The organism is Bartonella doshiae NCTC 12862 = ATCC 700133, from assembly GCF_000278155.1.
In the GTDB taxonomy this organism is placed as follows: Bacteria; Pseudomonadota; Alphaproteobacteria; order Rhizobiales; family Rhizobiaceae; genus Bartonella; species Bartonella doshiae.
Genome location: NZ_JH725094.1, coordinates 189,765 through 604,883 on the forward strand (window position 1 = coordinate 189,765; position 415,119 = coordinate 604,883).

The following is a 415,119-nucleotide window of genomic DNA, read 5'->3' on the forward strand; positions in this document are numbered from 1 at the left end:
ACCCCCGTTGGTGCTTGCATTTCGACTGTTTGATAATTGGAGGAAACATAAGCCCCTTTAGCCCATAGCCCTGCCTCTGCGACACGCCGGTGTACGAGACCTTGCAAACGTTTTCCACTCGCCTTAGTCCATTTCTGCAATTCGGTTGGTACAGCTTCATAATCCCCCCGATTAAGCCTTTTAAGCAATGTAGAGTTTTGGAAAGCTGCAATACCTACATTATAACAAAAGGAAACAAGAGCGCCGAACTGCTCGTCGCTTAAATTCACACAAACTGCTTTTTCTACCCCAACTGTTCACCATACATAGTGCGTTTTTAAAAGCTCCCCTTTCAATCCCACCAATATGAGGTTCGTAATGGAAAAGCCTATTGCTATCCAGCACAATACAATCAAACACGAAACCGTTCAAACGGTCAACGCTCGTGAATTGCATGCATTTTTGGAAGTTAATTCCAATTTTAGAGATTGGATTAAAAATCGTATTAAAGAATATAATTTCCAAGAAAATCAAGATTTTATAATTTTCGCTAAAATTTTAGCGAAATCCTTAAGAGGGCGTCCAAGCATGGAATACCACCTTACCTTAGACATGGCAAAAGAACTTTCCATGTTAGAGCGTAATGAAAAAAGTAAAGAAGCCCGTCAATATTTCATTGAATGCGAGCGGCATGTAAAACAAGTTGTTACACCACAAATCGATTACTCAAGTTCACAAGCGATGATTGGCTTTTTGAATTACCTACAAGGACAAATAAATCAAAAAGATACTATCATTGAAGATTTAAAACCAAAGGCAATGGCACTTGAAAGCTTACAGCGTCATAATGGACTCTTCGGTCTTACAGAAGCCGCTAAAATACTCGAGATGCAACCAAAGCAATTCATTCTCTTCTTACAGCAAAAAGGTTGGGTGTATCGACGCACTTTCGGGGCATTGAACATGAGGATGATGCCTTGAAAGAATATGCCTTCATTTATGACACAGAGGTCACAAGGTGCGGATTTATCCAACATCCCACAATGGAAATGGCTGGTGCAAGCCCTGATGGGTTCGTTGGTGAAGACGGTTTAGTTGAAATCAAATGCCCACAATCAGCCAACCATTTACGATTTTTTATGGATGGCAATATCAAGCCTGAATATATTGCGCAGATACAATTCCAAATGGCGTGCACTGGACGTAAATGGTGTCATTTCGTAAGTTATAATCCACAATTTGTAGGGAGATCTACTCGTTTGAGAATGAAAATCAAACGCATACTCCGTGATAAGAAACACATTGAAGAGATCAATAAAGCTGTCGAAACCTTCTTAGCGGAAATAGATCAAGACATGAAGCAGATCTTGGCAAGAGCTGCTTAACTCTATGGGGGTGCTTGTGTTAACGCATACCTCCTAGCACCCCCGCCCTTTTACATAAGGAAACTAAACGTGTGTAACATCAAACATATTATCATACAGCCTGCTAAAGATGAGGAATTTTGTTTTTTTACCATTGGCTATGAACGGAAGTCCCTTGAGAATTATCTTAATTGTCTCATAGAAAATAAGATCAAAACTTTATGTGATGTTCGTAAAAATCCAATAAGTAGAAAACACGGATTTTCGAAAAGACAATTAGAGAAAGCTGTAAGCAACATAGATATTGAATATATGCATATGCCTGAACTTGGAATTGCTTCTGAAAAACGAAGAAATTTGAAAACACAAAAGGATTATGACCGCCTTTTTGAAGATTATCAAAATACAACTCTCAAGAATAATTCTTGTGCAATAAACAAATTATATCAAATGTTTTTAAACAAAAAGCGCGTTGCAATCACCTGTTTTGAAGCCAATGTATGCATGTGTCATAGAGGACAACTCGCATTAGCTCTCACTCAATTTCCTGATTGGAAATATGAAATTAAGCACATCTAAAAAATAAACTTGCAAACTTTTTAAATATGGGGGTGCTTTTCCCCTAGCACCCCCGCCCTTTCCTAACACTTTCAAGTAATGCGTGATTCACGCCACACGTGAATTGCATCTAAATGTAAGGAGAAAAAACATGGCGCCACGCCCTGCTACCATAACCCAACCAGCTATTGCTCGTGCTTTAAGAGAAGCTAAAAAACAAGGATGCGAACTCATAGAAATCAAACCTACAGGGGAATTATTAATTCATATCAATAAAACCACAGCATCAACAACAAGTAATGTTTATAGCATCAACGATTTTCCACCGCTTGAAAACGAGCAAGAAGAATACAGCACCAATAAATCTTGCCCTTCTGTCGATGATATAAAGTTTTAGCCATGCCAAAGCGTCGTCCACCACATCTTGTTCGTGAACGTACACGCCATGGTAAAGTTATATGGTATGTACGTATTGGTCATGGATCACGGTTTCGGATTGAAGGAACCTATGGAACGCAAGAGTTCGTCGATAATTATACGCTTGCCATTAAACAAGCACAAAATGGCATCTCCAAGAAAATAAGACACACCAGACTTACAGAAGGGTCTTTCGATTGGTTATTGCATCAGTATTTACAAAGCATGCAATGGCATAATCAATCAGAATCCACTAAAAAAGTTAAATATCGAATTCTGAATAATATTTCTAAACATATTGGTGATCGTGCATATAAAAGCATAGAAAGACACCATATCCTTGACGCCGTAGACAGAAGGCGGGATACCCCCGCAGCAGCAAAACATTTTTTGACCTCTTTAAACGGTCTCTTTAATTGGGCGGTTGATAATGCCCTTTTAAATAGAAATCCTGCCTTTAATATAAAAGCACCAAAATCTTTGAACAGTGAGGGATTACTGCCATGGCTAGAAGAGGACATAGATAAATATTATCACCGTTGGTCACATGGTACACATGAACGCGTATGGATTGATGTTCTTCTTTATACAGGCTTGCGCCGTGGTGATGCCGTTCGTATCGGCTGGAAAGACGTCAAAGATAATATCATTCATCTCAAAACAGAAAAGAGCCAATTTAAAACAGATGTTTTTCTTCCTATTTTACCAGAACTAGAGGAAACCCTTAAAATTGGTCCCATAGGTAATGAAACATTCATTTGTGGTAAAGGTGGAAATAAGCTTGTCAAAGAAAGCTTTGGCAACCTCTTTCGTGAAGCATGTAATACGGCGGGTATAAAAAAATCAGCACACGGATTGCGAAAATTAGCAGCAACACGTGCGGCCAATGCTGGTGCTACGGTTTCACAAATGAAAGCGCTTTTTGGCTGGACAGAAGATAAAATGGCATCCCTTTATACCAAAACAGCTGATAGAAAACGACTTGCAATAGAAGCAATCAAAAAGCTACAAAAAAGTTAGGGTAATGGGCAGCGGCTAAAAACAAACCAAAGTATAATCAAAGCGATGTTTGAGATGAATCAGAAACAAGAGGAGAAATAGGTGGTTGTACCTGTTGCATTGTTTGCCATAAATTATAGTTTGTTTGCATATCCAACCAAAATTTTGCTTTACTAAAACCAGCTAATTCTAATTTAACTGCAAGCTCGGTACTCATAGAAGCATGCCCGTTAATCACTCTTGATAGAGAAGCTCTTGTCATATGGAGATGGTCGGCTAATTTTTGTATTGTTAGTCCCATTTCTTCTAAGAAAGCTACTTTTAGAACTTCGCCCGGATGTGCAGGATTATGCATCATTTTTTTCGTTCCTTTCATCAATGGTAATCTTGATAATCAACAAGCTCAACATCTGTTCCTATAAAGCGAAAAGTAACACGCCAATTTCCATTCACCCATATAGAATAGTATCCTGTAAGTTCACCTTTAAGAGGATGCATTTTAAAGGCAGGTGCTTTTAACATTTCAGGCGTAGTAGCACTTGTTAAAGCCGTTAAGATAACGCGTAACTTTTTCACGTGATCTGATCGAATAGCTTTTGTAGAACCTGTTGTATAAAATAATTTCAAGCCTTTATGTTTGAAACTCACAATTGCCATTAGCGCCCCTTATCGTATACTATAACTATACGGTTAATGACAATAAGAGTCAAGCATCATACTGGAAAATCTGGTTTCATATTTTGATAAAATATCTCAGAATAAGCTACAAAAAAGTTAGGGATAAACATAAAAATAAGTTAAAAGAATCAATGGAATCAAAATTCCCGAACTTTCATATAACACATTGATTCTACTAAAATATGGTGATCCCGACAGGATTCGAACCTGTGACCCACGGCTTAGAAGGCCGTTGCTCTATCCAGCTGAGCTACGGGACCAATTGATCGATTTTCTCATTCAAGGCGATACCCATTAACTCAATGTGTCCAAGGTTGCGGCCTATCGCTGCGAAAATTATCAGAATAAGAAACAACACGCCGAATCGACTTATATGCTTTTTCTACACGATAAGGGATAGCATTCTTGTGCGCAAAAGCAATCGCCTCTTCCTTCATATTAAATTGAATTCTTATCTGACCATTCACATCAGATGTAGCTGTATATCCCATAAGAGGCTCAAGCATCTTTTTCTGTGACGGCTCATACTGTAAAATCCAAAAATTAGTATTTCCCTTACCTGACTGCATAGCTGTTTTTGCAGGACGATAAATACGTGCAATCATAGCTCTTATCCTTTAGACTACACAACGTTTAAATGATAATATCTCCACAACACAACCCAATTGGGGCATTTTTTACATTCAATTAAATATAGCATAAATATGGTCGGAGCGATAGGATTCGAACCTACGACCCCCTGATCCCAAATCAGGTGCGCTACCAGACTGCGCTACGCTCCGCCATTTACATTTATTCGATGCACATTCCCTAAAATTTTCACAACAGAAGTGCAAGAGCAAAAATACATTTTTTTTAATTTTGTTGTATTTCTTTACAAATAATAACTGTTTTAAAATTTTTATGCTAAATGATATACTAATTGGCATATGTAAATGATGTTAAAAAAACAAAGAATCTGCTCTACATAGACAAAATTTAACCTTTACGCACAAATCTGCAATTATTCAAATTATTTTGAGAGAACTTTAATTTAAAAAGCACCACCGCACTTAAGAACAGCACTCCATTGCATTATAATTTATAGGCCTACTCTAAAGAAATATCTCATTTTCTTCTTACCAAAATTTTCCGATTCCTTCATAAAAAATATAATCGAAATCCATAAGGCAGAACCATCTTTACGCTTGAAAATAACAAGTATTTTTGAATAATTTAAGCTATACCGTAAAGCAGTTTTTACTGGACTTGCATGTTGAGAACTTCAGCAATGACCGCACGTGTTATTTTTCTTTTCCTTTGTAATGCCAAACGATCAACAGAATCAATAACGCGCTTCAGCGAAAATAAAGAACGTTCACAACGGCTTACAAGATAATGAACAGTATCTGGATGCACGATAATTTGTTTATCAGAAAAAAATTTAAAAGCGACAGCCATCAACAATGCATCATCAGGCTGATTAATCGCAACTAACATGACTGAATTAAGACGACTCTTTAAATCATTTAATTTTAAATTCCACATAGAAGGTACTGTACGTGCGGTGATCAACAAAGTAGCCTGACGCACATCAAGATTCGCTTGTTTAACACTATTAATCAAATGAAAAAGCCCTGTTTCACTAATTGTTCCCGCATCAATATCTTCAATTAAAAATGACCGCCCTGAAGAAGCAATAGCAACAGCTTGATCAATTTCATCACGATGAACACATAAAGCACCAGCTTTCTGCGCCCATACGCTAGAAAAATGCGTTTTTCCAGATCCTTCTTTTCCAATCAAAATTGCAATCGGTAAGATCCAATCTGGCCAACAATCAATAAGCTGAAAAGCCATAAGATTACTCTCTGTTACAACCAAATCATCAAACTGGAAAGCCGGATTATAAGAAAAATTCAAGGGCAATTGCGTTTCGCGCTTGTTCATTCTTGCTACTCCGAACTTCCATTACACGAATACATCTGGGAATTAAGATAAGTATGGAGAGCAAAACGAACTAAAACACCAACAGCGGCCGCCGCAGGAACAGCAACAAGCATACCAGTGAAACCAAAAAGTGAAGAAAATGCAAAAAGTGCAAACATCAACCACACTGGATGCAGTCCTACTGACGAACCTACAAGTTTGGGTTGTAGAATATAACCTTCAATAAATTGACCAATAAAAAAGAGTGTTATAACAACAACAATCCATCCCCAGTTATCCGGATAGAACTGGACCCACGCAACACCAACAGATAGCACAAAACCGCTCATTGTACCAATATAAGGAACAAAGCTAATAAGGCCAATAAACATACCAATCAAAAGACCAAAATTAAGTCCCGTTATAGTTAAACCAATACCATAATACGCTCCCAATATTAGACAAACTGTTCCTTGCCCACGAACAAATCCAGCGATAGCCCTATCCATTTCATGAAAAATACTACGAACAGTTTCAAGATGATCCCGTGGAATCAGTGCATCAATTGCAGCAACCATACGAGGCCAATCTAATAACATGTAAAATGCAACTACAGGCGCAACAACGAAGAGGCTGACGATATTAACAATAGATTTCCCTGACTTCAAAAGTGAATTTAAGAGAGACGTAATGAAATCAGAGCTTTGTCCCAAAAGTCCTTTAATGTTACTCTGTAATTCATTTGGATCGCTTCCAAAATAGCGTCTTACCCAACCAAAATCATGCTCAACCAAAAAAGTCTGAATACGGTTAATATAAATAGGTAAACCATTGCTCGTAAACTGCTGTATTTGCCAGCTGATAATAGGAATTAGAATAATTAAAGCAGCAACAAAAATAATAACAATAAACAAGGTAATCAGAATAGTGCCAAAAACACGACTAATACCATATTTTTCAAGCAATTGAACAATGGGATTAAGAAAATAGGCAAGCACAATTCCTGCTACAAAAGGAAGCAAAATAGACCCAAAAACCAACATAAAAAGAATGAAAAAAATTAGCGTACCAAGCCAGAAAAAAATTTGCTTTTTCATATTGTTTGGTAATGGAACTTGCGTATAAGCTGGCACATAAGCCTGATAATTCTTATGAGATCTATTCTCACAAACTTTTTTTTTCATAAGCTGCACAGCAGATTGATCATGACTATCTGATATTTTATTCATAAAATACCTTAAAAAAAAATTCTTTACAAATCCTAAAAAAATTCTTTACAAAAACTTATAAACTTCTTCTACCTTGGTCAAATAAAGCCGTTTATTTTTTAAACACAACATTAATATCTCTTGCAGAGATAACCCGATCATGGCATTGCATAACATTAATAGCTGGTTTTCCATAAAGAAAGACTCCGATGAGCAATCAAGATTTCATAAATGATAAATCAAGTGGTCTTACCTACGCAAAAGCGGGTGTAAACATCGATATGGGTAATGCCATGGTAAAAAAAATTAAACCCTTCATACGCTCAACAAAACGAGCTGGTGCAAATGCAGAAATTGGAGGATTTGGTGGTCTTTTTGACTTAAAAGCAGCAGGATACACAGATCCTGTTCTTGTAGCAGCCAATGATGGAGTAGGAACAAAATTAAAAATTGCCATTGAAACAAATATTCATAACACTGTCGGGATTGATCTTGTAGCTATGTGTGTTAATGATTTACTCGTGCAAGGCGCTGAACCATTGTTTTTCCTTGATTATTTTGCAACCGCAAAACTTGATCCTGTTCAAGGTGCTACGATCGTTTCTGGTATTGCAGAAGGATGTAAGCAAGCAGGTGCTGCTCTTATTGGTGGAGAAACAGCAGAAATGCCTGATATGTATGCGGAAGGAGATTATGACTTAGCAGGCTTTGCTGTAGGAGCTACCGAACGTGGCGCATTACTCCCTTCAAAAGACATTACAGAAGGTGATATTATTTTAGGATTAAATGCATCTGGAATTCATTCTAATGGCTTTTCTTTAGTCAGACGAATTGTTGAACAGAGTAATCTAAAATGGGAAGATCCCGCTCCTTTTGATCCTCAAACCACCCTTGGTACAGCCCTTCTTACGCCGACACGCATCTATGTAAAATCACTCTTACCCATCATGCGAAATTATAACGGCATCAAAGCACTTGCTCACATCACTGGAGGAGGTTTTCCTGAAAATATTCCCCGTGTACTTCCATCTTCTCTTTGCGCTGAAATAAATCTTTCTGCCATTCACACTCCATCAGTCTTTTCATGGATTGCCAAACAAGGTAATATAGAGCAATCAGAAATGCTGCGAACATTCAATTGCGGTATTGGTATGATTATTATTGTAGCACAAAAAGCCGTTGAAACAATTACACAAGCACTTGAAATGCAAGGAGAAACTGTTACTTCCCTCGGAGTCTTAACAAAACACCAAGATAAAGGAATACTCTATAAAGGTGCACTTCATTTATGAAAAAAAAAGTTGTTGTTTTCATCTCTGGTAATGGATCCAATATGGTTGCTCTTGCTCAAGCAAGCAAACAAAAAGAATATCCTGCGGAAATCGTTGCCGTTATTTGTGATAAATCTCATGCTAGCGGTATTGAAAAAGCACGTATCAATAACTTACCTCTTCATGTTGTAGAGCGCAAAAATTATCCATCTAAAGAAGCACATGAAGAATCTATTCTGACAGTCTTAGCCCAATATCAACCAGATTTTATCTGCTTTGCTGGTTATATGCGTCTGGTCTCACCACATTTTATAAGACTTTATAAAGAGCGAATTTTAAACATTCATCCTTCTCTTTTACCTTCATTTAAAGGTTTGAACACACATGAAAGAGTTTTACAGGCAGGTGTTAAAATCACTGGTTGTACAGTTCATCTTGTAACAGAAGAAATGGATGCTGGAAAAATTCTCGCCCAAGCAGCTGTTCCAGTATATCCAAATGATACCGCTAATAGTTTGGCCCAAAGAGTTCTTAAAGCTGAACACAAGCTCTATCCAAAAGCCTTAAAAATCTTCATTGAAGGAAATCATAAAATAATAGATGAACAACAGCAGCTTTTCTCATTTTAAAATGAGAAATCTACAGTGTTATCAAAAAGTTATATGTAATATAATACTTTCCCTAACATTCTAAACGTGTGTATCCGAACAAGTCCATCTTATTTTACTGAGGATTACATAATTATCTATAACTCTCTTTTTAAAAGACTCTGAATTTCCGTTTTAAGAATCTAAAAAACATATAACTTCGCTCTTTTATTGTGTAAGCATTTCTTTAACTGACAGAGCTAACTGTTTGAGTGAAAATGGTTTAGATAGAAAACCAAAAATAGCATCTTGCGGGAGATTTTTAGCAAAAGCATCTTTTGCATATCCAGAAACAAAAATAAATTTTATATCAGGATAGCTTTTACGCACTTCTTTTAATAAAGTTGGCCCATCCATTTCTGGCATCACCACATCGGAAACAATAATATCAACAGCTCCCTTATGTTCCTTAAGAACAGTGAGTGCCTCCACCCCACTTGCAGCTTCTAAAACGGTATAACCTCTCATTTGCAGAGCTCTTACCCCACCCATTCTGACAGCATCTTCATCTTCCACCAATAAAACAGTTGCAAATCCTGTTAAATCTGTATTCTTTTCTTGTTCTTCTCCTTTTATAATCTGCTGAGAAATTTCATTACCAATCTCAGAAACATAACGAGGAAGGAAAATATGAAATGTAGCTCCTTCTCCTTCTCGGCTATCACAGTAAATATAGCCACCTGTTTGTTTTATAATTCCATAAACCATTGATAAACCAAGACCTGTTCCTTTTCCAACTTCTTTTGTTGTAAAGAATGGTTCAAACATTTTTTCTTGTACAGCAGCTGATATACCAGTTCCTGTATCTGAAATAGTTAATTGTACGTACTCACCAATCGCAAAACCAACATTATCAAATTCAGCACTCTGTTGTTTTGTAATATTGTTTGTTGCAATCGTAACAATACCTCCATTTGGCATAGCATCACGCGCATTAATAACTAAATTCATAATAACACGCTGAAAAGAGGCTTGATCAACTTCAACGCTCCACAAATCTCTACCATGAATAATTTTCAACTGAATATTATTGCCTAAAAGAGGTAAAATCAGATTACGAATATCTGATAAAAATTCTGTAAAATCAACTTTTTCAGGACGAAGTGTTTGTTTTCTAGAAAAAGCTAATAATTGTTGCACAAGTGCAGCAGCACGATTAGCATTATTTTTAATATTAATAAGATCAGCATACGCGGGATCAGAACTACGATGCGTATTTAAAAGAAGATCACATGACATCAAAATTGCCGTTAAAACATTATTAAAATCATGAGCAATACCACCGGCTAATTGCCCAACAGCTTGCATTTTCTGACTTTGCATCATTTTATCTTCAAGCGTTTTTTGTTCTGTTATTTCTACGACAGAGATAATGAACAAATCATGTAATGCATCACCATGATATGGTGGTACAGGCATAATATGAAGACGCAAATGACGTTCTTCATTATTTTCTAAAACTGTTTCTATCAAAACTGGATTATTTTTATTTGTTATAGTTTTCTGTAAAGTACGCTCCAGATGCGCGCAATCACGATGAGATATAACATCATAAAGATAAGATGTTTTTCCCATAGATCCCGTTAATGAGGAAAAGGCATGATTCATGTGAAGCAATTGTCCTTTTTGATTTATTACTGCTATTGCGAAAGGACTCTCATTAAAATACTCTGTAAATACACTTGATAATTTTGTGTGATCACTGCCTTCTTCTTTTTGTATCTGCCGTGGAATTATTACAAGACGATAAATGGCTTCATCCTCTAAAAGAGAAGAAGCACACATAAAACAATTCAATATTTTCTTAACACCGGTTTCTGAATTTAAACAAAACGAAAAAGTATAAGGTAAAGAATAGCCTGAACTTTGATATTTTTTGCTTTGCAAACAAATATCATTCCATGTACCATTTACTTCAATGCTATCAAATAATTGATCAAAATTATATTGACCAACAGTAAAATTTGCTAAGTCAATTGAAAACCATTCTGCAAAAACTGCATTTGCATAAAGAACTGTCCCTTGTGAATTAACAGATAAAAAACCTACAGGAGCTTGATCTAAATGATTGATAGCCTCTTGAAGATTTGAAAAAAAGACTTCACGATGTGCTTGCAAATGGGAAATATCAACAATACGCCAAAATAAAAGCTTTTTTCCCCGCTTTGTGATTGGCTGAACAGAAATATTGTACCAAATAGATTTTTTTTGTGTTGAATGACTAAAAAGTGGCTGCTCTACCCTTAGTTCTTCTTGAGCAGCAAGATGACGAGAGGCAGCAACCTTTAAGCGATAGGAAAGCGCACCAGCTCCAGGAAGATTAGCAATCACGACATAACAAGAAGCCCCAGACTCATAGGTAAGAATGTTTCGATAATTTTGATTAGCATAATAAACAAAACCTGAAAGATCAGAAACAATAACTGCATCATCAATATTGTTAAATATGCTAAAATCAAACTCTTCGTGCAAAAACGCTGCATTATATCTTAAAATTCCTATTCCACTCAGAACGAGTGCAGTAACACCCATAACTGCTAAAGCAAAAAAAGATATAAATACAGCGTTTTGAAAATAGCTTTGAGGATAAAATAAACTTAAAATACCCATTATAAAGAGAAAAGCTATTATAAAAATAATACCCCAAACCACTGCTCTGCGATACACAGAAGGAGGCAATGATCTTTCAATATTCTCAAAACCTTTATCCATATCTTTATTTGCCTTGATTATGGCTGCTTCTTATGCCAAAAATTGCCATTATAATCGTTGTTATGAAGTATACACTATGATAATATCTGTCTAATAAAAACTACTCAATGTTAAAAAGATTTTATTTTTACATTATGAGTGAATCTTTTAAGGGTATATTTACAAACTTGTCTAAATAAAAATAATATTTCCATGATGAAATGGGAGAAGTTCTATGCATATCTGGTTATCAAGCCAAATAGGTACATACGCGGCAAATGTAATCATGATCCTTGTGTTTTTTATAATAACAATTGCGATTATTGGTACAATTTTCTTATTTTTACGCCGTTTAAATACAAGGGGGTTCATTGGAAAAAGAAAAAAGCATCAATTGCGATTAAAGCTATGCGATGCAATTGATATTGATCGCACGCGTCGCCTCATTTTAGTACGTTGTGATGAAAGAGAGCATTTAATTCTTATTGGTGGGACAAAAGATATCGTTGTAGAATCTAATATTACCAGCATGCCTATTGTACAAAAGAGTATTCAGAAACAAAAGAGAGGAATGCAACTAACATCAACAATAACAGAAGCCGACTCAAATCCTAAACTTGAAGAAAATATACTTCTTTCTACAAATGAAAAAAAGCACATGCAGGAAGATATCTCTACCTCTTTTATGAATCAACATTTGGAAGATTCCGCAATCACCGCTGAAATTGAAGGACGGCAAGAGCCCTCTTTATTTATCCCTGCCCAAAGAAAGTGAAATACTAAATTCTAATACTGTGTGTTTTAGTTATTTACATTTTAATCATCACGATAGACTTTTTCTCGTCGCTCATGACGTTCCTGTGCTTCCAACGACAAAACTGCAATTGGTCGAGCTTCAAGACGTTTTATACTAATAGGTTCACCAGTTTCCTCACAAAAACCATAAGTCCCATTATCAATGCGCTCCAAAGCTGCATCTATTTTTGAAATGAGTTTTCTCTGTCGATCACGAGCACGTAATTCGATTGTACGGTCAGTTTCACAAGATGCTCTGTCAGTTAAATCGGGTTGACCAACATTATCTTCCTGCAAATTTTCCAGAGTCTCACGCGCTTCTTTTAATATATCATTCTTCCATGAAACTAATTTAGCACGGAAATATGCCTTTTGCCGTTCATTCATAAACGGCTCATCTTCACTAGGACGATATTGAACATCAATCTCTTCGCTCATGCCATAAAAACCTCCATATATGGTATGTGCGGTCTATATATTGTGCAACACCAATCAACACAAGTGTAAAATGCTCTTTTATAACAACATACAAACGTATTTAAAATAATTTTTGAGAACTTCAGCCACTTTACCATAGCAGCATGTACTCCTCTTAATAATAACTCTGATCAGAGTACTTCCATATCTCCATCTTCTCATTATGCCTTACAAACTTATAAAAAAGGAAAACACAAACTTTCGAAATCATACAGCATAATTTTCCTTTTCATTAAGCAAAAACGCAAACCTATTAATAAAAATCATCTCCACAACAACAAATTGTCCTAGTGTGGGAAAAACTTATAAAGGCAGGGTGCGGTAACTACGATTCAAATATATCAAAGCGTCTTTTTCTTGATTACGATTAATTGCAACAACTTCACCAATCAAAACGTAATGTGTTGCATGTTCATGCCAACAAATCAAACGACAGTCAAAGGATGCTAAAGCATCTGAAAGACTAGGTGCTCCAGTTTGTAACGTACTCCATCGAACTATATCAAAACATTCCATCTGCGTGTAATTGCAACGCCGAGAAAAAATATCTGCTAATGAGCGGTGTTTTCCTGCCAAACTGTTAATACAAAAATTCCCATTTTCCATAAATAACTGATTCTTCGGATTATGACGCATGAGGCAAACAAGAACAGTTGGAGGATCATCGGACAAAGAACAACAAGCTGAAACAGTTACCCCGCGCTTTCCCTTAATGCCATTTGTTGTTACAATATGTACAGCTCCTGCAAAATAACTCATAGTGTCTCGATATTCCTGCGGAGAAACGGTAACAATATGTTGAAGTTCAGGCGCTAAATGTGTTGTATGATTTGACATATTTTTCATTTATATAGTTTTACAATTTCAAGAAATATTTTTCATAAAAAAATTTATTACATATATTCTTTTTCTATTACATCATAATACAAATGATGTTTCAACATATGGAACTACATGCTAAACAAGGCCAACCAAGGAGAACTTAATGCCTCGTTCCCATCTCATTTCACCTTCACTCTTGGCTTCTGATTTTTCTAAACTTGGCCAAGAAGTATTGGATGTCGTTGATGCCGGTGCGGACTGGCTCCATCTTGATATTATGGATGGCCATTTTGTGCCTAATATCACCTTTGGCCCCGATGTCGTCAAGGCGCTCCGCCCATTAACCAAAGCAATATTTGACGTTCATTTGATGATCGCACCAGCAGATCCTTATCTTGAAGCATTCGCAAAAGCTGGTTCAGATATTATAACTATTCATGCTGAAGCAAATCCTCATCTGCATCGTTCGCTACAAACAATCAGAACAATGGGCAAAAAAGCGGGAATTTCAATCAATCCAAGCACACCAGAATATGTACTTGATTATCTCCTTGATCAATTAGATCTTATCCTGATCATGACAGTCAATCCTGGTTTTGGTGGACAGAGTTTTATTCCAGAAATGGAAAATAAAATTAAACGAGTGAAAAGCATGATCGCTAACCGGCCGATTGATCTTGAAGTTGATGGTGGTATCACGATTGATACAATTGGAATAGCTGCAAAAGCGGGAGCCAATGTATTTGTTGCAGGCTCTGCAATTTATAAAAATGGAAGCAAAGAGCTTTACAAAACACGTATTAATGCTTTGCGCCAAGCTGCAATCCTCTCACAATAAGGAAAAAATTATGATAGTACGTTATTCCCGCTCTGAAATGGTGAAAATTTGGTCCCCTGAAACAAAATATCGTATTTGGTTTGAAATAGAAGCGCATGCTTGCGATGCACTCGCACAATTGGGGATCATTCCTAAAGAAGCAGCAAAGATCATTTGGGAAAAAGGTAAAGTAGCAAAATTTAATGTCAATCGCATTAATGAAATTGAGGCAATTACCAAGCATGATGTTATAGCATTTCTAACGCACCTGGCTGAATTTATCGGACCAGAAGCGCGTTTTATCCACCAAGGCATGACATCATCAGATGTTCTAGACACGACACTCAATATTCAGTTAATGCGTGCTAGTGATATTTTATTAAAAGATATAGATCAACTTCTTGAAGCATTAAAAAAGCGTGCTTTTGAACATAAAGAGACAATCACAATTGGGCGGAGTCATGGCATTCATGCTGAACCGACAACATTTGGCGTTAAATTTGCTCTTGCATATGCTGAATTTTTCCGTTGTCGCAAACGCCTTCTTGCTGCACGTGAAGAAATTTCCACTTGTGCTATTTCAGGAGCTGTTGGAACTTTTGCAAATATTGATCCACGCGTCGAAGAACATGTAGCAAAAGCACTAAACATGCGTGCTGAACCTGTTTCCACCCAAGTTATACCACGAGATCGTCATGCTATGTTTTTTGCAACGCTTGGTGTTATTGCCTCATCCATTGAAAGGCTTGCCACAGAAATTCGCCATTTACAACGGACAGAAGTCCTTGAAGCAGAAGAGCATTTCTCACCTGGGCAAAAAGGCTCATCCGCAATGCCTCATAAACGGAATCCAGTTTTAACAGAAAATTTAACGGGGCTAGCACGTATGATACGTGCATTTACAATCCCTGCCATGGAAAATGTAGCACTCTGGCATGAACGTGATATCTCTCATTCATCTGTCGAGCGTTATATTGGCCCTGATGCTACCATTACTCTGGATTTCGCTCTTGCCAGACTGACATCTGTTATTGAAAATTTAATTGTCTATCCAGAAAATATGCAAAAAAATCTTAATAAATTCCGAGGACTTGTTCATTCACAACGGGTGCTTTTAGCGCTTACACAAGCTGGTATAAGCCGTGAAGATTCTTATCGGATTGTACAACGAAATGCAATGAAAGTTTGGGAACAAGGAAAAGATTTTTTAGAAGAATTACTCAACGACAAAGATGTGACAAAAGTTTTAAATGAAGCGGAACTTCGTGAAAAATTTGACCTTTCTTACCATACAAAACACATCAACACGATTTTTAAACGTGTCTTTGGAAAGTAACAAAAATTACATGCAAAAAGAGCTATTTTATCTTCTACCTATGATCTAAAGTTTGTCATAATGAAGGAAACAATTCATGAAAGTAAATCAACTCGATATTCTTATTGTTCCCGGCTATAAAGGATCTGATCCTAACCATTGGCAAACACGATGGGAACGAAAATTACCTACTGCCCGCCGCGTCCAGCAAAACCATTGGTCAAAACCCATTTGTGGAGAATGGGTTAATGGCGTTAAAAACGCCATAGCACAAGCCGAAAAACCTGTTGTTATTATTGCGCATTCATTAGGAGTTCCAACTGCTATTCATGCAACTATACAGCATGCAGAAAAAGTTTGTGGTGCTTTTTTTGTTGCTCCTCCAAATGTAGAAGATAAAAAAATATGTCCACAACATTTCCAAACATTTGGTCCATACTACCGAGGGAAATTGCCTTTCTCTTCAGTCGTCATTGCCAGCCGCAATGATGAATTTTGTCAATTTTCAGTGGCAGAAAATCTTGCCAATGACTGGGGAGCACTCCTTGTTGATGCTGGGCAATCTGGCCAAATTAATGTAGAATCTGGACATGGTCCTTGGCCTGAAGGGCTTATGGTCTTATCCCATTTTCTTGCAAAAATTTGACCAAAAAAACAGTCATTTTTATGTTGTCTATGAGATTTAATGTCTTTATTTATACAATCTAGATAATAAAAATTGTATGAATATTGTAGCAATCATTGAGAATTTCTATCAATTAGGATAGTATCATATTTCAATGCTATTAAAACCCCTAAATTGATAGAGAATCGCTATGAATCGTCGCCACCGTATTTATGAAGGCAAGGCCAAAATTCTATATGAAGGACCTGAACCGGGAACCTATATTCAGTTTTTTAAAGATGATGCAACTGCTTTCAATGCAAAAAAGCATGAAGTCATCGATGGAAAAGGGGTTTTAAATAATCGTATTTCAGAGCATATTTTTAGTCATCTTGGTCGTTTGGGCATCCCGACACATTTCATCAAGCGCATAAATATGCGTGAACAACTCATCAAAGCTGTTGAAATTATTCCATTGGAAGTTGTCGTTCGTAATGTTGCTGCTGGCTCTCTTTCTAAACGTTTAGGACTGAAAGAAGGAACTGCTCTTTCGCAATCAATTGTTGAATTTTACTATAAAAACGATTCTCTTGATGATCCAATAGTAACTGAAGAACATATCACTGCTTTTGGATGGGCTGTTCCTCAAGAAATAGAAGACATTATGCAACTCGCAATTCGTATTAATGATTTTCTTTCTGGACTTTTCGCCGGTGTTAATATTCAGTTAATTGATTTTAAAATGGAGTTTGGTCGCTTATGGGAAGATGAAACGATGCGCATCGTTCTTGCTGATGAAATTTCTCCTGATTCTGCTCGTTTATGGGATATGCAAACTCAAGAAAAAATGGATAAAGATCGTTTTCGCCATGATATGGGTGGTCTTATTAATGCCTATCAAGAGGTAGCAAAGCGTCTTGGTATCATAAATGAAAACGAACCTCCGCGACCAAGTGGTCCAGTTTTAGTAAAATGAAAAAACAAGGGGGTACACTACTACCTTCCTTTATATTATAAGTGCTTCTCTTTAAGGAGGAACTTCTAACAACAGGAAATAAGAAATGAAAGCACGTGTTACAGTTACTCTAAAGAGCAGTATTCTTGATCCACAAGGTGAAGCCATTGTTAGTGCTTTAAAAGGTTTGGCTTTTAAAGGTATCCATTCTATCCGCCAAGGAAAAATTTTTGACATTGTACTTGATGATCAACCTACTGAGACTGCAAAACAAGAACTTGAGAAAATGTGTGAAGAGTTACTCGCAAATACTGTTATTGAAAATTATACAATAGAACTTTTTTAAGTGGAATGCTCCATGAAAACTGCTATCATTCAATTACCTGGATTAAATCGCGATCGGGATATGATTGCAGCATTACGCCATATAACAGGTGTTGAACCACTTACAATTTGGCAAACAGAATCAACAATTCCAGATGTAGATATCATTGTTATTCCTGGTGGTTTTTCTTATGGAGACTACTTAAGATGTGGTGCCATTGGCGCACGAACACCAGTTTTGCAAGCTGTTCGTGAGAAGGCGCAAAAAGGTGTTATGGTAATGGGCATATGTAACGGATTTCAAATTTTGTTGGAAGCTGGATTGTTGCCTGGAACTTTAATGCGGAATGCTTCATTAAAATTTGTTTGTCGTGAAATAAAACTTGAAGTCGTAAATGCTAATACAAAGTTTTCTCGATACTATTCCAAAGGACAAATCATTCGTTGTCCTGTTGCCCATCATGACGGAAATTATTTTGTTAACGATGACACATTGAAAAAAATGGAAGACAATGAGCAAATCGTTTTTCGCTATGCAGAAAATACAAATCCGAATGGTTCAACAAAAGATATTGCTGGTATTATCAATAAAAAGGGTAATATCCTTGGTATGATGCCCCATCCTGAAAATCTTATTGAACATGCACATGGTGGTACGGATGGTCTTTTACTTTTCCAAAGTGCTTTAGAATTGGCAAAAGGATGATGACAAAAAGGGGATAATTTACCTGCTACTTTAAAATCAAAAATCTGTATCATCTCCTACACAATAAATTTGCAAACTAGCTATTTTACGAACATAAATGGATATCAATTGCTTTAAATTCATAAAAATTTATTCCAAAACTGCTTCTTGTTTTTAAAACTTTAAACTAAAACTAGAAAAGCTTATAGATTATGAACAGTTGTATTATCGAACAACGCAATCTTTTATAATTTAAGCTGCTAGATTAAAAAATAAAAATGCTCACTCTTCGACTAACTTGACGGATAAAATACTCATGAATCCCTGCAATAACATCGCCATTACACCAGAATTAATTGCACAACACGGACTAAAAGATGATGAATATCAGCATATCCTCACGTTAATCGGTAGAGAACCAACATTTACTGAACTGGGTGTTTTTTCAGCAATGTGGAACGAACACTGTTCCTATAAATCATCTAAAAAATGGCTTAAAACTCTCCCAACAAAAGGTAAATGTGTCATTCAAGGTCCTGGTGAAAATGCCGGTGTCGTTGATATTGGTGAAGGACAATGCGTTGTTTTCAAAATGGAAAGTCATAACCATCCTTCTTACATTGAGCCATATCAAGGCGCAGCAACAGGTGTTGGTGGTATTTTACGTGATGTCTTTACAATGGGTGCCCGCCCTGTCGCAGCTATGAATGCATTGCGATTTGGAGCTCCTGATCATCCTCTCACGCGCCATCTTGTCTCTGGTGTCGTTTCTGGAATTGGTGGATACAGCAATTCTTTTGGCGTTCCAACTGTTGGGGGGGAAATAAATTTTGATGCGCGTTACAATGGCAATATTCTTGTTAACGCTTTTGTTGCTGGTATTGCAAAAACAGATTCTCTTTTTTATTCTAAAGCCCAAGGAATAGGACTTCCTGTTGTTTATCTCGGTGCAAAAACAGGACGTGATGGTGTTGGTGGAGCAACAATGGCTTCTGCCGAATTTGATGATTCAATTGGTGAAAAACGCCCAACTGTTCAAGTAGGAGATCCTTTTACTGAAAAATGTCTTCTCGAAGCATGTTTAGAGCTTATGAAATTAGGAGCTGTTATTGCTATTCAAGACATGGGTGCAGCAGGATTAACATCTTCTGCAGTTGAAATGGGAGCAAAAGGAAATCTTGGAATAAAGCTTAATCTTGATAAAGTTCCTGTTCGTGAAGAAAATATGACAGCCTATGAAATGATGCTTTCTGAAAGCCAAGAACGTATGCTCATGGTCCTTAAACCAGAACGAGAAAAAGAAGCAGCTGCAATTTTTCATAAGTGGGGTCTTCATTTTTCCATTATTGGGGAAACAACAGATGATTTGCGCTTTCGTGTATGGCATCAAGGAGAAGAAGTCGTCAACCTCCCCATCAAAGAACTTGGTGATGAAGCTCCAGTTTATGATCGCCCTTGGATAGAACCTGTAAAAAAAACAACTCTTAAAGTAGAAGAAATCGAAAAAGTTGAAAATCTTGGTGATGTACTCCTTACCTTATTGAATTCTGCTGATCAAAGTTCAAAACGATGGGTTTATGAACAATATGATACAATTATACAAGGAAATACCCTTGTTCGTCCAGGAGGTGATGCAGGAGTCATCCGTGTTGGTAACAACGACAAAAGAGCTCTAGCCTTCTCTTCTGATGTGACACCTCGCTATTGTGAAGCAGATCCTTATGAAGGAGGGAAACAAGCCGTTGCAGAATGTTGGCGCAACATTAGCACTACAGGCGCAACACCATTAGCAGCAACAGATAATCTTAATTTTGGTAACCCTGAAAAACCTGAAATTATGGGACAATTTGTTTTTGCTATTAAAGGTATAGGAGAAGCTTGTAGAATCTTGGATTTTCCAATAGTTTCAGGCAATGTCTCTCTTTATAATGAAACCAATGGAGAAGCAATTCTTCCCACGCCTACAATAGCTGGTGTAGGCCTTATTGATGATTGGTCTAAAATAGTAACAATCAGTGGTATGCAAAATAAAGATCATATTGTTTTAGTGGGGAACTGTGGTTCACATTTAGGGCAATCAATCTATGCACGTAACATTTTGAATATTTATACAGGAGCACCACCTCATGTAGATTTACAGCTTGAAAAAAAACATGGAAAATTTGTGAGAAATGTCATTCATAGTGATTTTGTTCATGCGGCTCATGATATTTCTGATGGTGGATTAGCTATTGCACTCGCAGAAATGGTAATTAAATCAGGAAAAGGAATAAAAGCAAAATTAAGCAAAAAATTGCCATATCATGCAGAACTTTTTGGAGAAGACCAAGGGCGTTATTTGTTAGCAATTAAGCCGCATATGCTCAATGATCTTAAAGAACTCGCACAAGTCAGCGGAGTTTCATTAACAGAACTTGGTATTGTTGAAGGTGATTCTCTCGATATAGATGGAATACTAACACTGTCGATAGAGAAACTCACTCAAGCCTATGAAAACTGGTTTCCACAATTTATGGGTGAAGAATAAAAATTATTAAATTTTCTTAACTGTATGCTACTCTTATAAGAATAAAAAAACTAAGGAGAATAATAATGGCAATGAGTGCCCATGAAATTGAAACACTTATTTGCGAAAGCATCCCCAATACAACAGTCATTATTCGGGATCTTGCTGGAGACGGTGAACATTACGCGGCAGAAGTTATTTCAGAAAGTTTTCGTGGAAAAAGCCGTATTCAGCAACATAAAATGGTCTATGACGCTCTTAAAGGTAATATGGGAAACGTGCTTCATGCTCTAGCATTGCAAACGAGTATTCCCAAATAATCCAAAAAAATTCTTCTTGCATTCATTTACTTAATACGTTTAGAAGTAAATATAAGCATAAATATAAGCTTCCGAAAATCTGCGATATCAAGGTATAGAGATGACTACTGTTCATGAATTTATTGACAATGAAATTAAAACAAATGATATCATTTTATTCATGAAAGGAACGCCTGATGCTCCGCAATGTGGATTTTCAGGACAAGTTGTTCAGATTCTTGATTATTTAGGCATAAATTATAAAGGGATTAATATCTTAACTTCTCACGAGTTGCGCCAAGGAATTAAGGACTACTCAAATTGGCCAACAATTCCACAACTCTATATCAAAGGTGAGTTTGTTGGTGGCTGTGATATTGTTAAAGAAATGTTTCAGAGTAATGAATTGCAAGAATTGTTAAAGGAAAAGAATATTTCCTGCAATAAATTATAGCCATCAATCCATAAATAGCTCTTATTGTATTCAACCTATTATAGGGCCTGTGTTCAGTCGAAATTTTTATCTCAAGGATGTATATGTCATATTCAGTCGACGAACAAAAACATCGTGATGCCATTAGAAAAAAAATTGGCTATAAAGAATTCGTTATTCTTATTGGCGCGCTTATGGCTGTTAATTCTATCGCTATTGATATTATATTACCGGCTATGCCCAATATTTTGAGTGATTTAAATGTTATCAATGAAAATGATCAACATTATATTATTTCTGGTTATCTTATCAGCTATGGCATCACACAAATCTTTTTTGGTCCAATAAGCGATCGTTACGGAAGACGTAAGCTTATTCTTCTTGGCCTTGCTTTTTATTCATTTGCTGCAATTAGCTGCGCATTCGTATCAAATTTCTCTCTGTTGCTTCTTTTACGTATTTTGCAAGGTATTGGAGGCGCTGCTATGCGCGTTCTTACAGTTTCCGTTGTGCGTGATCTCTACAGCGGTCGAAAAATGGCAGAAGTCATGTCCATTGTCATGATGGTTTTTCTTATTGCACCAATGATTGGACCAGCAGCAGGACAAATGATTTTGCTATTTGGATACTGGCAACTCATTTTTGTATTCATGGCCCTTATTGGTTTTGGACTGATGATTTGGATTCAATTACGTTTGCCTGAAACGCTTCATGCACAACGCTCCCTTTCCTTTTCTTCGATCAAGCATAACTTATGGCTTGTCACAACCAACCGTACAACACTTTGCTATACACTGGCAACTTCGATTATTTTGGGTTGTATATTTACTGCCGTTAATACATCACAACAAATCTATGAAGGAATTTATAACTTAGGCTTCTGGTTTCCAATTGCATTCGCAATTGGTGCTGCATTTCAAGCAATGTCATCATTCTTTAACTCTCAACTGGTCGGACGCCTTGGTATGCGGCGCATCGCACACAGTATGCTTTTATTATTTTCTATCACTTCAGGCATCTGGTTTGTTAGTTCCATCTTAGCAGATGGTGTTATTCCTTTTCCTTTTTTCATGCTACTGTTCTGTATATTAATGTTTGCTTGCGGTGGTATTATGGCCAATTTCAATACACTCGCTCTCGAATCTGTAGGCGAAATTGCTGGAACAGCATCTTCTGTATCTGGTTTCCTTCAAACATCTATCGGAACAGGACTTAGCTTTTTTATCGCACAACAATTTAATGAAACAACAATTCCAAATTCAGCAGGTTTTTTCTTCATGAGCCTTATCGCTATACTTCTCGTTTTATGGGCTGAACACGGGCGTCTTTTTAAGCAATATAATAATCATTCTGAATAAATTACCGCTATAAAATTAAAAATATCCTAGAATTGCTATAACAAAACCGAACCGTGTAGCATATTCTTTCCTACAAATTTATAATCTAAGAATAAAATGTGCCACACAGTTTAGTTAGTAAATTTTCCTGATTTTGGAAAACCTTTTGGAACAAAACGCCCACTTCCAGCACGCGTTCCCATCCACTCAATAAGATCATCAGCTTGACGATTAAAACAACGTTCTGCAGAGTCTTGCCAACTTAAACCTTCTGATAAATTAAAGGTTTTAACATCAACAATTCCTCCCTCTTTGTAACGTTGTAAACGAACACCCTTACCGCGATTCATTTCTGGTATTTGTTCGATAGCAAAAATAAGCATTTTGCGGTTTTCACCAACCACTGCAACATAATCACCTTGTACTGGAACACAAAGCCTCACTTTATCAGGAGACTTCACATTCATAATTTGCTTTCCTTTTCGTGTATTAGCAATTACTTCAGTTGCAGGAACAATAAAACCATTTCCATAAAATGAAACTAAAAGAAGTTTTTCCTGTGCATTATAAACAAAAGCTGTAAGGATATCGTGCTCATCATCCATGTCAACCAAAAGACGAATTGGTTCACCATGTCCCCGTCCTCCAGGTAAGCTATTTGCCCCAATAGCAAAAAATTTCCCACCTGTACTCATCACCACGATCTTATCTGTAGTGAATGCTGGAAATGCTAATTTCAAACAATCCCCTTCTTTGAATGAAAGTGCTTTGTAGTCACTCAAATGTCCTTTTAAAGCGCGCATCCATCCCTTTTCAGAAATTACAATAGTGACTGGCTCTTTTTCAATCATTGCTTGATGAATATCATCGATATCATGCCTTGGAGCTTCTTCAAATGTTGTACGTCTTTTTCCTAAGAGGGTTTCTGGACCAAAAATTTTTCGAACTTTTTTGATTTCCTCTGAAATTACTTTCCACTGCTTTGTACTGGAAGCTAACAAATTCTGTAGTTTTTCTTTTTCAACTTTTAAAGTTTCAAATTCTTTCCGAATTTCAAATTCTTCAAGCTTACGTAAAGAACGCAACCGCATATTAAGAATAGCTTCAGCTTGATTTTCTGTTAATTCAAAACGGTCAATCAGTTCTTTTTTTGGTTCATCCTCTTCACGAATAACTTGGATAACCTCATCAAGATTCAAATACGCAATAAGATAGCCATGAAGAATTTCTAACCGGCAATCAATCTGATCAAGCCGATAAGTTGAGCGACGAATAAGTACTTCTTGACGATGCTTAAGCCATTGTTGCAAACTGTCACGCAAAGAAAGAACATTTGGTATTCTTCCAAAAGATAAGACATTGAGATTAAGAGGAAATCTTACCTCGAAATCAGTCAATTTAAAAAGAGATTCCATAAGTAGTTCAGGATCAACTGTACGATTTTTGGGAATAAGTACAATGCGGATATCTTCTGCTGACTCATCACGAATGTCTTCAAGCATTGGTAAACGCCGTGCAAGTAAGAGTTCTGCCGTTTTCTCAATAAGGCGTGATTTTTGAACTTGATAGGGAATTTCAGTAATAATAATTACATAAGAACCGCGGCTACCAGCCTCTCGGTGCCAACGCGAACGTAATCGAAAAAATCCACGCCCTGTCCGATAAGATTCCTCAATACTCTTTTTAGGCTCAACTAAAATGCCACCTGTTGGGAAATCAGGACCAAGCACAAATTGATTTAATTCCTCATCATGTGCATCGGGATGTACAATTAAATGGAGTGCTGCATCACAAAGCTCAACGACATTATGAGGGGGAATAGATGTCGCCATACCAACAGCGATACCTGATGAACCATTTGCTAAAAGATTAGGAAAAGCTCCCGGCAAAACAACAGGCTCTTCATCTTCCTCATTATAGGTTAAACGAAAATCAATGGCGTTTTCATTAATGCCCTCAAGCAGCAACGCGGCCACTTCAGTCATACGTGCTTCCGTATAACGCATCGCAGCAGCATTATCACCATCAATATTACCAAAATTGCCTTGTCCATCAACCAATGGATAACGCACCGCAAAACTCTGTGCCAAACGCACCAAGGCATCATAAATAGATGCATCACCATGAGGATGAAACTTTCCCATGACATCGCCAACAATCCGCGCACACTTAGCATAAGACTGTTCAGGATTAAGTTTGAGCAAACGCATCGCATGAACAATACGCCGATGCACGGGTTTTAATCCATCACGCACATCAGGTAAGGCACGATGAGTAATGGTAGAAAGTGCATAAGCTAAATAACGCTCCTGTAAAGCAGAACGCAATTCTATTGATTCAATATGTTCTTTATCAAAAGGTAAATTCATTTTATCAGACATATTATGAGGATAACAATTCCAAAAATAATGAGCAATTATTCTATAAAAATTCTCATATACAAATTTTTATGAATCCCCTATCTTTATTAAATAAATATATACAATTGAATCATTATGATTCATAACATGAATAAGCAGTAACATAAATTCTAAAAGCTTCTGCATGATTTTTATTTATCATTTCAGAAAAATAAAGAAATACAACTTCCTAATATAAAAAATATTTTATATATATTAAAAAATAACTATCTTTTATAAAATACTACTTCATTTCTATAATAAAATTCATAATATTATAGATAGATAATGAGAAATATTTTTAAATAATTCAAAATTTTTTATTTTAAAACATTACCCCTAAAAGCTTTATCGTTCTCCCCTATTTTAATTACTCGTAGTAAAGCAAGCAAAATTGGCTAACATTATAGACCAAAGACAAAAACATACTAATATAACTTGCCTTCAAAATTGCTAGGCAAAAAATAAGAGACAAACTTTATTTAGATCACTTAAATACGCCCATATTAAAGGCAATTTTTTCAACTATTTTTAAAGGGAGGAGCAATCCGGATTCCTAAATCACGTAATTGGATAGTAGAAACATCAGATGGAGCGCTCATCAAAAGATCAAGTGCTTGCTGATTCATAGGAAATAAAGCAACCTCACGTAAATTTTTGACACCTTGTAAAAGCATAATAATACGGTCAATACCAGCAGCCATACCACCATGTGGTGGAGCTCCATAATGAAATGCACGATAAAGACCTCCAAAACGATCTTCTACCACTTCTTTAGAAAGACCAGCAAGATCAAAAACCTTAAGCATCATTTCTGGGGAGTGATTACGGATTCCTCCTGAAGCAATTTCATAACCATTACAAACAAGATCGTATTGAAAAGCTTTAATCGTAAGAGGATCCTGACAATCAAGAGCATCCTTTCCTCCTTGGGGCATAGAAAAGGGATTATGTGCAAAATCAACCTTTTTTTCGTCTTCATTCCATTCAAAAAATGGAAAATCAACAATCCATGCTAAAGAGAAACACTCCCGATCCACAAGATTTAATTCTTCCCCTATCCGTATGCGCGCTGCTCCTGCAAAAGATGAAAAATTCTTTGGATCTCCTGCAACGAAAAAACAGGCGTCACCACTTTCAAGACAAAGCTGTTTACGGAGTGCTTCAGTCCTCTGCTCACCAATATTTTTGGCGATAGGCCCCGCGCCTTCGAATTTTCCCTCTTCTTCACGCCAGAAAATATAACCAAGTCCCGGCTGCTTCTCACTTTGCGCCCATACATTCATACGATCACAAAAAGCGCGACTTCCGCCCGTTTTAGCCGGAATAGCCCATACTTGTGCGTTCTCATCATTCGCTAAAATTTGAGCAAAAACTTTGAAACCAGAATTATAAAAATGCTGAGAAACATCTTCCATAATGATAGGATTACGTAAATCAGGTTTATCAGAACCATATTTCCGCATTGCTTCATCATAAGGAATCCGAGGAAAACTCTGAGTTACAGATTTTCCATTAGAAAACTCTTCAAAAATAGAACGTATAATAGGTTCCATTGTTACAAGAATATCTTCTTGCTCAACAAAACTCATTTCAACATCTAATTGATAAAACTCACCCGGAAGCCGGTCTGCTCGTGGATCTTCATCTCTAAAGCATGGAGCAATTTGAAAATAACGATCAAAACCTGACATCATCAACAACTGCTTATATTGTTGAGGAGCTTGCGGCAATGCGTAAAACTTTCCTTGATGAATACGACTTGGAACCAAAAAATCTCGTGCTCCCTCCGGTGATGAGGCCGTCAAAAGTGGTGTTGTAAATTCTGTAAAACCATTGTTATACATAGACTGTCTGATAGCAGCAATAATTTCTGTGCGACGCATAATATTTTTGTGCATAGTTTCTCGACGCAAATCAAGGAAACGATACTTCAATCGAATATCTTCTGGATAATCAGGTTCACCAAAAACAGGTAAAGGCAGCTCATCAGACTTTGAAAGAATTTCTACCTCTTTCACAAAAATTTCAATCTCACCTGTTGGAAGAGTTGTATTAATAACATCATCAGAACGTGCACAAACTTCCCCATCAACACGAATGACCCATTCAGAACGCACCTTTTCGATAATTGTAAAAGCTGGAGAAGCAGGATCAGCAACAATTTGTGTGATTCCAAAATGATCACGTAAATCTATAAAAAGAATTCCGCCATGATCGCGAACACGGTGAACCCATCCTGAAAGACGAACTTGTGTTCCTACATCAGATTTACGAAGAGCCGCGCAATTATGACTGCGATAACGGTGCATAGTTTCTACCTTTTAATTATTATAAATTTCACATGCGTTACAAACGCTTTTTGGTAACCATTTGTCAAGATATGAGGATAAAGACTCAAAAAAAAATACAATAAAAGACAAATTTAATTTATCTGGCTATAATGAAAGAATGAAACTTATTACAAAAACAACAGATCTTGAAATTGCACTTGCTACTTTACGTACTTCTGATTTTGTAACGGTAGACACCGAATTTATCCGTGAGACAACTTTTTGGCCTCAATTGTGTTTAATCCAGATTGCATCACCAGATATTACAATGCTCATTGACCCAATGGCATCAGATATTGATCTAAAACCATTTTTTGATCTTATGATCGATAAAAGAATTGTTAAAGTCTTTCATGCAGCGCGCCAAGATATCGAAATAATTTATCATCTTGGTGGCATCATTCCTTATCCTCTCTTTGATACACAAATAGCAGGATCCATCTGTGGCTTTGGTGATTCTATTTCTTATGAGCAGATTGTACAACGTTGCACAGGGCATCATCTTGATAAATCATCGCGTTTTACAGACTGGAGCTGCCGACCTCTTTCCGAAAAACAACTGCTCTATGCACTTGCCGATGTAACTTATCTAAGAGATGTTTATCTCTTATTGAAGCAAAAATTAGAAAAAAATAAACGTACACACTGGATGGATGATGAAATAGCAATCCTGTTAACACCTGGAACTTACGATATAGCAGAAGATGACGCATGGAAAAAAGTGAAAGGAAAAGTCAAAAAGAAACGTGAGCTTGCCGTATTACAAAAAATAGCAGCTTGGCGTGAACGCGAAGCAAAAAAAAATAATGTTCCACGTCGCCATATTATGAAAGATGAATGCCTTATCGAAATTGCGATCCAACAACCAAAAGATGAGTTTGCATTGAAACGTTTGCGCAACCTTAACAAAAATTTGAATAAACCATCAATTGTGCAAACATTAATAAAAACTGTTCATGAAGGTTTAGAAGTTGATATTGCTAGTTTACCCAATCTCCCTAAGAACAATCCACTTAATGATGCAACCACTGCAGTTATTGATCTTCTCAGAATATTATTAAAACTGGTTGCAAATGAAAATGGCATTGCACCTAAAATTATTGCGACATCCAATGATTTAGAAAAAATTGCAAATGGATGTGTAAAGAAAAATATTCCCGCGATGAATGGTTGGCGCTATGAAATATTTGGTCAAAAAGCTGAGAAAGTTCTAAAAGGACAGATAGGATTTTACTTCAGCGATGGAAAAATAAACACCAAACAACTCTAATATCTAAAAAATATTAACCATATGCATTCTGAAATTTCTACAATGAAAATTTGTAAACAATAATGTCCTTTCTAAATTGATGTAAAATCAAATTAAAAATAACAGTAAGATGGACGTTGGTTTTTACCTTTACGCCTTCATATTCTCCAAAAATTAGGTTGTTTAACCGTTTTAAAGATTACCTAAACGATAATACGCAATACTCTTTCTCCCATCTGACATACAAAAGCTGCGACAGTAGAGAAAGCAGTAAATCGCCTCAATATTTGTCTTAAATATGTTGCTGTGTTGGGATTGAATGTTGATTTACGGGAACAGAAAAAGCACGCGCTTTCTTAGGTAAACAACATCATAAAGTTAAAAACATGCCAGCAATGGATTGGAAAGATGTGCCTGCTTTTTATAAAACACTTAGCAAAGCATCAACCCTAACACAACTGGCTTTGCGTTTACTTATTCTTACAGGCGTTCGCACACGTCCTTTGCGTCATATCCATAAAGATCAAATTGATGGTGATATCTGGATTATCCTTGCTGAAAATAATGAAAGGAAAGCGTGATGCTACAACAGAATTTCGCGTCCCCTTATCATCAGAAGCATTAAAAACTCTGAAACAAGCACACCTTCTGTCTCGCAATGATTTCTTTTTCTGCAATCAATTGCGGATCCCTTAATGTGAATTGCCTGTTACAATATATGGAAGAAACTGGATTTAAAGCATGCCCGCATAGGGCTCTATCTAGTCTACATGAATTAGCTCGCTGAAACAACAGAATAGCTCCCCTCTCATGAGGTAGCAGAAACTATTCCATGTCATGTAGTGGGAGGAACATGGGCTTCTTATATCACTGGGCAAAGGTTGAGATATTATAAGTGTATAATCCCATTATTCGTGGATAACTTTCTCTCTCTTTATCTCTCATAAATTTTCTATAAAACTCATAAAAAATCACATGAGAAAATATGGTTAATACATGGTTATTATTTGTTTATAATTTTTACCGTTGAAAAGATTAATTATGACAGAAAATTATGCCCTTTTTACAGATCGTGAGAGTGCAAAACTGCTTCATATGCGTATTTCAGCATCTGACGTCATATCACCAATGGATCTTTACTAAAATCCTTAAAATTCGGCTTTTTGTCCCATTTGTTGCAATAGGATCTCATCAGTATGATATAAAAAGCAAAAAAGATGGAAATCAGAAAAAAACATGTTGCAATTTGGAAAACCCACCACTTTGGTAAAAACTACCTCTGTGTTTTATAACAAGAAAGAAAACAGATTTCACAATTAACAAATTATACAACCTATATTGCCATTAAATCTTCTTTAGCCCCTTTCTCACAACATTTCAAAACATGTATTTATATCAAATGATTACATACAATGCGTCTTTTCTGTTTTTCCTACTTAACAGAAATAACTTACAAAAAGGATTGAATAAACTGTATCCATGACTTGCATTTCCAACAGTGTATCTCCCTCTTTGCCAACTTTAGGTATTTCAAAAACTTTAATCACTGCCTCTTTTAAAATGGACTTCATTCATTTGACTAAAAATTCTTTTTATATGTCATCTTCTGACTCTTAGGGAAGCTACTTTTTGTTATTTGAGAACCCTATTCTGTATTTTTCATCTTCAAAAAATACTCCCTCAAGATAATAAAAAGTTATAAATGTGTGGGGAAAAAAGCGCACAACAGTACCTTTAAATACAATATGAATAACAAAAAAACAACACATGTTGATACATTTGATGTGAATCAGTTAGACAGCATTCAGAGGTAATTAAGAGGTTACAACAATGAAATCATTATTCGTAGTGCATATCATAAAGTTTGTAGCTTTTCTTTTTATATCAATGTTTTTTGGCTGTACTAAAGTGGATAATATAAAACAATATAATGACCTTTATGAAAAATATGTAAGTGAAAAATATGTAGAATTTGAACATTTTGAAAAGCAAAAAAAAGCAAAAAAATATATATATAATCATAATTATCAGAGTATATTCCCTAAATTTGATATTATAACGCATCGACATATACTTATTGTTCTCTGTGGGCGCTTTGTAAATTTATTGCGCGGTAATTATAATGAAGAGATGCCATGGGCAAAGTTGCCATACACAATAAATAGTCTACATTATAAGCATAATTGGAAATCAACAGATTTTATTTGGGCACACAGTATGTCTATGAACTCTAGAGACCCAATGATTAATTACGCAAAAAAATTTCTTAATTCCTCAAGCGGAGAGGGCATAAGTCCAAAAGCTCAAATTATTAATCTAACAACAATCGTAGATATCGGTTATGATGAAAATATTAAACAAATAGCGCGGCTTTGCAAAGGTTTAGAAATTATATATAATATAATGGAGCCTTATCCAAATTTAAAATCTCATTAAGCTATAACATTAGCTATCATTTAAGTAGTTTAGTCAAAAATATATTTATTCAAGCATAAAGTATTTTTTTAATATTATTATCTAAATATCAGATAACACATTTAAATTCATTCTGATTAAGGTAATACTTAATAGAGTAATTTCATTTTAAGGTTATTAAATAACTAATACAATATATTTTAAAAATATGCATTGAAATAATAAAGTTACTGGAAAATAGAATAAAACTAGAATCTCTCATTCCTCCTTCTGGAGCCATCTTCTTAAAATGAAGAGCAATATATTTTTAATAAGGGTGGAGAATATATTTTCTTTCTTACACTACCTTTATCTCAGATCAACGTTTGATCCTACTCTCTTACCACTAGTATTAGCGATTATAATTATGATATTTTCCTATCTATTCTATGCTCGTTATGACTTTATATGCTCCAATTTGTATGATCAACGACAACGCAGAAATCACTCCTAATAAGAGTAGTATGTTCCAAATTACGAGAAAATTATTATAGAATGTCTTCTGCGATAAAAAGTCTTTTGTTCTTAACATAATCCCTATTTAAGTACATCTCGCTTTTTCTTTAAATTGCAAAATTTAAGCGCATAATAGCAAATAGTAAGCCCAAAAATCCAAATAACACCTGTAATCAACACGGGCCGTGTATTATCAAAAAACCACAACAAAACAAAAATAAAAACCATAAAGACAACAGAAAGAATTGATCCTATTGGCCAAAATGGAATTGGAAATTTTAAATCACGCTGCGCATCTTTAGGCATCTTAAGCCGCATAAAAATTTGCGAAAGAAGAATTATAATCCAAACAAAAACTGTCGCAAATGTTGCCATTGCTGCAATAAGAAAAAAAAGTTTATCGTGATAAAAATAATTAAGAACAACGCCAAGAAGAAAGATAGCAAAGATCAATAAAATAACAAAAACTGGTATACCGTTCTTTGATAAATATTGAAATTTTTTGAATGCATAACCTTCCTGCGATAACCCATATATCATACGACAAGCACCATACATCCCACTATTCATTGCCGAAATAGCAGCTGTCACAACAACAATATTCAAAATATTCGCTGCTGATGAAATCCCAAGATTTTCAAAAATTGAAACAAAAGGACTATCCATAAGACCAATTTTATTCCAAGGATAAAGTGACATTAAAACAGCTAAGGTCATGACATAAAATAGTAAAACCCGAATCAGAGTAGAATTAATTGCTTTTGAAATCGTTTGATGAGGATCTTGTATTTCCATTACTGCCATCCCGATAATTTCTATGCCACCAAACGCAAAGACAACAACACTAAAACAAGCTAAAAAACCAAACCAACCATTGGGAAAGATGCCGTCATTTTCCCACAAATTATGAATACCAACAGTAGAAGGACCTATACTTGTGACACAACTATATAAAATTGTTGCTATCCCTAAAATAATAATAGCAACGATAGCAATAACTTTGATGGAAGACAACCAAAACTCTAATTCGCCATAGACTTCTACTGCTGCCAAATTAATCCCAGTAATGATAAGTGTAATACTGAGTGCCCATATCCAAGGAGCAACATCAGGATACCAAAACCCCATATAAGTTGCAAAAGCTGTGATATCAGCGAGACAAACAAGAACCATTTCAAAAACATATGTCCACCCAGTTAAAAAACCAACCAATGGCGATATGTAATTTGCGGCATAACGCGCAAAAGAACCAGATAGCGGATTATGGATAATCATTTCACCAAGAGCCCGCATAACCATAAAAACAGCTAAACCAGCAACACAATAAGCAATTAGAACACTTGGACCAGCAAGCTTAATAGCTTGTGCAGCCCCATAAAAAAGACCTGTTCCAATAGCAGAGCCAAGAGCTAAAAAAATAACCTGCCTCTTATTCATCCCTCGCTTTAGTTCATTTGTGCCCATTGAATTCCTTCTTCACTAAAACATTAACCCAGATCCGTATCACAACACCAGCTTTATGATAAATAAAGCATCATGTTTCTCCAATAAATATATTAAAAAAAACATCGAACAATGAGCAAATCAGATACTCTGATCCTAGGCAACCCAAAAATACTTTTTGCAAATTATTTTATTTAAATTAAATGATAATGAATTTTTTTATAATTCCTATTTGATTTATTTTCGTATTCTCTATTTTTGTTTTGCAGAAAAAATGCTGAATTTGATGAGACTATTAATTGCAACCCTCTCTTTTCACTTCACAGAAATAGAAGCCTAAAATTCGTAAAGCTACATTTTGGGCAAGTCAATAAATTTTCTATCGGTACCTTAAGAAAATTTTCTGTTACTTTTCTAGTTTACAACAAACACAAATTGTGTACAACATCCCATAAGACAACTTTTAACACCAACTGAATGGATTCAAATCAGTAATAAAGTGCACCTCAATCCACTCCTTAGGAAATCTAATTACTTTAAAACACGCGTTTTCCCTAAAAGAGCTGTTTGCTTCATGATGATCTGATTTATCAGTATAAACTTATAAAAGCCAATATTAAACATATTGCTTTTGGGAGTGTTTAATCTTTCATTTTTTTCTTATCTTCTATAACATAATTAAAGTATAGATTTTGACATTATAAATATTTTATTGTAATTTACCATTCATAAAGAATAGATTATATGTATTGTATCCAGTAAAATTAATAATTTTATCATGCATTTCTCTTTTTTAAGATATTTTATGATTTTTTAGAATTATTTAAATAACAAAAGGGAGAAAAATGTTTAAAAGCAATATATTATGTATTTTTATAACAGTTATTTTTTGTTTTTTGCAAATTGTGGAAGTTAATGCAAATCTTTGGAGAAGCAGATCTCAAAAAAGTCTTTTCATTGCCACAACGTCACATGAAAAAGATATCCTTGTTGAGACAAAAAATATGGTTATCATTCGCATTTCAGATCAAAACACCATAGAAAAAAGTGGATCTACAATCGGAGAAAAAGTTAAAAAGGGAGTTATGATCGCTACCATAACTTTTTTTCTTGTAAAACTTGCACTTAAGGGGGCGATTTTGTTTAAAACATGGGCCGTAGAGACACTTTCCAAAGCCTTTAATGATTGGCGAGATTCACTATATCGCTGATTTTAAGCCATTTCTGTTGATATTAAAAGCTAGCTCATACGCTGTTATGCATACTTAAAGAGCTAATTGGATACAAATACCCCAATTATACTGGCTGATACATTAGTACATATTCATTTATTACTCAAATATATCACTTCACCCAATTTTTATATAAGAAAATTCACAAATTAAGTGTCTCTCCTCCCTACTTGATATCAAAATAAATATTATTTGGATTCTAGCGATGGAAAAATTGTTTTTGGTAAAATGGACAATAAGTGCCCTTCACTTACAAGTATGTGCCCCTTATGAAGATCTGGAGCCATATAACGATCTCCCTTAAGAGTATCAATATTTTTGCGTAGATGCTCCATAACAGATTGTAGAAAGGAGCTTGTTTTTAAAGGAGTACGATATTCAATTCCTTGTGCTGCAATAAGCGTTTCAATGCCAATAATAGTAAAAAGATTTTCACTCATCGTCAGTAACCGACGCGCACCATGGCAAGCCATGGAAACATGATCCTCCTGATTTGCCGAAGTTGGTGTCGAATCAACTGAAGCAGGATGTGCCATTTGTTTATTTTCAGACATTAAAGCAGCTGCTGTTACTTCAGCAATCATAAAACCTGAATTAAGGCCCGCATTTTGCACTAAAAAAGCTGGAAGACCATGAGAAATTGTTGGATCAACCATAAGGGCAATACGCCTTTGTGCAATTGATCCTATCTCACATAAAGCAAGAGCAATTTGATCAGCAGCAAATGCTACAGGCTCAGCATGAAAATTTCCACCTGATACTACTTCACCGTTATTTAAAATCAATGGATTATCTGTAACTGCATTTGCTTCAATAATCAGTGTTTTTGCTGCTGCGATAAGAAGATCAAAACATGCCCCCATAACCTGCGGTTGGCAACGTATACAATAAGGATCCTGGACACGATGATCACCACATAAATGCGCAGCCCGAATTTCTGAATCCTCTAAAAGTTTTTCTAATGTTTGCGATACGACAATTTGCCCATAATGTCCCCGTAAAATATGGATATCAGGATGAAATGGCGCTGTTGATCCCATAACAGCGTCTGTTGTCAAAGCTCCTGCAAGCAGCCCTCCACACAATGCTCTATAACCACGAAAAAGGCCTGCAAGAGCAAGTGCTGTCGATGTTTGGGTACCATTGATAAGAGCTAGACCTTCTTTTGCTTCTAAAACAACAGGTGACAATCCTGCTTTTTCTAAAGCAGCGGCCCCACTCATGCGAATATTTTGAAAGAACGCTTCTCCCTCTCCCATCATAACAGCGGCCATGTGAGCAAGAGGCGCAAGATCACCTGATGCACCAACTGACCCCTTTTCGGGGATAACAGGAATAACTCCATTCGTAAGCATGTTTTCTAACAAATGCACCAATTCTAGACGAACACCAGAAGCTCCTCGCCCGAGCGAAATAAGTTTTAAGGTCATCATCAGACGTACAACATTTTCAGGTAAAGGTTCCCCCACACCACAACAATGTGACAAAATAAGATTTCTTTGTAAAACCGTCACATCATTTACATCAATTTTAATCGACGCTAATTTTCCAAAACCAGTATTGATGCCGTAAACTGGCTCACTTCCCGCAGCAATTTCAGCAATGCGATCTGCTCCCTTTTTGATAGCTAGATGCGTATCATTATGAAGTTTGCTTACTTTACCATTCCAGTAAATAGCTTCAAGTTCGCTAAGCGTTACTTTACTAGGATTTAGTACAATAGTCATAATCTTCTCTCTCGCTCATTTATAGCTTATATTCATACTGCTCATTTTTTATGAAACAGAAAAAGCACTTTTGCTCTCTAACGCTTATGTGGGATTAAAATTGTTAGGATAAAAAAGTTATGCTCTTAAATAACGAAACAAAAATATCGAAAACAAAATTTCTCAATTCCAATTGACTGAATAAAATAATGGAAAAAATAGCTTCACTTCATAAATTAAAAAGCATTTTCTGCTTTGTGTACAGAGTGTAATACCGTTGGCAAAATAACAGCAATTTCCTCTATTAGTCCCCCCCACTTTCTTAATTTCAATATTCCAAATAATAAACCAGAATGGCTCCATAAAAAGCAACAAGCTTGCTCATTTTAAAATTACTTTCACCATTTAGTGTATAACTTAATAATGCACTTTAATAAAATTTCCTTTTTAAAATAAGAATACTTTATTTTCAAAAAAATCAATACTGTTACAAAAATGATCCAAAATAGTACTGAAAAGTTTGGTGCACCCGACAGAATTCGAATCTGTGACCTCTGCCTTCGGAGGGCAGCGCTCTATCCAGCTGAGCTACGGGTGCTTAAAACTGATTATTAAAATCATCTGCTGTCTTTTAACTGATCATACTCTCAGCTTCAATAATGAATTGTCATTCTGAAAAAATACTTGTTTATAGTATTGCGTAATCTTTTCGTCCTTTTTCCTATATGATACTCGTCTTTAAATAACGCACGTATTGTACAATTTTTTTTGCAAAAACAGCTTTTATTACAACTTCAAAACTTTCCAAAAGTAAGTTACAAAATAAATTGTAAATATCAGGATAATTCTTAATGACTACATTACCAAGCCGATTTCATTTTATTTCTGCTGAAACTCAAGAAGCCATTAACGCTACTAACAAATTGATTTCCATTTATGGTCATTCTTCTCTTGAGGAAACTGATGTTATTGTTGCAATCGGCGGTGATGGAACAATGTTACAGACAGTGCGAGACGTTATGAATACCGGAAAACCAATTTATGGCATGAATCAAGGTTCTGTAGGATTTCTTATGAATGAATTTCATGAAAAAAAATTGCCAAAACGCATTTCTGTTGCACATAAAAAGGAAATCCATCCCTTACGTATGATTGCAAAATCTGAATGTCAAGGATATATAGAAGCACTTGCTATCAATGAAGTCTCTCTTTTTCGTCAATCCTATCAAGCTGCTAAAATTCGCATCATCATCGATGACAAAATTCGTATGGAACAATTAAGTTGCGATGGCATTCTCGTCGCAACACCAGCAGGCTCAACTGCTTATAATTTATCAGCACAAGGGCCTATTTTACCCCTCATGGCTCCTCTTATGGCACTCACCCCTGTTAGTCCTTTTCGCCCTCGTCGCTGGCATGGAGCATTGCTTCCCAATACAGCAACAGTACATTTTGATATGCTCGAATCTGACAAACGCCCCGTAAATGCCGCAGCCGATAATGTTGAAGTTAAATCTGTACATTCTGTTACTATTTCAACAGCAACAGAAGTAACAGCCTCAATCCTTTTTGACTCTAATCACTCATGGGATGAGCGTATTTTATCAGAACAGTTTCGCTATTAATTATTGTATTATGCTTTCTTTATGTATATGGCTGTTATAGTTGACTTTTTTATGAAGGCATCTTAACCCTCTTACAGAGTGTAAAATATTAATCTCGCTAACAATTTTGATAGCGAGGTTAGGATTGTAGAGCAATTGATGAAAGAAATGATATCACCTTTAAAAAATTTCGATGATTTAGGTCTTTCTGCAAAGGTTATTAAAGCCGTAGAATCAGCGGGATACACAGCTCCAACGCCTATTCAAAGTGAAACAATTCCCCACATACTTCAAAGAAAAGATGTTCTAGGAATAGCTCAAACAGGAACGGGAAAAACAGCCTCTTTCGTTTTGCCTATGCTCACACTTCTTGAAAAAGGACGTGCAAAAGCGCGCATGCCTCGAACTCTTATATTAGAACCAACACGAGAACTTGCAGCTCAAGTTGAAGAAAATTTTGATAAGTACGGAATAAATCATCGTTTAAATGTTGCTCTTTTGATTGGTGGCGTTTCTTTCGAACAACAAGACCGTAAACTTGAACGAGGTGCTGATGTTCTTATCGCTACACCAGGACGTCTTCTTGACCATTTTGAACGCGGAAAATTACTTCTGATGGGAGTAGAGATTCTTGTGATTGACGAAGCTGATCGTATGCTGGATATGGGCTTTATCCCTGATATCGAACGTATCTGTAAACTGACCCCATTTACGCGTCAAACTTTGTTCTTTTCAGCAACAATGGCGCCAGAAATTACAAAATTAACAAAGCAATTTTTGCATTCTCCTGTCTCTATTGAAGTTACAAAAGCTTCCTCAACAGCCACTACAATCACACAACGGCTTGTTAAATCGGGAAGTAAATCATGGGATAAGAGAGCTGTTTTGAGAAAACTTATCCATAATGAAGGTGACGAACTTAAAAATGCTATTATCTTCTGCAACCGTAAGAGAGATATCTCTGAGCTTTTTAGATCACTCATCAGACATAATTTCAGTGTAGGTGCCCTTCATGGGGATATGGACCAATATGCGCGTATGAGCACCTTGGCTGATTTTAAAGACAATAAACTCACACTCCTCGTCGCTTCTGATGTTGCAGCCCGTGGACTCGATATCCCAGCAGTGAGTCATGTCTTCAACTATGATGTTCCAACACATGCTGAAGATTATATTCATCGAATTGGTCGTACAGGACGCGCAAATCGCAGTGGAAAAGCGTTTACGATCGTTACCAAAAACGACCAAAAATACATTAACGCCATTGAAGAAATGAGCAGCGAAAAAATTGAATGGCTCAATGGAGATCTGTCTACTTTGCCAAACAATGGTCAAGAAAACGAAACTGAAACTATTTTAAAGAAAAAATCTCCAAAATCGTCAAAAAAAGAAACCCAAAAAGAGTGCACTATTCCAATCAAAAAATCCTTAAAGGGTAAAAAAACTGATTCCATTGAAACTATGGATGATAAACAAAATTTATCTGAACGACAGCATCTTAAAAAAAATAAAAATTATACTCCTCAAGGATTTGGTGATGATATTCCGGCATTCATGCTCATAAAAATCCGCAATTAAGCTGGAAATTTGCTTCTTTAACAAGGCAAAACGAATAAATACTTTCTCGAGATGCACTTTTACTCTCCTTGTTAAATAGTTAGTCTCTTTATAACCTTTTCACGTCCTAAGAGCTGCAAAAGTTTCCCCATTTCAGGTCCATGATCAATGCCTGTAAGTGCCTGACGTAATGGCATAAATAAAGCTTTTCCTTTTCGACCTGTTTTTTCTTTTAATGCTGTTGTCCAAATTTTCCAACTTTCCTCATTCAAAGCACCTTCAGGTAAGAAATCGAGTGACTGCTGCACAAAAGCACGATCCTCTAGTACCACTGTATCAAAATTCTGTTCATCATGAATGATTTTCCACCACAAAACAGCATCATTGACTTTATTAATATTGCTTCTTATCGCGTTCCAGAAATATTCCGCCTTATCTCCTTCAATAGAAAGTTTTTTAAGGCGCATTTTTACTTCTTCATAGGTTAGTTCATGAACAAGATGACTATTCAAAGCAAGAAGATCAGCAATATCAAATTTTGCAACGGATCTTGACGTATCTTGGAGATTAAAATGCTCTAAAAGCGCTGCTTGATTAGGATAGGGATGCACATTTTGCGATGTCCCAATCAAAACGGCAAGACATTGAACAGCTATAGATTCAAATCCTTCTTCCCGTAGAGAACGAATAGAAAGATCATTATTACGTTTTGAAAATCCTTTTCCTAAAACTGTCGCCAATAAATTGGTATGACCAAAAACCGGTAATTCTGCATTAAGAGCTTTAAAAAGAGCAATTTGAGCGCCTGTATTTGTAATATGATCATCCCCACGAATAATATGCGTAATAGCCATATCTACATCATCAACAACAGACGGCAATGTATAAAGATAGCTTCCATCTTCACGAATAAGAACAGGATCTGAAAGAGAAGCCAAATCAATCGTCTGCTTTCCCTTTATTGCATCATTCCAGCAAACTTCTGTTCGCTTTATTTGCAAAGGATCATTTTCAAAATTAGGAAGAAGAAAACGCCAATGGGGTTTACGACCTTGTGATTCAAAGTTTTTTTTCTCTTCTGCTGTCAATTTTAATGCTGCACGGTTATAAATAGGAGGCAATTTGCGCGAAAGTTGGATTTTACGACGCAGCTCTAATTCTTCTGCAGTCTCATAACAGGGATAAAGAAGCCCGCGTTGTTTGAGAATTTCCGCAACTTCATCATATCGATTAAATCGCTTAGATTGGTAACAAATTGAATCTGGTTGAATACCAAGCCATTCAAGGTCAACAGCAATAACATCGATATATTCTTGTTTAGAACGTTCAATATCTGTATCATCATAGCGCAAAATAAATTCTCCCTTATACGCTTGCGCATAAAGCCAGTTGAAGAGGGCAATACGGATATTACCAATATGAATATAACCTGTTGGAGAGGGAGCAAAACGAACTTTAACCATAAAATACTCAATTTTTATCGCGAAAATGATTGACTATGGGATAGCGACGATCGCGTCCGAAATTCTTGTGACTGATTTTTACACCGGGTGCAGATTGTCGTCTTTTATATTCGGCACCATAAAGAAGCTGTTCAACTTTCTCAACAGTTTCCCGTGAATACCCACGTTTAATAATATCACAAATACTCATGTCATTTTCTACAAGAGATTGCAAGATATCATCTAGAATAGGATAAGGAGGAAGAGAATCTTCATCTTTTTGATTTTCTCGCAGCTCTGCAGAAGGCGCTTTTTCTATAATATTGGATGGAATGACAATTCCTTCCGGTCCTCTCAAATTGTGCAAATGATTTTTATTGCGCCACTCAGCTAATGCATAGACCTGCATTTTATAAATATCTTTAAGAGGATTAAAGCCGCCATTCATATCACCATACAGTGTCGCATATCCCACAGCCATTTCTGACTTATTGCCTGTCGTTATCACCATTGAACCGGATTTATTTGAAAGAGCCATTAAAAGTGTACCGCGTATACGACTTTGAAGATTTTCTTCTGTTATATCAGAGGGTAACCCTAAAAAAATAGGTGCCATTGTCTTTAAAAAAACTTTAACAGCTTGCTCAATCGGTATGATTTCATAACGACATCCTAAAAGGTGCGCACATTCTTTAGCATCTTTTAATGATTCTTGCGAAGTATAATGATAGGGCATCATAATGGTGCGAACTTTGTCAGCACCAAGAGCATCCACCGCTATTGCCGTACACAGAGCTGAATCAATTCCTCCTGAAAGACCAAGAATAACATCCTTAAAGCGATTTTTATTGACATAATCTCTCAAACCTAAAACACAAGCTTGATAATCGGCCGCTAATCCATTGAGAAGACTTTCATTAGGACCTGAAATACAGTGCCATCCCGTCGTTGTTTTTTGCCAATGGCTTAAAGCAATATGGCTATCAAAGTGTTTCATTTGAAATATCTTTTTTCCTTCTCCATTCAAGGCAAAAGACCCGCCATCAAAAACGAGTTCATCTTGACCACCAACTTGATTAGCATAAATAATTGGTACCCCAGATCGTAGAGCTTGCGTATGAACAACATCCATACGTTTTAAAGTTTTATTGCGATAGTAGGGAGATCCGTTAAGGACAAGAATAATTTCCGCTCCTTTATCTTTAAGCTCTGTACTAAGAGAGAAATCATTCCAAAGATCCTCACAAATGACTATTCCTAATTTGATTCCATGATAAACAATAGGCTCAGGACGTGGACCTGAAGAAAATAAACGCTTTTCATCAAATTCAGCATAATTAGGTAAATCAAACTTCAAACTTTCGGCAATGACTCGCCCTTCATCAAGAAGCATAACACCGTTGTAAATATTGCCATTGCGTCTTAATGGAAGACCAATGACAATTCCTGGTCCGTCTACGGTTATCTTTGCTAATTTATCAACAGTCTCTTCACATGTTTTTGTAAAAGCAGGTTTTAGAACAAGATCTTCCGGCGGATAAGCGCTTATAAAAAGTTCCGTGAATAAAACAAGATCAGCCCCCTCTTCTTTGGCCTTTTGATGTGCCATGACAGCTAAAGAAAAATTCCCCTCAATATCACCGACAATAGGATTTAATTGGGCAATTGCAATACGAAAATCATCTTTCACAGGTCTTTTTATCATCTTATCAGTTTAGCCAATCATAATCCTGCTAACCATTTGCAGCAACAGAAAATGAAGCAGAAACACGGTTTTTTTTAAGAAGCTCAGCAACAAGAAAAGCTAATTCCAATGCCTGATCTGCATTCAATCGCGGATCACAATGCGTATGATAACGATCAGACAAATCTTCTACAGAAATAGCGTGGGCTCCACCCATACATTCAGTTACATTACGACCAGTCATTTCAACATGAATACCACCAGGATAGGTTCCTTCATCACGATGTACTGAAAAAAACTTTTCTACTTCCTTTAAAACAGAATCAAAAGGGCGGGTTTTATAACCATTTACAGTAACGGTGTTGCCATGCATCGGATCACATGACCATATCACCTTACGTTTCTCACGTTCCACTGCACGGATTAATTTAGGAAGATAATTCTCAATTTTGTCATGACCAAAACGTGCAATCAGCGTCAACCGACCAGATTGATTTTCAGGATTCAGAATATCAAGCAATCTCAGCAATTCATCAGCCTCAAGAGATGGACCACACTTTAAGCCAATGGGATTCTTAATACCGCGACAATATTCAACATGTGCATGATCAATTTGACGCGTACGATCGCCAATCCACACCATATGACCAGATGTTGCATACCAATCTCCAGAAGTTGAATCAATCCGCGTCAAAGCCTCTTCATAGCCAAGCAAAAGCGCTTCGTGACTGGTATAAAAAGATGTTTCACGTAATGAAGAATTTGTTTTGGACGTAATTCCTATGGAACGCATGAAGTCAATTGCTTCAGAAATACGCTCTGCTAACAACTCATAACGCTCTCCTTGGGGACTGTTAGCAATAAAACCCAACATCCATGCATGAACATTTTCTAAATCAGCATATCCACCTTGTGAAAAAGCACGCAACAAATTGAGTGTTGCCGCCGATTGGCGATATGCCATAGACATCCGTTGTGGATCAGGAATACGAGAATCTGCACTAAATTCGATACCATTAATAATATCTCCCCGATAAGCAGGAAGCTCTACTCCTCCTTTGCTTTCCATATCAGAGGAACGCGGTTTTGCAAATTGACCAGCAATACGACCAATTTTGACAACTGGTTTAGAACTACCAAAAGTTAAAACAATCGCCATTTGCAAAAAAACACGAAAAAAATCACGTATATTATCTGCTTCATGTTCTGCAAAGCTTTCTGCACAATCTCCACCTTGCAACAAAAAAGCCTGCCCTTCCGCAACAGCCGCTAACTCATTCCTTAAATCACGCGCTTCACCCGCAAAAACCAATGGAGGATACCTACACAGTTTTTTTTCAATTTCTGCCAATGCAGTTTTATCTGGATAAGTTGGAACCTGTTTAATTGGTTTTGCCCTCCAAGAATCAGGTGACCATTCTTTTATCATTACACTCCCTCCAGAGTTTAAATTCCAGCTTGTAGTATCCAAATCTCTGTCACTTACCGTAATACACGCTGTTTAAGTTTCTATTTTTTTTCCATTTTCATATATGTAACTTGGTTTATACATCGTTACCAGTTCTTCTGCCATCGTTGGATGTACAGCCATAGTTTCATCAAATATATCCTTTGTCAGCTTGCCTTTGAGAGATATTCCAACAAGCTGTGCCATTTCACCAGCATTTTCCCCTAAGATATGCGCCCCCACAATAACACGACTCTCACCATCCACAATGAGTTTCATAAATATTTTCTCCAAACTCCCAGAAAGAACATTGCGCATAGGACGAAAGATTGTACGATAAATCTCAAGTCGCTTATAACGGCGTACCGCATCTTCTTCTGAAAGCCCCACCGTTCCAATCTCTGGTTGAGAAAATACAGCCGTTGTAATGAGATCGTAATCAGGTGTAGTGGGAATGTTCTTAAATGCCGTCTGAACAAAACACATTGCATCATGGATTGCAACAGGTGTTAATTGAATATGACCTGTTACATCACCTACAGCCCAAATATGTGGTACATTTGTAGTCATCCTTTCATCAACAACAACTGCACCAAATTCATTCACTTTCACCCCTGCACGCTCGAGTCCTAAACCCGCTGTATTGGGTATACGCCCTGTAGCCAACATCACCTGATCAGCATGAATCGTTTGTCCATTGGATAGAACAACATGGTAACAGCTTCCTTGCGCTTGAACTTGGGAAACTGTAGCTCCATAAAGAATAGAAATTCCTTTTTCAATCATTGCATCGCTAAGCAACTGTCGCAAATCATAATCAAAGTTACGAAGAATTAAATCAGAACGATGGAGAAGAGTTGTCTTCACCCCTAATTCATGAAAAATGTTAGCAAATTCAACGCCAATATACCCTCCCCCAACAATGACTATAGACTTTGGAAGTTTTTCAAGGTCAAAAATCTCATTGGAAGTAAGACATAAATTGCTGCCCATAATTCCCGTATCAGGTACGGTTTTTGCTCCCGTTGCGATCAAAATCTTTTCCGCAGTTATTCGCTCACCTGTCGTGGAAAGCTCTAAAGTGTGATCATCCACAAAAACAGCACGATTTTCATAAATATGAACATTATTATTTTGCAATCCCTTACGATAAAGCCCTTCTAATCTAGTTATCTCTTTATTTTTAGCCTCAACCAATTTCTCCCAACTAAAAACTGGTTTCATATATTCCCATCCAAAACCAACGCTTTTTCTGAACTCTCGTGCATATTGTGACGCATAAACATAGAGTTTTTTAGGGACGCATCCGCGAATAACACAAGTTCCCCCTACACGATATTCTTCTGCTACGGCAACACGCTTACCAAGCTCCCCCGCAAGACGCGCAGCACGCACTCCCCCAGAACCACTTCCAATAACAAATAAATCAAAGTCAAAAGATCCCACAAACTATTCCTTTTTATGAATCTATTAATAATCACAAGCTCTTGTTATTCATTATAAAATGAAAGCCCTTATTCATCTTCACAACATAGTTTTTTTCATAAACATGATATCCTCAAAGCCCCCCTTCTTTTTAAAAACGCAAAAAATACCACTTTTATAAAGTAAAAAGGAATTTGATTACGGCAACGATCGTAATAAAGCTACTTCGAATTTGCTGAAGAACTAGATGCAGTAGGAATCATAGACTTGTTAGAATTCAGGACTTCAGACATCTCCTTTTTCACATTTTTTACAAGATCTTGCATTATAGTAGAACGCCATATTTCAAATGTAGAATAGGCATCACGTGCAATACTCGGAACTCCTGTCAAAAACTTTTTACCAGTATCAGAGCTATAAAATGCCGTGATTGCATCAAGTTCTGCTTGAGTAAAATATTTTGCATACACATGAGCAATTTCTTTTTCTAAATCAGAACGTCGTTTAATCAAAGCAAATGCTTGTTTATCAACAATATCAGAAATAACATTTGCTAAATTTGGATCGTCGCCTATTAATTCATTTTTGAGATCACGTGCCGCATTTGGTAAAAAACCATCAAATTGATCAGTTGCACGAATAGCATTGATAGCCCTTCTAGCTGAATCTAAATGCTTATCACTTACACCTTGTGCGTATACCATCACAATATTCATAACCAAAACGGCAAAAACACCAAAATATACTACAAAACGCTGAAAAGAATATATTGTTTTCATTTAACAATTACCCCGATGACTAATTATAATTTAAACTTGTTATTCCATTTACAAGCTTAAATGCTCCTTTTTATTGTGCTCATTTATTGTGCTCACATACAGATATGTAAACTATTTTCTCTTTAAAAATTAAAAAGTTCTAAAATTTTTATTTGACCATCCTCCATTGCTACAATTGCAGACGAAGCCAATCCCAAAAAAAGACCATGTTCAACAACACCAGGAATTGCAAGGAGCGCATCTGACAAGAGCTTTGGCTCCAAAATGCTTCCCCAAGATGCATCAAAAATGAAGTGACCGCCATCTGTCTCAAATGGATTTTCTCCCTTCATTCGTAATGTAATTTCCCCTGAAAATCCTAAATCATCAGCAACTTTTTCAATGGCTTTTTGTGTCGCATACATACCAAATGGATTGACTTCTATTGGCAGTGGAAAAGCACCAAGCCTTTTTACAACCTTTGTTTCATCAGCGATGACAAGCATTGCACGAGATGCAGCCGCTACAATTTTTTCATGCAACAGGGCCCCACCTCCTCCTTTAATGAGAGCCATTTCTGGACCGATTTCATCCGCCCCATCAATATCAAGATCAAGTTCAGGTATTTGCTCTAAAGTAGCAACAGGCACTCCAAATTTATGACAGAGTTGCTCAGAATATCGTGAGGTCGTAACACCAGTCACACGTAGACCACTCGCAACACGCTCACCAAGAAGCCGTATAAACTCATTGACTGTAGAACCCGTCCCAATCCCAAGCCGCATATCATCTTGAACAAATTCAAGCGCTTTAGCTGCCGCCATTTTTTTTAACTGCTGAACATCCATGAATTGCTTTACCTTGTACCAATCAGTGATTTTTATGATAAATTAACAACAAAAATGATTTAATTACCTCAATCTGCTATCAATTTATCCGTCACATTTTGGCTTAAGAAGTATGAATTGTTTTTAAAACGTGCGATAATAATACAGAATAATTAATAATTTTAGCTCTTTGTAAAATTTATTTACAAATGGCGATAATAATCAGAAGATACGTTGATCATTTATTTTCCTGTTAAAGCTCACACGCTATGAAGCATGTGATACGTTGTGCAGTTTTTGTGAATATTGTCTGTGCATATTCCACGGTCTATAAAATCCCACCAAAGACCAAATAATATTTCCACTTTTTGTCACTATAACACTGCCTCGTGATAATAATTGTTGAGAAGTAAATACTATTTTCGCCTTCTTGTCGCATATTTGATTACTCATTACAAATCTTTTAATTACAATGTCTGCCTCTACACATTGGTCTTTTTCATCATGTACGACAATCACTTTTAATCCATTTTCTAATAAAGATCCACACATATGATTATCACAAATGAACTGTTCATTCAATGAAGGACCATATTTTGTTGGTTTCATTATCTTATTCACACGAAATAATCTCTTCCATATAGATGTTGTGAAATTGGAAGTATTGTAGCGGTCAATATATAATTTCTTCTCATTAATGATCCCAATGAGACTCATATTATCAGCTATAATTAGCTGTACGGGAGAATGTAGTAAGCAGACACAAATACCAGCCAAAATAAAGAAACTAAAAAAGAATCTGATAGATGTTTTGCAAAAAGTCAGTCCCACCAAACCTATACTCAATAATACCAATGCCGATAATGGCATAAATCCAGGATTTAGAGCAGGAGAAATATCCTTTATAAGGTGAGCAATTTTTATAACAAAATCAACACCAAATCCCATAATTTGAAGAGGTAACCATTCAAGACTCAAAAGCATTGCGAGAACTGCTATTAATCCAAATGGTATAATAATGAGTGATATAATAGGTAAAGCTAAAGCATTGCTAAGAACGCTAAGAAATGCGAAATTGGAAAAATGATACGCAGCATAAATTCCACTAGCAGCTCCTGCTATAAGAGAAGATACGCATGTTGAAATAAGCGATAAAAAAGCAAAATGAAGAACTTTACCTCCAACGTAAGATGGTGTTGTTTTTCTTGTATGGGAAGATACCTTACCACTCCACCAATCAAAAAACGCAATCAAAGCTGCTGTTGCAGAAAAAGACATTTGAAAACTTGGACCTAATATTTCATGTGGGGTAAAAATGAGCGTTATCAAACCTGCTATCGCAAAATTGCGCATTGTTACAGCAGAACGATCACATAATACAGCAACCAACATAACAGCAATCATCACAAAACTTCTTTGCGCTGATACAGCAGCTCCAGACAGAACCAAGTAAAAAGCTGTCATCATTAACGCCACGATGGCTGCAAACTTTTTAGCGGAATAATAGGATGAGAAGACTGGAAAAAATGCTAAAAAACTACGGATACAGATAAGAATTATACCACTCAACAACGCCATATGCAAACCTGATATTGATAAAATATGTGCTAATCCAGCCGTACGCAATGCTTCATTTGTATCACTTGAAATACTTCCCCTCTGTCCCGTTATAAGAGCAACAGCAACATTGCTCTTTTCTCCACTCATTGCTTTCTTGATTCTTTGAGTCATATTCGTCCGTAAATTTTCAATTTTCTGCAAGACTCTATGCAATATTGTATCAGGCTGCGGAACGAATATCTTCTTTGGTTTTCCTAGATAAATTCCCTGAGCACCAATTCCTTTAAAATAATTATGGAAACTAAAATCATAGCCTCCTGGATACACCGGTCCAGATAATGCACGCATTTTAACCTTTCCGTATAAACCATCACCAACTGCCACCCCATAAGGCAAATGCCTTACCGACAAACGAACACGATAAGGGCTATGGCGTAATATTGGTTTTTCCGTACTCAAAACATCTAAAACTAAACGAAATCCCCCTCTTTGCATGAAATCAATAGAAATAATTCTTCCTGTTAATGTCGTGACAATGTCGCTGCTTAACATTGGTGTAGAGAGACGCCACGTTTCTATTTTTGCAGCAAAAGCACCTAGAACAATACAAAATAGAAAGCCTGCAACAATCCATATTCCTTGAGAAAGACGTAAAATATATAATATTCCAAGGAATAAATTGATCGTCACACCAAATTGCCACCAACTTGGTTCATGTTCTAAATGGAAATAAAAGATGATACCCGTGGAAAAAAATACTAAAACTAATAAAAAAAGAAATCCAAAAGAAATTTCTTTATTGATACAATCTAACAACCATTTCCAACAAGAAATGCCGACTTCTTGCAGAGGTGTAAAGAAAAAAATCTTTTGCGCGCTACATTTGAGGCTCTTAGCACAATGAAGAGTAGAGAAGGCATCTTGCCACATCAATCGCAATTTTTTTCTTTCTGGAAAACCTCCTCTTGACAAATTATCTTTAACTTTATTTTTATTAAACATCCATTCCCCCACTTTAAACTTACAATACGGCTATTGCACACCCCATGACCTATGCTAACATAACCTTTCCATAAAGTTCCATAAGCAACACCTTCATTTAAAGGAAAATATCCGTGTCTGTTATTACTCGTTTCGCTCCCTCACCCACAGGATTCCTTCATATTGGGGGGGTTCGTACTGCCCTCTTTAATTGGCTTTATGCAAAACATACCGGTGGAAAAATGCTGCTACGGATTGAAGATACAGATCGAGAACGCTCAACAGAAGCAGCTGTAAAAGCCATTATAGATGGCTTACACTGGATGGGGATTAGCTATGACGGAGATCCTGTTTCACAATTCGAACGAGCAAAACGTCATCGTCAAATTGCCGAACAATTGGTAAAGGACGGCAAAGCTTATTATTGTTATGCATCACCTGAAGAATTAGCTGAAATGCGGGAAAATGCGCGTGCAGAAGGCCGTCCACCCCGTTATGATGGACGTTGGCGCGACTGTGATATTTCTGAAACTCCTAAAGGTATCAAGCCTGTTATTCGTATCAAAACACCACAAGATGGAGAAACAATTGTACATGATCGTGTTCAAGGTGATATTTGTTTTCCGAATAAAGACCTTGATGATTTTATTATTTTGCGTTCCGATGGCTCGCCCACCTACATGCATGCCGTTGTCGTTGATGATCATGATATGGGCGTTACACATATCATTCGTGGTGATGATCATCTTACAAATGCAGCCCGACAAACAATCATCTTTAATGCCATGGGATGGGATATTCCTGTTATGGCACATATTCCACTTATCCATGGTGAAAATGGTGCAAAATTATCAAAGCGGCATGGTGCACTAGGTGTCGATACTTATCGAACAATGGGATACCTCCCTACTGCGTTGCGCAATTACCTCGTCCGTCTAGGTTGGAGTCATGGTAATGATGAACTCATGTCAATCGAAGATATGATTTCTTGGTTTGATATTGATGATATTAATAAAGGTGCAGCGCGATTTGATCTCAAAAAACTAGATGCCATCAACGGGCACTACATCCGCAACAGTAACAATCAAGATCTTTTTGATGCCGCTCTTAACATTTTACCAGATATTAAAGGTGGTACAGAAATAATTGAAAGACTGGATGAACAACGTCGTGCTCAATTTTTAGCCGCTATGCCAAATTTGAAAGAACGTTCAAAAACGCTATGTGAGCTCATTGATAATGCTTCTTTCCTTTTTGCACAACGACCGTTGCTCCTTAACGAAGAGGCACAAAAACTCTTAGATAAAAATGCTCTGTCTATGTTAAACGATATTTATTCTGCCCTAAAAGCATGCTCCAATTGGGATACAAAAAGGCTGGATGAAGCACTTCAATCTTTTGCAAAAACACAGGACCTCAAATTTGGAGCTGTTGCCCAACCACTTCGTGCAGCTCTCACAGGACGTACAACATCGCTGGGAGTTTTTGATGTTTTGATTTTATTGGGACGAGATGAAACACTCAATCGCATTAATGACCAACTTGTCAAAACCACAGGCTTATGATGTATTTATAGGTACATTGAACTGAAGATCAAATGCGAATCCCAACGCAGAAACTTCAACACAGGCTAAAATCTCTCTTTTTTCTCTTAAGTCAACGAGACATACATATTTGCTAAAATTGCAAATAAAAATATTTTTAGATTGCATGCACCAACTTTTAGGGTAAATCTACCTTTTCAACATAGCTAAGAAAATTTTCAATGTATCATACCTCATCTGATGATAGCTGCATCTTAATTTATGAGCGAAGGATCTGAAAGGAATATCTAATGTTTGAGAACAAAGCACATATTACTGTTAATAATAAAAAAATAGAACTACCTGTACGTAAAGGAGTGCTTGGTCCTAGTGTCATTGAAATTGCTTCTCTCTACAAAGAGACTAACAGCTTTACTTATGATCCTGGTTTTACCTCAACCGCTTCCTGTGAATCAAAAATCACTTATATTGATGGCGATAAAGGAATATTGCTTTATCGCGGTTATCCTATCGAACAACTAGCTGAAAAAGGGGATTTTTTAGAAAGCTGCTATCTTTTACTGTACGGAGAACTTCCAACACAACAAGAAAAAAACGATTTTGACCGCCGTATTATGCAACACACGATGGTACACGAACAATTTTCACGGTTTTTCCAAGGCTTTCGCCGTGACTCTCATCCTATGGCCGTTATGGTTGCGTGTCTTGGGGCTATGTCCGCATTCTATCACGATTCTATTGATATTACAGATCCTCAACAGAGAATGATTGCTTCTATTCGCCTCATTTCAAAGGTTCCAACTCTTGCCGCTATGGCTTACAAATATAGCATTGGACAAGCATTTGTGTATCCCCATAATAGTCTTAGCTATGCCGCAAATTTCCTTCGTATGTGCTTTGCTGTCCCTTGTGAAGAATACCAAGTTAATCCAGTGCTCACTCGAGCTATGGATAGAATTTTTATCCTTCATGCCGATCATGAACAAAATGCTTCTACCTCCACTGTACGCCTTGCAGGATCATCAGGGGCTAATCCATTTGCATGTATCGCAGCAGGTGTTGCATGTCTTTGGGGACCAGCGCATGGCGGGGCCAATGAAGCATGTTTGAAAATGCTCAAAGAAATAGGTTCTGTGAAAAAAATTCCTGAATTTATTGCTCGTGCAAAAGATAAAAATGATCCCTTCCGCCTTATGGGATTTGGTCATAGAGTCTATAAAAATTATGATCCACGTGCAAAAATTATGCAAAAAACTTGCCATGAAGTTTTAAAAGAATTGAACCGCCAAGATGATCCACTTCTTGATATCGCTATAGAACTTGAACACATTGCTTTAAACGATGAATACTTCATTGAGAAAAAACTTTATCCAAATGTTGATTTTTATTCTGGCATTACATTAAAAGCTCTAGGCTTCCCAACAGAAATGTTTACGGTTCTTTTTGCATTAGCACGTAGTGTTGGCTGGGTTGCACAGTGGAAAGAAATGATTGAAGATCCCGCACAAAAAATTGGTAGACCGCGTCAACTCTATACAGGCTATGCTATGCGTGAATATGTTCCTATGGATAAACGTGTAAGATAAAAAATAAATAATCCATTCCCTGAAGCTTCACATCTACTGGAGCTTTAGGAGAAATGGTTAAATGCCCAGTAAAATATTGTTACAAACTTTAATTTCAAAACTCTTCTACGGGCATAACTCTACCATAACCAGCACGAAAAAAGTTTTCTGATAGGTGCTGCTCAACGTAAACATAAAATCAAAAATATTCTTTTGATTTTAACTTTCATCGTAATAATAGCAAAATAAATAGAAATAATTTTTGCATTGCCCCAGAAGAGCTTACAGATTATAAAAACATATGGTGGTCTAATATTTTCCCGCTTATCCAATAGGAGAACATAATGAAATTATTAGCTGTAGCTCTCATAACAAGTGCAACACTATTCATCCAATCAACTCATGCTCAAACGCTAAAAATTGCAAGTGATGCTTCCTATCCCCCTTTTAGTTACATCGATTCAAATAATGAACTCCAAGGGTTTGATATCGATATATCTTATGCACTCTGTAAAAAAATGAATGTCGAGTGTACTATTGTCACTCAAGCCTTCGAAGGAATGATACCTGGTCTTCTTGCTAAAAAATATGATGCTGTTGTCTCATCCCTCGCTCCTACACAAGAACGCTTACAGAAAATTGACTTCACAGATCCTTATTATAATACAGCACTTGCTGTACTTGTAACCAAAGATTCAGAAATTAAAGAAATCTCAGCACAAGCCTTTAAGGATAAAAATCTAGGGGTACAATCTAATACCACACAAGCAGCATATGCAGAAGATCATTATGCCCCCGAAGGGGTAAATATTAAGCTCTATCCTACAGCAATAGAAGTTAATCGCGATCTTTTAAGTCACAGGCTTGATCTCATGATCAGTGATAAAATACAAGCATTAAACTGGCTCGAAAGTGAAGGAAAAGATTGCTGCAAACTCCTTGGAACTCTGGAGGAAATGAATTTTCCTATCGCAATTGCACTACGTAAAAATAACAATGATCTTAAAAATAAGCTGAATGCAGCGATAAAAGAAATCCGTCTGGATGGAACTTACGATAAAATAATGAAGAAATATTTCACATTCAATATTTATTAAACATCAATATGAAACTAAAATTGAAAAAATTATTTGTTTCTAAAAAACTTCTATTTAACTCTTTGTGAGGAGAGCACAAGAGTAATTGATTTTGTATATTCTTTGATATTGAGTATTTTACAAGAGTTATGATGACAATAATGTTTTATCTCACCAAAATCTAGACTTCTTTTATAGCTAAACTGGAGCATCTTTTTTCAAGGAAAAACTCTCCGTTTTTGTGAATAGAATGATAAAGACGAATATCACATGAAAAGTAATTTATAATATAATCAATAGGATATTTATTTTTTCTCTATGTTTATCATGGACGAATCATAAAATAATAAACAATTCTTTTAATAATGATCTCTATCATCATGATAATAATATGAACACCAATAAATTTTTGCATTGCTCCCAGAAAAGCCTACAGGTTATAAAAACATATGATGATCTCATATTTTCCCGCTTATGCAACAGGAGAACATAATGAAATTATTAGCAGTATCTCTCATAACAAGCATAACACTATTTGCCCAATTGGCCGATGCGAAAACGCTGAGAATTGCAAGCGAAGGCTCCTACCCTCCATTTAGTTACATTAATTCAAATAACAAACTCCAAGGGTTTGATATTGATATATCTTATGCACTTTGTAAAAAAATAAATGTTGAGTGTAGTATTACCACTCAAGACTTCGAAGGAATGATTCCTGGTCTTCTTGCTAAAAAATATGACGTTATCATTGCTTCCCTCGCTCTTACAGAAGAACGCTTAAAGAAAATAGACTTCACAGATGCCTACTATAATACAGCACTCGCAATCATCATTGCCAAAGATTCAGAAATTAAAGAAATCTCAGCTCAAGCCTTTAAGGGTAAAAATCTGGGTGTGCAATCCAATACTACGCAAGCTGCATACGCAGAAGATCATTATGCTTCTGAAGGGGTAAATATTAAGCTCTATCCTACAGCAATAGAAGTCAGTCGCGACCTTTTAAGCCACAGGCTTGACTTAATTATTTTTGACAAACTACAAGCACTAAATTGGCTCGAAAATGAAGGAAGAGATTGCTGCAAACTCTTAGGAACTTTGGAAGGAACGGAGTTTCCTATCGCAATTGCACTACGTAAAAATAACAGTGATCTTAAAAATAAGCTGAATGCAGCGATAAAAGAAATCCGTCTGGATGGAACATATGATAAAATAATGAAAAAATATTTCACATTCGATATTTATTAAATATCAATATGAAACTAAAGTTGAATAAATTATTTATTTCTAAAAAACTTCTATTGAACTCTTTGTGAGGAGAGCACAAAAATGATTGAAAATTTAGCATTGCTATCGTTTAGCAATGGTGGATGGGGTATGGTTATACTTTCTAGTGCAGGAATGACACTATCATTAGCTTTGTGTTGCGGTCTCTTAGGACTTCCTCTAGGGCTTCTGGGTGCGATAATGATTCGATCCAATATTAAAACAGCTAAAATTATAGCTCTCCTCTTTTCATCAGTGTTCCGTGGGCTTCCAGAACTTTTAACCTTGTTCTTAGTTTACTATGGCTTACAAAATATTATGCAAATTGTTCTTGATTATCTTAATCTTGAAATAACATTCAGTATCAACGCTTTTGTCGCTGGTGTTCTTGCGCTTAGTATGGTTCTTGCTGCCTTTTCTTGTGAAGTTTGGCTTGGAGCATTCAATATTTTTGAGAAAGGACAATATGAAGCAGCTAAAACTTTAGGACTTTCACGCTTAACTACATTTTTTCGGATTGTCTTTCCTCAACTCATTCGAAATGCTTTACCAGGACTTTCTAATAATTGGCTCACTGTGCTTAAAGACACCTCTCTTGTTTCAACTATTTCACTTGTTGATCTTATGCGCCAAACGAATTTAGCAGTTGCAGCGACAGACAAACCTATGTTGTTTTATCTTGTGGCATGTTTACTCTATTTATTATTTTCAGCGTTTTTTTCCACAATCCTACGTTATCTAGAAACATATACCCAAGCAGGATATAGAAAGGTGTTAGACTCATGATTCTAGAATGGCTCTATTTCCTTTTTAATCCAGTGCTTTTGGAACGTTATGGACTAAAATTTATTGATGGCTTTATTGTTACTGTTGAGCTTGTTTTTATTGCGTGCTCTATTGGTTTTTTTCTTGGTATGCTCGTTACGTTTGCGTGTTTATCGGATAATAAAATTTTGCAATATTGCGCACGTGCTTATGTTTATTTCTTTCGTGGATCTCCTCTGTTAGCCCAACTCTTCCTTTTTTATTATGGCCTTGGTTCAATGAATAATTTTTGGCAACAAATTGGTTTATGGTGGTTTTTTCAAAATGCATGGTACTGTTGTATTTTTATTTTTTCTCTCAACTCCGCAGCCTATCAATCTGAAATCTTTAAAGGAAGTTTTCTCTCTGTAAAAACTGGCCAGCGTGAAGCATCAAAAGCTTTGGGTCTGAGCAGACCGGTGACATTTTTTAGAATTATCCTTCCACAAGCAATGGTCATCGCATTACGTCCCTTAGGTAATGAGTTTATTCTAATGATCAAGTCCAGTGCCGTTGCTTCACTCGTCACTGTTTATGATTTAATGGGCGTTGCCAAACTCACGTATTCACGTACATTTGATTTCCAAGTTTACGTTTGGGCTGCCCTTATTTACCTTCTTATCGTTATGTTTATTCAACGTTTTATTGTTCTTATTGAACGTCGCCTCACCCGATATTTACAGTAAATAAAAATGATTACAAAGCCTTTACCAAATCAAAATATTCAATTAATCAATTTATTCATCAATGAGAGAATATAAAAAGATGAATTTGGAAAATAATACGCTTGTTCATACCGTTGAAACCCCCGTAATTTCTATTCAAAATTTAAATAAATGGTATGGAGATTTTCAAGTCCTCTATGATATTAATTTAAATGTTAAAACTGGTGAGCGCATCGTTATCTGTGGGCCTTCTGGATCAGGAAAATCAACTTTGATCCGCTGTATCAATCAATTAGAGAAAGCACAAAAAGGCTCAATCTGTATCCATAATGTCGACATTCATGCTGCGCCTATATATCAGCAAAAAAATGTTCTCCGTAAAATAGGAATGGTTTTTCAAAACTTTAATTTATTTCCTCATATGACTGTTATGCAAAATTGTATTTTAGCGCCTATGACAGTACAAGGGCTTTCTAAACAACAAGCAAAAGAACGCGCAATACGTTATCTTACAGACGTTGGAATTGAAAAACACTGTGAAAAATATCCTTTACAACTCTCTGGTGGACAACAACAACGTGTAGCTATTGCGCGCGCACTTTGTATGGAACCTGAAGTAATGCTTTTTGATGAACCAACATCAGCTCTTGATCCAGAAAGTGTCGGAGAAGTTTTGGAGGTAATGGTTCAGCTGGCAAATACAGGCATAACAATGCTCTGCGTTACCCATGAAATGGGTTTTGCACGCGAAGTTTCAAAAAGAATACTCTTTCTAGAAAACGGAAAAATCATTGAAGATACAGAATCTAAGAATTTTTTTACCAATCCAAAAAGCCAACGCGCTCGTGATTTTCTTGCGAGAATTAAGCATTAGTCAAAAACGTTACTTTATTTGAGCAATCTATATTTTGATTTTTCTTTAAGAAGATTAATAATTGTTTGAGCTGCAACAACCCCAGATGGTATTTTCGTCTTCATTTTCTGTTCCATCATTTCAAAAGCATTATATTGTGCTTGTCGCAATAGGGGATTATGCAAAAGTTGCTCTATTTGCCTCGCCAACATACCAGGACGTAGGAATTCATTAAAATATTCTGGTACAACAGGCTTATCAGAAATAATATTTGGAAGAGCAGCACTCCATAACTTTATTTTTGGAAGAAAAAAAAATTTAGAAAACCAATCAAGTTTATAGCAAAGGACCATGGGAATTTTTGCCAATGCCAACTCAAGTGAAACTGTTCCAAGTGCTGCAAGAGCAATGTCTGCAACCGCAAAGGCATGCCATTTTGCATCTTCACCAACAACAATCTCTACATTGCTTTTCCAATCCCGTAAAAAACAACGAACCTCATCTACCAAATATGGCAATGTTGGTAAAATAATACGTAAATTAGGAATACGGCGTACAAGAATTTCTACAGCTTCTCCCAAAACAGGCATTAAATTGCGAATTTCTAGAGTACGTGAACCTGGCAAAACAACCAGTGTAGGTGATGATAATTGTTGACCATATAAGCACTTTTTTTCCGATTGAACAGCTAAAAGTGAGGGATGTGTCAGAAGACGATGTCCAACATAAGTCGTTGGGGGACCTTCCAAATCCCTCATAATCTTTTCTTCAAAAGGGAAAACCGCTAAAACATGGTCAACAAATTCGCGCATAGCTCTAGCGCGTTCCGGTCTCCATGCCCAAACAGTTGGTGCAATATATTTAATAATGGGAATGGAAGGCGCCAAAATACGCACCTTTTTTGCAACACGATGGGTAAAATCAGGGCTATCAATAATAATTAAGCAATCAGGTTGTTCCCGTGCAATAAATTTCGACAAATTATGAATGTGCCTCAACAATAATGGCAGTCTTTTTAATACTGCACCCAAACCTATTAATGCAATATCATGAGAATCAAAAAAACTTTTCAAACCTAATGTCTGTAAATGTCTTCCACCAACACCAATCAAATGAATATTGCATCCTGTTTGTTGCGATAAACAAGAAATTAAATCTGCTCCAAGAAAATCACCAGATTCCTCACCTGCAACAACAGCAATTTTAAAAAAACAATCACTCATGATCAAACTTTTCAAATGTTTCTATAAACAATGAATGTTTATTTGCTTTTTCTATTGTTGCTTTTGCTGATAATATTAAACTTCTATTTGCTTCCACAGCAACACCAGATAACCCACTCTTTGCAATATTCATGATTGTTACGGGTCCAATTGAAGGCAAATCAACACGGTGATCTTGTTGTGGTTTCGCACATTTAACAAGAACGCCACCGCTAGGTTGAATTTGCCCTCTTTCTCGCATTTCACAAACCCGCCACAGCATGTTATCCGTTCCCTCTGCACCCTCCACCGCAACCACTCTTCCATCGACAGCTACAACGGCTTGACCAATATCTAACTGACCTAAAAGTTTTGCTGCTTCAACCGCATGCAAAATATCTTTTTTCTCTTTTCGCGTTGCACGCCGCAATGTTAAATCAAATTTTATTGGAGCTAAAAGTTCTGGTACAATTTCATGGACACCAATAACACGAAAACCATGCGCTTCAATAATTCCTATAAAAGCTTTCAATAGTGCATCATCGCCTTCCGTCAAAGCTCTAATTATTTTAGGTAAGGCTAAAAAAGTCGTCCAATCGGGTCGTAATTGCGTAAGCAGTGGACGCTTTTTCACACCACCTGCCAAAACGATGTTGCTAATTTTAGCTGCTTTTAAAGTTTTAACGAGTTGTGCTAACTCTACAATTGATAGTTCACAATGCTCGTAGCGATAAAGCGCAGTATCTGCTTCATCACGCAAAAGTACAAGAAAAGGACTTTGTCCATGCCTTTCCAATTCTTGAGCAACAGTGATAGGTAAAACACCATTTCCTGCTATGACAGCAGTACGGCCGGAAAGAAAATTTCTGGCACCAAGGACAGACATTTCTAATCCTCATTTTCTTTCATTCTTTTGTCCTCAAATTTTGGTGTACAATAAAAACGCTTTCCTTCTTGCTTAATAAAATTCACCACATCAACAACAGACTGAGAAGTGGAATAAAAAGCAGAAATATCATCTACACGCTCTTTAAATGGTTTGCTGCGATCAAAAAGCATAGCAACCGAATGACGTAGTGCATGAATATCTTTACGTTTAAGACCTGCACGTTTCATACCAATAATATTTAATCCAGCAAGTTTTGCTTGCACACCAACTGCTGTTCCATAGGGTATCAGATCTCCAACCAACGCAGACACACCACCAACGAATGCATGATGCCCAATGCGAACAAATTGATGAACAGCAGCACCTCCACCAATAATAACATAATCACCAACAGTAACATGTCCTGCAATCATTGCATTATTCGCGAATGTTACATGATTTCCTACATGGCAATCGTGGGCAACATGTGCATAACAGAAAAATTGGCAATTACTTCCAACAATTGTCATTCCTTCACTTGAATCAGAGCCTCGATGCATCGTAACACCTTCACGAATTATACATTTTTCACCAATAGAGAGTGTTGTACGACCATCCTTATGTTTATTATTTTGTGGATCTGCACCTAAAACTGCATGCGAAAATACTTTACTATCAGCTCCTAATGTTGTTTTTCCCATGATCACAACATGACTTATCAAACTACATGCATCACCAATAATAGCCTCTGGACCAATATGACAAAACGGCCCAACGAGTACGTTTTCACCAAGCTGCGCCCCTCTCTCTACAAAAGCAGTTGGATGGATTTTCGTACCAGACATTCTTAAATTCCTATTATATCATTACTCTGCTTCAACAATCATAGCGGCAATTTCTGCTTCAGCGACGCGGATATTTTCTACTTCTGCAACACACAAAAAACGCCTCATCCCAGATCTCTTTTTTAAAAGCTGAACACGAATCCTCAGCTGATCACCAGGCATAACAGGTTTACGAAATTTTGCATTATCAACAGTCATAAGATAAACTAAATTTGTTTGCTTATCTCCTAAATTTAAAAGCGCAATTGCTCCTGCTGTCTGTGCCATAGCCTCCAAAATTAAAACCCCAGGCATAACTGGCTTTGCAGGAAAATGTCCGGTAAAATGTGGCTCATTAATTGTTACATTTTTAATACCAACAGCTTCTTGCTCACCGTCAATCCCAACTATACGATCAATTAATAAAAATGGATACCTATGCGGTAATATTGACAGTAACTTTTCAATATCTATAGCTTCCAAGCTTTTCGTTTCTTCAGTGCTGATCATATTAGCCTCTTTCCTTTTTGACCTTGCCAATATTACGCAACGCCGCTACTTCACGAAACCACTGTTTAAATGGTTGGGCTGGAACTCCCCCCCATTTTTCACCATCCGGTATATCATTCATAACACCACTACCAGCAGCAATCTGAACACATTTTCCTATTATAATATGATCAGCAACCCCAACACTTCCGCCAAGCTGAGACATATCACCTATAATCGTGCTACCAGCAATTCCACACTGAGCAGCAATGAGGCAACAACGACCAATTTTAACATTGTGAGCAATCTGAACTAAATTATCAATTTTGCTTCCTTCGCCAATAATGGTATCTTCAAATGTTCCTCGATCAATTGTTGTATTCGCACCAATTTCCACACCATCCTCGATAATAACACGACCAAGCTGTGGAATTTTTTCAATTCCAGAAACACTACCAACATAACCAAAACCATCTTGCCCAATACAAGCACCAGGATACAGCTGAACCCTATTACCTATTAAAGAATACTGGACCGTGACCTTGGGTGCAATATAGCATTCATGCCCAATACGACAATTTTCACCAATAACAGCAGTGGATGAAATAAGAGTTCCAGAACCAATCTCAACATTTCTACCAATAACAGCCCCCGCTTCAATACATACATCAGATGCAAACTTAGCACTTGGATGAATATGTGCATGTGGCGAAATCTCCCTCTTTCCAAGCCACGGTATTGGCTTGACAGAATCAGGAAATAAGATACGAGCAATCTGAGCAAAATCACGCTGGGGTGTGGAAGTTACCAAAATAGCCATTGATTGAGGAACTTTAAAAACAATTTCATTCGTACAAAAAACGGCAACTGCAGAACTTTCTAATAAAGCATCAGAAAACTTTCGATGTTCCACAAAAACAAGAGCCCCCTCCCCAGCGCTCTCAAGTGAAGAGAGAGTATTTATAACTGTGTTAGAAAACTCTGGATTAAGAAGTTTCGCACCTGTTAACTCTGCAACATTTGCAACTGTCAACCGCCGAGACGGCGTAAAGAAAAACGTATCCGCCATTAAAATACTTTCTCTCAGCCCAACCTATTCTCTTCAAAGTTTTTCATTAAAAAATCTAAATCAGAACTTCGTAGAAATACCAAAATTAAATTGCTGCAGACGATCGCCTTCTTGCTTTGTTATCGGCCAAGCATAATCAAAACGTAGCGGACCAAAAGGCGAATCCCACATCAAACTAACACCTGCAGACGATCGCCATGCACTTTTAATATTTGTAACCGGTGTTTCTCCTTGAAATACAGGTTTATAATTATTACCAAAAAGCGTTGCAGCATCAGCAAATAAAGCACCGCGAAATCCGAATCCTTCAGGAACAATAGGTATAGGAAACTGTACTTCAGCAGTTGCATTTATATACGTCGTTCCCCCTAAGAAATAAACTTCACCCTTATTAGAAATCTGACGTGGACCTATACCATTGTACTTGAAACCACGAATCATATCAGTATTGACTTTAAACATATCGAAGATACGAATACCCTCTTCGCCCATTTCGTGGATATAACCACCACCAACAGAAAACAAACCAACAATATCCATACGATCAGAAAGCGTCTTGTACATCATCGCCTTACCAGTCGTCTTCAAAAATTTTGCATTACCCCCAAGTCCAGCATACTCCTGAAGAACACGCGCATATAATCCATCATGTGGATTTTTCATATCATCAATAGTATTATAGGTTAGACCATAACTAATTGATGAACGCTTCCAAGGGCTATGGATCGCAGCTTGAACGATCGCACCTGAATATTTCTCATAGAGTTCTTTTATGTCATTCTCTTTGGTTAAGTCATAATCTCCGCCAAAATCATATTCTTCTTGTACATAAGAATAAGCTAAATTAGCAGACAATTGATCATTGATCGGCACCCCAAACCGAAGTGAGCCGCCCGTCTGTCGTACATCATATGCTTTATCAGCACGGTATGTATTACGGAAAAGATCAATACCAGCAGATAAATGATAACCCAAGAAATAAGGATCAACAAACGACAAGTTGTAATTACGGGATTTTTCTTGCCCTGCTCCTAACCCCAGACGAACATACTGTCCACGCCCTCCTAGATTGCGCTCAGTAACAGAAACCTCAAGAGACATACCAGGGCTCGTACCACCAGTTGTATATCCTCCAGAAAAAGAAAGATCTCCTGTTGGAGCCTCCACAACATCTATCACTAAGATAATTTGGTCAGACTGATCCGTCGGAACCATTGAAATATTAACGGCTTTGAAAAAACCTAAACCTTCTAAACGACGTCTCGCCCGTTGCACTAAGGTCTGATTATAAGCATCGCCTTCATTTAATTCAAGCTCACGGCGAATGATGTAATCACGTGTCTTTTCATTGCCACGAATATCAATGCGCTTAACATAAGCACGCGGACCTTGTTCAATGTTATACAGTATCGAAATTGTATGATTTGCCAAATTACGATTTCCACGTGGCTCAATTTTAGCAAAAGCATATCCCGAATCAGCAGCCTTATTATTAAGCATAGCAACAGATTGCTCAATATTTTGTGCATTATAAACGTCACCTGCCCGTGTTTTAAGTATTCCCTTCATAGATTGAACATCAACACCATCGATATCGCTTTCAATCTGAACATCACTAATTTTATAACGCACACCTTCATCAAGAAGGAAATCAATTGTATATGAATTGTTCGCTGCATCAAAAGTTGCTTTAGAAGAAATTACACGAAAATCCGCATAACCGTGATTATAGTAAAAACGACGGAGCGCTTCTTCATCAGCAGCCAAACGTTCTTCACTGTAAACATCACCGCTCATTAATAAGGAGAATACCCCTGAAGGTTTTGTTGAAATCACATCACGCAGACGACGGCTACCAAAAGCACTATTCCCCTTAAAGGTAATACCACTAATCTTTAGCTTCCGGCCTTCAACGATATTAAATACCACATTAACACGCCCTTTACCCAGATTAATGGTTTGTACTGTCACAGTGACATTATTACGACCAACGGTTTTATAAGCCTCACGAATCACTTTAATGTCATCTGAGAGCTTAGCAGAATTGAAAGGCTCATTCGGTTTTAAAGAAATAAACCTTTTAAGATCAGGATCTTTAAGAGATTTATTCCCTTGAAACAATATCTGATTCACTACTTCATATTCTTTAACAAAAACAACCAATTTATCGCCTACTTGATTTATTTTAACATCATAAAATAAACCTAACCCGAAAAGACGCTTCACTGCTGCATCGACATCACTACTAAAAAAATTCTTTCCAACTTTAATGTCTATATTGTCACGAATGGCTTGAGCTCCTACAAATTTATTCCCGTGAACTTCAATAGAGCGGACTACAGATGCCTGCACTTCTTCAACCATCGCAATGGACATAAAGGCCGTTACTGGAATAACCATCCCCATACCTAATGCCAATATAGATACTGCACTTAAAAACTTTGAACTCGTAGTCATTGGATCTTTACCTTAATATTATTATTTGGATACGATGCCTCAAAAAGCTAATTGTCATAACAACTCTTTTGTTCTCAACGAGACCTTCCACCTCTTAATTACTAATTATAGCGTACCATGCCACAATATTTTGTGTACATGGTAAACAGCTTTTAACCCAATATTTCCCCACTATTACCTAATTTGTAAAATGTTTTCTATAATTTAATTAGCTAAACCAACAAAAATAATCATTTAAAAAAACAAAAGCCATAAATAACAAAACAATAAAAAAACCGAAACGAAAAATAATTTCCTGAATTTTAACTGGAACTGGTCGCCCAGTAAAAGCTTCAATGACATGCAAAAGTAAATGCCCACCATCAAGCGGCGGAATTGGGAAAAGATTAATAAGCCCAATACCAATGGAAAGAAAAGCTGCAAAATTCAACAAAGAAAGAAAACCTGTTTCACTAATTTGCCAAGCAATTTTAACAGTTTTAGAAGGTCCACTTAAGTGATTCATAAAAAAAACTGTTTGAATAACAATAAACGTTGCACGCTCTGACGCTTCTCTTATAGCTCCCCAAAAACCATAGCGAATATGTTTGATATAAGCTGGATCCAAACGTGCAGGATTGTTGGGATCAACAGGAACACCTACACCTATCATTGTGCTCCGAACCAGATTGCCAAAACCATCATCCCGCTCGCTCACTGTTGGTGTAATTACTATCGTAAAGACTTTTCCCATGCGCTCTATTTTAAACTCTATAGGCTCTCCACCATGAAAAGACACATAATTTTTTAGATCTTCAAAGCTTTCAACTCTTCGACCATTCATTTCAATAAAACGGTCACCGCGTATTAAACCAGAGTGAATAGCAGGAGAATCCTCTTCCAAAGAACCAACAACAGGTTCAATTACAAAACGACCATAAATAAAGAAAAAAAAGGTAAAAATAATAACGGTAAAAAAGATATTGAATAAAGGACCTGCAAAAACAGTTGCTGCTTTTTTCCATGCATGAGCACTGGCAAATGATCCGTCAATAATGGAAGGTGATGGCGATGATGGCACTCCCGTTCTTTCTTCCTCCCCAATAAATTTTACATATCCTCCCAAAGGAATAAGCGCTAAACGCCAATGTGTACCATGCTTATCTATATAGCCCATTATTTGTGGTCCGAATCCAAGCGAAAAAACAGATGCCTTAATACCACACCATCGTCCAATGAGATAATGACCAGCTTCATGCACAAAAATGATAATCATAACAACGAAAAAAATACTCAAACCTCTTAAAAGCAAATCGCCTACAGCAATGATATGATTTAAAAGTTCCAAGATATCTTCTCCTCATTAAGCCATACCAAAAAGATTAAAAGGTGTATTCATATCAGATATACACGAACCAATTAAATAAAGAAGAAAAGCCGCCCCTATTAGCCCATCCATACGATCCATAAATCCACCATGTCCAGGCAATAAAGAGCTAGAATCCTTAACAGAAAACTGCCTTTTTAACCATGACTGCCCCAAATCACTTATTTGTGAAACAATTGATAAAACCAGAGCAAGTAATGGCACAAAAAATTCTGCTAAACTTATGTCAAACGAATAAAAAGAAATCAATATGCCGCCAGAAACCCCAACAAATGTACCACCAATCGCTCCTGCCCATGTTTTATTAGGAGAAAATTTTGGTGCTAATTTAGGGCCACCAAATGTACGCCCACTAAAATATCCGGCAATATCTGTGCCCCACACTATCGTAAATAAAAAAACAACAACCCAGAAGCCTAGCCTCTCATCTCCCCGTAAAAAGCATAAAGCTACAACCGGAAAAGATGCATATAAAAAACCAAAAAAAACCCAAAAACTTTTCCTTATAGGTCCAATAGCCAACAGTGCCGCTAAAGTTGTCAAAACACAAAAAATCAATGAAGAAGATACATTTAATATCAACAAGGAACCAAAAAACAAATAAAATATAGCCGCTAATATTTTTTGAGAAATACACCACTTCTCCTTGGTGATACTTATCCACTCATAAAGAATAAAACCACCAATAACCCATACAAACACAAAAAATAAAACTCCCCCAAGCCATGTTAAAAGCAAAGTGATAATGCCAAAAATTAAAGCAGTCAGAATACGAGAAACAAGATTAGACAAAATAACATCCAAACAATAAAAATAGAAAATACAAACTCAAAAACTGATACAAGTAAAAAACCTATCATCCATCATTTCTACATTTGTACCTTCGGAAATTTTTTCTACAAATTAACATAAACGATTCAGTATACAATATGACACATACAAAACCAAAAACCAGTGACAACAGCTTTACAAAAGCTTGCTCATCAAAATTTATTCCCCCCAAATGCATCTTCCAATATTATAATGATTGTAAAAATGAGAAAAATGTTATTCACTTTTTAGGTGAATCATGAAACTTAAATACGATATCCTCTTTTTATAAAATCGTTTTTCTACTAAACAATTCCGCACCTGCCAAAAAAGCTAAAAGCTGTAAAACACACATTGTATAAAACTATAATGATTTTATCTCTTCCGCTGCACCCTCATAATGAGAAAAAATAGAAAGATTAATGCTTCACCCTTTGCATCACTTCTCCCCTCCCTAAATTTCCCTTAGAACATTGAAACAGATTATCATAATGATAAAAAAATTCTTAGCACACAGCGCAATAAGATTACATTGAACAAAAACCTTCTTTATCACTTCATCCAATAAACTACCTAAAAAGATAACCTTATAATGTGCAAACAAAATTCAAAAATCCCCTAACACTTTCAATCAATCCCGCCATATTATGCAATATGGCAACTATCGACCCCATTGCTGCACACCCTACATGAAGAGCACGCACTCTCTCCTTCTGAACCATAATAATAGAACTCTCTCCACAATACGCATATACTTTGCTTTTTTAACAATGAAAGCGTCTTAAACGTGCATAATTTCAGATTCTTTTACAGCTAAAATCTTATCAATGTCCACAATAGTCTCATCTGTGAGTTTTTGAACTTTTTCAGATAAGCCATGCGCCTCATCTTGACTAATTTCACCTTCTTTTTCTAATTTCTTCAAATTATCCATACCATCTCGGCGAACATGGCGGGCCGCAACTCGTGCCTGTTCTGCATATTGATGCGCAATTTTAACAAGTTCTTTACGACGCTCTTCATTCAATTCCGGTAAAGGTATACGTAAATTCATACCATCCGTGATAGGATTTAAACCAAGACCAGAATCGCGAATAGCACGCTCTACAGCTCCTACCATTGTTTTATCCCAGACAGACACCGAAAGCATACGCGGTTCTGGAACAGAAATATTTGCAACTTGATTTATATGTACAACAGAACCATAAGCTTCAACTGTTAATGGCTCTAATAAGCTGGAAGATGCTCGCCCAGTTCGCAAACCACCTAATTCATGCTTAAAAGCCAAAATAGCACCATCCATACGACGTTTCAGATCATCCATAATCGATGTAACACTCATATTTCTGTCTCCTTTAATTACGCCTTAAAGATTATCTTTATTTTGATACAATTGTAAACCGTCCTGTCCCATTCAATACTTTGGCTAAACCACCTTTCTCATGAATAGAGTACACAATGATAGGTACATTATTTTCGCGCGCTAAAGTGACTGCTGTTGTGTCCATAATAGATAACCCCCGCTGTAAAATCTCGGCATGCGTTAATTGATCAAAACGCTGAGCCGTAGGATCTATCTTTGGATCTGCAGAATAAATACCATCTACTTGGGTTCCTTTCAGAAGAACATCTGCACCAATTTCTGCTGCACGTAAAGTAGCAGCAGAATCCGTAGTAAAAAATGGATTACCTGTACCACCTGCAAAAATAACGACTTTTCCTTGATTCATATAACCTATTGCTTTACGCTGTGAAAAACTCTCACAAATTTGTGGCATAGAAATCGCAGACAATACAACTGTTTCAACTCCTAATTTAGTCAATGATGTTCGCAATGCTAAAGAATTAATAGCAGTAGCAAGCATTCCCATATGATCACCCGTTACACGATCCCCACCTCGTGAAGCAACAGCAACTCCACGAAAAATATTACCTCCACCTATAACAATAGCAATTTCTATCCCCATCGTTCGCACTTCAGCAATATCAGCCGCAATACGATCTGCAACGGAAACATCGATTCCAAAGCTCTGCCCTCCCATCAGGGACTCACCAGAAACTTTTAAAAGAATACGCTTGTACTGAAGTGCTGATGTCATTGATAATCTCCCCAAAAGCACATTTACTTTCGCTTTCGATACCACTAAGGGCACCACTTTATACGTGACGCCCTCTCAATAATTACAAGTTTTTTCCTCATTAGATTTCATAATCAATGAGAAATTTTAAATTTCTGATCAATAGTTTTAATAACTACCCCTTTGCAGCAGCCGCAACTTCTGCTGCAAAATCAGATTCTTCCTTTTCCACACCCTCACCCAATGTAAAACGAACAAAACCGGTGATCTTTGCTGGTGCACCAATCGATTTTTCTGCATCCTTTAAAGCTGCTTCAACAGTAATATCAGGATTCATAACAAAAGCCTGAGATAACAAAACAACTTCTTCATAAAATTTACGCATACGTCCTTCTACCATTTTCTCAATGATATTTTCAGGCTTTCCAGACTGACGTGCTTGATCAGAAAAAATTGCTCTCTCACGCTCAACCACACTGGCCTCAACATCTTCTGCCGTTAGTGCCAATGGATTGGTTGCTGCAACATGCATTGCAACCTGCCGACCAAAAGCAACAGCAGCCTCTTTATTTCCGACCGTTTCAATAGCAACCAAAACACCAAGTTTTCCAAGCCCCTCAGAAACAGCATTGTGTATATAAGTAGCAACAATACCATCCTCAACAGAGAGCTTAACAGAACGACGAAATGTCATATTTTCGCCAATTGTAGCAATCGCATCTTTGATTGTTTCCTCTACAGTCTTTTCCGAATTAGGATAATAAGATGCTGAAACAGATTCAACATCTCCTTGTGTCCCTAAAGCAGCTTTCGCCACATTACGTACAATATCTTGGAATGCGTCATTGCGGGCAACAAAATCTGTTTCAGAGTTAATCTCAACTAAAACTGCGCTTAAATCTTTTGATCCAACACCAATTAATCCTTCAGCTGCTATGCGACCAGCCTTTTTATCTGCCTTGGCTATTCCCTTTTTACGAAGCCAATCAATTGCAGCTTTCATATCACCATTGGTTTCAGACAAAGCAGCCTTGCAGTCCATCATACCAGCGCCTGATAATTCTCGAAGTTCTTTTACTTGTGCAGCAGTGATGCTCATATTTGCCTCTTTGTTTCATAACGGTGAAAGCGTGCAAAAAACACGCACGCCCATAACTTCTTCTTTAAAAAACAAATGCCCTAACAAGGCACTTTAAAATTATTATTCAGAAGCTGGAACTGCATTTTCTAAAACAAGCTCCACAGGAGCATCAGCTTGTGCTCCTAAATCAATACCCATTGCACCCTGCTGACGAGCAATACCATCAAGAGCTGCACGGGCAACAAGATCACAATAAAGAGAAATTGCACGCGAAGCATCATCATTACCTGGTATAGGATGATCGATGTTATCAGGATCACAATTGGTATCAATAACAGCAATAACCGGAATACCTAAACGCTTCGCTTCTTGGATTGCAATATTTTCTTTATTTGTATCGATAATAAATATAAGATCTGGAACAGATCCCATATCTTTAATACCACCAAGCGCACGATTGAGTTTTTCGCGATCACGCTCGAGGTTTAAACGTTCTTTTTTAGTAAAGCCCTGAGCTTCAGCTGCAAGAATTTTATCAAGCTTACGCAAACGGTGTATTGAATGGGAAATCGTTTTCCAGTTCGTCAGCATACCTCCGAGCCAACGCGCATTGACATAATATTGTGCTGAACGATTCGCAGCATCAGCAATAATATCAGATGCCTGCCGTTTAGTACCCACAAAGAGAATACGACCACCACGTGCAACCGTATCTGAAACAAGCTTAAGTGCCTGATGCAAAAGTGGAACAGTCTGCGCAAGATCAATAATATGAATATTATTACGCTGGCCATAAATATAAGGAGTCATCTTTGGATTCCAGCGATGAGTCTGGTGACCAAAATGCACACCTGCTTCTAAAAGCTGGTGCATAGTGAAATCTGGTAGTGCCATAGTCTATTATCCTTTCCGGTTCAACCTCCGCGGAAAAAGTAGAAAAACCTACTACCGGCGGACGTCTGCTAAGGTTTTCTTGCAAACACCCAAACTCCGCGTGTGGAATAATACAAACATACTAATATTTGATTCATTTTCAAGTTATTTTATACAATCATTTAATGTTTACATTGATCATGATGCTTTTCAAGCTCAAAGAGGTCAAGACTCTTTAGTTTTGCTCGCAATGAAAAATTTCCATAATCCACATGGAGGTTACGCATAACACCATTTTCATGTAAGAGAAAGTTTGTACGATAAATAGGCAAACCATCTTTCTTCTCTATATCATCAAAATAAGAAATTGTAATAGGCCAATATTCATCTTCACCCAATTTTCCCATTATTTTCGTTTCATCATCAGATATTTTTGTTTTTTTCTCTCCAATGACAATACTTTCTTTTGTAACTCTGTCTGCTTTACCTGTTCCATCAAATACAGTCATGTAGTAAAAATGATGCCCTGTTTTTGCATGCCGGATAATATTCTTCAGTTGCATAACTGGAAAATCAGCCATTGTAAGCTTATATTTTCTCTCCTTTGGCTTTTTCAGTTTTACTATAATCCCATCTTGAGTACGTTCCGCCATCCCTTCAGAACTACGTGCAACTTCTTGCCCAACCTGATCCGTAACACTAAAATGAAATGTACGACTATCGCCTGTTTCATAACTTGTCGTCTGTTGATCCGTTAAGCGCTCCGGCATATCTTCAAAATGAGCACGAGTGATAAAACGGAAACGTGTAGTATAACCCCGACATACTGAACCACTAAGCTCATAAACCATTCGCCCAGTCATTCCTAAAATTGCCATTTCATTAGAAGAACTATCAAGCTGAAAATCATAAACTGCTCGATGAGGCGCAAGAAAAATAGATTCCTCAGCTTTTGCATTCCATAAAGAAAAAACATATAAAACTATGACAAATAACGATCTCAACATTCTCAACTTCCAACTCTATTCCAACTGCATATCATCATATAACAAAGTAAAAAAGGCGAGCCTCTCAATTAACCACACATTTCCTTAAATAGAAAAATAGTTTATGCAAGATGTATGTATTATGGAACAGCTAAGGAATTAAATTATGACCAATTCAATTGAAAACAACCTAAAAAATCTCGGAATTACTCTTCCTGAAGCAACCCAGCCCATCGCTAATTACGTAACAGCTTCACAAAGTGGAAACCAACTTTTTATTTCTGGACAGCTCCCTCTTTACGATGGAAAACCAATAGCAACGGGTAAAGTTGGTGCAACAGTTAGCGCTGAAGAAGCAAAAAAAGCAGCTGAAGTCTGTGCTCTCAATATCCTTGCACAAATCAAAGCATTTCTCGGTGATTTAAAGGACATAAAACGTGTGGTAAAAATGACTGTCTTTGTCGCTGTAGATCCTCATTTTACCGATATCCCTCTTGTCGCCAATGGAGCATCTGATCTACTTACCCATATCCTTGGAGACGCTGGAAAACACGCCCGTTCTGCTGTTGGAGTCACTTCTCTTCCTATGAATGTTCCAGTAGAAATTGAAGCCATCATAGAAATTTAAATCCTTCAGAAAAAACAGCAAAAAGCAAAATGCATGAAAGGAAATATCTGTATGAAACCAACTTATGACACCAACAATATTTTTGCTCAATTGATTCGTAATGAAATTCCTTCTGTTCGTGTCTACGAAGACAATGATGTCATTGCATTTATGGATATTATGCCCCAAGCACTAGGACATACATTGGTTATTCCTCGAAAAGGTTCCCGAAACCTCCTCGACGCTGATACTGAAACATTGTTTCCACTTATTAAAGCCGTCCAAAAAATTGCTAATGCAGTCAAAAAAGCCTTTCAGGCAGATGGTGTAACAATCATGCAGTTTAATGAAGCTGCAAGTCAGCAAAGCGTTTACCATCTCCATTTTCACGTAATACCACGTATGGAAGGTGTAGAGCTTTCTCCTCATAATAACACTATAACACCTCCAGAAATACTGGAAGAGCATGCAAAAAAAATCCGAGCAGCTCTTTAAAACATCCTTAAGTAGCTGAGCTTTTTTTCCTTACACGCCTTTTTGCAAAAGGTGTTGTTGTGTTACCCTTGGAATAAGCAGAAACATCAGAAGATGAAAATTTTAACTGCAAACCCTCTTTTCCCTCGTGGGGTTTGTATGTCAAGACCCGAACAATACCACCTCTACGCAACTTTCCGAATAAAATTTCATCAGCTAATGGCTTCTTAATATGCTCTTGTATAACACGACTCAATGGGCGGGCACCCATTTGAGCGTCGTATCCTTTTCTGGAAAGCCAGACCATAGCAGAAGGACTTAATTCAAAACAAATTCCCCGATCTGCCAATTGTGCTTCAAGCTGAAAAATAAACTTTTGTACAATTTGACTGATGATTAACTGAGATAAAGGAGCAAATGGAATAATTGCATCTAACCGATTACGAAATTCCGGCGTAAAAAGCCGATTAATCGCCTCTATGTCATCGCCATCACGACGTACTTTACCAAACCCGATAGCTGACTTCGCCATATCTGAAGCACCAGCATTGGTTGTCATAATTAAAATGATATTGCGGAAATCAATTTTTTTGCCATTATGGTCTGTGAGCTTACCATAATCCATCACCTGCAATAAAATATTAAACAACTCTGGATGTGCCTTCTCGATCTCATCCAGCAATAAAACTGCATGAGGCTTCTGATCCACAGCATCCGTAAGGAGACCACCTTGATCAAACCCTACATAACCCGGAGGAGCCCCTATTAAGCGTGCTACTGTATGCCGCTCCATATATTCTGACATATCAAAACGTAATAGCTCAACACCTAAAAAAGAAGCCAATTGTTTTACAACTTCCGTTTTTCCTACACCTGTCGGCCCTGAAAATAAATAACTTCCTATTGGTTTATCTGATTCGCGAAGCCCTGCGCGCGCTAATTTAATGGATGAAACTAACGCTGAAATTGCTTGATCTTGCCCGTAAATAACACGTTTGAGCTCTTTTTCAAGATTATTCAAAACTTTTTGATCATCTACAGAAACTGTCTTTTGTGGAATCCTTGCCATAGTAGCAATAGTTGCCTCAATTTCTTTGATACCTATACTCTTTTTTCGCTGTTTTTTTGGCAAAATTTTCTGCGCCGCACCACTTTCATCAACAACATCAATTGCTTTATCAGGTAATCGACGATCAACCATATACCGTGAAGATAATTCTACAGATGCCATCATCGCCTCATCAGTATATTTAATCTGATGAAAATCTTCAAAATAAGGCTTCAGCCCCTGTAAAATCTTAATCGTATCATCAATAGAAGGCTCATTCACATCAACCTTCTGGAAGCGGCGCTCCAAAGCACGATCTTGTTCAAAAATTTTGCGATATTCTCTGTAAGTAGTCGATCCAATGCATCGAATAATTCTAGAAGATAATGCAGGTTTTAAAAGATTTGCCGCATCCATATTTCCACCCAACGTAGCCCCTGCTCCAATCAAAGTATGAATTTCATCAATAAATAAAATAGCACTTGGATACTGCTCAAATTCTTTAATAATTTGCTTTAACCGTTCTTCAAAATCACCGCGATAGCGTGTACCAGCAACAAGCCCTCCCATATCAAGGGACAATATCGTTGCATTTGACAACACTTCAGGCACCTGCCCATCCACAATACGTTTTGCCAACCCTTCAACAATCGCTGTCTTCCCAACTCCAGGATCACCAATCAAAAGCGGATTGTTTTTTGATCTTCTACATAAAATCTGAATCATACGTGAAATTTCCATTTCACGACCAATTAATAAATCAATTTTTCCATTGCGTGCTTTGCAATTAAGATCAACACAATAAGCAGTCAGTGCACTCGTTACTTTTTCACCATTATCTGAAATCTGCTGATCCAGTTGCTCTTCAAGATCCTCAAGTAACATGGATAATCCATCATCACATGTAATACCATGTGAAATAAAACGCACAGCATCATAGCGTGTCATTCCCATCTCTTGGAGAAAATATGCCGCATGACTTTCTCGTTCAGAAAAAATTGCAATGAGAACATTTGCTCCTGACACTTCGTTTTTCCCAGCTGATTGTGCATGAATGACTGCACGCTGAATAACACGTTGGAAAAAAGCTGTCGGTTTTGTATCTTCATCAACTCTAAGCTGTGTATCCAATTCCGATTGGATATAGTTGGTTAAGCGTTCTCGTAATTTTTCTACATCCACCTGACAAGCCTGAATGACTGAATTTGCATCAATATCATCTAACAAAGCAAGAAGAAGATGCTCTAATGTTGCATATTCATTCCGTGCTTGAGTAGCAATTGTCAATGCGCGATGCAAAACTTCTTCAAGACTAGGTGTAAAAGACGGCATAATCCCTCACTTCCATTCCATGACACATTGTAATGGATGTTCATTTTTACGTGCACATTTTCTAACTTCTATAACTTTCATTTCAGCAATTTCATAATTGTAAACTCCACATTCACCTACCCCATTGTGATGAACATTTAACATGATATGTGTTGCTTCTTCGAAACTTTTTTTGAAAATTTTTTTCAAAACAAAAACAACAAAATCCATAGGTGTATAATCATCATTCAGTAAAAATACCCGATATAGCCTAGGTTTTTTCAGTTTTGATCTTACCTTGGGCATTATAATGGCATCATACTGATTATTGTCCCAATTCTTGCCTTTTTTATCATGCAGAGTATAGAATGTAGAGTTTTTTAGGAGCTTTTGTACCATTTTTATTTCCTATGCAGTCCATTTTTCATTAATCTTAAGTTTTTCCATAACTATTGCAATGCATGTTTGTGTAAAAAAGAAAACTCTTTCTTAAGATGAAATCAAATATGGCAATGCACAAAATAATTTCTGTAAACAAATTGGTAATATCATTTGTCTAAACTGTATCAACAAGCTGCGAAAAAAAGACCTTTACAAAAAGTTTTTTCAGGTAAATTAAATGGAGAAATAGGATACCACAAGTGTATATTAACTGCCAAAAAATTGTATGTTGCTACAAAAAATTAGCAATAGCTCTTGTTATTTTTGCTCTTTCTTACTCTTGGGCATTAGCTACTCCTCAAGGGGCCTATCCTGATAAGTACGCAGCTATCGTTATAGATGCTAATACAGGAAAGACCTTATTTCAAGCCAACGCAACTCTAAAACGTTACCCTGCTTCTTTGACGAAAATGATGACGTTGTACATACTTTTTGACGCTATGCATATGCGTCGTGTAACACCAAACACGCCGATCCCTATCTCAAATTATGCCGCATCACGCCCACCAACAAAAATCGGGCTTAAGGCAGGACAAACAATTTCTGCAGAGGCAGCAGCTAAAGCACTTATTACAAAATCAGCAAATGATGTTGCTACTGCTATTGCTGAGTATCTTGGAGGTAATGAAAAAAAATTCGCTCAAATGATGACAGCAAAAGCTCGAAAGCTTGGCATGAGAAATACACATTTTGCAAATGCTTCAGGTCTACCAGATGTACGCAATTATTCCACAGCACAAGATATGGCAACTTTATCATTGGCCCTACGTAAACATTTCCCACAACAATATAAGCTATTCAAAACAACAAGTTTTACTTTTCGTGGACAAATAATCAATAGCCATAATAAATTAGTTAAAACTATGAAGGGTGTTGATGGAATTAAAACGGGTTACACACAAATGTCAGGTTCTAATTTAGCAACTTCGATGCGTGTTGAAGGCCGTTCTATTGTTGCTGTTGTTATGGGGGGAAAATCACCTACTGCACGCGATGAACATATGGCCAGCTTATTAAACCAATATTTACCAAAAGCAAGCCATATGAAAAGTGGTGAACGTCTCATAGCTGCTGCACACTACAACTTACCTACAGGCGCCAATACTCCTATACCGATCGTTAAAGCTAATACAACCAACTCAGATGACGAAGTTTCCGCTATATTGACGGCATTTGCAGAACAACCTAAAAATTCTAATATAGCAATAGCTGCTGTCAACCAAGCGATTATACCAATCCCTAATCCTCAGAAAGCTATACCCGTTAAAATTGATAAAATCATTTCAGCATCTTTGTCCACAAATGCGGGATGGGCTATTCAAATTGGTTCTCTTCCTGATAAAGAAAAAGCAAAAACTCTGCTTTTAAAAGCAAAAAATTCTGCCTATTCAGCTTTGAAACAAGCATCTTCACGTATGCAACTTTTTGAAAAAAATGGACGTCACTACTATCGTGCGCGATTTATAGGTTTTCAATCAAAAAAAGCTGCATTCAATGCTTGTTCAACGTTAAAGAAAGCAAATTTTAACTGCTATACTGTAGCCTATTAGAAGTTTTTGAATTCTGCGTTAAGGATAGTATCATGTTACATAATGTTCTTGCTTCATCTCCTGAAAAAGAAAAACTCTTGAAGCAATCATCTCTTCTTTCATTGCGTTCTCTTCACAATGCTGTAACAAAACTCTCTGGCTTAAAACATACACCTGTTACACTAGACACACAGTCTCTCGTTAATCTTCTTATTTGCCAAACAATTCGCAATCGTCGTTTAGCAACACCTCCTGTACGCATTCACTTACGCGTTGCAAGCCAAACGGGTAATGTACCTATTAAAATCCGTCTTGGTGCAACAAATGTTTAATTTTATAAGGCATCTTTGCAAGAATTGTTTTCTTTACAAAAGCATTTACACTTTGCTACAATCTTAAAAAAATAAACATCCCAACTGAACACAAATCTTCTACATTAGATATTATCGTGAATATTTTTATGAAGAAAATCCTGTTTCCCTATACCTAATCCTCTTGGGGAACTTACGCATTGTATAAAATTGCTAGTGTGTTGTTTTCTAAATTTGTGTTTTTGCAAAATATAAAGCAATTTTAAAATACAATTGTCTAGAGATTGCTTTAAAGGCTTTTAAAAATCATAAATCTGAACCAAAGAGTGATGATAAAATAATATCTATTTTACCTTAACAAGATATCGCATTGACCGCGAGCCCAGCTTTACTTGTTTCTTTATAGCGATCACTCATATCATGACCAGTCTGGCGCATTGTTTCTATACAAGCATCAAGAGAAACAAAATGATCACCATTTCCATGCAAGGCAAGAGAAGAAGCTGTTACTGCTTTAACAGCTCCCATTGCATTGCGCTCAATACAAGGAACCTGCACGAGACCAGCAACTGGATCACACGTCATTCCTAAATGATGCTCAAGCGCAATCTCTGCTGCATTTTCAATCTGACTTGGCGTACCACCCAATGCTGCTGTTAACCCTGCAGCTGCCATCGAAGATGCTGTTCCAACTTCTCCCTGACAACCAACTTCTGCACCAGAGATCGAAGCATTGTATTTTATGACACCACCAATAGCTGCCGCTGTCAATAAAAAATTATGTATTCCCTCTCGATCCGAAGAATCATTAAACTGAAGATAATAACGCAAAACCGCAGGAACAACACCAGCAGCACCATTCGTTGGCGCTGTAACAACACGGCCACCAGCAGCATTTTCCTCATTCACCGCTATGGCATACACAGAAAGCCAATCATTTGCTAAGAGTGGGTAATTATGATTTTTCTTTCGATTTTCTAAAAGCTTTTCGTGCAACTTTTTAGCACGCCTTGGAATACGCAATCCACCTGGTAATTCACCTTCTTGTGAAAGTCCTCTATCAATACAATTTGTCATAGCAGCAAAAATTTCATCAAGCCCCCTATTAAGAGAAGAACGCTCCATCTTTGTTTCTTCATTTATACGCTTCATTTCAGCAATTGAAAGCCCTGATTTTTCCGCCATTGATAACATTTTATGTGCAGAATCAAAGGGGTACGGCACATCATATGTTTCTGATTGTATATCATTACTCATACAATTTAATTCATCCTCAGTCACAACAAAACCACCACCGATAGAATAATAAATCCGTCGCAAAAGAACATTGCCACTCGCATCAAGTCCTTCAAATGCAAGCCCATTTGCATGTCCAGGCAGGATTGTATTTCGTTCAAAAATAAGGTCACTTTGCCAATCAAAATGATAAGCTGGATGACCTTCTGGCTGCACTTTTTTTTCACGTGCAACCTTTTCTAATAAAATGCCCATGCAATCAGGATTAATAGTAGAGGCTTTTTCTCCCAAAAGCCCTAAGACAACAGCTCTATCTGTAGCATGACCAATACCTGTAAAAGCTAAAGAACCATGAAGATAAACACGTATATGAGAAATTTCAGTATGAAACGACAGAGAAAATTTGTGTGCAATAATCTCTTGTAAAAACATATTCGCAGCCGTCATCGGGCCCATAGTGTGTGAGCTAGAAGGGCCAATACCAATTTTAAAAAGTTCAAAAACAGATAAAAACACACATCACCTCAAAACTAAAATAGTTTGAGTATACGTCTTTTTACTGCTCTTGTCTCATTTAAAATCAAATTGCAAGATAAGCTAAAAAAATGATAGCAATAAAAACGAACGTTGCTCGCCGTGCCACCACCCAGCACTTTCTTTCTATAGCGCTTTCCATAGACAACCTTTGAAAAATTGATAGTGACCCACAAATAATCACTCTACTTAATGTCCCAAACGTAGTAAAATAAGTGTTAATATGCAATATAAAAATATCATAAGAATAAGAAGATCCCACCGAAATATTTTTCATACTTATACAAAACGTACAAAATTTTCTATTGGTTCGCGCTCTGTTTCAAAATTGTTTTCTGGAGCATTCACATCACGATAACCAAGCGCCATACCACAAATAATGCACCTATCAGAAGGCACTGATAAAAGTGTACGAATTTGTTTATGATAATCAGCAAAAGCTGCTTGAGGACAGGTATCTAATCCAAATCCGCGCGCTGCCAACATAATGGTCTGCATAAACATGCCTAAATCAAGCCAGCTCCCTATTTCCATGTCATGATCCATTGTGAATAAAAGTCCTACAGGTGCCCCAAAAAATAAAAAATTCCGTGCCTTTTGGTAAAGTATTTTTTCCTGTTCACCTTTTTGAATTCCAAGACTCTTATAAAGATCTAAACCAACTTTTCGACGCCTTGAAAGATAAGGCTCACGCCACTGACGTGGATAATAATGATATTCACGCTCTCCTTTTACACCTGAAAGAGCAAGTTGTGAGAGCTCTTCTCCTATTTGCTGCAATATTTTTCCTGTGAGAACAATCACTTGCCACGGCTGAAGATTTGTTCCTGATGGTGCGCGCGCTGCAAACTTTAAAATTTCCTTGATTGTTTCCTGTGGAACAGGCTGATCAGAAAAAGCACGAACTGATTTTCGTGATAGAATAGATTGGAAGATATCAAGAGAAGAATTCGTCATTATTTTTACTTTCTCTTTATAGAAAAATGGATTTTATCACCGTTTTTTGCGCATTCAAAGCCAGTCTATTGTTACAAAAGCCACCATCCTTTTTTTATTGACTCTTCCTCTGCTGAAACGTTTCCACATTCTATTGCCTTTCAATAATTGTTCATTAAAAACTAACATAATCTCCTCTGTTAAGAGAAAGACCATTATCAACAATGATTAAATGAAATAAACTGTAGAATTAACGATTAACGCCTAATTCAGCTAAACTTTCAAAAAAATTCTCCTCAATACATTCTAAATCATGCAAAAGATCATCAATATCGCGCTGCATTTGTTTTAAATCAGCACGCTTTTTATTAATACCTGCAATTAATTCTTTAAGTTTTTTTTCATCATCAGGTGGATTTCTAGCCATAGTCAACATATCAGATATTTCAGATAAGGAGAATTTGACTCTTTTGGCACGTAGTATTTGTTTTAATTTATGACGATCCATTTGCGTATAAAGTCGTACGCCCCCACGTCGGATAGGTACAAGAAGTCCCTCTTCTTCATAATATCGCAGAGTCCGAGAAGTTATTGAAAATTCCCGTGTTAATTCGCCAATTGAATAATATCCGTACATTCTATCATTCTGTTTTCATTAATCAGCACATTATCAGAAATATATCTATCTTTTTAAAATTTTAGTTAGTATTTTACCTTATGCCTCTCTATATTTTTTATTATAGAGCAAGATAAATTTTTTAGTCATACAAACACTGCAAAATAAAAAATCTATAATGGCTTATTATGATGAATGCTCGAGGATTTATAGAAGATATCAATAAACATAAAAAACACAAATTTTTCCAAAAACATCATAACCATCTCTTTTGCAGACAATTTCTACCTTATTACATATCAGCAAAGCACACTTTTCTCATGCATCTTTCTATTTAAATGCACATTTTCTTCTCTGTACAGGTAAAAAACTTTATAATAATTTAATAAGAAAGGTTTGCGGCATAATAGCACAAAACGTAAATACAATGAACTACCACCGATACCCACATAATAATAGCTTTATAATTCTCATAGCTATATTTTTCAAAAAATATACTATTTCTGAATACTAAAATAAAAAACGCCCAGACTTCTTTCAGTTAGGCGTTTTTATATCATTGTCGACACGTATGTAAATTATTCAATAGTTGCGCTAACTGCCATATTTGTCAACATAGCTTTAGCCATCTCATTATCGCTAGATTTGCGCCGCTCATCCACAATCAAATCATCTCGCACTGTAGCAATACGCCGGATTTGAGCAATTGTACCACCTGTACCTGCAGGAATAAGACGACCAACAATAACATTCTCCTTAAGACCTTGCAAAGTATCAATTTTTCCAGAAACTGCTGCCTCAGTAAGCACCCGAGTTGTTTCCTGAAATGATGCTGCAGAAATAAAGGAAGGTGTCTGAAGAGATGCTTTTGTAATTCCAAGAAGGATAGGATTACCAGATGCTGGTCTCTTTCCTTCTGCAATCAAATTATCATTGATTTCATCCAATTCAATACGGTCAACATTATCACCTGGAATATAACCAGAATCACCAGATTCTGTAATTTCAACTTTTTGCAACATCTGACGAACAATCACTTCAATGTGCTTGTCATTAATCACAACACCTTGCAAACGATAAACTTCTTGAATTTCATTAACAAGATAAGATGCCAAAGCCTCAACACCCTTAATTGCCAAGATATCATGAGGTGCTGGATTACCATCAAGGATATAATCCCCTTTTTCAATCTGATCGCCTTCCTGAAAGTGAAATAACTTACCCTTTGGAATCAAATATTCTACTGGCTCCAGCGCTTCATCATTGGGTTCAATGACAATACGACGTTTATTCTTATAACCACGACCAAACCGAATTGTACCACTAACTTCAGCGATGATAGCATGATCCTTTGGACGCCGCGCCTCAAAAAGTTCAGCAACACGTGGCAAACCACCCGTAATATCTTTTGTCTTAGCACTTTCCATTGGCAAACGAGCGATAACATCACCCGCTTTTACATGAGAACCAGGCTCAACAGAAAGAATAGTTTCCACAGACATCATATAACGGGCTTCACCCCCCTTATACAATTTTGCAATGGTTTCACCTTTTTTATCTGTATGAATAATAATAGCCGGTTTTAACTCAGCACCACGTGGATTAGCACGCCAATCAATCACCAAACGTTTCGTAATTCCTGTAGATTCATCAGCTGTTTCAGTTACTGATAAACCATCCACCATATCTTCAAAGCCTACATAACCATCAACTTCAGTTATAATCGGACGTGTATAAGGATCCCATTCCGCTATACGCTGGCCACATTTAACAACATCACCATCATCAACAAAAATATGCGCACCATAACTAATGCGATGCACGACACGCTCTTTCCCAGACTCATCTTTGATAATAATAGCCATATTGCGTCCCATAACCACTAAATGGCCTTCAGAATTGCGAACCACATTGCGATTACGAATCTCTACTGTGCCCTCATATGATGCTTCTAAATGGGATGAATCAACAACCTGCGCTGTTCCTCCTAAATGGAAGGTCCGCATAGTAAGCTGTGTTCCTGGTTCGCCAATCGATTGCGCAGCAATAACACCAACTGCCTCACCCTGATTAACCGGTGTACCACGCGCCAAATCACGACCATAGCATTTAGCGCAAACACCAAGACGCGTTTCACATGTCAAAGCAGAGCGAATTTGAACAGACTGAATTCCAGCCTCTTCAACTTTCGCAACATCTGCCTCCTCAATCATCGCACCACCTTCAAGAATCACTTCACCAGAGATGGGATGCAGAATATCAACAAGCGCTGTACGACCAAGAATTCTTTGCCCAAGAGAAGCAACTATTTGCCCCGCATCAACTATCGGCTGCATAGTGAGACCCTTTGTAGTCCCACAATCAACTGCTGAAATAATAGCATCCTGTGCAACATCAACAAGACGTCGCGTAAGATAACCAGAGTTAGCAGTTTTTAACGCAGTATCAGCAAGCCCTTTCCGCGCACCGTGTGTTGAGTTGAAGTACTCGTTAACGGTGAGACCTTCCTTAAAGTTTGAAATAATCGGTGTCTCAATAATTTCACCAGATGGCTTTGCCATTAACCCACGCATACCAGCCAACTGCTTCATCTGATTAGCTGAACCACGCGCACCAGAATGTGACATCATATAGATCGAATTCATTTGCCGTTGGCGACCTGTCTTAGGATCAAATTCAACAGCCTGAATACGTTTCATCATTTCATCTGCAACACGGTCTGTGCATTTACCCCAAGCATCTACAACCTTATTATACTTTTCACCTTGCGTAATTAGACCATCATTATATTGCTGTTCATATTCTTTAGCCAAAGCTTCTGTTTCTGCAACCAAACGGGATTTGCTATCGGGGATAACCATATCGTCCTTACCGAATGAAATTCCCGCTCTACAAGCATGAGAAAATCCAAGTTGCATAATACGGTCACAGAAAATAACTGTCTCTTTTTGTCCACAATGCCGATAAACTTGATCAATCATTTTAGAAATGTTCTTCTTTGTCATTTCCTGATTAACAATATCAAATGAGATATTTGGATTTTTAGGTAATAGCTCCCCAATGATCAAACGACCAGGCGTTGTATCATAAAGTTTAGCAACTTTTTTCCCATCCTTATCCGTATTGTAAAAACGACCTTTAATCTTTGTATGAAGAGTTATCACCTTATTTTCCAAGGCGTGATGCAACTCACCTATATCAGCAAAAGCCATACCTTCTCCTGGTTCTTTTTCAGAAACAATTGAAAGATAGTAAAGACCAAGAACCATATCCTGTGACGGAACAATAATCGGTGTACCATTGGCCGGATGAAGAATATTATTGGTCGACATCATCAAAACACGGGCTTCAAGCTGTGCCTCAAGAGAAAGCGGAACGTGAACAGCCATCTGATCACCATCAAAATCTGCATTAAAAGCAGTACATACCAATGGATGAAGCTGTATAGCTTTCCCTTCAATCAAAACAGGCTCAAAAGCCTGAATCCCCAAACGGTGTAATGTCGGTGCACGATTCAATAAAACAGGATGTTCACGAATAACTTCATCCAAGATATCCCAAACCTCTGGATGCTCTTTTTCAACAAGCTTCTTTGCCTGCTTTACAGTTGATGAATACCCCTTCGCATCAAGTCGAGCATAAATAAATGGCTTAAATAATTCGAGAGCCATTTTTTTAGGAAGACCACATTGATGCAATTTTAATTCAGGACCTGTCACAATAACAGAACGGCCTGAGTAATCAACACGTTTCCCAAGTAAGTTTTGACGAAAACGCCCCTGCTTTCCCTTCAGCATATCTGACAGAGATTTTAATGGACGCTTATTCGCTCCAGTAATCACACGCCCACGGCGCCCATTGTCAAATAATGCATCAACAGCTTCTTGTACCATACGCTTTTCATTGCGTACAATAATTCCAGGAGCACGTAACTCAATCAGTCTCTTCAAGCGGTTATTACGGTTTATAACACGCCGATAAAGATCATTGAGATCCGACGTCGCAAAACGCCCTCCATCAAGTGGAACCAATGGACGTAAATCCGGTGGAATAACCGGAATCGTCTTCATAATCATCCATTCTGGTTTGTTGCCAGATTCAAGAAAATTTTCAACAATCTTAAGACGCTTAATCAGCTTTTTCTGTTTTAACTCAGAAGTTGTTTCAGATAATTCAAGACGCAAATCATTTGCGATTTTTTCTAACTCTAAACCAGCAAGAAGCTCGTATATAGCCTCTGCTCCAATCATGGCTGTAAAATGATCTTCTCCAAACTCATCAATAGCAAGCATATATTCTTCTTCAGAAAGAAGCTGATGGAGCTTAAGAGATGTTAATCCTGGTTCTGTAACAATATAATTCTCAAAATAGAGAACTCGCTCAATATCCTTTAAAGTCAAATCTAAAAGTGTAGAAATCCGACCTGGCAATGACTTCAGAAACCAAATATGTGCAACAGGTGCCGCAAGCTCAATATGCCCCATACGCTCACGACGTACGCGCGAAAGAGTAACTTCTACACCACATTTTTCACAAATAATTCCCTTATATTTCATACGCTTATATTTGCCGCAAAGACATTCATAGTCTTTAATGGGACCAAATATACGTGCGCAAAAAAGACCATCACGCTCTGGCTTAAAAGTCCTGTAATTAATAGTCTCAGGCTTCTTGATCTCACCATACGACCAAGACAAAATCTTCTCAGGACTCGCAATTGAAATACGAATAGAGTCAAATGTTTGTGCTGGCGCCTGAGGATTGAAAAGATTCATGACCTCGTGGTTCATGCCGTTCTCCTTCAAAGATTCTTAGAACCTGTTACAATAGCTCTTTAATTTTATCACAGATCTTATTTAAAATCAGTTTCCATTTTTTAAACTGTCTGTGCTACCCTAATAGAAATTTCTTTATTTCGTCTCTTGGAACAACCAGAGCGCACGAGAAGAAGTGCGCTCCTTAAAATATTATTGCTCTGCTGTATCAGATAACGCGCGTTGTGCAATAAGTTCACGTGCATCATCAAGCTCTACATTAAGAGCAAGCGAACGCATTTCTTTTACTAACACGTTAAAGCTTTCGGGTATACCCGCTTCAAATGTATCATCACCACGCACAATCGCTTCATAAACTTTTGTTCGTCCAGCCACATCATCTGATTTCACTGTCAACATTTCCTGCAAAGTATACGCAGCACCGTAAGCTTCAAGTGCCCAAACCTCCATTTCACCAAAGCGCTGACCACCAAATTGTGCCTTACCTCCTAATGGCTGCTGCGTAACAAGCGAATATGGACCAATCGAACGTGCATGAATTTTATCATCAACAAGGTGATGCAATTTCAACATATAAATATAGCCCACTGTCACCGGACGATCAAAAGGCTCTCCAGTACGACCATCATAAAGCGTAACCTGACCTGAACTATCCAAACCTGCATCCTCTAACATCATGTTAATATCAGCTTCATGTGCCCCATCAAAAACAGGCGTTGCAATCGAAACACCTTTTTTCATCTGCAGCGCTAATTTATAAAGACTTTCATTATCATATTGACGCACTTTCTCATTACGATCATTATCAGGCATGAGATTTTCAATACGCTGACGTAAAGGGAGTATATCTCCCGTCTCTTGGTATAACTCTATCAAATCGCCAATCTTTTTACCCATCCCTGCACATGCCCAACCAAGATGTGTTTCAAGAATCTGACCAACATTCATACGACTAGGTACACCAAGTGGATTCAATACGATATCAGCATGGGTTCCATCTTCAAGAAATGGCATATCTTCTACTGGAAGAATACGTGATACAACACCCTTATTACCATGACGCCCAGCCATTTTATCACCTGGTTGGATTTTGCGCTTCACAGCCACAAAAACCTTTACCATTTTCATAACACCAGGAGGCATTTCATCGCCTCTTTGGACCTTTTCAACCTTATCCATAAAGCGACGTTGTAATGCTTCTTTTGACTCATCATACTGTTTTCGCAAAGCCTCGATTTCATTTTGAAGTTTTTCATCTTCAACAACAAATTGCCACCACTGTGACCGTGGATAGTGCTCCATTACTGCACTATCAAGCTTCTTGCTTTTTGAAAAGCCTTTTGGCCCCTCCACAGCAACTTTACCTGTCAACATATCGATAAGACGCGCATAAACATTGCGATCAAGAATTGACTGTTCATCATCACGATCTTTCGCTAAACGCTCAATTTCCTCACGTTCAATTGCCATTGCACGTTCATCTTTTTCCACACCATGGCGGTTAAAAACACGAACTTCAACAACAGTTCCAAAAGTCCCTGGAGGCATCCGCATGGAAGTATCACGAACATCCGAAGCTTTTTCCCCAAAAATTGCACGCAAAAGTTTTTCTTCCGGTGTCATCGGGCTTTCACCCTTTGGTGTAATCTTGCCAACCAAAATATCACCAGGCTGAACTTCAGCACCAATATAGATAATACCAGCCTCGTCGAGATTCCTTAACGCCTCTTCCGCAACATTAGGAATATCACGTGTAATTTCTTCAGGACCAAGCTTTGTATCACGTGCTGCAACTTCAAATTCTTCAATATGAATTGAAGTAAAAACATCATCAGCAACAATCCGCTCGGAAAGCAAAATGGAATCCTCATAATTGTATCCATTCCAAGGCATAAATGCTACAAGAACATTCCGACCAAGAGCCAAATCACCAAGATCTGTAGACGGACCATCCGCAATAATATCTCCCTTTTCAATCCGATCCCCAACATGCACAAGAGGACGCTGATTAATACAGGTAGACTGATTGGAACGCTGGAACTTCTGCAAACGATAAATATCAACACCAGATTTTGATGGATCTAGATCTTCCGTCGCACGAATAACAATACGCGTTGCATCAACCTGATCAACAATACCACCACGTTTTGCACCAATAGCAGCTCCTGAATCGCGTGCAACTATTGCCTCCATTCCAGTACCAACAAACGGTGCCTCAGCACGTACAAGTGGAACCGCCTGACGTTGCATATTTGATCCCATCAATGCACGATTTGCATCATCATTTTCCAAAAATGGAATAAGCGCAGCAGCTACTGAAACGAGCTGTTTTGGCGAAACATCCATCAAATCAACATGATCCCGTGGTGCCATCAAAACTTCACCAGCATGACGGCAAACAACAAATTCTTCTGTAAAACGCCCTTCAGAATCTAATGAAGAATTAGCTTGAGCCACATAGTGCTTTGATTCTTCCATAGCAGAAAGATAAATGACTTCTGTTGTAACTTTTCCATCAATAATTTTGCGGTATGGACTTTCAATAAAGCCATACTTATTAACTCGCGCAAATGTCGCCAACGAGTTAATAAGACCAATATTAGGACCTTCAGGCGTTTCAATTGGACAAATACGACCATAATGCGTGGGATGCACATCACGTACCTCAAAACCTGCACGTTCACGGGTCAAACCACCTGGACCAAGAGCAGAAAGACGACGTTTATGGGTAATTTCCGATAAAGGATTAGTTTGATCCATAAACTGCGATAATTGTGAAGATCCAAAAAACTCTCGAACCGCAGCTGCTGCTGGTTTCGCATTGATCAAGTCTTGAGGCATAACTGTATCAATTTCAACCGATGACATACGTTCTTTTATCGCACGCTCCATACGGAGTAACCCAATACGATATTGATTTTCCATCAACTCCCCAACAGAACGAACACGACGATTACCAAGATTATCAATATCATCAATCTCGCCACGACCATCGCGCAACTCAACCAACATCTTTACAACACCAAGAATATCTTCTTGACGCAAAATACGAACCGTATCTGGACAATCAAAATCCATGCGTAAATTCATCTTAACACGCCCAACAGCCGAAAGATCATAACGCTCTGGATCAAAAAATAACGAATGGAACATCGCTTCTGCTGTATCCATTGTTGGTGGCTCACCTGGACGCATTACGCGATAAATATCAAACAATGCATCCTGCCGACTTTCATTTTTATCCACTTTTAAAGTATTGCGGATATAAGCTCCAACATTCATGTGATCGATATCAAGAATATCGATCTGATCTGCATTAACATCAAACAAAATTTTTAATGTTTTTTCGTCAATCTCATCACCGGCTTCAAGATAAATCTCCCCTGTTTGATAATTGACTATATCTTCCGCTAGATAGCACCCTAATAAATCATCCTCACTGACTTTAACCGCCTTTAAACCTTTTTCTGCCAAAGATTTGGCAATGCGAACTGTGAGCTTTTTCCCAGCTTCAGCAAGAATTTCACCACTATCCGCATCAACAAGATCAGAAATGAGCTTTATTCCTTTAAAACGATCAACAGAATAAGGAATACGCCATCCATCCCCATCTCGCTCATAGGTAACCTTATTATAAAACGTTGACAAAATATCTGATGCATCCATACCTAACGCCATCAGAAGACTTGTAACTGGAATCTTACGCCGCCGATCAATACGGGCATAGATGATATCCTTTGCATCAAATTCAATATCAAGCCAAGAGCCACGATATGGAATAATACGAGCAGCAAAGAGAAGTTTTCCTGATGAATGCGATTTACCTTTATCGTGATCAAAAAAGACACCTGGAGAACGATGCATCTGCGAAACGATAACACGCTCAGTACCATTAATGATAAAGGTACCATTTGTTGTCATCAAAGGCATATCGCCCATATAAACACCCTGCTCTTTAATATCCTTGATATCCTTCGAGCCTGTATCCTCATCACTATCAAAGACGATTAAACGCAATATCACCTTTAATGGTGCCGCATAAGTTAAATCACGCTGACGACATTCTTCAACATCAAATTTTGGTAAATCAAATTCATAACCAACAAATTCGAGCATGGCTGTACCGGAAAAATCGGAAATAGGAAATACCGATTTAAAAACAGCCTGCAAGCCTTCATCGGGACGCCCACCTTTCGGTTCCTCTATCATGAGAAACTGATCGTATGACGCTTTTTGAACCTCAATAAGATTCGGCATCTCTGCTACTTCAGGAATCTTACCAAAAAACTTGCGTACGCGCTTACGACCATTGAATTGAGACATCATCGCTTGGGTCTGAGCCATCGTCGCTCCTCGATCTTTACTCTTCAAGGTAGACTAAACCTTGAAAGCTTTACGTCATTAACCTGCACATGCAGATCAGTTCATTTAATACTCAATAACGAGTATCCTCAACATATCCTTCTCATACAAACCGTTCACTTACTTGGCTCTCCAATGAGGAGGACTGAGAGTAAAACCCCATACCCGTTACAGCTTGTAAACTGTTGAGAAAAAGGTTTCACCAATCACCTTCCCTTTTTTCAAAAGAAAGGAAATCGGCGAACATAAACGCTCGCCGATAAAACTTACTTTATTTAAGTTCAACTTTAGCACCAGCAGCTTCAAACTGAGCTTTAATTTTTTCTGCTTCATCTTTAGAAATACCCTCTTTAACTGGTTTAGGTGCTCCCTCAACCAGATCTTTGGCTTCTTTAAGACCAAGCCCTGTAAGAGCACGAACTTCCTTGATGACATTGATTTTTTGTGCACCGCATTCAACAAGAATAACATCAAATTCTGTTTTTTCTTCAACAGCTGGAGCAGCAGCTCCAGCAACAGCAGCAACAGCTACAGGAGCAGCAGCTGAAACTCCCCATTTTTCTTCAAGCAACTTGGAAAGCTCAGCAGCTTCCAAAAGAGTTAGATTAGAAAGGTCTTCTACGATCTTCGCTAGATCAGCCATTTTAAAATTCCTTCAATTAAAAGATTTAAACCATTATTTAGACTTATCCAAAAAAATAGAAAAGCATTAAAGCCCTTCCATCAATGTGAATACAAAACAGCCTTAAGCTGCTTCACCCTCTCGAGCATATGCACCAATGACACGAGCAACCTGACCAGCAGGCGCATTAACAACCTGTGCGATACGAGTTGCAGGAGTAGAAATTATACCTACAAGCCTTGCTCGCAACTCATTCAATGAAGGCAATGAAGCCAAAGACTTCACAGCATCTACACTCAAATTCGTTGCACCCATTGAACCGCCGAGGATAACAAATCGGTCATTGGTTTTCGCAAAATCCACAGCAACTTTCGGTGCTGTAATTGGATCATCTGAATAAGCAATAAGTGTCTGTCCAGTAAACAAATCCACCATCGCTTCAGATTCCGTGCCCTGAAGAGCGATTTTAGCAAGACGGTTTTTTGCGACTTTAACGGCTCCGCCAGCTTCACCCATTTTCGAACGAAGATCGTTCATTTGTGCAACTGTCAAACCGGAATAATGTGCGACAACAACAGAACCAGACTTTTTAAAAGCCCCATTAAGCCATGTAACAAATTCGCGTTTTTCCGCTCTATTCACTGTCTCTCTCCATTTAACAAATTTGTTTAAACAAATCTGTTGGTTACCTTTGATAGCACAAATTTCTTTATGCTACCGATGAGGATCCTGTCCCCTTTTTTTCACGTACAGCGATCAAAGGCAACCCTGGTTCAAACCCTTTAAGTCTTTTAACTCTACAGTTCTTACCCCAGTCTCATGTAGGCTTTCTTTGATTAAGATACCCAAAGAGTATCACCCACAATCTCGGACAGGATATTCCGGAATTGCTTCCGGCATAACCCAAGCTTATAAAGCTCAGATAGCTTAATGCCGATAAAAATCGACACTTTAAAACAGAATCTTGATATTCACATATCCCAAAATAAAACTATAAATTTATTCACATCTACTCTGAACGAACGGTCGAAGGATCAACTTTAATTCCAACTCCCATTGTCGAAGAAACTGCAACACGCTTAATATATTCACCTTTTGCACCTTGAGGCTTAGCTTTCATAACCGCATTTGCAAAAGCCTTAATATTTTCCACAATCTTCTCGACCCCAAAAGAAGCCTTACCAATACCTGCATGTACAATACCAGCCTTTTCAACACGGAACTCAACGGCACCACCTTTAGAAGCTTTAACAGCACCAGTAACATCAAGTGTCACAGTTCCAACTTTTGGATTTGGCATCAAACTCCGCGGACCAAGAACCTTACCAAGACGACCAACAAGAGGCATCATATCTGGCGTTGCAATACAGCGATCAAAATCTATTGTTCCACCATTAATGCGCTCAAACAAATCTTCAGCTCCCACAACATCTGCACCAGCAACTTTCGCTTCCTCAGCTTTGTCTCCACGTGCAAAAACGGCAACACGAATATTTCGTCCAGTTCCATTAGGTAAATGAGCAACACCTCGCACCATTTGATCAGCGTGACGAGGATCTACACCCAAATTCATTGAAATTTCAATTGTTTCATCAAATTTAGCAACCGCACGCTCTTTAACCATAGAAACAGCATCTTTCAAGGTGTAAAGTCCATTAAAATCAATATCTTTGCGAATGTTTTTTATTCTTTTTGCTACTTTTCCCATAATATTAGCCTACCACTTCCAAGCCCATAGAGCGTGCGGAACCTTCAACCATACGCATCGCTGCTTCAATATCATTTGCATTAAGATCTTTCATTTTTGCCTCTGCAATTGAACGAATCTTATCACGAGAAATACTTCCTGCGAACACCTTACCAGGCTCTTTTGAGCCAGATTTTAAATTTGCTTCCTTTTTCAAGAAAAAGGATACAGGAGGCGTCTTTAGAGAAAATGTAAAAGACTTATCTTGATAATAAGTAATAACCACTGGAATTGGCGCACCCTTTTCCATTTCCTGTGTAGCTGCATTAAACGCCTTACAGAATTCCATAATATTAATACCACGCTGACCCAGAGCGGGACCAATCGGTGGAGATGGAGTGGCCGATCCTGCAGGAACCTGCAATTTTAGCTGACCTATACTTTTTTTTGCCATATTAATCTGCCTTCAATTTAACTGGTAAGCTGACAGCTTTTCTTGTCTGCTACCCGCCGCAGTTTGGTGGTTTGGGTCATCAAGCCGACAAAAGCCATAAATCACCTCCCACCGGTTATTTAAAGTGATAAAAAACCACACTTAAGCTCAATCAAAGCTTCTCAACCTGATCAAACTCCAAATCAACAGGCGTAGGACGCCCAAAAATCAACACCTCAACCTTAAGACGAGAACGCTCTTCTTCAACCTCTTGAACAATACCATTAAACGAAACAAAAGGACCATCAGCAACGCGAACTTGCTCACCAACCTCAAACAATACTGAAGATTTTGGTGCCTCAACCCCTTCTTGAACTTGTTTAAGAATTTGCTCAGCCTCTCGATCAGAAATGGGAACCGGACGCGAATCAGAGCCTAAAAAGCCTGTTACTTTAGGTGTATTTTTAATGAGATGATAAACCTCATCTGTCAAATCAGCACAAACAAGAACATACCCTGGAAAAAATTTGCGCTCAGCATCAACTTTACGCCCACGACGAATTTCAACAATACGTTCCGTCGGAACAAAAATCTTTTCAAACAGATGATCAAGCCCTTTTTGCTTCGCCTCTTTGTCAATAGCTTCCGCCACCTTCTTTTCAAAATTCGAATATGCTTGAACAATATACCAACGAGCAGCCACAGTCACACTTCCTTACACTATCAACCAAAAAGATATTTCAAAAAGCCAATACCCTGCCACACACTAAAATGCATAACCTGATCCACAATAAAAAAGAAAACTGAAGCCAATGCTGTCACGAATAATACCATACAGGTAGAGATCACTGTCTCACGACGTGTAGGCCACTTCACTTTAACTGTCTCTGCATAAACCTGTTTCAAAAAAGTAATTGGATTGGTTTTAGATGCCATCAGCCACACATACTCTTTCTAAATATTATTACGATTTATACAACAAAATAAACATGACAAAAAATGCGAAAAGACAACCTTCAGCCTTATGCAGCTTCCTCACTTTCTATTCAATACCGATTCACGCACAAAAAAACAAGCCCCATACAAAAAAAAGCAATGAAGGCAGTTAATCTGCCTCCCTACTCTTTAAAATTCTTTTTACATCTGGCAGGGGCAGCAGGATTTGAACCCGCGACCTACGGTTTTGGAGACCGCCGCTCTACCAACTGAGCTATACCCCTAACTCTTAAGAGTAAAATATCTTAAAATACACTTTCAACAATTACTCTGGCTACTCAATAATCTTAGAAACGATACCTGCCCCAACAGTACGACCACCTTCACGAATAGCAAAACGAAGTTTTTCTTCCATTGCAATTGGAACAATCAAAGAAACATCCATAGCAACATTGTCACCTGGCATAACCATCTCTGTTCCTTCAGGAAGAGTAACAATCCCTGTCACATCTGTCGTACGGAAATAAAATTGAGGTCGATAATTCGTAAAAAATGGAGTATGGCGACCTCCTTCATCTTTCGTGAGTATGTAAGCCTCTGCTCTAAATTTTGTATGAGGTGTAACAGAACCAGGCTTTGCCAAAACTTGACCACGCTCAATCCCTTCTCTATCAACTCCACGAAGCAGTGCTCCAATATTATCCCCAGCCTGACCTTGATCTAAAAGCTTACGGAACATTTCAACGCCTGTAACTGTTGTCTTAGAAGTAGGACGAATACCTATAATCTCTATTTCTTCACCAACTTTAATCACACCACGCTCAACACGACCGGTAACAACTGTACCACGACCCGAAATCGAAAAAACATCTTCTATCGGCATCAAAAAAGGTTGATCAATTGGACGATCAGGAGTTGGTATATAATTATCAACTTCACTCATTAAAAGACGAACAGCATCTTCACCAATACTTTTATCTTTATCTTCAAGCGCAGCTAACGCTGAACCCTTAACAATCGGAATTTCAGAACCTGGGAAATCATATTGCAACAAAAGATCACGAACCTCTTCTTCAACAAGTTCCAAAATGTCAGAATCATCAACCTGATCAACTTTATTAAGAAAAACAACTATCGCCGGAACACCAACTTGGCGCGCAAGGAGAATATGCTCACGCGTCTGAGGCATTGGACCGTCAGCCGCGGAAACTACCAAAATCGCACCATCCATCTGCGCTGCCCCTGTGATCATGTTCTTAACATAATCTGCGTGACCAGGACAATCAACATGCGCATAGTGACGCTTCTCTGTCTCATACTCAACATGCGCTGTAGAAATAGTAATTCCGCGTGCACGCTCCTCTGGGGCTGCATCAATTTGGTCATACGCTTTAAATTCACCAAAATATTTCGTAATAGCTGCCGTCAATGAGGTCTTCCCATGGTCAACGTGACCAATCGTACCGATATTAACATGCGGCTTCGTACGTTCAAATTTGCTCTTTGCCATCGCTGTCAATCTCTTATTTTGTTAGCACCTGGAAAACAGGCCTGCAGAATTGAATTAAATCGGCCTGACACATCAGCCCGAACCATCACAAATTTTAGACGGGAAAACCGCCTCATTTATGATGGAAGTATTCTCCCACCATAACCACTTGCCTAATCATCAACAACTCTTTGGCATCAACAACTGTCTGGAGCGGGTAGCGGGAATCGAACCCGCATATTCAGCTTGGAAGGCTGCTGCTCTACCATTGAGCTATACCCGCATACCACGTATCAACTCTCTTCCGATGAATGGTGGAGGGGGTTGGATTCGAACCAACGTAGCATACGCAACGGATTTACAGTCCGCCCCCTTTAACCACTCGGGCACCCCTCCATTCTATCGGCAAAGCTGCGCGATGAGGCATCACGACAACCACCTGATCACCTATTCAATTCAGAATGGCTGCGGGGCGGTTATGACGATTACTAACGTATCTGTCAACAGAATAAATACAATTCTATACAAATTTTATGATAATATCTGATAATAATTGTAAGCTATTAGCTTTTTTTTATCTATTTATGTCATGAATACGCTATAAAGAAACCATGAAAGAGAAAACATTTAAAAATTTTCACCATCCCCGTCTACATCGCCGATCTCACAACACAAAAAGCTTTCTTTCTTCATCTGTAATCCGCTTGAAACAGAAAGCCGCCCCCCTGAAGCAAGGAGTAATTCGTCTGTATGGTATACATTCAGTTTATGCCGCTTTAAAAAATCCAAAAAGAGTTTTTGGATGTCTCTATGTCACACAGAATGCCTTAAAAAGATTAAATATACCCGAATCAGATTTACCCTGTCCTGTCACATTATGCTCACCCAAACAACTTGATGCACTCGTTGGAAGTGATGCAGTACATCAAGGGGCTGTTGTGGAAACGGAACCTCTCAAGTCATGCGAATTATCTGAATTAACAAATACTGATCTTGTCATTGTCATGGACCAAATTACCGATCCACATAATGTCGGGGCTATTATGCGTTCTGCCGTTGCCTTTAAAGCTGGTGCGCTTATCACCACCTATCGCCATTCCCCCCAAGAAAGCGGCGTTCTGGCTAAAGCTGCATCTGGAGCTTTGGAAATGATTCATTATATCACTGTACGAAATCTTGCCGAAGCACTTCAAGAACTTCATCAAGCAGGTTTTATCAGTTTTGGACTGGACTCAGAAGGCGATCACCCTCTAGAGACAGTATTAACAGGGAAGAAAATCGCTCTTACTTTAGGAGCAGAAGGTAAAGGTTTACGCAAAAAAACACGTGAAACAGTTTGCGCATTAACACGTCTTGATATGCCTGGAAACATTAAATCACTTAATGTTTCAAACGCAGCAACGATAGCGCTCTACGCGGCTCATAAATATCTTAGGCTATAGTTTTTTATTTCGCACGTAAAATATCAAAAAAACCAACAAACAAAAATCCCGAAACAAAACCACTAATATGTGCTTCCCATGCTATTGCAATACTATCCCCTTCAAACAAAAAAGAGGAAACACCTATAATAAAATCAACAATCAGCCATATGCTTATATAAATAATTACAATTTTTGAGCTTAGAGCTTGTTTGACAGATAATAAAGGACCAAAAAACCTTCCATTTTGCATATTTTCATCAAAATGCCTCGGGGAAAAACTGTAGCGTACAATAGCACCCATCATTCCAGAAATTGCACCAGAGGCACCAACAAGCGGTACCATACTCTCTTGATGAAAGACAAAATAAATCAATACAGAAATAGCCGCCATTAGCATCCAAAAAACTAAAAAACGTAAACTGCCCAAATGTCTCACCAAAGGAGATCCAAAAACCAAAAGCCAAGCCATGTTAATAGCAACATGTTGAAAGCTTCCATGCATCAATGAATAACTAAAAATGGTATGACAAAAGGCTAAAGGATCAGCCTTGAATAACACTGGTATAAATGAAAAAAGTTCTAAACTTTCCATATAAAGCTGATCAGAAAAAAAATACTGAGGAATGAAATAAATACAAAAACAAAGTGTTATCAAAAAAACTATAATAAATGGGACATTCAATAACGGCCCTTTAGGCTGTTTTGGTAACAACCTCACATTGTTATATTTGTGATCAGCATCTGTCATTGTATAAAATCTCATATTCTTCGTGAAATAGATCATTCTTTATATAGAACAGATATATCAGTTTTATTAATGAAGAATATTTAAACTTAATGTTCCTTCGAATCCAACTCTTAAACTTTAAATATTTTTTCGCAAAACATATTTATTTTAATAAATTGAAAATTGTCATCAATCCATTTATATTCTCTCAAATAGTGAGGTATAGCCTAACATCCCTCTGACAAAATTAATGCAACATCTTATCTAATCATCGAGCAATAAGACTTTGAGAGTCTTATCTGCAGTCTTTTAACCACACATCATAAATAGGGTGTTCTACAGCATTCAAACCAGGACTATCTGCAAACATCCATCCTGTAAAAATACGCCGTACCTTTTTATCTAATGTGACTTCATTAACTTCAATAAAACCAGTGGTACGCGTTGGCTCATCCTTAGAATTCGTATAACATGCGCGCGGCGTCACCTGTAAAACACCGTATTGATAAACCTCACCAAGAGAAACTTCAAAACGCGTAGTACGTCCTGTAATTTTGTCAAGACCTGCAAAAATGGCAATTCCATTGCTTATACGTTTTGCGTGCAATCCATCAACTAAGGACAAGATTACGGCAATTCCCATAAAACAAGCACAACAAAAATGCTTTAACCTTAACAGTAAAAAAGCTCTCATTTAACGTCAACCAATTCACATCTAAAAAACAATTTTAGCTCTTAAATAGAGCACAATAAGGAAAAATATACGCACTCATCAAAATATTTCATTATTTAGGAGACCATGCATCATAATCTTCAACCACATAGGAACGCTCTCCATTGTAAGTTATAGCTCCCTTTGCTCGATAAGCTTCGCTTGTCCCTGTCATATTTGCAACATGAGGTTTTTCCCATTCATATGGCTGATAATTCTCCTGCGTTGGCGGACTATCACAGCGATGATGAATCCACCCATGCCAACCTGGTGGAATAGTAGAAGCTTCAGAATAATCTTTATAAATCACCCAACGACGCGGATAACCATCTTTATGAGTGCCTCCCTCATAATAAATATTCCCAAACTGATCTTCGCCTATACGCTTACCTTTGCGCCAAGTAAAAAAACGTGTATTGATGGTATTACCACTCCACCACGTGAAGACTTGCTTTAAAAATCCAACCATCTTCTCTTCCACTCCTTTAGCATAGCTACAAAATCAATTGTTGGAATAAATTTATACGATGCTTGAAATTACAAAAAAATCTACCTGTAAATTCAACCGTGTTCTTATTAAGCGCACCCGTATTTCTCAATTATAAAAGAATAGCATCTTTATGGATTTTCCTCTACCCCATAAATCTTAATCTAAGTCAAGCTTCATTTTAACCAATTCATTAACAGTTTGAGGATTTGCTTTCCCACTCATTACTTTCATAACCTGTCCAACAAACCAACCCACCAAAGCAGGTTTTTGTTTTGCTTGAGCAACTTTATCAGCATTATTGGCAACAATCTCATCAACAGCCATCTCAATAGCCTTTGTATCTGTTACCTGTTTCATATTGCGCTTTTCGACAATTTGACGCGGATCCCCTCCTTCATTCCAAATAATCTCAAACAAATCTTTGGCAATTTTCCCAGAAATAGTGCCCTCTTTGATAAGATCAATAATGTTTCCCAATTGATCCGGTGTCACTGGTGTCTCTTCAATTACACGATGATCTTTATTTAAAGCGCCTAAAAGATCATTAATTACCCAATTGGCAACTATTTTACCATCGCGCCCACGTGCAACTTCTTCAAAATAATCAGCAATAGCCTTTTCTGTCACTAAAATGGAAGCATCATATGCTGTCAATCCCATTTCCTTAATAAAACGCGCTTTTATATCATCAGGTAATTCCGGTAATTCTGCTGCCAAAGAATCCACAAATGCCTGATCAAACTCCAACGGCAAAAGATCGGGATCAGGAAAATAACGGTAGTCATGTGCTTCTTCCTTTGAACGCATAGACCGTGTCTCTCCTTTGATAGCGTCAAAAAGCCGAGTTTCTTGATCTATGACACCACCATCTTCTAAAATTGCAATCTGACGACGCGCTTCATACTCAATCGCTTGACCAATGAAACGAATAGAATTAACATTTTTTATCTCACAGCGGGTCCCAAAACCTTGACCAGGACGACGAACAGATACATTAACATCCGCACGCATGGAGCCTTCATCCATATTACCATCACAGGTACCTAAATAACGAACAATCATACGTAGCTTCGTCATATAAGCTTTAGCTTCATCCGATGAGCGCATATCCGGTTTGGAAACAATTTCCATGAGAGCTACACCAGAACGGTTAAGATCTACAAAAGACATTGTAGGATGCTGATCATGCATCGATTTTCCAGCATCTTGTTCAAGATGCAATCTCTCAATTCCAATCTCAATATCTTCAAATTGACCATTGGAATCCGGACCAACAGATATGATAACTTTTCCTTCACCTACAATTGGATATCGAAATTGAGAAATTTGATACCCCTGCGGTAAATCTGGATAAAAATAATTCTTACGATCAAAAATGGATTTCAGATTAATGCTAGCTTTTAATCCCAAACCGGTCCGAACCGCTTGACGAATACATTCCCGATTAATAACAGGCAACATACCAGGCATAGCTGCATCAATAAGCGAGACATTATTGTTTGGCTCAGCACCAAATTTCGTTGAAGCACCCGAAAAAAGTTTCGAATTCGATATGATCTGTGCATGGACCTCCATGCCAATAATGACTTCCCAATCACCTGTAGCTCCAGAAATAAAACGCTTAGGATCAGGAGCACGCGTATCAATGATTCCCATTGCCAATCCACTATCAATATAAAAAAATATGTCTGATGGCTAATCTAAAACCATTGTAAATACAAGCCTAGAATATCAATCAAGAAAAAAAATCGATTCCATCGACATATTCTGTCAGTGCAAATACTACCCTTTTTTAGGCGCTTTCTTTTTAGCTGAAACCTTCTCTGCACTTTTAGCGTTTACTGTAGTTTTTGTCTTTGCTGGGTTTTTCTCGGTTAAATCTATTTCGTCATATTCCTTCATCAATTCTTCAACTGTTACTTCTTTATCGGTGACCTTTATCCGTGCCAACAAATGATCAATGACTTTTTCTTCAAAAATTGGAGCACGGAGATTTGCAACAGCTTCCGGTGTATTACGGAAAAAATCCATAATCTGTTTCTCTTGTCCAGGATACTGGCGAACTTGGTCAAAAACAGCTGCCTTTAACTCATCTTCGCTTACTTTTATACCAACTTTCATCCCAATTTCAGAAAGCACCAAACCAAGACGAACACGACGCCGTGCAAGCACACGATATTCTTCCCGTGCCTGTTCCTCTGTAACCCCCTCATCTTCAAAAGTTTTTCCGGCTTTTTTCAAATCGTCATTAACTTGCGCCCATATGTTATTAAATTCAATTTCTAAAAGTCCTTCAGGAATCTCAAAACTATAATCAGCATCTAAAGCATCAAGAATTTGGCGTTTAATTTTTTGGCGTGTCATTGAACCATATTGGCTTTCAATCTGACCACGAACAACCTCACGCAAGCGTTCCAGAGACTCTAAACCAAGCTTCTTCGCTGCTTCATCATCAATTTTCAATGAATCTGGTTTAGAAATAGCCTTAATAGTGATATCGAATTCTGCATCCTTACCAGCCAAGTGTGCTGCACTATAATCTTCAGGGAATTTAACAGAAATTGTTTTCTTATCACCCGCCTTTACACCAACTAACTGCTCCTCAAAACCAGGAATAAATTGCTTTGATCCAAGAATCAGTTGCGCATCATTATCTGTTCCACCCTCAAATGGAACTCCCTCAAGCTTACCTAGATAATCTATTGTAACACGATCACCCGATTCAGAAGGACCATCTTTCAATGTATAACTCCGTGTAGAAGAAAGAAGTCGCTCTACTTGCTGATCAATTTCTGGATCCGGAACAGATGCAATTTCACGAACAATTTCAATATGTTCAAAATCTTTAATTTCAAACTTTGGTAAAATCTCATATTTTAAACTGAAAACAAAATCAGTTTTACCATCCAGAATTTTTTCATCTTCATCTATATCAATTTGTGGCTGCATTGCCGAACGCTCATTACGTTCAGCTAAAATAGAATGAGGAGCATCACTGATAATCTCATTGAGAATTTCAGCCATAAAAGATTTTCCGTACATTTTTCGTAGGTATCCAGCAGGTACCTTTCCAGGACGGAAACCATTCAGTTTGATTTTACCCTTGGTATCATCCAACCGTTCATTCAATTTTTCTTCTAAATCTTTCGCCGGAACCACGATCTTAATTTCGCGCTTCAGTCCTTCATTAAGCGTCTCGGTAACCTGCATCAAATAACCTTCATTCTTCTAAGGAGAGGGATAAACCCACTCTGATAATCATTACATTCTAACACTTGAGTGTTAAATCACGATGAAGCGAATTCTAAACACACAGAAACCCATAGTGTCCATAAAATTCTTTTGGTGCGGATGGAGGGACTCGAACCCCCACGGTCTCCCGCCAGAACCTAAATCTGGTGCGTCTACCAATTTCGCCACATCCGCTTCACTTATAAGTCAATAACCTTATATAAGCGGCGTTTCTATACCATTAATTAAAGAAAAAAAGCAAACAAATATATTAAAAAATCCAAATACACATCTTTCTTACAAATTACAGAAATAAAATCTATACTTTTCAAAAAGCAACACTTCCGCTAAAAATAAATTATGTTCAATAAATTTACTCCTCCAGTTCATATCATAGGCGGCGGTCTTGCAGGCAGTGAAGCAAGCTGGCAAATCGCTCAATCCGGAATTCCTGTTGTTTTGCATGAAATGCGGCCTCAAAAAAAATCTGACGCCCATAAAACAGATCTGTTTGCAGAACTGGTCTGTTCAAATTCTTTTCGTTCTGATGATTCATCAACAAATGCCGTGGGACTTTTACATACTGAAATGCGATTAGCAAAATCCTTAATCATGAAGGCTGCAGATACTAATAAAGTCCCAGCTGGAAGTGCTCTTGCTGTTGATAGGCAGGGATTTTCTCAAACTGTTACGACAGCACTCAAAAATCATCCTCTCATCACCATAGAACGTGGCGAGATTCGCGCACTCCCTGAGAAGTGGCATCACATTATTATTGCAACTGGCCCCCTTACCTCGCCAGCCCTCGCTCAAATAATACAGGCAACAACCGGAATAAAAGCTCTTTCTTTTTTTGATGCTATTGCACCTATTATCTATACCGATAGTATTAATATGAACATTTGTTGGCATCAATCCCGCTATGACAAAATCGGCCCAGAGGGAACAGGAAAGGATTACCTTAATTGTCCTCTTGACAAAGAACAATACGAAGCATTCGTACAAGCCCTAAAAAGTGGAGAAAAAATAGAATTCCGCGACTTTGAAAAAAATTCTTATTTTGATGGATGCTTACCAATTGAAATTATGGCTGAACGCGGACTTGAAACTCTTAGACACGGTCCTATGAAACCTATGGGATTGACCAATGCCCATAATCCCAAAGTTAAAGCTTACGCTGTTGTTCAACTCCGCCAAGACAACAAGCTTGGGACTCTTTACAATATGGTTGGTTTTCAAACAAAACTAAAATATGGCGAACAAGTTCGCATTTTTAGAATGATCCCCGGTCTTGAAAAAGCAGAATTCGCACGTCTCGGGGGTCTTCACCGCAATACTTATCTCAACTCACCTGTCATTCTTGATAAAACCCTTCGTTTGAAAAAAAGACCTCAACTGCGTTTTGCTGGACAAATTACCGGATGTGAAGGTTATGTAGAATCATCAGCAATAGGGCTTCTTGCTGGCCGTTTTGCTGCTGCTGAGTACAATTATCAATGTCCTTCTTTACCACCGCCAACCACGGCATTGGGGGCACTGTTAAATCATATTACTGGTGGTCACATTGTCGATGAAAAAACTGAAAGACAATCTTTCCAGCCAATGAATATCAATTTTGGACTTTTCCCACCTCTTGACTCTGTTCATCATTCCCGAAAATGCTTTTCAAGCAAAGAAAAAAAGTTTGCAAAAAAACAAGCTATAACCGCCAGAGCACTGGATCATTGTATGCAGTGGTTAAACGATGGAGAAAAAAACACGCCTTAAACCAATTATTGTCTTTCATTCTATGAAAAATCTGTTACAAGGCTCTACCTTATTAGACAAATCTCAATGTTCGACCTGCAGAAAAAGATCACAAATTTTCTTATAACATGAACTGCCAAGATTTATGATGCCAAGTCTATTATAAATGGTATGAGAATGTAAAAAACTTTCCCATTAAAAGAGCTTTTACTCTCACAAAAAAGAATCTTCAGCGCATTTTCAATGATCAAAAGATCTCATTACCAGAAGATGGATAATTGGTATAAAATTAATAAGAATTACCAAACATACATGCGATATCCATACAATGCCAACATTCCAATCATTGTACTCACACCGTTCGACCAAACGCAGCATAACTCAGCAGCTAAACACAAGAACAAACCATTGAGCCTTATCATTTTTCTCTGTTGGTTTCATTTAAATGCTGTTAAAAGCACACGCTGCGCATTAAGCACCCTCTGTAAAACCTAAAAGCATTTTCAATAGGATAACACTTAAAGCACACACATAACACAAAAATTTATCTGAAAGCATACGCGAAAAAACTTAAAAAAAACCCGCTTATAAGTAAACCGGGTTTTTTTTAATGCAGATCAACTATTTTTTATTAACAGCTTCTTTAAGGCTTTTGCCTGCGGAAAATTTAGGTACAGAACGCGCTGGAATATTGATTTCAGCACCAGTTGAGGGATTACGTCCCTTTGTCGCTGCACGGTGAGACACTTCAAAAGAACCAAAACCTGGAAGACGAACATCTCCGCCTGAAGCTAGGGCTTCTGTTACAGAAGCGATAAAAGCATCTACAACAGAACCAGCTTGCGCTTTCGAAACACCTGCCTTTTCAGCAATGGAGCTAACCAATTCACTTTTATTCATTGACATTTCCTTTCCCTATATTACCGGATAACACAACTTAACGTGTTATGATCAGTTTATTGAAAAGTACAGCAAACAGAAGTCTTATTTTTATTCAAAACATTGTTTTTTAGCAATAATCACAGTTATTCACGGAATTTTTTACTTTTTCTCAAAATAAACAGAACAAAATTCATAAAAATAGTCTCTGCTGCTTCTAAAAATGCCGTTATAAATGTGATTATGAATCAGTGTGCAATTATCCCTTCACCATCACTTTCTGCTCTGATAGAAACAGGAACCGTAGAAGGTTCTGCCCACTCAATAGGATCAGGGAAACGAACCAAAGCATGATTTAAAACTTCACTCACATGATTTACTGGAATAATTTCCATATTATTTTTGACGTCGTCAGGAATATCAATCAAATCTTTTGCATTTTCTTCAGGAATAAGAACTTTCTTTATACCTCCTCGAAGAGCCGCAAGGAGCTTTTCTTTCAATCCACCAATTGGTAAAACACGCCCACGTAACGTGATTTCACCAGTCATAGCAATGTCTTTATGTACAGCTATCCCTGTTAATACAGAAACAATTGCGGTGACCATGGCAATTCCTGCTGATGGACCATCTTTTGGCGTAGCACCCTCTGGAACATGAACATGGATATCGCGCTTATCAAAAAGCGGAGGCTCTATGCCAAAATCAACAGCACGAAAACGCACATAAGACGCTGCCGCTGAAATTGATTCCTTCATAATATCCCGCAGATTCCCAGTTACAGTCATCTTGCCTTTACCGGACATCATAACACCTTCAATGGTTAATAACTCTCCACCAACCTCAGTCCATGCCAGCCCAGTAACAACACCAATTTGATTTTCCCCTTCAATCTGACCATAGCGGTAACGCTTCACACCTAAAAAATCACTCATATTATCTTCTGTAATTTTTACAGATTTTTGCTGTGTTTTCAGAATCTTTGTAACCGATTTACGCGCTATCTTCATTAATTCACGCTCAAGACCACGAACACCTGCTTCACGTGTATAAAATTGAATAATCGATCTTATAACACCATCAGAAATGTTGAATTCTTTTTTAGATAAACAGTGGTCTTTTAATGCTTTTGGTAAAAGATGCTGCTTAACAATCTCCATTTTCTCACATTCAGTATAGCCAGCAATACGAATAATTTCCATCCGATCCATTAACGGTCCTGGAATATTAAGAGTATTAGCAGTTGTAATAAACATGACATCGGAAAGGTCATATTCAACCTCCAAATAGTGATCAATAAATGTACCGTTTTGTTCAGGATCAAGTACTTCTAATAAAGCTGACGAAGGATCTCCGCGGAAATCCTGTCCCATTTTGTCAATTTCATCAAGCAAAAAAAGCGGATTAGACTTTTTAGCCTTTTTCATAGACTGAATAATTTTTCCGGGCATAGAACCAATATATGTCCTGCGATGTCCACGAATCTCTGCCTCATCCCGCACTCCTCCTAAGGAAATACGAACATATTCACGCCCTGTTGCTTTTGCAATCGAACGCGCAAGTGAGGTTTTTCCAACCCCAGGAGGACCAAGCAGACAAATAATCGGACCTTTTATTTTTGATGCTCTACTTTGTACGGCTAAATATTCAATAATTCGCTCTTTGACTTTTTCAAGCCCAAAATGCTCATTATTCATCACCTTTTCAGCAAAGTCTAAATTGTTTTTAATCTTCGACTTTTTTCCCCAAGGCATCGCTAATAACCAATCAAGATAGTTACGTACAACCGTCGCCTCCGCAGACATTGGAGACATACTCCGTAGTTTCCTGAATTCTGCCTCAGCTTTTTCGCGTGCCTCTTTTGAAAACTTGGTCTTTGTAATGCGTTCTTCTAACTCAGAAAGCTCATCACGACTATCATCACCGGCTCCCAACTCTTTCTGAATGGCTTTCATCTGCTCATTCAGATAATATTCTCGTTGGTTTTTTTCCATTTGCCGTTTAACGTGCGAACGAATACGTTTCTCAACCTGCAAGACAGAAATTTCTCCTTCCATGAAAGAAAGGACTCGTTCAAGACGATCACGTACAGGCAATAACGCTAATATTTCTTGCTTTTCTGCAAGCTTAATCATCAAATGAGAAGCAATAGTATCAGCAAGCTTAGAAGGGTTATCAATCTGACTAATCGCATTAACAACTTCAGGTGAAATTTTTTTATTCAGTTTTACATAATTTTCAAAATAAGCTATTACCGATCGAGAAAGAGCTTCAATCTCAACATCATTTTCTCTAAACTCTTCCGTAATAATTGCACAAGCTTGGTGATAATCTTCACTTGTAATAAATTCACTAATCCTCGCACGTGCAATCCCCTCAACCAAAACCTTCACAGTCCCATCGGGAAGCTTTAAAAGTTGAAGAATATTAGCGAATGTACCAATATCATAAATGTCTTCCACTTTCGGATCATCATCAGAGGCGTTTTTTTGCGTCACCAATAATATCTGTTTATCAACTGCCATTGTCTCTTCGAGAGCGCGAATCGATTTCTCTCGACCCACAAAAAGTGGAACAATCATATGTGGGAAGACAACGATATCACGAAGAGGTAAAACAGCGTAAAATTCCCCCTTTATTCCATTTGTCTTTTCATCAATATATTGCATAATTCTCCTTTCTGGAGCCTATGATCTATCCGCCACCAAGCTTACCCTTAAAAAAGCTCCAGCTCTCCACAATGCATGAAGTGGTAACTGCAAACATATAAATCAAGCATTATGTCGATAATATTCAGAAAGATCTACCTTCAAATGGTGTCTATTGTTACTTTTTACATTATATTTTTCTTTTAATGTCATGCTGATACATTTTCTTTATCTTCTGCACGTTCTGAGTAAATATAAAGAGGACGTGATTTTCCATCAACCACATCGCTCGAAATTACAACTTTCTGAACGCCTTCAAGAGCTGGTAGCTCAAACATAGTCTCAAGAAGTATTTTCTCCATAATAGAGCGTAGACCACGTGCACCGGTTTTACGCTCAATCGCTTTCTTAGCAATAACCCGTAAAGCGTCTTCATGAAACGCTAATTCAACATTTTCCATCTCAAAAAGACGCTGATATTGCTTGACTAATGCATTTTTCGGTTGCGATAAAATTTGAACAAGCGCATTCACATCCAAATCTTCTAAAGTTGCTACAATAGGAAGACGACCAATAAATTCTGGTATTAAACCAAATTTTATAAGATCTTCAGGCTCTAAATCTCGGAAAATCTCACCCACACAACGCTCATCAGGCGCTTTAACGGTAGCAGAGAAACCTATAGAAGTTTTTTCACCACGCCCTGAAATAATCCGCTCCAAACCAGCAAAAGCGCCTCCACAAATAAATAAAATATTCGTTGTATCAACCTGAAGAAACTCTTGCTGCGGATGCTTACGCCCACCTTGAGGGGGAACAGAAGCAATTGTTCCTTCCATAATTTTTAATAACGCTTGCTGAACACCTTCTCCCGAAACATCTCTCGTAATAGAAGGATTATCAGCTTTACGAGAAATCTTATCGACCTCATCAATGTAAACAATGCCACGCTGCGCACGCTCAACATTATAATCAGCAGCTTGAAGAAGCTTTAGAATAATATTTTCAACATCCTCCCCGACATATCCTGCCTCTGTCAAAGTAGTCGCATCAGCCATCGTAAAAGGTACATCAATAATACGCGCCAATGTTTGTGCGAGATAAGTTTTACCGCACCCTGTTGGACCAACAAGAAGAATATTCGATTTTGCTAACTCAATATCATTGCTTTTAGATTGATGCGCAAGCCGTTTATAATGGTTATGGACAGCAACAGAAAGAACCCGCTTTGCATGCTGTTGACCAATAACATAATCATCAAGAACTGTTATGATTTGCTGTGGAGTAGGAACACCATCACGCGCCTTAATACCAGAAGATTTATTTTCTTCACGAATAATGTCCATGCACAACTCTACGCATTCATCGCAAATGAATACAGTAGGCCCTGCGATGAGCTTACGAACCTCATGCTGACTTTTGCCGCAGAAGGAGCAATAGAGAGTATTTTTTGATTCGCTCCCGCTATTGCCAATTTTGCTCATTTTATTTCCCTTTCACCATGTTCTATGAATAGCTTACCTTTCAAAGGAAGTTTTTCACAACGACAACTACAAAAACATACCTGTCACAATATCTTTAGGTGCTTCATCTATTATTTCGCGATACTTTTACAAAACTCTCTTTTTAAAGTAGTTCTTTTTTCTATAAAAACTCTTAATCTTTTTCTTCTTTTTCAATTTCAGCGCGATATTGTATAACATCATCAACTAAACCAAACTGTTTCGCTTCTTCTGCTGTCATAAAGTGATCACGATCGAGAGTTTTCTCAATAATATCATAATCCTGTCCTGTATGTTGAACATAAATTTCATTTAAACGCCGTTTCATTTTTATAATATCTTGTGCATGCCGTTCAATATCTGAAGCCTGGCCTTGAAACCCCCCAGATGGCTGATGGACCATAATCCGTGCATTTGGTAATGTAAAACGGTGACCTTTCGCACCAGCCGTTAAAAGTAATGATCCCATAGAAGCTGCTTGCCCCATGCAAAGTGTAGAAACAGGAGAGCGAATAAACTGCATAGTATCATAAATTGCCATACCAGATGTTACTACACCACCTGGCGAATTAATATAAAGGCTAATTTCTTTCTTAGGATTTTCCGCTTCTAAAAAGAGTAATTGCGCACAAACAAGCATTGCCATACCATCTTCAACAGGACCATTAATAAAAATGATCCGCTCTTTTAAAAGACGAGAAAAAATATCATAGGCTCGCTCGCCACGATTAGTCTGTTCAATCACCATAGGAACAAGACTTAATGCTGTTTTCGTTAAATTACTCATGTTTTTATTTCCGTTCATATACTAAGAATCGTTCTTCACATATTTAATGCTTTTGTCCATAAAATAGCATTACCCTCTTCCACAAGCTACAATTAACGATTCTTCGAATAGGATTAAAATCCCAATGGTTAAAATAGCAATAACGCTCATTGAACAAATTATAGACATCAAAAATGCAAAAAACTGCCCAATGGTAAAAGCGTCCTTCCTAATTTTTTGAGTGATCCTTGCCTTTTTGTAAACATGCAATCCTATGAAAAATAGTTCTGTAATTAGCTCAAGGCCAAAATATAAGAAAAATGTCTCCAGTTTTTTTCAGTCCCATCATAAGAAACTCTCTTGCTTTGCTTCATGTAAAAAAACATACGGTGTAGTCAATCGTGAAATATTATCATTCATCGGTAAATACCTTAATTTCAAAATTTCCCGATAAAGCCAGTATTCTTTCCCTTTAATCAAAACAAGGCCTAAATGTGACACTTAAACCTAAGCCAATTAAGGACACTCTCTGGATTTCTCCAATAACCCTAAAACGCTTTTATAATAGGATTATTGAGCGGAAAATGAAGTGCAAAATTTTCTGTTTCTACATCATTTTTTCTTGCACATCAAACTTTATTTGTATCTTGATGAAACTCTTTGTGAAAAAATCTGCATTCAAGCAAATACTGCTCTACTGATACTTCATCCCCACAACAAAAAAATCCGAAGATGAAACCACTGTACAACGTTATCTGCCATCAGAAAACTTAAATCAAAGCATAAATTGCTAAATGTCGTAGAATTAATTCGCCCTTGTACAATTCAAAAACAACAGATATTTTTTACTTTTGCCCTAATTGTAAAATTCAATGTACCACTCAATTTCCATCATCGAGAACAATGATCACTTAAGTTATCTTCTTTGTCCACTATATAAAAGCATAAATATTTTACAAACACCGAATTAAAAATATTCCAAACTTACGCGAAATAATTGCTCCACATCACGAACACTTTCAGCAAGAGCAAAAATAACTATCCTATCACCTGATAAAATGCGTGTATCTGCCGAAAGCTGTATTATTGTCTTATTGCGATAAATCGCTCCAATTCTCAAACCATCTGATAAATTGAGCTCCGACAATGGCTTCCCCACTAAGGAAGATGTTTGCATTACTTCAGCCTCAATAATTTCTGCCTTGCCATTAAAAACCGAATGAACAGCACGAATACGTCCACGCCGCATTTGTTGCAAGATTTTTGATATTGTAACACCATGAGGATTAAGATAAGCATCCACACCAACTGCGCGACTAAAATCCTGGTAAGCAACATTATTGATCAATACCATATTGGCTTTACATCCCAGTCTTTTAGCAATAATAGCACTTAAGAGATTAACCTGATCCTGATTGGTCAATGTAATCATTAAATCAGCCTGATCAATTCCAGCATCCTGAAGAATCACTGGATCTAGCACGTTACCATATAAAACGGTTGTTTTTTCAAGTTGATCAGCAATTGCTAAAGCTCTTTCTCTCTGTGATTCTATAATTTTCAGTCTTAATTTATGGAAACGTTGTTCAATAGCCTGTGCAACATAAAGACCAATGTGGCCACCTCCTGCAATAATCATGCGATGAGCATCCTGTTCTTTATGACCGAAAAGTCCAACTGCACGACGCATCTGATCACGAGCGGCAACAAGATAAGTCACATCACCAACGCGTAATTGTGTCTCTGAGTGCGCTACAAATACTTCTGAACCGCGTTTAATAGCAGTAACCGTCGTACGAAGATCTGGAAAAAGCTCTGTCAACTGACGCAAAGGTGTATTAATAATTGGACAATCTTCCATACATTCCAAAGCCAATGCAACGATATCATCATCACAAAAATAAAGTACATCTATTGCGCCAGGCAAAGCAATCCGACGCAAAACCATTTCTCCAACTTCAACTTCCGGAGAAATAACAACATCAATGGGAATATTCTCTCTAGCAAAAAGTGTTTTGTAACGCGGTTCCAAATAGGATTGTGAACGAATGCGAGCGATTTTTGTTGGAACATTGAACAGTGAGTGTGCGACTTGGCAAGCTACCATATTGACTTCATCAAATAAAGTCACAGCAATCAACATATCAGCCTTGTCTGCACCTGCAGCCAAGAGTACCTCAGGCTGCGAACCATGACCAACAAAACCTCTTACATCCAGCGTATCACGAATCTTTGCAATTAATATCTCTTCAATATCAATAACGGTAACATCATGATTTTCGGCAGCAAGACGCTCTGCTATCCCATAACCAACTTGTCCTGCTCCGCAAATAATAACTCGCATAATTTTACGAAACTCCAAGCGCCTTAAGCTTACGATGCAAAGCTGAACGCTCCATACCTATAAATTCAGCTGTACGTGATATATTTCCACCCAAACGCCCAATCTGCGCCTCTAAATACCTCTTTTCAAACAATTCCCGTGCTTCACGCAACGGTAATTCCATTATACTTTCATCCGAATCCATTTGGAATCCTGGTAAAGAATCACTCACTTCAGTCGGGAGAAACTCCGTTGTTATTGGATCATCGCCATCCCGCACAAGAATGAGAAGACGCTCAATATTGTTCCGTAACTGCCGTACATTGCCCGGCCAAGCATGCGCTTTTAAAATAGCAATAACATCATCACTAATTTCACGTGGCTTAATACCAACTTGTTGCGATATTGTTTTTACAAAATGGCGTACAAGTTCTGGAATATCTTCACGACGCTCTGAAAGTGGTGGAACAGCAATAGGAACAACCGAAAGTCGATGAAAAAGATCTTCTCTAAAACGCCCATCAGAAATGAGGCTTTCCAAATTTTGTGCTGTTGAGGAAATAATACGAACATCTACCTTGACACGTTTTGTACCACCAACTCTCTCAAATGTCTGCCCCGTCAACACCCGAAGAATCTTACCTTGAGTCTCGCGTGGCATATCAGCAATTTCATCAAGATATAATATCCCCCCGTGTGCTTCCTCTAAAGCGCCAATCTTGCGCTCTCCCCCCTCCATTTCATTGCCAAATAATTCTATTTCCATTCTTTCCGGCGTGATCGTTGCTGCATTTATTGTAACAAATGGTCCATGCGAACGCGTTGAAAGCGCATGAATCGCACGAGCCACCATCTCTTTTCCCGCACCCGAAGGACCTGTAATCATGATGCGGCTATTAGTCGGTGCTACTTTTTCGATAATTTGACGTAAATGTTTCATAGCAGTTGATGTTCCGAGCAATTCTGATGTCTCGCTCGAACGTTTTCGCAATTCTAAAAGCTCGCGTTTTAAATTTGAATTTTCAAGAGTCCGTTCTGCTACTAAAACAAGCCGATCAGCCTTAAAAGGCTTTTCAATAAAATCGTACGCACCTCGTTTTATAGCAGAAACAGCCGTTTCAATATTACCATGACCAGAGATCATAACTACAGGAAGAGTAGGATATCGTGTTTTAATTTCATCAAGCAACGCTAAACCGTCAAGACGACTTCCTTGTAACCAAATATCCAAAAAAATAAGCTTTGGAATACGTTCACTAATTTGTGCTAATGCTTCATCAGAATTGCACGCAACACGCGTTTCATAGCCTTCATCATCCAAAATACCAGCAACAAGCTCGCGAATATCCGCCTCATCATCAACAATTAAGATATCTGATACCATTCTATTCCCCTATCTTATGATTTATGATTCGCGGCTTGCACAATACTATCCTGCTTAATCCCATCCGCAGGAAATATCAAACGGATCATCGCGCCACGACCTTCATAAAAAACCTTCGGTGCGTCATGCAATTCCATATAACCACCATGATCTTCAATAACTTTTCGTACAATGGCCAATCCAAGCCCTGTCCCTTTTTCTCGTGTTGTTATGTAAGGCTCTAATAATTTGTGCCTTTGTTCTTTAGGAAGCCCTTTACCGTTATCAATAACATCCACAACCACATACCCTTCTTGACGATAAGAACGAACAAGAATATGGCCGTGAATACCTTCCTCTCGTACAACTGAATCAATAGACTCACTCGCATTTTTTATGACATTACACAAAGCCTGTACAATGAGACGATTATCAAATGCACCCATAAGTGGTACATTCCCTAAATCTTGCTCAAAATGAATATCATGTCGTGTAACTTCTATCAAGAAACATGCTTCTCGTAGCAATCCGCGTATATCTAAAATATCCATTTGCGGTTTAGGCATACGCGCAAAAGAAGAAAACTCATCAACCATACGCCCAATATCCCCAACTTGGCGAATAATCGTATCAATACACCGCTCAAAAACTTCCCTATCCTGTGTAATCACTTTGTTGTAACGTTTACGAATACGTTCAGCTGATAACTGAATAGGTGTAAGTGGATTTTTAATTTCGTGTGCTATACGACGTGCAATATCGGCCCATGCCGATGAACGTTGTGCTTCAACAAGATCTGTAATATCGTCAATGGTTAAGACCCAAGATTGTCCCTGCCCATCATCCTCCTCCATCGTAATCTGCACATTACAAACACGTTCTTGTCCTGCAACCCTTAGGGTTACCTGCTCACGATGATTTTTGCGACCTGAGGAACATGCGAGCTGAAAAACCTGTCCAATTTCAGTACTCAACGATAAGAGACTCTGCCCAATAACTTCTTCAGAACGAATATCAAACATCGTCTCAATAGACCGATTGATAATTGTAATCTCGCCATTATCATTAATTCCAGCCACACCTGCTGTTACACCAGACAAAACGGCTTCAGAAAAACGCCGCCTCTCATCAATTTGATCACGAACCGCAATTAATTCATTACGTCGACTTTTTAATTCACTCACCATATAATTAAAAGTTTTTGATAATTGCCCAATATCTCCGTCCCTCGCGCGTACAGGTACAAAAACTTCCATATTTCCAGAAGCAACATTATCAGCTGCACCAATAAGAAGACGAATAGGACGCACCAACCGATCAGCAACAGCAATACCAGCCCAAATGGCTGATAAGAATAAACTAAAAAAAAGGCATAGATAAAGCATACCAAATGCGATTTGCGTCAACAGACGATTTTCATTTAAATCACGATAACGGTCTGTATTGACTTCTGTCAAACGCAAAGCAGATAAAACATCTTTATCAACATCACGCACTAAATATAAAAATGTGTTGGGAATATTGGTAAATTTTAAAATAATACCAAAATAATCGTGAACTCCTGGTTGAAAAGAAAATGGTCTTGCACTGGTTGCACGCTCGATAAGATTGGATGGGGGGATAGGCAATGTCTCTTCATCACCAAAATCACTCGAGATAAAAACAGTTCCACTCGAACCTAACAAAAATGCACCACGCAGATTCCGTCCTACAGCGTGACGCGTCAACTGCATACGATATTCAGCTGGATTACGCTCTAAAAGCTTTTTGTTATCGAGTGCAAATGCCATAGCATAGGATAAATTCTTCATGTTTTGAAGCATTTCATCTGCATAGGCATTGGCTAAATCAATAGAAGAACCTACAATTTGCCGTGTTGTCGTATCAAACCATCTATCAAGACCCAAATTAAGCGCAGGACCTGATACAAGAGCAACAGCAACAGCTGGCACTGTTGCAACAAGTGCAAAGAGCGAAATAAGACGCACATGAAGACGGGAACCAGCACGCCTTGATCGCCATGCATGAATGATGGGGATCATCTCATAAAAAACAATGATTACAAGACCTAATACCCAAACACTATTAATTCCTATAAGAATAAGAGTGACAGTTCTATTAGGAACAACAGGGGTTAACCCAATAAGAACAATAAATGAGACAGACGCTGTGAGTAGAGCCAATACAATGATTGTGATACCTAAAAAGATATACACCTTACTTAAGCGATACAAATCATCATTATAAGTATCTTGATCACTGTCTTGGTGGTTTATCACAGATGTTGTATTCATGATTAACTTACATTACCTTATTCCGTTATCTCCATATAACCTCTTGTGACAAAAATTGACAATACCAATACCACGTTTAAAATGTAGCCAATCTAACAAAACATGAAGAAAGAACTTCTATATCTTTCAGAATACCTTTAACATTAAAGTACGTTCAGTAATACTTTTACAGAGGAGGAGAGATGCGATTAACCAAACAAACAAATTATGCCCTCCGGATGCTCATGTACTGTGCAGAAAATCAAGGATCTCTTAGTCGTATTCCAGAAATTGCCAAAGCATATGCCGTTTCCGAGTTTTTTTTATTTAAAATCCTTCAGCCGCTGGTTGAAGCAGGTTTTATACAAACAGTACGAGGACGCAATGGAGGAGTTAAATTAGCTAAACCCGCAGCAGAAATTTCAGTAGCTGACGTTGTGAAAGTAACGGAAGATAACTTTTCCATCGCAGAATGTTTTGATACGACAGAATCTAACTGCCCATTGGTTGGTTTTTGTAGCTTGAATATTACATTAAAAAAAGCATTAAATGCTTTTTTTGATGTTTTATCCATGACATCTCTTGCTGATTTGCAGCAATCATCCTTTCAAAATCAATCAAAGATTGATAGCGATGAAATAATTAAGACAATCAATTAAAATGAAAGGAAATGAAACATTTCTATTGCAGCAATAATATTAGCCGCTGGACGTGGTAAAAGAGCAAAATCTCCACAAAAAACTCCAAAACAATACCGACTTTTAGGACAAGAGCCGGTCATTTGCCATACTGTGCGTTGTTTTTTGCAACATCCAGACATTACAAGAATCATCTTAGTTATTCATCCAGATGACGATCAAATCTGTCAACAAGCCATTGCCGACTTTAAAAAACATCTTATCATTGTTGAAGGAGGCAACACACGTCAAATTTCCACCTTACATGGACTTCGTGCTTTGGAAAAATATAAACCAAAATATGTACATATCCATGATGGTGCACGCCCTTTTATCAAAAACGAACTCCTTGAACAAATCCATACCACTGTCAACCATCAAGAAGGAGTTCTCCCCGTTCTCGCCATCTCTGATACCCTCAAACGTGTAAATGATACTCATCATGTTTTAGAAACAATTCCACGCACACATCTTTATAGTGCACAAACTCCACAATGTTTTCCCTTTGAATCCATCCTCAAAGCTCATGAAAAAGCAAAGCAAGCTTGCAAACAAGAATTTACCGACGATTCAGCAATTGCCGAATGGTTTGGGCTTCCTATGCGGACCATCCCTGGAGATCCTAACAATATAAAAATTACATGGCATGAAGATTTTTACACAGCACATCTCTATCTCCAGAAAAAAATGCAAATGTTCCCTGATATTCGTACCGGCAATGGTTATGATGTTCATTCTTTCGAAGAAGGAACTTCTCTTACATTATGTGGAATAAAAATTCCTTTTCATAAAAAATTAAACGGACACTCCGATGCTGATGTTGCTCTTCATGCACTCACAGATGCCCTTCTTGCTACGCGAGGTGCAGGAGATATTGGTACACATTTTCCTCCCTCTGATCCTAAATGGAAAAATATATCATCAGAAATTTTTCTCCGTCACGCCATTGATATTATTAAACAAGCAAATGGACGTATTGCCAATGTTGATATTACACTAATCGCTGAAAACCCTAAAATCAGCCCCTACCGTCATATAATGACAGAAAATCTTATGAAGATACTCACAATTTCATCAGATCGTATCTCACTTAAAGCGACAACAAATGAAAAACTTGGATTTATTGGTCGTGAAGAAGGTATTGCAGCTCTTGCAACTGCTACAGTTCTTTATCCAGGAGAAATTCCCAAATGATATATTCTTGTGAAGAAAAAGCATATGCAGTTCTTAACGCTTGCCGCCAAAAAGGTGTCCTCTTAACAACTGTCGAATCTTGTACAGGGGGCCTTATTGCTGCAAATCTCACAAATATTGCAGGCTCGTCAGATGTGCTCGATTGTGGATTCATTGTTTATTCAAACGAATCTAAAACACGTCTTGTTGGCGTATGCGCTGAACTTATAAAATCGTATGGTGCTGTTTCAAAAGAAGTTGCCCTTGCCATGGCTGAGGGTGGTTTAAAACACTCACGTGCTGACATTGCAGTGTCTGTAACAGGAATTGCAGGACCAGGAGGTGCGTGTCCTCATAAGCCTGTGGGACTTGTACATTTCGTAATTGCTTACAAAAACCATCAACCCCTCCATACAGAAATGCATTTCGGGAATATTGATCGAAATGCTATTCGCTATGCAACCGTCGAAAATGCTTTGCAAATGATTTTGAATTCTCTCAAGTAACATTTTCCACATATAATTGATCAAACACAGTCCAAAATACACAAAACTACTTATGTAAAAAACAATAGAAAGAATTATGCTACTGGGAAACCATAAACTTGATGGGCACGCATCTCAAAAGCATTGGTAAACTTATGAAAAGCAACATCAAACATTGAACCCATCACTAGCCCAAGCATTTTACTTTTAAATTCATAATCAATAAAAAACTCTATGTTACATTTATTTGTATTTTCAATGTGACTAAATTTCCAGCGATTTTCAAGATATTTAAATGGACCATCAATATATGTAACCTCTATAAGGTTTTCCTTCGGATGAAGAAATACTTGAGTTGTAAAAGTTTCCCGGATCACTTTATAACCAACGGTCATGTCAGCGAGAAGCAATGTCTTTGCCTCATACTCCTTCCGAGAACGCACAATTAAAGCTTCACACATTGGTAAAAATTCGGGATAGCGTTCAATATCCGCGACAAGATCAAACATCTCACGAACACTATGAGAAATCTGCCGCTGTGTTGTAAAAGTTGGCATAGCTATCTCTGTAAAGCAAATTTTTCATCACGTGCCTTTTGCAAAATTGCAAAATCATCCCCTGCATGATGAGAAGAACGAGTCAGAGGATTGGAAGCCATATGCAAAAAACCCTTCACTTTACCAATTTTAGCAAAAGACTCAAATTCCTCAGGGGAAACAAAACGAATAACCGGATGATGCTTTCGTGTAGGCTGTAAATATTGCCCAATTGTCATAAAATCAACATCAGCAGAGCGTAAATCATCCATCAATTGAAGAATTTCATTTCGCTCCTCCCCAAACCCAACCATAATACCTGATTTTGTAAAGATTGTTGGGTCAAGTTCTTTAACGCGTTGTAACAACCGAACTGAATGAAAATAGCGGGCTCCTGGACGAACCTTTAAATATTTAGAGGGAACTGTTTCCAAATTATGGTTAAAAACATCAGGCTTAGCAGCGACAACGATTTCTAACGCGCCATCCTTATGACGAAAATCAGGTGTAAGAACTTCAATTGTCGTTTTAGGCGCTTTTCGACGAATAGCATAAATAACCTTTGCAAAATGCTGTGCGCCACCATCTGCAAGATCATCGCGATCAACAGATGTAATCACAACATGTTTTAATTCCATCTGTGCAACAGCATCTGCTACACGTTCTGGCTCATTCTCATCAACTGCAAGCGGAATACCTGTTGCCACGTTGCAAAAAGCACAAGCCCGTGTACATATCTCACCTAAAATCATGAAACTAGCATGCTTCTGGCTCCAACATTCACCAACATTTGGGCACCCAGCTTCTTCACAAACAGTTACCAATTTATTGGCACGCACAATTCCATGCGTTTCTTTATATATTTGTGATGTTGGCGCTTTTACACGAATCCAATCCGGTTTTTTCTGAATGCTTGTATCTGGACGATGCGCCTTCTCAGGATGACGCAGACGTCTGTTCGTAACTTTATCAACAACCGTAACCATTTAAGCCTCTGCCTTTTTAATAATGGAACGCCGATGAAAAATCACAAAATACAAGATTTTTCATACAATCCAGCTATCAAGCATTTAGAACTTGACCATAAGCATCCAATACACTTTCTTTCATCATTTCCGACAATGTTGGATGTGGAAAGACGGTATGCATCAATTCTTCCTCAGTTGTTTCAAGATTCATAGCAATAACAAAACCTTGAATCAGTTCTGTTACTTCTACTCCTACCATATGTGCACCAAGAAGCTGTCCTGTTTTTTTATCAAAAATCGTTTTCACTAATCCTTGATCTTCCCCTAAAGCAATTGCTTTACCATTAGCGGAAAAGGAATAACGACCAATACGTATATCATAGCCAGCTTCTTTCGCTGCTGCTTCTGAAAGTCCTACAGAGGCAACCTGTGGTGTACAATATATACACCCTGGAATTTTTCTTTTATCAAGCGGATGGGCACTCTTTAAACCTGCAAGATGCTCAATACATATCACACCTTCTTCTTCTGCTTTATGTGCTAACATAGGAGGACCTGCTACATCACCAATAGCATAAATGCCTTCCACCCCCGTACAACTCCATTCATCAGTTACAATACACCCGCGATCGGTTTTTATACCTAATGCTTCCAATCCAAGATTTTCAATATTACCCTGAACCCCAACGGCTGAAATAAGCCTATTAGCTGTGATTGTTTCTGTCTTACCATTCACATCAATATGCGCGGTGAGAGAATCAGAAGCTTTTTCAACCTTTGTTACTTTTGCTTGCGTGAGAATTCGTATACCTCTTTTCTCTAACTGCTTACGAGCAAATGTTGAAATTTCAACATCTTCAGCTGGCATAATATGAGGCATCATTTCAACAACAGTTACCGTCGCCCCCATATCATGATAAAAAGAGGCAAATTCAATACCAATTGCCCCTGATCCTATTACCAAAAGCGATTTCGGTATTGTGTGAGGAATCATCGCTTCAAAATAAGTCCAAATAAGCTCTCCATCTGGCTCAATACCAGAAAGAGCACGAGGACGTGCACCCGTTGCAATAATGACATGCTTTGCTTGATAGCTCCCCTCTCCTAATGTTCCTTTGGGGACTGGATTTTGTGGTTGCATAATTGGTTTAGATGATGCAGAAACCATAATTTCTGCAAGCAGATCTCCCTTCGCTTGCTTAGTGAGTTTTGCTTCGCCCCAAATTATATCAATCTTGTTTTTTTTCATCAAAAAACCAACACCAGCATTTAAACGTGCTGAAACTCCACGCGAACGTGCCACAACATCTTTGATATTTGCTTCAATTGAACCGTTAAGCTTTAGACCATAATCTTTCGCATGTTCAGCAAAATGCTTCATTTCTGCTGAACGTAAAAGTGCCTTTGTGGGGATGCAACCCCAATTTAAGCAAATTCCACCTAAATGCTCACGTTCAACAATCGCAGTCTTGAAACCGCACTGCGCCGCCCGAATCGCAGTTACATATCCGCCAGGACCAGAGCCAATTACAATTACATCATAACGATTTGCCACACTCATTCCTCCATGGATACATACAAAACAAATATACACTTTTTAAACTAAAAATTAAAAACCAACACGATAGAATTTTCTTGCGTTTTTCATTCCAAATTCTCTCTATAGCTTGGATCAAACTAGGAAAAACGGCAAAACCACCATTTAAACTTTCCTAATCTGTTTTTATCCTTTAACATACCACATTCGCACATAATTTATGTGAAGCACATTTAAACAACTCAAATGAGCATTGCCAGTGGATTTTCAATCATCTTTTTAAAGGTTCGCGCAAGCTCTGCTGCTAACGCACCATCAACAGCACGGTGATCAGCAGAAAGTGTGACCGACATCACTGTCGCAATCCCTAATGCACCATTTTTAACAACTGCACGCTGTTCACCTGCACCAATCGCAAAAATCGTCGCATGCGGTGGATTAAGAATAGCAGAAAAACTTTTCACACCATACATTCCCATATTTGATACAGCTGTTGTCCCCCCCTGATATTCTTCCATTTTTAATTTGCGTTCACGTGCACGCTTTGCAAAATCTTTCATTTCATTGGAGATCATTGACAAAGATTTTTCCTCCGCATGGCGAATAATTGGTGTAATTAATCCATTCGCAACAGAGACAGCAACACCAACATCACAGTGTTTGTGACGGAGTATTCCACCTTTAAGCCAAGATACATTGGCATCGGGAACAGCCTTTAAGGAAAGTGCTACAGCTTTAATAACCATATCATTAACGGAAATCTTATAAGTAGGCTTCGATCCTTCTTGCATCTTAACCATTGGAGCAGCAGCATTCAATTGTGTACGCAGCTCTAATAACGCGTCGAGTTCACACTCCACTGTCACATAGAAATGTGGTACTGTTTGCTTTGATTCTACCAAACGTTTGGCAATTGTTTTACGCATATTATCATGGGGTGCAAATGTGTATTCATCCTCTTTGAAGAGTTTTAGTATCTGTTCGTCAGAAATACCTAAGGCTACCGGCTGTATATTTTGTGATGAATATGAATCCTCAAAAACACCGCCACTCATGACTTTTTCTACATCACGCTTGATAATACGCCCCTGTGGACCACTGCCCGAAACAAGTGATAAATCGATCCCCGCCTGAGCTGCTAACCGCCGCGCCAAAGGAGAAGCAAAAAGACGTATATTCTTTTTATCTTGCTGTATTGATTGCTGAACTGGCGATAAATGAGATATTTGCATCATTTTTGTGTCTGTCTGTTTGACACTCTGTAATTCTTTTTCTTTGATTGCAAAAGAGGAAGAACCTTCTTCTGCAACCTTTGCAGCTTCAGCTAAATCTTCACCTTCTTCTGCTAAAACAACGATTAAAGAATTCACTTTAACACCCTGCGTTCCAGCAGGAATAACAATTTTAGCGACTGTTCCTTCATCAACAGCCTCGACTTCCATTGTTGCCTTATCCGTCTCAATTTCAGCAATAATATCACCAGAGGAAACCTTATCCCCTTCCTTGATATTCCATTTGGATAAATTTCCTTCTTCCATTGTAGGAGAAAGCGCAGGCATTGTAATCTTAATAGGCATAGTGATTCCTCCGTTATGCTCTGTAAGTCACAGCCTTAACAGCTTCGACAATTTCAGCAATGTTGGGCAAAGCCAACTTTTCAAGATTGGCAGCATAAGGCATCGGAACGTCTTTACCAGAAATCGTGGCAACTGGAGCATCAAGATAGTCAAAAGCCTGCTGCATAACACGTGTTGCTATTTCAGTTCCCACTGACGACTGAGGATATCCCTCTTCAATTGTTACCAAACGACCTGTTTTTTTAACTGAAGAAACAATTGTTGGAAGATCCATCGGACGAATAGTCCGCAAATCAATCAACTCAACATCAATACCAAATTTTTCAATTTCTGGCAGCGCTTGAACCGCATAATGCATCCCAATGCCACACGCAACAATTGTAACGTCTTGCCCAGATTTATGAATCCGTGCTTTCCCAATAGGTAAAACAAAATCATCTATTTGAGGAACATCAAATTGATGGCCATACAAAATCTCGTTTTCAAGAAAAATAACAGGATTATCATCACGAATAGCAGCTTTTAGCAAACCTTTTGCATCTGCAGCACTATACGGCATAACAACTTTAAGCCCTGGCACATGACCATACCAAGCAGCATAACACTGAGAGTGCTGAGCACCAACACGCGCAGCCGCACCATTGGGACCACGAAAAACCATAGGAGCAGTCATTTGTCCACCAGACATATAACGCGTTTTCGCTGCAGAGTTGATAATCTGATCAATTGCCTGCATAGCAAAATTAAATGTCATAAACTCGACAATAGGACGTAACCCTCCAAAAGCAGCACCAACAGCTAATCCTGCAAAACCATGTTCTGTAATTGGTGTATCAATAACTCGGCGTGCACCAAATTCTTCCAATAAACCTTGGCTAATCTTATAAGCCCCTTGATATTGCGCAACTTCTTCCCCCAATAAAAATACCATTTCATCACGCCGCATCTCTTCAGCCATTGCCTGATTAAGTGCTTCACGTACCGTTATCGTAACCATTTGAGCCCCCGCTGGAATATCGAAATCAGGAGCACTATCAAAAAGAGGAGATGCTGGCACTGAAGGAGAAAAAGAAGAAGATCCGCTTCCAGTTTTTTGATGTACATTCAAAGAATCGACAGTCTGTGAAATATCCTCAACAGTTTCACCTTCTTCCAATAACACCCCAATCACAGTGTTAACCTTCACTCCTTCAGAACCTTCAGACACATAAATTTTACCAAGAGTACCTTCATCGACAGCCTCTACTTCCATCATTGCTTTATCAGTTTCAATCTCAGCAATTACATCACCAGAGCTAACTTTATCGCCTTCTTTCTTGAGCCATTTAGACAATTTGCCTTCTTCCATCGTTGGTGAAAGCGCCGGCATCAAAATATCAATAGACATACTTGCTCCCTTCGCATCAAACTAAAACATCAGTATAGAGCTCAGAAGCATCTGGCTCTTGATCACTTTGCGCAAAGTCTGCCGCATCTGCGACAATCGCACGCACTTCTTTATCAATAGACTTTAAATCATCTTCGCTCGCAAAGCCTTGCTTAAGAAGCCGGTCTTTTACTTGATCAATAGGATCATGCTCTTCTTTTATCTTCTGGACCTCTTCCTTTGAGCGATACTTTGCTGGATCAGACATAGAGTGACCACGATAGCGATAAGTCTGCATATCAAGAATGATAGGACCTTTGCCCGAACGCGCCCAAGAAATTGCTTCATCAGCAGCTCCTTTTACTTCTCGAACATCCATGCCATTAACAATTATACCTGGAATTTCAAAAGAAAGGCCACGACGAGAAAAATCTGTCTCTGCTGATGCACGTACAACTGAGGTTCCCATAGCATATTGATTATTTTCAATAATATAAACAACAGGTAGCTTCCAAAGTGAAGCCATATTAAAACTTTCGTAAACCTGCCCCTGATTTGCAGCACCATCACCAAAATAAACCAACGTCACATTATCTTTACCAAGATACTGATTCGAAAATGCCAAGCCTGAACCAATCGGAACTTGAGCACCAACAATACCATGTCCCCCATAAAAATTTTTTTCTTTAGAAAACATGTGCATCGATCCACCCTTCCCCTTAGAAAAGCCACCTCGACGCCCTGTTAATTCTGCCATAACACCACGTGGACTCATTCCAACCGCCAACATATGGCCATGATCACGATAAGACGTGATAACTTGATCCCCTTCTTTTGATGCCTTCAGCGTTCCAATAACAACAGCTTCTTGACCAATATAAAGATGGCAAAAACCACCAATAAGCCCCATCCCATAAAGCTGACCTGCTTTTTCTTCAAAACGACGAATTAAAAGCATCTCGCGATAAACACCAATCTCTTCTTCTTTCGTGAAACTAGCTCTTTGTGCTCTCTTTGTGGTATTTGATAATGCTGTATGCACTACCGACGCAGAATTTTTTTTAGACCGTTCTGCCATAATAAACTCCCTGTTATGATTATTTAGAAATAACCTTTACGAACAAAAGTTACAAGCATTATCAATCAGCGCAAATAATATCATAGGCAATTGTTTTAAAATATTTTTTTTAATTACGTGACTTATAATTAATTTTTAATATCGCTGAAAGGAGTTAAAATTGTCAATTCATTTGGCTTGGAAACGTTTAAATTTTTCCGAGCATATTCATCCAACATATCCTTTTCAATATGCCCATTACGTAAAAGAGAAATACGTTTTTCAATAGATATCCGCTCAGCTTCTACGTTATGAAGTTCCTCTTCTAATTCTATAATATGTTGATTAACTTCACTGCGTGAATACAACCCATATGAACCATGATAAATATGATAACTGAAATAGCTTAGAACTCCCACAGTCATAAGTGGGAGTACAAAACGTATTTTAATTGATCTGCGTTTCTGTTTTGTCCACATAAAATCGCACAGTTTTCATAGCATATTTTTTTTAATGTCTGCCCCAACTATGCATAATTTTTATTAATACCTTATTACTAAATCCATATACACAAAAAATTTGTTGTTACACGCTGGATACTCCTGCCACAACAAAGACATGCGACATTGCCTATTTATATCACAATATTTAGTATTTCCTAATTTGTAACTTTATGCCCATCTTTGTCAGTAAAATTCCCTGTTAAAATGAGTATAAAATCAATAATGGACCAAATCCCTGTAATAAATAATCCAAATAATGATATAGATAAAATAAGCATTAAAGCACCAGTCCAAACTTTACCAACCATAAAGCGATGAACTCCAAATATACCAGCAAACCAACAAATGAATGCAATCATTACTTTTTTGTGCCCTGAATCCTGTTTTAACAGCGGAAAAACCGAATTTATAACACCATCTTCACACACAAAATCAACATGATCACCCACTTTTGGTGGTTTTTTTCCTAACCAGTCCCAAGTCGCAAATTGGTAACGCTTACAATCATCACCTGAAACAAGATAAGTCCCTTGATCCTGACTAATAATCACACCTCTCATCTTTACCACCTATAAAACTGCTGCTTACATGCCATTGATAAAACAGTTGAATCTAACAATCACATTCAAATGGCACCAGAATCTTAAAGAAAAACTGATATCCTATGCCTATAAAAATCAACAATGGAAATTACCAGCATAACATGCCTGTGTTCCTAGTATTTCTTCAATACGAATAAGTTGATTATATTTTGCTAATCTATCCGAACGTGCAAGAGAACCTGTCTTGATTTGCCCACTATTCGTTGCAACAGCAAGATCTGCAATAAACGTGTCCTCCGTTTCACCTGAACGGTGAGATATAACAGTACGATAACCTGCTTTATGGGCTATTTCTACGGCATCAAGTGTTTCACTCAGCGTGCCAATCTGATTTACTTTAATAAGAATTGAATTTGCAGCGCCCCTTTTGATACCATCGCGTAAACGTGCAGAATTTGTTACAAATAAATCATCACCAACGAGTTGACACTTTGCTCCTATCGAATCAGTAAGCAACTTCCATCCTTCCCAATCATCCTCAGCCATCCCATCTTCAATTGTAATAATAGGATAATTTTCAACAAGTCGCTCCAAATAATCTACCTGTTCTTGAGCATCACGACATTTACCCTCTCCTTTATAAAAATATGAACCATTTTTATAAAATTCTGTTGATGCACAATCTAAACCAATAGCAATTTGCTTGCCTGGCTTATACTCACATGCTATTATGGATTCCATAATGAAATCAATTGCTTGCTCTGCACTCTTAAATTGAGGAGCAAAACCACCTTCATCACCAACATTGGTATTATATCCCGCGTCTTTTAAGCGTTTTTTCAATGTGTGAAAAATTTCAGCACCATAGCGAATGGCCTCTTTCACTGTAGATGCTCCTATAGGAATAATCATAAACTCTTGAAAATCAATTGGATTATCAGCATGTACGCCACCATTAATAATATTCATCATGGGGACTGGCAAAATATGTGCTTGTGTACCACCAATATAACGATACAGAGGCAAATTCAATGAGTTCGCTGCCGCTTTTGCAACAGCTAATGAAACACCAAGAATTGCATTGGCGCCAAGACGCGCTTTATTTGGCGTCCCATCCAAAGCGATCATTGCTTGATCAATAGCAATTTGATCTCTTGCATCTCGTCCACCAAGTTCTTCAAAAATTTCACCATTTACTGCAGCAACCGCTTTTTCAACACCTTTACCTTGATAGCGTAGTCCACCATCACGAAGCTCGATAGCTTCATGTGCACCTGTCGATGCTCCTGAAGGAACAATCGCACGGCCAAAGGCTCCATCTTCCAAATGAACATCAACTTCTACTGTTGGATTACCTCGGCTATCAATTACTTCACGCCCAATGATATCGATAATTGCAGTCATATGAGTTTCCTTATCCAACAGAAGTTCTGATTTAATCTAAATTTAAACATAACACTCTCTATATCATGTATTCACTCATTTTTTGACAGATAATAAAATTCTATTAAAGTCTCAAGTAATCTTTGTAAGTTATTAACTTTAATCGTATTAATCCTGTTAAAAGATGTATGATCTAAACTTTTATGCATTATTGGGAGATATTCAGACTTCCCCAAGGAATGTACGATCATCGAAAATAACAAAAGCTCAAATGGACATAGAATAACTCATGAACGCATATCAAAAATATTTTGCTTAGATGTTTTATTTCTCAAAAAGTAAATTACAAAATCTATGAACTAAACCAATCTACTCTGTTCTACAGTAGCTTCAATGAAAGAAGAAAAAAGTGGATGCGGATCAAATGGACGCGATTTCAGTTCTGGGTGATATTGAACACCAATGAACCAGGGATGATCTATATATTCTATTGCTTCTGGCAAAATACCATCTGGAGACATCCCAGAAAAAATCAATCCACACTTCTCTAGCTTATCTTTATAGTCAATATTCACTTCATAACGATGACGATGCCGCTCACAAATCCTAGTCATCCCATAAATTTTGGCAATATGGCTGCCTTCCTTTAGTTCCGCAGTAAAAGCACCAAGACGCATCGTGCCACCAAGATTCTCACATTTTGTGCGTTTCTCAAGAACATCTCCTTTAAGCCATTCTGTCATTAAACCTACAATTGGATTCTTTGTTTCGCAAAATTCACTCGATGAAGCATTTTCAATATGCGCAATATTACGTGCAACCTCTATACATGCTAATTGCATACCAAAACAAATTCCTAAAAATGGAATTCTACGCTCCCGTGCAAATTGAATTGCTCGAATTTTACCTTCTGCACCACGTGCCCCAAAAGCACCAGGAACCAAAATACCGTGAACTTTTTGTAAATAAGATGCTGGATCTTCTCTTTCAAAAAGCTCCGCTTCAATCCACTCAATATTCACCTTCACTTTATTAGCCAACCCACCATGTGCAATCGCCTCGATAAGAGATTTATAAGCATCTTTCAAGCCGGTATACTTTCCAACGACTGCAATCACAACCTCCCCTTCAGGATGATGAATTCGATGCGTAATATCCTCCCAACGATCCATTTTTGGCTTAGGTTCCGGATCAATTCCAAAAGCAGAAAGAACTTCCGAGTCCAAACCCTCTTTATGATATGCCATGGGAACATCATAAATTGTTGGCATATCTAATGCTTGGATCACAGCACTTGGACGAACATTACAAAAAAGGGATAATTTGCTTCGTTCTGTTTCTGGAATAGGGCGATCTGCACGTACCAAAAGAATATCAGGCGCAATGCCAATCGATTGCAACTCTTTAACGGAATGTTGTGTTGGTTTCGTTTTTAATTCACCTGCAGAAGGAATATAAGGCATCAATGTAAGATGCACATAAATAACAGTTTTTCTTGGCAATTCATTATGAATCTGACGAATCGCTTCAAGAAAAGGCATGGCCTCAATATCCCCAACCGTTCCTCCTATTTCACACAAAACAAAGTCAAATTCCTCGTTCCCAGTAGTAATGAATTTTTTAATTTCATCCGTAACATGAGGAATAACCTGAACAGTCGCTCCCAAATAATCACCGCGTCGTTCTCGCTCAATAATATTACGATAAATACGCCCTGTTGTAATATTGTCTTGGCTATTTGCAAAACGCCCAGTAAAACGCTCATAATGGCCAAGATCAAGATCTGTTTCAGCCCCATCATCGGTTACAAAAACCTCACCATGTTGATAAGGAGACATCGTACCTGGATCAACATTTAAATATGGATCAAGCTTGCGAAGCCGCACACTATACCCACGAGCCTGCAATAAAGCAGCTAACGCTGCCGCAGCGATACCTTTCCCAAGAGAAGAAACCACACCACCAGTAATAAAAACATAACGAGCCATGGGCTTATGGTGATAAGCATTTTATCACAACTTTTCCAGCAAAAAATACAAAAAAAAACAATTTTTCTTCTAAAAAATAAAGAAAGGTAAAAAATCACCTTTTTAAAAATCTAATATCTTTTGAAAAAACTATTTTGCTCCATGATCAGGAAGCGCATTTTCAATGGGTTGTGGAACTGGATTTTCAACAGAAGGCACTGTAGGTTTGTTTTGTTCCTGAGATGGAACTGAAACACCACCTAATTGCTCAATAATAGAAGGCTGAGTCTCACTATTCAATGAAGGTGCTGCTTCCGAGGCCTCTTTCTTCAAAGAATTTTGTTCTGAATTAACCGGTATACGCTTAAGAATATCAGAACTGGTGTTTGATATATTTCCAACAATGATAAGTCCAATGGATAGCGCAAAGAAACAACATGCAAGTATAGCTGTCAAACGCGTTAATGCGTTTTTAGTACCGCGTGTTCTCATCAGCCCTGAACCACTACTCACACCAAGTCCACCGCCTTCTGAAGGTTGAATCAATACAACACAAACTAAAGCGATAACAACCAAAAAATGAATAACAATAAGTACTGTTTGCATAAATTTTGCTCTTTAAATAACTCTTTATGGCTATTTACACATAAATTGCACACAATCCAAGGGGAAACAAAGCTTCCTCTATTATAATTTGCGATAAACATCACAAATAGTTAAAAAATCTGTCGCCTTTAAGCTTGCTCCACCTATCAGTGCTCCATTTACATGCGCAGTCCCCAAAAGCTCAAATGCATTGGATGGCTTTACTGATCCACCATAAAGCAATCGCATCTTATCTCCTTTATCACCAAAACGAGAGCGCATTTTATCACGAATAAAACTATGTACTTTTGCAACATCTTCTGAAGTCGCCGTATTACCTGTACCTATAGCCCACACAGGTTCATAAGCGATAATCACATTTCCTGCAGTTGCACCATCCGGCAAAGACTCCTCAAGCTGTCGTGCAAGCACATCCAGTACTTTATTACTTTTGTGCTCTTCCAATGTTTCACCAACACAAACAAGGGCAACAAGACCTGCTCGCCACGCCGCTTGCACTTTAGCGCGAACAATTGAATCATTTTCCTGATAAACTGAACGACGTTCTGAATGCCCAATAATGACATATTTTGCCCCTGCTTCTTTCAACATAAAAGCAGAAATATCTCCCGTATAAGGACCACTATCATCAAAATGACAATTTTGTCCCCCTAAAAGAAGATTCTCACCACTTAATGTATCGGAAGCACGTGACAAAAGCGTTGCAGGAACACAGATAAGCGCCTCAAATAAACGTCCTAGATCAGAACTAACGCCAGCAGCGATAGCACGGAGTTCCCCAAGCGATTCACTAGTTCCATTCATTTTCCAATTTCCAGCAATCAAAGGCCGAATATTTGGAGCCATGTTTTCACCTCAAAAGCTATCACAAAACATTTTCTTTATTCTTAGGTATCAAATTATAAAACGAAAGCAAGTCTTTAAGCTTGCATCTTACGTATCTTTATTGCAAATTCTACCACTGCTTTGATGATAACTTATGCTAATAAATGGAATTAAACGATGCTTGACATCATACGAAATGCTACAAACTCTTGGATTTCTAGGTCTTTTCTTGCTATTTTACTCTTATGCTTCATTCTTTTATGGGGCATACCCCAGTTACATACAAAGGGTGAAAGAGATCTTATCACTTCTGGAGAATCAATAATAACTGTTGATGGTTATCGTCTCGCACTTGCTGATCAAAGCATAAATTTAGCGCTCGCTTCGAATCTTGGACGAATGTTTACACCCCATGAAATACAGCAATATAGAATTCCTGCTTTTGTTTTCAGTCAATTACAGCAGGATGTGTTATTTGATGAGCAGGCGCGTAAAATGAAAATTAATCTTTCAAAAGATGCAATAGCCCATATCATTGGTGCTGATAACATATTTCAAGCGAATGGCGTCTTTAATCAAAATCTTTTTCGTAACTATCTTCAACAATTACATGTCAACGAAAGTAACTTCCTTGATTATTATACTAAAAAGAAAAAGCGTAATCAGATCATTTCAGCTTCATTGTCTGGGATGAAAGCACCCGATCTCTTTTATAAAGCATTAGCTCTCTATCAAGGAGAAACGCGTACTGCTGATTATCTTATTATTAATCCAAATGAAAAGAAAACAATCGCGGACCCCAGTCACGAAACATTACAAAAATGGTTTGAAACTCATAAAAGTGAATTTCGTACTCCAGAATATCGCACCATCTCTTTATTATCTATGAAACCAGATGACTTTGTGAAACCAAAAGACATCTCCATAGAAGAAGCTAAAGCCTATTATACCCAAAATGCTTCACATTTTATAACACCTGAGAAACGAACAATTGAAGAATTACGATTCCCTACACGCGAAGCAGCTGATAATGCAGCAAAAAAAATAGCCGATGGACTAAGTTTTGAAGACTTAGTTAAAGCTGAAAAAAAGTCTCTCAAAGATATAACAAAAGGTCCCTTAGCAGAAAATGAATTTCCTAATCATTTGGCCTTGGAAGTTTTTGAGCTCAAACAAGGACAAGTCAGTGCTGTAATCAATGATTTAAAAGGCCCTGTTATCATTCGCGTGACACATATTGCACCTTCAGGTTCTATCCCCTTTGAAAATGTAGAGGAAAACATTCGCAAGACGCTTGCCAAAAATCGTGCTGCAGAGAACATGCGTAGCAATTATACAGCAATTGAAAATGCACGTTTTGAAGGTGCTTCTTTCAATGAGCTTGCTGACCAATATAAATTGTCTTTACGTACAATGACCCTTGATAAAACAGGAAAAACAATTGAAGGTGTAATGCTCACGGATTTGCCTCACAAAGACACGTTATTAAACTCTATCTATCAATCAAACGAAGGAGCTGATCTTGATCCGCTCTCTCTTCAAGATGGTGGATATCTTTGGTATAAAATAGATGCAATCATACCTGCCCGTGATAAAACACTTGAAGAAGCTAAGAAAGACGCACTTTCCCAATGGAAAAATGAAGAAATCCAACGCCTTCTTGATGAAAAAGCCGCAGATGCTCTCAAACAACTCACTGAAGGAAAAAGCCTTATTTCTCTTGCTCATACTCTTGGCGTTACAATAAACACAACAAAAGCCCTACGGCGCCAAGACTCATCTGAAATCCTTGGATCTGAAGGTATGAGAGCATTATTTTCTGGCGCAAAAGGCCATTACGGTGTAGTAAAAGGTTCGGATGCAAAAAACCGTATCGTTTATCAAATAAAGTCTATAACTATGCCTAAAGACACCACTGCTCACACCCTGTCTCCCGATATTCGTACCAATATAGATATGATGATAAGAGAAGACTTAAAGCTAGAAATGCTACAAGTTGCTAATAAGGAAAACCCTTTGGAAATTAATAATAATAATTATAATAAAATTTTTAATGCTCCCCAATAAAAATGCTGCAAATAGTTTTTAATATTTACTTGTTCAAGCCTAAAAGTTCACCAATAGTTAAAAAGTGAGAGAGTTTTTTTCTTTTTTCACTTTTTCTGTAAAAAAATCTATATAAATTATTAAGTTCTTTTGCAAATTTTCAATTTTTTTGGAAAATCACACGTAAATTTGAAAGATCGCTTATGATACTAAAATAAAAGATGCTACCCATCTGAATTATCCTTTAAATTTTTTTATAAAAGTTGGTAATTCAATTATGATGTTCCATAGTTTATTCGTAATATCTATTCATAGTCGCAAACTTTGCTATAGCCTGTAAAGGTAAAGTTTCTCATAAAAAAAGGCTACGTTTCATCAGATATTATAACATCTGCTCTCTTTTTCAAATCACTGAATATGAAATTCAAAATGTCATAAATCAGATAGATTTTATTTTATCTTATCTACGCACCGTCAGATACGACGCACTGCATAAAATGTACAAGCTAGCCAATGAATATGTATAACTTCCAATATGATAAGTAAAATTCTCTGTTTTAAGATCATCGCAACCAACCCATCAGCTTATTTAAAAATAGAAAAAAACGAATTAGAATCACAATATTACTTTTATCTTCAATAAAAAAATCCATTCCCATTTTTGCTGTTTCTTTAATTTCCTTTCATTTTTTATAGTTTTGTTCTATAATGGTTTCGGGAGGTTACTGCTCATTGCTGCTTTTGTTATCAACCAATAGCGATGAAGCAAAGGTAAAGTTGTATTTTCTTGAAAAACTTCTGCTCCCATCTGTAACGATTTTTGAAGGGACGCTGGTATAATTGCCAGTGGAAGGAATGCTGGTTTAAGTGTTCTAGGCAAAGTACCAAAGTGCTTATAAAACTTGGTATAATGATCTTGCGATAAAGCGACTATAGCTTCAATTATATGGCGTTTTTGTACATCACTAACATGGTTAGCCTCTAACTCATCCCTCTCCACCGCAACAGCTTTGAGTACATCAGCAGGTAAATAATAGTGATATCGTGATCGCATAAATGACAAAAGACGCAATACACCGCTTAATCCCTGAGCAACTCCTCCATGTTTATAAGCATCTGTAAAATTTTGTGCAGCCTCAAAATCCAATATCTGACAAGAAAGCTGCAAAATTATACTTGCGGTTTCAGCACAATAAGATTCGAGATCGCAAAGAGTTGCTATTGGGTTGTGATAGAGATCCAAAATTTGAGCATCACAATAACGTAAAAAATCTGTCTTAGATAAGTTAAAGAGAGTCATCGCTGCAACTAAATCACTTAAAATTGGATTATTTTCGCTTTTTTGTATTTCACCATCAGCGATAGAATCATACCACCAGCGTAACCTTATTTCACCAATAAGCGGATCATGCACACTTTCGCGAATACGGGAAACCTCTGCATTAAAAGCATAAAGTGCAGCCAGTGCTCTGCGCTTTTTTTTAGGTGCAAATAAAACCGATATATAACGATCGCGATCTGTAGCACGTAAAATATCAAAACAGTAAGGAAGAAAATTTATCATTCTACCGTAACAGTAACCTACTTTTTTAAAAAAATTAATAATTTGTTTTGATTTATATTTTCAAACACAGGAGATATATAAATAAAAGTAAAAGAAGAGGATTTTTTAGCTATACCAGATATCCTAAAGTATCTCGACTTCTAACTTTCTGCTGTCTCAGTAAATCCATACTAGACTTCTCCTACATCCCTAAGATGATATGGAAGATGTGCCTATATGTCTAACCGTGCTTAAGAAAGCTATTCCACTCAAATATTTTAAGATTTTTTCATTTTCCACCTCCTTCAATGGGGTTGTTTACAATAAGAAGGCTCGTAAGCCTGTTGATATTTGTGTCTCCACTTCCCAAGACAATTCAGGACTGAATGAGAGAGTGGATTGAGAAAACAATCCCGCACAGGCAAGCGAAGGCAAGGATGGCGCATTTTTGATCATCACAAACAACAAAACTTAAGGCTGGCATTCAGGTTTATTTTTGTATGTTTGACAATAAACACTATTTAGACGCTTCTTTACACTGCGCTGAGGGATGACAGCACCTGGCACACAAATCGGAAGATCTTCGGCATTATAATTTCTACACCGACTTCTCCACTCCCATCCTAGTTTACTATGAAAACCTGCTTGGGTTAAGCATGCATAAATAGATGTATTCGCATTTATGCTTAACTCTCTATAATCCATCATATAATCATCATGAGGGTTCAGCATTCCACACTCTAATAGTGCTTTTTTAATCTCAATCTTATCTTCTCCTAGCTTCTCTAATACGTCCACAGCCTGGTGAGGACCTGGAAAACATCCAGCTATAATAAACAAAGCCAATCCACCCAATAACTTTAAAGTTGTTTTCATTTTTCCTCTCCTTCAATGATTTTTTACAATAAGATTGCTTATAAGCTTGTTGATGTTTTATATTCCTCTGTCCATACCAATTTGAAACATGTTGAGTGTAGATACAATCGGCCCACACACTTATGCAAAAGATAAGGAGAACTAAGGATTACTCTTAATCATATCAACATCAAAAAACTACGGTAGACATTCAGGCTTGTTTCTATTTCTTTTACAATGGGGACTGTTCAAACGTTTCTTAACACTTCTTTGAGGAATGAGAGCACCTGAATGACAAATCGGAAAACGAGCATCAAAAAACTCACACGAACTCAAATATCCGGACTTATATCTAAAACCTGCTTGAACCATGCAAGCTTCAATTAATGCGTTCGCATTTCCGTCTAACTTTCTGTTGTATTCATCACGATTATAAGGTGTTGGCATGCCACATTCTAACAGCGCTTTCCCTATATCAATTGTATTTGCACCAGGCTTATCCCATAATTCCCAAGCTGATAAGGGAACCTCAGCTTTATACTCACATCCAGCTATACTTAACAGAGCTATGCAACTCAACAGTTTTAAGATTTTCTTCATTTCCCCCTCCTTCAATGGGTTTGTTTACGATGAGAAAGCTCATAAGTTTGTTGATATTTATGCCTCCACTTCCAAAACAGTTCAGGACTGAATGAGAAAGTGGATTGAGGAAACAACCCCGCCATTCTAAGAGAATGGTAAGGATGGGGGATTGTTGATCATCACAAGCAAGACTTAAGGCTGACATTCATCTTCTTTAGGATTCTTTTTACAAAACGGGCTGTTTAAGCGCTTCTTGACACTGCGCTGTGGTATGACAGCACCTGGACGACATATGGGCAAGTTTTCGGCTTTGTAATTCTCACACCAAGTTCCCCCCCATTTATCTTTATCACGGAAGCCAGCTTGGAGCATGCAAGCTTCAATGGTTGCATTCTCATTAAAACTGAGCTTTTTATTTTCTGGAAAAACATTATAAGGTGTTGGCATGCCACATTCTAATAAGGCTTTTGCTACCTCGGTAAAATCTGCGCCAGCCTTCTCCCACATATATATCTCTCCTGCAGGAGGTTTGTCTATATTTTCAATACCACATCCAGCTATACTTAGCAGAATTAACCCACTTAATAATTTAAAAAATATATTCATTTTTTCCCCCCTGATTTACCTGATTTAATTGAATCAATTTGGTCATGATGCTTATAAGAAGCCCCATAAGCTTTCTGACATCTTTGATCCGCATGGCCATAACAAGCATGAACATTAGGATAACTTGTTAGAATTTTCCACGCTTCGTTCCATCTGTTACTGCCTGTAGGAACTTGGTATAAAGTCGCAGGATTGCCTCCAATCACACCACCAACAAAGTCATATTGATGATTTTCCAAACCAACACTCGTTTGTTTGTTATCACTCACATAAGTTAACAGACCGGATGCAGTCAAAGCATTAAAGGCTGGTCCATAGAAATTGATATTCGTATTGTCAGCTATCCCGTGCACACCTTCTTGTTTGAAAGAATTCAGCATATTCCCCAATGTCATCGTCCCGCGGCTATGGCCATAAAGTTCTAACCCTGTAATACCATGGCTATACATCAGATCTTTTGCTTCTTGTGTGGAATTGGTCAAACCCCAAAAGTCATTTTCCAGAAACTTCTGATAGCCCGCGACCAAAAGTTCTGAGATAGCAGAATCCGCTTCGGGGAACACAACAAAATAGAGCGGAGCATTCTTATCCTTCGCATGTTGCTCTGCATAAACAGCGGCTTCCTCTGGTGGAGTAAAAATGCCATTAAAGGAGACATGCACCTTGCCATCAGTACCTTCTTGCAAATGCTGCTTTTCCTCAGCCGTTAAATAATGTGATTGAGGTATTGGTCGTCCCTGCTTATCTCTTTTATACTTCCCATTTTCATCTTTTGCATAGATCACATTGCCCTTTTCATCACGGTCGACCACAGCTAGGGGATGCTCTTTGATAAACATGGTTTTATAGGATTCATCGCTCACTTTAAACCCTTCTTCTAAAAGTTGGGTTGCCATTTCACGGTTTTCATGGACGATGTGTTCCAGCTTGGTGACGTCTAGCTGTTGGACACCCTGATGGGCTGCAACAGTGTTGTGGTTCAGGGAGGCTACGGCTTGTTCTGCATCTTGCCCTGTCAATGCCTTCTGCCCAGCTTCATCAGTCAAGACGATGGTGCCATCGTTAATGGCGGATTTGGTATATCCTTCCTCTGAATCTTTAGCTTTCGCATGATCTAAGACATTTTTGGCAATGTTCTTCCCGACACCATATTTGCCCTGATACATCGGACCACCCACAGCAATACTGAAACCTTGGCTGTTCGCTTGCGCATACGCACTGTTGGTGATGTCACTTGTGCTCATGCTTCCTGTGGTCAGGCTGTTTTGTTCTGCCGGCGCGGTGCTGGAAATAAGCCCACCTGTCAGCTTTGTTTTATCTTGAACGTTGATATCAAAGCCGCCATCACCAGCTTTGATGCCTGATTGCTCCACAACACTATGATAATCGCTAGAGGATTTATCCTTGTTCAAGGAAACAGTGCTTAAGGCGGCATCATCCTTTTCCCCGCCATTATAACCAAAAGAAACCGATTGCTGCTTGCTGGAACTTTCTCCCGTATCACTGCGGCTGGTAATGGTCAAATCACCCCATACTTCCATTTCTACACGCTCTCCAGAAGCCACAGCGCCTGCCAATGTGGTGTTTCCCCTACTGTTGGTGTAAAGAGTGCCCGTACCAATGATATGGCTGTTCTTCTGGTGAACCGCCTCACCGGAACCCTTCCCTTTACCAAAAGAAGCATTACCCAGCAACCCTGCGCCACCAGTACCATAACTATATCCAATATTCATTGAAGCACTTTGCATGTTGTTTTGTGTGCTTTGCTTGTTTTGTGCACTTTCAAAGGTGATATCTTGCCCTGCTTCCAAGGTGATATTCCCACTCTGTGCATCATTATCCTGCGAATAAGCAGAATTTGTACCAGCAAAAATATCCGCTCCAAAACCATGGAGGCTGCCTTTATGGGCATGCATGGTGAGTGCTCGCCCCCCTTCTATTTTATCGGTTACCGCAGACAATGCATGAGACGATGCCTCTGCCTTCTCTGTCTTAAAGCCCCCTGTAATGCTGCTGGAAATATCAACGATATTGAGAAGACCTTCTTTTGTTGATCCACCACCCTTGATCCCATCATAAAAACCTTTGCCTTTGTCATAGAGATCTTTCCCTTTTAAACCAGCAATGACACCACTGCCTATCTTGTAGATCCCATCCCCATAAACAAAACCTTTTGTCCCTTCCCTGATATCCTGGAGCTTGCCAACAAGCCCAACATTGACAGAACCTGTAAAACCAGCAAAGGACTTTTCATGCGTTTCTTGTGCGTTAGAGGTATCATAGCTTTCTGATAGGGTGATATTATTGCCCGCATCAATGTTGACATCACGATTTGCCGAAACATTTGTCGCTTGTAAATTCACATCATGATCGGCATTAAACTGCACATCTTTGCCCGCCTTGAAATGAGATAGCGTATTGGTATTTTCCAATTGATCCACCGTATCTTTAGCGCTTGCAATTCCAACACCCACGGAAGCACCGCTAGGGTTCTTTTCAAACTGAAACCCAAAACCTTCCCGCTCTTCTACAGAGTTTGACTTATGGCTATTGTGACCAGGTGAAACATTCACATCATGGACTGCCGAAACATGAATATTTTCTTGCGCAGTAAAATCAGAGCCCACAACGTTCACATCTTTTCTGGTGGCAGTGATGGTGATATTTTTCCCATTGAGAGAAGAGCCCGCATGTTCAAAACTCTCTTCATTTCGCACTTTCCTATCACTTCCGTATACCGATAAAAAGCCCTTGCTTGATCCCACACCAAAACCTGTTTCATGCTCCTGTGAATGGCTGCTATGGTGATCTGTCATGCCATCAAGCGTCACATCTGCACCTGTCACATTGATGTCTTGATCTGAAACAAGATGAGAAGCTGAAACCTTGACTTCTTTGTGCGCCTCTATGTCAATCTTGCCACTCGCTCCCAAAACAGTGGAAACCGTTGTGCTATGCGATTGAGAGCTATCAGAAGATTTCTCGTGTAAAAAACTCCTTGAAGACGATTGCTGTTGTTGATCAAACTGTTCTTGAGCGCCTTTGATAGTAATCTTGCCACCAGAGTGAATAGAAATATCTGCTTTTGTCTGCTTTTCCGTTTTCTCTTCTTTGCCAGAAAGCAGTATAGAGCCAATGATTGTTGTGTCTTTTCCAGATTCAACAGCAACACCTTCTCCCCCTGTTATGCTTGAACCCAAAACTTGCGTAGCATCAGAAGTTTCATGATAGGATGAGCTTCCTCCTAAAAATCTGCCATCTTCTGTGTGGCTCGATATCTCAGTATGTAAGCTATCCTCTGCATTGGTGATAAGGACATCGTTGCTGGCTTTCAGCCCTACCTTGCCATCAGCCGTAACAGAACTGCCCGTGATGCTAAGGTCATGCGCCTTTCCATCCTGCCCTGCAATGACAGTGGTATCACCCCCTGATTTTATCGAAGAGCCCAGAGAAATAGACTCTTGCCTGTCAATACTAAAGTCGCTTTTCTGAAAATGATAATCTCTTTCATCGTTTCTCACCCCTACCGTTATCTCCCCTTGGGCACCAAGAGCAACATTGCCCTTCGTATCTATATCGGAAGCAGCAATATGCATATCACCACCGGAGATGACAGTGGTATCTTTTCCAGAACTTAAATGAGAGCCATTGTGTAAGGCGACATGGGAAGTTTGCCCATCCTGCGTATGATTGTCCATGCTGCTGCGCGTGGCATCAATCGAAACATTGCCCTCAGCTTTTAAGAAAAGATTATCCTTTGTTTGAACATCAGAGCCTAGAACATTGAGATCTTTTCCAGAGCTAAGTGTCGTTGCCCCCCCAGAATTGACTTCTGATTTATGATGCATGGTGGCATCACCCTGTTCATCATGGTAATGCGTTTGTGCTGAACCTATTGTTAAATTGCCCTGCTCTGTAGCCATGGCAAGATCACCCTTCGTGGTGATCCTCACCCCTGAAGCTGTGAGATCTTGTTTGGCAATCACGCGCGCATTACCACCAACAGAAAGCGCATCGGTATTTAAAACAGTCTCCACACCCTCAACACTTGTGCGCCCTGCGTCAAAGCGGATATTCTTCTCCGCAAGGATAACAGCATCCCCACCAGCCGCAAAATGCCCTCCTTGAGCGAGAATATCACCACCATGCACAGACAAATTATGGGTAGCACTTATCCGCCCTGAATTGCTTATCGTGGAATTGCTGGTATTTTGGCTGGTGATATTGACATCATCCCCCATGATCAAAGCACCAGCAGAGACAAGGGAGGATCTGTCTTTTTCGGGGATGTAAAGCACCGGTGCGTAAACATCCATGCCCTTTACGCTTTGACGCACATAAATCACCATCGGGGCTTCTAGAGAGGCCAACTGTTCTTCACTTAAAGGCTCACCAAAGGGGAGATTGTGTGCTTTTGCATATTCCGCCCCTCTATCCAGCAAAGTTTTGACTTGTTCAATGGCATCACTTCCAGGAATAAAAGAGCCTTTTCCTAAACCTTGACCAACAAGATCACGCATTTGCTTTTCAATCAGCTGCTTTTCAAAATACGCATCCCCTAAGAAAAAAATCTCCCGATCAGGATTGTAGCCAATTCTGTTCAAATAATAAGCTGAGCCATAAAACTTGCCAACATCGAGGAATTCTGCCCGCGTTTCATAAAGAAAATTTTGTTTCGGCAGCGTGCCACCAACCCCACCCGATTGGGGTTTTGGTAAAGGCAACGAACTCCCATCCGAAACACCAGCTGTACCAGCTATAGAGATGTTTGGTGTAAATAAAGCACCAGCACCGGTTAAACCGCTTAATGCCTCCAGTGGATTACCTCCAGCCGCTTTGGCTTCAAAATGCGCATCCCCCGTAATCGAGCCTTCCGCTGCCGTGTTGTCGAGTTGATCAACCACCAAATTCAATGTGCCCGCCGCTTGGACAAGACCAGAAACGCTCTCCAAAGCTTCTGAGCGGATATGACGATCCTTGCCATTGGCTATGTCTAAAGAAACATCGCGGCTTCCATCAGCTTTATAGCCATAACAACTGTCTGTGTTTGCATGACAAACCATATAGGTGTTTTTATAAGCCGTTGCTCCTAAATTGGTTAGCACGCCGGCATGGATATCAGCGTTTCCTTCCGCTCTCATAATGCTATAGTTATTCTCAATGGTATCAGCGTTAATGATGAGATTGCCGTGAGATTGTATCATTCCCTGAACAGACGGTTTATGCGAAAACCCTTGCGTAATAGTTTGTTCGGTCATGTGTGACCAGTTTTTCTCTGGGGATAAAAACCCCCAGTTATCACCATTCCATTTATATGTTTGCATATGATCTCTAGCATGCGCCCGTCCTTTTACCCAAGTAAAAGCCTTGTAAGCTGTTCCATCTTTCAAAGTTAGCTTACCGTATGATCCTTCCTTATTACCAAAAAGTACTTCGTCCAAACTAAATAATGTATGCTCGATGTTAATACCGAGAATTGTGTTTGGCTCTTCAATGTGCCCTTTTCCCCAAAGATCGCGCCTTGTATCGTGATATAACAACCCATCTCTGCTATCATGAAAATCATCTGGCTTTTCAAATGAAATGGTCGCATATTCCGTTTTTTCTGTGATGACAGGCGTGCTATCGGCTTCGTTTTTCAGGGTGTTGGTTTGAATATTTAAGCTTCCACCAGCTTGAATCAAGCCTGCTTTATTAACAAGAGAAAAGCTTTTCCCGGTACCTTCTGCATTGGTAAAAGATAAATCACCCTCTGCTACAATGGCACCAAAATCATTGAGCAAAGCCCCATCGACTTTGAAGGCTCCACTCCCCCCAGCATAGATTAAACCCGTTTTGCTGTTCCTTGCATCACCCCTCACGCTAAAGGCTAAATTCTGTCCCGATGCCAATTGACCACTATTTTCAAGCTCCCCTGTTTTGATGGTAAAATCTCTGGCTGCTAAAACAGATGTAGCCTCATCCACCATAACGCCTGGAGCAACAAAAAGAATATCTCCAGTCCCCCCCTGATCTGTCACGGCTTGTAGCCTTGCATGGACAATCTCAAGAGCTTTGGTACTGTTAAAATCTAAACCGCCATAAGTCAGCGTGCTCCCCGAAACATCAATATGATCCCCCTTTAAATACAGCGTTTGCGGTGTGTAAATATGAGAACGATTATTGCTTAAATCGAGAGCGTTTGCCGTTAACCTCACATCCCCCTTAGCAGACAGCTCATTCTCAACACTGATCCCTCCTGATACCGATGTCAATGTTGCTGTGCCAGAGCCGATAACCTGACCATAATAAATGTCTTGGCCAGCAGAAAGTTCAATATTTTCACTACTAACAATCTGCCCAACCTTTACACCCCTTTGTGCCGTGAGAGAAAGGGAACCTTTGTCATGCAAAGAAAGAGCGCCTGTAGCTCTTGCACTCGATTGAGCAAAATCAACACCCGTAATAAGTGTTCCTGCATCCAGATTCTCAACCTTTAAAACAGTATCACCACCCGTCATCAGTGAAGCAAAATCGACTACCCCTCCATCAATCACTGCTTTGCCATAGGCTACAAGTTGATCAAAATGAACCGCAGCATTTGTTTCTGGTTGTGCATGAATGGCAACATTTTGATGCGACAGAATTGTTTGAGAAACTGAAAGCCCGTTATGAGAAACCAGGGTGATATCTCCTGCTCCATAAACACTTTCAGCGAAAATCGCACCTTGACTGCTCTGGAGAGCAACATCCCCTTGGGAGCCAAGAACAACAACACCAGCAGTACCCGTTGCCGCCATATCAACCCCACCAGCTAAAAGCTGCGCCTGGATATCACCTCCGGCATGTGCCTTGAGGTTCCTTTGCGCTAAAACAATCCCCTCAAGCCTCAAGTCTCCGCCCGCTTCAAGAGCCATATCAGCACCTGACCCTAGCCCTGAAACTTGGAGAAAATGGCGCGAAGATAGCTCCATATTGCCCCCCGATGTTGCTTTTCCTGCAATCAATAAAAGCCCATCCTGCGCATCTACGCTCAAATGACCATCCGCACCAACCGTCTCTAACGTGACATCCTTTTTTGCTGCAATCTCAATATGCTTTTTCGACGTAATGTGCTTTGCTAATACGCTCTGGCTTTTCGATTTGAGGACAACACCATCATGACCAAAGACATCCTTCAACGAGAGTTTCCCATCCGCAGAAAGATGTAACTGCCCCGCATTGGCCGCCATATCATGACGCATGCGAACCCCAACACCTTTTTCTGTCGCCACAAGTTTTATTCTGTCCGCCTGTAGAGCCCCTAACGCAGAACCATCTATCGCATATTCCGGTTTGCCGGTAATATCGGTCAGTTCCTTCATCTGCCGAGATGCGTAATCAAAGTGACCCGTGCCTGCTGTCACTCCAATCTCCCTCCCCGCAACAGCTCCTTCAAAATGCACTGTGCGTGAGACAATATCGACAATATCAACAGCACCTTGACCAGAGAAAAAATTCGCTCCCTTTGCTCCAAAGGTGATATCCCCACCTCGCACCTCAAAGCCTTTCAGAAAACCGCTCCCATCAATTTCTGGTACACCTGTGGTTAAGGTCGCATGGGGCGTATTGATAAAACCACAACCATCACAACTTATCCCATTGGGATTGGCTATAATCACATCTGCTTGATGCCCAAAAACCTCCGCTGGACCTTTCAACGCACTGCGCTTGCCACTGGTTACTTCATTTAAAATCACTTTTGCTGAACCCGTAACACGCAAATGCGGATTGCCCGGCATAATGCCACCCAACTGCGATTGTCCCACTTCTTGCGCATGATTGTTTAAAATGACACCTGGATTTCCAATATTGAAATCGTAATATTTATTGTGTGATAAGCCTTTGCCATTGGGTGTAACAATATCAATCGAGGAAACCCCATTGGGTGCTGCCACAATATCAGGACGATGAGCGGCACCTGCGTTAGGATCAACAACAATTTGCGCCTGTAACATTGCTGGCTGTAAAAGAAAAGGGAAACCAATCCCACCTACCAAAACCTTTTTAAGCATAGTACTCGATACTAAAACTTCAAACAAAATTGCCATTTTCGCTTTCATATCATATGACACTTCTTCCCCTCCTATCTATGCTTAAAGACTCATTGTTAATGTCATAAAAAATGTTCCTGGCTTCTTGTGCTTAAATGTGCTCCAAAAAATACTGGAGTAACTTGCATCAAGAGATACGATGCCCCCTGCAAGCTTTACACCTGCTGTCCAACCCGCAAGCCGCTCACGCCTAAAACCATACAAAGGTTGCGAAAACACACGACCATAATCCAAACCAATAAAGGGACGAAGTTCACCAAAAACCTTTTTGAGAATAGTGTTGTTGCTCCACGGAAGAGTTCGTAGCAACAAATCATTACGGATGAAAAAACCATTATTGCCAAAAAGCAAGCTCTCACGCGTGCCACGCACATTGGAAGCGCCACCCAACGACATCTGTTCCGCTCCTAATAAATTATGCGGTGAATATTGCCCTACCAAAAGATTGCTAAGAATAAAGTTTAAGCCTCCCTCCTGAAAGGGAGTCATTACACTGATCGTAGCCGTAAATTTAGAAAATTGAAGCTCAGCATCCCCCGCCCCTCCTCGATCCGTTTTTTTGACAGAATGAAACCAATCAAGCCCTTGCAAATAACCTACATCAAACGTCCATGTTCCACCAAACATTTGGCGAGAATGAGATAGACCCAAATTTGCAACGCTATATTGGCGACTACCAACCTCGATTTTATTACCAAGAAGATAATTGTTAGTGCTCTTATAAGAAAAACCTAAAGTGAGTGTGGTGAGTGAAATACTATCGCGGTTAACAACTGTGCTTGTGCTGACGTGTAATTCACTGGAAGTGCCCGTCGTTTCAATATCTGTAAAATTGCCTTTGATAATGCTCTGATAATTATAGGCATAGCCATTTAAAGCAAAGGTCCAATAACCGTACGGAATACTCATACTCGCTGAAATATTATTGCTATGCCCCTCTTGTTTGCTCTCACCCCAATAATCGGGTTCACTGCGTTGATAGCTAAAATCCCATAAATCATTAATTCTTAAAATATTCTCCAGTTTTAAGCTTGCACTATAACGCGCATAACCCGTAGAGGCTTGTCCCAAATTATCATGGGAAACGCTAACCCTCAAAGTTTGATCAGGATGATTGTTAATATTAAGAATAGTGCTGCCCTCTTCTCTTCCTGGAAGAAGCTCACTTTGAGCATGGGCTGACTGAAGCCTGTTGATCTGATCAAGCCCTTGTTCAACATCACGCATATTGAGTATGTGCCCTTTAAGTCCAGGAAAAGCACTCCACACAATCTCATTATAGGGAGAAGCCAGAGAGCCGTTATAGTAAATATCTGAAAGCTTGCCCTCAACAACAATAAACTTCAGCTCTTTACTGCTTTTGATATCTTGATCGGGAATATAAAAACGCGCCGTCACATAGCCTTTATCCAAATAAACCTTGGTTAACTGTTTGACCAATGTCTGGATATCAGAAAGACCAATACATCTCCCAACATAAGGCTCCGTTATGGCTGAAAGAGCGTGCTTTTTGACGTAATGCGCTCCCTCAACAACAATATGATGAATAGCAAAGCAATTTCCACCACTAAAAATTGCTTTATGATTGCTTTTAGAAGGCGTCTTAGTTTCTTTAGGCGTTAAAGCACGTAAATGCTCAATTCTCTCTAACCTTTGCTTCTCAGACCGTTGGCGAGAAAAATCATCCGTTGGCAATTGTGGATGTAAAACAGCCAAAGATTGTGCATAAACACTTACACCATTTAAAAAACCAAATAAAACAAAAATAGCTCGAAAAAGCCTTAAAAAGCTTTCCTGGCGTAAAAAGATAAATAACAATACAGATTTGCCCCCCACTTTTGTCATTCTGTAAGCATTGCTCTAAAAGCAACTAAAAAACTTGATTAGAACTGAATGCTTATTAAAGATGAAAATGACCTACTCTCATGTAAGTTTTGTTAACAAGAGTGTGTATTTTATATCCAAATACAGTTGTAAATATTATTCCACTTTCTTTCATTTGCAATCCAACTTGCTCGCTACATTTACATTATCAATATTGTATATGAAACAGTCAAATAGAGAGATATTCAACGAAATAAAAAAATAAACTTTTTACAAAGATAACTTTGCTCATAACGCTCTCGAGAGTAATAATACAGCAACACGATGAAAACCATAGAAAAATATCATACGTCCATCGTTCTATTGAATTCACTATCTCTGAATAATTTTACATGATTATATTATCTTGCCGCTCTATCAAATCAAAACTTTGACGAACATAATAATAACACCATTCCAATTTGTATTATTATCCCCCCTGTTCTCCATCAAAATTAACCTGCTCCATTGAGCAAAAAACTAAAACTACAAGGACCTTAAAACTCCCTTCACCTGCACAAAGAATAGCCATCTTTATAAGATGCTCCCTGTAAAGAAGAAGAAAGTATTGTTTTTCCTTTAAAGTGCAATGTACGAAGTACTTTATTCTCTAATGTTAAAATTATCAATAAAAATTTTACTTGTTTTGTTGCTACTCCTGCCTTACGTTGTTTCGCTATTGTTATCATTAATGGGGATTGCAGAGTTCCAAAATAGTGAGATAATTGGAAAATTGTACTTGATCTCTAGGGTACTATTATTAGAAGCCATTAGAGACTATTCTCATGCTAAAATTTATGACCTTTCTGAACTTTATTGAAAAAGCCCCCTTACATGAGAAAACTTATGTTTTTGAAATTACCTACATTTATGTAAATGCCAAAGTCTATGATAAAGCTATCACCATAGATGATACTCTTTACGGAAATACCAGAGTTTTTAGCAAGACAGGTATTTATGCTTACATAAATACTTATGAAATATTCATTTGTAGTAAAAATGAAAAAACTCACCAGAGCAAGTCTTGATATCATATTTTATCATACGTATACTCAAGAAGATATAAAAATCAGTACACGGATTAAGCAAATTAGCAGCTACCTGTACTATAAATTTAAGTGCACTATTATCATAATTAGACGTATTTTTGGGCTGAACAAAAGATAATATAGAATCTCTTTTAAAAAGAGTGCTAATCATAAAAATCACTTTTAAAGCTAAAAAAGAGTAGTAGGAACAAAAAACTAAATACAATCAATACCTATACAATTTTCTATATTTAACTGGCTAATTGATTTATTAAAAATATTTTTTATTCTACCGCAAACAGTAACGCAGCGACAGCACGATCTTCCGCTAGCAAAACATTAAATGTACGCACCGCTGCCCCCGTACTCATTGTATCCAATGAAATATGCTTTTCCCATAAAAGCATTCGTAACTCTTCAGGAAGACGCAATAATTCAACCCCAGTACCGACTAATAAAATCTCAATTTTATCTGCCTCTTCCAAAACACGCGCTATATCTTCTCGAGTGGGAATTGGCCCAATCATATTAATACCGTAAATACCTGATGGAACACAAATAATAGAACCTCTATGAGATATATCAGCGAAACGAAAACCTCCATTTCCATAAGCATCAATGGGTGCACGCCCTGGAAAATGTGCCTCACGTATTTGAATTGCTTGAAACATCAGTACGTGTCCTTTATTTTTTTAATAACCTAATTATTTTATCCTCTATCTTCAAAGTCTAGCAAAAAACCAATAACAAATATTGTTATAGTAAGAATAACCCATATAGCAATATTGATGTAAAATCTTTCACATGAAAACCATCTTAGATGGTGTGAAAAGAATTTATAATAAGCTATAATCAGAGATTTCATCCATTATTTTAAAGTATTCATTTTAAAAAGAAAAACTCATCTCAAATTATTTGCTCGAAAAATGCACTACCCACTTCCTATACAAATAATGCCATTATTCAAAGGATAATGAAAACTGCTGCAACATGCAAAACACAAAATAAACCTTTATTAAAAAGGCTACTCTGAAAAAACAAAGAAAATGTACATTCATTTATTAACTATAATAACTGCGCATAAAATGGATGGCTTTCAATATAAGAGCCATCCATTTTTATAAAAACTCGCTTTTAAAAAGACATTATATACACAATTATACTCTAAAATTTTTCTTCCTCTGATTCAGATTGTTTCTTTTTAGAAGAGCCTGTATTTTCCTTTGTTACGACTTTAGTTTTAGACTTTTGTGGTACTTTTATTTTAGTATTGAGTTTTGATTTTTTTTCCGAAATTGGTTCACCTTTTACGCGAACATCTGACAATGTTGAACGGATCACGCGAATACGTACACCATCACAAATCTCAACCTCTAATTCATCATTCTCATCATGAACTTTCGTAATCTTGCCAATGATGCCACCACCCGTTATAATTGTATCACCACGACGTACAGCATTCAGCATTTCTTGTCGTTTTTTTATTTGTGCACGCTGCGGACGAATGAGAAAAAAATACATAATTCCAAAAATTAGAATGAACGGGACGAAAGTAACAAATGAGGTCCCGTTGGAAACATCGCCTGCGACTTGAGCATAAGCGTTAGTAATCAACATTTTTATCTCCTATAGATTAAACTTCAGGTATGTCCCACTCTAATAAAATAAGATTTCCTAGAGTATATTATACAGAGCGATAACTACATAACGTAGTCGCAGCCTTATTAAAAAGGAAATAAATCTTTAAGAGACAGAAAGCAACGGGCAAAAGCTTTTCAAAAACAGATTTATTTTTCTTTTTATATACCGTGAATAAAATATTCTCCCTAATACGAAAAGTAAATCATGCAAAATATTTCTTATCCATTCCAATGAAACATAATTAATCACTCTCTTTAAGCATAATAAGTTTCATTTCTTAAATATTATCAAGTATATTGATTGTGTTACTAAAAATTCACATAAGCTATGAATTTTTAAAATTAAAATAAAGTCATCATGAGTTAATTTTCTAAATATTTGATAGGATCAACAGGTTCAGAATTCTTACGTACCTCAAAATAAACACGCGGAGTTTTCACATTTCCTGAAACACCAGACTTAGCAATTTCATCACCACGACGTACCCTTTGTCCCTTGTTAACAATAAGCTCACTATTATATCCATAAATAGTAATAATATTGTTTTCATGTCGAATCATTACAACATTGCCGAGCTCTTTCAATCCATCACTTGCATAGATAACGATACCATTTTCTGCTGCTTTTACAGATGAACCTTCAGGAACAGCAATGTCTATTCCTCGATTAGTTGCCGTTCCTTTCCTTTGACCAAACTGACTTAATAAACGCCCTCGTACTGGCCAGCGCATCTTAGAAATCCCTGTGGCTTGCGGTGCCACATCATTATTTTCGTTCATAGCTGAATCTAAATTGCCTATTTCATGACTCAATGAAGATATCTGTCTAGAAGAACGTTGCTCAACATTTTTCCTGTTCACCTTTGCAGAAGGCACAACTGTTACAAGAGATTTATAGAGAGGTGAAGACTCCTTATGTTTCACAGAAGATGTGACTTGAGACTGAAGTGAAGATTCTATTTTTGATGTACCCTTCTTATCACCATTATGAGCATTTGAAGTTACTCCCGTGCTCCTAGTTGGAATCATGAGCAACTGACCGATATAAATAGAATTATTGCTTATACCATTTGCTAATTTTAATTCATCAACACTAACTCCTATTTGCCGCGCAATACTTAACAGTGTATCACCACTTTGTACAATGTAAGAGTTTCTTTGAAAAAGAGAAGTGCTATTCACTTGTGAACGGGAAAGCATTCCAAGATTACGTGGGGGCATTCCCATCATTCGACTATCAGAAAAAAATTCTCCACCCCGTTGTTGAAAATTATCTGGAGCACTACTGTTATAGATCTCTTGGCCTCCACTCGATTCCATAGGGGGAAGCTCAGCGCTCTGTATTATGCCACTATTCGATAATACTTGCGAATCGGTGGGCATCGTTGAAAACATGTTTGACTCCATAGAAGTGTCATGATGAGAAAAACGTTGTGTACCAGAACTGCATCCTGCAAGAACCGTAATTATTGTCAAAAGGGCTATTCCCTGGAAATTACACCGAAAAATATTACCCAAAACTTCTAAACACATAGTTTTGCTCACTAACCATACCCAACTGACTCTATTAAAGCTTTTTAGTATTACTTAAGAGTTAAAATAAGGCATTTTATTTATAAATATCCTAACAATAAAACCAAAATGAATTTATCATTAAGTAAAAGTAACATATTTTGGGAGTGTCTTGCTTTAAAAATCAAAGCACTTCCGCAATACCGTCGATAAAGGGTTGATAGCGCACTTGAAACATATCTAAGCGCTCACATCGACTACCAATTTTTGTATAACGCGTCACCATTTGCACTCCTTCATCTGGTCCTATAGCTTGAATAAGAATCCCATTTTCAGCTAAAAGTTCTAAAAATTCTTTTGGTTCATCAGAGCGTGATGGCCAAATAAGAATGCGATCAAATGACCCCAAATCCGCAACTGTATGACTTCCATCAATCTGCTGTATAACGATATTTTCAATTCCTAAAGTTTGAAACTTTTGTCGCGCCAAATCAACAAGCGTTTTATAGCGATCAATTGTTATCACACGGTCACTAAGGCAAGCCATAAGAGCAGTACAAAAACCAGAGCCTGTACCTATTTCTAGGACACGATGTTTTTTTTTCAACGATAAAGCAGAAAGAATTAAAAGCTGTTCTTCCAAACGCTCAATATATTCACCACATTCAATTGGAATAACTTTATTATCATAAGCGCTGTTGAGCCAAGGAGCTGCCATAAACTGTTGTCGCGGAATTTTCTCAAGTGCCGCAAAAAAACGAACATCATCAATTCCTTTGCTGCGCATTTTCAGCACAAGACTTGCTAACTCTTCACGAAATCGTAAAATATCCTTTTGCCCCATAGTATCATTCGTTCCCCAATGGAGAATTTATCTCATCCTCATCATACACACACGTTATTTCCTTTAAAATGGCAAAAATCTGCGTTTGCGCGTTCTTATCATCTGTTAGCAATAAACGCATATTAGTTCTCCTTTGGTAAAACTAAGCAGTAATACAACGCAAGCCCCCCATATAAGGTTGTAAAACATTTGGTATAATAATTGATCCATCAACTTGCTGGTAATTTTCAAGAATGGCAATCAGACAACGACCAACAGCTGTACCAGAACCATTAAGACTATGGATAAAATAGAGTGCTTTATCGCCTTCTTTACGATACCGCGCATTCATGCGTCGCGCTTGAAAATCTCCACAAACTGAACAACTGGAAATTTCACGATAACATCCCTGACCAGGAAGCCAAACCTCAATATCATAAGTCTTACGTGCCGCAAATCCCATATCACCAGTAGACAAAATGACTGTACGAAAAGGCAAACCAAGCCGTTTCAATATATCTTCAGCACATTCTGTCATACGTTCTAGTTCAATTAAAGACTGTTCCTCAGTCGTAATTGATACCATTTCTACTTTCCAAAATTGATGTTGACGCAACATACCACGTGTATCACGCCCCGCAGAACCTGCCTCTGAACGAAAACAAGGAGTCAAAGAAGAAAATCGTAATGGCAACTCTGCTATCTCAAGAACTTCATTGCTAACCAAATTGGTTAATGGTACTTCAGCTGTAGAAATAAGCCAACGGTCATCTGTCGTGCGAAAAAGATCATCAGCAAACTTCGGTAATTGGGCTGCACCATAAACAATTTCATCACGAACAAGAAAAGGAACTGAAACCTCTGTATAACCATGCTCCTCAACATGCACATCAAGCATAAATTGGCCCAATGCACGTTCAAGCCGTGCCAATGCACCTGACAATACTGTGAAGCGTGTCCCCGACAAACGACTTGCTCGTTCAAAATCCATCTGCTTAAGATTTTGGCCAAGATCAAAATGTTCCTTTGGTGTAAAGTCAAACACCGGCGGTGTCCCATAATGACGAATAACAACATTATCACTTTCATCTTTACCTTCTGGAACATCATCCAGTGGGATGTTTGGAAGTTCTGAAAGAGCTTTTTCAAAATTCTCCGTCAAGCGTTTTTCTTCCACTGTAGCAGAAGAAAGGAAGAGTTTAGTCTCTTCAACCTCATCTATCATACGTTCTGCTCTTTCTCGATCACCCACAGCAAAAGCTTGCCCTATTTCCTTTGAAATAACATTACGGCGCTCTTGCGCAGATTGCACCTTAGCCACATGCGTCCGACGTGCAAGATCAAGTTTTATTAATCTTTCAGCTTGCGGCTCAAGCCCTCTTTTTGCCAAAGCTTCATCTAATTTCTCAGGGTGTTCACGAATCCACTTAATATCAAGCATCAGAATTCCTCATTTTTATCGTTTTGCCTTATTTCTTATCACAAAAAAACAGACTTCTCTTAAGAGTTTTTTCTTCTCTTTTCCATGTAGTAAGCAATTAAAATTGAGATCTCATAGAGAGCTATCGTCGGTAAAGCTACTGCAAACATAGTAAAAAAATCTGATGGAGTTACTATTGCCGCAACTATAAAAGAAATAAGAATAGCCCATTTTCGTTTGGAGACCAGAACGTAAGATGTCAAAAGGCCAACTTTCGTTAATAAACTTGTAACAAGAGGTAATTGGAAAATCAAACCAAAAATCAGGATAAATGATGTTAGAAAATTCAAATAATCGGAGATACGGACTATAAACTCTATTCTTAAATGGGTATTAGGAAGAAATTGTTGGGTAAGGCTAAACCATAACATCATCGGTGCCAACAGAGCATAAACAAATGCTCCTCCAATAAAAAATAAAATTGGTCCACCAATGAGAAACGGCAAAAAAGCCATACGCTCATTTTTATAAAGCCCTGGTGCTATAAAGCTATAAAACTGAAAAGCCGTATAAGGAAATGACAAAAGAGCTCCACCAAAAGCAGCAAGTTTCATCTTTGTTAAAAAAGTTTCCCACACTTGCGTCGATTGCAGACGAATAGCTTCAGGATCTCCCCCTGATATCTTCATTGCCCACTGATAAGGCCATATCAAAAAATTCAAGATATAATCTTTGACAAAAAAACACAGCATAAAAGCTATAAAAAATGCAATCAAAGCAGAAATAATTCGCTGACGGAGTTCAATCAAATGCTCTAAAAGCGGAGCCATACTGGCATCAACTTCATTTTTATCAAAACTCATAAAGCACTGTCCCTCTCTTTCGATGTTACAGAAATACTTCTAGAACTATCAAGATCAGCAGCTGTTGTTGAATTTTCATTGGTTGCTTTCTTCTGATCACACTCCAAAATTCCTTTTTCTTTTTCTGATTTATGGCGTAGTGTATTTCCTTCAAAACCATCACGCATACCCTCTCGTGCACTGTGAGTTGGATTAACAGTCTCTGTAGACTCTTCACGTGAATTAAGATCGCTGATGCTGGATAACGTCTTTTGCATATCATCGCACTCAACTTGTCTCATTGCATCATCAAACTGGTAACGAAATTCATGCATTATTGAACGCACATAGGCTATCGTCTTTGCCATAGCCCTTAGCATTTTAGGTAAATCTTTGGGTCCAACGACAACAATGAGAACAAGTAAGATCACGAAAAGCTCTGGCGCATCAATCCCAAACATGGCTTATACTCGATTTCCTCATAAAAAATAATGTATAACGATCTTGGCGCTTTGTTTACTTTACATGCTGTTTTTTGGTAACAGACGTCTTACTTCTTTTAGTAGAAGAAGGAACTTTTCTGTCAGCAGCCGCATACTTTGTCGATTGTGGATAAGATTGTTTAGATTCTACATTAATTGCTTTGGAAGTATGAGACATTTCAAATTTATCCTCAGCACTTTCCTCTTCTTCTTTTATATTCTTTTTGAAAGCTTTAATACCTTTAGCAATATCACCCATTAATTCAGAAACTTTACCACGTCCAAAAAGCACGAGGATAACCAGTAAAATTATAATTAAATGCGTTGGTGAAAAAATATTACCCATTACTCTCTCTCGCTTCTTTTAAATTTGTTTTCATTGAAACATACTCATTCTGTAAAGAATCTTCCAAATATAACTTTGTCTTACATGTATCTTTTTTCACCAAATTAAAGAAAAGTACATATTTCTGACTGCAAACTCACCCTTTAACGTAACTTCATTTCTCAGCGTATCATAACAAATACAGAGCACGCTTTTTTCAAACAAAAGACAAAAGATCTGAAAACTCTTCTCTTAACACAAGCTCATCGGAATGATCGGATTGCAAAACGCGCTTACAAGCATCATGTGTACGTTTCAATGCTTTGCCTTTTAAAAATAACGTCGCATGTGCAATTGCATACATCTCTTCTAGATTACCGTTACAATGAAGAATAATATCACAACCTGCTGCAAAAATTTTACGCGCTAAATCTGAAAAATTTTTCGAAAACATACTTCCAGAAAGAGCTTTCATTGACACATCATCTGACATTAAAAGTCCATCAAAACCAATCTTCCTACGAATAACATTCTCGATAACTTTTTTAGACAATGTTGCAGGAAATTGATCATCAATTGCCTCATAGACAATATGCGCAGTCATCGCAGCTGGCAAATTTGCTAAATTTTTAAAAGGCATAAAATCATATGCTTCTAAGATATTAAGGGATGCATCGACACGTGCCAATTCGAAATGTGTATCGGAAAGTGATCGTCCATGTCCAGGAATATGTTTCATAACTGGTAAAACACCTCCGTCTAAAAGTCCTTGAGCAGCAGCAGACCCTAAAGCCGTAACAGCTTGTACTTCTGAAGCATAGGCACGTGTTCCAATAACATCATGCGCCCCACCAACAAAAATATCTAAAATAGGCAGACAATTAGCATTTATGCCAAACTTCATCAAATCAAATGCATGAAGTCGTGACATAATCCATGCTGCACGAACTCCCTTATCCTGATCTTTTTTATAAAGTTTTCCCAAAACTGCAGCTGCTGGATAATGAGGAACTAGAGGTGGAAGCAAACGTTGTACCCTTCCACCTTCCTGATCAATAAAAATAAAAAGATCATCACGTCCACTTACTTCACGTAAAGATTCAGTAAGTGCCTTGACATCATCGGCTGTACCAATATTGCGTGCAAATAAAATAAAAGCCCAAGGCTTATGTTCAACGATAAAGGCTTTTTCTTTATCTTTTAAAAAAAAATCAGAAATACCAGTAATCATTGCTTTTGTTTCTGACATGATCACAAACCCTTGATCCTTATTTGATCAATAATCCCTCATGCGATTGAGACAGTTCGTCCATCTTATGTCAATTTTTAACAGCACTCTTTTAATACCATACACAACAACTTTATCACTTCCCATATGAAATAAAATTTTCGCCCTGCCCAATTTAAATTATCACTTAAAACGCAAATGTGCTCTTTAAAAATCTGTATGTATATTAGTTTGCGTTTTATTGCACTTGCATAAGTTTCAGATCTACCGGCTTAAAGTAAAGAGCGGCTTAACTGTATTTATCAGACATAACAAACAAACCTCTCTTCAAATCAGTGGCTAACTGATTGATAATGACAAATGAAACTTAAATTTTTTACCTTCTTTCCTGCTGATATAATTAAATTCAGTTTCCTCTTGAAATAGTAATAATAGAGATTTTTCTACATTATGCTATATACTACAATTGAAGTGATCACGTTTCTGTTTAAAGATTGAAAATCTTATCAACTCATTACCAGCGCAAATATAATATATCACTCTAAAAAGAGCATAGCGGAAAATTTTATATCTATAACATTGATACTCTTCTAAAACCGTATACTTTTTGAATACAAATATTTTTTATCTAGAAAAGAGCTTTTGTTGATATAAAAACTATTGTTTTATATTAGGAAAGACATTCGATGAACAGTCACAGATATGGTAGAGTTTATTCATGAATTATCGGCATATTTATCATGCTGGCAACTTTGCTGATGTTTTCAAACACATTATTGTCACCCGCATTGTAGAGTATCTCAAACGCAAAGAAAAAGCCTTTCGCGTGATAGATACGCATGCCGGAATCGGCATTTATAATCTCTCTTCCTTGGAAGCACATAAAACAGGAGAGTGGCGTGAAGGCATCCAGCGGTTTTTATCCGCTCCTATCCCAGAAGACTTAAAAACACTCCTTGATCCATGGTGCAATATTATTGATGCACTTAATGAAGGAGAAAAAGAAATTGTATTCTATCCTGGATCTCCTGTTCTTATTCGCCAATTATTGCGAAAACAAGATCGGTTAACCGCAATTGAATTACACTCTGAAGATTACCACGTTTTAGCAAAAAAATTTTCCGGAGATTATCAAACAAAAGTTCTGCATTTAGATGGTTGGCTTGCCTTAAATTCTCATCTTCCACCAAAAGAAAAGCGTGGTTTCATTCTCGTTGATCCACCCTTTGAAAAACCCAGTGAATTTTCTCGTCTTATTGAAGGATTATCAAAAGCACATCGCCGTTTCCCTGGAGGAACTTATGCTTTATGGTACCCTGTTAAATATGAAAAAGAAGTTGAAAATTTTCTTCATGCGCTTCATCAAACGGGAATTCCCAAAATTCTACAGCTTGAAATGCGTATCCGTAAAAGCACAATACCACCCAAAATGAACGGAAGTGGAATGATTCTTATCAATCCCCCCTATCTTTTAGAAGAAGAAATGAAAAAACTCAGCCCCTTTCTTATTTCTCGTCTTGGACAGGATAAAAATGCACACATAACTCATAGATGGCTCCAGAAAGAACATGTATCATGTTAAAGTTTCCTAGTTTACCTTATTTTATTCATAATATTCTTTATAACTATCAAAGGATTAAACATTTTTCAGAAGAAGTACGATATCATAAAGAGCTTTTTAGTCTTTTTGCGTCCCACAAAATATTATAATAATGAATTGTATAGATTTGAATCTTTCTTAACAAAGCTTATTTCAAATAACTTATCATCATGATAAACTTGCTTATCCCTCTCATCCATAGAGGAAATAGCAGAAAATAAATATTAGCGAACTCGTTGAACAGCTCTCTGAAGTTCCCTTCATAATTTGTTATGAAAAATAAAACCACAAAAATTGCGCGTTCTCATACCATAATGGACTATTTATAGGAAATAACTATAAATACATAAAAATGGTAATACTTGATGGAAAAAATTTCATAGGAAAATACAAAATATTTCTGGATGCACCGAATGATCTTGAAAAACAACATAAATTGTCCTCCAAATGAACAAGAAAAACTTCCTTTTTTTTCTAATATTATATGGGACAATGCTAATCAAGAAAAGGATAAAAACCAATATAAAGGTGTCAAACTCATACAAGAGTTTGTTAAACATCTTCCGCATAGGCCGGGAGTCTATCGAATGTTTGATGAAAATGGTAATGCTCTTTACGTAGGAAAAGCACGTAATCTCAAAAAACGCGTTTCAAATTATACCCATGAACAAGGACACAATAATCGTATTACCCGTATGATTCGTGCAACATATTATATGGAATTTGTCGTCACGCATACAGAAACAGAAGCACTCCTCTTAGAAGCAAATCTCATTAAAAGATTGCATCCGCGTTTTAACGTGTTATTGCGAGATGATAAAAGCTTTCCTTATATCATCATTACTGATGATCATCGAGCACCTGCAATTTATAAACACCGTGGTTCCCGAACACGAAAAGCTCATTATTTTGGTCCTTTCGCATCTTCAGGTGCAGTTACACAAACAATTAACGTTTTACAACGCGCTTTTTTATTACGTACTTGTACCGATTCAGTTTTCGAAAATCGTACACGTCCTTGTTTGCTTTACCAAATAAAGCGATGTTCTGCACCCTGTACACATGAAATCAATGACAATAATTATAGAGAACTAGTAAAAGAAGCTAAAGCCTTCCTGTCAGGAAAAAGCCAAGTAGTAAAAAATGATATGATTCAGGCAATGCATAAAGCCGCAGAAAATCTTGATTTTGAACAAGCAGCAACTTACCGTGATCGCTTATCGGCTCTCTCTCAGATACAAAGCCATCAAGGGATTAATCCTCAAACAATCAAAGAAGCGGATGTCTTTGCAATTGCACAAAAAAGTGGAATAACTTGCATTCAGGTATTTTTTTTTCGCATGGGACAAAATTGGGGAAACCGCGCCTATTTTCCCAAAGCAGACCCTTCTTTTTCTAGCACTGAAATTTTAGCAAGTTTTCTCACCCAATTCTATGATGATAAGCCACTTCCAAAACTCATCCTTATATCTGAACAAATCGAAGAAAAAACACTCCTTACAGAGGCATTCAGTCTTAAAGCAAATCGCAAAATATTTCTTTCTTTACCCAAAAAAGGTGAACGTAAAACCCTTGTAAATCACGCTTATATCAATGCTCATGAAGCACTCGGATATAAGCTCTCTGAAACAAACACACAAAAAAAACTGCTTAAGGAACTTGCCGAAACATTCCAGTTGCCACACCCTCCATGTCGTATAGAAGTCTACGATAATTCCCATATTATGGGAACAAATGCAGTAGGTGCTATGATTGTCGCAGGCCAAACGGGATTTATTAAAAATCAATACCGTAAATTCAACATTCGCTCAAGTGAAATCACACCTGGCGATGATTTTGGAATGATGAAAGAAGTCATGAAACGAAGATTTTCACGCCTTATCAAAGAATATGGCTTCCCTCACGAAAACGATGATATAAAAGGGCAAGACGATGAACTTTTTCCCTCTTGGCCTGATCTTATATTAATCGATGGTGGTAGAGGACAAATAAATAGCGTGCATACAATATTATCTGAATTAAAATTAGATACTCTTATTACAGTTGTGGGAATAGCTAAAGGTATTGACCGTAACGCAGGACGTGAACAGTTTTTTATAAAAGGCAAAACACCCTTTACACTTTCTCCACATGATCCTATCCTGTATTTTTTGCAACGTTTACGTGATGAAGCACACCGTTTTGCAATTGGAAGTCATAAAGCTAAACGGAAAAAAGAAACATTCAAAAATCCGCTTGATGAAATTGAGAATATTGGTCCAACAAGAAAGCGCGCATTGCTTCATCATTTTGGAAGTGCTAAAGCTGTTGCTGGTGCTTCACACGAAGATTTAATAAAAGTCATAGGCATTTCTGCCAAAATTGCACAAAAAATTTACAATCATTTTAATAAAAAATAAGGCTTGTTTCATAATCTGTGCCTTGTTACCTTTATAAAAATATATTATTTCCCTATAAATAATTGAAAATAGTTCTATGAAAAATCATACTTTTTCTTTTCCAAATATTTTGACTTATGCACGCATTATTGCAGTGCCAATGGTTGTTTCATGCTTTTTTTTAGAAGGACGTCTACAATCAAACGATATTACCCGCTGGATTGCAGTTTCGATTTTTGTGATTGCATCCATTACTGACTTTTTTGACGGCTATCTCGCCCGTATTTGGGAACAAACTTCCAATATTGGCCGTATGTTAGATCCAATTGCAGATAAACTTCTCGTGTCCGCCTGTCTGTTATTACTTGCTGCAGATAGTACTATCGCTGGATGGACTCTATGGGCTGCCATCATCATTCTTTGCCGAGAAATTCTGGTATCAGGATTACGTGAATATTTAGCTGAATTAAAAGTTAGTGTCCCTGTTTCTCGCCTTGCAAAATGGAAAACTTTTGTACAAATGATCGCGATTGTCTTCCTCTTAGCAGGACCAGCTGGCAATAAAATTATCCCTTATGCAACGGAATTTGGCATCATTATGCTGTGGATTGCTGCTCTCCTCACACTGTGGACAGGATGGGATTATTTTCGTGCAGGCTTAAAACACGTTATTATATAAAAATGATGTGCTTTATAAAACTCTATTTATGACTTCATAAAAAATCCTGAAACAATGTGTTTCAGGATTCCCTACCGTTCATAAATGATTTTATTAACCAACAATTTCTATTTCAGAAAACCAAAAAGCGATTTCTGATTTCGCAGTTTCAGCACTATCTGAACCATGAATAGAGTTTTCACCAATTGATAAAGCATGTGCTTTACGAATTGTTCCTTCCTGTGCATCCGCAGGATTCGTAGCACCCATCACTTCACGGTTCCTCACTATTGCATCTTCGCCTTCTAAAACCTGAACGACAGTTGGACCAGAAGACATAAATTCAACTAACTCACTGAAAAAAGGACGTTCTCTATGAACAGCATAAAATCTTTCAGCTTCACGTTGACTCATCCATACACGCTTAGAGGCGATAACACGTAGCCCCGCATCTTCAAGCATTTCTGTAATCTTTCCTGTCAAATTACGACGTGTTGCATCCGGTTTAATCATCGAAAAAGTACGCTCTACAGCCATTTAACCACCTTTATTTTACTTATTCACCTGCCCGTTCTATAGCGAGCAATAAGCCTCTTGCCAAGTGCCTATGAAAAAATCCATACCAATTTTTCAATATGCAATTAATCATAAAGAAACCTTCAACATAAAAACAAAAATAACTGTGGTACCTGATTTTCTCATCACCGTACTCTAAGTACTTTTGCAATAGAAAAAAGTACAACAAAATATAATATGCACCCAGCTATACAGCCTTTATGAAAAACATATGCTTAGAAACTATAGCGGAAACCGACAATACCTTGAAGAGATTGCTTGGTCTTGCGCCCTTGAAGATAATGCGCTTGGGCATAAAACTTTAATTTGTCACTTACAAAACTGCTCAAACCAATCCCAAGTTTTCCAACATTTCCTGAAAGGTCAGTGGTAAATTTATGTTGCTCATTAATCGTTACATGATTGCCCTTTCTATTCTCACGCACCCATGCCGCTGTAATGTAAGCCATTGATGAAACATCCATACCAAATCCTAATTCATACCCTAACGATACTCCAACCTCACTGCGTAATGAAGTAGATCGATCTATATCACCTATCATTCCATTGGAAAGCGCTATCTTTTTACCTTCAACTTGCAACCACGTTAACTGCCCATAAGGCTGCATCCAACCGTTTTGCCACGTCTTAAACCGATAACCAGCTTCAAATGATGTACCCACAACCCACTGATGATAATTACCTTCTATATCTAAGCCATTCGTTGAAACAGCCTTCAGACTATTTTGATAACGATTGTATTTCAAAATACTGTCTAGATACCATCCATTGTAATCAAAATACGTAGCATAAGCACCAATGCCATGAATATTTATGCTGCTGGTACCGCCTCGCGCATGTGCAACACGTGCTTGATCATAGCTTCCAAAACCACCAATATATAAATCTCCCCCTGTAAACTCTGTTAAACCACTTATACCAAATACTACACCCGTCTGCTCAAGCTTAAAATCTATATGATCTGTTGTAATACTCTCTTTGCTCTTGATCGCATAGCTCCATAGAGCAGAACTTTTTTTATTTCTGTCTAAAATTTTCCTTCCAACACGCGCAGTTTGTAGCTCATTGTGAAAAATAAGCCCAGGTGTTACACTTATAGACAATATCGCATCCGTTGAGGGAGTGGTTAAAAAATCGGAAACTGAAATTTCATGACTCGATTGTGAAGCAACTCGAAGCTGACGAACCGGATGTACGCTTATCTCATCTTTCAAAGATTGAGTACCTGTCGATAAATCAATCCGCCCATGCTCATCAGAACGCGTATATCTACCAGTTCGGCCTGATAAACTCATAATCTGATTTTCTGATGATGAAGATGCTGAAAGGGCAGAAACAGGTACTTCTCTCAAATGGCGTGGAAGCCGTTTCTTAGGATCCTGCTGATTTTTCCCAGCACTACTACTCCTTTGACGACTGGAAGCTTGCTTCTGAGAAGAAGAGGATTCTCGTTGTGACTGTAAATTCCAATTATTAGATGAAAAAGATGCCAAAGTAGAAACCTTAGGTTTTTTACTACTACGCTGAGAGGGAGTAGCCGAACACCCTGTTTTTTCACTCATACCTAAATACCATACTGTGTAACCACCACTGGAATCGGCATGTCTATCTCTATAACACAAACGATATATGTAGGTCCCACCATCAAAAGTTTCAATTGACTTACCGGATTTGTTTGCCAAAGTAAAATTAGCTCCTCCATTTGAACTTCTATCGGTAACTAGATTAATTTCTGTTGCTAAACCATTTTTTTGTGAAATAGGACTTGTTAATTCAATGCCAGAATCATCAACACTTACTGTGTGATTACCTGAGCCATCATCTATCAATAAGTAATCACTATTATAATCACCCATAGTATTAATATTAAAATGAAAATGTAAACTTCCTGTAAGCCTTTCGATACTGAGTGAAATATGGCGTGGATCATATGGAATAGAAGTAAAAAAAACATTTCCCCCTTCACCACCTAAGCCTTCAATTTTTATCTGAGGTTTATGCTTGGTATCACGCTCACCAACAAAAAATAATACTTCATCACTCCTTCCCTCCACAGAAAATTTTTCTTTTGTAATATGATCCGTAACATCACCAGCAAATAAATAAAGGCTTCCATTACCATTGACCCTTACTTCTCCAACAACCTCCTCTACACCAACATGTAAAAATGATTTAGCCACATCCTGAATCGTCAAACCATCTACAAACCCTCTAGGATATACAACCTGGATAGCATTATCCTTCAAGGTAGTAGCATATGCCCCCCCTCCCGCTAAAACGTGCTGCCTACCATCCCCAGAAACCACGGTCTCCATTGCCGAACCACCTTTTTGTTTGTTTACCGCATAAAGATTTTGCTCCCCTCCACTCCCAACTTTTGTATTCCAAACCCATACCCCATTATAAACATTCTGCTGTCCTATAATGCCATTACTACCAGATACTGTAGCGTCATAAGCACTGCTTAGCTTCCGCATACTTTGAGAATCTATTTGAAGATCTAAAATACTACTCTCTTCATGAACAAACTGTTTTCCACCGCTGATTTTAGTATTCATCGCAATTCCCCCGCGCGTAATTATTTGCATTGCGCCTTTCTGAACAGTCGCTCCTACTGAACTCTTACCATTTTCGACGATCTCTACACCTCCATCCTCAATCGTAATATTACTGCTCAAAAGAGTAGTAATCAGTGCTGTGCCTTTTAATACATTCTTTTTATTATCTGGCTGTTCTAATCTTATTAGCGCTTCATTTCTTTTTTCAACCGCACTTGCAACCTGTATGAAACAATTACCGATCATCAATACTGAAAAACTAAACTTGCATTTATGCCGCATAATCTAAACTCCACTATTAATCGTTAGAAAAATATCCCGCGACTACATAGGTAGTTTGTTTTAGTTTATATCATAATGTGTTTTATTTATGTCGCAATACATTTGTTTTACGATATAAAAATTCTCATAAGAAATACTAATATACTGAATAAAAATCTTATTTTAGTTTAAAGCAGAAAATTATAAAAAAACAAAACGTGTCTTTATTATTAAGACACGTTTTGTAAAATTTATAAAATAGAAACAGAAATAATGTAGTTTTTAAACAAGATATAAAATTATCCTCAATATTTTCATATCTTCAAAATATATCTTAAACATTAAGTCCTTAATACATAAAAACGCTTATATTTTTCAATTTTATCATCGCATAAGAATGCATATTTAGAAACTATAGCGAAACCCCAAAACCCCCCGGACCGATTCCTTAATTCTATGCCCTGTCAAATAATTTGCTTCCGCATAAAATGTTAGTTTATTATTGACAAAACTGTTCAAACCAATTCCCAATTTACCCATATTTCCAGACAAGTCTGTGATAAATTTATGCTTGTTATTAATCATCGTGTAATTATTATCAACATTCTCATGCAACCAAGCAGCCGTAATGTAAGCTGTTAAAGAAGCTTCTGCTCCAACAATAAATTCATGTCCTGTCGTTAATCCAACTTCAGTAGGCAATGAAATAGATGAATTTATATCAGCTATCATTCCATTAGAAAGTTTGATTTTTTTATCTGCAACCCGTACTCCTGTCACTTTAACATAAGGCTGCATCCAAGTATTTTGCGCAGGCTCGAAACGACAGCCAAGCTCAAATGATCCACCTATCGCCCACTGATTATAATCACCTTGAATGTTCAAACCATTTGTTGAAATAGCTTTCAAATTATCCCAGAAATAATTATATTTTAAAATACCATCTAAGTACCATCTGCGATTATCAAAATATGTTGCATAAGCTCCAACACTATAAGAGTTCAGATCACTGTCTCCACCTCGTGCATGAACAATACGTGCTTGATCATAACTGCCAAATCCACCAACATATAACTCTCCATGGGGTAACTCATTCAACTGATCAACACCAAATACTATGCCTGTCTGCTCAAGTTTAAAATTTGTATGGCCCGTAGCAATGCGTTCTCCACTCTTAATCGCATAACCCCATAAATTTGTATTTTTTCTATTCTTGTCCAAAATTCCTCTACCAGCACGCACACTCTGCAACTCATTGTTAAAAATGAGCCCAGAAGTTACCCCCATAGACAATATAGCATCCGTTGAAGGAGTAGTTGATGGTTCACCAGGTACAAATGGATTTATTGGATCAGGAGGAGAAGGATCTGGTCCACCAGTACGGTCCGCGGATAAAAACCAAACTTTTCCATTTTCATCCTTCCTTTGTTTCAAACCATACATATAAGTTCCACCATCAACAGCATTAATTTTCTCATTAAAAAGATCTGTCAAAGTAAAATCTGCTCCACCGCTTCGATCCGTAATTAAATCACGTTTTTGTGAAAGAGGATGCGTAATTTCAACTCCAGAATCCGCAACACTTATTGTGTGATTTCCTTTACCATTCTCAACAAAGAGATAATCACCACGATTATGTGCAATAGCGGTATTGAACTTAAAATGTAAACTTCCTGAAAGATTATTAACATGTAACTGAGAGTAATATGGGTCAGAGCCTGTAAATGCAAAAAGAACACTCCCTTCACCACTTAATTTCTCAATCAGAGAACTTTTCCCATCACCCCCTGTAGCAATAGAATACAATTTCGTATCTTTTCCATTTAAAAGAATATCTTCTACAGTTGTACGATGCTGATCGTTTCCAGCATAAAGATTAATCTTTCCAGAATGGCCTACAAGCGTCTTACCTGCCAACGTTGCTCCAGCACGCACCCACGATTCTGCTTTATCATTAATTGTTAAATTTTTGACAAATCCATCCGTATGTATTTCCTGAGTAGCGGTCTCATTTAAAATGACTCCAATAGCCTTACCTCCTTCTAAGATACGCTGTTTACCACCACCAAAAACTTCTGTATCAAATGCAGAACCACCATTTTTCGCATCGTAATCTTCTTTGAAAATCTCTTGTACCCCTCCACGCATAACTTTTATATTCGAAGTTATGCCTCCATCATATACTTTTTGTTTTCCCAGTGTTTCATTTTGACCATAAATTATAATATTAGAAGCACTACTTTTTTCAACCTGTCCAGCAACTTCACCCTCTCCGAATACAAGCTGCTTACCACCATAAATTTTCGTTCCTTCTACTTTTCCTCCATTCCCAACATGTTGCTGTCCACCTTCCTTAACTATAGCATTTCTTGAAAAACCTTGTTTTCCTTTTAAAGCCTCAACAATTTCAGTTCCACCTTGTTCAATTTTGCTGTTCTCACTGATCCCCCCCGCATACACATGAATCTCTCCACCATCCCTTACTGTGTTATTAATGGATAACCCTGGCTTATCTTTCTCTCCATCATTTGAAAAGTAAGCTTTAGCACCATCATAGAGTATATAATCTCTTAGACTTGCTCCATCTTTAACAAAGATGAGTTCAGGATCTTTACGAGTTGTAATATTTTTTTCTTGTACATTTTGTTTAATATTGCCACTACTAAACTTTGCAAAGAAACCTGCTTCACTACGGACCCCTATAATATTTCGCGATGTTCCAAGGATACATTTTCCTATTTTTACATCATTGTATTGATTGTGAGAGGTTTTTTCATTCGTTCCATATGAAGACTGGCAAAAAAAACCCACCGCACTCTCATCAGCAACTGCTGACTGCACAAAACAGCTGCTCGCTAAGAGCGCCAAATAGCTCAATTTCCACTTATATTGTATAGCCATGTCCCCCCCTTTATGTATAATCAAACTGGAAGAGTAGTTAGCTCTACAAAATTCATTTTCAACCTATTATTGTAATAATTCTTCAAAATACCTTATTGATTTCGCAAAAAGATCCTCTGCATGCTTCTAGATTTTTTTATTTTATAAGAAAATACAAAGCTATGTTTAAAAATATTTCTTGGGAAATAGAAAAAGTAAAATACAAGTATAAAGTGTAGGAATCACAAAATATACGGCTTGTCGTGAAAATATATCAATATTTCCTAAAAAATTATTTTCTAAGCATTTATGAATGCTTCATCTTAACAACAGTAACACATTTAAGAATGATCAGAAAACAAAACATATGCTTAGAAACTATAGCGGAAACCGATAATACCTTGAAGAGATTGCTTGGTCTTGCGCCCTTGAAGATAATGCGCTTGGGCATAAAACTTTAATTTGTCACTTACAAAACTGCTCAAACCAATCCCAAGTTTTCCAACATTTCCTGAAAGGTCAGTGGTAAATTTATGTTGCTCATTAATCGTTACATGATTGCCCTTTCTATTCTCACGCACCCATGCCGCTGTAATGTAAGCCATTGATGAAACATCCATACCAAATCCTAATTCATACCCTAACGATACTCCAACCTCACTGCGTAATGAAGTAGATCGATCTATATCACCTATCATTCCATTGGAAAGCGCTATCTTTTTACCTTCAACTTGCAACCACGTTAACTGCCCATAAGGCTGCATCCAACCGTTTTGCCACGTCTTAAACCGATAACCAGCTTCAAATGATGTACCCACAACCCACTGATGATAATTACCTTCTATATCTAAGCCATTCGTTGAAACAGCCTTCAGACTATTTTGATAACGATTGTATTTCAAAATACTGTCTAGATACCATCCATTGTAATCAAAATACGTAGCATAAGCACCAATGCCATGAATATTTATGCTGCTGGTACCGCCTCGCGCATGTGCAACACGTGCTTGATCATAGCTTCCAAAACCACCAATATATAAATCTCCCCCTGTAAACTCTGTTAAACCACTTATACCAAATACTACACCCGTCTGCTCAAGCTTAAAATCTATATGATCTGTTGTAATACTCTCTTTGCTCTTGATCGCATAGCTCCATAGAGCAGAACTTTTTTTATTTCTGTCTAAAATTTTCCTTCCAACACGCGCAGTTTGTAGCTCATTGTGAAAAATAAGCCCAGGTGTTACACTTATAGACAATATCGCATCCGTTGAGGGAGTGGTTAAAAAATCGGAAACTGAAATTTCATGACTCGATTGTGAAGCAACTCGAAGCTGACGAACCGGATGTACGCTTATCTCATCTTTCAAAGATTGAGTACCTGTCGATAAATCAATCCGCCCATGCTCATCAGAATATGGATGGAGAACAACTGAAGATGACAATTTAATAGCTTGTGCTTTTGGAAACGAAACAGTGGAAAGAATAGAAGCAGAAGATTGTGGTTTCAAATTTCTGCGGCTCTCTCTTAAATGTAGCAGTTCAACAACACGTTCTTCTGAAACTAGAGGGGATGAAAAAACAGAAACAGGTCGATTTTGACTTAAATGTTGCGGAGATTTACTCCTACTCTGTGGCAAACTCTTCATAAATGGCAAATCATCAACAAACACTGCAGATAAATACCAAATTTTTTCACTTTCTTCTTCACCCTCTTTCTGTTTTAAACCATACATATAAGTTCCACCATCAACAGTACCGATCTCTTCACCAGAAAAATCTATCAGAGTAAAATGAGCCTCTCCACTTTGATCATGAATCAAATCAAGCTCAAGAACTAAATGCTGTTTTTGTAGAGGAAAATTGATAACTTCAACACCAGAATCAATAACGCTTATTTTGTGATGACCTGCACCTTTTTTTATAAGAAGATAATCACCACGTTGCTCTGCAAAATTAATATTAAACCTAAAATGTAAATTACCAGAAAGATCGTTGATCTGTAGTTTAGAGTAATGCGGATTAAACACGGTAGAAGTAAAAATAACACTGCCATTACCGCTTAAATTCTCAACCAAAGAGCTGTCGCCATCTACATTAGAAGCAATAGAATACAATTTGGCATTTGGTCCATTTAAAACAATTTTTTCTACTTCTGTACGAGATTGCTCAGCACCAGCATAAAGATAAATCCGTCCATAATCATTAACCGTTGTGCTTCCTTCTAATGTGGCACCATGATGTAACCATGATTTTGCTTGATCATGAATTATTAAATTTTTTACATATCCACCCAAATCTATTGTCTGAAGTGCATTCCCCCATAAAATGACATCAATAGCCTCACCTCCCGCTAAAACGTTTTGCTCTCCACCAGAAAAAACTTCTGTATTAAATGCAAAGCTGCCATAACTTTCCTCACTAAGATCCTCTTCTAAATAAAGATTTTGTACTCCTCCTTCCTTGATCTTTGTATTAAAAACCGCCCCCCCATCATACACGTTCTGGTATCCTGGCACTTCATTTTGGCCGAAAATTACAGTGTCATAGGCACTGCTCATCACCGTCTCGCCTTTAACAACAAAAACTTTTCCGGAAACAAACTGCTCACCACCATAAATTTTAGTGCCTTCGGCTTTTCCACCATTTTCAATCTTCTGTTTCCCGCCTTTATAAACAGTACTATCTTGCGAAAGACCATGTGTCTTAATAATCTCAATACCGCCACTTTTAATTGTAGTATATAAATTAAAACCGTTACTATAAACGTAGAGCTTTCCACCATCCTGAACCGTATTACTAATTGAAGATTCTGCAGTGCTATTACCAATGATATTGGCTTCCTCACTACAACTGCTCAAGGTAGAATCAACAATAGAAACAACCATCCCTTTGCCAATTGTTGTCTCTGTAAGAACATCCAAGAATGGAGCAGCAGATGGCTTAAAACTAAAATCTGAAAATAAAGGATTATTTCTATTATCACGTGTATAGTTCGCATCTAAATACCAAATTTTACCGGCATTTCTATTTTTTCTGTTTTTCAAACTGTACATGTAAGTTCCAGCATCGACCGTACTAATTTTTTCTCCAAAACTGTTTGTCAGAGTAAAATGAGCATTTCCACTGCGATCAGAAATTAATTTGAGCTTTTTGTGAGAAGAATTTGTAATTTCAAGACCAGAATCGATAACACTTATCGTGTGATAACCTGAACCACTTTTTTTAATAAGAAGGTAATCACCAAGGTGCTCGGCAAAATTAACATTGAAATAGAAATGTAATTGACCTGAAAGATGATTAATATTAAGTTGAGAGTAAGATTTATCAGAACCAGTAGATGTAAAAATAACTCTACCATTTCCGCTTAAATTCTGAATATGAATCCGTGATCTCTCACTGCTATTCTCAATAGCAATAGAGTGCAACTTAGTATCTTCCCCATTTAAAATAAGATTTTCTACTTCCGTAGTAGCTTCATCATTGCCAGCATAAAGATAAAGACTGCCAAAATCATTAACAATTGTATCCTTATCTAATATTGCACCAGCATATACCCATGATTGTGCTTGATGATTAATTGTAAGAGTGTCCACATATCCAGTATCATATATTTTCTGAGTAGAAACATCATATAAAATAACTTCGCTGGCATTTCCTCTTGCTAAAATATTTTGCATGCCATTCTTAAAAAGCTCGGTATTAAGTGCAAAAGCGCCTTCATTTAATGTAAAATCTTCATCTTCTGAGGACCCATTATTAAAGTTTTGTCCACCATCAATGTTCTGTATGCCTCCTTTCATAATCTTTGTGTCAAAAGCCATCCCACCACTATACACATTCTGTAGTCCTAGCATTCCACCTTCAGCATAAATCTCAGTGTTATAAGCGCTACTTCCCTTAAAATCATTTCCAAGTAACCTCTTTCCAAAAACAATCTGCTCACCACCATAGATTTTAGCCCCCTCTGCATTTGCACCACTCTCAACAATTTGTTTTCCACCTTTTTTAACAATAGCATATTCTGAATTACTCAGATTTCTGACAAACTCAATACTACCACTTTCTATCATTGTATCCCGACTAACACTCGCTTCATCAATATAGAGCTTCCCACCATCTCGAACTATATTATTGATGGAATACCCTGCATTCTGATAGTTGAAGCTCGTTACTTTTTTACCAGAGCTCTCAGAATCATGGTCAGTAATATAGATAATAGTCTCACCACTGATTGTTGAATTTGTCAGCAGCTTAAAGAAAAGGCTCTCTTCTTCCTCTTTTTTTGTTCTCTTTTCATTGTGTATGCTTTTTGAACTCTCTCCTCTTCCTTTTAATCCTCCTACTTTTGAGAATGACTTGCCTGTTTCTTCTAGATGTTTCCTTATGTCTACCGGGGTTAATGAACTTTCTTTGAAGACCGATATTCCCTCTGCAATTGCGATCTTTACAAAAAAACTACTGGTCATTAAAGTCCAAAAACTCAGCCCCAATTTGTGTTGCATCCTCCAAACTCCATGATTTTAAATAAAAATTCCGTATTCTTAGAAATAAAATGCATAGACGAAAACATCACAACGAAACTGCTCAATCTCGTTTTTCAAGACAACAGAACATTCTACACAAAAACATTCAAAGCACTAAAATCTAATTAATTGAATATAACATTATGTGTTTTAAACTTATGCACAATTTTAAATTGAACAATTTAATTATTACAGCTAAAAGTGTCACAAATGCATCCACAAGAGATTTTTTGCAATTTTGAAATGCCAAATACTGATTCTAGGAAACGAAGAGTGATTTCTAAACAGATAAAAATACTACCGTATTTTAAAGAAACGGTAGTACTCAATTATAAACATTGCTCCGTTTATAGAAACACGTTTCGTCTTCTATAGCATTTAAAATAGTGCCCTTATTTCGTACAATTTAAAGGCGTTTGCCATGTAATTTTCTATACTTGTCACACTCTATTCTTTGTGCTTATGCACTGGAATCATCATAATATCGACTCGACACTGATCTGAAATTTATATAGTTATAAGAATTTAATTTCATAATTTGATTTGTTATACACTAAAAAGGACATTTTATTCATGTATACAAACTCAAAAATACAAGATATAAGCAAAAGAAATTCTCCTCGGCGAATTTTGCTTGCAAGCCTTATCGGACCAACAATTGAATTTTTTGATTTTTATGTTTTTGCTACTGCTGCCGCCCTTATATTTCCTCATTTATTCTTTCCAACGCAAAATGACCAACTTGCCATTTTACAATCTTTCCTGATCTTCGGAGCAGCCTTTTTTGCACGGCCCTTCGGATCCATTGTTTTTGGACATTTTGGAGATAAAATTGGACGGAAAGTAACACTTATAGCCTCTCTTCTCACAATGGGTATGTCAACCGTTATCATTGGATTCCTTCCCACCTATGAAACAGCGGGATGGTGGGCGCCCTTTTTCTTAACTCTATGCCGTATTGGACAAGGAATGGGATTAGGTGGCGAATGGGGAGGAGCTGTTTTACTCGCAACAGAAAATGCTCCCCCTGAAAAACGTGGCTGGTATGCGATGTTTCCTCAATTGGGCGTTCCAATTGGTTTGTTTTTATCTATTGCAGTTTATTTAGGTCTATTGCACTTCCTCGATTATAGTGAACTTTTAGCATGGGGATGGCGGATTCCTTTCATTGCTTCAGTTATTTTCATGATTATCGGATTATGGATTCGTCTTTCAATCAATGAAACAATTGAATTCAAAAAAACTCTTGAAAATAAAGAACGTGTCAAAGTTCCTATAATAGACGTTTTTTTTAAATGTCCACGAATCCTATTTCTTGGAATATTTGCTGGTATGGCAACATTTGTTTTATTTTATTTGGTTACGGCATATTTATTAAGCTATTCAACAAACCATCTGAAATTGCCATTTCACCAGGCTCTACAAGTAGAAGTAATTGGTGCTATTTTCTGTGGAATTTTTACCGTCATAACCGGAAAACTTTCTGATCGTATTAAGCGTAGAACTTTGATGATTTGGATAACAATAATTACTGGTATCTATTCTTTTGCAATTCCTTATTTTCTAAATTCTGGAGTTATAGGAGTTCTCGCAATGTCTATCATTGGTTTATCGATCATGGGAATGATCTATAGTCCTCTTGGTGCTGTTTTGGCTTCACCATATCCAACAGAAATTCGATATACTGGCGCTTCTATAACTTTCAACTTGTCTGGTATCGTAGGAGCATCTCTTGCGCCCTATATTGCAGAATATTTGGTACAACACTTTAATACTTCTTATATAGGTTATTATTTGCTTCTTTCTTCGTTTATTTCACTAATTTGCTTCGTTGGATTTACCGAAGATGAAATATCCAACTAAAACACAATAAAAAAAAATAAAACAAGTGCTGGTGGCAAAAATGCCACCAGTTTCATTTTTAAAGATATTGGTTGAGGTACTCTCAACCACAATATTGTTGCGAAAAAGGCACTTAAAACAAAAAACAAAATATCTGCAATATTAACAATAGAAGTAGCAGAAAACATTCGTGATAGAATATGTGTTGTACCTAACCACGAAACGCAAAAAAAAGCTAACATTACAGCCCATAAAACAAGCAAAATGCGATCAATAATCATCATCATTCCGTTTAAATGCTTTGATTGTAGGCCACATTTTTATTACTCCTAAAAGAAAAATAACAACAAAAACCCAACGACCTCCTCCAGATCCTTCCGCAATAAAGAGTTCTGGATTCAGTATTCCTATCAGCCCTATAAAAATCAAAATAAAAGATGTTACACGCATCAAACTTGTTTTTTCCAACTGCGATCTTCAGCTTGCTGCCAATAAGTTAAATTATGATTGCTCATTTTGTATTGTTTCCATTGTGCACGAACAAAGTTTAATTGCGCATCACTTTGCCCATCAAATATAACAACAAGCCTTTGATAACTATCAATATCCTGACAAATAGCGCCCTCTATGAGAAAACGTATTTTTGAATTATTGGGATTTTCTTGCCTTGTCGTAAGAAATACAGGCTGATAATTTGGGTACCGATCATTCTCTGTACCATGCCCAATGAACGCTTCCTCAGCATACACCCATAAACGCATATCTATAGCATCGCGTCGTTCTTCACTCATGCATTGTATCGTTACCTTATCAAAACGAGCTAATGCACGCTCCACAAGTATTGGCAAAATATCTTCCAACGTTGATTGCGTCAAATGATAAAAAAGAATATCCACCTTTTTAACCTTCATCCTTTTTATAAATAACATATTTGGGGAGCAATTTCTCTATCCTCAGTATAAAAATGGATTGAGATATTACGATTCCTCTTTTACAATTGTATGTGTCATCTTTTATGTTTATGTGTATTAAAGATAAAAAAGGCAAATTGCCATTTTTCAGTTGATAAAAAGGTTTATTTTCGTTCCTTTTCTAACTTCTCTATCTACTGCACTTGAAAATGAACTGCTATGTATGACAAAATAGGTTGAAATTATCCCGTCACCTTCTCCTGTTCATTGTGAAAAATGAGCAATATATAGGGTAATTTTAAAATTTCGATGATATTTCTTAACCTACGATAATGTAGAGTATCTGCTCTCTCATTAAAGACTGAGAATGTTACCCAATCTATGCGTATTATTGAACTATACATCCTAAAGCGTATTTTCATCCTATTCAGTGCTACAATGCTTGCGGTAGTCAGTATGAGTTGGATAGTGCAAATCCTAGCACGAATTAACTTTTTAACAACAAGTGAACAAACATTTCTTACAATCTTGCAGTTTTCGCTCTCATTAATTCCTTCTATCATTTTTCTTGTCATGCCATTTGCATTAGTAATTGCAATTACAATCACCCTTTCAGCAATGAATCAAGATGCAGAAATTATTACCATAAGCGCTGTTGGTTTTCCAAAAAATACTGTTTGGAGACCAATTCTTCTTCTCGCTATTCTTGCATCATGTGTATCTATTTTGATAGCCAATTTTGTCGTTCCTCAAACACGTTTTCATATGCAACAACTGCTAGCAAATGCACATTTTAATCCTATTGATCTTTTCATACGTGAAGGTGGCTTTCAAAAACTTACAGACAACTTTTATATAGAAATTGGTGAACAAAAACCAAATGGAACCCTTGGGAGTCTTTTCATTGTTGACCAACGTGATCCCAAAATTGGCCTTTCTTATTATGCAACAGAAGCATCCATTATTAAAAATAAAGATGGCAAATTTTTATTAATTCTCAACAATGGTGAAATAGAAAGAAAAAATCATCAAAATGACAATGTTTCAATTGTTCAATTTAGCTCATATACCTTTAGTTTAGACGAATTTATCTCCAATGAGAAAACGCCCATTTTTTATCCCAAAGATAGACCTCTTTCTTATTTATTAAATCCTGACCCACAAGATCCATACTATCAACACAAACCACTCCACTATAGAGTTGAACTTCACTGCAGGCTGACAGAATGGCTCTATCCTATTGTTTTTTCATTAATTGCAATAGCGGCAGCAGGAAATGCACGCTCATATCGACAAGCACGTAAATCTACCAACTTTTCTGCAATTGCTTTTTCTTTTCTGATCTATTGGATAGCGCATTTTTTCACTGAAAAAGCAAAAAATGATCTTGCATATGTTCCTCTCCTTTATATCACACCGATAGGAATAAGTATATTCATATGCTTTATGCTCTTGGCAAACTGTAAACTCTCTATCCCCGCAAAACTTGATAACGTTATTCGAAGAATTTTTCAAAAAGTAAGAGATAAATTTAAACATAAAAAATCTCAATATCCATCGGGTGAAAAATCATGATTGGCTGGACACTTGGACGCTATTTTTTTATACGTTATCTTAAAACAACTTGTTATTTTTTTGGGGGTATTCTTGTTCTTGCTCTTTTAATCGACTTTACAGAAAACATTGGTCGATTAGCCAACATTTCTCATTATTCGGCAAAAGATGCATTTCTTATTTCTGTTTTTCGCATCCCTTTTATTATGCAACAACTTATCCCCTTTATTGCTCTTTTTTCTGCAATGACAGTGCTTATTTCGTTGAATAAAAAATTTGAGCTCGTTGTAACACGTTCAAGCGGCATTTCTGCATGGCAATTTCTTATGCCCGCTTGTTTAGGAGCTTTTCTCTTTGGCTTATTTGCACTTTTTCTTATTAACCCACTTGCAGCATGGGGATTTTCCAAAGTAGAAAAAATGATGACAGAATGGCGCAGTCATAATGCACTCACATCTCCTAAAAACCCGCCTGTCCTATGGTTAACACAGCACATACATTCAGAGAGAACAACTATTGGAGCTCAATCCATCACTGATCACGGTCGCTCTCTCATCGAAGCGACCTTTGTACAATATAACGATAATGCAACAATTAAAAATTGGATTCACAGCAAAAAAGCAACCTTAACAAACGGTACTTGGCTCTTAACAAACGGAACAATCTATAAAATAGGACATCCTCCTGAAAAGTTTGCTGAGCTTCAGATAAAAACCAATCTAAAGCCTGAGTTTTTAACTGAACGTCTAGTGAATCCCATAACTATCCCCTTTTACCAATTGCCTACAAAAATTATGGTTGCGCGCTCATTTGGCTATTCTACCAATAATTTTGATATGTATTTACAATCTCTCATTGCATTACCAGCATTGCTCGTGGCAATGACACTTATTGCAGCAACTGTATCTTTAAATTTTACACGCTTTGGACAATCTAAAATCTTAATTCTTGGTGGTATAATCGCTGGCTTCATGCTTTATGTTATTTCTGCACTCGTTCAATCTTTTGGTAAAGCTGGGTATATTCCACCAGTTATTGCAGCTTGGACACCTGTTGTTATTGCATTATTTTTAGGAATCTCTTTTCTACTTCATAAAGAGGACGGCTAAGTGGAATCATTAACACGTAAGAGGATAATTATACAAAAACTAAATGCTTTTTCTTTAAAGAGTGTTATGGGCTTTATCTTAGGTATACCTTTACCCTGTTATGTGCTTGCACAACCTTCTACTCCCTCCCTTATTCAAAATTATATTCCAAACTCGGAAGGTTTTCTCTCACTCTCTGCGAATGAGCTCATCTACAATCGTGATACAAATACTGTCTCTGCACAAGGTAATGTTCAAATTGAATATGATAATAATAAAGTCCTTGCCCAAAAAATCACTTACAACCACAAAACAGGACGGATCACAGCACAAGAAAACGTCGTGATTATTCAAAAAGATGGAAATAAAATTTATTCCAATCAAATTGATATAACTAAAGATTTTGGCGAAGGATTCGTCAATGCCTTACGCATCGACACAGCCAATAATATTCATTTTGTAGCAGACAATGCTACACGTCGCAATCGCCAAATGACAATTTTCAATAATGCTACCTATACAGCATGTGAACCTTGCTCTTATATACAAGATCAAAAAGTCTTATGGAAAATTAGAGCAAGGAAGATCATATGGAATCATACCATCAAAAAAATTCGATTTGAAAATAGCCGTTTTGAAATTTTTGGTGTACCGATTGTGCAATTTCCAACTTTTGAGCTCTATGATCCAACTGTAAAGCGTGCTAGCGGTCTCATTACCCCTCATTTTTTTTATGCTGATTATCTCGGTATGGGCATAAAAAATTCTTACTTCTGGAATCTTGCTCCCCATTATGATTTTACACTTTCTTCTACCATCTATACCCAACAAGGATTTTTAACGGAAGGAGAATGGCGTCAACGTTTTAAAACTGGCAATTATAATATTCGCTTTGCTCATATATACCAAATGCAACCACATAACTTTGATAGTGATACAATTGATGCACAGAACACAAACCGTTATATGTTAGCAACAAAAGGCAATTTTCATCTTAATTCACGCTGGACTTATGGATGGGATATTTTTGCACAGTCCGATAAACATTTCAGTCGCACCTATAAAATTGAAAACTATAATAATCCTACACAACTTTCTCAGCTTTATTTGAGTGGTCTTACAGGTAAAAATCATTTTGATATGCGCTTTTATCATTTCACGGTTCAAGATTTTATTTTGAGTGATCCCTCTCATGAACACCTCTCTCAACAAGCATGGATTCTCCCCCGCATTGATTATTCTTTTACACCAGATCAATCCATTTATACTGGAGAACTCACCTTTCATAGTAATGTGCAATCAATTTATCGTCGTCATACTGACTTCAGTTCTACTGACTGGAACGGTCATCCACTTAACACTACAAGGATTTCTGGTATTGCTGGAAATAGCTTTCGTTTAACAAACGAATTAAAATGGAAAAAGCGCCTCATCACATACAATGGCCTCATATTAACTCCTATCCTTACTTTACGTGCTGATATCATCACAACAAATACGCATGAAGACCATGTTGTTCCTATCAAAAATGATTCCTTATCAACACTTCGTGACTCCACAATCCGTAGTATGGCAACCGCTGGTTTGGAAGTACGCTATCCTTTCCTTATTGCATTTGGAAAATCTACACATATTATAGAACCAACCGCACAAATTTTCATACGCAATAATGAACAATATATTGGACAAATCCCCAATGAAGATGCGCAAAGCTTTGTGTTCGATGCAACCACACTCTTTCAACGTGATAAATTCTCTGGTTATGACCGTATAGAAGGTGGAACAAGAGCCAATGTAGGCTTTAGATATTTCGGAAATTTTAACAATGACTGGTCTCTGTATGCCCTTGTTGGACAATCTTTTCATCTAGCAGGGAAAAATTCTTTTGCAGAAAAAGATTTTGTTCACGTAGGCGATCATTCTAGCCTAGAAGAAACACGTTCTGATTATGTTGCAATGTTTAGCGCAAATCACACAAGTGGTCTTTCCTTAGAAATGCGTGGACGTTTTGATAAAAAAACAGGGGAAATTCGCCGAAGTGAAGTTGAAGCAGTGCAAAAATGGCAAAATTTTTGGGCAGCTGTACAATACACCTATATCGCAGGACAACCAGATTATGAATATACACAAGATCGCAAAGAAATTTCTTTTCAAACTGGCATTAAATTAGCTCACTTTTGGTCTCTTAACAGCTACGCCGGTTATGATTTAGTATCCAGCTCCTTCGTAAAACGGGGTATCAGTTTGCATTACACAGATGAATGTTTCGGACTTACATTTGGTTATCAACAGGTAATTAATCCAGGAAAAGAAAAACCTTTGCATAATTTTAACTTCTCTCTTTCATTACATACAATTTCAGATATCAGAAAAAAGATAAAATCAGATTGGTAAAGAGAACGTATAAAGAGTTCAACTTATCATTGTTTTTATAAAAAAAAACGTATATTTTAAGCAGGTGATGGAAATTAATAAAAAATGCAAAGGCTTACTTATATGAATAAATTTAAAAAGCGTGCTCTTGCTTTATTTTGTATTTCTACTTTAAGCATAAACAACCCACTGATCAGTGAATTATTAATTCCACCAGCCTTCGCGCAAACCGTTATTGTTGCCACAGTTAATGGCACCCCTATCACAAATTACGATATTCAAAGACGCATTGCTTTTCTTCGATTACAAAAAAAACAAGGAGATCTCCCTGCGCAAGCTAAAAGCGAGCTAATTGATGAAGTCCTTAAGAATACAGAAGTAAAACGCCGTAATATCGAGGTGAGTGATAATGAAGTTGAAAGTGCTTTTGAAAATTTTGCGGCACAAAATAATATGTCCATTGATCAACTCAATCAGATTTTGATTCAAAGTGATATTACAGTACAACACTTTAAAGATTACATTCGTGGACAAATCGGCTGGGGACGTCTTGTTAATGCGCGCTATCAATCTGAAACTGGTATGATTACCGAACAGGAAGCTGTGCGCAGAATATTAAAAAATGGTGGTGTCAAACCTTCAACCAATGAATATACACTTCAGAGAATTATTTTTGTCATTCCTTCGCATCGTCGTTCAGAAATCCTTAAACGTCGCCAAAAGGAAGCTAACAATTTCCGTGCACATTTCCAAGGATGTGCAAATACCCAAGAACAAGCAAAAGGTATTATAGACGTTACTGTTCGTAATATAGGAAAATTCCTAGAACCACAGCTTCCTAGAGAATGGGAACAAGCTATCCGTGCAACACCTGTTGGAAAAATGACTCAGTTTCAAGAAACATCGCATGGAATCGAAGCACTTGCTGTCTGCAAAATAAGAAGAGTGTCTGATGATCATGTCGCTCAACTCATATTTTCCATTCAAGACAATCAACAAAAAGGCCCAAAAGAACTTGAAAAATTAAGCGAAAAATATTTGGGAGAATTACGGCAAATGGCGCGTATTGAATAATTCATAATGGTTGCGCTTGTTGTTAGCAGTGGTGATCCTGCTGGAATTGGTCCCGAAATAGCTTTAAAAGCGTGGAGTTTACGTATTACACGCCAAATTCCACCATTTGCTCTTCTTGCTGATCCTGAGGTTATTCGTTCACGTGCTCATTTTTTACAGATCAATGTTGAAATAGAAACTGTTTTTACAAATGATCTTGTGAAAAACTTCCAAGCTGCTCTTCCTGTAATACCTTTAAGAAACCGGCAAAGCGATCGATTGGGAGTACCTTCATGCAACAATGTTGCTGGAATAATAGAAGCGATCAAACGTGGGGTTCAATTGGTTCAAAGTAACCATGCGTGTGCACTTGTTACTTGCCCTATTGCAAAAAAAAGTCTTTATGATGCGGGTTTTAGATTTCCTGGACATACGGAGTTTTTAGCCGATTTAGCACATAAAACTTCTAATAAACATTATCATCCGGTTATGATGTTGTCTGGTCCTCGATTGAAAACAGTACCAATTACTCTGCATATTCCATTCAATGAAGTTTCCTCACGCCTCAACCAACATTTAATCATTCAAACGGTATTAATTACTGAAAGCGACTTAAGAACACGATTTAAAATAACTTCTCCTCGTCTCGCTATTGCTGGCCTTAATCCTCATGCTGGAGAAGAAGGTGCAATGGGTAAAGAAGATATTGAAATTATCATTCCTGCTGTTGAATACCTTAAAAATAAAGGACTCAATATTGTAGGCCCACTGCCTGCCGATACAATGTTCCATGAAAGAGCAAGACAAACATATGATGTTGCCCTTTGCATGTATCACGACCAAGCCCTTATTCCCGTTAAGACATTGGACTTTGACACCACTGTCAATATCACTTTAGGACTCCCCTTTATTCGTACTTCTCCAGACCATGGAACGGCTTTTGATATTGCAAATAAAGGAATAGCCTCTCCTGAAAGCTTTATTGCTGCTCTTAAAGTTGCAAGTCAACTTGCGGAAAATAGTTTGATACCATGCCAATAGATAATCTTCCTCCTCTGCGTGAGGTAATTGATATATATGGATTGCAAGCACATAAATCCTTGGGCCAAAATTTTCTTTTTGATCTTAACTTGACATCTAAGATTGCTCATCAAGCAGGAAATATAGAAGGAAAACCTGTTATTGAAGTTGGTCCTGGTCCTGGAGGACTTACACGCGCCTTGCTTGCAAAAGGTGCTATTGTAACAGCAATAGAGCGTGATGAACGCTGTATACCAGCTCTCTTAGAGATAGAAAAACACTACCCAAAAAGATTAAAGCTTATCTGTAACGACGCACTGAAACAAGACTTTTCAAGACTTTTTGAAAAATCCCCTGAAAAACCACGTATCATTGCAAATCTTCCCTATAACATTGGAACACAACTCTTATTAAATTGGTTGTTGGTTGAACCATGGCCTCCTTTTTATGAATCAATGACACTGATGTTTCAACGTGAAGTTGCCAAACGTATTACCGCTATGCCTCAATCTTCTCACTATGGGCGTCTTAGTGTTTTAACTGGGTGGCGTACCACTGCAAAAATTGCTTTTGATGTACCTCCTCAAGCCTTTATACCAGCACCTAAAGTAAATTCTTCCGTTGTTCATATCGTTCCGCGCACACAACCTCTTACCTGTTCTGCACAAAAATTAAGCCTTGTTACAAAAACCGCTTTTGGACAAAGGCGAAAAATGTTGCGTCAAAATCTCAAAACTCTTGGAGGTGAAGTACTTTTAGAAAAAGCTGGAATTGATGGAACACGCCGTGCTGAAACACTCTCAATTTGTGAATTTGTGAATTTAGCTAATTTAGTGATCTAAAAACGCACCTTTTACTTATTGTTCATTTTTAAAATAATAAGACTATTAATCAATTTTTTCAGCAATAAGTCCATCAATAAAAGATTCAAGAAAAGAATAGCGCTCGCGCTTTACTGTCTCTGCTAAATAAATCGATTTAATAAGCGAAATAGATTGATCTAAATCTTCATTAATAACAACATAATCATAAGAACGCCAATGCAACATTTCCGTTCGTGCATTCTTCAATCTTAAATTGATGATATTCTGATTATCTTCTGCTCGACGGTGTAAACGTGCAAAAAGCTCTTCCATTGATGGTGGAAGAATGAAAACAGATACAGTATCCCCTGGCATCTTTTGTTGAAGCTGCTCAGTACCTTGGTAATCAATATCAAATAACATATCTCGACCAGCACTCAACGCACTTTCAACAGTTTCACGTAAAGTTCCGTAATAATTTCCATGAACCTCCGCCCATTCAATAAATTCATCTCTATTACGTTTACGTTCAAACTCTTCCTTTGAAATAAAATGATAATGAAGACCATCCACCTCACTAGAACGTTTTTGACGTGTCGTCATACTTACAGAAAGCTCTAATTGTCCATCTTTTAAAAGTAATCGAGAAAGAGTTGATTTACCAGCCCCTGAAGGTGAAGAGAGAATAAATAAAAAACCGCGACGTCGCTCTATTTTCTCTTTGCTAAATTCATTCTCAAAAAATGTCATCATACCACTTTGCTTTTTCCTAAACTATTGCATCAAAACTTTACTAATACATTTCCATATTTTACAAAAATTAATGCGTAGCCTTTAATGCACGCCACTTGCGGACATTTATATTATGCTCGTCCAAAGTTCTCGAAAAAACATGCCCTCCTGAACCATCAGCAACAAAATAAAGTACATCACTTTTTGGTGAATGTGCCACCGCTTTCAAAGAATCTCGCCCTGGATTAGCAATAGCTGTTGGAGGTAGACCATCAATTTTATAAGTATTATATGGCGTTACCTTCTCAAGATCTGAACGGTAAATTGCACGACCAGCAGGTTTTCCTTTTCCACCAAAGAGACCATAAATCACCGTCGGATCAGATTGAAGACGCATGCGTTTTGCAAGACGGTTATAAAACACCGCAGCAACTTGATATTTCTCATCTGCAATCCCTGTCTCTTTCTCAACAATCGATGCCAATATCACAAATTCTTCAATGGACTTGATCGGTAAATCAGGCGAACGTGTGGCCCATATTTCATTAATTAATTTTGTCTGCCCCTCACGCAACCTCTTTATAATTTCTTTACGTGTGGTCCCTCGAATAAAATGAACCGTATCTGTCATCAAACTTCCCTCTGGAGGCAAAACTTCCGGAAGATTTCCAATCAAAATTTCATTAGCAGCTAACCGATCAAAAACTTGTTGAACTGTCAAACCTTCTGGCACTGTAAATGCGTGTTCAATAGATTTACCTTTTACGAGAATATCCATAATATCCTGCATCGATGCATATGCTGGAATTAAATATTCACCAGCTTTAAGACGTGTTGTTTTTTGATGATAACCAACCCCATAAACAAAAATATCCGATGATCGAACAAGACCGCGTTTTTCGAGTAATGAAGCAATTTCGCGAATCCCTGTTCCGGGGGAAATAAGAACAATCTGTTCTTCTTCAGCTGTTCCTTTGCCTTCAAAAATAGTCTTTCCAATATAAAGAGGAATACTTATTGCCAAAATAACGACCACAATCAGCATCAACAAAAAATGACCGAAAATGACTAGCGGATTACGTACAATATACGAATTCTTTTGTTTCTGATGTGCAAATATGCCCTTACCGTCTGTTAAATGATTCGAAGAGGAATCATTTATGTCCTTTATCGGCCTTTCATCTTTTACATTGGACATAACTCTCTCTCAGCCTCAACAACTTTTAAGTACTATAACTACAATCTCTCACTTAAATTCCATAATAAATAAAAAAGAAGAAAACCTGAGGTCAGAAAAAATAAGTAAAAACGTTTACTACTTTCCAACAAAGCGTCGAATAACTAAAGATGCATTTGTTCCCCCAAATCCAAAAGAATTAGAAAGAACCGTATTAATTGTTCGTTCGCGCGGTTTATGTGGAACAAGATCAATTTTCGTTTCAATTGATGGATTGTCAAGATTGAGTGTTGCTGGAGCAATATTATCTCGTATAGCTAAAATACAAAAAATAGCCTCCGCTGCACCAGCTGCACCAAGTAAATGTCCAATAGATGACTTTGTTGATGACATTGATACTTGTGGTGCATAATACCCTAAAACACGCTCAACAGCTGACAACTCTATAACATCAGCCATCGTTGATGTTCCGTGGGCGTTAATGTAATCAAGTTCACTTACATCCACTTGTGCACGCTCGAGAGCAGCCTTCATACTGCGCTGCGCACCTTCACCACTCTCTGAAGGTGCTGTAATGTGATAAGCATCGCCGGATAAACCATAACCAATAATCTCAGCATAAATATGAGCACCCCGTTTTTTTGCGTGTTCAAGCTCTTCTAAAACGACAATCGCAGCTCCCTCTCCCATAACAAAACCATCACGATCAGCATCATAAGGACGTGATGCCCGTTCAGGATCATCGTTACGGCCAGTAGAAAGAGCTCTACAAGCAGAAAAGCCAGCAAGAGATATCCTATTTATCGGGGATTCAGTTCCCCCCGCCGCTATTACATCTGCATCACCGAACGCAATCAAACGCGCCGCATCACCAATTGCATGCGCCCCTGTCGAACAAGCCGTTACAACCGAATGATTAGGACCACGTAAGCCATATTTGATAGATACATAGCCAGAAGCAAGATTAATCAAACGTCCTGGAATAAAAAAAGGAGAAACGCGCCGTGGACCTTTATCGCGAAGCGTATAACCGGCCTCAACAATGCCTTCAATACCCCCAATACCTGAACCAATTAATACACCTGTACGAATCTGATCTTCATCATTCTTAGGAAACCACTCAGCATCAGCAAATGCTTGATCAGCAGCAGCGATTGCATAAACAATAAACCCATCAACCTTACGCTGCTCTTTGGGTTCCATATGTAAATCAGCATTATAGGTACCATCTGTCCCATCTCCCAAAGGAATACGCGCAGCAATCTGACACGGCAAATCAGACACATCAAATTCAGTAATACGCCGAACACCACTTTTCCCAGCAAGAAGTCGCTTCCAACTATTTTCGACATCACCCGCTAATGGAGATACCAATCCTAAACCAGTAACAACAACACGTCTCATACTTCCAACCCTGAATCGAGAATTCACCTCTTAAAGATTCATTCCCGAAATAATCCCCAAAGAATACAGGCAAAAGCATCTTATGCTTTTGCCTTTTAGTAATTAGTAATCACGCAGAAGCTTTATTGATAAACTTTACTGCATCATCAACTGTAAAAATTGTTTCAGCAGCCTCATCTGGGATTTCTACACCAAACTCTTCTTCAAAAGCCATAACGAGCTCAACCGTATCAAGGCTATCTGCTCCTAGATCGTCGATAAAGCTTGCATTTGCTACTACTTTATCTGCATCAACTCCAAGATGCTCCACGATAATTTTCTTAACACGCTCTTCTGTATCACTCATGTTGAAATCCTCGAATTTATATTATTTTCTCACAATTTGGTTAGCTACATCAGACTATCTAATCAAGCAATAGATGCATTATTCTAAAGATTTTAGCGACAATTTAAAATATCCTGTGGATATCCCTTATAAAATGAACCACTCTAACATTCCGATATAACATAAACTGATTAACTACCATGTTAAAGAACCGGATATATTTTTCCGTTTCATTTTTTACTATCTAAAATAATACGGCTTATAAATCAACGTGGAATAAAGCAAATACTCATATCATTGCCATCCCACCATTGATATGAAGTGTTTGACCCGTCACATATGCTGCTTCATCGCTCGCTAAATAAGCAGCAGCAAAAGCTATTTCTTTCCCCATTCCCATACGCCTCATTGGAATCGCCGCCATAATGATTTCTTTTTGCTTTTCATTCAGCTTATCCGTCATCGCAGACTTGATGAATCCTGGAGCAATACAATTAACCGTGATGTTTCGTGAGGCAATTTCTTGTGCTAATGATTTAGAAAAACCTATTAAACCAGCTTTTGCAGCACAATAATTGGTTTGCCCAGGATTTCCAACCACACCAACAATAGATGTTATGTTAATAATCCGTCCATAACGACGCCGCATCATAAAATGTATCAATTCACGTGTCAAAGTAAAAGCAGCCGTTAGGTTGACCGCTAAGACATCATCCCAATCTTGATCCTGCATACGCACAAAAAGGCCATCTCGCGTGATGCCCGCATTGTTCACTAAAATATCGACACCATCCATCTCTTTTTCCGCTGTTTCAGCTAATTGCTTAACGGATTTACGCTCAGAAAGATTCGCGGGGAATATAAAAATATTTTGTCCTAAATCGGCAGCAATTTCTTTAAGCCTGTCCTCACGCGTTCCATGGAGCCCAACAATTGCTCCTTGCGTATGGAAGCAACGCGCAATTTCCTCACCAATTCCTCCCGATGCTCCCGTTACAAGAACTTTACGACCTGTTAATTTAAACATTTTCCAGACTCCTTAAAGATTAAACGCCAAGTGTCCATAGCGCTGTTTCTATTTCCTCAGCTGTACCAATTGTTAATCCCCTTATATCTTTATTAATACGGCGCGCTAAACCTGTTAATATCTTTCCAGAACCAATTTCAAAAAGTGTATCAACCCCATTGGCACCGATCCACTCTATCGTTTCACGCCATCGCACTCTCTCCGTCACTTGATGAACAAGAAGCGCAATAATACGCTCTGGATCACTCTCTGGTGCAACAGAAACGTTTGCTATGAGAGGAACAACAGGAGTCGTCTTGTTAACAGTTGAAAGCGCTTTCTTCATAGTATCAGCCGCAGGCTGCATCAAACTCGAATGGAAAGGCGCAGAAACTGGAAGAAGAAGAGCACGTTTAGCACCTGTCTTTGATGCGATCTCTACCGCTGTCTCAACAGCCTTTGCTTTGCCTGAAATAACAATTTGCCCACCACCATTATCATTAGCAATCTGACATAACCCTTCCCCAGAAACAACCTGACAAATCTCTTCCACATTTTGCTCATCTAAACCAATAATTGCTGCCATAGATCCTTCACCGACAGCAACAGCAGCTTGCATAGCATTTCCACGAATCCGCAAAAGCCTTGCCGTGTCAGTAAGATTAAATGTACCAGCAGCACAAAGAGCTGAATATTCCCCTAAAGAATGACCTGCAACAAATTTTACTTTTGATGCCATATGAAACCCCAATTGTTCCATTACACGAATAACAGCCATGGATACAGCCATCAATGCAGGTTGCGCATTTGCTGTTAATGTCAAAACATCCACTGGCCCTTCAAAAATAATTTCTGATAATTTCTCACCTAAAGCATCATCCACTTCCTCAAAAACCATCCGCGCTGCAACAAATTGCTCTGCAAGCACTTTGCCCATACCAACAAGCTGACTTCCTTGTCCTGGAAAAGTAAAAGCTGCTACCATCTATCGACTCCTCAATTGTGCAATTCAATTCTTTGCTTTTGATCTCATTCATAAGAATAAATCAAGATTTCATAAGCACAAATCAAGATAAAGTAATTTATTTAGAATGGATATCTCTCTTAAAGTTATACCTTATAGGTGGAATTTGATATAAAAACTTGGGGAAATACGGCGCTATAAACTGAATCACACCCCAACTTATAAAACTGCCTAAAATTGTACCAGCTAAAATATCGAAAGGATAATGTACACCAACAAAAATACGTCCCCAACAGATCAAACATAAAAATACCATTGCAAACTTAGATGCAACTTTATATTGGTAAAAATAAAGGCATGCTGTATACGATGCAATCGTTAAAGCATGATTACTAGGAAAAGAAGCTGTTGCCCGATGCTTAATCAGTGGTGTCGTCAAACCCATAACAAATGGTCGTGGATGAAAGTAAACGAGAGAAATAAGATAGCCTGTAAAAAGAGCTATACAAATGCTCGTACAAATGCTTAGTACGACACGTCGTTCCATATTTCTACCACAAAACCATAGTATACTAAGATGTATGGGAATAATGTAAATCAAAAATTTGGCACAAAAAATACTAAACAAAACTAAAATCGAACATGATTGATGATTCCCTGAAAATATTCCAAAAAGTGCTACATCAATCTGATTAAAAAAATCCATTTGTTTCTCCTTTACCCTTCTTAACAGCTTTATAATCTTGCTTCTGTGTAAAAGCATGAAACGTATAAAAATATATCAAAATTCAATACATCATATTTTTTATGCACATGAGCTTGCTATTTTTAAAGATAAGCTGTAAATGTCAAACATTCGTTGCCGGCACTTTAGCTGGAGGTTGAACGGAGGACTGAAAATGATCAGTAGGAAATGCAATATTTCCGACCTCCCGTGTCTCCGCTCTCGGATGTCTCGAATTGTTAAATGCGTCCTTTCTTCTTTGGATCTCCGAAAAAGACAAGTCGCAGAGGCTTTGCGCTGAAACCGGTAAATTTTAATTGGAGAAAGGCAAAACAATGGCTCTTTATGAACATGTGTTTCTTGCCCGGCAGGATATTGCACCACAGCAAATTGATGAACTTTTGAGTGTCTACAAAGGTGTCATTGAAGCACATGGTGGAAAAGTTGGGCGTGTAGAAAATTGGGGACTGCGTCCTCTTGCTTATCGTATTCGCAAAAACCGTAAGGCTTATTATGTCTTAGTCAATATTGATGCATCAGCTGCAGCAATTGCTGAAGTTGAACGTCAAATGCGCATTAATGAAGATGTTTTGCGTTACATGACTATTCGCGTAGAGACACACGAAAAAGAAAAATCTGCTATGCTTTCACGCCTCGACCGTAATAGTCATATGGGACAAGATGACGAGCGCCTTCGCTCACCACGTCGCCAACGTGAAGATATTATAGAAAAGGAGTAGAATGATGACCGATATGAATCAAGCTGCAACGCGTCGTCCTTTTCATCGTCGTCGTAAAACATGTCCATTCTCAGGTGCTAATGCTCCGAAAATTGATTACAAAGATATTAAGCTGTTACAGCGTTATATTTCAGAACGTGGTAAGATCGTTCCTTCACGGATTACAGCTGTCAGCCAGAAAAAGCAGCGTGAATTGGCTAACGCCATCAAACGTGCCCGTTTTCTCGGTTTACTTCCATATGTTATAAAATAATATCAAATGATACTATACTTCTGGAAAATCTCCTCAGAAGTTTTTCTTATATAGCACAGAGATACGTCTGATTGTATAATGTGCAGGGATTAGTAAAATACCTAAAAGTTGGAGCATTACAATGCCCCTAACTGCGAAAGGCAGGACAGCGATAAATGAAAAACTTTCGTACTTACGAAATAATGACCGGTATTTTAGCGGGGCTTTTTGTTGTCGTCATAGGAATGGCAATTATTAGCGTTGCAAATATTGCACCCTACCTTTCTCTGCTTCTGGGTTGCTTTCTTTCACTTCCTATCTTCATTGTTGCATTTGGGCGTGGAACATTAGCAAGCCTTGTTGCCTTAATAAGTGCTACTGTTGTCCTTTTTATGGTTGCTAATGTATACATTAGTCTTGGATTTATGTTATTATTTTTTCTTCCTGCTGTTTATGCTTCTTGGCTTCTTGGGCTTGCACGGCCAGCACAAAAAGAAAATTCATTGATATGGTATCCGTTATCATCTGTTATTTTTCACTTAACAAACTTTATAGCTCTCCTTTCAACCTTTATTGGACTTTATGTCCAAACACGCCCATCTACACCTATTATAGCAAAAAAAATCACTGAAAATATAGCACAAACTATGCAACAGTCACAATCGATAAAGGAAGTAGATTTACTCGCTTTTAAAGAACTTTTGATGACAAATGCAGCAACTTTAACAGCTATTTCTTTAACTATTTATAGTTTAATCTTTCTCATTGGTAATCTTTATTTTTCTATGATCATAGCACAATATATGAAGTGGTCAAAAAGACCCCGTGAGGATTGGAGCAAAACTCTTCGTATTCCGATTGCTGGAATTGTGATTTTTATCGCTGTTTGCATAACATCAATGATTGAATTGGGTTTTACTCTTAACTTGAGTATGCGTGTCTTTACCTCCGCCTATACTGCTGTCATATCAATCAGTGGTCTAGCATATCTCCATAATATTACAAAAGGGATAAGCGGTCGGGTTATTATACTCTCTCTTGTTTATCTTGCTATTTTAACTGTCGTTTTTGCTCCACCTATTTCTTTCATGATGCTTCTCATGGGGATTTGGGCTGCTATTCAATACAATTTTCAATCATGCAATAAGCCTTAATAATTTATTTGTTCGAAAGGAAAAATTATGGATATTATTCTACTTGAGCGCATTCCCCGTCTTGGCCAGATGGGTGATATTGTCTCGGTTAAAGACGGTTATGCCCGCAACTTTCTTTTGCCTCAAGGCAAAGCTTTACGCGCTAATGAATCTAACAAAAAACACTTTGAAATACAGCGCGCGCAGCTTGAAGCTCGTAATCTTGAACGTAAAAGCGAAGCACAAAAAATTGCAGAACAACTCAATGGTAAATCATTCATTGCCGTTCGTTCAGCTGGTGAAACAGGGCAGCTTTATGGATCTGTATCAACACGTGATATTTCTGAAATTATAACAGATGAAGGCTTTTCTATTGGGCGTAATCAGATTGAACTAAATCACCCAATAAAAACTATCGGCCTCCATACTATCACTCTTAGCCTACACCCTGAAGTTCAAATTTCTGTGATCATTAATGTTGCACGTTCAGCCAGTGAAGCGCAACGCCAAGCAGAAGGTGAAACTCTAACCTCTGCTGAAGCAATATATGATATTCAAGAAGAGTCATTAGAAGCAATTCAGGAAGAACCATTGGCAGAAGAAACGAACGATAACAATGCAAACAGCATTAATAAAGAAGCTTGATTGCTATTTTTATTACCTGTTTTTTATTTTTATTTTTCTATTACTTAACACACTAACACTATATAAAATACTTATCCTAAAAGGCTAAGTATTTTATTGTTATTATCATAAATAACTGCGATCTTATGGAAAAAATTATTAAGTAAAAACACTTTTTACAGTGTTTACTAAACTAGAAACAAAAAAATCTTAAGTACCTACTCTTTAAAAGAGTATGATTTACATAAAGTGATAAATTTATTACATTCTCATATCTCGTTTGTAATAATTCTAAACATAAAGCAAAGTAATTTTAACTATACCTATATTAAAGATCTATCATCACATAACTTCAAAATACTCAAGACATAGCATTGTACTTTTTTAGAATACCAAAAGTGCAATTTGGAAAATTTACAGCTTCTCTAAAAATTTTATATTATAAAAAAATGTAAAGGAATATGTTGTATAGCTGTATATAAGTAATACACAGATGATGAATCAAAAATTGAAGAGGACCTAAAAGTTTGAAAGTATGCTTTTAACTTAATTTAACTTAAAATGAAGATTTTGTCCCCTATCCTTTTGATACACAGTGTGTAATTGATGGGCTAAAGTAGCCAAACGCGAAATTTAGTGGAAAAAAACTGTTATGGAAGAAACCAGCACCGTTAATTTCAGCTCTACATCAAAAGAAGAGTCCCCTTCTTTTCCACAGCTTCCGCATAATATTGAAGCTGAACAGGCATTGCTTGGAGCTCTTCTCATTAATAATGATGCACTTGATCGTGTTTCAGATTTTCTAAAACCAGAACATTTTTTTGAGCCCTTGCATCAAAAAATCTATGATATTTTGTCTCAGCTCATCAAAAGTGGAAAACTTGCAAATCCTGTTACTATCAAGCACTTTATTCCAGCTGAAGAAACGGTTGGAGAAATCACCGTATACAATTACGTTGTTCGTTTAGCCAAAGAAGCAGTAACAATCATTAATGCTGAAGATTATGGAAGAGTCATCTATGACCTTTTTATTCGACGATCTTTGATTAATCTTGGTAATCAAATTGTTAATACAGCTTTTGATGCTCCCATAGATATTACACCATCACAACAAATTGAAACAGTTGAACATCAACTATTTCAATTAGCAGAAAAAGGAAAATACGGGGGTGGATTTGAAAATTTCGATGAAGCCATCAAAAAAGCTATTGATATGGCGAGTGCTGCAAAAAAGCGCTCTTCACACTTATCAGGAATAGCTACCCATATTAAAACACTTGATGAAAAAATGGGCGGATTACAAAAATCTGACTTAATTATTCTCGCTGGACGCCCTGGTATGGGAAAAACCGCGCTTGCTACCAATATTGCCTTTAATATTGCTAACGCTTGCAATCGTGACGGAAAAACACAAGAAAATGAGGGAGGCATTGTTGGATTTTTCTCACTGGAAATGTCATCAGAACAACTTGCAACCCGTATTATCTCTGAACAAACAGAGGTCTCTTCTTCTGATATTCGTCGTGGCAATATTTCAGAAGAGCAATTTTCAAAAATAATCCGTGCAATGAATCGTCTACAAAAAGCGCCACTTTATATCGACCAAACTGGTGGTATATCAATCACCCAATTAGCAGCACGCGCTCGGCGTCTAAAACGACAGCATGGTTTAGATGTCTTGATTATTGACTACATCCAGTTAATGACCAGCAATTCAAGGCGTTCATCTGAAAACCGTGTTCAAGAAATTACAGAAATTACCACAGGGTTAAAAGCATTAGCTAAAGAACTGAATATTCCTATTATTGCACTTTCACAGCTTTCACGCCAAGTCGAAAATCGAACAGACAAACGACCACAACTTTCAGATTTACGAGAATCTGGTTCAATTGAGCAAGACGCCGACATCGTTCTTTTTGTATACCGTGAAGAATATTACCTTAAAAATGAACAACCAAAGGAAGGGAGTCCTGAACATGTGAAATGGCAAGACGCAATGGACGAAGTTACAGGAAAAGCTGACGTTATTGTCGCAAAACAACGCCACGGACCAACAGGAACCATTCATCTCGCCTTTCAGTCTGATTTCACACGCTTCAGTGATCTGGCAGACAGTAACTATCTTCCAGAACAAATTGGTTAAATCATCATGGCACGCAACCGTATACAATTTATCTGCCAAAATTGCGGAACTGTCTATACGCGTTGGGCTGGAAAATGTAGCTCGTGTGGGGAATGGAATTCTCTTGTTGAAGAAAATATGAACAATGGTATTGGTAGTGGTCCTACACAAAGTGCTCGTAAAGGGCGTATTGTTGCACTGACATCTCTTTCTGGAGATCTTAAAGATGCTCCCCGTATCCACTCTGGTATTGCTGAACTTGATCGTGTCACCGGTGGAGGATTTGTACGTGGATCAGCATTACTTGTCGGTGGTGATCCAGGTATTGGAAAATCAACATTGCTGACACAAACAGCAGCCGCCTTATCGCGAAAAGGACATCATGTCATCTATGTTTCAGGTGAAGAGGCTATTGCACAAATCTGCCTTCGTGCACAAAGGCTCGATGCAGCCAATACAGAAGTTAGACTCGCTGCCGAAACTAATGTTGAAGATATTCTTGCAACTTTAAGCGAACATAAAAATCTTGATATGGTTATTATTGATTCCATTCAGACTCTATGGTCAGATACTGCTGATTCAGCACCTGGAACCGTCACTCAAGTGCGCATCGGCGCTCAAGCAATGATCCGCTTTGCTAAAAAAACAGGAGCAGCTGTTGTTCTTGTAGGTCATGTTACAAAAGATGGACAGATTGCTGGCCCTCGTGTTGTAGAACATATGGTTGACGGTGTTCTCTATTTTGAGGGTGAAGGTGGGCATCATTATCGAATCCTGAGAACTGTAAAAAATCGCTTCGGTCCAACGAATGAAATTGGTGTTTTTGAAATGTCTGATAAGGGATTACGGGAAGTGATCAATCCATCAGAACTTTTTTTGGGTGAACGAAATGAAAAAGCACCAGGTGCTGCTGTTTTTGCAGGAATGGAAGGAACGCGCCCAATATTGGTAGAAATTCAAGCACTTGTTGCGCCCTCTTCACTTGGAACACCACGGCGTGCTGTTGTTGGATGGGATGGAAATCGTCTTTCAATGATTCTTGCCGTTTTAGAAGCCCATTGCGGTATTCGTTTCGGACAACATGATGTCTACCTTAACGTTGCTGGTGGATATCGCATATCAGAACCAGCTGCTGATTTAGCTGTTGCGGCAGCTTTAGTATCTTCTCTCACAAACATTCCTCTCCCAACAGATTATGTTTATTTTGGTGAAATTAGTCTGTCAGGAGCTATTCGCACTGTTTCACATTCTGGACAGCGCATCAATGAGGCCAAAAAACTTGGTTTTCAAGGAGCTGTTCAACCCGCAACAACAGCTGAAACGATGAAGTCATCAACTTTTCAACAGAAAACATTCTCTGACCTTCCTGAATTAGTTGCTGCTCTTACTGCAAGTAAAAAACGGTCTATACAACATACCTGATAGTACAGAAAAAACTCTATAAAATACAAAAGATCCTTGCTATAATAATAAAAAATGGCATATCCAGAAACTCCTTTGTATATTAATTTAAAAGAATACAAATTTATTATGTATAAGGAACAAACAAATGATCATAACAGTCCTTGATGGAATTGTCGTAGCAATCATCCTGTTTTCCGCTTTTCTCGCTATGCTTCGAGGATTTTCACGCGAAATTCTCTCGTTGATTTCTTGGGCAATCGCAGCTGTTGCTACACTGTTTTTGTTCAAACCTGTATTGCCTTTCTTTGAGCAATATCTTTCTAATAAAATGATTGCGTTAATTACAACATTAGTAACAATTTTTATTGTTATCTTGATTATTACTTCAATCATTACAATGAAAATTTCTGATTTTATTATTGACAGTCGCATTGGCATCATTGACCGCACTATAGGATTTATTTTTGGAGCACTGCGTGGTTTATTTATTACGGTCATTGGTATATTGCTTCTTAATGCCCTTATTAAACCTGAACTGCAAACTGACTGGTTAAAAAATGCAAGAACAAAGCCTATCTTAGATTCACTTGGCCAAAAAATTTGGGAGATCCTACCTAAAGATCTCAACGCTATTCTTGAAAAAACAGAAAAACTCCTTAAAAGAGATGATGAAAATACACTTCAAGGTGATACAAACAAAAATGACCCGCATTCTCATATAAATGCAATCGAACAAGAAAAAGAACAGTTTGTCATTGAAAGAAAATCTCAATAATATAGAGCATGTGATATTAACCACTTCTCACATCATGACCGAAAGAATATAATGATAAAAAGTACCATTCCCTTTCAGGAGTTTTCATTAAATGACGATACCCTTCACGAAGAATGCGGAGTTTTTGGTATTCTTGGGCATGAAGATGCAGCAACATTAACAGCTCTTGGACTTCATGCTCTTCAACATCGTGGACAAGAAGCAGCTGGAATTGTATCCTACCATAATAAAATGTTTCATCAGGAAAAGCATCTTGGTCTTGTAGGAGATCATTATACAAATCCTGTAACACTTGCTCGTTTACCGGGAGACCGTGCTATTGGGCATACCCGTTATTCCACAACTGGAGAAGTGGCATTACGTAATGTACAGCCGCTTTTTGCTGAACTAAAAGCTGGTGGTATTGCTATTGCCCATAATGGCAATCTCACCAATGGTCTTACATTACGCCGTGAACTTATTGCCTCCGGTGCTATCTGCCAATCAACTTCAGATTCAGAGGTTTTTCTCCATCTTATTGCTCGTTCACGTTACGAATCATCGTCTGATCGCTTTGTTGATGCTATTCGACAAGTAGAAGGTGGATACGCTATGTTAGCACTTACACGTACTAAGCTCATTGCTGCACGCGATCCAACAGGTATTAGACCTCTTGTAATGGGTGAACTTGACGGTAAACCAATCTTTTGTTCCGAAACTTGTGCTCTTGATATCATTGGAGCAAAATATGTCCGTGATGTCAAAAATGGAGAAATTATCATATGTGAAATACAAAAAAATGGAGAAATCACTAAAAAAATTATAAAATCAGAAAATACAAAACCGGAAAAACTTTGCCTTTTTGAATATGTCTATTTTGCACGTCCTGATTCAATTGTTGGGGGACGGAGTATTTATATGGCACGTAAAAATATGGGTATTCGTTTGGCGCAAGAAGCACCCTGTGAAGGAGATGTAGTCGTTCCCGTTCCTGATGGTGGCACACCTGCTGCAATTGGCTACGCGCAAGAAATTGGAATTCCTTTTGAACTTGGTATTATCCGTAATCATTATGTTGGACGTACTTTTATTGAACCAACACAACAAATTCGTGCTTTTGGAGTTAAATTAAAGCATTCTGCAAATCGTCCTATCATCAAAGGAAAACGTGTTATCCTGATCGATGACTCTATTGTACGTGGAACAACATCTGTTAAAATTGTACGAATGCTCCGTGACGCAGGAGCAAAGGAAGTTCATATGCGTATTTCTAGCCCTATGATTTTCTATCCTGATTTCTATGGTATTGATACCCCTAAGATTGAAAGTCTTTTGGCTAACAAGTTCCCAGACTTAAAATCCATGTGCAATTTTATTGGTGCTGATTCATTAGAATTTCTTTCAACGGATGGCCTATATCTTGCTGTCGCAGGAGAAAAACGAAATAACGCTGATCCACAATTCACTGATCATTACTTTACCGGACATTATCCTACGCATCTGATTGATCAAGAAAGCATTCCCAAAATTCATCAATCATCTGTTCTTAAAACAAGAGATTAGTCATGATAAAATCGGATTTTAATCTCTTTGGTCGTATCGCGCTCGTTACCGGTGCTTCAAGAGGTATCGGCTATCATTTAGCCTTAGAGCTTGCAACGCGCGGCGCTCACATTATCGCTCTTGCACGAACAATGTATGGACTCACTGAACTTGATAAACAAATCCAAGCCAAAGGTGGTTCTGCAACACTTGTCCCACTTGATTTGCACCATATGGAAAATATTGATGTTCTTGCTGTTTCTATTGCTCAGCGCTGGGAAAAACTTGACATTATGGTTGCAAATGCAGGAATTCTTGGAACTCTCTCACCAATAGCGCATATAGAAAATACAGTATTTGAAGATGTATTTCAAATCAATCTTTTCAGCCAATGGCGCTTAATGAAAGCTGTTGAACCCTTATTGCGTAAATCTGATTCTGGACGAGCTATCCTATTATCCTCAAGCGTTGCTCATGTTGCACGTGCGTTTTGGGGACCTTATGCAGCTTCTAAAGCTGCTTTAGAAATGATTGCTCGCTGTTGGGCAGAAGAACTCAAACAAACTCCTATAAAAATTAATTGTGTTAACCCTGGTGCAACACGCACTGCCATGCGCGCACAAGCTATGCCAGGGGAAGATCCACAGACACTCCCTTCTCCGCAAGAAATTGCAGCAAAGATAGTGCATTTATTATCACCTAGCTTAAAAGAAACAGGAAAACTCTTTCATGTTCATGAAAATAGGTTTGTTGATTATCATATACCCAATTGATTATCTATAATTGATCTAAATTGACACTTTTTTTCTTCTCCTCTGCCATTTAAAAAGCAGAATGTAAACTTATCTTTCTTGGATCGTTTTAACACTGATCTTTTTTTCTTCCACAGCAGCCCGTTTATTATAAGCAACAAAACTACAGGGGAGAAAAACCATATAAGCAATAGCTGTAATCAGCAAAGTATACCATGTGTAAGTTGCAAGAAAACCTACATAAATAACAATTCCCAACATAAAGGGAACAACGATATCACGTCTCAAATTTTGATCAATTGTTTTTCCATTCCATACGGGTAAAAGGCTCACCAAAAGAAAAGCAATAACCACAGTATAAAGACTAAAAAATAATGCCCAGCTCCAACTTGGTATCAAACCAAGAGCTCCTAAATATACAGGCAATAAGAGTAATAATGCTCCCGCTGGTGCAGGAACACCAACAAAATAATTTTTTTGCCATTTTGGAATATCGGCATTATCTAACATCACATTAAAACGCGCTAACCGCAAACAACAAGCAACACAATAAACAAGTGCAGCAACCCAACCTACTTGGTAAGCTTGAGACAAAATAAAGGAATACACAATTAGAGCAGGAGCAACACCAAAATTAACAACATCAGCAAGAGAATCCATCTGTGCCCCAAAAGATGAACTCCCATCCATCAAACGAGCAATGCGACCATCAGCACCATCTAGGATTGCTGCCAAAAGCACCATTAAAATAGCAGCCTCATAGCGATGCTCAAAAGCCAAACGAATACTGCTCATCCCTGCACAAATCGCCAAAACAGTGATAATATTAGGAATGACATATCGCATGGGTGTAGGTGAACGCCATCGATTTGCAGCATCATCGTGTTGCCCCTCAGGATTAAATGAAGAGAATAGTGAAAAATTTTTCATCGTTCACCCTAATCAAATCTAAAATCCGTTATAGCGCTCTGATCATCAAAAGAACCTAAAATCGTTTCCCCGGCAATTGCCGTTTGACCAATTGCTACACGCAATTTTACTTCAGTCGGTATATAAATATCAAGGCGAGAACCAAAACGGATCAAACCAAAGCGCTGCCCAGTAACAACGGCATCATTTTCTTTTGACCAACACACAATTCGGCGTGCTAACATTCCTGCTATCTGTACCATACCGATTTTCCCATGTTTGCTATCAATTACCACACCATTCCGCTCATTAAATTGGCTGGCCTTATCAAACTCCGCATTAGAAAATCGACCTGGACGATATACAATAGACTCTATTGTACCACTTATAGGAATACGATTGATATGGCATGAAAAAACATTCATAAATATGGAAATACGGACCATTTCTTCGTTACCCAATCCCAACTCTTCAGGAGGAACACATGGCTCAACGAATGAGATATATCCATCAGCAGGAGATGTAACTAAATTTGAATCTAAAGGGATTACACGCTGTGGATCACGGAAAAAATAGATACACCATACCGTAAGAACAAGCCCACACCAGAACAATGGACTCCATATCCAACCAAGAATAAGCGAAATAACAAAAAATGCAACAATAAAAGGATAACCTTCTTTATGGATTGGTGCAAAACTATTATGGATAGATTGTAGAATACTCATATAATTTCCTATTCATAGATATGATTTAAACAAGTCATAAACTTTTTTGTTCCTCCTTATTCCTTCATATACTTAATCAATCGCTCCATATAAAGCTAAAGGTCATTTACGCAGTTTATTTTTTACGATTAACAATGCCCAATTCATCTTCTTCACACATTTTACGTAATTTTTCTTCAGCTTGCGATGCTTCAAGCTGCTTATTCCACATTGAAGCATATAAACCTTTTTTATACAAAAGTTCGGCATGCGTCCCATTTTCAATAATGCGACCATTTTTGAGAACCAAAATTTCATCTGCATTGATAACTGTGGAAAGACGATGTGCAATAATCAATGTTGTGCGTCCACGGCTTACAACATCTAATGCTTGCTGAATTTCTTGTTCTGTTGCCGTATCAAGTGCTGCTGTTGCTTCATCTAGAATAAGAAGGGGCGGCGCCTTTAGCAGTGTCCGCGCAATAGCCACACGCTGTTTTTCACCACCTGATAATTTGAGACCGCGCTCCCCTACCATAGATTGAAAGCCTTCCGGAAGCACTTCAATAAATTTTGATATCTGCGCCATTTCTGCTGCTTTACGCATCTCCTCATCTGTCGCACTTGGACGCCCGTAACAAATGTTATACGCAATCGTATCATTAAATAATACTGTATCCTGCGGCACCATACCGATAGCTTCTCGCAAACTTTTTTGTGTTACATCACGAATATCCTGTCCGTCAATTGTAATTGAACCCGCATCAACATCATAAAATCGAAAAAGTAATCGAGAAATGGTTGATTTACCAGCACCAGATGGACCTACAATTGCAACGGTTTTACCTCCAGGAACTTCAAAATCAATATCTTTCAGAATCTGACGATTTGAATCATAAGAAAATTTTACTTGGTGAAACCGAATAGTACCACCTTCCACTATCAATGGCTTAGCATCTGATTTATCAACGATTTCCTGCTGAACATCTAAAAGATCAAACATAGCTTCAATATCTGTTAAACCTTGTCGAACGTCACGATAAATTGAACCAATAAAATTTAATGGAAAAGAAAGCTGTATCAAAAGCGCATTAATGAAAACGAAATCTCCTAAAGTTTGCGTCTTATGAAAGACTTCATAAGCCGACATCATCATTAGAATTGTCATTCCAATACCAAAAATAAGAGCCTGACCAAAATTAAGCCAGCTTAACGATGTCCAAATTTTCGTTGCAGCTTTCTCATAACCCGCCATAGAAGAATCAAATCGACGTGCTTCCAGAGTTTCATTGCAAAAATATTTAACCGTTTCAAAATTCAAAAGCGAATCAACAGCACGCGTATTGGCTTCAGTATCCGCCGTATTCATTTCTTGCCGAATACGAATACGCCAATCACTCGCTTTAATTGTAAACCAAATATATAAAACAACCATAATTACAACTATGAGCAAATAACGCAGCCCATAACTTATGAAAAAAACAAATGCTGTTAAAATAAATTCTAAAACCGTTGGTATTGTGTTGAGAATTGAAAATCTAACAATAGCTTCAATTCCCTTCGTACCACGCTCAATTACACGGGAAAGTCCACCGGTGCGTCTTTCTAAATGAAAGCGCAAAGACAATCCATGAATATGTACAAAAGTCTTATAAGCTAATTGACGAATAGCATGTTGACCAACGGTTGCAAAAAGAGAGTCACGCAACTGGTTTAATCCAGCTTGAACAATACGTGCAATATTATATGCTAAAATAAGCATAATAGGCACAATCCAACTGGATGGAAACCATACAGGCAGATTAAATCTCACATCAAGCGCATCTGTAGCATATTTAAAAAAATAGGGTACAGATATGAGAAAGAGCTTTGCCAAAACAAGATAAAATAACGCCCATACAACACGCATTTTGAGATCATGTCGGTCTACCGGCCACATATAAGGCCATAAATTATAAAGCGTGCGTAGAGTTTGGCCTGTATCTGAAGACACAGTTTTTGCCATTTCATTCTGTTTCATAAAGCCCTTACTTTTCGATCATTCATTCAACAGGCATTACAAGGCTTTTCCCCATTGCCGTTTGGTTAATTATTTTTTATATTCTTCCAGTTAACGTACATATTATTATTTGAGGTTAGACTTTTTTTGAAAAAGGAACAAGAAATAATCCACTATAAGATTTATTATTTTGGTCTGTACGCTCATACCATTCTACTGCAAATAAATCCTCAACCCTTACACGCTTTTTTTTCAATTCTGCTTGGAGCCATGTTTTCGATTTGCCAATTTCTTCAAGACCATTATTAACGATTTCACCATTTTGTACTAAAATGACAGATCTCTTCCCTTCTTCTTTTTTAATAACAGAACAATCACCATTAGTTTCTAAATGAACAAAGGCAGCTTCATATAAGCTACAGCCTTTAATACGCAACATCGTGATCAAATCATTCACGCTGATCCCTAAATTCTTAATCTTATCTATTTGAAACACACCATCTAAAACCAACCCAATATTTTTTCCTGTAATGAGATGACGAAAAAAAATTGAATAGCGTGCCAAAAAATTAAGAGATGCAATGAGAGTTTGCCAAATGAATAACACAAGCAATAATTGAATAATGCCGACATTCGAACTATAAATAACACCTCCAATAATACTCCCCATCACAAAATTACTCACTAAATCAACCGGTGTCATTTGACTAAGGCTACCACGCCCTGTCGTTCTCAAAATCAAAAGGAAGGCGATAAGACCTACAGCCAATTTAAGGGCGATGTACCCGTAATAACATAAAAATTCTATCAAACTTTCTCCTCCTTCTATAATGAAAGCTGCGGAAATACGAAAATTAGAGCTATTTTATTTCCCACACGGTTATACGTTCACCTGTTTGCGGATCTTTACTATCTTTTAGAGAGACCCCACTAGCTGAAAGCTCATCGCGAATTGTATCTGCAGCTACCCACTCTTTATTATGGATAAGTCGTAGTCTTTCGGCAATGCGCTGATCAATAAATTTTGCATCAAGGGTTGCTTTTTTCATAAATAAGGGACATTTTACTTCTTTAACCCATTCTTGCCGTAGAAACCCCAATAAATCCATTCCATTTGCAAGAGCAACAGCATTTCCTGCTTTATAAAACTTTCGCAAAAGAGTCAGTGCTTTGGGAGTATTAAGATCATCGCTAAGTGCGTTTATCAGAGAGTCATCAACAACTTCATTTTTCCCTAACTCTACTCTTTTGCAACGAAGTAACTCGTACCAGCGATATAATTCATTACTAGATTGCGTTAAACGTTGAGCTGTCCAATTTAACGGTTCGCGATAATGCGTTTGTAACATAGAAAAGCGTGCTGATAAGCCAGCCCAACTCTGTTTCATTTCCTCTGATAAAGTTAAAACATCATTAGAAACAAAAAAATTACTCTCTAAAACAGAACGAATAGTGATGAAATTGCCGAGGCTTTTAGACATCTTTTTACCTTCAACCTGTAAAAAACCATTATGCATCCAAAAATTAGCCATTCGCTCAGTCCCAAAAGCTGAACAACTTTGCGCAATCTCATTTTCATGGTGAGGAAAAATCAAATCAATACCACCACCATGAATATCAAAAATATTCTCTGTTGGATCGTTACAGGATACACCACCACCATAAGGAGTTAACAGCTTTGCCATTGACATTGCGGAACACTCAATATGCCACCCCGGACGACCTAAAACAGGAATTCCCGCCGGAGATTCCCAACCTGGTTCCCCTTCCACAGAAGGCTTCCATAAAACAAAATCCATCTCCTCCCTTTTATAAGCAGCGACATCAACACGCGCACCCGCTCTCATTTCATCTAAGGAGCGTTTTGCAAATGCACCATAATGAGGATGTTTTTTTACGCTGCTCACAGAAAATAATATATGATTTTCCGCTTTATAAGCGTGCCCCTTTTCAAGCAATCTTTCAATCAAAGAGCGCATTTCCTTTAAATGATCAGTTGCACGTGGTTGACTGGTAGGCAATAAACAACCAAGTGCTAGTGTATCTTGTTGAAATTGAGAATATGTACGCTCCGTCAATCGGCGAATAGCTTTATTAAGTGTTAGTTCTGGATATTCGCAAGCTGCTCGTACATTAATTTTATCATCCACATCTGTAATATTACGCGCATATATAACATGATCATTGCCATAAACATGACGCAATAAACGAAATAAAATATCAAAAACAATCACAGGACGTGCATTTCCTATGTGCGCATCATCATAAACCGTTGGACCACAAACATAAAGCCGTACCTTAGTCGCATCTATTGGTGTAAAATTTTCTTTTTTACGTGTAAGCGTATTATAAAATCGCAACTCTCTCATAAATTATACTCCGTTGGCGATATTACTCACCGTTCTTCACGATGAATCTTACCCAAAATGCATTATGTGGTTAGATTAAAACTTTCACATTTCATATAAAATTCTCTTATATAAAATTTTCATAGCTTCCTCACTTCTTCATCTAAGCTGTATCCATAACCTGTCACAAAAACAATCCATTATATTTGATTGAACAAAGGCATTCTATTGGTAAAGACTGTTCTTCTTTCCTGATAAGAAGCTGTCACAAGAAGGAATTTATAATGCGGAATACAAATACAGATTTACGCAAAAAACAAATTGCATACAGTAAAAGTCTAACAATTTTAACCACTAAAAACTTTGTCAGAATGTTTAATAACGCCATGATAGTTTCCTTACGGTCTTTCATGCCCTACATTTCCTATCATTATCTGCTTTTGGTAACAATGTACAAACACCTTTCATGCATATTTTTCAATATATGCATAACGATAAAACCATTTTATTTGTATTTGTTATCATACAGATAATTTATTTAAAAAGGAGAAATAAATAATGCGTAATATATTGATAAACATCACTGTTTTAACATTTTTTTTTGCTTCAAAATCGACCTTTGCGCAATATTCTCCACCTTATGAGACAAAATTGCTTCGACTTGCAGAAATTTTGGGATCACTGCATTATCTACAAAATCTCTGCAAAGCACCAACAAAGCAATGGTATGACTACATGGTTGCATTGATTGAGGCAGAACAACCAATGCCACAAAGACGCGCTTATTTTTATGAAGCATTTAATGAAGCGTATCGTTCTTTTTCAGAAAATTACCATCATTGCACACAATCTGCAATTGAAGCAACACAAAGATACATTATAGAGGGCAAAACTTTATCCGAAAGCCTTCTCATACCTTTTAATAATTAACATGTACTAAAATAACTACATCGTTCATTGAAGCTATAATAACTCTCTAAAAAATAAAGAGACCCGTAAATCAGCTCTGCTGTCAATATAGCACTTTCAGGATAAGAAGTCTTTTCTATGCTTTTACTGATGTACAACAAAAAACATCATAAAAGCTTTTTGCGCACACAAAATTATTTCTCGTAAGTACCATTTTGTTACAGATGCACTTAATCTGATTAATCCAAAGTTTCTATAAATTTAACAGGCTCCCCCTGTGAAGGAGTAACAATTTCTCCTTCCCACATAACCCGCATACCGCGGATAACGGTTCCAACTGGCCAACCTTTGACCTTTTTACCGTCATAAGGCGTCCATCCTGCACGTGAACCAATTAACGCATTTGTAATCACCTCTTCTCGTTTAAGATCAATGATAGTCAAATCCGCATCATACCCAACAGCAAGGCGCCCTTTACAGCTAATGCCAAAAATACGACTGGGGCCATGCGAAGTGAGATCAACAAAACGTTCAAGAGATATCTTTCCTGCATTGACATGCGTTAACATAATTGCTGCTGTTGTCTGCACACCTGTCATCCCTGAAGGTGAAAAAGGATAAGGTTTACGCTTTTCTTCAAGCGTATGAGGAGCATGATCAGAGCCTAAAACATCAACAATACCCTGCTGAACACCGTACCAAAGGGATTCACGATGACGACTTTCACGGATAGGGGGATTCATTTGAATTAATGTACCAAACTGTTGATAAGCATCCGCAGTCAAAGTCAAATGATGCTGTGTAACTTCAATAGTTGCTATGTCTTTGTGTTTTCTTAGAAATTCAATTTCTTCCGCTGTCGAAAGGTGCAATACATGAATGCGTGCTTTCGTTTCATGCGCAATTTTTATCAAACGCTGCGTACATTTTAACGCTGCAACCTCATCACGCCAAACTGGGTGCGACGATACATCCCCTTCAATACGTAACATTTTACGTTCATTGAGCCTTGCCTCATCTTCAGAATGAAAAGCTGCTCGACGTCGTGTGTTTTGTAAAATAAGACGCACACTTTCATCATCGTCTACCAGAAGATCACCTGTAGAAGATCCCATGAAAACTTTAACTCCAGCAGCTCCAGGCAATCTTTCTAATTCCAACAATTCATGTGCATTTTCACGCGTTCCTCCAACCCAAAATGCAAAATCACAATGCATTCGGTGAAATCCCCGTTTAACCTTATCAGCCAATGCTTCTTCCGATGTAGTCAATGGATTGGTGTTAGGCATTTCAAACACCGCTGTAACGCCCCCTAACACAGCAGAATAGGAACCACTTTCCAAATCCTCCTTATGTTCATGACCAGGCTCGCGAAAATGAACTTGACTGTCAATGATCCCAGGCAAAATGTGAAGCCCTGTACAATCAATCACCTCATCAGCAGATACACATGCGAGATCGCCAATCTCAGCAATACGGCCATTTGTTATACCAACATCACGTTTGCTAGTTCCATCATGATTTACAACTGTTGCGCCTTTAAAAATTGTATCAAATGTTTTACACATAGCCGTACTCCTTACGTATTCTTCCTTTATCGATTATGTAACTTTGGGCAGAAAGGCAAGAACCATGATTGAAAAACAAAATGCCATTCGCTTAAAAAATCGTAGCGTTCTTAAAATTATGGGTGAAGAATCTACACATTTTTTACAATCTCTTATTACCACAAATGTACAACAAATCCCCCCACAAGAAATGTTTCCTGGAGCACTCTTATCGCCACAAGGGAAAGTTATTGCGGATTTTCTTATCGGAAAAATAGAGGGCGGCTATTTGATCGATATTGTTGTCTCTTTAGCTGATATCCTTCAAAAGCGTCTTCTCCTCTACAAGTTGCGTACAAAAGTGGAAATTACACAACCATTACAAGAAGTTGTAACAGTTTTTTTGAACAATGAACGAGATACTTCAGATTATGATTCAAGTTTTATTGATAAACGCTTTCCAAAAAAAGAAAAAATAATGCGAATATATGGAAAAACATCTTTTACGGCCTCAGAATGTGATAATCATTGGAACAACTTACGTATCCGTTATGCAATTGCGGAAAGTGGTGTAGACTACGAAATAGGGAAAGTCTTTCCCCATGATATTAATTACGATCAAATCAATGGACTCGTATTTAATAAAGGTTGCTATATTGGACAAGAGGTTGTTTCACGAATGCATCACAGGCATGCGGCACGTCGCCGTATTTTACTTGTAAAAAGCCAGAATGAATTAACACAAGGTTCCAACGTTGTAGCAGGAAATAAAATACTAGGTCACTTAGGAACATGTGCTGGAAAAGAAGCCTTAGCTTTAATGCGTATTGACCATGTTAAAGATGCGATGGATAATAATATCCCATTTACAGTAAAAGATGTTCCCGTCACCATAAGCATTGCTGAAAATATGAATTTCACCTTTCCTGAAAACACCGTGGAAACTCACTGATGGCTAAAGCTGAATTATCACAAAATGGAGAAGCACGCGCTTGGCAAAGAATGCTTTCTGGTAGGCGTCTTGATTTACTTAATCCTTCTCCTTTTGATATCGAAATTGAAGATATTGCCCATGGACTCGCTCGTGTTGCACGTTGGAACGGTCAAACACAAGGAAAACATGCCTATTCTGTTGCACAGCATTCACTTTTGGTTGAACAAATATTTCAAAAACTTTTTCCGCAATCACATAGCAATGAATATCTCTATGCTCTTCTTCATGATGCCGCAGAATACGTAATCGGTGATATGATTTCACCTTTTAAGGCTGTCATAGGAAAACAATATGAACTCATCGAAAAACGCATACAAGATGCTATACACATGCGTTTTTCTCTTCCCGTTAATCTTTCTCAAAAGCTCTTAAAAAAAATCAAACAGGCTGATCGCATTGCTGCATTCCACGAAGCAATCACTCTTGCCGGATTCAATACAGAAGAGGCCTTCCGCTATTTTGGCTCTCCAAATAATATTTTATCCGATGATCTCAATTTACAACCATACTCCACACAACAAATTGAAAAAACCTTTTTAATTCGTTTTAATGAGCTCGATTCTCAGAAATCATAATAATATTCTCCTCGTTATTTATGATTTGTTATTATCATCGAAAAATTACAGATATATTGCATTGAATTATCCCTTTACTCATTCATTTCCTTGGAAAAAACCATAAAAAGATAAAAAATTATCCTTCTTGATTATTATCCTGCGGATACTCCACACTCTACACACAGCTTGTTTTCATGTGTTCTTTCAAAATAAAAAGCAAATGTTATTGCCCCTTCGTTTTGCTATCATTTAATCTTACGAAGACTTTAAAACTCATATGCTCTTTAGAAAAAAGAATATATGAGTACAAAAAGCCACGACGCGCATTAAACACGAATAATACAGCGAAAATGAATAGAGATGATTATCAAATCTCTATAGCTAATGCACTGTTGCAAAACTGTTGCATAAAACTAAACTCTATTTAAGTTTATAAACTTCTACTTCTGATGGAAAAGCACGTGATTTGACATCCTCTGCATAATTCTTGATCGCAGTCTCTACAGCGTGTTCAAGATCACCATAACGACGCACAAATTTAGGAACAAATGCACCATAGCCTAACATATCTTCCATAACCAATACCTGCCCATCACACTGATTAGAAGCTCCAATACCAATGGTCGGGATAGAAAGCGTTTCTGTAAGTTTTACCGCTAAGGGTTCTACAACCCCTTCCACAACAACAGCAAAAGCACCAGCTTCTTCAATCGCTGCTCCATCAGCTTCAATCTTTTGCCAATCACTCTCTTTACGCCCTTGTGTTTTGAAACCACCAAAACGATTCACTGCCTGCGGAGTAAGACCAATATGCGCCAAAACTGGAATACCACGTTGACACAAAAAATTAATTGTTTCTGCCATATAAACGCCACCTTCAAGCTTAACTGCACCACATCCTGTTTCTGCAAGAATACGCGATGCACTCAAAAAAGCTTGTTCTTTACTCTCCTCATAAGAACCAAAAGGCATATCAACAACCACAAGAGCCTTCTGCGATCCTCGCATCACTGCCTGCCCATGCAAAATCATCATATCTAAATTAACAGGAAGCGTTGTCTCAAACCCATACACAACCATACCAAGACTATCGCCAACCAAAAGGATATCACAATATGGATCAGCAATCCGCGCAGTATAAGCCTGATATGCTGTTAGAGAAACTATCGGTTCTTGCCCTTTTTTTGATCGTATTTCAGAAGCAGTTACACGCTTTATAGTTTTATGCACACTCATTTTCAGCCTTCTCTTGTAATATGTATTGATCAATAAGCCTAACTTCACCAAAACGAACAGTGAGGAGTAAAACAGCAGGTTTTTTCAGTTTTCCTCTCACTATGCATAAAGTCTCCATATCTCGGAGATCTACTGCTTCAATAATCGCGCGCGGTTCCTGTTGTAAAACATTGTGAACAATTTTGCATAACTTATCAACGGATCGTTCACCTTGGCTATAAAGCTTCGCAGCAGCTTTACCACTTTCAGGAATAATTTTCGCTGCTTTACGATCTTCTAATGTTAAAAACCGATTACGTGAAGAACTGGCTATACCATCTGCTTCCCGTAAAATAGGGACTCCAACAATTTCGATAGGAAAAGCTAAATCCTCAACCATACGCCGGATAATTACAAGCTGTTGAAAATCCTTTTCCCCAAAAAAAGCCTTATCTGGTTGGACAATGTTAAAAAGCTTAGCAACAACGCTTGTCACACCACAAAAATGCCCTGGACGTAACCTCCCCATTAAAATATGTGATAATGTTTCCACCTTTACAATTGTTTTATTTCCTAGTGGCCACATCTCATCTATAGAAGGTGCAAAAACATATTCAACACCCGCCTTTTTCAACAAAGTACAATCATCCACTAAATCTCTTGGATATTTATCAAAGTCCTCATTGGGACCAAATTGTTTCGGATTGACAAAAATAGAAACCAATATTCGATCACATATTGCCTTTGCTCTCTCTACTAACGCGAGATGACCATTATGTAGTGCTCCCATGGTTGGAACAAAACCAATTGAAAATCCTAAACGCCGTTCTTCGGAAATGCACTGACGCACTTCGGCAATTGTTTTTAAGACTCGCATCTTCACTTTCTATGTATCGTTTTAAATTGACAAATCCATACCTGCATACAAACATGTATACTCCATCTTATTTACTTCCAATCAATAGACTAACGCCTGTATACGAAAGCGTCGTTCAAATAATTGAATCAGATTCATACGCACTGAGGGCTGTTTTATCCCCCGCGGATCCAAAACGTGGCGCATTAAAAAAAAACCTGTTAGAGTAAACCCATTTATTATATCATTGAAATCAACAGGACGATCCGTCCTTTTTACAAGAAACTGTGGTAAAATGAAAAGCTTTTCTTTCCAAGGGTGACCCGCTTCTTCACATACGGCGCGCCCCGATTTTGGTGACACGTAACGAAGATTTTCCCGAGAACCTGTCGCAGCACAACACGATAAATCGAGACCAAAACCTAATTCTTCAAGAAGCCGCATTTCAAAACGTACAAGTAATTCGGCATTTACAAACGGCTCATAAAAATTCTGCATAAAAAGATGAAAAATATCATATAAAATAGGATGTGGATCACGTTCTGGAAGAAGACGTAAATGAAAAGTGATTAATTGCAATGTATAAAGAGCTTCTGGAAAAAGAATTAATCGCGCAGCATGTAAATCAAGTGCCTCAAGCCGAAAAAGTCCCAAATGTTCATCTAAACGTGCCCACCATTCAGCCTCTATAAAATTTCCAGGCTGCAAAAGAGCTGCCATACGACGAGAGCGTCCCCCTTTGACAACACCCATATAACGACCATGCTGACGCGTCATAATTTCAAGAATAACGCTTGTTTCACCATATCGACGCGTACCAAGAATAATGGCTTGTTCTTTCCATTTCATTTTACTTTAAAAAATCTAACCCCATTTCACAATAACGTTCCGGATCCATATCCCAATTATCACGTACTTTTACAAAGAGAAAAAGATGAACTTTTTGCTCCATAATTTTCATGAGCTCCTTACGCGCTGCCTGACCGATTGCTTTAATTGTTTCACCTTTTGCGCCTAAAATAATTTTTTTCTGACTCTCACGCTCAACATAAATAAGCTGATTAATTTTAACTGAACCATCTGGGCGTTCTTCCCAATTTTCTGTTTCAACTGTTGAAGAATAAGGAAGTTCATCGTGGAGACGAAGAAACAGTTTTTCACGCGTAATTTCAGCAGCAAGTTGACGCATCGGCATATCCGATATTTGATCTTCTGGATAATACCATGGCCCCCTTTGCATCATTGCACTCAAAGCGTGAAGCAAATCTTTGCAACCAGAACCATTGAGAGCTGAAATCATAAATGTCTGCACAAACTTCACACGCTCATTAATTTTAGCAGTTAATGTTAAAAGAGAAGACTTCGCAACTGCATCAATCTTATTAAGAACAAGAATTTTATCCTGTTTCATATTTCCTACAATATCTAACATCGTACAAACTTCATCTGAAAATCCACTTTGTGCATCAATCAAAACTAACAGGACATCAGCACCCTTAGCACCGCCCCAAGCAGCAGATACCATCGCACGCTCTAACCGTTTATGGGGACGAAAAACACCTGGTGTGTCAATCAACACAATTTGCGCATCATCATGTATAACAATACCACGGATCAAAGTCCGTGTCGTTTGTACCTTATGAGTTACAATTGATACCTTCGTTCCTACTAACTGATTAACCAACGTCGATTTACCAGCATTAGGTATCCCAATGAGCACAACAAAACCAGAACGCGTTTTGGGAATGTCATCCATGATCATTTTTTTCCATTGTTTTCCATATTCCCTCTCGTCGTAAAATTTTTTCAGCCGCCATTCTTTCAGCACAACGTTTAGAACTTCCTTGTCCAATTTCTGGCGCAAAACCAGAGACGCTTACTTCTACTATAAAAATAGGATCATGATCCGGGCCAGAACGCTTAACAACCCGATAATCTGGTTGTAAGCCACCTTGTATATGCGCCCATTCTTGCAATTCTGTCTTGGCATCACGCCGACCTGCATCCATCTGTTGTGCACGACTTTGCCAATATCTCTGAATAAAAGGACGAACGCTTTGTAAACCTCCATCAAGATACATTACTGCAATCAAAGCTTCAATCACATCAGCATACATATTCGTAAGCCGTCGTCCCTTTAAACTTCTCATCTCAAAACCAACATGGATCATATCAGACAACCCTAACTCTAGTGCAATATCAGCACATGTCTGCGCATTCACCAAACCATTTAAACGTACAGATAATTCACCTTCACTTGCCTGCGGAAAAAACTGATACAGCATTTCTGCAATCAAAAGCCCTAAAACCCGATCACCTAGAAATTCTAGCCGTTCATAATTTCCCCACTCCGAATCTTGCACACTCGAATGCGTTAACGCTCTTTTTAATTTCTCTTCATCTTTAAAACGATGTCCTGTCAGTTTTTCAAGATGATCAACCATTGAACGCTTCATCTTTGATCCCCTGCTTATTAAGCGGTAAATCATGCACAGTATTAATCACAGAAAACAAACGCTTCCAACGTACATCAAATGGCCAACGCCAAATCTGCCAAGCACTCGAACCATTACTGATAGAGAAAAAAATCACACTTGCTCGACCAACAAGATTTTCCTCTGGAACATATCCTACATCCAAACGACTATCGTCTGAATTATCGCGGTTATCACCCATCATAAAATAATGCCCTGGAGGAACTTCAAAAACTTTTGTATCATCAACTTGTGGAATAAAACCTAAATCAAGTGTATTGTAGCTAACTCCATTAAGCATTGTCTCGCGATAAACATCAACAGGATAATTGACTTCTGTTATATCAGAATTATCAACCTTTCCTATAAAACGACGTGAAACAGCCTTATCATTAATATAAAGGACACTTTGGCGAACTTGTATCCGATCCCCCGGTAATCCCACAACACGTTTTATATAATCAATATCTGGATTACTCGGTAAACGAAAGACTACAACATCTCCACGCTTAGGCTGAGATGACCAAATACGTCCTGAAAAAATAGAAGGAGAAAATGGAATAGAAAAACGAGAATACCCATAAGCATATTTAGAAACAAACAGATAATCCCCTACAAGCAGAGTAGGACGCATTGAACCAGAAGGGATACTGAAAGGCTGAAAAAAAAGTGTACGAATAATCGCTGCCAAAAACAGAGCCTGTATTAAAACTAAAATAAATTCAAGAATTCCGCCTTTTTCTTCTTTTTTACGCATTTTTTCTTTCTGGATCATCACAGACTACCTTCTTGCCATAGATATAACTTTTTTTATCATAATGCTCAAACAATGAAAGCACAATCTTCTATAGCATCTATCCACGTGGAAGTGCTTCAATGATGATAAACGCCTGTGCCCAAGGAAAATCATCCGTTATGCTGAGATGAATGACAGCATTATGATTAGGAGGTAATAATTTTTGAAGTTGGATATGTGCATAATTTATTAATTTCATAATTGGTTTTCCGGATGGTAAATTAACCACTCCCATATCTTTCCAATGCACTCCATAAGCAATTCCTGTACCTAAAGCTTTAGCACATGCCTCTTTGGCAGCAAATCTTTTGGCATAAAAAGAAGACTTTTGTTTGAGATTCTCAGAATCGTTCTGTTCACTATCCGTAAAAACGCGCTGCACAAAACGATCACCATAACGAACCAATATTCTCTCAATACGTCTTATATCAACTAGGTCATTTCCAAGACCAACGATCATAAAATACCACCCAAATTTTCCTACTACAAACGCTTTTTTTTCATAATCTTTTTATATCTCTTTTGTTGAAAACGCGCTATTGCTCTGTAAACACCTATATAAGATAAACTCCCCAAAATAAAACCTAAAAGAGCTCCCCCTAAAAGCATCGGCCTCATGATTGAATTCCACGCACTCTTAAAAAGCAGAGGAACATTCGATAGCGTTATACCATCAAACAGAGTGCGAATTTGAGAAAGAGAAATCTCATTCACATCACTAAAAAGCGATAAACATAGATAGCCTATCTTATAATCAGCCATAACAATCAATAAAAATGTAAATGGATTAGAAAAAATAGTTCCAATAATCGCTGCTGCAAAATTTCCACGCAAGATCCAAGAAAAAAGTACTGCCAAAACAATATGCATCCCAAAGAGAGGCGAGCAAGCTAAGAAAATGCCAATAGCAAACCCTAATGCCACTTTATGTGGTGTCGCTGATATACGTAAAATACGTTTACGTATGTAACTCAATGAGCGAGAAAACGAACGACGTGGCCATAACCAAAGTCGAATACGCTTTACAAAATCCACTGATTCTCGTTGACGAAAAAGCATATGACTCTCAATATATACATTATGAAAATAATCCAGACAGTTACAATTAACTGTACAAAAACTCTTTGCATAAAAGTAATAAAATATAAAAACAATTAAATATTGCGACTCCCTGGTTTAATTGCTGGAAGAGCAGCAAGTTCCGCAGGAAGTGCATCACTAGCATAAGATGCTATCTCGTATTCAGCAAGTGCAATCAATGGAACACCAACATCAACATGTCCGCCAGAACGATCAAGAATACACGCACTTGCTAGCACATTTGCCCCTACTGCCTCCAGAGCATTAACAGTCTCACGAATAGAAAGACCTGTTGTCACAATATCTTCAACAATTATAACCCGTGCGCCCTTTTGGATTTCAAAACGACGCAACTGAAATACGCCATTAACACGCTCTACCCAAAGGGAAGGAACACCAAGATGCCGTGAAGTTTCGTATGAAGGAATAAGCCCCCCAATCGCAGGACCAACCACATAATCAATTTGTTCCTTAACAGATTTTTTAATTTTTTCAGCTAACTTAGAACATAACTTTTCCGTCAAATCAGCATGCATAAATACTTTTGCCTTTTGCATATAAGTTGCACTATGGCGACCTGATGTTAAAATAAAATGCCCTTCCAAAATAGCATCTGCTTTCTTAAAAATATCTATTACATCTTGTGTATTCATCGCAAAATCTCTCATTTTTCATCCATGAACTCGACGTACTGCACTCACTGAACCGGCTTCTTTTAACTGAGAAAAAATACGATTCAAATGTTTTAAATCCCAAACTTCCAAATCAATTGTAATTTCTGTGAAATCTGGTGCCGTACGAATAAAAGATAAATTTTGTATATTGGCATCGTTGGCTGAAATAATCTGCGTAATTTCAGCCAAAGAGCCTGGACTGTTAACAAGTAAAATATTAATTCGCGCTGGAAAACGCTCATTCATTTGAGAATCAATATCCCAACGAACATCAATCCACCGTTCTGGCTGATCATCATATGCCATCAGAGCTGAAGATTGAATCGGATAAATAACAATTCCAGCGCCTGGTTGCATAATGCCAACAATCCGATCTCCTGGCACCGCCCCTTCAGGAGAAAATCGTACAGGAATATCTCCATGGGTTCCTCGAATAGGTAATGCTTTGGATTGCCGCTTTTTCTCTGAAGTTGCATCCTTTTCATTTTCTGGAACTTTAAAAATCATCCCTTGGGCGTTTTCAATGTTGAACCACCCTTCTTCCTCAGGCTTAAAAGATGGCTTTTGGACTACACGGTGATCTTGATAGTCAGGATAAACTGCTTTTATTACATCAGCAGAAGGCAATTCACCACGCCCAACAGCGGCCAATACATCTTCCACATCTTTACGTGCTAAACGCGATAAGACTTGTTTCAAAATATCTTTTGAAAATTGTTTCCCCATATATTCAAACGAACGCTCTAATATACGATATCCTAAACCAGAATATTGTTTTCGTACCGCTGCGCGAGTTGCTCGACGAATGGCTGAACGCGCTTTCCCTGTTACAACAAGAAACTCCCACGCAGCTGGTGGAACTTGAGCTTGTGAACGTATAATATCAACTTCATCACCATTTTTTAATTTAGTCATCAAAGGCATAATACGTCCATTAATTTTTACACCTACACAAGAATCACCAATGTCAGTATGAACTGCATAAGCAAAATCAATAGGTGTTGCACCTTTTGGAAAGGCAATCAATCGACCTTTTGGAGTAAAACAGAAAACTTGATCTTGAAAAAGCTCAAGCTTTGTGTGTTCTAAAAACTCTTCCGGATTATCTCCATCTGACAAAGACTGTATCGTCTGACGTAACCATGCATACGCATTGTTTTCGTTTGATAATTTAGAAGTCGAATAGTTGGAACCATGCTCTTTATAAATAGAATGTGCTGCAACACCATATTCAGCAATTTCATCCATAGCAGCAGTTCTAATCTGTAGTTCAACACGTTGTCTTGAGGGCCCCACAATTGTCGTATGGATAGAACGATAATCATTCTGCTTTGGTATGGAAATATAATCTTTAAAACGACCCGGGACCATTGGCCACGTAGTATGGATAACTCCAAGAGCACGATAACAATCATTGACCGTTTCAACAATCACGCGAAAACCAAAAATATCAGATAATTGTTCAAAAGATAATGCCTTACTTTCCATTTTGCGAAAAACTGAATAGGATTTTTTCTGACGACTTTTAACATCGGCTTTAATGCCATGCTCGAAGAAAAGTTTTGTCAACTCGTTTTCAATTGTGGAAAGCAAATCACGATTGCGTTTTGATAACTCAGAAAGCCGATTGGTAATCGTACGATAACCTTCTGGATTTAAATAAAAGAAAGAGAGATCTTCTAATTCTTCACGCATATCTTGCATACCCATACGACCAGCAAGCGGTGCATAAATATCCATTGTCTCTTCAGCAATTCGCCGACGCTTATCATCACGCATCACACTAAGAGTGCGCATGTTATGAAGACGATCAGCAAGTTTAACTAAAAGAACACGGACGTCATCAGAAATAGCAATAAGAAGCTTACGAAGATTCTCTGCTTGTACTGCTTTCTTTGACACAAGATCAAGTTTATTAAGCTTTGTAAGACCTTCAACCAATTTACCAATTTCAGATCCAAAAAGCTGATCAATTTCTGCCCGTGTAGCACTTGTATCTTCAATTGTATCATGTAAAAGAGCAACAGCAATTGTTGCTTCATCTAATCGCATATCTGTTAAAATAATAGCAACTTCTAAAGGATGAGAAAAATATAAATCACCCGAAGCACGCTTTTGGCAACCATGCTTTCGCATTGCATAATCGTAAGCTTTATTTAACAAAGCCTCATCCACGTCAGACTTGTAACGTTGAACACGCCCAACAAGCTCACACTGACGCATCATACGAGCATATCCTTTATATTTTTATAACCTAACCCTTATAAACATGCATACTACATCATCAATAAAAGACAAGAAAAAAGATCACCACCACAGAGCAGCGTATATCTATTCCCAAGGACAATTAATAATCGTCGTTCTTTTCCGGTACAACCAAACCTTCTATACCTGCTAAAAGATCTTCTTCCGACATATAATCAAACGAACCAACCTCTTCTTCTGATGAGGTACCTAAAATACCTTCAGATTCACTCGAATGAGAAATAAATTCACTTGCCACTTCTGGCTCATCCACTTCCACATGCTTTTGCAACGAATGGATAAGATCTTCTTTTAAATCAGCAGGCGATAACGTTTCTTCTGCGATTTCACGCAAAGCAACAACCGGATTTTTATCATTATCACGATCAACCGTAATCTGCGCGCCCTGTGAAATTTGACGCGCCCGATGCCCCGCTAAAAGCACCAACTCAAAGCGATTATCGACTTTATCAACACAATCTTCTACCGTTACGCGGGCCATTCACGCCTCTTTCTTAAAGGTTCAAAAACTTCATAATATGTGGAGAGTGTATACAATAATCAAAACAAAACACAAGAAAAACAACACAAAAATTCATATTTTTTTGCTAAAAATGCTCCTTTGAAAGTTTGTTTTTTCTATCAACCATATAAATTTATCAATTTTTCGAAAAAAAACAGCTTAATGTAGATTCATTCAATAACAAAAAATCAACCTCTTGAATGCCCTATTCAAAAAATGAATTTCTTTTAAAATTGTTCGTTTTTGCAGAAATAAAGTGATTTATATTTATCTATAGATTGTTTACAAAAACATAATCCGTTGTATACCCTATAAATCACTCAAAAAGATTTAGGATTAAAAAAATAATTGAAATCTGCCGCCATGAATAGCCAATTAACATCCCTTTGCCCTGAACCTCCGCAAAATTGTAATTTATGCCCTCGCTTACATAAATTCATTTCCGACTGGCGTATAAAAGAACCAAGCTGGTATAATGCACCAGTTCGCCCATTCTTTCCCTATAAAGGCGCAGCAACAACACGCCTTCTCATTGTCGGGCTTGCTCCTGGGTTACGTGGAGCAAACAGAACAGGGCGCCCATTTACTGGTGATTATGCTGGACACTTACTTTATTCCACTTTAAAAGAATTTGGCTTTGCCCAAGGTACCTTTGAAGAAAGAATAGACGATAGTCTTGAGCTGATTGATGCAGCAATTGTCAACTCAGTTCGCTGTGTGCCACCGGAAAATAAACCAACTGGTACCGAAATCAACACTTGCAGACATTTCTTTTCACCTCTTTTAACAAATCTTCCCAAACTAAAAGCCGTTATCACGCTTGGTACTATTGCACACTATTCAACGATACGCGCTCTTAATGCAAAAATTTTAGCCCATCCCTTTGTTCATGGGAAAATAAGTAACATCGGGCGGTTGCGCATTTTCTCGAGCTATCACTGTTCACGCTATAATACAAATACTGGTCGCTTAACGGACGTTATGTTCCATCAGATATTTCAAGCAGCAAAAACATATCTCGATCAATGTTGAAACCCTCTAATACTAAAATCCCCTATTGATACCCTAAAGAGGAATATAAACCAATCCTTATTATCCATATTTTTTTAACAGTCTTGATTTTTCACGACCCCAATCACGTTTTTTTTCCGTCTCGCGCTTATCATAAAGTTTTTTTCCACGTGCTAAAGCAATTTCCAATTTAGCACGCCCTTTTTCATTAAAATAAAGCTTGAGTGGAACAAGCGTCATTCCTTCACGAGAAGTTGCATTAAAAAAACGTGCCATTTCACGTTTTGAAATTAATAATTTACGCAAACGGCGCGGTTCATGGTTAAAACGATTCGCCTGTGTATATTCAGGAATATAACTATTCACTAACCATAACTCCCCATTTTCAAAGCTAGCATAACTTTCAGCAATATTCGCATGATTGGAACGCAAAGATTTTACTTCTGCTCCCTGAAGAACAAGACCAGCTTCAAGATTATCGAGAATTTCAAAATTAAAACGAGCTTTACGATTGTCAGCAACTATTTTTCGTACTGGCGCGTTCTTTTTTTTGTTCATGGCGATACAATATCACTTTATTCTTTAAGAAGACCAGCATGGTGCAGAGCTGCATCAATTATCTTCTTTGTAGTATCCGACAATGGAACAATCGGTGAACGAACTGTATCACCACAAATTCCTAATTTTGCAGCAGCATATTTAATACCTGCAGGGCTTGGTTCAATAAATACTGCGCGATTAAGTGGCATCAAACGATCATTTAATTCCCGTGCTGTTTTATAATCACCACGGGAACAAGCAGCATGAAGCTCTGCACAAAATTTTGGAGCAACATTGGAAGAAACTGAAATACATCCCATACCTCCATGTGCATTAAAACCTAATGCTGTACAATCATCACCAGAAAGCTGTATAAAGTCCTTTCCACATTTCTCACGTTGTTCACTAACACGCTCAATTTTACCTGTTGCATCCTTGACACCAATGATATTTTTAAAATCCCTATAGAGATCTCTCATAGTTTCCACAGTCATGTCGATCACAGAGCGACCAGGAATATTATAAATTATAATCGGGATAGAAATGGCTTTCGCAATAGATGAAAAATGCGTATATAAACCACACTGGTTAGGTCTATTATAATAGGGAGTGACAACCAAGACCGCATCTGCGCCCGCCTTTTGTGCATGTTGCGCAAGCTCTACAGCTTCACTTGTGCTATTTGATCCTGCTCCAGCAACAACAGGAACACGCTTAGCAACCTGCTCAACACATAATTCTATGACCCTCTTATGCTCTTCATGACTTAAAGTTGGTGATTCACCCGTTGTCCCAACAGGGCTTACACCGTTAATACCTTGTGCAATTTGCCACTCAATCAAATTGCAAAATGCTTTCTCATCAATAGCGCCCTCATTATCAAATGGTGTGATAAGCGCAGTCACAGCTCCCTTGAGCATAATAAACTCCCTATAATGTTCTCTTTATTTTTTTAGCGTCTTTATAAATTATCAATAACAGAGCATAATCTTGCTCTATTATCGAAGCAAGATGAATTTCACAAAAGTCTTCACAAGATCAGCATATCTCTCCTTTGATCCGAATATTCTCTTAAAGACCAGCCGTACATTAACCCGTTTTTCATGCTTCTATTCTAAAAATTACGGGGTATTTTCAAAAAGTAAGGTCTTTTTCTATGCGTGTATTTTCCGACTCTCTTTTTGTATCAGCCTTTACTGTATTTATACTGGCAACAACAATTTTATTTTCAAGTGCATTGGCACAAACACACCATATATATAGAAAAATACCAATCCCTTTGATTCGCCCATCAAACTTTGTCATGAAGAAGGATACTTTAAAACCGCTTAAACAAATTCATACAACAACCAGCAATATTTCTACAATCAATAACGCTTCTACGCTCCATCAGCTTAAATCAGGCCTCAACGCACTTTTTAATAACAATATTTCAAAAACAATAACTCTTCGTAATTTAATGGAAAAAAATAGCCTTGATCGCCATATTTTGACATGGGCGATTGCTATATCAAACCAAAACGATATTCCAAGCTTTGAAATATCTAATGCAATAAATGAACTAAAAGAATGGCCAGGCATAGCAACTATGCAACGCAATGCTGAACGTGCTTTTCTCAATGAGACAAACTCCACACACTTGATCATCCAAAGATTTTCTCATCATTTACCTCTTACTGCACAGGGAATGGCTCTCTTCACGAAAGCGCTTGTCACAACTGGACAAATCGTTCGTGCTCGACAAATCATAGCACCGTGGTGGTATAAAACGAAGCTCAATGCAAAAGAAGAAGAACTTATTCTTAAAAATGCAAGTGCTGCGTTGAAGCCTATTGATCACCTGAAACGCATGAAGTTTATGCTTTATGCACAACAATTTGACTCAGCTGAACGCATAGCAAAATTAGCACATGCACAATCCCTTTTTAACGCTTTTATTGCCGTTGAAAAAAACGATTCTAAAGCCATGCAAAAACTACAAGCTGTAGAACAATCATGGAAAAAAGATCCTCTCTTACAATTTATTCAAATTCGTTACCTTCGAAGAACTGGACAGTATAATGCAGCTGCAGCACTCATGATAAAAACACCAAGAGACGCATTAAGTCTTATTAACCCTGATACATGGTGGATAGAACGACGTACTCTTTCTCGTGAAATGCTTGATTTAAATAAACCTAAAATTGCTTATCAACTTGCTGAAATGCACATTGGCTCGACATCTTCTTTAGCAGTCGATGCTGAATTTCACGCAGGATGGTATGCACTACGTTTTCTTCACGATCCTAAATTGGCAATGCGGCATTTTTCGCGTATTCCTCAATTATCTTCTGCTCCTCTTTCAGCATCCCGTGGATACTATTGGATGGGACGAGCAGCAGAAGTTCTCGGAGAACATAAAAATGCCCAAAATTATTTTCATCGCGCTGCCCATTTTAGCGCAACCTACTATGGCCAATTAGCAGCTTCACAGATTAACCAAAAAAAGCTTGAAGTCTCCTTTCCTAAACCCACTATTGCCGAACGACAACGTTTTAACGCACGGAAAGCTATTCAAGCAATTCAACGCCTTGAATCAGCCGGCTATGACAATCTTGCTAAAATTTTTTACAAAGAACTCGGAAAAAAAATAGAAAGTCCTGGCGAATTAGCCCTCTTGGCTGTCATGGCAGAAAAAAATGGTGATTATTATACCAGCCTTAAGATTGGAAAAACTGCTATATCTCAAGGTAAAAATGTTGGTGCACTTTCTCACCCTCTCGGCGCTATTCCAGCATCTGCCAATATTTCTGTGGCAAAAAAAGCACTTATCTATGCTATTGCACGCCAAGAAAGCGAATTTAATCCAACAGCCATATCAAAAGCGGGGGCACAAGGTATACTTCAATTGCTTCCTACGACAGCAAAAGCACTTGCAAAAAAACATGCGATCGCATGGTCAGCAAAAAAATTCAGTAATGACGTCAATTATAATGCTACATTAGGCGCTCATTTTCTAAGTGAACAATTAGACCGTTTTAACGGATCTTACATCTTGTCTCTCATTGGTTATAACGCAGGCTCCAGTCGTGCCGATGAATGGATAAAACGCTATGGTGATCCTCGAGGGCAATCTCTTTATAAAGTGATAGACTGGATTGAACGTATTCCCTATACAGAAACACGCAATTATGTAATGCGTGTCATGGAAAATTATGAAGTTTACAAAACAAGACTCACTGGGAAAGCAGACATTAAAACCGATCTTGTTTCCGGCCGATGAAGGTAATATGTCCTTGACCTACTAAAGCTCGTCGCTTATCCTTCATAGCAGAAGGGAATGGCTATAATCATAGGAATTAACTGCATCTCTCCATTCATACACAACAGTACCTCTAAATACTTATTAAATATAAGCAATGTAAAACATCATCCGAATGGTATAAACTCAACCAGGAAAATCGCAAAATCAGCTAAATATCAAAGATACTCTGATAATTTTGTTTGCTTTTGATGGCGGCGGCGGCGGAAAAGAACCAACACGTTGAAGTGCCACCAACGCTAACCGATTAAGTTCTGGATCACCAGCAAAAATGACAACACGACTGGAAAAAATACTCCCCTGCTCGTTCACTCTAAATTCTAACTTCACCGTTCCATTTGCACGACTGGTACGCTGTCCAACAACATATTTTTTTTGCTTTTCTAACTGCGCCTGTACCTTTGTCAACCATTCCAAAAATAACGCCTCCTCATACATTGCTGCATTACCGACCTGCTTAGTGGTAGACGAACGTGCTTCCTTGGCTTTGTACTGCTTTACAATAGCCTTTGATATCGGTTTTTTGACAGAAATTTTATGCTCAATTTTGTGAGGAACCGGTTCTTCTACAGACTTGAGAATCGTAAAATCATCCTTTTCGTAAGGATGTTGTGGTTCTTCTGGTTGAACTTCATTTACCGCTTCTAATATCTCTAAATCTTGCTCTAAAGGAACAGGCTGCAATAACTCTGGCTCTGTGTCAATATCCAATGAATCTGTATCGGTATCTGATAAATCTGAACTACCATCAAAAGTTATAAACTCTTGCGCAAAAGTTAGTGTAACTATCGGAGAAGCTATACCATTCTTAACACCAGTACTCCGAAAATAAAATTGTGCTCCTAATGCTACATGCAAAGAGAGGGCGCCAAAAAACGCTCCAATCCACAGAATTGGAAACCACCTCGTATTTGCAAAATTCATTGTTTCTTCCATCACTATTCTAATCTAAGCTTATTGCTATATAGGTTTATTAAAACAAGCTGTTTTTAAATTGCAACTTTTTTCTTGACTGATTTTATCATGTTTAATATGGTTTTCTAGTGGTGTTGTGTCTTGTGCTAACATTAAACCATTCTTACTTGGCTGGCTAAATTATGATTATGATCGTCAGTTAGGTGTTTTTGTATGGAAATTCACGTCAGAGAGGGGATTTTTGAGAAAAGGTTATGTTGTATTATGCCAATAAGACGAAAAAGTATCTATAAAAATTGCTTAATTTTAAGTGTGCTATCGGTCTGTATACCTTCATTTGTTTTTGCACAAAACAACGACAAGGAGGCTGTAACTGAACTTAGATCAATACTTATTAAAGGAAAAAAAGTGGAAGATATTTCAAGTTCAGTGAATATTTTGACGGATCGAAAAACTGCTGAGAATATTGATGAAAAACAAATTAGTGATGTCCATGAAATTAGTCGTCTTGATCCATCCCTAGCCTATAATTCGAAAAAAAACAGTTTTGCAATTCGTGGTTTAGATGCAAACCGTGTTCTTATAACAATGGATGGTATTGTTCTTCCATGGCTTAATGATATATTGCGTGGAGATGGTGGAAATACAACGTTTGATCTTAATACTCTTTCCACATTTGATATTATTCAAGGGTCGGATTCTAGTCTTTATGGATCTGGTGCGCTAGGAGGAGTTATCGCTTTGCGCACCATTAATCCTGAAGACCTTATCACCGAAGGAAAAAATTGGGGTAGCCTTATAAAAGGTGGTTATCATTCTGTGAATAATAGTTGGCGCATAGATCAAACTTTTGCTATGCGTGCTCAGCAAACGTTTTTGCTCTTTCAAGGATCCCGCACGGAAGGTAATGAACGTAAAAATATGGGAACCATAGAGGGATATCATGAGGAACGCACACGTAAAAATCCCGCTGATTTTGACCAAAATAATTTGCTTCTTAAAGTTCATCAATATTTCAATGACACCCACCGATTTGGTTTTACCGCGGAACGCTTTGATTATAGCGAGAATACGCATTTATTAAATATGGATAACAGATACTCTCCAGGTTCCATTTATGATCAGGAAAATAAACGCCGTGAACGTCTTTCTCTTTCTTACGACTATAACGGCAACGGAGATGCACTTTTTGATGCATTTCGTGGGCAGCTTTATTGGCTAAAGCAATCAAATAATGATATTACGACTGGATTTCGCGTTAGAGCTCCAAAAGGAGATTATTTGAGAGATAATCTTTTACGTGATACTAATTATGGTTTAAATGCTTACGCTCTTAAAAAAGTGAATATTGGCACTGTAAGTCATACGTTAAAGTTTGCTACTAATGTTTTGTCATCTCAATTTCATCATTATTTGCTGGGTAAAGATAATTGCCATTTGAAAGAAAATGCAGATGGATGCCTCTTTGTGCCTGCTAATCGATCAGATTCACCGGATACAGATAGTTACAATTTTGGTTTGGTTTTTGAAAATGAGATTGGCTTTGCTCATAATCGTTACCGTATAACACCTGGAATTCGTTACGATTGGTATAAACATATCCCTCAAAAAACTTCTTCTTATGAGAAAGCATTGATTTCTGACAAATTTCCCCCAGAAAGAAATGGCTCACGTTTATCTCCTAAATTACGTATGGAGTGGGATATTCGTAATCAAATGACGTTTTATGCTCAATGGGCGCAAGCTTTTCGTGCACCAAGTGTTTCAGAACTTTACGTATCTTATATTAAACCCTCTGCTTATTATGTGAAAGGGAACTCTGATCTTAAAGCAGAAACAAGCAATGGGTATGATATTGGCATAAGATATGGAGATAAAAGCTTCGGTGGTTCACTCAGTGCATTTGTCAATCGATATAAGAACTTCATAGATACCATAAAGAAAGGAGCATCGGACGAATTCCCGCTTGGACGTCGGCAATACATGAATCGTTCGAATGTGCATATTTCTGGCGTAGAAGCAAGAGTATATTTGGCTTTTAATAGTGGATTGCGTAGTAATTTTGCACTTGTCTATTCGCAAGGAAAAGATCTTGATAAAAATGAATATCTCGACTCAATTTCACCTTTAAAAACGGTTATTGGGTTAGGCTATGCAAAAGAATTCTGGGGAGCAGATTTTGTACTTACTTCATCTGCAAAACGTGATAGAGTTGTGAGTGAATCTGACGTCCAAAAAGTTCCTGGATATAACATTATTGATATCTTAGGATGGTGCAAACCACTTGGTGAAAAAGGGCCTATTGTAAGAGCTGGTGTTTATAATCTGTTCAATACAAAGTATTGGAATGTATCTGGCCTTCCTTCAGGAAACGGTGCAATGCCAAATGATTATTATAGCCAACCTGGTCGTAACTTTAAGGTATCGTTCGTGCAAAAATTTTAGTCACTTCTGTTAATTATGGATATCAACGGAGAATTATATCAATAAAAGGGTAAATTATTGTGTTTTTATTTTCATGTCTTTTAAAATGACAGAGACTTAAAGTAGAGTTTTAATTTTTTTGTTAATTGATTTTGATTCTTTCGTTGATAATGGAAATTCATTTTGAGATGTGCTGAACCATTCCTTGGAAATGGTTCAGTTTCTCATCTTAAATGTAAAACTTATAAACGTTAACTAACATTAACTTTTGATCAATAACATAAGGTAAAATCCATGTCGTATACAGCTGAGATGATTATTCATTTGCGTGAAGAAAAAAAAGATATGCGTAACCGTGATTTTGCAGTTTCTATTGGTATATCCGAAGCAGAGCTTATTGCAGCTTATTGCACGATTGGAAAAGCCAAAAGGCTGCACGCTGATATTACGACTCTCTTAGATAATTCTCCTAAACTTGGCACTGTTATGGCATTGACACGTAATGAATATGCTGTTCACGAAATAACAGGATGTTTTGAAAAAATTGTTCAACACCAACATGTTCCTCTCACCCTTGGTGAAATTGACTTACGTATTTTTGCAAAACAATGGAAATTTGCTTTTGAGTATGACGTAATTATTCTTGGAAAGCCTATGAAAAGTCTGCAATTCTTTGATCAACACGGTATTGCTATTTTCAAAGTCTATTCTAAAGACACAACAAATATGGAAGAATGGAGTAAACTTGTTGAAAAATTACGACATGAAGACCAATCATCTGTTCTTGATATTCTTCCTACTCCTACTCCAATTCAAACGGATACATCTGATCTAGATATTGAAAAATTTCGGGATCGTTGGCGACAAATGACAGATGTGCATCAGCTTCACGGAATTCTTACTGAACTCAAAATAAATCGGCATGATGCTGTAAGATATGCTGGGAATGAGTTTGCTGAGGAATTAAAGATAGAATCTGTTGAAATGATGCTTAACCAAGTTGCGCAGCAAAAAATACCTATTATGTGCTTTGTTGGCAACAAAGGGTGTATCCAAATTTTCAGTGGGCAAATAAAAAACATTAAACAAATGGGACCATGGCTTAATGTTCTCGATCAGAAGTTTGACTTGCATTTACTTGTTTCGGGTATTGATAGTGTATGGTATGTTCGCAAACCTACTCGTGATGGTTATGTTAGCTCACTTGAAATTTTTGATAAAAATGGCGAAATGATTACTCAATTCTTTGGTATGCGAAAAGAAGGTCAAGAAGAACGTGAGGATTGGCGGTCTTTATTGAAGAGTTTACCTTCATGTCAAGAAACAGTAGTTGCTTAGAAAGGTAATATTGAGTATGTTTACATTTTTCCCAAGTAGACTATCAAGCCTTATTTTTATTTTTGTATCGCTTTCTCTTTCCTTTTTTTCCCAACATGTAACTGCTGAGCCTACAACGCGTTTTCCTGAAAACGCACGAATTGTTTCTATTGGTGGATCTCTTACAGAAATTGTCTATGCATTGGGAGCTCAAGATCAGCTTGTCGGCCGTGATAGTACAAGCGTTTATCCCAAAGAAGCTCTCAAGCTTCCTGTTCTCGGGTATATGCGTGCTCTTTCGCCTGAAGGTGTTTTATCACTTGCCCCAAATGGTATATTACTGATTGAAGGAAGTGGTCCTCCTTCAACTATTGATATTCTAAAAAAAACATCGGTCCCTATTGTAATCATACCAGAAAACTACACCCGTGAAAGTGTGATAGAAAAAATTCGCCTGGTTGGCAAAGCACTTCATAGAGAAGAGCAAGCAGCAGCATTGATTGAAAAAGTAAGCCGTAATTTTGTGAACAATGATGCACTTTTAGCAAAAGTAACAAAACCAAAGCGCGTTCTTTTTATTTTTTCCGTACAAAATGGACGCGTTATGGCATCTGGAACAGATACAGCTGCTGATAGTATGATAAAGCTTTCAGGTGGTATCAATGCTATCACCGATTTCAAAGGATATAAACTACTGAATGGCGAAGCATTATTAAAATCAAACCCTGATGTTATTTTGATTGTAAAACATAATAGCAGATCCACTAATCTTGAAAAGATTTTAGCTATACCAGCAGTTCAAGCAACAAATGCAGCAAAAAATCATGCCATTAAACAGATGGATATCATGTATCTTTTAGGATTTGGTCCACGCACTGCAGATGCATCGAAAGAACTGATTAATATACTTTATGGTGCAAATCAAAATGGTAAGAGCTGATAAAAATGGTAGATAGTACATCCTAATGCATGCATCTGAAAAAAAAGAGAGTAAAAAAATAGACCGTGCAAATTTGAGAAAGATTGTATTATTAGGTCTCACCATATTCCTCGCCTTCAGTATTTTTGCTGGGATTTTGAATGGTGCTTCAAACGTTTCTTTCTTTGATTTTCTTCATGTAACGCTTACACAAGACTTTTCAGTAAGTAGTAAAACGCTTGGTTATCTCGTGTTTATCGACATTAGGCTTCCCCGCGTTATCTTAGGGTTATTAATTGGATCAGCTTTAGCTGTCTCTGGTGTTCTCATGCAAGGACTTTTCCGTAATCCTCTTGCAGATCCTGGAATTGTAGGCGTATCAGCAGGCGCAGGCCTTGGCGCTGTTTTAGCAATTGTCATTGGTATTGCCTTTCCTGCTTCATTGGCACCTTTCCTAGAACCTTACAACGTTATTATAGGCGCCTTTTTGGGTGGACTTCTCTCAACAATTGTTCTTTATGTAATAGCAACACGTCATAATTTTACCTCTATTGCAACAATGCTTCTTGCAGGTATTGCTCTTGGTGCTTTAAGCAGTGCTGTTGTGGGAACGCTCATTTTTATCGCAAATGACCAACAACTCCGTGATATTACTTTTTGGAGTCTTGGCTCTCTTGCAGGTGCCACATGGTTGAAAGTTTGGCTTATTTTTCCTTTTATCTGTGTTGGCCTTCTTTTTTCGCCCCTTTTATCACGAGCACTTAACGCTCTTGCACTTGGAGAAGCCGTTGCTGGCCATATTGGTTTCCATATTCAGCATATTAAAAATATTGCTATTCTTCTTGTTGCACTTATGTGTGGTAGTGCTGTTGCTGTCAGTGGTGGTATTGGTTTCATCGGTATTGTTGTTCCGCATATTTTACGTCAGCTGATTGGTCCCGATCACCGTTATCTTATTCCCTTTTCTGCTCTTTTGGGAGCGGCATTACTTATTTTTGCTGACACCTTTGCACGCTTAATTGTTGCCCCCGCAGAATTACCAATTGGAATCGTCACAGCACTTTTTGGTGCACCTTTTTTCCTGTGGATCCTTATCTACAAACGAGGAACAAATTTTTCATGATTAAGGCGACTAATATTTGCATTCAACGCGGAAAAAAACAGATTCTCAGCCGTGTCAATCTTCAAGCAAAAAGTGGTGATCTTACCATCATTATCGGTCCCAATGGATCTGGAAAAAGTACTTTTGTCAAAGCACTGAGTGGTGAAATTCCCTATAGTGGAGAAATAACTCTGAATGGTCGCGATGTCTGCCAAACAAAAACTTGTGAAATGGCAATGATGCGCGCCGTGCTACCACAATCAACAACATTGGTTTTTCCATTTTTAGTTAATGAAGTAGTGAGGCTTGGTCTTTCTGCAAACAAACTTATTACCACTAAAACAAAACTAGAAAATCTTTCGCAAAAAGCTCTAGAGCGTGTTGGTTTGGCTGATTATGGTAATAGATATTATCACCAATTGTCAGGTGGAGAGCAAGCAAGAGTACAGTTAGCCCGTGTACTTTGCCAAATATGGGAGCCTGTTTATAATGGAGTTTCTCGTTGGATGATATTAGATGAACCTATTGCAAGCCTCGATATACAACATCAGCTTGTTGTTATGAATATTGCAAAAGATTTTGCCCGTTGTGGTGGAGGCGTCCTTGCTGTTTTGCATGATCTTAATCTTGCCGCACATTATGCTGATAAAATGATATTGCTAAAGCAAGGAGAGATTTATTGCGAAGGAAGTGCTTCCGTTGTTTTGACAACACAGAACCTGCGTGACGTTTATCATTGTTCCTTAAATGTTTCTGAATTACCTAAAACAGATATTCCTTTTATATTGCCACAAACGGCATCTCCCTTATAAATAATCTATTTTCTAGAAGTTTATTTAAATCAAATGATTAAAGTATACAGAAAAAAATAGCAATATGTTCAAAAGTCGTTTTATGACTCTTTCTAAAGCTAGGTGGATTATTATTTTTTAAATATAACTCATCCCTCTATTAAATAAATTTGTTGTGTTCTGTTATTTTAAACACTCTATATTATCAATAAAAAATCAATAACAGACCAATAAAGGTATCTGTGTACATTTCGAAAATGAACTTCAGAATCGACTAAATATACGTCAATGCACTATCTTCACGTAAAAACATGACGCAACATTAGAAGAAAATAAATATATGGTACTAATTTTTGATTTCATAAACGTAAAGATTGTGAACTCAGTAGATCTTAACTTATCGGATTCATTCCCTGCTCAAAAATGAGATTGAGATATAGAATGCCTTTGAGGGAAAAAGCAATAAAAATAAGATAGGAAAAAACTTCTTACTTAAGCATTCGCACAATCTCAAATAATACAAAGCTTTCAGCAACTTGTTGTAGTACTAGACCTTTCTTTTAAACTTTCATAGAAATTTTATCTCTATATTCTCATCATTTTTGTTCTCATGGTAGCTGTTTTCATTTCTAAAAAACAGCAAAATCGTTAAAAATACATCTTTGCGATTGACAAGAGAAATATTTAAGCCAACCATGTTGGTTCTAACAAAAATGCTTTAAGTGGGGGTATCATGCAAATATTATTCAAAATATTGCATCGTTTTTTCAAAATAGAATTTCTTAAGCTTCATCGAAGGATTTTACAATAAAAGACATATTGTATGCCCCCTTTCATTTAAAAGTCATTGTAATAGCTCATTTGGATACATCCCCGTTAACATTGTAACTTGTTTTTAAACTCTTGTGTTTATAAGGAAAAAGTTTGTGCAGAAAAATACTCTATCAATCAATTGTAACCCCTTTCCCGCTTCACGCAAAATTTATCAACAAAGCCTTCTCTTTCCTGATGTCCGCGTACCATTCCGTGAAATTTCATTAACAGATAACAGTGGTGAAAAATCTTTAAATATCTATGATACTTCTGGTCCCTATACTGATCAAACCACAATTATTGATCTTAAAAAAGGCTTACCCGCAATTGGTTCACCTTGGCTCTCGAAGCGAGCCGATACTGAATCTTATCCTGCGCGATCGATCAAACCTGAAGATAACGGTTTTGCCTATGATCAAACCTCTATATCAACCTTTGAACAAAAGCGTCCTATTTTGCGCGCAAAAAATGGCAAAGCAATTACACAAATAGCTTATGCACGTGCAGGTATTATTACTGCTGAAATGGAATATGTTGCTATCAGAGAAAATGAAGGATTAACAATAAAGGACCAACAAAACGCACAATCAGATGGCACATCTGACGGATCAATACCAGAAATATATACTGCAGAATTTGTTCGCAATGAAATTGCTTGCGGACGGGCCATTATCCCCCAAAACATCAACCATCCAGAATGCGAGCCAATGATTATTGGACGTAATTTTCGTGTTAAAATTAATGCTAATATTGGTAATTCTGCAGTTACTTCATCTATGGCAGAAGAAGTTGATAAAATGGTTTGGGCCATTCGTTGGGGAGCAGACACTGTTATGGACCTCTCAACAGGACGAAATATTCATAATATTCGTGAGTGGATTATCCGAAATTCTCCAGTTCCTATTGGGACTGTTCCAATTTATCAAGCACTCGAAAAAGTACAAGGTATTGCTGAAAATTTAACATGGGATATTTTTCGTGATACTCTTATAGAACAAGCAGAACAAGGAGTTGACTATTTTACTATTCATGCAGGACTAAGGTTACCATTTATTCCTCTTACTGTTGATCGTGTAACAGGTATCGTTTCAAGGGGTGGTTCAATTATGGCAAAGTGGTGTTTGCATCATCACAAAGAAAGTTTTCTCTATGAACATTTTGATGAAATTTGTGACATTGCACGCATGTATGATATCTCCCTTTCATTAGGAGATGGGCTGCGCCCAGGCTCTCTTGCTGATGCCAATGATGAAGCACAATTTGCCGAACTTAAGACTTTGGGGGAACTTACAAAAATTGCTTGGGAAAAAGATGTACAAGTGATGATTGAAGGACCTGGTCATGTCCCAATGCATAAAATTAAAGAAAATATGGAAAAACAATTAGATCTCTGTCATGAGGCACCTTTTTATACTTTGGGTCCTTTAACAACTGACATTGCTCCTGGATATGACCATATTACATCTGCAATCGGAGCTGCTATGATTGGATGGTTTGGAACAGCCATGTTGTGTTATGTCACACCTAAAGAACACCTAGGACTCCCCGATAAAAATGATGTAAAAACTGGAGTAATCACTTATAAAATTGCTGCCCATGCTGCTGATCTTGCCAAAGGTTTGCCACGGGCACATCTGCGTGATAATGCCCTCTCACGAGCTCGATTTGACTTTAGATGGCATGACCAATTCAACCTTTCTCTTGATCCAGAAACAGCTTGTGCTTTTCATGATGAAACAATGCCTAAAGAAGCGCATAAATTAGTGCATTTTTGTTCTATGTGTGGACCAAAATTCTGTTCCATGCGTATTTCCCATGATATCCGTGAAGCAGCAGCAATAAACAAAACAAAAAATGAAGGTATGATTGCTATGGCCGAGAAATATCAAAAAAATGGTGACCTTTATGTAGATGTTACTCCTTATCAACAAAAGAAAGTAAACAGTTGAAAAATATTCTTATTAAAGGTGCTGGTGTTGGTGGTTTAACAGTTGCCTATATGTTACAACAAAAAGGCGCTTCTGTTACTGTATCTGCGCCTGTATACTCCCCCGTAGGAACAGCCAGTTGGTACGCAGGAGGAATGCTCGCACCTTACTGTGAAAGGGAAAGTGCTGAACAAATTGTTGAAGAACTTGGTGTGCAAGCAATACAGTGGTGGCGTGAAACTCTTCCAAATCTTGTCATAGAAAAAGGTACTTTAGTTGTTGCACCTACACGGGATATCGTAGAGCTTGAACAATTTTCAGTCCGTACACATCATCATAGAACTATAAATAGTACAGAAATCGCACATCTTGAACCTGATCTTGCAGAACGTTTTAACCATGCACTTTTTTATGAAAATGAAGCACATATTGATCCTCGCATAGCACTTCTCACGTTAAAAGAAAATCTGATAAAAAAGGGAGCTGATTTTGTTGATGTAAAAGCATCTGAAAAAAAATTTGATGTTATTATTGATGCAACAGGAATAGCACGTTTGGGAAAAGATAAAAATATACGAGGTGTACGCGGCGAAATGCTTCTTATACGTAGCACAGATATTAAATTTTCGCGCCCTATTCGTCTCCTTCATCCGCGCATTCCACTTTATGTTGTTCCTCGACAAAACAACATTTTTATGATTGGAGCAACAATGATTGAAAGTGATTCTGATGGAGCAATCTCGGTAAGATCAATGATGGAATTACTCAATGCGGCTTATACATTGCATCCTGCTTTTGCCGAAGCAGAGATTATTGAATCCGGCGTTGGTATTCGTCCATGTTATCCTGATAACTTCCCTTCTGTGTACAAACATGGTAACCATATTTCTATTAATGGATTTTATCGACATGGTTTCCTTTTATCTCCAGAAATGGCAAAACGGGCAATGGAAATGGCATTGGAGTAAAGCATGCAAATATTTGTTAATGGTGAAATAATTCAAACAGAAGTCCTCACCCTCAACCTCTTGCTTGAAGAATTGGGGTATGAGGGAAATTGGTTGGCAACTGCTGTTAATGCTGAAGTTATTCCCGTAGATGCACGAAGCCAATGTGTCTTACATGAAGGAGATGAAATTGAAATTTTAAGCCCAATGCAAGGAGGATAAAACAATGCTTGAGCTTTATGGACGTCAATTTTCTTCGCGTCTTATGCTAGGTACAGCCCAATATCCTTCACCGGCAATCCTTCGTGATGCTATTCACAAATCCAATACAGAAATTGTAACCGTTTCATTGCGCAGAGAAACCGCAAATGGAAAACAAGGTGGACAATTTTGGCAATTTCTTAAAGAACTTGATATAACATTACTTCCCAACACTGCTGGTTGTTACACTATTAAAGAAGCTATCACCACAGCTCAATTAGCACGAGATCTCTTTAAAACGTCTTGGATTAAACTTGAAATTATTGGTAATCCAGACACACTACAGCCAAATATTTTTTCCTTAATAGAAGCAGCGCAAATTTTAAATAGTGAGGGGTTCAAAATTTTTGCTTATACAACAGATGACCTCATTGTTGCTGAAAAACTCTTAGATGTTGGCTGTCGTGTCATTATGCCTTGGTGTGCCCCTATTGGATCTGCTAAAGGACCTCATAATATTGATGGGTTGCGTTCTATACGCGCTTACCTTCCTGATGTTACTCTTGTTATTGATGCTGGTATTGGGCGTCCATCACATGCCGCCATTGCTATGGAACTTGGTTATGATGCGGTCCTTCTTAACACCGCAGTTGCTAAAGCCAGTGATCCTGTTTTAATGGCTGAGGCTTTTTCTAAAGCTGTTCAAGCTGGACGTATGGGATATAAGGCAGGAATTCTCGAAGCCCGTAATGTAGCAGTTCCTTCAACACCAGTCATTGGAAAAGCAGTATTTTCATGAAACTGGATCCCTTTTACCTCATCGTTGATAGTGCTGATTGGATTGAACGTTTGATTCCTCTTGGAGTTAAACTCGTTCAATTGCGTATGAAAAATGAAAAACACCAAATAATCCGCGATCATATCAAGCGCGCAAAAAATATATGCGATAAATTGGAAACACAATTAATTATCAATGATCACTGGACATTAGCAATTGATGAAAAATGCAATTTTATTCATCTTGGACAAGAAGATTTGAGCAATGCTGATCTCCCTGCTATTCGTAAAAGTGGTATAAAATTTGGTATCAGCACACATAACGAACATGAATTAGATATCGCGTTATCTGTTAATCCTGACTATATCGCACTTGGGCCTATTTATCCAACAATCTTAAAAAAAATGAAATGGATGCCGCAAGGACTAGAAAAAATTAAACAATGGAGAAAACACATTGATGCTTTACCTTTAGTTGGTATTGGTGGTTTAACACCGGAACGTGCAATAGATGTTTTGAAAACAGGAGCAAATAGTGCTGCTGTTGTGACAGATATTATCCTCAATAAAAAACCTGAGGAGCGTGTGCAACAATGGATAAAAATGACAAAAGCATGGCGTTAATGTCTTCTATTCTTATTGTTGCAGGTACGGATCCAACAGGTGGTGCCGGTATTGTTCGTGATATAGAAACAGCTACCTATTTTCAAATAAAAACAAATTTAGCAATCACCTGCGTTAACGCACAAGATGATAACCATGTTGCTGAAATTGTTCCAATGCGTAAAAAACTCATCACCGCACAAATGCGTATAGCCCTAGAAGCCAACCAAATACGCGCAATAAAAATCGGTATGACAGGAACCAGAGCCATTATAACTGCAATATGTGATGTATTAAAAGATTATCCTCATATTCCAGTTATTCTTGACCCTGTACTTGTTGCCTCATCAGGGGGAAAACTGACAACGGAAACAATCATAGATATTATGGTCAATAAACTTCTTCCTTACGTTGATCTTTTAACACCTAATAGACAAGAACTCGCTCTTCTTAGCCAAAGTCCATTAGCATCTCATCATGAAGAGGCCATACAACAAGCAAGAAAACTTTTGTCATTTGGAACACGCTCTATATTGATAAAAGGTGGACATGCAAATGGTCCTCTTGCAACTGATATCTTTATTGACAAAAGGAAAATCATAAATATTCCTGCTCCACGTTTAAGAGGAACAATGCGAGGGACAGGTTGTATCTTATCAAGCGCCATTGCAGCACATTTGGCATTAAATGAATCAATGATTCATGCCATAAAAAATGCAAAAGCATATACCCATGCTTTACTTTTAAACCACAATCAGAAAAAGCATTAAAAATTATCATTATATTATGCTGCTATAAAATTTGCTGTATTTTAAATTCGTATATAATGCTTGGTTAGGAATGAATCTGTAGATATAAACAGCGCTTATTTTATTTAGCTTTTAGAAAATCAAACCCGATAAAGCCTCTATTAAGCAGAACAGGCCACCACTATTAAAACAACTTTTAACACTTACACCTTGCTATAATATCATTCTTTAAATATCATAATGGAGAAACAGCATATAAAAATCTGCATACAATCGCAGAGTTTTTTCAACTTTCTCTGTCAAGAAACTCTTTTGTCATTCTCACTCGTAAATTAATAACGAAAATATTATAAAGCTTGAAGAATAATTTTATCTGGTTTATTCGTTAAGAAGTAGATCATTAGAAAAAATAGAATGTTAAACCAGACACCGTGCTCAATCTCATATGAAGAACTCTTAAGCTTTTATAAAGAAAGTGGTGTAGATGCTGTACTCACAGATTTGCCTGTTGACCGCTTTAATCAAGCTGCACTCTCAGAGAAAAAATCAACCCAATCTGTTAACATTTCTTGCAATCAGCAGATATCACAAACTATAAAATTACATGTTCATCCATTGCATACCCCTGATACCAAGCAATATGGATCTTCCGCTCAAGAAATAGCAAAAAATGCAAATACGCTTGATGAATTAAAATCTGCTCTTCTTTCATTTAATGGCTGTTCATTAAAATTGACAGCTAAAAATACCTGTTTTTCAGATGGAACAGCTGGAAGCCCGCTCATGCTTATAGGAGAAGCTCCTGGACGAGAAGAAGATATACAAGGCATTCCATTCGTAGGAAAAGCTGGAATGCTGCTTAACAAAATACTCGCATCGATTGGTTTAACAAGAACCAATGTTTACATAGCCAACACTATCCCTTGGCGTCCGCCAGGAAACCGCACACCAACGCAAAGAGAAGTTGCATTATGCCGCCCTTTCATTGAAAGACAAATTTATTTAGCTAATCCTCGTATTCTTATAGCCCTCGGAGGCGTTGCTATGCAATTTCTTACGGGATCTCAAAATGGAATTATTCGGACACGAGGAAAATGGTTTACTTATGAAAGAGAAGATAAAATACAAATACCTGTTATGCCAACTTTTCATCCCGCTTATCTTCTCCGCACTCCTAGCCAAAAAAAGCTCACTTGGATAGACTTTTTAGAAGTTAAAAATCGCCTAGATAGTCTTGTGTAACTCCTTTATCCTGCTTTTTTAAAAGCACTTCCTCAATTCCTTGCTCTCTTTAATACTCATAGGAAAAAATTATGCAACACTCAGAAATGCCAATTTATCGTCTAGAAGACTATCAACCAACTCCCTATACGATCCCCAGAACACAACTTTACTTCCGTTTAGAACCCACAAAAACCTATGTTACAGCAACATTGTCAATCGAACCTCGTCACAATACAAACGAACTCATACCTCTTGTGCTCTCAGGTGATGAACTTACATTAATTTCTGTTGCTATCAATGGTACAACGTTACCTGAAAATGCTTATCAATATTCTCCTTCACAGATAAAAATTAAGACTCCACCCACAGTTCCTTTTACATTGCAACTGATAACAGAACTCAATCCTGAAAGTAACCGCCAGCTTATGGGACTTTATCTTTCAAATGGTGTTTTTTGCACACAATGCGAAGCAGAAGGCTTTCGTCGTATTACTTATTTTTACGATCGTCCTGATGTTCTTTCTACCTATACAGTAAAAATTGAAGCAGACTCTCAAACAATCCCTATCTTGCTTTCTAATGGAAATCTCGTAGAAACAGGGATTTTAGAAAATAATCGGCACTTTGCTGTTTGGGAAGATCCTTATCCTAAACCATCTTATCTCTTTGCTTTAGTTGGTGGTGATCTTGATAAGTTAGAAGACAATTTTACAACTGTATCTGGACGACGTATCGAACTTGCTATCTATGTGGAAAAAGGAAAAACCAAACGCGCAACCTATGCAATGGATGCCCTTAAACGTTCCATGCGTTGGGATGAACAATTTTTCGGGCGTGAATATGATCTTGATGTTTTCAATATTGTTGCTGTATCCGACTTTAACATGGGAGCAATGGAAAACAAAGGCCTTAACGTTTTTAATGATAAATATGTTCTTGTTGATCCTGAAACAGCAACCGATCAGGATTATAGAAATGTTGAACGTGTGATTGCACATGAATATTTCCATAATTGGAGCGGTAATCGTATTACCTGTCGCGATTGGTTTCAACTCTGTTTAAAAGAAGGATTCACTGTTTATCGTGATCAGGAATTTTCATCAGATCAAAATGTACGCAGCCTACAGCGAATTGAAAATGTAAAAACATTAAAAGCTACTCAATTTGCCGAAGACGCTGGTCCCCTCGCTCATCCTGTACGTCCTCGTCAATATAGCCAAATTAACAATTTTTACACCACAACTGTTTATGAAAAAGGTGCTGAAGTTGTTCGCATGATACGGACTATTTTAGGTCCCTCTCTGTTTCGTAAAGGCACTGATCTCTATTTTCAACGTCATGATGGACAAGCTTGTACAATTGAAGATTTTATCGCCTGTTTTGCTGAAGTGTCTGATCAAGACTTCTCCCAATTCATGCTGTGGTATGAACAAGCTGGAACACCCAATGTAGAAATTGATCATCATTATAGCGATGGCGTTTTAACAATTCATGCAAAGCAATACATTCCTGCAACCCCACAACAAAATACAAAAAAGCCCATGCTTATCCCTATCGCATTTGGGCTTTTAGGACAAAATGGAGAAGCCCTTACTTACGAAACTGATGCAGATATCCAATCAGACATTATGCTTCTCTCCAAGGAAAACCAAACCTTTACATTAAGAGGGATCAGAGAAAAACCTGTATTATCCCTGCTTAGAGACTTCTCTGCTCCTATCAATCTACAAACTTCATTCAATGAAAATGAACTAATTTTTCTCGCCCAAAATGATAGCAATCAAATCAATCGTTGGCAGTCACTTAACCAGTTAATAACGCAGGCTTTGATTCAAGCTATTCAGGATAAAACACAACAACAAGTAGACATGCCTTCTCCTTTACTGAAATTAACTGAGACTATTCTTAAAGATGACAGTCTTGAACCAGAATTTCGCGCATTTTGTTTCAGCTTACCTAGTGAGATTGAGCTTGCCCATATAATTGGTGAAAATATTGATCCAGAACGTATCCACTCTATACGCAATCAATTTTTATCTTCACTCGCACATACGCATCAAGAAATCTTTACAAAAATTTATGCGCAAATGGAAATTAATGAGCCCTATTCACCAAGCGCTGCACAAGCCGGAAAACGCGCATTACGGAATATTACGCTAGACTATCTTTCCATCGCCGAAGCCCGACCAAACCGTGCCGCCACACAATATGCGACAGCCGATAATATGACCGACCGCTTGGCCAGTATAACCATTTTGGTGCGACGCTTTAACGAAAGTGAACAGGCGCAAAATGCCTTAAATGATTTTGAAAACCGCTATCAACATGATCCTTTGGTTATGGATAAATGGTTCTCTATTCAAGCAATGGTTGCGGGAGCATCAACACTTGAACATATTCAAAAACTCATGAAACATCCGCTTTTTTCACAGGATAATCCCAATCGTGTACGTGCTTTAATTGGTGTTTTTTCCTCTAATAACCTAACGGGTTTTAATAGAATTGATGGTGCATCCTATTATTTCCTTTGCCAAATCATTTTGGAAATTGACAAAAAAAATCCACAACTTGCATCACGGTTATTAACAATGATGCGCTCTTGGCAACAGTTAGAACCTATTCGGAGACAAAAATTCGAAAGTGCATTAAAAACAATTGCAGAAGCTCCCCAATTGTCAAGCGATGTAGCGGATATTATTAATCGTCTCCTCGCTTAAAAGAAAAAATATTTTAAAATCAATTTGTTATAATATTTCTTATGCAATAACATAAACACTCTTGTCAATAAACACCAAATCTATAATAAACAGGCTATTTAAGCCTGTTTATAGGTCATATTAATAAGGTTCCTTTTCCCTTCCATATTCCACTTTTATAAAAGTAAAATAACTTTTTCTAAAAAAAGACTGGACAGAAGACTCCTGTTTTGATTCATTGTACTTATGGAGTTACTATGAATATCAAAGCAATTTTAAAATCACATTATTCCATAATTAAAGGAACTAGAAATGGCTAAATTGGACGCATACGATGCGCCAACGGAGGTATATGCTGATTCAAAATCAAGCGCTCAAACTCAAAAGGCGCAGACAGAGTGTACTCATCTGTTTTCTGGTTTCACCTACAAAAAGGTTCTCTTTATTGAGCCTTGGTTGCGACGTTCACTTCCATTAATAATTATGCTGTTTCTTGTTGTATTGGCAACAATTCGCTTTGTGTCAATCTACGATTGGCGTAAAACTCTTGAGAAAAATACGCGTTCTACCATCACTCTCTTAGCTTCTTATATTACCAATACAATTGATCGTGACTCACTTTCCATCACTCAGGAAGGAAAAGTCACCACTCTTTCTTATAATCATTTGCAAAATATTCTTACTAATTTTCGCAATCAAGGTCTTATCAAGACCAGCACTCTTATTGCCATAGTCGATCAAAAAGGCAATGTGCTTGCTTCATCCAGTTCAGAGATATCTTTAGGAAAACCCTTACAAAATTTCACCTCTGAAATCATTGCTTTACAAGCTCTCGGACAACATGCTGGAGTTATGCACATTAAAATAGGTAAAGATACACCTGCTCTCGCTTTATTTCACAAAACAGAAAATGGACAATATGGTGTATTTGTCAGTGAAAAAACACAACAAATGTTTATGGAATGGCGAAAATTTTTCTCGTTAAATATGACCCTTCTCATAGGGACGACTGGCGTTATCCTCGTCCTTCTCTATGCTTATTATAATCAGGTTATACGAGCACGTAAGACAGATCTTATTTCAGAAAAAATTCAAAACCGCATTGACATGGCAATGATGCGTGGACGCTGCGGACTATGGGATTGGAATATGGCAAGCGGACGTGTCTATTGGTCACGTGCAATGTATGAAATGCTTGGCTATGTGCCTCAAGATGCACTGCTATCAATTTCCCAAATCAGCGCCATTATCAACCCAAATGATGCTAATTTTTTTGACATTGCTCAAGAATTAATGAGCGGTAAAAAAAAGCATATCGATATTACTGTTCCCATGCGCCACGCCGATGGTCATTATGTATGGATGCGCATTCGTGCTGAAATCACCGATGAAGAAGAACCCCATTTGGTTGGTATTTCCTTCGATATTAGTGAACAACGTCAATTTGCTGAACAAACAGCGCAAGCCGACCTTCGTATCCGTGATGCGATTGAAAATATTTCAGAATCTTTTGTATTGTGGGACTCAGAAGGACGTTTAGTCATGTCCAATAGCAAATTTTGTGAATATGCTGCTATCCCTAAACAAATTCTACAATCAGGAATTCAACGTGCAACTGTCGAAGCCATGGCTCGTCCTGCAATCAGTGAATATCCCCTCAAAGATGATGGTAGTGGTAACTTCACCAGTATTCGCAAAACTGCTGATGGTTCTTGGCTCAAAATTAATGAACGGCGTACCCAAGATGGAGGACTTGTTTGCATTGGTACGGACATTTCCGAGCTTAAACAACAACAAGAAAAATTTGAAGACAGTGAACGGCGCCTCTTTTCCTTTATTCAAGAGCTTAAACGTGCGCGAGGAAATGCTCAACAACGTGCAACAGAAGTTGAAAAACTCAATAAAAGTCTCAAAGCAGAAAAAGAACGCGCCGAAAGTGCTAATAAAGCTAAATCAGAATTTTTAGCCAATATGTCTCATGAATTGCGCACTCCATTAAATGCTATTCTTGGCTTTTCAGACATCATGTTACAATCCACTTTTGGTCCTCTTGGATCACAACGCTATAAGGAATATATGCATGATATTTACAATTCAGGAACTCACTTGCTAACTCTTATCAATGATATTCTTGATATGTCCAAAATCGAAGCTGGAAGATTTACCATTGATTGCAAGGATATCGATCTTGAACCCATTATCAGTGAAACAGTGCGAACACTTACACCACAAGCTCAAGAAAAAAATATTTCCGTTACAACGAATATTGCTCCAGAACTTCATGCCGAAGTTGATGGCCGTGCTATAAAACAAATTTTCCTTAATATTATCTCTAATGCTGTTAAATTTACACCTTCTGGTGGAAGTATTGATATCTGCACTTTCAAGAAAAAAAATAATCTTATTTTTAAAATTAAAGATACAGGAGTCGGTATTCCTCAATCAGCAATTAAAAAACTTGGGCAACCTTTTGAACAAGTAGAAAATCAATTTACAAAGACTCATACTGGTTCAGGTCTTGGATTAGCAATTTCGCGTTCTTTGGTAGAACTTCACAAAGGAAAACTTGAAATTACCTCTAAAGAATTGAGAGGAACAACTGTGACCATTACAATGCCAATCAAACAAAGTTAAATCCGTTTAAGTACCCTCCATTTGTTCCCGTTGAAGCAAAATCTGTTTCCGTTTTATCCCCCAACGATAACCAGAGATAAAACCATTCTTACACACCACACGATGGCAAGGAATAACTAACGCCAATTCGTTGCATGCGCATGCACGGGCAACTGCACGAAAAGCATTTGGCATACCAATACGCTGTGCTAACTCCTTATAAGAAATGGTTTCTCCACATACTACATGAAATAATTCTGCCCATACTTTCTTCTGGAAAGCTGTGCCATTTATATCTAAAGAAAAATCCTGTTTTCTTACCAACTTAGGAGTTTCTATCATGGTGACAATATGGGCAACTTCTCTCTTAAATGTGTTGTCATAAACTACTTGTTGTCCATCACCAAAGCGTAGCATAAATTCCTGTAATAATTGTTCCGTCGTATCTCCTAAGGCTATACTACAAATCCCTTTGTAGGATTTTGCCACAAAAAGCATTCCTATCGAAGTATCTTTCAAGAAGCATATTCTCTTTTGAGCAATGTTCAGCATGATAACTCTTCTGATATTGTAAAAGATTTCAGAATCAATGGATGCACAAATACTCTTTTTTATATTACTTAATTGATTTTGCATATATTTTTGCAAAACATGCAAACAGAAACTTAGGAATAGACTTTAAAAGTATCTTTACAGTATAGAACTAAGCAAAAATTCCTCTCAAGGAGCTTATTTAGCTGCACTAAACGTCAGAATATTTCAACATTTAAAAATGTTCTTTTTTTATCACATTACAATTGCTAAGATTCAAAAGAAACTTGTCTTTTATGTTCAAGAAGATTTTTGCCATCCAATAAATTCTCTTCTTATAAAATGGAATAAAAGACCCCAGAAAAGATATTTTAAATAAGTCTACACCACTCTTAACAGAGAACAATTTACAGTATATAATTAAAAAAACAAAGCCCCATTCGAAAATGGGGCTTTTTAACAATTGAATCCTGCAATAAACTAAAATTTGTATGCTACACCAACACGAAAATCATTGGTTTTGTAACCAATTTCAATTCTTTCATTTGCAAATTTCTTTTTACCAAAATCTGAGTAACGATATTCTGCACGCAAAATAACATTATCAGTCATGGAAAAATCAATACCACCACCAAGAGTAAAACCAATCATCATTTTCTCTTCATCATGTAATAAATCAGAAATATTCATTTCTCTGCTTGTTGCACCTTCTGCATCTACAAAGGCATTTTTAACCTGTGTATAAGCAACTCCTCCTGCAATATAGGGCAACAGACGCTCAATCGAAAAACCAACTCGTACCCGTGTGGCACCAGCCCATTTTTGCTCTAAAGTATGCTGCATAGCTTTAACACTAGAATATAATGCTCTATTATTTTCCATATTCCTTAGTATGGGTATGTCTTCTTCATCCTCTAATGACCTGCTCACATTTTGTTTCAGCCAATCAATATCTTTTGTATCTTTTTTATTCGACAAAACCACATCTGTATCAGCCCCTATAACAAAGCCACTGTCTATATCAAAATTAAAACCTGCATAAATACCACCTACAAAACCAGAAAGTTTAGGTAAATGCTCTTTATCCACCGGCTCCCATGTTCCCCCGTTCTTATCTTCTGAATAGCTTAAGGCAACCTCACTTAAAAAACCACCAACTTGGCCTCCAAGATAAAACCCTGACCAAGAAAATGGAGAAACTACAACAACAGGCGCCGGTGTCGCTGGAATTATAATATCCGCTGCCCGTGCCGCAGAAACTGAAATTAAAGCAAAAATAGATGTTGTGATTAAATACTTTTTAGTCATAATTGCTCCCCTAAAAGCTAATGTGACACTTAATATTCGGATCGTTTCACATTTTTTTTAAAAAATCTGTAGCAAAAATGTTACAGTTATAAAAAAAATAACATCTTTATTGTAAAATTCAAGAAAACTTTAATAAATAATATTGTTATAATTGTTTAATTTTTTATCTTAAACTATATTTTTTTATTATATTTTAAGATAAAAATACAAAATAAAATTAAAAAGTATACTTTTTAATTTTATGACTACAATATATCATAAATAAATATTTCTTATTTTTCCTCATGCTTTGCGTTTTTCCAATTCTCTGTTAAGGATATTCAAATATCTAAAGGCAATTAAAATAGTTAATTATTAAAAATATCATAGGACTTTATTAAAGTTTTTCTATAATAGAATTTGCTTATCTGATCAAAAAGTAAAGCTTAGTACACTATAAGCTCAAATATATTTGAACTAAAATTTGACTATATTATTTCAATAATAGATTCTTTTAAATTTTTATATAAAACTAAAATTTAGAAATTTACCTAATTTCTCTATCCTGTCTCAAAGAGGTTCTAGGTAATCAATGTAAAGTATGCGTAATAAATTTACCAAATGATATAAGCAGCAAAATAGAATACCTCTTATCAACTTGCATTTATTTTTTTAAGTAACCATATGCAATAACCTTGCAAAATGCTCATAACACCCATTCACTGTTTCAAGATCTTCATAAAAATTGTACGTACCAATTGCCCGGTTTCCTCGATTAATTTTTCAATATGAAACAAATCTGGCTCCCCAACACTGTTTAATAAAAGATCGCTTAATCCAGACGGCATATCATGAGGATTTAGAGATTCATTTAAACAAAGTCGTATCATTTGACTTAAATTTGTATATAAATCATAGGCATGATGAAGATCAGAAATAAATGACTTATTAAGAAAACTGCTTGGCAAGCGCGCTAAAATATCTGCTGTAGTTGCGCCAATTTCAAACGTAATCACATGCGTAATAAGCGCAAATTGGGCAATAAATTCTAAATCCATAATGCCACCAGACATTGTTTTCAAATCCCATCTATTTTCTGGTGGTTTTTCTTTTTCAATCAAATGACGCATTTCACATACTGCTTTTGCTACATGCTTCTTGTTACGAGGAAATGCAATAATTGCACATACTTCATCTTCTAACTTTTGTAAAAAATCAGGATCTCCCGCAATACCCCGCGCCCGAGTTAAAGCAAGATATTCCCATATCCACGCTTCCTTGCGATAATATTTTTTGAAAAATTGAAAAGAAACAGCGACAGGCCCCTTATTGCCTAATGGCCGTAATCTTAAATCAACCGTATAAAGAACGCCTTGACTTGTAAGAGTAGATAAAGCCTTAACCAAGTGCTGTGTCAAACGAGTATAATATTGAGAGATATAGAGAGGTTTTTCTCCATCAGAAACTTCTGCATCTTCATCATGTTCATAAAGTAAAATAAGATCCACATCAGAACCAGCTGTTAATTCGCGGCTTCCAAGCTTACCCATCCCCAGTATACCAACATGCCCTCCTTTAATCTTGCCATGAAGACGAGAAAATTCTTCTTGAACCGCAACAAATGTTTTTGCGATCATAAGATCAGCAAGTGCTGTGAGTGCAAAACCCGCTCTCTTTCCAGTAATGGCGCCATTCAAAACCCGAATCCCAATTAAAAAACGTTGTTCATCAGCAAAAATCCTTAAATGATCGAGAAGATCTTCATAAGAAAGCCCCTCCTCGAGGAAATATCCAAGGCGTTTTTCTAAATAAGCCTTTGTTGGTAATTCTGAAAAAATGGCTGGATCTAACATCCCATCAAAAACATGCGGTTTACGCGTAATAATTTCTGCAAGACGCGGAGCAGCCCCCATAATAAGTACTAACATATCTAATAAAGAGGGATTAGATTGCAATAAACTAAAAAGCTGAATCCCCGAAGGCAACCCCTGTAAAAAACTATCAAAACGCAACATCGCTTCATCGGCCCGTTTTGTTGCACCAAAAGCTTTTAAAAGTGCTGGAGTCAATTCCGTTAGTCTTTCACGTGCTTCAGCAGACTGTGTCGCCTTATAACGCCCACAATGAAGTGTCCGCATAATACGACAGATATCGCTCGCTCTTTCAAAACCTAAACGGCTTAATGTTATTAAGGTTTCTGGATCATCTTCTTCACCTGTAAAAACTAAATTGCCAATTTCTAAACCAAGCTCCTGCTCGTTCTCAAATAATGCCGCATAATGTTTTTCCACAACCTGAAGCGTTTTTAATAAATCGCGGATAAAACTGCTATTCTCTTGGTAGCCCATTAAATATGCGACACTTGTGAACTGAGAAACATCATCTGGAAGAAGATGTGTTTGTTCATCTGCAAGCATCTGAATACGGTGTTCAACATTTCGTAAAAAAGCATAACTTTTTACAAGACTCTTTCTCGTTTTCTCACTAATCCACCCAAGCATGTGAAGCTCTGCCAACATTGCAACAGTTTGACGTCCACGTAATTGAGGAAAGCGTCCACCAGCAATTAATTGTTGCGTTTGTACAAAAAATTCAATCTCACGAATACCACCGCGTCCTAATTTTATGTTATGACCATAAGCAGCAATTTGACCATAATTTTTATACGCATGGATTTGACGTTTGATAGAATGGATATCAGCAATCGCAGCATAATCTAAATATTTCCGCCACACATAAGGAGAAAGTTCTTTGAGAAAATTGAATCCTGCTTTTTTATCACCGGCAACTGGACGCGCTTTAATCATCGCTGCTCGTTCCCAATTTTGCCCACGCCCCTCGTAATAACGCAACGCTGTCCTTACCGGTAAGGCCAAAGGAGTTGAACCTGGATCTGGTCGAAGCCTAAAATCAAGACGAAAAACATATCCCTCCGCAGTTCGTTCTTGAATAATACGGATCAATCGACGTACCATTTTAGAAAATACATCAACGCTCTCAGAAAGATTCCCAATATGAGGTGACATTTCATCTATGAAAACGATAAGATCAATATCAGAGGAATAATTAAGTTCTCCCGCTCCTAATTTTCCCATCCCTAAAATGATTAAGCCACAGTTCTTCTCTGGATCATCAAGACTTGATAAACTTATTTTGCCATCAGCATGTGCCTCTCTTAAAAGAAAACGCAAAGCTACACTCAATGCTACTTCGCCTAAGCGTGTTAACCACATACATGAAACTTCATAAGTAAAAACACCACTCAAATCAGCTAAAGCAATAAGAACATGTGCTTCGCGTTTTTTGCGTCTTAAAGACGCCATCAATAAAGTTTCATGAACTGCTTTATTTTTATCAATACGCGCAATATCCTCTATAATTTCGCTTAACCTTGTTTCTATATCAACATCCAATAAGGGATTAAGATACGATGGATTAGCAATCAAAACCTCACGTAAAAAAGGTGATAAGGTCATAACTGTGCTTATAAAATCAATTTGCTTTCCTTTGTTTGAAATAAAGGAAACCAGCAATTCTAAATTTTCTTCCCTCGCGCATTCTTCAAGGTCTTTCAGCCATTGAGAACCACTCTCATCAAGGGGGCATAAAGGGAGAAGCTGTGTTTTTAAAAAAGCATCTTTCATCTATACTCCCTTGAAGAAACATTTATTTTCGATTCCATTGCATCTCACCCAGAAAAGAGATCACTGCCTGTAACGAGAGAAAGTGAAGCAAAAATACTTTTAAGGAAATAATAAAACAGCGCGAAGCCCTGGATTTGCATCTTCAAGTAAGAGTTCACCCCCATGAAGTTTCATAACAGCTTTTGCTATACTTAAACCAATACCAAAACCAGGCTGTGTGCGACTTTCTTCAAGGCGAACAAATCGTTCTGTTACTTTTTCACGCTTATCCGCAGCAATCCCTACACCATTATCACTAACAACAACCAACAAATGTTTACCGCGATATTCCATTGATAAACAAACTTGTACCTTTTTTTCATTTTTAGACGCATATTTAATTGCATTATCAATAAGATTAAAAATTGATTGTGCAACAAGTTCACGATTTAACTTAATCTCTTTATCAAATGTCTCTCCTAACTGCAGCAAAACACCTGATTCTTCAGCAAAAGGTTCATAAAGTTCAACGGCATCTTCAAGAATCAGCTTCATATTCATAGTCTCAAGATGTTCAATTGCGCAACTAGCCTCAATACGCGAAATCATTAAAATAGCATTAAAGGTGCGAATAAGTTGATCCGATTCCGCAATAACCCCATCAAGTGCCTGACGATATTCAAGCTTTGTCTTTTGCCCCAAAAGTGCTTCTTCTGCACGATTTCTAAGGCGCGTCAGTGGTGTCTTAAGATCATGAGCAATATTATCTGATACTTGACGCAAACCGATATTTAATTCTTCAATACGGTCTAACATAACATTAAGATTAGCTGATAATCGATCAAACTCATCTCCTACCCCAGAAACAGGTAAACGTTCGCTGAAATTACCATCCATTAAACGCTGTGATGCAGCCGTTACATGATCAATTCTCTGCAATGCTCGTCTCCCAACAAAAAACCATATGAGTAAAGCCCCCACCACCATCGCAGTAAGAGCAATCATAACCGCTTTACGAATGACTGCTGCAAAACGTTCTGGCTCATCCAAATCCCGTCCGATAAGAATCTTCATGGCATTAGGTAAATCAACAACAACTGCTAAAGCACGATGTTGACTTGTTTTTCCATGCTCTCCAAAACGTGAATACAAAAAAGAATTCGGAATAAAGCCATTATGATTCAAAAGTCCTAACTCAATACGCGCTACATTCCCCGCTAAAATGCGCCCCATAGAGTCAGTAACAAGATAAAGAAAAGCTCCTGGTTGCCGTGAACGGGAATCAATAGTGCGTATTAATAAAGGAAGCCCGCCATAGTTATAAGCATTTTCAATATATCTTAGTTCCTCATGCAAGGCCTGTTCAGTTTGCTCCGTTAATAATGAAGCAGAAAATACTGTCATGTAAACAGAAAGCCCGATTGCAACTAATCCAAACAATAAAATATAAAGAGCTGAAAGCCTTAGCGCAGTTGTGCGCATCACATTGATTAAACGATTCATCTTTTGTTATCTGGTGCTTTCATCATATATCCAGCCCCACGCACAGTATGAAGAATTGGGACATCAAAATCTTTCTCAATTTTTGCTCTCAAACGCGATATATGGACATCAATAACATTTGTTTGTGGATCAAAATGATAATCCCAAACATTTTCTAAAAGCATAGTACGTGTAACAACTTGACCAGAATAGCGCATCAAATATTCAAGTAAACGAAACTCTCTTGGTTGCAATATGATATTTCTCTCACCCCGCCTCACTGTATGTGTTAGTCTGTCCAACTCAAGATTGCCTACACAATAAAGGGTTTCTGCTTCCTTAGGACTTTTTCGCCGTTGCAATACCTCAACACGCGCAAGAAGTTCAGAAAAAGCGTAAGGTTTGGTCAAATAATCATCACCTCCTGCACGTAACCCCGTCACACGATCATTAACCTGCCCTAAAGCCGAAAGAATGAGAGCTGGTGTTTCATTTCCTTTCGCACGCAATTCAGAAATAATAGAAAGACCATCACGATGCAAAAGCATTCGATCAACAACCATAACGTCATAATTTTCCGTACTAGCTAAGGCATATCCAGTATCCCCATCATATGCAACATCAACCGAATGTCCTGCCTCCAAAAAAGCTTTTTCAAGATAACGTCCTGTTTCACGATCATCTTCGATAACGAGTATCTTCATAAAACGCATCTCCGTTATTTTATCAAATCGCGTTGTAGGACAGAAGTCTCTAAAACTTCTGTCCTCTCATGACTTAAATACTACTTTTTTAAAATGGGAAGAGCAACAAAACGATTTTGATCATTTGTGCGCAGTTGTAGGAGTATGGCATTCCGTCCCAACTTTTGTGCTTCCTTAATTATATCTGTAATATCAGACACTTTTTTAACAGACTTATTATTCACCGTCACAATGACATCACCAGGTATTATCCCTTTATCTGCTGCATCTGAATCTGGATCAACATTAGTTACGACCACCCCTACACCATCGTCAGCAAGAGCGACAATCAAACCATAATCTTCCAATGTTTCATCTGCTTCATGACGCCCATTTGAAGATTGTGAACTATCTTTCTTACCTTTATTTTCAGGCATTGAATCAAGTTTAACCTTAATATTGCTTTCCTTACCAGCTCTCCAAATACCTATGTTCACTGTTTCTCCCGGCCTAATATTTCCAATACGTCTTGCCAAATCACGAACATCATTAACCTTTTCATTATTCACTGAAAGAATTATATCTCCTGCTTTAATACCAGCCTTTTCTGCTGGTCCCTTTAACGGATCAGTAACCAAAGCGCCTTTGGCTTCTTTTAAACCCATTGATTCAGAAATTTCCTTTGTTACAGATTGAATCTGAACTCCAAGCCAACCACGCTGAACTGAACCCTTTTCAATAAGCTGTTGCACAACCTGTTTTGCAGTAGCTGCTGGAATAGCAAAAGCAATCCCAACATTTCCTCCAGAAGGAGAAAAAATCGCTGTATTAACCCCAACAACTTTTCCATTAAGATCAAAAGTTGGACCACCAGAATTTCCTCTATTAACCGCGGCATCAATCTGAATAAAATCATCATAAACACCAGTGCCAATATCACGTCCACGAGCCGAAACAATACCTGCTGTTACAGTTCCGCCAAGACCAAAGGGATTACCGATAGCAACAACCCAATCGCCTACACGAAGTGCTGAATCATCACCAAAATCAACATATGAAAATTTTCTTTTGTCATTTACTTTCAATACGGCAAGATCTGTTCTCTGATCTATTCCAATGAGCTTTGCATCCAATTCTGTACCATCATCAAGAACAACAGAATAACTTGTACCATCAGAAATCACATGATTATTGGTCACAATATAACCATCAGACGAAATAAAAAAGCCCGATCCAAAAGCTATCGGACGGATTCTATGAGAACGCGTTGAAGGTTTATTATTAGGCTTACCCCGTTCATAAAAATCTTTAAAGAACCTTTTCAAAGGATGTTGATCTGGTAATTGATCAAGTCCTGGGACATTAAAAAAATCACTCGTGAACCACTCTTCTCTTTTCTTTTTATTACTCTTTACCTGCACTGAAACAACCGCAGGTTTTACTTTAGCAACAATATCTGCAAATCCCTGCTGTTGCATTCCGGAAGTAAATACAGAATTTGCATAGGCCGATGTCGTCCACAAGCTTGCTGCACATTCATTACAAAATAGAGTTCCGCTCAACGTTGCAGAAAAACTTAATGCAACTAATGTTTTAAAGAATTTTTTTTTTACCATTTAGTACATGCTCCTATTCAGTCATATTTCGATCATCATCGATGATCAGTAATAAAACGATAAACCTTACCATTTTCTGTCTAAATTGTTAAAGTTTTGTAAGATTAGATAAATAGCGATACATATTTATCAATAAAGTTGAACGATAAATTGAAATGCTGCATTTTATAAAAGATCCCTCTTAATGCAACAGCCCTTAAATCATACTGTGCTTGTAGCATCTTATTCGGAAAAATATGATACTTGCACCAATGGCGATAATAATAAAAGGTGACAACCATAAAAACCATGTTGTTTTATTAAATGGTGGTTTCAATAAGATAAATCCACCATATCGCTCAACAAGAAAATCAATAATCTGCTCATTGCTATACCCCATTTTTAATCGCTCACGAATCAAAAGCCGTAAATCACGTGCCAAGGAAGCATCTGAATCATCAATTGACTGATTTTGACAAACGGGACAACGTAAATATGCTGAAATATCTCGCGCACGTTTTTCAAGAACGGTGTCCTGTAAAATCTCATCTGGCTCTACAGCCATCCCTAACCGCAAAGGAAAAATAACAATTAAAAAAAGCAAAGTCCAAAAAAATACTTTTTTCATCTCAATAACTTTCCAATAGATTTAATCAAGATGATCTCCGTTTATGCCTCCCTGCACGGAACCAATATCCTAAAAGAGAAAGACACCCTCCTATGGACATCATGAAAGCACCTAACCAAACACATATTATATAAGGTTTCCACCATATGTGCACAACTAATCCTTTATCATCTATACGTCCTGGCGCAATATATAATTGAGATAAGCCATGATTTTGTATACCAACTTCTGTTGTTGCGGTATTTGAGCTTGAATAAAATCGCCTTGATGCCATTACAGGGCGTGGTGCATTTTTGTTTTCATATATATTAAAATGAAACTCCATAGCAGAATAATTTGAACCGACGTTATCACGCACTTCATAAAAATGCAGTGTTTTACCTGCTATTGTAATCATATCCCCTATATGCATAGTTAAAATACGCTCTTGCCCAAAAGTTGCAACATAAACAATCCCGAATAAGGTAACACCTAATCCCATATGTGCTATTGCAGCACCCAAAATAGACCAGGGCAATCCAACAAATCTCTTAACTCGCAGCACCAAAGCTGTTTTGCGGTATCCAGTTTTTATCCAAAGATCCGCTAAACTTCCTAAGAAAACAAATGCTGAAAGTCCAATGCCTAAAGCCGCAAAAATATTCTGAAAAGATGTTGCATAAAATGTGATAAAACAGACTACACAAACCGCTGCGAAAACAAACCATAACCGCTCAAAAACCGCGAAAAAATCACCACGTTTCCATGAAATCATCGACCCAAATGGAACAAACAACAATAAGAATATCATTAAGGACCCACATGTCAGGTTAAAAAAGGCAGCACCGACAGAAATTTTTTGCCCCGTTAATGCCTCAAAAAAATAAGGATAAAGTGTTCCAATCAACACTGTTACTGTTATTGTAATAAGCAGAAAATTATTTAAAACGATAAAAGCTTCACGAGAAATTGGCTGAAATAATCTACCTACTGTCAAAGTAGGGGCGCGCAAAGCAAAGAGAAGAAAAGCTCCTCCCGTAAAGAAAAAGAAAAGAGCAAGAATTGCCCGCCCACGCGCTGGATCAACAGCAAAACTATGAACAGATATTAGAAGACCTGAGCGAACAAGAAAAGCTCCTAACAAAGCAAGAGAAAAAGTAAGAAGAGCTAAAAATAAAGTCCAACTTTTTAATGTCTCTCGCTTTTCAAGAACAAGAGCAGAATGCATAAGAGCCGTTCCTGAAAGCCAAGGCATAAATGAAACATTCTCAACCGGATCCCAAAACCAATAACCACCCCATCCTAGCTCATAATAGGCCCAATAAGACCCAACCATAATACCTAATGTCAAAAAACACCAAGAAAGAAGAAGCCAAGGACGAATCCAACGAGCCCAAACCCTATCAACATCTCCCATAATCAATGCTGCTATTGAAAAAGAAAAACAAAGAGAAAAACCCACATATCCTAAGTAAAGAAGGGGAGGATGAATTGCTAAAGCAATATCCTGTAAAAGAGGATTGAGATCATCTCCCTGTAATGCTGGTGGATTAACACGTAAAAACGGGTTGGAGAGAAAAAGAATAAATAAAAGAAAAGCACTTGTAATCCAACTTTGGCAAATTAAAACAAGTGTTTTAAACTGTTCTGGTAAATGTCCGCTAAACAACGCCATCAATGTACTAAAAAAAGCAAGACTTAAAACCCATAATAACATGGATCCTTCGTGGTTTCCCCAAACTCCAGTGATTTTATACAACATCGGTTTTTCCGAATGAGAATTTTCCACAACATTCAAAACAGAAAAATCCGATACCATATAGGCGTATACAATGACTAAAAATGATAAAAACAATAATATAAAAATGATATATGTAAGGGGAACAACCGTTTGCATCAGTGAACGCTCCCTCAACAAAATACCTAACGCAGGTAAAAATGCCGCCAATAAACTTACTGCAAACGCCGCAGCTAAAAAAATATGGCCAAGTTCAATGAACACGATTGAACTCTTTCTCCAAACGGTAATGTTTATTCAAGCGATCCGCTGTTTCCTTAGACATGTAAATCTCATCATGTTTTGCCAAAATACGCGTACCTATAAAAAAACCCTGTTTATCAAAATATCCCTCTACGATAACCCCCTGCCCTTCACGAAAAAGATCCGGTAGGATACCATTGAAAATAACTTTTTCATGTTTTGCATTATCTGTTACGAAAAAAATAACTCCCATCTCTCCAACATATTCAACAGTCCCCTTTTGGACAAAACCACCTAAACGCAAAGAGCGTCCTGTTAGAATATCTTCTCTCGTAATTTCAGAGGGCATTCTGAAAAAACTTACCGTATTGCGCATTGCATATATGAGAAGGCTTATCGCAATTACTACAACAAAAAGGCATAATAAAATCATAAGCAATCGCTTTTTTTTTCGCTGCTTTAAAATGGTTTTTAATAAAAGAGAATTCTTTAAATATTGCTTGTGCATAGATACTCTGCAAAAATTATTTTTTAATACATTATTTTTTAAGATGCTTCGCATATCTTGCATATGCGTGCAGCTTCTTCTCTAATATCTCTCTCTTTCTCATAATCTCTTCTGATTTAATAATTTTAAACGCGTCCTCATCTTCATCACTTTCTAAAAATTTTTATCGGACAAACCGCGTAATTGAATGATCATGGCCTTCACACGTGACTGCCCTACAAAATCTTTAGGCATTGTATCAAGAAAACTTTGTAAAAATTGCACTGCCTGCGCAGGCTTGCCTGCTTGACGAAGCGCATCCGCTAGCAATAAGCGAGGATAAAAATCATTTGGAACTAAATCCGCAGCCTTTTGAAAAGCTTTTTGTGCTTCTTGCGTAATCACTCCCCCCTCATAACCAACCAATGCCAATCCATACCCTACAAGTCTTGGAGCTGTTTCTCCATTCAAACGAAGCGCATCTAAATAAATGTTTACAGCCTCCTGAAAATAACCCTCTTCGAGATACTCTACTGCTAATGCATCCGCTAAAGTGCCATCATGAGGTGAGCGAAAAAAAAGTACCTGTAGACGAACAAGCCGTTCATGCTTATTGAGCATCTTTGGATCCTTTTCCATTAATTCGCTAAAAAAATAACTTTTAACTTCTGGATTTCCTGTCAAACCGTAAATGCTCCACGTCACAAGAAGAACAAACAAAACACTAAGCGCTTTAAAAGTGCGGATGTTCTTATAATGCGTGCGAAACTTATCAGAATCAACCACATACATATGGTTCCCATCACTCTCAAGAGCTGAAGTTCCCCTTTCTTTCTTTGGAACATAATTAAAACGTAACGAAAGAAAAAGAATACTCGCTAAAAAAATAAGAAAAATTCCTGCTAAAATTAATAAAAGCATATCATTTTTGTACCAATACGAAAATCAAAAACCTCACCAACTTCCCTTCCTCTACGTATGAATACATGGAATATAAAACCACAGAATCCTATTTTTTTCAGGCACAGTATCTCTGACAGCGTAAAGTTTATTACCAATTTTCTCATATATACAAGATCTAAAAATAAAACTTTCTTTTGATGACAAATAAATACATCTTATATCATGAAATGATTTCCTGCTCTATGCACGGGATGCACAAGAATTGCTTTATGCTTATAATTTTAATCTACATATACTCTGAGTAGAAAAATTACCATTTTGGTAACAGCACTTTTGCAGATAACCCGCCTAAGGAAGACCGCGATAAAAAAAGACTTCCGCCATATTCATTAACCATATCTGAAACAATTGCTAACCCTAAACCTGTCCCTGGCTTACTTTCATCAAATCTCCGTCCTCTTTTTAAAGATTCATCAATTTTGTCTTCTGTTAAACCAGAACCATCATCCTCTATAAGAATACTGAAAAATTTTGCTCTCTCAACATGTTGTTCTAAATAACAGGAAATCCGAACTTTTATGCGCGACCATTGTGCTGCATTTTCAATTAAGTTACCTATAATTTCCTCTAAATCTTCTCTTTCACCAGAAAAAACAATGTCACCATCCTCCATAATAAATTGAAATTGTTTTTCAGGATTTAGCTTTTCCATAACCCGCACCAGACGATCAATTACACTGCGCACGGGTGTGTGATAAACAATACTGTCGCATTGTGCTGCAATCCGCGCACGCTTTAGATAATGATTAATTTGGCCTTGCATCATTTCAGTTTGTTCTCTCAATAAAATGGCTTGTTCTCCACACATTTTATCAATCTCATTTATAATAACTGATAATGGCGTCTTCAGTGAATGTGCAAGATTACCAACCTGTGTTCGAAACCGTTCAATAATACGCTGATTATTACTAATGAGAGCATTCATTTCTTGTGCCAACGGCGTGACTTCGCTTAATAAATCTGTATTCACATAATGCACCCTGCCCTCACGAATATCATTCAATGCACGTCGAATATGCTTTAAAGGTTGAACACTAAAGAAAATAATAGCAATGTTTATGAGAACACTGCCTATACCAAAACTCCAAAGAAAAATTTTTAAAGTCCGCTTAAATTCTTCCACTTGTGCATGTGCTTCATCAACATTCCCAACCAAACGAAAACGCGCAACATGATTCTGATTATCAAGAACAACATCACTTTCAATGACTTGTAATGTCTGGCTATTATTCCCCTTTATCCGATAAGAGCGAAAAAATTTGTTATTAAAAGGTACATCAGTATTGCTCGGTGAAAACAGTTTCCCTGTTCCCAACGAGGGAGATGTCAACCTTCCTTGTAGATTATCAGACAGAGCTACAACTTCCCAATACCATCCTGATGTTGAATCTGAATAACGAATATCATCAATCCCAACACTTCCTCTCAAATTGCCTTCCTGTGATACAGTTACTGTTGCAATAAGGCTGTAAAGATGAGCAACAAGAATACGCTCTAGGTTTTGTTCACTGGAACGCCGATAAAATAAAATACTGACAGCAGAAATTGATGAAAGCGAAATCACAACCCATAATGTTGATAAAATCATAACCCGTAAACTAAGAGAGCGACTAACAGAAAAAAACAGCTTCTTAAGCCAGCTCTTATTCTTTAGCATATTCATTAATAACCTGGCATTCTTACACGATAACCCATTCCTCGAATGGTCTCAATTATATCCACCCCAAGCTTTTTACGTAACCGGCCTACAAAAACTTCAACCGTATTCGAGTCCTTGTCAAAATCTTGGTCATAAATATGTTCAATAAGCTCTGTCCTTGAAACCACCCTATCACAATGATGCATGAGATACGAAAGAAGTCTAAATTCATAAGATGTTAGTTTAACTAACTGACCATCAACAAAAACACGAGAAGTCTTGGTATCCAACAAAACTCCACCACAGCACAACGCACTAGTTGCATGCCCTGTAGCTCGACGAATTAACGCTCGCAACCGCGCCATCACTTCTTCCAGATTGAATGGCTTAACAACATAATCATCAGCACCTGCATCAATACCAAGCACCTTATCAGACCAGCTATCTCGCGCTGTAAGCATCAAAACAGGCATGACATACCCCTCTTGACGCCATTTCTCAATAACACGGATTCCATCTATACGCGGTAAACCAATATCGAGTATCACAGCATCATAAGACTCTGTACTCCCTAAAAAATAAGCATCTTCACCATCAAAAGCGCTATCTGAAACATATCCCGCATTTTTTACAGCTTCTGCTAATTGATGATTGAGATTACGATCATCTTCGACAATTAAAATACGCATTACAGCATCTGCTAAATATCAATCGGCGGGAACAAAAACCTCAACACGGCGCAACTTTTCACCATCATGGGCTGGCACAACAACAACAACAACACACAGATCCTTTCCATCCTTAACAACTGATTTTGAGCGCACTAACACTCCTCTCTCTTGAGCAGCAACTTTCTTACCTACTTCCATACACTCAGCTGCCAAAACAGAATCAGCCCCCAGAAAAATTATTATCATCAAAAAAAAGAAAATCTTCTCCATCATAAATACTTCATAATCTATTCTTTATGAATATAAAATGAATAATGTTTTTTTGTGTATCCAAAAACCACGTATAGAGAATAATATCCCTTTTTTCATGAAACAACAATTTTATGCTATCCTTAAAATTGAGTAATCTTAAAACACTTTTTTGATAAAATATGCTAAGATAATTGAAAGAGAGCTGTTTTCAATAAGACATACAGATGAACACTCTTTCTGTAAAATGAAAGCGCCGTAATTCTTAACTAAACGCTTTCTCTGTACACTATAGCAAAAAATTACTTCTACTCCATATAAGTATTATAACTTTGTCTGGTTGTATTACTTTGTCATAGGCTCTCTTTAATGTTTAACTTTTCTAAAAAAAAGAAAATACACCAAAATAAGCCCTTCCAGAGTCCTGCACTCATTGAACTTGATGCATGGTTAGACACAACACTTTATCGCATATGCTCTGCGAAAAGTTACTTTTGGAATAAGACAAAAATTGCTTCACAATATTTTTATATCCGAGGATGGAAACGCTTTATCGTTGAAATTCTCGATGAAACACTAACTTTAGGAATGATCGGTTTTACTCTTTTCACTATCGTTGGTATTTCTGTTTTTGAACTTACAAAACAAGATTGGTATTTTCCTAAGAATTTTTCCATCCTTTTTCTAGACCGCTATGGAAATCCTATTGGTCATCGTGGTGCATTCCCAGCTGTATCTGTCCCTGTCGAAGAAATGCCCGATTATGTTATTAAAGCGGTCCTTGCAACAGAAGACCGTCGTTTTTTTAACCACTGGGGAATTGATTTTCAGGGGATCACGCGTGCAATTTCACAAAATATGCAGGCAAAAAGTGTCGTTCAAGGAGGCTCAACCCTTACACAACAACTGGCTAAGAATTTATTCTTAACAAATGAAAGAACCATAACACGCAAGATCAAAGAAGCCTATCTTGCCCTTTGGCTGGAAGCAAACTTCAGCAAAAGACAAATTTTACAACTTTATCTTGAACGTGCATACATGGGAGGAAATAATTTTGGCATAGCAGCAGCTGCAAAATTTTATTTTGGTAAAGACATACGCGATGTATCCCTTAATGAATCCGCTATGTTAGCAGGCCTTTTCAAAGCCCCAACCAAATATGCTCCTCATAGTCACCTTTTTGCCGCTCAAACACGTGCCAATGTGGTACTTTCTAACCTTGTTAATAGTGGCTTCATGACTGAAAGCCAAATTATAAAAGCCCATCGCCATCCCGCCAAAGCAATCACAAAAATAAACGATAGCCAACCTGACTATTTTCTTGATTGGGCATTTGACGAAATCAAAAAAATGAGTGACCAACTTCCAAGCCATACTTTAATTGTTCAAACTACTCTTGATCCCGACATTCAAAAAGCTACAGAGGAATCAATTGCCTATCATTTACACCAATATGGTCAACAATATCGTGCAACACAAGCTGCTGCTGTCATACTCGACAACAATGGAGCTGTATCTGCAATTGTAGGAGGACTGGATTATAACAAAAGCCAATTTAACAGAGCAACACAAGGCGGACGGCAACCTGGTTCTTCATTCAAACCCTATGTTTATGCAACGGCAATGGAACGTGGACTTTCTCCTTCTACAATAGTCCTAGATGCTCCCATCAATTGGGGAGGCTGGTCACCTAAAAATAATTCTGGTCGCTATCTCGGTAAAATCGATTTAGCAACTGCTTTAGCCTTTTCGATTAATACTGTACCTGTCTATCTTACCTATCAATATCTTAACCGGGATACCCAACCTATCATAAATCTGATTAAAAATATGGGCATTCATGCGCATATCTTATCACATAAAACTATGATTTTGGGAACATCCAATATGACACCCATGGACCAAGCAATCGGTTTCAATGTCTTCGCGAATGGGGGCATGGCTGGAAATTGTCATGGTTTTATAAAAATAAAAACAACAGATGGGCATGTGGTGTGGGACTATGAGCATGACGGTAATAAGCTCCATCGCGTACTCAGTGGGCAATCAGCAGCCTATATGAACCAAATGATGGTTGGTGTCACAACACGAGGATCAGGTAAACGTGCCGCACTGCCGATGACTCTTGTTGCTGGTAAAACTGGAACATCACAATCCTATCGTGATGCGTGGTTTGTTGGATTTACAGGTAATTATACTGGAGCTGTATGGATGGGAAATGATAATTTTTCACCAATGAATCGCGCTTTTGGTGGTGGTGTTCCTGCCATGATATGGCATAGCATTATGCTCTCTGCACACCAAAATATCATGCTCAAACAGCTTTATGGTGTCAAAAACTCTCTCCTCCCCTATCAACCACCAACGCGTTCTTCTAATAATGATTTTGAGCTTACCCCTCATATACCTTCTACACTCTCTCCTGAAACATTGAATATTGTGCGATTAATTAACAACGATATGAAAAAATCGTCCACACTCTCTTTGAAGACAAAAACCATTGGAGCATCAACATTTTAAATTAGAGATATTCTACAATGTTTCCTCAGATTACTTTTTTCCTTTTCATATTTATTTTTTCCATTTTAGGTGGAGTATTAAGTGTTGATTATATGCTTAATTCCTCCAACCATTTTGGAAAATTTACAATTGGAGGATGGACTGCTTACCCACAAGTAGGAACCAGCCAAACAGATCCCTATACTCGCGCACGTACTGCCAAACGAGGTGATATCTCACTCGGAATTACAGAGGGTTTGGTTTTTCAAACTTGGAAAGATAATCATGGACGACCACTACGTCCCTATTGCCATTATTTTCTTAAAGGACACATCCCTGAAGCGCGGCTCTTTACCCTCTATACAGTAGACAGGTCTCTCAAACCATACACCTCCTCCAAAGAAATACCTTTTGAACTCTATACTAACAATATTATCTATGAGCGTGATGGTTCTTTCCACATCAATATCTCATCAACACCGCAAACTGGAAATTGGCTTACAACGATGAGTAAAAAAGAATTTGGACTTATCCTTACTTTATACGATACCTCAATCATTTCAGAAACAGCATTACAAAAACTCACACTACCATTTGTAGAACAAATTCCATCAGGACAAAAAAACTGTGACTAAATTCATTTACGCCGGACTTCTTGCATGCATTGGTGCTATCATTATCCATATTTGTGTTCTCTTTCTCACTCCCTATTATGCAAAAAATACTTTATGGACACGGCTTAAAAAATCTGGAGAATCTTATCAATTTTCTGATTTAGATCCTAATAATCCTCTTCAACAATCTGCTGATCCGCTCTTTCTTCTTAAAGTCTGCAGATTTAATCTCGAAAACGGTCCTGTTCATTTAAAATCATCAAACACAACACAATTCTGGTCACTAGCAGCTTATACACATGACGGGATTATTTTCTACAGCCTTAATGACCGAACAGCCCCTAATGCTACTCTCGATCTTATCATTGGAAAACCAATACAAATCATAGAACTTAAACAATCAAAGACTAAACGTAATAACAATGCGATTTTAGTTGCTAAAAATCTAAATGAAGGTTTCGCTATTTTACGCATCTTTGCCCCTTCTTCACTAGCCAAAAAAGAAGGTGAAGTTTTCCTGTCATCTGCGACTTGTCATATATTTAATGAATAAAAATTCATACAGCTTCCCAGCTGGATAACTATTTTCATTCTGTAAAAATGAACGAAAGTACAAATAGTATTTTCAAATCTCAATCAAGAAAATATTCAAATGAAAAAACAACCTCCATTTCAAAATTTTTAAACAGCTAAACATTTTATTGTGGTAAAAAAGCATTAAAAATAATCCACATAATACCCTTCCCTTAAAACATAAATTTATTTCCTAGATCTGTAGAAGAAAATCAATATATTAGCGATAAATAATATGTAATATAGGAGCTTCATTCTCCCCTAAAGAATATTATTATAGGATAACCTGCCTTTACCCAAAGCATTGACGAAAATAAAGAGCGCAAAGCTTTGGATAAATATACTTATACCAACCGTAAAACATATCATCTGAAATTATTTTAACGTGGAATAACAATTGCACCTCTATAAAGTGGCTAAAATAACTATCGTAAGTTGATCTGACATAAGACAGCCTTGAACTCAAGAATAAGTGCTTTACTTTTGTCATATGATAAGAAAATTATCTGTAAGATATACAATCTGAAAAGAATCTTGCTTCTGATCTGTTGTTGAAGAAAAGAGAACTTCATGAAAAAGCAATATATTAGGTTAACTTCAAGAGCAGCAGTATGGTCCCCTCGTTTTGGTATATTAGCGTTTTTTATTTTGTTATTTTCAATAATTTTGCAACGTTTTTCTGTGATTTATATAGTGGATTTTATGATTTTGATGATAATCTCTGCTTGCTGTGTTGTTATTTCTCTTTTTCTTGCTGTAAAAGCACTTTACGATTTATGGATGTGTGGTGCTCTGGGAGGAATGAAAGCCTTAAAAGGTATCATTTATTCTTTAATAACGTCTGTACCATTGATATTATTGGGGGGACTTTGGTTTGCCTATCCACCTCTTCATGACGTTTCTACTGATACAGAAAAACCACCAGCTTTTTTTCGTACAATACGTCCTAAAAATTCTTTACCACTGAAGAGTACTTTAACTGAACAAGCGGCATTACAAATGTCGAAATGGCCAGAAATGTCGGGACGTCGTTATGATGGCTCACCTGATCGTATTCGCGAATCCGTTCTCAATGTTTTAGAAGCTTATGGTTGGCCTGTTGTTGTTCAACGAGAATTTAAAGGGGAAGAAAATGCGTTTTATATTGAAACGATAGCAAAAACTTTTTATCTCGGTTTTGTATCAGACATTGTAATACGTTTAACCGATGAAGGTAATACGACTTTTGTTGATATGCGTTCTGCTTCACGTTATTTGCCAAGAGATTTTGGGTCCAATGCTACTTTTATTATCGATTTTATGAACGCCCTTGATACAGAAATAGCTTCACTCCCTCTTTCTCAAGATGATGTGTAGCATTTAGATGTATAATAGAATATAAAAAAAATATATACATGAAATCTGTTTTAATTAATATTTGTATATAGAATTTTATATGTTTATTAAAATATTTCTACAATACCAGCATGGCTTCAGAGATATATTTCTAAATATTTTATGAATTATTACCAGCACGCATAGGCCTTATATACAAAACCCTACAATAACCTCTGTTCCATAGCCCAATCTAGTGCCAACTGTTCCACCTATTGAAACACCTTGCAACTTTACTGTGATCGGTAATGCTATAACGAAAACAGAAAGTGTCGCACAGAAGCAAAGAACGATTATCCCCATCGCCAGTGTTCATTTCCTTCAAGAGAAAATACAGATTTCATTGAGAAAATTTTTCTAAAAGAAAGACAGTTTTTCATCAAAGCACTCTTCTTATTCAACTGGACCGCGGTGAAGCATTAAATAAGCGCACATATGTTCAGACTAATATTGCGCTGCAAACTCTTCAAGCACAAATCGTAGTGGCTATTTTAACAATGCTGAATGTAAGCATTAATCCAACATAAACCAAACACAACAAAATCGCTTCATCCCTAATTTATCAAAAACACTCAGAAAAGAATAATCAAAGCGTTATTAAATAATAAGTATAAAACCCGTTTTAGATCTAAAGCGAGATAACTTTTTCACTATCTTTCCTTATTTTTTCTAACTAACGTCCCATCACCCTTTCTTCTCATTTGGTAAGAAATTGTACAAAGATGCACTTACTTCCAACAGTAAGCTCCCCATCAGCCCATCATTTGCTTCCACTATTGTTTCTAAACAGAGTTTCACGCTTTTAAGACAAAGCCTTTAAAATAAAAGATTAAAAATATAAATTATTTTAGAGTAATAACACCATTTTATATCATTAAATGTTTTATTTTTTAAATATTTTTTATTATTTAATATAAATACATTATGTATTAATACTGAAAAAATTTATTTATTATAAAGTAAATAGTTTATATTTGACATATAACAATAAGTTAGCTACAAAACTACAATATAAATTTTCATTAAATTATTTATTATGTTTATCCTTCTTGTTAAGTGGGGAAAAAACATTTGGGGCTTATAAGTTAGGAAAACAGCAATGTCTAAAAAATCTCTTTTATCCTGCACAGCTGCTGCAACAATCATATTGTTGGGCGCACACTTTAACGCGCAGGCTGAAATCCTTAAAGATCAAGAAGGAAAAACAATTACAGAGTCTAAAAAAAGTTACGAGAGTATTTCTGCAACAAACGGTGGAACAATCTATGGTATTGATTTAACTCTCGTAGGTCCTAGTAACCCAGACGGTGCTGGTGTTGTAAGCGCTTACTATAATAGTCACAACGATAACGCACCTAGAAGCACGATTGAGTTATATGGAAATACAACTGTTAAGAGCACTGACAACGGTCTTGTTGCATACGGTAATGGTACGATAAAAATGACCGGCGGTACTATCGATTCAAAATCATCGATGGCAGCGAATGCCCAAGGTAAAAGTGCCTTTATCCAGTTAGATAATGTAACCATTAATGCAGGATACATAGGCCTCGCTATAAACGACAATGGCATGGGGTATATGACAGGAGGATCCATTACTTCTGAAGATGATGGTGTTGATCTCTTTATTAACGGATCTCGTGATCCTGAACTAGAAAGTGTTAAGTTGGAAAATGTGAACATTAATGCTGGCGCACACGGAATAAGTAACAATAATTATAATGTTACTTTAAAAAACGTAACTATTACGAGCAAAATTTCAGCTATATATTCATCTTCCGTTGAAAACTCGCTAATAACGGTATCTGGTGGATCCCTGCAAGGAGATATAAACGGAGTCGAGGCTTCATACAGATCTACAATCATTCTAAATGATCATGTTAATGTTACATCTAATGGTTCTGCACTCTATGCAGAAGACTATAATGGAAAGATCATGATGACCGGGGGAAGCGTAGAGGGAAAAACAGCTGCATTTGCCGTAAAAGATGGCGGGAGGATTGATGTCACAGATGTTTTTTCTGCGAAAGCAGAAAAGAGTGGTATAAGATTTGAAGCACAAGAAGGTATTAGAAATCAATACTCATCATCAGAGATTAATTTGACCAATACAAAGCTTTTTGTTGAAAATGGTACCGGCATTTTTACAAATTCACAAATGGACACAGTCAACCTCAAAAATTCGATGATTTATGCTGATATTTTATTACTAGGCCAGATTACAGAGTATAAACCACCTGAAAGTGGAACAAAACCGCCTAGAGGTATTTTCACCCTGAACGCTGATTCCTCTATTTTAGAAGGTGGAGCAAAAATTATAGATGACCCCACAATGCTTTTAAATTTGAATAACGGTACAAAATGGCTTTTAAAAATCAGTACAAAAGAAAAAGATAAAGATGGCAATCTGGCTAACATTGATCAAAGATCACGCTCTGATGTTTCTATACTTAATCTTAATAATAGTACAATTGCTTTTGATGAGCCAGCAAGAAACTACTATCAAACACTGCATGTAGGATCTGGAAAACTCGATACCACAGCAGTCTATAATGCAACCGGTAATGCAAAGATTGGCTTCAACATAGCATGGAGTGATGGAGCAACACAAATCGCTCAAAAAACTGATCGGGTTATTATTCATGGCGATGTAACAGGCACAACGACAGTCTATTTCACAGGCCAATTAGGAGATGAAAGTGTAGAAGAAGACACTTCTCTTCTTGTGAATACACGCGGCGTTTCGCTTATTCAAGTTTCTGGAAATGCCAAAGAAGACTCTTTTAAATTAATAAATAACTATACCACCATGAAAGGTTTGCCTTATAAATATACGCTAACTGCTTATGGACCAACATCAAGCCATGGGAAAGCCAATATTGAGCAAAGCCTCTTTGAGGAAAAGAATGAAGACTTCTGGGATTTTCGCTTACAAAATGCATTTCTTGACTCTGTCTCACAGGTGAAAGCTCCTGTAGCACAAACAGCAAGCTATATCGTAATGCCCAATGCTCTTTTCACTGCTGGTTTCACTGATATGCTGAAGCAAAGTGCATTGTTAGCTGATACACACACAGCACAGAATTATTCTTTCTTCTTGTCTCCTTATGGCAACACTGCAACCTTAACTTCTGAGCGTGGTGCCCTTAAATATGGCTATAACGCTGATATTTTCTATGCTGCAGCACAAGCAGGTGTTACATCAGCCGCAATAGAAAATAAAGATTTCACCATACATCTTGGGGCTTTAGGAACCTATGGGCAACTCTCCTTCACACCTCAGAATATAGAGGATGCAGATAAGAGCACGCTTAACAAATGGGCCGCTACAGCTTATGGCAGCATACACCATACCAATGGCTTATATGTCGATATCTTGGCTTCCTATGGCATAATCGATGGAAATATCACGACAGCTGTTTTCAAGAATGCAGCAAAATTAAACAACACAACAACATTCAGTGCTTCTGCTACTGTTGGAAAAGAATTTGCTACTGACGCGGAAGGGGTAAAGTTTGAACCACAGGCACAGCTGATTTATCAACAATTGTCATTTGACACCATTAAAGATGCTGATAACCTAAAGATTGATATGAAAAATCCTTCCCAGTGGTTGGCCCGCATTGGTGGACGTTTGAGCAAAACTGTTTCTACTGAAAACAACAATGTCTTTTCCTTCTATGGCAAAGTGAACTTTCTTAAAACTTTTGGAGATGATGGGAAAATCCAGATTGGAGATATCTTTGATCTTGATCCTATGGGAGCCTCACTTGAAGGCGGGGTTGGTATCAATGCAAAATTGTCTCAGAACTTCTCCATCCATGGTGATGTCAGTTATCAGCAAAAACTGCAAAAAACCGGTATTACTGGAGCAAGTTTTTCTGGGGGCATACGCTATCAGTTTTAATCACAAGGATGTTCTTCTTTAAGCAAAACAGCGTGTCACGATATAGTGATAACGCAAGCATATAAGATTATAAATGCGTGTGAAAGCGAACGGTGTTTTCTCATGTGTTTACATAAAAAGGCAGCACACTGTGCTGCTTTTTTTAATCTATGTAAATATTATTCTTCTCCTCTGACCCTTTATCATTGTCTGACAATCGTGTTTCTTAAGAATTAATTATACTTCAATAAAAATATGAATAGAGTTAAATATAAATACTTAAATGTATTTAATATAATTATTGTGTTTTAAGTATTAATTTTTCTTTAAATTTGACATATAACAAAGAATACAATAGAACTATTAAAATATTTATTTAAGAATTATCCATTGTTTATTCTTCTTAGTTTCTTATCAGCGGGGGAAAGGCATTTGGGGCTTGTAAGCTAAGGAAACATCAATGTTTAAAAAATCTCTCTTATCCTGCACAGCAATTGCAGCAATTGCACTGTTTGGTACGCATTCCAACGCACAGGATAAAAATTTTGTTGCGGAAGGGGAAGTTAGAAACCCTCCAAAAGGCGCAACCTATGAAACTCTTGAAGCATTAAAGGGTGGCAAAATTTCTGGTACAGATTTAACGCTGGTTAATGATAAGTTAGACAAAGCTGTAGTATATGCCAAAGATTCTGGCAGTGTAATTGAACTGTATGGAAATACAACCATTCAGCAACAGAAGAGTCCTGCTCCTAATGTTGGTTGTAGGACTCCAGCAGAGAATGACACTTCTTGTTCTGCAGTTCTTTTAGAAAATGGAGCACATTTCAAGATGATCGGGGGGAGCATTACATCTCAAGAGGTGGGTATCACTCTTTTAGGCTCTTCCGATATTACAACAGCCGAGCTTAAAAATGTGGACATAACCACGGATGCTACTGGAATACAATTCTACAATCCCAAGAGTGAATTAACTCTAGAAAATGTGAGGATTAAGAGCAGTGGGGTGGGGAGGATACATGCATGAATACAATAGAATTATTAGAATATTTATTTGAAAATCATCCATTGTTTATTCTTCTTAGTTTCTTATAAGCGGGGAAAAACAGTTGGGGCTTATAAGCTAGGAAAACTTTATGTTTAAAAAATCTCTCTTATCCTGCACAGCAATTGCAGCAATTGCATTGTTTGGTACACATTTCAACGCACAGGCTGAAAGTCTTGTCGCGAAAGGGGAAGTTGCAACCCCTCCAAAAGGCGCAACCTATGAAACTCTTGAAGCATCAGAGGGTGGCAAAATTTATGGTACAGATTTAACGCTGGTTAATGATAAATTAGACAAAGCTGTCGTATATATCGACGGTCGTGGCAGTGTAATTGAACTGTATGGAACAACCATTCAGCAACAGAAGAGTCCTGCTCCTAATGTTGGTTGTAGTGATCCAGCAGAGAATGACACTTCTTGTTCTGCCGTTTTTTTAAAAGATGGAGCACATTTCAAGATGATCGGGGGAAGCATTACATCTAACCAGCAAACAAAGTGGGGTATCTATTTTGGTAATGGAACAGAAACTACAGCCGAGCTTAAAAATGTGGACATAACCACAGAAGGTCATGGAATAGACCTCAACGGCACCAAGAGTGAATTAACTTTAGAAAATGTAAGGATTAACGGCAGTGGGATGGGGATATATGCATCGGGGGTTGAAGATCAAATCACAATGTCTGGAGGCTTTATTCACTCAGGTGGAGGGGTGTGGGTTGATTCAGGCAGTACTGCTTTTCTAAATGATGTTGAAATTATTGCAGAAAATACGGACTTGAATGCACTTTTTGCTATGAATCGTTCAGGTGACAAACCTTCCAAAATCGTGATGACGGGAGGATCCATTAAGACAGAAAACACTGCTTTTTATTTGTTCAACGGTGCACAAATTGACGCTACAGATGTTATTGCAACGACGAAAAAAATTGGCATACATATTGGAAGTAGTCAAGTCAATTTAACCAATACTAAGCTGTCTGTTGAAAATGGTATAGGAATTGAAACCAATGGGTATGGTTCCAATACAGTAAATCTCAAAAATACAGAAATCCACGCTGATGTTTTATTAAGGAACAACGGCGTTTCTACACTCTTAACTGTAGATCACTCTTCTATAGAAGGGAGAGTAGAAACTACAGATGAGGACAAAATAGTCTTTGATTTGAAGAATGGCGCAAAATGGATCATAAAAAACAGTGCATACGAAAAAGACAAAGATGGTCATCTGGTTCATATCACGCAAAGATCACGTTCTGATGTTTCTGTGCTGAATCTTAACAACAGCACTATTGCTTTTGAAAACCCAACAGAAGAGCATTATCATACATTGCACATAGGTACTGGAAAAGCTGGGACAGAAGCAGTCTACAATGCCTCTGGGGATGCAAGGATTGGCTTCAACATAGCATGGGGTGATGAAACGGAAATAATAGATGGTCAGAAATCTGATCGGCTTCTTATCCATGGGGATGTGGCGGGCACTACAACAGTTTATATACAAAGCGATTTGGGGGAGAGAGACAGTGTCGTAAATGCTGGATCCCCCTCGAATGCAGGTGGACTTTCCCTGATCCAAGTCTCTGGAAATGCCAAAGAAGACTCTTTCAAATTAGATAAGGGCTATACCACATTAGGGAGAAAGCCTTATAAATACACGCTAACGGCCTATGGACCAACATCAAGCCATGGGAAAGCCAATAGCGAAAAGAACCTTTTTGGTGAAAAGAATGAAAACTTCTGGGATTTCCGCTTACACAAAGCATTTCTTGACTCAGGCCCTGGTCTCATACCCGTTCCTGTAGCACAAACAGCAAGCTATATCGTAATGCCCAGTGCTCTTTTCACTGCTGGTTTCACTGATATGCTGAAGCAGAGTGCATTGTTAGCTGATACACACACAGCACAGAATTATTCTTTCTTCTTGTCTCCTTATGGCAACACTGCAACCTTAACCTCTGAGCGCGGTGCCCTTAAATATGGCTATAACGCTGATATTTTCTACGCTGCAACACAAGCAGGTGTTACATCAGCCGCAATAGAAAATAAAGATTTCACCATACATCTTGGGGCTTTAGGAACCTATGGGCAACTCTCCTTCACACCTCAGAATATAGAGGATGCAGATAAGAGCACGCTTAACAAATGGGCCGCTACAGCTTATGGCAGCATACACCATACCAATGGCTTATATGTCGATATCTTGGCTTCCTATGGCATAATCGATGGAAATATCACGACAGCTGTTTTCAAGAATGCAGCAAAATTAAACAACACGACAACATTGAGTGCTTCTGCTACTGTTGGAAAAGAATTTGCTACTGACGCGGAAGGGGTAACGTTTGAACCACAGGTACAGCTGATTTATCAACAATTGTTGTTTGATACCATTGAAGATGCTGATAACCTGAAGATTGATATGAGAAATCCTTCCCAGTGGTTGGCCCGCATTGGTGGACGTTTGAGCAAAACTGTTTCTACTGAAAACAACAATGTCTTTTCCTTCTATGGCAAAGTGAACTTTCTTAAAACTTTTGGAGATGATGGGAAAATCCAGATTGGAGATATCTTTGATCTTGATCCTATGGGAGCCTCACTTGAAGGCGGGGTTGGTATCAATGCGCACTTGTCTCAGAACTTCTCCATCCATGGTGATGTCAGTTATCAGCAAAAGCTGCAAGAAACCGGTATTACTGGAGCAAGTTTTTCTGGGGGCATACGCTATCAGTTTTAATCACAAGGATGTTCTTCTTTAAGCAGAGCAGCGTGTCACGATACAATGATAACGCAAGCAATAAGATTATAAATTGCGTGTGAAAGCGAGCGTATTTTCCCCTTCACTTTCAAAAAAAGCTGCACAGCATTGTGCAGCTTTTTTTATTCTGTCAAGGAAATACTAGTCGAATGACTGTTCTCTCTTCACATCTTTCCTACACCATCTAAAATAATTTGTTGATTTACACTTACACCTATTGTTCCTTTAGAGAGGAACAATTTTAAAAGAATTCATCTCACTCAAACCAAATGCAATAAAGTACATCATTTCCAATGTATGCAAAACTCTCAGGAAAAAAGACAGCATACTGTATTGCCTTTTTAAGTCTATCAAACCCGTTTTTCTAAAGTTTTCTCTTTTTCCTTCATAGAAACCCTCCTCTTTAAATCAATCCATTGATTTATAAAAATAATTCATTGTTTTGCATATTGAATGAGAGCTTCGAATATCCTAAGATTCTTTCATTTCAAATCTGTTTATGTTGAATTAACCAAAACCATTTGCTTACACGTTACAGGCAGGATTAGCGTGCGGATAAAAACTGTACGAGAAAGAACTAAAAATACCTCTTATGAATCGCCTTAATGGAAGGACTGTAGCAACATTGGGAGCTGGAAAATAATATGGTGCCGTCTTGCTTTTTCATAAGCATAAAGATGGTGTTGCTTAATGGATTTACTGTTATACCATTCACGAACGCCGTCGTGAATGGGTTTGGGTGTCTTAAGAGATGTCTCTTTAAGGCATGTTCTATAAAAAATAGCTAAGAGAAAATACTTAGCAATAGAAGCAATTAAAAAGCTACAAAAAAGTTCGGAATAGATAAGAAAATACGTTAAAAGAATCAATGGAATCAAAATTCCCGAACTTTTATATAACCTATTAATTTAACTAAATATTGGCTGGGGTACCTGGATTCGAACCAGGGAATGCCGGTACCAAAAACCGGTGCCTTACCGCTTGGCTATACCCCAAAAAAAGAATATGCTGCACAACTGCACCAGCATCTTATAGCGATTCCCAAGATGGTGCGCAATATATGAAAATCAAAGCTCTTACTTTTTTATAATAAAATCTTGTAGCCTTGCCTATATCATTTCTAACAAATTTTGTAGAAATGGACATTTATTAACACATAAACAAATCATACTGTGAAAGAAGTGCCTATTATCTAATCGTTTTTTGTCTTTTTTGTTGCATTCAAATCTACGATATTCAAATGAAATAAAAATAAATGAACTTCGTGTATTGATAGTGCTTCATTTTTTTAAATTGAATTCTTTATTTTCTGTGATTCAATAGTTAGAATTGTATTCGTTATGCCTAAAAACTGGAACAATAACACATGATAAACATAATCGGATAATTACAATAAATTCTATTTTTAACACATTGTCTGATATATGTAGGCTAATATGCGCAAACTATCAATCATCACTCGGCTTATTCTCTTGTTGCAATTCGTGCAAAAAACAATGTACTCTGCAAAAATAGTAATGAACAATCTAATGCACATGCTATTATAAACAGTAGCAATCATTAAATAATAAAGTAACTAAAAAGCATTTACCCAAATAAGTGAAGATATTTTTATGTGATATTTTAGACAGAAACTGACAGTTATTTGAATATATTTTCCATTCTTTAAAAGAAAAGAAAGGCTTGTGTTTCTTGTTCCGTAATAGGTCTAGGAATTTTTAGAAGAAAAATGATATAAGTAACTGATATTTTGTTAATTCAGTACAAATATTCCCTCAAAGTCCTGCTATAAATAAATGATCATTAAAATTAAATTGCTGCAAAAAGTATTCAACATTTGCTTTTAAATGTTGTAAATGGCAAATTAGTTCTATGGAATGAGCTTAACAATCAAAATCGAGGAGATTTTAAATGGCTTTTGAATTAGCTGAGTTGCCTTATGATTATGACGCCCTTTCGCCCTATATGTCACGCGAAACGCTGGAATATCACCATGATAAGCATCATTTCGCTTATCTTACCAATACTAATAATTTTGTAAAAGAATTAGGCTTAGAAAATGAAAGCCTTGAAAATATTGTTAAACAAAGCTTTGGACAGAATGTCGCTTTGTTTAACAATGCAGCTCAATACTATAATCATAACCATTTTTGGCTTTGGATGAAAAAAGATGGAGGCGGCCAAAAACTTCCTGGAAAATTAGCAAAGGCTATTGAAACTGATCTGGGTGGTTATGATAAGTTCCGCACTGATTTTATAACTGCTGCCGGAGCTCAATTTGGCTCTGGATGGGCATGGGTTGCTGTTAAAAATGGTAAACTCGAAATTATGAAAACACCAAACGGTGAAAATCCTCTGATCCATGATGCCCAACCTATTTTAGGTGTTGATGTATGGGAACATTCTTATTACATTGACTATCGCAATGCACGCCCAAAATATCTCGAAGCTTTCGTAGATCGGTTAATTAATTGGGATTATGTTTTGCAACTTTATGAAGATTGTGGATTTTAGCTGTCTACAAAGTTGTTATGCTGTAAAAAGGCTCCGTAATTCATAGCGCTATGGAGCCTTTCAAAAAGACAGATTTTCAAATTAATAAAAGCTTTTTTCTGTTATTTTTAAGATATATGCATAAATATATGCAATCTCTTCCAACCTTGAAAAACGTCCAGCCGCACCTGCATGACCTGAATCCATATTAATGCGTAATAAGATCGCATTATCATCTGTTTTTAAATCGCGTAATTTTGCTACCCATTTTGCAGGTTCCCAATAAGTTACACGAGGATCAGTTAATCCTGCAATCACAAGTATAGGGGGATATTTTTGCGCTTTAACGTTATCATAAGGTGAATAAGAAGCAATAAGATTATAATCTTCTTGTGATTCGAGAGGATTTCCCCATTCTGGCCATTCTGGAGGCGTTAGTGGCAATGAAGCATCTAACATGGTTGTTAAAACATCAACAAAGGGTACATTTGCTACGATCCCAGCAAAATCTTGTGGAGCTATATTGGCGATAACACCCATTAACATGCCCCCTGCTGAACCACCGTAAGCAATAAGACGATCATGAGCAGTGAATTTATTGTTTACGAGATAGCGTCCACAAGCAATAAAATCTGTAAATGTGTTGTATTTAAAGAGATGTTTGCCTTTTTCATACCATTCAACTCCCTTTTCTTTTCCTCCACGAATATGAGCAATAGCATAAATAAAACCTCTGTTAACCAAAGAAAGTACATTACTATTAAAACTGGCTGGAATGGAGATTCCATAGGCACCATAACCGTAGAGTAAACAGGGTGCACTCCCATCAAGAGTGGTATTTTTATGATAAAAAAGGGAGATGGGAATTTTTTCACCATCGTCTGCAGTTACCATAACACGCCGTGTTACATACGCATCTTTATCATGCCCAGAAGGAATTATTTGCGTTTTTAGAAGCGTCCTTTCGCGACTTTTCATTTCATAGTCAAAAACTTGTTCAGGTGTTGTCATAGACGAATAGGAAAAACGAACAGTTTGGCTGTCATATTCTGCAGCACCTTGTAAACCCAAAGAATAAGCTTCTTCTGTAAAAGTAATGGAATGAACTTGTTTGGTAGCACGCTCCATTACTTTTATACGGGGAAGCCCCTCAAAGCGTTCAATCCAAATAAGAAAATCTTGATAAGCATCATGAGATATGATCAAGCATCCAAGCTGATGCGGCACAAAATCTGTCCAATTTTCTGATTGTGGCGTTGCATATGGCGCTACCATAATTTTGAAATCTTTTGCATTATCAAGGTTAGTAAGAATATAAAAAACATCACCACCTTCTGTAAGTGAATATTCAACGCCTTTTTGCCGCTTCCGTACACATTGAGGAACAGTGAGAGGTGCTTCAGCAGGGATAAGCCAAATTTCGGATGTTTCATGATCATGGATATGAATATAAATCACATCATTAAGCTTAGAACTACTTACATTTAGAAAAAATCCTGGATTATCTTCACGAAAAATAAGTATATCTTGTGATTGATCAGTATTCAACTTATGATAATAAAGCTCTGAAGGCCGATGGTTTTCATCCATCTTCATATAGAAGAAGCCTTCCGATTTTGCATCCCACACTATCTGTCCAGATGTATCCATAATTATATCCATACAATCAGACAAAGTTTCCAAATTACGAATTTTTGCCCTATAAAATTCTGATCCTTTATCATCATAGGTCCATACAACATGTGTATGATCCGGCGATACTTGAACTGATCCAAAATTAAAATATTCTTTACCTTTGGCCAAAGCATCACCATTAAGGTAAATATTTTTTTCTCCTCCATTTCTTGGAGTACGAAAATAATGGGGATGTTGACCTCCAGTAATGTAAGAAAATCCATAAGCAAAAGGGCCATGTTTTATAGGAACAGAACTGTCATTCTCTTTAATGCGACTTTTCATTTCTGCAAAAAGCTCATCCTGTAATAATTTTGTATCAGCCATTTGTGCAGATTGATAAGCATTTTCCTTTTCAAGATGATGTCGAATATTTTTATCAAGACAGCTAGGATCCTTAAAAACATCTTGCCAATTAGAAGCACGCAGCCAATAATAGGGATCATCGCGACAAATTCCGTGATACGTTTCTTTATGAATGATTTTTGACGCTTTAGGTGGTTGGATAAATGAATGGGTCATACACAGTCCTATAGTAAAAGATGTCGATGGTTTGGTTATGTTAGAATCACACTTTTTGTACAAGTGCGTAAATCTATCAATTCTACTCAACTGCAAACAGAGAGAGCTGCGTTATTTTCTACAATTATTTTATAAATTCTGTTTTCACAAATTACAGATATTGCTTTTTATGATTATAAAAACGTTTCAATAATTCAATAAAGGAAACTAAACTTCTTTTTTAAACAGTAGAAATAGTTGTTTTAATATAAATAGTTAAATTTTATTTTAGTGGAAACGTATATTTAAAAAATAATAATATTATGCACTTAAAGATAAAAAATTCAGTACTATACTAAAATATAATTATAATTATTTTACTATTCATTATTTTATGATACTATGTATTTATTATATTTATTTTTTTCATTGTGTTTTTTATAATTTTTATGTAAAAAATTTAAGATATATTTTATGTCACAAAAAGCTAGAGTTATTATAAATTAAATATGCATTTAGAAAAATAAACAATAATTTATATAGTTAATTAAAAATATTTAACTTATATATTACATTTTTAAATTTAATATTTTGATTTATAATTTTGATACAAAATAAATAATTTTATGCTATATCATTTTTATATTTAATATATATTTTATATTTTTGCATGATATTTCATAGAACAAAACTATATTACAAAAGGGAAGAAGGTGGTTCTTCTTGTTATATATTATGACAAAAAAAAGGCATTTATTTGATTTTTTTATGTTTTGGCAATTTTATAGAATAATTGAATTGACAAAAAAGATTTTTGTACAATATGAAACCTACGTGCATGGGATCTCTGTATCATGAGTGTGAATGCAATTGATATCTCAATATTAAATTAAAGGAAACAAGAATGGAACATCGTCCAGTCTTAGAGACTGAAAGCAATTTAGTTATTACATTGGTTGCTGATATCGTTGCTGCTTATGTGAGTAATAATTCAATCCGACCGACTGAAGTGCCAAGTTTGATTGCTGATGTTCATGCTGCTTTTGTTAAAGCAGGAAATATGGAATTAGCAGAAGCTGCGGTAGAAAAGCAAAGGCCTGCGGTTAACCCTAAACGCTCAATCTTTCCAGATTATCTTATTTGCCTCGAAGATGGTAAAAAATTTAAATCTTTGAAGCGTCATCTTATGACTCATTATGGAATGTTACCTGAAGAATATCGTGAAAAATGGCAGCTGGACAGTTCTTATCCTATGGTTGCGCCTAATTACGCAAAAGCACGATCAGCTTTAGCCAAGGAGATGGGGCTTGGACGTAAAAGCCAACGAAGAAAGGCAAAATAATCGTGTTTTTTTAGGAATTCGCTTTCTTCTCGTTTGTCTATGATTTTGGGAAAGGGTTGTTTATTGAGAGCTTTGCGTCTTAGTTATTACGATAGTTTGTTTTTTTATAAATAACTCTCGTTGCGGATTCGTTCAATCATCGATTTAAGGCCATTTGATCTCTGTGGTGTGAGATTTTCATTTAAACCTAGTGTTTTGAAAAGTTCTTCAGCATCAGCATCGCGGATTTCAGAAGCTTTTTTACCTGAATAGAAGGCAAGAAGAATGTAAATGAGTCCACGTACAATATGGGCATCAGAATCACCTTGAAATGTTATGGTTGGATTTTCTGCATTATCACGTGAAGATAAAAGCCATACTTGGCTAACACAACCAGGCACTTTGTGAACATCGTTGCGAGCGTTTTCTGGAAAAGGTGGTAATTCATAGCCAAGTTCAATCACATAACGATAACGGTCCTCCCAATTATCCAAAAGAGAAAAGTTTTCTATAATATTATCGATTGTTTCTGCCATACTTATAGTCCTGTCTTATTGTGATAACCATGTTAATGCATTTGGTTGACAGATCAGTCTCTTATTTCTTAGCATAAAGCTAGCACCGAACATTAAATTCCTATATTAGGGTAATGTCGTAGAGCCGTGTTTTTGTGTAGGCTCTTTTACACCCAAATTGGGAGCAGAGCTTTGAGAAGCTTTCATATTTTTGTCATCCAAGATATGTCCAAGATATTCATAAGCTGCTGTAGCACCATAATATGCGCGTTCACCAAGTGAATGTAAAAAGGATTTACCAACTTTACAAGCTTGTATGTTACGATCACAAAATGTTCCTAAATCATTTAAAGCTTCCTTAAAGGCAATAATTACATTGCTAGTCGTTGTATGCTCCTCTCTTGTTGAAGGAAAATAATTGTTACTTGGCTTTGCTACAAAAAATGAAATAACAACAAAAACAAAAAACAAAAACAATGACAATTTGATTAAAAAACGTATCATGGGCGATCGATATACCGCAGTTACAAATATAAAATATATACTCTTCTTCTTTATAAGAAATTTATAAAATCAGTATTTCATAAAATTTCGTATTCGATTTATAAAATTTGTATCATAAACTCTGTTATAATAAAATATTATACAGCGGTATACAAATATGGTCCATTCTTCTTTTCATAAGCCACTTAACATTAATATTTACACAATAAAACAGTAAATAAAAACGTTGGAGATATATAAGTGCATATGCATATTATAATCATGTGTATAAATACACCGCGATATAAAAAACAAAAAGAATCTTATAGTAGTGAATGAGATTTAGGTCACTGTATGATATATCATCACAATCTCCGCTTTATAAGAAAGTAAAGAGATAAAATTATGAGGGTTCAGTAGAAAAGACTATTATCTTGCAGATATGCAATCACTTCCGTTGAAATTTATTGGATATGTGTGAAAATGATTCATATCAGAATATACATAGCATAATAGATAATCACATTGACCGCATCATTGCTCAAAGATGTAAATGCATACACAATATAAGATATTTGAAAGGAGAGAGAGCAATGACGCAAATGAATTACTTCCGCTAGAAGCAAAAATCACTTATATTCGTTCTTGTATATAAAAAAATTGCAATTGGAAATAAAAATAAGAATAATGGTAAAAAAACGAAAGCCACATAGAGCAAAATCTGTAAAACAGCGTAAATATTACAGCAGTATTGTTGTCACGATTTTTCTTGTCAGTAGCCGTCTACTTTTTTGGATAGCAAGACGTCTTTATTTCTCTACACGCAAAAATTTTTTATTTTTCATTGGTTCCTTTCTTTTCGCTCTCAGTTTTGTATTTGTTTCATTTAATGCTTTATTTTCTCAAATGAAATTTATACCCGCTTTAAATATAGAAAAAAATTCCACTTTGTCAGAAAAAGAAGCAAACCTTCAAACAATTTCTCGCATTGTTTCTGTATCTCCTTTGAAACATTCACGACAAAATTTGCCATCTCTGTCAGAAAACACACTGCAAATGCAAAAAAAACTGGCAAAACTGGGACTTTATGATGGTCCTTTAGATGGAGTAGAAGGACCCAAAACACGTCGTGCCATAGCATTATGGAAACAACAATCTGCCCACAAAATGCAAAATAGTGCTGTAACTGAACCCATAACAGATGAAATTGCGGTATTAATTGAACGTAACGAAATAGAAATGGCAAATGAAACAACAAAAGCTAAAAATTTGCCTCGTTCAAAAGAAACTTTTCTAGATCCTTCTGTTACAGATATTACAAAAGTGCAAAAAGCTTTACGTATGTTTGGCAATCAAGAAATTACTGTCTCAGGTGTAGAAGATCAAAAAACCGTAGAAGCTTTAAAACAATTTCAAAAAATGTTTGAGCTTCCTATAACAGGTAAAGTCGATCACGCAGTTTTGATGAAAATGCGTGAAGTTGGCTTGCTTAATTGAATGCAAGCACTTATCTTATAAAGTTGGTATTAAAAGCATGCAAATCAGGTATCTTTTTTCTTATGCTTCTCTCATAGGCGTGCTCAAAATACATCTTCCTCTCTCCAAATCATATGAATTACAGTATATTCTAGAGACTTTCTTTTGTAAGGGAAGTGGAGAAATGTAATTTTTTTGAGTATAGCACCGCAACCCCACTTTTTAACAAAGCCTATGCCTTTTTTGCAATTGCTGACTGTGCTGCTGCTAAGCGTGCAATTGGTACTCGGAAAGGAGAACATGAAACATAATCTAAATCATTTTCTTCACATAAAGCAATAGAAGCAGGATCACCTCCATGTTCACCACAAATTCCCAATTTGATTTTTGCACGCTGTGAACGTCCACGCTTCGCAGCAAGAGCAATAAGCTCCCCTACTCCATCACGATCAATTGATACAAAAGGATCTTGTTCCAAAAGCCCTTTTTGAAAATAGGTTGCTAAAAAGGGCGCGGCATCATCACGTGAAATACCAAAAGTCGTTTGTGTCAGATCGTTTGTCCCAAATGAAAAAAACTCCGCAGTTTCTGCAATTTTATCTGCCTGAAGTGCTGCTCTTGGAAGCTCAATCATCGTTCCAACCATATATTGAATATTGATTCCCTTTTCCTTCATTACTTCACCTGCAACTTGATCAATACAAGCTTTTACAAAATTAAGTTCAGATTTCAGTGCAACAAGCGGTACCATAATTTCAAGTAAAACAGGCGAATCAGATTTTTGAGCAGCTTCCGCTGCTGCTTCAAAAATTGCTCGCGCTTGCATTTCCGCAATTTCTGGATAAGTAATAGCCAAACGGCATCCTCGTAATCCAAGCATAGGGTTAAATTCATGTAGCTGCTGCGCGCGTTCTGCAAGCACCTCAGCAGAAATCCCCATAACCGCTGCAACATCAAAAATTTCTGCATCCGTTTTTGGCAAAAATTCATGTAATGGGGGATCCAATAAGCGGATAGTAACAGGCAAACCACACATAATTTCAAACAGTTCAGTAAAGTCTGAACGCTGCATTGGCAAAAGCTTGTCCAGTGCCTTACGACGGCCATTTTCATCATTACTTAAAATCATTTCACGCATGGCAATAATACGTTCACCAGAAAAAAACATATGCTCCGTACGACAAAGACCAATACCTTCAGCACCAAAAGAACGTCCCATACGTGCATCAGCTGGTGTTTCCGCATTAGCGCGAACTCTTATACGCCGCATCCCATCAGCCCACTCCATCAATTTTGCAAAATCTCCACAAAGCTCTGGTTGCAACATAGCAACTTTCCCTTTGAAAATCTCCCCACTTCCACCATCAATGGTAATGACATCACCTCTTTTAAAGCTTTGTCCTGAAGCAAACATTGTATGCGTATTATAATCAATCCGAACACTTCCAGCACCAGAAATGCACGGCTTTCCCATACCACGTGCAACAACAGCAGCATGACTTGTCATACCACCGCGTGTCGTTAAAATCCCTTCTGCAGCGTGCATACCATGAATATCTTCTGGGCTCGTCTCTACACGTACCAAAATAACTTTACGGCCTTCTGCCGATGCAGCCTCAGCCTCTTCTGAGGTAAAAACAATTTCACCCGTTGCTGCCCCAGGAGAAGCAGGCAAACCACGCGCAACAACAAAACGCGCCGCTTTGGGATCTAATGTTGGATGTAAAAGCTGATCAAGGGATTTTGCATCAATACGCATCACTGCTTCTTCACGGCTTATCAATCCCTCCTCAACCATTTCTATCGCCATCTTTAAAGCCGCACGTGCCGTTCTCTTGCCCGAACGTGTCTGCAACATCCACAATTTACCTTTTTCAATCGTAAATTCGAGATCTTGCATATCTCGATAATGTTGCTCAAGCTTCTGTGCAATCTGGTACAACCTCAAAAAAGCTTCTGGCATAACTTGTTCTAAGGATGGCTTATTTGAACCTGCGATAATACGCGCATTTTCTGTGATATTCTGAGGAGTGCGAATCCCTGCCACAACATCTTCACCTTGTGCATTCACTAAAAACTCACCATAAAGCTCTTTTACCCCTGTCGACGGATTGCGCGTAAAAGCAACACCTGTCGCTGAATCCTCACCCATATTGCCAAATACCATCGCCTGGACATTCACTGCCGTTCCCCAACTTTCAGGAATATTATGTAAACGACGATAAGTGACCGCGCGCGCTGTCATCCAACTTGAAAAAACAGCTCCAATCGCACCCCATAACTGTTGTTCAGGATCTTGCGGAAAAGGTGCTCCTAACTTATCTTCAACATATGCTTTATAAGAAATAATAACATCTTTCCAATCATCCGCGGTCATTTCTGTATCAATATCATAACCATTGCGCGCTTTTACTTCATCAAGAATCTCTTCAAAATTTGAATGATCCAATCCCAAGACAACGTTAGAATACATTTGGATAAAACGGCGATAACTATCATAAGCAAAGCGTTCATTATTGGCTTGTAAAGCAATTGCTTTCACGGTTTCATCATTCATACCAAGATTAAGCACTGTATCCATCATTCCTGGCATAGAAGCCCGAGCTCCTGAACGAACGGAAAGCAAAAGGGGTCTTTTTTCGTTACCGAATTGGCGTCCTGTTTGTTCACCAATATGTTGAAGTGCTTGCCTAACAACTTCCTGTAATTCCTTTGGATATGACTTATTATGTGCATAATAAAAATTACAAACTTCTGTCGTAAGAGTAAATCCAGGAGGCACAGGTAGACCAAGATTACTCATTTCTGCCAAATTAGCCCCTTTCCCGCCAAGAAGATTGCGCTCTTTTGCGCTTCCTTCTGCACTACCATCACCAAAACTATAAACCCACTTCGTCATGGTAAAAATCCTCCCATATCAGCATAAAAAAATCACTTTAATTAACCGAGCTCATTATGAAAACAATGCCTCGATTTAAAATTGGCTAAACAAAAACATTGCTTTCACAAATGTACAAAATCAATTCTTCCAAAAGGGAAATAGCTACAAATATCAACACACATTTTCTAGAAGGAAAATTATTTTTTAAGAAAACTATCAATCACAGAAAAAAAAGATTCTACTGACATTACACCTTCGTGCATCTTACCATTGATAAAAAAGGTAGGTGTTCCTGTAACGCCAAGCTCTCTTCCGCGTTCAAAAGATGCATTCACTTCCTCTAAAATAGACTGATTTTTCAGACAGGCTTTAAAACTTTCATCCGTAAACCCCGCCATTAAGCTGATTTTCTTCAACGGTGTCACAGCGTCTTTCACAAAAACCCACTCGTTCTGTTTTTGAAACAATATTTCTATTAAAGGAAAATAGCGATCTTCTGGTGCGCACCGCGCCAACATAAAACCTGCCGTTGCTCGCGCATCAAAAGCATACTCCCGAAAAATAAACCTTACTTTTCCTGTTTTGATATATTTTTTACGTATTTGCGGAAGTACATCATTATAAAAGTTTGCACAATGCGTACACGTTAATGAAGCATATTCAACAATCGTTACTGGTGCATTTTCCTCTCCCTCAACTCTATCTTTAACCTTACCTGCCTTAAGGACTTCATCCATATCAACAGTCATATCAATAGTTGAAATGGGTTTAGCACCCCCCGCTAAAACATTAGATATACTAATTGATACAATTGTCATTAAAAGAAAAATTATAGCGAAAGGTAAAAAAGAACGGTGATTTATCATAAACAATACTTTTCTGTTGTTATTAAATGAACAAGAATCCAAATTTATTCATATCGGAAAGATACACGCAAAATATCTTGCTTTATTTATTATTTTTTTCTGCAAAAATGCAACAGCCAAGTTCATACAGTGATTGACGCAAACTGTCATTTTCAATTCCTTTAAGCATTTTTTCTACATATTTTTTATTTTTTTCATTTGAAGCTTGCTTTATCGACAGGCGATCTGTGAAAAATGATATGCGCTTTTGCTCAATCTTGATACGATCAATAGCAATATAACCAAAAAAACTATTAATTCTATGAAGCAACTTATCTGTTTCATGCATCAATTTTAATGCAGCAAATCCTTCACATGCCACTACAAGTGTTGCTGGTTTAAAAACTTCCTCTTGATTTGCGCGACGTTTCCAAATAATTTTTAATGGCATAGTATGTTCACTGATATCATAACCAGCAATTTGTGGCCAATGTTCTATAAGTGCCATATTGAGTCCTGTCCGTTTGCGTAAAACCGGATCAAGCATTTTGGATACCGTCTCAGAAATAGAATAAAAATGGCGTTTTCGAAATTGTTTGCTCATTTTCTAGATCATCATTAAATCATTTGCCGAAATATAATAATTTTTCTTTTCTCCGAGAAATATTACCCAAAAAAATGCATAAAACACCAATAAAATTCGATCTCTACCTCAGCAAAAATCCTATAACAAAGAAATAAAGTAAACCATGAATTATAAAATAAATACTTTTTTCTTTTGCTTTTTTTTGCACCCTATGCTTGAAAATAATCATGCATGAAATTTCTTCGCGCCTCCTTTCTTGGTACGATCAGAAGCACAGGTATTTACCATGGCGCATCACCCCTAAAGAACAATCACAAGGCATTCGCCCTGATCCCTACCACGTTTGGCTTTCTGAAATCATGCTTCAACAAACAACTGTCGAAGCCGTTAAACCTTATTTCCAAAAATTTCTAAAGCTTTGGCCTGATCTCCCTTCTTTAGCAAGAGCCTCACAAGAGGATGTTATGAAAGCGTGGGCTGGCCTTGGCTATTATTCACGCGCACGCAATCTTAAACATTGTGCCCAGCAGTTAATTGAAAACCACAAAGGACAGTTTCCACAGTCCGTAAAAACATTGCGTACTTTAGCAGGTATCGGAGATTATACCGCTGCCGCAATTGCTGCAATTGCCTTTAATCAACCTGTAGCCGTTGTTGACAGCAATGTTGAACGCGTTATAACGCGCTTATTTGCTATTGCCTTAATATTGCCCAAAGCAAAAGCAGAAATTAAAGAAAAAACACAAAAAATTACTGCATTTAACCGCCCTGGTGACTTTGCTCAAGCCATGATGGATTTGGGCGCAACAATTTGTACACCGCGGAAACCATCTTGTTTACTCTGCCCTCTTCAAAGTTTATGTGAAGCAGCCAAAATGCAAAAAACAGAGTTTTTTCCAGTCAAAGCCCCGAAAAAAGAGCGCCCTTTAAAAACTGCTACTGCTTTTGTCATACTTAATGAAAATAGACAAATTTATTTAGAAAAACGGCAAGGTAAAAAATTACTCGGAGGAATGACGCAAATTCCAAATGATATAGAAATTAATCATAAAAGCGGGCTTCAAAATGCACCTTTTATTGCCAATTGGCAATTCAAAGGACAAATCACACATCTTTTTACCCATTTTTCTCTGAAACTTGATGTTTATTCTGTTATTGATATGCGTGAAATGAATCGTGAAAATGGCTGGTGGTGCAATATCAATCATCTTTCTAAAGAAGCACTCCCTACCGTTATGAAAAAAGCCATTTCTATAGCAATTCCTAATTCTTTTGGATAGAATAACTCTTCTCACAAAAAAATTACATATTCAATTGATCGGAAATGATATCATTTCTTATAGAATACCAGTTTTTAACATCTGTGAACGTATTATCATCCTTAAATTATCTATGGACTTTAACCGTCCGTTTTCCTCATAATACCAAAAGGTCCAACCGTTACAGCTTTGCGAATCTTGCGCCTTTCGTCCCATTGCATGTATAGAACCAGCTTCACCACCATGCATAATCGTACCATCGGCTCTTACGATAGCAGATACTTGTTTTTTCCGATCATAAAGAACTTCGCCAGGATAGAGCAAACCTGCTTCAAGCAAACTGTTAAATGCTACACGCGGTTCTGCTTTTTTTCTATCCAAAATCGCCAATTCTGGTCTGTCTAAAGGTTTTACAGCCGCAATTCTCTCACATGCCGCATCTATATAGTCTTGCTCACGTTCAATACCTACGAAATCACGCCCTAGAAGTTTAGCGACAGCACCTGTCGTTCCTGAACCAAAAAACGGATCAAGAATGACATCACCAGGCTTACTAGAAGCCATAATAATACGTGCTAATAACGCTTGTGGTTTTTGTGTTGGATGTAACTTATGCCCTGCCTCATTTTTTAAACGTTCAGCACCAGTACAGAGAGGAAAAAGCCAATCTGAACGCATTTGTAAATCTTCATTTGCAGCTTTTAAGGCGTCATAATTGAACGTGTACTTTTTATCCTTTTGATCTCGAACAGCCCAAATAAGTGTCTCATGAGCATTTTGAAAGCGACGTCCTCGAAAATTAGGCATGGGATTATTTTTGCGCCAAATGATATCATTAAGCATCCAGAAACCCAAATCTTGTAATGCGGTACCAACCCGAAAAATATTATGGTAAGATCCAATAACCCAAAGCGTCCCATTGGGTTTCAATACACGACGACAAGCGAGCAACCACGCGCGCGTAAAAGCATCGTAAGCAGCAAAACTCTCAAACTGATCCCACGCATTATCAACCGCATCAACAAGCGAATGATCTGGACGATATAAAGCACCCTCTAATTGTAAATTATAAGGTGGATCAGCAAAAATCATATCAACAGAATGTTTGGGCAGTTTTTCCAATACTGCAACACAATCTCCCTTGAAAATTTTATTACGCCACGACGTCTGTAAAGAAGTACGAACGAAACCTTTTTTAAGCTGAATAACTGACATGCAATATCCAAAAAATGAACTAAAATTATCCCATAATCAGAATGATTTATAGGCTCGCGTTATTGGATTATTTTGACAAAATATAGTAAATGTATTGTTAAACTCGTTCAAAAATTATATGTGCTCATACGAAATTGAAATTTATTTTGCTCTTTCAGAAAAAATAAGAAATTTTCACACTGGCAAACTCTTATTTTTCTTTCTTTAAATGTTTTGATCACATATCTTTATATTTCATAAAACGAATCAGAGTTATTTTAAAGCATATTTTTATGAAATAAAGTTATTCTCAATAACATTTTCACACGTGTTTTAAACTACAAATCGGTAAAGGAATAGCTTATGCCTCAGATAGATCTCATTATTTTTGATTGCGATGGAGTTCTTGTAGACTCTGAATATCTCGCAGCAAAAATCGGATCTCAATTACTTAAAAAAGCGGGATATGAAATATCTCCTGAAGAGCTGAGTGAGCGTTATGCGGGACTTATTTTTCGCGACATTCTTAAACATGTTGAACAAGAAATAGAAAAACCAATTTCTGCTCATCTCATAGATCAAATGACAAACCTTTTTCGAACACAAATAAAAACTGAATTACGTGCTATTAATGGTATAAAGGAAGCCGTAGAAAACGTTAAATCTCTTTATCCTTATTGTATCTGCTCTAATGCAAAGAGTGTAGATATAAAAGAAATGCTTACTCACGTTGGCCTTTATAACCTTTTTGAAAATAAAATATTTTCTGCACCTGAGGTTGGAACAAAAAAAACGAAACCTGCTCCTGATATTTTTCTTTTTGCTGCACAACAATTACACGCAGCACCACAAAATACTATTGTTATTGAAGATTCTGTTCATGGTGTACATGCTGCAACAGCAGCAGGCATGCGCGTTGTTGGTTTTACTGGAGGATCACACAGTTATCTTAGTCATTCTAATGCGCTTGTAGATGCTGGTGCTGAAACAGCTATCGCCAAACATGCCCATTTAGCGGAAGTGTTAGAAGCAATGTCCATATGGCAAGATCTGTCATAAAAAGAACTTTGAAATATACATAAGCCATATAACCTTTAAATAACAGTTTTACTAAAAGATTTTGTTTATCCTTATTTAAATGTATTTATAATGCGCTATACATCATAAACAGCTCGTATGTATTGTTATCCTATTACCGCCTCCTAATTTCCACTCAATCTAAGCGTTCTTTGTTATAAATAAAGAACTCTAGCTTCATTTCTATAACACAGCATAAAAATAAAAAATTGAAAATGAAACGTTTTTCTCCTTTTGATAACAAAATACAATTAAACGCAATAATCGAATAACGCCTTAATATAAGCTTTTCCTTAATGCAATATCTCTTATAAACAAACACTCTAATCAATAAATCTCATATTTCATTTTTTAAGAACTTATATAATTCGTGAATTTTTCAGACTTTTATCCTCTTTTCTTACTACATATTGAAAACAAAATTGCGCTTTTATCACTTAATCCTATCAAATTTTTAAACACGACTTGTAATATATTTTTGTATAATTGAATTTATTATAAAAGAAATTATAGCCATAAATAATCTATCTACTGCTTTTTATATTAATCTCTCTAAATATTCACAAAATAGATAAATAAAATGTTTTGTTCCTTCTCTCTTCCGTAATTAAGATTTCTTTCTCATCCATACCAATAATTCTTTAACTTAAAACTATCAGCGTATAACCAATCATGTATGTTTCTATATCATACATAAAATATTCAAAATGTATTTTAAAAATTAATACATAAGCTATTTATTATAGATTAGAATATATTATTTTTATAAAGTTACTTAATCAATCTTTTTAAAACTAATTTTTTGTAATTTTTTTATAGTTTCAATCATATTAAATCAAACAAAAATAAGCACAAAACCATTATGTGTTTTTACTATTGCATAAAAATACATAATGGTGTAGATTACGTAGACGGCGAGATTCAATTTGTTCAATTTGTTTATTAAATAAACTAATAATTTTTATTTACTCTCGCTACAACTATAAAGTATTTGAGGTAATAACTATGTTAAAAAATTTTAAAAAATATGTATTAAGTATTTTTACATTTACTTTTTTTCTTTCACAAATTGTAAATGTTAACGCAAACTATTTAAGAAATATTTCTCAGCAAGAGAATTCTACTATTTCTGTAATAGAAAAGGAAAACAATAAAGCAATCAATATGGCTACTCTTTACGCTTCAGATTTCATTTATGGAGTAGGAAATGAAACTACTTCTGAAGGAAAAATTGAAAAAGTAGTCGATGCTCTTACAATAGGAACAGGAATAATGTTTGCTGGATATGCAATAAACCTCATAGGGATGATAATAGGATGGATAAAAGACATAGTGTTAATGTTTAAATAAGCACTTAATATAAAATCACAATATCCACCATTATGGATTTTAACATCTGTTTATTAAAATCCATAATAAATCATTTAAGTACCTGCAAGTGCACAACACAAGCACCATACTCCAGAATCTACACAGCATCCATGAGAATGCTATTAGAGATTAGGAAGTAATTGAGGTGAGATTATGACAAAAGCATTTAAAAATCACGTATTAAGTATTTTTACATTTACTTTTTTTCTTTCACAAATTGTAAATGTTAACGCAAACTATTTAAGAAATATTTCTCAGCAAGAGAATTCTACTATTTCTGTAATAGAAAAGGAAAACAATAAAGCAATCAATATGGCTACTCTTTACGCTTCAGATTTCATTTATGGAGTAGGAAATGAAACTACTTCTGAAGGAAAAATTGAAAAAGTAGTTGAACCCGTTAGAATAGGAAATTTTGGCTTTGGGATGGCAATAGGATACGGAACACAAGTGTTGGGTATGCTATTAGGATGGATAATAGCTAAAATAGCAATACTCATCAAATCTTCTATTTAAAATTGAAGTTTCATAACCATAAGATCTTTTAGTATAAAATGTAAACAATAAAATATGAGAGGTAAAATTATGGTCAAACCATTTAAAAGTCATATATTAAATATTTTTATAATGACTGCTTTTTTTCTTTCACAAGTTATAAATGTTAATGCAAATCATTTAAAAAATGATCCTCAGAGAGAAAATATTTCTGTTTTTGTAGTGGAGCAAGAAAAGAAGAAAGCTGTTAATATGACTGCTTTCTATACTTCAGATTTTATTTATGGAGTAGGAAATGAAGCTACCGATAAAGGAAAAATTGAAAAGGTATTTGAACCTATTACATTAGGAGTTTTCACTGAAATAGGAGCTCTAAGTTTTGGATTCTTAACCGGATCTGTTATGGCTATATTTAGTGCAATAATCGGATGGGTAATAGGTAAAACTAAAGCTGCAAAACCCAACGCTACATGATAATTTAATTATGCTTAGAAATATGCTATAAATTAACATCTAAACTGCAGCCTGCCTTAAATAATAGGCAGGTTGTTTTTGTGCTCTCTTCTGTCTATGACCTTACTTACTAAATAACACTGTGTAACACAAATAATACATGGAAAATGATAATTTAGACTGAATAAAGTTTACTCCAAATGCATAAAATTCTATGAAATTACCTCTTAAAATTCTCTAACATAAATTACAATGTGCCATTTTGGAGAAATTAATTATAAGATGCTTTTTGCATTATACAAAGTAAGAGCAAAAAATAGAAGCAATCAATTTTTCAAGAAAAGTCTTTGATAAATACCGTTCTATATACTATCAATATTCAGGCAACTGTATAAACTCATACAAATTATAAAATAAGCGATTGAATACTAGAAAAAAAATCAGCTATAATAAATTATTTAATAAATATCAATGACTTACATATAAACAACTAAAAGAAATTATGCTAATGCTTTTTATCATTTATATGCATAAATACATAAAGATTCATTCATTTAACAATTTCAATATTGTTAAAAACATGCAATATACAATTTCATTCGTTCACCAAAAAATAAATGAAAGAAAAGATTCATGAAATATATCAGCACGAGAGGTGAGGCTCCTGCTTTAAACTTTACCGAAACTATCATGACTGGGTTGGCTTGTGATGGCGGTCTTTATCTTCCAGAAAAATTTCCTCAATTATCACCCAATGCATTACGAGCGCTCCGTGGGCAATCCTATACAACAATTGCTAAAACTATTCTTTGGCCCTTTGTGAATAATGAGATTGAATATACAACTTTTGAAAATATCATTGCTAATTCTTATGCCACCTTCCGTCATCCAGCAACCTGTCCATTGCTGCAAACAGACACTGATGAATTTATTCTTGAACTTTTTCATGGCCCTACTTTGGCTTTTAAAGATGTTGCAATGCAATTTCTTGCGCGATTGATGGATTATGTACTCACTAAAAAAAACAAACGCGCAACAATTATCGCCGCGACATCAGGTGATACAGGTGGTGCTGCAATACAAGCTTTTGCAGGAAAAGAAAATTCAGACATTTTTATTTTGTTTCCTAAAGGGCGCGTATCACCTATTCAACAGCGACAAATGACCACCGATCACAGCCCAAATGTTCATGCTATAGCCATTGAAGGAAATTTTGATGATTGCCAAGCTCTTGTCAAAGCACTGTTTAATGACCATGATTTTCGTCAAAAAGTAGCGCTCTCAGGAGTTAATTCGATAAATTGGGCGCGTATTATGGCGCAAATCGTTTATTATTTTTCATCTGCTCTTTCCTTAGGAGCTCCTGATAGAGCTGTATCATTTACTGTCCCTACTGGGAATTTTGGTGATATTTTTGCAGGCTATGTCGCAACCCGTATGGGACTTCCTATCGCGCAACTGGTTATTGCAACAAACGATAATGACATTCTTACACGCACATTAATCAGCGGAACTTACGAAATACAACCAATAATCCATACAATATCACCCTCTATGGATATTCAAGTCTCTTCCAATTTTGAACGCCTACTGTTTGAAAGTGGCGATCGTGATCCAGTGTGGATTCGTAATGCAATGGAAAATTTGAAAAAAACAGGACGTTTTAATCTTGATGAAAAACAGCTCAAAAACATTCGTTCCTTGTTTTCCGCTGGAAAAAGTAATGTAGCTGAAACAACACAAATAATTGATAATGTTTATAAGGAAAGCGGATATTTTGTTGATCCTCATACAGCTGTAGCGCTTAAAATAGCACGTGAAAACAAGCAACCGCATATTCCAATGATCGTTCTTGCCACCGCTCATCCTGCTAAATTTCCTGATGCGATTAAAAATGCCTGTGGTATTCATGCTCCATATCCCTCTTGCCTAAATAATTTAATGGAACATGAAGAACATTTTATAAGTCTTGCTAATGATGAAAAAATAGTAAAAAATTACATTTCTTTAAAATCGCATGCATCTTATTGAAGTTAGCAGCATTGTTTCAAATCAGGAATATTCTAATGCCCTTACAATAAAAATATAGGGCTTGTTTAATGGAGTCGTAAATACATGCGTGTAGATATTAGCCGCCTTAGCAATGGCTTGACTATCGCTACATATAGAATGCAACAAATTGATAGTGTTGCTCTGGGAATATGGGTTAAAGTTGGCTCACGCAATGAGACATTCACACAACATGGCATAGCGCATCTTCTTGAACATATGGCTTTTAAAGGAACAGAAAACCGTACAGCCTTTCAGATTGCATCCAATATTGAAGATGTTGGCGGTGAAATAAATGCCACTACCAGTACAGAAACAACTGCTTATTTTGCGCGTGTACTTAAAAATGATATCCCCCTTGCTATTGATATCCTTGCTGATATCTTGATGTATTCAAAATTTGATGAAGAGGAATTAGAACGAGAAAAACAGGTAATTTTTCAGGAGATTGGTGCCGCGCGTGATGTACCTGATGATGTTGTTTTTGATCACTTTACTGAAACAGCCTTCCGTCACCAGTCTCTTGGTCGTTCTATTTTAGGTACACCGAAAACAATTCAATCATTTACATCTGCTGACCTCCATAATTTTATGAATAAACAATACAGCGCAGACCGTATGATCATCGTTGCGGCAGGAGCTGTAGAACATGAAAATTTCCTGCAAGAAGTCGAAAGCCGTCTTAAAACTTTTCGTTCCCATTCAACAGCCCCCCTTACCAACCTTGCAAATTATGTTGGTGGCGACTTTCGTGAATATCGCGATTTAATGGATACACAGGTTGTCCTTGGTTTTGAAGGACGTGCCTATCATGCACGTGACTTTTATGCAGCACAAATTCTTTCAATTATTCTTGGGGGGGGGATGTCATCACGCCTCTTCCAAGAAATAAGAGAGAAACGCGGATTATGCTACTCCATTTATGCTTTTCATTGGGGCTTTTCAGATACTGGACTCTTTGGTATTCATGCTGCCACGGATCAAGAAGGGCTAAAAAAACTTCTCCCAGTTATTCTTGATAAACTCTCTAAAACAAGCAAAAATATCCATGCGAATGAACTTCAACGTGCACGTGCACAATATCGTGCTAGCCTTACAATGTCACAAGAAAATCCAGCCAGCCAAGCAAACCTTATTGCCCGCCAAATACTTCTTTATGGTCGACCAATTCCCATATCTGAAACGATTGAACGCTTAGAACTCATTACTCCTGCAAGGTTAACTGATTTAGCTAACCGTCTTTTTATCAATTCAACTCCAACATTAGCCGCTGTTGGACCCGTTGGTTCTCTGATGAATTTCGATGACTTAACATCAACTCTTTCATCCAATATGAAGTAAACTTAAATAAAGTTTTTTTAACATTTCAGTGCATTCCAATGGGAAAATGCTTTTAAAAGAAGCTCTGAATAATATGCACATGTTTTACAATAAAATTTACAACAAAAATTATTTCTCCTGAATAAGTTTGGGAAATATTGATCAAAGAGCTGTACAAAACTACCAAATTCACGCTTCATGTGATAAGGAGTCCTATGAGCAAAGGTATATCAATGAAATCTAAAAACATATGGTTTAATTTTCCTCCTCTAAGAATGAAATTCCATCAGTTTCAAGCACCATTAAGTTAAATAGATATCCGATTTCTCTTTGTGCAAAATCGTATAACTTAAAAAAGGAACGGTCGCTGATGTTCTGTAAAATAAATGGGAAAAGGTGAATGTGTGTTCTTGAAAAGCTAATTAAAATTAAACATCCTAAAATACTGAGAGTGAAACATTGTGAAGAGTTTGCGTAAAATTATTGACATTATTTTTATTGTAGTAGTCAGCTCTTTCTTCTACTTTACACCTGCACAGGCAGTTGAGCCCGTTAAAATTTCTTCTCAAGATGCCGCTCTTGACCTCTCAAAAGCAATCGAAATTCACCATACGAAAAACTCTATCTTTCAAACAAGTACAGCACCAGGACCAGATGGTATTGTGTGGCGCATTGAAGTACAGGCGAAAAGTGAAAACTTTTCTGGAAACTGGGCTGTATTTTCTCTTGCAAATCCCACGGACGAACAAATAGATCGTCTCATTGTTGCACCCCATTATCGCATGGCACATTCAGGTTTTCTTTGGCCGGACCTTGGATCAGCGCGAATCCAATCCATAACTCCAAGCGAAGGTTTTTCACTTGATCGTCAATCTAGTGCAAACTCAGATATCTTTCGTATTACACTTAACCCCGGTGCGGTTGTCACATTTGTTGCAGAACTTAACTCTGAAAATTTACCGCAAATTTATTTATGGCAACCTGAAGCTTATAAAGATGCAATCAACTCTTATACGCTTTATCATGGCATTCTTCTTGGTATATCTGGCCTTTTAGCGCTCCTCTTAACTGTTCTTTTTGTCGTCCGTGGAACAGGCCTCTTTCCTGCAACAGCAGCTGTCGCTTGGGCGGTTCTTTTTTATATCGGAATCGACTTCAATTTTCTAAATAAATTCTTTTCAGTCACATTAACAACACAACCAATTTGGCGCGCTGGTACAGAAGTAGCGCTTGCCGCTACACTCTTCATTTTTCTCTTTACTTATCTCTGTCTGAATCGCTGGCACTATCATTTTAGTTATGGTGCAATTGTATGGACCATTGCACTATGTGGTCTGGGGGCATTTGCAATTTATGATCCTACCAGAGCAGCTGGAATCGCTCGTCTATCATTTGGCCTCACTACTGTACTCGGTATATTCTTAATCAGCTACTTTTCGATCCGAAATTATGACCGTGCCATCATGCTTATCCCGATATGGTTGCTCATTAGTTTCTGGACTTTTGGAGCTTATACCTGCATAGTAGGATATTTAAACAATGATATTATCCAACCAGCTTTATCTGGAGGATTAGTCCTCATTGTTCTTCTTATCAGCTTCACTGTCATGCAACAAACTTTTTCCAATGATGCTTTCCACGAAGGTATCTTTTCCGACCTGGAACAACAAGTGCTTGCAGCAAAGGGAGCTGGAAATATTATTTGGGACTGGAATGTCGAACGAGACCGCATTGTTGTTCATCCAGATATGAGAACTCTTTTGGGGACTGAAACTCACAAACTCAATGGGTCTATGCGCAATTGGATTTCAGCTTTACACTACGATGACCGTGAGCGCTTTCAAGCCATATTGGATATCATTCTTAAAAATAAAAAGGGACGTATTGATCAAATTTTTCGACTTTCCTCCGGCGGGGGCTATTATCATTGGTTTTCTCTTCGTGCACGCCCAGCAATGCAAAAAGATGGAAAAATTACGCGTGTTATTGGAACTATTGTCAATATCACTAACCACAAAAAATCTGAAGAACGCTTATTACATGATGCGATTCACGACAGCTTAACAGGCCTCCCAAATCAGCAAATTTTCTTCGACAGATTACAAAATTATACCTCTTTGGCTAAAGCAAATATTAAAATTCGGCCTACTGTTTTTATGATTGATTTTGATAATTTTCGTCAAATTAATAGCAAATTAGGTATCGCGGTTGGTGATACTGTATTGCTCATCATAGCACGCCGTTTAAGTCGTCTTATTAATTTTCAAGATACTTTGTCACGTCTTTCCGCAGATCGTTTTGCAATCATTTTGCTTAGTGAAACTGAACCACTGAAAATTGCAGCATTTGCAGAGCATCTGCACAAAACAATCTCAGCACCTATTTCACTTTCAGAAAAGAAAATAACGCTTTCAACATCAATTGGACTGGTTACATGGAGTGAAACGAGATCAACTGCCAAAGACATTTTAAATGATAGTGAATTAGCAATGATTCGTGCAAAACAAATGGGTGGAAACCATATTGAACCCTTTCGCCCAAATTTTCGCACCTTGGGTCTAGAACAAAATACTCTAGGACAAGATGTTCATTTTGCCATAAAACGTAATGAAATAAAAATCCTCTACCATCCTATTCTTAATTTGTCAGATGGGCATATTATTGGTTTTGAAACAATTGTAGAATGGCATCATCCAAATTATGGAAATTTAAATGTCTCTGATTTTATCAAAATCGTAGAAAATGAACAAATTGTTATGGATTTGGCACAATTCATCATCGAAAATGCCCTAACTGATCTTATAAATGTACAAGAAAAATTCTCCCAACAAACTTTCTTTATTTCAATCAATTTACCAAGCGCAGAGATGGTTCATCCTCGCTTCATAAATCAATTACGTTCCACACTTCTTCGCCACCCACTTGATAAAGGACGTTTGATGATAGAAATATCTGAGTTTGTCCTTAGAAAAAATCCTGAACACTCAGCGCATTTTCTTGAACAAATTAAAGTACTTGGAATAAATCTTGCACTGGATAATTTCGGAACAGGTTATTCGTCACTTGCCTATCTCGTTCGTTATCCATTTGACATGGTAAAATTAGATCGTTCGCTTATCTCTATCGATTCACCTAAGAAAAAAATTGTCCTCAAATCTATTATTAATATGGCTACCGATCTTAATTTGCAAATTATCGCAGAAGGTGTTGAAAATGAAAAAGAGGCAATCTTCCTACGCCAAGAAGGTTGTAAATATGTTCAAAGTACACTCGTTACCAAACCAATTGCCGTAGAAGAATTAATCACTCTTGTTCAAAATCACTTCCCTTATACAATTAAAACCTAAGTTCTGTGCCCTCATCTAAGATAGATGAGTAATTTAAGCTTAATCTAGAAACTTCATAAAAGAAAAAGCTTTTCTTAAATCACCAAAGGATATATTCGAAATTTTTTATTTCATTGAATGAATCGACTAAATGGGCTTTTTTATTAAGAAATTTGATAATTGTGCGTTGTTTTTGTTTAAGCAAGAAAATGAAGAGGTTATCACTCTCTACTTTTAATCTCAAATCTTCCTTAGAGGCATAAAATCTTTAAAAAGCACTTAGAAAAGAGAAAACCTTCTACGCATGCCCCATTTCAGAAATGAGATAAGTTGGATCAATCCCCATGCGAATTAAGCTTTCATCATACTTACGGCTTAAATCGCTTTCAAAAAGAACACTGGATGATGCAGAGCTTATCAGCCAGCCATTTGTAGAAATTTCTGCTTCGAGCTGTCCTGCTTTCCATCCAGCATAGCCTAATGCTATAAGAGCACGTTGTGGACCTTGTTCGCAACTAATTGCCTTTAATATATCAATCGTTGCGGTAAAACAAATCTTGTCTGCAATAAAAACGGTTTCTTCACAAGCATAATCATCTGAATGGAGCACAAAACCACGTGAAGGATCAACAGGACCACCGTAACGTACTGGAAACTTTTTTATGGGTTCGGAAAGATCTTTTTTTTGAGAACTGTCTATGATTCCAAGATGAAGCAAGAGCTCTGGGAAATTAATATGGTGCAATTGATTGAGAATAATTCCCATAGCACCAGCATCAGAATGCGCACATACATATATAACAGAACGAATAAAGCGTTTGTCATTCATCCCAGGCATTGCTATAAGTAACTGTCCACTCAAAAAGCCATCACACTGCTTCATCAATCTGTTACTCTCCATAATTCACATATTTAAATTTGGTTCAGTTAGTATAAAAAATAAAACTCTCATGAGAAAAATTCAAATATTTATAAATTTATACAATATCGCAATTTTCTTTCATAAAAAATTCTTAGTTACTTTAAGCTTAACATGCATATTTTTAGGATTCATTAACTGCTTCGTTAGTGCGCAAACAAAACAAAAACAATATCTCTTTGCAACAAATTGGTATGAATCAGATGGTGCTCGTATTAGATTGGCCATCACAGAACCATCTCTTTCTGGAAGAAGAAAAGGCATCATCGAAATTATTCTGAAGCCAGGATGGAAAACCTACTGGCGAAATCCAGGCAGTTCAGGCATGTCCCCCTTTTTTAATTTCAACCAACAAGCCTCTTATGAAATTTTTTATCCCACACCACAGCTTTATGAAACAGAAAATGACTGGTCATTAGGCTATAAAGATGATGTGATGTTGCCCTTTAGTATTTCCGGTTTAAGTAAAAGTCTAAGTGGTACTTTAACTCTCGGATTATGTAATGAAATCTGCCTTCCATTTACTGTTAACTTTGATTTTTCGCCATCAGCTCTCCAAAACAAACGTCTTCCTATTTCTCTTTTAGAAAATGCTCAAGCTGCTCTTCCTGACACAATGCATCATAAATTTAAAATAAGCGCTGAAGCTGAAAAAGACACGAATACCCTTCTCATAAAAATACAAAGTAACAAAAATAACAGACCTTCTTCTCTCTTTTTAGACGGAGGAGAAATGCAAATTGGACGAGCAAAAAAAATAATTCATGATACAGAATATACGCTCTTTAGAGCTCCTATCCATTTCATGCCAAATAAACCAAAGCAAATTATCTTTTATACTATTTCTTTTAAAGATCGTCCCTTCAGTGGAACATTCATACTCCATACACCATTAAACTCTCTTTCTACTCCGCAATAAAAAGAAAAAAACTTCCAATCAATGACCTATGCTAGAATATATCCATTTTCGCGATATTCAGTAATCGCTTTCCGCGCCAGTGTATCTGCGCGCTCATTGTCTGGATGGCCCGCATGTCCCTTAATCCAATGCCATCTAATAGTATGGCGAGAACAGGCATCTTCGAGATCTTGCCATAATTCCCTATTTTTAACAGGCTTTTTTGATGCAGTCCTCCAATTATTTTTCTTCCAACTTTCAAGCCATAAAGATATACCGTTACGAACGTAAACAGAATCGGTATAGAGATCAACCGAACATGGTTCTTTTAGTGCATTCAATGCACAAATAGCGGCCATCAATTCCATTTGATTATTGGTTGTATGCATGTCTCCACCATGAAGCTCACGTTCATGACCATTCCAACGCAGAATTGCTCCCCATCCTCCAATTCCAGGATTTCCCGAACAAGCACCATCTGTATAAATCTCAACGATTTTTTGTTGATTTAACATAGAATTCAAAAACCTAATTCATTTAACGAATCTATATTACTGAAAAAACAAAGCTTGTGCCAATATTCCCAAGGATCTTTCTTCGTTACAAAACTATCTGATGGCGTATTAAACCAATCATATAAGCGTGTAAGTAAAAAACGCAAAGCTGCCCCCCGAGCCAATAGAATAATCGCATTTAATTCTAAAGGAATTAACGGCTTTATTCTTTGATAATTTTCCAATAGCTTTCGTGCTTTGATAAGATTATAAGAATGGTCATTTTCAAAACACCAAGCATTTAAGCAGATAGCTAAATCGTAAGCGAAAAAATCATTGCAAGCAAAATAGAAATCTATAATACCAGAAAGATGATGATTTAAAAAAAACACATTATCATTAAATAAATCAGCATGAATAATACCTGTTGGCAAATTCGATGGCCAATTTTCTTCTAAAAAAGCCAATTCTATCTCAATTTTTTGTCCAAATTTTTCTAACAGAGCATCTTCCTTTACTTGACAACTTTTCCATAAAGGCCTCCAATCCACGAAAGACATAGTATTCTGACGGCTCAATGAAAAATCCTCTCCCGCTAAGTGGAGTTGTGCTAAACTTTTCCCTACCTCACAACAATGATATAAACTGGGTTGGCGGACCCAGGCACCTTCCAAAAAAGTAATAATAGCAGCAGGGCGCCCTGACAATTCACCGATCATGGTTCCATCATTTTGAATCACCGGTTGAGGACAAGGAATCCCACGCTGCCCCAAATGTTGCATAAGACTACAAAAAAAAGGCAAATCATCTTTTGAAATACGTTTTTCATAAAGCGTTAGAATAAACTGTCCCTTTGTTGTGTATAGCATAAAATTAGAATTTTCGATGCCTTCCTCTATACCCTGATAGGAGAGAAGCGTCCCTATTGCATAACGTGTTAAAAAAGCTTTTAAATCATTTGGATAAATATCTGTATAAACTGCCATTATTCTACTTTCTTTGTAAGCACACATTTTTCCTTATTGTCATGTTTAAGCATTTTAGCTTGACCATTAACAAAAGCCACATCTTGAGGTGTTAAGGAAATGTCGCGTAATTCACGATTGACCAAAAATTTCTCTGTTTCTACCACCGTTTCAGCCAATTCTATTGTAACGTCATAACGTTCACGAAAAGCCGCAATAATTTCATCAACAATAATCTCAGGAGCAGAAGCCCCAGCTGAAATGCTTACAACAGAAAGATCTCTTAAACGATCGAAATCAATCTCATCTGCACGTTGAACAAGAACAGGTTGGCGTGCTCCGAATTTTTCTGCAACCTCTACCAAACGCCGCGAATTAGAGGAATTTGGTGCACCAACAATTAAGAATAAATCACTCCCCAATGCCGCTGCTTTAACAGCATTTTGGCGATTTGTCGTAGCATAACAAATTGACTCTGCAGCTGGTGCTTCTAAAGTAGGAAAACGTCTCTGTAAGACATAAAGAATCTTTGCAGTATCTTCAACAGAAAGCGTAGTTTGCGTCACAAATCCCAAGTTATCTGGATCATCCGGCTGATAATGCAAAGCGTCTTCTACCGTTTCTATCAAGGTAACAGCTCCTTCTTCAAGCTGTCCCATTGTGCCTATAACCTCAGGATGACCAGAATGACCAATCAATATAACATGACGGCCATGACGTTGATGCCGTATCGCTTGTTTATGAACTTTAGAAACTAACGGACATGTCGCATCGAGATAAAATAGGTTATAGCGACGTGCTTCTTCTGATACAGATTTTGGCACACCATGAGCAGAAAATATTACAGGTTGTCTGCGATGTTCTTCTGGAATTTCATCAAGTTCTTCAACAAAAACAGCACCTCGTTGCTGCAATCCCTCAACGACATAGCGGTTGTGCACAATTTCATGACGAACATACACTGGAGCTCCATACTTTTTTAATGCAAGAAGAACAATCTGAATAGCACGATCAACCCCAGCACAAAATCCACGTGGCCCGCAAAGACGTATTGTTAAAGGAGGAAGTACAGACATAAATCATCCTGAATATTTATTTACCATATTTAGACAAAGCATCGTTATACATTCGCGAAGCAGTGTAAAGAGAAAAACGAGAAATATTGCCCTCCTGCAATATAAGCAGGCTCCCCCATCATAGCTATATGGTATTCTTGGGAAAAGTTGTTTTACATTTGCTCTTTCATCGCATTGTTTACTAAAGGATGCAAAAATCCTAAACAAGAGCTTCAATCAAAAGCGTTCCGAATATAGCAGCCAAATAAAACAACGAAAAGAAAAACGTCTTTTTTGCCATTAAAATAGTTGCATCATACGTATCAGATTTCCATAAACGGTAGGAAAAATAAATAAAAACAATACTGAAAACTGTTGATGAAATACCATATAAAATTCCTGCAAGACCTGTTATGCAAGGACCAGCGACACTAGCGACCATGAGAAAAGTATAAAACAAAATCTGCTCTTTTGTTGAGCGTTCACCTCGTACATTAGGCATCATAGGAATACCTGCAGCCTCATAATCAAGAGATGAAAACAAAGAAAGAGACCAAAAATGCGGTGGAGTCCACATAAAAATAATTAAAAATAATAGAAAGCTATCAATACTTACCGTTCCTGTCGCAGCAGCCCATCCAATCATTGGTGGAAACGCTCCAGCTGCCCCACCAATAACAATATTTTGTGGTGTAATACGCTTTAGCCAAATTGTATAGATAACGACATAAAAGAAAATTGTGAAGGCAAGAAAAGCAGCCGTGAACCAATTGATGAAAATCCCCATAATTAAAACAGAAAATAAAGCAAGAACCAAACCAAAAACAAGAGCTCTTTTACTGCTGATTTTACCACTAGGAATAGGGCGATTCTTGGTGCGTTCCATGATTGCATCAATATCGGCATCATACCACATATTAAGTGCCCCCGCACTACCACCACCTACAGCAATACAAAATATTGCTAAAAAACCATAGAATGGATTCATCGAAACAGGTGATACAACCAATCCGACCAAAGCTGTAAAGACAACAAGTGACATAACCCGCGGCTTCAATAACGCGACATAATCACCAATACCAGATTTTGGAAGAACTGATTTACCACTTGTAACCGATAACTTTTCCGAGACAGACATTCCGCTCAATGACCTTTTCCATCTTCGTCATCCACAAGAAAATACTGTTTGGTATATAGGAATGACCAGTTAATATCATAGTGCTTTCACAAACATTTGGCACACTTCTTTCTATATTCATCCATTACAAAGAGAGGAATGTTTCAAAAAAAATGCACTTTTTTAATACACCTATTTAAAAATGTATCATAGAAATAAAATACGTACTACCATACGTTATCAAGCAGTGCTAAAAGCTTTTTTCCTATAAAGCACTGCCTTTTACTTTTGCTTTTCTTTCATCCATATGGATCAATATAGTTGGGTAGATGTAAGTTTTGTGTTAAATTAAGTTTAAAAATGTACTTATCGTACTTATACAAATCTATGCACAATGCATGTGATAGTGATTCGGGTAGGACTTCTGTGATCTTTTATAATTTACTAAAAAGAACTTTCTTTGTTTATGCTATAATTTTTGTACTGTATCATGCCTCTATAAACCATGCACTTGCACAGACATCTAACATCCAAAATATTCCCGCTCCCCAAACCTATGGAGCATGGACAAGAGTTTGTTCTTTGCCACCAGGTACACCCAATCTGCAATGTGAAATTGTGCAAAATGTACAAACACAAAATCGCCATGATATTACCTTTCGTGTTACATTTTATAAACTCCCTAAGAATCAAGGTGCTTTAATGCGTGTTTTTGTTCCGATTCGTGTTGAATTGCGCCTTGGCGTTGGACTTAAAATCGATGATAAGAATATGGGAAAAATGGAATATCGCCGTTGTCTTGGTGACAATTGCGTTGCTGAAGCTTTCCTTAAAGAAGATATACTAAAGCTCTTTTTAAAAGGTAAAACAGCGACTTATTTCATCTTCACAACGCCTGAGCAAGGTGTAGGAGGACTTATTGATCTCCAAGGACTGAGCGATGCCTATGCAACCTTACCAACATAAAAACTCATGCATATATAGTGAAGCCATTTTATTCTTATAACGTGCTTTAACAGAAAAATAGAAATCTTCTAGGTTCCATAAAAATAGGATAACCATTATGAAATCACTGATTGATCATTTTGATATTGCTTCGTCTAAAGTGCAGTCACTGGTACAAGATACACTTCATCATGCTGATGATGGAGAACTTTACCTTGAATATACAGAAAGCGAAACGCTTTTATTTGATAATGGACAACTTAAAAACGGTTCATTTAACCAAGATATGGGATTTGGCCTACGCGCTGTCGCCGGAGACGCTACTGGATATGCACACTCTAATGAATTATCCGCCGCTGCACTTAAACGTGCCAGTGAAGTGGCTAAAGCTATTACTTATAACAATCATGCGGGATCTTATAGTATAGCCCCTCAAAAAACCAACAAGAAACTTTATCCACCACATAATCCTCTTGATGCTCCATCATTTGAGGAAAAAAGTATACTTTTGCAAAAAATTGATGCCTATTTACGGGAAAAAAATGATAAATTGCATCAGGTTACTGTTTCTCTTTCCGGTTCGTTACAGCATGTTGAAATTTTACGTGCTGATGGGCATCTCATTCGTGATATTCGTCCTCTTGTACGACTTTCCATATCTGTTGTTGCTTCTAACGGTAATCAGCGAGAAAATGGCTTTTATGGATGTGGTGGACGACAAACATTTCACCAATTCATTAACGAAGAAAATTGGAAAAAAGCTGCTGATGAAGCTTTACGTATGGCTCTAACAAACCTAGAAGCAGAAGCAGCACCTGCAGGGACATTTGATATTGTCTTAGCCAATGGATGGCCAGGTGTTATGCTTCATGAAGCCGTAGGACATGGTTTGGAAGGTGACTTTAATCGCAAAAAAACATCTGCTTTTTCTGGACTTTTGGGAAAACAAGTTGCTGCAAAAGGTGTTACCGTTGTTGATGATGGTACAATCCCCCAATGTCGTGGTTCACTCACCGTTGATGATGAAGGCACCCCTTCAGGATATAATGTTCTTATTGAAGATGGAAAACTTGTTGGTTATATGCAAGATAGGCTCAATGCTCGACTTATGGGGGTTAATCCAACAGGAAATGGACGGCGTGAATCCTACGCACACACGCCAATGCCGCGAATGACAAATACGATTATGCTAGGAGGAGACAAAACACCTGAAGAAATACTTTCCTCACTCAAAAATGGTATCTACGCTGTTTCTTTTGGTGGTGGACAAGTTGATATTACTTCTGGAAAATTCGTCTTTGAATGTATGGAAGCTTACCGAGTAAAAAATGGCAAAATTGTAACGCCAATAAAAGGGGCAACTCTTATCGGAAACGGGCCAGATGCTATGAAACGTATTACAATGATTGGAAATGATAGTAAACTTGATAATGGTATAGGGATGTGCGGAAAAGCTGGTCAAAACGTTCCCGTCGGTGTTGGACAGCCCCACCTACGAATCAATGATATGACAATCGGTGGAACAGCTCTTTTATAAATTACACAAAATGAATTTGGTTAAAAAAATTTCAGCACATCGAAAAAGCTTTTTCCTTGAAGCTAAAGTTTCCAACTTGTCTTTGCTTTGCGCTTGCTCAAAACAGCAACAATTTCAACATGTGGTGACCATAAAAATTGATCAATTGGTGTGATTTGTTCTACTGCATAACCACCTGCAACAAGAAGAGATAAATCACGAGCAAATGTAATAGGATTGCATGAAATAGCTATCACACATGGAATTTTTGCCTTAGCCAGTTCATGTACCTGCTCTTCCGCACCAGCACGTGGAGGATCAAAAATAACACATTCAAAACGCTCAAGTTCCTTCACAGAAAGTGGACGGCGAAAAAGATCACGTTTCTCACAGGTTACTTTTTTTAAACCCGTTGCAAAACGTGCCGCTGAATCTAAATTTGCTAACGCTACTTCATTATTCTCAACCGCATGAACATTCACCTTTTTAGCCATCCGCAAAGTAAAGGTTCCAAGTCCTGAAAATAAATCAGCAGCATTCTTTACTTTTTTTAAATGGGCCAAAATAATATCGCTTATGATATTCTCTGCTTCATAGGTTGCTTGAAGAAAACCACCTGAAGGTAATTCAACAAGCACATCTCCAAAGGAAACCAATGGCTTTTCTTGTTCAATCAAGATTTCGCCTTCAACAGACAAACGCGTAATCCCACATGAAAGAGCTGCATGCACCATTTTTTGACGAATAAATTCATTACGTACAACACAACCGTTTAAAGCAACATCAAAACCATTTTCAACGTGTGTTATTGTGATGTGAAATCGTTTAGCATGATTGCTTAGAAAAGCGCAAAGCATCCTGATATCATTAAGCTTAGATATAAGCTCTGGACGACTCACTGGACATTCTTCAAGTGCTATAACATCATGAGAAATATGACGATTAAAACCAACTCTATAACCTTTCCGTGTAATGGATGCTGTTAAAGTTATTCGACGTCGACTATAAGGTTTACACTCGACTAAAGGTGACACAACAATATCAAGCCCATACTCTTTCAGTATATCAACAACCCGTTGTCGTTTCCACATGCTATAAGCATCAGGATGCCAGTGCTGAAGTGTACACCCACCACATTCTCCAAAATGCTTGCAAAGAGAATTAATGCGCTCCGGTGATTTTTCCTTCAATGCTATGAGCGTACCATATTTTCCATGAACAGAAATTTCCGCAGACTCTCCTGGTAGAGTAAAAGGAACATAAACCAAGCCATACAAAGTTTTGATGACACCATAACCATTTGCTCCAATATGGTCGATTATAACGCTATCACTCACTCTTGTTTTTCTCCGCGAATAATAAATATTCCAGATTACCATGACTGCCCATAATAGGTGAAGGAAGCAAACCTTTTGCACTCCATCCCGTTTGTGTATTTAGCCAGACAAAGAGTGCTTCAGCAGTCTTTTTAGCCATTGATGGATCTTTCAATATTCCCCCCTTACCAAGCTGCTTACGGCCAACTTCAAATTGAGGTTTTACCAATAAAACGGCTTGCGCTCCCTTTTTCGCCAAAGATAAAGCAGGTGGTAAAGCGAGCTTGAGAGAAATAAAACTAACATCTGATACAATAAGATCAATCTCACGATGCCCAAAATGTTTTGGTTTCAAATCTCTCACATTCATACCTTCTAATAAGGTTATAGCACTGTTACCGGATAAACGCGCATCAAATTGATTATGGCCAACATCAATAGCAATCACATGAGAAACCCCACGCTCTAAAAGAACTTGTGTAAATCCCCCTGTTGATGCCCCAATATCAAGAGCAATTCTTTCAGTTGTTATGACCGGAAACGCTTCGAGCGCAGCAATTAATTTCAATGCTGCACGTGAAACGTAATTTTGCGCAGGATCACAAACTATAATTTCTGCATCATCAGAAATCATTTGCCCAGCTTTTAAAATTGTTTTTCCATCAACTTTAACTGTTTGTCGCATCACTGCATCACGTGCCCGTGAGCGAGTCGTAAAAAAGTTTTTGTCAACTAAAAGAATATCGAGCCTTTTTTTTACGGCCATATATCATACTCGAATTTTTTGCACTGTCCGAATATCACGACCCAAAGCAGTCAAAACCGTATTAACAATACCAACCGCATCAAGTCCAACACGCGCAAGAACTTTCTCTGGTGAACCATGATTCAAATATTCATCCGGAAGTTTTAATGTGCGAACTTTTAAGCCACGTTCTAAAAGCCCTTCTTGTACAAAGAACTGTAGTAAATGCGCTCCAAACCCACCTATTGCACCTTCTTCAATCGTCACCAATACTTCATGTTCACGTGCTAAACGACGCATCAAATCCTTATCCAAAGGCTTTGCAAACCGTGCATCCGCAACCGTTGTAGATAACCCCTCCACAACCAATGCATCAGCAGCTGATAACACTTCTGACATTCGCGTTCCAAAACAGATTAAAGCTATCCTATTTCCCTCACGCAGCACACGGCCTTTACCAATCTCGAGCAATTCACCACGCTGTGGTAAATCCAACCCAATACCTTCACCACGCGGATACCGAAAAGAAATTGGCCCCTGATCATACGCTGCAGCAGTACGCACCATATGCATAAGTTCAACTTCATCAGAAGGCGCCATAACAACAAATTCAGGGAGTGTGGTTAAAAAAACAATATCAAAACTGCCAGCATGTGTTGCTCCATCAGCACCCACAAAACCTGCCCGATCAATTGCAAAACGCACCGGTAATTTTTGAATTGATACATCGTGAATAATCTGATCATATGCACGCTGTAAAAAAGTGGAATAGATCGCAACAAAAGGTTTATAGCCTTCACAAGCAATTCCAGCAGCAAAAGTCACTGCATGTTGTTCAGCAATACCAACATCAAACATTCTTTCAGGAAATTTTTCTGCAAAAGAATCAAGACCCGTGCCTGTAGGCATTGCTGCCGTTATACCTACAATCTTATCATCATGACTGGCTTCCTCTATTAGAGCCTTAGAAAACACCTTTGTGTAAGAAAGAGCATTGCTTTGTATCTTAATTTGTTTCCCTGTCACAATATCAAAGCTATTAACACCATGATATTTATCAGATGATGCTTCCGCAGGTGCATACCCCTTCCCTTTATGCGTTACGATATGTACCAGAACAGGACCATTGGGATATTCACGAACATTTTTGAGAACAGGTAATAGATGATTTAAATTATGACCATCTATGGGGCCAACATAATAAAAGCCAAGTTCATCAAATAGAGTTCCTCCAACAAAAAAACTACGCGCAAATTCTTCTGAACGACGCGCTTTATCCAAAAAGAACTTTGGCAACTTTTCGCTGAACATCTTCACTCTTTCACGTAAATTACGGTAAGAGGGACGAGAAACCAACCGTGCAAGATGAGCACTCATAGCACCAGTAGGAGGTGCAATAGACATATCATTATCATTAAGAATAACAATCAAACGTGCATCCAAAGCACCTGCATTATTCATCGCCTCATACGCCATACCAGCAGACATGGCACCATCACCAATTACAGCAATGACATTTCGTCTCATCTCTGCTTTCAAAGCACTCGCCACCGCCATGCCAAGACCTGCTGAAATAGAAGTGGAAGAATGACCAGCACCAAACGGATCATATACACTTTCGGAACGTTTCGTAAAACCTGACAATCCGTCTTCTTGACGCAGTGTGCGAATTCTATCTCTACGCCCCGTCAAAATTTTATGGGGATAGGCTTGATGACCAACATCCCAAATAATCCTATCCTCAGGCGTATTAAAAACATAATGCAATGCGATAGTGAGCTCAACGACACCAAGCCCCGCACCAAGATGGCCACCCGTTACAGAAACCGCATCAATTGTTTCGACCCGCAATTCATCAGCTAATTGTACTAAATCAGACTCCGGCAATGCCCGCAAATCTTGTGGAAAACAAATACAGTCAAGTAATGGTGTCAACGTTCGAGACAAATAAAGCTCCTTAATATTACCTTATCAAGAGAATAAAAGAAGAAAATTATGTCTTCTATACCCCTTTGTTTATAGTTTCGCACATTTTCTACTGGAAAAACATTCTCTATTTAAAATGATTTATAGATTCTCATCTTTCAATTATTTCACAAAAAATAAACTGCTAAAGTTTTTTCCATATAAATGAGGTTTCTTCGCCCTCTCCCTACATTGCAATGTATCCTCCAAAATCACTGAATATTATTCAGAATCAAGAGGCTCTACACCTTCTGGACAACCTTTATCTGAAAGCTGAATTTTCTCAACTTTAGCTTCGGCCACTTTTAAAAGATTCTCGCAATGTTTTTTAAGAGATTCACCACGCTCATAAATATCAATTGATTGTTCTAAAGGAACATTCCCACGTTCTAAATTTTCAACAATAACCTCAAGCTGCTTCAGCGCTTCCTCAAAACTTAATGTAGTGATATCTCCCTTTTGTATCTCTTTTTCCATATCATCCTCACAAAATATCCGTTCTCGATATACGAATTCCAAACCCTTCTAAACCAACATAATAACGTTCTTTAGAAGCATAAACGATAACAGAACTAATCCCTAAATGTTTTAGAATTTGCGCTCCTAAACCAATTTGACGCCATTCTTCTTCACGTTCAAGCGCCTGTACATGATTTTCTAAACCTTTCATTACCCTTTCTTGACTGCCAATGGCTTGTTGTGCACCAACACCAACAGATCCTTCGCGTAAGTAAACAAAGACACCACGTTTTTCTTTTTCCACCATACGCCGCATAATCGCTACAACTTCTGAAGATTGACCAAAAACATCATTCATAATATTTTCACGATGTAACCGTACAGGAATATCTTCACCGTCACGAATATCGCCAAAAACAATTGCAACATGTTGGACTGATTCCCAAGGAAGTTGATAACTTTGAACAACAGCTGGACCCGCTAAAGTTTCAATATGCATTTCTCCAACATGCCTGATCAACATTTCCTTACGTTGGCGATACGCAATCAGATCTGCAACTGTTATTATGTGCAATTGATTATCTTGTGCAAACTTTGTAACTTCATACCCATGTTTAACACTGCCATCATCATTGACTAACTCACCAATAACACCAACAGGCGGTAAACCGGCCAATTTACATAAATCAACAGCTGCCTCTGTGTGACCTGAGCGCATAAGAACCCCTCCCTCATGCGCAATTAAAGGAAAAATATGTCCTGGACGAACAAAATCACTTGCACCAGCATTTGAATTCGCAAGATTACGAACTGCTAATGTGCGATCGTACGCTGAAATACCTGTTGTTATCCCGTGTTTAAAATCAACAGTCACAGTAAATTGCGTTCTGTGTGTTGAATTATTATCCGAGACCATAGGTGTAAGATTAAACCGTTGTGCTTCTTCCTTTGGCATAGGTGCACAAACAATTCCCGTTGTATGGCGAATAATAAATGCCATCTTTTCTTCTGTACAATGAACAGCAGCAACAGTTAAATCACCCTCGTTCTCACGGTCATCATCATCCGTAACTACAACAATTTCACCACGTTCAAAAGCACGAAGTGCAGAAACAATTTTTTTTTGATCATACGTCATTGATTTACCTTTCGAAGCAACCAACCTGGCCACGATGCCTAAGATAATGGTCAGCAATAGCACAAGCAACCATCGCTTCACCGACAGGAACAGCACGAATCCCAACACACGGATCATGACGCCCCTTTGTTACAACGTTGACTTCATTACCATCAACATCAATAGAACGACGTGGAATCAAAATGGATGAAGTAGGTTTAACAGAAAAACGTGCAACTATTGGCTGTCCACTCGATATTCCGCCTAAAATGCCACCAGCGTGATTAGATAAAAAAATCGGTTTTCCATCACTTCCCATACGCATTTCATCTGCATTTTCTTCTCCCGTCAGATGGGCCGCTGCAAAACCATCACCGATTTCAACCCCCTTAACAGCATTAATCGACATTAAAAAAGATGCAATATCTTGATCAAGTTTTGCATAAATAGGCGCTCCTAAACCTGCAGGAACATTTTCTGCAATAACCTCAATAAGGGCACCAACAGATGATCCCTTTCTACGCAATGTATTAATATAATCACTAAAAACCTGCACCATCTCTGCATCAGGTGTAAAAAAAGGATTGTTATCAACTTCCAACCAATTCCAACGATCACGATTAATATTATGAGGACCAATCGCTATAACAGCACCCCGTACAACCAAACCAGGAACAATTTTACGTGCAAGAGCACCTGCCGCAACACGTGCTGCTGTCTCACGTGCTGAAGAACGTCCGCCACCTCGAAAATCACGAATGCCATATTTAACCTCATAAGTATAGTCTGCATGGCCCGGACGATACTGATGAACAATCGAACTATAATCTTTAGAACGCTGATCCATATTTCGAATCAAGAGGGAAATTGGCGTACCTGTTGTCACCAATGTTGCCCCATCATCTTGAGCTACAACCCCTGAAAGTACCTCTACTTGGTCCAGTTCTCGGCGCTGCGTTGTATATTGGGATTGCCCTGGCCTACGTTTATCAAGATAGGCTTGAATTTCTGAAAGAGTAAAAGCAATGCCCGGAGGGCAACCATCGATAACGCAACCAAGAGCAGCACCATGGCTTTCACCCCATGTTGTTACACGAAACAAATGACCAAATGTATTATGCGACATGTAAAATGACCCGTTTCTTCGTCAAATATACGTAACCATAACGCCTGTCGAGATGTGCAAAAAACTTCCCATCTCCAAATACCATTGGCCATTTCAAGCTCGATTCAATTTCCGTTGCTCAAGAAAATCTCATAAACTAAGATTTATTCTTTAACGACGGAAATATCCGGTGCATCAACAGCTTTCATACCTATGATGTTATAACCTGAATCCACATGATGCACTTCACCTGTAACAGAACGAGATAAATCTGAAAGAAAATAAAGAGCGGAATCCCCAACCTCTTCAATTGTTACCGTACGACGTAAGGGAGCATTATACTCGTTCCATTTTAAAATATAACGGAAATCACCAATACCAGAAGCAGCTAACGTTTTGATTGGCCCAGCAGATAAAGCATTCACACGAATATGCTTAGGCCCTAAATCTACTGCTAAATATTTCACGCTTGCTTCAAGTGCTGCTTTAGCAACTCCCATCACATTATAATTAGGAACAACCTTTTCTGCGCCATAATAGCTCAATGTTAAAATTGAACCTCCCTCCGACATCAATTTCTCTACACGCTTTGTTAAAGCCGTTAAGGAATAAACGGAAATATTCATGGTCATCATAAAATTTGATTCGCTAATATCAACATAACGACCGCTTAATTCATCTTTATCCGAAAAACCAATAGCATGAACTAAAAAATCGAGCTTGCCCCATTTTTGCTCTATAGTTTGAAAAACTGCATCAATAGACGCACTATCAGAAACATCGCAATGACCGCAAACAAACCCATTCACTTCCTCAGCCAAAGGTTCAACACGTTTTTTCATCGCCTCCCCCTGATAGGTAAAAGCAAGCTCTGCCCCTGCTGCATTCGCCGCTTTAGCTATTCCCCAAGCGATAGAGCGATTATTAGCCAACCCTAAAATTAGACCACGCTTTCCGCACAATAAACCATTACTCTTCGCCATCAGCACTGTCCCATTGCTACTCGAAATTAATATTATCCGTCTGCCTATGACATAGGTCAACTTTTTCTTCAAGTCATTGGTTTAAAATCCAATAAAAACTATGCTTTTATATCATATAAATATTAACTTTTTTGCATTTGTAAAAATTGTTCTAATGCTGCATCTCCACCTTCCGGCAACATAATACGAATATGCACATAAAGATCATCTCTTTTACCATTTTTTAGACGTAGCCCTTTCTCTTTCAACCGTAGAACACGATCAGAACTCGACCAAGCAGGAATAGTTAAGACAACACGTCCCTCCAAAGTTTCAACTTCTTCTTTTGCTCCCAAAACAGCATGTTTAAGAGGTACTGGTAAATCAAGATGAAGCGCCCTTCCTTCAAGTCGAAAACGAGGATGTTTTTGAATGTGAATGGTCACTAACGCATCTCCTGCTTGCCCATAGCTCACCTCTTCTCCCTGACCTTTTAAGCGAATAACTTGCCCATCTTCAACATAATCTGGAAGCTTAATTTTTAATTTTTTTCCATTGGGAAAAACAGCTTCTACCTTTTCTGCACCAACCATCTGCTCCAATGTTATTGTAAGAGCAGCTCGAACATTTGCACCTTGTTGAGGCTTATTATATTGTGCAGATTTTGAAAAGCTCCCTCCTCCCCCAAACAAATCACGGAAAATATCGCTTGCATCAAAACCTGCTCCACCTGAAGAACCAAAATCAAATCCTTTCGTTCCTCCTGAAAAAGGATTATGTCTATTTTTAAAACCTTCACCAGTGCCATAGGCTTGATAAAGTGGTTTGCCTTCCATATCAATTTCACCACGGTCAAATTGGGCTTTTTTGTCTTTATCACCTATAATTTCATAAGCTTGATTAATTTCAGAAAACTTTTCTTTAGCCTTTGCATCATCCGTATTGTGATCTGGATGATATTTCTTTGCTAACTTTCTAAATGCCGATTTAATCTCTTGTGGTTTTGCGGTACGTGCCACACCCAAAATTGTGTAGGGATCACGCATATTGACCTCTTTTCATTTTCAAAATATCAACTGACACGTTGTTCAACATCCCTTACAGCTTCTCATCAATCATTTTATAAAATGATTTTCCTTTCTTTATATGTCTATAAAAGAACGAAAATACCAGATAAAATAGGTATTTTATTTTATATTGTTCATTATATCCTATGCGAAAAGAAAAAATGAGCACTTTCTTGATAACAAAATAAATCAACAGAAAACAAAAGATAATTCCTGCAAGCTTGCTGATACTCGGAGATACTATGAACAACAAAATACAAACAAATAGTGATTTGATGCAAACGCAAAAACCTTTTGCACTCTTCGCAAAATGGCTTAAAGAAGCAACAAAAAGCGAGATAAACGATCCGAACGCTATGGCGTTAGCAACGGTCGATGAAACAGGCTTCCCCAATGTACGTATAGTTCTTCTTAAAGACTTTAGTCCCCAAGGTTTTGTCTTCTATACCAACTATGAAAGTTGCAAAGGACACGAAATTTTAAAATCAATGAAAGCATCCTTATGTTTTCATTGGAAATCTCTACGTCGTCAGGTCAGAATTAGAGGAATTGTTGAAAAAGTCAGTCCTCAAGAAGCAGATGCGTATTTCCAATCACGACCACGCGGCAGTCGCATTGGTGCATGGGCCTCCAAACAATCTCAACCATTAGAAAACCGTTTTATTCTCGAAAAAGCAATAGCTCACTATACGATACGTTATGCAATAGGCAATATCCCTCGTCCACCTTACTGGTCTGGTTTCCGTGTTAAGCCACTTTCTATCGAATTCTGGAATGACCGCCCATTTCGTTTACATGATCGTCTCCTCTTTACGCGCGATTCTCCTGAACATCTTGAGTGGAAAAGCCAAAAACTTTATCCTTAATTCACCCTAAACTTAAAAATAGGTAACCTTTTTTCTATAAGGCTAGAGTGAAAATTAAGATTAAATCATTGATTTCAATTTCAATAGAAAAAAACATCTTCTGTACGAAATGTGATTAACAGCAATCTTTTTCGTATTATATCGTTCAAATAAAAAGGATTGTGATGTCCTTATAAGAGCAAAACGTTGTCTTAACAGAAACTCAAGAAATAATGACGCTCAAATCAAAGTAAAGAAGCAGAATATTCTCCACATTTTAACCCTAATGAAATCTAGAAAAATGAGAAATTTGGATTAAAACTAAAGGAGACGTTTCAAACATCTCAACGTTCTGCTTTTCATCCATTTCCAGAAATTGGAAAATGCAACGAAAAACCTGTTTTGTATGGAAAGGTATCTAAAATTGACACAACAAAATTAAAAAATTAATGCAGGCATTTTAAATTTTTATTCCTTTTTGTTTCAGCATTCCATACCCCACGATTCTGACTTCTCGATGACGGTTTTTAAATCATAGGGTAAAATACTTTCCATATACCGCCACACACTAAACCAACAAAAATCAAAAAACCAACAAATGAATTCGATTTGAACAACTTGAGGCATTGTGCACTGTCATCTATATTGATGATTTTAATTTGCATAAACACGTGAATACTTGCAACAAAAAGACCTAAAAAGCTGAGAAGAGGGACTTGTGCTAAATAAAATGCTAAACTGACAAATACTATAAAACCGCTATATAAAAATACCAGCGCGCGCTTTGTGCCTTTACCAAAAAGAAGTGCCGTAGAAAGTACTCCTACAGTAACATCATCTTCCTTATCTTGATGTGCGTAAATTGTATCATAGCCCATGGTCCATAAAATTGACCCTATATAAATAAAAACTGGTGCCCAACCCAAACTTCCATATACTACTGCCCATCCCATCAATGCTCCCCAATTAAACGCAATTCCTAAAAAAAATTGTGGCCAATATGTCACGCGCTTCATAAAAGGATAAATTGCAACTGCCACCAATGATGAAATGCCCAGAAAGAAACTAAACCTATTAAATTGCGATAAAACACCTAAACCAACCAAACATTGCACGAATAAAAAAACTTTTGCCTGAAAGCGACTGACATGACCTGTTGGTAAAGGACGAGACCGTGTTCTTTCTACCTGAGAATCAATTTTATGATCTATAAGATCGTTCCAAGTACAACCTGCCCCCCGCATGGCTATGGAACCAATAAAAAAAAGGGTAAGGTACCATAACCAATTTATTAACATTGATAAAAGAGATAATTGAAACATTTCACAAGAAAGAAACGCCATGGTCGTCGACCAAAAACAAGGCCACATCAACAATTTCCATCCGATAGGCCGATCCCAACGTGCTAATTGGGCATAAAACCACAAAGAGCTTGGAAGAAAATTATAAACCCATTGTTTAGAAGACGCGTCCATAACGCGACCCTGATTTTCACAGGATTGAATATGTGCAATATTTTTACTTTTTTTCATTAAATGATTTCACCTTTAGTCTTGCGATAGAAGCATTTCATTCTTATGACAAGAGAACTAGATTAATCATTTTCTGTAGTAGGAACAAACATGAATATTCTTCTTATCGGTTCAGGTGGACGGGAACATGCTTTAGCATGGAAAATAGCAGCATCACCACTGCTAACAAAATTATATTGCGCTCCTGGAAATCCTGCAACAATGGAATTGGGTGAAAACATCGATTTAAACATTGATGACCATCTTCTCGTTATTGAATTTTGTAAAATACATTTTATTGACCTCGTGATTGTTGGACCAGAAGCACCATTAATTGCAGGTATAACAGATTCCTTGAATCGCGCTCATATCCCTGTCTTTGGCCCTACTCAAAAAGCTGCTCAGCTAGAAGGCTCAAAAGCCTTTACAAAGGAATTATGCCATAAGAATAACATTCCTACAGCAACCTACCAATGCTTTAATGATGCTGCAAAAGCCAAAGCCTATATTCAACAACAAGGTGTCCCCATCGTCATAAAAGCTGATGGCTTAGCTGCTGGTAAAGGCGTTGTTGTTGCCACAACAATGGAAGAAGCATTAAATGCTGTTGATACCTGTCTCAAATGTACAGTAAACAATATAGGAGAAAAAATTGTTGTAGAATCCTTTCTTGAAGGTGAGGAGGCAAGTTTTTTCTGTCTTTGTGACGGTAAAAACGCACTTCCTTTCGGATCTGCTCAAGATCATAAACGTATTGGTGATGGTGATACTGGAGCAAATACCGGTGGTATGGGAGCTTATTCACCAGCTCCCATTATGACCCAAGAAATGGTTGATCGTACTCTCAAAGAAATTGTTAACCCTACTCTACAAAGTATGGATAAAATGGGAATCCCCTTTAAAGGAATCCTCTTCGTCGGATTGATGATAACACAAAAAGGACCCCAATTAATTGAATTTAATGTACGATTCGGTGATCCAGAATGTCAAGTTTTAATGATGCGTCTACAAGATGATATTCTTCCAATTCTTCTTGCCGCGGCCCAAGGAAAACTTGAAAAGAAATCCATTCAATGGTCTGAAAAAACTGCCTTGACTGTTGTTATGGCTGCTAATGGATACCCAGATTCTCCTCAAAAAGGTACTATTATCCGCAATATTGATAAAGTAAATGCTCTCCCGGACGTGAAAGTTTTTCAAGCTGGAACAGCTTTACACAATGGAGAAATCATTGCTAATGGCGGACGCGTTTTAAATATAACCGCAACAGGAGAAACCGTTACACAAGCGCAAAAACGCGCCTATGAAGCTGTTGATTGTATTGATTGGCCAGAAGGCTTTGTCCGCCGCGATATTGGATGGCGCGCCATTGCACGAGAAAGTTAAATCCTTTGAATATTCTTTTTCATGTTTGGATACTTGCACAAAACATAATGTACAATTCTGCTAACCATTCTATATCACTCATGTGGAAAAGACTCTTAAATTTTCCTTTGAAACATAAAACATGGCAATAAGATATTCACGCTCATTACAAAATAAAAAAAGACGCGATCTCTACACATAAAATTGCAATCATATTAACTATCTTATTGCTGTATTTATTGAAATAACCATTCTCTTAATGCATATCCCATCATTAATGCATATCCCATCATTACCTATACAAGGTATTGATTTATATAGATAATTTATCGTTATTCATATTGAATAAGAGACCCGAATATCCTGAGATTCTCTCATTTCAAATCTGCTTATCTTGGATCAATCAAAATCACTTGCTTGCACGTCACTGGCGTGTGGGTAAAAACACTAGAAGAAAGGAGTAAAAATGCCTCTTATGAATCGTCTTAATGCAAAGGCTGTCGCAACATTGGGAGCTAGCAAATATAATGATGGTGCCAGCTTGCTTCTTCACAAGCGTAAAGATGGTGGTGCTCAATGGCTTTATCGTTATACTATTCATGGTCGGCGCCGTGAAATGGGCTTATGTGCCTTAAGAAATGCTTCTTTAAAAAAGCACGTGCTTAGGTAAACAGCGTCATAAAGTTAAAAACATGCCGGCAATAGATTGGAGAGATATACCGGCTTTTTATAAAATACTTTGCGAAGCATCAAGCCTAACACAACTGGCTTTGCGCCTACTTATTCTTACAGGTATTCGTACGCGTCCTTTGCGTCATATCCATAAAGATCAGGTTGAGGGTGATATATGGACAATTCCTGCTGAGAATATGAAGGGAAAACGTGATGCTACAATAGAATTTTGTGTGCCCTTATCAACAGAGACATTAGAAATAATATTCTTTTATCGAATAATCTTATAGTAGAAGATAGCCACTCTTGACAACTTACGAAACTAGACTGGTATTGGTATACTAATATTCTGTTTTGGCTGATGCCAGAAGAAGATCAACGTATTTTTAAAGGCATTTATTGCAAAAAACTGGAAAAACAGGTAGATTTATAGCTAAAAAAGAGCTTATGTATGTATGATAATAGTCTGTTTATTGATATATTTGTCATTCTAAAGGATAAATATTTCTACTGCAATTAAAATCTGGCTTATTTTAAAATTTCCCGCTTTAGCAAGAAATTGAAAGCATATCTTCTTATAAATAATGAGTACGTACGCATTGCTGTCTTCAGGCTAAAATAATACAATCAATATTTACTTAAAAAGCATCTTCTACCCGTTGTCAAGAATAGCAAAATTTACAGCATTTTTGACAAAAATAGGCACGGTTCCCTATTTACTCGTGTTGGCTTTATCCATTCTTATCAAAAAATAATTATACAAAGAATAAATCTAATATTGCATTATGTAATATGTGAAGAACACTATCGCACTAGTGTGAAAAAAGTGAGCTATTTATTGTATTAATATGGCAGATTTTGAGATAATAATTTTTACATTCCTTCTTTTTTAAAAAGAAACTAAGAAAGAAAAATTATTATATTTCTTGATACTGGTCTAAATGTTTGTATCATCATGAATATTTATTTAAGTTTTCTATTAACTTATTAAGAGATTTATTAGAATATACGATTCCTTTAAAGTTCATATCACAAATTTTATTAAATGTAGTGTAACTTTAAACGTAAAAAATTTTAATATCGGATGGTTGATATGAACTCATTTTTCAAAAAGAGTCCATTATCTCTTTTTCTCTCTCTATTTATTTCTAAAGTTGGTGATTCTGCTTATGAAGTTATTTTTATTTTACTTGTCTTAGAATTAACAGATAACTACTTTTTTACAGGTCTTGTGTATTTTTTTCGATTTATCCCTTTTCTCTTTTTTGGCCCTATAGGAGGTTGGTTAGCTGATAATTTTTCTTTGAAGAAAAATATGATCTTAAGTGAATTTGTTAGATTATTAGCCTCATTATTCGTTTTTATAACATATATAACAGGTACTGCACATATTATTGTTCTTATTTTTGCAGCAATATGTACAACGATAGGAAGAAGTATTTTTCAACCAAGTTTTCAAGCCGCTATTCCGAGAATGTTTTCAATAAATGAGCTTACAAAGGCAAATAGCATTGCACAAATTATAGAGGAAACTGCATCCGTCATTGGCCCTTTAGTTTGTTCGGTACTGCTTTTTTTAGCAAATAAATCAGCAGTCCTCATTTTTGATTTTTTTACCTATTTCATATCTATTATATTGTTATTTAATCTCATGAATTTAAATTCAAGTAAGAATAAACCATTCAATTTTATAAAAATTTATCGAGAAACAGCTTCCTATCTTAAATATATTTCTACAGAAAATAATAATTTATTTATTACGCTCGTTGGCTCATCGTTTGCTATTCTCTTTACTGGTGCAATTTTAAGATTTTTAATTCCAGCTTTTGTGCTCTCTGTGGGTGGAGAGGAAAGCTTTGTTAGTTATATTTTTTCTCTCATTGCTGTTGGAACTATTGTAGGTGGTTTGTTATATAGTAAAATTATATTAAATGTTACATCATTAAAGCTCATGGTATTTTGGCTCCTTTATGGGGTTATTCTGTTTGTTATGCCCTTAATAGCAGGACTTTATTTAAAACTCCTTCTCGTGTTAGCATTTGTTTTAGGATTTATTGGTGCATTTGTGGATATTAGTTTAGTCTCAGCTATTCAATTATATTCTCGTCATGAAGATTTTGGTAATAGTTTTGGAACTTTTTCAACTTTAGCGAACTCTGCAGAAGCAGTGTCTGGCTTTATTGCTGGACTCTTTGCACTCGTGGGATTAGTGAGCTCTTTTTTAGCTATGTCTGCATTAATTATTTCAACTGGAATGATTGGAGTTATAAAAATTAAGAAAAATAAAGATATAACACCCCTTAACACTACAGTCGATGACGATCATTGATATATTTGATATTCTACATGCCGTTTTTTAAGATGGTTAGTTAATTATATTTGAAAAAAAATTTATATTCCTAACTGCTTTTTGATGATTTTACGTAGAGTGGTATTAATTTGCCAGATTTGACGACAGTTGCTTTATCTCCAAAAGTAACGAAGTAATGGGAACTTTTGTCTATCCTGTGCATGGGGAAAAAATATAAAATTCCTCTATGTTCTTCCATTCTCCAAATTCTCGAGGATGTTGCGAATCAACGCCTCTATTTAGATCAAAAGTCAAAATAAGCTTAAAGCCCGCAAAAAACGTCATTGTACAGTGACATACTCTAAAAATTGATACGTACTTTCAATGCTCCGCTTGTCAAAAATAAACGCATCAATTTGAATAATAATAAAGCCAATGCATATCAATACTACTGTAACGCAACCTGATTCGCGATCACCAAACGCAATCCTAACGAATTACCATAACGGAGGACAAAGCGCTTTCGTTTAACAGGCAAAGTTGTATAAAAAAATCGACGTAAATCAGAACGATCTTTAACAACTATAACACCATTATCTTCAGTGATCATAAGCATAGGAAGCGCATAAGTATCTGCCCATAAACGCCAATCTAGAAGAACATTATTTAAATCTCTCGAAACTAAAAGTGGAATACAAACTTCTTCATCAGCATGAAACAGCTCTAATGCAACGGCTTTTTCCCCTGAACGCATTTTCACAGTACGTGCTGCAATTCCTTTAAAATGATAAGGTGGTACTAAACGCGACAAACTTGAAAGAGTATCCATTTTAAAAAAAACACCGCGCTCACTTAATGAACAAATCATTCTATTGCCCGTTTTTGATGAAAAATATGTCGTTGTTTGTGGCAAATGGCACGGATCTAACCGAAATTCAAGCCCCGCTTTTGCCTGATTAAAGCATTGATTAGCCATATATAGTTGTCCCAATTTATCTTAATAACATATACCCTCTAACAGCTTTTTCCCACTGGATTATTAAAAGATTCAATAAAAAACAATAGGTTTCTTTTTTGGTTACTAAAATCTAAACAAAAACACTTCCTAAACTTTATTATTCTTGACTTATAGAATTTTTCCAGGATTCATAATCCCTAAAGGGTCGAGTTTTTGCTTAATCCCTTGCATAATGTCCAACGCAACAGGTGATTTGAATGTGCGAAGCTCTTCACGCTTAAGCTGACCAATTCCATGTTCTGCAGAAAATGCACCTTGATAATACATTACTAAATTATGAATACAGCGATTCATGCGTGACCATAACTGCAAAAATTTGACAGAGTCAGCACTAATAGGTTGTGTAACATTATAATGCAGATTTCCATCACCCATATGGCCAAAACAAACAACGCGTGCACCAGGAGCAATATCTTCAACAATAAGAGCAGCCTCAGCTATAAACTCTGGAATAGAAGTAACAGGCAATGCAATATCGTGCTTAATGGAGCCTCCTGCTAACTTCTGTGCAGGCGATATACTTTCACGCAATTGCCAAAAAAAATTTTGCTGTTTTAACGATTGTGCAATAACCGCATCTTCTATCACAGCACCATTTAAAGCCTCTTCCAAAATAATATTTAACACAGATAATGCCTCATTATTACCCCGCAATGACGAAATATTAATCAATACATACCATTCATGCTCTTGCTCAAAAGGAGATTTCTCACATTTCTTATAATCTAAAGCCATTTGCAAACTAAGTTTTCCCATAAGCTCAAAACCAGTCAACATTCCCCCTCCATGACATTGAGCGAGTGATAAAAACTCTAAAGCTTTAGCTGGACTACATAAGCCTACAAAAGCAACTGCTGTTCCTTTAGTCTTTGGAAAAATCTTCAAAACTGCCGCTGTTATAACACCTAAAGTGCCTTCCGCCCCAATAAACAGATTTTTCAAATCATAACCGCTATTATCTTTCTTTACAAAACGCAAATCATCTAAAATACGACCGTCTGGCAAAACAACTTCCAAACCAAGACAAAGATCACGCATATTGCCGTAGGCTAAAACAGCCGTTCCTCCAGCGTTAGATGAAAGATTTCCTCCTATCTGACAGGAGCCTTCTGAAGCCAAAGAAAGGGGGAAAAAACGATCCAATTCATCTACTTTTCTCTGAAAATCCTGTAAAATAACACCAGCCTCCACCACAGCAAAATTACCTTCAAGATTTATACATCTCATCTTGTTTAAGCGTTCCATTGATAAAAGAACACTGTTCCCATTCGCATCTGGCTGTTGACCGCCCACGAGACCTGTATTTCCCCCTTGAGGTACAATCGGTGTACATGTTTGACTAGCCAATTGCATGATTAATGAAACTTCTGCAGTAGAAGATGGTCGTAAAAGCAATGGTGTTTTTCCATGAAAAAGCCCTCGCTCTTCAAGTAAATACGGTGCAATCAATGCCTGATCTGTTATAGCATGCGCTGAACCAACAATTTTTCTAAAGCTTTCAATTAAAATTTGCTCCATCTTCATTTTTCCTTTGGAGCCGCGGCACGTATTAAACGATCATTCATAGCCTCACCCAATCCATAAGACGGAATAGGTTCTACTGCAATACATTTCACTTTGAGTGAATCCAATTGCTTCATGTACTGAAATAAATGGGATGCTGCCTCTTCCAAATGTCCACTCTCACTAAGATTTAAAACAGAAACAGCATTGTTAACACCTGCTATACGCTTAGGACCAAAAGCTAAAAGCGCTTCTCCACTTTCTACTTTTTGTACATTCAAACGAACTGCAGCATTGGGGGCATAATGTGATTTTAACATACCTGGCGCTTCAATTGCTGCTCGTTGATCCAGCCTCTGCAATGATTTTCCCGTGATTTTCTCAATTTCTTCAGCAGAAATTCCCCCCGGACGTAAAAGGTAAATATTTTTATCACAAACCTTAATAATCGTTGATTCAAGCCCTATTCTAGAAGAACCTCCATCAAGTATTAAAGGTACAGAATCCCCCAAAGATGCAAAAACAGCTTGTGCTGAAGTTGGACTAAGACGTCCTGAGTGATTTGCACTAGGAGCAGCTAAAGGCCGACCAAAATATTCTACAACCTCCGCAAAACCACCCTCAGGAAAACGAATAGCCAATGTATCTAAACCAGAAGTGGTTAGAGGATGAATATCATGATGTGCCTTCAAAGGTAAGACAAATGTTAAAGGCCCTGGCCAAAAAACTTCCATTAATCGACGTGTAAGACTATCAATTTCTACGTAACGCTCCGCCATGTCAACACCGCTTACATGCACAATAAGCGGATTAAACTGCGGTCGCTTCTTTGTATAAAAAATAGAAGCGACAGCCTTCCCATTGGTTGCATCACCCGCTAATCCATAGACGGTTTCTGTTGGTAAAGCCACTAACCTCCCCTGTTCAAGAAGTTTAATTGCCTCTTTTATCGAAGCACTATTAAGAGGCAAAATCGTCACGGTGTATCATCCTTGTAATGTTCTTTAAGTGGTGAAAAACTATAACGATGTAATCTCGCAACCGGACCATATTTATTAAGAGCTGCACGATGAACTTGCGTTGCATAACCTACATGCTTCTCTAAACCATAAGCTTTATAAACTTGCCCCGCACATTCCATCATCCGATCACGCGTTACTTTGGCAATAATGGATGCTGCCGCAATTGAAACAGAACGCTGATCACCTTTAATCAAAGCAGTTGCTGGACATGGCAACTTAGAGGGAATATCACGTCCATCAAAGAGTACATAATCCGCTGGTACTGCTAATCCTATAATACAACGACGCATTGCTTCTAAGGTTGCTTTTCTAATATTTGACTGATCAATTGTACGAGCGCAAAGACTGGCAATTGAAATTGCTAATGCACTTTGTAAAATTTCATTATAAAGCCTTTTACGTTGTATGATAGAAAGTCTTTTTGAATCATTCAATCCATCCGGAATATGGTGCTTATTAAAAATAACTGCCGCTGTTACCACAGGTCCAGCAAGAGGACCACGTCCCACTTCATCAACACCTGCTATATGAAAAAAACCTTGTTTCTGCAAATCCAATTCACATGAAAAATCTGGTTGAAAAGGCAAATGAATCATCTTTGGTAAATCACAAATATAATCAAACACACAACAATTTTACAGACGTTCTATTTTCTGAAACTCCTGTAGCAAGCTAAAGCACTTTGGTAAACTCTTGCAACAAATACAGTAATAACAAAATACAACTATAAAATATCCTATACTGTTATTTTATTCCTCTTCTCAAGATTATTCTATTATGTCTCGATTTTATCTGAAAAATAAAACCAAGCATTCTCTTCATGGCACCTAACAAAAATGTTCCAAAACAAAATCTTTATCTTATCTATCAAATATTTCCTAAGGTCATGATAGATTTTACAAACCATTTTGGATACATCGATTTAATAAAAAGAGCTGCTTGCTGTGCTTCTTGCCGGTCTTTAAAAATACCGAAACAAGTCGCCCCTGTCCCTGACATACGGGAAAAAAGAGCTCCACACGCATCTAATGTAGATAATACTTCTGCTAATTGAGGTGCAATTTTTAATGCAGGAGTAAAAAGATCATTACGCGTTTCTTGTAAAACTTCAACCAATGAATCGACTGTTTTTAAAGCCATTGGATCAATTTTCAAAGGAGGGTTATTGCGTTTTTCCAAAGTTTTAAAAATAGCTTGTGTTGCAATTTGCTGACCATGATTAACTAACACCATGGCAACAGAACAAGCCTCTTTTAATCGCATGACGTTCTCACCAATTCCTTTAACAAAAAGAGGCTGCTGATATTCCAACCCCAAAAGACACATAGGAACATCAGCACCAAGAACTAAACTCATTGCTGCTAACTTCTCACAAGAACAATCAAGATTCCATTGTTGACGCAATATGCTCATAACGCTGGCAGCATCACCAGAACCACCACCAATCCCTGAAGCAACAGGTAATGTTTTAACAAGTTGAAAAAAAGCAGGTTTAGCACTTTCAGGAAATGTTTTGCGCATAAAATCACGTGCGCGAATAACCAAATTATCTGAATCAGAAATAAGCCCTCCCGCAAAGGGACCTGCTAAAACAAAATGATCATTTTCACACGGTGCATAACCCAAATAATCTCCGCTAAGACTAAAATAGACCAAACTTTCTATAAGATGATAACCATCAGTGCGCTCCCCCACAACATGCAAAGCTAAATTCAACTTAATGGGTGTAGATATATAAAAATGCCCTGTGAATGAAGCTTGTACATCTGATATCATCTGACGTAATATTCACCTGTATAAGGATCTTTGACTACTGTGCCTCTTTTCGCCATATGGGGTTTTGCTTCTGTACAATAAACATTGCACAAGGCTTTCTGTAATCGCTTCCTAAATAAAAAATAAGCATGACAAGTCATCATACAAAACAAACTGAATGTAATCACTTGTATCATTACAAGTCTTTTTCCTTCTCATACCTCTCTTTAGGCAAAATTTTCAACGAAACTGCACATCGACCAAATCTCTTTTTCTCTCACAAACCATACCGTTGCCAAAGCGCCCGCTCCTGAGCAACCATAACTGCGCTATCAACCGCTGTATAAACCGCATCAGCAGTAATACCTGAAGGCGTTTTGGGTCCTAAAAAACTTTTTGGAGGAGAAATTAATCGCAGTTTTGTATCATGACCAAACCGCTCCTTAATAACAGAGCGCACATCATTCAACCCATCTATCAAACCAAGTTCAACACCTTTCTTTCCGCTCCAAAACATTCCTGTAAAAATATCTGGATCATTTGATAATTTTGTTGCACGACGCTCCTTAACCAAATCGATAAAAGTTTTATGAACTTCAAGTTGCAAAGATTTCAAATGTTCAACATCCGCCTTCTTTTCAGGTTGAAATGGATCTAATGTAACCTTGTTTTTCCCTGCTGTATAAACACGCCGCTCAACACCAATTTTCTTTAGAAGCTCAGGAAAACCAAAAGACGCTGATATAACCCCTATAGAACCAACAATCGAAGAAGGATCAGCAAAAATTTCATCTCCAGCACAAGCAATCATGTAACCACCAGATGCTGCAACATCCTCAATAAAGACAAGAACTTGTTTATTTTTTTCCTCTGCCAAATCACGAATACGCTTAAAAATAAAACGTGATTGCACCGGCGAACCACCAGGAGAATTAACTATAATTGCGACAGCCGGTGCTTTTTTGTATGCAAAAGCCTTATCTAAAAGATTCGCACAACGGCTTAATGAAAGCGTACGTGCTATTGATGACGTTGAATCTATAATTGCCCCATGAAGGCGTATCACAGGAATCTCAAGTTTACCGGAACAAAAACGACATGGAACAAAATTTTTGATAATGTTCATCAAAATAAAATCTCCTTAAATAAATTAAGATCAATCAAACAAAAAAGGGCAACAAAAAGGCAGGACGCGATAACATCCAAAAGCGCCAATAAAAATCCACATTGCAACTAGAAATAAAATCTCGCACAAAATTTAAAGTCTCCCTTTAAAATTAAAGATTCAGTTTCAAATTAAGCAATAAACTGGAAAACACAAGATATCATTTAAAAAGTTCCCACAAGCTTATACACCCATTATTGATCGCATCAATGTGCGGTGAAAAAGCATGACTATCACCTTCATGCATCACCAACGCTGGCAATATCGATAAAGCCGCTCTGCTTCCCCGTTTTGCATAAAATAAAATACGAATTGCTGCCATTGCAGCACGCGCATGTATAGGGATTATACAGATATTACCAAACCGCCCTTCCAAAGCATGCAAAATATCAGTTAGCGATTGTGGACGCGCAATTAACCCTAAATATCCGCCTGGTTTAATAATTGCGGCAGCACTTCGCAACCAATTATCAAACATCGATTCAGACATAACATGCGCTTCGCTCTTTTGTTCATCAGGTGTTTTGCGATCAGCGGGATTATTAAAAGGGGGATTCATAATCGCAAAATCAAAACTATTATCTAGCAAACCAGCTTTTACGCGTGACTTTCCTTTGAAAGTAATATCTGCTTCTAGTAAACAAATTCGGTCAACAAATTTCTCATTTTGTTTTAGCATAAGCGTTTTTTGAGCATAGGATACCATAAAAGCTGACCGTTCAACTAATGTAACATGAACCTCTAAGCAACGCGAAGCAACTGCCAATCCCGCAGCACCAGCACCAGCTCCTAAGTCAACAACTTTTCCCTTAAAATTATTGGGAACTAAACCAGCTAATAACATAGCATCCATGCCAGACCGATGTCCCCGTTTACGCGGTTGAACCAAATAAAACTTCCCGCGATGAAAACTATCAATTGTTTCATCACTATGATTCGTTGTTTTAACCATTTGAACGACTCATTTTTCTTTATAAGCTGCTGTTTCCACAAAGCTGTTTCAAATTTCCCCACATATTTTTATAACATCAACTTCCCCCACAAAACACTCCTTGCAAATATCCATTCAAGACTTTCACTTTAAAGCAGTATCAAAGCTTGAGTCAAAACAAATCCCCCTTTATGCTACAAACAAAATAGAATGCATATATACCCATTGCAATACTCTAGGAGAAAACATATTGCGTGCTGCTACAAAATTAAATCAAATAACAAATCATCAAAACTCTCTACAATCCCTGATCAATCTTACCAAAAATGATATGGAGCGCGTAAATCAATTCATCCTTTCTATGGCAAAATCAGAAGTTGAAATGATTCCTGAAATTTCCAACCACCTGATTTCATCAGGTGGAAAGCGGCTGCGCCCAATGATTACATTAGCTTCCGCTCATATGTTCGGTTATCAAAGTGATGGGCATATTAAACTCGCAACAGCTGTTGAATTTATGCATACGGCAACTTTGTTACACGATGATGTGATCGATGAAAGTAATTTACGACGTGGAAAATCTACTGCACGAATGATTTGGGGAAATCAAGCTAGCGTACTTGTTGGTGATTTTCTATTGGGACAAGCTTTTAAAATGATGGTTGACGTTGGTTCCATAGAAGCACTCTCCGTTCTAGCAAATGCTGCTGCAATTATTGCTGAAGGAGAAGTGATGCAACTTTCTGCCGCAAAAAATCTAAATACCAGCACTTCAGATTATCTCAAGATCATTAATGCAAAAACAGCAGCACTTTTTTCAGCTGCCGCTGAAGTTGGTCCAATTATTGCCGGTTATGGAGATAAAGAGCGTTCTGCATTACGCGAATATGGAACATTATTAGGATTTGCTTTTCAATTGATTGACGATGCTCTTGACTATGGAGGTTCTGCGCACAATCTAGGAAAAAATATAGGAGATGATTTCCGAGAAGGTAAAATCACAATGCCTGTTATACTTGCATATATACGTGGGAATGCCACGGAAAAAGTATTTTGGAAACAAGCTCTTGAAAACAACAATAATAATGATGAAGCTTTTGAGCATGCGCAACACTTAATAGAAAAATACAATTGTCTCACAGAGACAATAGAACAAGCACGTATCTATGGAAAGCGTGCAACCGATGCTCTTTCTTCAATAAAAAAAGGACCTGCTCACAATGCTCTGATAAAAACTGTTGATTTTTGTATTGCGCGCGTAAACTAATTCTTTGCAAAAAGTATAATATTTCTCACAAAAATTATTGGATATGATTTATAAACTGTACAATCAATTGATTATCTTAAAAAGGATTAGCTCTATGCGCAGCGCAACAGTATCCCGCTTTTTTACTCTCTTTATTGCGGGTATCATGCTAATGCCATCACTAAGCTATAGCAAAATTAATACAGCTATCAATACAAGCTCATTTACAGGCGCTTATTTGGCTGGAAGAATTGCAAATTACGAAAACAAGATAGATCTTGCCATCGATTATTTTCAACAGGCACTTGCTTATCAACCTGATAACATTGAAACACAAAAGGAACTCCTCGAGGTTATGCTCTCCGCGGGTTCTTTCAAAGAAGCTGTAAAACAAGCAAAAAAACTAAAAGAGCAAGATGTTATAACACCTTTTGTTTCCTTGACATTGTCGATAGAAAATCTCATTAGGAAAGATTATAAAAATGCCAGCCTTCTTTTGCAATTAAAAGCACCTCGCATACCCAATAATCCCGTACCTGAATTAATCGGTGCTTGGGCCACATTTGGGTCTGGACAAAAATCGCAAGCAATTGCTGACCTTGAAAAAATCAAAGGACCTGCTTGGTATAATCTTTTTATAAGCTATCATCTTGCGCTCATGAACGATCTAGCTGAAAATACACAGGATGCAAAAAAGTATTTTATTCAAGCGCTCAATAATCGACAAGGCACACTTATAGCTCCAAATACCTATGAACGCATTATCATAGCCTATGCCTCATTCCAGTTGCGTCACAAAATGCGTAATCAGGCTATTCAAACAATTAAGCACGGTGAACAAATGTTGTCAGGACGTGAAGCACTGAAAAATATTCGAGAAAAAATCGAAAAAAGTGCTTCCCTCGAAATGTTGGTTAAAACACCTCAACAAGGAGCAGGTGAAGTATTGTATAATTTTGGGACAGCTCTTAGCCATAAAGATTCAGGGCGAATTGCACGTATTTTCCAACAGTTATCTTTCACCTTATATCCTCAAAATGACGCAACACTATTCCAATTGGCAAACATTTCTGCTAGATTAGGCGATCCTCGTAAAGCTATTAAACTTTACCGTGCTTTACCACCACAATCCCCCTATTATAAAGATGGACAGTTACAGCTTGCATTCCTTCTTGCAGATATTAATCACAATGAAGCTATCAAATTGCTGACATTCTTAAGGAAAAAATTCCCTCATGATCGCCACATTTTGATAACGTTAGCAGCTATTTATATGCAAAATAATAAATTTTCTGAAGCTGCTAAAGTTTTAGATCGTACTATTGTGCAGATACAAAATTTTCAACGAGATGATTGGAAACTCTTTTATCAACGTGGTATTGCTTTTGAACGTTTACAGAAATGGTCACAAGCCGAAATTGATTTACGAAAAGCACTTGAATTTTATCCTGATCAACCACAAATCCTTAATTATCTAGGATATTCGCTTGTTGAGCGTGATCAGAAACTTGAGGAATCATTGCGTATGCTACAAAAAGCCTCGGCATTGCAATCACAAAATAGTTACATTCTAGATTCTCTAGGTTGGGCCTATTATAAGCTTAAACAGTATGACCAAGCTGTTAAGATATTAGAAGAGGCTGTCAAATTACAACCCGAAGATCCAACATTGAATGATCATTTAGGTGATGCTTACTGGCAAGTCGGGCGAAAACGTGAAGCTGTATTTCAATGGAATCATGCAATCGATGGAGAAGCAAAAAATTCCAAAAACATTCAAAAAAAACTGAAATTTGGCTTGTAATAAACAACGGTGCTTGACCATAATCCTATGAAACAATAGACAGGTATAAGACTAATTTTCTGGTTGCTATCTGTTAGTTGATATTAAAGAGTATAAAGCGTGGAATTACCTGAATATCTTAATCCTACACGTTCTTTTCAAGGGCTTATCCTAACTTTACAAAACTATTGGGCCCACTATGGATGTGCAATTCTACAACCTTACGATATGGAAGTCGGTGCTGGAACTTTTCATCCAGCAACAACTTTACGTGCATTGGGACCACGCCCTTGGAAAGTTGCTTACGTCCAACCCTCTCGTCGTCCAGCAGATGGCCGATATGGTAAAAATCCGAATCGTTTACAGCACTATTATCAATTCCAAGTGCTTCTCAAACCTTCTCCACCAAATTTACAAGAGCTTTATATTAAATCGTTACAAGCCATTGGTCTTGATACAAAACTGCACGATATTCGCTTTGTTGAAGATGATTGGGAAAGCCCAACTCTCGGGGCTTGGGGACTTGGATGGGAATGCTGGTGCGATGGAATGGAAGTCTCTCAATTCACTTACTTTCAACAAGTTTGCGGCATTGAATGCGCCCCAGTTTCAGGAGAACTTACTTACGGACTTGAGCGTTTAGCAATGTATATCCAAGGTGTTGATAACGTCTATGATCTCAATTTTAATGGTTTGGATGGAGAAAATCGTATAAGTTACAGAGATATTTTTCTGCAAGCAGAACAGGAATACTCATACTATAATTTCGAATTTGCTAACACCAAAATGCTTTATCAGCATTTTATCGATGCAGAATGTGAATGTATTGCACTGCTTGAAGCTGGAAAACCAAATAAAGAACATGACTTGCATCTGTGTGTTTTTCCCGCTTATGACCAATGTATTAAAGCCAGCCATATCTTTAATCTTTTACAAGCTCGCGGTGTTATTTCTGTCACAGAACGACAAAGTTATATTCTTCGCGTTCGTGATCTCGCACGCCGCTGTGGAGAAGCTTTCTTGCTCACGGAAGCTGGTCAAATACATACAAAAGGAGAAGCCTAATGTCTGATCTTCTTTTGGAACTTTTTAGCGAAGAAATTCCTGCTCGCATGCAGCGAAAAGCAGCAGCAGACCTCAAAAAATCTGTTACAGATCAACTTGTGAAGGCAGGATTAACCTATAAAGCTGCCCGTGAATATTGGACACCCCGTCGACTAACATTAGATGTACGAGGTCTTTCTACACGCTCAAAAGATATCCAAGAAGAACGAAAAGGACCAAATATACAATCACCACAACATGTAATCGACGGCTTTCTACGTACGACAGGACTAAGCGATATTTCTGAAGCAAATATTGCACATGATAATAAAAAAGGTGATTTTTATGTCGCTAAAATCATTAAAAAAGGCCGGAGTGCAGAAGAAATTATTGCTGATATCTTACCTAATATCATACGCAACTTTCCATGGCCAAGGTCTATGCGTTGGGGTGAAGATTCAGCAAAAAATGGAGCATTGAAATGGATTCGCTCACTACAAAACATTCTCTGTATCTTCGGACCAGAAATTGGTGAAACACATGTTATTCCATTTACAATTGGTTCTCTCCAAAGCAATAATGTAACCTACGGTCATCGCTTTTTAAGTAATGGAAAACCACTTCAAATCCGCCGCTTTGATGACTATGTCACTCAACTTGAATCCCATAAAGTCATTCTAGATGCGGAAAGACGAAAAAATATTATTTTGGCTGATGCACAAAATCTTTGTTTTGCAAATGGTTTAGAATTAGTCCAAGATAGCACCCTCTTAGAAGAAATTGCAGGACTCGTTGAATGGCCTGTTGTGCTTATGGGTAATTTTGATAAATCTTTCTTAGATATTCCTCCAGAAATTATTCGCTTAACTATTCGTGCTAACCAAAAATGTTTTGTAACCCGCAAACAAGGCGAAACAATTGAACTTTCCCATTACTTTATTCTTGTTTCTAATATTCTTGCAAATGATGAAGGAAAAGAAATCTCTAAGGGAAATAGTAAAGTTGTCTGTGCTCGCCTTTCTGATGCGTTCTATTTTTGGCAAACAGACCAACATAATTTGCCTGATATTAAACAGTTCGAATCTTCCGCTAAAAAATTTGCTCTTGATTTGAATAAACCTCTTGATCAGAGAATAGCACGTCTCGATCATTTGAATGTAACTTTCCATGCAAAATTAGGAACGCAAGGCGAAAGAGTAGAGCGGATAGCCACCCTTGCGCAGGAAATTGCTCCTTTAGTGCAAGCAGATCCCTTCTTAGCTAAGCGTGCAGCAATTTTGGCAAAAGCTGACTTACAAACAGAAGTTGTCGGAGAATTCCCTGAACTACAAGGACTGATGGGACGAAAATATGCACTTCTTCAAGGAGAAGATCCTCGCGTAGCTGAAGCAATCGAAGACCATTATAAACCTCAAGGACCAACAGATTATATTCCGCAAGAGCCTCTTGCTATAGCAGTTGCTCTAGCCGATAAAATTGACATGCTCGTTGGTTTTTGGCTCATTAATGAAAAACCAACAGGCTCAAAAGATCCTTATGCATTAAGACGAGCTGCTTTGGGAATTATTAGGCTTGTGCTTTTGCGTGACTGGAAAATCAATCTCATGCCACTATTTCATGTAGCAAAAAATCTTTTTTTGCAGCAAAAAAACAAATATGAAACGTTTCAAATAGAAAATACACAATCGCAGAATCAACTTCTCAAAAACACAGAACATATTTTATTAGATCTGTTGTACTTTTTTCATGAACGTTTGAAAATCTATCTTAAAGAGAAAGGCGTACGCTATGACGCTATTGAAGCAGTTTTAAATAAAGATGCAGATGATTTTTTGTTGGTTGCGCGTCATGTCGAAGCACTTATCGGCTTTATCAATACAAATAAAGGCGATAGCTTTTTAGCCGCAGTAAAACGTACTGTAAACATCCTTGAGAATGAACTCCCTAAAAACTCAACAATAGCGGATGATATCAACCCAGAGCTCCTTATTGAAACAGAAGAAAAACAACTTTATCAAGAAATTATAGAAGTTGAAAAAAAGGTCTGTTGTCATATTCACACAGCAAATTTATCACTTGCACTTGATATTTTAGTGCCATTAGGAAAATTTATCGACACATTTTTCGAAAAAGTATTGGTGAACGATAAAAACCCTAATGTTCGCGCCAATCGTCTTGCTCTTCTCAAACGCATTCGCACCATTACGCAAATGTTCGTAGACTTCTCAAAACTTGCAGTCTAAAATCTCAAATTATCACTAACTACAGAAGCAATGAAAATGAAACCCTGCTATTGTTTAACGCTTTTATCATTAAACAAAAAAATAATATGCAAAAATTTTACCTAAAAGCTTCAGGAAATTTCAAAAAATTTGAGAACTAAGCGTAAATAAAACTCGATAATATCAAATAATAAATAATCACTCTTAATTCTGAAAGAAGAGGACTCTTCCTGAAAAGCGATCTTTGTAAACTTATCAAACAGCTACTAATTAAAATATGTTTTCATTTTTGCAAGAGATTCTTTAGAAAGAGATTCCTTCATAAATTTATGTGCTTTATCAGAAGCTACTTCCTTTGCGATAAGCACGCGCGCAGCAGAAATCGCTAAATCAATAGCAGATGAAGAAACCATTCGTATCGCATCGGCCTCTGCTTGAGCAATTTTTTGCTCTGCTAATTTATTGCGATTCTTGACATACTCTTCTGCTTTTGTACGTGCTTCAGCAATAACAGACTCAACTTCACGTTTAGCTGCTGCAATAATCTCCTGCGCATCCTTTTCTGCTTCGGCATGTTTGCGCTGATATTCCGCTAACACTTCCTGTGCTTCTTCACGCAAACGAAGAGCTTCATCAAGCTCATCCTTGATACGCTGTGCACGCGCATCAAGATGTTGTATAGCCATCTTTGGAACTTTGAAATAAACCAAAAGAGCTAGAAAAAGAACTAATCCAACAAAAGCCCAAAAAGTATCTGTCATCCTTGTAATCCTCAGTAATCTGCAGCTTTCACTGCTGAACGAACAGACTCCTTACTGAGATCAACGTCAATCAATTTTTTTACAATCTCAAGAGCTATTTCTTCAGCAATTAAACCAACATTTTGCATAGCCTTATCACGAATTTTTACTATCTTTTCTTCAGCATCTGCTAGCTTTCTTTCTAAACTTTCTTCAATTTCTTTACGTTCAAGTTCAGCTTTTTGTTTTATTTCCTCGCCAGCAGCTCGCGCTATAACATGCGCCTGTGAATGTGCCTCTGATAATTTTCGTTCATAAATTTTGACTACAGCATCTGCTTCCTGTTTCATACGCATTGCCTGATCCAAATCGGATGCAATACGATCTCGACGTGTTTCAATAACACCACCAATACGCGGTACAATCACACGAGAAATGAAGAGATAGAAAAGACCGAAAGAAAGAGCTAACCAAAAAAGATGTGAACCAAAATGCACAAAATCAAAAGGCGGAAACACACGATCTACATGCTCCGATGCATTCCTGATATGTCCTACCGACGTTCCAGAGGTCTGTGCATAAGCGCTGGAAATAAATATCATATCTTACCCTTCAAACAAGTTAGTTACAGCTCCCAATTTAGTTACGGCCCTTTATTTAAAACCAATAATAACTAATTCATGTTTCTTCTTTTAGAAATTAAAAGGGCATACCCGTCTCTCTTAATAAAAAAACAGACATACCCTTTTAAAAATGATTAAACCGCAAAAAGAAGCAACAAAGCAACGAGCAATGAAAAGATTCCCAAAGCCTCCGTCACAGCAAAACCAAAGACTAAACGACCAAACTGACTATCTGCTGCTGATGGATTGCGTAATGCACCAGAAAGATAGCTACCAAAAATATTTCCAAGGCCCAAAGCTGTTCCAGCCATACCAAAACACGCAAGACCAGCACCAATATATTTTGCTGCAAGCACTAATTCCATATCATTCTCCTTTGAAGCGAAATTGCATTAGTTTGACGGAAAACCGCCAGTTTTATTAATGTCCCGGATGAACGGCATCATTAAGGTACATACAAGTTAAAACCGTAAAGACGTATGCTTGAAGAAATGCAACCAAAAATTCAAGAGCAGTAATCGCTACGGTCATGATAAGCGGTAAAATTGAACCACCAACGCCCATGATCCCCACCCCAATCATTGAGACAATAAAACCAGAAAATACTTTGAGAGTAATATGACCAGCAAGCATATTAGCAAAAAGACGAAGTGAAAGGCTGATAGGACGAGAGAAGAAAGAAATAACCTCAATCATCGTAACCAAAGGCAGAATTACAACAGGCACACCACTAGGAACAAATAATTTCAAAAATCCAACCCCATGCTTGTAAAAACCATAACCAATCACAGTCAATATCACCAACATCGCCAATGAAAACGTGATCATAATTTGAGAAGTAATTGTATAAAAATAAGGGAAAAGACCAATAAAATTTGCAACCAAAACAAAAGTAAACAGGGAAAAAACTAAGGGAAAGAACTGCATTCCCTGTACACCTGCCGATTCTCGCAAAGTTGATGCTACAAATTCATATGCCATTTCCGAAATAGACTGCATTCGTGTTGGAACTAATCCACGACTTGATGATGAAATAAAGAGAAAAACTGAAGTTACAACAACAGTAGCCACTATAAACAATGATACATTTGTAAACGACAAATCCATATTTCCTATAGAAATATTAATCAACCGTGAAATCTCAAACTGATGAATAGGATCTGGAGCGTGCGATGTCACTTCAACCTCATTTATCGGACCTTTTATTGGTCCCTTTATCTTTATCATGATCTTGGCGCAATACGCCACCTTGCCCAATTTGACTGTAGGCAACATATCCCACAGACCGAAGAATACTCAATACACCAGCAGCAAATCCAAGAAAAAGAAAGAACACCATTCCCCATGGCGATGAACCTGCTAACTTGTCAAATCCCAACCCCAACATAACACCAACAATAATACTCGCCAAAAATTCACTGGAAAGCTTAATCGCACGTGCCATCCTCCCTTGTGACTCTTCCTCTTTATTCCGGTACTGCCGCTTCTTTAATGCTTTCTTACGCATTAAAGCTAAACCTAAACCTCGTCTACGACATTCTAAATCCTCTGAATGAAGACAATCTCTTCGCTTTTCTCCCTCAGCTCCCTTTCGCGGCACAACGGGTTCGTCGCCCTTTGCCATAATTGGCTCCTTAGTTAAAAAGCAAAGTAAAAATGCATCTCATAAAATCGTGCATAGCATATTGTTCCTGAGTTTATTCGTCAAGACGCTAAAAGAAATCTATCACAATTTATCGCATAAAAACGCTTCTTTCACTCTTAATAACTCTAACCACTCATGCACCTAAAAAAACCATAACATCTTGTGAGATAGCATATTGCTACTTTATTCTCATATCACGACCATAATAATACTATAGAAAACACAACTACTGAAGAAAATTTCATTGTTGCGCATTGTATTCATCACGCATATATAAAAAATTGGTATTCCTAAATCCCACATGCATTTTTAAGATAAAAATAGGACACAAAATAGATATAAACGGAACTTTAAATACGATTACAAACCGCTTATAACAGTCATAAACTTTCTGAACATCTGGACTTTAAGCTTCAAAATTGATGCCTACGAAAATATTTCTTATTTCATACGATAAAATAATCAAACATTCCTTATTGTGAATAAAGAAACCGTTTCTTTTTCTTTTAAAACTTCCTATTAAATGCAAATATAATTCCTTAAAAAAATAAGAAAGTTCATCCTTTTTTGGAACGTTTTGCAAAAGGATTATCCGATGAGTGTAATGATATACGAATTGGTATCCCTAGCATATCAAACGTATCTCGCAGTCCATTAGAAAGGTAACGCAAATACGACTGAGGCATTACTTGTGGTCGTGAACAAGAAATCACAAATCCAGGAGGACGTGTCTTCACCTGTGTGACATATTTAACCTTAAGTCGACGCCCAGAAATAGCAGGCGGAGGGTGGCGCGCAACAATCATTTCAAGCCATCGATTCAATTTACCCGTGGAAATACGACGATTCCACACACGATGCATCATCAAGATATTGTCCATTAATTTATCAATACCTTTACCATATTGTCCAGACAAAGGAACAGCTCTTAAACCACGAACTTGAGGAAGAAGGCGCGCGCATTTTTCATGTAAATCAACCAACGTTGTCTGACTATTTTCAATAAGATCCCACTTATTAAAAGCAATAATGGGAACACGCCCTTCACGAATCACCAGATCAGCAATTTGCAAATCCTGCTTTTCAAAAGGCGCAGTAGCGTCAAAAACAATCACCACAATTTCTGCAAAACGAATTGCACGCAAAGTGTCTGCAACAGAAAGTTTTTCTAATCTTTCTTGAATTTTCGATTTTCTACGTAAACCTGCAGTATCAAAAAGTTTAATATGACGACCGTTCCATTTCCAATCCACAGAAATAGAATCACGGGTAAGCCCAGCTTCGGGCCCTGTCAATAAACGATCTTGCCCCAACATCCTATTGATGAGAGTTGATTTTCCTGTGTTGGGACGACCAGCAACAGCAATCCGAATGGGTTTACTTTCATCATAAATAGGCTCTTTTTCCTCCCAATCACTCACTTCATCACCAACAGATGCAGGTAGAACAACAACATGTTTTTCTTCGCTTTTGCTTTCAAAAGCTTTTTCTTCACCAATAGCAGCAACAATTGCATCACGAAGATCTGAAAGACCCAAACCATGTTCAGCAGATATAGGACAGGGTTCTCCCAAACCTAATGACCAGGCCTCATACTCCGCTCCTGCTGCCGCTTTTGACTCAGATTTATTGGCAACAAGTACTATCGGTTTTCCCGATTTGCGAACCAATGACGCAAAGTTTAAATCACTCTGCGTTATTCCACTCTTCGCATCAAACATGAATAAAATGAGATCTGCTTCATCGATAGCAGCTTTTGTTTGAGAGCGCATACGACCTTCAAGTGTATGATGATCACCCGCTTCTTCTAATCCAGCTGTATCAATTACATCAAAATGCAGATCTTGAAGTGTACCAGCATGCACACGTCGATCACGCGTCACACCTGGCTTATCATCAACCAAAGCTAATTTCAGCCCAACCAAACGATTAAAAAGCGTTGACTTCCCAACATTGGGTCGACCAACTATTGCAATGGTAAGGCTCATCAATTTATCCTTTATTTGCCTTGCCCTCAGCTTGAATAAGTTCAAGCATTATTTGTGCTCGATCAGTTACTCTTGACCCTAGAGCACCTTCTTCAGAAATCTTTTTAAAATAATCAACCGCCTCATCCATTTTATCAGCTTTATAAGCAGCAAAGCCTAGAGCCTCCCTTGCTGACATACGCATAGGATCAATATCATTTGCCATGTCTTTGACACGCTTTTTAACATCATCCAAGGTCCCTGTATCAACAAGAATATAAGCCGCCCGAATTTTTGCAACTTTCTGCAAAATTTGCGGAGCTTTGCTATCAGCTGCAACAGAATCAAAAATCTCTATCGATTTAACAGCATTGCCTTGTTCCATGAATAAAGAAGCCTCACGCAAACGCGCAAGAAAAGGATATCCTCCAAAGTTAGAGGTTTTAACCTCTTCCAATTGCTTCATTGCCTCATCAAAATGACGTGCATCTGCAAGATCAAGACTTTTTACAAAAGCATCTCCAATATGACCGGCTTTTTTCATTTGTTCATGGTGATAAACTTGATAAATAACGATCATCAGCACAAAAATAATGGCTGCAATAACAATCGAAAAACCATAACGTTTCCAAAAAGCAAGTGCCTTTTCTTGACGAAACTCTGCATTAACTTCAGCAATAAAACTATCATACGACATATATTACACCCTAGAAAAATAACTTTCTGTGCTTTTACGCATAAATGAACAAAGATTGTAGCCCTCATTAACTAAAAATTTTAAAATTGCTACCCTTTCAGTTTAAAATCGATATGTATCCGCATCAAAAGTACTTTTGCAACTGCATCACTCAAAAACGATGTTCCTGCCTTTTAGTTCATATGACAACTTTTATCTTTCTTGCTTTTTTATACGTGTAAAAGCTATCATGGACTTCATGTCCAATAGACATACTTGCCTACATATATGCTTTCTATAGCATTCTTCACAGCCTCCGCCCCCTATTTATCCTTAATTATATACACCAACATAACCTTTAACAGATTATAACCTAATTTTTATCTTTTAAAACATCTGTAATCAGCAAAATTAACAAACATGCTCTCACCCAACGTAAAAATAAGATAACTCCACATGAAAGCTTAATAAAACCCCAAATTTAAACAAAACCCGTTATACAAAATGCATTAACTTGTCTTCCCCAATGAACAACTTTTTATGATTAATATTTGTAATTTTGAAACTACTCTCATTGTAATGGCCAAATCCACATAAGCATTGGAACCGCAACAATAACTATTAATATTGCCAATGGAGCACCAAAACGTGGGTAATCACTAAAACGATATCCTCCCGGAGCCATCACAAGCATATTACTTTGATGGCCAATAGGTGTCAAAAATTCACACCCCGCTCCAATCGCAACAGCCATCAAAAAAGCTTCAGGCTTATAATGAAGGGAATGCGCAAAACTTGATGCAATTGGTGCTACCATCATTACTGTCGCCGCATTATTAAAAAATGGCGTTACCAACATTGCCGTCACCAACATAAGAGCCAGTGCACCAGATGGAGGAAAAAAAACTGCTAATTGGCTAAGCCAATGCCCTATAAGATCCGTGCATCCCGTCTTCTCTAGTGCTTCGCTCACAGGAATAAGAGCTGCTAATAACACTAATATTTGCCCATCTAATGCTTGATATAGATCACGTGCTGGCAAAACTCGGAAAATAACCATAGCAACCGCTGCAGAAAAAAAAGAAAATGCAACAGGAACGATTTGAAAAGCCGTAAAAATAATCGCTATTAATAAAATAGCTAACGATATAACACCGTGTCGCAAATTACCAAACATAATATTGCGTTTTGCTAAGGGAAAACATTTCAATTCCCGTAACAAATTTGAAATAACCAGATCCTGTCCTTGCAAAACAATCACATCTCCAAGATGGAAAACAATATCACCAAGCCTCCCCCGTACCCTTTCATGCTGACGACTTAACGCAAGCAAATTCACATCATAGCGATCAAAAAGTGAAAACCTTTTTGCACTAATACCAATGAGAGGTGAATTATGTGTGATGACTGCTTCAATAATATCAATATCACTGTCTTTATCGCCCGCAGCAATAGTTCTTCCCATAGAAAATTCTAGGCGAGCAGAATTAATCACACTATCTAATCCTGTATGTGAGCCTTCTAACAAAACAATATCATTTTCAGAAAAAATAAAATCTGGCAATGGCGAAATAGAGGTTTTATTTCTTATAATTTGTATCACCATGACCTCACCACCCGATGGTTTTACGAGATCAACAATGGTTTTTCCCACAATCGGCGAATGTAGTGGAATACGCACTTCCGAAACATAATTACGAATATCAATAGCGTCATCAAACGATACGCCTGAGCGTGTACGTATAGGTAAACGCCAAGAAAAAAAGACCAAATATAATACACCAGTAAGAGCGACAACTGCTCCAACCGGTGTAAAATCAAACATGGTAAAAGGAGTCCCCACTAAACGTTCTTGCATAGCTGAAATAACAACATTGGGAGAAGTACCTATCTGTGTCATAAGGCCACCCAACAAAGAACCAAATGCCATTGGCATCAAAAAAATAGAGGGTGAAACCTGAGAACGACGTGCAAATTGAAAAGCAATCGGAAGCATGATAGCCAAAGCACCAATGTTTTTAACAAACATTGATAAAACCACCACAGAAATTACCAAAACAGCTAATTGAAGACGTACTGATTGCACATCTGGCCAAATGCGTTGGATCATAAATTCCATTATACCAGAACGCGATACAGCCGTACTGACAACAAACACACTCCCCACAATAATAACAATATCATTACTAAAACCGCTAAATGCCTCCTTCGGGCTGACAAGGCCAACGATGCAAGCAACCAATAACGTACAAACAGCGACAAGATCATAACGGAACCTATCCCAAATAAAAACGACCATCATGACACCAATAATAGAAAAAGCCATGATTTGATTTTCTGTCATGATACCTATCTCTTTGCGTTAGATCACAATAAACAATAACATATCTTTTTAACTGTTCCTATAAATAGCAGCAAGATAAAAGCAGACATAGAAATACTGGGGAATATTTTAGTGATAAACATAATCAGGATCAGCATAGATTTCTCTCTGTTACGAGAGTTTGTTTATAAAATATTGAAATTAAAGAAATTTGGTGACAATTTATAAAAGCGTATTGCCACAAAGATGAGAATGATTCTACATGTATAAACAGGATAGATAATGTTGCCGTACATGCCATACCTGAACATTTGTCATTTCTTAAAGAAATTTGTTTATATCCTCATATAAAAAGCGAAAGAAGAAAAAATGGCCAATTGTAATAATGAACATCAAGGGAAACTAAAATATTGGCTAACCTGTATTATTGGTCTTTTTTCTACTTTGGCAATCATCTTTGTCAGTGGTTTTTATATAGCAAAACCCTATCTTAATAGTTTTGCGAAACGAGAAATAGCACGCCGATCTATAAAAGCAGAAACATTTGATGTTAGTATCCTGGGCAAAGTTAATCTGAAAAATGTTACGCTGCCCGTTCCTTCTGGTGTATTACTTAAAATTGGAGCCATTTCAGCACGTCCTCCTATTTCTTTTATTCCTGGCACTTTTACATTTTATAATGTAGATTTAAAGCATAATGATATTCATATAAAAATTCCCAAGATTTCTATTAATAACGTATTTTTAAAGGAAAAAGATAGCACAATCGCATCGCGCATTTTGCAATCAATTATGCGCGTTGAACTCGCCTCAATTGTTGCTCCAAATATACAACTTTCTGTAGAAAATGGAAATAACCGTATTGAAAAACTTGAGATAAAGGAATTTCAGCTTTCTGGTTTTAGAAGTGGTCGTATTCGTTCTGTTGGCTTTAAAAATATAGACCTTGCAACAAGAGCTGCAAATGGTACCAAACAGATGTATTTGACTGCGAAGAGCAACGCATTTAAAATACATGATATTGATATCAACTACGCTTATTCTCTTATTTTAGGGAAAAACTATCCTACACATCAAGTGAAAACTGTTACTGGTCCTCTTTCTCTGGAAAATGTAACAGTCAATATTTTTGAAGAAGGAGACAAAGAGCAAAATACCTCTTTCTCTTTTAACAAATTTAAAACATCTGGTCTCAAAATAAAACCGTTTGAACACCCCCCTAGGAAACTGATTACAGCTTATCTTAACGCAAAAAAAGAAAATAATCAGGATGCTGAAAAAGCAATACGCAATGGTATTCTTATGAATATCCTGCTCACTATAGCCTCAGCTGATTCTCAAATGAACAATCTTTCCATTGATACGCCGCTGTTTCAAGCAACACTCAAATCATTTCAATTCAAACCAAACCTATGGAAAAGACCTATACCAAAAGGACTTTCTCTCTCTCTGGATAGCTTATCTATTTTACATAAAAAAATAGACTTTGAGCGCCTTAATCTTTCAGGAAAGATAGATATTTCTTATGATGATGAAAAGCGCTTCCTATCTCTTAATGCCCTGTCTTTCAACATAAAAGATATGGGATCTGGAAAAATATCGTCTAAGGTTATTAATGTAGATGAAAAACTTTTCTCTGCTCAAAAAGACTTAATGATTGCTGCCTCTCAAGACATTGGTATCACTGAAATTGACGCCATCTATACGGATTCTGGTTTTATTGATAAGCTTTTTTCTTATCTTACACGAAATTTTAATGACAGCAAACATGATCTCAAACAGGAACTTTATAACGATTTCTATCTGATAATAACGCAGAGCCCCAAAATACTGCTAAAAAATCACGATGAAGCAGAAAAAATTTCAAAGTCATTAGGTGAGTTTGCTAAAAATCCAAAAACATTGGTTATTAAAATAACAGCGAAAGATAACGAAGTTCTTACCTTAGATGATCTCGGAACCGCCTTACAAAAAGATTTTTATACTACTTTGAACAAAATAAATCTTACTGTTAAAAATGAAGCATCACCCTAGAAGGTATATTCTCTTTTAAAAATGATGATCTTATCCACACATCAAGAGCTTTATTCCTATCTCTTCTTTTGTGTGTTAAAATAAGACGTTATAGGTTACAATTTACATAAAAATATTATGAGCAGAATTGTTGATACTTGGAGTTGTTCATGTCTAGCATATCCTCAAATCGCTTGCCAAATCGGGCCTCTCTTGTTACGGATCGGGCGCTCTCTGCCCTTGAGCGTTTTCTTCATATAGAAGCTCTTAGTGGTATTGTGCTTTTATTAGCTGCTGCTGCCGCACTCATTTTTGCCAATTCTAAATATGCTTCTCTCTATGAATCCTTTTGGCATACACCTCTTGGCTTTAACTTTGGCCATTTTACCCTTTCATGGGATCTCCATTTCTGGGTTAATGATGCTCTCATGACTGTTTTTTTTCTTGTAGCAGGAATGGAAATTAGACGTGAAATTTACGAAGGTGCTCTCGCCGATTTCAAACAAGCAACTTTGCCAATCATTGCAGCAATAGGTGGAGTTTGTCTCCCTGCAATTATTTATCTCAGCTTTAACTTAAATAGTGGGCATACACATGGTTGGGCTGTACCAACAGCAACAGATATTGCCTTTGCTCTAGGTATTCTTGCTCTTCTTGGAAAAAAAATTCCTTCTAACCTACACATCATCCTCTTATCCTTAGCAATTATTGATGATATTATTGCTGTTCTCATTATTGCTTTCTTCTACTCAACAAACATTGATCCTAGTGGTTTAACCATTGCAGCAGCAGGCATTGCTTTGGTATTCTTTTTTCAATGGATTGGAATTGCATCCGCATGGCTTTATATTTTGCCTGGTGCCATTATCTGGTGGGGTTTAATGATGACAGGCGTTCATCCATCACTTGCTGGTGTAATTTTAGGTATGATGACTCCAGTTTTACCTACCCGCACTCTTGTTGCTCCACTCACAATGCTCAGTAATGCAATGCAAATTCTTCAAGAAAAAAATCCCAAAACAGACTTGCCTCATATCTCTACCGCATTGAAAAAAATACGTAAAGGGCAACGTGATATTATAGCACCAGTAACGCGTGTTCAAAAAACATTACATCCATGGGTTGCTTATGGTATTATGCCAATCTTTGCCTTTGCAAATGCTGGTGTGAGTTTTGCAAACTTTGATCTAGCTTCAAACAATTCATTCTTAGTTGTTCTCGGTGTTGTCGTCGGTCTATTTATCGGAAAACCTTTTGGTATTATTATCGCAAGCTATCTAGCAGTGAAATTAGGGTTATGCCGCTTACCTCCCCATATGACATGGGCCGGTTTACTATTGATCGGATTTTTGGCGGGAATTGGCTTTACAATGTCTATCTTTGTTTCAATGCTCGCTTTTAAAGATATCGTCTTGCTGGATTCTGCAAAAATTGGTGTTCTTTGTGGATCTGGTTTATCTGCTCTTGCCGGGCTTGGTTATGGGGTCATATATATAAAATATATGAAACGCAATAAAAAAGCAGTTTTATAACTTACAATGAATTAAATACCTATGCGTTTTATTATGCCAACCTTTTTAAAAGCTTGGGTTTATTTTCTGTATATAATAATTTATATCTTATTACAGAAGAAAATAAAAAGCAGCATTTAGCGCATTTTTACTCCTTCATAAATGATGAGTAGTCTTTTTACAAAAGTAGTTTTCCTCTTTCTATACTCATTTTCTCTCATAAAAAATGAAACCCATGAGGAGACTAAAATACAAATATGCATTAGGAATGCGTATTTATTCATGGAATCAGCTTATCAACTCTATTTTGTGCAATTTGCATACGATAATTTTTATAAAGTTAAATTTTGCAGTTTTATAGCCTAAATTGTATACTTACAAACTCAACGGACGCATAACGCACCCCCTTTGCCATAAGATGCTTATTTGGATGGCGTTCTTATTTCCCCGCACATGTAAATACTTTTTTATGTTACTTGAAAACTCTTTCGCGCTAAAAAAACATTACTCCTTATCAAGTCCATAAACAGCATGTAATGTTCTGACAGCAAGTTCAGTGTACGCACTATCAATCAAAATAGAAATCTTAATTTCTGAAGTTGTGATTGCTTGAATATTAATGCCTTTTTCGGCTAAAGCCTTAAATGCTGTAGCCGCAACACCTGCGTGGCTACGCATTCCAATACCAATAACAGATACCTTAGCAAGATCGCTTTCAAATTGGATAACATCAAAACCTATATCTTTACGATTTTTCTCAAGAAGCGCAACGGCTTTATCTACATCTGCCGATGGTACAGTAAACGTCATGTCAGTTTTCGAACCATCTTCAGAAATATTTTGCACAATCATATCAACATTAATCCGCTCTTCCGCCAGGGGTCCAAAAATTGCTGCGGAAATCCCTGGACGATCGGCAAGCCGACGGAGCGAAATTTGCGCCTCATCCTTAGCGAAAGCAATACCAGTAACATTTTGTTGTTCCACAATCTCATCCTCATCGCAAATAAGTGTTCCAGAAGAATTCATTGGATCTCCCATGCCTAAAGCATCGGGATCTTCAAAACTTGAGCGCACGAAGGTACGAACTTTATGAACCATCGCCAATTCAACAGAACGAACCTGTAAAACTTTCGCCCCAAGTGAAGCCATTTCCAGCATTTCTTCAAAAGCGACTTTTGGTAAACGGCGTGCCTTAGGCTCTATACGAGGATCGGTTGTATAAACGCCGTCAACATCGGTATAAATATCACAACGATCAGCCTTTATAGCTGCTGCTACAGCAACAGCACTTGTATCAGATCCACCGCGTCCTAAAGTAGAAATTCGGTTATCCGGAGATACTCCTTGAAAACCAGCAAGAACCGCTACCTGACTTTCCTGAAAACACTGTATTAAAAAAGAACCATCAATATCTATAATACGTGCACAACTATGTGCATTATCCGTACGAATAGGAACTTGCCAACCAAGCCATGAACGCGCGTTCATCCCCATTGCTTGAAGTGTAAGAGCCAACAAACCTGCCGTTACCTGTTCACCAGAAGACACAACCACATCATATTCGTAAGCATCTTTATGCATTGCTGAAGCGTCACGCGTCCACTGAACAAGCTCATTGGTCTTACCAGCCATCGCAGATACCACAACTGCAACTTCATGCCCTGCATCTACCTCTCTTTTGACATGCCGTGCAACATTGTGAATACGTTCAATGTTTGCCACAGATGTTCCACCAAATTTCATGACAATACGCGCCATTAATAATACTCTTACCTTTACGTTTCTTATCTCAAATGATATATAAGAATTAAGATTTTACCAACTGTATCAAAAAATTATTTTTTGACATACCGAATATCTTTCATTTACGCAAGTCCAGTATGATTATGTTAATTTTCCTTGGCTTTGATAAAATTCACCTGACTTAATCATGATTATGAAAAAAACAAAGGACAGCCTCGTGATAAATAAAACGCGTACTACAATTGATCAGAGTGAAATTGATCACTTTTCACGTATCGCTGCAGAATGGTGGAATCCACAAGGAAAATTTCGACCTCTTCATCAATTTAATCCAACACGTCTTGCTTATATTAAAGAAAAAATTTGTTTAGCATTTGATCGTGATCCTGTTTCGCTTTTGCCCTTCGAAAATTTGAAAATCCTTGATATTGGCTGTGGAGGTGGTTTGTTATGCGAACCAATGGCACGTCTTGGTGCTACAGTTGTTGGAGCCGATGCCGCACAAACAAATATTGAAGTCGCAAAAATCCATGCGATTCAAAGTGGCGTTTCTATTGATTATCGTAACACTACTGCGGAAGCACTTGCCGATGAAGGAGAGCAATTTGATATCATTCTCAATATGGAAGTTGTTGAACATGTTGCAGATGTCCGTCTCCTCATAGCAGCCACAGCAAAAATGCTTAAACCCCAAGGGTTGATGTTTGTTTCAACACTCAACCGCACATGGAAAGCTTGGGGATTAGCAATTATAGGCGCTGAATACATTTTACATTGGCTTCCTAAAGGAACCCATAACTATAAAAAGTTCCTAAAACCTCATGAACTTAAAAGCTTTTTGTCACAAAATGCTTTGACTGTTATTGATGAGATAGGCATTATTTACAATCCACTAAAAAATAGCTGGAATCGCTCAAAAGATATGGATGTTAACTATCTGCTTCTCGCAAAACGATCTGAGTAGAAGATATTCTAGAATTATTGTTCGCCTTGCAATAAAGAATCAAGCTTTCCCTCACCATCTAAAGCGTAAAGATCGTCACAACCGCCAACATGATAATTACCTATAAAAATTTGCGGAAATGTATTACGACCATTTGCTCGCTGTACCATTTCTTGGCGAAGAGAAGTTGATGCATCAATATCTGTATATTTTACACCTTTTTTATTAAGCAAATCACGCGCTTTCGCACAATAAGGACAGTTGGGACGTGTATAAAGTACTACTTCTTTCATAATCTTATTTTCTCATATTTTTTAATATAATCAGTTTTAAGTTCCTTTTAAGAATCAGGAAAAATAGAGGCTTCTTTTAATACACGAGAAAATGTTAGAACATCAACTCGCTGTGCGCCTGCATATTTTAATGCTGTAGCAGCAGCTGTAACAGTTGCTCCTGTTGTAAAAACATCATCAATCAGCAAAACAGAGCAACCCTTTAGATAGTTCTTAACTTTATGAGAAACTTTAAAGGCATTCTGTACATTAAGCTTTCGTTCCTTTGAAGATAAACTAACTTGCGGACGTGTATGTTTACAACGTGTAAGCCAGCTAGGTTTTAAAAGTTTTTTTTGCGAAGCAGCAATATAACGAGCAAGCTCAGCAGATTGGTTATAACGCCTCTCACAAAAACGACGAAAATGCAATGGGATAGGAATAATAACATCACAATCATCAATAATCTCGCGCCCAGCATAAATCATCCAATTAGCCATAAAAGATGCCAATTCTATACGATCACCATATTTCAGCCGCGTTACTAAAGTTCTCGCAAGCCCCTTATGAACAATAGCAGAGCGAACGCGTGAAAAAGGAGGAGGATTTTGGAGAGCTTCCCCACTTAAAAAACCATCTCCCATATCACAAACAAAAGGAGTTCCCATAACAGGACAATAAGGTTTTGTAATAAATTGAAGATCCTTCCAGCACTCAGGACAAATTGTACCATAATCAGAAACTCTTTGCTTACATCCTGGACAAATCGGCGGATATAGAATTATTAGTAAGCGCTCAATGAACTTACGAAATATATCCCCGCCATTTAAAGCCATTTCTTGAAAGCATAACATCATCTGTTTGAGCTTTTATAGCTTCCCTGCACAAAAAAATTTCTTTCGTAATTTCTAAATTTAATTCCTTTAAAAACTCTTACTTTTTATAAATTTACTTTTTTACATCATAAACTTGACATAGCTTACACAACATGCCTCCTATCCAACGACACCGTATTACAGATTGAAAGCACACAAAGACATGTCGCATCCTTTAATTTTTGATCATGATCTTATTGAACAATTCCGCAAACGTGCTTTTCAAAAAGCAAAAATGGGACATGACTTTTTATTGTCCCATATGGCCGAAGATCTCTATAAACGTCTCAGTACTGTTGATCGTTTCTTTACGTTAGCTCTCGATCTACACAGCCATACGGATCTTGCAGCAAAAGCTTTAATGAAATCTGGAAAAGTGCGTTCCGTAGAACGCGTTGAAACTGATATACTTTATCAAAGTCATGACAAAAAATTTCACTTACGTCATCGAGAATTGCTTAATTTTCCTCAACATTATTGTGATCTTATCGTTTCGCTTCTCTCATTACAGTTGACCAATGATACCCCAGGAGTTCTCAGCCAGATAAAAAACATTCTTAAACCAGACGGCTTATTTCTTGCCGTTATGACCGGAGCTGGTACGCTCGTAGAATTACGTGAATGCCTCCTACAAGCTGAAATTGAAATCTATGGAGGTGCAAGCCCTAGAATTTATCCCTTTGCCGATATTCGTGATGCAGGAGCTCTTTTACAGCGGACCGGCTTTGCTCTCCCTGTAGCAGACATTGAAAATATCACGATACGCTATAATACAATGTTTGACCTTATCCATGACCTTAAAGCTATGGGAATGCAAAATGCACTCATCAACCGTTCACGACGCCCTGTATCCAAACGCTTTTTCCTCCGCGCAGCTGAAATCTATGCACAACGATTTAGTGATCCTGATGGCCGCATTCGCGCAAATTTCTCTTTCATCTGGCTCTCTGGTTGGGCTCCTCATAAAAATCAACAAAAACCTATACGACCAGGGTCTGCGCAAATTTCTCTTACTGAAGTTTTCCAACCCAAAAAACCATAATCTCACCATAACATCATTTTTCAAAAATACTTTTATCCGTTGCACGAAGTATTTGACTCGTTACAGTTCCAGCCAACATTGAATCACTTACATTTAGAGCTGTACGCCCCATATCAATGAGAGGTTCAATAGAAATAAGTACAGCAACCAAAGAAACGGGAAGCCCCATAGTTGGCAACACAATTAATGCAGCAAAAATAGCACCACCACCAACACCAGCAACACCAATAGAACTCAATGTTACAACACCAACAAGCGTAGCAATCCAAGTAGGATCAAAAGGATTAATACCAACAGTTGGTGCTATCATAGTCGCAAGCATCGCCGGATAAAGACCTGCACAACCATTTTGTCCAATCGTTGCTCCAAAAGAAGCTGCAAAACTCGCAATTGAGTGTGGTACACCAATCCATTGTGTTTGTGCTTCAATATTCAGAGGAATACTTGCTGCACTTGAGCGACTACTAAAAGCAAATGTCAAAACAGGCAAAACCTTTTTGAAAAAACGAAATGGATTAAGCCCTGATAAGCCAAGCAACACACCATGAACCCCAAACATAAGGATAATACCAACATAGGAAGCAATGATAAATATCAGTAAATTCAGAATATTTGCAACATTTGAAGTCGCTCCTACTGTAGTCATAAGCGCAAAAACACCATAAGGAGTCAAGGAAATCACAATACGAACTAACCGCATAACCCAAGATTGTGCAACTTGAACAAACAAAAGCGCTTTTTCTCCCTTCTCTGAATCATCTTTCTTTAAAAGAGTGACCGCAGCCCCTGAAAACGCTGCAAAAATAACAACACCTATGATTGATGTACGCTTGGCTCCACTTAACTCAGCAAATGGGTTTTTGGGAATAAAGGATAAAATCATCTTTGGAATATTCATATCTCCAAGTTGAGAAACATGGGATCCAAGAATACCAGAAACATCTTCCCCTCCATGTACCAAACCATTCGCTGTTAACCCAAAAAAATTGACAACTAAAACTCCAATCAATGCTGCAATAGCAGTTGTAAAAAGCAACATTGAAATTGTAATTACACTCATTTTTCCAACAGCATAAACAGAATGTAAATGTGCTACTGCTGAAAGAATAGAGATAAAAACTAATGGCATAACAATCATTTGCAATAATGCGATATAGCCCTTTCCAACAATGTTAAACCATTCAACCGATTTCAACAGAGTAGGCTCACCCTCCCCATAAATAAACTGCAAAACACTTCCAAAAATCAAACCCGAAATAAGACCCAACATAACACGTAGTGAAATGCTCCATTTCATTTTCTTACTTTGAGTAAGCCATAATAAAAAAATAACAAATAGAAATAAATTTATAAAAAAATTAAATGTCATCGCTTATGCCCACTATCGTTGTGCTTGAGATCAAAAAATAATATGTTGCTTAGAATTAACGTGTAATATCTAAAAATGAAATATAAAGATCGCGATACTTTTATAAAATCATTATTTTTCAATTTAGAAGCTAGAAGAGAATTTTTTGTCTATTAATAGCTCTTTAAAGAAGATAAAAAATCAAATGAGCATATTTCCCTATTATATAATATTTTCAGTCTATGCTAAAGTAAAATATTTCTAATAAGAAATAAAATACAAACAACTTTCATTACATTTCAATCTTAAAAGAAAAATTACACCTTATCACTTGATATGATGCCATCATCTCCTTTACTATTCAAGATAAAAACTTTACCAAACTGCACTAAATAAATAGTCAAGAATTCTATGGCTTTTTTCTTTTGCTATATTAACTCTCATATTGATTCGTGTCGGATATTTTCAGTAGTTTTAATCACTGCTTCTTTTTAAAAACAACCTATTTTACGAAAGATACCCTTACCTTTTATACGTCTTTTTCTAACTTTCAGAGAAAACCTCTTTCCTTCTATTTGAGATAGTTTATTCCGTATCTTCCGTGCCAGAAAAATTCGTTCTGTATACTCAAAAACCGCAAATTTTGAAAAAAAGAAAAAACAAAAAACCTTATATATAGTCCCCAAATTTGATGTTATAAGGCATCGCCACATACTCATTATTTTCTGTGAACACTTTTTAAATTTGTTGCGTAGTGATTATAATGAAAAGGTTTCATGGACAATGTTATCCAATGTAATAGATAACTTACGCTATACATAATTGGATTGAAGAAAATTTCATTTTGGCATACAATACATCAAAGAAGAATGTTTTTTAATATCTTAACCAATGGCTTATCAGCATCAGGCATAGGATATTTATCAAGATCGCCAACAAAAACCCATTTTAAATTTTGTCCCTCTCGTCCTTGTGCAACACCCTTATAATGGGAACAAAGATATAATGGCATTAAAAGATGAAATGTCTCATAGCCATGACTCGCAAATGTTAAAGGTAATAAATCATTTTGCTGAACAAAAATACCGAGCTCTTCCTCTAATTCGCGAACCAACGATGCTTCTGGAGTCTCTCCTTGCTCAACCTTTCCTCCAGGAAACTCCCATAAACCAGCCAATGATTTTCCTTGGGGACGCTCTGTGAGCAAAACATGATTATCTTGATCTACCAATACACACGCAACAACAAGAAGAAGTGAACTTTTTATATTCATACGGCCCTCCAACAGGGATAATAAAAATGATCATTTCTTTTCTCATATCCCCTTGCTCAAAGACGAAAGAGCTAAATACCTCGTCCTCCTTCACAAGGATATACAGAGGTATCCAATGTCAAATTTATTGTGTATCTGTTAACTTCTATAATCACCGTTGATCATAACGTACTCTTTCGTCAAATCACAAGACCAAACTGTCGCCTTACCACTACCTAAACCTATATCAACGCGAATTGTAATATGTTTGCCTTGCATATACGTACCTATAACCTCTTCTCTATACTCAGGATCACGTTCACCATTCTTCGCCAAACGATACTTACCAAACCAAATAGTCAATAAATCACGATCTACTTCAACTCCTGCCTTACCAACCGCCATAACCACCCGTCCCCAGTTTGCATCTTCACCAGCAATGGCCGTTTTTACAAGTGGTGAATTGGCAATCGATAGAGCTATAATCTTAGCAGCTTTGTCAGTTGCAGCACCAATCACATTAACCTCAATTAAATGACGTGCACCCTCACCATCACACACAACTTGTAATGCAAGTTCAAGCAAAAGTGCACTCAATTGTTCTACAAACACCCTGTAACGCGGATCTAATTTACTCGTAAGGCGGGGAAAATTTCCTTCTGCTTTTCCTGTCGCAAACATCATGAGTGTATCTGATGTTGAAGTATCACTATCAACAGTAATTGAATTGAAAGAACCCTGAACTGCCTCTAACAACATGGACTGCAGTATATCCGAAGAAATTGCTGCATCGCTCACCACAAAAGAAAGCATTGTTGCCATATCTGGTGCAATCATACCAGCACCTTTTGCTATCCCGTTAATGGTAACAATTTCTCCTCCATAATTGAATCTACGTGTAGCAAGTTTTGGAAATGTATCAGTGGTCATAATGGCTTTTGCAGCCTCCAACCAGTTCCCTTCTTTTGCTGTTTTTGCCATATCTGGTAGAAGACTTACGATACCTGCAGCCTCCATTGGTTCACCAATAACACCCGTAGAAGCTATAAAAATTTCATTTTCTTTAGCCCCCAAAGCGCTTGCTGCTGCACATATGATTTCATTCGTTGTATGCTTTCCTTTGCGCCCCGTAAAAGCATTTGCATTCCCAGAATTTACAACAACACCCCTTGCAACCCCATGAGGAAGCGACGCACGACAATGTTCAACAGGTGCCGAAGGACATTTTGAACGTGTAAAAACACCTGCTACACTTGCTGGATCATCAAAAATAACAAAAAGAAGATCTGTACGATCTTTATATTTAATTCCAGCTTCGGCTGTTTCTATCCGCACACCAGGTAATGGCGGAAGCTCCTGTATTTTTTGGGGAGACAAAGGTGATATTTTAAAAGTCACAAAATAGTTTCCATAAAAATAGATGAAATCTCATTGCAACAAAATGACTGCAGACAAAATCTCTAACAAACAACTGCTGGGCTCTTTGAACAAAAGAGCCCTATCAAATCGCCCAGCTTCAAAATACTATTATTCGGCTTCTTCTTCATTGGATGTTTCATCCGGAAGCTGCATACCATTTTGGTTAAGCGACTGCATCAGTTTCGTAACATGAGGATCAGGATATTTTACATCTATATTACCGCGCAAATCAGAAATCAGCATTTGGTAACGTTCTTTTATAAGCTGTGTACGCAACATCTCTTTAACATCATCAAATGTAGGAGGTTGTTTCAAACGACGATCTTCTAGCTTAATAACATGCCAACCAAAAGGACTTTCAACAGGCTTTTTAGTAAATTCACCAACTTTTAGACCAAACGCGGCATCTTCAAAAGATTTAACCATTTGTCCATGGCTAAAATAACCAAGATCACCTCCAACAGCAGCTGAACCATCTGTCGAAGTCTTTTTTGCAATCTCTTCAAAGTTTTCTCCTTTAGTTAAGCGCTTAATGATAGCTTCCGCTTCTTTTTTCGTTTTAACCAAAATATGACGTGCTTTAATTTCATCCTCTTTGGGCAAAGCAGCAACTTCCTTATTATAAAGGCTTTCTAAATCGCTATCCAAAATCTTGTCAACAATCATCTGTTTAAAATAAAGCTGCTGCAGAACATTATCACGCATAACTGCCATACGCTTATCATAAGCTTCAGTCTTATCAAGACCTTGCTTTATTGCCGCTTTAGCAAGTACTTGCATATCCAAATAAGCTTTTAAGACTGTTATACGACGTTGTTCATCAGGAACATGTACCAAATTAGGATTTATTTCGAGCGCTAACTCATCCAATTGTCCTGCTGTAATATTCTTCCCATCAATAACTGCCATCACATGAGAGGGAGAAACTGTTTTTTCAGAAGCTTTCTCCAAAGTCTTTAAATCATTCGATGGTGAATTCAAACTTTCTTGGGCAATGACCTCCCAACTTGTGCTTGCCAATAAAGTTGATGCCAAAAACAGCGTAATAAAGTTGAATTTCATAATATACTCCTTAAAAATGAAGGCATGCCCAGGATCATAATTCTTTCTACCATAGCATGTTAATCTCTAAACGTGGACAAATAAATTGGTAATTTTGTTTTAAAAAGCATACACTTTTTTTTATTTTTATCCCTCCTACCCCATCTTATGATACGAAAAAATACGATAATAGAGAAAAATGACATATTACACATTAAATTACTCTGTATTGTGGTAGTTAAATAGCATTACTAAAGTTGACACGATGCGCTTGGACCCTTATCTCTATTTCATAATTGAAGTAGAAGATTTGCGCACCAACCAGTAAGTATAATAATACCATCTGTTGCCAGTTATATTAAATACTTTTTGAGGTGCTGAGTGTGGGGATGATATATGAAATCCCCAACAGTAGTGATAACAAATAAAAGAAAGGGCCAGAAATGGTCAGTTTAGGTGTCTTTACGCGTAAATTTTTTGGTTCCGCTCATGAGCGTCGTCTCAAGCCTCTTCGCCAAAAAGTCATGCAAATTAATGCCTTGGAAGAAAAATTCCTGAAATTAAGTGATGCGCAACTTTGCCAAAAAACTGAAGAGTTTCGTAAACGTCTCACTGAAGGCGAGACCATTGATTTGCTTCTACCAGAAGCTTTTGCTACTGTCCGTGAAGCAGCAAAACGTATTTATGATATGCGTCCCTTTGATGTACAACTCATTGGTGGAATGGTGCTTCACGAATGTGGCATTGCTGAAATGCGTACCGGTGAAGGTAAAACATTAATGGCAACTTTGCCAATTTATCTCAATGCATTAGAAGGAAAAGGCGTTCATGTCGTGACAGTAAACGATTATCTTGCTAGTCGTGATGCTGAGACAATGGGAAAGATCTTCGGCTTTCTAGGGCTAACAACGGGTGTCATTCTTCATGATCTTGATAATGATGCCCGCCGAGCAGCCTATGCATGTGATATTACTTATGCAACAAATAATGAATTGGGTTTTGATTATCTGCGCGATAATATGGCTTTTGATCGCAGTCAAATGGTCCAGCGTGGTCATCATTACGCAATTGTTGATGAAGTTGATTCAATCCTTATTGATGAAGCACGGACCCCTCTTATTATTTCTGGTCCTCTAGAAGATCGTACCGACTTCTATAACCTTATTGATACATTTATTCCAGCCTTAACGGCAGAAGACTATGAAATAGACGAAAAACAAAAAACAACAGTCTTTACCGAAATTGGTACTGAAAAAATTGAGAAAATGCTCGAACAAGCTGGGCATCTAAAAGGAGAAAGTCTTTACGATATAGAAAATGTTGCTATTGTTCATCATATTAATAATGCCCTAAAAGCCCATAAGTTATTTGTCCGTGACAAGGACTACATTGTTCGCAATGGTGAAATTGTTATCATTGATGAATTTACAGGACGTATGATGCCAGGACGGCGTTATTCTGAAGGGCTTCATCAAGCACTAGAAGCCAAAGAGCATGTTGCTATTCAGCCAGAAAATCAGACACTCGCTTCTATCACTTTCCAAAATTATTTCCGTATGTATAGAAAATTGTCTGGTATGACAGGAACCGCTACAACAGAAGCCGAAGAATTCGGTAATATTTATGGCCTTGATGTTGTTGAAATCCCCACAAATTTACCAGTACAGCGTCTTGATGAAGACGATGAAATCTATCGAACAGCAGAAGAAAAATATCATGCTATTGTGCATGATATCCGCCAAGCGCACGAAAAAGGGCAACCCATTCTTGTTGGAACAACTTCTATTGAGAAGTCAGAACAATTAGCAGAACGTTTGCGAAAAGAGGGTATTACTGATTTTAGAGTCTTGAATGCTCGCTATCACGAACAAGAAGCATACATTATTGCACAAGCCGGTGTCCCTGGAGCATTAACCATCGCAACAAACATGGCTGGTCGGGGAACTGATATACAACTTGGTGGGAATGTCGAAATGCGCATCCGGCAAGAATTACAAGATATTCCCGAAGGTCCAGAGCGAACTGCTAAAATTGAAGCAATTAAAAAAAATGTTCAGAAACTCAAGGAAAAAGCATTAGCAGTTGGTGGTCTTTACGTCATTGCAACTGAACGCCATGAAAGTCGTCGTATTGATAATCAACTTCGTGGACGTTCTGGTCGTCAGGGTGATCCTGGACGTTCAAAATTCTTTCTCTCTCTCCAAGATGATCTCATGCGAATCTTTGGCTCTGAGCGTATGGATAGTATGCTACAAAAACTTGGACTGAAAGAAGGTGAAGCCATTATTCATCCATGGATTAATAAAGCCATCGAAAAAGCGCAAAAAAAAGTCGAAGCGCGAAACTTTGAAATTCGTAAAAATTTATTAAAATATGACGATGTCATGAATGATCAGCGCAAAGTCATTTTTGAACAGCGTATGGAAATCATGAACGCAGATGATTTAACTGACATGATTCTTGAAATGCGCAATGAAGTGATTGAAGATCTCGTAGAAACCCATGTCCCACCTGGAACATATTCTGAAAAGTGGGATATAAAAGCCCTACAAGAAGAACTTCATCAGCTCTTTAATCTTGAGATTCCAGTAGAAGAATGGGCAAAAGAAGATGGAATCGCTGAAGAACAAATCTTAGAGCGTGTATCTAAGGCTATTGCCAAACTTGATAACGAGCGTACTGAACGCTTTTCTTCAGAAGTTATGGCTTATTTTCACAAAGCTATATTACTTGAAACCATTGACGCTTTATGGCGTGAACATCTAGTCAATTTAGACCATTTACGTTCTGTAGTTGGTTTTCGTGGTTATGCACAACGAGATCCGCTCAACGAGTATAAAACAGAATCATTTGAACTCTTTCAGACTATGCTCAGAAATTTGCGTAGAATCGTTACTTCTAAACTCATGCGGTTCGAGATCATTCAACAACCAACAGAATCACTCATGCCTATAAAAACAGATGCTAATGCCTCCTCCATTCATGATCAAAACAAAGAGAACTCACCAAGCCTTTGGGCACGAACGCAAGAAAATAAATTTGTTAACCCAAAAGACCGTAATCCCAATGATGTAGCCACATGGGGAAAAGTGGGACGTAATGAGCGTTGTCCTTGTGGTTCAGAAAAAAAATACAAACACTGTCATGGTGCATTCATTTAAAAAGCAAACGATTGAAATGGGTAAAAAGCGAAATTTTGAAAAAGAATTACGCACTGCAGGTTTAAGAATAACGCGTCAACGACGTGTTATTCTTGATATCTTGTCCGACACAAACGACCATCCGAATGCATTTGAAATTTTTCAACGTGCAAACAAAATTGATTCTAGTATTTCACTTTCAACTGTTTATCGAACCATGAAAACATTAGAAGAAAATGGAACAATACACCGTCATACCTTTAGTGGTGGACCTTCTCGTTTTGAGCAAGCAGATAGGCAACACCATGATCATCTCATTGATGTAGAAACAGGACAAGTTATTGAATTTCATTCTGATATCATTGAAAAACTACAAGAGGAAATTGCTAAATCTCTTGGCTATGACATTATTCACCACCGTCTTGAGCTTTACGGAAAAAAACGCAGCCTTTAAAGTAATGCTTTCCTGCGTATAATTAATAAACACCTTATGCCAATAGAATTTTGCATAAGTTTTCCTTAAAAACCTATAGTTTTCATTGGCAAAAGAGTCTTTCTGCTTTATTACCCCTTTTTATATGATGTTATAAAACATCAATTGCCAATATTATCACAAATTAGGCCTATATTATTATGGTTTCTTTGCCACAAGATCGTATGCGACAACTTGAAAAGCGTTTTGAAATAATTGAAAGCCAAATGGCTAAAAATCCCAATGCTGAAACTTATGTAAAGTTAGCTTCTGAATATGCGGAATTACAGCCAATCATCACTTCCATACGAACATTAAATGCTCTTTCCATAGAAATAACAGAGCTAGAAACGATCATTCGTGACAAGTTAACAGATGTAGAGATGCGTATCCTTGCCCAAGAAGAACTCCCACTATTATATCAAAAGGTAGAACAACTTGAAAAAGAGCTCCAAATTCTTTTGTTACCCAAAGATATTGCGGATGAAAAAAATGCTATTATTGAAATTCGGGCAGGAACAGGAGGATCAGAAGCAGCACTATTTGCCGGTGATCTTTTCCGCATGTACGAACGTTATGCCTGTACGCATCACTGGAAAGTTGAAGTTGTTTCTCTTAATGAAGGTGAAGTTGGTGGATATAAAGAAATTATTGCTACCGTTTCAGGCAAGGGAGTCTTTTCTAAACTAAAATTTGAATCAGGCGTTCATCGTGTACAACGCATCCCTGAAACAGAAACAAGTGGACGCATCCATACGTCTGCTGCTACCGTAGCAGTGCTTCCAGAAGCTGAAGAAATTGACATTGAAATTCGTCCAGAAGATATTCGCATTGATACAATGCGTGCTTCTGGAGCAGGAGGACAGCATGTCAATACAACCGATTCAGCTGTTCGTATCACACATATTCCAACAGGAATTATGGTTGTACAAGCAGAAAAATCACAACATCAAAATCGAGCACGAGCACTCCAAATTTTACGTGCGCGCTTATTTGATATCGAACGGCAAAAAATAGAAAGTGAACGTTCAGTATCCCGTAAAAATCAAGTTGGCTCTGGTGATAGATCTGAACGTATTCGTACTTATAATTTTCCACAAGGGCGTGTCACAGACCACCGTATTAATCTCACGCTGTATAAGCTTGATCGCATCCTGGAAGGAGACCTTGATACGCTTATTGATGCTCTCATATCTGATCATCAAACAGCACTTCTTACGGAAATGGATAAGAATGAATGAGTGCTCATACTCTCAATGATACTCTTTTGAAAACACAAAAAAAGCTGCTATATCATGGGATTTTGGAAGCTAATTTGGATGCAAAAATACTTCTTGAATGGGTAACAAAAACAACAGCATCTGATAGAGTTCTAAAACCCAATATGATCCTATCTTCTGAACAAATTATACAATTAGAACACGCTGTACAACGACGGATTGCTGGTGAACCAGTTTACCGTATTATAGGAGCACGAGAATTTTATGGAATATCCTTCGCATTATCTCAAGACACATTAGAACCACGCCCTGATACAGAAACACTAGTGGATCTTGTTTTACCACTTCTCAAAAAACAAGGAGAAAACTTAGGAAAAATAACAATGCTTGATATGGGAACAGGTAGTGGTGCCATTGCCATTGCACTTCTTAAGCAAATTTCTCAATTGTCTGCAGTAGCAGTTGATATCTCTGAAGATGCTCTCAAAACAGCGACAAAAAATGCAAAAAATGTAAAAGTTATTCAACGCTTTACACCTCTTCTTAGTGATTGGTTTGAATCCGTTACAGGTCAATTTGATCTCATTATTTCCAATCCACCCTATATTCCAGAAACAGATATCAAAAATCTTACCAAAGAAGTGCGCTTGTATGACCCATTGCGCGCTCTGATTGGTGGAAAAGATGGCCTTGATTTTTATCGAAAGCTCGCTTATGAAGCTGCAAACTATTTAAAAGAAAAAGGCTATATCGCTGTCGAAATCGGCTACTCTCAAGAAAGAGAAGTTTGTAACTTATTTGAAAAAAATGGCTTTCTGTGTTTAGAAATGCGCGAAGATCTGAATGGTATACCCCGCGCTCTTCTCTTTGCAATCTAGGATTAAAATTCCCAATCGTCATCGGTAGTAGCAACTGCCTTACCAATCACATAAGAAGAACCAGCTCCCGAAAAGAAATCATGATTTTCATCAGAACTTGGAGACAAAGACGCTAAAATAGCTGGATTAACACGACAAACCTCAGGTGGGAAAAGAGCTTCGAAACCCAAATTCATTAAGGCTTTATTCGCATTATAATGAAGAAAAATTTTAACATCTTCCGTTAATCCAATCGTATCATAAAGATCTTCAGTATATTTACATTCAATATTGTAAAGATCAAAAAGCAAATTAAAAGCAAAGTCTTTCATTTCCTGCTTTTTAGCTTCATCAAGTTTTGCAAAACCCAACTGGAACTTATAACCAATGTAATAACCGTGGACAGCTTCATCACGGATAATAAGCCGAATGAGATCAGCTGTATTGGTTAACTTAGCGCGGCTGGCCCAATACATGGGTAAATAAAAACCAGAATAAAATAAAAAGCTTTCTAGTAAAGTTGAAGCAACTTTTTTCTTTAGCGGATCATTTGCTTCATAACGCTCAAGAACTAATCTAGCCTTTTTCTGCAAATGAATATTTTCTTCTGACCATCTAAAAGCTTCATCGACTTCTACTGTTGAACACAAAGTTGAAAAAATAGAGGAATAAGAACGCGCATGTACTGCTTCCATGAACGCAATATTCGTCAACACTGCCTCTTCATGCTCTGTTATGGCATCAGCCAGAAGCGAAATAGCTCCTACGGTGTTCTGAATCGTATCCAAGAGAGTCAGTCCTGTAAAAACACGAATTGTTAGTTTGCGTTCTTCCTCCGTTAGACTTGCCCATGAAGGAATATCATTAGAAAGAGGAACCTTTTCAGGTAACCAAAAATTTCCAGTTAAACGGTTCCAAACTTCAAGGTCTTTTTCATCATGCAATCTATTCCAATTGACAGCAGAAACTACAGGATTTTTGGTTGTAATCTTTGTCATATGATTATCTCCTATAAACTGCACGAAACACAGCCATCCACTTCTGTTCCACTTAATGCCATTTGCCGTAACCGCACATAATAAATACTCTTTATACCTTTTTTCCAAGCATAAATTTGCGCGCGATTAATATCACGTGTAGTGGCTGTATCAGGAAAAAATAACGTTAACGAAAGACCCTGATCAACATGCTGTGTAGCAGCAGCATAGGTATCAATAATTTTTTCAGGACCAATTTCATAAGCATCCTGATAAAAATCCAAATTCGTATTATCCATGTAAGGAGCAGGGTAATAAACGCGTCCAATTTTTCCTTCTTTGCGAATCTCAATCTTTGAAGCAATTGGATGAATAGAAGATGTTGCATAATTAATATAGGAAATAGACCCTGTAGGAGGAACAGCCTGAAGATTACGGTTATAAAGCCCATACTCAACAACAAGATTTTTGAGCTCTTGCCAATCCCTTTGGTCCGGAATCATGATATTATTCCGTGCAAAAAGCTCTTGTACAAGCGCAAACTGAGGCTTCCATTCCTTTTCAATATATTTTGCAAAAAAACGACCGTCTGCGTAAGCTGAATTTTCAAATCCTGCAAACACCTCTTGACGTTCGCGTGCAATCAAATTGGAAGCACGTATTGCATGATACGTTACAGTGTAAAAATAAATATTAGTAAAATCAATCGCTTCTGGAGAACCATAATAAATTTTCTCACGTGCTAAGAACCCATGCAAATTCATTTGCCCTAAACCAATTGCATGACTTTCGGCATTACCTTTCGCAATGGAAGGTACACAAGCAATATCGCTCATATCAGAAACTGCCGTAAGAGCACGAACTGCAGCTTCCACCGTCTGTCCAAAATCATTGCCTTCCATTGCTTTTGCAATATTCATAGAACCAAGATTACAAGATATATCACTACCAACAGTACGATACGTTAAATCCGTTTCCAGCTCACTTGCCTCATTCACCTGTAAAATTTCTGAACATAAATTACTCATATTGATACGTCCAGCTATTGGATTGGCTCGATTGGCAGTATCTTCAAACAAAATATAGGGATAACCGGATTCAAATTGGAGTTCTGCTAGTGTCTGAAAAAAAACACGTGCGCTGATTTTCTTTTTACGAATTTTTGCATTATCAACAAAAGATCGATAGTGCTCTGTCAAAGAAATATCGCTAAAAGGTTTTCCGGTAACACGCTCGATATCATAAGATGAGAAGAGATACATATCCTCATTATTGCGTGCCAGCTCAAAAGTAATATCAGGAATAACTACACCAAGCGAAAGCGTTTTAATTCTCACTTTTTCATCAGCATTTTCACGCTTTGTATCCAAAAATTTCATAATATCTAAATGATGCGCATGTAAATAAACAGCGCCAGCTCCCTGCCGGGCCCCAAGCTGATTGGCATAAGAAAAAGAATCTTCCAAAAGCTTCATCACAGGTAAAACACCTGAAGATTGATTTTCTATTTGCTTTATTGGTGCCCCTGCTTCCCGTAAATTCGTTAAACAAAGCGCTACTCCTCCACCACGTTTAGAAAGTTGTAATGCTGAATTAACCGAACGGCCTATCGATTCCATATTGTCTTCAATACGCAAAAGAAAACATGATACCAATTCACCGCGTTGCTTTTTTCCTGCATTCAAAAACGTTGGTGTTGCTGGTTGAAATCGTCCTGTAATAATTTCATCCACCAAACTCTCAGCAAGAGCCTTATCCCCTTGTGCTAAATATAAAGCTACAAGACAAACACGGTCTTCGTAACGCTCAAGATAGCGTTTTCCATCAAAAGTCTTCAGCGTATAGCTGGTATAATACTTAAATGCACCCAAAAAAGTAGGAAAACGGAACTTAAATTCGTAAGCACGTTTAAAAAGCTTTTTAATGAAAGAAAAATCATACAGTTCAAACAAAGCTTTCTCATAATATCCTTCTTCTATCAAGTAATCTATTTTTTCTTTCAGATTATGAAAAAAAACCGTGTTTTGATTAACATGCTGAAGAAAATACTGCCGAGCAGCAAGCCTATCCATATCAAATTGGATATGTCCATTTTCATCGTAAAGATTAAGCATTGCATTCAATGCATGATAATCTGTAATCTGATGATCTGTTTTCTGTGACTGTTCTATATCGATTGTTTCCAAAATCTTTCCAATCCCTTCTTTACGCAAATAACATCTTCATCAGTGCCACGCAGCTCAAAACGATAAAGGCAAGGTACAAAACACTTTTCAGCAATAATTTTGCTGGCCAAATTATAATAGCGACCGAAATTACGATTTCCACCTCCAATGACACCACGAATTAATTCGCGATTCTCTACTTCATTGAGAAAATGAATAACTGCTTTCGGCACAGCCATTCTCCCTTCACCATCTGCATAAGTAGGAACAACTAATACATAAGGCTCAGCAGCTAACAAAGACGGCTTTTTTTTATCAATTTTTAAAAGTCGCTGACCAAGCTGTGAGACAAAATACTCTGTATTACCCGTTGCACTCGAATAATAAACAACAAGCCCCATTAAACACAAAGACCACTAATCATATCCGGTCTAAAACCAGACCAATGGTTTTCACCACAAACAACTACAGGAACCTGACGATATCCTAGAGATTGCACAAAACTGTATGCTTGTTCATCACGGGAAATATCAACGACACAATAATCAATGCCTTTAGCATCAAAAGCACGACGTGTAGCATCACATTGGACGCAAAATGGCTTACTATAAATAGTGACCGGCATTTTCTTCAACTTTCATAATTCCAAAAGAATCAACTCCAAAAGAGTAGATTTTGACAATCTTATAGATATTCAACAATAATAAAAAAACAGAAATTGTAAGCAAACATGTGCAGCTATACACCTATTCAAAAACACATAGCTCTCTGATGACAGAAATCCCCATCAAATTATTAAAAATTATGATGAGAATAGATAATTATCCTAGAACTTAAATGGCAAATTCGCTCAATTATAAAATAGTCTTTTGTTTGCACTACAATTCCCTCCTGCTATTAAAAAACTAATGATCTTTTGACCTTTAAAACGCATCGAGCAAGCCGTTCTATAAATCTTAGCTTTGCTCTTCATAACAAAAATAAACTTACAAAAACGAAAGGAAATTCCCCCTACAGAGATATTCCTACAGAAATACCGCTTTACTTTTGGTAATATTATCACATTATGGAAATAACTTAGACGCCAAACCAAACACGCTGTACCCTCACTTGTGCTTATTTAGAATCACCAATCATTTTGATACTATATATAGTATACACACTCTCTCTTTCGTCAAGGAAAATTCAATCATTATTTTGAATTTTCCACGATCTTCCCGCTATAATATTCAGCGCAAAAAACATATGTAATAATATAACGATTATTGACAAACGTTATATTATTACATATGTTTTTTTAGCAACATAATCAAAAATGGTATATAGTATGGGTCTTCATTTCGACAATGCAACATTAGGCTATGTCAATAGAGTAACAATAAAGAATTTCTCAGTAAAACTAGAAACGGGCTCGTTGATCGCGATAACAGGAGATAATGGTTCTGGAAAATCTACATTACTTAAAACTGTTGCCGGATTAGTTAGACCTATCAGAGGTAAAATTACAAAACCAAAGAAAAGTCGAATTGCTTATCTTGCCCAACGATGTGAAATCGATAGAACATTCCCAATTGATGTTGAAACGCTCATAAAAACAGGGCTATGGGCTTTTTGTGGATTATGGAAAAATCAACGCCCTTATTATTCTAAAATCCAGTCTGCTCTTGAAATAGTTGGACTCTCAACACTCGCCACGCGATCACTTGATACACTCTCAAGTGGACAATTACAACGAGCCCTTTTTGCACGTATCATCGTACAAGATGCCGATATTATTTTACTTGATGAACCTTTCAATGGTGTGGATCATAATACCCAAAAAGATCTTCTTGCTTTGATCACACATTGGCAACAACAAGGGAGAACAATTCTTACAGCACTTCATGATCCCCTCATTGTACAAGAGCATTTTCCCCAAATGATTCACATTCATCAACAAAAAGCCTTTTATGGAAAAACAATGCTGTTTAATAACAATGTCGACCACAGTATGCTATCTCCCACATCCAACTTTCTCCGTATTAATAGACAAAAGTACTGTCTGCCCCTTAATGATTCTCACTCTATAGGATCATAATACGTGTATACATTTTTCCTTGCACCCTTCGTTGATTTTCATTTCATGCAAAATGCTCTCATTGGTTCGATTCTTCTGTCCATCAGTGCTTGTCCTATTGGAGTATTTTTGATGCTACGCGGAATGAGTCTCACAGGAGATGCTATATCCCACGCTATCCTTCCTGGTGTAGCAACTGCTTTCCTTTTTTGTGGTTTCTCCCTCATATCTATGACACTTGGCGGAATCGTAGCTGGTATCATTGTCACTTTAGCAACTGCCCTTACTTCACGAAACAGCTTCCAAAAAGAAGACGCATCAATGACTGTCTTTTATCTTATTGCACTCGCAACAGGCGTCATTATTATTTCACTTAAAAATGCAACAATTGATCTACTCCATCTCCTATTTGGATCAGTGCTTGCACTTGATACACAGGCTCTTTGGCTAATCGCCACAATAATGCTAATTACCATGTGCAGTCTCTGTATTTTATGGCGTGCACTCGTAGTAGAAAGCTTTGATCCCCTCTTTTTTAAATCACTCTCTCCATTGAGTAAATATGTTCATATATCATTGCTTGGACTCGTTGTGCTGAATCTGGTTGGTGGTTTCCAATCACTAGGGACATTGCTTTCTGTTGGCATTATGATGATTCCGGCTATTTCAGCTCGTTTTTGGCTTTCGCGTCTTGGTCCGATCTGTGTGCTCTCTACTTTTTTTGGAATCACTGCTAGCATCTGTGGTCTTCTACTTTCTTTTCATCTCTCACTTCCCTCTGGACCTGCTATCATCATTGCCGCAGGATTCATTTATTTTCTTTCTTGCTTCATCAGTCCACGGGGACTTCTCGTAACATGGTTTCCCCGTCTCTTTCATAAACCCTGCTCACCCTAAGGAAATAATATGCCTAAACTTGTTCAACAATTTATTCTACTTGGAACTTTGCTGTTGCTTCTCCTTTCTTCATTTTCTGCATCTGCACATAATAAAATCAGAGTTGTCGCAAGTTTTTCCATTCTTGCAGATTTAGTAAAAAACGTAGGAGGCGATTCCATTTCTATATCCACTTTTGTTGGTCCCAATGCTAGTATTCATATTTATGAACCAACCCCTCGTGACGTTCAAGCTCTTAAAAACGCTCATATTATTTTCATCAATGGACTTCATTTAGAAGGTTTCATTGACCGCCTTATCACAGCAAGCGGAACAAAAGCACTTCTTGTCGAAGTGAGTGCCAATATCCCTCCACTTAACATCCAACACCAAAAACATGGTGCACAGGAACATAACCATTACAGTGATATTGATCCACATGCTTGGCAAACTATTCCTAATGTTGAAATTTATGTCAAAAATATTGCTACAGCTTTTTGTAAAATTGACCAACAGTCTTGTGTAAAATACAATAGAAACTCCAGCGCCTATATCCAAAAACTTAAAATAGCACAAGAAACACTTAAAACAAAAATTGCCACCATCCCAAAAGATAAACGTGTTATTATCACATCTCATGATGCCTTTAGTTATTTTGCTAAAGAATATGGTTTTACTATGCTTGCTCCCCAAAGTGCTTCAACAGAAACTGAAGCAACTGCAGCCGATGTAGCGAAGCTTATCAAACAAATTAAAACCAATAAAGCAGCTGCGTTGTTCGTTGAAAATATCTCTAATCCCCGTCTCATAAAACAGATTTCCAGAGAAACAGGTCTAAAAATCGGTGGAACACTGTATTCTGACGCATTATCGAACGAAAATGGTCCTGCTGCAACTTATCTCGATATGATGGAACATAATATTAAAACCATCATTGACGCGATAACGAAACATTAAAACACTTTACAGATTCATAACGCTTCATAATCAATAGGCTTTTCTCCCAACAAGAGCATATTCAAATACTGTACGTTTTTAAAGACAAGGATATTTACTGTTTATCTCCTTGTCTCTTTTTCGTATTTGAATTCTTTCTATTTTTCACTCCACTGTTTACAATTTTCCCATAAGATACGATAGCTTCTACAAAGGAAAAACGGATAAGTCTAAACGAATTCGTTTGACCTTTTCATGGTTCCTGTTTAAATGGGCCAATATATATTTCTGAAATTAAATCATCATGGCATGTTCATGTGTAATACTATAATTTTAAGGGGAACTTTGTATTCCATAACTTCAGAAAGGGAGAACCATGGATCGTTTTTATCTTTCCATAGTAGCATTTACAGTTGCAATCAGTATAGCAACAACGAGTTTTGCACAGACAACAATTAGCTTTTGGCATTCTATGAGTGGCGAGCTAGGAAAACAAACCGAAAGTCTTATTAATGACTTTAATGCAAGCCAATCTAAATATAAAGTTGTCCCTTCATTTCGTGGTGAATATGAAGAAGGTATGATTTCACTTATTTCGGCATTTCGCGGGAAACAACAACCGGTCCTCGCCCAAATCTATGAAGTTGGTACTGGAACCATGATGGCCGCAAAAGCTGCCATTTATCCAATTTATCAACTTATGGCTGACACAAAAGAAGAGTTTGATCCTGCAAGCTATTTGTCTGCTATTAGTGGCTATTATTCTGATGTTCAGGGACGAATGCTATCGATGCCATTTAATGCCTCAACACCAATCCTTTATTATAATAAAGATATCTTTAAAAAAGCAGGTCTTGATCCAGAACAACCACCTAAAACATGGCAAGATGTTGAAGATTTCTCTAAAAAAATTCTTGAAAGTAAAGCAGCAAGTTGTGGTTTTACAATGGCTTATGCTGCACAGTGGATTGGCATAGAAAATTTTTCAGCATTACACAATCTTCCTTTCGGAACAAAAGAAAACGGTTTTGGTGGACTTGATTCAGAGCTTACAATGAATGGACCTTTACAAGTGCGTATGTGGACCGATCTTAAAAAATGGTCTGATCAAGGTATTTTTCGCTATGGAGGTCCTTCTGGATCATTAGATGCAACACCTATGTTTATGACACAGAATTGCGCAATTTTCATGCAATCCTCAGGGTCGCGTGCGGGAATTGTTTCTGAAGCTCAATTTAATGTGGGATTTGGTATGTTACCCTATTATAATGATGTAAAAGGTGCACCTCAAAATTCAGTTATTGGAGGAGCTTCTATTTGGGTTTTAAAAGGGCATTCGCCTGAAGAATATGCAGGTGCAGCAGCTTTTCTTAAATTTCTCTCCAGAGCAGATAACCAAGCCAAATGGCATCAAGTAACAGGATATCTTCCAACCACAAAAGCTGCTTACGAACTGAGTAAAGAACAACATTATTACGATAAAAACGTTGGGGCAGATATTGCCATTAAACAAATCAATCTCAATCCACCAACTGTCAACTCAAAGGGTATAAGATTTGGTAATTTACCGCAAATTCGTTCCATTCTTGATCAAGAACTGGAAGCTGTTCTTAGTGGCTCAAAAACACCGAAAGATGCATTAGATGAAACTGTTAAGCGTGGCAATAAACTCTTACGTGAATTTGAAAAAACCAACCATTAAGGTTTTGTGATTATCGTTAAAGATAAAAAACTCAACCAAATAGTTGAGTTTTTTAGTTCTGCTTTGTTCTCTAAAGCCTCTCTCTAAAAGAGCCCTACGAATGCAAGAAAAACACGTATATTTTAAAAATAGCCTGCTCTCTTATTGGTTAATTTTTCCTCAACTTATTATAACCTTTTTGTTTTTCCTTTGGCCTACTGCCCAAGCAATAAAATCATCTTTTGAACGTGAAGATCCTTTTGGCTTTACCACAACCTTTGTTGGTTTTGAAAATTATGTGACTATTCTTTCTGATGCTGATTATTTAAAATCACTTCTTACAACCGCAATTTTTTCCATTTCCGTTACTATCACTTCAATGGCAATATCGCTTCTTTTGGCTGTTTGCGTTGACCGTGTTATCCGCGCCAAAAAGACCTATACAATGCTCTTGCTCTGGCCTTATGCTGTTGCTCCAGTATTAGCGGGTGTATTATGGTTATTTATCTTTCATCCAAGCATTGGAGTTTTCCCTTTTCTTCTTGAAAAAATAGGTATTGTATGGAATTATCGCATTAACGGTACTCAAGCGATGATCCTTATTGTTATCGCTGCCAGCTGGAAACAAATTTCCTATAATTTTCTTTTTTTTCTTGCTGGGATTCAATCTATTCCACGCTCTCAAATAGAAGCTGCTGCAATTGATGGCGCTGGTCCTTTTAAACGCTTTTGGACTGTCGTCTTTCCGCAAATTTCACCGACAACATTTTTTCTTCTTATCGTTAACATTCATTATGTTATGTTTGATACATTTGGGATTATTGATAGTACAACTTCTGGAGGGCCTGCGCGCGCAACGAGTACTCTCGTCTACAAAGTATATGATGATGGTTTTAGAAATCAAATAATCGGCGCCTCAGCAGCACAATCAACAATATTAATGTTGATGGTTATTATCCTAACGTTTATTCAGTTTCGCTGGATTGAGCGCCGCGTACAATATTAGATTGGGAAATACTATGGTTGAAAATCGTCCTATTTTGAAATTTCTAACCCATTTCACTATTATTGCTGGTATTGTCGTTATTTGCTTTCCAGTTTATGTTGCTCTCATTGCGTCAACCCATAATTCAAGCGCTTTTAGCTCAGGAATGCTACCTCTTTTACCAGGAAATTACACCCTGGAAAATTATAAAACAATCTTTGGTGGTGGCCTTGTAAAACTTGGCTTACCTAATCTCTGGCCGCTTTTAATAAACTCGCTTATTATGGCGCTTGGTATTAGTGTTGGAAAAATTATTATTTCACTTTTCTCTGCTTACGCGATTGTCTATATGCGCTTCCCTTTCCGTAAAACCGCTTTTGCCCTTATCTTTGTCACACTGATGTTGCCTGTTGAAGTTCGTATCATCCCAACATACGCAGTCGTTGCGCATTTAGGCATGATAAACACCTATGGTGGAATGATTATTCCTCTCATTGCCTCTGCAACTGCTACATTTTTATTTCGCCAGTTTTTTCTGACTGTTCCTGACGAACTCTTAGAAGCCGCTCGTGTTGATGGTGCGGGACCATTTAAATTTTTTAAAGATATTCTTCTCCCTCTCAGCAAAAGCAATATTGCCGCTTTATTCATCATTATGTTCATTTATGGGTGGATACAATATCTCTGGCCTCTTATCGTTACTACTGATCAAAAGCATCAAACCATTCTTATTATTCTAAAACAGCTTATTGTCGAATCTCTTCAACATGATCCGCAATGGAATATACTCATGGCAGTATCGGTCGTTGCCATGGTGCCGCCTGTCCTTGTTGTTATCTTCATGCAGCGGCTTTTTGTAAAAGGCCTTATTGAAACGGAGAAATAACGGTGGCCATAATCCAGTTATCAAATATAAAAAAACAATATGACAACGGTATTCTAGTCATTGATGATTTGAACTTAACTGTTGCTGATAGTGAACTTCTTGTCCTTGTTGGTCCTTCAGGATGTGGTAAATCAACCTTATTACGTATTATTGCAGGGCTTGAGCAAGTTACTTCTGGTGAACTCTTCATTGATAATGAGCGTATCAATGATCGTGAACCAGCCGACCGCGACATTGCTATGGTTTTTCAAAATTATGCTCTTTATCCTCATATGACTGTTCGTGGAAATTTAGAATATGGTCTCAAAAACCGTAAAACACCTAAAGACGAAATAAATAGACGCATTGCACATGCTGCAAAACTTTTAGAGATAGAGTCATTTCTTGACCGTAAACCACGACAATTATCAGGAGGACAACGTCAACGTGTTGCAATGGGACGAGTCATTGTACGTCAACCACGTGTTTTTCTTTTTGATGAGCCCCTCTCAAATCTTGATGCAAAATTGCGGGCACAAATGTGTATTGAAATCAAAACACTTCAGCGTTCATTGGGAACAACAAGCCTCTATGTTACCCATGACCAACTAGAGGCAATGACTCTCGCCGATAGAATAGTTGTCATGAACAAAGGAGCTATTGAACAAATTGGAACACCAATGGAAATTTATGACTACCCAGCAACAACATTTGTTGCTGATTTTATTGGCTCTCCTCCTATGAATTTTCTTGATCGCCAAATTTTGGAACAACATTTAGGCCATTCCCTTTCTTGTAATGAAGAGACTGATCTTTTGGCATTTAGACCAGAAACAATTTTGTTAGGAGAATATCCAGATAAAGGACCTGTCTTTCGCACACATATTGATCTTATCAAGCCTGTCGGATCGGGATGCCATGTCTTAACACGTTGGAATGGTGCTATTTTTACTGTTGAAATAAAAGAGCGCCTTACAAACGATTATGGTAAAGAACTAAACTTTACTGTCGCTCATGAGAATTTTCATACTTTTAATAAAACTAATGGGAAACGTACAAATAACAAATAAATAAAGTGAAAATTTTAAGCTTAATAAGAAAAGATAAGAAAATACTTCTTATCTTTTCTTATTAAGCTTAGTTTTGTTAAGAAATATCGTCGCTTTTATACAATAGATATATAATTTCTATTTCTGTGCACGTAATTGTAAAGCAAGATCTGGTTGATCCGTAGTGATATAATGCACTGGCATATCAAGCCAATGCGATAACCGAGCTCTCCCGTTAATTGTCCATACCCCTACAGTAAATCCTGCTTCACGCGCAGCTTCAATAAAATTCTGTGAAGCTATAGAACCGTTTAAACTCAGATCAGAATATCCCAATTGTTTCCATTGAGAAAAAAAACGGCACATATCATCTCCAAAGCTATCAATACACGGACCAGATGATATTCCCGCCTCAATAAAAGGACAAAGACTCGTAGGATCAAAACTGATTGCAGAAACCCGTTCTTCTAAATTTCTATTCTTAATCAATCCAAGTGCTTTTTGCGATAAAATCGTTTCACGCTCAGTATTCCCACATGTTTTAATTTCAAGATGAAGAGAAACATTAGTTGGCACCAAAAGATCAAGAAGCTCTTCTAATAGAGGGGGTGATTCAGTACTTCCTTTCACACGAAGCCTTTTGCGTGTTTCATTATCAATATCATGAATATATCCTTTTTTTCCAACCAATTGTTCCAAATGAAAATCGTGAAATACAACCACTTCACCACTTTTCAGGAGATGAACATCACATTCAATTTCATCAACGCCTAATGCAATTGCATGACGAAATGCTGAAAGTGTATTTTCGGGATAAAGATTCGCACCGCCTCGATGCGCAACAATTGTTTTCTCAGTCATACTAAACTTCATACTTCTCAATTTTAAACAATATTTAGCCAATATAGAATGCAATTATGATTTTGAAAATAAAGTCTAGACTTACAACAATTTTAGGAAATCAGTTATTTGCTTTTCCAAACTTCAAATTCTTAACAGCACTTTTTTCTTAAAATATTTTTATTTTTCTTTAATCATTCCCACTCAATAGTGCCAGGAGGCTTTGACGTTACATCATAAACAACACGATTAATCCCTCTCACTTCGTTAATAATACGTGCTGCAGCCCTGCTTAAAAATTCCATATTATACGGATAAAAATCAGCAGTCATTCCGTCTACAGATGTTACCGCACGAAGAGCACAAACAAATTCATATGTGCGTCCATCCCCCATAACCCCAACCGTCTGAACAGGAAGAAGAACAGCAAAAGCCTGCCAAATTTCATCATAAAGACCAGCTTTACGAATTTCATCAAGATAAATGGCATCCGCTTCACGTAAAATTTCTAATTTTTCACGTGTAACAGCACCTGGACACCGAATTGCAAGGCCGGGACCCGGAAAAGGATGACGGTCAATAAATTGCTCTGGCAATCCTAACTCTCTCCCTAAGGAACGAACCTCATCCTTAAATAATTCACGCAACGGCTCTACAAGTTTCATCTTCATATGTTCCGGCAATCCACCTACATTATGATGGCTCTTAATTGTTACTGATTCACCAATAGCTGAAACACTCTCAATGACATCTGGATACAGCGTACCCTGCGCTAAAAATTCTGCCCCCCCGATTTTTTTAGTTTCTTCTTCAAAAACTTCAATAAAAAGACGTCCTATCGTTTTGCGCTTTTTTTCTGGATCTGTCTCACCCTCAAGAGCATTAAGAAACATATTGGCAGCATTAACGTGAATAAGCTCTATATTATAATGATTTCGGAATAATGTAAGAACTTCTTCAGCCTCATTCTTGCGCAGCAATCCATGGTCGACAAAAATACATGTTAATTGATCTCCTATTGCTTCATGGAGAAGTACAGCTACAACCGATGAATCCACACCACCTGATAGACCACAAATAACACGACTTTTTCCAACTTTTTTCTGTATCGCAGCAATTGCCTTCTCCCTATAAGAAGCCATTGTCCAATTGCCTTTAAGACCAGATATTTCATAAATAAAATTTTGCAAAAGTTTTGTACCATCCGGTGTATGAACAACTTCAGGATGAAATTGTACTGCATAAAAATGCCTTTTTTCATCAGCAATCGCAGCGTAAGGAGCACCTTTTGATGTTCCTATAACATGAAAACCTTCTGGTAAAGCCGTTACACGATCACCGTGACTCATCCATACTTGATAAAAAGATCCTTTTTTCCACACACCATCAAAAAGTGCACTCTCTTCTTGTACCTCTAAAAAAGCACGACCAAATTCACGCTCATGTCCAGCTTCAACCCTTCCACCAAGCTGAGCGCACATAACTTGTTCACCATAACAAATACCAAGAATTGGAATACCTAATTCAAAAATTTCCATTGGAATACGCGGTGAATCACTATCAATAACTGAATGCGGACTACCTGATAAAATAACAGCCTTAGGTCTTATTCGCTTGATCCCCTCTAAAACAAATTGAAAAGGGATGACTTCGGAATAGGCCCCCATTGCTCGCACCCGCCGTGCGATAAGTTGTGTAACTTGCGAACCAAAATCAATTATAAGAACAGTGTCTGTATGCGATGTGCTCATAGAAAACCAATCAATCATTGTAAAAGAGAACTAATGCATTTATGATTTAATCTTTCACTTTTCTCAAGCCTATCAGATTGAAAAAAGGTTATTTTTGTAAAATTTAAGATAAAAAATGCAAAAATCTGTATCAATATTTTTTTTGCAACACAGAGAAAAAGAAACCATCTGTTTTCGTTGTTGCTGGAGATAAAATAAGACCATAATTTGAAAAAACTGGTTGCACTTGCGAAAGATGAAAATGTTTCTGCCAAAGTGTACGTATATTTATTGGATAAAAATTGGAATGCTGTTGAAGAAAATTGGAAATTTGCTCTTCATTCTCGTCGAAAAAAAGAGAACATGTAATATAAACTAAACGTCCATTTGGCTTAAGATATTTTACCGCCTTATGCAAAATCGCTTTCTGTTCTACTTGGCGCTGTCTTACCTGCTCTAGCGTCAAACGCCATTTCGTATCTGGATGCCGCCGCCATGTTCCTGTACCACTACATGGTGCATCTAGCAAAACGATATCCATCTGACCTACTAACGGCTTTAATTCTTCTTTATGCTCTCGTAGCTGTACATTATAAACACCAGCACGCCGGAGACGATCAAAAATAGGAGCCAAACGAACTTTATCTGAATCATAAGCATAAATTTGTCCTTGATTTTGCATACTAGCAGCTAAGGCTAATGTTTTTCCACCAGCTCCGGCACAATAATCCAATACCTGCATACTGGCTTTTGCTTCTACAAGGTCAGCAACAATTTGAGATCCCAAATCTTGTATTTCAAAATGCCCCTTTTGAAAAGCTGGTTCAACTTGAACATTGGGATGACGGTCAAACTTTTCAATCGGTGCAATCCTTAAAGCTTGCGGAAACCACGATAAAGACTGAGCCCCAGTTTTTGCTAATTCTTTAAGCACCTCTTCTGGTATTGCTTTCAAGCTATTCACGCGTAAATCCAAAGAAGGGCGTGTTGCTAACGCAGCTGCTTCAACGACCCAATTATGGGCAAACAAAGAACGTAAATGCGCTTGACACCATTGAGGAACATCACCACGAATATAGTCTGGTGCATCAACCAATTTTCGTTTTTGCCATGATTGACGTTGCCGCGCCCTTAATAACTGCGGAGCAAACCGATCTCCTTCTAACGCCTCATCAACTTGTTCAATCTTCATGTTTCCAGTATCTAATAAAGCACCGAAAACGATATCTCTTATATCATCACTCTCCATACGCCATTGTAAAGAATAACGCCGTCTCAAGACATCATAAACGATTGTAGCAATTGCTGCGCGATCCCCTGCTCCAGCAAAGCGATGAGAAATCCCCCAAGCTTTTAAAGCTTCACCAGCTGGACGATGCCGGATTTCTATCTCATTTAGAATTTCAATTGCTGCCTGCAAACGCCCACCTAAGCGCATTCATTTCTCCCATTGCATTTTTATATAAAATTCTCAACAACCGAAACAAAGAACAAAATGTCCCACCTCACCTCCAATAAAACTTTCTTAAGAATATCCAAAATTTATTTTGAAAGCCAAATGATCCTGATAACAGTTTTATAATATTGAAAACTCTTCATCTCTTATACTCTTTATTTGCATTCCTATCATTCAATACATATGCTCTTCCTCAATACTGCAAAATCAATAGCTATTCCTAAAGCCCTTCTTTTAATTATGTATATATATAAATCGTCCTTCCTTATGACCTCATAACAATCAATCTTCGTAACTCGATATAAACAGTATGCAAAATAAAACTTTTGACATCTTAGCAATGCTTTCTCTTTGAAAAAGTGGATAATAATTTTTTTAAAACCATGAAAATGTTTCTTCTTCCTAGAAAAATATACAGTCACTTTTTAAAAAATGCTTGGAACCACTATTTAGCATACCCGTTTTTACTGTACTGGCCTTAAGCCAGATAATTTAAAAGGAGAAAATAATGAACACTTATAATAATGGGAAAACAACTTCATCTAAAAGCCGCCATAATACAATGCCCTCAAACAATGGAAAGAAATCCGTCCAAAGTGATCAGGCTAACACTCGCCAACGCGCGTCAAAGACAGAGCGGAAAACTACAAAGAGTTAATTTCTTTAATTTTATATAAGCTTGGAAAGAATTGGAACGTTAGCCTCCAATTCTTTCCTTTTATACTCTAAAATTATTGGGCAACAAATCACAAAGAGAAAATAGTAGCTTCCCTATCATTTTCAAAAAGCTCATCTGTCCATATAATATGGCTCTAAGCACTTATGCATCGAGTTCTATGCTTTTAGATATCAAATAGGACCTCGGTAATTTGGACTCTCCCGTGTAATGGCAACATCATGAGTATGGCTTTCATGGAGCCCAGCATTTGTAATACGAACAAACGTTGCTTTTTCACGAAACTCTGCAAGATCCTTTGCTCCTACATACCCCATCGAAGCACGCAATCCACCAGCAAGCTGGTGTAGAACCGATGCTATAGGACCCTTATAAGCAACTTGACCTTCCACCCCTTCAGGAACTAACTTAAGTTCATCACGAACTTCATCTTGAAAATAACGATCCGCCGATCCCCTTGCCATAGCACCAACTGATCCCATACCGCGATAAGCTTTAAAAGACCGCCCTTGATAAAGATAGACTTCTCCAGGACTTTCTTCTGTACCTGCTAAAAGAGAACCTATCATAGCAGCACAAGCACCACCTGCTAATGCTTTAGCAAAATCACCCGAAGCTTTGATTCCACCATCAGCAATTATAGGAATCCCTGCTTTTTCAGCAACTTCTGCAGCACTCATAATAGCTGCAAGTTGTGGAACACCCACACCTGCAACAATTCGTGTAGTACAAATAGAACCAGGACCAATACCAACTTTTATCGCATCTGCACCACTATCAATCAACGCTTGCGTTGCTTGAGAGGTTGCTACATTACCAGCAATAACAGCTGCAGAAAATGGCATTTTTTTAATCCGCTCAACCGTTTCTAACACACGCTGAGAATGTCCATGTGCCGTATCAATCACCAACACATCAACACCAGCATCAATTAATCGTTCAGCCCGCTCAATCCCATCTTTACCAACACTACTGGCAGCTGCTACACGCAAACGTCCTTGAGAATCTTTAGCAGCATTTGGATTCAATTGTGCTTTTTCAATATCTTTGACCGTCACCAAACCAACACAGCGATTTTGCTCATCCACAACCAATAATTTTTCAATACGGTGATGATGTAAAAGATACTTCGCTTCATCCAGTTGAACGTTTTCACGCACTGTGATCAAATTTTCATGTGTCATTAATTCATAGATTTTTTGTTTTGGATCTGATGCAAAACGTACATCTCTATTCGTCAAAATACCAACAAGTCGCCCAGAAGCCTCGCCTTTAGAGCTACTTTCAACAACAGGAATACCGGAAATACTGTAAGAGCGCATCAAAGTTTTCGCTTCTTCAAGTGTTGCATCCGGACCAATTGTCACTGGATTAACAACCATACCAGACTCAAATTTCTTCACCTGTCGAACTTCTTCAGCCTGTTCCGCAGGAGACATATTACGATGAATCACACCAAGACCACCAGCTTGAGCCATAGCAATTGCCAAACGCGATTCTGTCACAGTATCCATTGCAGCAGAAAGCAGTGGCAAATTGAGATTAATATCGGCTGCAATACGCGTTCTAAGATCTACTTGGCTAGGCATCACAAGAGAATGACCAGGTTGTAAAAGCACATCATCAAAAGTTAGTGCCAATGCGCCTGTTCCCGTTTCAACAATCTTTGCCATAGCCAAATTCCTTTTATAATAAAAAAACACCGCAAGTAACTCTAAATTATAGACTGCGGTTCTCATACATCGCGGATTGGCAACGAATTATGCCATGCTACAAACAAAATGAAAAGAAAAATAAATAATTTCTTGATATCTAGTTTCCCAGATCTATACAAAACCTACAATTGTGACTCAATAGGCAACCAACTAACTATTTTTGTAAATGCGCGGCGCCAAAAACTGCTTTCTGGCTCATAATCTATACTATACTGTTTTTCGTTTTCTATAAAATCCCAATAAATTCGATCATTTTCACCAAGACGGAGATGATAACTCATTTCACCCGTTGTTTCTTCAGAAAAAAGCAAATCTAATCTTGCTGTAATTGGTGCACATTCAAAAAGAATGCCCATTTCCGTATTCAATGCAGCTGACCGAGGATCAAAATTTAAAGATCCAATAAAAGCCGTTTTACGATCAACTAAAAAAGCTTTAGCATGTAAACTTGCCTTACTTGACCGAAACAGTCGCAACCCATGCGCATTGCTATCCGGTTTTAACTCATACAGCTTAACACCACTTTTTAATAAAGCTTTACGATACGGTACATAACCACCATGCACAAGAGCTACATCGGTGGCTGCTAAAGAATTTGTAAGAATTTTGACATCAACACCTTTTGAAACCAAGTTGCTAAAATTTTGCGTCCCTGCCCTACCAGGGACAAAATATGGCGATGTAATCTGCAGAGTTTTTTGGGCATCTCCAATAACTTGTGAAAGCGCCTTCATAAGCCAATTGCCGGCTTTTTTGCGTAATACTTTTTCTGGAGGATCAGAAAGAACAACAACTTTATCTGCTAAAAATAAGCGCTTTCCTGTCTGAATAAAACATTCAAGACTAACATGCTCCTTAATATAATCAAGGTAGACTTTTGCAGCCTTTGAATCACGAAATTTTCGTAATTTTTCTTTCCAATAGCTAAGATCGCTCACTCTTTTAGAAACAACCAAAGTATGAATAGGTAAAACAACAGAACTATTCCAAAAGTCATCAAAGATAATTTCCACCTTTTTAACCGATGGACCAATTAACATCAGATCTAAATCTCGGAAATGCGATTCTTCATCAGCATCAAAATAAGAATCTGCAAGATTCCGCCCCCCTACAAAAGCTATTCGACCATCCACAATAAAAGCTTTATTATGCATTCTGCGTGTTACAGTAATTGCCCGTAATATAATTTCTAAACCACGACGCAAACCGCCTTTCCGTGATCGCCCTGGATTAAACATTCTCACCTCAATATGAGGATGTCTATCCAACGCAATATAAGCTGGATCACGTGACTGAGCGTTAATATCATCTAAAAGAAGCCGTACCCGAACGCCACGATCCGCTGCTTCCACTATTTCACTTAATAATAAGCGCCCCGTTAAATCATCGTCCCAAATATAATACATAAGGTCAAGACTACGTCCAGCCTCTGCTGCTCCTATCGCACGAACACAAAATGCATCTAAATTACTTATGATAAGTGAAAGGCCGTCTTTATCAACTCCTAATCCATCTGTTTCTTCTGCTAATTTACTAACTATGCGATCGAGTTTGGTTTCATCTCTTTTAACATTCAAAGCATAAGAATGCTCCCCTTGAGCATTTTTAACAAAACGACCGTAGGTATAGATCGCCAATGTAGACGCAATAAAAAAAAATATAATAAGAGCAGTAACAATCTCTAACAGTGTCAAAGAGGATCAACTTTCCGTTTTTAAACCAACACACCACCACAGATACGAATCATAATATTAAAATAATGATCATATCTTAAATTACGCAATAAACAGAATGCCATTCCTCGCTTAAGAGAATATAAACACCACATAAATGATTGCAAAAATTTAGTTTAAAAGCTGAAAATGATTTTTGCAAAGAATTTTATATATATTGAATTTACAAAATCAACTGCGCTACTTAAACTTTTGTAATGATAATATTCTAAAAATCGGATTCCTTTTCTTCCTTTTTCAAAGACAACTTCACTTTTCTAAAAATCATGCTTCTCTTCATAGAAATTCAATGTAGATTTTACTTCCGTTCTTGATTGTTTACCATCTTCAATTCATCTATTTTACGATATAGTGTAGAGCGTCCTATACGAAGACGGCGTGCAATCTCACTCATATGCCCTTTATAATGTTTAACGGCTTTCTCGAGAATATCACGTTCCATCTCAGCAAAAGTGCGTACATGTCCATCAGTATTCAAAAATTGTATTGATTCTTGTTCATATTCTTCTTGTACATCACTCTCAATGATATTAGGAGCACTCATCAATGAATTGCCCATTAATTGTGGAAAATCTCGAACCGTTAATAATGGCCCCTCGCTAAGCAACACTGCACGAAAGAGAAATCTCTCAAGTTCTCCTCGGTTCCCAGGCCAATCATACTGCATAAGCAATGAAAGAGCTGACCCTGCCAAGCCATGCACATGCGATCGCCCTGTTTCAGCAACAATGCGATCAATCAAATGCTGTGTAAGCTCTGGAAAATCATCTCTCAATTCTCGCAAAGCAGGAACACTAATAGATAATTGAGAAAACTGTTCAAACAAACTACGTAAAAAACAATCTTCTTTCACTAAAGCTGCTAATCGCGACGTTGAAATAGCAATGATTCTAAAAGAGGGGAGTTTATCTTTTGTCGTATTTTCTCTTTCTTTAAGGTAATGGGCAAAACGCTTTTGCTGTATGGGCTCGAGTCTATCAACATCACAAAGACACAGTGTCCCCTTTTCAAGAGAAGAAACTAATGGCATAAACTCCTCAAACCACTGGCGATTTTCTTCTTCTGGATCAGCAATGGCTGAACATTGAAAGCGAACAAATTCTCCCTTTGATGCTAACCCCTCGTAGTGAATAATGCGAGCTAATGTTTCACGATTAGTCCCAACCTCACCTTCTATTAAAAGATTCTGGAAAGAAGCCGCGGCTCTCTTCGATTGTTCTAGAACCACCTGCATTGCCTTGCTTTTTATGAAAAGATCAGAAAATTGCAAACGATTCTCATTTTTACGCTGAATATAATGAACCTCTCGTTCCAATGCAGAAATGAGCGCGAGAATATCTAAAGTAGCTCTCAACCGCAATGGTGTAACCGGATGAAGCCAATAATCAATAGCTCCAGCCGCTAAAGCTTTCTGGAGTAATTCCTGATTCTCTTGTTGTGCTATCACAACAAGAGGAATAGAAACACCCGCAACTCTAATCATTTTAATTAAATCACTCACACTCAAATCACTCATGACGATATCAAGAAGTGCGAGCACAATATTTCTACGTCTATGTAATAGATCAATTGTACGAAGGCTACTTTCTGCTTCAATGACACGGTAACCAAGCACTCGTAGCATAGCAGAAATCTCTATACGCCTCGCATAATCTTCACTCGCAACAAGAATGGGACCGACCATAGTTTTAATAATCTCCTTTGAGACTACTGAAGGGCTTAATGTAAAAGTTATTGTAAATCATAAGGAATATTTCACCTCTTGTGCTTCACCAACTGTCAATTAAATACAACATTAAGGCATTTTTTTCTATTTTTTTGCTTTTTCATTGATTTTCATCAAATTTTTCCTATTGACTCACGAAATAATTTAACAATGTTATAGGAGCTGAAGAGGAAAATAACAAAAAGAGTAAAATAAATGAAGCAAATCTGCCGTATTTTATGTCTTACAATCACCACTTTGGTATTAAGTGCTTGTGGTTCTTTGCAACATTATGGACAAGATATACCGGCTGGAATTGATGGTAAATGGGTTGATGAGAATGGTATTATTTCTTCTTTTTATAATGGCACTTTTGAAACGCATGCAGCAGATACAGAAGAAAAATTATCAGAAGGCACATACAATTATGTCACTGCTCAGCAGATAGAAATTGAAATACGTTCTATTCTTCGTGGAACAATATATCGCGTCAATTGCTCAATGTCGCATAATACAATGCAACTTTTCTGTACATCACGTACTGGATCCCAATTTGTTCTTCAAAGAAAATTTAATTAAAAATGCAACTAAACTGTTTTTTATTAAAACATTCATCACTGCAATCATAGTTATATTTTGCATAATTAAGGAATGCTATCAGCTCTTGCGCATAACACTATGCATGTATTTAAAGACTTACACCAGAAGAACCATAAAATACTAACTCTTGAAATTTGTTCGATAAAAATAAGCATCTCTCAATAGCAACAGCTCACACATATTCCAGCGAAAATTACATAACATTTCAAGTTGGTGAAGCAAGCCTTTTTGGTCTTTAGAAAAATAATACCAAATTATCATCCTAGGAAAAAAGTACTTATCTAATCTAATATCATTGTAATAAGTAAAATGCGAAAACATGCAGCATAGCGTATCATAGTATTTCATTAATAGGTTTCATATTAACCATGACAAAACAAAAATTAACCATCATCAAACCCAACGATATCAAAATCTCCACATTTGGTTTTACAATATGTAAAAAACAAATATCATCATAGAAACTAAAGGTCGCAGTAATTTTTGTACCACTATGATCACTCTTCGCAAAAGCAATCGTCACCACATGATCTCTAATATTTTTTATGGTTTAGACTATAATCTCAAAAGAGGAAGAAAAGCTTCAAAACTGCTTTAAAATACTTAATCCCCTTTTTTCTACGTACAATAGCTTTAAACGCCGACGCAGCCATTCCTTTCCAACCCAGCATTAGAAAATATTATATATCTATTATAACCAAGTTGGATAAATAAAATTAAGCCAAAGGACTATACCATTACTCTATTTTAATAGTTTCTAGTAGATTTTTCAATGAAGCAGAAACTTGGCTATGCATATCAGCACGTGCTAAAGAAAATACAACATTGGCTTCAATAAAACCAACTTTAGAACCACAATCAAAAGTAAGTCCTTCTAACTGAAAACCAAAAAAGTCCTGCTCATTTGAAAAACGCATCATTGCATCTGTTAACTGTATTTCATCTCCTGCTCCTCGTTCTTGATTAGAGAGAATATTAAAAATTTCTGGTTGCAAAATATAACGCCCATTTATGTATAGATTCGACGGAGCTGTTCCTTTTGTTGGTTTTTCGACCATTTTTGTGATTTCAAAACCACTTGCAATTTGTTTGCCTTTTCCAACAATACCATATTCATGTGCTTCGCTAGGATCGCATTCCTGCACCGCAAATAATATTACCCCCACCAGTTTTTTCATAAAGACTGATCATCTCAGAAAGACACCCCTTTTTAGCCTGAATCAGCATATCCGGTAATAACAAAGCAAAAGGTTCATCACCAACTAATTCACGCGCACACCAAAGTGCATGCCCTAGCCCTAAAGGTTGCTGTTGCCGAGTAAAAGAAGTTGTACCTGGGAAAGGTTGTAAACTGTGTAAATGCTCAAGCTCTTTTTTTGCCACGCTCGGCAAGAGTTGTATACAACCTTGCGCATCAAAATAATCTTCAATGACTGCTTTATTGCGACCTGTAACAAAAATAAAATGTTCAATACCAGCTTCACGTGCCTCATCCACAACATATTGAATAACAGGCTTATCAACAACAGTCAGCATTTCTTTAGGAACTGTTTTTGTTGCAGGAAGAAAACGCGTACCAAGACCTGCTACGGGAAATACCGCTTTCCGGATTTTACGCACTCTCACCCTCTCAATCCATCATATAGCTTTCTGGCTTATTTATCATATGTCTTTATTAAATAATGAAAAATATATCCTCATTGCTTTAATTGGCATTATAATGGACAGACACAAGATGCAAGAGTATAATGATTTATTGAAAAAATACTTTCAAAATACACAATCTGTTTTAGTTATTCTCATTTACTTGATAACATCATCAATGAGAACCAAATATAAAGGTGAAATCATTGTGTATCAAAATACTAAGCCTTAACGGGAATCTCAAAATGCAAAAAACAGCAACTAAGATTTTTTCTTCTTCAGAAAAATCAATAAATCAGAAAGCTTTTATCATTGCCTTTATCACTCTTCTTTCTGCAATTTTTATGTTTTTTGCATCTTCCTATGCTGAAAATGGTTTTAAAAATTGGGTTAAAGAGTTTAAAAAAACAGCTCTCGCCAACAACATCTCATCCTCTACATTTGACATGGCTTTTAAAAACATCAATGCAATTGATCCAGAAGTTTTAAAAAAAGCCGCATACCAACCGGAATTTGTCGACCCTTCATGGAATTATTTCGACAACCGTGTCCATGAGCTTGCAATTATAGAAGGACAACACCAAGCCCAAAAATGGAAAAAATGGCTTGTTCAAATTGAAAAACGTTTTGGAGTTGATTACAATATCCTCCTCGCTATTTGGTCAATAGAAAGCAATTATGGGAAAGTTTTAGCAAACAAAGCTGTAATGCGTGATACCATTCGCTCACTTGCAACACTAGCCTATGCTGATCCAAAACGCGCAAAATATGCACACACACAGCTAATTGCTGTCATGAAAATTCTTCAAAATGGTGAAATTAAGCGCTCTCAACTTACCGGATCTTGGGCCGGTGCATTGGGACATACACAATTTATTCCAAGCAGTTATCTCACCTATGCCATTGATATGGACGGGGATGGACGACGTGATATATGGACCTCTATTCCAGATGCCCTCGCTACTGCTGCTAATCTTCTCCATATGAATGGTTGGCAGTCTAACCTTCCTTGGGGAATAGAAGTCAAATTGCCGCAGAACAAGAATCTTTCTGAAGATTGGCATACCTTTGAAGAATGGGAAAAATTTGGTGTAAAATATGTAAATGGATATCCTTTTCCCCCATCCTCTGAGCAAGCAATTTTGAAATATCCAGATGGACCTGAAGGACCTATATTCTTAGTAACAAAAAACTTCTTTGTTCTTAAACGTTATAATAACGCAGATCGTTATGCTCTCGCTGTTGCCCTTCTAGCTAACCGTATTGCTGGATATCCTGGATTGGTTCAAGATTGGAAACGCCCGTTTCAACCTCTTACTTTCAGAGAGTGTCAGGAATTGCAATCTCGCTTAGCTAGGCTTGGCTATTACAAAGGAAAAATTGATGGAAAAATCGGAACAGCTTCTCGAAAAGCAATTAAAAATTTTCAACTCCACCATGACTTAGAGCCAAATGGCTACCCAACCCCTGCAGTACTTTTTCTACTACGAAAACAATAACATGGAGTAAATGCTTGTCCCATTTTCGCCCGATATACTTGGTTCTTCTGCTTTTCTCTATCTTTGCTATGGGTGCCATACAACCATCCCCGAGTAAAGCAACAAACTTCTTCAAATGGTTGGCGCAACGTAATAAACAACAAGAGCAACAACCATCGCAAATGATAGAACAAAAAATATACAAATTGCCCCGTAAAACTATTGTACAAAAATCTGTACCAAAACAAAAAGAAGAAAATGTAAAACGCGTTCTTGTTTTAGGGGATTTTATGGCTTCTTCTACAGCCGATGCTCTTAAAAAACTATTTACGCATAAGTATAATATCATCATCATAAATAATACAGTGCCAGATTCTGGTTTAGTTCGAACTGATCATTACTCTTGGAAAAACAATATTTCTAAACTTATCGATATAAATAAACCCGATGCTATTGTCATGATGATAGGTGCAAATGATAATCAACCAATTATAGACACTCATAGCACATTTAACACAGAGCAACCAGAATGGCTAAACATCTACAAGCAAAGAATTATCGAAATTGTTGAAAGCCTTCATACTTCGGGAAAACGATGGATATGGATAGGGCAACCTGCTTTTGGAAATGAAAATTTGACACAAAAAATGAGAATTTTTAATGCGCTCTATAAGCAAGAAGTAGAAGAGGGAGGAGGATATTTTATCGATATTTGGAACAGTTTCATTGATGAACAAGGTCAGTTTTCTTTTTCGGGTTATGACATAAATGGAAATGTCGTTAGACTACGCACTAATGACGGTATCAACTGGACCTCTGAAGGAAAAGAAAAACTTGCCTCTTATTTAGAAAAAAAATTAGAAATCCTTCTCAATGCTCACATTCCATCTTATGAAGACTCATCCTTTATAACTTCTAACACTCCAACACTTAAACGAAAATCACAAAATATTGAGCGCCAATCGCCAATAAGCCTCAATGATATGGCACAACAAAATACCCATTTATTAGATAAAATGGATCAAATCTTCATAAAAAAATCATGGTTCCCCTCAAATGGCCATCAGAAAAACCGAGCTGATAATTTTTCTCTCTTGTAATGTTTTTGAATATTACAATCTGATTTTCGCTATAAACTAAAAGCAAATACAATAAAAATTCCCTATTTATATGTCCATGATAAGGTGAGAACTCACATAAATCTTAACCACAAAAATATAACGGTATGGCCTACACCATACCGTTATCATTATATTTTACAATCCACGTTTTTGAATCATAGCTTCTGGTGAAGGCAAACGTCCCCGAAAAGCTTTATAAAGTTCCTCTGGATCACAACTCCCTCCAGCAGAGTAAATAAAACGTTTCAACCTATCAGCAAGCTCTGAATTAAAAACGTCACCCGTTTCTTCAAAAGCCTGAAAAGCATCAGCATCAAGCACTTCTGACCACATATAAGAATAATAACCAGCGGCATAACCATCACCTGAAAACACATGCGTAAAATGTGGAGGACGATGACGCATAATAATTGTATCAGGCATTTGCAGCTTTTCCAATTCTTTATGCTCAAATATTGTTGCATCAGTTACCATTTCTCCTTGATGAAAAGCCATATCTATTAGGGCTGATGAGATAAATTCAACCGCAGAAAAACCAGCATTAAATTTATGTGCTGATAAAACCTTATTCATCAATTCTTGCGGCATAGGAAGCCCTGTTTTTGTATGCGTAGCATAAGACGTTAATACCTCTGGTACAGTTAACCAATGCTCATAAAGTTGAGAAGGAAGCTCAACAAAATCACGTGAAACTGATGTTCCCGCTACAGAAGGCCATATTACATCAGACAGCAAACCATGCAATGCATGCCCAAATTCATGGAAAAGTGTACGTGCATCATCAAGTGATAAAAGAGCAACTTCTCCTTTAGGTGGTTTAGCAAAATTACAAACATTATAGATAATAGGCTTTTGCCCCCCCTCCAATTTATGCTGCGATTGTAGTTTGCTCATCCATGCGCCAGATCGTTTTGAAGAACGCGCAAAATAATCACCAATAAAATGTCCAAGCAGACTTCCATCAGATTTTTTTACTTCCCACAAACGTGCATCAGGATGCCAAAGTGCAACAGTGTTTTTTTCTTCAAACAAAATCCCAAAAAGTTTTTCTGCGACTCCAAAAGCTGCCTCAATAATGCGGTCAAGTTGAAAATAATATTTAACTTCAGCTGCATCGAAACTAAATTTCTCAGCACGAAGTTTTTCACTATAATAACGCCAATCCCAAGCTGTTAAAGTTTCATTGCTTCCATGATTATTTGCAAAGTTTTGCAATTCAATCTGCTCGCTAACAGCCTTAGCTCTTGCCCGTTCCCATACAGGCATAAGCAAATCCATAACAACATCGACACTCTTTGCCATAGTGTTATCAAGCTTCAAATCTGCAAAAGATTTATACCCCAATAATTTAGCTTTCTCATCCCGAAGTGCAACAATCTCTACAATAATTGCTCGGTTATCATTATTGTCGTTATTTTCACCACGTTTAGACCAAGCTTGAAATGCTCTCTCACGCAAATCACGACGATGAGAGAATTTCAAAAAAGGTTCAACAACTGAGCGTGCCAACGTTAATGCGTAAGCACCTTCATTGCCCCTTTCACGTGCAATTTCCTTCATTGAAGCAACAAGATCATCGGGTAAACCAGACAAATCTGTTTGTTCTAAAAATAAAATCCACTCAGCTTCATCTTTTAAAACATTCTGACCAAACGTAGCGCTTAAAAAAGCAAGATTTTCATTAATTTTAATAAGTCGCTCTTTACCTTTTTCATCAAGTTTTGCACCATTACAAACAAACTTTTTCCACCATAATTCAAGCACGTGTGTTGTTTCACTCTCAAACATGCCCTGCTGTGACTGTTTATAAAGCGCATCTATTTTCGCGAATATTCGTGCATCCATCATAATTTTTGAAGAATACCGAGAAAGTCTTACAACAAATTCTTGTTCTAACTGCTGAATTAATGCATTACTATGCGCACCAGAGCACAAGAAAAATATGGAACATACACGCTCAAGTGCTTTTCCAGAAAGCTCAAAAGGCTGCAAAAAATTTTCAAGCGTTGGTGATTCTTGCCTTGTTGCAATCGTTTCTATTTCTTCTTCCGCTTCTTTAAGCGCCTGTTCAAAAGCGGGTTTAAAATCGTCATCATTTATTGAAGAAAAATCAGGAAGTCCTGAAAATCCCTTCCAGTCCAGCACTGCTGTTTTTGTCATAATATCTCCATTATAAATTTAAAGTGAAACAATTACCTTTACGACACAAATTGATAATACTGTAAAATTATTGTGTGCGCTTCAAATAGCCTTTCAAACCTTTATTGTGTATCAGAAACAAAAAATAGCTTTATTATAGGAGATAAGTAAAAATAAAAATCCCACTGTGTCATATTCATGAAATTGTTTATAGCTTGCGATATATCCTTGACTTTATTTAAAATATTAACAATTGAAAATATAACCGGGAGGGATTTTTTAAATCTTCCATAACTTTTTATCTGTCTTATCCATATATCTGGATTAATCATATTCTCCAACCCTTCGGAAGGTACTTTATCATGACTGAAATCAAAACGACCTTCGACTTCAAAAACTCTTCTCCCGAAACTCTTGCCGAAGAATTAAAAAATCATCATTTTGCTGACTCAATTGATATTATCAATGATCTCGATATCATGGAACGCGTAGCTATTCTTAGTCTTTTACCTCTTGATTACGTTGTTGAACTCTTTGACAAACCAGAACTTGAACAACCAGCAGCTATTCTTGAACTCCTCCCTGTTAATCGTTCTGTCGAAATTCTTGATGGTATGTCCGCTGACGCCGCTGCCGATGTTTTTCAGGAAATGGATAAAGAAACCCGCAAGAAGCTTTATGCATTGCTCAAACCCTTAACGCGTGCTGAATTAAAAAAACTTACAAGTTACCCTGATCATACAGCAGGTGCACTGATGACAACAGAGTTTATAGCTGTTCCCGCAAACTGGAGCGTAAAAAAAACTCTTGAACATATTCGTGACGTTGAACGTACACGTGAAACAGTTTACACAAGCTATGTCATTGATCCTAAAACGGGAATTCTTCTCAAGGCTGTTTCACTGCGTAACCTTATCCTTGCTTCACCTGATGATCAAATTCTAAATGTCTCTACACATGACACCCCCATTACAATATCCCCCTTCACACATCATGAAGACATTGCTCGCCTTTTTCAGCGCCATGATCTTCTCTCTGTACCGGTTATTGATGAAAGTAATCATGTTATTGGTATTGTAACAGTCGACGACGTACTTGATACAATGGTTGAGGAAATGAATGAAGATGCATATAAGTTTGGTGGTATGGAAGCTCTTGATAAGCCCTATATGCAAATCAACTTTCTAGGAATGATGAAAAAACGTGGTGGTTGGCTTGCATTACTTTTTCTTGGTGAAATGTTGACAGCAAGTGCTATGCAATATTTCGAAACAGAGCTTGAAAAAGCCATTACCTTGACACTGTTCATTCCCCTTATAATGAGTTCGGGAGGAAACTCTGGTTCTCAAGCAACATCACTTATTATTCGTGCTTTAGCTTTACGTGAACTCACACTTAAAGACTGGTGGAAGATTATACTCCGTGAAATTCCAGCAGGAATATCCCTTGGCCTTTTACTCGGAATTATTGGAATGATGCGTATTGCTCTTTGGCAAGAACTCGGTATTTATAACTATGGTGAACATTGGATTTTTATTGCCATCACTGTGGGCGCAGCTTTAGTTGGAATTGTCACCTTTGGTTCTTTATCCGGCTCCATGCTTCCTTTTATCCTTAAACGTTTTGGATTTGATCCAGCAAGTGCTTCGGCTCCTCTTGTAGCAACTTTAGTGGATGTTATGGGAATCGTGATCTATTTTTCTGTTGCCTCACTTATTTTGTCTGGAACTTTACTCTAACATGGAAAGCAAAAATATTACACCCTTAAATTAGATCCCTTGATACCGTTCTTATTTTATGGTTTCCAATACTATTTTTATGAAGAGGAAAAACTGTTTAATGAAAGGTCAAGCAAGGGGTCTGTATGAAAAGCAGTTTTAGAAAAAATCAAGACATGCATTTCATGAACTATTTTGCAAAAGCAGGTGCAATACACGAAATTCCTCAATATAATTAATGATGCTGGCTATCATTTGATAAACTGAAAGATAGCAATATATAGTGAAACTTTTGGCCATTCAGGAAGTATATCCGAAAATAAAATTTGACGCAGGTAATAGTGTCTTTTTGAAACACTTGTGAATATGAATAGGGCAATGGCGTAATCCTTCTTCACAAATGCCATATGCTCATTAAAAAGCACCCAAAACGGCTATACGTAATTTCCTTATTGTACAAGGTATTGCTCTAAATGATTTTGAAAACGAATTAAAAGAACATGATGAAAAATGGTGAACACTTTACAGCCTTATAACTTCATATTCGTCTAAACGAATCTCTCTTCCTGTTTCAGAAAAAGACAAAAAAGATGCAACCTTCCCATTTCTTAATTATAAAAAGATAATCAAATTATAAAATACTGGGTTATCTCAATCTCCAGCATAGAATATACACTGAAGTTAGAAGTTGAACACACAAACAACAGCAAAAGCATATTATTATAAAAAAGCTAATTGCTTTCTTTGTCTTAGCGCATACCTCAATGAAATTCTTATCTGCTTATTTTTTGAAAAATCTTTCCAACCAACAAAACATTAAAAAACTTCACAAAAACTACTTTGCCATAAAAATATTTCCTCCTCTTCCAAAATTATAAAAAAGGATGTAAAAGGTTTTTTAATGAGTAAGGTAAGGGACGCAAAGCCTTACCTCAAATGAGATTTCATTAAACGAAAAGAAGAAAATTTATGCAATTGCGTAATATCGCCATCATTGCCCACGTTGACCATGGAAAAACAACACTCGTGGACGAGCTTCTTAAACAATCAGGAAATTTCCGTGATAATCAGCGCACTAGCGAGCGTATGATGGATTCAAATGATATTGAAAAAGAACGCGGGATTACAATTCTAGCAAAGGTGACATCCGTTGTTTGGAAAAATACGCGAATTAATATCGTTGATACACCAGGTCACGCTGATTTTGGTGGAGAAGTTGAACGTATTCTGAACATGGTCGATGGAGCAATTGTGCTTGTTGATGCTGCCGAAGGTCCAATGCCCCAAACAAAATTTGTTGTTGGAAAAGCCTTAAAAGTAGGATTACGCCCCATTGTTGCTATCAATAAAATTGATCGTCCTGATGCACGCGTTGATGAAGTCATTAATGAGGTTTTTGATCTTTTCGCTGCTCTTGATGCAACTGATGAACAGCTTGATTTCCCTATTCTTTATGGATCTGGACGCGATGGATGGATGGCTGAAGCCCCCGAAGGACCAAAAGATCAAGGACTGAGTCCTTTATTTGATCTTGTAACGCAGCATGTCCCTTCTCCTAGTGTAGCAGAAGGACCGTTTCGCATGATTGGAACTATTCTTGAAGCGGATCCGTTTTTGGGACGAATTATTACAGGGCGGATTCATTCTGGCTCTCTAAAACCCAATCAAAATGTCAAGGTTCTTGGACAAGATGGAAAACTTTTAGAAACTGGGCGGATTTCAAAAATTTTAGCATTTCGTGGCTTAGAACGGCAACCTATTGAAGAAGGAAGTGCTGGTGATATTGTTGCGATTGCAGGTCTACAAAAAGGTACCGTTGCTGATACTTTCTGTGATCCTACTGTTAATGAACCCCTTACTGCCCAACCAATTGATCCTCCTACCGTTACTATGAGTTTCCTCGTCAACGATAGTCCCCTTGCTGGAACTGAAGGCGATAAAGTAACAAGTCGTGTCATTCGTGACCGATTGTTAAAAGAAGCAGAAGGCAATGTCGCTCTTAAAATTGAAGAATCAGCCGATAAAGATTCTTTCTATGTTTCAGGACGAGGAGAATTACAGCTTGCAGTTCTCATTGAAAATATGCGCCGTGAAGGATTTGAGCTTAGTGTTTCACGTCCACGTGTTGTTATGCAAAAAGATGAAAATGGAATAACTCTTGAGCCAATCGAAGAAGTTGTTATCGATGTTGATGAAGAATATTCCGGTACTGTTGTACAAAAAATGTCTGAACGTAAAGGCGAAATGGTGGAATTACGTCCTTCTGGAGGTAATCGTGTCCGCCTTGTTTTTTATGCACCAACGCGAGGCCTTATAGGATATCAATCAGAACTTTTAACTGACACACGCGGTACTGCTATTATGAATCGCCTTTTCCACGCTTATGAACCTTATAAAGGAGATATTAGTGGCCGTGTTAATGGCGTTTTGATTTCAAATGATAACGGTGAATCTGTCGCTTATGCTCTTTTTAATCTTGAAGATCGTGGACCTATGATCATTGATGCTGGCGTTAAAGTCTATCAAGGCATGATTATTGGTATACACTCACGCGATAATGACTTAGAAGTTAATGTTTTAAAAGGAAAAAAACTTACAAACATGCGCGCTTCAGGGAAAGACGAAGCTGTCAAATTAACCCCTCCCCTTAAAATGACATTAGAACGTGCCTTATCGTGGATACAAGATGATGAGCTTGTAGAAGTTACTCCTAAAAATATCCGTCTACGCAAACTCTATCTCGATCCGAATGAACGTAAACGTTTTGAAAAAACGCGTTCATCAATTTCAACCTAATTTTATGACTTTCTCAATAAAATATTTTCTTGTATCGCGTTTAATTCTACTCTAGAAAGGATATTTACATGAATATTCAGGAAATACCCATTGGTAAAAATCCGCCAGAAGACATCAATGTTATCGTTGAAGTCTCTGTTGGTGGTCAACCGATAAAATACGAGATGGACAAAAAATCCGGAGCGTTGTTTGTTGATCGCGTCCTTCAAACATCAATGGTCTATCCTGGAAACTATGGTTTTGTTCCACATACGCTTTCAGACGATGGTGACCCAATTGATGTTCTCATTTGTAATACTCGTCCCCTTATTCCCGGTTGTGTCATCAATGTTCGCCCAATCGGTGTCCTTATTATGGAAGATGATGGAGGTAAAGATGAAAAAATCATTGCTGTCCCTACTCCAAAGATAACGCAAAGATATACCAATATTCATGATTACACAGATCTTCCCGCAATTACACTAAAACAAATTGAGCATTTCTTCGGACATTATAAAGATCTTGAACCTGGAAAATGGGTTAAAATTGAGGGGTGGCGGAATAAAGACTGTGCACGCGACTTAATTAAAGAAGCTATTGAGCGTAATAATAAAAGATAACTATATCTAAAGAACAAAGCCTGTTTTTTTGAACAGGCTTTTATTTATTTCTGTGGGTAGGTATATCTCCTAAAGATTTTAATATACCTCTTAACTCTTCTAAATATTCTGAAAAATAAAGTTGTTTGTAGCGTGATGTCACTCCATTCTTAAGAGTAATACAAGAAGATGGGATTTTCCATTGCTTCGCTAAAAATTGAATGAGTGCTTTATTTGCCTTTCCATCTTCAGGAACAGCACGAAGGCGTACAACTAAATATTGCTTTCCATCATCCTTGCTTTCAATCCCCATTATTCGATCAACAGAAGCCTTTGGAATCAGGTGTACAAACAAAATTAAGCCATTCGTATCAACTTGATGAAATATCTTCATTTGCCTTATGCAATATCCCTAAAGATACATAGCCGCATAAGCACGCCACATCAAAATACGAATAAAATAAATAACGATGAATACAATAATAGGTGAAATATCAATTGCACCAAGATTTGGTAAAGCCCGTCGGACAAAGCTTAAAACTGGCTCCGTAATACGGTATAGAAAATTCCCTATTATAGCAACAAAACGATTACCAACATTTATAATATTAAAAAGATGAAGCCAGGAAAAAATGACTCTTGCAATCAAAATATTAATGTAAATATCGCAACTTAGATCAATTACCTCAAGCAATATATAAATCATTCTTTATCCCTCTTTCAATCAAAGAAACAGAAGATCACAAAAAGCAGTGGCGAGTAATTGTTAAGAGCTCTCAAAAAATTTTGAAAAACCCTTATACAATAACCTCGCCCTTTTAGTTATAAGCTTTGCTGCAAAAATACTGAAACTAAAAACGAACTCGAAAGGCCGCTTTTGTTTTTTTATGATTATTTCTGCAAAGCAGTCAAGCGGTTAAGTGCATTGCTAAAACCATTAAGCTGAACGAATAAATCATTCAAAGGTGGTTCACCTGGAGCAGCAATTGTCATAGCTAACTTCAAATGCTTCCCAGCACGTAAAGCCGCTACATGATTTTTGTCAAAAACGATTGGAACAATACAACCTGCTGGTACACAAGTCCGAATACCCGTTTCTATAACAGCTTTTCCATCATCGACTTGTAAACGAACAGGCTTAGAGACTAAAATACCAAAAGGAACTGTTAAATTTCCAGAAACAGCACCATCTGCATTGAGAACAATACTCATTGCCACCACAACACGATTCTGTTCGTTAACTTCCTGACGATGCATAAAACAAACTTTTTTTCCCTCTTGTATACCGCAGTTAATGTTCCATAAACCATAAGTTTCACTTAAGGAAGAAGCTCCATTTGGCAATGTAGCTGTTGTGGCTTTTGTTGCGGCAGGCTTTGAATCCAATGCGAACGCCGCAGAAGAAATACTCAAGAGAGTAAAAATTATAAATAAATTAAATAACTTTTTCATTTTATATTCCAGTTCCTTACATAAAATAGAATCACGCTTACTATTCGCTAATAGTCATACATAATATAAAGCATCTTAAAGAAGAAATAGCTTTCTATAATCATATAGCTTCTGTAATCACCTAAAGCTACCTCGAAATTCGTTAACAACTTTCATATAAACATTCTTTTTAAAAGAAACGACAATTGAAGGAAGGGTTTCTAGATCAGCCCACTTCCATTGGTCGAATTCCGCCTTATTGCCATCTGGCGGCGGATTGATCGCAATTTCAGAACATTCTCCTGTAAACTGAAAAGCAAACCATTTTTGCATTTGTCCACGATACTTATTTCCCAATACACATCCAATAAGTTCTTGTGGAAAATCATAATAAAACCAATTCTGTGCTTCCTTCACAAACTTTATAGATCGGATTCCTGTTTCTTCGTAGAGTTCACGATGTGCGGCATCTAATGGCTCTTCATCCTCATCAATTCCCCCTTGAGGAAGCTGCCAACGACGAGTCATCTCTGTTTCGGCATGAGTACACGACACTAAACGCCGCCCAACCCAAACTTTACCTTCATGATTAAATACAAGAATTCCAACACATCTTCGATAAGGAAGATCCTTCAAATTAATAACTGTATCCATTCAATTTTCCCCTAAAAGCATACGCTTTACGTATTCCTTCTTACTTTAAAATATCTTTATTGGGATCTGGTGGAAACGCCGCATGCGCCATTTCACCCCGTAAAAGCTTATACGCTTCATTTAATTGAATATCATCCTTGGGATCTTTCGGAACAAAAGCAGCTGAACCAGACCCCTTATTGTCTTCTCGCTTCCCTTTGATATGCCCTTTTAATGCAGATTCACCAAGCTTGACATCATACCCCTTATATTGTTCGGGTAGTGGTTGCTCCACAATGATATCTGGAGTGATCCCAGTTCCTTGAATTGAAGTACCAGCCGGCGTGTAATAAAGTGCTGTTGTTAAACGCAAAGCACCATTTTCACCCAAAGGGATAATCGTTTGAACAGATCCCTTACCAAAAGATTGCGTACCTAAAATTGTAGCACGGCGATGATCTTGTAACGCACCAGCGACAATTTCAGAAGCACTTGCCGAACCACCATTTATGAGCACAATGAGGGGTTTTCCATTGGTGATATCCCCTGGCTTAGCATCAAATCTCATCACATCATTCTTTTTGCGTCCACGCGTTGACACAATTTCGCCTTTATTGAGAAAAGCACTTGAGACACTCACTGCCTGGTCTAAGAGACCACCAGGATTAAGCCGTAAATCAAGAACATATCCTTTCAGTTTATCTTGAGGAATTTTAGACTGAATATCTTTAATTGCTGCTTGAAGATTACTAAAAGTCTGCTCAGAAAACTGAATAAGTCTTAAATACCCAATATCTCCCTCAACGCGATATTTTACCGCCTTTACCTTAATTATATCACGAACAACCTTAATTTCTAGTGGCTTATCAACACCAGAGCGAATAATTGTCAATATAATTGGCGTTCCAGGAGCTCCGCGCATCTTATTAACAGCTTCATTCAAAGTTTGACCATTCGTCTGTACACCATCAATTTTTGAAATGAGATCCCCTGCTAAAATACCTGCTTTTGAAGCAGGTGTATCATCCATCGGAGAAACAACTTTAATTAAGTTTTTCTCCATGGTTACCTCAATACCAAGACCTCCGAATTCTCCCTTTGTAGAATCCCGCATATCCTTCGCTTCTTCAGCGTTCATATAAGATGAATGAGGATCGAGCGATGTGAGCATACCATTGATTGCATTTTCAATAAGTTTTTTATCATCTGGAACCGTCACATATTGCGTACGCACCCGCTCAAAGATATCACCAAATATGGCGAGCTGCTTATAAGTATCACCTTCATTATTCGCAGCAACAGACTGCACTATAATCATTGAACTGGCGCCGAGAAATACCCCAGCGACCAAAAGAATAATTTTACGAATCATTTTGGTTCCTTTTTATTTTTTCAGTCCGCCACCAAGGAGTTGGATTTACAGGTTTTCCCTGCTTTCTAAACTCAATGTAAAGCATTGGAGCAACTTTTCCTATATCCGAAGCAACACTGTTTGCAATAAATTGCGTTCCCATCATACCAAGAGGCTCGCCGGAAAGTACAAATTGCCCCTGTGTTACGTTGATTTTCAACATCCCAGTAAGAATAATATGATAGCCTTTTCCCACATTAAGAATGATTAACTGCCCATAAGAACGAAACGATCCTGCAAAAGCAACAAAAGCATCAGCAGGAGCTATTACAACAGCTTCTGATTCTGTTTCAACAATTTCACCAAAGCGTGCAATCTGTGAACTCTTGTCAACATTCTTAATTTTTTTTCCTACAACAGGAAAAAGTAAGGATCCTTTTCGGCTTTCAAAATTATACTGCTCTAATAATTGTAAATTTTTCCGCATCTGTAGCGACACATCAGAACTAAGTTTCGACTGACGATCAAGCTCTAAAATCAATTCTTCCAAAGATTGCGCTTTTTTAGCAAGAGCAATATTTTTTTGTTTCTGCTCTGTAAGTTCTTCTTCCGATCTTTTTTGCAGCTTAGCTTTTTGCTCTAATAAAAGTTCTAGGCGCTTTCGCTGTTCTGCTTGATTTTGCATTTTAACTTTCAGATTCGTATATTCTACAGTAATTGAATTGCTTAAATTGGCTAACTCTTTGAGGTTTACCTTTAAAGCCTGTACCTTTTCTTGCATCTTAGGAATGACAGCCCCTAACAAAACAGAACTACGCATAGAAGCCAACGCATCCTCAGGTCGCGCCATAAGAGCAGGAGGTGGATTCAACCCCATACGTTCTAAAATGCCAAGAACTTCAGAAAACTCAGCGCGACGGCTTTTAAATTTTTGATAAACTTGTGCCCGCTTCTCTATCATTTTTTTAAGCTTTTCTTCCCTTTCAGTAATATCATTTGCACTCTCACGTTCTGCTTTTGCAACTTTTATTAATGCATCAGTTAAAGCACGTTGATCTTTTTTCAAACTTTCAACTTGATGAGTAAGAAAAACAACACGTTCACGTGAAACAGAAATATTTTGGCGAATTTCTATTAACTCTTTATTCGCTTCTATACTACTCACTGAATCTTCAGCATACGATACAGATAAACACAGCCCCATCAAGAGTAAAACGACAAATATCACGCATTCCTCATATAAATAATGCATCTTTCTATGAAGAAGCTTCTTCATTTATCTAACCATTAAGCCTCATCACATAAATTAGAAATGCTTTAAATGGTGTCAGCTAAAACAATATTAATAAATTGCGTAAATAAGTACTAAAAATTACACAAAAATTTTAAAATCGGTGATAAGGGTGATTAATAGCAATTGTTACAGCGCGATAAAGCTGTTCTGTAAGCAATATACGCGCAATTTGATGCGGCCATGTCATAAAACCAAAAGATAAAAGAAAATCAGCCCGCCTTCTTATTTGTTCATTATGCCCATCAGGCCCCCCCAAAGCAATGATGAGATCACGAACCCCTTCGTCACGATAAGACCACAATTTTTCAGCAAAAGCAGATGATGAAACTGACTTTCCACGTTCATCTAATACGATTAATCGACATTTGTTAGGTAAAAACTCAATAAGTCTTCTTCCTTCTTCTTCCATGCGCTGACATGCTGTTTGTGCACGGCTTTCTGGTACTTCCTGTAATGTTTTAAGATGAAACCCTACAGCCTCAGAACTTTTTGCAAAACGATTTAAATAATGGCGAACCAATTCTTGTTCAGCCCCCTTCTTCATACGACCAATAGCAAAAATAGAAATTTGCATGCTAATGCTCCCCGAAGAAGACTGATTTTGTATTGTTTAAATCTGGAGCCAGCCACATTTTTTCTAAATTATAAAAAAGACGAACTTCTGGACGAAAAAGATGAACAATAATATCACCTGTATCAATCAATATCCAATCACCTCCCGCAAGCCCTTCTACACGAGCTCGACCATAACCACTGTCTTTCCAAATGCATAAGAGATGATCAGCAACAGCAGATATATGCCGCTGTGAATGTGCCGAAGCTATAATCATGTAGTCTGCTAAAGATGACTTCCCTTGTATATCAATAGAAACAATGTCTTCTGCTTTTATATCTTCTAAGCTCTTGAGAATAACTCTGAGACCATCAGCTACTGAAAAAAGCTTTTTTTTCACTAAAGGTACAATATCATAAAGGCATTTTTGTGAGATGTTTTTCAGACCAATATCCTTTCTTACTATTTAAAATATAAAAAATAAATACTTATTAAAGAGATTTGCAGAATCTTATAAAATGTTCAAGAAAAATCATTCTCCTTTAAACGAAGATTCGTTGAAGACTGAAAAGATAAAGGTCCATGCAAATACGTCCAAACCGGTGATTTCATAAAAGGTAATCGCCTACTTTCTCTTTCATCCAAACGAAAACAACGGTAAATATGTGCCATAGGAGAGGAGAGTGCAGGCATACGTACCCAAGGACGATCAATAATTGCAATAGGAAACATTGATATGATGTCACGCCATCGATACCAGTGATGAATCGTTGCCAAACTATCTGCACCCATAATCCATACAAAATTTACTCTGCGATAACGAGCGCGAATATAAGAAATCGTATCCAGCGAAACTTTGCTCTCTATAGCTTGCTCAAAACCTGTTACACGAATCTTTGGATGATCAACAAGTTCCAAACTTAATCGCATTCTCTTTTCTAAAGATAGCAACTCTGTACAATCTTTTAAGGGATTTCCCGGAGTTACCATCCACCATAATTGATCAAGACGTAAACGCCGAATTGCCGTTTCAGCAACGAGGAGATGACCCGCATGCGGAGGATTAAAAGAGCCACCAAAAAGACCAACAACATTGGATCTTTCTACATACGGCATGCGATCTTTCCATGGCAAAAATAGCTTTCTCAAGGTCTAATCTGTCCATTTCCTTTAATATGATACTGAAATGAAGTCAGTTGCTCAACACCTATGGGACCACGTGCATGTATTTTCCCTGTTGCAATACCAATTTCTGCTCCAAAACCAAATTCACCCCCATCAGCAAACTGCGTAGATGCATTATGAAGCAAAATAGCTGAATCTAAATCATTAAAAAATTTCTCTACCACTTTCATATCCTCAGCAATAATCGATTCAGTATGTCCTGATGAATAACGCTTGATATGAGCAATGGCTCCCTCAACACCCTCAACAGTCTTAACAGAAAGAATTGCATCAAGATATTCATGTGACCAGTCTTCTTCACATGCCAATTTTACATCTGACATATGAAGAATGATGTCTTCTGTTGCACGAATTTCACAACCCTCCTCCTGTAATGCAACAAGGACAGGAAGAAACTTTTTTAATGCTTGTCGGTCAATAAGAACTGTCTCAACAGCTCCACATATCCCTGTACGCCTCAATTTCGCATTCAGAACAATATCATGTGCCATATTTAAATTTGCTGATTTATCAATATAAATATGACAAAGCCCTTCTAAATGTGCAAAAATTGGAATACGTGCATCAGACTGAACGCGTGCAACAAGACTCTTGCCCCCACGAGGCACAATCACATCTATTGCTCCATCCAATCCCTTGAGCATTTCTCCAACAGCACCGCGATCAGTAGTTCCAACCATTTGAATAGCATCTTTGGACAAACCAGATTGCTCCAAACCTTTTACCAGTGCTAAATGAAGTGCTTGAGCAGAATGAAAGCTATCCGATCCACCACGCAAAATAGCAGCATTTCCAGCTTTTAAACACAAAGCACTCGCATCAATGGTAACATTTGGTCGACTCTCATAAATAATACCAATGACACCAAGAGGTGTACGGACACGACGAATATGAAGTCCATTTGGACGTATCCACTCGCTCATCACTTGTCCAATAGGATCAGGCAAACAAGCAATTTTATAAACACTGTCTATTATTGCATGCAAACGTGACTCATCTAGCTTCAATCTATCAACCATGGCTGCTTTCAAATTATTCTGAACAGCATTTTCTAAATCTTGACAATTCGCTTGTAAAATTTCATCTGATTGAGCCTCTAGACTTAAAGCGATCATTTTCAATGCATTGTTCTTTTGCTCAGAAGAAGCAACAGCTAACGCTGCAGCGGCATAGCGTGCTTTTTGTCCCATATCTTTCATTTGTTCTTCTAAAGTCATCGTAACATCCACTCTGCCAAAACAATAAAAACAAAAGTAACTTTTTTAAACAGTATTGAACAAGTAGCGTACAATCATATCATTACGATGCACCATCGCAGAGCGTGCCTCATACCCAAGAATAGCTTCAATATCTTCACTTTTATGTCCCATAATGCGTACAGCTTCATCTTTGTCATAGCTTACAAGTCCACGCGCAATCTCAACTCCATCTGTACCAACAATTGCAACCGTATCCCCACGCTGGAAATTTCCCTCAACGCCAATAACCCCTGCTGCTAATAACGATTTTCCTGTTTCAAGAGCCCTAATGGCTCCTTGATCAATCGTCAAAACACCAGATGGATCTAAATGACCAGAAATCCATGTTTTCCAAGCATTGACAGATTTCTTACTTGCCGCAAAAAAACTCTTGCGTTCACCTTTGTCAATTGCAGCAAGGGGATTCATACGCTTGCCTGAGGTGATAATCATCGCCGTTCCAGCAGCATTAGCTATTTTTCCGGCCTCAAGCTTAGTCTTCATTCCTCCCCGTGAAAACTCTGAAGCAGCAACATCTGCCATTTTTTCGATATCATGCGTAATGGATGCAACAAAAGGTATAAATTCAGCCGTAGGATCACTATGGGGAGACTTTGTATAAAGACCATCAATATCGGATAAAAGTATTAAAAGATCTGCCCTCACCATTGTTGCCACACGTGCAGCTAAACGATCATTATCACCATAACGAATTTCAGTTGTTGCAACAGTATCATTCTCATTAATAACAGGCACAGCTCCCAAATATAAAAGCATCTCAATCGTTGCACGTGCATTGAGATAACGCCTTCGCTCCTCCGTATCAAATAAAGTGAGCAAAATTTGGCCTGTTTTGAGCCCATGTTGAGCAAGCGCATCACCATAGGTTTTTGCTAACTCAATTTGCCCCAAAGCAGCACATGCCTGACTTTCTTCCAATTTCAAAGCGCCCTTAGGAAGCTGTAGCAATGTCCTTCCTAAAGCAATAGCGCCCGAAGACACCAATAATATCTCTACGCCTCCTTTGTGTAATTCAACAACATCATTGATCAAGCTTTTAAGCCATTCAACGCGTAAACCTGTCTGGGGATCAACCAAAAGCGCAGATCCAATTTTGACCACAATGCGTTTATAATGCGCAAGCTTTTGCAATCCAACAGCCATCTTAATCAACCCTACTATCCCCTATCACTATCCTCTTTACGTGCCATTTCAATAATATGTGCACCAGCCCGCAGCACATTGTCTAATCCCTCACGACTAACCGCAGAAAACATCATAACAGATCTACCCGTTTTTCTTTGCAAAGCCTCCTGTTTGGCTTTACACTCCTCAATCGTAATTGTATCTATCTGACTTAAAGCAATAATTTCAGTCTTATCACTCAGATTATTTCCATAGGCCTCAAGCTCATAACGAACAGTCTGATATGCTTTTACGACATCTTCTTCTTGAGAAGAAACCAAATGGAATAAAACACGACAACGTTCTACATGCCCTAAAAAACGATCTCCAATTCCTACACCTTCATGTGCCCCTTCAATTAGACCAGGAATATCAGCCAAAACAAATTCACGGGTATCAATACGTGCAACACCAAGATTAGGATGCAAAGTGGTAAAAGGATAATCTGCAATTTTTGGTTTTGCCGCCGTTACTGAAGATAAAAAGGTTGATTTTCCAGCATTTGGCAAACCAATAAGCCCCGCATCAGCAATTAACTTCAAACGTAACCATAACGTGCGCTCTTCTCCAGCTTTTCCTGGATTTGCACAGCGAGGTGCCCGATTCGTAGAAGTTGTAAAATGAAGATTCCCAAAACCACCATTTCCCCCTTTTGCAAGACGGTAACGTTGTCCAACTTCCGTTAAATCACAGATTAACGTTTTATTATCTTCTTCAAAAATTTGCGTTCCAACCGGTACTTTAAGAATAATATCATCACCCTTTTCTCCAGTCATGTTCCGACCTTTGCCATGCCCTCCTGTTTTTGCTCTAAAGTGCTGCTGGTAGCGATAATCAATCAACGTATTTAGTCCATCAACAACGAGCGCCCAAACGTCACCACCGCGTCCCCCATTACCACCATCAGGCCCCCCAAATTCTATGAACTTTTCACGACGAAATGATACCGCACCGGCACCTCCATTACCAGAACGAATATAGACTTTAGCTTGATCAAGAAATTTCATAGGAAACGCTCACTGAGGAATCAATTCCTCTACCTCTATAAGCAATGCATTTATTTTACCAGTTTTTCATTATTTATAAAAGAAAAAGCTATTGCTGTCCTTCCGTTTTCCCCTTAAAGTCAAGCGCTAAAAGATAAAGCTCTACAGATTCTGCTCGACTCGCAGGCGGTTTAACATGATGAACTGTTTTAAAATTCTGTTTTAATGTAGTAAGAAGACTGTTTTCTGCTCCCCCTTGAAAGGCCTTTGCTAAAAAAACTCCCCCAGGCTTAAGAACGGAAAGAGCAAAATCAGCCGCAACTTCACATAGATAAATTGTTCTTAAATGATCCGTCTGACGATGCCCTGTTGTTGGGGCTGCCATATCAGAAAGAACCACATCAGGCTTTGTCCCTAAAGCGTCAATGAGTTTCTGCGGAGCATTTGCATGCAGAAAATCCATTTCCAGCATAACAACTCCAGGTAATGGATCAACATGTAAATAATCAATACCAACTACACTGGGCTGTTCATTACTTGACCCAACAATACGTACAGCCACCTGGCACCATCCACCTGGAGCCGCTCCCAGATCAATGATCTTTTGTCCTTTTTTGAGAAACTTATAGCGCTCATTAATTTCTATTAATTTATAAGCAGCGCGTGAACGATAACCATCCACTTTTGATTGATGGACATAAGGATCATTCAGATGCCTCTCTAACCATCGCCGTGATGATGCTTTAATAGTTCCTGCTTTCTTTTTTACACGCTGATATAATTCATGTGATCCTGAACCACCATATCCACCTGTTGGTGTTTTTGTCGTTTTTTTCATCGTTACCCATTATCTCCATATTTTGATAACTGCTAGCGCCTGAATCCTCTCCTTTTCATACGACGACACCATACACCATCGCGCAACATTAGCTCTATCAAAATTCCTTCTCTCACTCCACGGTCAGCAACTCTTAAACGCTGACTGGGCCAAACTTCTCGAATAACATCTAAAATTGCACAACCAGCTAAAACTAAATCAGCTCTCTCTTGTCCAATACAAGGATTTGTTATGCGTTTTTTTACGTCCCATGACAATAGACGTTTTGTCATAAGGGTAATATCTGCATCTCTCATCCAAATACCGTCAACTTGTCGCCGATCGTAACGTTCTAAATTAAGATATATTCCTGCTAAAGTCGTAATTGTACCAGAGGTTCCCAAAAGATGAAACCGCGAACTCTGTGCTAAAGCCCCTAATTTATGACGATCTGAAAACTTATTTAAAAAAAACCGTACATAACTTTTCATCTTTTCAAAATCGTCTAAACTCACCTCTTCTCCCCCAAAACGCTCAGCAAGAGTAACAACACCAACAGGAAGAGAAGTCCAAGCCGTAATCTGTTCAGCTAAACGTAAAGAACGTTTTTGAGAAACATCAAGGAGTACAATTTCCGATGATCCTCCCCCAATATCAAAAAGTACAACTGCATCGGTATTTGGCTCAACGAGTGTACCGCATCCTGAAACAGCAAAACGGGCTTCTGTTTCTCGATCAACAATTTCTAATTCAAGTCCCGTCTCTTCCAAAACACGTTGAATAAAATGTTTACCATTTTCTGCCAAACGACAAGCTTCCGTCGCAACCAAACGATAATGCTTAATATGCCTTTGTTTTAACTTTAAATGACAAATCTTTAATGCCTCAATTGTACGATCCATCGCTTGTGTATTAAGAAAGCCATTATTTACTAAGCCTTCTCCCAATCGTACAATACGTGAAAAAGCATCAACCACTCGAAAACAGCCAGGTTTACCAGGTGTTGCTATAAGCAGACGACAATTATTTGTTCCTAAATCAAGTGCTGCATAAAGAGGCTCAGATTTTGACTGAGAGAACTGTGAAGAAGAAGAAGTTTTTTGACTTTTTGTTTTTTTTATACCTACAACTATTCGACTGTGGAATTCACAAGCTGTTTCCGATTGAACCAGCACCTGTTTCTGTTCCCAACATCTTTTTACCTGCTGTTTCTTTATACCAATAGAATTGGCACACGGTCCTGTTTGTAATAATGCATGATGATTATTTTTATTGCCAATATGATGATCACACAATTTCTCTACTCTAGCATTCTCTGCTCTTCCTCGCTTTGACTCTTTTGAAGTACAGTCTGGAGTCATTTTTCCTTATCCCTTGAGTATTCTCCCCTCAATAAATAAAAACGAGAAATTTTCTCTTCTTTTTATTACTAAAGCTAACGTAACCATGTTGCACAAACTCACCAATATCAAGAAAACACTCTTTATTTTCTATCATAAAGATATTCTATGCCCGCATTATCTAGATGGTTGCAGAATTTTTGAGGTATTTCCGCAAAGTCATATTTCTTTTTATGGACTCGAAACTATAAATTAATCGTTTACATTCATATCCATTTTTATAACTTTCTAGCTTTTCTTTATATAACTAACATTGAATGAAACATATCTAAAAAACTGTCTTATAAAAGTAAGATGGTATTCTAAGATACTCTCTGAATATCATTTTCTCTGTATCTACAAAATACTTGCTAAAAGCTACACAGTAGTCTACCGTTGTAAAGAATAAAGTGCGGCACTCAGTCCTTTAAATGGTACAATAAAAGAAAATGTCTTTCCCTCTTTTAGCTTGTAAGAAATGCGTACTTCCTTCCCCTGCTCTATCTGTTTACTTAAAATTGGTCCTACAGGAGATTGTCCCAAACAAACCATTTGATTACATTGCCTATAATCAATGAGGACAGGCTTCTTAATGCCTTCTACAAACATGCGAATAGGAAAATTTGTATCAGCATTTGGCAATGCTCGAAAAAGCATTACTGCTTGACCATTTTTCGTAGAAGCAAGAGACCAACTAAAAATAGTGTTATCTTTTTCATCACGGACGGTTTGCGTTACATTACATATACCTTGCCTAATACTTTGCTTAACGTCTTTCTTAAACTTTTGTTTTTCATCGCAAATCAAAGTCCAATGATAAAATTGCATAATAATTCGACGTGTTTCACCAGGAGCCCCACTTGGAATAGACAAATGAGGTGGGTGTATTGTATAAACACTCTTATCTTCATCTGCAAAACCTTCGCCCTTACCCAATAAGATAAGGGTGAATAGAATTTTTATCCAGATGTTTCGTTTTCTTATAATAATATTAGTTTTTTTCTTTATCATCTCAGCTTCAGAGTAATTCCTGCTCCTACTCCCCAATGACCACCAGCACTCGTTGCAGAAAGATTAGAGCGGATTTTTCCGTTTTCAGATGTATAACCAGCACCAAGAGCAAATGCGGATTGTCCACGCCATGTGCCACTACCAAATGAGATACTCAAAGATCCTGGGTCGTCGAAGTAACGTAGGTTGGATACTGCTAAACCAATGGCTGCTGCTTGCCTTGCCTCTTTGCGTACACTATTAATGTCATAACTTAAAATATTAAACTTCATATCTGTATATTGCTGAGACTGATCAACAGCATCATCAATGGCATTAATAACGATATTATTCACCCGTTGATCTGTGTAATGCTTTGTTTCATCAAGAACGATCTTCATCTGCTGCTCAGTGTAATCATGCAGTTGACCACCATTAACAGCTTCTTTCGAACCTTTTTCAATGCGCCCATCAGCAACATTATCAATCATAACAGGTTCGCTTTCATTCCCACCTTTTAGAGTGATCTTATTGGTCTTTTTACCATCAGCATCTTTATCATAGTTAACTGCACCATCAGAAAGATTATTAACCGTGTTCTCAATATTATCAACTCTGTTTTCAATATTGAAAACCGTTTCACCAATATCCGTAACCGTAGTGGAAATATTGTCGACTCTGTTGGTAAGATGCTTAACATCTTTTTCAACACCCGTAACACGTTCGTTGGTCTGCCAAAGCTGTCCGCCATTGATTGCATCTTTTGAACCTTCTGCAATTTTACCATCTGCTACATTGATAATCTTACTTTGTTGACCATCATGGCTAGCGTCATAGGCTTTTTTCTGCTCATTCCAATTTAAACCATTAGATGAAACATTGTTTTCGACATTTTGAATGCGGTCGTTTATCTTGGACATACTCTCATTCACGCCGTCAAAAGCACTCTCTACATCATTATGTCTCTTCTTCCCACCAGAGCTACCGTCATTATTGAATTGCGCTATCTTAAAGGTAGGAGCAATCCATTTTCCATCCACATATCCAGCACCACCACCAAAATACGCAGCAAGCTGATTACTCATCAAATAAAGTTGCGAACCATTCACAGCATCTGTTGAGTTAGCAGAAATATCTCCATTGGCAAGAAACTTAATTTTGCTATTGGTTTTTTCCTCTCCATGTTGTGCTACAAATGCCTCTTCTTCCTTGCTCCACAACAAGGCATCCCCTTTGACTTCTTGAGTAATATTATTGATTTTTTGTGTAAAATCATTTGTCACATTTGTTAAATGATCATTCACATTCTTTACATTTGCATCAAGCCCACTCAAAGCTGAGCCAACATCATAGTAGTTAGCTTTTGCTATCTTACCATCTTCAACAATAACAGATAAACTATATTTTGGTCCTTTAAAAGCACCATTCTCGAATGAGGCATCACCACCAAAGTAGTTTGCTATAGCTCCAGATATTTTATTAATCTGACTACCATTGATGGCATCATTCGACCCTTCTGCAATTCTACCAGCTTGTACATTATGGAGAGCAACTGGTGCCGTAGTCTTATCACCACCCAAAGTCACACTATTATAATTAATGGTGCCATCTGCATTTTTATCATAGAGAACTGCAAAGTTATTTGCTTCTTTAATGACCTTAATACTGTCCGTGATATCTGCAATTTCACCATCAAGTTGTTTTTTATTAACGGCCTCATCATCCTTAACTGCTGCTTTCACACCAGAAATTGTTCTCTCTCCACCTGATTTGTTTGCAATATTAATCTCTGTACCATCTATTTCCTTACCGATGGTGATACGATTTGTCTCTTTTTCTCGCTTAACAAGGCTATTGCTTTTTATGGTGTCAACAACATCTGCAATTTGACCATCAAGCTGTTGTTTATTAACAGCGTCATTATTGTTTACAGCCGCCTTCACACCGGAAATTATCCTATCTTCACCCGATTTGTTTGCAACATTGATTTCAGAACCACCTGTTGCTATACCAATGGTGATACGCCCTTCTTCTCCACCATTTTGCTTAACAAGACTATTTCCTGTTATTTGATTTTTTATCTCTTGTAGCTGCGCAAAATTCACTGCATCATTAGGGTCTTCCCCGGCTGCCACTCCTGTAATCTGTTTATTGCCAGCATCAATACCATCCACAGTTATTCTAGCCCCATCAGCAAACATAATGCCATCATCACTCATAGAGCTTCTTCCAGCGGTAACTCGCTTCACTGTAATATTATCTGCTAGATCAAATTTTACATTATTGTCTTCCGCACCTTTTGTAATCGTAAGGTTGTCACTTGCAGCTGACAAATCTACCGTATCTTTTATACCAATGGCTTTAGCATTTTCACCCCCAACAGATAGTGTCCAACCTTGGTCTACGTATGATTGTAACGTTTTTAGCTGTGCAACATTAACGGCATCATGCAATTCAGTACCAGCTGCCACTCCTACAATCTGGCGCGTTTTCTCTGATTTAGCATCACCAACACTCACCACACCTAGCGTACTTTTCCATGCAAAGTTGTCAGACTGTGAAGGACCTTTAATGTAAGGATCATAACCGATAGCGCCAGCAGCAACATCAGCCACAGACTCGCTCCCAATCGCAACCCCTGAATCTACATTCACTTTTGAATAAGCACCAAAAGCTACAGATTTCACACTGTTCGCCTTAGCACGATGTCCAACAGCAATTGATTCTTCGCCCGTCGCTATTGTACGTCCCTCAGGGGGGATCGGGTTATCAGCCCATCTACCTTCACCACCTATTGCAATACTTTTTTTACCTACAGCGTACGCCAAATGACCTACAGCAACAGTAATGCTATTATCCACCTGCGCACCATAACCAACAGCAACCGAATCTACGGCGTTTACTGTTATTTTGGCACCAAGAGCAGTAATATCACTACTATTATGGAGTTTTTCGGACTTTGTTATATCATTACCAAATATGACATTAGTACCCTGTACGTCACGTTGCATGCCTGTATCGCGCTGCATTCTAGCCATAGATTCATTGCGCGAAGGATTCAATGCATCAATAATCGCTGTATTCTCACCATCCTGTGAACTGATGATCAATTTTTTATATTGCCCGCCTGTATCTAATGTTCTTTCCAATGAGTTTTTGCCATCTGCCCTCAAAACATTCACAATAGGATCATCATTACTTATACCAGAAAGGGTTTTGGTTAAAAAATTTGCATTGTCATCAGAAGCGTCAACTTTTGGCATTATTGCCACATTCAATGCTGTTAAATAATTTTCCTTATCACCATCATAGTAATCATACGCAGAGACAATGCTTTGCGGATAAAGCACAGCGGCATTCTTCATACTTTCAAGAGATGCTTTTGTTAAATCGAGATTTGCTGAAAAAACAGGAGAAGCATTCGATAAAAACAATGCCACCGCAGTTCCCAACGAAGCTGCTTTAAACAATGATGATCGATAATGTGAACAAGAAAAACTCAAATCACGCAGATTTTGTGTAGTATATAATTTTTTCATAATCCCCCCTCATAATAATAGATTAAAACACAAAAAAGGTATGCTCTAGAACTCTAAAGTTTTCCTATTTCCCTTGCGTGTTCCTGCTTTTACAGCGTGTTTTAGGACATAAATAAATTAAGACATAAGCTGTTGTTTCTACAGCGCTTTTAGAGAGTAATTAGGGACAGGTTCGTGAAAGTCAATTTAAGGAAGGTAAAAAAAACACTTAATATTAGAATTGATTTCATTTTTCTATCAAAGGTTGTGTGTCGTTTTTAGTTTTGACCTCTTTGAAAGAGATATAATTTTTGTGCCTATTGATCATCCGTTTAGACATCAATTTATTTTTCGTGAATAAGATTTTTTATTTGATTAGAGGATTTATGAAAGCTTTTTACTAAAATGCCCCTGTTTTGATGAAGCAGGGGCAAGGAGCATCTTTAAGAAAAGTTTTTTGCTTCTCTAGTTCAGTGTTAAATTAAGCCAACACCTACACCCCAATCACCACCAGAACTCGTTGCAGAGAGGTTGGAGCGGTTTTTTCTATCCTCAGAAGAAATAACCAGCACCTAAAGCAAATGCAGATTGTCCGCTCTATAAGCCGCTACCAAATGCAAGGCTTAGCTTTCCAGGTGTATCATTGTAACGTAAATTAAACACTGCTAAACTAAAAGCTGCGGCCTGTTTTTTTCTTTCCGTACATTTTCTATGCTATAATTTAAATTCTATGCGACAATTCAAAGCCTCGGACTTCATGTTGGTATAGTTGTTAACACGTTCAACGGCATCATCAATAGCATCGATAACGATATTGTTTACACATTTATCTATGTAGTGCTTTGATTGATCAAGAACGATCTTCATCTGCTGCTCAGTATAATCATGGAGCTGACCACCATTTACAGCTTCTTTCGAACCTTATTCAATGCGGCCATCAGCAACATTATCAATTATAACAGATTCACTTTCGTTGTTACCTTTCAGAGTAGCTTTGTTGACTTTTTTGCCATTTTCATATTTAGCCAACCATCAAAATAAGCAGCAAGTTTATTGCTCATGATATAAAGATGGTTGCTCTTAATAGCATTCGTTGAACCTTCAGCAATCTCACCATCTAAAAGATACTTAAGCTTGCTGTTTGTCTTCTGTCCATCTTTTTCATGACGTGCAACAAATGCCTGTTCTTCATCATCTCATAATAAAGCATCTTTAGAGACACCTTCAATTTTCTGCTTAAAGTTATTGGCTACATTTGTTAGACGATTATTCATACTTTTGACAGCCCTGTCAAAGCATTACCAACATCATGATAGTCCGCTTTTTCTACCTAAACATCTTTAACAATAACAGATAAACTATATTTTTGACCTTTAAAGGCCCCATCCTCGAATGAGGTACATCACCAAAGTAACTGGCAATATCTCCATATATTTTATTAATCTAGCTACCATTGACAACATCATGCGAATTTTCAGAAATTTCTCCATCTTTGACATTATAGGAAGCAAAGCTATTCGCTTCTTTTTTGTAATTTTGAAATTTTCACTTCCAGAAGAAAAATCTACTTCTTGGTTTATAAGAACAGCTTGAGTATTTTTACCGTCAACAGTCAAAAGAAAAATTTCTACCAGATGCTACCCCTACAATCTGTCGGTTTTTTTGCTCAGAAAAATCATTCATGCTAACAGTACCAAGTGTACTTTTCCATTGAGGTTTTTCACTTTCTTTAATATACTGTAAGAGAGGGCTATATCCCACAATACCCTTAGAAATATAAACTATAGAGTGAGCACCTAAAGCTACACCTGTCTCTACCTTTGCCCTTGAATAGAACTCTATAGACAAACTTTTCCGACTTGTTGCATATGCACGATGTCCAAAAGCGCTTGCACCGTGTTTCATAGACATAGAAATACTCTCTACGTTTTAGTATGTTCCTCTGGTTTGTTAGGAGATACTTCAAAGCCTATCGCTAAAGCGCTAGTAGCACTGGCTTTAGCAAAAATCCCTCCTATAGCAATAGTATCCTGATGTGTAGCTGTAGTCTTCGATGTTGGACAAAGAGCAGTAGAATCCTTACCACTTTCTTGTTCTCTGTTACTAACAGTATTAGTATCATAATTTAAGATATCAACTTTAGATCTAGAGCCTAAAACATCCCCCTTATCGATATTATGTGCTTGCATGCCTTCAGCACCGACAGTTACAATAGGAACCAATGCCGTTGAATAATAATCGAATGCTTGATGTTGCGCAGACATAGAAACAGAACCATTAACACCATCTCCCTTACTGCTACACTAGAGCTTGCAGAAGAAACATTCGATAAAAGCGAAATTATTGCAATTTTTATGGCCCCACTTTAAGTAAATTTTGCATTGAATATAAGTTTTTCATAACGCCCACAATAAAAAACTAATAACATATTAAAACATCAAAAAGACATATTTATACTGAAGGAATAATATAGGATTTTCTTACTTTTAAAATGATTTCTGATTTTAAGAAGTATCAATATTGTTTTGAATATTTGTAAACGCTTCGAGTCAAAATGATTTGCCATAATTGTTTTATAACCTTTCTTACTTTAGAGTACATTTCTCTATAGTATGGTTACCAATAGACTAATCTACCATATTTATGATTTATAGAAGATATAATTAAACAGCAAAAAAATTTTCATTATCTACTGAGAGATATATCTCCGTAATACTTTTACCAACTGTATTTAATGATGTGTTCTGTAAAAACATTTGCACTCTTTTACGTCTATAAAAAGCATTTCACCCCTGCCTAATACGACAAGGGTGAAAAAAAGTTTTGTTAAGGTATTTCGTTTCAATGATTAGTTCAGTGTTAAACTTAATCCTGCTCCTATGCCCCAATGACCTCCTGAACTGGTAACAGATAAATTAGAACGGATATCCCCTTTCTCTGATGTATAACCAGCACCAAAAGCTATTGCCGATTGGTTGCGCCATAAACCACCACCAAATGCGACACTTAGTTTTCCAGGTGTATCATTGTAGCGTAAGTTAGACACTGCTAAACCAATAGCTGCCGCTTGCCTTGCTTCTTGACGTACACTGTTAATGTCATAACTTAAAGCTTCAAACTTCATATCGGTATAGTTGTTAGCGCGTTCAACGGCATCGTCAATCGCATCAATAACGATATTGTTTACCCGTTGATCTGTGTAATGCTTCGATTCATCAAGAATGATTTTCATCTGTTCTTGCGTATAATCATGGAGCTGCCCACCATTTACCGCTTCTTTCGAACCTGTTTCAATGTTACCATCAGCGACATTATCAATCATAACAGGTTCACTGGCATCACCACCTACTAATGTGATTTTGTTGGTTTTTTTGCCATTTCTATCTCTGTCATAACGAACAGCATCTTCAGCAATGTCGTTAACCTTATTCTCAATATTGATAACTGTATCACCAATATCACCAATCGTATTCGAAATATTGTCAACCCTCTTATCAAGAATCTCAACATGATTTTCAACATCCGTAATACGCTCATTGGTTTTCCAAAGCTGACCGCCATTAACTGCATCTTTCGAATTTTCTGCAATTATACCATCAGCTACATTGATAATCTTACTTGGTCGACCACCATGACTCGCATCATAGGCTTCTTTATCTTTGTTCCAGTGTAAAACATCTGAATCAATATTATTTTTGATCTCATTAATACGATTATGTATGTTTACCATCCCGCTATTAACACCATCAAAAGCATCAGCAACATTATTATACGTCTTTTCACCAACAGTACCATTTGCACTGAATTGTACAATCTTAAAATCAGGAGCTGTCCATTGCCCATTCTCATACTTAGCACCACCACCAAAATAATTAGCAAGCTGAGTACTCATAAGATAAAGCTGGTTACCAGTAATTGCATCGGTCGAGTTAGCAGCAATTTTACCATCTAAAAGGAACGTAAGTTTACTCTTTGTTTTCTCTCCACCTTTTTGATGAAGTGCAACAAATGCCTGATCATCTTCACTCCAAAGTAAAGCATCTTTAGAGAGACCCTGAATTTCCTCAGTAAAATTATTAACTACATTTGTGATACGGCTATTTACACTTTTGACATTATTATCAAGCCCTGTCAAAGCTGAACCAACATCATAATAATTAGCCTGTGCTACCTTACCATCTTCAACAATAACAGATAAACTATATTTTGGCCCGCTAAAGGTACCGTTATTAAATTTTGCACCACCACCAAAGTACTTTGCAATATCTGTAGATATTTTATTAATCTGGCTTCCATTAATTGCATCATGCGATGCTTCAGAAATTCCGCCATCTTTTACATTCAGGAGAGCAACTGGTCCAACATTTTCCTTACCTCCCAAGGTTACACTGCCATAATTGATACCACCATTTGCATCTTTATCGTATAGAACTGCAGCAGCACTTGCTATCTCAATATCTTTAGAAATCTTCTCTATGCTTTTATCAAGTTGGTCTTTGTTAACAGCTTCATCGCCCTGCTCAGCTGCTTTTACACCGGAAATAGAACGCGCTATCTTGCCATATCCTGCAATATTGATTTCAGTACCAGCTGTTTTCGCACCAATGGTGATAATATTTGATACACTGTCTTGTTGCACAAGATTATTTTCTTTCATGTCAATAATCTTATCATCAATATTCTTGATAGAAATATTCACACCAGTGAAAGCATCCGTAACATTATGATATGCCTCATTATTAATAACAAAGGTTGGTGCTATACCTTCAAGTACATCCGTACTACCACCAAAATATTCCGATGTATTTTGAGCAATTGTTGTCAGCTCATTGGTAATATTCTGATTAATGGTAAAGAGCTGCGAACCATTTACTGCTTCAGTTGATGCTTTAGAGAGTGTTCCGTCTTTCACATCGGAAATTGTACGAGCATCACCATTCTTATTTGCAATACTGATTTTTGTACCACCGGTTGCTTTACCAACAGTGATAAGACCTTCTTCTCCATCCTGCTTAACAAGACTATTTTCTGTTATATTAGTGATTTGATTGTGAATTGCACTAAAAGTATCGTTCACACCTTCAAAAGCATCAGCAACATTATCATAAGGCTTTTTGATAGCGCCATTAGCATTAAATTGGATAACCTTGAAGATGGGAGCATGCCATTCTCCTTCCTCATCATATCCAGCACCACCACCAAAATAATTAGCAACGTCATTTATCGCATTAATGAGATGATTATTAACATGCCTGATATTCATATCAAGCCCTGACAAAGCTGATCCAACATCATTATATTCCCGATGTTCGATTTCCTGACTATTTTCATCAATAGTAGTTATCTGATATCTCGGTTTTCTAAAAACACCATTCTCAAATTTTGTACCACCACCAAAAAATTCCGCTACCTTTTGGGATATCGTATTAATCTGGCTACCATTGATAGCGTCATGCGATTCTGCAGAAATATCTCCATCTTTGACATTACGCAGAGCGACTTGTCCGTCAGTTTTTCCACCACCCAAAGTCACACTATTATAATTAACAGAATCGTCACTGTTTTTATCATAGAGAACTGCAAATTTATCCATTTGATTAATA

General features: G+C 37.4%; 335 protein-coding genes, 8 tRNA genes and 6 pseudogenes. 131 read left to right on the forward strand and 218 right to left on the reverse strand.

Features of this window, described 5'->3' with window-relative positions; all coding sequences use genetic code 11:
- Positions 1–287: pseudogene (locus MCS_RS00905) on the reverse strand (lysozyme); the annotation flags it as partial.
- Between the two features lie 70 nt (positions 288–357).
- Between MCS_RS00905 and MCS_RS00910 the strand changes: the two are divergent.
- The 5 genes and pseudogenes from MCS_RS00910 to MCS_RS00930 all read left to right on the forward strand — a co-directional run bounded on the left by MCS_RS00910 (position 358) and on the right by MCS_RS00930 (position 3,338).
- Positions 358–960 carry an antA/AntB antirepressor family protein gene (locus tag MCS_RS00910; protein WP_004854500.1) on the forward strand — a complete coding sequence of 201 codons (603 nt, stop codon included), beginning with the start codon at positions 358–360 and terminating at the stop codon, positions 958–960.
- Positions 933–1,364: pseudogene (locus tag MCS_RS00915) on the forward strand (lambda exonuclease family protein); the annotation flags it as partial. The gene MCS_RS00910 and the pseudogene MCS_RS00915, both read left to right, overlap by 28 nt.
- Positions 1,365–1,433: 69 nt before the next feature.
- Positions 1,434–1,922, forward strand: a complete 489-nt coding sequence (locus MCS_RS00920; protein ID WP_004854503.1) for a DUF488 domain-containing protein — start codon at positions 1,434–1,436, stop codon at positions 1,920–1,922.
- A gap of 130 nt (positions 1,923–2,052) precedes the next feature.
- On the forward strand, positions 2,053–2,298 hold the full coding sequence (locus MCS_RS00925; RefSeq protein ID WP_004854504.1) for a hypothetical protein: 246 nt from the start codon (positions 2,053–2,055) through the stop codon (positions 2,296–2,298).
- Positions 2,299–2,300: 2 nt separating this feature from the next.
- Complete coding sequence (locus MCS_RS00930; protein WP_004854505.1) at positions 2,301–3,338, forward strand: tyrosine-type recombinase/integrase; 1,038 nt, start codon at positions 2,301–2,303, stop codon at positions 3,336–3,338.
- Between the two features lie 37 nt (positions 3,339–3,375).
- On the opposite strand, the gene MCS_RS00935 is transcribed toward MCS_RS00930, so the two are convergent.
- From MCS_RS00935 to MCS_RS00965, 7 genes are all read right to left on the reverse strand, one after another.
- Positions 3,376–3,675: a HigA family addiction module antitoxin gene (locus MCS_RS00935; protein WP_004854507.1), complete on the reverse strand. Its 300-nt coding sequence runs from the start codon at positions 3,673–3,675 to the stop codon at positions 3,376–3,378.
- A 17-nt stretch (positions 3,676–3,692) separates the two neighbouring features.
- A complete protein-coding gene (locus MCS_RS00940; protein ID WP_004854509.1) occupies positions 3,693–3,974 on the reverse strand; it encodes a type II toxin-antitoxin system RelE/ParE family toxin in 282 nt (93 codons plus the stop codon).
- Between the two features lie 204 nt (positions 3,975–4,178).
- Positions 4,179–4,255: transfer RNA gene (locus MCS_RS00945), tRNA-Arg, on the reverse strand.
- 39 nt (positions 4,256–4,294) lie between these two features.
- Entirely contained in the window at positions 4,295–4,600 is a 306-nt protein-coding gene (locus MCS_RS00950; RefSeq protein WP_004854513.1) for an ETC complex I subunit, read from the reverse strand.
- 100 nt (positions 4,601–4,700) lie between these two features.
- Positions 4,701–4,777 (reverse strand) — tRNA-Pro (locus MCS_RS00955).
- A 457-nt stretch (positions 4,778–5,234) separates the two neighbouring features.
- Complete coding sequence (hdaA, locus tag MCS_RS00960) at positions 5,235–5,924, reverse strand: DnaA regulatory inactivator HdaA (protein WP_004854514.1); 690 nt, start codon at positions 5,922–5,924, stop codon at positions 5,235–5,237.
- 5 nt (positions 5,925–5,929) lie between these two features.
- Positions 5,930–7,132 carry an AI-2E family transporter gene (locus MCS_RS00965; RefSeq protein ID WP_004854515.1) on the reverse strand — a complete coding sequence of 401 codons (1,203 nt, stop codon included), beginning with the start codon at positions 7,130–7,132 and terminating at the stop codon, positions 5,930–5,932.
- Positions 7,133–7,320: 188 nt separating this feature from the next.
- Between MCS_RS00965 and purM the strand changes: the two genes are divergently transcribed.
- On the forward strand, positions 7,321–8,403 hold the full coding sequence (purM, locus tag MCS_RS00970; protein WP_004854516.1) for a phosphoribosylformylglycinamidine cyclo-ligase: 1,083 nt from the start codon (positions 7,321–7,323) through the stop codon (positions 8,401–8,403).
- The gene (purN, locus tag MCS_RS00975) at positions 8,400–9,011 is read left to right on the forward strand and encodes a phosphoribosylglycinamide formyltransferase (protein ID WP_004854518.1); all 612 of its coding nucleotides are present in this window, start codon (positions 8,400–8,402) and stop codon (positions 9,009–9,011) included. The genes purM and purN overlap by 4 nt, the downstream gene beginning before the upstream one ends.
- Positions 9,012–9,197: 186 nt before the next feature.
- On the opposite strand, the gene MCS_RS00980 is transcribed toward purN, so the two are convergent.
- A complete protein-coding gene (locus MCS_RS00980; RefSeq protein ID WP_004854520.1) occupies positions 9,198–11,741 on the reverse strand; it encodes a response regulator in 2,544 nt (847 codons plus the stop codon).
- 214 nt (positions 11,742–11,955) lie between these two features.
- Between MCS_RS00980 and MCS_RS00985 the strand changes: the two genes are divergently transcribed.
- Positions 11,956–12,495: a flagellar biosynthetic protein FliO gene (locus tag MCS_RS00985; RefSeq protein WP_004854521.1), complete on the forward strand. Its 540-nt coding sequence runs from the start codon at positions 11,956–11,958 to the stop codon at positions 12,493–12,495.
- Positions 12,496–12,536: 41 nt separating this feature from the next.
- On the opposite strand, the gene dksA is transcribed toward MCS_RS00985, so the two are convergent.
- Both dksA and MCS_RS00995 read right to left on the reverse strand, forming a co-directional pair.
- Entirely contained in the window at positions 12,537–12,953 is a 417-nt protein-coding gene (gene dksA / locus MCS_RS00990) for an RNA polymerase-binding protein DksA (protein ID WP_004854524.1), read from the reverse strand.
- A 342-nt stretch (positions 12,954–13,295) separates the two neighbouring features.
- On the reverse strand, positions 13,296–13,829 hold the full coding sequence (locus MCS_RS00995; RefSeq protein ID WP_024864248.1) for a flavin reductase family protein: 534 nt from the start codon (positions 13,827–13,829) through the stop codon (positions 13,296–13,298).
- A 148-nt stretch (positions 13,830–13,977) separates the two neighbouring features.
- Between MCS_RS00995 and rpe the strand changes: the two genes are divergently transcribed.
- From rpe to MCS_RS01045, 10 genes are all read left to right on the forward strand, one after another.
- Positions 13,978–14,652 carry a ribulose-phosphate 3-epimerase gene (gene rpe, locus MCS_RS01000; RefSeq protein ID WP_004854527.1) on the forward strand — a complete coding sequence of 225 codons (675 nt, stop codon included), beginning with the start codon at positions 13,978–13,980 and terminating at the stop codon, positions 14,650–14,652.
- 10 nt (positions 14,653–14,662) lie between these two features.
- Positions 14,663–15,967 carry an adenylosuccinate lyase gene (purB, locus tag MCS_RS01005; protein ID WP_004854529.1) on the forward strand — a complete coding sequence of 435 codons (1,305 nt, stop codon included), beginning with the start codon at positions 14,663–14,665 and terminating at the stop codon, positions 15,965–15,967.
- Between the two features lie 76 nt (positions 15,968–16,043).
- Positions 16,044–16,592, forward strand: a complete 549-nt coding sequence (locus tag MCS_RS01010; protein ID WP_004854530.1) for an RBBP9/YdeN family alpha/beta hydrolase — start codon at positions 16,044–16,046, stop codon at positions 16,590–16,592.
- A 169-nt stretch (positions 16,593–16,761) separates the two neighbouring features.
- Positions 16,762–17,526 (forward strand): phosphoribosylaminoimidazolesuccinocarboxamide synthase, encoded by a 765-nt coding sequence (gene purC / locus MCS_RS01015; protein WP_004854532.1) that lies wholly within the window; start codon positions 16,762–16,764, stop codon positions 17,524–17,526.
- A gap of 85 nt (positions 17,527–17,611) precedes the next feature.
- Entirely contained in the window at positions 17,612–17,851 is a 240-nt protein-coding gene (gene purS, locus MCS_RS01020; protein ID WP_004854534.1) for a phosphoribosylformylglycinamidine synthase subunit PurS, read from the forward strand.
- 12 nt (positions 17,852–17,863) lie between these two features.
- The gene (purQ, locus tag MCS_RS01025; protein ID WP_004854544.1) at positions 17,864–18,535 is read left to right on the forward strand and encodes a phosphoribosylformylglycinamidine synthase subunit PurQ; all 672 of its coding nucleotides are present in this window, start codon (positions 17,864–17,866) and stop codon (positions 18,533–18,535) included.
- A 295-nt stretch (positions 18,536–18,830) separates the two neighbouring features.
- On the forward strand, positions 18,831–21,041 hold the full coding sequence (purL, locus tag MCS_RS01030) for a phosphoribosylformylglycinamidine synthase subunit PurL (RefSeq protein ID WP_004854545.1): 2,211 nt from the start codon (positions 18,831–18,833) through the stop codon (positions 21,039–21,041).
- A 65-nt stretch (positions 21,042–21,106) separates the two neighbouring features.
- Positions 21,107–21,340 carry a BolA/IbaG family iron-sulfur metabolism protein gene (locus MCS_RS01035; RefSeq protein ID WP_004854547.1) on the forward strand — a complete coding sequence of 78 codons (234 nt, stop codon included), beginning with the start codon at positions 21,107–21,109 and terminating at the stop codon, positions 21,338–21,340.
- Positions 21,341–21,440: 100 nt separating this feature from the next.
- Positions 21,441–21,773, forward strand: coding sequence for a Grx4 family monothiol glutaredoxin (gene grxD / locus MCS_RS01040; RefSeq protein ID WP_004854550.1), 333 nt, complete (start codon positions 21,441–21,443; stop codon positions 21,771–21,773).
- Between the two features lie 83 nt (positions 21,774–21,856).
- The gene (locus MCS_RS01045) at positions 21,857–23,110 is read left to right on the forward strand and encodes a multidrug effflux MFS transporter (protein ID WP_004854551.1); all 1,254 of its coding nucleotides are present in this window, start codon (positions 21,857–21,859) and stop codon (positions 23,108–23,110) included.
- 110 nt (positions 23,111–23,220) lie between these two features.
- Here the strand turns inward: MCS_RS01045 and parC are convergent, their stop codons facing one another.
- Positions 23,221–25,470 carry a DNA topoisomerase IV subunit A gene (parC, locus tag MCS_RS01050; RefSeq protein ID WP_004854552.1) on the reverse strand — a complete coding sequence of 750 codons (2,250 nt, stop codon included), beginning with the start codon at positions 25,468–25,470 and terminating at the stop codon, positions 23,221–23,223.
- A gap of 539 nt (positions 25,471–26,009) precedes the next feature.
- Positions 26,010–27,800 carry an aspartate--tRNA ligase gene (gene aspS / locus MCS_RS01055; RefSeq protein ID WP_004854553.1) on the reverse strand — a complete coding sequence of 597 codons (1,791 nt, stop codon included), beginning with the start codon at positions 27,798–27,800 and terminating at the stop codon, positions 26,010–26,012.
- A 139-nt stretch (positions 27,801–27,939) separates the two neighbouring features.
- Here aspS and rnd point away from each other — a divergent pair, with 139 nt between their 5' ends.
- From rnd to MCS_RS01070, 4 genes and pseudogenes are all read left to right on the forward strand, one after another.
- Entirely contained in the window at positions 27,940–29,091 is a 1,152-nt protein-coding gene (rnd, locus tag MCS_RS01060; protein ID WP_004854555.1) for a ribonuclease D, read from the forward strand.
- Between the two features lie 108 nt (positions 29,092–29,199).
- Positions 29,200–30,017 (forward strand): annotated as a pseudogene (locus tag MCS_RS08025) (tyrosine-type recombinase/integrase); the annotation flags it as partial.
- A gap of 94 nt (positions 30,018–30,111) precedes the next feature.
- A pseudogene (locus tag MCS_RS08275) lies at positions 30,112–30,251 on the forward strand (helix-turn-helix transcriptional regulator); the annotation flags it as partial.
- 649 nt (positions 30,252–30,900) lie between these two features.
- Positions 30,901–31,506, forward strand: a complete 606-nt coding sequence (locus MCS_RS01070) for a hypothetical protein (protein WP_004854559.1) — start codon at positions 30,901–30,903, stop codon at positions 31,504–31,506.
- A 555-nt stretch (positions 31,507–32,061) separates the two neighbouring features.
- On the opposite strand, the gene MCS_RS01075 is transcribed toward MCS_RS01070, so the two are convergent.
- Positions 32,062–33,444, reverse strand: coding sequence for an amino acid permease (locus MCS_RS01075; protein ID WP_004854560.1), 1,383 nt, complete (start codon positions 33,442–33,444; stop codon positions 32,062–32,064).
- Positions 33,445–34,268: 824 nt separating this feature from the next.
- On the opposite strand from MCS_RS01075, the gene MCS_RS01080 reads away from it, so the two are divergent.
- Positions 34,269–34,634: a hypothetical protein gene (locus MCS_RS01080; protein ID WP_004854561.1), complete on the forward strand. Its 366-nt coding sequence runs from the start codon at positions 34,269–34,271 to the stop codon at positions 34,632–34,634.
- A 209-nt stretch (positions 34,635–34,843) separates the two neighbouring features.
- Here the strand turns inward: MCS_RS01080 and hutH are convergent, their stop codons facing one another.
- Together hutH and MCS_RS01090 are read right to left on the reverse strand one after the other, a co-directional pair.
- Entirely contained in the window at positions 34,844–36,382 is a 1,539-nt protein-coding gene (hutH, locus tag MCS_RS01085) for a histidine ammonia-lyase (protein ID WP_004854562.1), read from the reverse strand.
- 500 nt (positions 36,383–36,882) lie between these two features.
- Positions 36,883–36,959: transfer RNA gene (locus MCS_RS01090), tRNA-Arg, on the reverse strand.
- A 253-nt stretch (positions 36,960–37,212) separates the two neighbouring features.
- Between MCS_RS01090 and MCS_RS01095 the strand changes: the two genes are divergently transcribed.
- Together MCS_RS01095 and MCS_RS01100 are read left to right on the forward strand one after the other, a co-directional pair.
- Positions 37,213–37,986 (forward strand): NAD kinase, encoded by a 774-nt coding sequence (locus MCS_RS01095; protein WP_004854563.1) that lies wholly within the window; start codon positions 37,213–37,215, stop codon positions 37,984–37,986.
- Between the two features lie 147 nt (positions 37,987–38,133).
- Positions 38,134–39,543 carry a DEAD/DEAH box helicase gene (locus MCS_RS01100; RefSeq protein ID WP_024864249.1) on the forward strand — a complete coding sequence of 470 codons (1,410 nt, stop codon included), beginning with the start codon at positions 38,134–38,136 and terminating at the stop codon, positions 39,541–39,543.
- A gap of 71 nt (positions 39,544–39,614) precedes the next feature.
- Here the strand turns inward: MCS_RS01100 and gltX (MCS_RS01105) are convergent, their stop codons facing one another.
- From gltX (MCS_RS01105) to MCS_RS01135, 7 genes are all read right to left on the reverse strand, one after another.
- A complete protein-coding gene (gene gltX / locus MCS_RS01105) occupies positions 39,615–40,985 on the reverse strand; it encodes a glutamate--tRNA ligase (protein WP_004854567.1) in 1,371 nt (456 codons plus the stop codon).
- 7 nt (positions 40,986–40,992) lie between these two features.
- Complete coding sequence (locus tag MCS_RS01110; protein WP_004854568.1) at positions 40,993–42,669, reverse strand: NAD+ synthase; 1,677 nt, start codon at positions 42,667–42,669, stop codon at positions 40,993–40,995.
- Positions 42,670–42,697: 28 nt separating this feature from the next.
- Positions 42,698–44,077, reverse strand: a complete 1,380-nt coding sequence (locus MCS_RS01115) for a class II 3-deoxy-7-phosphoheptulonate synthase (RefSeq protein ID WP_004854570.1) — start codon at positions 44,075–44,077, stop codon at positions 42,698–42,700.
- A gap of 72 nt (positions 44,078–44,149) precedes the next feature.
- Positions 44,150–45,541 (reverse strand): glutathione-disulfide reductase, encoded by a 1,392-nt coding sequence (gor, locus tag MCS_RS01120; protein ID WP_004854571.1) that lies wholly within the window; start codon positions 45,539–45,541, stop codon positions 44,150–44,152.
- A 200-nt stretch (positions 45,542–45,741) separates the two neighbouring features.
- Positions 45,742–46,299 carry a DUF2059 domain-containing protein gene (locus MCS_RS01125; protein ID WP_004854575.1) on the reverse strand — a complete coding sequence of 186 codons (558 nt, stop codon included), beginning with the start codon at positions 46,297–46,299 and terminating at the stop codon, positions 45,742–45,744.
- A gap of 122 nt (positions 46,300–46,421) precedes the next feature.
- Positions 46,422–47,126: a ribose-5-phosphate isomerase RpiA gene (gene rpiA / locus MCS_RS01130; protein ID WP_004854579.1), complete on the reverse strand. Its 705-nt coding sequence runs from the start codon at positions 47,124–47,126 to the stop codon at positions 46,422–46,424.
- A 246-nt stretch (positions 47,127–47,372) separates the two neighbouring features.
- A complete protein-coding gene (locus MCS_RS01135; protein ID WP_004854582.1) occupies positions 47,373–49,667 on the reverse strand; it encodes a ComEC/Rec2 family competence protein in 2,295 nt (764 codons plus the stop codon).
- Positions 49,668–49,780: 113 nt separating this feature from the next.
- Between MCS_RS01135 and gltX (MCS_RS01140) the strand changes: the two genes are divergently transcribed.
- The 7 genes from gltX (MCS_RS01140) to MCS_RS01170 all read left to right on the forward strand — a co-directional run bounded on the left by gltX (MCS_RS01140) (position 49,781) and on the right by MCS_RS01170 (position 57,437).
- The gene (gene gltX, locus MCS_RS01140) at positions 49,781–51,211 is read left to right on the forward strand and encodes a glutamate--tRNA ligase (RefSeq protein WP_004854585.1); all 1,431 of its coding nucleotides are present in this window, start codon (positions 49,781–49,783) and stop codon (positions 51,209–51,211) included.
- A 269-nt stretch (positions 51,212–51,480) separates the two neighbouring features.
- Positions 51,481–52,776: a citrate synthase gene (gene gltA / locus MCS_RS01145; RefSeq protein WP_004854586.1), complete on the forward strand. Its 1,296-nt coding sequence runs from the start codon at positions 51,481–51,483 to the stop codon at positions 52,774–52,776.
- 323 nt (positions 52,777–53,099) lie between these two features.
- A complete protein-coding gene (locus MCS_RS01150) occupies positions 53,100–53,852 on the forward strand; it encodes a transporter substrate-binding domain-containing protein (RefSeq protein ID WP_004854588.1) in 753 nt (250 codons plus the stop codon).
- Positions 53,853–54,323: 471 nt separating this feature from the next.
- The gene (locus MCS_RS01155; protein ID WP_004854589.1) at positions 54,324–55,076 is read left to right on the forward strand and encodes a transporter substrate-binding domain-containing protein; all 753 of its coding nucleotides are present in this window, start codon (positions 54,324–54,326) and stop codon (positions 55,074–55,076) included.
- Between the two features lie 81 nt (positions 55,077–55,157).
- Positions 55,158–55,880, forward strand: coding sequence for an ABC transporter permease (locus MCS_RS01160; protein ID WP_004854590.1), 723 nt, complete (start codon positions 55,158–55,160; stop codon positions 55,878–55,880).
- Entirely contained in the window at positions 55,877–56,584 is a 708-nt protein-coding gene (locus tag MCS_RS01165; RefSeq protein WP_004854592.1) for an ABC transporter permease, read from the forward strand. Before MCS_RS01160 ends, MCS_RS01165 begins: the two co-directional genes overlap by 4 nt.
- Positions 56,585–56,663: 79 nt before the next feature.
- Positions 56,664–57,437, forward strand: a complete 774-nt coding sequence (locus MCS_RS01170) for an amino acid ABC transporter ATP-binding protein (protein ID WP_004854594.1) — start codon at positions 56,664–56,666, stop codon at positions 57,435–57,437.
- 14 nt (positions 57,438–57,451) lie between these two features.
- Here the strand turns inward: MCS_RS01170 and lpxB are convergent, their stop codons facing one another.
- The 13 genes from lpxB to MCS_RS01235 all read right to left on the reverse strand — a co-directional run bounded on the left by lpxB (position 57,452) and on the right by MCS_RS01235 (position 71,540).
- Entirely contained in the window at positions 57,452–58,639 is a 1,188-nt protein-coding gene (gene lpxB, locus MCS_RS01175) for a lipid-A-disaccharide synthase (RefSeq protein ID WP_004854595.1), read from the reverse strand.
- A complete protein-coding gene (locus tag MCS_RS01180; protein WP_004854596.1) occupies positions 58,632–59,504 on the reverse strand; it encodes an LpxI family protein in 873 nt (290 codons plus the stop codon). The genes lpxB and MCS_RS01180 overlap by 8 nt, the downstream gene beginning before the upstream one ends.
- Positions 59,505–59,506: 2 nt before the next feature.
- Complete coding sequence (gene lpxA / locus MCS_RS01185) at positions 59,507–60,331, reverse strand: acyl-ACP--UDP-N-acetylglucosamine O-acyltransferase (RefSeq protein ID WP_004854597.1); 825 nt, start codon at positions 60,329–60,331, stop codon at positions 59,507–59,509.
- A gap of 21 nt (positions 60,332–60,352) precedes the next feature.
- Entirely contained in the window at positions 60,353–60,820 is a 468-nt protein-coding gene (fabZ, locus tag MCS_RS01190; protein WP_004854598.1) for a 3-hydroxyacyl-ACP dehydratase FabZ, read from the reverse strand.
- 1 nt (position 60,821) lies between these two features.
- Complete coding sequence (gene lpxD, locus MCS_RS01195) at positions 60,822–61,868, reverse strand: UDP-3-O-(3-hydroxymyristoyl)glucosamine N-acyltransferase (protein WP_004854599.1); 1,047 nt, start codon at positions 61,866–61,868, stop codon at positions 60,822–60,824.
- Positions 61,869–61,928: 60 nt separating this feature from the next.
- Positions 61,929–64,325 (reverse strand): outer membrane protein assembly factor BamA, encoded by a 2,397-nt coding sequence (gene bamA, locus MCS_RS01200; RefSeq protein WP_004854601.1) that lies wholly within the window; start codon positions 64,323–64,325, stop codon positions 61,929–61,931.
- Between the two features lie 208 nt (positions 64,326–64,533).
- Positions 64,534–65,652: a M50 family metallopeptidase gene (locus tag MCS_RS01205; protein WP_004854604.1), complete on the reverse strand. Its 1,119-nt coding sequence runs from the start codon at positions 65,650–65,652 to the stop codon at positions 64,534–64,536.
- 15 nt (positions 65,653–65,667) lie between these two features.
- Positions 65,668–66,483 (reverse strand): phosphatidate cytidylyltransferase, encoded by an 816-nt coding sequence (locus MCS_RS01210; RefSeq protein ID WP_004854606.1) that lies wholly within the window; start codon positions 66,481–66,483, stop codon positions 65,668–65,670.
- Positions 66,484–67,282: 799 nt separating this feature from the next.
- Positions 67,283–67,843, reverse strand: coding sequence for a ribosome recycling factor (frr, locus tag MCS_RS01215; protein WP_004854614.1), 561 nt, complete (start codon positions 67,841–67,843; stop codon positions 67,283–67,285).
- A 37-nt stretch (positions 67,844–67,880) separates the two neighbouring features.
- Entirely contained in the window at positions 67,881–68,600 is a 720-nt protein-coding gene (gene pyrH / locus MCS_RS01220) for a UMP kinase (RefSeq protein ID WP_004854616.1), read from the reverse strand.
- 154 nt (positions 68,601–68,754) lie between these two features.
- Positions 68,755–69,678, reverse strand: coding sequence for a translation elongation factor Ts (gene tsf / locus MCS_RS01225; RefSeq protein ID WP_004854618.1), 924 nt, complete (start codon positions 69,676–69,678; stop codon positions 68,755–68,757).
- Positions 69,679–69,780: 102 nt separating this feature from the next.
- Positions 69,781–70,554 carry a 30S ribosomal protein S2 gene (gene rpsB, locus MCS_RS01230; RefSeq protein WP_004854620.1) on the reverse strand — a complete coding sequence of 258 codons (774 nt, stop codon included), beginning with the start codon at positions 70,552–70,554 and terminating at the stop codon, positions 69,781–69,783.
- Between the two features lie 161 nt (positions 70,555–70,715).
- Positions 70,716–71,540: an EipB family protein gene (locus MCS_RS01235; RefSeq protein ID WP_004854621.1), complete on the reverse strand. Its 825-nt coding sequence runs from the start codon at positions 71,538–71,540 to the stop codon at positions 70,716–70,718.
- Between the two features lie 145 nt (positions 71,541–71,685).
- Between MCS_RS01235 and MCS_RS01240 the strand changes: the two genes are divergently transcribed.
- Together MCS_RS01240 and MCS_RS01245 are read left to right on the forward strand one after the other, a co-directional pair.
- Positions 71,686–72,147 (forward strand): RidA family protein, encoded by a 462-nt coding sequence (locus MCS_RS01240; RefSeq protein ID WP_004854622.1) that lies wholly within the window; start codon positions 71,686–71,688, stop codon positions 72,145–72,147.
- A gap of 51 nt (positions 72,148–72,198) precedes the next feature.
- A complete protein-coding gene (locus tag MCS_RS01245) occupies positions 72,199–72,621 on the forward strand; it encodes an HIT family protein (RefSeq protein WP_004854623.1) in 423 nt (140 codons plus the stop codon).
- Positions 72,622–72,628: 7 nt separating this feature from the next.
- Here MCS_RS01245 and clpA read toward each other — a convergent pair whose 3' ends face one another.
- The gene (clpA, locus tag MCS_RS01250) at positions 72,629–74,980 is read right to left on the reverse strand and encodes an ATP-dependent Clp protease ATP-binding subunit ClpA (protein WP_004854624.1); all 2,352 of its coding nucleotides are present in this window, start codon (positions 74,978–74,980) and stop codon (positions 72,629–72,631) included.
- A gap of 6 nt (positions 74,981–74,986) precedes the next feature.
- Complete coding sequence (gene clpS, locus MCS_RS01255) at positions 74,987–75,358, reverse strand: ATP-dependent Clp protease adapter ClpS (RefSeq protein WP_004854625.1); 372 nt, start codon at positions 75,356–75,358, stop codon at positions 74,987–74,989.
- Positions 75,359–75,600: 242 nt separating this feature from the next.
- On the opposite strand from clpS, the gene MCS_RS01260 reads away from it, so the two are divergent.
- A complete protein-coding gene (locus MCS_RS01260) occupies positions 75,601–76,950 on the forward strand; it encodes a D-alanyl-D-alanine carboxypeptidase (RefSeq protein WP_004854626.1) in 1,350 nt (449 codons plus the stop codon).
- A gap of 32 nt (positions 76,951–76,982) precedes the next feature.
- Positions 76,983–77,261 (forward strand): hypothetical protein, encoded by a 279-nt coding sequence (locus tag MCS_RS01265; protein ID WP_004854627.1) that lies wholly within the window; start codon positions 76,983–76,985, stop codon positions 77,259–77,261.
- A 333-nt stretch (positions 77,262–77,594) separates the two neighbouring features.
- On the opposite strand, the gene MCS_RS01270 is transcribed toward MCS_RS01265, so the two are convergent.
- From MCS_RS01270 to MCS_RS01345, 15 genes are all read right to left on the reverse strand, one after another.
- Positions 77,595–78,992 carry an L-serine ammonia-lyase gene (locus MCS_RS01270; protein WP_004854628.1) on the reverse strand — a complete coding sequence of 466 codons (1,398 nt, stop codon included), beginning with the start codon at positions 78,990–78,992 and terminating at the stop codon, positions 77,595–77,597.
- 297 nt (positions 78,993–79,289) lie between these two features.
- Positions 79,290–79,967 (reverse strand): nitroreductase, encoded by a 678-nt coding sequence (locus MCS_RS01280; RefSeq protein ID WP_004854629.1) that lies wholly within the window; start codon positions 79,965–79,967, stop codon positions 79,290–79,292.
- Positions 79,968–80,196: 229 nt separating this feature from the next.
- Positions 80,197–80,583: a MerR family transcriptional regulator gene (locus MCS_RS01285; RefSeq protein ID WP_004854630.1), complete on the reverse strand. Its 387-nt coding sequence runs from the start codon at positions 80,581–80,583 to the stop codon at positions 80,197–80,199.
- Positions 80,584–81,140: 557 nt separating this feature from the next.
- Entirely contained in the window at positions 81,141–85,352 is a 4,212-nt protein-coding gene (gene rpoC, locus MCS_RS01290; RefSeq protein ID WP_004854631.1) for a DNA-directed RNA polymerase subunit beta', read from the reverse strand.
- A 177-nt stretch (positions 85,353–85,529) separates the two neighbouring features.
- Positions 85,530–89,681, reverse strand: coding sequence for a DNA-directed RNA polymerase subunit beta (gene rpoB / locus MCS_RS01295; RefSeq protein WP_004854632.1), 4,152 nt, complete (start codon positions 89,679–89,681; stop codon positions 85,530–85,532).
- Positions 89,682–89,970: 289 nt separating this feature from the next.
- A complete protein-coding gene (gene rplL / locus MCS_RS01300; protein WP_004854633.1) occupies positions 89,971–90,342 on the reverse strand; it encodes a 50S ribosomal protein L7/L12 in 372 nt (123 codons plus the stop codon).
- Between the two features lie 102 nt (positions 90,343–90,444).
- Positions 90,445–90,963: a 50S ribosomal protein L10 gene (rplJ, locus tag MCS_RS01305; protein ID WP_004854634.1), complete on the reverse strand. Its 519-nt coding sequence runs from the start codon at positions 90,961–90,963 to the stop codon at positions 90,445–90,447.
- Between the two features lie 367 nt (positions 90,964–91,330).
- Positions 91,331–92,029, reverse strand: coding sequence for a 50S ribosomal protein L1 (gene rplA, locus MCS_RS01310; RefSeq protein WP_004854635.1), 699 nt, complete (start codon positions 92,027–92,029; stop codon positions 91,331–91,333).
- Between the two features lie 4 nt (positions 92,030–92,033).
- A complete protein-coding gene (rplK, locus tag MCS_RS01315; RefSeq protein ID WP_004854638.1) occupies positions 92,034–92,462 on the reverse strand; it encodes a 50S ribosomal protein L11 in 429 nt (142 codons plus the stop codon).
- 151 nt (positions 92,463–92,613) lie between these two features.
- The gene (gene nusG / locus MCS_RS01320; protein WP_004854639.1) at positions 92,614–93,144 is read right to left on the reverse strand and encodes a transcription termination/antitermination protein NusG; all 531 of its coding nucleotides are present in this window, start codon (positions 93,142–93,144) and stop codon (positions 92,614–92,616) included.
- A gap of 20 nt (positions 93,145–93,164) precedes the next feature.
- Positions 93,165–93,377 carry a preprotein translocase subunit SecE gene (secE, locus tag MCS_RS01325; RefSeq protein ID WP_004854640.1) on the reverse strand — a complete coding sequence of 71 codons (213 nt, stop codon included), beginning with the start codon at positions 93,375–93,377 and terminating at the stop codon, positions 93,165–93,167.
- Between the two features lie 208 nt (positions 93,378–93,585).
- Positions 93,586–93,661: transfer RNA gene (locus tag MCS_RS01330), tRNA-Trp, on the reverse strand.
- 50 nt (positions 93,662–93,711) lie between these two features.
- A complete protein-coding gene (tuf, locus tag MCS_RS01335; RefSeq protein WP_004854641.1) occupies positions 93,712–94,887 on the reverse strand; it encodes an elongation factor Tu in 1,176 nt (391 codons plus the stop codon).
- Between the two features lie 188 nt (positions 94,888–95,075).
- Positions 95,076–95,149, reverse strand: a tRNA-Gly gene (locus tag MCS_RS01340).
- 29 nt (positions 95,150–95,178) lie between these two features.
- Positions 95,179–95,262: transfer RNA gene (locus MCS_RS01345), tRNA-Tyr, on the reverse strand.
- 215 nt (positions 95,263–95,477) lie between these two features.
- Here MCS_RS01345 and MCS_RS01350 point away from each other — a divergent pair.
- A complete protein-coding gene (locus tag MCS_RS01350; RefSeq protein ID WP_004854642.1) occupies positions 95,478–96,308 on the forward strand; it encodes a TrmH family RNA methyltransferase in 831 nt (276 codons plus the stop codon).
- 4 nt (positions 96,309–96,312) lie between these two features.
- Here MCS_RS01350 and MCS_RS01355 read toward each other — a convergent pair whose 3' ends face one another.
- The 6 genes from MCS_RS01355 to MCS_RS01380 all read right to left on the reverse strand — a co-directional run bounded on the left by MCS_RS01355 (position 96,313) and on the right by MCS_RS01380 (position 101,645).
- Positions 96,313–97,038 (reverse strand): rhomboid family intramembrane serine protease, encoded by a 726-nt coding sequence (locus tag MCS_RS01355; RefSeq protein WP_004854643.1) that lies wholly within the window; start codon positions 97,036–97,038, stop codon positions 96,313–96,315.
- Positions 97,039–97,312: 274 nt separating this feature from the next.
- Positions 97,313–97,711: a DUF2155 domain-containing protein gene (locus MCS_RS01360; protein WP_115608611.1), complete on the reverse strand. Its 399-nt coding sequence runs from the start codon at positions 97,709–97,711 to the stop codon at positions 97,313–97,315.
- A gap of 91 nt (positions 97,712–97,802) precedes the next feature.
- Positions 97,803–98,198 (reverse strand): NADH:ubiquinone oxidoreductase subunit NDUFA12, encoded by a 396-nt coding sequence (locus tag MCS_RS01365; RefSeq protein WP_004854648.1) that lies wholly within the window; start codon positions 98,196–98,198, stop codon positions 97,803–97,805.
- Between the two features lie 177 nt (positions 98,199–98,375).
- Positions 98,376–99,875 (reverse strand): Asp-tRNA(Asn)/Glu-tRNA(Gln) amidotransferase subunit GatB, encoded by a 1,500-nt coding sequence (gene gatB, locus MCS_RS01370; protein WP_004854649.1) that lies wholly within the window; start codon positions 99,873–99,875, stop codon positions 98,376–98,378.
- A 126-nt stretch (positions 99,876–100,001) separates the two neighbouring features.
- Positions 100,002–101,429 (reverse strand): trigger factor, encoded by a 1,428-nt coding sequence (gene tig / locus MCS_RS01375; RefSeq protein ID WP_004854650.1) that lies wholly within the window; start codon positions 101,427–101,429, stop codon positions 100,002–100,004.
- A 133-nt stretch (positions 101,430–101,562) separates the two neighbouring features.
- Positions 101,563–101,645, reverse strand: a tRNA-Leu gene (locus tag MCS_RS01380).
- 165 nt (positions 101,646–101,810) lie between these two features.
- Between MCS_RS01380 and trmFO the strand changes: the two genes are divergently transcribed.
- Positions 101,811–103,217 carry a methylenetetrahydrofolate--tRNA-(uracil(54)-C(5))-methyltransferase (FADH(2)-oxidizing) TrmFO gene (gene trmFO, locus MCS_RS01385; RefSeq protein ID WP_004854651.1) on the forward strand — a complete coding sequence of 469 codons (1,407 nt, stop codon included), beginning with the start codon at positions 101,811–101,813 and terminating at the stop codon, positions 103,215–103,217.
- 600 nt (positions 103,218–103,817) lie between these two features.
- On the opposite strand, the gene MCS_RS01390 is transcribed toward trmFO, so the two are convergent.
- From MCS_RS01390 to MCS_RS01420, 7 genes are all read right to left on the reverse strand, one after another.
- Positions 103,818–104,096, reverse strand: coding sequence for an HU family DNA-binding protein (locus tag MCS_RS01390; protein ID WP_004854653.1), 279 nt, complete (start codon positions 104,094–104,096; stop codon positions 103,818–103,820).
- 227 nt (positions 104,097–104,323) lie between these two features.
- The gene (gene lon, locus MCS_RS01395; RefSeq protein ID WP_004854658.1) at positions 104,324–106,744 is read right to left on the reverse strand and encodes an endopeptidase La; all 2,421 of its coding nucleotides are present in this window, start codon (positions 106,742–106,744) and stop codon (positions 104,324–104,326) included.
- 188 nt (positions 106,745–106,932) lie between these two features.
- Positions 106,933–108,207 (reverse strand): ATP-dependent Clp protease ATP-binding subunit ClpX, encoded by a 1,275-nt coding sequence (clpX, locus tag MCS_RS01400; protein ID WP_004854661.1) that lies wholly within the window; start codon positions 108,205–108,207, stop codon positions 106,933–106,935.
- Between the two features lie 172 nt (positions 108,208–108,379).
- A complete protein-coding gene (locus tag MCS_RS01405; protein WP_004854662.1) occupies positions 108,380–109,012 on the reverse strand; it encodes an ATP-dependent Clp protease proteolytic subunit in 633 nt (210 codons plus the stop codon).
- Positions 109,013–109,958: 946 nt separating this feature from the next.
- Positions 109,959–111,335, reverse strand: a complete 1,377-nt coding sequence (gene trkA, locus MCS_RS01410; protein WP_004854667.1) for a Trk system potassium transporter TrkA — start codon at positions 111,333–111,335, stop codon at positions 109,959–109,961.
- A gap of 4 nt (positions 111,336–111,339) precedes the next feature.
- Positions 111,340–112,698 (reverse strand): nitrogen assimilation response regulator NtrX, encoded by a 1,359-nt coding sequence (ntrX, locus tag MCS_RS01415; protein ID WP_004854669.1) that lies wholly within the window; start codon positions 112,696–112,698, stop codon positions 111,340–111,342.
- Positions 112,699–112,712: 14 nt separating this feature from the next.
- A complete protein-coding gene (locus MCS_RS01420; RefSeq protein ID WP_004854672.1) occupies positions 112,713–114,971 on the reverse strand; it encodes a sensor histidine kinase in 2,259 nt (752 codons plus the stop codon).
- A 182-nt stretch (positions 114,972–115,153) separates the two neighbouring features.
- Here MCS_RS01420 and rirA point away from each other — a divergent pair, with 182 nt between their 5' ends.
- Genes rirA through MCS_RS01435 form a run of 3 tightly spaced genes read left to right on the forward strand, consistent with a single transcriptional unit; the run spans position 115,154 to position 117,306 of the window.
- Positions 115,154–115,609 carry an iron-responsive transcriptional regulator RirA gene (rirA, locus tag MCS_RS01425; protein WP_004854674.1) on the forward strand — a complete coding sequence of 152 codons (456 nt, stop codon included), beginning with the start codon at positions 115,154–115,156 and terminating at the stop codon, positions 115,607–115,609.
- A gap of 18 nt (positions 115,610–115,627) precedes the next feature.
- Positions 115,628–116,821, forward strand: a complete 1,194-nt coding sequence (locus tag MCS_RS01430) for a bifunctional 2-C-methyl-D-erythritol 4-phosphate cytidylyltransferase/2-C-methyl-D-erythritol 2,4-cyclodiphosphate synthase (protein ID WP_172462897.1) — start codon at positions 115,628–115,630, stop codon at positions 116,819–116,821.
- Entirely contained in the window at positions 116,818–117,306 is a 489-nt protein-coding gene (locus MCS_RS01435; protein WP_004854678.1) for a CinA family protein, read from the forward strand. The genes MCS_RS01430 and MCS_RS01435 overlap by 4 nt, the downstream gene beginning before the upstream one ends.
- 74 nt (positions 117,307–117,380) lie before the next feature.
- Here MCS_RS01435 and MCS_RS01440 read toward each other — a convergent pair whose 3' ends face one another.
- The 12 genes from MCS_RS01440 to tpiA all read right to left on the reverse strand — a co-directional run bounded on the left by MCS_RS01440 (position 117,381) and on the right by tpiA (position 130,173).
- Positions 117,381–117,842 carry a type II toxin-antitoxin system RatA family toxin gene (locus MCS_RS01440; protein WP_004854680.1) on the reverse strand — a complete coding sequence of 154 codons (462 nt, stop codon included), beginning with the start codon at positions 117,840–117,842 and terminating at the stop codon, positions 117,381–117,383.
- A 2-nt stretch (positions 117,843–117,844) separates the two neighbouring features.
- Complete coding sequence (gene lipA / locus MCS_RS01445; protein ID WP_004854682.1) at positions 117,845–118,807, reverse strand: lipoyl synthase; 963 nt, start codon at positions 118,805–118,807, stop codon at positions 117,845–117,847.
- Between the two features lie 76 nt (positions 118,808–118,883).
- A complete protein-coding gene (lpdA, locus tag MCS_RS01450) occupies positions 118,884–120,344 on the reverse strand; it encodes a dihydrolipoyl dehydrogenase (RefSeq protein WP_004854687.1) in 1,461 nt (486 codons plus the stop codon).
- Between the two features lie 224 nt (positions 120,345–120,568).
- The gene (locus MCS_RS01455; RefSeq protein ID WP_004854689.1) at positions 120,569–121,903 is read right to left on the reverse strand and encodes a pyruvate dehydrogenase complex dihydrolipoamide acetyltransferase; all 1,335 of its coding nucleotides are present in this window, start codon (positions 121,901–121,903) and stop codon (positions 120,569–120,571) included.
- 13 nt (positions 121,904–121,916) lie between these two features.
- Positions 121,917–123,290 carry a pyruvate dehydrogenase complex E1 component subunit beta gene (locus tag MCS_RS01460; RefSeq protein WP_004854693.1) on the reverse strand — a complete coding sequence of 458 codons (1,374 nt, stop codon included), beginning with the start codon at positions 123,288–123,290 and terminating at the stop codon, positions 121,917–121,919.
- Positions 123,291–123,306: 16 nt separating this feature from the next.
- On the reverse strand, positions 123,307–124,347 hold the full coding sequence (gene pdhA, locus MCS_RS01465) for a pyruvate dehydrogenase (acetyl-transferring) E1 component subunit alpha (protein ID WP_004854695.1): 1,041 nt from the start codon (positions 124,345–124,347) through the stop codon (positions 123,307–123,309).
- Between the two features lie 128 nt (positions 124,348–124,475).
- Positions 124,476–124,805, reverse strand: coding sequence for an FtsB family cell division protein (locus MCS_RS01470; RefSeq protein WP_004854697.1), 330 nt, complete (start codon positions 124,803–124,805; stop codon positions 124,476–124,478).
- 179 nt (positions 124,806–124,984) lie between these two features.
- Positions 124,985–125,389, reverse strand: coding sequence for a TM2 domain-containing protein (locus tag MCS_RS01475; RefSeq protein WP_004854700.1), 405 nt, complete (start codon positions 125,387–125,389; stop codon positions 124,985–124,987).
- Between the two features lie 117 nt (positions 125,390–125,506).
- Positions 125,507–126,775, reverse strand: a complete 1,269-nt coding sequence (eno, locus tag MCS_RS01480) for a phosphopyruvate hydratase (protein ID WP_004854702.1) — start codon at positions 126,773–126,775, stop codon at positions 125,507–125,509.
- Positions 126,776–127,113: 338 nt separating this feature from the next.
- Positions 127,114–128,742 carry a CTP synthase gene (locus tag MCS_RS01485; protein ID WP_004854705.1) on the reverse strand — a complete coding sequence of 543 codons (1,629 nt, stop codon included), beginning with the start codon at positions 128,740–128,742 and terminating at the stop codon, positions 127,114–127,116.
- Between the two features lie 129 nt (positions 128,743–128,871).
- Positions 128,872–129,327 carry a preprotein translocase subunit SecG gene (secG, locus tag MCS_RS01490; RefSeq protein WP_004854707.1) on the reverse strand — a complete coding sequence of 152 codons (456 nt, stop codon included), beginning with the start codon at positions 129,325–129,327 and terminating at the stop codon, positions 128,872–128,874.
- A gap of 81 nt (positions 129,328–129,408) precedes the next feature.
- Positions 129,409–130,173, reverse strand: coding sequence for a triose-phosphate isomerase (tpiA, locus tag MCS_RS01495; protein ID WP_004854709.1), 765 nt, complete (start codon positions 130,171–130,173; stop codon positions 129,409–129,411).
- A 156-nt stretch (positions 130,174–130,329) separates the two neighbouring features.
- Between tpiA and MCS_RS01500 the strand changes: the two genes are divergently transcribed.
- Positions 130,330–132,219, forward strand: coding sequence for a peptidyl-prolyl cis-trans isomerase (locus tag MCS_RS01500; protein WP_004854713.1), 1,890 nt, complete (start codon positions 130,330–130,332; stop codon positions 132,217–132,219).
- Positions 132,220–132,901: 682 nt separating this feature from the next.
- Here the strand turns inward: MCS_RS01500 and MCS_RS01505 are convergent.
- The 15 genes from MCS_RS01505 to nagZ form a co-directional block, all read right to left on the reverse strand.
- A complete protein-coding gene (locus tag MCS_RS01505; RefSeq protein ID WP_004854716.1) occupies positions 132,902–133,762 on the reverse strand; it encodes a phytoene/squalene synthase family protein in 861 nt (286 codons plus the stop codon).
- A gap of 450 nt (positions 133,763–134,212) precedes the next feature.
- A complete protein-coding gene (locus MCS_RS01510) occupies positions 134,213–134,617 on the reverse strand; it encodes a hypothetical protein (protein ID WP_004854719.1) in 405 nt (134 codons plus the stop codon).
- A 177-nt stretch (positions 134,618–134,794) separates the two neighbouring features.
- Complete coding sequence (locus tag MCS_RS01515; RefSeq protein WP_004854723.1) at positions 134,795–135,196, reverse strand: hypothetical protein; 402 nt, start codon at positions 135,194–135,196, stop codon at positions 134,795–134,797.
- Between the two features lie 174 nt (positions 135,197–135,370).
- Positions 135,371–135,784 carry a hypothetical protein gene (locus MCS_RS01520; protein ID WP_004854729.1) on the reverse strand — a complete coding sequence of 138 codons (414 nt, stop codon included), beginning with the start codon at positions 135,782–135,784 and terminating at the stop codon, positions 135,371–135,373.
- Positions 135,781–143,877, reverse strand: coding sequence for a hemagglutinin repeat-containing protein (locus tag MCS_RS01525; protein ID WP_004854732.1), 8,097 nt, complete (start codon positions 143,875–143,877; stop codon positions 135,781–135,783). The genes MCS_RS01520 and MCS_RS01525 overlap by 4 nt, the downstream gene beginning before the upstream one ends.
- Positions 143,878–143,898: 21 nt before the next feature.
- Positions 143,899–145,701: a ShlB/FhaC/HecB family hemolysin secretion/activation protein gene (locus tag MCS_RS01530; RefSeq protein ID WP_004854735.1), complete on the reverse strand. Its 1,803-nt coding sequence runs from the start codon at positions 145,699–145,701 to the stop codon at positions 143,899–143,901.
- Positions 145,702–147,031: 1,330 nt separating this feature from the next.
- Entirely contained in the window at positions 147,032–147,418 is a 387-nt protein-coding gene (locus MCS_RS01540; protein ID WP_004854745.1) for an Mth938-like domain-containing protein, read from the reverse strand.
- Positions 147,419–147,911: 493 nt separating this feature from the next.
- A complete protein-coding gene (gene yajC / locus MCS_RS01545) occupies positions 147,912–148,364 on the reverse strand; it encodes a preprotein translocase subunit YajC (protein WP_004854747.1) in 453 nt (150 codons plus the stop codon).
- Between the two features lie 386 nt (positions 148,365–148,750).
- Positions 148,751–149,920, reverse strand: a complete 1,170-nt coding sequence (locus MCS_RS01550) for a M23 family metallopeptidase (protein WP_004854749.1) — start codon at positions 149,918–149,920, stop codon at positions 148,751–148,753.
- A gap of 163 nt (positions 149,921–150,083) precedes the next feature.
- Positions 150,084–150,743: a protein-L-isoaspartate(D-aspartate) O-methyltransferase gene (locus tag MCS_RS01555; protein ID WP_004854752.1), complete on the reverse strand. Its 660-nt coding sequence runs from the start codon at positions 150,741–150,743 to the stop codon at positions 150,084–150,086.
- 142 nt (positions 150,744–150,885) lie between these two features.
- Positions 150,886–152,163, reverse strand: coding sequence for a serine--tRNA ligase (gene serS, locus MCS_RS01560; RefSeq protein WP_004854761.1), 1,278 nt, complete (start codon positions 152,161–152,163; stop codon positions 150,886–150,888).
- 59 nt (positions 152,164–152,222) lie between these two features.
- Positions 152,223–153,005: a twin-arginine translocase subunit TatC gene (gene tatC, locus MCS_RS01565; protein ID WP_004854764.1), complete on the reverse strand. Its 783-nt coding sequence runs from the start codon at positions 153,003–153,005 to the stop codon at positions 152,223–152,225.
- Complete coding sequence (tatB, locus tag MCS_RS01570) at positions 153,002–153,445, reverse strand: Sec-independent protein translocase protein TatB (protein WP_004854765.1); 444 nt, start codon at positions 153,443–153,445, stop codon at positions 153,002–153,004. The genes tatC and tatB overlap by 4 nt, the downstream gene beginning before the upstream one ends.
- Positions 153,446–153,500: 55 nt before the next feature.
- Positions 153,501–153,812 carry a twin-arginine translocase TatA/TatE family subunit gene (gene tatA / locus MCS_RS01575; protein WP_004854769.1) on the reverse strand — a complete coding sequence of 104 codons (312 nt, stop codon included), beginning with the start codon at positions 153,810–153,812 and terminating at the stop codon, positions 153,501–153,503.
- A 196-nt stretch (positions 153,813–154,008) separates the two neighbouring features.
- Complete coding sequence (gene nagZ, locus MCS_RS01580) at positions 154,009–155,040, reverse strand: beta-N-acetylhexosaminidase (protein ID WP_004854772.1); 1,032 nt, start codon at positions 155,038–155,040, stop codon at positions 154,009–154,011.
- A gap of 697 nt (positions 155,041–155,737) precedes the next feature.
- Here nagZ and MCS_RS01585 point away from each other — a divergent pair.
- The 3 genes from MCS_RS01585 (at position 155,738) to pgsA (ending at position 159,676) form a co-directional block, all read left to right on the forward strand.
- Positions 155,738–156,601, forward strand: a complete 864-nt coding sequence (locus MCS_RS01585; protein ID WP_004854774.1) for a 23S rRNA (adenine(2030)-N(6))-methyltransferase RlmJ — start codon at positions 155,738–155,740, stop codon at positions 156,599–156,601.
- Between the two features lie 431 nt (positions 156,602–157,032).
- The gene (uvrC, locus tag MCS_RS01590; RefSeq protein WP_004854776.1) at positions 157,033–159,018 is read left to right on the forward strand and encodes an excinuclease ABC subunit UvrC; all 1,986 of its coding nucleotides are present in this window, start codon (positions 157,033–157,035) and stop codon (positions 159,016–159,018) included.
- Between the two features lie 76 nt (positions 159,019–159,094).
- Positions 159,095–159,676 (forward strand): CDP-diacylglycerol--glycerol-3-phosphate 3-phosphatidyltransferase, encoded by a 582-nt coding sequence (gene pgsA, locus MCS_RS01595; protein WP_004854778.1) that lies wholly within the window; start codon positions 159,095–159,097, stop codon positions 159,674–159,676.
- Positions 159,677–159,769: 93 nt separating this feature from the next.
- On the opposite strand, the gene ndk is transcribed toward pgsA, so the two are convergent.
- From ndk to bafA (MCS_RS01615), 4 genes are all read right to left on the reverse strand, one after another.
- On the reverse strand, positions 159,770–160,192 hold the full coding sequence (gene ndk, locus MCS_RS01600) for a nucleoside-diphosphate kinase (RefSeq protein ID WP_004854780.1): 423 nt from the start codon (positions 160,190–160,192) through the stop codon (positions 159,770–159,772).
- 254 nt (positions 160,193–160,446) lie between these two features.
- Positions 160,447–163,071: a BafA family autotransporter gene (bafA, locus tag MCS_RS01605; protein ID WP_004854782.1), complete on the reverse strand. Its 2,625-nt coding sequence runs from the start codon at positions 163,069–163,071 to the stop codon at positions 160,447–160,449.
- A gap of 384 nt (positions 163,072–163,455) precedes the next feature.
- On the reverse strand, positions 163,456–165,951 hold the full coding sequence (gene bafA / locus MCS_RS01610) for a BafA family autotransporter (protein WP_004854784.1): 2,496 nt from the start codon (positions 165,949–165,951) through the stop codon (positions 163,456–163,458).
- A gap of 350 nt (positions 165,952–166,301) precedes the next feature.
- Complete coding sequence (gene bafA / locus MCS_RS01615) at positions 166,302–170,435, reverse strand: BafA family autotransporter (RefSeq protein WP_004854785.1); 4,134 nt, start codon at positions 170,433–170,435, stop codon at positions 166,302–166,304.
- A gap of 594 nt (positions 170,436–171,029) precedes the next feature.
- Here bafA (MCS_RS01615) and MCS_RS01620 point away from each other — a divergent pair.
- The gene (locus MCS_RS01620; RefSeq protein ID WP_004854786.1) at positions 171,030–172,319 is read left to right on the forward strand and encodes an MFS transporter; all 1,290 of its coding nucleotides are present in this window, start codon (positions 171,030–171,032) and stop codon (positions 172,317–172,319) included.
- On the opposite strand, the gene MCS_RS01625 is transcribed toward MCS_RS01620, so the two are convergent.
- Genes MCS_RS01625 through MCS_RS01635 form a run of 3 tightly spaced genes read right to left on the reverse strand, consistent with a single transcriptional unit; the run spans position 172,316 to position 173,194 of the window.
- A complete protein-coding gene (locus tag MCS_RS01625; protein WP_004854788.1) occupies positions 172,316–172,579 on the reverse strand; it encodes a hypothetical protein in 264 nt (87 codons plus the stop codon). The genes MCS_RS01620 and MCS_RS01625 overlap by 4 nt on opposite strands.
- Positions 172,569–172,748 (reverse strand): hypothetical protein, encoded by a 180-nt coding sequence (locus MCS_RS01630; RefSeq protein WP_004854789.1) that lies wholly within the window; start codon positions 172,746–172,748, stop codon positions 172,569–172,571. Before MCS_RS01630 ends, MCS_RS01625 begins: the two co-directional genes overlap by 11 nt.
- Entirely contained in the window at positions 172,748–173,194 is a 447-nt protein-coding gene (locus tag MCS_RS01635; RefSeq protein ID WP_004854791.1) for a DNA polymerase III subunit chi, read from the reverse strand. Before MCS_RS01635 ends, MCS_RS01630 begins: the two co-directional genes overlap by 1 nt.
- Before the next feature lie 396 nt (positions 173,195–173,590).
- Here MCS_RS01635 and MCS_RS01640 point away from each other — a divergent pair, with 396 nt between their 5' ends.
- From MCS_RS01640 to rsmA, 6 genes are all read left to right on the forward strand, one after another.
- Entirely contained in the window at positions 173,591–174,784 is a 1,194-nt protein-coding gene (locus tag MCS_RS01640; RefSeq protein ID WP_004854793.1) for an LptF/LptG family permease, read from the forward strand.
- Positions 174,781–175,872 carry an LPS export ABC transporter permease LptG gene (gene lptG, locus MCS_RS01645; protein WP_004854797.1) on the forward strand — a complete coding sequence of 364 codons (1,092 nt, stop codon included), beginning with the start codon at positions 174,781–174,783 and terminating at the stop codon, positions 175,870–175,872. The genes MCS_RS01640 and lptG overlap by 4 nt, the downstream gene beginning before the upstream one ends.
- Complete coding sequence (locus MCS_RS01650; protein WP_004854799.1) at positions 175,873–178,245, forward strand: LPS-assembly protein LptD; 2,373 nt, start codon at positions 175,873–175,875, stop codon at positions 178,243–178,245. It abuts the gene before it with no gap.
- A gap of 102 nt (positions 178,246–178,347) precedes the next feature.
- Positions 178,348–179,298, forward strand: a complete 951-nt coding sequence (locus MCS_RS01655) for a SurA N-terminal domain-containing protein (RefSeq protein WP_024864245.1) — start codon at positions 178,348–178,350, stop codon at positions 179,296–179,298.
- 6 nt (positions 179,299–179,304) lie between these two features.
- Positions 179,305–180,318 carry a 4-hydroxythreonine-4-phosphate dehydrogenase PdxA gene (gene pdxA / locus MCS_RS01660; protein WP_004854803.1) on the forward strand — a complete coding sequence of 338 codons (1,014 nt, stop codon included), beginning with the start codon at positions 179,305–179,307 and terminating at the stop codon, positions 180,316–180,318.
- Positions 180,309–181,139, forward strand: coding sequence for a 16S rRNA (adenine(1518)-N(6)/adenine(1519)-N(6))-dimethyltransferase RsmA (gene rsmA, locus MCS_RS01665; protein WP_004854805.1), 831 nt, complete (start codon positions 180,309–180,311; stop codon positions 181,137–181,139). The genes pdxA and rsmA overlap by 10 nt, the downstream gene beginning before the upstream one ends.
- A 45-nt stretch (positions 181,140–181,184) precedes the next feature.
- On the opposite strand, the gene gmk is transcribed toward rsmA, so the two are convergent.
- From gmk to MCS_RS01700, 7 genes are all read right to left on the reverse strand, one after another.
- The gene (gene gmk, locus MCS_RS01670; protein ID WP_004854807.1) at positions 181,185–181,853 is read right to left on the reverse strand and encodes a guanylate kinase; all 669 of its coding nucleotides are present in this window, start codon (positions 181,851–181,853) and stop codon (positions 181,185–181,187) included.
- Between the two features lie 67 nt (positions 181,854–181,920).
- Entirely contained in the window at positions 181,921–183,030 is a 1,110-nt protein-coding gene (mltG, locus tag MCS_RS01675; protein WP_004854808.1) for an endolytic transglycosylase MltG, read from the reverse strand.
- Between the two features lie 117 nt (positions 183,031–183,147).
- Entirely contained in the window at positions 183,148–184,413 is a 1,266-nt protein-coding gene (gene fabF / locus MCS_RS01680; protein ID WP_004854811.1) for a beta-ketoacyl-ACP synthase II, read from the reverse strand.
- A gap of 109 nt (positions 184,414–184,522) precedes the next feature.
- Positions 184,523–184,759, reverse strand: a complete 237-nt coding sequence (locus MCS_RS01685; RefSeq protein ID WP_004854814.1) for an acyl carrier protein — start codon at positions 184,757–184,759, stop codon at positions 184,523–184,525.
- 268 nt (positions 184,760–185,027) lie between these two features.
- Entirely contained in the window at positions 185,028–185,765 is a 738-nt protein-coding gene (gene fabG / locus MCS_RS01690) for a 3-oxoacyl-[acyl-carrier-protein] reductase (RefSeq protein ID WP_004854817.1), read from the reverse strand.
- 19 nt (positions 185,766–185,784) lie between these two features.
- On the reverse strand, positions 185,785–186,729 hold the full coding sequence (gene fabD, locus MCS_RS01695) for an ACP S-malonyltransferase (RefSeq protein ID WP_004854818.1): 945 nt from the start codon (positions 186,727–186,729) through the stop codon (positions 185,785–185,787).
- Between the two features lie 97 nt (positions 186,730–186,826).
- Positions 186,827–187,414, reverse strand: a complete 588-nt coding sequence (locus MCS_RS01700) for an undecaprenyl-diphosphatase (RefSeq protein WP_004854820.1) — start codon at positions 187,412–187,414, stop codon at positions 186,827–186,829.
- A 353-nt stretch (positions 187,415–187,767) separates the two neighbouring features.
- On the opposite strand from MCS_RS01700, the gene rpsF reads away from it, so the two are divergent.
- From rpsF to MCS_RS01745, 9 genes are all read left to right on the forward strand, one after another.
- Positions 187,768–188,172: a 30S ribosomal protein S6 gene (rpsF, locus tag MCS_RS01705; RefSeq protein WP_004854822.1), complete on the forward strand. Its 405-nt coding sequence runs from the start codon at positions 187,768–187,770 to the stop codon at positions 188,170–188,172.
- Between the two features lie 4 nt (positions 188,173–188,176).
- Positions 188,177–188,425 carry a 30S ribosomal protein S18 gene (rpsR, locus tag MCS_RS01710; protein ID WP_004854824.1) on the forward strand — a complete coding sequence of 83 codons (249 nt, stop codon included), beginning with the start codon at positions 188,177–188,179 and terminating at the stop codon, positions 188,423–188,425.
- 155 nt (positions 188,426–188,580) lie between these two features.
- Positions 188,581–189,558 carry a hypothetical protein gene (locus MCS_RS01715; protein WP_004854825.1) on the forward strand — a complete coding sequence of 326 codons (978 nt, stop codon included), beginning with the start codon at positions 188,581–188,583 and terminating at the stop codon, positions 189,556–189,558.
- Positions 189,559–189,585: 27 nt separating this feature from the next.
- On the forward strand, positions 189,586–190,182 hold the full coding sequence (rplI, locus tag MCS_RS01720; RefSeq protein ID WP_004854827.1) for a 50S ribosomal protein L9: 597 nt from the start codon (positions 189,586–189,588) through the stop codon (positions 190,180–190,182).
- Between the two features lie 631 nt (positions 190,183–190,813).
- On the forward strand, positions 190,814–192,304 hold the full coding sequence (locus MCS_RS01725) for a replicative DNA helicase (protein WP_004854829.1): 1,491 nt from the start codon (positions 190,814–190,816) through the stop codon (positions 192,302–192,304).
- A 6-nt stretch (positions 192,305–192,310) separates the two neighbouring features.
- Entirely contained in the window at positions 192,311–193,705 is a 1,395-nt protein-coding gene (gene radA, locus MCS_RS01730; protein WP_004854830.1) for a DNA repair protein RadA, read from the forward strand.
- A gap of 127 nt (positions 193,706–193,832) precedes the next feature.
- Entirely contained in the window at positions 193,833–194,462 is a 630-nt protein-coding gene (locus tag MCS_RS01735) for a CvpA family protein (RefSeq protein WP_004854831.1), read from the forward strand.
- A gap of 51 nt (positions 194,463–194,513) precedes the next feature.
- Entirely contained in the window at positions 194,514–196,004 is a 1,491-nt protein-coding gene (purF, locus tag MCS_RS01740) for an amidophosphoribosyltransferase (protein WP_004854833.1), read from the forward strand.
- A gap of 2 nt (positions 196,005–196,006) precedes the next feature.
- Positions 196,007–196,756, forward strand: coding sequence for an SDR family NAD(P)-dependent oxidoreductase (locus tag MCS_RS01745; protein ID WP_004854835.1), 750 nt, complete (start codon positions 196,007–196,009; stop codon positions 196,754–196,756).
- A gap of 69 nt (positions 196,757–196,825) precedes the next feature.
- Here MCS_RS01745 and pssA read toward each other — a convergent pair whose 3' ends face one another.
- From pssA to cysS, 5 genes are all read right to left on the reverse strand, one after another.
- Entirely contained in the window at positions 196,826–197,665 is an 840-nt protein-coding gene (gene pssA, locus MCS_RS01750) for a CDP-diacylglycerol--serine O-phosphatidyltransferase (protein WP_004854836.1), read from the reverse strand.
- 8 nt (positions 197,666–197,673) lie between these two features.
- Positions 197,674–198,372 (reverse strand): phosphatidylserine decarboxylase, encoded by a 699-nt coding sequence (locus tag MCS_RS01755; RefSeq protein ID WP_004854838.1) that lies wholly within the window; start codon positions 198,370–198,372, stop codon positions 197,674–197,676.
- A 115-nt stretch (positions 198,373–198,487) separates the two neighbouring features.
- Complete coding sequence (locus tag MCS_RS01760; protein ID WP_004854841.1) at positions 198,488–200,371, reverse strand: ABCB family ABC transporter ATP-binding protein/permease; 1,884 nt, start codon at positions 200,369–200,371, stop codon at positions 198,488–198,490.
- A 115-nt stretch (positions 200,372–200,486) separates the two neighbouring features.
- Positions 200,487–201,158, reverse strand: coding sequence for a DUF421 domain-containing protein (locus MCS_RS01765; protein WP_024864243.1), 672 nt, complete (start codon positions 201,156–201,158; stop codon positions 200,487–200,489).
- Positions 201,159–201,210: 52 nt separating this feature from the next.
- Positions 201,211–202,719 (reverse strand): cysteine--tRNA ligase, encoded by a 1,509-nt coding sequence (gene cysS, locus MCS_RS01770; protein ID WP_004854849.1) that lies wholly within the window; start codon positions 202,717–202,719, stop codon positions 201,211–201,213.
- Positions 202,720–203,256: 537 nt separating this feature from the next.
- On the opposite strand from cysS, the gene MCS_RS01775 reads away from it, so the two are divergent.
- Positions 203,257–203,628: a TIGR02301 family protein gene (locus tag MCS_RS01775; RefSeq protein WP_004854854.1), complete on the forward strand. Its 372-nt coding sequence runs from the start codon at positions 203,257–203,259 to the stop codon at positions 203,626–203,628.
- Positions 203,629–203,846: 218 nt separating this feature from the next.
- On the opposite strand, the gene MCS_RS01780 is transcribed toward MCS_RS01775, so the two are convergent.
- Complete coding sequence (locus MCS_RS01780; RefSeq protein ID WP_004854857.1) at positions 203,847–205,175, reverse strand: dihydroorotase; 1,329 nt, start codon at positions 205,173–205,175, stop codon at positions 203,847–203,849.
- 64 nt (positions 205,176–205,239) lie between these two features.
- On the opposite strand from MCS_RS01780, the gene ygfZ reads away from it, so the two are divergent.
- Positions 205,240–206,106, forward strand: coding sequence for a CAF17-like 4Fe-4S cluster assembly/insertion protein YgfZ (gene ygfZ / locus MCS_RS01785; RefSeq protein WP_004854859.1), 867 nt, complete (start codon positions 205,240–205,242; stop codon positions 206,104–206,106).
- Positions 206,106–206,723 carry a YfbR-like 5'-deoxynucleotidase gene (locus tag MCS_RS01790; RefSeq protein WP_004854862.1) on the forward strand — a complete coding sequence of 206 codons (618 nt, stop codon included), beginning with the start codon at positions 206,106–206,108 and terminating at the stop codon, positions 206,721–206,723. The genes ygfZ and MCS_RS01790 overlap by 1 nt, the downstream gene beginning before the upstream one ends.
- A 402-nt stretch (positions 206,724–207,125) precedes the next feature.
- Here MCS_RS01790 and panB read toward each other — a convergent pair whose 3' ends face one another.
- The 11 genes from panB to rpoZ all read right to left on the reverse strand — a co-directional run bounded on the left by panB (position 207,126) and on the right by rpoZ (position 216,546).
- Positions 207,126–207,941, reverse strand: coding sequence for a 3-methyl-2-oxobutanoate hydroxymethyltransferase (gene panB, locus MCS_RS01795; protein WP_004854866.1), 816 nt, complete (start codon positions 207,939–207,941; stop codon positions 207,126–207,128).
- Positions 207,928–208,797 (reverse strand): pantoate--beta-alanine ligase, encoded by an 870-nt coding sequence (panC, locus tag MCS_RS01800; protein WP_004854869.1) that lies wholly within the window; start codon positions 208,795–208,797, stop codon positions 207,928–207,930. The genes panB and panC overlap by 14 nt, the downstream gene beginning before the upstream one ends.
- 81 nt (positions 208,798–208,878) lie before the next feature.
- A complete protein-coding gene (recO, locus tag MCS_RS01805; protein ID WP_004854873.1) occupies positions 208,879–209,625 on the reverse strand; it encodes a DNA repair protein RecO in 747 nt (248 codons plus the stop codon).
- A gap of 1 nt (position 209,626) precedes the next feature.
- Positions 209,627–210,532, reverse strand: a complete 906-nt coding sequence (era, locus tag MCS_RS01810; protein ID WP_024864242.1) for a GTPase Era — start codon at positions 210,530–210,532, stop codon at positions 209,627–209,629.
- Entirely contained in the window at positions 210,525–211,232 is a 708-nt protein-coding gene (rnc, locus tag MCS_RS01815; protein ID WP_004854880.1) for a ribonuclease III, read from the reverse strand. The genes era and rnc overlap by 8 nt, the downstream gene beginning before the upstream one ends.
- Positions 211,213–212,025 (reverse strand): signal peptidase I, encoded by an 813-nt coding sequence (gene lepB / locus MCS_RS01820; protein ID WP_004854884.1) that lies wholly within the window; start codon positions 212,023–212,025, stop codon positions 211,213–211,215. Before lepB ends, rnc begins: the two co-directional genes overlap by 20 nt.
- Before the next feature lie 79 nt (positions 212,026–212,104).
- Complete coding sequence (gene acpS / locus MCS_RS01825; RefSeq protein WP_004854886.1) at positions 212,105–212,506, reverse strand: holo-ACP synthase; 402 nt, start codon at positions 212,504–212,506, stop codon at positions 212,105–212,107.
- Between the two features lie 23 nt (positions 212,507–212,529).
- Positions 212,530–213,105 carry a DUF2062 domain-containing protein gene (locus tag MCS_RS01830; protein ID WP_004854888.1) on the reverse strand — a complete coding sequence of 192 codons (576 nt, stop codon included), beginning with the start codon at positions 213,103–213,105 and terminating at the stop codon, positions 212,530–212,532.
- 95 nt (positions 213,106–213,200) lie between these two features.
- Entirely contained in the window at positions 213,201–213,779 is a 579-nt protein-coding gene (gene pyrE / locus MCS_RS01835; RefSeq protein ID WP_024864241.1) for an orotate phosphoribosyltransferase, read from the reverse strand.
- Positions 213,780–213,797: 18 nt separating this feature from the next.
- On the reverse strand, positions 213,798–216,026 hold the full coding sequence (locus MCS_RS01840; protein ID WP_004854895.1) for a RelA/SpoT family protein: 2,229 nt from the start codon (positions 216,024–216,026) through the stop codon (positions 213,798–213,800).
- Between the two features lie 121 nt (positions 216,027–216,147).
- Positions 216,148–216,546, reverse strand: a complete 399-nt coding sequence (rpoZ, locus tag MCS_RS01845; protein ID WP_004854897.1) for a DNA-directed RNA polymerase subunit omega — start codon at positions 216,544–216,546, stop codon at positions 216,148–216,150.
- Between the two features lie 384 nt (positions 216,547–216,930).
- Here rpoZ and MCS_RS01850 point away from each other — a divergent pair, with 384 nt between their 5' ends.
- Entirely contained in the window at positions 216,931–217,599 is a 669-nt protein-coding gene (locus MCS_RS01850) for a uracil-DNA glycosylase (RefSeq protein ID WP_004854900.1), read from the forward strand.
- A gap of 60 nt (positions 217,600–217,659) precedes the next feature.
- Here the strand turns inward: MCS_RS01850 and smpB are convergent, their stop codons facing one another.
- Complete coding sequence (gene smpB, locus MCS_RS01855; RefSeq protein WP_004854902.1) at positions 217,660–218,136, reverse strand: SsrA-binding protein SmpB; 477 nt, start codon at positions 218,134–218,136, stop codon at positions 217,660–217,662.
- A gap of 17 nt (positions 218,137–218,153) precedes the next feature.
- Positions 218,154–219,038 carry a 4-hydroxy-tetrahydrodipicolinate synthase gene (gene dapA / locus MCS_RS01860; RefSeq protein WP_004854904.1) on the reverse strand — a complete coding sequence of 295 codons (885 nt, stop codon included), beginning with the start codon at positions 219,036–219,038 and terminating at the stop codon, positions 218,154–218,156.
- 236 nt (positions 219,039–219,274) lie between these two features.
- Between dapA and MCS_RS01865 the strand changes: the two genes are divergently transcribed.
- A complete protein-coding gene (locus tag MCS_RS01865) occupies positions 219,275–221,380 on the forward strand; it encodes a lytic transglycosylase domain-containing protein (RefSeq protein WP_004854907.1) in 2,106 nt (701 codons plus the stop codon).
- Between the two features lie 186 nt (positions 221,381–221,566).
- Here the strand turns inward: MCS_RS01865 and MCS_RS01870 are convergent, their stop codons facing one another.
- The gene (locus MCS_RS01870; RefSeq protein WP_004854908.1) at positions 221,567–222,343 is read right to left on the reverse strand and encodes an energy transducer TonB family protein; all 777 of its coding nucleotides are present in this window, start codon (positions 222,341–222,343) and stop codon (positions 221,567–221,569) included.
- 255 nt (positions 222,344–222,598) lie between these two features.
- Here MCS_RS01870 and MCS_RS01875 point away from each other — a divergent pair, with 255 nt between their 5' ends.
- The 14 genes from MCS_RS01875 to MCS_RS01940 all read left to right on the forward strand — a co-directional run bounded on the left by MCS_RS01875 (position 222,599) and on the right by MCS_RS01940 (position 241,459).
- Positions 222,599–224,779: a TonB-dependent hemoglobin/transferrin/lactoferrin family receptor gene (locus MCS_RS01875; RefSeq protein WP_024864240.1), complete on the forward strand. Its 2,181-nt coding sequence runs from the start codon at positions 222,599–222,601 to the stop codon at positions 224,777–224,779.
- Positions 224,780–225,052: 273 nt separating this feature from the next.
- Positions 225,053–226,096, forward strand: coding sequence for a hemin-degrading factor (locus tag MCS_RS01880; RefSeq protein ID WP_004854915.1), 1,044 nt, complete (start codon positions 225,053–225,055; stop codon positions 226,094–226,096).
- Positions 226,097–226,112: 16 nt separating this feature from the next.
- A complete protein-coding gene (locus tag MCS_RS01885) occupies positions 226,113–227,015 on the forward strand; it encodes a heme/hemin ABC transporter substrate-binding protein (RefSeq protein ID WP_004854917.1) in 903 nt (300 codons plus the stop codon).
- Between the two features lie 25 nt (positions 227,016–227,040).
- On the forward strand, positions 227,041–228,117 hold the full coding sequence (locus MCS_RS01890; RefSeq protein ID WP_004854919.1) for a FecCD family ABC transporter permease: 1,077 nt from the start codon (positions 227,041–227,043) through the stop codon (positions 228,115–228,117).
- Positions 228,114–228,908 (forward strand): heme ABC transporter ATP-binding protein, encoded by a 795-nt coding sequence (locus MCS_RS01895; protein WP_004854921.1) that lies wholly within the window; start codon positions 228,114–228,116, stop codon positions 228,906–228,908. The genes MCS_RS01890 and MCS_RS01895 overlap by 4 nt, the downstream gene beginning before the upstream one ends.
- Before the next feature lie 905 nt (positions 228,909–229,813).
- A complete protein-coding gene (gene thiC / locus MCS_RS01900) occupies positions 229,814–231,649 on the forward strand; it encodes a phosphomethylpyrimidine synthase ThiC (RefSeq protein WP_004854924.1) in 1,836 nt (611 codons plus the stop codon).
- On the forward strand, positions 231,646–232,596 hold the full coding sequence (locus MCS_RS01905; protein WP_004854926.1) for an FAD-dependent oxidoreductase: 951 nt from the start codon (positions 231,646–231,648) through the stop codon (positions 232,594–232,596). The genes thiC and MCS_RS01905 overlap by 4 nt, the downstream gene beginning before the upstream one ends.
- A gap of 3 nt (positions 232,597–232,599) precedes the next feature.
- Positions 232,600–232,797 carry a sulfur carrier protein ThiS gene (gene thiS, locus MCS_RS01910; RefSeq protein ID WP_004854927.1) on the forward strand — a complete coding sequence of 66 codons (198 nt, stop codon included), beginning with the start codon at positions 232,600–232,602 and terminating at the stop codon, positions 232,795–232,797.
- A 4-nt stretch (positions 232,798–232,801) separates the two neighbouring features.
- On the forward strand, positions 232,802–233,575 hold the full coding sequence (locus MCS_RS01915) for a thiazole synthase (RefSeq protein ID WP_004854930.1): 774 nt from the start codon (positions 232,802–232,804) through the stop codon (positions 233,573–233,575).
- The gene (locus MCS_RS01920) at positions 233,572–234,177 is read left to right on the forward strand and encodes a thiamine phosphate synthase (RefSeq protein ID WP_004854933.1); all 606 of its coding nucleotides are present in this window, start codon (positions 233,572–233,574) and stop codon (positions 234,175–234,177) included. Before MCS_RS01915 ends, MCS_RS01920 begins: the two co-directional genes overlap by 4 nt.
- A complete protein-coding gene (locus tag MCS_RS01925) occupies positions 234,168–234,926 on the forward strand; it encodes a hydroxymethylpyrimidine/phosphomethylpyrimidine kinase (protein WP_024864239.1) in 759 nt (252 codons plus the stop codon). The genes MCS_RS01920 and MCS_RS01925 overlap by 10 nt, the downstream gene beginning before the upstream one ends.
- Positions 234,927–235,319: 393 nt before the next feature.
- Positions 235,320–236,147: a uracil-DNA glycosylase gene (locus tag MCS_RS01930; protein ID WP_004854937.1), complete on the forward strand. Its 828-nt coding sequence runs from the start codon at positions 235,320–235,322 to the stop codon at positions 236,145–236,147.
- Positions 236,148–236,218: 71 nt separating this feature from the next.
- Positions 236,219–238,846 (forward strand): aminopeptidase N, encoded by a 2,628-nt coding sequence (pepN, locus tag MCS_RS01935; RefSeq protein WP_004854940.1) that lies wholly within the window; start codon positions 236,219–236,221, stop codon positions 238,844–238,846.
- Positions 238,847–239,137: 291 nt separating this feature from the next.
- Positions 239,138–241,459, forward strand: coding sequence for a PAS domain-containing sensor histidine kinase (locus MCS_RS01940; RefSeq protein WP_004854944.1), 2,322 nt, complete (start codon positions 239,138–239,140; stop codon positions 241,457–241,459).
- 6 nt (positions 241,460–241,465) lie between these two features.
- On the opposite strand, the gene MCS_RS01945 is transcribed toward MCS_RS01940, so the two are convergent.
- From MCS_RS01945 to MCS_RS02005, 13 genes are all read right to left on the reverse strand, one after another.
- Positions 241,466–241,990: a methylated-DNA--[protein]-cysteine S-methyltransferase gene (locus tag MCS_RS01945; protein ID WP_004854951.1), complete on the reverse strand. Its 525-nt coding sequence runs from the start codon at positions 241,988–241,990 to the stop codon at positions 241,466–241,468.
- 459 nt (positions 241,991–242,449) lie between these two features.
- A complete protein-coding gene (locus MCS_RS01950; RefSeq protein WP_004854955.1) occupies positions 242,450–243,277 on the reverse strand; it encodes an outer membrane protein in 828 nt (275 codons plus the stop codon).
- Positions 243,278–243,975: 698 nt separating this feature from the next.
- The gene (locus tag MCS_RS01955) at positions 243,976–246,900 is read right to left on the reverse strand and encodes a bifunctional [glutamine synthetase] adenylyltransferase/[glutamine synthetase]-adenylyl-L-tyrosine phosphorylase (RefSeq protein WP_004854958.1); all 2,925 of its coding nucleotides are present in this window, start codon (positions 246,898–246,900) and stop codon (positions 243,976–243,978) included.
- Positions 246,901–246,999: 99 nt separating this feature from the next.
- Entirely contained in the window at positions 247,000–248,382 is a 1,383-nt protein-coding gene (locus tag MCS_RS01960; protein ID WP_004854960.1) for a sensor histidine kinase, read from the reverse strand.
- Positions 248,379–249,065: a response regulator transcription factor gene (locus MCS_RS01965; RefSeq protein WP_004854962.1), complete on the reverse strand. Its 687-nt coding sequence runs from the start codon at positions 249,063–249,065 to the stop codon at positions 248,379–248,381. The genes MCS_RS01960 and MCS_RS01965 overlap by 4 nt, the downstream gene beginning before the upstream one ends.
- Positions 249,066–249,145: 80 nt before the next feature.
- On the reverse strand, positions 249,146–250,660 hold the full coding sequence (locus MCS_RS01970) for a DegQ family serine endoprotease (RefSeq protein ID WP_004854966.1): 1,515 nt from the start codon (positions 250,658–250,660) through the stop codon (positions 249,146–249,148).
- Positions 250,661–250,856: 196 nt separating this feature from the next.
- Complete coding sequence (locus tag MCS_RS01975) at positions 250,857–251,267, reverse strand: cytochrome c-type biogenesis protein (RefSeq protein WP_004854970.1); 411 nt, start codon at positions 251,265–251,267, stop codon at positions 250,857–250,859.
- A gap of 25 nt (positions 251,268–251,292) precedes the next feature.
- On the reverse strand, positions 251,293–253,248 hold the full coding sequence (locus tag MCS_RS01980) for a heme lyase CcmF/NrfE family subunit (RefSeq protein ID WP_004854972.1): 1,956 nt from the start codon (positions 253,246–253,248) through the stop codon (positions 251,293–251,295).
- Positions 253,238–253,735, reverse strand: a complete 498-nt coding sequence (gene ccmE / locus MCS_RS01985; protein WP_004854975.1) for a cytochrome c maturation protein CcmE — start codon at positions 253,733–253,735, stop codon at positions 253,238–253,240. Before ccmE ends, MCS_RS01980 begins: the two co-directional genes overlap by 11 nt.
- A 153-nt stretch (positions 253,736–253,888) precedes the next feature.
- Positions 253,889–254,635, reverse strand: coding sequence for a tetratricopeptide repeat protein (locus tag MCS_RS01990; RefSeq protein WP_004854976.1), 747 nt, complete (start codon positions 254,633–254,635; stop codon positions 253,889–253,891).
- A 292-nt stretch (positions 254,636–254,927) separates the two neighbouring features.
- Complete coding sequence (locus MCS_RS01995; protein WP_004854979.1) at positions 254,928–256,340, reverse strand: ATP-binding protein; 1,413 nt, start codon at positions 256,338–256,340, stop codon at positions 254,928–254,930.
- Positions 256,340–257,005: a response regulator transcription factor gene (locus MCS_RS02000; protein WP_004854981.1), complete on the reverse strand. Its 666-nt coding sequence runs from the start codon at positions 257,003–257,005 to the stop codon at positions 256,340–256,342. Before MCS_RS02000 ends, MCS_RS01995 begins: the two co-directional genes overlap by 1 nt.
- A gap of 18 nt (positions 257,006–257,023) precedes the next feature.
- Positions 257,024–257,260, reverse strand: a complete 237-nt coding sequence (locus tag MCS_RS02005) for a hypothetical protein (protein WP_024864238.1) — start codon at positions 257,258–257,260, stop codon at positions 257,024–257,026.
- A 345-nt stretch (positions 257,261–257,605) separates the two neighbouring features.
- Here MCS_RS02005 and MCS_RS02010 point away from each other — a divergent pair, with 345 nt between their 5' ends.
- The 4 genes from MCS_RS02010 (at position 257,606) to MCS_RS02025 (ending at position 262,278) form a co-directional block, all read left to right on the forward strand.
- Positions 257,606–259,756 carry a transglycosylase domain-containing protein gene (locus tag MCS_RS02010; protein WP_004854988.1) on the forward strand — a complete coding sequence of 717 codons (2,151 nt, stop codon included), beginning with the start codon at positions 257,606–257,608 and terminating at the stop codon, positions 259,754–259,756.
- 17 nt (positions 259,757–259,773) lie between these two features.
- Positions 259,774–260,370: a DUF1214 domain-containing protein gene (locus tag MCS_RS02015; protein WP_004854991.1), complete on the forward strand. Its 597-nt coding sequence runs from the start codon at positions 259,774–259,776 to the stop codon at positions 260,368–260,370.
- Complete coding sequence (locus MCS_RS02020; RefSeq protein ID WP_004854995.1) at positions 260,363–260,902, forward strand: DUF1254 domain-containing protein; 540 nt, start codon at positions 260,363–260,365, stop codon at positions 260,900–260,902. The genes MCS_RS02015 and MCS_RS02020 overlap by 8 nt, the downstream gene beginning before the upstream one ends.
- Before the next feature lie 590 nt (positions 260,903–261,492).
- Entirely contained in the window at positions 261,493–262,278 is a 786-nt protein-coding gene (locus MCS_RS02025) for a DUF1499 domain-containing protein (protein ID WP_004854997.1), read from the forward strand.
- A 168-nt stretch (positions 262,279–262,446) separates the two neighbouring features.
- Here MCS_RS02025 and MCS_RS08280 read toward each other — a convergent pair whose 3' ends face one another.
- Entirely contained in the window at positions 262,447–262,599 is a 153-nt protein-coding gene (locus MCS_RS08280) for a hypothetical protein (RefSeq protein ID WP_004855000.1), read from the reverse strand.
- A 796-nt stretch (positions 262,600–263,395) separates the two neighbouring features.
- Between MCS_RS08280 and MCS_RS02030 the strand changes: the two genes are divergently transcribed.
- The 3 genes from MCS_RS02030 (at position 263,396) to MCS_RS02040 (ending at position 269,955) form a co-directional block, all read left to right on the forward strand.
- Positions 263,396–266,203, forward strand: a complete 2,808-nt coding sequence (locus MCS_RS02030) for an autotransporter outer membrane beta-barrel domain-containing protein (RefSeq protein ID WP_004855002.1) — start codon at positions 263,396–263,398, stop codon at positions 266,201–266,203.
- 439 nt (positions 266,204–266,642) lie between these two features.
- A complete protein-coding gene (locus tag MCS_RS02035) occupies positions 266,643–267,206 on the forward strand; it encodes a hypothetical protein (RefSeq protein WP_004855005.1) in 564 nt (187 codons plus the stop codon).
- A gap of 109 nt (positions 267,207–267,315) precedes the next feature.
- Positions 267,316–269,955 carry an autotransporter outer membrane beta-barrel domain-containing protein gene (locus MCS_RS02040; protein ID WP_004855007.1) on the forward strand — a complete coding sequence of 880 codons (2,640 nt, stop codon included), beginning with the start codon at positions 267,316–267,318 and terminating at the stop codon, positions 269,953–269,955.
- Between the two features lie 941 nt (positions 269,956–270,896).
- Here the strand turns inward: MCS_RS02040 and MCS_RS02045 are convergent.
- A tRNA-Gln gene (locus MCS_RS02045) sits at positions 270,897–270,971 on the reverse strand.
- Between the two features lie 916 nt (positions 270,972–271,887).
- Between MCS_RS02045 and MCS_RS02050 the strand changes: the two genes are divergently transcribed.
- On the forward strand, positions 271,888–272,490 hold the full coding sequence (locus MCS_RS02050; protein WP_004855009.1) for a superoxide dismutase: 603 nt from the start codon (positions 271,888–271,890) through the stop codon (positions 272,488–272,490).
- A gap of 81 nt (positions 272,491–272,571) precedes the next feature.
- Here the strand turns inward: MCS_RS02050 and MCS_RS02055 are convergent, their stop codons facing one another.
- On the reverse strand, positions 272,572–274,665 hold the full coding sequence (locus MCS_RS02055) for a S9 family peptidase (RefSeq protein ID WP_004855013.1): 2,094 nt from the start codon (positions 274,663–274,665) through the stop codon (positions 272,572–272,574).
- 883 nt (positions 274,666–275,548) lie between these two features.
- Here MCS_RS02055 and MCS_RS02060 point away from each other — a divergent pair.
- Positions 275,549–275,986, forward strand: coding sequence for a Ros/MucR family transcriptional regulator (locus MCS_RS02060; protein ID WP_004855014.1), 438 nt, complete (start codon positions 275,549–275,551; stop codon positions 275,984–275,986).
- Between the two features lie 104 nt (positions 275,987–276,090).
- Here the strand turns inward: MCS_RS02060 and MCS_RS02065 are convergent, their stop codons facing one another.
- Both MCS_RS02065 and MCS_RS02070 read right to left on the reverse strand, forming a co-directional pair.
- Entirely contained in the window at positions 276,091–276,501 is a 411-nt protein-coding gene (locus MCS_RS02065; protein WP_004855018.1) for a SufE family protein, read from the reverse strand.
- A 105-nt stretch (positions 276,502–276,606) separates the two neighbouring features.
- Entirely contained in the window at positions 276,607–276,984 is a 378-nt protein-coding gene (locus tag MCS_RS02070; RefSeq protein WP_004855020.1) for a DUF5330 domain-containing protein, read from the reverse strand.
- Positions 276,985–277,650: 666 nt separating this feature from the next.
- Here MCS_RS02070 and MCS_RS02075 point away from each other — a divergent pair.
- Positions 277,651–278,460: a peptidoglycan-binding domain-containing protein gene (locus MCS_RS02075; RefSeq protein ID WP_004855023.1), complete on the forward strand. Its 810-nt coding sequence runs from the start codon at positions 277,651–277,653 to the stop codon at positions 278,458–278,460.
- A 211-nt stretch (positions 278,461–278,671) separates the two neighbouring features.
- On the opposite strand, the gene ppdK is transcribed toward MCS_RS02075, so the two are convergent.
- The 3 genes from ppdK to MCS_RS02090 all read right to left on the reverse strand — a co-directional run bounded on the left by ppdK (position 278,672) and on the right by MCS_RS02090 (position 282,769).
- The gene (ppdK, locus tag MCS_RS02080; protein WP_004855026.1) at positions 278,672–281,338 is read right to left on the reverse strand and encodes a pyruvate, phosphate dikinase; all 2,667 of its coding nucleotides are present in this window, start codon (positions 281,336–281,338) and stop codon (positions 278,672–278,674) included.
- A gap of 179 nt (positions 281,339–281,517) precedes the next feature.
- Entirely contained in the window at positions 281,518–282,186 is a 669-nt protein-coding gene (locus MCS_RS02085; protein WP_004855029.1) for a DsbA family protein, read from the reverse strand.
- A gap of 82 nt (positions 282,187–282,268) precedes the next feature.
- Positions 282,269–282,769, reverse strand: coding sequence for a DUF721 domain-containing protein (locus MCS_RS02090; RefSeq protein ID WP_024864157.1), 501 nt, complete (start codon positions 282,767–282,769; stop codon positions 282,269–282,271).
- A gap of 209 nt (positions 282,770–282,978) precedes the next feature.
- On the opposite strand from MCS_RS02090, the gene mutY reads away from it, so the two are divergent.
- Positions 282,979–284,031, forward strand: a complete 1,053-nt coding sequence (mutY, locus tag MCS_RS02095; RefSeq protein WP_004855033.1) for an A/G-specific adenine glycosylase — start codon at positions 282,979–282,981, stop codon at positions 284,029–284,031.
- A gap of 57 nt (positions 284,032–284,088) precedes the next feature.
- Here mutY and MCS_RS02100 read toward each other — a convergent pair whose 3' ends face one another.
- Entirely contained in the window at positions 284,089–285,225 is a 1,137-nt protein-coding gene (locus MCS_RS02100) for a site-specific DNA-methyltransferase (RefSeq protein ID WP_004855035.1), read from the reverse strand.
- Between the two features lie 342 nt (positions 285,226–285,567).
- Here MCS_RS02100 and MCS_RS02105 point away from each other — a divergent pair, with 342 nt between their 5' ends.
- The 7 genes from MCS_RS02105 to MCS_RS02135 all read left to right on the forward strand — a co-directional run bounded on the left by MCS_RS02105 (position 285,568) and on the right by MCS_RS02135 (position 295,316).
- Positions 285,568–286,263, forward strand: coding sequence for an HAD family hydrolase (locus MCS_RS02105; RefSeq protein WP_004855039.1), 696 nt, complete (start codon positions 285,568–285,570; stop codon positions 286,261–286,263).
- A 1,023-nt stretch (positions 286,264–287,286) separates the two neighbouring features.
- Positions 287,287–287,631: a hypothetical protein gene (locus MCS_RS02110; RefSeq protein ID WP_004855041.1), complete on the forward strand. Its 345-nt coding sequence runs from the start codon at positions 287,287–287,289 to the stop codon at positions 287,629–287,631.
- Between the two features lie 174 nt (positions 287,632–287,805).
- Positions 287,806–288,168, forward strand: coding sequence for a hypothetical protein (locus MCS_RS02115; protein ID WP_004855044.1), 363 nt, complete (start codon positions 287,806–287,808; stop codon positions 288,166–288,168).
- Between the two features lie 69 nt (positions 288,169–288,237).
- Positions 288,238–288,621 (forward strand): hypothetical protein, encoded by a 384-nt coding sequence (locus MCS_RS02120; protein WP_004855047.1) that lies wholly within the window; start codon positions 288,238–288,240, stop codon positions 288,619–288,621.
- A 612-nt stretch (positions 288,622–289,233) separates the two neighbouring features.
- Positions 289,234–290,631, forward strand: coding sequence for a threonine synthase (thrC, locus tag MCS_RS02125; protein WP_004855049.1), 1,398 nt, complete (start codon positions 289,234–289,236; stop codon positions 290,629–290,631).
- An 84-nt stretch (positions 290,632–290,715) separates the two neighbouring features.
- Positions 290,716–291,990 carry a M16 family metallopeptidase gene (locus tag MCS_RS02130; RefSeq protein WP_004855052.1) on the forward strand — a complete coding sequence of 425 codons (1,275 nt, stop codon included), beginning with the start codon at positions 290,716–290,718 and terminating at the stop codon, positions 291,988–291,990.
- A gap of 440 nt (positions 291,991–292,430) precedes the next feature.
- Positions 292,431–295,316 carry an EAL domain-containing protein gene (locus tag MCS_RS02135; protein ID WP_004855054.1) on the forward strand — a complete coding sequence of 962 codons (2,886 nt, stop codon included), beginning with the start codon at positions 292,431–292,433 and terminating at the stop codon, positions 295,314–295,316.
- Between the two features lie 277 nt (positions 295,317–295,593).
- Here the strand turns inward: MCS_RS02135 and MCS_RS02140 are convergent, their stop codons facing one another.
- Positions 295,594–296,178, reverse strand: coding sequence for a YqgE/AlgH family protein (locus MCS_RS02140; RefSeq protein WP_004855056.1), 585 nt, complete (start codon positions 296,176–296,178; stop codon positions 295,594–295,596).
- 67 nt (positions 296,179–296,245) lie between these two features.
- Between MCS_RS02140 and MCS_RS02145 the strand changes: the two genes are divergently transcribed.
- Positions 296,246–297,133, forward strand: a complete 888-nt coding sequence (locus MCS_RS02145) for a protein-disulfide reductase DsbD domain-containing protein (protein WP_004855060.1) — start codon at positions 296,246–296,248, stop codon at positions 297,131–297,133.
- Between the two features lie 26 nt (positions 297,134–297,159).
- Here MCS_RS02145 and rnhA read toward each other — a convergent pair whose 3' ends face one another.
- The 4 genes from rnhA to cyoE all read right to left on the reverse strand — a co-directional run bounded on the left by rnhA (position 297,160) and on the right by cyoE (position 300,764).
- Positions 297,160–297,627 (reverse strand): ribonuclease HI, encoded by a 468-nt coding sequence (gene rnhA, locus MCS_RS02150; RefSeq protein ID WP_004855065.1) that lies wholly within the window; start codon positions 297,625–297,627, stop codon positions 297,160–297,162.
- Positions 297,628–297,632: 5 nt separating this feature from the next.
- Positions 297,633–298,592 carry a homoserine kinase gene (locus MCS_RS02155; RefSeq protein WP_004855067.1) on the reverse strand — a complete coding sequence of 320 codons (960 nt, stop codon included), beginning with the start codon at positions 298,590–298,592 and terminating at the stop codon, positions 297,633–297,635.
- A complete protein-coding gene (gene ispH / locus MCS_RS02160) occupies positions 298,592–299,647 on the reverse strand; it encodes a 4-hydroxy-3-methylbut-2-enyl diphosphate reductase (RefSeq protein ID WP_004855070.1) in 1,056 nt (351 codons plus the stop codon). Before ispH ends, MCS_RS02155 begins: the two co-directional genes overlap by 1 nt.
- Before the next feature lie 199 nt (positions 299,648–299,846).
- Positions 299,847–300,764, reverse strand: a complete 918-nt coding sequence (cyoE, locus tag MCS_RS02165; RefSeq protein ID WP_004855073.1) for a heme o synthase — start codon at positions 300,762–300,764, stop codon at positions 299,847–299,849.
- A 405-nt stretch (positions 300,765–301,169) separates the two neighbouring features.
- On the opposite strand from cyoE, the gene MCS_RS02170 reads away from it, so the two are divergent.
- Positions 301,170–301,709 carry an invasion associated locus B family protein gene (locus MCS_RS02170; protein WP_004855075.1) on the forward strand — a complete coding sequence of 180 codons (540 nt, stop codon included), beginning with the start codon at positions 301,170–301,172 and terminating at the stop codon, positions 301,707–301,709.
- A 97-nt stretch (positions 301,710–301,806) separates the two neighbouring features.
- Positions 301,807–303,225 (forward strand): metalloprotease TldD, encoded by a 1,419-nt coding sequence (tldD, locus tag MCS_RS02175; RefSeq protein WP_004855081.1) that lies wholly within the window; start codon positions 301,807–301,809, stop codon positions 303,223–303,225.
- Between the two features lie 62 nt (positions 303,226–303,287).
- Here the strand turns inward: tldD and MCS_RS02180 are convergent, their stop codons facing one another.
- From MCS_RS02180 to MCS_RS02215, 8 genes are all read right to left on the reverse strand, one after another.
- Positions 303,288–304,541 carry a class I SAM-dependent RNA methyltransferase gene (locus tag MCS_RS02180; protein WP_004855082.1) on the reverse strand — a complete coding sequence of 418 codons (1,254 nt, stop codon included), beginning with the start codon at positions 304,539–304,541 and terminating at the stop codon, positions 303,288–303,290.
- The gene (locus MCS_RS02185) at positions 304,534–305,286 is read right to left on the reverse strand and encodes a TlyA family RNA methyltransferase (RefSeq protein ID WP_004855084.1); all 753 of its coding nucleotides are present in this window, start codon (positions 305,284–305,286) and stop codon (positions 304,534–304,536) included. Before MCS_RS02185 ends, MCS_RS02180 begins: the two co-directional genes overlap by 8 nt.
- A gap of 3 nt (positions 305,287–305,289) precedes the next feature.
- Positions 305,290–307,212, reverse strand: a complete 1,923-nt coding sequence (gene dxs / locus MCS_RS02190) for a 1-deoxy-D-xylulose-5-phosphate synthase (protein ID WP_004855086.1) — start codon at positions 307,210–307,212, stop codon at positions 305,290–305,292.
- A gap of 240 nt (positions 307,213–307,452) precedes the next feature.
- Positions 307,453–307,707 carry an exodeoxyribonuclease VII small subunit gene (locus MCS_RS02195; protein WP_004855088.1) on the reverse strand — a complete coding sequence of 85 codons (255 nt, stop codon included), beginning with the start codon at positions 307,705–307,707 and terminating at the stop codon, positions 307,453–307,455.
- A 7-nt stretch (positions 307,708–307,714) separates the two neighbouring features.
- Positions 307,715–308,827, reverse strand: a complete 1,113-nt coding sequence (ribB, locus tag MCS_RS02200; RefSeq protein ID WP_004855089.1) for a 3,4-dihydroxy-2-butanone-4-phosphate synthase — start codon at positions 308,825–308,827, stop codon at positions 307,715–307,717.
- Positions 308,828–308,831: 4 nt separating this feature from the next.
- On the reverse strand, positions 308,832–309,932 hold the full coding sequence (gene aroC / locus MCS_RS02205) for a chorismate synthase (RefSeq protein ID WP_004855093.1): 1,101 nt from the start codon (positions 309,930–309,932) through the stop codon (positions 308,832–308,834).
- A 143-nt stretch (positions 309,933–310,075) separates the two neighbouring features.
- Complete coding sequence (fabI, locus tag MCS_RS02210) at positions 310,076–310,894, reverse strand: enoyl-ACP reductase FabI (RefSeq protein WP_004855094.1); 819 nt, start codon at positions 310,892–310,894, stop codon at positions 310,076–310,078.
- Between the two features lie 122 nt (positions 310,895–311,016).
- Positions 311,017–311,919 carry a DnaJ C-terminal domain-containing protein gene (locus MCS_RS02215; protein WP_004855097.1) on the reverse strand — a complete coding sequence of 301 codons (903 nt, stop codon included), beginning with the start codon at positions 311,917–311,919 and terminating at the stop codon, positions 311,017–311,019.
- A gap of 263 nt (positions 311,920–312,182) precedes the next feature.
- Here MCS_RS02215 and pdxH point away from each other — a divergent pair, with 263 nt between their 5' ends.
- Positions 312,183–312,806: a pyridoxamine 5'-phosphate oxidase gene (pdxH, locus tag MCS_RS02220; protein WP_004855099.1), complete on the forward strand. Its 624-nt coding sequence runs from the start codon at positions 312,183–312,185 to the stop codon at positions 312,804–312,806.
- A 506-nt stretch (positions 312,807–313,312) separates the two neighbouring features.
- On the opposite strand, the gene ubiA is transcribed toward pdxH, so the two are convergent.
- Positions 313,313–314,317, reverse strand: a complete 1,005-nt coding sequence (gene ubiA / locus MCS_RS02225; protein ID WP_004855104.1) for a 4-hydroxybenzoate octaprenyltransferase — start codon at positions 314,315–314,317, stop codon at positions 313,313–313,315.
- 90 nt (positions 314,318–314,407) lie between these two features.
- Here ubiA and purD point away from each other — a divergent pair, with 90 nt between their 5' ends.
- From purD to MCS_RS02245, 3 genes and pseudogenes are all read left to right on the forward strand, one after another.
- Positions 314,408–315,682 (forward strand): phosphoribosylamine--glycine ligase, encoded by a 1,275-nt coding sequence (purD, locus tag MCS_RS02230; protein WP_004855108.1) that lies wholly within the window; start codon positions 314,408–314,410, stop codon positions 315,680–315,682.
- A 445-nt stretch (positions 315,683–316,127) separates the two neighbouring features.
- Positions 316,128–316,617, forward strand: a pseudogene (locus tag MCS_RS08035) (hypothetical protein); the annotation flags it as partial.
- 809 nt (positions 316,618–317,426) lie between these two features.
- Positions 317,427–318,662 (forward strand): MFS transporter, encoded by a 1,236-nt coding sequence (locus MCS_RS02245; protein WP_004855115.1) that lies wholly within the window; start codon positions 317,427–317,429, stop codon positions 318,660–318,662.
- Between the two features lie 409 nt (positions 318,663–319,071).
- Here MCS_RS02245 and MCS_RS02250 read toward each other — a convergent pair whose 3' ends face one another.
- From MCS_RS02250 to MCS_RS02285, 7 genes are all read right to left on the reverse strand, one after another.
- Positions 319,072–319,599: a DUF6101 family protein gene (locus tag MCS_RS02250; protein ID WP_004855117.1), complete on the reverse strand. Its 528-nt coding sequence runs from the start codon at positions 319,597–319,599 to the stop codon at positions 319,072–319,074.
- A 150-nt stretch (positions 319,600–319,749) separates the two neighbouring features.
- The gene (locus MCS_RS02255) at positions 319,750–321,159 is read right to left on the reverse strand and encodes an FAD-binding oxidoreductase (RefSeq protein ID WP_004855119.1); all 1,410 of its coding nucleotides are present in this window, start codon (positions 321,157–321,159) and stop codon (positions 319,750–319,752) included.
- Between the two features lie 2 nt (positions 321,160–321,161).
- Positions 321,162–322,124 (reverse strand): L-threonylcarbamoyladenylate synthase, encoded by a 963-nt coding sequence (locus tag MCS_RS02260; RefSeq protein WP_004855122.1) that lies wholly within the window; start codon positions 322,122–322,124, stop codon positions 321,162–321,164.
- The gene (locus MCS_RS02265) at positions 322,121–322,762 is read right to left on the reverse strand and encodes a ribonuclease HII (protein WP_004855124.1); all 642 of its coding nucleotides are present in this window, start codon (positions 322,760–322,762) and stop codon (positions 322,121–322,123) included. Before MCS_RS02265 ends, MCS_RS02260 begins: the two co-directional genes overlap by 4 nt.
- A gap of 271 nt (positions 322,763–323,033) precedes the next feature.
- Positions 323,034–323,942 carry a 4-(cytidine 5'-diphospho)-2-C-methyl-D-erythritol kinase gene (locus tag MCS_RS02270; protein ID WP_004855127.1) on the reverse strand — a complete coding sequence of 303 codons (909 nt, stop codon included), beginning with the start codon at positions 323,940–323,942 and terminating at the stop codon, positions 323,034–323,036.
- Positions 323,943–324,198: 256 nt separating this feature from the next.
- Positions 324,199–325,047 carry a S49 family peptidase gene (locus MCS_RS02280; protein ID WP_004855131.1) on the reverse strand — a complete coding sequence of 283 codons (849 nt, stop codon included), beginning with the start codon at positions 325,045–325,047 and terminating at the stop codon, positions 324,199–324,201.
- A gap of 199 nt (positions 325,048–325,246) precedes the next feature.
- Positions 325,247–326,038, reverse strand: coding sequence for a tRNA1(Val) (adenine(37)-N6)-methyltransferase (locus tag MCS_RS02285; protein WP_004855134.1), 792 nt, complete (start codon positions 326,036–326,038; stop codon positions 325,247–325,249).
- 229 nt (positions 326,039–326,267) lie between these two features.
- On the opposite strand from MCS_RS02285, the gene MCS_RS02290 reads away from it, so the two are divergent.
- From MCS_RS02290 to glyS, 4 genes are all read left to right on the forward strand, one after another.
- Positions 326,268–327,284, forward strand: coding sequence for a polyprenyl synthetase family protein (locus MCS_RS02290; protein ID WP_004855136.1), 1,017 nt, complete (start codon positions 326,268–326,270; stop codon positions 327,282–327,284).
- Positions 327,285–327,378: 94 nt separating this feature from the next.
- Positions 327,379–329,067: a tetratricopeptide repeat protein gene (locus MCS_RS02295; protein WP_004855139.1), complete on the forward strand. Its 1,689-nt coding sequence runs from the start codon at positions 327,379–327,381 to the stop codon at positions 329,065–329,067.
- A 99-nt stretch (positions 329,068–329,166) separates the two neighbouring features.
- The gene (locus tag MCS_RS02300; protein ID WP_004855141.1) at positions 329,167–330,111 is read left to right on the forward strand and encodes a glycine--tRNA ligase subunit alpha; all 945 of its coding nucleotides are present in this window, start codon (positions 329,167–329,169) and stop codon (positions 330,109–330,111) included.
- Positions 330,111–332,333 carry a glycine--tRNA ligase subunit beta gene (glyS, locus tag MCS_RS02305; protein ID WP_004855144.1) on the forward strand — a complete coding sequence of 741 codons (2,223 nt, stop codon included), beginning with the start codon at positions 330,111–330,113 and terminating at the stop codon, positions 332,331–332,333. Before MCS_RS02300 ends, glyS begins: the two co-directional genes overlap by 1 nt.
- 245 nt (positions 332,334–332,578) lie before the next feature.
- Here glyS and MCS_RS02310 read toward each other — a convergent pair whose 3' ends face one another.
- The 8 genes from MCS_RS02310 to MCS_RS02345 all read right to left on the reverse strand — a co-directional run bounded on the left by MCS_RS02310 (position 332,579) and on the right by MCS_RS02345 (position 340,307).
- The gene (locus MCS_RS02310; RefSeq protein WP_004855149.1) at positions 332,579–333,073 is read right to left on the reverse strand and encodes a F0F1 ATP synthase subunit B; all 495 of its coding nucleotides are present in this window, start codon (positions 333,071–333,073) and stop codon (positions 332,579–332,581) included.
- Between the two features lie 11 nt (positions 333,074–333,084).
- Positions 333,085–333,651, reverse strand: a complete 567-nt coding sequence (locus MCS_RS02315) for a F0F1 ATP synthase subunit B (protein WP_024864161.1) — start codon at positions 333,649–333,651, stop codon at positions 333,085–333,087.
- A gap of 158 nt (positions 333,652–333,809) precedes the next feature.
- Positions 333,810–334,040 (reverse strand): F0F1 ATP synthase subunit C, encoded by a 231-nt coding sequence (locus tag MCS_RS02320; protein ID WP_004855165.1) that lies wholly within the window; start codon positions 334,038–334,040, stop codon positions 333,810–333,812.
- Between the two features lie 55 nt (positions 334,041–334,095).
- The gene (locus MCS_RS02325; RefSeq protein WP_004855166.1) at positions 334,096–334,854 is read right to left on the reverse strand and encodes a F0F1 ATP synthase subunit A; all 759 of its coding nucleotides are present in this window, start codon (positions 334,852–334,854) and stop codon (positions 334,096–334,098) included.
- 7 nt (positions 334,855–334,861) lie between these two features.
- Entirely contained in the window at positions 334,862–335,299 is a 438-nt protein-coding gene (locus tag MCS_RS02330; protein WP_004855167.1) for an AtpZ/AtpI family protein, read from the reverse strand.
- Positions 335,300–335,877: 578 nt separating this feature from the next.
- Positions 335,878–337,308 carry a ribosome biogenesis GTPase Der gene (der, locus tag MCS_RS02335; RefSeq protein ID WP_004855170.1) on the reverse strand — a complete coding sequence of 477 codons (1,431 nt, stop codon included), beginning with the start codon at positions 337,306–337,308 and terminating at the stop codon, positions 335,878–335,880.
- Between the two features lie 4 nt (positions 337,309–337,312).
- The gene (locus MCS_RS02340; RefSeq protein ID WP_004855173.1) at positions 337,313–337,984 is read right to left on the reverse strand and encodes a DUF2659 family protein; all 672 of its coding nucleotides are present in this window, start codon (positions 337,982–337,984) and stop codon (positions 337,313–337,315) included.
- Between the two features lie 550 nt (positions 337,985–338,534).
- Entirely contained in the window at positions 338,535–340,307 is a 1,773-nt protein-coding gene (locus MCS_RS02345) for an SLC13 family permease (RefSeq protein ID WP_004855176.1), read from the reverse strand.
- A gap of 348 nt (positions 340,308–340,655) precedes the next feature.
- Between MCS_RS02345 and MCS_RS02350 the strand changes: the two genes are divergently transcribed.
- Positions 340,656–342,320 carry a hypothetical protein gene (locus MCS_RS02350; RefSeq protein ID WP_004855177.1) on the forward strand — a complete coding sequence of 555 codons (1,665 nt, stop codon included), beginning with the start codon at positions 340,656–340,658 and terminating at the stop codon, positions 342,318–342,320.
- A gap of 149 nt (positions 342,321–342,469) precedes the next feature.
- A complete protein-coding gene (nhaA, locus tag MCS_RS02355) occupies positions 342,470–343,831 on the forward strand; it encodes a Na+/H+ antiporter NhaA (RefSeq protein WP_004855181.1) in 1,362 nt (453 codons plus the stop codon).
- A gap of 483 nt (positions 343,832–344,314) precedes the next feature.
- On the opposite strand, the gene MCS_RS02360 is transcribed toward nhaA, so the two are convergent.
- The gene (locus MCS_RS02360) at positions 344,315–345,571 is read right to left on the reverse strand and encodes an aspartate kinase (RefSeq protein WP_004855182.1); all 1,257 of its coding nucleotides are present in this window, start codon (positions 345,569–345,571) and stop codon (positions 344,315–344,317) included.
- 202 nt (positions 345,572–345,773) lie between these two features.
- Between MCS_RS02360 and ubiG the strand changes: the two genes are divergently transcribed.
- Positions 345,774–346,520 carry a bifunctional 2-polyprenyl-6-hydroxyphenol methylase/3-demethylubiquinol 3-O-methyltransferase UbiG gene (gene ubiG / locus MCS_RS02365; protein ID WP_004855188.1) on the forward strand — a complete coding sequence of 249 codons (747 nt, stop codon included), beginning with the start codon at positions 345,774–345,776 and terminating at the stop codon, positions 346,518–346,520.
- Between the two features lie 14 nt (positions 346,521–346,534).
- Here the strand turns inward: ubiG and grxC are convergent, their stop codons facing one another.
- A complete protein-coding gene (grxC, locus tag MCS_RS02370) occupies positions 346,535–346,792 on the reverse strand; it encodes a glutaredoxin 3 (RefSeq protein ID WP_004855189.1) in 258 nt (85 codons plus the stop codon).
- Positions 346,793–346,839: 47 nt separating this feature from the next.
- Positions 346,840–347,625 (reverse strand): ComF family protein, encoded by a 786-nt coding sequence (locus MCS_RS02375; RefSeq protein WP_004855192.1) that lies wholly within the window; start codon positions 347,623–347,625, stop codon positions 346,840–346,842.
- Between the two features lie 184 nt (positions 347,626–347,809).
- Here MCS_RS02375 and MCS_RS02380 point away from each other — a divergent pair, with 184 nt between their 5' ends.
- Complete coding sequence (locus MCS_RS02380) at positions 347,810–348,688, forward strand: methyltransferase domain-containing protein (protein WP_004855195.1); 879 nt, start codon at positions 347,810–347,812, stop codon at positions 348,686–348,688.
- A 13-nt stretch (positions 348,689–348,701) separates the two neighbouring features.
- On the opposite strand, the gene MCS_RS02385 is transcribed toward MCS_RS02380, so the two are convergent.
- From MCS_RS02385 to MCS_RS02400, 4 genes are all read right to left on the reverse strand, one after another.
- The gene (locus MCS_RS02385; protein ID WP_004855197.1) at positions 348,702–350,057 is read right to left on the reverse strand and encodes an L-cystine transporter; all 1,356 of its coding nucleotides are present in this window, start codon (positions 350,055–350,057) and stop codon (positions 348,702–348,704) included.
- 838 nt (positions 350,058–350,895) lie between these two features.
- Positions 350,896–351,309, reverse strand: a complete 414-nt coding sequence (mutT, locus tag MCS_RS02390; RefSeq protein ID WP_004855199.1) for an 8-oxo-dGTP diphosphatase MutT — start codon at positions 351,307–351,309, stop codon at positions 350,896–350,898.
- Positions 351,310–351,447: 138 nt separating this feature from the next.
- Entirely contained in the window at positions 351,448–352,686 is a 1,239-nt protein-coding gene (argJ, locus tag MCS_RS02395) for a bifunctional glutamate N-acetyltransferase/amino-acid acetyltransferase ArgJ (RefSeq protein WP_004855203.1), read from the reverse strand.
- 129 nt (positions 352,687–352,815) lie between these two features.
- Positions 352,816–353,769 (reverse strand): peptidylprolyl isomerase, encoded by a 954-nt coding sequence (locus MCS_RS02400; protein ID WP_004855204.1) that lies wholly within the window; start codon positions 353,767–353,769, stop codon positions 352,816–352,818.
- Positions 353,770–354,191: 422 nt separating this feature from the next.
- On the opposite strand from MCS_RS02400, the gene secA reads away from it, so the two are divergent.
- The 4 genes from secA (at position 354,192) to prmC (ending at position 359,458) form a co-directional block, all read left to right on the forward strand.
- On the forward strand, positions 354,192–356,909 hold the full coding sequence (gene secA / locus MCS_RS02405) for a preprotein translocase subunit SecA (protein ID WP_004855206.1): 2,718 nt from the start codon (positions 354,192–354,194) through the stop codon (positions 356,907–356,909).
- The gene (locus MCS_RS02410; RefSeq protein ID WP_004855209.1) at positions 356,848–357,342 is read left to right on the forward strand and encodes a Fur family transcriptional regulator; all 495 of its coding nucleotides are present in this window, start codon (positions 356,848–356,850) and stop codon (positions 357,340–357,342) included. The genes secA and MCS_RS02410 overlap by 62 nt, the downstream gene beginning before the upstream one ends.
- Positions 357,343–357,521: 179 nt before the next feature.
- Positions 357,522–358,601, forward strand: coding sequence for a peptide chain release factor 1 (prfA, locus tag MCS_RS02415; protein ID WP_004855211.1), 1,080 nt, complete (start codon positions 357,522–357,524; stop codon positions 358,599–358,601).
- Positions 358,598–359,458 carry a peptide chain release factor N(5)-glutamine methyltransferase gene (gene prmC / locus MCS_RS02420; protein WP_004855213.1) on the forward strand — a complete coding sequence of 287 codons (861 nt, stop codon included), beginning with the start codon at positions 358,598–358,600 and terminating at the stop codon, positions 359,456–359,458. The genes prfA and prmC overlap by 4 nt, the downstream gene beginning before the upstream one ends.
- Positions 359,459–359,460: 2 nt before the next feature.
- Here prmC and nrdF read toward each other — a convergent pair whose 3' ends face one another.
- The 4 genes from nrdF to nrdH are packed head-to-tail and all read right to left on the reverse strand — an operon-like array spanning position 359,461 to position 363,204.
- A complete protein-coding gene (gene nrdF / locus MCS_RS02425; RefSeq protein ID WP_004855216.1) occupies positions 359,461–360,435 on the reverse strand; it encodes a class 1b ribonucleoside-diphosphate reductase subunit beta in 975 nt (324 codons plus the stop codon).
- 11 nt (positions 360,436–360,446) lie between these two features.
- A complete protein-coding gene (gene nrdE, locus MCS_RS02430; protein WP_004855217.1) occupies positions 360,447–362,600 on the reverse strand; it encodes a class 1b ribonucleoside-diphosphate reductase subunit alpha in 2,154 nt (717 codons plus the stop codon).
- Positions 362,582–362,980: a class Ib ribonucleoside-diphosphate reductase assembly flavoprotein NrdI gene (gene nrdI / locus MCS_RS02435; protein WP_004855219.1), complete on the reverse strand. Its 399-nt coding sequence runs from the start codon at positions 362,978–362,980 to the stop codon at positions 362,582–362,584. Before nrdI ends, nrdE begins: the two co-directional genes overlap by 19 nt.
- Positions 362,980–363,204 (reverse strand): glutaredoxin-like protein NrdH, encoded by a 225-nt coding sequence (gene nrdH / locus MCS_RS02440; protein WP_004855222.1) that lies wholly within the window; start codon positions 363,202–363,204, stop codon positions 362,980–362,982. Before nrdH ends, nrdI begins: the two co-directional genes overlap by 1 nt.
- Positions 363,205–363,906: 702 nt before the next feature.
- Here nrdH and MCS_RS02445 point away from each other — a divergent pair.
- The 7 genes from MCS_RS02445 to MCS_RS02475 all read left to right on the forward strand — a co-directional run bounded on the left by MCS_RS02445 (position 363,907) and on the right by MCS_RS02475 (position 371,048).
- Positions 363,907–364,656 carry an ABC transporter ATP-binding protein gene (locus tag MCS_RS02445; RefSeq protein ID WP_024864163.1) on the forward strand — a complete coding sequence of 250 codons (750 nt, stop codon included), beginning with the start codon at positions 363,907–363,909 and terminating at the stop codon, positions 364,654–364,656.
- Between the two features lie 3 nt (positions 364,657–364,659).
- Complete coding sequence (locus MCS_RS02450) at positions 364,660–365,532, forward strand: metal ABC transporter permease (RefSeq protein WP_004855226.1); 873 nt, start codon at positions 364,660–364,662, stop codon at positions 365,530–365,532.
- A 9-nt stretch (positions 365,533–365,541) separates the two neighbouring features.
- Positions 365,542–366,468 (forward strand): metal ABC transporter solute-binding protein, Zn/Mn family, encoded by a 927-nt coding sequence (locus MCS_RS02455; RefSeq protein WP_004855228.1) that lies wholly within the window; start codon positions 365,542–365,544, stop codon positions 366,466–366,468.
- Positions 366,469–366,823: 355 nt separating this feature from the next.
- Positions 366,824–368,149: a sn-glycerol-3-phosphate ABC transporter substrate-binding protein UgpB gene (gene ugpB, locus MCS_RS02460; RefSeq protein ID WP_004855231.1), complete on the forward strand. Its 1,326-nt coding sequence runs from the start codon at positions 366,824–366,826 to the stop codon at positions 368,147–368,149.
- Positions 368,150–368,249: 100 nt separating this feature from the next.
- Entirely contained in the window at positions 368,250–369,134 is an 885-nt protein-coding gene (ugpA, locus tag MCS_RS02465) for a sn-glycerol-3-phosphate ABC transporter permease UgpA (RefSeq protein ID WP_004855234.1), read from the forward strand.
- A gap of 13 nt (positions 369,135–369,147) precedes the next feature.
- Positions 369,148–369,999: a sn-glycerol-3-phosphate ABC transporter permease UgpE gene (gene ugpE / locus MCS_RS02470; RefSeq protein WP_004855237.1), complete on the forward strand. Its 852-nt coding sequence runs from the start codon at positions 369,148–369,150 to the stop codon at positions 369,997–369,999.
- Between the two features lie 2 nt (positions 370,000–370,001).
- The gene (locus MCS_RS02475) at positions 370,002–371,048 is read left to right on the forward strand and encodes a sn-glycerol-3-phosphate import ATP-binding protein UgpC (protein ID WP_004855240.1); all 1,047 of its coding nucleotides are present in this window, start codon (positions 370,002–370,004) and stop codon (positions 371,046–371,048) included.
- 117 nt (positions 371,049–371,165) lie between these two features.
- Here the strand turns inward: MCS_RS02475 and MCS_RS02480 are convergent, their stop codons facing one another.
- The 3 genes from MCS_RS02480 to MCS_RS02490 all read right to left on the reverse strand — a co-directional run bounded on the left by MCS_RS02480 (position 371,166) and on the right by MCS_RS02490 (position 375,035).
- Entirely contained in the window at positions 371,166–371,888 is a 723-nt protein-coding gene (locus MCS_RS02480) for a glycerophosphodiester phosphodiesterase (protein WP_004855244.1), read from the reverse strand.
- Between the two features lie 173 nt (positions 371,889–372,061).
- On the reverse strand, positions 372,062–373,618 hold the full coding sequence (gene guaA, locus MCS_RS02485) for a glutamine-hydrolyzing GMP synthase (RefSeq protein ID WP_024864164.1): 1,557 nt from the start codon (positions 373,616–373,618) through the stop codon (positions 372,062–372,064).
- Between the two features lie 130 nt (positions 373,619–373,748).
- Complete coding sequence (locus MCS_RS02490; protein ID WP_004855253.1) at positions 373,749–375,035, reverse strand: RsmB/NOP family class I SAM-dependent RNA methyltransferase; 1,287 nt, start codon at positions 375,033–375,035, stop codon at positions 373,749–373,751.
- 526 nt (positions 375,036–375,561) lie between these two features.
- Here MCS_RS02490 and MCS_RS08440 point away from each other — a divergent pair.
- Positions 375,562–375,711: a hypothetical protein gene (locus MCS_RS08440; RefSeq protein ID WP_004855256.1), complete on the forward strand. Its 150-nt coding sequence runs from the start codon at positions 375,562–375,564 to the stop codon at positions 375,709–375,711.
- Positions 375,712–375,902: 191 nt separating this feature from the next.
- Here MCS_RS08440 and guaB read toward each other — a convergent pair whose 3' ends face one another.
- The 3 genes from guaB to MCS_RS02505 form a co-directional block, all read right to left on the reverse strand.
- Entirely contained in the window at positions 375,903–377,402 is a 1,500-nt protein-coding gene (gene guaB, locus MCS_RS02495) for an IMP dehydrogenase (RefSeq protein ID WP_004855259.1), read from the reverse strand.
- Positions 377,403–377,566: 164 nt separating this feature from the next.
- Entirely contained in the window at positions 377,567–379,138 is a 1,572-nt protein-coding gene (locus tag MCS_RS02500; protein WP_004855262.1) for a phospholipase D family protein, read from the reverse strand.
- A 337-nt stretch (positions 379,139–379,475) separates the two neighbouring features.
- Complete coding sequence (locus MCS_RS02505) at positions 379,476–380,861, reverse strand: sigma-54-dependent transcriptional regulator (protein ID WP_004855265.1); 1,386 nt, start codon at positions 380,859–380,861, stop codon at positions 379,476–379,478.
- Between the two features lie 237 nt (positions 380,862–381,098).
- Between MCS_RS02505 and omp10 the strand changes: the two genes are divergently transcribed.
- A complete protein-coding gene (gene omp10 / locus MCS_RS02510; RefSeq protein ID WP_004855268.1) occupies positions 381,099–381,461 on the forward strand; it encodes an outer membrane lipoprotein Omp10 in 363 nt (120 codons plus the stop codon).
- Positions 381,462–382,219: 758 nt separating this feature from the next.
- Here omp10 and MCS_RS08900 read toward each other — a convergent pair.
- Together MCS_RS08900 and MCS_RS08905 are read right to left on the reverse strand one after the other, a co-directional pair.
- Positions 382,220–382,648: a sugar phosphate nucleotidyltransferase gene (locus MCS_RS08900; RefSeq protein WP_425290174.1), complete on the reverse strand. Its 429-nt coding sequence runs from the start codon at positions 382,646–382,648 to the stop codon at positions 382,220–382,222.
- Positions 382,608–383,102 (reverse strand): UTP--glucose-1-phosphate uridylyltransferase, encoded by a 495-nt coding sequence (locus tag MCS_RS08905; protein WP_004855277.1) that lies wholly within the window; start codon positions 383,100–383,102, stop codon positions 382,608–382,610. Before MCS_RS08905 ends, MCS_RS08900 begins: the two co-directional genes overlap by 41 nt.
- 269 nt (positions 383,103–383,371) lie before the next feature.
- Between MCS_RS08905 and MCS_RS02525 the strand changes: the two genes are divergently transcribed.
- Both MCS_RS02525 and MCS_RS02530 read left to right on the forward strand, forming a co-directional pair.
- On the forward strand, positions 383,372–384,625 hold the full coding sequence (locus MCS_RS02525; RefSeq protein ID WP_004855283.1) for a lytic murein transglycosylase: 1,254 nt from the start codon (positions 383,372–383,374) through the stop codon (positions 384,623–384,625).
- Positions 384,626–384,639: 14 nt separating this feature from the next.
- Positions 384,640–385,704: an SGNH/GDSL hydrolase family protein gene (locus MCS_RS02530; RefSeq protein ID WP_004855288.1), complete on the forward strand. Its 1,065-nt coding sequence runs from the start codon at positions 384,640–384,642 to the stop codon at positions 385,702–385,704.
- 156 nt (positions 385,705–385,860) lie between these two features.
- Here the strand turns inward: MCS_RS02530 and MCS_RS02535 are convergent, their stop codons facing one another.
- On the reverse strand, positions 385,861–387,885 hold the full coding sequence (locus tag MCS_RS02535; protein WP_004855291.1) for a M3 family metallopeptidase: 2,025 nt from the start codon (positions 387,883–387,885) through the stop codon (positions 385,861–385,863).
- Positions 387,886–388,226: 341 nt separating this feature from the next.
- On the opposite strand from MCS_RS02535, the gene mgtE reads away from it, so the two are divergent.
- The 3 genes from mgtE (at position 388,227) to ppa (ending at position 392,977) form a co-directional block, all read left to right on the forward strand.
- Positions 388,227–389,603 (forward strand): magnesium transporter, encoded by a 1,377-nt coding sequence (gene mgtE / locus MCS_RS02545; RefSeq protein ID WP_004855297.1) that lies wholly within the window; start codon positions 388,227–388,229, stop codon positions 389,601–389,603.
- A 948-nt stretch (positions 389,604–390,551) separates the two neighbouring features.
- Positions 390,552–392,378: a translational GTPase TypA gene (gene typA / locus MCS_RS02550; RefSeq protein ID WP_004855300.1), complete on the forward strand. Its 1,827-nt coding sequence runs from the start codon at positions 390,552–390,554 to the stop codon at positions 392,376–392,378.
- A 68-nt stretch (positions 392,379–392,446) separates the two neighbouring features.
- Positions 392,447–392,977: an inorganic diphosphatase gene (gene ppa / locus MCS_RS02555; RefSeq protein WP_004855302.1), complete on the forward strand. Its 531-nt coding sequence runs from the start codon at positions 392,447–392,449 to the stop codon at positions 392,975–392,977.
- Positions 392,978–393,017: 40 nt separating this feature from the next.
- Here the strand turns inward: ppa and MCS_RS02560 are convergent, their stop codons facing one another.
- From MCS_RS02560 to MCS_RS02655, 20 genes and pseudogenes are all read right to left on the reverse strand, one after another.
- On the reverse strand, positions 393,018–393,344 hold the full coding sequence (locus MCS_RS02560; RefSeq protein WP_024864166.1) for a DUF167 domain-containing protein: 327 nt from the start codon (positions 393,342–393,344) through the stop codon (positions 393,018–393,020).
- Positions 393,345–393,368: 24 nt separating this feature from the next.
- Positions 393,369–393,662: a YggT family protein gene (locus MCS_RS02565; protein ID WP_004855308.1), complete on the reverse strand. Its 294-nt coding sequence runs from the start codon at positions 393,660–393,662 to the stop codon at positions 393,369–393,371.
- 185 nt (positions 393,663–393,847) lie between these two features.
- Complete coding sequence (locus MCS_RS02570; RefSeq protein ID WP_004855312.1) at positions 393,848–394,408, reverse strand: invasion associated locus B family protein; 561 nt, start codon at positions 394,406–394,408, stop codon at positions 393,848–393,850.
- 117 nt (positions 394,409–394,525) lie between these two features.
- Positions 394,526–395,041 (reverse strand): RNA pyrophosphohydrolase, encoded by a 516-nt coding sequence (locus tag MCS_RS02575; protein WP_004855315.1) that lies wholly within the window; start codon positions 395,039–395,041, stop codon positions 394,526–394,528.
- A gap of 40 nt (positions 395,042–395,081) precedes the next feature.
- Positions 395,082–396,392 carry a S41 family peptidase gene (locus tag MCS_RS02580; RefSeq protein ID WP_004855316.1) on the reverse strand — a complete coding sequence of 437 codons (1,311 nt, stop codon included), beginning with the start codon at positions 396,390–396,392 and terminating at the stop codon, positions 395,082–395,084.
- Positions 396,382–397,623: a murein hydrolase activator EnvC family protein gene (locus MCS_RS02585; RefSeq protein WP_024864167.1), complete on the reverse strand. Its 1,242-nt coding sequence runs from the start codon at positions 397,621–397,623 to the stop codon at positions 396,382–396,384. Before MCS_RS02585 ends, MCS_RS02580 begins: the two co-directional genes overlap by 11 nt.
- A 133-nt stretch (positions 397,624–397,756) precedes the next feature.
- Positions 397,757–398,239 carry a 23S rRNA (pseudouridine(1915)-N(3))-methyltransferase RlmH gene (gene rlmH / locus MCS_RS02590; protein WP_004855331.1) on the reverse strand — a complete coding sequence of 161 codons (483 nt, stop codon included), beginning with the start codon at positions 398,237–398,239 and terminating at the stop codon, positions 397,757–397,759.
- A gap of 1 nt (position 398,240) precedes the next feature.
- Positions 398,241–398,684 carry a ribosome silencing factor gene (gene rsfS / locus MCS_RS02595; protein WP_024864168.1) on the reverse strand — a complete coding sequence of 148 codons (444 nt, stop codon included), beginning with the start codon at positions 398,682–398,684 and terminating at the stop codon, positions 398,241–398,243.
- 56 nt (positions 398,685–398,740) lie between these two features.
- On the reverse strand, positions 398,741–399,334 hold the full coding sequence (locus MCS_RS02600; protein ID WP_004855338.1) for a nicotinate-nucleotide adenylyltransferase: 594 nt from the start codon (positions 399,332–399,334) through the stop codon (positions 398,741–398,743).
- Positions 399,335–399,363: 29 nt separating this feature from the next.
- Positions 399,364–400,620 (reverse strand): glutamate-5-semialdehyde dehydrogenase, encoded by a 1,257-nt coding sequence (locus tag MCS_RS02605; RefSeq protein ID WP_004855341.1) that lies wholly within the window; start codon positions 400,618–400,620, stop codon positions 399,364–399,366.
- A 45-nt stretch (positions 400,621–400,665) separates the two neighbouring features.
- The gene (gene proB, locus MCS_RS02610) at positions 400,666–401,805 is read right to left on the reverse strand and encodes a glutamate 5-kinase (protein WP_004855343.1); all 1,140 of its coding nucleotides are present in this window, start codon (positions 401,803–401,805) and stop codon (positions 400,666–400,668) included.
- Between the two features lie 14 nt (positions 401,806–401,819).
- Positions 401,820–402,833, reverse strand: coding sequence for a GTPase ObgE (obgE, locus tag MCS_RS02615; RefSeq protein ID WP_004855347.1), 1,014 nt, complete (start codon positions 402,831–402,833; stop codon positions 401,820–401,822).
- A gap of 88 nt (positions 402,834–402,921) precedes the next feature.
- Positions 402,922–403,650, reverse strand: a complete 729-nt coding sequence (locus MCS_RS02620) for an RlmE family RNA methyltransferase (RefSeq protein WP_004855350.1) — start codon at positions 403,648–403,650, stop codon at positions 402,922–402,924.
- A 32-nt stretch (positions 403,651–403,682) separates the two neighbouring features.
- A complete protein-coding gene (locus tag MCS_RS02625; RefSeq protein WP_004855353.1) occupies positions 403,683–404,990 on the reverse strand; it encodes a Ppx/GppA phosphatase family protein in 1,308 nt (435 codons plus the stop codon).
- Positions 404,991–405,398: 408 nt separating this feature from the next.
- Entirely contained in the window at positions 405,399–406,019 is a 621-nt protein-coding gene (locus MCS_RS02630) for an invasion associated locus B family protein (RefSeq protein WP_004855357.1), read from the reverse strand.
- Positions 406,016–409,537: a Vomp family autotransporter gene (locus MCS_RS02635; RefSeq protein ID WP_004855361.1), complete on the reverse strand. Its 3,522-nt coding sequence runs from the start codon at positions 409,535–409,537 to the stop codon at positions 406,016–406,018. The genes MCS_RS02630 and MCS_RS02635 overlap by 4 nt, the downstream gene beginning before the upstream one ends.
- A 444-nt stretch (positions 409,538–409,981) precedes the next feature.
- Positions 409,982–411,025, reverse strand: a pseudogene (locus MCS_RS08615) (YadA-like family protein); the annotation flags it as partial.
- Between the two features lie 96 nt (positions 411,026–411,121).
- Positions 411,122–411,427 (reverse strand): hypothetical protein, encoded by a 306-nt coding sequence (locus MCS_RS02645; RefSeq protein WP_004855368.1) that lies wholly within the window; start codon positions 411,425–411,427, stop codon positions 411,122–411,124.
- Positions 411,428–411,438: 11 nt separating this feature from the next.
- Entirely contained in the window at positions 411,439–411,780 is a 342-nt protein-coding gene (locus MCS_RS02650) for a hypothetical protein (RefSeq protein WP_004855373.1), read from the reverse strand.
- 584 nt (positions 411,781–412,364) lie between these two features.
- Positions 412,365–415,119: Vomp family autotransporter (locus MCS_RS02655; RefSeq protein WP_154645801.1), on the reverse strand; the 2,755-nt coding region annotated here is incomplete at its 5' end.

Coding starts and splice junctions, on each gene's coding strand:
- trkA (WP_004854667.1), bottom strand. CDS start 111,335: ATGCGAGTTATTATTTGCGGAGCAGGACAAGTTGGTTATGGGATAGCA.
- lpxA (WP_004854597.1), bottom strand. CDS start 60,331: ATGTCTGGTACGAAAATCCATCCAACTGCTTTTGTAGAGAGAGGGGCG.
- lpxD (WP_004854599.1), bottom strand. CDS start 61,868: ATGGCGGATACGTTTTTCTTTACGCCGTCTCGGCGGTTGACAGTTGCA.
- rplK (WP_004854638.1), bottom strand. CDS start 92,462: ATGGCAAAAAAAAGTATAGGTCAGCTAAAATTGCAGGTTCCTGCAGGA.
- fabD (WP_004854818.1), bottom strand. CDS start 186,729: ATGGTAGCAGCTTTTACTTTTCCAGGACAAGGAAGTCAGCTTGTTGGT.
- MCS_RS02410 (WP_004855209.1), top strand. CDS start 356,848: ATGAGCGTTGTCCTTGTGGTTCAGAAAAAAAATACAAACACTGTCATG.
- MCS_RS01700 (WP_004854820.1), bottom strand. CDS start 187,414: ATGGATTTTTTTAATCAGATTGATGTAGCACTTTTTGGAATATTTTCA.
- MCS_RS01970 (WP_004854966.1), bottom strand. CDS start 250,660: ATGGTAAAAAAAAAATTCTTTAAAACATTAGTTGCATTAAGTTTTTCT.
- MCS_RS01080 (WP_004854561.1), top strand. CDS start 34,269: ATGTTTAAAAGCAATATATTATGTATTTTTATAACAGTTATTTTTTGT.
- rpsF (WP_004854822.1), top strand. CDS start 187,768: ATGGCTCTTTATGAACATGTGTTTCTTGCCCGGCAGGATATTGCACCA.
- grxD (WP_004854550.1), top strand. CDS start 21,441: ATGACTACTGTTCATGAATTTATTGACAATGAAATTAAAACAAATGAT.
- hdaA (WP_004854514.1), bottom strand. CDS start 5,924: ATGAACAAGCGCGAAACGCAATTGCCCTTGAATTTTTCTTATAATCCG.
- nrdH (WP_004855222.1), bottom strand. CDS start 363,204: ATGCCGGTCACTATTTATAGTAAGCCATTTTGCGTCCAATGTGATGCT.
- glyS (WP_004855144.1), top strand. CDS start 330,111: ATGTCTGATCTTCTTTTGGAACTTTTTAGCGAAGAAATTCCTGCTCGC.
- MCS_RS00965 (WP_004854515.1), bottom strand. CDS start 7,132: ATGAATAAAATATCAGATAGTCATGATCAATCTGCTGTGCAGCTTATG.
- MCS_RS02295 (WP_004855139.1), top strand. CDS start 327,379: ATGCGCAGCGCAACAGTATCCCGCTTTTTTACTCTCTTTATTGCGGGT.
- MCS_RS01640 (WP_004854793.1), top strand. CDS start 173,591: ATGCGTATTATTGAACTATACATCCTAAAGCGTATTTTCATCCTATTC.
- MCS_RS01915 (WP_004854930.1), top strand. CDS start 232,802: ATGCTTGAGCTTTATGGACGTCAATTTTCTTCGCGTCTTATGCTAGGT.
- MCS_RS01990 (WP_004854976.1), bottom strand. CDS start 254,635: ATGCTTTTATTAATTTTAGCAGGAATTTTTCTTATTTTTTTAGCGAGT.
- ubiA (WP_004855104.1), bottom strand. CDS start 314,317: ATGAAAAAAAGTAAAAATATTGCACATATTCAATCCTGTGAAAATCAG.
- MCS_RS01760 (WP_004854841.1), bottom strand. CDS start 200,371: ATGAAACAGAATGAAATGGCAAAAACTGTGTCTTCAGATACAGGCCAA.
- MCS_RS01365 (WP_004854648.1), bottom strand. CDS start 98,198: ATGGTTGGATTTTTAAAGCAAGTCTTCACGTGGTGGAGTGGTAATACC.
- MCS_RS00985 (WP_004854521.1), top strand. CDS start 11,956: ATGCATATCTGGTTATCAAGCCAAATAGGTACATACGCGGCAAATGTA.
- MCS_RS00995 (WP_024864248.1), bottom strand. CDS start 13,829: ATGTCAAATCATACAACACATTTAGCGCCTGAACTTCAACATATTGTT.
- ribB (WP_004855089.1), bottom strand. CDS start 308,827: ATGACGTATGATCAAAAAAAAATTGTTTCTGCACTTCGTGCTTTTGAA.
- MCS_RS02070 (WP_004855020.1), bottom strand. CDS start 276,984: ATGATACGTTTTTTAATCAAATTGTCATTGTTTTTGTTTTTTGTTTTT.
- bafA (WP_004854782.1), bottom strand. CDS start 163,071: ATGCGGCATAAATGCAAGTTTAGTTTTTCAGTATTGATGATCGGTAAT.
- MCS_RS01285 (WP_004854630.1), bottom strand. CDS start 80,583: ATGTACGGATATTATTCAATTGGCGAATTAACACGGGAATTTTCAATA.
- prfA (WP_004855211.1), top strand. CDS start 357,522: ATGGTTTCTTTGCCACAAGATCGTATGCGACAACTTGAAAAGCGTTTT.
- uvrC (WP_004854776.1), top strand. CDS start 157,033: ATGATCTTGAAAAACAACATAAATTGTCCTCCAAATGAACAAGAAAAA.
- ispH (WP_004855070.1), bottom strand. CDS start 299,647: ATGTCTGTACTTCCTCCTTTAACAATACGTCTTTGCGGGCCACGTGGA.
- nrdI (WP_004855219.1), bottom strand. CDS start 362,980: ATGGGGCTTGTTGTTTATTATTCGAGTGCAACGGGTAATACAGAGTAT.
- MCS_RS02645 (WP_004855368.1), bottom strand. CDS start 411,427: ATGTCTATGAAACACGGTGCAAGCGCTTTTGGACATCGTGCATATGCA.
- MCS_RS01070 (WP_004854559.1), top strand. CDS start 30,901: ATGAAATCATTATTCGTAGTGCATATCATAAAGTTTGTAGCTTTTCTT.
- MCS_RS00910 (WP_004854500.1), top strand. CDS start 358: ATGGAAAAGCCTATTGCTATCCAGCACAATACAATCAAACACGAAACC.
- MCS_RS01755 (WP_004854838.1), bottom strand. CDS start 198,372: ATGAGTATTCTACAATCTATCCATAATAGTTTTGCACCAATCCATAAA.
- MCS_RS01830 (WP_004854888.1), bottom strand. CDS start 213,105: ATGCTTTTTCGTCAACGAGAATCAGTGGATTTTGTAAAGCGTATTCGA.
- MCS_RS01360 (WP_115608611.1), bottom strand. CDS start 97,711: ATGAGAGCTTTTTTACTGTTAAGGTTAAAGCATTTTTGTTGTGCTTGT.
- clpX (WP_004854661.1), bottom strand. CDS start 108,207: ATGAGCAAAATTGGCAATAGCGGGAGCGAATCAAAAAATACTCTCTAT.
- MCS_RS01550 (WP_004854749.1), bottom strand. CDS start 149,920: ATGTGTTTAGAAGTTTTGGGTAATATTTTTCGGTGTAATTTCCAGGGA.
- ppa (WP_004855302.1), top strand. CDS start 392,447: ATGAATATTCAGGAAATACCCATTGGTAAAAATCCGCCAGAAGACATC.
- MCS_RS01930 (WP_004854937.1), top strand. CDS start 235,320: ATGTTAAACCAGACACCGTGCTCAATCTCATATGAAGAACTCTTAAGC.
- bafA (WP_004854784.1), bottom strand. CDS start 165,951: ATGGCTATACAATATAAGTGGAAATTGAGCTATTTGGCGCTCTTAGCG.
- MCS_RS01160 (WP_004854590.1), top strand. CDS start 55,158: ATGATTGAAAATTTAGCATTGCTATCGTTTAGCAATGGTGGATGGGGT.
- MCS_RS01235 (WP_004854621.1), bottom strand. CDS start 71,540: ATGTTGAGATCGTTATTTGTCATAGTTTTATATGTTTTTTCTTTATGG.
- MCS_RS01715 (WP_004854825.1), top strand. CDS start 188,581: ATGAAAAACTTTCGTACTTACGAAATAATGACCGGTATTTTAGCGGGG.
- MCS_RS01655 (WP_024864245.1), top strand. CDS start 178,348: ATGAATAAATTTAAAAAGCGTGCTCTTGCTTTATTTTGTATTTCTACT.
- MCS_RS02250 (WP_004855117.1), bottom strand. CDS start 319,599: ATGGCTAATCAATGCTTTAATCAGGCAAAAGCGGGGCTTGAATTTCGG.
- MCS_RS01095 (WP_004854563.1), top strand. CDS start 37,213: ATGACTACATTACCAAGCCGATTTCATTTTATTTCTGCTGAAACTCAA.
- MCS_RS01265 (WP_004854627.1), top strand. CDS start 76,983: ATGTTACATAATGTTCTTGCTTCATCTCCTGAAAAAGAAAAACTCTTG.
- MCS_RS02010 (WP_004854988.1), top strand. CDS start 257,606: ATGTTTAACTTTTCTAAAAAAAAGAAAATACACCAAAATAAGCCCTTC.
- thiS (WP_004854927.1), top strand. CDS start 232,600: ATGCAAATATTTGTTAATGGTGAAATAATTCAAACAGAAGTCCTCACC.
- pyrH (WP_004854616.1), bottom strand. CDS start 68,600: ATGACATCAGCACTTCAGTACAAGCGTATTCTTTTAAAAGTTTCTGGT.
- MCS_RS01390 (WP_004854653.1), bottom strand. CDS start 104,096: ATGAATAAAAGTGAATTGGTTAGCTCCATTGCTGAAAAGGCAGGTGTT.
- tldD (WP_004855081.1), top strand. CDS start 301,807: ATGAAATCACTGATTGATCATTTTGATATTGCTTCGTCTAAAGTGCAG.
- MCS_RS02600 (WP_004855338.1), bottom strand. CDS start 399,334: ATGCCGTATGTAGAAAGATCCAATGTTGTTGGTCTTTTTGGTGGCTCT.
- MCS_RS01975 (WP_004854970.1), bottom strand. CDS start 251,267: ATGAAAAAAGTATTTTTTTGGACTTTGCTTTTTTTAATTGTTATTTTT.
- MCS_RS01180 (WP_004854596.1), bottom strand. CDS start 59,504: ATGTCTGTCCTTGGTGCCAGAAATTTTCTTTCCGGCCGTACTGCTGTC.
- clpS (WP_004854625.1), bottom strand. CDS start 75,358: ATGGTACAAAAGCTCCTAAAAAACTCTACATTCTATACTCTGCATGAT.
- MCS_RS01555 (WP_004854752.1), bottom strand. CDS start 150,743: ATGGGGCAAAAGGATATTTTACGATTTCGTGAAGAGTTAGCAAGTCTT.
- clpA (WP_004854624.1), bottom strand. CDS start 74,980: ATGCCGTCTTTTACACCTAGTCTTGAAGAAGTTTTGCATCGCGCATTG.
- MCS_RS01475 (WP_004854700.1), bottom strand. CDS start 125,389: ATGAGAGGTGTGATTATTAGTCAGGATCAAGGGACTTATCTTGTTTCA.
- pssA (WP_004854836.1), bottom strand. CDS start 197,665: ATGAAAAATTTTTCACTATTCTCTTCATTTAATCCTGAGGGGCAACAC.
- purC (WP_004854532.1), top strand. CDS start 16,762: ATGAATCGTCGCCACCGTATTTATGAAGGCAAGGCCAAAATTCTATAT.
- cysS (WP_004854849.1), bottom strand. CDS start 202,719: ATGAGAGAGTTGCGATTTTATAATACGCTTACACGTAAAAAAGAAAAT.
- guaA (WP_024864164.1), bottom strand. CDS start 373,618: ATGAGCACATCGCATACAGACACTGTTCTTATAATTGATTTTGGTTCG.
- MCS_RS02650 (WP_004855373.1), bottom strand. CDS start 411,780: ATGTCTGCGCAACATCAAGCATTCGATTATTATTCAACGGCATTGGTT.
- MCS_RS01510 (WP_004854719.1), bottom strand. CDS start 134,617: ATGAAAACAACTTTAAAGTTATTGGGTGGATTGGCTTTGTTTATTATA.
- dapA (WP_004854904.1), bottom strand. CDS start 219,038: ATGCTCAAGGGAGCTGTGACTGCGCTTATCACACCATTTGATAATGAG.
- purD (WP_004855108.1), top strand. CDS start 314,408: ATGAATATTCTTCTTATCGGTTCAGGTGGACGGGAACATGCTTTAGCA.
- MCS_RS02105 (WP_004855039.1), top strand. CDS start 285,568: ATGCCTCAGATAGATCTCATTATTTTTGATTGCGATGGAGTTCTTGTA.
- aroC (WP_004855093.1), bottom strand. CDS start 309,932: ATGTCGCATAATACATTTGGTCATTTGTTTCGTGTAACAACATGGGGT.
- smpB (WP_004854902.1), bottom strand. CDS start 218,136: ATGAACAAAAAAAAGAACGCGCCAGTACGAAAAATAGTTGCTGACAAT.
- fabF (WP_004854811.1), bottom strand. CDS start 184,413: ATGAGACGTGTTGTTGTTACTGGTTTAGGATTGGTATCTCCATTAGCG.
- purF (WP_004854833.1), top strand. CDS start 194,514: ATGATAAAAAGTACCATTCCCTTTCAGGAGTTTTCATTAAATGACGAT.
- MCS_RS01435 (WP_004854678.1), top strand. CDS start 116,818: ATGATATATTCTTGTGAAGAAAAAGCATATGCAGTTCTTAACGCTTGC.
- MCS_RS01505 (WP_004854716.1), bottom strand. CDS start 133,762: ATGATAAATTTTCTTCCTTACTGTTTTGATATTTTACGTGCTACAGAT.
- tatA (WP_004854769.1), bottom strand. CDS start 153,812: ATGGGTAATATTTTTTCACCAACGCATTTAATTATAATTTTACTGGTT.
- MCS_RS01585 (WP_004854774.1), top strand. CDS start 155,738: ATGAATTATCGGCATATTTATCATGCTGGCAACTTTGCTGATGTTTTC.
- lpxB (WP_004854595.1), bottom strand. CDS start 58,639: ATGAGTGATTGTTTTTTTAAAATTGCTGTTGTTGCAGGTGAGGAATCT.
- MCS_RS01520 (WP_004854729.1), bottom strand. CDS start 135,784: ATGAATATATTTTTTAAATTATTAAGTGGGTTAATTCTGCTAAGTATA.
- MCS_RS02090 (WP_024864157.1), bottom strand. CDS start 282,769: ATGAGCAAACAATTTCGAAAACGCCATTTTTATTCTATTTCTGAGACG.
- hutH (WP_004854562.1), bottom strand. CDS start 36,382: ATGACTATTGTACTAAATCCTAGTAAAGTAACGCTTAGCGAACTTGAA.
- MCS_RS01630 (WP_004854789.1), bottom strand. CDS start 172,748: ATGCGTGTAACATCTTTTATTTTGATTTTTATAGGGCTGATAGGAATA.
- purQ (WP_004854544.1), top strand. CDS start 17,864: ATGAAAACTGCTATCATTCAATTACCTGGATTAAATCGCGATCGGGAT.
- MCS_RS01470 (WP_004854697.1), bottom strand. CDS start 124,805: ATGTGGACAAAACAGAAACGCAGATCAATTAAAATACGTTTTGTACTC.
- MCS_RS02455 (WP_004855228.1), top strand. CDS start 365,542: ATGCCTAAACTTGTTCAACAATTTATTCTACTTGGAACTTTGCTGTTG.
- acpS (WP_004854886.1), bottom strand. CDS start 212,506: ATGATCGTTGGTCTTGGAAATGACCTAGTTGATATAAGACGTATTGAG.
- MCS_RS01945 (WP_004854951.1), bottom strand. CDS start 241,990: ATGCTGAACATTGCTCAAAAGAGAATATGCTTCTTGAAAGATACTTCG.
- pdhA (WP_004854695.1), bottom strand. CDS start 124,347: ATGGCAGAACGGTCTAAAAAAAATTCTGCGTCGGTAGTGCATACAGCA.
- eno (WP_004854702.1), bottom strand. CDS start 126,775: ATGACTGCAATTATCGATATCATTGGGCGTGAAGTAATTGATAGCCGA.
- parC (WP_004854552.1), bottom strand. CDS start 25,470: ATGTCTGATAAAATGAATTTACCTTTTGATAAAGAACATATTGAATCA.
- MCS_RS01240 (WP_004854622.1), top strand. CDS start 71,686: ATGACCAATTCAATTGAAAACAACCTAAAAAATCTCGGAATTACTCTT.
- MCS_RS02285 (WP_004855134.1), bottom strand. CDS start 326,038: ATGGTTAAAACAACGAATCATAGTGATGAAACAATTGATAGTTTTCAT.
- MCS_RS02255 (WP_004855119.1), bottom strand. CDS start 321,159: ATGGAGCAAATTTTAATTGAAAGCTTTAGAAAAATTGTTGGTTCAGCG.
- rplL (WP_004854633.1), bottom strand. CDS start 90,342: ATGGCTGATCTAGCGAAGATCGTAGAAGACCTTTCTAATCTAACTCTT.
- MCS_RS02400 (WP_004855204.1), bottom strand. CDS start 353,769: ATGAAATTCAACTTTATTACGCTGTTTTTGGCATCAACTTTATTGGCA.
- tatC (WP_004854764.1), bottom strand. CDS start 153,005: ATGAGTTTTGATAAAAATGAAGTTGATGCCAGTATGGCTCCGCTTTTA.
- era (WP_024864242.1), bottom strand. CDS start 210,532: ATGGATGACATTCCCAAAACGCGTTCTGGTTTTGTTGTGCTCATTGGG.
- MCS_RS01530 (WP_004854735.1), bottom strand. CDS start 145,701: ATGACAAAAGTGGGGGGCAAATCTGTATTGTTATTTATCTTTTTACGC.
- mltG (WP_004854808.1), bottom strand. CDS start 183,030: ATGTCCAATGTAAAAGATGAAAGGCCGATAAAGGACATAAATGATTCC.
- MCS_RS02320 (WP_004855165.1), bottom strand. CDS start 334,040: ATGGAATTAGTGCTTGCAGCAAAATATATTGGTGCTGGTCTTGCGTGT.
- MCS_RS01620 (WP_004854786.1), top strand. CDS start 171,030: ATGTATACAAACTCAAAAATACAAGATATAAGCAAAAGAAATTCTCCT.
- MCS_RS02375 (WP_004855192.1), bottom strand. CDS start 347,625: ATGTTATGCTTTCAAGAAATGGCTTTAAATGGCGGGGATATATTTCGT.
- MCS_RS01735 (WP_004854831.1), top strand. CDS start 193,833: ATGATCATAACAGTCCTTGATGGAATTGTCGTAGCAATCATCCTGTTT.
- der (WP_004855170.1), bottom strand. CDS start 337,308: ATGAGCCTTACCATTGCAATAGTTGGTCGACCCAATGTTGGGAAGTCA.
- MCS_RS01155 (WP_004854589.1), top strand. CDS start 54,324: ATGAAATTATTAGCAGTATCTCTCATAACAAGCATAACACTATTTGCC.
- MCS_RS01960 (WP_004854960.1), bottom strand. CDS start 248,382: ATGAATCGTTTAATCAATGTGATGCGCACAACTGCGCTAAGGCTTTCA.
- MCS_RS02030 (WP_004855002.1), top strand. CDS start 263,396: ATGTCTAAAAAATCTCTTTTATCCTGCACAGCTGCTGCAACAATCATA.
- MCS_RS01865 (WP_004854907.1), top strand. CDS start 219,275: ATGCGTGTATTTTCCGACTCTCTTTTTGTATCAGCCTTTACTGTATTT.
- MCS_RS01540 (WP_004854745.1), bottom strand. CDS start 147,418: ATGTTTCAAGCAATTCAAATACGTGAGGCACATTTTCCAGGGCGTGCA.
- MCS_RS01850 (WP_004854900.1), top strand. CDS start 216,931: ATGAATAGCCAATTAACATCCCTTTGCCCTGAACCTCCGCAAAATTGT.
- gltA (WP_004854586.1), top strand. CDS start 51,481: ATGTTTGAGAACAAAGCACATATTACTGTTAATAATAAAAAAATAGAA.
- recO (WP_004854873.1), bottom strand. CDS start 209,625: ATGAAATGGAAAGAACAAGCCATTATTCTTGGTACGCGTCGATATGGT.
- MCS_RS01440 (WP_004854680.1), bottom strand. CDS start 117,842: ATGCCAACTTTTACAACACAGCGGCAGATTTCTCATAGTGTTCGTGAG.
- MCS_RS02345 (WP_004855176.1), bottom strand. CDS start 340,307: ATGACAGAAAATCAAATCATGGCTTTTTCTATTATTGGTGTCATGATG.
- radA (WP_004854830.1), top strand. CDS start 192,311: ATGGCACGCAACCGTATACAATTTATCTGCCAAAATTGCGGAACTGTC.
- MCS_RS01890 (WP_004854919.1), top strand. CDS start 227,041: ATGCATGCATCTGAAAAAAAAGAGAGTAAAAAAATAGACCGTGCAAAT.
- rpoZ (WP_004854897.1), bottom strand. CDS start 216,546: ATGGCCCGCGTAACGGTAGAAGATTGTGTTGATAAAGTCGATAATCGC.
- MCS_RS01125 (WP_004854575.1), bottom strand. CDS start 46,299: ATGAAAACAATATATTCTTTTCAGCGTTTTGTAGTATATTTTGGTGTT.
- MCS_RS02340 (WP_004855173.1), bottom strand. CDS start 337,984: ATGTCGTATGATAGTTTTATTGCTGAAGTTAATGCAGAGTTTCGTCAA.
- rpoB (WP_004854632.1), bottom strand. CDS start 89,681: ATGGCTCAGACCCAAGCGATGATGTCTCAATTCAATGGTCGTAAGCGC.
- mutT (WP_004855199.1), bottom strand. CDS start 351,309: ATGAATATAAAAAGTTCACTTCTTCTTGTTGTTGCGTGTGTATTGGTA.
- rlmH (WP_004855331.1), bottom strand. CDS start 398,239: ATGCAAATTTCTATTTTTGCTATTGGTCGTATGAAGAAGGGGGCTGAA.
- lon (WP_004854658.1), bottom strand. CDS start 106,744: ATGCAATATATTGATGAAAAGACAAATGGAATAAAGGGGGAATTTTAC.
- MCS_RS00935 (WP_004854507.1), bottom strand. CDS start 3,675: ATGATGCATAATCCTGCACATCCGGGCGAAGTTCTAAAAGTAGCTTTC.
- tuf (WP_004854641.1), bottom strand. CDS start 94,887: ATGGCAAAGAGCAAATTTGAACGTACGAAGCCGCATGTTAATATCGGT.
- trmFO (WP_004854651.1), top strand. CDS start 101,811: ATGTTCAATAAATTTACTCCTCCAGTTCATATCATAGGCGGCGGTCTT.
- MCS_RS02035 (WP_004855005.1), top strand. CDS start 266,643: ATGTTTAAAAAATCTCTCTTATCCTGCACAGCAATTGCAGCAATTGCA.
- MCS_RS01100 (WP_024864249.1), top strand. CDS start 38,134: ATGATATCACCTTTAAAAAATTTCGATGATTTAGGTCTTTCTGCAAAG.
- MCS_RS02570 (WP_004855312.1), bottom strand. CDS start 394,408: ATGAAAAAGTTATTTAATTTATTTATAATTTTTACTCTCTTGAGTATT.
- rirA (WP_004854674.1), top strand. CDS start 115,154: ATGCGATTAACCAAACAAACAAATTATGCCCTCCGGATGCTCATGTAC.
- MCS_RS02065 (WP_004855018.1), bottom strand. CDS start 276,501: ATGGCAGAAACAATCGATAATATTATAGAAAACTTTTCTCTTTTGGAT.
- MCS_RS01170 (WP_004854594.1), top strand. CDS start 56,664: ATGAATTTGGAAAATAATACGCTTGTTCATACCGTTGAAACCCCCGTA.
- pgsA (WP_004854778.1), top strand. CDS start 159,095: ATGAAAAATCATACTTTTTCTTTTCCAAATATTTTGACTTATGCACGC.
- MCS_RS01790 (WP_004854862.1), top strand. CDS start 206,106: ATGGCTAAAGCTGAATTATCACAAAATGGAGAAGCACGCGCTTGGCAA.
- aspS (WP_004854553.1), bottom strand. CDS start 27,800: ATGCACCGTTATCGCAGTCATAATTGCGCGGCTCTTCGTAAATCTGAT.
- MCS_RS01880 (WP_004854915.1), top strand. CDS start 225,053: ATGTCGTATACAGCTGAGATGATTATTCATTTGCGTGAAGAAAAAAAA.
- MCS_RS01485 (WP_004854705.1), bottom strand. CDS start 128,742: ATGGCTCGTTATGTTTTTATTACTGGTGGTGTGGTTTCTTCTCTTGGG.
- MCS_RS01920 (WP_004854933.1), top strand. CDS start 233,572: ATGAAACTGGATCCCTTTTACCTCATCGTTGATAGTGCTGATTGGATT.
- MCS_RS02005 (WP_024864238.1), bottom strand. CDS start 257,260: ATGATGGAGAAGATTTTCTTTTTTTTGATGATAATAATTTTTCTGGGG.
- MCS_RS02565 (WP_004855308.1), bottom strand. CDS start 393,662: ATGATTTATATATTGCTTGAGGTAATTGATCTAAGTTGCGATATTTAC.
- secE (WP_004854640.1), bottom strand. CDS start 93,377: ATGGCATCTAAAACCAATCCAATTACTTTTTTGAAACAGGTTTATGCA.
- MCS_RS02055 (WP_004855013.1), bottom strand. CDS start 274,665: ATGACCCATTCATTTATCCAACCACCTAAAGCGTCAAAAATCATTCAT.
- MCS_RS01500 (WP_004854713.1), top strand. CDS start 130,330: ATGCTTGACATCATACGAAATGCTACAAACTCTTGGATTTCTAGGTCT.
- rnd (WP_004854555.1), top strand. CDS start 27,940: ATGAAACTTATTACAAAAACAACAGATCTTGAAATTGCACTTGCTACT.
- rpsB (WP_004854620.1), bottom strand. CDS start 70,554: ATGGCACTACCAGATTTCACTATGCACCAGCTTTTAGAAGCAGGTGTG.
- typA (WP_004855300.1), top strand. CDS start 390,552: ATGCAATTGCGTAATATCGCCATCATTGCCCACGTTGACCATGGAAAA.
- MCS_RS01955 (WP_004854958.1), bottom strand. CDS start 246,900: ATGAAAGATGCTTTTTTAAAAACACAGCTTCTCCCTTTATGCCCCCTT.
- MCS_RS01405 (WP_004854662.1), bottom strand. CDS start 109,012: ATGAGTAATTTAACGAAAACAGCATTAAGTCTTGTTCCTATGGTGATT.
- MCS_RS01075 (WP_004854560.1), bottom strand. CDS start 33,444: ATGGGCACAAATGAACTAAAGCGAGGGATGAATAAGAGGCAGGTTATT.
- MCS_RS02185 (WP_004855084.1), bottom strand. CDS start 305,286: ATGGCCGTAAAAAAAAGGCTCGATATTCTTTTAGTTGACAAAAACTTT.
- lptG (WP_004854797.1), top strand. CDS start 174,781: ATGATTGGCTGGACACTTGGACGCTATTTTTTTATACGTTATCTTAAA.
- MCS_RS02265 (WP_004855124.1), bottom strand. CDS start 322,762: ATGATTCATTTGCCTTTTCAACCAGATTTTTCATGTGAATTGGATTTG.
- purM (WP_004854516.1), top strand. CDS start 7,321: ATGAGCAATCAAGATTTCATAAATGATAAATCAAGTGGTCTTACCTAC.
- MCS_RS02120 (WP_004855047.1), top strand. CDS start 288,238: ATGGTCAAACCATTTAAAAGTCATATATTAAATATTTTTATAATGACT.
- MCS_RS00930 (WP_004854505.1), top strand. CDS start 2,301: ATGCCAAAGCGTCGTCCACCACATCTTGTTCGTGAACGTACACGCCAT.
- MCS_RS02490 (WP_004855253.1), bottom strand. CDS start 375,035: ATGCGCTTAGGTGGGCGTTTGCAGGCAGCAATTGAAATTCTAAATGAG.
- ygfZ (WP_004854859.1), top strand. CDS start 205,240: ATGATTGAAAAACAAAATGCCATTCGCTTAAAAAATCGTAGCGTTCTT.
- ndk (WP_004854780.1), bottom strand. CDS start 160,192: ATGGCTGTAGAGCGTACTTTTTCGATGATTAAACCGGATGCAACACGT.
- MCS_RS02350 (WP_004855177.1), top strand. CDS start 340,656: ATGGCCAATTGTAATAATGAACATCAAGGGAAACTAAAATATTGGCTA.
- MCS_RS01895 (WP_004854921.1), top strand. CDS start 228,114: ATGATTAAGGCGACTAATATTTGCATTCAACGCGGAAAAAAACAGATT.
- MCS_RS01840 (WP_004854895.1), bottom strand. CDS start 216,026: ATGATGCGTCAGTGTGAGCTTGTTGGGCGTGTTCAACGTTACAAGTCT.
- MCS_RS02025 (WP_004854997.1), top strand. CDS start 261,493: ATGAAAAAGCAATATATTAGGTTAACTTCAAGAGCAGCAGTATGGTCC.
- rpsR (WP_004854824.1), top strand. CDS start 188,177: ATGACCGATATGAATCAAGCTGCAACGCGTCGTCCTTTTCATCGTCGT.
- nhaA (WP_004855181.1), top strand. CDS start 342,470: ATGTCTAGCATATCCTCAAATCGCTTGCCAAATCGGGCCTCTCTTGTT.
- MCS_RS02330 (WP_004855167.1), bottom strand. CDS start 335,299: ATGGCAAAGGGCGACGAACCCGTTGTGCCGCGAAAGGGAGCTGAGGGA.
- secA (WP_004855206.1), top strand. CDS start 354,192: ATGGTCAGTTTAGGTGTCTTTACGCGTAAATTTTTTGGTTCCGCTCAT.
- fabZ (WP_004854598.1), bottom strand. CDS start 60,820: ATGATCAGCACTGAAGAAACGAAAAGCTTGGAAGCTATAGATATTGAA.
- MCS_RS01115 (WP_004854570.1), bottom strand. CDS start 44,077: ATGATAAAAGAATGGTCACCTGATTCTTGGAGGGCAAAACCAATTAAA.
- gatB (WP_004854649.1), bottom strand. CDS start 99,875: ATGGGAATCATTGATACGCGTGCTCCTGATCCTAAGCGTTTTATTTCT.
- MCS_RS01455 (WP_004854689.1), bottom strand. CDS start 121,903: ATGCCTATTAAGATTACAATGCCTGCGCTTTCTCCTACAATGGAAGAA.
- purN (WP_004854518.1), top strand. CDS start 8,400: ATGAAAAAAAAAGTTGTTGTTTTCATCTCTGGTAATGGATCCAATATG.
- MCS_RS01280 (WP_004854629.1), bottom strand. CDS start 79,967: ATGACGAATTCTTCTCTTGATATCTTCCAATCTATTCTATCACGAAAA.
- mutY (WP_004855033.1), top strand. CDS start 282,979: ATGCATGAAATTTCTTCGCGCCTCCTTTCTTGGTACGATCAGAAGCAC.
- nagZ (WP_004854772.1), bottom strand. CDS start 155,040: ATGTCAGAAACAAAAGCAATGATTACTGGTATTTCTGATTTTTTTTTA.
- MCS_RS02015 (WP_004854991.1), top strand. CDS start 259,774: ATGTTTCCTCAGATTACTTTTTTCCTTTTCATATTTATTTTTTCCATT.
- prmC (WP_004855213.1), top strand. CDS start 358,598: ATGAGTGCTCATACTCTCAATGATACTCTTTTGAAAACACAAAAAAAG.
- rpoC (WP_004854631.1), bottom strand. CDS start 85,352: ATGAACCACGAGGTCATGAATCTTTTCAATCCTCAGGCGCCAGCACAA.
- MCS_RS02075 (WP_004855023.1), top strand. CDS start 277,651: ATGGTAAAAAAACGAAAGCCACATAGAGCAAAATCTGTAAAACAGCGT.
- MCS_RS02585 (WP_024864167.1), bottom strand. CDS start 397,623: ATGCATTATTTATATGAGGAATGCGTGATATTTGTCGTTTTACTCTTG.
- purL (WP_004854545.1), top strand. CDS start 18,831: ATGAATCCCTGCAATAACATCGCCATTACACCAGAATTAATTGCACAA.
- MCS_RS01150 (WP_004854588.1), top strand. CDS start 53,100: ATGAAATTATTAGCTGTAGCTCTCATAACAAGTGCAACACTATTCATC.
- MCS_RS02000 (WP_004854981.1), bottom strand. CDS start 257,005: ATGCGTATTTTAATTGTCGAAGATGATCGTAATCTCAATCATCAATTA.
- fabI (WP_004855094.1), bottom strand. CDS start 310,894: ATGGCGAAGAGTAATGGTTTATTGTGCGGAAAGCGTGGTCTAATTTTA.
- MCS_RS01745 (WP_004854835.1), top strand. CDS start 196,007: ATGATAAAATCGGATTTTAATCTCTTTGGTCGTATCGCGCTCGTTACC.
- MCS_RS01045 (WP_004854551.1), top strand. CDS start 21,857: ATGTCATATTCAGTCGACGAACAAAAACATCGTGATGCCATTAGAAAA.
- ugpA (WP_004855234.1), top strand. CDS start 368,250: ATGCAAGAAAAACACGTATATTTTAAAAATAGCCTGCTCTCTTATTGG.
- ntrX (WP_004854669.1), bottom strand. CDS start 112,698: ATGGTATCAGATATCTTAATTGTTGATGATGAGGCGGATATTCGCGAG.
- MCS_RS02270 (WP_004855127.1), bottom strand. CDS start 323,942: ATGATATCAGATGTACAAGCTTCATTCACAGGGCATTTTTATATATCT.
- pdxA (WP_004854803.1), top strand. CDS start 179,305: ATGGTTGCGCTTGTTGTTAGCAGTGGTGATCCTGCTGGAATTGGTCCC.
- tatB (WP_004854765.1), bottom strand. CDS start 153,445: ATGTTTGGGATTGATGCGCCAGAGCTTTTCGTGATCTTACTTGTTCTC.
- MCS_RS01355 (WP_004854643.1), bottom strand. CDS start 97,038: ATGACAGATGCTGATCACAAATATAACAATGTGAGGTTGTTACCAAAA.
- MCS_RS01995 (WP_004854979.1), bottom strand. CDS start 256,340: ATGAATATGCTAAAGAATAAGAGCTGGCTTAAGAAGCTGTTTTTTTCT.
- MCS_RS02085 (WP_004855029.1), bottom strand. CDS start 282,186: ATGATAAATCACCGTTCTTTTTTACCTTTCGCTATAATTTTTCTTTTA.
- bafA (WP_004854785.1), bottom strand. CDS start 170,435: ATGCAACACAAATTGGGGCTGAGTTTTTGGACTTTAATGACCAGTAGT.
- rnhA (WP_004855065.1), bottom strand. CDS start 297,627: ATGTTAAATCAACAAAAAATCGTTGAGATTTATACAGATGGTGCTTGT.
- MCS_RS02100 (WP_004855035.1), bottom strand. CDS start 285,225: ATGTCAGTTATTCAGCTTAAAAAAGGTTTCGTTCGTACTTCTTTACAG.
- tig (WP_004854650.1), bottom strand. CDS start 101,429: ATGCAGGTTACCGAGACGCTTAATGAAGGACTGAAGCGCGAAATTAAG.
- gmk (WP_004854807.1), bottom strand. CDS start 181,853: ATGATGACATTTTTTGAGAATGAATTTAGCAAAGAGAAAATAGAGCGA.
- panB (WP_004854866.1), bottom strand. CDS start 207,941: ATGAGTGTGCATAAAACTATAAAGCGTGTAACTGCTTCTGAAATACGA.
- MCS_RS02505 (WP_004855265.1), bottom strand. CDS start 380,861: ATGGTCGGTCCCATTCTTGTTGCGAGTGAAGATTATGCGAGGCGTATA.
- nrdF (WP_004855216.1), bottom strand. CDS start 360,435: ATGACAAAGATTACAACCAAAAATCCTGTAGTTTCTGCTGTCAATTGG.
- MCS_RS02195 (WP_004855088.1), bottom strand. CDS start 307,707: ATGGAAAAAGAGATACAAAAGGGAGATATCACTACATTAAGTTTTGAG.
- MCS_RS01625 (WP_004854788.1), bottom strand. CDS start 172,579: ATGATTATTGATCGCATTTTGCTTGTTTTATGGGCTGTAATGTTAGCT.
- rsmA (WP_004854805.1), top strand. CDS start 180,309: ATGCCAATAGATAATCTTCCTCCTCTGCGTGAGGTAATTGATATATAT.
- MCS_RS02630 (WP_004855357.1), bottom strand. CDS start 406,019: ATGATAAAGAAAAAAACTAATATTATTATAAGAAAACGAAACATCTGG.
- rplA (WP_004854635.1), bottom strand. CDS start 92,029: ATGGGAAAAGTAGCAAAAAGAATAAAAAACATTCGCAAAGATATTGAT.
- MCS_RS02635 (WP_004855361.1), bottom strand. CDS start 409,537: ATGAAAAAATTATATACTACACAAAATCTGCGTGATTTGAGTTTTTCT.
- MCS_RS02040 (WP_004855007.1), top strand. CDS start 267,316: ATGTTTAAAAAATCTCTCTTATCCTGCACAGCAATTGCAGCAATTGCA.
- MCS_RS02620 (WP_004855350.1), bottom strand. CDS start 403,650: ATGAAAAAAACGACAAAAACACCAACAGGTGGATATGGTGGTTCAGGA.
- MCS_RS02115 (WP_004855044.1), top strand. CDS start 287,806: ATGACAAAAGCATTTAAAAATCACGTATTAAGTATTTTTACATTTACT.
- MCS_RS02380 (WP_004855195.1), top strand. CDS start 347,810: ATGTCGCATCCTTTAATTTTTGATCATGATCTTATTGAACAATTCCGC.
- MCS_RS01685 (WP_004854814.1), bottom strand. CDS start 184,759: ATGAGTGATACAGAAGAGCGTGTTAAGAAAATTATCGTGGAGCATCTT.
- MCS_RS01870 (WP_004854908.1), bottom strand. CDS start 222,343: ATGAATTTTGCAAATACGAGGTGGTTTCCAATTCTGTGGATTGGAGCG.
- guaB (WP_004855259.1), bottom strand. CDS start 377,402: ATGGCAAAGATTGTTGAAACGGGAACAGGCGCATTGGCACTAACTTTT.
- MCS_RS02360 (WP_004855182.1), bottom strand. CDS start 345,571: ATGGCGCGTATTGTCATGAAATTTGGTGGAACATCTGTGGCAAACATT.
- fabG (WP_004854817.1), bottom strand. CDS start 185,765: ATGTTTAAATTAACAGGTCGTAAAGTTCTTGTAACGGGAGCATCGGGA.
- MCS_RS01010 (WP_004854530.1), top strand. CDS start 16,044: ATGAAAGTAAATCAACTCGATATTCTTATTGTTCCCGGCTATAAAGGA.
- MCS_RS02215 (WP_004855097.1), bottom strand. CDS start 311,919: ATGCGTGATCCCTACACAATTTTGGGTGTGGCACGTACCGCAAAACCA.
- purB (WP_004854529.1), top strand. CDS start 14,663: ATGATAGTACGTTATTCCCGCTCTGAAATGGTGAAAATTTGGTCCCCT.
- frr (WP_004854614.1), bottom strand. CDS start 67,843: ATGAGTGTTACATCGATTATGGATGATCTGAAACGTCGTATGGATGGT.
- MCS_RS02625 (WP_004855353.1), bottom strand. CDS start 404,990: ATGACTCCAGACTGTACTTCAAAAGAGTCAAAGCGAGGAAGAGCAGAG.
- pepN (WP_004854940.1), top strand. CDS start 236,219: ATGCAACACTCAGAAATGCCAATTTATCGTCTAGAAGACTATCAACCA.
- MCS_RS01350 (WP_004854642.1), top strand. CDS start 95,478: ATGAAAGAGAAAACATTTAAAAATTTTCACCATCCCCGTCTACATCGC.
- rnc (WP_004854880.1), bottom strand. CDS start 211,232: ATGAAGCGTTCAATGGTTGATCATCTTGAAAAACTGACAGGACATCGT.
- cyoE (WP_004855073.1), bottom strand. CDS start 300,764: ATGTCTGTCTCGGAAAAGTTATCGGTTACAAGTGGTAAATCAGTTCTT.
- MCS_RS02155 (WP_004855067.1), bottom strand. CDS start 298,592: ATGGCAGTTTATACAGATATTTATCCAAATGATTTAAAAGCTTTTTTA.
- MCS_RS01420 (WP_004854672.1), bottom strand. CDS start 114,971: ATGAATACAACATCTGTGATAAACCACCAAGACAGTGATCAAGATACT.
- MCS_RS02050 (WP_004855009.1), top strand. CDS start 271,888: ATGGCTTTTGAATTAGCTGAGTTGCCTTATGATTATGACGCCCTTTCG.
- MCS_RS02605 (WP_004855341.1), bottom strand. CDS start 400,620: ATGACTTTAGAAGAACAAATGAAAGATATGGGACAAAAAGCACGCTAT.
- dksA (WP_004854524.1), bottom strand. CDS start 12,953: ATGAGCGAAGAGATTGATGTTCAATATCGTCCTAGTGAAGATGAGCCG.
- bamA (WP_004854601.1), bottom strand. CDS start 64,325: ATGACTACGAGTTCAAAGTTTTTAAGTGCAGTATCTATATTGGCATTA.
- purS (WP_004854534.1), top strand. CDS start 17,612: ATGAAAGCACGTGTTACAGTTACTCTAAAGAGCAGTATTCTTGATCCA.
- MCS_RS01165 (WP_004854592.1), top strand. CDS start 55,877: ATGATTCTAGAATGGCTCTATTTCCTTTTTAATCCAGTGCTTTTGGAA.
- MCS_RS02535 (WP_004855291.1), bottom strand. CDS start 387,885: ATGACAAAAACAGCAGTGCTGGACTGGAAGGGATTTTCAGGACTTCCT.
- MCS_RS01135 (WP_004854582.1), bottom strand. CDS start 49,667: ATGTTTAATAAAAATAAAGTTAAAGATAATTTGTCAAGAGGAGGTTTT.
- MCS_RS02480 (WP_004855244.1), bottom strand. CDS start 371,888: ATGACTGAGAAAACAATTGTTGCGCATCGAGGCGGTGCGAATCTTTAT.
- rplI (WP_004854827.1), top strand. CDS start 189,586: ATGGATATTATTCTACTTGAGCGCATTCCCCGTCTTGGCCAGATGGGT.
- MCS_RS01965 (WP_004854962.1), bottom strand. CDS start 249,065: ATGAAGATACTCGTTATCGAAGATGATCGTGAAACAGGACGTTATCTT.
- MCS_RS02145 (WP_004855060.1), top strand. CDS start 296,246: ATGAGAAAAATTCAAATATTTATAAATTTATACAATATCGCAATTTTC.
- MCS_RS08440 (WP_004855256.1), top strand. CDS start 375,562: ATGAACACTTATAATAATGGGAAAACAACTTCATCTAAAAGCCGCCAT.
- ugpB (WP_004855231.1), top strand. CDS start 366,824: ATGGATCGTTTTTATCTTTCCATAGTAGCATTTACAGTTGCAATCAGT.
- MCS_RS02575 (WP_004855315.1), bottom strand. CDS start 395,041: ATGGATACAGTTATTAATTTGAAGGATCTTCCTTATCGAAGATGTGTT.
- MCS_RS01780 (WP_004854857.1), bottom strand. CDS start 205,175: ATGTGTAAAACATTTGATACAATTTTTAAAGGCGCAACAGTTGTAAAT.
- obgE (WP_004855347.1), bottom strand. CDS start 402,833: ATGAAATTTCTTGATCAAGCTAAAGTCTATATTCGTTCTGGTAATGGA.
- grxC (WP_004855189.1), bottom strand. CDS start 346,792: ATGAAAGAAGTAGTACTTTATACACGTCCCAACTGTCCTTATTGTGCG.
- omp10 (WP_004855268.1), top strand. CDS start 381,099: ATGAAGCAAATCTGCCGTATTTTATGTCTTACAATCACCACTTTGGTA.
- yajC (WP_004854747.1), bottom strand. CDS start 148,364: ATGTTGATTACTAACGCTTATGCTCAAGTCGCAGGCGATGTTTCCAAC.
- MCS_RS02110 (WP_004855041.1), top strand. CDS start 287,287: ATGTTAAAAAATTTTAAAAAATATGTATTAAGTATTTTTACATTTACT.
- MCS_RS00925 (WP_004854504.1), top strand. CDS start 2,053: ATGGCGCCACGCCCTGCTACCATAACCCAACCAGCTATTGCTCGTGCT.
- ccmE (WP_004854975.1), bottom strand. CDS start 253,735: ATGCACAAGCAATATTTAAAGAATTCTCTTTTATTAAAAACCATTTTA.
- rpe (WP_004854527.1), top strand. CDS start 13,978: ATGCCTCGTTCCCATCTCATTTCACCTTCACTCTTGGCTTCTGATTTT.
- gltX (WP_004854567.1), bottom strand. CDS start 40,985: ATGGTTAAAGTTCGTTTTGCTCCCTCTCCAACAGGTTATATTCATATT.
- MCS_RS01775 (WP_004854854.1), top strand. CDS start 203,257: ATGCGTAATATATTGATAAACATCACTGTTTTAACATTTTTTTTTGCT.
- MCS_RS01940 (WP_004854944.1), top strand. CDS start 239,138: ATGGCTAAATTGGACGCATACGATGCGCCAACGGAGGTATATGCTGAT.
- MCS_RS01725 (WP_004854829.1), top strand. CDS start 190,814: ATGGAAGAAACCAGCACCGTTAATTTCAGCTCTACATCAAAAGAAGAG.
- MCS_RS02130 (WP_004855052.1), top strand. CDS start 290,716: ATGCGTGTAGATATTAGCCGCCTTAGCAATGGCTTGACTATCGCTACA.
- panC (WP_004854869.1), bottom strand. CDS start 208,797: ATGCGAGTCTTAAAAACAATTGCCGAAGTGCGTCAGTGCATTTCCGAA.
- MCS_RS01460 (WP_004854693.1), bottom strand. CDS start 123,290: ATGTCTATTGATATTTTGATGCCGGCGCTTTCACCAACGATGGAAGAA.
- ugpE (WP_004855237.1), top strand. CDS start 369,148: ATGGTTGAAAATCGTCCTATTTTGAAATTTCTAACCCATTTCACTATT.
- MCS_RS01245 (WP_004854623.1), top strand. CDS start 72,199: ATGAAACCAACTTATGACACCAACAATATTTTTGCTCAATTGATTCGT.
- MCS_RS02060 (WP_004855014.1), top strand. CDS start 275,549: ATGGAACATCGTCCAGTCTTAGAGACTGAAAGCAATTTAGTTATTACA.
- MCS_RS01950 (WP_004854955.1), bottom strand. CDS start 243,277: ATGACTAAAAAGTATTTAATCACAACATCTATTTTTGCTTTAATTTCA.
- serS (WP_004854761.1), bottom strand. CDS start 152,163: ATGCTTGATATTAAGTGGATTCGTGAACACCCTGAGAAATTAGATGAA.
- ppdK (WP_004855026.1), bottom strand. CDS start 281,338: ATGACGAAGTGGGTTTATAGTTTTGGTGATGGTAGTGCAGAAGGAAGC.
- MCS_RS02310 (WP_004855149.1), bottom strand. CDS start 333,073: ATGACAGATACTTTTTGGGCTTTTGTTGGATTAGTTCTTTTTCTAGCT.
- MCS_RS01110 (WP_004854568.1), bottom strand. CDS start 42,669: ATGATAAAAAGACCTGTGAAAGATGATTTTCGTATTGCAATTGCCCAA.
- MCS_RS02580 (WP_004855316.1), bottom strand. CDS start 396,392: ATGATTCGTAAAATTATTCTTTTGGTCGCTGGGGTATTTCTCGGCGCC.
- mgtE (WP_004855297.1), top strand. CDS start 388,227: ATGACTGAAATCAAAACGACCTTCGACTTCAAAAACTCTTCTCCCGAA.
- secG (WP_004854707.1), bottom strand. CDS start 129,327: ATGCAAACAGTACTTATTGTTATTCATTTTTTGGTTGTTATCGCTTTA.
- MCS_RS01515 (WP_004854723.1), bottom strand. CDS start 135,196: ATGAAGAAAATCTTAAAACTGTTGAGTTGCATAGCTCTGTTAAGTATA.
- rpiA (WP_004854579.1), bottom strand. CDS start 47,126: ATGGATGTTCAGCAGTTAAAAAAAATGGCGGCAGCTAAAGCGCTTGAA.
- lepB (WP_004854884.1), bottom strand. CDS start 212,025: ATGATCCAGAAAGAAAAAATGCGTAAAAAAGAAGAAAAAGGCGGAATT.
- MCS_RS00940 (WP_004854509.1), bottom strand. CDS start 3,974: ATGGCAATTGTGAGTTTCAAACATAAAGGCTTGAAATTATTTTATACA.
- MCS_RS01035 (WP_004854547.1), top strand. CDS start 21,107: ATGGCAATGAGTGCCCATGAAATTGAAACACTTATTTGCGAAAGCATC.
- MCS_RS01875 (WP_024864240.1), top strand. CDS start 222,599: ATGCCAATAAGACGAAAAAGTATCTATAAAAATTGCTTAATTTTAAGT.
- MCS_RS02385 (WP_004855197.1), bottom strand. CDS start 350,057: ATGACATTTAATTTTTTTATAAATTTATTTCTATTTGTTATTTTTTTA.
- MCS_RS01885 (WP_004854917.1), top strand. CDS start 226,113: ATGTTTACATTTTTCCCAAGTAGACTATCAAGCCTTATTTTTATTTTT.
- tpiA (WP_004854709.1), bottom strand. CDS start 130,173: ATGGCTCCAAATATTCGGCCTTTGATTGCTGGAAATTGGAAAATGAAT.
- MCS_RS02525 (WP_004855283.1), top strand. CDS start 383,372: ATGCAAAAAACAGCAACTAAGATTTTTTCTTCTTCAGAAAAATCAATA.
- proB (WP_004855343.1), bottom strand. CDS start 401,805: ATGGCTGTTGGATTGCAAAAGCTTGCGCATTATAAACGCATTGTGGTC.
- MCS_RS02245 (WP_004855115.1), top strand. CDS start 317,427: ATGAACTCATTTTTCAAAAAGAGTCCATTATCTCTTTTTCTCTCTCTA.
- thrC (WP_004855049.1), top strand. CDS start 289,234: ATGAAATATATCAGCACGAGAGGTGAGGCTCCTGCTTTAAACTTTACC.
- tsf (WP_004854618.1), bottom strand. CDS start 69,678: ATGAGCATCACTGCTGCACAAGTAAAAGAACTTCGAGAATTATCAGGC.
- MCS_RS02140 (WP_004855056.1), bottom strand. CDS start 296,178: ATGAAGCAGTGTGATGGCTTTTTGAGTGGACAGTTACTTATAGCAATG.
- lipA (WP_004854682.1), bottom strand. CDS start 118,807: ATGGTTACGGTTGTTGATAAAGTTACGAACAGACGTCTGCGTCATCCT.
- MCS_RS02445 (WP_024864163.1), top strand. CDS start 363,907: ATGGGTCTTCATTTCGACAATGCAACATTAGGCTATGTCAATAGAGTA.
- MCS_RS00980 (WP_004854520.1), bottom strand. CDS start 11,741: ATGGATAAAGGTTTTGAGAATATTGAAAGATCATTGCCTCCTTCTGTG.
- MCS_RS08280 (WP_004855000.1), bottom strand. CDS start 262,599: ATGGGGATAATCGTTCTTTGCTTCTGTGCGACACTTTCTGTTTTCGTT.
- pdxH (WP_004855099.1), top strand. CDS start 312,183: ATGAACAACAAAATACAAACAAATAGTGATTTGATGCAAACGCAAAAA.
- pyrE (WP_024864241.1), bottom strand. CDS start 213,779: ATGAATACACAAGATGTAATAGATATTTTTAAGAAAGCAGATGCTATT.
- MCS_RS00950 (WP_004854513.1), bottom strand. CDS start 4,600: ATGATTGCACGTATTTATCGTCCTGCAAAAACAGCTATGCAGTCAGGT.
- MCS_RS02280 (WP_004855131.1), bottom strand. CDS start 325,047: ATGAACATTATCAAAAATTTTGTTCCATGTCGTTTTTGTTCCGGTAAA.
- MCS_RS01925 (WP_024864239.1), top strand. CDS start 234,168: ATGGCGTTAATGTCTTCTATTCTTATTGTTGCAGGTACGGATCCAACA.